At 46.3% G+C, this 323,214-nt stretch carries 269 protein-coding genes, 1 tRNA gene and 2 pseudogenes (1 of these 272 only partly in view); 73 read left to right on the forward strand and 199 right to left on the reverse strand.

Going from position 1 to position 323,214, the window contains the following annotated elements:
- The 3 genes from MKY44_RS27545 to MKY44_RS27555 form a co-directional block, all read right to left on the reverse strand.
- Positions 1-215, reverse strand: the 5' portion of a protein-coding gene (locus tag MKY44_RS27545) for a hypothetical protein (RefSeq protein ID WP_341009487.1). Its footprint begins 463 nt before the window's first position; only the first 215 of its 678 coding nucleotides appear in the window; the start codon lies at positions 213-215; the stop codon falls past the left edge of the window.
- A 326-nt stretch (positions 216-541) separates the two neighbouring features.
- Positions 542-1,969 carry a pectate lyase family protein gene (locus tag MKY44_RS27550; protein WP_341009489.1) on the reverse strand — a complete coding sequence of 476 codons (1,428 nt, stop codon included), beginning with the start codon at positions 1,967-1,969 and terminating at the stop codon, positions 542-544.
- Between the two features lie 290 nt (positions 1,970-2,259).
- The gene (locus MKY44_RS27555) at positions 2,260-2,775 is read right to left on the reverse strand and encodes a DUF2179 domain-containing protein (protein ID WP_036671622.1); all 516 of its coding nucleotides are present in this window, start codon (positions 2,773-2,775) and stop codon (positions 2,260-2,262) included.
- Positions 2,776-3,121: 346 nt separating this feature from the next.
- Here MKY44_RS27555 and MKY44_RS27560 point away from each other — a divergent pair, with 346 nt between their 5' ends.
- The gene (locus tag MKY44_RS27560; protein WP_341009490.1) at positions 3,122-4,336 is read left to right on the forward strand and encodes a Leu/Phe/Val dehydrogenase; all 1,215 of its coding nucleotides are present in this window, start codon (positions 3,122-3,124) and stop codon (positions 4,334-4,336) included.
- A gap of 772 nt (positions 4,337-5,108) precedes the next feature.
- On the opposite strand, the gene MKY44_RS27565 is transcribed toward MKY44_RS27560, so the two are convergent.
- The 12 genes from MKY44_RS27565 to MKY44_RS27620 all read right to left on the reverse strand — a co-directional run bounded on the left by MKY44_RS27565 (position 5,109) and on the right by MKY44_RS27620 (position 19,661).
- Positions 5,109-6,776 carry a hypothetical protein gene (locus MKY44_RS27565; RefSeq protein WP_341009492.1) on the reverse strand — a complete coding sequence of 556 codons (1,668 nt, stop codon included), beginning with the start codon at positions 6,774-6,776 and terminating at the stop codon, positions 5,109-5,111.
- 1 nt (position 6,777) lies between these two features.
- Positions 6,778-7,563 carry an ABC transporter ATP-binding protein gene (locus MKY44_RS27570; RefSeq protein WP_036606587.1) on the reverse strand — a complete coding sequence of 262 codons (786 nt, stop codon included), beginning with the start codon at positions 7,561-7,563 and terminating at the stop codon, positions 6,778-6,780.
- Between the two features lie 234 nt (positions 7,564-7,797).
- Positions 7,798-9,306, reverse strand: a complete 1,509-nt coding sequence (locus tag MKY44_RS27575; protein ID WP_341009494.1) for an RICIN domain-containing protein — start codon at positions 9,304-9,306, stop codon at positions 7,798-7,800.
- A gap of 361 nt (positions 9,307-9,667) precedes the next feature.
- A complete protein-coding gene (locus MKY44_RS27580) occupies positions 9,668-10,297 on the reverse strand; it encodes a PepSY domain-containing protein (protein WP_341009495.1) in 630 nt (209 codons plus the stop codon).
- A 237-nt stretch (positions 10,298-10,534) separates the two neighbouring features.
- Positions 10,535-11,335: a PepSY domain-containing protein gene (locus tag MKY44_RS27585; RefSeq protein ID WP_341009496.1), complete on the reverse strand. Its 801-nt coding sequence runs from the start codon at positions 11,333-11,335 to the stop codon at positions 10,535-10,537.
- Positions 11,336-11,413: 78 nt separating this feature from the next.
- Positions 11,414-12,790 carry a sensor histidine kinase gene (locus MKY44_RS27590; RefSeq protein WP_127550369.1) on the reverse strand — a complete coding sequence of 459 codons (1,377 nt, stop codon included), beginning with the start codon at positions 12,788-12,790 and terminating at the stop codon, positions 11,414-11,416.
- On the reverse strand, positions 12,787-13,542 hold the full coding sequence (locus tag MKY44_RS27595) for a response regulator transcription factor (protein ID WP_339311339.1): 756 nt from the start codon (positions 13,540-13,542) through the stop codon (positions 12,787-12,789). The genes MKY44_RS27590 and MKY44_RS27595 overlap by 4 nt, the downstream gene beginning before the upstream one ends.
- 55 nt (positions 13,543-13,597) lie before the next feature.
- The gene (locus MKY44_RS27600; RefSeq protein WP_127550365.1) at positions 13,598-14,242 is read right to left on the reverse strand and encodes an SDR family oxidoreductase; all 645 of its coding nucleotides are present in this window, start codon (positions 14,240-14,242) and stop codon (positions 13,598-13,600) included.
- Positions 14,243-14,558: 316 nt separating this feature from the next.
- A complete protein-coding gene (locus MKY44_RS27605) occupies positions 14,559-15,740 on the reverse strand; it encodes an NAD(P)/FAD-dependent oxidoreductase (protein WP_036606574.1) in 1,182 nt (393 codons plus the stop codon).
- A 24-nt stretch (positions 15,741-15,764) separates the two neighbouring features.
- Positions 15,765-16,211, reverse strand: a complete 447-nt coding sequence (locus MKY44_RS27610) for a DUF1641 domain-containing protein (protein WP_017691658.1) — start codon at positions 16,209-16,211, stop codon at positions 15,765-15,767.
- Positions 16,212-16,891: 680 nt separating this feature from the next.
- Positions 16,892-18,691, reverse strand: a complete 1,800-nt coding sequence (locus tag MKY44_RS27615; RefSeq protein WP_341009497.1) for an RNA polymerase sigma factor — start codon at positions 18,689-18,691, stop codon at positions 16,892-16,894.
- 37 nt (positions 18,692-18,728) lie between these two features.
- Positions 18,729-19,661 (reverse strand): hypothetical protein, encoded by a 933-nt coding sequence (locus MKY44_RS27620; RefSeq protein ID WP_341009499.1) that lies wholly within the window; start codon positions 19,659-19,661, stop codon positions 18,729-18,731.
- 192 nt (positions 19,662-19,853) lie between these two features.
- Between MKY44_RS27620 and MKY44_RS27625 the strand changes: the two genes are divergently transcribed.
- Positions 19,854-20,030 (forward strand): CsbD family protein, encoded by a 177-nt coding sequence (locus tag MKY44_RS27625; protein ID WP_074092719.1) that lies wholly within the window; start codon positions 19,854-19,856, stop codon positions 20,028-20,030.
- A 165-nt stretch (positions 20,031-20,195) separates the two neighbouring features.
- Here MKY44_RS27625 and MKY44_RS27630 read toward each other — a convergent pair whose 3' ends face one another.
- On the reverse strand, positions 20,196-21,197 hold the full coding sequence (locus MKY44_RS27630) for an NAD-dependent epimerase/dehydratase family protein (protein WP_341009500.1): 1,002 nt from the start codon (positions 21,195-21,197) through the stop codon (positions 20,196-20,198).
- A 152-nt stretch (positions 21,198-21,349) separates the two neighbouring features.
- On the opposite strand from MKY44_RS27630, the gene MKY44_RS27635 reads away from it, so the two are divergent.
- Positions 21,350-21,868 (forward strand): cupin domain-containing protein, encoded by a 519-nt coding sequence (locus tag MKY44_RS27635; RefSeq protein WP_341009501.1) that lies wholly within the window; start codon positions 21,350-21,352, stop codon positions 21,866-21,868.
- A 247-nt stretch (positions 21,869-22,115) separates the two neighbouring features.
- Here MKY44_RS27635 and MKY44_RS27640 read toward each other — a convergent pair whose 3' ends face one another.
- From MKY44_RS27640 to MKY44_RS27685, 10 genes are all read right to left on the reverse strand, one after another.
- The gene (locus MKY44_RS27640; RefSeq protein WP_341009502.1) at positions 22,116-23,459 is read right to left on the reverse strand and encodes a DJ-1/PfpI family protein; all 1,344 of its coding nucleotides are present in this window, start codon (positions 23,457-23,459) and stop codon (positions 22,116-22,118) included.
- A 197-nt stretch (positions 23,460-23,656) separates the two neighbouring features.
- Positions 23,657-24,340 (reverse strand): response regulator transcription factor, encoded by a 684-nt coding sequence (locus MKY44_RS27645; RefSeq protein ID WP_340965150.1) that lies wholly within the window; start codon positions 24,338-24,340, stop codon positions 23,657-23,659.
- A complete protein-coding gene (locus MKY44_RS27650; protein WP_341009503.1) occupies positions 24,333-25,781 on the reverse strand; it encodes a sensor histidine kinase in 1,449 nt (482 codons plus the stop codon). Before MKY44_RS27650 ends, MKY44_RS27645 begins: the two co-directional genes overlap by 8 nt.
- Positions 25,782-25,822: 41 nt before the next feature.
- Positions 25,823-26,482, reverse strand: a complete 660-nt coding sequence (locus tag MKY44_RS27655) for a TVP38/TMEM64 family protein (protein ID WP_341009504.1) — start codon at positions 26,480-26,482, stop codon at positions 25,823-25,825.
- Positions 26,483-26,750: 268 nt separating this feature from the next.
- On the reverse strand, positions 26,751-28,394 hold the full coding sequence (locus tag MKY44_RS31580; RefSeq protein WP_445670667.1) for an HNH endonuclease: 1,644 nt from the start codon (positions 28,392-28,394) through the stop codon (positions 26,751-26,753).
- A gap of 382 nt (positions 28,395-28,776) precedes the next feature.
- Positions 28,777-29,949 carry an acyltransferase gene (locus MKY44_RS27665; protein WP_341009505.1) on the reverse strand — a complete coding sequence of 391 codons (1,173 nt, stop codon included), beginning with the start codon at positions 29,947-29,949 and terminating at the stop codon, positions 28,777-28,779.
- Between the two features lie 281 nt (positions 29,950-30,230).
- Complete coding sequence (locus MKY44_RS27670) at positions 30,231-31,577, reverse strand: cryptochrome/photolyase family protein (protein ID WP_341009507.1); 1,347 nt, start codon at positions 31,575-31,577, stop codon at positions 30,231-30,233.
- A gap of 36 nt (positions 31,578-31,613) precedes the next feature.
- A complete protein-coding gene (locus tag MKY44_RS27675; protein ID WP_341009509.1) occupies positions 31,614-32,777 on the reverse strand; it encodes a response regulator in 1,164 nt (387 codons plus the stop codon).
- Positions 32,778-32,876: 99 nt separating this feature from the next.
- On the reverse strand, positions 32,877-35,972 hold the full coding sequence (locus tag MKY44_RS27680; protein WP_341009510.1) for an ATP-binding protein: 3,096 nt from the start codon (positions 35,970-35,972) through the stop codon (positions 32,877-32,879).
- A gap of 239 nt (positions 35,973-36,211) precedes the next feature.
- Positions 36,212-36,631: an SRPBCC family protein gene (locus tag MKY44_RS27685; RefSeq protein WP_341009511.1), complete on the reverse strand. Its 420-nt coding sequence runs from the start codon at positions 36,629-36,631 to the stop codon at positions 36,212-36,214.
- Positions 36,632-36,857: 226 nt separating this feature from the next.
- Here MKY44_RS27685 and MKY44_RS27690 point away from each other — a divergent pair, with 226 nt between their 5' ends.
- Positions 36,858-37,625 (forward strand): class I SAM-dependent methyltransferase, encoded by a 768-nt coding sequence (locus MKY44_RS27690; protein ID WP_341009512.1) that lies wholly within the window; start codon positions 36,858-36,860, stop codon positions 37,623-37,625.
- A gap of 265 nt (positions 37,626-37,890) precedes the next feature.
- Here MKY44_RS27690 and MKY44_RS27695 read toward each other — a convergent pair whose 3' ends face one another.
- The gene (locus MKY44_RS27695; RefSeq protein WP_341009513.1) at positions 37,891-38,925 is read right to left on the reverse strand and encodes an NADH:flavin oxidoreductase/NADH oxidase; all 1,035 of its coding nucleotides are present in this window, start codon (positions 38,923-38,925) and stop codon (positions 37,891-37,893) included.
- A gap of 48 nt (positions 38,926-38,973) precedes the next feature.
- The gene (locus MKY44_RS27700) at positions 38,974-39,165 is read right to left on the reverse strand and encodes a tautomerase family protein (RefSeq protein ID WP_017691642.1); all 192 of its coding nucleotides are present in this window, start codon (positions 39,163-39,165) and stop codon (positions 38,974-38,976) included.
- A 225-nt stretch (positions 39,166-39,390) separates the two neighbouring features.
- Between MKY44_RS27700 and pepT the strand changes: the two genes are divergently transcribed.
- Entirely contained in the window at positions 39,391-40,629 is a 1,239-nt protein-coding gene (pepT, locus tag MKY44_RS27705) for a peptidase T (protein ID WP_036612135.1), read from the forward strand.
- Positions 40,630-40,765: 136 nt separating this feature from the next.
- Here the strand turns inward: pepT and MKY44_RS27710 are convergent, their stop codons facing one another.
- A complete protein-coding gene (locus MKY44_RS27710; RefSeq protein ID WP_091035696.1) occupies positions 40,766-41,458 on the reverse strand; it encodes a Crp/Fnr family transcriptional regulator in 693 nt (230 codons plus the stop codon).
- Positions 41,459-42,120: 662 nt separating this feature from the next.
- On the opposite strand from MKY44_RS27710, the gene MKY44_RS31585 reads away from it, so the two are divergent.
- Positions 42,121-42,579 (forward strand): methyl-accepting chemotaxis protein, encoded by a 459-nt coding sequence (locus tag MKY44_RS31585; RefSeq protein ID WP_445254972.1) that lies wholly within the window; start codon positions 42,121-42,123, stop codon positions 42,577-42,579.
- Positions 42,580-42,725: 146 nt separating this feature from the next.
- Here the strand turns inward: MKY44_RS31585 and MKY44_RS27720 are convergent, their stop codons facing one another.
- A complete protein-coding gene (locus tag MKY44_RS27720; protein ID WP_341009515.1) occupies positions 42,726-44,162 on the reverse strand; it encodes an alanine/glycine:cation symporter family protein in 1,437 nt (478 codons plus the stop codon).
- Positions 44,163-44,491: 329 nt separating this feature from the next.
- Between MKY44_RS27720 and MKY44_RS27725 the strand changes: the two genes are divergently transcribed.
- Positions 44,492-45,421 carry a response regulator gene (locus MKY44_RS27725; protein ID WP_100528198.1) on the forward strand — a complete coding sequence of 310 codons (930 nt, stop codon included), beginning with the start codon at positions 44,492-44,494 and terminating at the stop codon, positions 45,419-45,421.
- 173 nt (positions 45,422-45,594) lie between these two features.
- Here MKY44_RS27725 and MKY44_RS27730 read toward each other — a convergent pair whose 3' ends face one another.
- Positions 45,595-45,771, reverse strand: coding sequence for an aspartyl-phosphate phosphatase Spo0E family protein (locus tag MKY44_RS27730; protein ID WP_017691636.1), 177 nt, complete (start codon positions 45,769-45,771; stop codon positions 45,595-45,597).
- Positions 45,772-46,206: 435 nt separating this feature from the next.
- Between MKY44_RS27730 and MKY44_RS27735 the strand changes: the two genes are divergently transcribed.
- On the forward strand, positions 46,207-46,830 hold the full coding sequence (locus MKY44_RS27735; RefSeq protein WP_036671640.1) for an acetate uptake transporter: 624 nt from the start codon (positions 46,207-46,209) through the stop codon (positions 46,828-46,830).
- Positions 46,831-47,040: 210 nt separating this feature from the next.
- The gene (locus MKY44_RS27740; RefSeq protein ID WP_026081401.1) at positions 47,041-47,553 is read left to right on the forward strand and encodes an acyl-CoA thioesterase; all 513 of its coding nucleotides are present in this window, start codon (positions 47,041-47,043) and stop codon (positions 47,551-47,553) included.
- A 39-nt stretch (positions 47,554-47,592) separates the two neighbouring features.
- On the opposite strand, the gene MKY44_RS27745 is transcribed toward MKY44_RS27740, so the two are convergent.
- Complete coding sequence (locus tag MKY44_RS27745; protein ID WP_341009516.1) at positions 47,593-48,669, reverse strand: anthranilate phosphoribosyltransferase; 1,077 nt, start codon at positions 48,667-48,669, stop codon at positions 47,593-47,595.
- Positions 48,670-48,687: 18 nt separating this feature from the next.
- Positions 48,688-49,281, reverse strand: coding sequence for an ANTAR domain-containing response regulator (locus MKY44_RS27750; RefSeq protein WP_341009517.1), 594 nt, complete (start codon positions 49,279-49,281; stop codon positions 48,688-48,690).
- A 589-nt stretch (positions 49,282-49,870) separates the two neighbouring features.
- Here MKY44_RS27750 and nirB point away from each other — a divergent pair.
- The 4 genes from nirB to cobA are packed head-to-tail and all read left to right on the forward strand — an operon-like array spanning position 49,871 to position 54,332.
- Positions 49,871-52,312, forward strand: coding sequence for a nitrite reductase large subunit NirB (gene nirB, locus MKY44_RS27755; protein WP_341009518.1), 2,442 nt, complete (start codon positions 49,871-49,873; stop codon positions 52,310-52,312).
- A gap of 16 nt (positions 52,313-52,328) precedes the next feature.
- Positions 52,329-52,646 carry a nitrite reductase small subunit NirD gene (gene nirD, locus MKY44_RS27760; protein WP_315938666.1) on the forward strand — a complete coding sequence of 106 codons (318 nt, stop codon included), beginning with the start codon at positions 52,329-52,331 and terminating at the stop codon, positions 52,644-52,646.
- Between the two features lie 37 nt (positions 52,647-52,683).
- A complete protein-coding gene (locus MKY44_RS27765; protein WP_341009519.1) occupies positions 52,684-53,565 on the forward strand; it encodes a formate/nitrite transporter family protein in 882 nt (293 codons plus the stop codon).
- A complete protein-coding gene (gene cobA / locus MKY44_RS27770) occupies positions 53,562-54,332 on the forward strand; it encodes a uroporphyrinogen-III C-methyltransferase (protein ID WP_341009521.1) in 771 nt (256 codons plus the stop codon). The genes MKY44_RS27765 and cobA overlap by 4 nt, the downstream gene beginning before the upstream one ends.
- A gap of 8 nt (positions 54,333-54,340) precedes the next feature.
- Here cobA and MKY44_RS27775 read toward each other — a convergent pair whose 3' ends face one another.
- Positions 54,341-54,979, reverse strand: a complete 639-nt coding sequence (locus MKY44_RS27775; protein ID WP_036671653.1) for a TetR/AcrR family transcriptional regulator — start codon at positions 54,977-54,979, stop codon at positions 54,341-54,343.
- Between the two features lie 195 nt (positions 54,980-55,174).
- On the opposite strand from MKY44_RS27775, the gene MKY44_RS27780 reads away from it, so the two are divergent.
- Entirely contained in the window at positions 55,175-55,942 is a 768-nt protein-coding gene (locus tag MKY44_RS27780) for an SDR family NAD(P)-dependent oxidoreductase (RefSeq protein WP_341009523.1), read from the forward strand.
- Positions 55,943-56,677: 735 nt separating this feature from the next.
- Here MKY44_RS27780 and MKY44_RS27785 read toward each other — a convergent pair.
- The 3 genes from MKY44_RS27785 to MKY44_RS27795 form a co-directional block, all read right to left on the reverse strand.
- Positions 56,678-56,932 carry a hypothetical protein gene (locus MKY44_RS27785; RefSeq protein WP_124116914.1) on the reverse strand — a complete coding sequence of 85 codons (255 nt, stop codon included), beginning with the start codon at positions 56,930-56,932 and terminating at the stop codon, positions 56,678-56,680.
- A gap of 200 nt (positions 56,933-57,132) precedes the next feature.
- On the reverse strand, positions 57,133-58,482 hold the full coding sequence (locus MKY44_RS27790; RefSeq protein ID WP_341009525.1) for a sensor histidine kinase: 1,350 nt from the start codon (positions 58,480-58,482) through the stop codon (positions 57,133-57,135).
- The gene (locus MKY44_RS27795; RefSeq protein ID WP_017691629.1) at positions 58,482-59,159 is read right to left on the reverse strand and encodes a response regulator transcription factor; all 678 of its coding nucleotides are present in this window, start codon (positions 59,157-59,159) and stop codon (positions 58,482-58,484) included. Before MKY44_RS27795 ends, MKY44_RS27790 begins: the two co-directional genes overlap by 1 nt.
- A 254-nt stretch (positions 59,160-59,413) precedes the next feature.
- Here MKY44_RS27795 and MKY44_RS27800 point away from each other — a divergent pair, with 254 nt between their 5' ends.
- The 3 genes from MKY44_RS27800 to MKY44_RS27810 are packed head-to-tail and all read left to right on the forward strand — an operon-like array spanning position 59,414 to position 63,246.
- Positions 59,414-60,232 (forward strand): polyphosphate polymerase domain-containing protein, encoded by an 819-nt coding sequence (locus tag MKY44_RS27800; RefSeq protein WP_341009526.1) that lies wholly within the window; start codon positions 59,414-59,416, stop codon positions 60,230-60,232.
- Entirely contained in the window at positions 60,225-60,905 is a 681-nt protein-coding gene (locus MKY44_RS27805) for a DUF4956 domain-containing protein (RefSeq protein ID WP_221819971.1), read from the forward strand. Before MKY44_RS27800 ends, MKY44_RS27805 begins: the two co-directional genes overlap by 8 nt.
- A gap of 28 nt (positions 60,906-60,933) precedes the next feature.
- On the forward strand, positions 60,934-63,246 hold the full coding sequence (locus MKY44_RS27810) for a carbohydrate-binding domain-containing protein (protein ID WP_341009528.1): 2,313 nt from the start codon (positions 60,934-60,936) through the stop codon (positions 63,244-63,246).
- 231 nt (positions 63,247-63,477) lie between these two features.
- Here MKY44_RS27810 and MKY44_RS27815 read toward each other — a convergent pair whose 3' ends face one another.
- Together MKY44_RS27815 and MKY44_RS27820 are read right to left on the reverse strand one after the other, a co-directional pair.
- On the reverse strand, positions 63,478-64,056 hold the full coding sequence (locus MKY44_RS27815) for a class I SAM-dependent methyltransferase (RefSeq protein WP_341009529.1): 579 nt from the start codon (positions 64,054-64,056) through the stop codon (positions 63,478-63,480).
- 26 nt (positions 64,057-64,082) lie between these two features.
- Positions 64,083-64,754, reverse strand: coding sequence for an FHA domain-containing protein (locus tag MKY44_RS27820; RefSeq protein WP_341009530.1), 672 nt, complete (start codon positions 64,752-64,754; stop codon positions 64,083-64,085).
- Between the two features lie 233 nt (positions 64,755-64,987).
- Here MKY44_RS27820 and MKY44_RS27825 point away from each other — a divergent pair, with 233 nt between their 5' ends.
- Positions 64,988-65,143 carry a hypothetical protein gene (locus MKY44_RS27825; RefSeq protein WP_017691624.1) on the forward strand — a complete coding sequence of 52 codons (156 nt, stop codon included), beginning with the start codon at positions 64,988-64,990 and terminating at the stop codon, positions 65,141-65,143.
- A 379-nt stretch (positions 65,144-65,522) separates the two neighbouring features.
- On the opposite strand, the gene MKY44_RS27830 is transcribed toward MKY44_RS27825, so the two are convergent.
- Positions 65,523-68,111 carry a DUF2339 domain-containing protein gene (locus tag MKY44_RS27830; protein ID WP_341009532.1) on the reverse strand — a complete coding sequence of 863 codons (2,589 nt, stop codon included), beginning with the start codon at positions 68,109-68,111 and terminating at the stop codon, positions 65,523-65,525.
- A gap of 189 nt (positions 68,112-68,300) precedes the next feature.
- Positions 68,301-69,344, reverse strand: a complete 1,044-nt coding sequence (locus MKY44_RS27835) for an LCP family protein (protein ID WP_341009533.1) — start codon at positions 69,342-69,344, stop codon at positions 68,301-68,303.
- Between the two features lie 295 nt (positions 69,345-69,639).
- Between MKY44_RS27835 and MKY44_RS27840 the strand changes: the two genes are divergently transcribed.
- Positions 69,640-70,614 carry an aldo/keto reductase gene (locus tag MKY44_RS27840; RefSeq protein ID WP_341009963.1) on the forward strand — a complete coding sequence of 325 codons (975 nt, stop codon included), beginning with the start codon at positions 69,640-69,642 and terminating at the stop codon, positions 70,612-70,614.
- 144 nt (positions 70,615-70,758) lie between these two features.
- On the opposite strand, the gene MKY44_RS27845 is transcribed toward MKY44_RS27840, so the two are convergent.
- From MKY44_RS27845 to MKY44_RS27855, 3 genes are all read right to left on the reverse strand, one after another.
- Positions 70,759-71,220, reverse strand: a complete 462-nt coding sequence (locus MKY44_RS27845; RefSeq protein ID WP_091035655.1) for a MarR family winged helix-turn-helix transcriptional regulator — start codon at positions 71,218-71,220, stop codon at positions 70,759-70,761.
- A gap of 133 nt (positions 71,221-71,353) precedes the next feature.
- Entirely contained in the window at positions 71,354-72,031 is a 678-nt protein-coding gene (locus MKY44_RS27850) for a TIGR00266 family protein (protein ID WP_017691614.1), read from the reverse strand.
- Positions 72,028-72,423 (reverse strand): winged helix-turn-helix transcriptional regulator, encoded by a 396-nt coding sequence (locus tag MKY44_RS27855; protein WP_017691613.1) that lies wholly within the window; start codon positions 72,421-72,423, stop codon positions 72,028-72,030. The genes MKY44_RS27850 and MKY44_RS27855 overlap by 4 nt, the downstream gene beginning before the upstream one ends.
- Positions 72,424-72,587: 164 nt before the next feature.
- Here MKY44_RS27855 and MKY44_RS27860 point away from each other — a divergent pair, with 164 nt between their 5' ends.
- Both MKY44_RS27860 and MKY44_RS27865 read left to right on the forward strand, forming a co-directional pair.
- A complete protein-coding gene (locus MKY44_RS27860) occupies positions 72,588-73,802 on the forward strand; it encodes an MFS transporter (RefSeq protein ID WP_341009535.1) in 1,215 nt (404 codons plus the stop codon).
- Between the two features lie 194 nt (positions 73,803-73,996).
- Positions 73,997-74,854 carry an aldo/keto reductase gene (locus tag MKY44_RS27865; protein ID WP_341009536.1) on the forward strand — a complete coding sequence of 286 codons (858 nt, stop codon included), beginning with the start codon at positions 73,997-73,999 and terminating at the stop codon, positions 74,852-74,854.
- A gap of 154 nt (positions 74,855-75,008) precedes the next feature.
- Here the strand turns inward: MKY44_RS27865 and MKY44_RS27870 are convergent, their stop codons facing one another.
- The 9 genes from MKY44_RS27870 to MKY44_RS27910 form a co-directional block, all read right to left on the reverse strand.
- The gene (locus tag MKY44_RS27870) at positions 75,009-77,108 is read right to left on the reverse strand and encodes a glycosyl hydrolase family 18 protein (protein ID WP_341009537.1); all 2,100 of its coding nucleotides are present in this window, start codon (positions 77,106-77,108) and stop codon (positions 75,009-75,011) included.
- Positions 77,109-78,680 carry a chitinase gene (locus tag MKY44_RS27875; RefSeq protein WP_341009539.1) on the reverse strand — a complete coding sequence of 524 codons (1,572 nt, stop codon included), beginning with the start codon at positions 78,678-78,680 and terminating at the stop codon, positions 77,109-77,111. It abuts the gene before it with no gap.
- 375 nt (positions 78,681-79,055) lie between these two features.
- Positions 79,056-80,120, reverse strand: coding sequence for a pectinesterase family protein (locus MKY44_RS27880; protein ID WP_341009540.1), 1,065 nt, complete (start codon positions 80,118-80,120; stop codon positions 79,056-79,058).
- On the reverse strand, positions 80,117-81,229 hold the full coding sequence (locus tag MKY44_RS27885; RefSeq protein WP_341009542.1) for a glycoside hydrolase family 88/105 protein: 1,113 nt from the start codon (positions 81,227-81,229) through the stop codon (positions 80,117-80,119). The genes MKY44_RS27880 and MKY44_RS27885 overlap by 4 nt, the downstream gene beginning before the upstream one ends.
- A 26-nt stretch (positions 81,230-81,255) precedes the next feature.
- Positions 81,256-82,233, reverse strand: coding sequence for a LacI family DNA-binding transcriptional regulator (locus MKY44_RS27890; RefSeq protein ID WP_341009543.1), 978 nt, complete (start codon positions 82,231-82,233; stop codon positions 81,256-81,258).
- 40 nt (positions 82,234-82,273) lie between these two features.
- Positions 82,274-83,869: an extracellular solute-binding protein gene (locus MKY44_RS27895; protein WP_341009544.1), complete on the reverse strand. Its 1,596-nt coding sequence runs from the start codon at positions 83,867-83,869 to the stop codon at positions 82,274-82,276.
- A gap of 68 nt (positions 83,870-83,937) precedes the next feature.
- On the reverse strand, positions 83,938-84,819 hold the full coding sequence (locus MKY44_RS27900) for a carbohydrate ABC transporter permease (protein WP_036612222.1): 882 nt from the start codon (positions 84,817-84,819) through the stop codon (positions 83,938-83,940).
- 29 nt (positions 84,820-84,848) lie between these two features.
- On the reverse strand, positions 84,849-85,754 hold the full coding sequence (locus MKY44_RS27905) for an ABC transporter permease (protein WP_047841090.1): 906 nt from the start codon (positions 85,752-85,754) through the stop codon (positions 84,849-84,851).
- A 368-nt stretch (positions 85,755-86,122) separates the two neighbouring features.
- Positions 86,123-86,926 (reverse strand): AraC family transcriptional regulator, encoded by an 804-nt coding sequence (locus MKY44_RS27910; RefSeq protein WP_341009545.1) that lies wholly within the window; start codon positions 86,924-86,926, stop codon positions 86,123-86,125.
- A gap of 117 nt (positions 86,927-87,043) precedes the next feature.
- Between MKY44_RS27910 and MKY44_RS27915 the strand changes: the two genes are divergently transcribed.
- The gene (locus MKY44_RS27915) at positions 87,044-88,267 is read left to right on the forward strand and encodes an MFS transporter (protein ID WP_341009546.1); all 1,224 of its coding nucleotides are present in this window, start codon (positions 87,044-87,046) and stop codon (positions 88,265-88,267) included.
- A 78-nt stretch (positions 88,268-88,345) separates the two neighbouring features.
- Entirely contained in the window at positions 88,346-89,128 is a 783-nt protein-coding gene (locus tag MKY44_RS27920; RefSeq protein ID WP_341009547.1) for an ABC transporter ATP-binding protein, read from the forward strand.
- A gap of 201 nt (positions 89,129-89,329) precedes the next feature.
- Here MKY44_RS27920 and MKY44_RS27925 read toward each other — a convergent pair whose 3' ends face one another.
- The 5 genes from MKY44_RS27925 to MKY44_RS27945 all read right to left on the reverse strand — a co-directional run bounded on the left by MKY44_RS27925 (position 89,330) and on the right by MKY44_RS27945 (position 94,318).
- Positions 89,330-90,058 carry a class I SAM-dependent DNA methyltransferase gene (locus MKY44_RS27925; protein WP_341009549.1) on the reverse strand — a complete coding sequence of 243 codons (729 nt, stop codon included), beginning with the start codon at positions 90,056-90,058 and terminating at the stop codon, positions 89,330-89,332.
- Positions 90,059-90,211: 153 nt separating this feature from the next.
- Positions 90,212-91,507: a glycosyltransferase family 2 protein gene (locus MKY44_RS27930; RefSeq protein WP_341009550.1), complete on the reverse strand. Its 1,296-nt coding sequence runs from the start codon at positions 91,505-91,507 to the stop codon at positions 90,212-90,214.
- Positions 91,508-91,662: 155 nt separating this feature from the next.
- On the reverse strand, positions 91,663-92,538 hold the full coding sequence (locus MKY44_RS27935; protein ID WP_341009551.1) for a diguanylate cyclase domain-containing protein: 876 nt from the start codon (positions 92,536-92,538) through the stop codon (positions 91,663-91,665).
- A 128-nt stretch (positions 92,539-92,666) separates the two neighbouring features.
- Positions 92,667-93,776 (reverse strand): glycosyl hydrolase family 8, encoded by a 1,110-nt coding sequence (locus tag MKY44_RS27940; protein WP_341009553.1) that lies wholly within the window; start codon positions 93,774-93,776, stop codon positions 92,667-92,669.
- A 101-nt stretch (positions 93,777-93,877) separates the two neighbouring features.
- Complete coding sequence (locus tag MKY44_RS27945; RefSeq protein WP_341009964.1) at positions 93,878-94,318, reverse strand: MarR family winged helix-turn-helix transcriptional regulator; 441 nt, start codon at positions 94,316-94,318, stop codon at positions 93,878-93,880.
- 185 nt (positions 94,319-94,503) lie between these two features.
- On the opposite strand from MKY44_RS27945, the gene MKY44_RS27950 reads away from it, so the two are divergent.
- Positions 94,504-94,947: a GNAT family N-acetyltransferase gene (locus MKY44_RS27950; RefSeq protein WP_341009555.1), complete on the forward strand. Its 444-nt coding sequence runs from the start codon at positions 94,504-94,506 to the stop codon at positions 94,945-94,947.
- A 158-nt stretch (positions 94,948-95,105) separates the two neighbouring features.
- Here the strand turns inward: MKY44_RS27950 and rlmN are convergent, their stop codons facing one another.
- The 3 genes from rlmN to greA form a co-directional block, all read right to left on the reverse strand.
- Complete coding sequence (gene rlmN / locus MKY44_RS27955) at positions 95,106-96,200, reverse strand: 23S rRNA (adenine(2503)-C(2))-methyltransferase RlmN (RefSeq protein WP_341009556.1); 1,095 nt, start codon at positions 96,198-96,200, stop codon at positions 95,106-95,108.
- Positions 96,201-96,379: 179 nt separating this feature from the next.
- Positions 96,380-97,735 (reverse strand): sodium-dependent transporter, encoded by a 1,356-nt coding sequence (locus MKY44_RS27960; RefSeq protein WP_091035609.1) that lies wholly within the window; start codon positions 97,733-97,735, stop codon positions 96,380-96,382.
- A gap of 283 nt (positions 97,736-98,018) precedes the next feature.
- A complete protein-coding gene (greA, locus tag MKY44_RS27965; RefSeq protein WP_341009558.1) occupies positions 98,019-98,495 on the reverse strand; it encodes a transcription elongation factor GreA in 477 nt (158 codons plus the stop codon).
- 265 nt (positions 98,496-98,760) lie between these two features.
- Here greA and MKY44_RS27970 point away from each other — a divergent pair, with 265 nt between their 5' ends.
- Both MKY44_RS27970 and MKY44_RS27975 read left to right on the forward strand, forming a co-directional pair.
- Positions 98,761-99,633 (forward strand): arylamine N-acetyltransferase family protein, encoded by an 873-nt coding sequence (locus MKY44_RS27970; RefSeq protein WP_341009559.1) that lies wholly within the window; start codon positions 98,761-98,763, stop codon positions 99,631-99,633.
- Positions 99,634-99,793: 160 nt separating this feature from the next.
- A complete protein-coding gene (locus MKY44_RS27975; protein ID WP_341009561.1) occupies positions 99,794-100,480 on the forward strand; it encodes a 4'-phosphopantetheinyl transferase family protein in 687 nt (228 codons plus the stop codon).
- 168 nt (positions 100,481-100,648) lie between these two features.
- Here MKY44_RS27975 and MKY44_RS27980 read toward each other — a convergent pair whose 3' ends face one another.
- Both MKY44_RS27980 and MKY44_RS27985 read right to left on the reverse strand, forming a co-directional pair.
- Positions 100,649-101,395 (reverse strand): Bax inhibitor-1/YccA family protein, encoded by a 747-nt coding sequence (locus MKY44_RS27980; RefSeq protein ID WP_310339472.1) that lies wholly within the window; start codon positions 101,393-101,395, stop codon positions 100,649-100,651.
- A gap of 207 nt (positions 101,396-101,602) precedes the next feature.
- Positions 101,603-101,959, reverse strand: coding sequence for a nucleotide excision repair endonuclease (locus tag MKY44_RS27985; protein WP_278297627.1), 357 nt, complete (start codon positions 101,957-101,959; stop codon positions 101,603-101,605).
- Between the two features lie 673 nt (positions 101,960-102,632).
- Here MKY44_RS27985 and pdxR point away from each other — a divergent pair.
- From pdxR to MKY44_RS28000, 3 genes are read left to right on the forward strand one after another with little or no spacing between them, the layout of a single operon-like run.
- The gene (gene pdxR / locus MKY44_RS27990; RefSeq protein ID WP_341009563.1) at positions 102,633-104,084 is read left to right on the forward strand and encodes a MocR-like pyridoxine biosynthesis transcription factor PdxR; all 1,452 of its coding nucleotides are present in this window, start codon (positions 102,633-102,635) and stop codon (positions 104,082-104,084) included.
- Positions 104,085-104,096: 12 nt separating this feature from the next.
- Positions 104,097-105,017: a D-alanine--D-alanine ligase gene (locus MKY44_RS27995; RefSeq protein ID WP_341009564.1), complete on the forward strand. Its 921-nt coding sequence runs from the start codon at positions 104,097-104,099 to the stop codon at positions 105,015-105,017.
- Positions 105,014-105,472, forward strand: coding sequence for a GNAT family N-acetyltransferase (locus MKY44_RS28000; protein WP_341009565.1), 459 nt, complete (start codon positions 105,014-105,016; stop codon positions 105,470-105,472). The genes MKY44_RS27995 and MKY44_RS28000 overlap by 4 nt, the downstream gene beginning before the upstream one ends.
- A gap of 128 nt (positions 105,473-105,600) precedes the next feature.
- Here MKY44_RS28000 and MKY44_RS28005 read toward each other — a convergent pair whose 3' ends face one another.
- The 5 genes from MKY44_RS28005 to MKY44_RS28025 all read right to left on the reverse strand — a co-directional run bounded on the left by MKY44_RS28005 (position 105,601) and on the right by MKY44_RS28025 (position 110,687).
- The gene (locus tag MKY44_RS28005; protein WP_341009566.1) at positions 105,601-106,386 is read right to left on the reverse strand and encodes a glucose 1-dehydrogenase; all 786 of its coding nucleotides are present in this window, start codon (positions 106,384-106,386) and stop codon (positions 105,601-105,603) included.
- Positions 106,387-106,529: 143 nt separating this feature from the next.
- Entirely contained in the window at positions 106,530-107,993 is a 1,464-nt protein-coding gene (locus MKY44_RS28010) for a GNAT family N-acetyltransferase (protein ID WP_341009567.1), read from the reverse strand.
- Positions 107,994-108,237: 244 nt separating this feature from the next.
- Positions 108,238-109,746 carry a copper amine oxidase N-terminal domain-containing protein gene (locus MKY44_RS28015; RefSeq protein WP_076251974.1) on the reverse strand — a complete coding sequence of 503 codons (1,509 nt, stop codon included), beginning with the start codon at positions 109,744-109,746 and terminating at the stop codon, positions 108,238-108,240.
- A gap of 208 nt (positions 109,747-109,954) precedes the next feature.
- Entirely contained in the window at positions 109,955-110,083 is a 129-nt protein-coding gene (locus MKY44_RS28020) for a hypothetical protein (RefSeq protein ID WP_017691584.1), read from the reverse strand.
- Between the two features lie 136 nt (positions 110,084-110,219).
- Positions 110,220-110,687 (reverse strand): DUF1877 family protein, encoded by a 468-nt coding sequence (locus tag MKY44_RS28025; protein WP_341009568.1) that lies wholly within the window; start codon positions 110,685-110,687, stop codon positions 110,220-110,222.
- Positions 110,688-110,783: 96 nt separating this feature from the next.
- Here MKY44_RS28025 and MKY44_RS28030 point away from each other — a divergent pair, with 96 nt between their 5' ends.
- Together MKY44_RS28030 and MKY44_RS28035 are read left to right on the forward strand one after the other, a co-directional pair.
- Positions 110,784-111,248, forward strand: coding sequence for a DUF4385 domain-containing protein (locus MKY44_RS28030; RefSeq protein WP_047840920.1), 465 nt, complete (start codon positions 110,784-110,786; stop codon positions 111,246-111,248).
- A 104-nt stretch (positions 111,249-111,352) separates the two neighbouring features.
- Positions 111,353-112,660 (forward strand): VWA domain-containing protein, encoded by a 1,308-nt coding sequence (locus MKY44_RS28035; RefSeq protein WP_341009569.1) that lies wholly within the window; start codon positions 111,353-111,355, stop codon positions 112,658-112,660.
- Positions 112,661-112,682: 22 nt separating this feature from the next.
- Here the strand turns inward: MKY44_RS28035 and MKY44_RS28040 are convergent, their stop codons facing one another.
- Complete coding sequence (locus MKY44_RS28040; RefSeq protein ID WP_341009570.1) at positions 112,683-113,498, reverse strand: SDR family NAD(P)-dependent oxidoreductase; 816 nt, start codon at positions 113,496-113,498, stop codon at positions 112,683-112,685.
- 246 nt (positions 113,499-113,744) lie between these two features.
- Between MKY44_RS28040 and MKY44_RS28045 the strand changes: the two genes are divergently transcribed.
- The gene (locus MKY44_RS28045) at positions 113,745-114,404 is read left to right on the forward strand and encodes a TetR/AcrR family transcriptional regulator (RefSeq protein ID WP_341009571.1); all 660 of its coding nucleotides are present in this window, start codon (positions 113,745-113,747) and stop codon (positions 114,402-114,404) included.
- Positions 114,405-114,536: 132 nt separating this feature from the next.
- On the opposite strand, the gene MKY44_RS28050 is transcribed toward MKY44_RS28045, so the two are convergent.
- The 4 genes from MKY44_RS28050 to MKY44_RS28065 form a co-directional block, all read right to left on the reverse strand.
- Complete coding sequence (locus MKY44_RS28050) at positions 114,537-115,598, reverse strand: LLM class flavin-dependent oxidoreductase (protein WP_074092773.1); 1,062 nt, start codon at positions 115,596-115,598, stop codon at positions 114,537-114,539.
- A 192-nt stretch (positions 115,599-115,790) separates the two neighbouring features.
- A complete protein-coding gene (locus tag MKY44_RS28055) occupies positions 115,791-116,048 on the reverse strand; it encodes a hypothetical protein (protein ID WP_341009573.1) in 258 nt (85 codons plus the stop codon).
- Between the two features lie 110 nt (positions 116,049-116,158).
- Entirely contained in the window at positions 116,159-116,971 is an 813-nt protein-coding gene (locus tag MKY44_RS28060; RefSeq protein WP_341009574.1) for a class I SAM-dependent methyltransferase, read from the reverse strand.
- A 154-nt stretch (positions 116,972-117,125) separates the two neighbouring features.
- On the reverse strand, positions 117,126-117,467 hold the full coding sequence (locus MKY44_RS28065) for a zinc ribbon domain-containing protein YjdM (RefSeq protein WP_017691576.1): 342 nt from the start codon (positions 117,465-117,467) through the stop codon (positions 117,126-117,128).
- 235 nt (positions 117,468-117,702) lie between these two features.
- Here MKY44_RS28065 and MKY44_RS28070 point away from each other — a divergent pair, with 235 nt between their 5' ends.
- A complete protein-coding gene (locus tag MKY44_RS28070; protein ID WP_341009575.1) occupies positions 117,703-118,854 on the forward strand; it encodes a VanZ family protein in 1,152 nt (383 codons plus the stop codon).
- 167 nt (positions 118,855-119,021) lie between these two features.
- Here MKY44_RS28070 and MKY44_RS28075 read toward each other — a convergent pair whose 3' ends face one another.
- From MKY44_RS28075 to MKY44_RS28105, 7 genes are all read right to left on the reverse strand, one after another.
- Positions 119,022-120,479 carry a carboxylesterase/lipase family protein gene (locus MKY44_RS28075; RefSeq protein ID WP_341009577.1) on the reverse strand — a complete coding sequence of 486 codons (1,458 nt, stop codon included), beginning with the start codon at positions 120,477-120,479 and terminating at the stop codon, positions 119,022-119,024.
- A gap of 280 nt (positions 120,480-120,759) precedes the next feature.
- Positions 120,760-121,854, reverse strand: coding sequence for a metallophosphoesterase family protein (locus MKY44_RS28080; protein WP_341009578.1), 1,095 nt, complete (start codon positions 121,852-121,854; stop codon positions 120,760-120,762).
- On the reverse strand, positions 121,854-122,192 hold the full coding sequence (locus MKY44_RS28085) for a DMT family transporter (protein ID WP_341009580.1): 339 nt from the start codon (positions 122,190-122,192) through the stop codon (positions 121,854-121,856). The genes MKY44_RS28080 and MKY44_RS28085 overlap by 1 nt, the downstream gene beginning before the upstream one ends.
- Positions 122,189-122,959 carry an HAD family hydrolase gene (locus MKY44_RS28090; protein ID WP_341009582.1) on the reverse strand — a complete coding sequence of 257 codons (771 nt, stop codon included), beginning with the start codon at positions 122,957-122,959 and terminating at the stop codon, positions 122,189-122,191. Before MKY44_RS28090 ends, MKY44_RS28085 begins: the two co-directional genes overlap by 4 nt.
- A gap of 161 nt (positions 122,960-123,120) precedes the next feature.
- On the reverse strand, positions 123,121-124,494 hold the full coding sequence (locus tag MKY44_RS28095; RefSeq protein WP_074092779.1) for an ABC transporter substrate-binding protein: 1,374 nt from the start codon (positions 124,492-124,494) through the stop codon (positions 123,121-123,123).
- A gap of 37 nt (positions 124,495-124,531) precedes the next feature.
- The gene (locus tag MKY44_RS28100) at positions 124,532-125,377 is read right to left on the reverse strand and encodes a carbohydrate ABC transporter permease (RefSeq protein WP_235599520.1); all 846 of its coding nucleotides are present in this window, start codon (positions 125,375-125,377) and stop codon (positions 124,532-124,534) included.
- 59 nt (positions 125,378-125,436) lie between these two features.
- Positions 125,437-126,312 carry a carbohydrate ABC transporter permease gene (locus MKY44_RS28105; RefSeq protein WP_341009583.1) on the reverse strand — a complete coding sequence of 292 codons (876 nt, stop codon included), beginning with the start codon at positions 126,310-126,312 and terminating at the stop codon, positions 125,437-125,439.
- A gap of 198 nt (positions 126,313-126,510) precedes the next feature.
- On the opposite strand from MKY44_RS28105, the gene MKY44_RS28110 reads away from it, so the two are divergent.
- Entirely contained in the window at positions 126,511-127,083 is a 573-nt protein-coding gene (locus tag MKY44_RS28110; protein WP_341009584.1) for a GbsR/MarR family transcriptional regulator, read from the forward strand.
- Between the two features lie 239 nt (positions 127,084-127,322).
- Here MKY44_RS28110 and MKY44_RS28115 read toward each other — a convergent pair whose 3' ends face one another.
- The 3 genes from MKY44_RS28115 to MKY44_RS28125 all read right to left on the reverse strand — a co-directional run bounded on the left by MKY44_RS28115 (position 127,323) and on the right by MKY44_RS28125 (position 136,235).
- Positions 127,323-130,859 (reverse strand): DUF4073 domain-containing protein, encoded by a 3,537-nt coding sequence (locus tag MKY44_RS28115; RefSeq protein ID WP_341009586.1) that lies wholly within the window; start codon positions 130,857-130,859, stop codon positions 127,323-127,325.
- A gap of 394 nt (positions 130,860-131,253) precedes the next feature.
- Positions 131,254-135,264, reverse strand: a complete 4,011-nt coding sequence (locus tag MKY44_RS28120; protein WP_341009587.1) for an S-layer homology domain-containing protein — start codon at positions 135,262-135,264, stop codon at positions 131,254-131,256.
- Positions 135,265-135,491: 227 nt separating this feature from the next.
- Positions 135,492-136,235 carry an SDR family oxidoreductase gene (locus tag MKY44_RS28125; protein ID WP_341009588.1) on the reverse strand — a complete coding sequence of 248 codons (744 nt, stop codon included), beginning with the start codon at positions 136,233-136,235 and terminating at the stop codon, positions 135,492-135,494.
- Positions 136,236-136,475: 240 nt separating this feature from the next.
- Between MKY44_RS28125 and MKY44_RS28130 the strand changes: the two genes are divergently transcribed.
- Both MKY44_RS28130 and MKY44_RS28135 read left to right on the forward strand, forming a co-directional pair.
- Positions 136,476-136,829 carry a winged helix-turn-helix transcriptional regulator gene (locus MKY44_RS28130; protein WP_341009590.1) on the forward strand — a complete coding sequence of 118 codons (354 nt, stop codon included), beginning with the start codon at positions 136,476-136,478 and terminating at the stop codon, positions 136,827-136,829.
- 144 nt (positions 136,830-136,973) lie between these two features.
- The gene (locus MKY44_RS28135; protein WP_341009591.1) at positions 136,974-138,020 is read left to right on the forward strand and encodes a CdaR family transcriptional regulator; all 1,047 of its coding nucleotides are present in this window, start codon (positions 136,974-136,976) and stop codon (positions 138,018-138,020) included.
- A 135-nt stretch (positions 138,021-138,155) separates the two neighbouring features.
- Here MKY44_RS28135 and MKY44_RS28140 read toward each other — a convergent pair whose 3' ends face one another.
- Positions 138,156-139,313, reverse strand: coding sequence for a glycerate kinase family protein (locus MKY44_RS28140; RefSeq protein WP_341009593.1), 1,158 nt, complete (start codon positions 139,311-139,313; stop codon positions 138,156-138,158).
- A gap of 3 nt (positions 139,314-139,316) precedes the next feature.
- Positions 139,317-139,751 (reverse strand): Lrp/AsnC family transcriptional regulator, encoded by a 435-nt coding sequence (locus MKY44_RS28145; RefSeq protein WP_341009595.1) that lies wholly within the window; start codon positions 139,749-139,751, stop codon positions 139,317-139,319.
- A gap of 161 nt (positions 139,752-139,912) precedes the next feature.
- Between MKY44_RS28145 and MKY44_RS28150 the strand changes: the two genes are divergently transcribed.
- Positions 139,913-140,380: a VOC family protein gene (locus tag MKY44_RS28150; RefSeq protein WP_341009597.1), complete on the forward strand. Its 468-nt coding sequence runs from the start codon at positions 139,913-139,915 to the stop codon at positions 140,378-140,380.
- A 91-nt stretch (positions 140,381-140,471) separates the two neighbouring features.
- On the opposite strand, the gene MKY44_RS28155 is transcribed toward MKY44_RS28150, so the two are convergent.
- Positions 140,472-141,026, reverse strand: a complete 555-nt coding sequence (locus MKY44_RS28155) for a hypothetical protein (RefSeq protein ID WP_076252008.1) — start codon at positions 141,024-141,026, stop codon at positions 140,472-140,474.
- A gap of 96 nt (positions 141,027-141,122) precedes the next feature.
- On the opposite strand from MKY44_RS28155, the gene MKY44_RS28160 reads away from it, so the two are divergent.
- Positions 141,123-142,040: a phosphatidate cytidylyltransferase gene (locus MKY44_RS28160; RefSeq protein ID WP_076213755.1), complete on the forward strand. Its 918-nt coding sequence runs from the start codon at positions 141,123-141,125 to the stop codon at positions 142,038-142,040.
- 109 nt (positions 142,041-142,149) lie between these two features.
- On the opposite strand, the gene MKY44_RS28165 is transcribed toward MKY44_RS28160, so the two are convergent.
- Entirely contained in the window at positions 142,150-142,728 is a 579-nt protein-coding gene (locus MKY44_RS28165) for a hypothetical protein (protein ID WP_341009599.1), read from the reverse strand.
- A gap of 402 nt (positions 142,729-143,130) precedes the next feature.
- Entirely contained in the window at positions 143,131-143,508 is a 378-nt protein-coding gene (locus MKY44_RS28170; RefSeq protein ID WP_076252012.1) for a LysM peptidoglycan-binding domain-containing protein, read from the reverse strand.
- A gap of 304 nt (positions 143,509-143,812) precedes the next feature.
- On the opposite strand from MKY44_RS28170, the gene MKY44_RS28175 reads away from it, so the two are divergent.
- The 3 genes from MKY44_RS28175 to MKY44_RS28185 all read left to right on the forward strand — a co-directional run bounded on the left by MKY44_RS28175 (position 143,813) and on the right by MKY44_RS28185 (position 146,285).
- Positions 143,813-144,865, forward strand: coding sequence for a bifunctional transcriptional activator/DNA repair enzyme AdaA (locus MKY44_RS28175; protein ID WP_133386327.1), 1,053 nt, complete (start codon positions 143,813-143,815; stop codon positions 144,863-144,865).
- Between the two features lie 77 nt (positions 144,866-144,942).
- Positions 144,943-145,716 carry an isocitrate lyase/PEP mutase family protein gene (locus MKY44_RS28180; RefSeq protein WP_341009601.1) on the forward strand — a complete coding sequence of 258 codons (774 nt, stop codon included), beginning with the start codon at positions 144,943-144,945 and terminating at the stop codon, positions 145,714-145,716.
- A gap of 50 nt (positions 145,717-145,766) precedes the next feature.
- Entirely contained in the window at positions 145,767-146,285 is a 519-nt protein-coding gene (locus tag MKY44_RS28185; RefSeq protein WP_341009602.1) for a hypothetical protein, read from the forward strand.
- Between the two features lie 164 nt (positions 146,286-146,449).
- On the opposite strand, the gene MKY44_RS28190 is transcribed toward MKY44_RS28185, so the two are convergent.
- The 7 genes from MKY44_RS28190 to MKY44_RS28220 form a co-directional block, all read right to left on the reverse strand.
- Entirely contained in the window at positions 146,450-147,148 is a 699-nt protein-coding gene (locus MKY44_RS28190) for a hypothetical protein (RefSeq protein WP_341009603.1), read from the reverse strand.
- Positions 147,145-148,020, reverse strand: a complete 876-nt coding sequence (locus tag MKY44_RS28195; protein WP_341009605.1) for an ABC transporter ATP-binding protein — start codon at positions 148,018-148,020, stop codon at positions 147,145-147,147. The genes MKY44_RS28190 and MKY44_RS28195 overlap by 4 nt, the downstream gene beginning before the upstream one ends.
- The gene (locus tag MKY44_RS28200; RefSeq protein WP_036611682.1) at positions 148,017-148,397 is read right to left on the reverse strand and encodes a GntR family transcriptional regulator; all 381 of its coding nucleotides are present in this window, start codon (positions 148,395-148,397) and stop codon (positions 148,017-148,019) included. The genes MKY44_RS28195 and MKY44_RS28200 overlap by 4 nt, the downstream gene beginning before the upstream one ends.
- Before the next feature lie 99 nt (positions 148,398-148,496).
- The gene (locus MKY44_RS28205; RefSeq protein WP_017691550.1) at positions 148,497-148,667 is read right to left on the reverse strand and encodes an aspartyl-phosphate phosphatase Spo0E family protein; all 171 of its coding nucleotides are present in this window, start codon (positions 148,665-148,667) and stop codon (positions 148,497-148,499) included.
- A 241-nt stretch (positions 148,668-148,908) separates the two neighbouring features.
- Positions 148,909-150,291, reverse strand: a complete 1,383-nt coding sequence (locus MKY44_RS28210) for a transcriptional regulator (protein WP_341009606.1) — start codon at positions 150,289-150,291, stop codon at positions 148,909-148,911.
- Between the two features lie 272 nt (positions 150,292-150,563).
- Entirely contained in the window at positions 150,564-151,481 is a 918-nt protein-coding gene (locus MKY44_RS28215) for an aldo/keto reductase (protein WP_076213731.1), read from the reverse strand.
- A gap of 147 nt (positions 151,482-151,628) precedes the next feature.
- Positions 151,629-152,519, reverse strand: a complete 891-nt coding sequence (locus tag MKY44_RS28220) for a diacylglycerol/lipid kinase family protein (RefSeq protein ID WP_341009966.1) — start codon at positions 152,517-152,519, stop codon at positions 151,629-151,631.
- 381 nt (positions 152,520-152,900) lie between these two features.
- Here MKY44_RS28220 and MKY44_RS28225 point away from each other — a divergent pair, with 381 nt between their 5' ends.
- The 3 genes from MKY44_RS28225 (at position 152,901) to MKY44_RS28235 (ending at position 157,554) form a co-directional block, all read left to right on the forward strand.
- Positions 152,901-154,418, forward strand: coding sequence for a leucine-rich repeat domain-containing protein (locus MKY44_RS28225; RefSeq protein ID WP_341009607.1), 1,518 nt, complete (start codon positions 152,901-152,903; stop codon positions 154,416-154,418).
- A gap of 312 nt (positions 154,419-154,730) precedes the next feature.
- A complete protein-coding gene (locus tag MKY44_RS28230; RefSeq protein ID WP_341009609.1) occupies positions 154,731-156,071 on the forward strand; it encodes a glycoside hydrolase family 30 protein in 1,341 nt (446 codons plus the stop codon).
- Between the two features lie 310 nt (positions 156,072-156,381).
- Positions 156,382-157,554, forward strand: a complete 1,173-nt coding sequence (locus MKY44_RS28235; RefSeq protein WP_341009611.1) for an MFS transporter — start codon at positions 156,382-156,384, stop codon at positions 157,552-157,554.
- A 183-nt stretch (positions 157,555-157,737) separates the two neighbouring features.
- Here MKY44_RS28235 and MKY44_RS28240 read toward each other — a convergent pair whose 3' ends face one another.
- On the reverse strand, positions 157,738-158,700 hold the full coding sequence (locus MKY44_RS28240; RefSeq protein ID WP_341009612.1) for an endo-1,4-beta-xylanase: 963 nt from the start codon (positions 158,698-158,700) through the stop codon (positions 157,738-157,740).
- A 385-nt stretch (positions 158,701-159,085) separates the two neighbouring features.
- Here MKY44_RS28240 and MKY44_RS28245 point away from each other — a divergent pair.
- Positions 159,086-161,257: pseudogene (locus MKY44_RS28245) on the forward strand (5'-nucleotidase C-terminal domain-containing protein); the annotation flags it as partial.
- Between the two features lie 92 nt (positions 161,258-161,349).
- Here MKY44_RS28245 and MKY44_RS28250 read toward each other — a convergent pair.
- A complete protein-coding gene (locus MKY44_RS28250; protein WP_341009614.1) occupies positions 161,350-162,288 on the reverse strand; it encodes a macrolide 2'-phosphotransferase in 939 nt (312 codons plus the stop codon).
- Between the two features lie 433 nt (positions 162,289-162,721).
- Between MKY44_RS28250 and MKY44_RS28255 the strand changes: the two genes are divergently transcribed.
- Positions 162,722-163,078 carry a hypothetical protein gene (locus tag MKY44_RS28255; RefSeq protein WP_341009615.1) on the forward strand — a complete coding sequence of 119 codons (357 nt, stop codon included), beginning with the start codon at positions 162,722-162,724 and terminating at the stop codon, positions 163,076-163,078.
- A 351-nt stretch (positions 163,079-163,429) separates the two neighbouring features.
- Positions 163,430-164,875, forward strand: coding sequence for a DEAD/DEAH box helicase (locus tag MKY44_RS28260; protein WP_341009616.1), 1,446 nt, complete (start codon positions 163,430-163,432; stop codon positions 164,873-164,875).
- Positions 164,876-164,928: 53 nt separating this feature from the next.
- Here MKY44_RS28260 and MKY44_RS28265 read toward each other — a convergent pair whose 3' ends face one another.
- On the reverse strand, positions 164,929-166,341 hold the full coding sequence (locus MKY44_RS28265) for a DKNYY domain-containing protein (RefSeq protein ID WP_341009618.1): 1,413 nt from the start codon (positions 166,339-166,341) through the stop codon (positions 164,929-164,931).
- A gap of 245 nt (positions 166,342-166,586) precedes the next feature.
- Between MKY44_RS28265 and MKY44_RS28270 the strand changes: the two genes are divergently transcribed.
- Positions 166,587-168,455 carry an AbfB domain-containing protein gene (locus MKY44_RS28270; protein ID WP_341009621.1) on the forward strand — a complete coding sequence of 623 codons (1,869 nt, stop codon included), beginning with the start codon at positions 166,587-166,589 and terminating at the stop codon, positions 168,453-168,455.
- A gap of 161 nt (positions 168,456-168,616) precedes the next feature.
- Here the strand turns inward: MKY44_RS28270 and MKY44_RS28275 are convergent, their stop codons facing one another.
- From MKY44_RS28275 to MKY44_RS28300, 6 genes are all read right to left on the reverse strand, one after another.
- Positions 168,617-168,766, reverse strand: a complete 150-nt coding sequence (locus MKY44_RS28275; protein WP_341009622.1) for a hypothetical protein — start codon at positions 168,764-168,766, stop codon at positions 168,617-168,619.
- A gap of 220 nt (positions 168,767-168,986) precedes the next feature.
- On the reverse strand, positions 168,987-176,027 hold the full coding sequence (locus MKY44_RS28280) for an InlB B-repeat-containing protein (protein WP_341009624.1): 7,041 nt from the start codon (positions 176,025-176,027) through the stop codon (positions 168,987-168,989).
- Between the two features lie 452 nt (positions 176,028-176,479).
- The gene (gene minD, locus MKY44_RS28285) at positions 176,480-177,289 is read right to left on the reverse strand and encodes a septum site-determining protein MinD (RefSeq protein WP_341009625.1); all 810 of its coding nucleotides are present in this window, start codon (positions 177,287-177,289) and stop codon (positions 176,480-176,482) included.
- A gap of 712 nt (positions 177,290-178,001) precedes the next feature.
- Positions 178,002-178,700 (reverse strand): response regulator transcription factor, encoded by a 699-nt coding sequence (locus MKY44_RS28290; RefSeq protein ID WP_341009626.1) that lies wholly within the window; start codon positions 178,698-178,700, stop codon positions 178,002-178,004.
- 4 nt (positions 178,701-178,704) lie between these two features.
- The gene (locus tag MKY44_RS28295) at positions 178,705-180,855 is read right to left on the reverse strand and encodes a sensor histidine kinase (protein ID WP_341009627.1); all 2,151 of its coding nucleotides are present in this window, start codon (positions 180,853-180,855) and stop codon (positions 178,705-178,707) included.
- Positions 180,856-181,123: 268 nt separating this feature from the next.
- Complete coding sequence (locus MKY44_RS28300) at positions 181,124-181,717, reverse strand: hypothetical protein (protein ID WP_341009629.1); 594 nt, start codon at positions 181,715-181,717, stop codon at positions 181,124-181,126.
- A gap of 268 nt (positions 181,718-181,985) precedes the next feature.
- On the opposite strand from MKY44_RS28300, the gene MKY44_RS28305 reads away from it, so the two are divergent.
- Positions 181,986-182,846, forward strand: a complete 861-nt coding sequence (locus MKY44_RS28305) for a GNAT family N-acetyltransferase (protein ID WP_341009631.1) — start codon at positions 181,986-181,988, stop codon at positions 182,844-182,846.
- An 84-nt stretch (positions 182,847-182,930) separates the two neighbouring features.
- Here the strand turns inward: MKY44_RS28305 and MKY44_RS28310 are convergent, their stop codons facing one another.
- The 4 genes from MKY44_RS28310 to MKY44_RS28325 form a co-directional block, all read right to left on the reverse strand.
- A complete protein-coding gene (locus MKY44_RS28310; RefSeq protein WP_341009633.1) occupies positions 182,931-183,479 on the reverse strand; it encodes a hypothetical protein in 549 nt (182 codons plus the stop codon).
- Positions 183,480-183,663: 184 nt separating this feature from the next.
- The gene (locus MKY44_RS28315; RefSeq protein ID WP_036611734.1) at positions 183,664-183,933 is read right to left on the reverse strand and encodes a CD3324 family protein; all 270 of its coding nucleotides are present in this window, start codon (positions 183,931-183,933) and stop codon (positions 183,664-183,666) included.
- A 265-nt stretch (positions 183,934-184,198) separates the two neighbouring features.
- Positions 184,199-185,125: an oxidoreductase gene (locus MKY44_RS28320; RefSeq protein WP_341009634.1), complete on the reverse strand. Its 927-nt coding sequence runs from the start codon at positions 185,123-185,125 to the stop codon at positions 184,199-184,201.
- Positions 185,126-185,185: 60 nt separating this feature from the next.
- Positions 185,186-186,094, reverse strand: coding sequence for a helix-turn-helix transcriptional regulator (locus tag MKY44_RS28325; protein WP_341009636.1), 909 nt, complete (start codon positions 186,092-186,094; stop codon positions 185,186-185,188).
- A 69-nt stretch (positions 186,095-186,163) separates the two neighbouring features.
- On the opposite strand from MKY44_RS28325, the gene MKY44_RS28330 reads away from it, so the two are divergent.
- A complete protein-coding gene (locus MKY44_RS28330) occupies positions 186,164-186,730 on the forward strand; it encodes a dihydrofolate reductase family protein (protein WP_341009637.1) in 567 nt (188 codons plus the stop codon).
- A 118-nt stretch (positions 186,731-186,848) separates the two neighbouring features.
- On the opposite strand, the gene MKY44_RS28335 is transcribed toward MKY44_RS28330, so the two are convergent.
- From MKY44_RS28335 to MKY44_RS28360, 6 genes are all read right to left on the reverse strand, one after another.
- Positions 186,849-187,973 carry an SGNH/GDSL hydrolase family protein gene (locus tag MKY44_RS28335; RefSeq protein ID WP_341009638.1) on the reverse strand — a complete coding sequence of 375 codons (1,125 nt, stop codon included), beginning with the start codon at positions 187,971-187,973 and terminating at the stop codon, positions 186,849-186,851.
- 64 nt (positions 187,974-188,037) lie between these two features.
- Positions 188,038-188,406, reverse strand: coding sequence for a DUF4180 domain-containing protein (locus MKY44_RS28340; RefSeq protein ID WP_341009640.1), 369 nt, complete (start codon positions 188,404-188,406; stop codon positions 188,038-188,040).
- A gap of 70 nt (positions 188,407-188,476) precedes the next feature.
- Positions 188,477-189,370: a response regulator gene (locus tag MKY44_RS28345; protein ID WP_341009642.1), complete on the reverse strand. Its 894-nt coding sequence runs from the start codon at positions 189,368-189,370 to the stop codon at positions 188,477-188,479.
- Positions 189,342-190,661 (reverse strand): ATP-binding protein, encoded by a 1,320-nt coding sequence (locus MKY44_RS28350; protein ID WP_341009644.1) that lies wholly within the window; start codon positions 190,659-190,661, stop codon positions 189,342-189,344. Before MKY44_RS28350 ends, MKY44_RS28345 begins: the two co-directional genes overlap by 29 nt.
- Before the next feature lie 168 nt (positions 190,662-190,829).
- Positions 190,830-193,967, reverse strand: a complete 3,138-nt coding sequence (locus MKY44_RS28355; protein ID WP_341009646.1) for a hybrid sensor histidine kinase/response regulator — start codon at positions 193,965-193,967, stop codon at positions 190,830-190,832.
- 3 nt (positions 193,968-193,970) lie between these two features.
- Positions 193,971-195,128, reverse strand: coding sequence for a response regulator (locus tag MKY44_RS28360; protein WP_341009647.1), 1,158 nt, complete (start codon positions 195,126-195,128; stop codon positions 193,971-193,973).
- A gap of 175 nt (positions 195,129-195,303) precedes the next feature.
- On the opposite strand from MKY44_RS28360, the gene MKY44_RS28365 reads away from it, so the two are divergent.
- Both MKY44_RS28365 and MKY44_RS28370 read left to right on the forward strand, forming a co-directional pair.
- The gene (locus MKY44_RS28365; protein ID WP_341009649.1) at positions 195,304-195,801 is read left to right on the forward strand and encodes a DinB family protein; all 498 of its coding nucleotides are present in this window, start codon (positions 195,304-195,306) and stop codon (positions 195,799-195,801) included.
- Between the two features lie 249 nt (positions 195,802-196,050).
- Positions 196,051-197,121 carry an SDR family oxidoreductase gene (locus tag MKY44_RS28370; protein ID WP_341009650.1) on the forward strand — a complete coding sequence of 357 codons (1,071 nt, stop codon included), beginning with the start codon at positions 196,051-196,053 and terminating at the stop codon, positions 197,119-197,121.
- Positions 197,122-197,181: 60 nt separating this feature from the next.
- Here MKY44_RS28370 and MKY44_RS28375 read toward each other — a convergent pair whose 3' ends face one another.
- The 8 genes from MKY44_RS28375 to MKY44_RS28410 form a co-directional block, all read right to left on the reverse strand.
- Complete coding sequence (locus MKY44_RS28375) at positions 197,182-197,556, reverse strand: winged helix-turn-helix transcriptional regulator (RefSeq protein WP_063565814.1); 375 nt, start codon at positions 197,554-197,556, stop codon at positions 197,182-197,184.
- A gap of 31 nt (positions 197,557-197,587) precedes the next feature.
- The gene (locus MKY44_RS28380; RefSeq protein ID WP_341009654.1) at positions 197,588-198,007 is read right to left on the reverse strand and encodes a MarR family winged helix-turn-helix transcriptional regulator; all 420 of its coding nucleotides are present in this window, start codon (positions 198,005-198,007) and stop codon (positions 197,588-197,590) included.
- Between the two features lie 66 nt (positions 198,008-198,073).
- Positions 198,074-198,808, reverse strand: a complete 735-nt coding sequence (locus MKY44_RS28385) for an SDR family NAD(P)-dependent oxidoreductase (protein ID WP_341009656.1) — start codon at positions 198,806-198,808, stop codon at positions 198,074-198,076.
- A gap of 357 nt (positions 198,809-199,165) precedes the next feature.
- Entirely contained in the window at positions 199,166-200,131 is a 966-nt protein-coding gene (locus MKY44_RS28390; protein WP_341009658.1) for an SMI1/KNR4 family protein, read from the reverse strand.
- Between the two features lie 214 nt (positions 200,132-200,345).
- Positions 200,346-201,971 carry a rhamnogalacturonan lyase B N-terminal domain-containing protein gene (locus tag MKY44_RS28395; protein WP_341009660.1) on the reverse strand — a complete coding sequence of 542 codons (1,626 nt, stop codon included), beginning with the start codon at positions 201,969-201,971 and terminating at the stop codon, positions 200,346-200,348.
- A gap of 351 nt (positions 201,972-202,322) precedes the next feature.
- Positions 202,323-203,195 carry an AraC family transcriptional regulator gene (locus MKY44_RS28400; RefSeq protein ID WP_341009662.1) on the reverse strand — a complete coding sequence of 291 codons (873 nt, stop codon included), beginning with the start codon at positions 203,193-203,195 and terminating at the stop codon, positions 202,323-202,325.
- Positions 203,196-203,362: 167 nt separating this feature from the next.
- Complete coding sequence (locus tag MKY44_RS28405) at positions 203,363-205,471, reverse strand: TerD family protein (RefSeq protein ID WP_341009664.1); 2,109 nt, start codon at positions 205,469-205,471, stop codon at positions 203,363-203,365.
- Between the two features lie 269 nt (positions 205,472-205,740).
- Positions 205,741-206,334 carry a cysteine hydrolase family protein gene (locus MKY44_RS28410; protein WP_341009665.1) on the reverse strand — a complete coding sequence of 198 codons (594 nt, stop codon included), beginning with the start codon at positions 206,332-206,334 and terminating at the stop codon, positions 205,741-205,743.
- Positions 206,335-206,497: 163 nt separating this feature from the next.
- Between MKY44_RS28410 and MKY44_RS28415 the strand changes: the two genes are divergently transcribed.
- Entirely contained in the window at positions 206,498-207,115 is a 618-nt protein-coding gene (locus MKY44_RS28415; RefSeq protein WP_341009667.1) for a TetR/AcrR family transcriptional regulator, read from the forward strand.
- A gap of 108 nt (positions 207,116-207,223) precedes the next feature.
- On the opposite strand, the gene MKY44_RS28420 is transcribed toward MKY44_RS28415, so the two are convergent.
- Together MKY44_RS28420 and MKY44_RS28425 are read right to left on the reverse strand one after the other, a co-directional pair.
- Complete coding sequence (locus tag MKY44_RS28420; RefSeq protein ID WP_341009668.1) at positions 207,224-211,030, reverse strand: S-layer homology domain-containing protein; 3,807 nt, start codon at positions 211,028-211,030, stop codon at positions 207,224-207,226.
- Between the two features lie 190 nt (positions 211,031-211,220).
- Positions 211,221-212,357 (reverse strand): response regulator, encoded by a 1,137-nt coding sequence (locus MKY44_RS28425; RefSeq protein ID WP_341009671.1) that lies wholly within the window; start codon positions 212,355-212,357, stop codon positions 211,221-211,223.
- Between the two features lie 316 nt (positions 212,358-212,673).
- Between MKY44_RS28425 and MKY44_RS28430 the strand changes: the two genes are divergently transcribed.
- Positions 212,674-215,625, forward strand: coding sequence for a hybrid sensor histidine kinase/response regulator (locus MKY44_RS28430; protein ID WP_341009673.1), 2,952 nt, complete (start codon positions 212,674-212,676; stop codon positions 215,623-215,625).
- 245 nt (positions 215,626-215,870) lie between these two features.
- Here the strand turns inward: MKY44_RS28430 and MKY44_RS28435 are convergent, their stop codons facing one another.
- From MKY44_RS28435 to MKY44_RS28470, 8 genes are all read right to left on the reverse strand, one after another.
- Positions 215,871-217,376 (reverse strand): malate:quinone oxidoreductase, encoded by a 1,506-nt coding sequence (locus tag MKY44_RS28435; RefSeq protein ID WP_341009674.1) that lies wholly within the window; start codon positions 217,374-217,376, stop codon positions 215,871-215,873.
- A 378-nt stretch (positions 217,377-217,754) separates the two neighbouring features.
- Complete coding sequence (locus MKY44_RS28440) at positions 217,755-218,732, reverse strand: ABC transporter ATP-binding protein (protein ID WP_341009676.1); 978 nt, start codon at positions 218,730-218,732, stop codon at positions 217,755-217,757.
- Positions 218,729-219,529: an ABC transporter ATP-binding protein gene (locus tag MKY44_RS28445; RefSeq protein ID WP_036671813.1), complete on the reverse strand. Its 801-nt coding sequence runs from the start codon at positions 219,527-219,529 to the stop codon at positions 218,729-218,731. Before MKY44_RS28445 ends, MKY44_RS28440 begins: the two co-directional genes overlap by 4 nt.
- The gene (gene nikC / locus MKY44_RS28450; RefSeq protein ID WP_341009677.1) at positions 219,526-220,380 is read right to left on the reverse strand and encodes a nickel transporter permease; all 855 of its coding nucleotides are present in this window, start codon (positions 220,378-220,380) and stop codon (positions 219,526-219,528) included. Before nikC ends, MKY44_RS28445 begins: the two co-directional genes overlap by 4 nt.
- Positions 220,377-221,324, reverse strand: coding sequence for a nickel ABC transporter permease (gene nikB, locus MKY44_RS28455; protein ID WP_062836581.1), 948 nt, complete (start codon positions 221,322-221,324; stop codon positions 220,377-220,379). Before nikB ends, nikC begins: the two co-directional genes overlap by 4 nt.
- A complete protein-coding gene (gene nikA, locus MKY44_RS28460) occupies positions 221,324-222,874 on the reverse strand; it encodes a nickel ABC transporter substrate-binding protein (RefSeq protein WP_341009679.1) in 1,551 nt (516 codons plus the stop codon). The genes nikB and nikA overlap by 1 nt, the downstream gene beginning before the upstream one ends.
- Before the next feature lie 499 nt (positions 222,875-223,373).
- Positions 223,374-224,525, reverse strand: a complete 1,152-nt coding sequence (locus MKY44_RS28465) for a WXG100 family type VII secretion target (protein ID WP_341009682.1) — start codon at positions 224,523-224,525, stop codon at positions 223,374-223,376.
- Positions 224,526-224,710: 185 nt separating this feature from the next.
- Positions 224,711-225,514 (reverse strand): DNA-binding protein, encoded by an 804-nt coding sequence (locus MKY44_RS28470; protein ID WP_341009684.1) that lies wholly within the window; start codon positions 225,512-225,514, stop codon positions 224,711-224,713.
- 164 nt (positions 225,515-225,678) lie between these two features.
- Here MKY44_RS28470 and MKY44_RS28475 point away from each other — a divergent pair, with 164 nt between their 5' ends.
- The gene (locus tag MKY44_RS28475; RefSeq protein ID WP_215077144.1) at positions 225,679-226,026 is read left to right on the forward strand and encodes a helix-turn-helix domain-containing protein; all 348 of its coding nucleotides are present in this window, start codon (positions 225,679-225,681) and stop codon (positions 226,024-226,026) included.
- Between the two features lie 76 nt (positions 226,027-226,102).
- Here the strand turns inward: MKY44_RS28475 and MKY44_RS28480 are convergent, their stop codons facing one another.
- From MKY44_RS28480 to MKY44_RS28500, 5 genes and pseudogenes are all read right to left on the reverse strand, one after another.
- Complete coding sequence (locus tag MKY44_RS28480; protein ID WP_341009687.1) at positions 226,103-227,797, reverse strand: histidine kinase N-terminal 7TM domain-containing diguanylate cyclase; 1,695 nt, start codon at positions 227,795-227,797, stop codon at positions 226,103-226,105.
- Positions 227,798-228,286: 489 nt separating this feature from the next.
- Positions 228,287-229,042: pseudogene (locus MKY44_RS28485) on the reverse strand (AAC(3) family N-acetyltransferase); the annotation flags it as partial.
- Between the two features lie 158 nt (positions 229,043-229,200).
- On the reverse strand, positions 229,201-230,619 hold the full coding sequence (gene araA / locus MKY44_RS28490) for an L-arabinose isomerase (RefSeq protein ID WP_215077147.1): 1,419 nt from the start codon (positions 230,617-230,619) through the stop codon (positions 229,201-229,203).
- 272 nt (positions 230,620-230,891) lie between these two features.
- Positions 230,892-231,587 (reverse strand): L-ribulose-5-phosphate 4-epimerase, encoded by a 696-nt coding sequence (locus MKY44_RS28495; RefSeq protein ID WP_047840995.1) that lies wholly within the window; start codon positions 231,585-231,587, stop codon positions 230,892-230,894.
- Between the two features lie 213 nt (positions 231,588-231,800).
- Complete coding sequence (locus tag MKY44_RS28500; protein WP_341009688.1) at positions 231,801-233,426, reverse strand: xylulokinase; 1,626 nt, start codon at positions 233,424-233,426, stop codon at positions 231,801-231,803.
- Positions 233,427-233,867: 441 nt separating this feature from the next.
- Here MKY44_RS28500 and MKY44_RS28505 point away from each other — a divergent pair, with 441 nt between their 5' ends.
- Positions 233,868-234,959 carry a GntR family transcriptional regulator gene (locus MKY44_RS28505; RefSeq protein ID WP_341009967.1) on the forward strand — a complete coding sequence of 364 codons (1,092 nt, stop codon included), beginning with the start codon at positions 233,868-233,870 and terminating at the stop codon, positions 234,957-234,959.
- A 157-nt stretch (positions 234,960-235,116) separates the two neighbouring features.
- Here the strand turns inward: MKY44_RS28505 and MKY44_RS28510 are convergent, their stop codons facing one another.
- Positions 235,117-235,881: a leucine-rich repeat domain-containing protein gene (locus MKY44_RS28510; protein ID WP_341009690.1), complete on the reverse strand. Its 765-nt coding sequence runs from the start codon at positions 235,879-235,881 to the stop codon at positions 235,117-235,119.
- A gap of 360 nt (positions 235,882-236,241) precedes the next feature.
- Between MKY44_RS28510 and MKY44_RS28515 the strand changes: the two genes are divergently transcribed.
- Genes MKY44_RS28515 through MKY44_RS28530 form a run of 4 tightly spaced genes read left to right on the forward strand, consistent with a single transcriptional unit; the run spans position 236,242 to position 240,184 of the window.
- On the forward strand, positions 236,242-237,324 hold the full coding sequence (locus MKY44_RS28515) for an iron-siderophore ABC transporter substrate-binding protein (protein ID WP_341009691.1): 1,083 nt from the start codon (positions 236,242-236,244) through the stop codon (positions 237,322-237,324).
- Entirely contained in the window at positions 237,317-238,357 is a 1,041-nt protein-coding gene (locus MKY44_RS28520; protein ID WP_341009693.1) for a FecCD family ABC transporter permease, read from the forward strand. The genes MKY44_RS28515 and MKY44_RS28520 overlap by 8 nt, the downstream gene beginning before the upstream one ends.
- A complete protein-coding gene (locus MKY44_RS28525; protein WP_341009695.1) occupies positions 238,354-239,406 on the forward strand; it encodes a FecCD family ABC transporter permease in 1,053 nt (350 codons plus the stop codon). The genes MKY44_RS28520 and MKY44_RS28525 overlap by 4 nt, the downstream gene beginning before the upstream one ends.
- Entirely contained in the window at positions 239,384-240,184 is an 801-nt protein-coding gene (locus MKY44_RS28530; protein ID WP_341009696.1) for an ABC transporter ATP-binding protein, read from the forward strand. Before MKY44_RS28525 ends, MKY44_RS28530 begins: the two co-directional genes overlap by 23 nt.
- Positions 240,185-240,459: 275 nt before the next feature.
- On the opposite strand, the gene MKY44_RS28535 is transcribed toward MKY44_RS28530, so the two are convergent.
- The 4 genes from MKY44_RS28535 to MKY44_RS28550 all read right to left on the reverse strand — a co-directional run bounded on the left by MKY44_RS28535 (position 240,460) and on the right by MKY44_RS28550 (position 247,042).
- Positions 240,460-241,599, reverse strand: a complete 1,140-nt coding sequence (locus MKY44_RS28535) for a 5-methyltetrahydropteroyltriglutamate--homocysteine S-methyltransferase (protein WP_339298655.1) — start codon at positions 241,597-241,599, stop codon at positions 240,460-240,462.
- A gap of 192 nt (positions 241,600-241,791) precedes the next feature.
- On the reverse strand, positions 241,792-243,645 hold the full coding sequence (locus MKY44_RS28540) for a hypothetical protein (RefSeq protein ID WP_341009698.1): 1,854 nt from the start codon (positions 243,643-243,645) through the stop codon (positions 241,792-241,794).
- A gap of 11 nt (positions 243,646-243,656) precedes the next feature.
- On the reverse strand, positions 243,657-245,948 hold the full coding sequence (locus tag MKY44_RS28545) for a glycosyltransferase family 2 protein (protein ID WP_341009700.1): 2,292 nt from the start codon (positions 245,946-245,948) through the stop codon (positions 243,657-243,659).
- Complete coding sequence (locus tag MKY44_RS28550) at positions 245,948-247,042, reverse strand: bifunctional glycosyltransferase family 2/GtrA family protein (RefSeq protein WP_341009702.1); 1,095 nt, start codon at positions 247,040-247,042, stop codon at positions 245,948-245,950. Before MKY44_RS28550 ends, MKY44_RS28545 begins: the two co-directional genes overlap by 1 nt.
- Before the next feature lie 465 nt (positions 247,043-247,507).
- On the opposite strand from MKY44_RS28550, the gene MKY44_RS28555 reads away from it, so the two are divergent.
- Complete coding sequence (locus MKY44_RS28555; protein WP_341009703.1) at positions 247,508-248,230, forward strand: YheC/YheD family protein; 723 nt, start codon at positions 247,508-247,510, stop codon at positions 248,228-248,230.
- A gap of 84 nt (positions 248,231-248,314) precedes the next feature.
- Here the strand turns inward: MKY44_RS28555 and MKY44_RS28560 are convergent, their stop codons facing one another.
- The 5 genes from MKY44_RS28560 to MKY44_RS28580 all read right to left on the reverse strand — a co-directional run bounded on the left by MKY44_RS28560 (position 248,315) and on the right by MKY44_RS28580 (position 253,821).
- On the reverse strand, positions 248,315-248,653 hold the full coding sequence (locus tag MKY44_RS28560) for a hypothetical protein (RefSeq protein ID WP_074092858.1): 339 nt from the start codon (positions 248,651-248,653) through the stop codon (positions 248,315-248,317).
- 244 nt (positions 248,654-248,897) lie between these two features.
- Positions 248,898-249,449 (reverse strand): DUF4303 domain-containing protein, encoded by a 552-nt coding sequence (locus MKY44_RS28565; RefSeq protein ID WP_341009969.1) that lies wholly within the window; start codon positions 249,447-249,449, stop codon positions 248,898-248,900.
- 328 nt (positions 249,450-249,777) lie between these two features.
- Positions 249,778-250,395 (reverse strand): hypothetical protein, encoded by a 618-nt coding sequence (locus MKY44_RS28570; RefSeq protein ID WP_341009705.1) that lies wholly within the window; start codon positions 250,393-250,395, stop codon positions 249,778-249,780.
- Positions 250,396-250,800: 405 nt separating this feature from the next.
- Positions 250,801-251,346 carry a 50S ribosomal protein L25 gene (locus tag MKY44_RS28575; protein WP_341009707.1) on the reverse strand — a complete coding sequence of 182 codons (546 nt, stop codon included), beginning with the start codon at positions 251,344-251,346 and terminating at the stop codon, positions 250,801-250,803.
- Positions 251,347-251,697: 351 nt separating this feature from the next.
- Positions 251,698-253,821, reverse strand: a complete 2,124-nt coding sequence (locus tag MKY44_RS28580; RefSeq protein WP_341009709.1) for a 5'-nucleotidase C-terminal domain-containing protein — start codon at positions 253,819-253,821, stop codon at positions 251,698-251,700.
- 595 nt (positions 253,822-254,416) lie between these two features.
- On the opposite strand from MKY44_RS28580, the gene MKY44_RS28585 reads away from it, so the two are divergent.
- Entirely contained in the window at positions 254,417-255,043 is a 627-nt protein-coding gene (locus MKY44_RS28585; protein WP_341009711.1) for a hypothetical protein, read from the forward strand.
- Positions 255,044-255,199: 156 nt separating this feature from the next.
- A complete protein-coding gene (locus tag MKY44_RS28590) occupies positions 255,200-255,745 on the forward strand; it encodes a DUF6199 family natural product biosynthesis protein (protein ID WP_341009713.1) in 546 nt (181 codons plus the stop codon).
- Between the two features lie 133 nt (positions 255,746-255,878).
- On the opposite strand, the gene MKY44_RS28595 is transcribed toward MKY44_RS28590, so the two are convergent.
- Positions 255,879-256,547, reverse strand: a complete 669-nt coding sequence (locus MKY44_RS28595) for a DNA alkylation repair protein (RefSeq protein WP_341009714.1) — start codon at positions 256,545-256,547, stop codon at positions 255,879-255,881.
- 214 nt (positions 256,548-256,761) lie between these two features.
- Between MKY44_RS28595 and MKY44_RS28600 the strand changes: the two genes are divergently transcribed.
- Positions 256,762-257,736: a YndJ family transporter gene (locus MKY44_RS28600; protein WP_341009716.1), complete on the forward strand. Its 975-nt coding sequence runs from the start codon at positions 256,762-256,764 to the stop codon at positions 257,734-257,736.
- Positions 257,737-257,827: 91 nt separating this feature from the next.
- Positions 257,828-258,280, forward strand: coding sequence for a HEAT repeat domain-containing protein (locus MKY44_RS28605; RefSeq protein WP_341009717.1), 453 nt, complete (start codon positions 257,828-257,830; stop codon positions 258,278-258,280).
- Between the two features lie 160 nt (positions 258,281-258,440).
- On the opposite strand, the gene MKY44_RS28610 is transcribed toward MKY44_RS28605, so the two are convergent.
- Together MKY44_RS28610 and MKY44_RS28615 are read right to left on the reverse strand one after the other, a co-directional pair.
- Positions 258,441-259,931 (reverse strand): aldehyde dehydrogenase family protein, encoded by a 1,491-nt coding sequence (locus MKY44_RS28610; RefSeq protein WP_341009719.1) that lies wholly within the window; start codon positions 259,929-259,931, stop codon positions 258,441-258,443.
- Positions 259,932-259,959: 28 nt separating this feature from the next.
- Positions 259,960-261,045, reverse strand: coding sequence for a 5-methyltetrahydropteroyltriglutamate--homocysteine S-methyltransferase (locus MKY44_RS28615; RefSeq protein ID WP_341009720.1), 1,086 nt, complete (start codon positions 261,043-261,045; stop codon positions 259,960-259,962).
- A gap of 276 nt (positions 261,046-261,321) precedes the next feature.
- Here MKY44_RS28615 and MKY44_RS28620 point away from each other — a divergent pair, with 276 nt between their 5' ends.
- Complete coding sequence (locus MKY44_RS28620) at positions 261,322-263,349, forward strand: right-handed parallel beta-helix repeat-containing protein (RefSeq protein WP_341009722.1); 2,028 nt, start codon at positions 261,322-261,324, stop codon at positions 263,347-263,349.
- Positions 263,350-263,558: 209 nt separating this feature from the next.
- Here MKY44_RS28620 and MKY44_RS28625 read toward each other — a convergent pair whose 3' ends face one another.
- Positions 263,559-264,434, reverse strand: coding sequence for a DUF4238 domain-containing protein (locus MKY44_RS28625; RefSeq protein WP_341009723.1), 876 nt, complete (start codon positions 264,432-264,434; stop codon positions 263,559-263,561).
- 435 nt (positions 264,435-264,869) lie between these two features.
- Between MKY44_RS28625 and MKY44_RS28630 the strand changes: the two genes are divergently transcribed.
- Complete coding sequence (locus MKY44_RS28630) at positions 264,870-265,940, forward strand: recombinase family protein (protein WP_341009970.1); 1,071 nt, start codon at positions 264,870-264,872, stop codon at positions 265,938-265,940.
- A 213-nt stretch (positions 265,941-266,153) separates the two neighbouring features.
- Here the strand turns inward: MKY44_RS28630 and MKY44_RS28635 are convergent, their stop codons facing one another.
- The 5 genes from MKY44_RS28635 to MKY44_RS28655 all read right to left on the reverse strand — a co-directional run bounded on the left by MKY44_RS28635 (position 266,154) and on the right by MKY44_RS28655 (position 271,300).
- Entirely contained in the window at positions 266,154-266,957 is an 804-nt protein-coding gene (locus MKY44_RS28635; RefSeq protein WP_341009724.1) for a hypothetical protein, read from the reverse strand.
- 477 nt (positions 266,958-267,434) lie between these two features.
- Positions 267,435-267,914: a 23S rRNA (pseudouridine(1915)-N(3))-methyltransferase RlmH gene (rlmH, locus tag MKY44_RS28640; RefSeq protein WP_017691463.1), complete on the reverse strand. Its 480-nt coding sequence runs from the start codon at positions 267,912-267,914 to the stop codon at positions 267,435-267,437.
- Positions 267,915-268,596: 682 nt separating this feature from the next.
- On the reverse strand, positions 268,597-268,764 hold the full coding sequence (locus MKY44_RS28645; RefSeq protein ID WP_017691462.1) for a CxxH/CxxC protein: 168 nt from the start codon (positions 268,762-268,764) through the stop codon (positions 268,597-268,599).
- A 334-nt stretch (positions 268,765-269,098) separates the two neighbouring features.
- Positions 269,099-269,623 (reverse strand): hypothetical protein, encoded by a 525-nt coding sequence (locus tag MKY44_RS28650; RefSeq protein WP_341009726.1) that lies wholly within the window; start codon positions 269,621-269,623, stop codon positions 269,099-269,101.
- Between the two features lie 399 nt (positions 269,624-270,022).
- Positions 270,023-271,300: a S1C family serine protease gene (locus tag MKY44_RS28655; RefSeq protein WP_341009728.1), complete on the reverse strand. Its 1,278-nt coding sequence runs from the start codon at positions 271,298-271,300 to the stop codon at positions 270,023-270,025.
- Between the two features lie 717 nt (positions 271,301-272,017).
- On the opposite strand from MKY44_RS28655, the gene MKY44_RS28660 reads away from it, so the two are divergent.
- On the forward strand, positions 272,018-272,230 hold the full coding sequence (locus MKY44_RS28660) for a hypothetical protein (protein WP_036611899.1): 213 nt from the start codon (positions 272,018-272,020) through the stop codon (positions 272,228-272,230).
- Here the strand turns inward: MKY44_RS28660 and MKY44_RS28665 are convergent.
- From MKY44_RS28665 to rpsF, 27 genes are all read right to left on the reverse strand, one after another.
- Positions 272,199-273,005 (reverse strand): MBL fold metallo-hydrolase, encoded by an 807-nt coding sequence (locus tag MKY44_RS28665; protein ID WP_341009730.1) that lies wholly within the window; start codon positions 273,003-273,005, stop codon positions 272,199-272,201. The genes MKY44_RS28660 and MKY44_RS28665 overlap by 32 nt on opposite strands.
- Positions 273,006-273,011: 6 nt before the next feature.
- The gene (gene yycI, locus MKY44_RS28670) at positions 273,012-273,755 is read right to left on the reverse strand and encodes a two-component system regulatory protein YycI (protein WP_036612041.1); all 744 of its coding nucleotides are present in this window, start codon (positions 273,753-273,755) and stop codon (positions 273,012-273,014) included.
- A gap of 234 nt (positions 273,756-273,989) precedes the next feature.
- The gene (locus tag MKY44_RS28675) at positions 273,990-275,270 is read right to left on the reverse strand and encodes a YycH family regulatory protein (RefSeq protein WP_341009731.1); all 1,281 of its coding nucleotides are present in this window, start codon (positions 275,268-275,270) and stop codon (positions 273,990-273,992) included.
- A complete protein-coding gene (walK, locus tag MKY44_RS28680; protein WP_341009732.1) occupies positions 275,254-277,104 on the reverse strand; it encodes a cell wall metabolism sensor histidine kinase WalK in 1,851 nt (616 codons plus the stop codon). The genes MKY44_RS28675 and walK overlap by 17 nt, the downstream gene beginning before the upstream one ends.
- A complete protein-coding gene (gene yycF / locus MKY44_RS28685) occupies positions 277,104-277,826 on the reverse strand; it encodes a response regulator YycF (protein WP_340965367.1) in 723 nt (240 codons plus the stop codon). The genes walK and yycF overlap by 1 nt, the downstream gene beginning before the upstream one ends.
- A gap of 438 nt (positions 277,827-278,264) precedes the next feature.
- Positions 278,265-279,797: a peptidoglycan DD-metalloendopeptidase family protein gene (locus tag MKY44_RS28690; RefSeq protein WP_341009733.1), complete on the reverse strand. Its 1,533-nt coding sequence runs from the start codon at positions 279,795-279,797 to the stop codon at positions 278,265-278,267.
- Between the two features lie 486 nt (positions 279,798-280,283).
- Positions 280,284-281,093 (reverse strand): class I SAM-dependent methyltransferase, encoded by an 810-nt coding sequence (locus MKY44_RS28695; RefSeq protein WP_341009734.1) that lies wholly within the window; start codon positions 281,091-281,093, stop codon positions 280,284-280,286.
- Positions 281,094-281,377: 284 nt separating this feature from the next.
- Entirely contained in the window at positions 281,378-282,145 is a 768-nt protein-coding gene (locus MKY44_RS28700) for a hypothetical protein (RefSeq protein ID WP_341009735.1), read from the reverse strand.
- A 222-nt stretch (positions 282,146-282,367) separates the two neighbouring features.
- Entirely contained in the window at positions 282,368-283,654 is a 1,287-nt protein-coding gene (locus tag MKY44_RS28705) for an adenylosuccinate synthase (protein ID WP_091012210.1), read from the reverse strand.
- 444 nt (positions 283,655-284,098) lie between these two features.
- Positions 284,099-285,460 (reverse strand): replicative DNA helicase, encoded by a 1,362-nt coding sequence (gene dnaB / locus MKY44_RS28710; RefSeq protein WP_036611922.1) that lies wholly within the window; start codon positions 285,458-285,460, stop codon positions 284,099-284,101.
- Position 285,461: 1 nt separating this feature from the next.
- A complete protein-coding gene (gene rplI / locus MKY44_RS28715; protein ID WP_341009736.1) occupies positions 285,462-285,905 on the reverse strand; it encodes a 50S ribosomal protein L9 in 444 nt (147 codons plus the stop codon).
- A complete protein-coding gene (locus tag MKY44_RS28720; RefSeq protein ID WP_341009737.1) occupies positions 285,902-287,893 on the reverse strand; it encodes a DHH family phosphoesterase in 1,992 nt (663 codons plus the stop codon). Before MKY44_RS28720 ends, rplI begins: the two co-directional genes overlap by 4 nt.
- 11 nt (positions 287,894-287,904) lie before the next feature.
- The gene (locus MKY44_RS28725; protein WP_036612044.1) at positions 287,905-288,816 is read right to left on the reverse strand and encodes a DUF2232 domain-containing protein; all 912 of its coding nucleotides are present in this window, start codon (positions 288,814-288,816) and stop codon (positions 287,905-287,907) included.
- Positions 288,817-288,821: 5 nt separating this feature from the next.
- The gene (locus MKY44_RS28730; RefSeq protein WP_017691445.1) at positions 288,822-289,124 is read right to left on the reverse strand and encodes a MazG-like family protein; all 303 of its coding nucleotides are present in this window, start codon (positions 289,122-289,124) and stop codon (positions 288,822-288,824) included.
- Positions 289,125-289,389: 265 nt separating this feature from the next.
- On the reverse strand, positions 289,390-289,815 hold the full coding sequence (locus MKY44_RS28735; protein WP_017691444.1) for a CBS domain-containing protein: 426 nt from the start codon (positions 289,813-289,815) through the stop codon (positions 289,390-289,392).
- A 184-nt stretch (positions 289,816-289,999) separates the two neighbouring features.
- Complete coding sequence (locus tag MKY44_RS28740) at positions 290,000-291,034, reverse strand: LCP family protein (protein ID WP_036671869.1); 1,035 nt, start codon at positions 291,032-291,034, stop codon at positions 290,000-290,002.
- 242 nt (positions 291,035-291,276) lie between these two features.
- Complete coding sequence (locus tag MKY44_RS28745; protein WP_341009739.1) at positions 291,277-292,863, reverse strand: MFS transporter; 1,587 nt, start codon at positions 292,861-292,863, stop codon at positions 291,277-291,279.
- Positions 292,864-293,200: 337 nt separating this feature from the next.
- The gene (locus MKY44_RS28750) at positions 293,201-294,091 is read right to left on the reverse strand and encodes a D-alanyl-D-alanine carboxypeptidase family protein (RefSeq protein WP_341009740.1); all 891 of its coding nucleotides are present in this window, start codon (positions 294,089-294,091) and stop codon (positions 293,201-293,203) included.
- Between the two features lie 252 nt (positions 294,092-294,343).
- Positions 294,344-296,170 (reverse strand): oligopeptide ABC transporter substrate-binding protein, encoded by a 1,827-nt coding sequence (locus tag MKY44_RS28755; protein ID WP_341009742.1) that lies wholly within the window; start codon positions 296,168-296,170, stop codon positions 294,344-294,346.
- 19 nt (positions 296,171-296,189) lie between these two features.
- A complete protein-coding gene (locus tag MKY44_RS28760) occupies positions 296,190-297,095 on the reverse strand; it encodes an ABC transporter permease (RefSeq protein ID WP_338707433.1) in 906 nt (301 codons plus the stop codon).
- Positions 297,096-297,122: 27 nt separating this feature from the next.
- The gene (gene opp4B, locus MKY44_RS28765; RefSeq protein WP_074092893.1) at positions 297,123-298,085 is read right to left on the reverse strand and encodes an oligopeptide ABC transporter permease; all 963 of its coding nucleotides are present in this window, start codon (positions 298,083-298,085) and stop codon (positions 297,123-297,125) included.
- 7 nt (positions 298,086-298,092) lie between these two features.
- Positions 298,093-299,025 (reverse strand): ABC transporter ATP-binding protein, encoded by a 933-nt coding sequence (locus MKY44_RS28770; protein ID WP_341009743.1) that lies wholly within the window; start codon positions 299,023-299,025, stop codon positions 298,093-298,095.
- Positions 299,026-299,039: 14 nt separating this feature from the next.
- Entirely contained in the window at positions 299,040-300,029 is a 990-nt protein-coding gene (locus MKY44_RS28775) for an ABC transporter ATP-binding protein (protein WP_074096664.1), read from the reverse strand.
- 730 nt (positions 300,030-300,759) lie between these two features.
- A complete protein-coding gene (locus MKY44_RS28780; RefSeq protein WP_341009744.1) occupies positions 300,760-301,350 on the reverse strand; it encodes a M15 family metallopeptidase in 591 nt (196 codons plus the stop codon).
- Positions 301,351-301,578: 228 nt separating this feature from the next.
- A complete protein-coding gene (gene rpsR / locus MKY44_RS28785) occupies positions 301,579-301,851 on the reverse strand; it encodes a 30S ribosomal protein S18 (protein WP_017691433.1) in 273 nt (90 codons plus the stop codon).
- Between the two features lie 56 nt (positions 301,852-301,907).
- Positions 301,908-302,393, reverse strand: coding sequence for a single-stranded DNA-binding protein (gene ssb, locus MKY44_RS28790; RefSeq protein ID WP_017691432.1), 486 nt, complete (start codon positions 302,391-302,393; stop codon positions 301,908-301,910).
- Between the two features lie 48 nt (positions 302,394-302,441).
- Positions 302,442-302,735, reverse strand: a complete 294-nt coding sequence (gene rpsF, locus MKY44_RS28795) for a 30S ribosomal protein S6 (RefSeq protein WP_036611944.1) — start codon at positions 302,733-302,735, stop codon at positions 302,442-302,444.
- Positions 302,736-302,937: 202 nt separating this feature from the next.
- Between rpsF and MKY44_RS28800 the strand changes: the two genes are divergently transcribed.
- Positions 302,938-303,132: a YjzC family protein gene (locus MKY44_RS28800; protein WP_341009745.1), complete on the forward strand. Its 195-nt coding sequence runs from the start codon at positions 302,938-302,940 to the stop codon at positions 303,130-303,132.
- Positions 303,133-303,570: 438 nt separating this feature from the next.
- On the opposite strand, the gene MKY44_RS28805 is transcribed toward MKY44_RS28800, so the two are convergent.
- The 4 genes from MKY44_RS28805 to MKY44_RS28820 all read right to left on the reverse strand — a co-directional run bounded on the left by MKY44_RS28805 (position 303,571) and on the right by MKY44_RS28820 (position 305,180).
- Positions 303,571-303,661 (reverse strand) — tRNA-Ser (locus tag MKY44_RS28805).
- Positions 303,662-303,764: 103 nt separating this feature from the next.
- Positions 303,765-303,974: a DUF951 domain-containing protein gene (locus MKY44_RS28810; protein WP_036611950.1), complete on the reverse strand. Its 210-nt coding sequence runs from the start codon at positions 303,972-303,974 to the stop codon at positions 303,765-303,767.
- On the reverse strand, positions 303,964-304,902 hold the full coding sequence (locus MKY44_RS28815) for a mechanosensitive ion channel family protein (RefSeq protein WP_133386407.1): 939 nt from the start codon (positions 304,900-304,902) through the stop codon (positions 303,964-303,966). Before MKY44_RS28815 ends, MKY44_RS28810 begins: the two co-directional genes overlap by 11 nt.
- 14 nt (positions 304,903-304,916) lie before the next feature.
- Complete coding sequence (locus MKY44_RS28820; RefSeq protein WP_017691427.1) at positions 304,917-305,180, reverse strand: DUF3343 domain-containing protein; 264 nt, start codon at positions 305,178-305,180, stop codon at positions 304,917-304,919.
- Between the two features lie 117 nt (positions 305,181-305,297).
- Between MKY44_RS28820 and yyaC the strand changes: the two genes are divergently transcribed.
- A complete protein-coding gene (gene yyaC, locus MKY44_RS28825; protein WP_036611957.1) occupies positions 305,298-305,903 on the forward strand; it encodes a spore protease YyaC in 606 nt (201 codons plus the stop codon).
- Here the strand turns inward: yyaC and MKY44_RS28830 are convergent.
- The 12 genes from MKY44_RS28830 to rpmH all read right to left on the reverse strand — a co-directional run bounded on the left by MKY44_RS28830 (position 305,878) and on the right by rpmH (position 317,870).
- Positions 305,878-306,378, reverse strand: coding sequence for a DUF4446 family protein (locus MKY44_RS28830; protein WP_036671879.1), 501 nt, complete (start codon positions 306,376-306,378; stop codon positions 305,878-305,880). The two genes, yyaC and MKY44_RS28830, sit on opposite strands and share 26 nt — an antisense overlap.
- A 139-nt stretch (positions 306,379-306,517) precedes the next feature.
- Positions 306,518-307,672 (reverse strand): aminotransferase class V-fold PLP-dependent enzyme, encoded by a 1,155-nt coding sequence (locus MKY44_RS28835; RefSeq protein ID WP_341009747.1) that lies wholly within the window; start codon positions 307,670-307,672, stop codon positions 306,518-306,520.
- A 161-nt stretch (positions 307,673-307,833) separates the two neighbouring features.
- Positions 307,834-308,679, reverse strand: coding sequence for a ParB/RepB/Spo0J family partition protein (locus MKY44_RS28840; protein WP_036611964.1), 846 nt, complete (start codon positions 308,677-308,679; stop codon positions 307,834-307,836).
- Positions 308,672-309,433, reverse strand: coding sequence for a ParA family protein (locus MKY44_RS28845; protein ID WP_036611966.1), 762 nt, complete (start codon positions 309,431-309,433; stop codon positions 308,672-308,674). Before MKY44_RS28845 ends, MKY44_RS28840 begins: the two co-directional genes overlap by 8 nt.
- Before the next feature lie 189 nt (positions 309,434-309,622).
- A complete protein-coding gene (gene noc / locus MKY44_RS28850) occupies positions 309,623-310,441 on the reverse strand; it encodes a nucleoid occlusion protein (protein ID WP_341009748.1) in 819 nt (272 codons plus the stop codon).
- 516 nt (positions 310,442-310,957) lie between these two features.
- Positions 310,958-311,680, reverse strand: coding sequence for a 16S rRNA (guanine(527)-N(7))-methyltransferase RsmG (gene rsmG / locus MKY44_RS28855; protein WP_036611970.1), 723 nt, complete (start codon positions 311,678-311,680; stop codon positions 310,958-310,960).
- Positions 311,680-313,569, reverse strand: coding sequence for a tRNA uridine-5-carboxymethylaminomethyl(34) synthesis enzyme MnmG (gene mnmG / locus MKY44_RS28860; RefSeq protein ID WP_036611972.1), 1,890 nt, complete (start codon positions 313,567-313,569; stop codon positions 311,680-311,682). Before mnmG ends, rsmG begins: the two co-directional genes overlap by 1 nt.
- 221 nt (positions 313,570-313,790) lie before the next feature.
- Positions 313,791-315,167, reverse strand: coding sequence for a tRNA uridine-5-carboxymethylaminomethyl(34) synthesis GTPase MnmE (gene mnmE / locus MKY44_RS28865; protein WP_341009750.1), 1,377 nt, complete (start codon positions 315,165-315,167; stop codon positions 313,791-313,793).
- Positions 315,168-315,374: 207 nt separating this feature from the next.
- Positions 315,375-316,076 (reverse strand): RNA-binding cell elongation regulator Jag/EloR, encoded by a 702-nt coding sequence (gene jag, locus MKY44_RS28870; protein WP_036611977.1) that lies wholly within the window; start codon positions 316,074-316,076, stop codon positions 315,375-315,377.
- Positions 316,073-316,951, reverse strand: a complete 879-nt coding sequence (locus MKY44_RS28875) for a YidC/Oxa1 family membrane protein insertase (RefSeq protein ID WP_036671883.1) — start codon at positions 316,949-316,951, stop codon at positions 316,073-316,075. Before MKY44_RS28875 ends, jag begins: the two co-directional genes overlap by 4 nt.
- 75 nt (positions 316,952-317,026) lie before the next feature.
- On the reverse strand, positions 317,027-317,377 hold the full coding sequence (gene rnpA, locus MKY44_RS28880; protein WP_036611981.1) for a ribonuclease P protein component: 351 nt from the start codon (positions 317,375-317,377) through the stop codon (positions 317,027-317,029).
- 358 nt (positions 317,378-317,735) lie between these two features.
- The gene (rpmH, locus tag MKY44_RS28885; RefSeq protein WP_017691413.1) at positions 317,736-317,870 is read right to left on the reverse strand and encodes a 50S ribosomal protein L34; all 135 of its coding nucleotides are present in this window, start codon (positions 317,868-317,870) and stop codon (positions 317,736-317,738) included.
- A gap of 612 nt (positions 317,871-318,482) precedes the next feature.
- On the opposite strand from rpmH, the gene MKY44_RS28890 reads away from it, so the two are divergent.
- From MKY44_RS28890 to gntK, 3 genes are all read left to right on the forward strand, one after another.
- Positions 318,483-319,157, forward strand: coding sequence for a GntR family transcriptional regulator (locus MKY44_RS28890; protein WP_339298706.1), 675 nt, complete (start codon positions 318,483-318,485; stop codon positions 319,155-319,157).
- 209 nt (positions 319,158-319,366) lie between these two features.
- Entirely contained in the window at positions 319,367-320,728 is a 1,362-nt protein-coding gene (locus tag MKY44_RS28895) for a GntT/GntP/DsdX family permease (protein ID WP_036671886.1), read from the forward strand.
- A 66-nt stretch (positions 320,729-320,794) separates the two neighbouring features.
- Positions 320,795-322,342 carry a gluconokinase gene (gntK, locus tag MKY44_RS28900; protein ID WP_341009751.1) on the forward strand — a complete coding sequence of 516 codons (1,548 nt, stop codon included), beginning with the start codon at positions 320,795-320,797 and terminating at the stop codon, positions 322,340-322,342.
- Positions 322,343-323,214 lie beyond the last annotated feature (872 nt).

Below are 323,214 nucleotides of genomic sequence, written 5' to 3' on the forward strand. Positions count from 1 at the left end.
CAAAATCGAAGGCTACTGAGGACCATTAACACTTCCCCATTGCCTATCAAATTACCTACAGCAATAATTCCATTGTCATATGCCAAGCTGAATGCTACGAATAGCTGAAAACTGGAATACGCGAGCCATTGCTTCCTCTGGGTTAAATCGACGGCCATCCAAACAACAAGTATCAAATAAACAAGAGTAAGTGCGGAGTATATCCATACATCCAAGCTGCTTCACCATCCTTATTGATCAATTTTAATAAATTATATTTACCGGTAAGTAAAATTACAAGAAGTACTTGTATAAATGGTTAATTTGTCATAAATTACTCACAAAGGTAATGAAGATAAATAAAGATTTAAAACGATCACCGGGGAGACCAACACATACTGTAGCTGGAGATGATCCACCCTAACAAGGAGTCACTTTTCAAGCGGCCCGCCGAACTTTATATGGAGCTAAATTATATAAAAAGAGCACCCCCGGCTATCGTAGCTGCAGGAGCACTCTTTTCCTTATTTGAAGAATGAACAAGCAACAGGGTACTCTGATATCAATAACTTGTCTTCAACCAATTGTCCTTGGACCAGGTCAATTTACCCGAACCCGCGCCATTGGAAGCCGTGAGGCGTGCATTCAACGTGGATGGATCATCCGTGGTATAGCTGTAAGGAAGTGTCGAGAAACCGTTCCAGGAGAACGATTTTATCACCGCCGGGATTGGCGCCAGTGGACTGCCAGACGTATCACTGCTGCCACGGAATGAGCTGCCATCCAAAGAATACATGGTATCAGTCACTCTGATTTTGCCGGTATAGGTTGGGTCTGCCGGATCGGTCTGATTGTTGCGAACAGGATACAGCACGTCCTTGATGACTGATTTCTCAACTAATACGGCTCCGCTCTCTGTGGAGATTGCCCCATTGCCAATGATATCGAATTTATAACCTTTGGACGCAATCGCTGTTGCCATCGCCGTTGTAATTTTGGCTTTAGCGGCACGTGCCCCTGTCGAATCCATCACGATGTTGTATGCATGTGCGTTTCCTCCACGCAGGCGTGGCATCCGGTCCTGAATATCCTTGTAGAGATTATGGTGCAGCGTCATGGACAGGTTGGCGTTAGCTGATTCCAGGCTGGTCGAACCGACCAGATGTCCTTTCTTTTGTGGTCCTGAGATGGCGATAATATCGGCTTTGCTAAGACCTACCGCACTGCTGCGAAGGTAGTTGTACATGGGATAGGAAGCCTTGTTTGCTTCCAATTCGTTAATCTGCTGAGTAACCCAGCTGTTCGAGCTGCCGTCATCCCCTTTGAAGAGGGACCAGGAGATGGTCACGCCGCTGGTTCCTTTTTTCGAATCGACGAGTCCGTCATAGGCTTTATTAAATGTGCAGTGATCAATCCATACGTTGCTGTTCTCCTCCAGAGTGATGTAATCCCAATCGTTCTTGTCGTAATCACCTTTGGTGGATTCATCCCATTCCCATAACTCATCAAATTCCAGGTTGCGGATGATGACATTCGAGCTTCGTTTCACGCTGATCGCAGCGTGTTTGATCTTGGAGCCATTGGCGGAGAAAATCGTGAGTCCATTGAAACCGTCAATCGTGAGCTTGCTGACACCGGTCTGTTTTAATACGGGATGCGTCAGCGCATCATTATGCTTGGCAAAAGGAGAAGTCTGCGCAGCGCTCGGAATTTCATTCCATCCCAGATTCAGATCGTTCATGATTTCAACAACTTTGACGCCGGAGTTCTTTTTCAGCGCCAGTGCCAGATCGGTCGCATTATACACTTTCTTATACGTGGCTGTGTTTGATTCGCTGACGATGCCGCCGCCCGCGTTCCCTTGGGAGAAGCCTGTAAGATTGTAGTCTGCGTTACCCGCCGCCTGCACACTTGCCGGGCCGGACAATAAAGTTAACCCCAACGTTAGAGCCAGGGCTGTGCTGCATAAGCTTCGAAATTTAGTTTTCATCGATTCCATTCCTCCCAAAATATGATGATGACATTCGTCCATCGCTGCCATGCCAGGTTACGAAGGACATGTTCTCAATGTAAATTTTGAAAGCGATTACAACAATAATCCCTATCTCACATGTGGTTAGGAAAGGCTGGTATGGTAAGGGTTTGTACTGTAAGCAACCTTGAATCGTACAGAGTTAACTTGGGGAGTAAGGTTTCAGGGATATATCGTGGTAACAAGAACATTCCAGATGGGATGAAATTAAAAAAGCAGGACTGCATCTGCCGCAGACCTGCTCGATTTTACTTTTTGATGGAACGTGTCCAGAAGCCGCCATGGAACTGTTTGGGCTCCACGGTAATGACAAATGCTTTCGGGTCCAGACTGAGAATCGTCTGATAGAGCAGTTTCTGGTTTTTACGTTTCGCCAGAATCTCCATCACAAGCCGATCCCCGTCACGTCCACTACCCACCCACGCAGTAACACCGTACCCTTTATCCCGCAGGGCATTCGCGACGCTTCCATCCAGCTGATTACAGATTACTTTAACGGTGATATAACCGAGCGCAATCTTTTCTTCAATCCACGCTCCGAGCAGCACACCCAATCCGTAACCTACCGCATATACAATCAGGGCCTCCGGTTGTTTCAGATAGTTTAACACCAGATTCAGACCGAGCACATAGATCACAATCTCACCCATGCTGATCAGTGCGGCGATGTATTTCTGTCCTTTGAGTGTCAGAATCATCCGGAGTGTATAAGCGGATACGTACACAATCTGGATCAAAAAGATAAATACCAATATTTTAAACAATCACAATCCCTCTTTCCTGGCCCTCACAACGGAATTGGCCCTTTGCTGCATATACTCGACGATTTCGTTTCATCTATGCTTCCTGTATGTTCGCTCTATCTCCATCATTGGACGTTATGCCCTCATTCTAAACGGTTGAATGTAAATCCGTAGGCATTTTCTGCTCTCTGGCATGCCGGAACTGCAATTATAGAACCGTTTGTACCGATTATCAACCCAGCAGAGGTCCCAGGGTCGAAAACGGGGGTCTTTGAATATGCTGTATCATCATAAAGCCAAGCACGCTCGCACAGGATATCAGGTCAGAACCAGGATGGATGGGTCAAAACAAAAAGGGGGTACCGTCATGCAGCTATGGCAGGAGATGGAGCGGGAAGGCATGGAGGAACTCATTTTTTGCCATGATGCAGATAGTGGATTGAGGGCGGTCATTGCCATTCATAACACGGTCCTTGGACCTGCGCTCGGCGGATGCCGCTACTGGACGTATGCATCCGAGGAAGAAGCTGTTCGGGATGCTGTGAAGCTTGCCAAAGGCATGACGTACAAAAATGCAATCTCCGGACTGCCGTATGGCGGCGGGAAAGTAGTCATATGGAATGTGCCTTTTGTGAAGAATACAAAACCGGATGAGGATGGTTGCGGATCTCAAAGTGTTGAGCAGGTCGCTGGAGATCTAGGGGTAGAGCAGCAAAAGGGCGCTCCCGCTGAACGGAAAGTCGCCGCTGATGAGATGACACATCCACAAGATAAAAGTCTGGATACGGACGTATCCAAGCGGGCGCAGCGCTTTCGAGCACTGGGTCGTTGTCTGGAGCGGCTAAATGGACAGTACGTGACCGGTCTTGATCTGGGTACCACGGCGACAGACATGGACCAGATCCGACTGGAGACCGCATATGTGACGGACACCACGGGTTCGCTAGGGGCGCAGGATGACTTCACTGCCGAGATGACCGCCTATGGCGTACACATCGGCATTGTGACCTCGCTGCGCCAGCAAGGCATTGCATCTTTGCAGGGCATTCCCGTTGCCGTCCAGGGACTGGGCAAGGTCGGGTATGCCCTGTGCCGTTACCTGCATGCAGCCGGGGCACGGCTCATTGTGGCAGACGTTGTACCGGAGCGTGTACAACGTGCCCTTGTGCAGTTCAGCGGCGCCATCTCGGCCGATCCGGCCCATATCCACGCCGCTAACTGCAAGGTCTTCGCCCCCTGTGCCCTAGGGGGCGTACTGACCCCGGCAACGGTGGAGGAGCTGCGCTGCTCCATCGTTGCCGGGGCGGCCAACAACCAGCTGAGTGAACGACAGCTAGTTGCAGGCCGCATGCAGGCGCGCGGTATCCTGTACGCGCCTGATTATGTGCTCAACGCAGGCGGAATCATCTCCACCGCCTACGAGCTGGAAGGCGCCGGGCCTGACCTGATCCGCCAAAAAGTGGCGGGGATTGCAGGCACGCTGAGCAAGGTATACGCAGAGGCTACGCAATCTGCGATCTCCACAGCGGATGCAGCCGATCGGCTGGCGGAATCCATCCTCCGATCAGGCGATAAAAAATAGGTCGCCCCACTCTGCCACCTGAGTATCTCCATACCGCCAACACCTTCTCCGCCACGCTATTGGTTCAAAGTTATAATATAACCGGAACTCATCATGGGCTTCACTGCATTCCAACGGATTCCGACGTGCCGAAAGAGAACCTCCACTGCTTTACTCCATGCTAACGAATCTGATACACGCTATTCGCCCCTTTTAGTATGATTCTAATATCTAACGAATTTCAGACACGTTATTTTGCCTAATTTGGTCCTTTTTCGAGGTAAAAAGCTACTTTTCGAAAGGATAGCGTTCCTGAGATTCGTTAGAATATATTTTTCTGATTATTCCCCTGAATAAGGCGCCTTAGGTTCGTTAGAGCTGCGGACAAGGAGATCTCTATCAAAAAGGGCTAACCTAGACATAAATGTCCCGGTTAGCCCTTCTAAGCTCTCATCACTATGTTCTTCTCATCTCTAATCTCTTATCACTTTGGTTCTTGGTTCTTGGTTCTTGGCTCTCTGTTTCTTTTGTCCTTGATTCTTTGGCTCTCGTTTCTCTGGTTCTTCGTTCTTTAATCTTCGTTCTTCGGTGTTTAACTCTTACTTCTCCGATGCACTGCACTTTAATTTCTTAGTTATCTAATACGTCAGCCCTTTGGCCACTTTGTTCCAATCGCTCTCTGCGCGGATTGCATTGAGTTTTCTTGTAACTATCCCTCTTATTGCATTCGCTCTCTTGTTCGTTCCTTATTTCCTTCTTTTATTCTTTTACTCTTTTATTCTGTTGCAACTTCTCAAACTGCAACCGACCTCTTCTTCGCTGTCTTCTTCTCTCGATACAGCAGCGTCCACAGCAACACATTCGCTACGATCAGTATTGCACCATATATCCATACGCCCCCCGATACCGAACGGAAAAAGACATGGACTCCCCATAACATGGCAAGCACAGGGAGGGCGGCGAATACATACCAACCATCACTTTGCTGCGCCATACTGAAGGATTGGGAGAACGGCGGCTTACGCAGCAACAACTTGCCTGCCAGTGGTACAAGGGCAGTCGCCGTCAGCATAATAATCGCAATATCCGGCAGTATCCGTGATCCAAATGTCCAGGTGAACAGAATGGCATTTGCCAGAAATATCGGTAGGAACATGTTACACAAGAACGCCTTCAGAGCGCCTTTATATAACGCGCTATCATTCGCCATCGGTGCAGCGCGAAAGGTCCAGAACGCCTTGTATTGTCCTGAAAATTTCAGCATGACCACCACCGTTACAACCAACATCAGTACGATGTAAAAGGTGTATACAAACGAACTTTGTCTAAACTCCGCCCAACTAGAAGATTGCAATTCGGTAAACCAAAATACATAAGGTAAAACAAATGATAAACCAAGCGATGGATACACCTTCAGCTTGAATTCCCGTTCATTACGCATCATGCTGGCTGACAGACGGAAGCAAGCCTGCTCCTCTCTGGAACGACTGACCACCTTGGAGATCAATCGATCCCATCTTCCGCGTCTGCGTCCAGAGGACTGACCCGAATGTGCCATCTTTTCCAAATACAATTCAAAGGAAGGCATAAGCTTCACATATATGATCAGACTTACCACCGGAACCAAGACTGCAAGGGCTGTGAACGTGTAGATCCACACATTACCGCCCCCTGCGAATAACCATTCATATGCGGCCGCATACCATAACGGAGGCAACAGCAACTGCCACCATGCCGGAGTAAATACCATACCAAAATCAATAATGCTGAACGAACGGATGACCAGCTGATAACCGATTGCAATCCCCACCGAGAGCAGAATCTGTACCATATTGATCATATCCTTCAGCTTCTCACCATCCAGAAACTTCATCATGAACAGATAGATCAGAGACGTTGTCACCAGAATCAGCATATTGATCAGAATCAGTTCTACAAGGAAAATCAGAAAGAATCCGATCCCATGCGTCACCAACGCGGCAATTAGCGGTATACCGGTTAATGAACCCGTCAGCAATAGCAGATAAACGCCCGCATGTATGGCTCGGGCCATACCTACCGTTCGTCCATTAACAGGCTTGGTCATAATAATATTACGGTCCCGAATGTCCAGCAGCACGGAGGAAAAATCCGAGATCATGGACGTCATGATCATAAACATTAATATGCCGAACACAAGTCCCATCTGAAGCATGAAATGCCCCGTATCCCAGACAATGAAGGGAACCATCATCAGTCCCATTAATCCATACAACCATAGGGATCGAAGAAACTGATTACCTTCCTTGCGCTCCTTTTTCCCTGAATTGTTGGATAAAATGGTAGGTACTCTACGTTGATCCATCTGGAACTTCACTCGCAAGATCAGGCGCAGCACATCATAATCCGCTCCTGTTCTGGCGATGATCGGACGAAAGCGATCCAGAATCTTGAGTGTGCGGAAGTCGGAGGATTCCTCCATATCAGTACACCTCCTGCACAATGGATACAAAACGCTCCGCAATGGCTTTATGCTCATTGAAGCCTGTCAATTGATTAAATACTTCCTCCAACGTCCCTTCCATGGACTGCTGTTGAAGCTGCTTGAACGTACCGTCTGCCACTACGCGTCCTTCAGCGATCAGTACAATTCGACTGCTAATCTTCTCCACCACATCCATGATGTGTGACGAATAGAAGATCGTTGTGCCTTTGGCTGACAACTGCGACAAAATCTCTTTGACTACCATCACACTATTGGCATCCAATCCGCTGAGCGGTTCATCCAGGAACAACAGATCCGGGTCATGCAGCAGCGCAGAGATCAACAGCACTTTCTGACGCATACCTTTGGAAAAGGATGCAATGCGGGAATGATATGATTTTTCCATTCCAAAACAATCCATCAATAGCTTGGCTTTGTAATCCGCATCCTCATAGGACATACCGTATAGCTCCCCCGTGAATGTCAGATACTCCGCAGGCGTTAATTGTTCGTACAATTCCGCCACCTCCGGAACATAGCCGATTCTGCGCTTATACTCTACATCCCCATCCGCAATATCTTTACCAAAGATCCGCACCGTGCCTACATATCCTTCAACCAGCCCGAGTAAAATCTTAACCGTCGTACTTTTGCCAGCCCCGTTTGGGCCAATATATCCGATCATCTCACCGCGATTCACTTCCAGATCGATGCCGTTCAGCACATAACGTCCGTTGTATCTCATACGCAAGCTTTCAATGGATAGCACTTGTTGTTCACTCACTTCGTTATCCAGCTCCTGTCTCTATCTTTTTCTACAATTCTACTAGCTTACCACAGATTGGGATGGTAATGATCGGAAATAGGTCACGATATGAGCCATCATCTGCATATCCCTTTCGAGTAAAAGCATCACGTAACATGCGTGAATACATCACAAAGCCCCTGTCCTACCTTATGGTAAGAGACAAGGGCTTCCACTTTATGATGAACCTTATTTTATAATATTTAAAACGTCTTATTGCACCTTAACAATCTGAAAATGCTGATTCGTGCCGCCATTATCCGTCCACTGGATGGCCGCAGCCCCATCTTCCAGGGATTGACTGGAGATGTCCAAGACCTTGCCTGTACTGCGGTTCTTCAGTTTATAATAACCACCACCTGCACTGACGAGCTGCCACTGCTGGCTGGCCCAACCACCATCATTCCACTGTTCAATGACAGCCCCGTCGTTCGTGGAACCATTCTCCACGCCAATTAGCTTGCCACTGGAACGGTTGATGATTTTGACATAGCCGCCACCCGCATCGGTAATCTGCCACTGTTGACTGGCTGTTCCCCCATCTGCTCGCTGCTCCAGATCCGCACCGTTGGCGGAAGAACCCCCGATGACATTTAGCAACTTGTTACTCTTACGACTAATCAGCTGATATGAAGCATTCGGGTCCCATACATCCGGTGTACTCACTCCGGTCACAGTCCCTGTTGCTGTATCAATCGTAATACTGCTGGCCCAGTTCATCGCCAGACTGGTTGCACTAGGGAATGAAAGTGGCAGCCAGACATACTTGGAATCCTGTACCGGTCCGCTCCATGCACCAGCCCAGCGATCACCCATGTAGAGATAGGATGTGGTCTGTGAACCTTCTACCGGAACAACATAGGTGGATTGAGAACCATACGTTGTGCTGTCTCCAAAGTTGCTGAGGCCGCTCCATGTGCCTGTAATGCTGGTGGCTGTGGCATATTTGGCCTGATTCGGATTCCAGCCAGTCGCACCCGAGGTGATCAGGAAGTAGACACCGTCTTTTTTGAATAGGGCAGGCGCTTCACGATATTGTCCAGGCCACAGCGTTGTGACTAAGGATTCCACACCCAGGAAATCGGGGGTCAGCTTATATATATTCAGATCAGCATTCACTCGGGTCGCAGAGATCAGATAAGCCGTTCCGTTATCGTTGTACACCGTCATATCTCTGGAATCATACCCAAGTGGACGATAACTGCCCACATACGTGTAATTACCATCAACCGTATTCGAAGTAGCTACGGCCACTCGGGCCTCGCCATAATCCAGACCATTCTCTTTATGCATCCACAGCACATATTTGCCAGTCGAACTGTTATAGATGACTTTCGGGCGTTCAATGTTGGAGATATTTAGCTCGGCTGCCGAGCTGCTGGTCAGCACATCATTGCGATACTCCCAGTTCTTCAGATCCGATGAACGATACACGGACACGGCCTTGAACGTTCCATTCGGATTCCGGTTCTCTCCAAACCAGTAATAATATCCATTCGCCTTGATCATCCCGCCCCCATGAGCATGGACGACATTGCCATTGGTATCCTTGAACTGTATCCCGTTCGTTACACTGAGCGGAGCAGCTGAAGCAGTCGGTCCGGATGCGAGCAGCATCCCTATTGATTGCAGCGCCAAAACCAAAGCAAGCAGATAACTTAAGCGGCGGGTAAAGCGACGGGAATGTGTATTCTTTTTCAACCATCCATCGTTCATAGCCATATCGTAATGCACCTCCATGTTTTTTATGAAGCGCTTACATAAATTTGAAATCGATATGTCGCATCTGCCTCCGATCGATGATGCATTTTAGCATTAGAATTCTTGGTAAAACTGGCTGGCATTCACCTCCCTGACTCTGATTGTATCCGCCACGTTCCTGCTCGCATAGTGAACAATCTGGCGGAAGATGTACAATTTTATACTCCGTTCTCTCCATAGACAGCAAAAAGACGCTTCCCCCGAAGCGTCCCCTGCTATACCTGCCCTGCCCCTCCATGATGTAACGATCTCTAGCTGTGTGCGGCTGTTCATAGGCAGGTTTTTATATGATGTTTTATCGGCGTATACTCGCCCTTATTGCTTAATCTTGGTCGTCAAAATCCTGGTCGAACGATAACACCTTGCCTGTGTTGGCATCAATATCTACATCTGCTTCACCTTGAGCGGTTCTCAGCTCGATCTCATACACATAGCGACCATCATCATGATCCAGCTCGACTTTGGTTACTTTACCACCCGTAACTTGTTTCAACGCAATATTTGAAGCTTGGGATGCCGTCAATTTGACCTGCTTGGAAGCAGAGGTGTTAGATGTTTTGCCTGTTACATTTTCTTGATAGTCATCGTCATCATCGTAGTCTTCATCATTCACGACTGCCAGGATTTTGCCTGTGTAAGCATCCAGACGAACAACAACATCATTGGTTCCTTTTCTGTCGATCTCAATTTCATAGAACGTTTGGCCGTTTCTGCGCTCCAGATCCACGTCATCCACTTTACCATCGGCTGCTTTCAACGCTAGCGCTTTCGCTTGGGATGCATTCAGCATTTTACCTGTGCTGTTCTGATTTTGTGTTACGGATTGTGTTGTTGACGTTGGTGTAGTTTGCACCGCTTGTCCGTTCACATTCCCGCTAGCCGCTACGGCTGATCCACCAAGTAATACTGCTGCTGACAAGCTACCAATCCAAAGTTTATGTTTGTTCATCATCATCATTCATCTCCTCGTTTGTTGTTTTCGTTCTCGTCTACATTTATAGAATAACCTGCAGGAATGAGAGATCAGCGAGAGTTAGATTAGAATTTGATGAGAAAATGAGGAGAGTACTCATTTAACGGGTATTCATGGTCCATGTAATTGAAAATAAATGAAAAAGATGACCCCTAAACTAGGAATCATCTCTCTAAAGCAGTTTAACACTATATTTAATGTGTTCCTTGTAACATGTTAATCATCGTCCTCATCCCAAGTCACGGAACGAATCGCTCCCGAGATGGCATTCACCTGCACAATTGCCTCCCGGCCATCCTCCAGATCAATTTCAACCAGATAATATGGATTCCCGCTGTTGGTTCCACGCAGTTCGATGTCGTCCACTTCCCCTGGAACCTCCGCAAGTGCCTTCTGTTTGGCTTGTTTCTCGCTCAGAAACTGAGGTTTGGGATCATCCTTTGTTGGTTCAGTTGTTGGGGCTGTTATTGTTTTGGAAGCTATCGTCTCCCCCGTATATGGATTAATCGTGAGTTCTTCACGGCTGTTATCCTTTGCCTTCACTACGGCGGTGTATACCGGACTGCCTTGTTGCTCCACAAGTTCAAGCGAGACCAATTGGTTATCTGTTTGTTGTTTTAACAACGCCGTCTTGATCTGCTCGCGGCTCCATAACGTCTTCTCTTCCGCTTGCGGGTTCGACTCCAGCCGTTTAATGGAATTCACAGCAGCTGTAACGGCATCCACTTGCACATCATATAGACCGGTCTCCGAACGGAGCTGCATGATATACGTCCCGTCCTTCAACGTGGAATTCACAATCTCCCCTGGATATTGATTCAGTACGGATTGGGCTGCCGCATCTGCCGTAAGTACCGCACCCGTCGATTGCCACGGCTTCCACCAAGCAACAGCTACCACAATCAGCACAACGAGAAGCCCTGTACCCCACCAGAGTGATCTTCGAGATTTCGCCCATTCACTGTTCCCCTGTTCATGCCGTTTCATCTCCGGTGGTCGCTGCTCATGCTCTGTCATCACGTTTCCCCCTATGCACTCTCTTATCATCCCCAGTTGATCTGATGCTTATCAGTATATAAGAGAAGAATGAGAATTTCATGAGAGCGGCCCGTTCTGAACCGATAAAGGCAAAATAATCGAAGCCTCGGTGCCTTCACCCTCGGTGCTGGTCAGTTCGATCCGTGCTCCAACTGCTCCTGCAAGCTCTTTGGCAAGTGACAATCCCAGACCTGAACCGCTTGCGCCTAAACTGCGTGTTCTGGCCGGATCAACCCGGTAGAATCGGTCAAATACCTTCTCCAGCTCGTCCTCCCGCATACCAATCCCGGTATCCACGATCCGAATACGGCACTCTTGCCCCTTGGCTTCCAGCCTGACTTCAATTGCATCTTCACTATACTTCCGGGCATTATCCAGCAAAATAAATAACAGTTGCTTCAGCTTGCTCTCATCGCTGATCGCCCAGATTGAACCTGGATCTTCACACCGGACTTCGCGGTGATAGGCTTCGCGAAACGCACGTGTGGAGTCTGTAGCCAGTCTCGTGATATCCACACGCTCCAACTGTACATTCCACTGCTCTGGCTGCTTCGCGAGCAGTAGCAGTTGCTCGGTCATCTCTCGCATGCGAACCGATTCGGACAGAATCGCTTCCACCGCTTCATCAAATACCTCGGGCCGCTCTTTCCCTCGCCGCTGTAGCAGACTGGCATAGCTTTCAATAATGGTCAGCGGTGTTTTGAGCTCATGTGATGCATCGGATACAAACCGTTCTTGTCGTTCAAAGTTGGATTCGAGTAGATCCATCATCCGGTTAAACGTCTGTCCCATCGTTTTCAGTTCATCCTTCGACCCTTCCTCCAGTGGAAGACGCTTGAATTGGCCGCTGGACTGAATGTCACTCATCGTGCGTGTCATCTGCTGAATCGGTCTGGTCATCCGATTCGCCAGAATCCGGCTGGAGATAATGGCTGGAATCAGAGCAATAATCGTGACCGCCACAAGCACAGTCCGAAGTACAGACAGACGATTCTCCGTCTCTGCAATGCTCTCAGTGACCTGTACATTCACCACCTCGCCATCAGGCCAGATGACCGGGACTGATACCCACACATAACCAATCTGTTCTACTTGGGTATACTCGGATTTCTTCTCACTTTCGTACTTATAAGGTAGCTTGCTCAGCTGCTCGGAAGCTGCTGTTGTTGTCACCGGGGAACTGGTGCCGTCTTCATTAACGATCCGAAGCATGCCGTTCACAGGCGCGTAGGCCCGCAACAAGTCATCCGGCGGAATGGAGCCGGCAGACTGACGCACTCCTTTGACAATAGATTCCGCTTCCGCTTCCACCCGATTAACCTCGTTATCAATCGACATCCGTTCAAACACGATGTAGACCGACAAGTTCACCGCGATTAACAGCACAGCAAATAATACAGACGAATACCCGTAGATTTTACTGCGCAGGCTCATAACTGTTCCTTCAGGACGTATCCTACGCCCCGTACGGTATGTATTAAGGGTGGTGTGAATCCGTTATCCACCTTTTTGCGCACATAACGGATGTACACATCCACCACATTGGTATCTCCATAATAATCGTATCCCCACACGGCCTGCACAATCTGGTCACGACTGAGCACCTGACGTTGATTCTGCAGCAGATACACGAGCAGGTCGAACTCACGTGGAGTAAGCTCAATGGCCACACCATCTCGGGATACCTCTCGCGTTCCTTCATTTAGTTTCAACCCGGCAGCCGTCAACCAGCCCGCCTCAGCTTCATCCTGATGCCCAGAAGAGTCATTCCCCGTATCAGCAGGTGTAGACGAAGAAGCGGAAGAAGCAACCGACGCCACTGCACTAAGCCGCAATGCAGCTCGAACTCGGGCAAGCAGCTCTTCAATCTGGAACGGCTTGGTGATGTAGTCATTGGCTCCGAGATCCAGGCCAGATACTTTGTCTTCTACCGAATCTTTGGCAGTGAGCATAATGATCGGTACTGTAGCGTCTTTGGCCCGAACTCGACGCAACACCTCAATGCCACTCAGACCAGGCAACATCACATCAAGCAGAATCAGATCCCACTGTCCTTCTGCATACTTCTCCAGTCCTTCTGTTCCACTACCAGCCTTGCCTACCTGATAGCCCTCATACTGTAGTTCCAGTTCCAGCAGACGTGCTATTTTGGGCTCATCCTCTATGACCAGCACGGCTTCGTTCATGCAGCGCTCCCCCTCATCCCCATCATTTCATTCTCCCGTTATCTTACAATAACATCTACAATTTGCCCAAGGCATCTTCAACCGGATGCTCCCCGGCAATCAGATCAAAGGCCATTCGGTACGTCTTCTCTTCCTGCAAAGAAGCCACGATTACGCGGGCTACATCTTCACGCGGGATGCTTCCCGGCTCCAGATCGGTTCCAACTGCAATCTTGCCTGTGCCCGGTTCATTCTTCAGACCACCCGGGCGAATAATTGTGTAATTCAGATCACTTGCAAACAACACACGATCCGCATAATGTTTCGCCACGTAATAAGGCTTGATGGACTCCGACCATTTCTCCCGTTGATCTGCGCCATACGCACTGACCAGAATATATCTGGAGATTCCTTGCTGCTCTGCGGCTTCCATCGTTTTCACCGCACCGTCGAGATCAATCAGCAGTGTTTTGTCCTGACCGGTAGATCCGCCAGAACCCGCCGTAAACACAATGGCATTATGATCCTTCATTGCCTCAGCCAAGTCCTCCACACTACCCTCCAGATCACCGATCACCACATCTGCACCAAGTTCCTTCAGTGCATCCGCCTGCTCCGGTTTGCGGATCATAGCCGTTACTTTATGTTTGCCTTCCTGTGCCAGCTGCTCCACCACAAACTTACCGATTTGCCCATTCGCTCCTATAACTAAAACGTTCATACGTCATTTCTCCTCTCAGTTGAACGGGCTGCTTGTTGTTGCTCCCCGTTCCTTTTATTTAAAGATGCTCATCCTATAATTTAAACGAAAGCCGGCGCTTCTAAGCGCCGGCTTCATGTCCATGCCTGTTCAGTACATCTATGAAATGTGAATTCTTCCGTTGTCCCATTAATATGCCATATACCCTAGGTGGTTTATACGCCACCTCACATTGACCACTTCTGCCATACCTTTTTCCCATCTGAATATCTGTTATCCTTTGTAATCGTGACAACCAAAAAGGACGCCCAAAGGGCGCCCTTGAATGGCATTAAGATTAGTAAGCCAGTGCGAACAAACCGTGAATATGAGCCAGGTAACGGATGTTACTTGCTTCTTTCATCATGGTTGCAGGCAGACCTTTCAGACGAGTCTGGTTGCCACCGATCATGCCGACAGCATCTTTACGACCCAGACTTCCCAGCGTACCGGAGAATACTGGTGTGAAGGATTCCATTGCGCCACCTTTGAACATAACGCCCAAGTTGTGACCAATAGTCTCACCCATTTGCCAAGCCAATTGTGCTGTTGGAGGGTAAGGGCGAGCGCCTTCGCTAGGGAAGACCACTGCGCTGTCACCAGCAACAAACACGTCTTTGTGAGAAGTAGATTGCAGAACTTCCGTAACTTTCGCACGGCCACGATCCACTTCAATTCCGCTGTTAGCAACAACAGCGTTGCCTTGTACGCCACCTGTCCATACGAGTGTGTTCGTAGGGATGGAGCTGCCGTCTTTCAGCAGAACTTCGTTTTCTTTCATCTCGGTAATCGCTACGCCAACGATGAAGTTAACGCCACGTTTCTCAAGACTTGATTTAGCACGCTCAACCAGCTCCGGCGGGAATCCTGCCAGGATGGAAGGACCTGCTTCAACTGTGTACAGGGATACTTCTTTGAAGTCGATGCCTTTTTCTTGACATACTGCAGGAAGCAGGTCAGCGAATTCGCCAACAAGCTCAATACCTGTCAAGCCGCCGCCACCAATAACAAACGTAGCGTCTGCTTTGTTGCCGGACTGTTTGTAAGCATCAAGACGCGCTTCAACGTGTGCACGAATACGGTTTGCATCGCTAACCGATTTGAGCGTGAAGCTGTACTCTTGCAATCCCGGAATTCCGAAGAATGCCGTTTCGCTGCCCAAGGCAACGACAAGTGCATCGTAAGAGTATGTGGAGCCGCTGGTCATCAGAACTTTCTTCTCGTCCGGCTTGATTGTATCCACCGTATCGATTTTCAAGTTCACGTTTTTGCCACGCAGCAATTTTTCGAGTGGAAGAGCAACCGCTTGTTCAGCAATGCTTCCCGCTGCAAGACGGTGCAGTTCCGTGATAATTTGGTGTGTAGGGTAACGGTTCACGACAGTAATTGTCGCTTCTTCCGGAGACAAGTATTGACGTGCAGTCAATGCAGTCAACAGACCGCCGTATCCTCCACCCAAGATCAAAATTTGCTTCGACATATCCATCCTCCGTTCTTCTAAGTCTTAACGTTTCGGTTGTTGACGCTCGTTCAAGATGCTCAAGAAAGATTGAGCAAAACGAAGCGATTGTTGTACGTTTGGATCTTTAAGCATTTTCAGCATTGCGAACAAGCCAACTGAAGTTTGCTCTGTTTGCGCACGGTCATTGGCTTCGATGGCAGCAGAAGCTACACCTTTAGCTTTGTCTACAACAGGCTTAGCGAACTCGCCCATTGCGCTCATTGTGTCGCTGATCAGAACTTTGTCTGTGGCTACACTTTGTGCAAAGTCATAAGCTTTTGTCATAGCAGTAACCATTTCAGCCAATTTAGGCAGGTTCTCCACCAGAACGGTTAAAGACTCCTGTACCTCAGGCTTCATCAATTGATCCAGAACGTCCAAGGACTGGCGCTCGGAAACGTTGGCACCTTCTGTAACTGGCACCTCTTGTTGAGTAGGCGATTGTGACATAAGAGAAAGTCCTCCTTTACTTTGGGATAGAAGTCCGCGACTTTCATGATGCCTGTCAAGCAGAGCCGAACCACAAAATACATCGAATACATCTAAATGTACCAAATTTCACACAATAGGATGAGCGTAGCTCAGGGCCACTCCCATATCATGCATTGTATCTTGGATCTATTGCGGACAACATGTGTTGACGCACAAAACGACAAGCAGGCCGAAACCGAACTCTATACCCTTATATTACACCTCTTACACATGAACATGAAAAAGAAATTTTTTACACTTGTGAAGATATTGTGAACATTGTAGCAAAATCGATTTTTTTGTCAAGCATTGCGGTCGGATTAAAATCGATTATTCTCCTGTCCCAGATCCGTCATCCTACCACATGTGGTATGAAGACAAGATCCCATATGACCATATGTGCGATATGTACACAAGGAAGGATTTTTTCAACTAATGATTCAGGAATTGTTTTCCAAAATCATGAATTTCATGCAACGAAATTGGTCACTGTCGTTATTATGCAGCTAGGGGTACAGCCTTATTCCTGAAATGACATCATTTCTTGTTCAAGTATGAACCTATTCTGGCATGAAAGCAAAAAAGAAACCAAGAAGGCCTGACGAATCGTCCTGCCTCCTGATATTTGCTTTACTATTCGCCCGATTGAATCATTTAGGTTATCCCATAACTATTCCTGGGGAATGCTGAGCCATTCCTTCAAGCAACGCTTTTATTACAACGACGGCGGCTCGCTCCAATTCCTCCACTTCCAGAAGTATCGAGATAGCCTGATCGGCATGAAGCTTCTCATTAGGCAGTCCTCCTTCTGGAAAAGGAAATAGTTCCGCGAGTGTATTTAACTTTTGGGACATGTTTCGATATAACTCTTCTGCCTGGAGACAGAATGGAATCAAGCTGGAATAACAGGCAGTCGGCGCCCACTGTAGAGAAAGTTCTTTGAAAAACTCACTTGCATAACGTCTTGCATCCCACAAAACCGCAATGTTATAGGCGTGACCGTTCGGTTCTACCCGTCTATATTCTAGGGCTTCTCTCCAGACTGCATAGGCAGCCACACCACTGACTGTGTTCGGCAGGGTATACGGGTCCTCCCCACGATAATGAGCCAAAACAGCTGTCAGTGCCGCGTTCAAATTCATTTCTCGTATCATGCCATCCGATTCCGCTGCCAGTACAAATACTTCCTGATTCACACCCCGGCCTACATGATCATAGGGAATTGTTCCTGATTTAATGAAATCGGTACCGTATAGGGTTCGGGCTGCATCATCATAGCCATAGATCAACCCGAATTCGGGAATATTCAAGTCCCACACGACGGCCGGAATTCCCCGATGAATGGAGTAACGTATCAGGGAGAGGGCCTGAACAAGTCTTGGATTAAGCAACCTTTTCCCCTTGGCTTTCTCCTCTAGCATCGAAGGATCAACCAGATTGGCATTGAGTCCCGCTTCGCTCGCCAAAGCCTCAACCGCATGGGAACGATAACCCATATGTTGCAATCCTCTTGTAAGCACCTCTTTGAAGTTATAGGCGGTGGGTCCAGCGATATGTATGTCCTGAGGCAGGATGGTTAAACGAAAAGAAAGTCCACTCATCCCCAGAACCATGGGGAGAGACGGAGATGGACCGATATAACCTAACATCTCGTGAATGGACGCTGCTGCCGAGTTCCAGGTTTGGGGAGCCCGAAACGAAAGGGGTTCCTCCAGAGTCACTCGATTTTGCCCGAGTGAATTCCACTCTGCCAGCATTTCTTCTACAGATAGATGAATATGAAGCTGAGACACTTTTTTACGTGAACGGGACAGAATTTGATACACATTGGCAATTGTCAGATTGAATTTGCAGGCCATTTCTTGCGGTGACAGCTGCTCCATCCAATATGATGTGAAGACCTGTTGTTCTCTTTCATTCAGACACCCCAGCAGCCTATGGAGATTGTTCCTCATTTCCTGCTGAGCAACAGCTTGATACGGATCATAGCCTGTTTCCTGCGATCTCCGATTTGAGTCATTCAAAAGATGATTCAGCGTCATGTCGAGCGAGTCTTGATCGCTCCATGAGGTATCATCGGCTCCAAATCCAAATGCAAAAAACGAAGAAAAATGTTGTTCCCGCTGCTGCTTTTGGCGCTGCATATGTGAGTACGCCTGATTACGCATAATGCGCTGCATCCAGGCCATAAAACGCTCAGCATTCTGAAGCTGTCCCATATGAATGAACGCACGAATAAGCCCATCCTGTAAAATGTCTTCTGCGAGATAAGAATCATACGTAAGTGCTCGTACATAACGAAACAATTGCCCACGGTAACGGTGAATTAACTCTCCAAAGGCCTCTATATCCCCAGTTTGGGCTCGTTGGATAAGCGCGATATCCGGCTCCTTTTGCCGATCCTCTAATGTCTCATCTTCCCCTGGCCTGATATGGCGATTGTTATTTAATCCATCCATGTATATCTCCCTTTCTTATAGCGTCGCTTCACTTTCATTACTCCATCTTCAAAATAGAAGCTTCGATCATTGCTTCCGTCTCCGCGAGTGCCACCATGATTGTCGCAGCAGCCTCCCAGTTCCGAGAGACAAGACGGGATTGGCATTCCCCAAATTGGCGGGATTGTGCATATTTCAAAGCAGAAAGGTCAGGATGGATTGTGTTAAAAAACAAACCATAATCATGGGCACGACGCGCGCCTACTGGAAGAGCAAAATACACATAATGAGCCCACTCATTATCATCGATTGCTCCAGTACGAACCTGTTCCGCCTTATGCAGAATGGCTGAAGCTCCGGTTCGTCCTTCCTGTGCAGCAAGATCATGGGTCTGTTCTGTAAGGGTTGATTTGAACCAAGTGAAAGCCCGGCGGTTAATCTCCTCCAGATCAGGATGTTCAATGCGTTCAGGACTCCACCATCTTCGATAAACACCGCTACTCCATGGGAATTGAGACTTCCATGCTTCCTCAAGTTTATCCAGTGTCAGGAAGACATTCGGAAATCCAGCCGGGTCATGCAGGCATATTTCATCGCCCCTCATATTGAGCGCCACTACATAATGATCGCAACCACCCAGGTTGGGAGAGTTGGGATTGTAGACGAGTTTGCCCATATCCAGCGGACCCATCACTACAGGACCCTGCTTCAAAGCCTCTCTTAGCTCATCAACAGGCATCTCTGTACCCCGTGCTTGCACACTTTCGCGCACACTAAATCCCAGAATGCTCATCGCTTTGCTAATCGCCTGATCAGGACTAGATGTACAGTCATCAAAAAATAGAAGGTCTTCCTGCGTGCGGAAAGCTCCCAGGGAAAAGCCACCGATGGTTTCAAGCAGACCGGGATCTATCTTTTCTCCAATGGACGACAGCAGCATTGAAGCTGAATTGGCGTAGCAATACGCACCATTTCCAATATAATTGTTCATATCATAACATCCTCTCATTCCTTTAATGAAGCACGCGATTAAGCAATGCCTATACTTAAAATGACTCTTCGTACAGATCATTTCTGACAGAATATCCAGAACAAATTTCTGACCGCCATGAAATAATGAACGTTTAGAATGCGGACATCCCGGTTAATAAGGACTACACCAGAAACGAAGGAGATGTTCGATATGAGTAATTCAACTGGCGACAAAATCAAAGCAGGCGTAAATAAAGCCAAAGGCGAAGTGAAGGATCAGATCGGTAATGCAACCAACAACAGATCCCTTCAGGCTGAGGGTAAAAAAGACAAAGCCAAAGGTGCTGTACAGGATAAAATTGCCGACATTAAAAAAGATCATCACTAGATCATTTTAATGTGAGGTCCAACAGCACGATCATTTCGTGCAATAGATCGTTATGAACTAGCCTAACTGTCCGTGTTCGGATGAAATCTGAAAATGAGACGGAGGCGCAAAAAAGCCAAGGAAGGTGTTACTCAATACACCCTTCCCTGGCTTTTTTTGTGCGTTCTATACTGCTGGAACTGCGTATCTTGCCATATCGATAATGAAACTGCGCGTTTCCCTTGTTGTATGGTATTCACGGCTGAACTGTCTGACCCATTCGGGGTGTTCCCGATACCAACGGAAGGTTTTTTCCAATCCCTTTTCCAATGTGGTTTGAGGTAACCATCCCAATTCCGCCCGTAATCTGCCTGAATGCACGACCAGACTGGACCCTCTGGACTGGGTTGGTTCTTGCTCCCGAATCTCTACAGCAGCTAAGGATCGATCCATTGGTTTCAATATCTCCCCGATCTCCTGCATGGTTGTTCCAAGTCCTGTCGATATATTGTAGACCTGTCCGTCTTTGCCTTTCAACATGATCTGTTCAATGGCCCGGAGGGCATCATCTACATACAAGAAATCACGCACTGCCGATCCCTGGATATCCAGAGGCAGTCCGTCCAACATCCGACCAAAATTTCGGGGAATAATACGGTCTGGCAACTGCCATGGACCATAGAGGTTGGTCAAGCGAAAGAGTTTAACTGGAAGCTGGTAACATTGAGCATAGGAGTGAGCCAGCATTTCACACGCGACTTTGGACGCAGAATAAGGAGAGACGGGTGCATACGGATCTGATTCGTGATAGACTCTGCCCCAATCGCCGCCATACACTTCAACGGATGAAGCCAGCAAGACTGGAATGTGATGTTCCGTAGCATATTGCAGGACAGCCTGTGTGCTGAGTGTATTATTGCGGAAAACTTCCCCTGGCTGATGATACGAATAATCCACGTGTGGCATTGCCGCCAGATGGATAATGTAATCTGTTCCTGGAGGTAGATGAATCCGGTCCGATGCAAGGTCACAACAGATGAACGGCATCTCATGCAGAGGAGAGATATGAACAAGCCTCTGACAATAATCATCCCGATCCAGAAGGGTAATTTGATGCCCCTTTTGCGCCAAATACTGTGAAAGATTAAATCCCACAAATCCAGAAGCCCCTGTAATCACAATGTTCACACACGATTCCCCCTTGCGATTTATACAACGAGTGCATTGAAGAGAGTATATGTACTGAGTATAACCTTAAAATGATACATTTTGTATCATTTTACAATTGTTTTTTGTTCGTCCTTGAGGTTATCGGGTAATTTAAAGTGAGGTGATGTGAGATGAATGAACGGAAAAAGGACATAGAGACTTTATTCTTTCAGGATGACGGTGTAATTCCTAATCATCCGACCCTACCTGTGCTTTTGTATAAGAACGTATGGGCTGAAGAGGCCCTTCACGCAGAATCGTTGCTGAACCGTAATGGATGGGGAAATAGCTGGTTGAATGGTGTGTTCAATTATCATCATTATCATAGTAATGCTCATGAGGCTCTTGCTGTGGTGAGTGGATTCGTGAAACTGATTTTAGGCGGAGAAAATGGTCAGAAAGTTTACCTTCAAACAGGCGACGTTGTCGTGCTTCCTGCCGGAACAGGGCATAAACGTCTGGAGTCCAGCACTGATTTTCGTATTGCCGGTGCTTATCCGGGCGGCAAGAGTTACAACACACGCACAGGTGAGGAAGACGATCGTGCCAAGGCTCTTCAGGAAATTCGAAAGGTTCCGATCCCGGATACCGATCCCGTCTATGGGCAGCACGGACCGCTACTAGAAATCTGGAATGGGAAGAAATTATAACCGACATATGGAGAGAAAAAAGAACTTTATTACACAATGCACAGGAGAAATTGGTCGAGTACTCAAGCATGGAGAAATAGACTGTTCCCCGGACAAGTAGGAGAACATGCCGGAGAACAGTCTATTTTAATTATCTATGCGCTTTAACCGTTAGTCGTTTAGTCCCTTCCAGTTCTCGGCAATATGTTGACTGCTCGCATATACGTGCGCTGCTCCCAGTTCGGTGTCAGTTCCCTTATCTTCTGCATTAAGTTTTAGATTTGAACAATCGGAATATAAATATCACAAGTAATAATGACAACAGTCCGATAAGCATAGGTTTAAAAATGTTGCCTAGGGATACAGGACTTCCTGTCAAATGCATGTCTTCACCCCTGTACTCCAAACGTCTGGCAGCATATTTCGCCGTCAGAACATCCGTGTGTTTCGCCAAGTCCTCCAGGATCGGCTCCAAAACATAACGATTTGGGGCATCGGCATTCAGATAAACCAGTTCAGTATTTTCGCTTTTCTTATTCCAATGTTCGATAACGGTGCTGGCTAATCCTTTCACTTGCCCCCCTGCCAACAGCATTCGGTTCACTTCGGGCGCACTTGCAACATCGTACTCAGAGAAGAGATAGAGATGATGTTTCGTTAGAATCGGCTCATACGAATCAGCAATCGTGATCAAACGAGTCGTTCCGGTCGCTGGATAAGTATCAAATACCGTTATTAAGGAAAGCTCATCCATTCCTGGATACAGAAGCACACCTGTTTCTTCCTTCTTTTTAAAGGCATAGTTTAAATAGACATAGGTATCACTTAGCTGCATTTTATATTGTTCCATTTCAGGGTTGCCAACGAAATGATAGGTTGGATAGTGGATGCTCGCAGCCAGATTCTTCGCCGTGTCTTCACCAGCAAATTTGCTAATTACATAAAGCGATGCATCTATACCAGAGCTGAGACCAGATGAGTTAACGATATGACCCGAATCCACATATCTCATTCCGCGAACCCAGTTCACCTCAGGATATTTTTTTTCGACCCCATTAATATCACCCCAGTGAGTTGTTGCAGATAACCCGTCCAAAAGACCTGTGCTCGCCAAATTTTCTGCTCCATTGCAGATGGACAATATGATTGTTTTCTCGCTTGAATGCTTTAATAGATAATCCCGTACCGCTTGATCTCCCTTGTCTGAGCCTGGAGGGATAAACGGAATGACAATCACATCCGGTTCCTTCTTCAGCATCTCATCAAGCTCTGCATAAGAATAATGAGGCATAACTTTAAGCCCGCCCGTTAGGGTAGTTGGCTGTTTATCAGGGGCTATGGCATACACATTAAAAGCCCCCGAGGCTGCGAACAATTGGTACGGAGCCATGAAGTCGATGGCCTCGGTTTTCTCAGCACCTAGCATGACAGCCACCGTTGGTTTTTGTGCATCATATGCAGGAGGCTCTGCATTTCTAGCGATCTGTTCCGCTGACGACTGTACGGTAAATTGGCCAGCCCTTGGCAAGCTGCTAATATTAACTAACCCCACCACAACAGGTGGAAGAATAAAGGCCAAGAAATACACAACTATACGTACCATCTTCTTCATGTCTAACGACTCCTTTTGCATTCCCATTGGAAAATTTCTATACTCCCAATTCTAAATGCGCCATATTATCCAGCATTAAAGAAGGTATTTTCAAAACATAAACATAGTTTAAATTTTGATAAACTTACTGATTGAAAAATAAAAAAAAGACTCCCAGCTCGTTTCGCTGAAAGTCTTGTTGAGACATTTAACATCTGTCAGGGCTTGGCTCGATATCCCGCTCCCCAGATGGTCTCTATGTATTGTGGATTGGAGCTATCAGCCTCAATTTTCTCTCGTAATTTTCGAATATGCACCGCAACGGTGTTATGATCCCCCAGCAACTCAGAGCCCCATATCCGGTCAAACAATTGCTCTTTGCTATACACCCGGTTTGGATTGGCTACCAAAAAGGCCAGAAGATCAAATTCCTTTGTCGTAAACTGGACTTCTGTTTCATTCACGAACACTCTTCTCGCTGTTTTATTAATCCGCAGACCCCCGAGGCTTATTTCCTCATGTTGCTGCTTACCTAGAAAACGCTCATATCGAGAAAGATGTGCCTTCACTCTGGCTACCATTTCGCTGGGACTAAACGGTTTCGTAATATAGTCGTCAGCGCCCAGACCCAATCCACGAATTTTATCAATGTCCTCCGTTTTGGAGGAGACAAGAATAATCGGTATCTCTTTTTCACTGCGAATCTTTCGGCAAATCTCGAATCCGTCTACTTTGGGAAGCATGACATCCAGAATAACTAAGTCATAAAGCTCATTCAAGGCACGGGTTAACCCCTTATCGCCACTGTACTCCACATCGACCTGATACCCGTTTATCTCCAAATAGTCACGCTCCAGTTCGGCAATGCTCTTCTCATCTTCTATAATCAAGATTCTACTCATGTGGCATCACCATCCTCAGCCTGATCCATATCCTTGTGCCAACCCCAGCTTCACTGGCAGCCTGAACTTCGCCGCCATGCTCTTCAATGATTTGTTTGACGATTGCCAAACCTAATCCACTACCACCCGTCTCTGAGTTTCTCGACAGATCGGAACGATAAAATCGTTCAAATATATGAGGAAGCTCATCCTCTCGCATTCCCTGTCCGTTATCTTCGATCTGCAAATGAACCCATTCGCCTTCATCTTGTAAACGGATTTGAACGATTCCCTGCTCTTTATCCATATATTTCGCAGCATTATCCAGAATATTGCTGATGGCTCGTTTGAGCTTTTCGCGGTCCGCCTTAATCAAAACAGGCTCACTCGTAGACAGCTCGAGTGTAAGGTTAATCCCTTTTTCCATCAGGACAAATTGCATCTCTTCGGTACAATCTTCGAGAAATTTGTTAATGTTCACCTTTTCAAAATAAAACGGTAGTTTCCCCATATCCAGCTTCGATAACATAAACAATTCATCGATTAACTTGTCCATGTCTTTTGTTTTGGCATAGATTGTCCGGATGTATCGATCCATCTTATCCGGGTTATCCGCAACACCGTCCAGAATGCCCTCAACATAACCTTTAATACTGGCAATCGGCGTTTTTAAGTCATGCGATATGTTAGAGACCAGTTCCTTCCGATTCTCCTCATACTGCAGTTGAACTGCCTTGGAATGCTTCAGTTGTGCTCTCATCTCTTCGAAGGCTTGAAATAGTCCGCCGATTTCATCTTTTTGAAAATGTACAGTCGAATCAAGATCACCCTCTTTGATCTGATCGACGGCACGTCGCAATTTTTGTAGCGGGGTAACTGTGCTGCGAAATACAAAATAGGTAAGCACACCGTTGGTGAGCAAGATGATAGCTATCAATAGTAGGAGGGAAATCACTAAATATTTTCCCAGATATTCAGACAAAGGCCCTATATCGGTCACGATATATAGATGGCCTTCGCTCAGATCTTTGTATTGAAATGTATAGTTATTCGAGATATAAAAATAATCAACAAAGCTACCGGGCATTTCAATGGAATCAAATGCTTTTGCAACCTCTGTTTGATCCAAGGAAGGCGATGCATATACCAATTGATTGTTTTTTTGCAAAACGATGCTCATGTTAATTGGATTAAGCTGGCTTTCCCAACTATCGAGCAAAGAGGGATTAAGCAGTTGATCTGGATCGGTAGAGGCCTGCAACTTCATATCAGTGAAGACCTCTTTTTGCTCGGTCATAATGACCTTAAAAGGATTTTTGTTATCGCTAAAATCAAGATGGTAGCGACCTATAAAATCACCAACAAAGGCATTTAATATTAGGTATAACGTAATCGCCAAAAGAATCAAGGGTAGGAAAGACATCAGAATATAAGATAACAATAAACGAGCACGAATCGACATGACATCCCTCTATATCATTAAATTTATCAAACCATAAATATTTAAGAGGAAATCGATTTTCCAGAGGGTTGATTCAGATCATGTAGATCTTCTCCATCTGACGATGACCGGGTAAAATGTCGCTCCAGTTTGCGACTTGCCCACAGGGATACCGCAATAAACAGCAACACGCCTACCCAGCGTACAGGGTGCTCCAGAAATTGTTCCACATTGGAACCGATATACGTAACAGAGAAAATCATGATCGCTTTACCACAGCCCACCGCAAGCAGGAAGGATAACAATCGCATTCGCGCGATACCTGCCGCCACATTAATAATGACAAACGGACCTACCGGGAAGATACTCAGCAGAAAAACATAACTGAATGCATTCCTTCGAATCCATACCATGCTGCGTTGCACACGAGGTTTGCGTGCCCATCGCTCTACAAAGGCGGATTTCCCAATCTCCCGCACAATCAGGAACGTAACGGTACAACCGAGCACCATGCCGATCCATGAATATAAAAACCCTGCCCACAGACCATATACCGCACCGTTCACGCCCACAATCAACAGCGTTGGAAGCGGTGGTACAAATGATTTCATAAACGTAAGCAAAATTCCCGGTAACGGGCCCAGGGAGCGAAACTTCTCCAGCCAGAAACGAATATTTTCTTCCGTAATATATGACATAATGTCCAATGCTGCCGGGGTCATCTGCATCCATCCAATCTATACAGTCTAAGTTCTCAGGTTTGATGTTCACTATACATTTCATCATTCATATGGATGATGAAGCTTCTTTAGCAACTCCCTCCCAGTATAACGTACATCTTCGATGAACACCGTTGTCAATTTGAAGAAATTATTGCACAGCAAACTCACTTCCCACCCAAATCAGAATTAAATCAAAAAAGCACACCTCGACCTCTGTGGTCTTGGTGTGCTCTTCATATCAAAACCCCGATTCCATGTTCGGGGGCATTTATCCTTCTTCCAACTGCGCTTCCTGCATGGCCAGTTCAATCAATTCTGCCTGATGGGCAGCATTCCATTCGGGAATACCGGAACGCATGAACTCTTCGGCATCCATCGCTGCTTTGGACTGGTTGCACAGATTACAGGCGCAGACACAGTTGAGCGGAGTGGTATGTCCACCTTTGGCACGCGGCAGCAGATGGTCAATCGTATCTCCATACGATCCACAGAAGTAACAGGTGTAGTGATCCCGGGTCAGAATATACCGCTTGAAATCCTTGTTGCTGAACAATCGGCGAATCGTGTACCGATTCACCACCACAGCGGCTTTTTCCTTGACCAGCGTGACCGCAAGCTCCATGTCCACTTCCTGATGCCAGCGTCTGCCCTTGTCGGTCTTGCCTCGCATCCGTACCATGCCTTGCCGGTTGGTCCGGAGCGAAGCCGGATCTTCCGGGTCGATAGCGACCGGGGCCGACGGCGTCTGGCGGCGGGGGCGGCCATCCGTGCCAGCCCCGTGGCTACGGCTGGCATGCGCGGGTCGCTGCCCGGATGCAACGCGGGCAGCGTCTTCGCCGCTCGCCTTGGGCGCACGCTCCTTGCGCGCCTGGCGCGGCTTGGACCCTGGCGAGCCAGGCTGGCGCACGGGCGCAGGAGGCCCTGCCTCCGCAGCAGCCCCTGGCGCTTGCCCGGGCTCGCGCATGGTGGCGGCAGGCTGCGCCTCCGTCGCCGTAGGTGCAGCGACCGTGGTGGCATCGCCACGGTCGCTCAGTGCCGGCGCATGGGCCTCAGCAGCTACGCTGCGGGCCTGCCCTGCGCCGGGCGCGAGCGCGCCAGCACGCTTGCGGCGCCGCTTGCGCTTGCGTTTGGCTGCGGTCGGTTGATCCGCAGCCATGGGCTCTGCTGCCGGGCCTTGCGGCTCAGCCGGCAGCAGAGCTTGGTGGGCCGCCGCAGCTTGCTCGGCGGCCTGCACAGCAGCGGCTGCTTGCGCGCCAGCCCGCTGTGCAGTGCCCTTCTCATTCGCAGCAGCATGCCCCTGCGAATGCCCTTCTTCCCCACGCCAGTGCTCACCTGGCTGTGGCTCATCTCCTACCTCACCCGCCAAACCATCATGCTCCAGACTCGTCTCTCTCAGCTCATTGCCCGTTATGCTCTCTGATCGCTTGCTCTTCCTCCGTCTTCTCCTCTTCTTCCGAATACCCGAAGAAGAGGGTGAGGAAGTCACCAAGTCAGCATGTTCATCGTCATTCGAAGATGACGAGTCTACTGACGGTTGAGACAACAGACTTCTGTCAGACTCAGACACCGTAGCTGATCCCTGCTCCATACCATGGGAGGTACGACCTGCCTCATCTCTCGCAGATGCAGAGGGTCTGGCAGTAACGGCACGTGTCTCCAAGCCATCCCGTTGATGCTCGATCCGTTCATTCGTTCGTCCGCTCACGCTTGAACCTGACTCGTGGTCAGCCTGTCCACCAAGCTGGCGACAGCTGCGGCAGGCTCCACGCCTGGCTCCGGGACCTGCCCGCTTTCCGGTTCTGCGCCGGAATTCGGACATCGGCCGCTGTTGTCCGCAATACATACACGTTTTGCTCAGTCGCGCTTCTTGTTCCGTCTTTCCTTGCCGGAAAGGGGCTGGACCCGTCTCCATGTTGTCACCTCGGTTCCGTATGAATCCGGTTTCTTTCTATTGTATCACATCTGCTCGTGAACACCCTCATGGCCATAGGCCTGATAATCTTTCGAGTTGTACTCCTGTGTCTGTTCACTACATTCGTGAAGAATGTGTTCCACATATTCCAATATATCCTGCATCGGTCTCCCGCATTTTTCGCATGTTGTCATTATATTCACCTTAATCCTGTTATCCATAATGTATTATCGTTCCGCCTTATGATTACCCCTCATACATGAAAAAGAAACACTCGTTCCCCACATCCAGCATATCTGTATAGACGAAAAAACCGCTCCCTGCTCTCCCCTAAGGTCGACCAAGAAACGGTTTATTATTCCTGTGTTGGAAATACATCTTATCAAACGTCCAGTTGGCCCGAGTTCTGTTGTGGGACCAGTCGTGGTTTGGGTTTTGGCAGATTGCCAAAGATGACCCATGCATATGGAACAAACCTTGCCGTCAATCCAACGACGATCCACGAAGCGATTAGAGCTACACCGAATCCTCCGGCATACCACAGATGCACTAACCAGGAAACACCTGTTTGCGGCGGAAATTCACGATACACCAGCAGGAAGAAGGGATGGATCAGATAGATCCCGAACGACAATGCCCCAAGCCGATTCAGCGGCTTGACAATGAGTGAAGGCCCTTTGCGATAGAGAAGATAGGCAATCTGGATAAGTACCAGCGCACAAGCAAAGGTATGCACATTCCAGAAGAATTCATACCACAGTGTGTTATATGTTGCGATCTTCAGACGCAGCAGGTAATAGATATAGACATGGCCAAGTCCGGCAATGATCCATACCGCCCAGAGCAGAATCCATGAAGCTACGCGTCCTTTGGTTGCATTGGCCCGACTGATGACAAACCATTGCTTGATTTTAGGGAAATACACCCCGATGAATGCCCCCAGCATGAAATAGGAAAAATACGAGAACGCCCAGCTTCCCTTGTTGGGTACCTGGAATCCATATTTATTACTTACGATGAATGCCCATTGAATCAATAGTCCAATCGGAACAGACCATTTCACCACAGCAGGATATTTCTTAAGCAACCATAACACCAATGGGAATAACAGATAAAATTGCATGTTAATAAATACAAAGTACAGATGTGTATAGGCCTTACCTGTAAACAATTTCGTGATGAAACTTACTGCGGATTCGCCGAAAGGTCGGCCCTGATAATGCGTGAAATGCAGCAACACAAAATACATTAATGAAAACAGGAAATACGGAAGCAAAATATACACAAATCTTTTCTTGTAGAAGTTACTCACGAGTTTCTTATCCAGTGGACGGGAATAATAGTTATAGAACAGCACAAAACTGCTCATAAAAATAAAGGTTGGCGTACCATATTTCATAAAGATATTAATAAAGTTGTACAGCCAGTAGTAGCCTGAACCCGTCATGTCCACCGTCGCATAGGACGTGGAATGCACGCACAGTACGCCGATAATTGCCATGGCACGCACCAGATTCAGCTCTGGAATTCGCTCTCTTTTCAGTGTTTCACTCATGTTTACGTTTCTCCTTAATGTGTTCGTCAATATGTCAGATATGACTTAATACAATAAAGCTCTCTATCTATTAAAAGCCATAATGCTTAAGATGGATAGTCTATTTTCTTAACAATTCCTAAATTTTCAACACATTTCACACTATTTTCATGTCTATATATGTAAAAAAGACCGCGAGTACGCGGTCTGTGGAACATCCTGCACTCAACCAAATGAATATTGGATCAACCGGATGAGAATGGTAAATTTGGGTTTGGGCATGGTCCCACCCCTGACTGAGTCTACTTCCCACGACTCGCCAAAATCTGTTTATACACGTCAATCGCTGCCTGTCTCGATGCCTTCAGATCCACAATGGCATCCTTGCGCGGCTGATGGATGTCCTTGCTATGCAGATCCTTCAACTCAGGCAACCACTTGCGAATATAATCACCTTGCGGATCATACTTCTCGGATTGCGTTACCGGATTGTTCACGCGAAAATACGGAGCCGCATTCTCACCAAGCGAGGCACACCATAACCAGTTACCACGGTTTTGAATGTTATCATAGTCACTCAGCTTGCGCCTGAAATAAGCTTCGCCCAAGGTGAATGGGCATTGCAGGTTTTTGGCGAGAAACATCGCCGTGAGAATCCGCAACCGGTTTGGCATATGTCCGGTTTCATTCAGTTCCGTCATCGCTGCATCAATAATCGGAATGCCAGTCTCCGCCTTGCACCACCGTTCAAAGTGATCATCATGGAGAGCCGAGAGATCGTACACCTTTTCATATGTAAAATAGTGACTCTCATAGACCGCACGATACAGATAGAAGTCGCGGAAGCACAACTGTCTGATCCATTCCCCCGCTTCTGCCGTGCGACTCGCCGCATCATACATTTTGCGAATGGATACAGCCCCCACCGCTACGTAAGAACTAAGATGACTTGGCTCGTACGCCTCATATTCGTCCCGATGATCCCCATATTCAGCAATTCGATCCGACAAAAATTGATCCAACAGCAGATGCGGGTCCTCGTCATTCGAACCACTGCCCTCCAGCAACTCCGGAGGTACCTGCATTTCATCCGGCCATTCAATCTGACGATCACTCACCTTCAACTCTGCAACCGTTGTTGCCGAAGGAGGGTTGGGATGTTCATTCATGAACTCCACCCACCGCCGATGAAAAGCCGCAAATACCTTATATGGCTCCGACTTGCCTGTAAAATTGGCAAATCCATTCAGATCCATCAGCAGATGATCCGTCAGTTGTGTGAACGTAACCTCGCGTGCCTCACTAACTTTGCGTATGGCCCTATCCCGCTCGATTGCATATGGCGTCATGTCCCGATGGACCACAATCTCGTTAATCTCACCTTTGAATTCGTTCAGGATGAATTCAACCACTTCAGCCGGTTTGCCATAAGCAACATGCAGTTTTCGTTTGGCTTCAAGATACTGTCTGCCTAAATCCGCTGCGTGCTGCCTGAAATTCACACCGCTGTGTTCCTTCTCTCGGCCTTGCCGCAGGAGGAATGAATCGTAGATGAGAACATGCACACTCTCTTCTTGATGTTCCCGCAAATAATCGAATGCGGCCAGATCATCCGTACGCAAATCTTTGCGGTGTATGAATAGCTTCATGCCTCACCCTCCTGTCTGAACTTACGTTACATGCGTTTATTGGTCCGTCAGGTTCTGATATAACCTGCTTGTTTCGGGCTCCGGCTGATACCCCAGATCCTCATTTAATGTCAATGTAAATGAATGATATAAACGAAGTATGCCTTGCTGATCATCCATAGATGCATACACTTCCATCATGAGTCGGCAGATCTCTTCCGAATAAGGCTCCCGTTCCTGTAATATCGTTAATTGCTCAATCGCTTCCTTGCCGCGACCATGCTCCATGTCCCATCTCGCGATATCCATAACCAGCGCTGTATACTTGCGTCTGAGTTCCCTTGCTTTGGCCTGTGCCCAACGATAATCATGTTCTTCCAGATAATCGCCACGATAAAGCGGAATCATATGTCTCAAGTCATCAACATTGTCTGATGTGATGACGTTGTAGACCATGGATTTTTCGAATTGATCCACATCACTTACCAGATTTCCTGATAACAGACGATAACGGTTCATATTGTACTCCAGCTTGCCTGTCATGTTCCATTCCTTAAACAGCTTTCGAATCTGGTACACGGAAGTATGTAGATGGGTTAATCCCTTTTCCTGGGAAACATCACCCCACAGCTTATCCAGCAGAATCTCCTTGCTTACCCATTCTTCCCTGTGATGAAACAAAAAAGCAAACAATTCCTGTGATTTGGTTGTGCGCCACTTATGTTTCTTGGCACCCTGATCCAAACTTCTGTAGATATCCAGATGTTTGAACGTTAGCAGCCCCGGAACTTCAGTATCCAACTCCACAGATACAGGTTCCGATTCCTGTACCTCGGCAGTGGCCGCAACTTGGGAATGATGCGACATTATGCCCGCAACTCGATCAATGGTTTTGGCCAATCGGGCGGAGCTTACCGGTTTCAGTACATAATCCAGTGCATGCAGCTCAAATGCTTCCACTGCATGGTCCGCATAAGCCGTAACAAAGATAATACGAATACTCTGATCCAATTGCTGTATATATTCAGCCGCTTCCAGGCCATTCATCTCGGGCATTCCAATGTCCAAAAATACAACATCTACACGTTCCTTTGCCAGAAAATGAAGACCATCACGAGCTGTTGAAAAACATTGCACGGGTGTAATTCGTCCGTCGGTTCGTAGTAGTCGCTCCAGATGAAGCTGTGCTGGCTTCTCATCATCAATCACAATGGCTCTCACCGTTCTTTCAGCCTCCTGCCATGAAAGATTCAATAGGAATACCGATTTTATCGGCATCCTCTTATTAGTCTGTTAACCATAATTGCTTCACTCGGCACACTAATTGGAATAATCCACCTTGTGCACAGGGATACGGAATCGGATCTGCGTGCCTTTACCCACATGGCTATGAATCTCCAGTCCCTGACCATAGAGAGACATCAGGCGACGGTTTATATTTTGCAGCCCGACACCTCCCGGACCTTCGGTGCGCCCAGACTTAACCTGAGCCATACGCTCAGGAGGAATACCTACACCATCATCCTGAACCTGTACGACTACATGCTCGCTCTCTTTGAATATTCTAAGCTGAACTGTCCCGCCTGCTGCCCGCTCCATCACGCCGTGGCGAATGGCATTCTCCACAAGTGGCTGAATACTGAGAGGTGGCAGATATAGATGCACGTCCGATTCCACCTCATACTCAACCACCAGTCTTTCCTCAAATCTCGCCTGTTCCAGATGCACATAAGACTCCACCAATTCCAGCTCTTTGGTCAAAGGAACAAGCTGCTCCCTGTTCTGAAAGTCAAAACTTCCACGCAGGTAATGACTCAATTCAATCAGCAGATCGGTTGCTTTGTCCGGATTCACTGCACAGGTCGCGATAATAACATTGAGTGCATTATATAGAAAGTGTGGCTTGATCTGGGCCTGCAAAAAGGCCATTTCGGTCCGAATAGCCTCCTGCACAGAACTCCGCATCTCAATTAACGTCCGAACCCGGGCACGCAATTCACCGGCATCCACCGGTTTGCTCAGGAAGTCATTGGCTCCCGCCTGGAATCCGTGTTTGATATCCTCAGGCAACCCACGGGCGGTCAGCATCAGAATCGGTAACTCCGACAAGGAACTGTGCTCGCGCAGTTTGCGACATAACTCAAGCCCGGACATCTTAGGCATCATCCAGTCCGTAATAACAAGATCAATGGACGGGAACTCCTCACGGAGTTTCAACGCAGTGGACCCGCTGTCCGCTGCAATCACACGATACCGCTCCGTCGACAATAGGTTAAGCAATACCTGTCGATTCACGGGGTCATCGTCTACAATCAGAATCGTATGCTCCGCTTCCGTAAGATCATCCTGTTCATCTGACTCTCTTGTCACAAGCTCCTTCACCCCTGCCCCCTGTGTAGCAACATATCGGGCGGCAGCTGGTTTCGAATGAGTTTGCAAAAGTGGCATCTTCATAACAGGCAGGGTGAAATGAAAGGTCGAACCTTGCCCCGGCTCCGATTCAACCCAGATCTCACCACCGCCAAGCTCAACGAGTTTTCGCGTAATACTCAGACCCAGTCCGGTTCCATTATTCAATCGCTCAATCGTGCCGTTACTCTGCTCATACGCCTGGAAGATATCCTCCTGTTTGTCCAAGGCAATGCCTACCCCTGTATCAGCGACCGATACCTTCACCCAATCCCCTTCAACACTGGCGTACAATCGAATCTCACCCTGCTCAGTATACTTATAGGCGTTACCCAGCAAGTTATACAGAACTTGCCTTAGGCGATCTTCGTCTGCCTCAACAAGAGGCAAGGACTGGGGCCATTGTTGAATCAATATAACCGGCTTGTCCTCGAATGTGAATCCCGATACCTCGACCACGGTACGTGCAACGGATTCCAGATCGACAGCTACCCGTTTCAACTCAATCTCACTATTTTTTAATTTGGCAAAATCCAAAATGTCGTTAACCAGCAGTGATAGGCGCTTACCGGTTGAAGTAATCATGGAGAGATTTTTGGCTTGCTTGGGCGTGACTGCTCCAGCTGCCCCTTCCAGCATGGATTGGGCAATATTAATGATGCCATGCAGGGGAGTTCGTAACTCATGAGACGTATTCGCCATGAACTCGTCCTTCAGGCTGTCGATGGCAAGCAAACGCTCCGACAGGGCTTCCACGTCTCGGAATGATTGTGCAAAGCGGATTGCGGTCACAATCATCTGGGCAAATACAAATAATAAAAGTTCAATCAGCGCAAAGAACGCTGTGTCTAGGGTAGTGAACGCACCAAGCGTATACAACACAACCACCATGAGTATGCTCATCATACTCACGAGTGCAAAGTGGCTATCATTCGGTCGTCCTTTCAACCAATAGAACATGGCTCGCAGCGTATAGAACATGACAACAAGCGAGATCAGCAACATGGGAAGCTCAAGAGACGAGAAAAGCGTCGGAGGGAGCGTAATACCCACAATGGTCTGGGTAATAATTAGCACTACAGCCAGACGAACAAACCACTGATGAACTGCTCCTGGCACACGGGCATCCATATACCGAAGCAAAAAGTAATAGGCAAAGGCTGAACTAAGAAGCTGAATCCGAAGTATCTCATTATTGGTCAGGAACGGTACAAACGTACCCAGTAACTTCTCCCCATGTGTCAGAGCGTATACCGCACCAGAAAGGCTGAATAATCCGAGAAAACGAAGCTCCTTCTCCGTACGTCGTAATCTGAACAGAAGTAGAAAAAAGGCGGCTGGCAAGATAAAACCGAATAAGGCCATCAGATCCTTGAGCCAATCTTGTTGCTGACTTTTCAGAATACTATGCTCGTCTCCAAACAAAATGGGCGCTACAATGCCCCCGGAAGAATAACTATAGTTTGATACCTGAATGATAATGTCAGCCGTGTTGCCCTCAATGGACGTGAATCCTGTAAAGGGCAGATTTAATTGTATATCTGTCGCCTTGGTCTTTCCTGGTAGCCCTTTGCCGCCAATCTCTTTCCCATCGATAAATACCCGGTGGGCCATGCGTATATTCTGTGTGCGTATACCATAATCATTTTTCATCGTCCGGGGTGTAAGCTGAACTTGCAAATGATAGGTTCCATACCCATGCGCCTGACCCAAAGATTTGTTCCATCGGGCAGGAACCTGAGTGCCAGACGAAGCTGGCAAAGGCTTGCGACCGGATACACTTGCTTCAATATCTGCCGGACTCAGCAACTGCCCAGGGTAGAAATCCCAGACACCCTTTAGAGATGCTGCACCCTTGCGATCGAAGTCCCATTGGGTCAGGTCAATTTTTCCATCTGTAGCCTGGGGGTTACTCCGCTCGCTAATTAACGTCTGGGCGATCCAACCCAGTGGAACAATGACAATACATATGAAGCTTATGGTCAGCATAATCCAGTGTTTTCTCATCTATGTATTCCTTCCATCCACAATGGCGAGAGACGTCTAATTTTGTCGATTTATCACTATAATTCATGTTACACGTTTCTGGTGCTCACGGAAATAGTTTCCGTATCATAATCGGTCAAATTCGTTATAATTTGAAGGATTTCTATCTTTTCCGCCAGCTCTTGGTACACCAAGGAACCCCAGGCCGAATTTCACCGGAATGAACGGGCGAAATGGCCTGGGGTTGATTGAATGAAGATTTATTTAACAACTTGAGCAAGTTTCTGAACGATTCCGGCCCATCCCTGTTCCATACGTTCGCGTACGATAGCGTGGGCCTGTCCAAACTCGGTCAGTTTATCCGCATCCCAACCGCTGTGAATCAGTGTGAAATCCGTACCTTCAGGCTGTTCATTCAGTTGGAACGTCAACGTCCAGTCCTTACCCCAGCGAAATGAAATCTTGTGCAGCGGAAGAACTTCCGTCACCTGACATGGTGATTGGCCGAAGGGGCCTGCTTCCAATATAAACTCGTGACCTTCCACGGGTTCCAGATTGCCTGGCATGAACCAGGTTTTCAGTCCCTGCTCGGTCGAGACCATCTCCCACACCTTCTCTACAGGTGCATGGAGCATAAGTTCCTGCCGGATATCTGGCAGTGCACTTGATGATGAATCCATTCGAATCACCTCCTTATACATTTCATTTTGTATACTATCCGAATAGAAGTTGACCTCCGCTTTATCCACACCCTATAATTGGAACATATTCCATAAAAGGTGCGTGATTCCTATGATAGTCTGCTCTGAAAAATCCAATTCCAACCGTTGCCGGAAGGGATAATCCTGCTGACTTCCCTTCCACTTTTTCATTTTAATACATTTGAATGTGGGGGACACCTATACTATGTCATTCAGTTATTATGGTCCATTATGCACCGCCGTTTATGATCTAACAAAACCTGTGGGACACTCCTTGGGAGGAGACATCGAATTCTATCGCCATTATCTTCAGCGCTGCAAAGGACGTATCCTTGAAGCCATGTCGGGATCAGGCCGAGTGCTCATTCCTTTGCTTGAAGCAGGCTTGAAGGTGGATGGAATTGATTATTCAACCGATATGATTGACTCTTGCCGTTCCCGTTGTATGGAGCGGGCATTACCCATACCTGAGTTGTTCGTTGCCGATCTGGAGAAGCTTGACCTTCCATATCGATACGAAGCAATTATCATTCCCGGAGGTTCTCTGCTCCTCATCCAAGATAGACAGGCGTCGATTAACGTATTACGTAATCTATTTCAACATTTGGAACCTGGCGGCAGGCTCGTGTTTGATCTGTTTCTTCCCGATGTGACAAAACCCTCTTCTGTAGAAACATCAACCGTTTCATTACCCGATGGTGATACGATCACGGTAGAAGTGAAAACCATTGAAGTGAACCTTCTTCACCAATATAAAGTGAGTCTGATCCGCTACGAACAATGGCATCAGGGTGCTCTTGCTGCTACGGAGCTGCAACAACTTACCTTGCGTTGGTACGGCATAGAAGAGTTACGCCTAATTCTCGAACACATTGGTTTCTCTGACATTAAAGTGTACGCCGACTTTAACCCGGATCAACCACCCACGCAGTCGAATCAAAAATTCGTCTATGAAGCGACTCGAAGAGCGTAGCCATCCGTAATTTAGTCTACATGCTTCTCATCAAAGATAAGGCCACAGCATGAGGTTTAACCCATGCTGTGGCCTTTTTTTACTATATAAGATTTGCAATAACATTTACACGAGAACGCAGAGGACAGAAATAGCCTGAAGAAGCGGCGCTACAAGTTTTCTGCAAGAAAGCTACATCGAAAGCATACACTTCGCCTTTATCCTCATCAGATCGGAAGGTTATTCTGTCATCGGAGTGGCAAGTGTAAGTATAATTTAGAGCAAATTAGTATCCACGAGAATATTGCTCCGCAATGGCGGCTTGATCCTTGCTGACACCCAGTTCCAGAGCCGCATGATTCGCCCAGTACGGATCACGCAACATGCCTCTACCAACCGCGACCAGATCCGCATCGCCGTTGCCAATCACCGCCTGAGCCAACGCTGCATCCTCCAGCATACCCACGGCGATTACAGGAACGCTCAGTTCTTCACGGAAACGACGGGCAAATGGTACCTGATACCCCGGATAGTTACCCGGTTTCCGCTGTCCCGAAGGTCCTTCGCCACCTGAACTGATATGGAACATGTCCACGCCTGCGTCTTGGTAGGCACGAGCGATATTGATGGTGTGGTCGATGTCGTATCCACCATCTGCATATTCTACGGCCGAAATCCGCAAAATCAGCGGCATATCTGTTGGCATTTCTTTTTTCACTGCACGAATGACTTCAACGCCAAAACGGGACAGATCCTGCCCATATACATCCTCACGATGGTTCATCAGCGGGGAATGGAACTGGTGGATCAGGTATCCATGTGCGCCATGCAGCTCAATGGTATCTACTCCAGCCTGTACTGCGCGGCGAACACCGTCTGCGAATTTCTGCACCATGGCTTCTACCTCTTCCGTGCTTAATGCACGAGGCTCCTTGTACTTTTCTCCCGGGAATGTAACTACCGATGGGGCAACAGGCTGCGGAGCATCCTCTGCTTTTCGTCCCGCATGTGCGATCTGAATAGCTACTTTGGAGCCGTAGGCATGAATTCCATCTACAAGTTTGGTGAAGGCAGGCACATGCTCATCTGACCATATACCCAAGTCATTATCCGTAATACGTCCATCCGGATCTACATCGGTCATCTCGATTACAATCAGTCCTGTTCCTCCAACCGCACGGCTCACATAGTGAACCTGATGCCAATCGTTCGGAATGCCGTCCTTAGCAGTGACAGAATATTGGCACATTGGTGCCATGACGACACGGTTATTTAATTGCAGGCTCTTGAATTGATAAGGGGAAAATAATTGTTCAGTCATTGATGTTACATCTCCTGTTCCATGATCATGATATATATGAAGCCTTACTTATTTGTCTAAGTCCGAAAACAGTTTTCCGTTCTTGCCGTAATTGTCCTTCTCCAAATCCTCAATGAAGATAAAGACTTTGCTCGGATCAACATCCAGTGTCTCACAAGCCACCTGAGTCATACGTTCAATCAACTGACGTTTCTGCTCAACCGACTTGCCTTCCAGTACCTTAACGGTGATAAATGGCATGTCTTGAACACATCCTTTCTTCATCATTTATTATGAACCTGACGTATGGAAACACAAGTACGTACATTTTTGTGCCTTGGTACCCTTTTTGATACCTAGTCATCCTCATATTTCGGTTCTGCCCCATTCTGGAAATGACTGCAAAACATGATATGATAACCATAGAGAACCACAGGAAATACTATACCCGAAAAGAATTAAATCCAAGCTAGGGAGCGATTATAGATGAAAGATATTTTAATTCAAAGACTGAGTACTTATGTTCAGATGGATACCCAATCCGATGAAAATAGCGAGACATGCCCTTCCACACCCGGCCAACTGGCCTTGGGCAAACTGCTCGTTGAAGAATGCACCTCCATTGGTCTGCAAGATGTAACGATGGATGAGAACGGTTATGTCATGGCTACACTGCCATCCAATACCGACAAGGATGTTCCTGTAATTGGTTTCCTGGCTCACCTCGATACAGCGACCGACTTTACTGGCAAAAATGTCAAACCACAGGTTATCGATAACTATGACGGTGCTGATATTGTGCTGAACTCGGAACTGGATGTAGTACTGTCCAACAAGGATTTTCCGGAACTGCACGAGTATAAAGGTCATACCCTGATCACAACCGATGGTACAACGTTGCTTGGTGCAGATAATAAGGCAGGTATTGCCGAAATTATGACCGCGATGGCCTATCTGATTGAGCACCCGGAAGTGAAACACGGTAAGATTCGGGTTGCTTTTACCCCGGATGAAGAGATTGGGCGTGGACCGCACAAGTTTGACGTAGCTGCTTTTGGAGCCAAATATGCGTACACGGTTGATGGCGGACCGCTTGGTGAGCTGGAATACGAGAGCTTTAACGCAGCAGCCGCCAAAATTACCGTTCGAGGCACCAACGTGCATCCTGGAACAGCAAAGGATAAGATGGTGAACTCCCTGAAAATTGCGATGGAATTGAATCGACGCCTGCCTGTGGAGGAAGCTCCTGAATTCACGGACGGTTATGATGGGTTCTACCATCTGTTGTCTCTGGAGGGTGATGTTGAGCTGACAAAGATGAGTTACATCATCCGTGATTTTGACCGGGCGAAGTTTGAAGAGCGCAAAACAAATCTATTGAATATCGCAAACGAACTGAAGACCAAGTATGGAGAGAAAAGCATCACCGTTGAATTGAATGACCAGTACTATAACATGCGTGAGAAAATTGAACCCGTACGCCAGATCGTCGACATTGCCCATGAAGCCATGACCCGACTGGACATCGAACCTGTTATTCGCCCCATCCGGGGAGGAACAGATGGTTCTCAGCTATCCTATATGGGCATGCCAACTCCAAATATCTTCACTGGTGGTGAGAACTACCACGGTAAATTCGAATATGTATCGGTAGACAATATGGTGAAGGCCACCCGTGTCATTGTAGAGATCGCACAATTGTTCGAACAACGCGGAGATATCTAATCCACTTGAAGTGCAGAGCAAAGAGAGCACCCCTTGGTAAATTCGGGAGGGTGCTCTTTGTTGTGCCGTATTGTATTTTATTGTGTCGTGTCATGTCGCATAGATATGCAGGCTTGGTCTTTATTTTAAAATACCATCACTCATATATATTGCCTCCTGCGATGACACGCAACTGTTCCAGATCACAGATCACTAGCTTCCGCTGCACTTTGCGAATAATATCTCGATTACACAGATCTTGAACAACTCTATTGAGATGTCTATAGCTGGTGCCCAGCATATCCGCCAGTTCGGTGAGCTTGGAGGTCTGGATCTCTTCCGAAGAAGACTCGTCCTGGCCCATTGTGGACAACAGATAGCTGGCAAATCGGCTCTCGACCGGATATAACATATTCAGACTCGACAGGTTGGAAAAGGTATACAATTTGTGCGTAACTTGACCCAGCATGAAGTGGAGAAACTTAGGGTTCTCTGCATACGTATTCTGGAGAGCACGATAGCTGATACCCAGCAACAGGCTTTTGCTCACAGACTCTACCGTATTCATAGCCTCCTTGCCATTCACCAGTTCCAAATCTCCCACGAGCGCAAGTGGTGTACTGAAACGAAGCAACAGAGACTTCCCGTTAGGCAGGGTGGTATAGATCTTGAGCTTGCCCTGCACGAGAAAATACAATCGCTCGGGTCGTTCACCTTTGGCACATATCATCTCGCCCTTCGCAGCCTCAAGTAGTCGCAACTCAGCGAGTGCAGGCTCGTCCAGCACCTGATCCAACCCATTCTCACGGGCGAGTTGCCGCACAAGTCCAAAGTCCATAATTTCTTTCATTCCCAATTCCCTCCTTGCCCTATATAACGTACACAAAAGGACACATGTCCTATATTTGATATACATCCGTACAAATATCTTGATATAAAAATAGTTACAACTAACACTTATATCCAATAAATCAGTTCAAATGGTAAATATTTAAAAATTTAATCATAAAATGTTCATTCTTTCATACAAAATGCCGTTCACGAAAAGCCCTTTCCGTCCGATGAAAGATAGAGCATTCCATAGATCGATAAAAATAATACATTCAAATATTGAAAGGATGGTCCTCTTCCATGAACGTTGTAGATGCCCTGCTTAAAGTAATGCCTTATATCAGCCTGATCCTCAGAGAACCAGCTAGTTTAACTCTATATGATCACGAAAAAGTATTAGATGTCATTATGACAGATAAATTTGATCTTGGTTTTGAAAAAGGAATGTCACTCTTGGAATCGTATCAAAACTTTGCCATCTTAAAAAACGGAAGAGAAGCGACTCTCGCTACTCTCTCCAAGGAAGTTTATGGTATCGAACTGGATATTTTAAACATTCCGATCTTTGATGATCACCAAAAAGTTGTTGCTGTTTTCTGTGTGTCTTACGACCAATCGAACCAGAACCAACTTGAGGATATTATACAAGAAAATCGAACCATCAATGGTAACCTCGTTGATATGGTGCAACATGTCGCCGCTCATGCCGAAGAATTGCAAGCAACCAGTGAGCAGATCTTGCAGAACACAAGACTTGCTGTTCAGAACTCTTCCCAAATCAACAAAGTAGCCGGGTTCATTCGTGAAATCTCTGAGCAAACCAACTTGCTCGGCCTGAATGCCGCTATTGAAGCCGCTCGCGTTGGTGAAGCCGGTGCCGGCTTCGGTGTGGTTGCTTCCGAAGTACGCAAACTCTCTGTGGATGCCAAACAAGCTACAAGTGATATCGATACCAGTCTGAGAGATGTGCAACAGGTCATCAAACAGATGGAAGTTGAAGTCTCCCAGATTGCAGCCTCTTCACAGGAACAAGCAACGCTTGTAGCATCCTTTACGGATGTGATTGAGCAGCTTAATGAAACAGGGGAACGAATGAAAACTCTATCCGAACAACTGATCAGCTATTCCGTTAAAAATTAATCAAAATTTATCTTTGATGAACTTTGGCTAGTGCAAAGATATATTTTATATGCAACAAACAGGACTCGGGTTGCCCATGATGGATAATCCAAGTCCTGTTGTTTGTTGTGCCCATTTTATATAACCAACTACGTTCAGATAAAATCTTAATTGGCTACATGTATTGATTTATCTCCGATAACTTCTTCTTCCGACTGCCAGCATTCCACTTCACCCGGAATATGAATCCGGTCCCGGGTAAAGACGGGATCACGACCTTCAGCCTTCTGTTTTTTGTAGTCCTTCAACGCTTCGAAAGTCACCTTGGACAGCATCAGAATTGCAATCAGGTTGACCACCACCATGAGCCCCATGAACAGGTCAGCCAAATCCCATACCAGCTGTACTTTGGCTACCGCACCAAACACCACCATCGCGATAACGCAAATGCGGTATACCCACAGCCAAACTTTGTTGGATTTGATAAACTCAATGTTGGTTTCTCCATAGTAATAATTTCCGATTAGTGTACTGAAGGCAAACAGGAACACCATAACCGCCAGGAATCCCGATGCCCATGAACCAATATGTACACTTAATGCTGCCTGAGTTAATTCAATGCCACCCAGATTGGAACCTTTGTATACCCCCGATAGCAAAATAATCATGGCTGTGCTTGTACATATCACTAACGTATCTGTCAGCACGCCAAACGCCTGAATAAGTCCCTGTTTCACTGGATGTGTTGTATCCGCCGTTGCAGCGGCATTCGGGGCGCTACCCATGCCCGCCTCATTGGAGAACAATCCACGTTTCACACCGTTCATCAGTGCAGCGCCCAACGTTCCGCCGGCAACCTGTTCGATGCCGAAGGCATTTTTGACGATCAACGCAATCATGGCCGGAAGCTGCGTAATATTCGCCAGTACAACAAAAGCCGCTACCCCAATGTACAATACAGCCAGTACAACAACGATGTATTCCGATGCTTTTGCAATCCGTTTGACACCGCCCATGATAATTCCTGCAAATATCACAGCCATAATGATACCCACCGTTAACCGATCCGTGCCAAATGAGTTTTCGAATGCAACGGTAATCGTGTTAGACTGCACCGCATTAAAGACCAAACCAAATGACAACGTAATGAGAATGGCAAATAAAATCCCCATCCAGCGTTTGCCCAACCCACGTTCCATATAATACGCCGGACCGCCGCGGAATCCGCCCTTATCCTTCACTTTATAGATCTGAGCCAACGTACTCTCCACAAAACTGGAGGCTGATCCGATAATTGCAATGATCCACATCCAGAATATAGCCCCAGGTCCACCCAGTGCGATAGCCAGTGCAATACCGGTAATATTCCCTGTACCTACACGGGCCGCCATACTAATACAGAACGCCTGAAATGGTGAAATTTTGCCTGGTTCCTTGCTTTTTGGCTCTCGAAGCACCTTTACCATATCTCCAATCATGCGGAATTGCATGAATCGGGTCTTGGTGGTGAAGTATATACCACATACTACCAATATTATAATTAACACTTTGGACCATAGAAAATCATTGAAAATGACGACAATATCTTGTATTGTTTGCTCCATCGGTATGCCCCTTTTTATGGTGTATTTCATGCACAGAGATGGTTACGCGAAAAGTTTGTACCATTCTGCACAACACTAGCCCCAGACTTCGGGATGTTACTTATACTACAAGGGCATCTACGGAAATCGACAAATACCTACATGCAATTTCTAGATTTATTTTAAAAATGGGCTTTGATCGCCCAATCATTGTCATTTAACCTGACATCTCAGGTTCTATGCAAGAAGGAAAGGAACGATTACACTGGAACGAGAGTTCATCGCGGCGTTAACCGCCTTTACCATAGATTTATCAATCACACCATTCGCAGAGAAAGGGAATGACTGACATGCGTTATTTTATCGTGGATGATGATCCTGGCGTTCGTTCCATGTTGATGGATATTATTGAGGATGAAGGCCTGGGCGATATTGCCGGGGAAGCTGAGGACGGAGCACATATTCACGCGGAACTGTTGGAACTGCATAAGGTGGATGTACTGCTGATTGATCTGCTGATGCCCCAACGAGACGGGATTCAGACTGTGCGGGCGCTTGAAGGAAGGTTTGAGGGCAAGATCGTCATGATCTCCCAGATCGAGTCGAAAAATATGATCGGAGAAGCCTATTCACTAGGCATTGAATATTATATTACGAAGCCGATTAACCGGTTAGAGATTCTATCTGTTCTGCGGCTGGTGAGCGAAAGGCTTCGGATGCAGCAGTCCATCGCAGATATCCAACGGACATTGCAGGGATTGTCCGGTTTGAATTCTACCGAACGCGCTGCGGCTCCGGTTCCGGACAAAACAATTACGACTGCAGGACATTTCCTGCTGTCCGAGATGGGCATGATCGGTGAAGCGGGTAGCAGGGATCTGCTGGACATGCTGGAATATCTGGAGCAGGTAGAGACAGATGAACATAAGCTGTCCCCCTATACGTTCCCATCCCTCAAAGACATCTTCCAGAATGTAGCGATACGTAAACTGGGAGAAGATGCCTCTCTCGCAGAGGTGAACAAGGAGATCAAGGCATCGGAACAACGTGTTCGCAGGGCCATCTTCCAGACTCTGAGCCATGTGGTTTCTCTGGGATTAACGGATTATACACATCCCAAGTTCGAGAACTATGCATCCAAATTTTTCGATTTCACCGAAATTCGCAAGAAAATGCTGGAGCTGCAAAACAATGTGGAGCCTTCCTTGTCCCAGACACGCATTAATACAAAAAAGTTCGTGCAGGTTCTATACTTGGAAGCTAAACGATTACTGCATTAAACAGATGCAAGATGGATACGATGCAAAAACAAACGGGCATGAATATTACGCCGGTCGGATACCGCCTCTTCAACTGAGGCTGTCCATACCGGCTATATTCATGCCCGTCTGTACGATCAAGCGTTACAATCTATGTGATTTGTTCCGTGTATAAAATTAAAATCGCTTTGGGTTCAGGCCCGTGAATGGTTTCGGCTAATTCGGTTATACTCATTAATCAATTCGTCCAATGCCATAGACTGCCGAATCACATCGGGATGCCCAAGACCACCCTTGTTATGCTCTACCAGCATATGAAGGTTATGTCTGGCCTTCTCTATTTTATTTTTCAAATCCAAACTCATAACCATGACCCCTGATACCTCCTTATTCTGTGAACCATTTTAGTTTTTCCTGTCAATCTATAGTTGGATTAACATATGGCATAGGAGACAAGGATGTTTTGTATTCTTCTCCAAATTTTGATAAAGATTATTTTATCACACTAGAGCTTATCCGAAAATGGCTGATATGACGCAATTTTAGTGGTATTATCGAGGGTTGGATTCTAGCGTCTGGCCACATCATTCACGGCCAAAACGGATTGTGTCGTAAATGTGTATATTGAAAATACAAAAAGTCTATTGGTTCAAAAGGTAATAAAATCCCTTTCCATAATGGGGTCATTCAGGTACAATAGGGCGATGTGTGTGTCCGGACCCGGCGGATACAAATGATGTAATTTAGAGGATGGCCAACGACGGCCATTGATCCTGATTTGATATTATTGGAGGCTTATCATCACCATGCAGACCGATTCACAGACTAAAGTCAAAATTGTTAACGCCGATCCCAGCGCAATGGGATTATTTGGGTTGGCTATCGTAACCCTGGTCGCTTCTTCCCAAAAGCTTGGCATTACAGAAGGACTTAGCTACGCTATTCCTTGGGCGATCTTCCTGGGTGCCTTTGCCCAGCTATTCGCATGCATTCAAGATTCCAAACGTAACAACACCTTTGGCACAACGGCTTTTGGCGCTTACGCATTCTTCTGGTTCGCTATGGCTGCCAACTGGATGATCAAAATGGGTGTATTTGGCTCCACACTTGCTGAACAGGCCGATGGCAAGCAGCTCGGATTTGCTTTTGCCGGATATCTCGTATTCACCCTGTTCATGACGATCGGTGCTATTGAAGCGAATAAAGTATTGCTTATCATCTTCATTCTGATTGACTTCCTGTTCCTTGGCTTGACCTTTGACGCTTTCGGCGTAGCTCCTCACATTTTCCACACCATTGCAGCATACGCTGAACTGGCGATCGGAATTGTGTCCCTGTATGGTACAGGTGCTTCGGTACTGAACGCTCACTTCGGTTATGCGTTCTTGCCAATCGGCAAACCGTCCGGCATTTTCAAGCCCAAGGCTTAATATACAGCAGTAAACCGCCAGCGCGCCGGTCCGCGCCTGGCGGTTTTTTTGCAGTACAACTTCATTTGAATATGTATCAGACCGACACCTATACTAGGGATACTAGATCAGAAATATACCCCGCAACACCTGAAATGAAATGTCACAGCAGCCATACTGTCAGGAGGAAAAAACATGAGAGAGATACCGAAACCAACGGAGATGGATCAGGTGGAGAAAAAATATGTACGCGAAACACGTTGTTTCAAGACGGCACGGGTGTTCCCAACCGATGTCAACAATCATAATACGCTATTCGGTGGGAAGCTGATGTCCTACATCGATGATATTGCATCCATCGCCGCTTCGAAGCTATGTCGGGTCAATACCGTAACAGCATCAACTGACTCGGTCGATTTCCTGTACCCGATTAATCCAACGGATTCGGTTACGCTGGAATCGTTCGCGTCCTGGACAGGACGAAGTTCCATGGAGATTTTTGTGAAAGTGATTCGAGAGGATCTGAAGACCGGAGAGAAGAAAATTGCAGCGACTGCATTTCTGACCTTTGTGGCCCTGGACGAAAATAATCGCAAACTGATCGTACCCCGCATTATCCCGGAGACGGAAGAAGAGAAGAAACTATACGAGACCGCTCCGGATCGGGCGGCCATGCGGAAACAACGGCGGGAAGAGAGCAAGAAATTCGCTGACTTCCTGACCGTTACTTATCCTTGGGAATAAACACACTAAACAATAACAAGATGGAACACCAGCATTACATTATCTGGACGATGCCGGATAGATGGACACCGCTCTGCTATCCGGCAGTTCACCACCCATGGAGATACACCACTGCTGATAGAGACGATATGCTGCACCACTCTCCAGCAATCCCTGACAAGTATATATGCCCTCTTCGATGGAATTAACACGCCCCGCCGCGTACAAGCGAAAACCTCCATTTAACAAGACCTGATTCACAAAAGCGATATGACCGTCACCGCTTAATACACTTTCCGCCACTTCAAGCTGCTTCGCAGCCGTCCAGACCAGTTCCGGCACGGGCATATCCAGTTCATAGGCTGCAGGATCAACCAGTTCCAGCTTCATATCACCGTCTTCCACGGCGTAGACGCGGGTTGGCCGATCAATATACAGATCCTCAGAACCTTCCATCCCCTGTACAACATAAGCACGACGATAGTTAAACCGGGTGAGCAACTTCGCAATCCGATCCAGAAAGGTATTATGAAATACACCAAACACCAAATACGCTGAATGGTTATAATCAATCAGTTTCTCTGCTGTGTTAAACACCGTTCGAAAACCCAACTCTTCCCGTAACGGACGAAGCTTACGGAGAGGTGCGCACCAATCCTCGGAAGACACGTACATGACACCCGAACGCAATGCAGCGCTCCGGGCATCTTCCCGATCCATCTTGTGTGTATCAATTCCCACTTCCTTCAAAAGTACCGACAACGTGACGCCCCACTTGGGTGGTAAAGGATCACTCCCGTGCAAAGTCACCGGCAACCCGGCCGCCGCGAGTACAAATGCAACCGGAAACGTGGCTATGAACGACTTTGTCCGTCCATCATAAGGACCCGCACAGTCCAATCCATCCTGAAATATGGAGAAACGTTCCGCACTGTTACGACAAGCATGAACAAAGGCTTCCAGTTCCTCGACATTTTCCATTTTCATACGTTCAGCCATTAGAAACGCAGCCGTCTGGGCAGGGGAAACCTCCTGTTTCAGGATTTTCTCTGCTACGGTCAGTGCCTCTGTATAATTCAGATCACGCGAGCCTCGTTTCCCACGTCCGACCTCTCGGAGTATCTGAGACATATCCATGGAGAATCCTCCTTCCAATTAAGACTGGAGCAGTTGATGGGCCTTCACAATCGCTGTGGCTACATCGACCATCCGTTTGCGTTCATCCATCGCTTTCTTGCGTAACAGGTCATAGGCTTCGGCCTCCGAGACCTGCTTCAGATCACTAAGGATAGCCTTCGCCATATCAATCCACTTCCGATCCTCCAGCCTGGATTGCAACTGCTTCCGTTCCTGCTCCCACTGTTTGCGTTCCATGTAGCGCCTGGCTGCAAAGTGAAGAGTCCAGTGAATCTCGGGCCCGGTCATGGATGGTGTAAGTATTCCATCAAATGAGGTTTCGACCTCGCAAGATTCTGCGGAGGAAGAGGCTGTATCTGGCGCGCACCACCAAAGCAGCGGTGATTCCGACTTCCCCTTTCCCAGGCAGTTCACCCAGTACTCCACATCAGCCAGCGACAGATGCAAAATGGACGCTTCGGCTGCACGAGCTAGCTTCACCGCTTCCGCCTCACTGTCCGCCACCTGTACATGGTACCCGTTTGCTCCCAGTAGCCTCTCCGGTGTCAGAGGGATTGCATCGGATGAGGCAGCTATCGTTGGTTGAACACGGATGACCAATAAAGATCGCATGATGGATCAATCCCTCCCTATTGCGTATAATCAGAGTCCACATCATTTAATACGTTAATACACGAAAGCAATAAACATGTTACATTACCTAACAAAAATTAAGTGGTGATGATTATGCGTCTTATTTTCAACATTAGAATGATCTTTTCATGCCTCATCATGTTGCAATAAAAAAGGGTGAAACACTATACATGACACCTTTTCTACAATATTTATCGTATCCAGCGCGCTATCGTTATCTAAATCCTTCAAACTAAGAAGATATACTCGTAAAACTTCGTCGTCCATTCGATATTCCAATAAACTCATGTAAACATAATTAACTTTAAATTTCAAATACTTTTTTATGTTAACTATCTTGACATGATTAGATCGATCTTTTATAGTTAAGCCATAACAACTCCATATTTGAATCGATCACAGTTACAACGGCGTAGCTGGTTGAAACGGCAATGAAGCCTGTTTTGCAATCTCGGAGCAAGGGATGCGTATGTATATGCGCAGTCCTCCGAGGCATAACAGGCTTTTTCGATTTTAGAGACAAGGTTTCGAGGCAGTTTGCAGAATGGACCTAAGGGGGCTAATCATAATGAGTACAACGAAAAAACTGGTGCTGGTCGGCAATGGCATGGCGGGAATCCGCACAATCGAACATATCCTTAAGCTTGCTCCACACGCTTATGAAATTACAGTCTTCGGCGCAGAGCCGCATCCCAACTACAACCGGATCATGTTATCTTCTGTACTGGCTGGCGGAACATCCATCGAAGATATCGTAATCAATGAGTGGAGCTGGTACGAAGATAACGGCATTCGGGTGTACCCGGGTGACCCGGTCGTTCAGATCGATACCAAGCACAAGGAAGTTGTATCTCAAAATGGTGTACGCGCAGCCTATGATGAGCTGATTATGGCAACCGGTTCACAAGCGTTCATCCTCCCGCTTCCCGGCGCTAACAAGGAAGGCGTTATCGGATTCCGAGATATTAAAGACTGCGAGACCATGATGGCAGCATCACAAAAGTATCGCAAAGCTGCCGTCATTGGAGGTGGATTGCTAGGACTGGAAGCAGCGCGGGGGCTGCTCAATCTGGGCATGGACGTCACGGTCATCCATATTAACGGCCATCTGATGGACCGGAACCTGGATTTGCCAGCAGGCCTGATGCTCCAGCGTGAGCTTGAAGAACAAGGCATGAAGTTCCTTTTGAACAAACATACCGAAGAAATCACAGGCAAACATCGAGTAAAATCCATTCGTTTCACTGATCAAACGGTACTTGAAGCGGATCTGGTTGTCATGGCTGTCGGGATTCGCCCTCAGATTGAACTGGCTCGCAATACCGGCCTCGATGTGAATCGTGGAGTCATTGTAGATGATTATATGCATACCAGCATCCCTGGTATCTCTGCCGTCGGCGAATGTGCAGAACACCGCGGTATTGCCTACGGACTGGTTGCTCCATTATATGAACAAGGTATGGTGCTCGCGAAACGCCTGGCTGGCGCGGCAACCGAAGGATACGAAGGTTCAGTCACTTCTACCAAACTGAAAGTATCCAGTGTGGAAGTATTCTCTGCCGGACAATTCAAAGACGCTGCGGACACTCGCAGCATTCGTATTCAGGATGACGTTGATGGTGTGTACAAAAAGATGGTGATCAAAGACGGACAGCTGATTGGAGCTGTATTGTTCGGGGATACCACGGATGGCGCATCGCTGTTTTCCCTCATTAAGAGTGGTGAGAACATCAGCGGTCGGGAGAAAGAAATTTTGCTCGGTGTACCTTCCGGTGGTTCAGGCTCGGGTCCATCTGTCGCAGAACGAATGGCGAGTATGCCGGATGACGAGATCGTCTGTGGTTGTAACGGTGTGACCAAAGCTTCCATTGGAGACGCCGTTCTGAATAAAGGCTGTAATACACTCGGTGCAATCAAATCCTGTACCAAAGCTTCCGCTTCTTGCGGTGGGTGCAAACCTATTATCGAAAACCTGCTCACATATTATGCCGGCGATAATGTAGGTGAACAGACCAAAGAAGGCATCTGTGGCTGTACATCCTATGATCGGGATGAGATTGTTGCACAGATCAAGGAGATGGGACTCAAAAGCGTCAAGGAAGTCATGAATGTTCTCGGTTGGAATGAACCGGAAGGCTGCTCCAAGTGCCGCCCTTCCCTCAACTATTATCTCGGGATGATCTGGCCGGCTGAATACACAGATGAGCGTGTATCCAAATTCACCAATGAACGTTATCACGCCAACATCCAGAAGGACGGTACCTACTCCGTTATTCCACGGATCTATGGTGGTGTCACTTCCCCGGCCGAATTGATTAAGATTGCTACTGTCGCAGAGAAATACGATGTGCCATTGGTGAAATTCACGGGTGGACAACGACTCGATCTGCTTGGTGTACAGAAGGAGAACTTGCCAAAGATCTGGGAAGAACTCGATATGCCTTCCGGTTTTGGTTATGGCAAGGCGCTTCGTACGGTGAAGACTTGTGTAGGTAATACGTTCTGCCGATTCGGCACACAAGATTCCATTGATATGGGTATTCGTCTGGAGAAAAAACTCGACAAGATGGTGGCTCCAGCCAAAGTGAAACTCGCTGTCTCTGGATGTCCGCGGAACTGTGCTGAAGCGACTATCAAGGATCTGGGTGTTGTCGCCATTGATGGCGCTTGGGAGATTCATGTTGGCGGTAACGCGGGAGTCAAGGTTCGTGCAGCCGAGTTGCTATGTACGGTGAAGACCGATGCGGAAGTGGAAGAGTGGACTTACTCTTACCTGCAATATTATAGAGAGAATGCAAAATGGAATGAGAGAACAGCGGCATGGATTGAACGGGTAGGTCTGGATCATGTGAAGAAAGCATTGGCTGATCGGGATGTACGTCTCGCTCTGGTAGAACGTCTGGAAGTTACACTGGGTCACACGGTTGATCCTTGGAAAGAAATCATTCAAGACGAGAAATTGCGTAAAAACTTCACCCCACTGTCCGGTGCCGAGCCGGTAACCCACTAGAAGAGGAGGAACAGCGATGAACAAATTCCGGATTGGACACCTTGCAGATATTGATGAAAAGGGAGCACGGACCTTCCTGATACAGGATACCGAAATTGCAGTCTTCAAACTGAGCGACGGAAGTCTGCACGCCATCGAGAATCGCTGCCCTCACAAGGGCGGCAAGCTGTCGGAAGGCATGGTGTGCGGGACAGCGGTTCATTGTCCTTTGCATGATTGGAAGATTGATCTGCGTAATGGTAAGGTACACGAGCCGGATGAAGGCTGCCTGAACACCTACAAAACAGAAGTGGACGGCAACAGCGGGGAAATATACATCACAATTGCGGGTTAAAGGCTAGAAATACCCTGACATCAAGGAGGCGTGCGCTATGGATTTTGTTAAACCTGCAGAAGTGCTGCAATCGATGGTCGAAGCTGGTGAGAGCAAAGCCAGAATGAATCGGGTACAGATGCTGATCCGCGGTTTTCTGGCGGGGGCTATCCTTGCCTTTGCAACCACACTGGCATATACCGCTGTATCTCAAACTTCCGTTGGTTTGGCAGGTGCACTGATCTTCCCGGCGGGATTTGTCATCATTATTCTGCTGGGTCTCGAATTGGTGACAGGAAACTTTGCGATGCTTCCACTTGCAGTGTTGAAACGTAGAATTACATGGATGGATATGCTCCGGAATTATTTTTGGGTGATCACAGGACATCTGCTCGGATGTGCATTCTATGCTCTCTTATACGGCTTGACCATTACCAAGATGGGTACGGATATGAGCAACCCTCTAATTCAAACGCTGATCCAGACCAGTGAAACCAAAACATTGGGATATCAGCACTTGGGTGGGGCTGGCATTGTACTGGTCACCATCAAAGCCATTCTATGTAACTGGATGGTCACACTCGGGGCAGTGATGGCAATGACGTCCACTTCTACACTGGGCAAAATCGTAGCGATGTGGCTGCCCATTACCATATTTTTCGCTCAGGGATTTGAGCACGCTGTGGTAAATATGTTCGTCATTCCGGCAGGCATGATGCTTGGTGCTCAAGTCAGTCTCGCTGACTGGTGGCTGTGGAATCAGATCCCGGTGTTGGTGGGCAATCTCATTGGCGGAGCTGTATTTACAGGCCTCGGTCTATATGCTGCACACCACTGGGGAAATCCGGTGAAACTATCGACGAAACTGGCAACCATTCAGGGTGGTCGTTCAGGATTAGCAAGTTCCGATGCTGCACCGAAACTGGGGACACGATCATGAGCCGGGGCCTGGTTAGTATTGTTGGCGCTGGTCCTGGAGATCCGGATCTGATTACGGTAAAAGCCCTGAAACGTATTCAGTCCGCAGATGTCATTATGTATGATCGGCTTGTGAATGATCAATTGCTCGCTGAGGCTCGTGAAGGAGCACTCCGTATCTACTGCGGCAAGGCGCCGGGCCTTCACTCCATGAGTCAGGAGATGATTGGACGGATGCTGGCTGCACATGCAGCGGAAGGCAAACAAGTTGTACGACTCAAGGGTGGCGATCCATTTATCTTTGGCCGTGGTGGTGAAGAAGCGCTTGTGCTGGCGGAAGCGGGCATTCCATTTGAAATCATTCCCGGCATCACTTCGGCTGTAGGTGCATCCGCTTCCTCCCTTATTCCGTTAACCCATCGTGGGATTGCTTCATCCTTCGCATGTGTCACGGGAACCGGCAGTGATGGAAGTGTATCTTCGGTCCGCTGGGATCTACTCGCTCATAGTGTGGACACACTGGTCATCTACATGGGCATTAGCCAACTGCCCCATATCCAACATGAATTGCTTCACCATGGCAAAAGTGGACACACCCCTGCGGCTCTAATCGAACGAGGAACCACTTCGGAGGAACGGATTATTACCGGCACACTTGCCGAACTCCATTCCCTCGCCAAGTCGCATAAAGTGAATAATCCGGCATTAATCATGATTGGCGAGTCGGTCCTGATCCGCCAACAGCTGCTTCAGATGCAACAGGCCGCTAATGCCTCCATGACAGGGTAATCCGGTACTTAATCCAACAGCATACGCTCGTGAATAGTCCGACCCTTCTGCCCTGGTTCAATCAGCAGACGGGTCGGTTTGATGTTAATCAGTGCCGTAAGCTGCTCTCCCATATAATGCGCAGAATATTTGAATCCAATCTCCGCCCAATGCATGATTACACCTACCGTTGCAGATACCAGATAACTTAACATGATGTCGTAATTAATCGTCCACTCACTATCCTCGGTCACCAATACAAAATCTTCGGTTAGATACGTTCTGAACATATTGCACAGACGGGAACTCATATCGGAATGCATCGTTATTAATGCACGAAAGATATCCTGATGGGCTTCAATATATTCGAATACAGGCATCGTGGATGGCAGCAACACAGTCATGTCCACTTCTTTAAGCTGTGCGTATGGTTCTGCATAAGCTCGCCCCACTCCCTGCATGAAATCATCCAGAATGAACTGCAACAACTCCGGTTTGCCGGGAAAATGTAAATAGAAGGTTCCCCGGTTGTAATCCGCCCGTTCCGTAATATCCCGGATTGTGAGGGCATCCGCTCCCTTTTCTAATATCAAAGAAACCGCCGCAGCGATGATCGCATCCTGCGTTCTTCGTGCTCTCCGGTCCTGAGGATGTTCAATAATCAACATTTTCGCCTCCTTTGTTCATTATTGTAATAAAAATAAACACCGCTTACACCTCTGTCCGATAGCTGACATATGCGCTGTCAATGATTATTGTCACACGGCTATGTATATCTTAACATTGAGACAGGAAAGATAGACGACAGGTTGAAACTTTTTTTGAGAAATACCTGCCAATAATGAATAAGGAGCGAATATATCATGAGTACATCTTATACACATACAGCCGTTATTACAGGAGCAGCCGGGGGCATTGGTAAAGAATTGGCACGCCGCCTTGCTGAGCGCAAAATCAACTTGGTTCTGGTGGACCTGAATGAAGAAGCTATCCAACAGACGATTACTGATCTGAACCTCGACAAAGAGCACGTCATCGCCGTAAAAGCGAACGTATCCCAAGAAGCAGACGTGAAAAACTATGTGCAAAAAGCATTGAATGCTTTTGGCCGAATCGATTATTTTGCCAACAATGCCGGGATTGAAGGTCCAACAGGACTGATCGAAGACCTGAGTGTTGAAGCACTCGACACCGTATATAACGTCAACATTCGTGGGGTATTCCTGGGTCTGCAAAATGTCATTCCAGTGATGAAAAAACAAAAATCCGGTGCGATTCTTAATACCTCTTCCCTCGCGGGTCTGATGGGTGCACCTGCTGTATCTCCATATATTATGTCCAAACATGCCGTGGTTGGTCTCACGCGTACCGCTGCAAATGAACTGGCACCTTATAATATCCGGGTTAACGCTGTATTGCCAGGCACAATCAACACACGTATGATGCGCCAGATCGAAGCTAATTCCGGTAACGTGGAAGACTACCAGTCCGCAACTGTGTCCGCCATTCCAATGGGTCGCTATGGTGAACCAGAAGAAGTCGCTGCGGTGATGAACTTCCTGTTGTCCGAAGAAGCATCCTATGTAACAGCTTCCCTCTACACTGTAGATGGCGGTATGATGGGTCAATAAGAAGCTGTAAACTGTGGGATTGATAGGGATTTCCTAAAAATCTCACCTTACAGCGATGTCCAATAGAGACTGTAGGGCAAACAGATGAGTGATGCGGTGAGGTTGTCCGATAGGTCAACACTCATCGAACTGTACTCATAGCGAGACTCGACAAATGATCCGATATAGTGGTCAGGTCCGATAGAACTTCAAGTCCATCCTTAGAAAAGTTATACCGACAGGTGTTCCCGAAGGAATGCCTGGTCGCTACAATCTAAAAAAGGCCTCAACACCACAGTATTGTGGAGTTGAGGTCTTTTTTATAGTACAACACTTGCCATGCATTAGGCTGCATCTGTGAATTTTCACTTTTGAAACGCCATTTAACGCCTCGTTGCACCTTGTGGTTACTCTAAGTTACTCTAACGAACCTAGGGCACCTTATTTCGGCTAAAAGCGCTTATTTCCCGAACTAACGAATCTCAGACACGCTAATTCCGCGGAAATGCTGCAATTGCACCGAAAAGTCCTAAAATCCAGAGAATAACGCGTCTCAGATTCGTTACATTCCCAAACGAGCGAGAAATACCTGGATAGCGCGTATCAGGTTCGTTAGATTTTACCCGGATCACAGAAAGGCTTAATCGCTGGACTGAACACCTTTGCACACCAATAATCTAGCCCCTCATGCGCCGATCATCGATACAATTTCATTAAACATTACGCCACAGCCCAAGCTCCAAATCTACACTTAACTTAATCTACGTATCCCGCGTGACCCTTGTCCATCAAGTAGTCCATCTCAGCATCCAGGATGCTTTCCACGGTCAACTCATCCAGCTTCACATCTTTGCGACTAAGGATATAGTCAGCCAGATCATCGCCATCAATATCGACATCGTTGCCTTTGGCATTCTCATGCGCCTTGTTGATGTACGCTTGCTCATGCTTCAGCACAAGAGCGATATTCGCTTGGCTTGCCTTCGTTTTATCTGCAATATATTGCATCATTTCTTGTTCATTAATTGCGTTTGCTTCTGCCACGTTCAGTCATCTCCTTGATTCATACATACTGTTGCCATTGTAGCATAGGTTAACCCATTACAGGCAGAACTTATGCCTGGCTAACGATTATTGAGCTGTAGCGAAGGGACAGTGTTGAGCCGAAACGTAGGTAGCATTTTTTCATACGCCGACTCATCACTCTGCCCCTACGACAACCGCACGTAAAATGTAGCACCCTCTCCCACTACGCTTCGAGCATACACCTCTCCTTTGTGCTGATCCACAATGGAACGAGCAATCGCCAGCCCCAGACCATGCCCACCATGCTTGCGGGCTCTTGAAGAATCCGTACGATAGAATCGATCGAAGATCCGATCCAGATGTTCCAGTGCAATGCCTTCACCTGTGTTGGACACGGCCAGCACGACATCATTATTCTGTTTCTGGAGGGTGACGTTTACGGCCCCTTTTGGACCGGAATACTTCACAGCATTATCGAGCAGGATCAGAATGACCTGTTTGATCTGCTCACTGTTCCCATGAACCGTAAGATTCGGCTCAATGTTGTAATCAAGGGAGATGTTTTTCTCAAAAATAACGGCCTCCATCGGCAAAATAATACTCTCTACCGCATCACTCATATTAAACTTCGCATGAATCATCGTAGAGCGTGAGTCATCCATCTGTGTCAGATAGAGCAGATCATTCGTAAGTCCGGTCATGCGCTCGGTTTCCGACTTAATATAGTGAAGCCACTTCGCCTGGTTTGCTATGGTATCGTCCTGATTCGCAAGCAGTACGTCGGCATTGGTATTGATAATCGCCAGAGGTGTCTTCAGCTCATGCGAAGCATCACCGATGAATTGTTTTTGCTTCTCAAACGCTTCCCTGACCGGTGCAATAGAGCGATTCGCAAAATAACGGCTCAGGAAGTAGATCACAATCAACATGACTAGTCCAACAATAGCAAATGTATAGATCAGATTCGTCAGAATGCCTTGTTGTGCCGTCACATCAATAAATACGATCATGTGCCCGTCACCGCTCGGATCAACCACATAGGCCCAATCCGTTCCATCCAGCGCAAATTGCCCCGTCTGCCGTTCCGAATCACCCACTTTATTCTGGTCAACCTTTTGCAACGCCTCGGTGTAGAACGTATCTTCCATATCAAATCGGGAATGTGTATCCGTAATCTTCCACTGATCATCCGTCTTAATCATGAACGAAACGGAACGTGCAGGTGGTGAGTTGGGATCACCTCCCGGTCCTCCATTATCACCACCCATGGCATCGGAGGGAAACGAATCTGAACCGGAACTTGAACCTGAGCCTGTACTACCACCTGTACCGGAACCCTGCCCTTCTCCGCGCGGCATCTTGGATGAATTATAAGGACTGTGATAGAAATCAGATACCTTGTACAGCTCCATACTCGTCTCACGTTGCACATTTTGGTACGTAATTGTATAGATCGTCGCAAATGCCACCAGCATCATAATAGATATGGACACCAGGTTCACGATCAGGAATCGATTTCGGAGTTTCTTGAACATCAGGACGTCACCTCAAGCACGTACCCCACACCCCGAATCGTGTTAATGCGGACAGCAGAGTTCAGGAAGGTTAACTTTTTGCGTAAAAACGAGATGTACACCTCCACATTGTTATACTCCACTTCCGAATCAAATCCCCATAACTTCTCAATAATTTGCTCTTTGGAGGTAATCGCCTGTTTGCGGGCAATCAACAGCTCCAGCAGTTCATTCTCCTTCAGATTCAGCTTAATCTCCTTACCCTGAACGCTCAGCTTCAACTGGGTTGTATTAAGCTCAATGTCGCCAAACTTCAGTCCATCCTCGGGAACCACTTCGCCCTTCCGTCGTAAGGCTGCACGAATACGGGCCAGCAATTCCTCTGTGGCAAAGGGCTTGGCGATATAATCATCGGCACCATAATCGAGGCCTGTGACTTTGTCCGATAGTTCACCTTTCGCAGTAAGCAGAATGACAGGGGTATGATTGCCTTCACTGCGGAGTTTCTTCAGGACGGTGATCCCGTCCATCTCCGGCATCATGATGTCGAGTAGTAACAGGTCGTAGATGCCGCTCTGCGCATAATCGAATCCTGATCTGCCGTCGTGGACCATGTCCACGGAGTAGTTGTTTTTTTTCAAAATCTGCGATACAGCCTCTGCCAAATGAACCTCATCTTCCGCAATTAATATTCTCATCATCTATTCATTCCTCTGCTTGAATTATTCGTCTTCATTAAACTCTTTATGATATCACCTATTCTACCAATTAAACCTTGAATCAATCTTAATTCATTTTGTGCATGCGAACTATTATAGGAAGGTAAAAAAATGTTAACGCAATGTAAAACCATTTAAGATTCATTCAAGGTTGGGGCTCTAAGATACAGACATGGAAGCAATACACGATGCAACAAAACATACAACCCACCAACGAAAGGAATGAGTCCCACATGGCTATTGAAGTATTCAACCGATATGAGAGCAAGTACCTTCTGACGGATGAGCAGTACGCACATTTCTACAATGACCTGCTGAAATACATGGAACTGGATGCCTACAACAAGAAACATGAGTACTACTCCATCAGCAACCTGTACTTCGACACTCCGCAGGATTCACTGATTCGCGCCAGTCTCTCCAAACCAAAATACAAGGAGAAGCTGAGACTACGGGCTTATGGAATCCCTGAAGAGAATGCCAAAGTGTATCTGGAGATCAAAAAGAAAGTCTTCGGCCTGGTGAACAAGCGCAGAACAGCTTTGAAGCTGGATGAAGCTTATGAATTCGTCCGTTCGGGAGAGGCACCGGAGCTGGCGGATTACATGAACAAACAAGTTGTTGAAGAGATCAAATATTTCCTTCGGGTATACGATCTGGAACCAAAAGTGTATCTGGCGTATGAACGCAAAGCGCTTTTCGACAAGAACAGCCGCGATCTCCGCATTACCTTTGACACCAACATCCGCAGCCGCAGATACGATCTGAAGCTGGAACAGGGAGATTACGGTGAACCGCTGGTGAAGGACGGTCGATGGCTGATGGAAGTGAAAGCCGAGAAAACCGTTCCGATGTGGCTGTCACAACTGCTCTCCGAACATGGACTGTACCGTACCGGATTCTCTAAATACGGCAACGAGTTCAGACATCTCGCGAGAACAACCAACCTGAATTACCAGACAGAGCGCATTCTTGTACCAGGTACCGATTTCAACCCATCCATAGAACAAGATAAAACGATTATAGAAAGAGAGCGTGTCCTATATGCTTGATTCACTGTTCAGTTCAGCCCTAACCGATACCAACCTGACGTTTAACAACGCTGTAATCACCATTGGTCTTGCCATCATTCTGGGATTGGTCATCAGCCTTACCTACATGAAGACTAACCAAAACACATACTCCCAAAGCTTCACCTTAACGATGGTTGTCCTGCCCGTCATTGTCGCCATCATCATCCTGCTCATCGGTAGCAACATCGCTCGAGCATTCAGCTTGGCAGGTGCCTTCTCCATCATTCGTTTCCGCAGTGCACCTGGTGATCCGAAGGACATTGCTTATGTATTGTTTACGATGGCTTCCGGTCTGGCCTGCGGTGTAGGCGCTTTTGGATACGCGGTGTTGTTCACCATTATCCTGTGTGTACTGATGTTTGTCCTGAGTCGCTTCAACTTCGGCGGCAAGAAAAGTCAGCTGAAAACGCTGAAAGTCACCATTCCCGAAAACTTGAGTTATGAAGAAGCCCTTAATGAAGTGTTCCATACATTCAACGTACCTTTTGATCTGAAAAAAATCAGAACGACCGAACTCGGCAGTCTGTATGAGCTGGTCTACAGTGTAACCATTCACGAAAGTGTTAGCCAAAAGGAATTCCTCGATGCAATCCGTACCCGGAACGGCAACCTGGATATCTCGTTAACCATGAGTCCAACAACGGAATATTAATTTTTAAATTCGAAGGGAACGATCTTATATGAAGAAAAACATGATAACAGGTAGCAAACTTTGGTCCATCGCCATGATTACCAGCCTACTCGCAGCATGCAGTTCACCAGCAACGACAAGCACAACCGCCAATGCCGCAACGTCAACGACAGGAACAACCAAAACGGTATCTGTCAGCGAGCAAACTTCTGTAAAATACGCGGATCTGGTCTCTCTGGACGCTGACGATACCAACATTAGCTGGAGTGAGGCAGATTCCACAGCGATTAAGCTGAATGGCACAACTGCAACGGTGACCGGTTCGGGTGCCAAAGCAGCGAATGGTTCGGTAACCATCACCCAAGCAGGCACTTATGTACTTAGCGGTGAGCTAACGGATGGCCAGATCGTGGTCAACGTTGCCGATAAAGGCACCGTACATCTCGTATTAAACGGAGCAACCATTCATGATAATGACAGTGCCGCGATCTACATTCAGAAGGCCGGTAAAGCGGTGATTACACTAGAAAAAGGAACCAAGAATACCGTTTCCGATGGTAAAACGTATGTGTACGCCGACGCCACGACAGACGAGCCGGATGCTGCGATCTTCAGCAAAGCAGATCTTACATTCAATGGTGCGGGTCAATTGACCGTCACAGGTAACTATAATGAAGGTATTACGAGCAAGGATGATCTGAAAATCATTAGTGGTAGCATCAGCGTTAAAGCTGCCGACGACGGCATCAAAGGTAAAGATATGGTCGCCATCCAAGCGGGTACGATTACCATTGAAGCCGAAGGCGACGGTATTAAATCAACCAATGACACAGATACCACCAAAGGTTACGTTGCTATCGCAGGAGGTACCTTCCATATCCAAAGTGGTAACGACGGTATTCAAGCCGAAACCGCACTCGTGGCGGATGGCGGCACATACAACATTGTAACGGGTGGCGGTAGCGCCAATGCACCAGCCAAAGTAGAAGAAGGTCCGTTTGGCGGCGGTGGCGGTGGATGGGGTGGCGGCACACCTCCAACGAATATGGGCACACCACCAGATGGCGAACCTCCTGCGGATATGCCAGAGATGCCTAATAACAGCAGTACGAATGCAGATGCTACTACGAACGGTGCAGCAGCATCCAACTCTGCCAATGCAACAACAACAGCAACAACGGATAACAATGCTGATGCGGACACTGCAACAACAGCTACTGAGTCCACAAGTGCAAAAGCACTCAAAGCAGGTACAGACCTGACGGTTAATGGCGGTACGTATACCATTGATTCCATGGATGATTCCCTGCACAGCAACAATAACGTGACAGTTAACGACGGAACATTCAACATTGAATCCGGTGATGACGGCATTCATGCCGATCAGGCCCTGACGATTAATGGCGGAACTATTACGATTGCGAAGAGTTATGAAGGACTTGAAGGTGCAATCATCACACTGAACGATGGGGATGTAGATGTAACGGCATCCGATGATGGCGTAAATGCTGCAGGTGGCGAGACGGAAACAGCTGCGAATACAGCGGCGAGTACAGATAGCGCGACTACAGCACCCGATGCAACAACGACATCGAACATCTCTGTAACCGAAACGACAGGCACAACATCGACTACCGATCAGGCATCCCAAGGTACAGCTGCTAATCAGCAAGGACGTGGACCGGGCGGTATGGGTGGTGCAGCAGCGAGTAATAACGAATTCCACATTAACGGCGGCTCCCTCACCGTGAACGCAGGTGGTGACGGGCTGGATTCCAATGGTTCCATTAACATGACTGGCGGAACGGTTATTGTGAACGGACCGACGAATAGCGGCAACGGAGCATTGGATTATGACGGCACATTTGAAATCAGCGGTGGATACTTGGTAGCTGCTGGCAGCTCGGGTATGGCACAAGGAACATCCGATGCATCTACGCAAAATACCATTGTGATGACATTCCCTGCAACGCAAAAAGCTGGAACACTTGTACATGTACAAGATAGCGAAGGCAACAACATCCTGACCTTTGCACCAGCAAAAGATTATCAAACCGTGGTTGTCAGCTCACCGGATCTTGCAAAAGATGGTTCCTACGTGATCTACTCCGGTGGTACATCTACAGGTAAAGCCGTGGATGGACTCTACACAGACGGTACCTACAGTGGCGGAACTCAAGTGGTTGCCTTCCAATCGACCAGTAATGTGACTTGGGTGAATGAATCTGGTGTAACCACTGCCAATACAGGTATGGGCGGTCCTGGTGGCGGCGGTGGACAAGGCGGATTCGGAGGCGGCAGAAACAGATCCCAATCCGGTACAACATCCGACAGCACAGCCACTACCGATTCTGCAAAATAATACGTGCGGTAAGCAATAATCAAGCAATCTCTTGCCCCAACTCAAAGGCGAGACAAAAAGGCTCCGAATCACTTCATAGTGAGATCGGGGCCTTTTTCGCATCCTGGTTCTTACGTGGTATCTGCATTACTATGATATGGAGCACACTCTTTGATCCATTAACGTTATGGCAGAAGGTTTACAGCACTCCAGCTAAGCAAAAACCTGGTGATCACTTTCCTGTTCTTTTCTTTAAAAGGAATACACATACACCTTGGTACGCAGGGCATCTCGACATGTTATTGTGCGTACCGGTTCCTTACCCGGCAGCGCAAAACAGACACTAATCACCTTGGCACCCGGCGGAAGCTCTCGACTGAACTTGTCCAGAAGCTTAGTCATGGCACCCGGGAACAGATAACAGATCACACAATCCGCATGTTCATAGGAACTGGTGTAGATATCCCCGCGCATGAAGCGCAGCCTGCCCTTGAGAGAGTACTTTTTCCCCTTGGCTCGACGTAAGCGAACACTGAAATAGGCAATCAGTTGGGAAGACCATAAGGGAATGATCGAATTCTCAATACCCGTTAGCCTTTTGCCAGCACAGTGCCTTACAACATCCAACCCCAGTGTCCCCCATCCGGAGCCGGCTTCGAGCACATCCCCGTACCCCGGAATACGGTTCACCTCCTGAATGACCACCTGCCTGACACGACTGGATGTGGGCATCGGGGAAATCCCGTTTTTCCAACTGACAAGTACGATGGATATGACACATATCAATGTCACCACGGCAATCAGCCATGGAATCAGGTAAATGATGAACATGAACTCATCCCTTTGTTATCACTCATTCATTCCGGCACATGAGACTTCATATATACACCCTTTTTATAAACGGACTTAATGGTAAAGTGTACACCCAGCTTGCGATTCGTCCGATAGATTAGCGAGTTAATCTCGTCGATCCCTACCGCTTCACTCTCCAGCATGCTCCGCTCCGGCCACACCTGAGCCACAATTTGCTCTCGGGTCACAAAATGGTCCAGTTGACTATACAGTAGCTTGAACAGCTGATACTCCTTCTTGGACAGCGGAATCTCCACTTCGCCGATCTGTACGGTTTGCAGGTGATCCTGTAACCGTACACCCTCACCGAACAGATCCGACACCCGATATTCCCTCGTCTCTCCAAGATCGCCTTCCGTGCAAAGCTGGATCAGGCCGTTGACCAACGTCAGGCTGTCTCCTTCGCCAAACGGATATTTCTCATAGGGAACGAGGCGCTGCCCGTTCAGTTCGGTACCATTTTTGCTATCCAGATCCTCGATCCATAACTGTTGCTGTACATCATAATGAATGCGGCAATGCCGCTTCGATATCATCTGATTATAAACAGACAAGTCCAATTCACTACCGCCTGTGTAACGTCCCACCGTAATGGAGCGACCTTGGCTTACATAAGCGAATGAGCCGTCACTTTCCTGTCCTGGCGTACGAATGACGATTTTTGCCGTCTCCCGCATGTTATTCTCCCACCTTCAATGATCACTCACTCGATCTCTATAAACATTTCATAACAATAATGATAAATTCATCAGATTTGTTCCATTGTTTGCACCGCTATAGTTCAATATAGTGGTGTACAGGAACGATTTTTGTTCGGTTCTACTTACTCTACTATACCAGACGTTGTGCTTTTTTTCTCATGACGGCCGGATGTCTACTTTAGCTCATTCAACAAGAGAGGTACCTTCCTATGAACAAAAAAAATATTTTCATATACGTGTTGCTCGCCTTTGCCCTGTCCATGACATTAACCGTGCTCTCCCGTATGAATGATGATGGCGGAGAATCACTGAAAGGCACATCAGCTGCCGAAACCTCATGGTTACAAATGAAGATCCAACCCTAAGTCTACTCTATTATAACGTGATCTCTACGCAAAACGTTTCACGAATGTCATATTAGGCTAAGCGATAGACTCACATCAATAAGGCCCCAGATTGCTGGTAACAGCAGCCCGGAGCCTCATTTTAATACAAAAAATCTATATTACACGACTTATCTCCCAATGCGAAGTGAAGTGGACAGCGGACATTCCCACCATCTCACCCACATTCACGTCATTGCCGCTTCTTTCTCGCGCCGAATTTCCTCCAGCCATACACGACAAGAGCTACAGGGCCAGCGAACCATAACAACTGCCAAAGCATAATTTTCAGGTCGAATCCCATTTCAAGAATCACTCCTCCGATAATCGCAAAGGTAAATACATTCGTTCAAACCCCAAATCAATCTTGGTCTTCCTCCGGCACAGTCGATTCGTCGCCAGGCTTCGCTGTCACTCTGGACTGTACTTCCTCCATCCGGCTGGACACCTTCTGATACAGGTAAGAGATCCCCAGCAATAGTACGCCGAAGCTGAAATAGGCAAAGATTTTGCTGCCTGAGGTAAGCATCCCCACATCATAGAACACCATCTTCCCCGTAGCGAACAACGTTAGTCCTAGGCCCAGACGCCGAATCATGACATATTTTCTACGGAATCCATAGGCAATATAGAGAATCGCCAGCAGCAGATAGATCAGGCTGAACATCAGCCCCACATCACCCCAATGGAACTGGATCGTCAGGAATACGGTGATGACACCCAGCAGATACACCCCTGCGATAACCGGGTACCATTCAATGCTCTTGAACTGCCCGCGGATGCCGGCAATCAGCAGATCCCTTCCTGCAAAGAATACCCCTACGTTAAAAATAATCAGCACTAGCAAACCAACAATCTCCGCCGCTGTATGCTGCTGAACTTCCGGCTGAAGCGCTGGCATCGTTAAGGTTACAGCCAGTGCAATACAGCAGCCAATAGCATGCAAGAAGGTGGTATACACCTTTACGTATCGATCATGCAGCAGCTTCACCTTGTTCAGTCCATAGGCCAATGCAATAGTGAGCGCTGCGAACATGAGTAACTTGTAGAACATGTATAACAGGAACGTCCCATCGACAGCTCTGGTATAAAATTCATTCGACTCATACAGCACGTATAACCACAGATTCGCAAGTGTCACATACTTGAATCCGTTCAGGAAACCCAGCTCCAGCGGGCTGTAGTTGAATCTCTCCCTGGAAGATGAGCTGTTGTGAACTGCCCAGGCATAATACAGTGTAATCAGCAGGGTCCCCAGCGTAATGCTGGAGTATTTTAACATGAAATAAGAACGTTCCCCGATGAAGAATAGCGCCAGCAGATCGTAGTACACAAAAGTGATTAGACATAGAAGAACGATGCCCCATCCGGCACGTTCCACCGACTTGAGCCGTTTCAGATGTCCAAGCGTAACCAACAGAACCCCTTCGATTAACCAACCCATCGATAACCACTTGGCCCCGAATTGGAACGGAATAATCAGAATGGCAAAGGTCAGGGAAGTGACATAGAAGAGTAATATCGTCTGTTTCTCCTGAGCCATATGGCGCTGGACGAATCGTGCGAGGCCCAGATACACCACGCAGAAGATCAACGCCAGCAAGCCCTGAGCATCATTCCAACCTGCCACATCAAATAACACGTATAACATCAGGCAACTGATGGTCGTATTCATGGCGAGTAGAGCGAAATCCCACCAGGTTAACTTCATTCGGTGTTTGAACGGATATGCCAGTGTAATGCCCAGATATAATGCAAACGTCACAATGGAATACAACATGCCAATCTTCTCACTTGGCGACAGCCATAATAAGATGAGCATGGACGGTGTGTTGAACAGGAAACTGATATAGTGCACCACCGGCCACCGTTTGCCAAACGAAATGAACACAATAATGCCGTTTAAGAGCAGCAGATAGATCATGGCTACATAAACAGCAGGGCCTTCAAGCCCGAACGAAAACATATAGGAGAATAACGGAAGATATCCGCCTACCAAACCTAGTGAACAGATAGTCTTCGACTGGTATCTCAAGGACAACAATACGGAGATTGCCGATACCAATACAGACAGGGCAAGTCCCGTATATAACCCGATAATATGCAGTAAAAAGTAACTATAGAAGACGGAGCCGAACAACACGGATATCCCACCGCCGAGCAGCCCCATCGCAAACGTCTGCCTTTTGCGGCGGAACAGCCACTCTCCTCCAGCAAGCATCAGTGCACCGAGCAGGAAAAAGGCTCCGCTCTTCATCTCGTCATTGAACCAGGTCGAGTACGAATATTGGAACGCTGCTCCAACGCCCAGAATGAGGAGCAGGATGGCTACTTTGTTGATCCAGCTGAGTCCAATCTTCATCTCCATGCGATTCTGCTTGATCCGGCGTTGAATAGTCTCTTCGCTCAACCCTTCCTCCGCCATATGCTCATATCCACGTTCCATGTGCCCACGCAGAGCCTCTTCTCTATCCCGTACAGCTCGTCTGTGCGATTCAATGCGCTCATTCACCTCTGCCGCAAGGTAAGCAATCCTCTCCTTCACCTCGTGGGAGTCCTCTTGCAACTCCTGTGCTGCCTGGTTATACAGCGCGTTCAGATTGGATTTGGTTCGATGTTCATGGAATGCAATTCGATCATTATGTACTGCTGTTTTCCCTTGAAAATAGGTCTCCATCTTCTCTCGGGATACGCGGATCAGATTCAGCTTCTCATCCAACATCTGTTCGGATAACGCCATACGAAGACGTGCATTCTCTTCTTCCATCTTGCGTGAGCGAAGCTCAAGCTGGCGCAACTTGAGTTTGTGAGCTTCATACTGTTCCTGTAACTGTTCATTCTGAACGATCAGGTCATCGGACTGGTACTCCTGGAGCAGGGCGTGATACTCCTTCGCCAGCTGTTTCTGCTGCTCCTGAACCTGTTGAAGCCGATCCTTAAACTCCTTCATGAGCTTCCTCCGTTGGTTGATGTTTAATCTTTTCCCTATATTTTACTATATATATGCCATAAAAAGAGGTTTAAACATTAGATATATCCGTACAATATTCCATCCAAAGGATTTCAAACACAAAAAAGCCGGGAAGCAACAGCTTCGCCGGACTTATATTCATATGAGCATTTGCACAAGAATGGATGCTTATGCCGCATCACTCGTCTCCGATTGGTCCGCTGACTCCGGTTCAATAATCTCGGTCGCATCCGGGTCCAGCCAACTGGCGATCATGCCACGCACATATTGCAGATCGTCCTCCGACAGATCGTAGTACCATGTGCCACTGCGCGTTGCACCCTCACCCTTCAGCATGTAATTGCTGATCGTTGGTATGCTATCTTTCATATATAAGGACTCGGCAAATTTCACGATAAAGTCCGAGGTCATGTTGGTTGTAAAATTCGATCCGGCAATCTGGATTACTTCCGGGATCTTGGTCAGATTTTTGACTTCCAACGCACGATTCATGAAGGCACTTAAGAAAATCCGGTGACGCATCGTCCGATTGAAATCGGAATCTTCCCGGTAACGCACATAACCAAGCGCTTCTTCGCCGCTATAGATCGGTTTGTTGGCTTCAACAAACAGCTTCTCATGAATTTTGAGCTTGTTCTCAATATTCTTTTTGATCGGCAGTTCCACACCACCAACCGCATCAACAATATCCTTGAGCCCGTTAAAATTAATCGCGGCATAGAAATCCACTTTGTTCCCCAGCAAATTCTCCACCGTGTCCATCGCCATCTTGGCTTCACCGTGGGCATATGCTGAGTTGATCTTCGACTTCACATCCCGGCCGACAATCTCGGTATAGGAATCACGTGGAATGGACAGCAGCAGCACTTTATTGTCTTCTGGACGCACGACGGAATAGATGATGGTATCCGAACGGCTTGGTTCGTTATCGCGTTGGTCAATACCCAGCAGCAACAATGAGAACGGGTCCGTATGTTCCACAACAGGGGCATCCTTATCGCCAGCTGGTTTAAAGGAGTCATCCAAGGCATCCTTCACTGTAGCTGATGCGAACAAATTAAAGGCAAACACGACGAGTTGCTTTTGATAAATAAATCCGAGTCCTCCCAACACAAGCAGCACACTTAGGGTGATGATTAATGGCTTCTTCCATTTCTTCTTCGGTTTCTTCGGCTTCCGTCTTGTTAAATGTGCGGCACTGTTTTCCATCATATCTCCTTTAATAACGGGTTCTTAGAATCATTTAACTATATTAATAACACGTTTTCAATAGATTAAGTTATAATCTGCTATACAAATACGTGTTCAAAAAGTTTGGTTTTCAGTACCAAGAAGATGGAATGAAGCTAGAAATAGAGTAGCGGAGCGTAGGGAAAACTACGTGAGCAACGGACATTTCGGCTGAATTTCATATTCGATGCTGATGATGCCACCAGGCATCATTCGTAATCAAAAGTGGACTTTTTGAACTACCTCTATAAGATGTACATAAAGGGAGCGATGAATGATGGAATATCGACGTTTGGGTCATAGTGGTTTGCGTGTGTCGGCACTGGGGCTCGGCACCAATGCATTTGGCAAACGCGCGGATGAAGCAGCTTCTACCCGCATTATTCATGCAGCGATGGATCAGGGCATCAACTTTATCGATACCGCCAATATCTACGCAGGCACGGAATCGGAACGCATCATTGGACAGGCTCTCACAGGTCGACGGGAAAACGCGGTGCTTGCTACCAAGGCCGGATTACCCCGGCATGATGGTCCCCATGGGCGGGGCTCCTCCCGCTACCATTTGCAACAAGAGCTGGAACATAGCCTGCGGCGTCTGCAAACGGATTATGTCGATCTGTACCAGATCCATACTTTTGATCCGCATACACCGCTGGATGAGACACTTCGCACACTGGACGATATGGTCACTTCCGGCAAAGTCCGTTACATCGGAGCCTCCAACTACGCAGCTTGGGAGCTGATGAAAGCTCTGGGAATCAGTGAACAGAAAGGTTATGTGCGCTACATCTCCACCCAAACCAGTTATTCCCTGGCAGACCGTACACCTGAGCTTGAACTGGTACCAATGTGTCTCGATCAGGGTGTAGGCATTATCCCCTATTTCCCGCTGGCAGGTGGTATTCTGACAGGTAAATATAACGGACAGACCAGTGTGCCTTCTGGTTCCAGAGCAGACACCGATCCGTCCTTCAACCGTTTCCTGCTGGAGCATAATATCCAACTGAGTGAACAGGTGAGTGCTAAAGCTGCCTCATATGGTTGCTCCCCGAGTGTGCTGTCGCTCGCATGGCTACTGACACGTCCAGCTGTATCCACAGTGATTGTCGGGGCTACACGCACCGAACAGCTGGAACATAATCTGGCTAGTCTGGACATGTCACTGCCTGATGAGCTGTTGGCCGATCTGGATCAGATCAGTGACTCTTTCCGTCGCCGCGAGCCATTTGCATCCTATCGAATCGATTGAGCAACCCAAATAGACCTCCCGACAAGATGAAGTCAGGAGGTCTATTTGTATTTTACAGAGGTGTTATAATTATTAATAATCAGAAAATTTTCCATTTCCACTACATTCTGTAGTTTAATAAATTAAAAAAAGATATATTACGGATCAACTCTCCGTTTTTTGGCGAAGAAACTCTTGCATGATCTCCATATATTCTTCCTTGCGATCATCCAAAGTTTCGAAGAATGCCTTGTCCGATTCCTCGACAAGATGGATTCCCTCCACAGCCAATCGGGTTCCTTCTTCCGTTGTTGTGATAATATTGGCACGCGTATCTGTCTGATGACGAGCGCGGGTAATTAATCCCCTTTTTTCAAGCGCACGTAGAACCTGAGAAGTCACGTTAACATCCACCTTGGCAAACTGAGCAATTTGAACCTGAGTAACTCCCTTGCCTTCCTCATCGTGTTCATTGAGCCATAAACAGGCGTGCAATAATACAAATTGAGGTTGTGTCAGTTCGAGGGGCTCCAGCACCCTGCGTACTTCCTTTTGCCACATGGCTGTAACCTGCCATAACAGATATCCCGGACTTTCTTGTGCGTTTTTATACCGTGAGCTTGTCATCTCATACCTCCATGATGTGCGACCTTATGCAACAGAATATATACCCTCAGTCAATGAAGTAAATCCATTATTCATATAACGATGATGGAAACATATCCGTTGCAACTCTGTGTGTTCTTTCTCAAAAAAATAATTAGCGCGCAGGGATAAACTGCTTCACCCATTGTCCGAATCCTTGCGGATTGCGGCTCTGTATAAGAATGGTTCCTTCTCCCCGGAACCGACATACCAGTCCTTCTCCACTTGTAACACTGGATAACCAGCCCTGTGAAGCTTTCTCAATACGGTAATCTACATAATGAGGCCATGCCACCAAATGGGCGTTATCCACGATCATTTCTTCACCTGCTGCCAGATTAATCGCATGGATGGCACCATAGGAAGACAGAAATACGGTTCCACGTCCACTGATCTCAATAATGAAGAAACCTTCTCCCGAAAAGAGACCTTTCTTCAGGTTTTGCATTTTGGTATTCACCTGAATGCCCTCGGTTCCTGCCAGAAATCCGTCTTTCTGCACATAGAGTGAATAGGAACCGTCCAATTCAACAGCTTCTACATCGCCCATACTGGAAGGTGAGAGCAGAATCTCTGCCGACCCGCCCGCAGCCGTCAGTTCCTGAAAGAAAAACTTCTCCCCGCTCAGCATCCGACCGAACCCGGCAAACATCCCACCTTCTGCTGAACCCTTCAGTTCAACCGTAGGAGTCATAGATACCATCGCACCACTCTCGGCCTTGAACCGCTCTCCCCGTTGCAAATGTACCTTGAGCATTGCAAAAGCACCATCATATAAAATCTCATAGTTCACGGTTGCACCAGCTCCCTATTGTCAGAGTTAAAATCATTGAGTCCATTATCTTCCAGAACTGCTGATTTGTCTCCGTATTCCTTCACAATATGTTGATCTCCCCAATTACAGAGCGCATTGAGAATTGGTTCAAGACTTCTCCCGTAATCACTCAATTCGTATTCTACTTTGGGAGGGACCTGATTATATACGATTCGATTCACGATCCCGTCGTTTTCAAGCTCTCTCAGTTGCTGTGTTAACATTTTCTGTGTAATTGCGGGCATAATACGCTTGAGATCACTGGTTCGTCTTTTCCCATGTGTCAGATGACAGAGAATGACGCATTTCCACTTGCCACCGATCACCTCTAGGGTAGCTTCAACCGAGATGTTATATTTTTTTCTGACCATAACTTGCTTCCTCCCTGATGAATTGAATTACCTCCGTCGCATGCTGTATAGGCACCAAAAAGTACGTAGGGTACTAAAAAGTACGTACTATTCAATCTATACCGAATAACTCATAATAGCATTTGCCGGTACGTAAATCTACATTCTGGGGAGTTGAGCAAGAAATGTTACAAGATTCAAAACGCAGCACGTGGGCGCTGCTGGCACTGGCCATTAGTGCATTCGCGATCGGTACCACAGAATTTATCAGCGTTGGGCTACTGCCCCTCATTGCAGATGACCTGGGCATTTCCGTAACTACAGCGGGACTGACCGTTACTTTATATGCATTAGGCGTTACCTTTGGGGCTCCTGTTCTGACCTCACTGACGTCTACCATATCACGCAAAACGCTATTGCTTGCCATCATGATTGTCTTCATTGCGGGTAACACGATGGCTGCACTATCGACGGGCATCACCATATTACTCATTGCACGAGTAGTGTCCGCTCTGGCACACGGGGTGTTCATGTCCATAGGCTCCACGATTGCAGCCGATCTGGTGCCTGCAAACCGTAGGGCAAGTGCCATTGCCATCATGTTCTCTGGTCTTACCATTGCCACAGTAACCGGTGTACCTCTCGGTACACTCATTGGTCAACATTGGGGCTGGCGCGCTGCCTTTATCCTGATTGTTGGGGTTGGCATCATTGCAATGATCGGTAACCTGATACTCCTGCCATCCACGTTGAAGCGAGGAACACGGACGGCATTTCGGGATCAGCTGAAGCTGGTTACAGGTGGACGCTTGCTGCTTGCTTTTGCCATCACTGCCGTTGGGTACGGAGGAACATTTGTTGTCTTTACGTATCTGTCCCCGTTGTTGCATGATATCAGCGGATATTCCGAGAAAACGGTAGCGTTCATTCTGTTGTTGTACGGAATAGCCATCGCTGTTGGCAACATCATCGGCGGCAGAGCAGCCAATCGCAACCCGCTCAGGGCGCTCTTCTACATGTTCATCATTCAGACCATCATTCTCGGCGTGATGTACTTCACCGTCCCATTCAAGTTGGCAGCACTGCTCACCATTATGGGTATGGGCCTGCTCGCCTTCATGAATGTGCCTGGACTTCAGATGTACGTTGTAACCTTGGCTGAACGATATGCACCACAGGCCAAGGATGTAGCCTCAGCCTTTAACATCGCCGCATTTAATGCAGGGATCGCTATAGGTGCCTATTTGGGTGGAGTGATCAATGACTCCATTGGTTTGATTCACACGACATGGGTCGGAGCCTTGATGGTTCTCGTAGCTGTAATCCTGACTGCATGGGCTAAAATGCTGGAAAGCAAGGATCAACATGCATCAGTCGAAATGGAGAAAGCTTCGTTCTAATTTCCATTCCGATCATGGGTCTCACTCTTATATATCAGTTCCAGCCTTAGAGGGGAACCGGTTTCATATGGTAGTTTATTATACTATAATACGTTGAACCCAATTTGATCTACTATGATTTAATTTTGTATGATAAAACAACGACAATTCAGCTTAATATGACTGATTTTTACACACTTTAAGGAGGAAATCTCATGACAACAGCTCAAACCGCACAACATTTACAATCCACAGTAACTCTGCATAACGGTGTTTCTATGCCTTGGTTCGGACTTGGTGTATTTAAGGTAGAAGAAGGATCTGAACTGATTGAAGCCGTGAAAAATGCGATTAAACATGGCTACCGCAGCATTGATACTGCTGCAATATACGGCAATGAAGCCGGTGTGGGCCAAGCGATTGCCGAAGCTTTGCAAGAAAACAACCTGAAACGTGAAGAACTGTTTGTTACATCTAAAGTATGGAATGCAGACCTCGGCTATGAAGAGACACTTGCGGCTTTTGATACAACCTTGAACAAACTGGGACTGGAATACCTGGACCTGTATCTGATTCACTGGCCTAAGGCAGGCAAATATAAAGCAGCCTGGAAAGCAATCGAGGAACTTTACGCGGCTGGTCGCATTAAAGCTATTGGTGTAAGCAACTTCCAGATTCATCATCTCGAAGACCTGATGCAGGATGCCAAAGTGAAACCGATGATCAATCAGGTAGAATACCACCCTCGCCTGACTCAGGTTGAGCTAAAGGCTTTCTGTGAGAAGCATGGTATCCAGCTTGAAGCTTGGTCGCCTCTGATGCAAGGTCAACTGTTGGACAACCCAGTGCTCATGGCTATTGCTTCAGACAAAGGTAAATCGGTTGCACAAGTCATCCTGCGTTGGGATCTGCAAAATGGAGTCATTACCATTCCGAAGTCCACCAAGGAAAACCGGATTATTGAGAATTCCTCTATCTTCGACTTTGAACTTTCAAATGAAGAGATGGATCAGATCAGTTCTCTGAACGAAGATGTACGCGTTGGACCTGACCCGGACAACTTCGATTTCTAATAGATAGCCTTTTTGGAGGCTGCTTTGTTTGACATAATATAACGAAAAAACACCGGACCAGTATCCGGTGTTTTTTCGTTATATTCTCTTCCCTATAGCCAAGCCTCGCTAAAACTGCACGTTTCAATTCAAAATGTGGTAATCCATTTTTTAACTATTGGACCTGCCACAATGCAGGGACATTGGATGGTTCCCATCCTGACAAGGAAGTGTGGGATTGCAAACATTTATACGTCTTACCGCTATAGGTGACCAGCTGTCCTACAGTATAGGCTGTATTTGCCTGCCAGGCGGAAACGCCCGGATTTGTCGTTCCTGCTGTTGTTTTCACGGTCACCGCGTTGCTCGCAGCAGAACCATTCCCCGCCGCATCCTTTGCTTTCACCGTAAAAGTATACGAGGTATCCGCAGCAAGCCCGCTGATCGTTGCTGTCGTTCCGGTCACGGATGTCGCAAGTGTCGTTCCACTGTACACATCATAACCCGTTACACCCACGTTATCCGTGGATGCCGCCCAGCTCAGCGTTATGCTGGATGTTGTTTGCGCCGTTGATGCCAGGTTCGTCGGTACAGTTGGCGCTTGCGTATCACCTCCCGGCGAAGTGGCAGTGCTTACGGTTACAGCATTACTGGCTGCAGACAGATTACCTGCCGCATCCTTTGCTTTTACCGTAAAGCTATAGGATGTACCCGCTGACAGTCCGCTGATTGTTGCGGTCGTCCCGTTGACGGAGGTCACAAGATTGGCACCGTTGTAGACGTTATAACCGGTAACACCCACATTATCCGTTGAAGCATTCCAGGCCAGCGTCACCGAATTGGCCGTCATACCTGTCGAGCGGGCATTACCGGGTACGCTTGGCGCCGTCGTATCTGCTGGAGGCACTGTACCTCCGGTAGGCAGATCGGCTTTCAGTTTATTTTGAAGTGTTTTGTTCCGGTCACCGCTAAGCTCCCAGAACATCGCTCCGCCAAGTCCTTTGCTCTTGATATAAGCGGTTTTATATCCAAGAGACTCCGCATCATCATAGCTAATAAAACGCTTGTTGGTCGCATTATAGAGATATGGTACCTTGGCCGTATCATTCCAGTAACGCGTGTACCCGTTTTTGTTAATGTAGTTGGTCTCCAGATCATAAAAATCAAAGGAGCCTGCTTCCCATGTTCCAACGGAAGAACCTCCCGTGCAGGTCTGATACTGACCATTACTCGCCTGTGCGCATCCATCCCAGCCGCGGCCATAGAATGGAACACCAAGCACAAGTTTGGCGGCCGGTACGCCAGCATTCAAATGCCCTTGTGCTCCGGCAGCCACATTAAATGTATTGGCATCCGGCACCCCAGCAGCCGAAGCCGCTGGGTCATAGTTCAACGGCGCGTTATGCGCGCTGACTTTTTGCCAGGCCCCGTTAAAATCGTATGTCATAATATTAATCCAGTCTACGATGGCAGCTATATTGGCAAGCTCAGTATTCGCAGCATAGGTCGTCGATGCACCGCTTGCAATCGTAAGCAGATACTTCTTGCCGTCCACAGCTCCGGCAGCATCCAGTTTCTCACGGATTTTGCTCAGAAGCAGTGTGTAATTCTGCTTATCCTCAGGACGTTTGCTGTTACCATCAAGTCCGCCTGATACCGGGTACTCCCAGTCCAGATCTACCCCGTCAAAATTGTATTTCCGCAGGAAGTCGACAGCAGAGTTTGCAAATACCTCTCGCGTTGCAGCAGTCGCAGCTACATCGGAGAAGCGGTTGGACCATGTCCATCCTCCCACGGAGATGATTGTCTTCAGACTAGGATTGATCTGTTTCAGCTTGTTCAGCTGATTGATATTGCCTGCAATGGGCTGATCCCACGTATCCCCTGCAAATGTCTTGCCTGTATCAATCCATGGATCGCCAAGCACGATCGTTCCATTTGGTACATTGATTGTCTGGCTCTTCTCATTCTGACATGTCCAAGTCACCGGATTGGGGCCCGAAGGATCCGGATTTCCATGAATACCATTCCAGCAAATATCGGCAAAAGCATAGTTGATATGCGTGACTTTGGTTGGGTCGATGTCCGTTACATTATAGTTTCTTCCATACGCAGCCCAGGACGGGTAGTAACCAACAATTTTATAAGAATCTGCAGCTGCTGCCGTAGACGGTTGGAGCACAAAGGAAGGAATAATGACAGATAAGAGCAGGGATAGACCCAGGAGAAACTTTGCGGTTTTCTTGAAAGCAGTGTGTTTATTTAAATGTATCATCTAATACACAACCTCCTTTGTCGTTTGCGTACTCAGCCCGTTCAGGAACGGACGATGTGCGCTCGAAAACTGGTTATTCGTATATGCGTCCCAGTTGATTGACCAGGTCATAATCCCTTTTATCCCCGCATAGCCCGCAGGCTGGAGCAAGGTATAGGAACCGCCGTATGACACACCTTTGATTAGGTAATTCAGTGCCTTTTGCAGATCGGCTGACGTTGTATAACCACCTCCGGCAGCCTGTTGGGAAGCCGGCACACCGATTGCAATCTGATCCGGTCGCAAGGGACTAAAGAAAGGGCCTGTGCTGCCGCCTACATGAAAGCCTTGAAGCAGCATCTCCGCCATGGCCACATGGAAATCAGCTGTCCCTTGGGCGTAAGAGCGTCCATCCAGCCCCACCATGGAGCCCGTGTTATAGTGCTGCACATGAAGCAGGGTCAGGTCATTACGCAAGGCATGGATGACTGGCAAGTATGCTCCCCAAGGACCGCCGTAGCTCAGATATCCACCCTGTACATAAGCCGTCTCCGGCGCAGCCGTCAGGATGAAATTGGCGCCGAAGTGTGACTTAACCGCTTTCACGCCTTGGATGAGGTTAACAATTTTCGGTGTAGTTGGACTACGGAAATCGGTATCCCCTGCATTGAGAGACAGGGAGCTTCCTTCCAGATCGATATCTAGACCATTGAAACCATACGTGGAAATGATTGATTTTAACGAATCTTCGAACTGCTGTCTCTTGGTCGCATCGGTGAGCTCAATGGTACCGTTGGCTCCCCCCATGGAAAGAAGTACTTTTTTCCCCTGGCTTTGCAGATAGGCAATATCGGATTTGAATTCGGCTACTGTTGCATTGTATGGAGTAAAAGCAAGCGTTCCGCTGCCGTGTGATATCGGTTCGGCAAAGGAGACATTAATGACGTCATAAGCTGTTGATACGTTACGAAGTCTGATGTTCGTTGAACCATTATCGAAGTTATGCCAGTAGCCAATCAGCCATTTGCCGCCGGTTGGCCCCGGATTGGAAGATCCATTGGAAGTTGTCACACTGAGGGAGGTGCTCGCAGCGGATATATTGCCTGCGGCATCTTTGGCTTTTACCGTAAAAGCATAAGTCGTGCTGGCTGTCAGTCCCGTGACTACAGCTGTTGTAGTTAAAGTACTTGTCACAAGAACGCCGTTCCGGTACACCTCATACCCCGCTACGCCCACATTATCCGTGGATGCATTCCAGGAAAGACTCACAGAGGTGTTCGTGATGGAGGATGAAGTCAGACCGGCAGGAACAGAAGGTGGTGCCGTATCTGGCGTTGGCGTTTCCCCTCCTGAACCTTCCCCGACGTATTTCCACAACGCGGGCACAATAGAGGGCTCCCATCCGGTCAACGCTGTGTGTGCCTGAATACACTCATAATCTTTATTTTGATATGTTACGAGGTCTCCTTTCTTGTATGCGGTGCCTGCCTGCCACTGGGCGGCGGCATCGGCTCTCGGTGCAAACCACGTAATAAGTAGAAGAACTGCCAAAGCAAATGTAATGACCGGGCGGAATCGAACAGCTTGATTCAAGCAAAATCCCTCCTGTACTAAGGATACGTTCACCTTGCAAACAAAACTTCAATAGTCCACCTGCATCTGATCTGTGATCGATTAGAGCCAGCCTCATTCAGCCATCTGATGTTGCGTGTCACTTCACTCCCTTCCCTTACCAAAATGGACCTTCCCTCTCGTGTTCTTTTTTTGCAGGCACCATCCAAATTTTACAGGGAATTTACAGATCCTCACCCTGTATTTAATCAGTAAAATGCAAAAGAGATAAGGGATAAAATAGTTCTATTGGGGGCGAAAAATGTAATATAGCGCACAAAAAAGGTTTTCTTTCAACTCCTTAGGAGACTTGAAAGAAAACCTGTGTTAGATATTTCGCAGAAAAGAGGGCTTATCTTATTGCCGCTGCTCCCCTCTCCCTTCTAAAGGCTGCCATTCATCCACACCGGACAGAATCAGAGGTACAGTGTACTCGGCCGCTTCCTGTTCGGTCAGTATTTTGGCCCAAGGCACACGATCAGCAGCACCTCCGGCACCAGGCCCGGCGCTGTTGTATTCCGCATACTGAACGGTCTGCTCTGCATCTGTCTTGTTCCAGTTGTGCCATCCCTCCCGCTTCACATGAGCGCCGATCCAGCAGTTCAGAAAACAGACTTTGGCATGATGGCGCCACGGTCTGCCCAGATACACCGACTGCGGCGGAGCATTGCTGGTCAGATCACAGTCCAGAAACACATAGCCGTAACGCACATCCTCCGGCGTAGAGGCTGCGGTAATCCAACCATTCACTTGTCCATCCGCAGCCTCCGCTTCAGTCAGGCTATTCTTCGTAAAGATCTCGCAGCCCTTAAACACCACCGTAGCCGAACCAAAAATAAAATCGATATCACCTTCGATGTAACAGTCCTCGAAATATTGCCGCAGTTTGCGCCGCTCAGCACCATCGCGAGGCCCGCCAAAATAACTGCGATCCATGGGCTGCTCCGGCAGCGGGCCGGTGAAGATTGTATCCTGGTGACCGATCAAACGACAGCGGCGAAAGACCGCCCGGTCTCCATCCACATAAACGGCCAGCGCCTGGCCAACCTGCTTGCCCGGCCCGGCAGCATTTACGAAGGAAATCTCCTCTGCCGTGAAATCATCGGCACCGATGAAAGCTGTATAGGAATGAAACGTATGATATGGCGACCCGTCCGGGAACTTCTTGAGTGCATAATCATCATACGTAATGATTGTCTGCTCCGCCCCGTCACCAATCAGATGGATGCCCGGCTTCTCCATATGCAGCTTCTCATGATACACACCAGCCTTCACGCGAATCGGGACGTTTCCGATGCCATTCTCCGGCAACGCATCAACTGCAGCCTGGATCGTCACATAATCCCCCGTCCCGTCTGAAGCAACAGTCAGACAGGGAGGCGATGATTCCAATGCTGTATTTGGCAGTCTCTGCTGCGTCATGGCAATCGCTCCATTTCCAGCGCTGCAAGCAGAAGCGGAGCCACCCCCATAAAGGAATCGCTTACAACCGCTTCGGTTACATAGTAGTTGTACGAGCCATCCCGATCCAGGCTTAGTCCTGCGCCATGACAGATCCCGTTTAACCGAACGCCGTCAGCCGTCTCTTCCACCAATCTGGAGGACAGTCCCTGCCATCCCTTCTCCGCCACCTCTCTGAAATGTGGCTCCAGATAACGCAACCGCACACCCTTCGCAAGCGCATATACAAACATGCTTGACCCGGATGCTTCCAGATAGTTGCCTTTGCGGAAGCCCTGATCCAGCACTTGGAACCATAACCCGCTTTCCTGCTCCTGCACGCGTACCAAAGCATGACACATCCGTTCGAAGATACCGATGATGGTTCCGCGCTTTGGATGATTCACGGGGAAATGCTCCACGCTGTCCACAATTGCCATAGCATACCAGCCCATCGCCCGGCTCCAGAAGTGTGGCGAGCATCCTGTCGATGAATCTGCCCAGATCTGTTCCTTCGATTCATCCCAGCCATGATAGAGCAGCCCGGTCCGCGGATCACGGGTCTGGCGTTCGATCAGCAGAATCTGATGTGCAACTTCATCCCATAACTCGGGACGATGAAATGTCTTCGCATACTCGGACAGAAAGGGAGAGGACATATAAAGGCCGTCCAGCCACATCTGGAATGGATAGATTTTTTTGTGCCAGAAACCGCCCTCCGACGTGCGGGGTTGCCCTGCAAGTTGTGCTGCCAAGAGATGCGCCGCTTCTGCGTAACGCTGATCTTCAGCACCATCCAGTAATGTAAACAGGTTTTTCCCCTGATTAATCTGATCCAGATTATATTCTTCCAAAGTATAGGTGCCAATAGAGCCATCCGGCTGGATATACAAGTCCATATGTTTTTTCATAAAATCAACATACTCTTGTTTGCCATAATACTGGCCGGTTCGTGCCATCGCCATCAAGGTCATGCCTTCTACGTATGCCCATCGTCCCGAAGGGAACGCATGATAACCGTCCCCGTCACATTGCTGGATGATCGTTGCTGCAATTCGCTCAGACCAGGATAACTGTGTCCGTACCTGCATAAGCAATTCCTCCTTGAGTGTTGTACTCACCTAATACATGTATGACTAACTGCTGTTGAATTGCGAAGGTTCAGCTTGGGCTGAATAACTACCGGAACATCGACCTGTTCATCACGGATTAACGATACAATCAGCTCTGCTGCCTGCACGGCCAGTTCATCCAGAGGCGGACCAATTGTCGTCAAGGCCACTTCGGCATATTGCATATCCGGCAGATCATCATACCCGATTAACGAGATATCGCGTGGAACGCTGTACCCTGCCTCAAGCAAAGCCCGGAGCGCACCTCGGGTGACCAGGTTGTTCAATCCAATAAAAGCTGTCGGCGAATCTGGCCCAAACGCATGATTACGTATGGCAAAATACCCGTCTTCCCAGGAGGAATGCGCTGGCAGCACATGGTCTTCGTTGAAATCCAGACCCGTACGCTGCAACGCTTCCCGGTATCCCTCCAGCTTTACGTGCTGGGAGTTGCCGATGAATCCGATTCGGCTGTGGCCCAGCGATTTCAGATGCTCCACTGCTTTGAACAGCCCTTCTTTGCGATCAATCTTGATGTAAGGAGAGTTCGGCGCTTCATCTGTACCCAGCACAAAACATGGCATGTTGAGTGTTGCGAACTTTTTCCAGAACATCTCCCGATTGTCCAGTGCATAGTCCCACAGAATACAGCCGTCCACGCGCAGCTGGCTGAAGACATCCACGCCATCATCCGCCACAACCAGGATCATCTGATATCCCCGCTTCTTCAGCTCGGTGTGCAGACGCCCGGAGATGTTCGAGAATAACGGATTGCTCAACTCATCCAGCACAAAACCGATGATGTTGCTTCTGCCCGTGGAAAGCTGCCGGGCCAGCATGTTTTTCCGATATTGATGTTTCTCCGCGACCGCAAGCACCTTCTGCTTTGTTGCCGGTTTGATTCGGGGATCATCATTCAGCGCCTTTGATACCGTGCTATAGCTCACCCCCGCCAGTTTGGCAATATCTTTAATGGTTATCAAAATCAATCAACACCTCTCATACGCCTGAAACGCTAATTTCCTATTTCTGTGCAGATTTATAACGATCATATTGTGCCTGTCTGCCCGCAATAACCTGCTCTATATTCATCTTTTTCAACGTCTCAATATAACTGTCAAACTGGTCCAGACTGGCGTCACCGCTAATAAACTTGAAGTTCATCTCTTCCACATATGTGGTGATGTCAGGCATCGCCATGCTTTCCACACTCGCTTCATCCGGCAGGGCATAGACAAACGGGAACGGTTCGCGCACATACGGCTCCAGTTCCTTATCCATTTTTGCATGCCAAGGTGCTACGACGGAATCGGCAGAATCAGTGGATTGAATGTTCGGCAGATTCACCGGACCAATGCCAAGCTTCTGGATGTATTCATTGTCCTTGCCTTTGTCCGTAAATGTCTTCACACCATTCTCTTCCGTATAGGTGTCATCCTTGATGCCCCATGTATAGTACGTCTGTGCTTCCTCACTTACGGCATAGTCCAGGAAACGGAAAGCAAGTTCCGGATTTTTACTATCACGTGTAATGCCAAAGATGCCACTAACTGGTGTACGTCCTACGTAGAACTGATCCCCATGCGGTCCCTTCAGTGGTAAAATGCCTTTGATGATTGGCTCTTCCGGACTGTAATCCTTGAACAACGGACTGTAGACCATCGACATATACCAGCTAAAATTAAACGTTGCTCCCGTCACATCCTGAGAGATGCGCGACGTGACCTGATCACTCGTGGTACTCGCATAATCCACCCCAAGCAGACCTTCCTTGTACAGTCCATTCAGATAGGTCAAGTACTCCTTATAGGTAGGCTCATAATAGCTGAAATGTACTTTGCCCTGATCATCTGCGTAGAACTGGTTGGACAGGTCGAGACCAAATGCCGGGCCAAAGGCCATTGACACAAATTTTGCTTCCATGGACAGCGGAATCTCATCGGCTTTTCCGTTGCCGTTCGGGTCATCTGTCTTGAATTTGCGCAGCATCGCCGTGAATTCATCCAGCGTGGTCGGCTCGCTTAATCCCAGCTTATCAAGCCAGCGCACATTAACCATAAATACCGGCATGTAGTTGCGGGTTAACGTCTGCTGCGGGATATAATACATTTTACCATCTGGCGTTGTTAAACTGGCTTTGACCGAAGGCGACTTTTCATATATTTTTTTGAGATTCACGCCGTACTTCTCTACCAGTTCATTAATCGGAATGAACAGACCGCTGTTAATGTATTTCATCAGTTGATCCTGATCCGGCAGGTACACGATATCGGGCAAGCCGGTACCGGCAGCCAGCCTCGGATTTACGGCATCCGCATAGTTCTGGGGCGGAATCAGATCCCAATCCACCGTTACACCGGCGTTGCTCTCAATTTTCTTCACGATGGCTGCGGTGGACAAGTCCACATTGGTCGTCCAAGCGTTAGTGCCGAGAATAGACAACTTGGCATCCGGTTGATCCGTCACCGGCCCTGCTCCAGTATAATTGAAGGCTGGCTCCGAACTGGACGGGGTGCTCCCCGCATCGGTTCCCGCCCCTGTTCCGCCGCTACATCCCGCCAGGCTGATTGCCAGTATCGCTGCGATTACACTTTTTCTTCCTGCCCCTTTAAATCTCATCCATCATTCCTCCTTGGTATGAACCATTTTGAGCTCCCTTGAATGACATGACACTCAAGTAAGTAAAGCTATCCTTTCACGGCTCCGAGGGTAATCCCCTTAACGAAGTACCGTTGGATAAACGGGTAGATTGTAACAATAGGCAAGATGCTGACCACAATGGATACATAACGAACCTGAAGGGAGGAGACCGCCAGCGCACCGGATGTCATCGTACCGCCCATCTTCTGCATCACTTCCGGCGAAGCCATAATCAGCACTCTTCGCAGGAACATCTGTAAGGGCTGCATATCCTGTTTGCCCAGATATAATAGGGCCGTGAAAAAGTTGTTCCAGTGGAATACCGCATAGTACAGCGTGAGCACAGCCAGTGTTGGCTTAATGATCGGAACCGCCAGACGATACAGCATCGTCATCTCGTTGGCCCCGTCTATACTGGCACTTTCAAATATTTCATTCGGAATACCTTCGAACGCTGAGCGGCAGATCATGACGTTAAATGTAATCACCAGCACAGGCAGCACCATAACCCAGCGAGTGTTGTACAGCCCAAGCGAGGTAATCAGCATGTAGACCGGAATGAGTCCACCCGAGAAATACATGGTGAAGGCGATGAAGAAATTCAGCTTGCGACGTAAGAAAAACTGCTGTCTGGATAATGGAAACGCGGCAAGACATGTTGCCACAATGTTCAACAGTGTGCCTACCACCGTGTACCAGAGGGTGTTGTAGAACGAAACCCACAACTCCTTGTATTGCAGTACCATTTGGTAACCTGACAGGGTAAATCCAACGGGCCACAATACAACTTTTTGTTTGTCGATGGCATCCACCGAGCTGAATGAAATACTAATGACGTACAGAAAGGGATACAACGTGACAACAACCGCCAGTATGGTCAGCAGGTAGACACATCCGTAGAACAAACGGTCACTTCTCGATTTTTGCATACAGGTCTCCTTTGGTCCGGGGTATAGTCTTACCAGAGTGACATCTTGGTCAGGCGGCGTGTCATGGAATTGGCAGCAAAAACAAGGATAAAGGTGATAATGGAGTTGAACAGGCCGACCGCTGTGGCGAAGCCGTAATTCTGGCCCTCAATCCCCATCCGGTATACATAGGTGGACAAGACATCAGCCGTTTCGTAGGTGGCTCCGTTGTAGAGCAGATATACTTTCTCGAAACCTACACTCATAATGCCGCCAAGCGACAGAAGCAGAAGAATGACAATGGTTGGTTTGATACTGGGAAGGGTCAGGTGCCATAGCTCCTGGAATTTGTTGACGCCATCAATTTTGCCGGAATCATACATCTCGGGGTCGATCCCCATAATGGCTGCAATGTAGATGATGGAACTGAAGCCAAAACTTTGCCAGATGTCGGAACTTGTGAAGATGGTACGGAACCAGCTCGCATCCATCATGAAGTTCACTTTTTCCATGCCAAGACTCGCGATGAGAGTGTTCACGATACCGTCTGTTGGTGACAGGAAGTTAATAATCATGCCGGCTACAACAACAGTGGAGATGAAGTGAGGAAGGTACGTAACGGTCTGGGCAAATCGCTTGAATGTCCGGTTCTTGATCTCCACGATGCAGACAGCGAATAAAATCGGAATGGAGAAGCCAAACAGGAGGGGCAGGAAGGCGAGCAAAAATGTGTTACGCAGCAGTCGCCAGAAGTAAATGGAATTCACAAACTGTTCGAACCAGCGCAGCCCCACCCACTCCCCGCTGAGCATGCCCTGCCCCGGCAAGAAATTGCGAAATGCCAACAGCACGCCAGGCATCGGAAGGTACATGAAGATGAGGTAATACAGAAAGATAGGCGAAAACATCAGTAGCAAATATTTATCCCGTCTGATCAGGCTGAACAGCGTGGACATGCGTTTTTTCAACGTGAAACACTCCCCTTTGCTACATAATTACAACGTTTGAATTTTTGAATAAAAAATAATTGTCATTTCACTGACGTATTTGTTATTCATTTCATTCACATTTTGTAACAACCTATATTATTCTGCATAATAACAAGATATTAGCTTGGATTAGTCCTCCTCACACCGTATTTCTTTCTTTTCAATACTTGCCATAACCATAATTACAACGTTGTAATTTTAACCTAAATGTATACGCTTACATAAACTTTTTCCCATCTTAGCAAAGTCTTCAATGTTTGGCAACAACAAAAATCAGTGTCATGTTGTAACGTACTAAAATACAGTCTCGCATATGCGAGACTGCCCGTTAAAATCTAAATGTGATTCCGATATTCCATCGGTGTCATAACATACACTCGCTGAAAGGCTCTGTAAAACTGGCTGACGCTGGAAAATCCCAGTTCAAAACTGATTGTGGTCACTGAATCTGTTGTATGGCGAAGCCTCTTGGACGCTTCTTCTACGCGCAAATTCAGCAAATATTGATACGGTGTTGTTCCCGTAAGAGCTTTGAAAGAACGCATAAAATGATACCGGCTCTGATGCGCAACCATCGCCATCGAATCAATATCCATTGGGCTTGTATAGGCACTATGAATGTAATCCAACACTCGTTGGAGATGAGGGTCAATGAATGTACCGTGATCCACAGTCCCTTTACCATTTTCCTGCCCCGTCAACGTGCGTCTTAGATACGTCTCGACCGCCAGCTCGGTTTCCTGCACTTGCAGCAAGTCGGGCACGTCATCCAACAAAATGGAATTCCAGCTTCGAAACAGACTGCTGATCTCAGCAGGATCAAAAGTCTGGGTAGGTCGAAACTCAGCTCGCCCCCCACTTAACTCCGCACCTTCGAAACTGCCTAATGGCGGTTTACGGAACTTGATCACAATGACAGCCGAATCCGACCCTATCTCAAAATAATGCTCAGTCTGGGGATGAGCAATAATCCCTATGCCTGCTTTTAGCGGGTATGCATGCCGTTCCTGTACCAGATGACATTGGCCTCTGACCGGCAGCGTTAGCTGATACCAGTCATCATGCACATGAGGTTCATTTGCGAACCCTCCGGTAGCTTTCCATAATTTCAACCCATTTAGCGTCATGTTTAATTCCATCGTTTGCTCACCTGCTGACATTATAGCAAATCGTGCTCACTTTCCAAGCACTTTTCACAAAGACATGATCTGCCCCCATCTTTTATCATAGAAAAAAATAATTCGAGGTGATCTCCCATGGCTCAGACCACTTTAAGCAAAATGCAAATCAACTCCTCCGCCAATTGGGCACTCGCCGGAGTCAGCTTCGCCCATCTGCTGAATGATGCGATGCAGACGGTGGTTCCGTCTGCTTTCCCGTTATTCCAGCAGACCATGCAGCTCAGTTTCGCCCAGATGGGCTGGATTGCCTTCACCCTGAATATTACCGCATCAGTCCTTCAGCCACTGGTCGGTTATATGTCGGATCGCAAGCCCATGCCGATCCTGCTTCCCGGAGGCATGTTATTCTCCCTGATCGGTGTTCTCGGTTTAGCCTTGTCTTCCGAGTTATGGATGCTGCTTGTTTCGGCAGCATTGATTGGCATAGGCTCATCCATCCTGCACCCCGAATCCTCACGCGTGGCTCATATGGCAGCCGGCCGTGGACGAGGAATGGCGCAGTCAATCTTCCAGGTGGGAGGCAACACAGGACAGGCTATTGCTCCATTACTGGTCGCCTTCATCCTGCTGCCACATGGGCAGCGTAGTTTTCTATGGCTGATGGGCTTTGCCCTGATTGGCATCTTCATTCAGTCTTTGGTCAGTCGTTGGTACAGAGACAAGCTTGCCGAGACTCGCATTCCTCAGCAACGCCCTCTAAAATCAAGCGGCTCAGAGCCAGCAGCTCGGCCTGTGAGCAGGGGATTCATCGCTTTTACAATGGGAATTCTCATCCTGCTGCTGTTCTCCAAATTCGTATATATTGCAGGCATGACCGGGTACTACGCCTTCTATTACGCCGATGCATATGACTTGCCGCTCTCCCAGGCACAGATCTGTCTATTTATTTTGCAATTTGCAGGTATGGTCGGAACCTTGCTCGGCGGCCCACTCGCTGACCGCTACGGACGCAAACCGATGATCTGGTTCTCCATTGCAGGTACTGCACCGTTTTCCCTGTTGCTACCTTATGCGGGACCCGTCTTGTCAATGGTGTTGTGCGGAATGATTGGACTCATCCTGATGTCCGGCTTCAGCGTCATCATTGTTTATGCGCAGGAATTGCTTCCTCGTCATATTGGAACGGTATCCGGATTGTTTTTTGGCCTGTCGTTCGGAATGGCTGGACTTGGCTCGGTTGTGTTAGGTTCCTTAATTGACGTGACCAGCATTGCGTTTGTTATCAAGTTATGTTCATTTTTGCCACTGCTTGGTGTGTGTGCTGTATTTCTGCGTAAGGACCAACCAAGAACAGCGTGATAACCGTTGAAACCTCACTGATGTTGTGACTACAATACACCTAGGAGAATTGAGGATAACAGAAGGGAGGAATAACGCATGATTATTGATGTACAGCATGTCACTTGGAAAAGGGGACCACTTACCCTGCTGAACGATGTGAGCTGGCAGGTTAATGATGGTGAACACTGGGCGTTGCTTGGCCTGAATGGCTCCGGCAAAACAACACTCCTGAACATGATCACCGGGTATCTCTGGCCGACCGAAGGCAAGATATCCGTGTTAGGCCATGAATATGGTGATGTGGATCTGAGGCAGCTCCGCAAATCCATCGGCTGGGTCAGTTCGTCTCTGCAAGAGAAATTGTACGGCACGGACCGCACGCAGTATGTGGTGATCAGCGGTAAACATGCCACCATTGGCTTGTATGACAAGCTGTCAGATGATGATCTGGATCAGGCACAGGAATTGATGCAAACGCTGGGCTGTCAGCACCTGTGGGATCGGGAATATCGTACCTGTTCTCAAGGCGAGAAACAGAAACTCCTTATTGCCCGAGCACTCATGGCCAATCCACGCGTACTCATTCTGGACGAGCCTTGCAATGGACTGGATCTGTTCTCAAGGGAGCGACTGCTGGACAGCATCCGTGAACTATCACAGCGTCCAGATACCCCTTCGCTCATCTACGTCACCCATCATACCGAGGAAATATTGCCCGTGTTTAGTCACAGTCTCTTGCTACGCAGGGGTGAAATCGTGAATAGCGGATTAACTAGCGAGCTGATGAACACCGAAGTGCTGAGCAACTTCTTCGAGGCACCTGTGGAAGTGGATCGGCACGGGGATCGTGTCTATGTCAGAGCAGCGGCGGATTCATAATTGCGGGGTTATACACAGCAAAAGTAGTATAGGTGTAGAAACATAACAGTAAAAAGCCCAATATCTTATCCACATGTGGATAGATTTCGGGCCTTTTACTCCTATATCTAGTGTTATCCACCGTTTTCTGTGTAGAACTTTCTAATTTATGAGTATAACTTAGTTGTGTCCTTCTATTTATCTATACGCTTTATCACTATCCTATTTCCGCGCACCTAAAAACAGAAATAGCGGAATGCGTTGCCTGCGCAGATAGGTTTCCTCGTTTACAAAATAAGCACGTTGTGGTGCTGACTCACGTAAATGTTCTACACGGAACCCTGCCCGCTGCAATGCCATAAAGTACGATTCAATGGAACGATGCATCTTTTTCACAGAACCGCCCAGCCACTGCTGCTCACGGAATCCTTCCACAAAATACTGATCAACTACCCAATTGGTTCGAGTCCCGGAGGGTTGCAGCGTGGACGTGATCACAGGATGTTCTACCGAGAATACAAATGTCCCGTTCTCTTTCAACGTATTGTATATGTTGCGGAACAGGCTCTCCACATCTTCAATATAGTGAACAGCCAGTCTCGATATAACCAGATCGTACACTCCGGCTGGGTAGGTCCAGTCTTCCATGAACGCTTGCTCAATCCGGGCATTCAATCCTTTTACTGACTCGTTAGCTACCTGAATCATATTCACAGAACCCTCAATCCCCGTATACGTCGCACCTTCGCGCTCCCTACTCAGCAATTCTGCGGCGAACCTTGCATCTCCACAACCAAGGTCCAGTATGTTCTTGCCGGCAACATCTCCAATCAACTCCAGCATCACCGGCTTCTCCAATGTATCATTGGCGTTCTCCTGCCACTTGCGACGTTCCATATACTTCTCAAAGTTCGCCTGATCATCGTAAAAATCCGATCCTCTGTCCTTCATTCCGTGACCCTCCATTCGGATAAGCATGCTTCCTATTTACAGCCTTAAGAGTATACAGAATATGGATGTGTCTGGCTATAACAAAAAAAGGCTGTTGTCTGGAGTTAACCAGCAAACAGCCTTTCTGCCTTACACTTATAAAATTTTCGCCGCTTAGCCAAAACGTTCTGTTTTGTACCATTTGCTTTCGCGTTTCCGAATCTTGTCCATGATCAAGGAATAGAAAGCCTTGATCGAGATCAGGATGAACAGCTGTGCATACGTGAAATAGGACACGCAGGCATAGATGAAATTACGAGTATTGCTCTGTCCAATATCTGCGGCAAGTGCCAGATTGATCTGTAACACATAAATAAAGTACATGAGTGCCCAACCAATGACCAAGAACACATATGCATCGCCGGCAAACTGGAACGGTGAACTTACCTCTGGTTTAAATATCGCAATGACCTGATAGACCAGATTCACGAGAAATATAATATCCGATACAATGATCGCAAGCATAAACCAGAAATAACTGACGGCATAATAGATGACCAGCAACTTATTACGCCAACTGGAACGGTTAAACAGGTTATGAATATTATCCAGTACCACCTGGTAGTTCCCCTTAGCCCAGCGCTCGCGCTGCTTCATGTATACACTAAGCTGTTCCGGCTCCTGCTGATAAGCTTCCGCTTGCGGCGCAAGTGCCACAAACTGTCCACGATTCAAAATCTCGAATGACAACGCGGTATCTTCTGTAATGGCTGTCACATCCCAGCCACCAATCTCCCGGATCAACTCGGTTTTGATAATGTAATTCGTTCCCGGGATGGAACCCAGCTGGAACAATTCCCAAAGTCCTGTGTGATACACACGTTGCGAAGTAATGATCTCCAGATTGATGCATTTGGAGAGGAAATTCTGTCCTCTGTTGCGTGCTTTGTTTCGGCCAAAAACCACGCCATATTGTTCAGGGTTCTCAAGCGATTTTTGCGCCAAAAACATTAATGAATTCCGTTCAGGTGCGGCATCTGCATCGAAGATACAGATCCAATCACCCGTGGCAATTTCCAATCCGTCATTTAATGCCCCGGACTTGCCACCTGTTCCTTTTCGCTCCATTACCGTCACATTGCGATGCAAATAACTGGTCTGACTGAGGAATGATCTTAGCTTCTCTGCGGTATCATCTGTACAGTTATCCGCGATCACGATGACCTGAACTTTATCCTCCGGATAATTCAAGCGCAGGATGTGCTCTACCGTCGCGACAATGACCTTACCCTCGTTGTGCGCAGGTACCATGACCGTGACTGTTGGATAATGATTCATATCTTCAGGGATCTGAATCCCTTTTTTTTCCTGTTTATTAATAAAACGAATCGCACCTGCCATAATAACAATGGACTCGAATACGGCAATCCAGATACTAAATATGGATAATATTAATATAAAATCAGCCACTTACTTTCCTCCGATCATACTTGCGAATAACTTTCGACCGAAAGCGAAGGGTTGCAATTGTTAACCAAATCGTGAATACCGCAAATAAAGAACTGACGGCGATACAGATCGGGATGAACCAGGACATATAGTCCACAGCGCCTCTCTCCTTCCCGTTATATATACTCACCGATGAGATCGGTCTCTGTGTTTCGTTCAAGGGCAGCAATAACCGAGTCAATGTCCTCGTACTTGCTAAATTGCTCCTTTTGGAATACCAGAGCACCCGAGCGTATCACCGTCTGCAGCTCATTTCCCTTTTTATCAATAATATGAAGCTCCATGATGGCTTTTTTGATCCGCTGTGTAAGAAGTGGAAGGTATTCCACATTCACCATTGGACATAAGATGACAAATCGCCCACGATCGACGAAAAATTTATAATCCTCATATCGAATCTGCTTCTGGATCGTACCCGAGATTTCAAGCAGGAATTGTGCATACCGGACAGAACCGAGGGATTCCATCACCAGTGGCAAGAATTCAATCTTGAACATGGCAATGCTGAATCCATACTTTTCGGAGTACCGACGAGCAAGATTACTGTGTTTGATTAACGTATCTGCCAGAGCTCCTTTATTACCAAGCGTGGTATCCAGATCGATTTCCGGGTTGCGGTTCTGCATATCCTGGAGACGTTCCACTACACGCGCACTGCGCAACAGACTTGCCTTGATGAACGCAGCCACGGCAACGTTGGCAGGGATGAGCAACCACCAGGAGAATACAAGCACATTTGCATCAGCATAAGTAACAAGCCACACAAAATAAGAGACCAGATATACAAACCCCGTCACGACGGATACACCAACAGGCAGAAAAAGACCAAAAACCAAGGTACCCAGCGACACGACACTAAAAATCAAATCCCCTGTAGTGTAGCTCTGATCCATGTACACTTTAAGATAAATTATCAGTTGCTGCATGAGGGCTAGTCCAATTAAAAGAGCATATCCCCATGCAATACGGCGGGTAGGTGCTTTATTCCTCATAGTTCCTTCTCTCCGTTGAAGTTTTAGAACGCTTGTTAAACCTCACTTCTTTTATGTTTCAACAATTTATGACATCATTAGACAAAACTATGCTAACACATTCCATAATTCATTAAATGACAAAATTATTACTTTTTAATATTTTTCTGTAAATTACTTTCTCCCAATAAAGGAAAAAGATTATCAAACAGATGTGTGTTACCGTCAAATACATATCCACCTGGATAACGAGAGTCCTGACCACGCAACGTAGTCATATGGTTATACAACTGTTTGGCCCATTTTGGATCACCTGAACGAACAGCAAGTAAGATGGCGAGGCCATATACCGAGGAAGATTCATAAGAGACGGCAGGTGTACGTGATTCTCGCTTATACTGTCCGGGCAGCTGATGCCGGGTGTTGAACTCCTTTTTCAAAAAAGAAATGAGCTTGTCCGGTTTACGGTCGGTCACCGTTAGATGATTCGCCACGATCAACTGGTCGATCAGATTCACCGTATCATCATACGTATATTTTTTATGGACCACATCGAAGGTCTTCGGATAGAACAATCCATCGTCAGGCATCTTCTTCAGCAAAGCTTCGTACTTGGCATAGGTTCCCGGTTCCACCATCTGATGTTTTTCCATCAATTGAAGAGACGGGAGATCAACATAAACCAGGCTTAATGTATCTGTGGAGTGACCACTCGCAAAATCGTGAAAATCAACATAATATCCTTTATTCTGAACTGATTGCGAAAGTGTACGGGATATTTCCGAAGCTGTTTCCAGTTTGGCTTCTCTTCCTTGTTTCCATTGATCTGCTGCCTTTAATAAAGCACCCACAATTCGAAAATCATCGCCAAGCGCGTTGGTAGTCACTTGAGATTCACCTTTGGCATCCAGCTTCCAGGCAATATATTTTTGCGGCATGAGGAAATAGGTGGTCAGCAGTTCATAGCTTTCCTCGAATAACGCCTGATCATTCTTGGCTACAGCATATTGCATCCAAAGACCAAGTGACTCAGATAAAGCCTCTCTGCCTGCTACGATGTCCGCTCTCTCTGAGGTAGCATCTTGCAAATAGGTCGCAATTGTACCATTGGGATTAGTCATATGATCTTGAACAAAGGATACCGTAGGGGATGATTCATTCATCACAAACCGCTCCTTCACAAAAATAATTAATGCTGCCGTGATACTGACTGCCAATATGATCCACCACGTTAGCCTTTTCCGGTTTACCCGTTTCATGACTCCCTCCTGTACTGATGCTTCTCTGGCATAATGGCTCTTCTCCTTTGGATAGGTCCGGCTAGAGTCTGGGATGCAGGGGTCAAGGATCGTTCCTCTGTTCATTCCGAAATATCCATGTAGGGTCGCCGTCCACCCTTTTTGACAAATTTCCAGTCCACCTCGATATTATGTCGCATTCGACGGAGAAGCATGACCGCGGTCTCGATCTCTTCCTCAGTCAGACCATCCAGAGTCACCCGATCCGAATGCACGCCCTCTTTACGAATGAATTCCCATGCTTCAAGCCCAGCTTCGGTGGGATACAACACCTTATTCTTCTTATTACCCATTGCTGGCTGTTTAATAATGAATCCATCGGATTCGAGTTTGCTAATAGCTCTGGCCGCAGTCGTGCGATCCACTTTGATCAGTTCAGCAAGCTGATTCGGAATAATGCCCGGATTCTCACAGATTCGATACAGATATAGATATTGTCCACGAGACAGGTTCAGATGCTGAAACTCGACATTACTGATTGAATCCAGACAGCGGGCTATCATACCAATTTCTCGCAGCACTTCTTTTTTTTCAGTCAACACACTCACGCCCCTATAAAATTGTTGCATTCGCAACATAATTGATGGTATAACTACAGTTGAAAAGAACGAGATTCGTTCCATATTCCTGTTATGTACCAGTTTATCACGTCAGGATAACATTACGATCACCCAAAGGAGAAACATTCATGAATACAATGATTGTTGAAGTTAATAATCAGGAATTGCTCGATGCCTGCTTCGCCATTCGTACTGCTATTTTCGTCGAAGAACAAGGCGTGCCCGCAGCGGATGAATTCGATGCTTATGATACATTAGACGCGGAGGCACGCCACATTCTGCTCTACGTAGACGGTGTACCTGCTGCTTCCTCCAGACTGCGCATTGTGGAACAGGTCGCCAAATTGGAACGGATCTGTGTCATGCTTGATTACCGCAAACACGGCCTGGGCCGTGTGCTGATCGACAAGCTGGAGCAGATGGCTGTTGCTGATGGTCTTGAGAAAGCCAAGCTGCACGCCCAGGTACAAGCTTCCGGGTTCTACGAACGTCTCGGATATGCACCCGCTTCGGAAGTATTTATGGAAGACGGCATTCCCCATCTGCTGATGACCAAAAAACTAAAATCATGACATTCCAAAAAACGCCTCCGTTATCACTTCTCAGTGATTACAGAGGCGTTTTGCATTAAGGCAACGCATTCGCGAACTCAACAACGGTAGATGGCACGTACAGGCACCGATAAGAGAAACCAAGTATCCTAACTTACCTGCCAGCTCCGCGTTGTATCTTATCCCAGTGCCAGACGGTCTGGCTCGGATTCGGCAGCTTTGTTCTTCATTTGTTTACTGCGCAACTGTCCGCAAGCAGCATCGATATCCGTACCATGTTCCATACGTACAGTGGAGTTGATGTTGTTCTTTTTGAGCGTATCATAGAAGCCCAGAATCGATTCTTCTGTACTCCGTTGATACTGACTGTGCTCATCCACCGGGTTGTATGGAATCAGATTCACACTGACCATACTTCTGCGGCTGGACAACAGTTCAGCCAACTCCGCGGCATGCTCACGCTGATCGTTAACATCACGTAGCAAGATGTACTCAAACATGATGCGTTTGTTCGTTGTAGCCAGATAATAATCCACCGCATCCATCAATTGCTCAATCGGGAAAGCCCGGTTGATCTTCATGATGTGCGTACGCAGTTCATTATTAGGTGCATGCAGAGAGATTGCCAGGTTAACCTGCAGACTGCTGTCTGCAAATTCCTTGATTTTATCCGGAAGGCCACTCGTGGATACAGTAATCCGTTTGGCGGCCAAAGCCAGTCCTTTGCGATCCTTGATGACTTCGATAAAATCACTCATGTGCTGGAAGTTGTCGAATGGTTCACCAATCCCCATCACCACCACGTTGGTTACCCGTTCGTCTTGACCCGCTGCATCCAGATGTCGCTGCACATGCATAATCTGTTCCACAATCTCTCCAGCGGTCAGGTCACGGCTCTTCTTGATCAGACCGCTCGCACAGAAGCTACAGCCAATATTACAGCCCACTTGTGTGGTCACACAGACGGTAAGTCCGTATTTTTGCCGCATCAATACGGTCTCAATCAGGTTGCCGTCCTGCATCCGAAGCAGAAACTTCACGGTACCATCTGCCGATTCCTGCTTCACATGTTCGCTAAGAGAGTTCATTGTGAAGTACTCGGAGAGTACATCCAGACATTCCTGACGGACATCGGTCATTGCGGGGAAATCGTGTACACGCTCTTGATATAACCATTCCCAGATCCGGGATGCACGGGATTTTTTCTGCCCATGCTCCGGCAGCCAGGAACGTAATTGCTCTAATGTTAATCCATATATGGATGATTTGTTCATTGTATAATCCTCTTTTCGCAAAAAAGCATATGGCTTATCGGTCCTACCCAAAAAACCTCTACTCCGTATTGTCCCAAAATTGTCGAGGGAAAACAAGGGCTTTTGCATTTCTTCCAAGAGGTTTTATCCATGGTAAATCTGCACAACAGAACATTTTTCACCCTATCGGGTCTTCAACATTAGAAGTGAATGATACCGGATGTGTGCAGTAGAACCAGCAGAACCAGGATCGGAGCTACGTAACGCAGCATGAACAGCCACACCCGGAACCATCCGGAACGCAGACCGGAAGCTTCAGCAGCCGTTTTCCAGAAGTATCCGGCAAAAATCGTCACAAGCAGTCCACCTACAGGCAGCAAGATGTTGGATGCTACAAAGTCCATCCAGTCGAACACACTCTTCGATCCAATCGTCCATTCAGGCTGCAAGCCGAGCGACAATACCGAAGGAAGTCCCACGATAAAGACCGCTAGCGAGATAACCCATACCGCACGACTGCGGCTCCAGGACAAACGTTCCATGAAATATTTCACCGGAACTTCCAGCAAGGATACTGCTGACGTCAATGCCGCAATAGCCAGCAGGATGAAGAACAGTCCGCCAAACAAGAAGCCAAGTGGCATCGCTGAGAAGGCCGCAGGAAGTGCCACAAAGATCAGTGACGGTCCTTGGTCCGGTGCAATACCAAACGAGAATGTTGTTGGGAAGATGATCAGACCCGCAATGAATGCATAGATCAGGTCACCTGCACCAACGGCGACGGTTGCCGCACCGAGGGATTGGTTTTTATCCACATACGAACCGTAGGTTACAAGAATACCCATCCCGAGGGACAGGGAGAAAAAGGCATGTCCAAGCGCCACTAATGCGGATTCCGTTGTAAGCTGTGAGAAGTCCGGATTCAGGAAGAAGGAAACCCCAGCTCCCGCACCCGGCAATGTAACTGCACGAATCATCAGGATAATGAGCAGTACCAACATCGCTGGAATTAGTACCTTGTTGAACTTCTCGATTCCGTTAGATACCCCTTTGGCAACAATCCAGCCTGTGATCAGAACTGAAACCAGTTGCCATACAATCGGCATATAGCCACCTATGAAGGAATTGAACTGTCCGGCATAATCCGGATTGTTGAACAATGTTCCACTGAATGACGTAATTGCATATTGCAAGGTCCAGCCTGCAATAATGACATAAAAGGACAGGATGATAAACGGCGTCAATACTTGCAGCAATCCGGCTGCGAGCCAACCCTTATGTCCACCCGCTTTGATAAAAGCAGTAGCTGCACTACCTCTGCCACTGCGACCAATCGCGAGTTCAGCCAGGAGCACTGGCAAACCGATGAGCAGCAAACAGACGATGAAGAGCAGGAAAAACGCAGCCCCTCCGTTTTCACCCGTAATGTACGGGAATTTCCACATGTTGCCCAGACCGACCGAACTACCAATGGCCGCCAGGATAAATCCAGCTTGGGAGAACCGCTCTCCTTTGCCAGCGTTGTCTTGATCTAGATTAGGCTTACTAAAATTCATCGTATCTACTCCATCACTTTAAAGTTTTCCCGTAATTATATACTACTCACCTTGTCAGGTCATTCGAAATTCGAAATTTGTCGAAATGTTATTTTTTTACATATAAAACACACGGAAATCTTCATCTCATAAGTTCCTTAAACACAGTATGTGATAAAGTCCGTTAGTCCAACCGTATGAAATTTCAACAAATCCGTATTCCCAACCGTTCAAAGCCCAATAGAATCAAAAAGAGGTGTCCCCTCAGCCACTTGGATGACTGCGGAGCACCTCTCTTTTTAAATTACACTTTAATTTGAAGTAACTCGTACTTGATAACGCCCATCGGAGCATTGACATGAATGACGCTGCCCACTTCTTTGCCCATTATCTCCTTGCCCAGCGGGCTCTCGTACGAAATTTTATTATCCGCAACATCGGCCTCGGCAGGACCAACCACTTTATATTCAATCTTCTCAGCGAATTCGATATCATTGAGCAATACAGTGGAACCTACACCCACTTTGGTAGCATCCATGTTCTCGGATGTGATGACTTTGGCGTTTTTCAGCATCTTCTCCACGATCAGAATCCGGGTCTCCATAAAAGCCTGATCATCTTTGGCTGAATGATACTCACTATTTTCCTTCAGGTCACCGTAACTGATCGCGAGTTTCAGACGCTCAGCCAGTTCCTTACGCTTCACTGTCTTCAATTCCCTCAGTTCGTCCTCCAGCTTTTCCAAGCCTTCCTGTGTCAAAATCACTTCTTCATTAGCCATTTTTCCATCTCCTAATCCTGCTATCTATCTATATTCTAACCTATATCCACTCCAAAGGGTTAGCATACCCCGGAAAAAGAAATAGCTCATCCATATATTGTATTTCAATATCATCGTAACCATGATTATCTCTTGAGATGATTTTATAAAGCTATCCTATGAATTGTACCGTTACAATCTGCTCAACTGATGATGTTGTTTTTATCCGTTCACTTTTACAATGAACTCAGGGCTGCAGCCCACTATATGACGTGAGGTGATCTGAATGATTGAACTATTGAATACAGCTGAAATACAGGCCTATCTGAAACGGATCGGCATAGATCATATAAAGAAACCTACACTGGAATTCTTATTTGAACTCCAGCGAGCACATGTGCAATATTTATCCTGGCAAACGGTCGATATTTTTGCAGGTCGTCCTGCGGAAATCGGTCTTCAAGATTCAATTCAGCTTATATTACAGGGACGCAGCGGCTACTGCTTTCATCTAAATGGTGCATTTAGTGTTCTTCTCCGCTCGCTAGGTTATACGGTTGATTGGCATCGCGGCGGAGTACAGCCTCATGGGGAACAACCCCGTGTGAACTCATTCCATCTCGGTCTATCTGTGCTTCTGGCGGATGCTGACCCGACAGTTGAGCGCTGGATTGTAGATGTAGGTCTCGGCGGAATGCCCTTTGAACCTCTACCCCTTCGTTATGGAATTTATGGTTCAGCTCCGTTCATGTACCAATTGATGCCATCATCTGTTGCTGCTGGGGGATGGCGGCTTGAGTACGAGCCGAACGGGCCAAGTGAAGGAGTCGACTATGCTCCCGAGGTAGTCCACGATCTGGGGGAGTTTATTTCCAAACATGAATTCTACAGCCAGGCGGCCGAATCACCTTGGCATAACGTATTTTTGCTTCGTCAGCGGGATGAGAACCGCAGTCATGAACTACGTGGATGTATGCTTCGAACACATGATATCGAAGGAATCCGGAAAACGGAGATCCAGAATTATACCGAGTGGCGTAACGTGTTAACTGAACTATTCCATGAACCCTTGGTGAATTACAGCGAACTGGAATGCCAAGATATGTGGGATCGAGTGCAGGCTGCACATACGGAATGGAAACAAGCCCAAGAAGCATGAAGATAAAGATGCATAACCTGAGGCCTTAACATGAAAAGCGAGACAATCGGCTTGCTTGTTAGGGGTATCTGTATAGTGATGATTTGGGAGGATGAGTTGAGGGGACGTTCCATATAAAGGAAAGTTATTAGTCCACGCCGAATACGTACTCAGGTGATAAATGATGATAACTATTCGTGTACTCCAAGTTCCAGAAGTATTGCCCGAGGCGTACTGGAACCACTTTTTGTCGCAAGTTTCTGCCGAGCGACGTGCTCAGGCTTCGCGTTTTGTGCGTCAGGCTGACGCGTATCGCTCCGTGCTGGGAGAGATATTGACTCGTGTGACTTTGAGCAAGTTAACTCGACTGAGACCTGCTGAGCTTTCCTTTACCCGTAATTCCTACGGCAAACCTTCGCTCAGTCACCATTCGGATGTACAATTCAACGTCTCCCATTCTGGCGATTGGATTGCGCTGATCTCTGGCAGTACAGATGAACTGGGCGTGGATGTGGAAAAAATAGCTCCAATTGACATGCAGATTGCTGAGCGTTTCTTCTCTCCTAAGGAGAGCCAGTTCTTGGCTGCCAAGCCTGACGATCGTCGGCTGGAAACCTTCTACCGTCTATGGACGCTGAAGGAAAGTTATATCAAGGCAGTGGGTATGGGGTTGTCCATGCCACTGGACTCCTTCGCCATCCTTCCCAATGAGCGGGAAGATTGGCATTGCGAGCAGGCCGGGACATATCTCTTTATCAGTCAGCGACTGGATGATGGACATATGCTGGCAGCATGTTCAGCTGGGGGAGAGCTGCCGAGCAAGCCGGAAATTGTAACCTTGGAGGATCTGTATACAGAGTTAGTATAGAGGGTGCTGGGCCTAAACGAATTGGAATCAGTTGAGTTTTGTAACAGACCTCCATCAAGAAAACCCTGGCTAATGTTAATCAAAAAAAGCTAACGACGTGAGTATCACGCGTTAGCTTTTTAGCTTTAAATTTACAATCCGTTTACGTCTCTAACGTATTGAATAGGACTAGTCCCGGCTCCGCAATTTGCCAAGCAGACGGATGATCTCAATGTACAGCCATACCAGCGTCACCATCAATCCAAATGCACCGTACCACTCCATATACTTGGGCGCACCACGTTCAGCACCACCCTCGATGAAGTCGAAATCAAGGACGAGATTGAGGGCAGCCACAATGACGATAACGACCGAAATACCGATGCCGATCAAGCTGTTATCATGCAGATAAGGAATCGAAATGCCGAAGAAACCCAGTACAAAGCTCAACAGATACATGATCATGATACCGCCGGTTGCAGCCACGACTCCTAGCTTGAAGTTCTCCGTAGCTTTGATCAATCTGGTTTTGTATGCCATCAGCAGGGCGATGAATACAGCCATGGTCAACAGGGCCGCCTGCAAGGTAATTCCGTTATACAGTGACTCATAGGTTGCTGAGAGTGCGCCCAGGAATAGCCCTTCTGCCACGGCATAGACGGGTACCAGATAAGGTGCAGCTACAGGTTTGAACGAAATGACAAGTGCCAGAATGAAACCAACGATTAATCCGCCATAAGCAAGCGGCATCACTTGTTGTCCGTTAAAGAACATCATCCATGTTGCAAATGCACTGCCCAGTAGAATCACAAGCGTAATAAACGCTTTGTTCACCGTGCCGTTGATCGTCATGTAATTCTGATACCGATCTTCTCCATATCCTCTGTTTTCAAACGTGCTGTCTTTAAGTGTAGGGTTACCGCTACGACCGATCAACACAATCACCTCTTCATATGTATTTGGTATATCTGTGATACTAAGCTTGGGCGTACTACGTTTCAATTCTACAAGCTACTCCCTCGAAAATATCGGGATGGCACCAGAAGGAATCGGATGTAATCCTTCGATTGCATCCTTACCCACTGGCGCAACACTTAGGACATATGTCCCACACATTGCATGTTCATGTGCTTTTTAAACGTCTTATTTGTACAAGACTTTATCTACATTGTATTTCGCACGCATCGTGTTGATGATATAGGTCTCGTAAATTTCACGATCTACTGGATCTTCAATCACGCATACTTCAATCTTCGTTACTTCCTCGCGGTGATTCTTGATTGGTGATACAGTGTCTTCAAAATGCTTTTTGATACGTGGTCTTAATTTTCGTGCTTTCCCGACAAATAACAATTCTCCAGCGGCATTGTAAAACATGAAAATCCCGCCTAGTTCCCGGGTAATCAGGTGAAAATCAGTAAATCCATAAATGTGGCTAAGCTGTGGATCAACCTGCTTTGTGATGGTTACATCCGGTGTTGGCACGGTAATATTAATCAATAGGCTCACTTCCTCATTATCTATAGGTTTACATCCTATCACATATTATAAAGGGACACCATTTCAATCTATATGAAGTACAATTCACGCAATTTTCGCTATTACGACAAATATTTCAAAAAAAAGGTTAACTTCCCTGATTCAAAGTGGTACTATAGGGGTATGAGGAAGAAATTGGGCACTGAGACATACGTCTTTATATCTACCTCCGTCTATTGTACCCTATGATTGAAACTCTTTTTCATGCTGAATTCTGTTACGTGATCACGACAAGAGTACAGTTAGCAAGAACCCTAGCTTATAGATTGTGGATTCATCATCTAATCGACCCTTGCAGCAAGCAAACCTAGAAAGACCTAGATTCATGATTCACTGTAGATTTTAAGTATCACCTAGAAAGCCTGCAATTATAGTCGTACTGAAGTTAATAGACACACGTAGAAGGTCAGATAGCTATCGATCCTAGAGAGACTAGTCATGCAATACAACTGTAGAAATTATAGCAGCAGTACTATAGAAAATGGATCAAGTTTCACCACCAGGCCCCGGCATACTGCCAGGGCTTTTTTGCGTTTGTGCGAACAACCAACCACACGCTCAGGTAAACAGAGGTATCGTGGTTCTTTCTGCGGGGTTTATAATATGGCAAGATACCAGTAGAGGGAGTGATGGGATGTATTCCGATCTGCAACTGACGGAGGACCGCCCTGTATATATACAAGTCAAAGATTATATGAAGCGATTGATGCTCAAAGGCGGCCTGCAAGCCAAACAAAAACTGCCCTCGACCCGTGAACTCAGCACACTTATGAAGGTTAGTCGCAGTACGGTCCTGCTCGCTTATGCCGAGCTTGAAGATGAGGGACTGATCTATGCAGTCAAAGGCAAGGGCAATTACGTCAGTGCCTCCATCGAAACACCTGAGGCAGCAGCAAGCTGGAAACTGGACTGGACAACAGAGGTAAGCGAGTATGCCATTCAGGCAGAGCAGTACGATCTGATGAAGCATGGCTCCGGAGCAGAGCGCGGCGAAATATCGTTTACCAGCATAGCACCGGATGAAAAGCTGTTTGATCTGCACAACGTGAAACGGGCTTTTCTGGATCGCATGTCACTTGAAGGCGAAGTACTGCTGAATTACGGATATGCGCAAGGATACAGACCGCTGATGAACTATTTACTACGTTATATGGAGAACAAAGGTGTCGACCTCCGTGGCAAAGACATCCTGATCACCAACGGATTCACGGAAGGTTTCGATCTGGTGCTTGGAGCGTTGCGCAAAAAAAGCGGAAAAGCGCTCTGTGAGAATCCAACGCACCACACGGCGATCAAAAACCTAAAGTTGCACCAGTTCCACCTGACCGGTGTGAACATGGAGCCAGATGGCTTGGACTTGAAGCAACTGGAACATGAACTTGAGGCAAGTCCATATGATCTGGCATATCTCGTGCCCTCCTATCACAATCCAACCGGGATTGTGACGTCCCCTGCAAAACGGGTAGAGATCATCCGGTTGATGAACAAGTATGAGGTACCCATCATTGAGGACGGATTCAATGAAGAATTGCGCTATTCCGGTTCCCACGTATCTCCCCTGATCGCCAGCATGGGCAAAGGCAATGGACTGGTGTATCTGGGCAGCTTCTCCAAAGTCCTGTTCCCAGGTCTGCGGGTAGGTTGGATTATTGCGGATGCGGCGCTGATTGATTATCTGGAGAGTATGAAGCGGGCACGCAGCATCCATACCTCGACGCTGGATCAATCGTTATTGTATCAATATCTGAGCAACGGTAATTTCGAGAAATATTTGAAGCGAGCCCGCACGGAGTATAAGCGAAAATACGAATTGGTTGTGCGTTGCCTGAAGCAGCATCTGCCAATGTGCCGGATTTCCGGTGCGGGTGGTCTGCATCTGTTCGTGCAGTTCCCGTCCGAATACAGAACCCGTGAACTGCTGGCGGCCTGTAAAGTAAAAGGTGTAACGTTCACACCAGGGGATACTTTTTATCTGGAACCCGGTCAGGGTGTAAACACAATGCGTCTGGGTTTCTCCAGAGTCAGCGATGAGAATATACGTAAAGGCATTCGCATCATTGGCGAGACAGCAGCTCAAATGAGATAAGGAGGATTTCACATGAAAGTTGGCGTGATTATGGGCGGTACATCTTCAGAGCGGGATATTTCACTGCTCACCGGACAGGAGATGATTGCAAACCTAAATAAAGACAAATACGAGGTTGTACCCATTGAGCTGAATACCAAGCGCGATCTAATCGACAAGTCAGCGGGGATCGATGTGGCACTGCTTGCCCTGCATGGCAAATACGGCGAAGACGGTACGGTCCAAGGCACATTAGAATCTCTGGGTATTCCCTACACAGGCTGTGGTGTGCTGGCAAGTAGTGTATGTATGGATAAAGACATGTCCAAACAACTCATGCAGCATGCAGGTGTACTTACCGGAGAATGGCTGCGAGTGAGTCATATCGAGGAACTGTCCTCTATTGCTGTTCAACAATTAACGTACCCCGTGGTGGTCAAACCCAATTCAGGCGGTTCCAGCATCGGTACCCAAGTGTTGAAGGAAGCTTCCGCCCTGCCCGCTGCTGTAGAGGCTGCCCTCGCTTGGGATGCTACGGTCATGATTGAACAGTATATCGAAGGTGAAGAGATTACCTGTGCCATTCTGGATGGTAAGATGCTGCCGGTGATCTCCATTCGTTCGAACGCGGAGTTTTTCGATTATACTTCCAAATACGATGACCACGGGGCCGATGAGCAGGTTGTGCAATTGCCTTTGGAACTTCACAATCGCGTTGAAGCCGCCGCGTTGGCCTGCTATCAGGTGCTCAAATGCAGCGTCTACGCTCGCGTGGATATGATGATTCGGGAAGGCATGCCGTATGTGCTTGAAGTGAACACGCTGCCGGGTCTTACCCGTAACAGTCTGCTGCCCAAAAGTGCAGCCGCTGCAGGCATTTCTTTTGCAGAGCTGCTGGATACCATTATTGAACTTTCATTGAAGGAAAGACCCAAGGAGGATACAACATTATGAGTCTGGATGTGACGATTAGACATAGCTCCCCTACAGACCTGCAAGATATGGTCATTCTGATGGACCAACTTGGTTATCCCACCACGTACGCCGAGATGGAAGAGCGCTATACCCATATCTCTGCGGATGCAAACTTTACTACACTGGTTGCTGAAGCACGCGGACGCGTAGTTGGACTGATCGGATTACAGACGTCTTATCTATATGAAAAGAACGGAAGACACTGCCGCATCTTGGCATTGGTTGTACACGACCAGTTCAGGGGCTCAGGCATCGGCCGTCAGCTTATTCTTGAAGCTGAGCAATGGGCAGCCACGCATAACGTGGATTCCTTGTCTCTGAACAGTGGCAATCGCCCAGAACGTGAAGCTGCACATGAATTCTATCGCCAGATGGGCTTTATAGCCGGGAGTACAGGGTTTAGCAAAAAGCCGCAGATTCTACAGCACACTTAACCTGCGGATGATATGTTATCTCAAATATCACACCAAAAAAAGAACGCCCGTTTCCGCCAATGTGCGGAAACGGGCGTTCTTCAGTATATATCTATGTCGCATTGGTATGCTTTTTGATGATTATGGGATCAATATTTGGCTGACTGCGCACCATCAATCGGAATAATGGCTCCATTGATAAACGGTGCTTCGCCAGACAGCAGGAAGGCAACGAGACGCCCTACTTCCTTCGGTTCACCCAAGCGCTTCGCCGGGTTGTCCTTCACGAACTCTTTGGATGCTGACTCCCAGTCATTCGGATTGATCTGTTTGAACGAACCGATGACCATATCTGTCAGAATGGCTCCGGGTGCCACGGCATTAATACTGATTCCGTGCTCGGCGTATTCAATCGCCGCATCCTTAGTCATGCCAGCAACGGCATGTTTACTCGCTCCGTAGGCAATCTGGTTTGGCACTGCGCGAATGCCACCGACAGAGGACGTATTCACGATATAGCCTTCGCCCTGTTTTTTCATCACAGGCAGGACGTGTTTCAACCCATAGAATACACCCTTCAGGTTGATGTCGATGACTTTATTGAACATTTCCGTCTCGTAGTTCTCGATCAGGTTTTGCTTGCCTTCAATGCCTGCATTGTTGAAAAATGCATCGATACGTCCAAACTCATTGACCGTATCACTAACATACTTCCTCACAGCTTCTTCGTCCGCTACGTCACCTTCAATTAGCAGAAACTCGGCATTCTTCACCTCATCGGAGATTACACGTTTGGTCTCTTCCAGCGCCTTCATGTTCACATCCACCAAGGCAAGTTTCGCCCCTTCACTTGCAACTTCCACAGCTGCCGACCGGCCGAGACCGGAGCCACCGCCTGTAATCAGGACCACTTTACCCGCAAATCGTTCAGTCATAATCCATAGACCTCTCTTTGGTGTTTTGACATCCTCCATGCGTAAATACCCATTTCTTCATTTGCTCTAATCTAACGGGGAACAGTTACAGCCATCATCTCAACCGGATTAGTATGCTTCCGTACTGGCCCTGCTATTCGTCCTCAGGACTTCATAGCCTCATAGGCTGCAAGTAATTCCCTTACTTCTACTCCGTTGATCTTCATCCCGTTCACTTGACACTGTTCCAACTGTACTCCAGATAGATCGCAATCGATAAAACGACTTCCCCCAAGATCACAATGCGCCCACTGCATGGGTACACGGTCAGATCCAAGGTGTGTGTCTTGGAATTGAACGCCATCCAAAGCACAGAATTCAATCTTGCTGTCGGTTAGGCGTAAATCAGCTAGCAATATATTGGTCATATTTAGATTGGTAAATTTGCTCCCACTCAGGTTGCAGTCGGTAATCCGACTATTGGTCAGGTTACTGGTACTGTAACGAACCGAGTCCAGATTAAGTTGAACATATTCAACCACCGACTCACCCGAGTCCTTGGCTAATGTCTCATCACATGTTGGATCAAAAGAATCAACGGACCTGTTCTTCTCATATCCAAACTCATCCTCAGATGCATAGATACGAATATATCCCATTTTTTCGTAAAAATGATGATTATCCTGCTGCCGACCTGAGGTCTCCAGCTTCCAGATTTCAATCTGCGGAAATTCAGCCTCAATAAGCCTCATGACTTGAGTTCCCACGCCACGACCCTGGCATACGGGGTCAATATAGATCTTATCGATCCTGGCATGTTTTCGTCCAAGCACGTTAACACTCACTCCGCCAATAACACATCCGTCGGATTCTACAACATAATAATCCCATTCACGGATCACGTAACGATGCATGCGAACTGACGAATAATCAGGCGGGCATAGATTGCTATCGATATCCTTCTCATTATCCGCCCAGACTTTTATGACATGATCAAAAGCACGAGTACAAATCTCTGTAAGTACAACAGCATCTTCCTGCTGTGCTCGTCGTAAGCGAATTTCAGAATGTATCTGCTTCGGTTGCACTGGTTCGGTCTTTACTTTGAGCAGTTCAAAATAATCGTAGTTCTCCTGATCCACAAGTTTCCTGCGAGAGACATAACGGGACCCCGCATGCTCCAGAACTTTGCGTGACGGCTGGTTGAACGGCTTCACAATGCCCACGATACGATCCAGCAAGGTATGCTCAAATAAATATGCTGTTAGGGCATGCACCGCCTCTGTGATATATCCTTTATTCCGGTAATCCCGGGAGATAGCGTAGGCCACTTCACGGTCAGCCCGATCCAGCAGGTCATTTGAAAATACGCCACACCGACCAATGATACGCTGATCTTCATTGTGTACAACGGCAAGCAGGATGCGTACATCTTCCGGGTTGAACTGTTCGTAACTGCCAACGACAAATTGTAAGAATTCGCGCAACTGCTTCTCGGTCATCTTCCAATCTGGCAGGACATCCGTGATTTCAGGTTGTTGGGTTAATGCATACACGGCAGCCTCATCTTCAAGCGTAAATGGACGCAACGTAACGGAGTTTGAATGGATGAATAATTGACTTTTCATATACAACACCTCTGGGGATTTATTTAGGATGACACGACAAAGAGGAGCACCTCCAATAGAGGCACTCCCCGATCCGTTTCATCATTTCAGAAACGCCGAAGCTCCTCGTAATGGGTCAAAAGGACACACGTATCCCGTTCATGGTCAAACGGAATTTTTGCGGTGTTCTTTTCACGATCATTACGAGAAATCTGGCATACTCTGAAATCCCCTCTCATACTAAGGCTTACTTACAACGTCTCACTTAAGGACGGTCAATGTAAATCCAGCCTGTTTCTTGTTCTTTATCTACAGTAGCTCCAAGGGATTCAGCCATAAAGCGCAGCGGCACATACGTCTTGCCGTCCTTGCCAACATAGGCGGATTCCACCATGGTTACTTCTTTACCAGCAACAGTTGCCTTCTTGGAACCTACAGTCAGGACAATCTCATCACCAGTGATGTCGTCAATGACAACGATTTGGTTCGAGCCTTTGGTCCATTTCACTTCAGCATCCAATTCCTCAGACACGTAGCGAAGCGGAACAAATGTTGTATTCTTAACGGTGATCGCCCCAGCGTATTCATCATCCGGGAAGAGCACTACACTTTTACTCGTGATCCCAGCTTCATCTTTCAGCAATTGGTATGCCAGTGAATTGGAATCAAAATTGCGCAGCATCTGTCCAGGCGTAATATCATCCTTCATCAGATCCATAACGCCGCCCGATACATCCACTTCATCAACTGCAACTGTGCCACCGATATTCCACTGTTCACTGTCTCCACTTACGGTTACAGAGTTCACCGGCAGATCCTCAGAAGCAGGCAGCGCTACTTTCAGTTCAAAGTTTTGCTTGCGAATATCCAGCTTGCTGTCGAGATAAAAGTCCAATTTCAGTTTGGTTTCTGTGCCAAATACCGTTTTGAATTCAGGAGTCTCATTCAACAGGTTGTTCAGCTCCTGATCATAATTGACCAGCATACTGTCCAGTCCTACTTTGATGATGGCATACAGAGACGCAACGGCTTCATCTTTCGATTCAGGAACGATCGAATTCAGCGTGTCGTCTCCCCCACCTTCTACCTCATTCACAGCTTCCAGTACAGGGTAGAACACATCGTACAGATCTCCAATCAGGTCTTTCAGTCCTTGCTCATCCTTCGAAATACTCGTCAGGAACGGTTTAACCATGGCAAGCATCTCTTCACCACTAACTTCCAGATGCAGCTTGGAGAGGCTAAGTGCTTCGCCATTCACGGATTCCTGTACCGGTGTTACGGAGATGTTCTTCGGATTGGACAGATGCTTCAGGACAAAAGAGAACAATTTCGGGGAAATTTCCTCGAGTTGTTTCTCCAGAGCCTTCGTATCTACCATCGGAAGCGCCTGTGCATCCTGGAACGTATCCAGAGACATGTACAGCGGTTTCTGGGCTCCGTCCAGATCAATGACCAATTGGGACTCATTCATGGACACGTGGAAAGGTAACTTCGTTCCCTCCATGCTCAGTGTACCTTTGATCGATGCTGTCTTCGCATCTTTCATTTTGGCTTGATCAATATCCAGGGATATGGAGTTAATAAGTTCGATCATTTCAAGGTCTTTCTCTGTAGCAAATTCCTTAGCCGGTTCTATGTTTATATTCATGGATTGTCTGGATTCACCGGACTTGATACTCGCGCCATTGGCCATTGCTTTGCCAACGTCTACTCCACCCACAGCCTGACATCCTGTAAGAACAACCATTAAAAGTACTAGTGGCACTGCCATCCATTGGACTAACTTCCGATTCGTAATATGAACTCCTCCTTAGAAAAATATGGTTCATTTCCATTATGAAGGTATAGGTAATTCTTGTAAACGGATACGCAAAAAAATAAACCAAAAGGCCGGAGCATGTCCGACCTCTGGTCTATCTATATTTCAGCATATCGTATGTTTCGATAAAACATCCTGCTTCATTGTGCAATGCTGGGAGTTATTCTTGCTCCTGATCTTCTGCGAGTTTCTCATCCGTTTCTTCATCTTCCGCAGTTGCGGGAGTCTCGAATTGATCCGGCTCGTCCTCTTGAATCGCTTTGTTCTCTTCGTTCTGATCCTGTGTCATATCGCATTCCCTCTCTTCTACCGGATTGTCATGTCATCAAGGCCTGAGCCTTGTGTCTATCAATAACCCGAATAGGCACAGTTCAAACCTGCCTCAGTATCGGCCATAGAATTCCCATCATAATTTTAGTGCTCATTTAGAAAACATAAAAGATGATCCCGTTCCCACTTGCAGCCGTGGCCTGAAACAAGGCCTGGACATCATCCACAGTCTGAACGATCTCCTGAAATGTCTCTTCCGCATCCCAATCTTCCATGACAGGATAGACGCCTTCAGCGATCATTTGGTCCAGACTATACCGTTGCTTCAATTCCTCCGGTGTGAGCTGCTCCAATGCCATGTAGGCTTCCAGCACCTGCTCGTTACTAAGCCAAAATAGATCCATGTCCGAATAGTTTCCCACGTATTGCTCACCTGCGAGAGGCACCACATAACCGAGAGGTGGTTCCCCCTGTACCAGGTTACCGTTCAGTGTGAACTGCAGCATTTGCCATGTTTTATCGATATCCAGATCCACTGCACAATCATGCACACTAACCTCACCTGACTTGATGGATTCAACTAGCTCCTCAGTTACCACAAGATATCTGCCGGACATTCCCATACCGCTACCCCTCCTGTGTAATTCGTTCTGTTGTTCCCCATTAACCGTGCTTGTTGGTTCAGAATCGGGGTAATCCCTATCAAGGAGGGTGTATACATGAAAAAATTTGATTACAGTCTCAATTATGATGAGTTGGATCTGCGCAAACATCCTGAGCTGTACACCGTAGGCCGGGGTGAGCAGGGTGTTCTCATGGTTGAGCCCTACAAAGGCGAGATTCTACCACACTGGCGCTTCAAAACACCCGAGATTGCGACAGAGTCATCGGAGAAAATCTATGAGCTATTTTTGGAGTATAAGAAAAAGGGAGATTTCGTCGGTATGGATATGGCTCGCAAATTTCTCCAGATGGGTTATACACGGGCCAGACGGTATACAAATCACAAAGGAGGACGCAAATATTCGAAGGAGGATGGCTCAATCTTGCCCTATCAGAATGACAAGGTGAAGGCAGAAGCGGCAGCCATATTCAAAGCGCAATGGGAGATTGCGAAGACGGATCCAGACTATGTGAAAATGAAGAAGGAGCATCGGGAAAAGTACGAGTCTGATGAGGCGTAGGATCAACGGTGAAAAGATTGACTTATGGAAACATTTGTCTCAGAATCGATCTTGTTACTGTACATTTTCAACCATTATATTGGAGAAGAGAGGCGCATCCGATTATGACAGATTCGTTCTTCCACTTAAACACAGGCCAGAATATCAGTATCAACGAATCCACCCAACTTCAGGTAACCATTCAGAGTACATCATCTCCTTCTCCCTTGGATGTTAGCTGCTTTATGGTGAACGAAGAGGGAAAGGTCCCATCTGACGACTATTTTGTATTTTATAATCAGAAGGCCGATCCCCATCAAAGTGTACTTCTGCAACAGGCAGAGGAACTAAAATCCTCTTTTGTACTGGATACGAATCAATTACGGCAGGCTCCTGTGGAAAAATGTGTGTTTACGGCTACTCTGGATGCCGGAGGGACTTTCGCCGATGTTCAGGCATGTCAGGCGATTGTACAAGCTGGTTCCCAGCAGATCACCTATGAGATCACCCAGGTCACTGCGGAAACAGCTCTTATTCTCATTGAAATCTATAAGTATCGTGACGGGTTCAAAGTTCGTGCGATTGGACGAGGTTTCTTTGGTGGATTGCAGCCGCTGGCAGAGTCATTCGGTGTTGAAATTGAGAGTAACGACACCTCGGAAGCCGAACAAGTTCTTCTCACGGCACAAGCTGAAGTGGCAGCCGCCTCTCCAGAAGTCTTGGTACCTGATGCTGCACTAAACACGAATCATGCGCCGCTTAACCTGACCAAGATCGATCTCCTCAAGCGTAAAGTAACCCTCTCTCTGCAAAAGAAAAAGATCGAACCTATACAGGCACGTGTTGCCGTTGTATTTGATGCATCTGGCTCCATGTACCATTTGTATCGTAAAGGCATCGTGCAAGAAGCCTTCGAGCGTATCCTGGCGATTGCATCAGCATTTGATGATAACGGAGAGCTGGACGTCTGGTTCTTCGCCAAAGACTTCTTGCGTGCACCTAGCGTCACCGCCAGGGATTTCGAGAATTATATTGAACGCACATATACGCTGGGAAGCAAAGGCGGTACCAATAACGAACCTCCTGTGATGCAGGATGTCATTCGCAAATATACGATCGAGGAACCCGATGTGAAGATTCCAACGTATATTATCTTTTTTAGCGATGGTGGAGTCAGTCAAAAAGGGAAAATCATGCGGCTTATTACCGAAAGCTCAACCAAAAACCTGTTCTGGCAATTTGTTGGCCTAGGCCAAGCCAATTACGGTGTTCTTGAGAAACTCGATGACATGACTGGACGTTTCATCGATAATGCTGACTTTTTTGCTCTCGACGACATTTCCAAGATCAGCGATGAAGAATTGTACGATCGTCTCCTTACTGAATTTCCAGGTTGGATAAAGGAAGCTCGGGCCAAAGGCATTTTGGCCTAAAGCTTTTACCCTATACCCCTAATCAGGCTTGTACTTTTCCTGGTTTAACACCCTCGGAACGTGGACGGAGCATACTTCCTACGATTCGCAACATGGATTTGCGTGGTATGAGGCGGGTGAACTGTGCTGTCCAATAATTCCTGGCCCCCGGCACAGCATAAGGTTTGCCTGACTCCAGTGCCCTCATGGCTACGGCCACGACATGCTCAGGTGTATCACGTTTGCCCACCGAGGCTTCATCAGCACCCACTACATCAAAGAACGAAGTCTCGGTTGAGCCTGGGCACAGTGCCAAAAACTGAACGCCACGTTTCCTGTTTTCTTCGTATAATGCCTCTGTAAAAGAAAGTACAAATGCCTTCGTTGCTCCATACACAGCCATATACGGATCAGGTTGAAAGGCAGCCGTCGACGAGACATTAATGACAGCACCATTTTTCTTCTGTAACATGCCTGGCAAGAAAAGATGTGTCATGTTCGTCAAGGCGAGCACGTTCAACATAATTTCCTCCTGCTGCCGGCAACCATCCACCTTTTCAAATAATCCATGGGTAGCAAATCCCGCATTGTTGATCAGCATATCGATGTGTATTCCCCGATTCTGACATTCCTCATATACGTTCTGAGGTGCCTCTAATTCGGAAAGATCCGATACGATTACCTCAGCCCTTACTTGATATGCACGTTCTATACGTTCTGCCAATTGATTCAGTTTGGACTCTGTTCTGGCCACCAACACGATATTTTTACCCTTGGAAGCCATTTCGAGTGCAAAAATTTCCCCAATACCTGAAGAAGCACCTGTAATAAGTACCCATTGATGCTGTTCCTTTATCATCTCTCATCCATCCTCTGTGCATAATTTGAACACTTGTTTTCATCAGGAAACATTGTTTCTGTATAGAATCATCGTAACCAAATTGCATGATGCTGTCAAATGCATTTGTTAAATTTGGATCTAGAACGGGGTGCTCAATTACTAAACTCGGATTAAATTGACGTTATCCGGCGTAAAACAGTAGAATGACCATAAAAGGAAACATAGTTTCTGTTCAACAACAATACGGTTACGAGGATGAAATTAATGAAGGATCTTAATTCGGGTTCCACGGAATCTGCACATACGGTAACAACCTTTCAGGAAGCCAGACTCCAGCACTCGGATAATCTGCGACAAAATATTGTGCATGCTGCTGCTGCTTTACTGCAAGAGCATGGACCAGAAGCTGTCACAGTGCGGCGTGTAGCTGAACGCATGGAGTGCTCCACCAAAATCATATATAACCTTTTTGGCAAAAAAGAAGGGTTGGCCAAACATCTGTATCTAGAGGGCTGCTCCCTCATGGCCCAGCGTTTTGAAACTATACCCCGGCAGGCATCGTTCGAACAATATTTCCGTGATCTGGCCTACGTCTACTGGGACTTCGGCATTTCTCAATCCAGCTTCTATCAGCTGATGTTTGGAGGATCTTTTTCCGAATTCAAACCAGATGGAGAGACCTTACAGGGAACAGCGACTGCACTTAAGCAAGTGTCTGCCTTAGTGGAGGTAGCCATTGAACAGGGAATGCTCAAGGTGCAAGATCCCATGCTTGCGGTTCGGATGATCTGGGCTCCCTTACACGGTGTTATTCATCTGTATTTGGGGGGCCATATTGAGAGCGAAGAAGCAGCCAAAACCCTCTATGACCATACGTTGTCCATGGTTATACACTCCCTTGTAAGTACATCTGCGAATGGATAATCATGAAGTCGGTGATATGTTAGAAGCTTATAGAAGATAAACGAAAAAGGAGCAGACCCATTGGCGTAATACGCCTAGGGCATGCTCCTTTATTTGGTTAACTTTATCTAATTGCGTAACGGTTTCAGTCGATTAACGTGCCTCTTCGTTCTCAGCTTCCCAACGTGCAATTTCTTTACGCACGATTGGAGCGACTTCTTTACCAAGTAGCTCGATTGCTCTCATAACCTCGTTATGCGGCATGGTGCCGAGTGGAGTGTGTAACATGAAGCGGGTAATCCCGACTTCTTTGCGCAGGTAAATAATTTTCTGAGCTACGGTCTCCACATCACCTACATACAATGCACCTTCCAGGCTACGCGCCGCATCAAATGTAGCACGGCTGTAGTGTCCCCAGCCACGTTCACGACCCAGTATGTTCATGACCGCTTGCGCTGGCGGGAAGAATTTCTCCACAGCTTCGTCTGTTGTATCGGCAATGAAGCCGTGAGAGTGAGAAGCAACGGTCAGCTTGGAAGCATCATGTCCTGCATGTGCAGCTGCTTTCTTGTACAGCTCCACCAGTGGTGCGAATTGTACCGGACGACCACCGATAATGGCAAGCACCAATGGCAAACCGAGCAATCCTGCACGAACTACGGATTCCTGATTACCGCCACTGCCAATCCATACCGGAAGTTTTTCCTGTACAGGGCGCGGGTAGATGCCCAGATTATTAAAGGAAGGGCGGTGTTTGCCTTCCCAGGTTACTTTTTCCGAATCACGCAGTTTGAGCAGCAAATCCAGTTTTTCGTCGAATAACTCATCATAGTCGTTCAGATTATAGCCGAACAGTGGGAACGATTCGATAAATGATCCCCGCCCTGCCATAATCTCTGCACGCCCGTTCGAAATGCCGTCCAGTGTCGCAAAATCTTGATAGACCCGTACCGGATCATGCGATGACAGCACGGTTACCGCACTCGTCAAGCGAATATTCTTGGTCTGTGAAGCTGCTGCCGCCAGAATGACAGCTGGTGATGAAGCGGCGTAGTCAGCACGATGATGTTCTCCCACGCCGTATACATCCAAACCCACCTGATCTGCCAAAACAATCTCTTCAACAACATCGCGAATGCGCTGCGCATGACTGATAAGTTCTCCTGTTTTTACATCCGGATTCGTCTCCACAAATGTACTAATTCCGATTTCCATTGTCTATTCCTCCCTGGTATGAAGCGATCCGTTGTTCATCTAACCTATTGTAAGTAGATCACCTTTTGTTATATATCTTAATATTGAACTATTTTGATGAAAAACACAAGTACCCCCTGTTTCCAGAGGGCACTTTTATAATTATTTTCTATCGATTATGGCTTGATTAAATTCCATAAATCTCTGAAATTTTCATCGAGGACCTCTCATGCTAACATATCGTTCTCTTGCCACAACTTCTGGACGTGAAGTGTGAAAAAAGCAGTATTCCCGTCTGGGATCTTCCTGATGCAATTCACCATAACGTTTTAGTGCCTTTGTAGAATCATCAAATGAATCAATCACTGCAATCTCTTCAATGTAACGCTGGCCTTCTCTTGAATGCGCCTTGGTTGCCTCAAAAACGACCCACTCATTAGGGAATCGCTCCTGAACTTCCTTCCATTGCATAGTGACACCTCCAGACCATTAGATAGAAATATTATATCATGTGGAAACAGCACTCCATGGGCTGACATTCTAAATTAAATACATTTTTTAGAGTATTGCTTGTAAATCCATTATTTCTTCCTCCCAATGTACAGCAGATGCGACGAGATTCCCAATATGGAAGGGTCTTTGGCGGCTTCAATCATAAATTGCATGAGTTCATCATACTCACCACGCTCTTTCCAGTATTGCTGCTGCTCGTCCGTGAGCATGGCTCTAAGACTGGATGAACCAATCAAATCTACGGTTTCAAATCCATGTTGCTCCATGAAGGGTGTAACGTCCTGAATATTAAAATAGTATGCTCCCGTAAATCGTCCTTGATCCTGATGATCGAATATACCCTTTTCCACAAAAGAATGGATTGCTGCCATGTTATCATTCGGTTTCCAGTGCTGCGGAGATTGCAGCGAATTGATACTCATGCGCATTCGGCTTTGCATCGCTACAAACACCACGCCTTCTCGCTTGGTCACACGGTACAACTCCCGTACAGCAGCCATCCGCTCTTCGTCTGTCTGTAGATGATATAACGGCCCCAGCATGAGGGACGCATCGTACGTCTCGTCAGCCATACCGGAGAGCGAAGTGGCATCGAGAACATGGAATCCATCGAATTGCTGTGTCAAACCAAACTCCTGAGCCTTTTGCCGTGCAGTATCCACAGAGGAAGGTGTCAGATCCGATAAAGTGACTTGGTACCCCAGCTTCGCAAGCTCCATGGCATACTTTCCTGGTCCTGCGCCATTATCCAGAATACAACCAGTAGCGGGGAGATGTTCCCTAATGTAATGCATGTTAATGATGAATTCAATTGGTTCCCGCTCCAGTCTGCCCCACTCATCAAACCCAGAATAATATTCAATAATGTGATCTCTCTTCATCGCTCTGACACCTGCCTTTTCTTATATGTAGACTACTCATCCATGTTCAAAAAAATTAAATTCCAACCAGTATATATCTACTAAATATTTCCTGTCAAACAAAAAAACGTTCAATTCCCATTGAATGCGGAACTGAACGTTTCTCGATCTTATCTTATATCTTTTTCACAAACTCCGACTTCAACTTCATCGCACCCAAGCTGTCGATCTTGCAATCAATATCATGATCCCCATCAATCAGGCGGATATTCTTCACCTTCGTGCCTTGTTTGACCACGAGTGAGCTACCTTTTACCTTCAAGTCTTTAATGACGGTAACGGTATCACCATCACTTAGCACATTTCCGTTGGCATCGCGGATTACTTTTGCATCCTCTGCGTTATCATTGTCTGCTTCCAAAGACCATTCATGCGCACACTCCGGGCAAACCAAAAGGTTACCATCTTCGTACGTGTACTCTGAATTACATTTGGGGCAATTAGGCAAATTAGACATATGTATTAAACTCTCCATTCTACGATTGGCATTCCCGCAAGTATACGGGATTTCGACGGTATATTCCATACGCTTGGTCACTGCATGGATGGATTTAAACCAAATTTAAGGTTCATGCCTCCCTCACTTTAAGGGTAACTACTTATGATGTAACTATTAGATACGCACTACACATACATGAATTTTAATGTCTATATGAATATTATTATATTTAATACCAAAGGAGTTCCTGCTTATGTCCTCATATGTTTTCCCTGTGCAAACGGCTTTTTTGATCTTTGTATTTGCGGCCATGTTCTTGCTGGTGCCGTGGTTGATCTATGGTTATCGTAAAGACGGTTTCTTCAGCTGGTCACGGTTTGGCATCAGCTTTTCGTTTATCTTTTATATTTTGGCCGCCTACTGCCTCGTTATTCTCCCGTTTCCGACTACGCGAGATACCTGTGCGCAGCAAGCCGCTGACACGATCTACTACAATCTGGTTCCATTCACTTTTGTCAAAGACATCATGAAAGAAACACCCATTGTATGGACCCAGCCATCCAGCTATATCGGAATGATTCAGGGCAGAGCCTTCTTACAAGTTCTATTTAACGTCCTGCTCCTTATGCCGCTGGGTGTATATATCCGTTATTTTTTTCAACAAAGAGCCTTCTGGAAGTACGCCCTGCTAGGCGGATTCGGGCTTTCCTTATTCTTCGAGATTACCCAGATCACCGGATTCTATGGGTATTATAATTGTCCTTACCGCCTTTTCGATGTAGATGATCTGTTATTGAATACTTCGGGAGCGATCATTGGATTTTTCACAGCGCCCATCCTGCTTGCTTTATTCCCATCACGTGCAAGCATTCAGGCGAAGAGTGAACAGATCGTGGAGCAAAACCGAGTGTATACTATGCCTCAATTGCTCGCGTTAATTATCGATGGAGTCGTTGTTGTCTTCCTTTCGAATCTAATCTCCATCTTTACAGCGTCTGATGTGATCAGTGATGCGCTAAGTACATCCATTGCTATGGTCATTGTGCTGTTCTTCATACCTTGGGTGAGAAATGGTGTAACTCCAGGCTCGGCCATCTTGCGATTCCGCTATGTGAATCGTCAGACCGGCACACCCACCAGTGAATCGTTATTCAAAAGATTTGCCGCACTCTATGTTCCATGGCTGCTCGTTACGATCATTCGCTTGGTCAACGATTATGCTTTTTCAGGTCATCAGGATGTGATGCTTCAACCTTATCAAATGTGGATCTCCTTGGGGACATTCGGTATCTATATGTTAGTCTACGCCGTGCTCTTTGTTCATGTCTTGATCGTGCTTTTCTCTCGTGGAAAACGTTCCTTCTACTTCGATGAGGTGTCCCGCACACGTGCCTCTCGTAAATAATGTTTGGAGTATAACAAGGCATAATGTACCTCTATTTAGTGCTTACGTTCTGCTTACTTCGTTAGCCAGATTACAAAAAGAGGACGTTCATTCTGAGAATGAACGTCCTCTTTTGATTAGGCGCATAGCAGTTATTCAGAGCATTCGTACACAATAACCCACCTAGATTATAACCCTAACAGCTCTCGCTTGGCTGCATCCGGATCATGTACGACCTCAATCTCATGGTTGAAGATTAGTGTCGCACGATCCTGCTCATATTCAGGCCAGTTCACACCTGCTACTTCAGGTTGGCCATTCTTGGCAAAGGAAATCCAGGCATCCTGTACCTTGAGGGCAAGTGCAGCCGCAGCTTCATCCGGCTCTGCATTCATGAATTTGAGGACATGCAGTGTATTAAACACAAAGAACATTTCGATGCTGTGAATCGCTCTTTTTAACAAGGGATGTTCCGGCATGACCCAATCAAATCGATACATCCACACCGGGGCATACTTCTGTTGTGCCGCAGCATATTGCAGCGCTGACCGCCAGAAGAACATATCGGTCATCACTTGGGCTTGTCCATCAGCTGTTTTGGGATAACTATCCGCGATGGCTACCCGGTTCTCCAGATCTGGTGTCATAAAGTCTACGCCCTGAACCATATCGATTTCTTTTGAAAAAGGTACATGTGGCTGGATGAACAGTGCACCCTCGTGTAATGTTGTACCAATCAGCACTGGAATATCCTGCGCTGAGCCTTCGCTCACTGCCTGAAGTGGCACCTGTGGTAGTGTCTTCCCATCCAATACAGGTTGGAACAATAATGCCATACCTGCCCCGCTCTGCTGTTTGACCGTTTCACCAGCTGCCATAATCTGCTCTACAGGAATTGTATTTAACTTCTGCAGGTTGTCCCGGTCCACCCCAAGAATCTTCAGCATCCCTTCCCGCAACGCTGAGGCTTGCTCTGCCGGCATCAACTGGGAAGCACCACTCTCCATAATGGCACGTTGGAAGAGTCCTTTGGCCGATGGCATCGCCATTAGTGCCGCAATACTCATACTGCCCGCTGATTCGCCGAACACCGTAACTTGATCCGGGTTACCACCAAAAGCAGAGATATTATCCTTCACCCACTGTAATGCCGCAACCTGATCCAGCAGACCTGCATTGGATACATATAAATCACCTAATGGAGCCATATGCAGGAAACCCAAAGGTCCTAATCGGTAGTTAATCGTCACAACGATAACGTCCCCCCGAACCGCTAACTGTGTACCATCATACATCGGCTGGCTACCTGAACCTGTTACAAAGGAACCACCGTGAATCCATACCATGACCGGCAGTGGTGTTGCTCCTTTTTCCTTAGGTGCCCAGATGTTCAGATATAGACTATCTTCTGACTCATTCGGAATTTCTGTCTGGCCTTCTGGTTGGTGATTTCGAGGTTGTATATTCTCAGGTCCAAATTGAGTGGCCTGTCTGATTCCATTCCATGACTCGGGCTGTATCGGAGCCTTGAAACGCAGCTCACCTACCGGAGGTTTCGCATAAGGAATGCCTTTCCATACGCCTGCATCGTGCAAAAGTTCGCCTTGAACGGTACCATATGTCGTTTGAACCTGAAGTTCTCTCATGCCGCTTCTACTTCCTCTCCGTAAATAGGTTAAATTAACGAGTACGTGCATATCATGTGTACTTATTTGAGTATAGTTTGTAGTCATACCTATTTACAACTTTACCCAACTCTAGCCTCTCCTGCTACGTTTCACGTGGAACTTTATGGGGTGGATGATCTGATACATACCTTTAAGATGGACACCAAAAAGGCCACCCATTGATCAATATCATCAAGTCTAACTTATCTTAATGACATTAACCCTTAGCATGACCCTTTACCGTTGATTATCCAAATAACTACCCTACTGTAGGATATCGCACCGTAAACTCAACACCTTCGATCCATTCGCCCGCGACAAAGTCACGTCCCTTCACAACAACCCGATCCTTATAAATCTCCACATGAAGCCCTTCGCTGCCTTCCAGATGTTCATCCTGATCCGTCCATAGATAACCTACAGACGACGCATTGAACATCGTTGGCATCTTGCCTGCACCATCGTACATCGTATGCTGTGCCTCCAGTTGCCAATGGGTATGTCCCGAGAAGAGGATCGCTTGCGGGTATTTGGCTAGAACGGCCTTGAGTTCCGCATCCTGATTCACACCATACCAGCCTTGTTCCTTCAACGACCCCGCTACCGTATCCATAAGCGGCTGGTGTAAGAAAATGAAGATGGGATGCTCTCGCGTTGCACGCTCAGACAATTTGGCATCTAGCCACTCCAATTGTTCGGCCGACATATCACAATCCTTCGGATGAGGTTGCTCGGTGCCCAGGAAAATATAATGATACCCATCGATCCAATGATCGTGGTAAGAGCCCTTCATGCCTGTTGTCCCTTCGAAATCACTTAATCGACGCTGCCACAACCCGGCGACAGTAATTGGTTCGACTCCTGAAGAGATCGGTCCCCCATCCTGACCCTCCTGCTCCGAAGTTACAGCAGACAACGTATATTTCCCGCCCGATAACTGCTCAATTAGTGCAGCTGATTCAGCAGCGGTTTGTTTTGTGACCAGCTCCATATCTGCTTCCTGATCCAATAACTCGGCTACTTCATCTTCTTTCAACTCAAGCAAAACGATCGGCGGATCTTGCCATACCACGGCTCCAATATCATGATTACCTACCGTGTACCGGATGTCCGGCAAACTCTTCGCATGTTGCTTCCATATGCGTTGCAACTCACGATATTCGCTCGGCAGACCCCGATCCGTCACGTCGCCCACATGCATAATCCCGCTGCTCCCCTGACTAAATGTAGCTATGTCGGCTAATGCTTGGTCCAGATGCCGGTTATGGATATGGTCTGCCTCATCTCGCACATGTGTGTCTGTAATGACCTGGAAGCTGGCAAGAGGTTGCTCCGGTGTATGTTCATTTCCCATCAAGAATCACTCCATTTCAGTCCAATAATGCCAATCAGAATAAAACCGATCCATACCATCGACGTGAGCCGCAGACGTTCACCAAAAAAGCAATGCCCTACAACGCCAATGAGCGTAATGCCCACGCCAGACCAGATCGCATAGGCCACAGCCAGCGGCATATACTTCACTGCAAAGTTGAGAAAGGTAAAGCTTGCGCCATAACAGACAAACATCAACACCGAAGGCCATAACCGTGAGAATCCATCCGATACTTTTAGCAAAATGGTAGCGCTCAGCTCCAGCCCGATGGCCAGTGCCAGTAGTAACCAGCCCAGGTAAGCATGACTGTTTGTCATCGATTCAGCCCACCATTCAGCAATTCATGGAAGGATTGAATCGTTCTATCCGCCAAGCGGATTTTTCCCGTTTCTCCAATGCCAATCCTGTACCCCGCACCAGCGGTTCGTGCCATCTCCATGTCTCCGTCCGTATCTCCAATGACCACGGTATGCTGCACTGATACACCCAACCGTTCACAGGCAAGCAGTAGCATATCGGGAAAAGGTTTGCCGCGCTCCACCAGATCTGTGCCAATCACCACGTCAAAAAAGGAATCCAGTCCCATCCACTGTAAATGTTTAATTGCACTAGGTGTATCATCTGCCGTCACTACACCCATAACCACGCCTTCGCTACGGCACTGTTCAAGGAATTCTCGAACACCCGGTAACGGATGTGCCGGACGATGCTGCTCCATCTCTTCCTCCGCTCGCGCCAAACACTCCCGGACCATAATCTTGGCTTCCGCCCAGCTGAGACCCGCACGATATCCATGCCACGTCAGCACGGCATACACTTCATCCATGGTGCCCATCGCAAGTGGCCCCCGCACATCATACCCATTCATTCGGCCTTGATCATCGTGGAATGTACCCCAGATCTGTGGGAATTCATCTGTGTCGATACGGAGTCCTCTAGTCGCTAACTGTTCTCTGAAATCGTTCAACACACAATCGGTCCAGAACCCCCACATACCCGTGAAATTAAGTAATGTCCCATCCTTGTCGAACAAAACGGCTTCAATCGGATTTGCTAATCCGTCCACATATATTTCATCTTGCACTGGTTAAACTCCTTGTCTGCGATCTTGTATGAACGGAAAGGACGGTACAGCATGTACCGCCCTTTCCGCGTGAGTTACTTATAGTGATTAGTGATACGTTATGTTTACAATCTGGTCAGGTTCACGACCGAGTCTCTTGGAAACAGTTCTTGTCGATATCGTTACTTCGTTACCCGATCCAGTTCCTTCTGCGCCTTCTCTTTCGCTTCCTTCAGCGCTTGTTCTGCTGGCATATTATTGATCTGCACCTGATCAGCTGCATCTTTCAAAGCATCATTGATCTTGCCACCCGTTGGATCCTGGAAGGGAGCCGAAGCGTGAGCTGCCTGTTGCAGTGGTACGGTGATCTGTGGATTTTCCTCACTGAATTTCATGAACTCTGGATCTTGTTGGGCCGATTGACGTACTGCGATATATCCGGTGTTCATGGACCATGAAGCTGTGTTCGAAGTTTCAGAGAAATACGTAAGCCATTTGTATGCTGCCTGTTGTTGTTCAGGCGTTGCAGCTGACGGAATACCTGCCGAAATGGCACTTGCTACCGGTTTTCCTTCACCAATACCTTCCCAGCCTGGTTGTTGCATCGCAGCGACTACGCTAAAGTCCAAGTCGCCTTGGTCACCACTAGATCCGGTGTAACCTGCTGCTTTATTTTTCATCACATCATCAATGGTTTTGTACCAGTACTCCCAGCCCTGACCTCCATAATGAATGCCCATAATCTTGTCTTCGTTAATCCATTTACGGAACAAGTCCCATGTCTCGATCCATTCCGGGGAGTCAATCATAACGGTTTTGCCATCGTCGCTAAGAATCTGTCCGCCCTTACCCAGCACGGCATCAATCATATTGTCTCTCCCCCACATCGGTTCCCAACCGTAGAAGGTGGTCTTGCCATTTTCTTGCTTGCTCATCTTCGCAGCCGCTTCAGCCAGCTTCTCCCATGTCGTCAGAGTTGCTGGGTCGATTCCGTTCTCCTTGAACGTATCCATACGGTAGTACATGATCTGAGTTGTACCGTACATTGGCAAAAAGTATTGCTTTCCATCCACCTGTCCCTGGTTCAGGAATGTCTGAATGAAATCGTCTTTCTTAAAATTCGGATCAGCGGCAATCATCTCATCCATAGGTGCATAATATCCTTTACGTGCCCAGTCTATATTGGAGCTGAGTACAGCGGCTGGAACCTTCTTGGAAGCAATTGCTGCTTGCAGCTTCTGTTCCGTTTCCGTGTAATCTGCTTGTACAATCCCCTTCACAACGACTTCGTTTTGGGAGGCGTTGAACGCATCAATCGTCTTTTTCATGTTATCGCCCAGATTACCACCCAGACCATACCAGAACTCAATCTCCACCGGATCTTTCGCCTGAGCTTCGGTTCCACTGGCAGCAGCCGTCGTGCCTGATTCTGCGGGTGCTTGTGTTCCACAAGCGGTCAGTAGAGCAAAGCTTGTCGCAAGTACCAGCGACATGCCACCCTTCCAGTTCAACCTCAATCTCTTTTTCCATGTCATGCTTGCCTGACTCCAATTCATTGTTGTTCCTCCCGTTTTAGGTGAATGGTAGTGCATATCAGTTCTTGTTCACACCAGCCGTAATATTCACGCTCTGCATGATGGTCTTCTGGGTGAACAGGAAGAGAATAAGTAGGGGTGCGATGGTAAAGGCACTCGCAGCCATAATCTGTGGCCAAGCCAGTCCATATGCCCCGCCTTCTACAAAGAAGCTGCGCAGACCCGCCGATACTAGCTGTAAATCAGGGTCTTTGGTGATGAGCATAGGCCAGAAATAGTTGTTGTACTGTTCAATAAACGTAATCAGCACCATCACGGCGAAGCTTGAGCGAACAAGCGGCGTGATAATCGTCCAGAGAATCCGGAAGTGGGATGCACCGTCCAGCTGTCCGGCTTCCACCAATTCATGAGATACCTGCATGAACGCCTGCCGGATCAGGAAGATCGAGAACACGCTGACACAGTTGGATACAATCAAGCCCGTGTAGGAATCTAGCAGGTTAAGTTCGCTAAGTACCAGGTAACTTGGCAAATACACGGCTGTACTCGGTATCATATAACCCACCAGAATCAGGGAAGTCAGTACACCTTTGAGACGGAACTTCATATGTGTCAGGGCGTACGCCATCATACTGGAGTTGACGATCTGAAATAGACAGATGGCTAAGGCCACCCCGGTACTGTTCAGGATGTAACGGGCAAATGGTGCCGCGTTCCAGGCGTCTACATAGTTGCTCCACAGGAACGTCTCTGGCCAAAAGGTCGGCGGGAACTGCCAGATCTCATCATTGGTTTTGAATCCGCTGATGACCATCCAATAGAAGGGAAAGGCTGTACCCAGCGCAATAACGGCTAACAGGAGGTAGCGGATCAATTTACTTATTTTAAAATTCGGTTGTGACACGTTCTGCAACTCCTTGCGCTTCATCCGTTTAGACTTTTTGGTAGGCAATGTCATTGTCATTAGTAGTGCACCAGACGTCTGCCAAGCAGGAAGGATACTCCCGACAGCAACACGCAGATCAGAATGATCACAACGGCGATGGACGAAGCTTCACCTACATTAAAGGATTCGAATGCAGACTGGTAATACATATACAGCAACGTTCTCGTTGATCCCGCCGGTCCACCCTGTGTCATGACATTGATCTGGTCATAGGCTTGCAAGGACTGGATAGTAAGAATAATCGAGAGAAAAAACGTCGTTGGTGAGATCAGCGGCAATGTGATACTTCTGAATTTGTCCCAACCGTTTGCCCCATCGATTGAAGCTGCTTCGAGCAGATCGGAAGGTAGATTTCGTAGCGCAACGAGATAAAATACCATCGCCCACCCAATCGACTTCCAGAGCGTGACGATCAGAACAGCAACCAATGCCCAGTCCGCGTCACGCAACCATCCGATCGGAGATACACCTACCCAGCCCAGCATCAGATTAGCAAGTCCCACTTCGGGCTCGAAGATCCATGACCACGCAATGGACACCGCAACTGTCGGTGTGACCCAAGGTGAGAAGAGTAATGTCCGGAAGATGCCGGATGATTTAATTTTGCTATTCATGAGTATCGCCAGTGCCAATCCGCCCACAATGGTTGGGATTACACTTCCAAGTCCGAATAACAAAGTGACTTTCAGTGACCGATAGAATTCAGAGTTTGTCAGCAGATAACTGTAATTGTCCAAGCCAACGAACAGCTTGTCGGGGCTCATAAAGTCCCAGTCGGTGAAACTGAGATAAACGATATATCCCAGAGGTCCCAGCCAGAAGATCAGCAATGGGATTAGAGCTGGCAGCGTGAATAGGACCGCCTCAGACTCCCTCCATAGTTTTAAACGCAAATCCCCCACCCCTTACTGTCCAATTTTTCTTTAATGATTGGGAATTTTTGAGTATAATCGACTTTATATTTCTTCTGTACAAAATTGATTGTACACTCGTATTGAAAATTCTAATTCCGGCTTATGTTAAAATTGGAGCAAGTCATGTAAAATATGAGGCAGCTAGTGGGAACGCTATCATAAACCAGAGGTGACATTGTGGGAAAAGAAACCGCCGGGAACCCGAATCATTCTTCGTTACCTGATCGGCATGCGCTGAGGGAGAGAGTTATTGAGGCCATCGCCAATACGATGGATCTGTATGGGGTGAATCATACATTTGGCAAATTATACGGCATCATGTATTTTGAAGATCGACCGATGACACTTGAAGAGATGAAGACCTCGATGAATATGAGCAAGAGCAACATGAGCTATGCGGTTCGGTCACTTACGGAGTCACAGATGATCTATAAACTGGAGGAAAAGAAGGAGCGCCAGGATCAATATCTGGCTGAGACCGACTTTTATCGTACGTTCCAGAATTTCTTCGGGGCCAAGCTCCAACGGGAAGTAGATGTCATGTTAGAAGGCATTCGTGAGGTCATTCCTGACCTGTCGACACTGATCCTTTCGGAACATACCTCTTCTGAAGATCGAGATGATGCACTGCGTGATCTGCACAAACTTCAACATGCGGAGCAGTATTACGTCTGGCTACAAGGATTTGTGGATCAGTTGCGGGACGGTAAGTTTTACGAGAATGCTGCACACACGCCCGATAAAGAGTAGTACAACTGCGTAAACAGAATAACTAATGGGTGACCCAAGCGCTAACGAACCTAGACGATCTGACGTACCATTGTTGAGTCACACTAAACCGCAAAAAGGAGCTGTTCCTAGCCAATGTATGGCTTTTGGAACAGCTCTCTTTTTATTCTATCTATTGTATTGTCATATCCTATCCGTTTTTAGGGGTTCTATTTTCCATATGCTACTGCGTTAATGACCCCTTTTTTCTTTTAAAAATATTACTTTTGCGCTGCAGCTTCGATATCTGCATATGCCCAGTGTGTTGCTGGTACATCACTGAACGTTGGCGTAACTGCGCCATTTAGAGGTGTGCGGTTGAACAGTACGTTCAACACTTTCACCGCTTCAGCACGTGTCAACTCGGTATTCGGTTTAAATGTACCATCGTTGTAACCAACCATCAGGCCAGCGGATTGCACGTATGCAATCGCATCTGCTGCCCACAGGTCTCCGGATACGTCTGTGAAGGAAACTGCTGGAACACTCACGGTTGTTGCACTCGCTTGTTGCTGCATCCAGCGATACGCAATCGTTGCCATCTGTGCACGAGTAATCGAACCTTCCGGTGCAAATTGAGTGTTGCTCATGCCGTTCATGATGCCAGCGGATTGCGCTTTTAGAATCTCACTTGTTGCCCAGTGTGTTACAGATACATCCTTGTAGCTCAAGCTACTCACGGAACCTGCTGCCGCTTCAGTTGCAAGATTGCGAGCTAGCATTACCGCCATCTGTGCACGTGTTACGAATGCATCTGGGCGGAAATCTGCACCAAAACCTTGGATGTACGGTTGATGTGTACTTTGTGAAGCTTTCAGTCCATCCACAACAACGAGGGTGAACGTACTGAATTTTGTTACGGTAAACTCAATACCTTCGCTGTTATCCGCGAGTTGCACCAGTTTGCCTTGAATCAATTCTTTTGTTCCGTCACTGTGTTCGATATAAATTGCCAAGTTGTCCAATGCCTGCTGACGAGCAGCCGGATCAGTTGGCAGACTGTCACGCAGTGGCAATGTGAGTGTCACTTCGCGGCTCTGCATATTCGTGTCGATCTCTACCGGACGAGCCAGTACGCGCACATTCGTATTCGGAGCAACTTGTTGAATCAACTGCTCTTTCTTCGCACGCTCTTCGACTTCCTTACGCTCGGATTCCTTTTTCAAAGGTACAACGCGGAAGTACAAGTCTTGATCGAATCCGGCGATGGAATTCGTCGGAACGGAAATCACTACATTTTCAGTGGAGATTTCAAGTTTCAGCGAACCATCATTCAGTTCTTTTACCGCTGCTTTAGGCAGTTCAATACGTGTCTCGGACACGGAATCTTTGGTATCTGGAATAACAATGCGTGCGGTGTTCATGTTCAATTGTTTCGCTTTTTCCACCGATTCCTTGGCAATTGCTTCGGTCATTTTCACCAGATCTTTGATCGTGCCGTTGGTTTCGGTTGTACGTGTGATTGGCGTTTTGGTCAAGTTGGTACCGTTTGTTCCATTAACGTCAACCACGATCTGCTCTTGTTTCGTTGTTGGTGCAGGTGTAGACGTTACTGGTGTAGTCGTGGACGATCCACCACCACCTGTGTTTCCACCCGGGTTAGGTGTTGGAGTATTGGATGTAAACGTAAGTGTTGTCCATTTCCATGCCGGTGTGTTGCCTTTGGCTCTTACACGAACCACAATTATTTGGTTGCCCTCAAATCGATCTGTGTTGGTGAATTTACTCCAAGTCTCCCCATTGTCTTTGGAGTATTCCATCGTTTCATCTGCACCGATAACCACATTGGCTGTATCATCAGCAGTCACTTTAGGCGCTGGGGGAGCAAAGAACAAGTCAAATGCTCTTTGAATATCTTTAATTTTTTCATATCCTCCAACAGGTCGTTCACTAAGCATCCACTCTGCGAGTTGTTGCTGCTGCTCCATATCCTCTGATATGTCATTTAATCGGTTCAGTTGCAGCGGGAATTCTTGAAGCATTGCTTCAGGATATTGATTCATATACATTTCTGTCTGCACTTGCATCATGTAGTAAAACGTTAAATGCTGCCATGCCTCATTTGCAGACGAAGCTTGGTTAATTGAAGGCAGCTCTCCAGATATCATAAACAATAAACTGACATCACTATCATTGTTCATCGTGACAGAACTCACCTTCGCAATATAAGCAATCATCCGTTGATCTGCTTCATTAGCTTCCAGATAAAAATCAGCTGCTGCCTTGAAGTGTTCAAAATCTTCTTGTGAGAAGAGACCCGGGCCTTCTAACAAAATCTGTTGGTAGAAAGTTTGCAATTCATAAGCCATTTCACGATAATCTAACCGATAGGCTTTGAGTGCCTTGGCACTCGCATCTACAATAAATTGGACCTGATCTCCATTATAGGAATTCGAATCAGGTATCAACTGCACTAATGTAGCCGCAACTGTATTTTGCTCTTCTTCAGTCAAATCACCAAACGAGCCGGACTGAGTCAGCAGATCCGTGTTTCTTAACAGAGATAATATTGCATCCCGATCTTTGGCAAGTATAGCTTCGTTTAATTGTGTCAAAGACTCTTTTGCAGGTGTATCAAAAAATTGGTCAAAATATTTCTGTGCCGTACTGTATGTCTCATAGCCATTACCCGGTTTTTTCAGCAGCATCCAGTCTGCAAGCTTCTCCATTTCAGTCATGTCGGAAGAAACGCTTTGCATTTTACTAAAATCAAGCGGGAATGTACCAACAAGGGTCTCTTTATCTGTACCTTTAAACTCCTCTGCTTGTTGTTGAAGGTTGTATAATTCCTTTAGCGCTTTAATCATTTCACTCTGTGTTGAGGCATTCGTAAATTTGGTAATTTGGAATGGAGCCATCGAAAGATTCATCACTGATTCTTCAAGGGATGGGTTACTAGTAATTCGTTGTAACTTAATTTTGAATGCCAGCAAATTCCGTTCCAGATCAGAAGCATCAAAATATTGATCTAGCATCGGTTTAATCATATTCAGATATTCAGGACTAACCGACGCTGCAAAAGTAAAAGATTTGTCGTAATAAATACTCAATCTTTCTTGGACATCGGACAATTCATTTGCCTTCATTACTGAAATACCTTGTTGAATATAATCGACCAAAAGTTGAACCTCAAGATTACTCTGATATCCATTAACAGGTTCATTCATTTGTCCCGCTAAAGTTACCAGTGCATTCTGCTCTTCCAGGGGTAGAGATTCAAAATCCGGCGTCGTCGTAATAAAATTTTCATTTTTGAACAGTTCAGCTATTTTAGCTGCGTCAAAATTTTGACCAATGGCGTTATTAAACTCACCCAACGGTGTAGTAAATTTGATGGATTGCATCTGATATGCAAAATCCGAGTAACGATCCTGAACAATTACGTTAAAATAGTAGGTCTCACCTTCTGTTAAGTTAGTAACTATTCTAGAAAATGATCCATCTGTAGATTCTGAACCAGAAATCCAATTGCCATAAGCATGATCAACTGAGCTATTGTTGATTTCGTTCGCGTCCGTAAGATCAGAATTTTGGGAAAAGAAAACCCGATAACTCAATTCATGTGATGCAGTATTATCGGATTGAGCATATTCCCATTTAACCTCTACCGAATTATCGTTCACACCCTTCACCGTGATTAAACCATTATTGCCGGGTACCGGATACGATGCTCCTGCACTAACCTTTCCTGCTGGTGCCAGCCATGGAGCTACCAACACCAAAATGAGCAACATGCTCATTATTTTTCTGTACTGCATATTTCTCTTTCCTCCCTAATCTCGCTTTATGATATATAGGCCAATTGTAGTACACAACTCTGAACGGATTCTGAACAATAGAGCAAATAAAAGGTTTTAAATCCATTTTTATATATATAATTCGCGTTAAAAAACATTTTTTTCGTCATTATTCAACACTCAAAGTGAAATATATAATATCTAAGACCTACAAAAATGCATCACGTAAGATTAGATTCAATAAACTAGCCTAATGAATTGAACAAATAGATCACAGAAACACATCTTAGGAATATCCGTTCTTCGAATTTCATTAGAACAAAGAAAGACCACCTATTGGGGTGGTCTTCTTTGTCTATCTTATCAGCTATTCAAAACCAAGCTAAAAGCTAAGCTCCTCAATCCTGCACTAATATTACTTCTGCGCAGCAGCTTCGATATCTGCATATGCCCAGTGAGTTGCTGGTACATCACTAAACGTTGGCGTAACTGCGTCAGTGAGTGGTGTGCGGTTGAACAATACATTCAACACTTTCACCGCTTCCGCACGTGTCAGCTTGCTGTCCGATTTGAATGTACCATCGTTGTATCCGACCATCAGGCCAGCATTTTGCACGTATGCAATCGCATCTGCTGCCCACAGGTCTGCGGGTACATTTGTGAATGAAACTGCTGTACCTGTCGTCGTTGTGTTTGCTTGCTGATTCTGAATCCAGCGATACGCAATGGTCGCCATCTGTGCACGGGTGATCGAACCTTCCGGTGCAAATTGGGTGTTACTCATGCCGTTTAAGATGCCAGCGGATTGAGCTTTTTGGATCTCACTTGCTGCCCAATGTGACGCAGATACATCGGCAAAGTTTGTGCTAGTGGAAACCGTTGTTGCTTCTTCAGTTGGAAGATTGCGAGCCAGCATGGCTGCCATCTGTGCACGTGTTACGAATGCATCCGGACGGAAATCTGTACCAAAACCTTGGATGTATGGCTGATGTGCACTTTGTGAAGCTTTCAGCCCGTCCACCACAACGAGGGTGAATGTACTGAATTTTGTTACGGTGAACTCAATACCTTCGCTATTATCCGCGAGTTGCACAAGTTTGCCTTGAATTAATTCTTTTGTGCCGTCACTGTGTTCGATGTAGATCGCCAGGTTGTCCAATGCTTGCTGACGAGCAGTGGGATCGGTGGGCAGACTATCACGCAGTGGCAATGTCAACGTCACTTCGCGGCTCTGCATATTTGTCTCGATCTCTACTGGACGAGCCAGTACGCGTACATTCGCATTCGGAGCAATCTGTTGAATCAACTGCTCTTTCTTCGCACGCTCTTCGACTTCTTTGCGCTCCGATTCTTTCTTCAGTGGAACCACGCGGAAGTACAGGTCTTGATCAAATCCGGCGATGGAATTTGTCGGAACGGAAATCACCACATTTTCAGTGGAAATTTCGAGTTTCAGCGAACCATCACTCAGTTCTTTCACGGCTGCCTTAGGCAGTTCAATACGTGTCTCGGACACAGCATCTTTGGTGTCTGGAATAACAATGCGTGCAGTGTTCATGTTCAATTGCTTCGCTTTTTCCACCGATTCCTTGGCAATCGCTTGGGTCATTTTCACCAAATCTTTAATGATGCCATTCGTTTCCGTTGTACGGGTAATCGGCGTCTTGGTCAGATTCGTGCCGTTCATTCCATTAACGTCAACCACGATCTGTTCTTGCTTCGTAGTTGGTGCAGGTGTAGTCGTAGAAGATCCGCCGCCTGTGTTTCCACCCGGGTTAGGGGTTGGAGTATTTCCATTATCTGTGCCGCTATCGCCGTTCTGTGTAAAGACAAACTTCACGGCGCGGCCTGGCAGTTCATCGCTGATTGCTTTGTAACGAACCCATACCGTTTTATTGCCACTAAGGTCCAGCATCTGAATATTAGCAAGATCCAACCAGTGCAACTTGTTGTCAAAGGAAATCTCCATCGTGTCGTCCAGACCTGTTAGGGTGTTACTGATGTCATTCCCCTTCACATCAGGAGCCGTAAAGAATCGGTTAAATACATATTGTAGATTACTAACATCCTCATAGCTGTCTTGCTCAGTGAGCAACCATTCCGCCAACTCCTTTTGGTCTTCAGGACTCAGCTCTGCTCTTTTGGATAGATCAAGGGCGCCTGTACGATCAAACTTGTATTTGTTGAAGAATGCTTCACCTGTAATGTAATCATTCATAGCTGAATCAAGCCATTGATTCATTCGATCAACCTTGGTAGCCTTATTGATAGACTGGTATGGCGTAGTCAAAAGCCCTAGCACTACCATAGGTTCAACGATATCTCCTTGGAAAGTCCCCTCTAACTTCTCGAATGCCACCGAATACAAGTATCTGTAGGCAAACACACTTTTGTCTACTTCGTTGGTACGTTTCAAGTATTCTTGACCAATACTACGATATTCTTCGCTTTGTTGATCATTAAAGGACACTGGCAAATTCGCTAACTTCTGGGCAAGTGCATCCAGCTTGTTTTTAAGAGTAATAAGTTCTTTTTGCTCCCAAACCGATTGTGCAAGGACACCCAGTTCAATCATGTATTGAACCTGTTCTTTATTTTTGAACTCTTTACTTACATATTGAATCAGGAATCCTGCAATGAAATTTCTAACCTGCGGGGTTAGAGCGCCGTAGCCATCTGGCAGAGTAATACCCAGATCTGGGTTTTCCATCGCTACACGCATAGCCGCTACATCAAAGTTACTCTTTGCCGTATTTAAGACAGTCAATGGATCAGCTTCGTTATCATCAGGGAAAAATTTATTAAATGCAGTCTGAATTGCTTCAAAACTTGCATATCCACCAAGTGGTCTCTCGCTAAGCATATGGTCTGCCAATTGTTGCTTGTACTCGTTTGTTAAGGTATCCATTTCGGCAAAGTCCAGAGGGAAAGCATCCAACGGACTTTCTGGGTAATCGGACTTATATTTCTCAACATCTTTCTGAATAGATCTGAATTGCTCCAAAGAACCCCACACTTCTGCTTCCGTTAAGTCATGGTTAAGATAAGGTGTTCTTTCAACAGCAGTGTCCGTGAATTTGACTACTCGGGAGATGGACTCTTTCCCTTTTAGCCTAATTGCATATCGATACTTAGTCATCCATTTGTCCATTTCGGAGGATGTGAGGTAAGTATTAATAAGTCGGTAGTATTCCCCTTCTGGATCGGGCTCTTTGAAATGATTTAATCGCTCTGCTTGCTTTTTATAAAACTCATCAAGTGCAGCTATTGCGTTTGGTCCATCAATTTCGCGTGTGACTTCAAGTGCCTTCAAAGCTACTTGCACCAAAAATTCAACATCTTCTTTTTTCTCATATCCGGCATTCGTTGGTGGCTCTATATCTAGTAAGTATATTGCGATATCCTCCTGATCTTTGACAGGAAGCATCTTAAAGTCAGGATCAGCAATGAATTGTTCATCGCGCAGTAATGCAATCATATCTTGAATAAAATCGTTGCTGTTACCCCGATCCGCTTCTTTCAACAGTTCGTTATATTTGGTCAGCGGTGTTTCCCCATTGAAAAAAGCATCAAACGCAGTTTGAACTTCGGATATTGTTTCATAACCATTTTGCGGCTTATGATCCACCATCCACTGTGCAAGTTCTTCTCTCTTTTGATTATCGTCTTCAATATCTTCCATCTTCTCCATCTGAACTGGAAAAGGGACTATACTGGAGTCTTCGGTACTCATCATTCTGGTCATTCGATTATGAACCATCATGGAATTGAGCGCTTCGTCCATGCCTGGTACATCATTAGCAGTATTAATTGGTCGATATTCCTCGATTAATGTTTTCATCAAAGTAAGCTGTGAAACATAAGATACCGAAACTTGTGATCTGTTCATGGAAGCTCCAAACATAGCAATATTCTTAAACATTGGCTTATCAGCACCACTCAATATGCTGTAGCCAACACTGGCCTCTACCATGTACTGCGCTTCGTCGAAAGGTAGAAAGTCTTCTGCCTGACTAAACAGACCATAGATCTCATCCAAAAGGTCCTGAGCATTATCTTCATTCATAAGCTTAGGGATTTTTGACAAGTTATATAACACTGAGAAGACATACTCAACTTGGCTTTGACTCTCATAATCCATTTCCCGTGGCAGCAAAAAAATCATTCCTCGTGCCAATTCTTTCTTCTGTTCATCATTCAGCAGGTCATAAGTGTTGGAGATATCGGTCATATCTATTAAACTGCCGCTCTCCAACAAGCTTTGAACATCTGAAATAGCTACATCGATATCATCATCTGAACTTCTGATGTAGTTAAGTTGGTCCAACGGAGTAACCGGGTCAGCACTTGCAACCCCACCAACGCTAACCACCTGTAATAACAGAACCGCAATTAAAAGACAGCTTATCAGCTTTCTGTAATTCATGTACTTGATCCTCCCAATCTCATGTTTTTTTACATATAAATTCATTACCTCTGATACGTAAGGCCTATTGTATTGCACTGCAATAAACAGATTCTAAACAAAAATTGAAAATAAAAGGAAAAAGATCCATCCTGTAGTACAAAACAGGGTGGATCTCAATTTTTTTCGCCATATTTCATCATTTTATTTTTAAAAAGTATTCTTTTAGACCTATATAACTCAGGCTCTTAAATCAAGGTGTACCCGCCATCCACATACAAGGTGCTGCCAGTCGTGAATGTATTGGTCATCAGATACGTAACTGTATGTGCAATTTCTTCATTGTAGCCAACCCGCTTAAGCAGAGACAGCTTCTCATAATCTTTAAAATGATCACCACGCGGCGACCCTTCTTGCCCCTCCCGCCAGATGGTGCCAGGGGATACGACATTTACACGAACCGATGCCAGTTCCACCGCGAGCGCTTTACCCAGACTCTCGATTGCACCGTTACATGCGGCGTAGGAGGCACCGCCATCCAGTGGTCGCTGGCTGAATCCACCAGACATTAACGTGATTGAGCCGGAAGCCGAAAGATACGGCGCTGCATATTTAGCCGCAAAGTATTGAGGCCAGAACTTGCCTTTGAAACAACTCTCTGCCGTCTCCCGATCCGAAGTCAGTGGGCCTCGAGTGTAGGCTGCTCCTGGGGTGAAGAGATGATCGAACATGCCGATTCGGGCAAAAAATGCTTCGAGCTGCTGTTCATCCTGATTATCCAATACATGAACGTACACCAGCGTTTCTCCAGAAGCGCCTTTGCCTCCAACCTTTGTGATCTGTTCCCTCGCTTCCTCCAGTCTGGACGCCGATCTGCCTGCAATAATCACATCTGCACCTGCCTCTGCTGCCTGAATTGCCGTAGCCAGTCCGATACCTGAGCTTCCTCCGATAACAACGACCCGTTTATTCTCCAATGTATAGTGACTCATCTATGATCATCCTCTCATCTGCGGTTATGTATGTGCATGTTCGCTCACGTTGTGTTCATTATTCATGAAATGAAGAAGGTTGAATAGTACGCATTTACATCGTACCTAGTACGAATATTCGTACTATTGATACCGAATCACAACGGTTTCTCCCTTCTTTTCACAGAGGTGGTCAAGCAGAGATTGCGAAAATCCGATATGATGGAGATACACATAGACGTATAAAACGAGGTGATTACTATGGATTTACAAGAACCAAGGTTACAGGGAGTACTGACAACGTTGGAGACCATTAATGGAAAATGGAAACCCCTTATCTTGTTTATTTTATTAAAGGAAGGTACGAAGCGATTCGGTGAACTGCGACGCATGATTCCTGATGTAGCCCAAGGCACGTTAACAAAACAACTACGCGAGCTGGAGCAGGATCGAATTATTGTGCGTACACTCTATGGGGATGTCCCACCCAAGGTGGAATACAGCCTGTCCGAACACGGTCAGACCATTGGTACGTTGTTGGACGGCATGTGTGGTTGGGGCAAAGCACATCTGAACTATTTGAACAGTACACAAGGTACCACTATGGATACATGAACACCTTCAATTCGAACTGTCGTGTTTGTGTAAGCCTTACCATTCCTCTATAATTTCGTTCAGATGCACAATATGGTATCGGGCGGAATCATCATCAGAGAAGATGCGCATTTAGCACGATGAGATGGAAGGGGAGGAGCTTCGTTGTTGCAGCTTTCGGAAAAACAGGCACAGGATATCGTAGATAAAATGATGCAAGACATTCCATACAACATCAACATCATGAATGAGCATGGCATTATTATTGGAAGTGGTCAGAAGGAACGTGTGGGCACAGTTCATCAGGGCGCTGTCCGCGCATTAACAACAGGAAGCATGATCGAGGTTTGGCAGGATGGCATACTTGAGAAGATGGGCACCAACGAACCGATTCTAATCAATCAGCAGCATGTCGGAGTCATTGGCATATCCGGTCATCCGGATGAAGTTCGGCCTTTCTGCAACATCGTGCGTACTACCGTATCTCTCTTAATCGAACAGCGTAATCAAATGGAAAGTATGGCTCATGAAGCTTCACGTAAAAAAGCCTTTATCGAACGACTGCTCAATCAGCCGGGTTCATACTCACAAAAGGTCAAAAAGGAAGCCCTGCAATACCGTATTGATCTGCAATTGCCAACCATTCTTCTATATGTCCGTCTCCCCAAAAACTCCTTGGCCGCTGAGACGGAGGTTAACCGCATATTGCTCCAAGTCCCTTCATTCTCTATTGAAGGTGATGGTGATGATCAGATTATTCTGATCCAGAATGAAGCAGACGTTGATAGGATAATCCAGCGTTTGAGACAGATCACACCCACAGCATTCATCGCAGTCAGCCAAAAAGAAGCGAATATCGCCACCAGTTACGAACAGGCCCGGTCCGTGATGAACATTATGGTGGCACTTCAACCAGACTCGCCGATCATTCGGTATGAGGATGTACCCTTTCTGGTACGATTCAGCGCGGCTGATCTAACACCTCATGCCAATATCATCAGCAAACTTGAGGATACAGCTAACCTGCTGGATACACTCCGCAGTTTTATCCAACATAACGGCAGTATGACCACGACAGCAGACCATCTCAATATTCACCGCAATACCCTTCAATATCGGCTCAAACGCATACAGACCCTTACGGGCAAAGATCCCCGTAATTTGCTGGAACTCATTGAACTTACACATGGACTACTCGCGTTCTACCAATAGCGTCAGAACAGCTTCGAGAATAGCAAAAGACGAGACACAGATCACCTGATTTCAGGCATATCCGTATCCCGTCTTTTTTACATCGCATTCCAATACGATCACGTAACTCCCCGTACAATCCCGATCGTCACTGATCTAAGATAGTAGACCCAGTTTCAACACCCTGGCAATATTCTCGGTTGTACGCTCCACATTCTCAGCGCCTTCTTGCAATAACCGCTCCAGATCTGCTGACCCGGGCACAATACCAAATATGGCATCAATGCCTTCCCCGTACAGGGTGTCGATTCCTTCGCCCACACAACCTGCAATGGCAATTACAGGTTTACCCGCTTCCTTGGCTGCCCGAGCAACGCCATAGGGGGTCTTGCCAAATTTCGTTTGAAAGTCGATACCGCCTTCGCCCGTAAATACGACATCCGCAGCAATTAATTTTTCACGCAACTCAGTATATTCAATGACAATTTCAATTCCTTTACGTAGTACAGCTTGTGTATAAATCAAGAGTCCCGCGCCCAATCCGCCTGCCGCTCCGGCACCGGGTATATCACGGATGTCTTTTTGCAGCTGCTGCTTTACGACATCTGCATAATGGGACAGGTTCGCATCCAGCTGCTCAACTATCTCTGGGGTAGCCCCTTTTTGTGGACCAAACACCCTTGATGCACCATGCTCCCCACAGAGCGGATTGGTCACATCACAGGCCACAATGAACTCCACTTCCTGCAAACGCTCATCCAGACCGGATACATCAATCTGAGCCAGTTGATCCAGAGCCCCGCCACCACGCGCAAGCGGCTGACCCTGTGCATCCATAAACTTCACACCAAGTGCTTCAGCCATGCCTGCACCACCATCATTAGTCGCACTGCCACCAATGCCGATGATGATTTTGCGTATGCCAAGGTCCAGACACGCTCGAATCAACTCTCCTGTTCCATAGGTTGTCGTCCGTAGCGGATCTCGGGTTTCTTTGGTTACCAGATGTATGCCACTGGCCGATGCCATCTCGATGGCCGCCGTTGTTCCGTCACCCAGAATGCCATACTGGGCAGTCACTGTCTGACCTAATGGTCCGCTCACCTCTTGCTGGTGAAGGGAACCGCCCGAAGCATCCACAAGGGACTGTACCGTGCCTTCCCCACCATCCGCCATGGGTACATGAATATAACCTGCCGTTGGATATATTTTACGCAAACCTTTTTCCATCGCGATACATACTTCTTTCGCTGTCATGCTTTCTTTAAACGAATCCGGTGCCAGAACAAATGTCTTCTCTCTAGTCTCTCTCATATCTTAAAGGAGAACACGGTTTACCATAATATTTTTCATGCTGATATGGGATTTGGAGGGTCCCAGCTTCACAAGTGAATCCTGAAATTCGGCAAGTTCTTCAATGGACGCCGTCTGTACCTTGATCAGATAGTTATACTCACCGCTAATCCGATAGACATCCGTGACTTCGATGGCCTGTTCACAGAACTGGACTAACTCGTCGCAATGCTCTGTTTTGAGCAAAATAAACGTTGTGGTTCCACGGTTTAATTGGGCCAGATTATAGATGGTCGAATAGCCCGTTATTACACCTCTCTCCTCCAGTTTCAGAATTCTTTCCTTAACCGAAGGTTGGGACATGTTAATTTCTTTGCTTATCTGTGCAACGGGGATACGTGCATGATGTTGCAGCAAGCGCATGATCTGCTGATCGATCTCATCTATTATATGTTCCATTCGTAAGACCTCCGAGTCGTCGCCTAATTTAATAAGGTTTTTCTAATAAATTAGCTAAAAATAGTTAGATTTTATCTCATTATATCCTTTGATATTGCATGGTTCCAATGCGATATCAAGCCTATAATTTAGAATACAATCTGAAAAAGGAGCGATGAACTGTGAGTGTTATTGGACTTGCACATGTAGCCATTCAGGCTCGTAACTACGAAGATACTCTGGCGTTTTATACAAAAGTACTGGGATTCAAGGTCGGTCACTCTTGGAGTTTGCCTTCCTTTCGCATTACCGAGGCATGTATGCTGATCTCTCCGGATCAGCGCACCTGTATTGAGGTATTTGACCCAAAAGCCGTCATTCCCGCCGAGGGTGAACCTGCCACCTCTCCTGAAGCGGTCCGGCACGGCGCACTGTTACATCTCGCCTTTTACGTGCATGATGTAGAAGACATCTATCAGCGAGCGCTCGCCCATGGAGCCAAGGCCTACGTTGAACCGGATTGGATATCGCTTGGCGAACCTGCACTTCGGGTTAGAAATGCGCTCGTCCACAGTCCGAATGGTGAAGTGATCGAATTCCTTGAAGAGGTTGATTTTGACCGATCCTCATCCTCACCATCATCTATATGAAGTACACAAACAGCCTGTTGCCTCGTCATTCGTGGCAGCAGGCTATTTCATGGTTCGATTTCCTTGGCAAGCATCAGCACACACACCTACCCTACTCTTGCTCTGCATTCCCCAGCGTATACTCGCTTAATTTCCCTTCATAAACCAGTTGCAATCGTTCACTCTGGCGAAAATCATCCGGTGTCACCAGCGCAGGCAGCTTGTTCCACAGTTTGATTCCCGAACGCTGTAGAATCTCGGCTACAAATTGGGAGCAGAAGTAGGAGTTGCTGAACTCCACCGGTTCCTTGAGTGTAATGCCAATCACGCCGAGCAGATTGTACATATATTTCTGGCGGCTGCGGATGAAGATGTGCAGCACACGTTTCATCTTTTCCACTTCCCGATCCGTCACCTGAAGCTTGTATATGACACATGTGGTATTGGGATACTTGCTGTATGTACCTGTCTGAATATTTTCCTTCACAAACCCGCCATTCAGCGGATTGCTCGGATGCTTGCGGCCGAAGCTGTACAGCTCGGTTAACTCCCGGTCAAATGAGATCGATGCGTGATTATATGGCGCTCGGGTATAGCTTTGAATAACCTTGGTAAACAGCGTTCCTGTATTCGTAAGCAGGATATAGATGGAGCGTTCATCTGTCATAGCAAAATTTCCCCTTATCAAGTTGGCACTATTCCTTCATAATAACATAGGTACCCTATAATGGAATCTTACTTTGAATAAGCAGGTGATCGGTACGTGAGCAGTTCACTCTTTACACTAACGTTAATCTTCACAGCTTTACTTGTGATACATATCGTGTACAAAATTATTGCAAAGCTTCAGCCAAGCAAAGACTATTCAGGCATCGGCCAAAAAATCAAAACCTGGTGGGGTATGTTTGTAATCTTCTGCCTCGCTACCCTCTTCAATCCCATCGTGTCCCTGATCTCCCTCATGGTACTTGCGTTCTTCTCACTCAAAGAATACTTCTCCATGATTCGCAGTACACGTAAAGCCGACCGCAGGCTGTTCCTGTGGGCGTATCTGGCAATTCCGGTTCAGTTCTACTGGATTTATATTGGATGGTATGGCATGTTTATCGTGTTTATTCCACTATATGTGTTCCTGGTGCTGCCCTTGCCACGCCTGATTAATAAAGGTACGGTCGGGTTCCTGCGCAGTGTCAGCTCCACACAATGGGGACTAATGCTGATGGTGTTTGGGCTGAGCCACCTGGCCTATTTTCCATTTGCCACACCGGAGTACGGCTCCAAGCTTGTGCTGTTCCTGGTCGTGTTAACACAGCTTAATGATGTGGTGCACTATCTGGTCTCTCTCTATCTGGGCAAACGAAAAGTGGTGCCTACCGCCAATCCTTTTGTCACCTGGGAAGGGTTCGCGTGTGCATTTATTGTAACGACAGCTACGTCTTATTTCATCCATCCCTACCTGACGCCATTTGATTGGAAATTCTCGCTATTCATCGGGGTGTTGATCAGTCTGGCCGGATTCTTCGGCAGTCTGACGGTGTCTGTACTGAAGCGCGATCTGTTAATTGGGGATGACAACAAGTTCGATTCACTCAAAAAAAGCTACTTGAGCCGGGTCGACAGCCTGACCTACACCTCTCCGGTTATGTTCCACGTGGTCCGTTATTTCTTTGACTTTATGTAGCAACAGATAGATCGGCGATCTTGTAATTATGTATGTCAAAAAAAGCAGCCCAAGTGGCTGCTTTTCCTGTTCAACAGGCTCTAGACGGAGCCTTCATGATATGCCTGCGCTACTTCAACGTAATTTCTTTTTCGGACATGATTTCGTTCCCCTCATCATTCGTGAAGACAAATGTCGCTTTGCCCCGCTCGCCCTTCATCTCATCCGAATAGATAAAGCCGGAAAACTGTCCATTGCCGCTAAAGTAGAAGCCATCTTCTCCATTTCCACCATGTTCAATGGCTTCCTGTAGCGAATTCACAATCGTCACCGTGTTAGACGTCCATCGCATCTCCGTTAGTGTATACCCCTTCGGCACCTGTTTAATTCCAAAATCAAAGCTGTTACCCTCGCTCGGTTTCTCCGACTGGTCAATGACAATATCAATCTGCTCAGACGGTTCAGTGGATTCAGATTGAGCCGTAGGCTTGCCCTCATCACCACTGGCACTGCCTTGGTCATTGTTATTCTTCGCATCCGCATTCGGAACAGAGTTTTCTCCAGCTTCCTCTACGGGTTGCTTCGATTGCGGATAGGCGTGCTCCTGAACCGATTCGTTATTATTCTTGGCACCACAGGCACTGACAAATAGCGAAATACAGAGCACAGACATGCAAAGTGCAGATTTCTTTATATTTATTTTCATCATCTAATTCTCCCTTCATCCATTTACAGCACATATATCTATATCAGTTGAACTAATCATTTACACGATAACGGAGAGGACAGAAAAAACCTGAAAAAGCGAAGCGTTCGCTAAAAGCTTTCTGAAAGAAAGCTGCATCGGAAGCATACGCTATCCCCGGATTTTCCCTTTAAGAAAAGGGAATCAAAAAATCTGGGAATAACAGCGATTGGAAGGTTATTCTGTCATCGTAGTGTCAGTGTAAATATTCTTTAGTTCAACTTATATAGCACACCACTTACTAATCACTACACCATATCGTCCCACATGAAGCTCCATTATATGTAAATGATTAATAAATTCAGTATGTACTGCACCTCGATGAATAAAAAAAAACTCTGTTCATGACGTCATGCACCGTTTATTTTATCGATCAAACCCAGGCAAGACCAACACTTGTCCAATCTGAATGGCGTTGTGCTCAATTTTGTTCACTTTCTTGATTGCTTCTACATACACACGAGTGTCCATCTGCTGAGGTTTATGTGCCAATGAAATGCCCCACAGTGTATCTCCCTGAGATACAACGATCTGGTCCCCCGACAACAATTGCTCATCCCCGGCAAATGCAGTGAATACAGCACTACACCCTATGATTATAATTAGAGTTATAGTGACGATTTTCATTAGCCAGGTTGGCGTCTTCACACGCTGCATGAATTGATCTTTAACATACATGGTGCGGGACTCGGACGTTTTGGTATAAACGGATTCATAAATACTTTTGTACGTAGAATATCTCATTCTAGCCGACCTCCAGACTTTCATTCCGCTAATCTTTAATTTCATGTTTACCTATGTATTTTTCCTATAACAATGAATGATCAATAACTCACTTTTTCACTATATAGGTATCTTTACCTAAGTCTCCCTAACCTGATAGGTCTATACTACTAGTTTACTCTAAACAAATTCTGAACAACCGAATTTCAATGTGATATCCGAATTAATCTATCCAATATTCATGCCTGATTTTCGGCGATGCTTGTTGCAACGTTTTTCTATAATAGGTATAGATAAAGATTCTAATGAGTAAGGACGTGCCCCCATGATTTCTGCTGATCTGAAGGAACAATATTACGAGGCGCTTGTGGCCAAGGATTCGGAATACGAGGGTTTATTCTATGTTGGAGTCCGAACCACAGGTGTGTTCTGTCGTCCCACATGCCCTGCGCGAAAGCCAAAATTCGAAAACTGCGAATTCTATGAGACGGCTCAACAGGCACTTCTGGCCTCTTATCGCCCTTGCCAGCGCTGTCGCCCGCTCTCTCACCCCAACCAAGTATCCGATGTCGTTCGCATATTAGTGGAAGCTGTGGAGAAAAATCCGGAGAAACGCTGGAAAGGACAGGATTTCAAGGCCCTCTCCATCGATGAATCCACGGCGCGCCGTCAGTTCAAGAAGCGGTTCGGCATGACCTTTGTTGAATATGCTCGCGCCCGACGCATGGGTCTTGCCCTGAAGAATATTCGCTCCGGTCGCACCGTGATTGATAGCCAATTATCTACCGGATATGAGTCAAGCAGCGGTTTCCGCGATGCCTTTTCACGGATCATGGGTGCTGCCCCTACACAAGTCGATGAAGGACATATCCTAAAAGCGTCCTGGATTGACACCCGCCTCGGCCCGATGATGGCCATTGCAGATGAGGAGTCTCTATATTTACTGGAATTTGTGGACCGCAGAGGTCTGGAGCGCGAAGTTGAGCGTCTGCGCAAACGAACCAAATCAGCGATTGTACCCGGCACTACAGCTCCCATCCAGTCCATTGAGCGTGAACTAAACGAGTACTTTCAAGGTATTCGGACAGCATTCGACACACCGTTGTTCTGTTTAGGAACACCATTCCAAAAGCGTGTGTGGGACGAGTTGCTGGCCATTCCGGCTGGTGAAACGAGGTCATATCAAGAGATTGCAAATGCACTGGGAAAACCGACTGCTTGCCGAGCCGTGGCACAGGCGAATGGAGCCAATCAGCTTGCGATTGTGATTCCATGTCACCGTGTAATTAATGCCAGTGGCGAACTGGGTGGATACGGCGGGGGATTAACTCGTAAAAACTGGCTGTTGACTCACGAGAAACAAAAACAGGGTAGCTGAAAAACAGAATGAAGTAATGAAGTACGTATCAAATGTCCAAAGGAATGCATGATATAACAAAGGAGAGTCAACATAATATGAGTACCTTAGAAGAAAAAGCAGCGTTGTTCCAACAATACCATGTGAAAGGAAAACCACTTGTTCTGGTCAATGTGTGGGATGCCGGAAGCGCACAAGCCATCCAATCCGCTGGAGCAACGGCCATTGCTACAGGAAGCTGGTCCGTTGCTGCGGCCCACGGTGAACGCGATGGTGAAGCCCTGCCATTCCATCTGGTGCTTGCCAATCTCGCACGGATTACAGCGAGCGTGGATCTGCCTGTAACGATCGATATAGAGGGAGGGTATGGGAGGTCTGTGTCAGAAGTGAAGCAAAATATCCTGCAAGTCATCGATCATGGTGCTGTAGGAATCAACATTGAAGATCAACTTCCCGCTGGCTTGGGATTGTACACTGTGGAGGAGCAATGCCCGAGATTGTCCGCCGCCCGGGAAGCTGCGGAGCAGGCAGGCATACCGTTGTTCATTAACGCCCGCACAGATATTTTTCTGCAACATGCACCTGAACACCATAACCACTCTCTCCTGGAGGAAGCACTTATACGTTCGAGCCATTATGCAGATGCAGGAGCCAGTGGTCTGTTTGTACCCGGTTTGCAGGATCACCAACTGATTCAGGAATTGTGTGAGCGTTCACCGCTGCCAATTAACGTTATGGTTACGTCTCCTGAGCCTTCACCAAAACAGCTTGCCACACTGGGTGTAGCACGTGTAAGCTATGGACCATATCCCTATCTGCAAGTTATGGAACACCTAAAAGAACTGGGGAGAAACATTTTGTCGGGAAATTAACAGGAGGGCATGTTATAATCACCTCTATTGAACATTTACAGGAGGCAATTATGCTTAACGTGGAACAAAAGCTAGAAGTGCTACAATCGTATCCCCAACTGCAACGCAAAGATGTTTCTCTCGGTCGTGTTAATTTCCACTACGAGGATAGTGCGTATGATAAAAAAATTGTTGCTCTCCATATTCATCCTAACGGAAACGGTTATATCTATGCAGGGCTACTGCCTAACTATGAGACCGATGCTAAAGGATTCGTCAATATTCGTGATTACTCCGAAACAGATCTGCGCACCTTGTTAGATGAAACGATCCAAGCGATGTCTCACAATCCCAACGCAGTTGAATTTAAAGAACCAGAACAAGTAAAAGCTGCTGCTCCTGCATTGTCTACAACCTCTACGGGTGGCGGAACGTGGATCGATGAAGATGGACATACGCTGACTTTAAAATACGAAGATGACATGTGGTATGTGTATTCCGGTGATAATCTGGATATGGCTTTTGAAACGCGTAGCGAAGCTGGCGAGTATCTCAAAGACGAAGGATTCAAACCGCAGGCTCAGGCTTAAGGGATGCACCTTCATTTGGAACTGCGTATAAAGATTGTTGAATAGGTAAATTCAATGATTTAGGATGATACAAAAAACACGAGGCGTGTTCGCACTCGTGTTTTTCAGATTTACAGGAAGTTTCGCTTAGATTCCTTGCCCAGTTCCTTTATAACTGTTTCCTGTCAGTCTTTTTTGGATTTCATGGTAAGCGGTGCATTCTTCATCATCGGGTACGTAGACAGAAGTAGCGCACCACCAATACACCCCAGAACGGTAAACAATGTCATCATATTCACACTCGCAAACCACTTCATCCACTCCCCAAAATCTGCGAAGACAACGATCAGAGTGATCATTAGGCCTACCCCAAAGAACATAATGAAGAAGTTACGCATCCCCAATCGCATCCAACAAACCGTTGGGAAGACAGAGATTCCCAGTACAAGAAAGCCGCACATCAGATCGATCCATAGGTAGGATAAGAAATGATAATCGCTTGAATACAACATGCCTGGTTGATAAAGGGTTACGTTAACAATTCCTTTTTCCTGAAGCAGGTGTATGAGGAAATACGCCACATGCAGAATGACCATGGTGCCTGCAACCATCCATACCGAGTTCATATAGAAGGATTTCATGAATTGAATTCGTGTACTTCCCATACCGATCGCAACCGGAAACAGTGTAATAATTCCCCCGATTGCAAACGCACATATCCCTCCGTACATGGGACCAAACAGTTGCGTAGCATACGAGACATCAAATATGAAGCCAATGGCCAAATATACAACGGTGAGCATTAGAGCGATGGATGAAAATATGGTCAGAAACAAACGCATATCATCGCGAATCAGTCGGTTCGTACCTTTTACTGCGTTCATGGTTTAACCCCCTCTTGATTACGGGTTCTGTTAACCAAATAATCTTGTAATGTCGCTTTCTCAATGGAAAGCCCCTGTGAATGAGCGATATCCTTCCACATTTTCGAGTAGGGCTCATCAATCATCACTTTCACAGTCGATCCCATCTGGGAAGACTCTATAACTTTAACACCTGCTGTGACTCGGTTGATATCGTCAATTCCCCCTGTTAGAAGAACCCCTTTTTCACGCATCTCTTCCATCGATTGATTTAACAACACCTCTCCGGCTTGCAAAACGATAAGGGACTCACACAAAGGCTGAATCTCCTCAATATGATGGCTGGATATCAGAATCAGACGTGGGTTATCTTCATAACTTTCCAATAGCGCATTGTAGAAGAATTTACGCTTCTCAGCATCGAGTCCATTGGTAGGTTCATCCAGAATGGTTATCTTTGCATTACTGGCAAGACCCAATATAATCTGGGCAGCAGTCTTCATGCCTTTCGAAAATTTAATGATCTTTTTCTTCGCCGGTAGTTCGAACACATCGATTAAACGTTCCGCCAAATCCTGATTCCACTGCGGATGAAAATATTGTCCCATTTGAACCATATCACTAACTGTCCAGTTTTTCCCCAGGGGATGATTCTCCTGGATGTAACACAGATGCTCTTGGGCAGCCAGATTATTATAGGGGTCTTGACCCATGATCTGAACGGTTCCACTGTCCGGGCGGTCATGCCCTGCAAGTAACCTCATCAGTGTTGTTTTCCCCGCTCCATTTCTTCCCCAGATCGCACTAATGATTGGCTCACTCTCATGTAGCGTAACCTGGTTCAGAACGGGCGTCTTCTGGTAGCTGTAGTTGACCTGCTCCATATGAATCATAACTCACTCTCCTTATCCTTCTTGCCGCGAATCAGATCAATGATCATGTCTTCATTCATGTGAATCCGTCTGGCTTCTTCAAGTAAAGGCTTGATGTATTCTTCATAAAAATCTTGCTTCCGTTCAACGAGCAATGCTTCTCTTGCTCCCTTTGCAACAAACATTCCAACACCTCGCTGTTTGTATATAATCCCCTTGTCCACGAGTTCCTGCAGTCCTTTGCGGGCTGTAGCCGGATTGATATTGTAGAAGCGTGACAGTTCATTGGTTGAGGGAACCTGTTCTTCCACCTTCAATCTGCCTTCCACAATATCGTCCATAATCATCGTAGCAATCTGATGAAAAATAGGCTGAGATTCATCCAAAGTCGATTTCATGTGCTTCCAACTTTCATACGTATTCATTAGTCAGTTAGTCGGTTAGTTACTCATGTAACTAACTATAATATACAAAGACGCAAATGTAAATAGGCGAACTTAATTCATTGCCTTTCCTACCTTGGCTCTGTTGTATTGATTAATAAGACCGTCGAGGACTACGGATTGCTGGATCACTTCCGGATGAAGCAGACTGCCGTATTCCATATGCATGCGATATAACAACTGTCTGGCATCTTCGATCCGTGATATCAAATCCAGCCGATCCATAGTATCCCTCCTTTTTGTCATATTTTAGTGTATTATGCCAATCATAAGCGCATGTGAGATACGACATACTTATTCTTCCACTTTGATACACAAAAAAAGAACGCTTCTGAATTAAATCAGAAGCGTTCTTTACTTTTATTAAGTTCCAAATCCATGATCAGCGGGTCTCATAATTTCGGGGTTCGGGATTTCCTTGCCTGGGACAGGTTCCGTAACAGGAGCTACGATGAATACAACGATACTACAGGTAGCTATCAGCAAAGCCAACTTTCTCTTCATTGAGTTTCTGCACCTCACTAATTATCATTTTGTATTGCTGTTTCGCCGTCTCAGATGCAAATTCCCGGTATTGCTCAAACAGTCCGACACCTCTAAGCATACCTCGTCCACTGCTAATTTCAATAGAAAATTTTAAACTATCTAGCACAAATTCTATACCTAAATGATATTCGTCTTTCTTTAAATAATATGCACCCAAATCTGCTAAAAGTCGTAAATATCGATCATCCGTAACCTGTCTGCTCACTTTGCCAATTCGGTTACTCTGTTCCTGATAAGTGAAGTACGATTCATACTGTTTGAGAACATGATCAATATCCTTATCATAACGATTAGCCGCTGTTACAATATCACACAGCGCTGGGAATATCTCATTTTCCTTCGTCGAGATATACGCCAGGTAATCTGGTAATACCTCAAACTGTCCACCCATTAGATGATATATATATCGATTAGCTTCAGCCCATTCTTGAAACTGATTCATAACTACGATTTCATCTTTATCCGGGTTCCTCACCCAGCGATTATCCGAATATAAAGAAACATATTTAAGTGCCCCAGTGTAGTCCTTCAATTGATAACAGGCACTTCCTGCAGCTAGATCGGAGTATAGAATATAGAAAACAATTGGTCTTTTTGTCTCTTCTTGTTTCCGTCGGCCATTCATCTCATAATGGATGGACGCTTTTATTTTCAATTTTTCAGATAACTCCTGAACCTTGTCCCATCTATGCAATGCTCCAAAAGCATTAATCAGTTCGTTAAGCGCATCCAACTGGTAGCGTTCATCCAGCCGATCCACATAATATTCGAACCGAGATGCAATAATCAGATTCCGGTGCTGATCATTAGTCAGTCCCAACCGGAACAGTCGATACTGACAGAGTGCAAGCCGCTCGGAATGTTGCATTTTCTCGCTTTCAGCGATATTTTCATATAGAAGAATGGCTGGTTTGAATTTACCCGCTTGGAAGAATTCTTCAGCCACATCAAATAACAAAGGAATATAGGATAGATTATCCATCATCAGACGAATAACCTCTTCAATACAATCCAACTTGTCCAACTCGGCACAGCGATGAAGGAAGGGTCCCAGTCTTCGCCAGTCCGGGGTCGCGTGTACAAAACACTCATCTATGTATAACTCATAGAAGTAACCTTCTTCCAGTCTCATGGCGGAAGTAATACGATCCAACTGCTGCATGGCAATAGGCCGATTTTTATTCAAAATATTGCTGAGCGTACCCGAATTAATCCCTGACGTTTCCGAAAAATGACTAATGGACATCTGTTCACGCTTCAGATAACTTTCCAAGTGATCGCGTATCGTGGTTGTCGACTCCAAACGAACACCACCCTCCAAAATAAAAAACATAAACGGGATTATCGGTATGCAAAAGTAATTATATGTAATTAGAAAGTATCGGTCAATATAATATTTTCAACTAATTTGTATTAAAACCATTTTAATCCTTTTATAAAACGGACAATCCTATCTTTATTTTATATCGGAAACGCGCCTGACATCAAACCTGAAAATAGACAAAAAACACGAGCCATCTACGGGCTCGTGTTCTCAACTGACTCAGCAGTCATCATGCTCACTGTAACTTGGATTTAAGGCAGTATATTGCCTGCCGCACGGTAAATTTCATACCACTCTGGACGAGTAAGATGAACATCTCCTGCTTTTACACAGTCTTGCAGACGTTCAATATTCATCGTGCCTGTCACAGGTTGCATCTGCGCAGGGTGACGAAGCAACCATGCGATTGCAATCGTTGTATTGCTCACGTCATACTTCGCAGCAATCTCGTCAATCTTTGCATTCAATTCCGGGAACTTATCGCTACCCAGGAATACACCTTCGAAGAATCCGTACTGGAACGGAGACCACGGCTGAATGGTGATATCATGCAGACGACAGTAATCAAGAATGCTACCGTCACGGTTAACCGCGGCATCGTTCTCCATGTTCACGTTGATGCCACTGTCGATCATCGTCGTATTGGTAATACTCATCTGCAACTGGTTGGCTACCAGTGGCTGTTTCACGTATTTTTTCAACAATTCGATCTGGTTCGGATTCTGGTTCGATACCCCGAAGTGACGCACTTTACCTTCGCGCTCCAGTTGATCAAAGGCTTCAGCCACTTCCTCCGGCTCAACCAATGCATCTGGACGGTGCAGAAGCAGAACGTCAAGATATTCCGTTTTCAGACGTTGCAGGATACCATCCACCGAATTTAGGATGTGCTCTTTGGAGAAATCAAACATGCCTTTGCGAATACCGCATTTGGATTGAAGAATCATATTTTCACGAACTTGGGGATTCATCTGTACCGCTTCGGCGAAGATCTCCTCACATGTTCCTGTACCATAAATGTCGGCATGGTCAAAGAAATTCGCGCCAACCTCCATTGCAGAACGAACAAAATGTTCGGCTTCCTTACCGTCTAGTGAATTAATCCGCATGCAGCCCACTGCGACTACAGGTACTTCTAGTGCACTGCTGCCCAATTTAATCGTTCTCAAGATGTTTTCCCTCCATATTCGAATATTATCGTGTATCTTACCTTTGATTGTGACATATATCTGCAATCGGTTTCAATAGCTTTATCCTACTTTCATATGGAGAAATGATAGGTTCTTCATTCCCGCCTATAGATCCAAAAGAATAAGTTATACTTCTTCCGGTACAATGACCTCAATATGCCTTGGCAAGACACGGATATGAATCGGCAGGGCAGGACCTTCTTCCCCATCTACATTGGTGCGAATGGCTTCGTCTGAGCGAATATGAACTTCTTTGGCTGTAAAATAGTCCACGTCCTTATGGTCTTTCAGATTGCCAAAAAACAGGGAAGTACCTAGTGTGAGGCTGTTGAACACACTGATGTTACGAACAACAAAACAATGTATCAGACCATCATCCACCTCAGCATCCGGGGACAACTTCTCGAATCCCCCGACCGAATTGGTCAGCGCCGCCAGAAAAAGTGGCGATTCCCCCTCCCAGAACTGTCCGTCATATTCGATGGTTAGATGATTGGCTGGTGTATTCACCAGGTCTTTCAAGCCTTCTTTGAGATATGCGAATGATCCCAACTTCGACTTTTCTTCCGAGGATACGGAGAACAGAGCTTCTGCCAAAGAACCTGCAGCCACAACGTTGGCAAACAGGCGATCATTGATTTTCCCCAAATCCACGATATGCGTCTGATTCGAACGTAACTGCCTAATGGCTTCTTCCGGGTCAAGCGAGATATTCAGCGCACGTGCAAAATCATTCACCGTACCTAGCGGTATAACGCCTAATCGGGGACGATGATCCTGATCCATCATGCCGTTAATCGTCTCATGCAGTGTACCGTCGCCTCCGATGGAGATGACCAGATCACAGCCGTCTTTGCAGGCGCTCAGACAGTAGTTGGTGGCATCACCTTCCCCGGCCGTCTCATTAACCACCACCTCATACTGCTGTGACTCCAGAATTTCTCTGACTTGGGACACATACTGCTCGGCCTCTTCCTTACCTGACGATGGATTACTAATGATCATGGCTTGGCGCATACTCACATCTTCCCCTCCAAATTGGCATCTTTACTTCATCTTTACCCGTTTCAAGGGTGGGTTGAATAGGGTCTGCGGGAGATGTTTTATTTTTTTTGATAAACATGTCTCTGAAGAGTGCAGAGCAGGGTTTGTTTCATATAGAATAGAAGTAGTGAAATACCCATTACGAAATTCCTTGTTCCTTTTTCCCGTTGACGGGTTAATAACTATAGATGTGCTTTGAGCCGAACCTACATATGTTAAACTTTTCAATTCACACTGAACACTCCCGTGGGCAGAACAACCTTCCGGTCGCTGTTATCGTGTAAATACTATACTTATCTAACTCAATCTGTTCGGATTATTTTATAATTCTAAAAATCGGAGGGAATGCTTGCAATGAGAAGAATGACGCTACTATTTCTAGTATTCATCCTGAGTCTCGGGGCATCGGGGCAAGCCATGGCTTACGCAACTACGGACTTGGGCGAGGGAATCATTGAAGATCCCGCTTTGGAGGACGGACTGAAGTTAATCCTGAACAAACCTCTGGATGCTCCATTGACTTCAACGGATCTGGAGCAGCTTGAGGTGGTGGATCTGAGCAATGCAGGTATTCACAGCCTGTCCGGTCTCGAATATGCAACCAATCTGACTCACCTCCGATTATATGGGAATGAGATTGAGGATCTCACACCGCTGGAGCACCTAACCCAGCTTCGCGAGATAGATGTTCGCAGCAATTACATTACAACCATAGACGCACTTGCTGAATTAAAAGACTTGGGAAGGCTGTATATCAGCAACAATTCCATTTCATCCATAGAGGTTGTACGTGGGTTCAACCGATTACATACGTTCCACGCCAGCGGTAACCAGATCACTAGTCTTGCGGCCCTCTCGGATGCGGATGCACTGAAGTGGCTTGAGATCTCGAACAATACGATTAGCGATCTGACACCGCTCATGGATAAAACCCGGCTTCAACAACTCAATGTAGCAAACAACCAGATTCAGTCGCTGGAAGTACTAGCTGAACTGCCAAATACACTACGGAATCTGAATGTGGCAGGCAATCAAATCACGGATCTGACACCACTGGAGCACATGACACAGCTTCGGACACTTGATATCTCCGGTAACCAAGTACAACACCTCAAGGGGCTTGAGGGACTGACTGGGCTGAAGGAGCTGAATGCAGAATCCAATCAGATCTATGATCTGGAACCTTTACGGCAGCTTTCCAGCCTGGATGTGTTGAAATTATCCAACAACCGGGTGTGGGATCTGACACCGATCGCAGGTTTTACGTTTACCCGTGATCAGCCAGCGACAAATGTTATACAGGATATCTCGGCGTCTACCTCGTTATCCTCCGGTGTTCAGACTTCTGTCTCAGAGGTTGAGCCTGCCGGACTCACAGTGCAGAACAATTATCTGGATGTTGTGAGTGGCAGTCATACGATGCAGCTTCTGAACCGGATGAATGTGCGGGAGCAGAAACGAACGCCGCAGGGCAGCTTTCAGCGTCTGATTGAAGGGTCCACCACCGCCTATGTTGGGGATCGTGCTTATGCACTGGATGCTGCACCTTTTATCGATGAAGGCCGGACCTATGTGCCTCTGCGTTTTGTCTCGGAGCAGTTAAACGCCAGTGTGAACTGGAACAGCGGTACACGCGAAGCCGTGATCACACAGAATGACAAGACCATCCGCTGGAGCGTGGGCAACAAACAAGTTGTCGTGAATGATTCACTTGCGATAAATGATGCTCCTCTTCTAATGAAAAATGGCAAAGCATTTGTTCCAGTTCGCTTCATTTCAGAGCAATTCAATACCTCTGTTGGTTACATCGGAAGCAGCAAGACAATTCTGATTTTTGAAAATAAACAGCTTGGTGAGAGTGTGCAGCCTTAAGTTGTGTCTCACGTTCATTTTCAGTCATAAGAGAATATGAGAAATATAGCGCAAGTCCCCGTCTGAACAATCAGCGGGGATTTTTTGTGCCATGACAGTTGTGTTATGACATTGGATAATGGCATATGGACATCGCCGATCACAAGTAAATAATACAGTATAGGATCTGTCTATGCGGATACGAACTCTTGATGCTCTATCTTGGATTAGGGTAAATTTCACACGGTTTAGCACATCTTCTTTTACCGCGGCAGTTGTTATACTGAACTTAATATATATGACAACTGAGGTTCAATTGAGGAGGAAATTCACATGACACTCACGCTCACTGGTTATTCCACAACCCAGCACAACCCGTGGAGAGAGCTATCTTTTGTGCCGACTAATGAAAGCGCTAACTTAAAACTGACGGGTGAACAGCACCAACTTGTGGAAGGGTTTGGCGGATGTTTCAACGAGCTTGGTTATATGGCTCTGTCCCACTTGAATGAGGAGCAGCGCCATGAGGTATTTCACTCTCTCTTCCATCCGGAGGGTGAGCACAAGTTTAACATCTGTCGCCTGCCGATCGGCGCAAGTGATTATGCAGAACAGTGGTATAGCCACAACGAGGTGGACGGCGACGTGGCCATGGAACATTTTTCGATCAAACGTGATTTCAAATATCTGATTCCTTACATCAAGGAAGCTCTGACTTATAACCCAAACCTGCAATTCTTCGCCTCGCCATGGAGTCCGCCAACGTGGATGAAGTCGCCCAAAGCCTATAACTATGGGACACTGCGCTGGGAGAAAGATATTCTGGAGGCCTACGCCCTGTATTTTGTGAAATTTGTACAGGCCTACCGTGAAGCGGGTATTACCATCCATCAGGTGCATGTGCAGAACGAAGTGATTGCAGATCAGAAATTCCCTTCTTGCATGTGGACAGGCGAGCAGCTTCGTGAGTTTATCGCCGATTATCTGGGCCCGGCTTTTGACCAACACGGCCTGGATACGGAAATCTGGCTGGGGACAATCAACGCTCCTGACCCATGGGAGGAATTAATCAAGAAAAAAACAAATGACTTCGACGAGTATGCCGGGCTTGTCCTGAGTGATCCAAAGGCCTATTCCTATATCAAAGGTGTTGGGTATCAATGGGCAGGCAAAAATGCCATTCAACGTACCTCGGCAAGTTATCCAGAGCTGCGTTATATGCAGACCGAGAACGAATGCGGTGATGGCAACAACTCATGGAACTACGCCAAATATGTATATAACCTCTACCAGCATTACTTCAGCAACGGAGTGAACGCGTACATCTACTGGAACATGGTTCTCGAACCCAAAGGCCGCAGCACATGGGGCTGGGAGCAGAACTCCATGATCACCGTAGATCCGGACAATAAGGAGGTTACTCGGAACCCGGAGTATTATGTGATGAAACACTTCGCTCATCATATTGTTCCTGGTGCTCGAAGAGTCGGTCTATCTGGCGCGTGGAGCGGGAAATCCGTCGCTTTCCGCAACCCGGATAACAGTCTCGTTATTGTCATCAACAATCCATTCCAGGACCGTCGTGACCTGTATCTAACCCTTGAAGAAGGACAGACCCTACACATGAAGCTGGAAGCCGATTCATTCAACAGCATGGTTATCCAACCAAAATAACTAATCCAACACATCGGTAAAAACGCGGACATCAATAGCGTTGGGCTCAGGAATTCCTTGAGCCGGCGCTATTTTTTATGGGCCAGACCATGCTTATTGTCACCATGATTACTCCTGTAGAACACAAGACGAAGAGGACTTAAAGATATAACGTTCCATCTTTTATATTTACAAATCTATAAATCTAGATATAATGTAATCCAGAGAACTTACTTTCATGTCCATCATATTATAGGAGGCAAGGCAGGCTCATTTCGACATAATATATCTATTTTTCTGTATATTTAAATTCATTGGAGGTACGCTTTACATGAAATCACTACAGGTAAATCCACTGCTTATCTTGATGCTGGCACTCGGGGTATTCGGAATTATTACAACAGAAATGGGAATCGTGGGGGTACTGCCTCAGGTTGCGAATAAATTCAACATTACGGCTGCACAGGCAGGTTGGCTGGTCAGTATATTTGCGCTGGTTGTAGCCATTGCAGGCCCTTTTCTCACCTTACTGGCGTCCGGAATTAATCGCAAAATCATCCTTTTAACCGCTGTGCTGATGTTTGCCATTTCGAACGTCGTCTATGCCTACGCCACAACATTTGATACCATGCTTATCTTCCGTATCATTCCCGCGTTATTCCATCCCGTCTTCTTTTCCGTAGCCCTGGTCACCAGTGCCCAACTCGTTCCGGCAGAGAAAAGCAGTCAGGCCGTCGCCAAAGTATTCACCGGAGTTACTGCGGGCTTTGCCTTTGGCGTACCGCTGACATCGTACCTTGCTGAACACCTATCCCTCGAAATCGCCTTCCTGTTTGGAGCGATGGTCAGTGTGGTCGCTTTGATCGGCATATGGATCTGGCTACCCTCGATGCCCGTGAAGGAAAAGATGTCCTATGGTAAGCAGCTCGGTATTCTCCGCAAACCTGGATTATGGCTGAATGTTGCCGCAGTCATTTTTATATTCGCCGCCATGTTCTCCGTATACAGCTATTTCGCCGAGTATCTTGGACAGGTCACCCAAATGAGCGGATCATGGATCAGTGTCATGCTGACCGTCTTCGGTGTCGTCATGATCATCGGAAATTTGGGGTTTGGACAGTTTCTGCGTAAGAGCGTGGTCCGTACTGTTCTCATGTTCCCCCTGCTCTACATAGCAGCTTACGCACTCGTCTATTGGGCCGGTCCCCACTTCATATGGATGATTATTGTAGTTATCCTCTGGGCATCCGTCCATTCAGGAGGATTAATTGTAAGCCAAACCTGGTTAACCGCTGAAGCGCAGGACGCGCCTGAATTCGGCAACAGTTTGTATGTATCCTTCTCCAACCTCGGTATTACCTTGGGTACTGCTATCGGAGGCTGGTTCATCGCAAACCTGGGGATACATCAACTGATCTGGAGCGGAATGATCTTTGCACTGATCGCTTTTGTATTGGTTTGGACTAAAATTAAATTCTTCTCTTCACGATCCTCGGTCGCTTAAATTCCAGGACGGCCCTCATACGGATTCTAGGCTCCCTCCACGATTGATTCACCAAACAAGGAGCCAAAAGATTCGCACACTAAATAGCGCCATATTCCCATGCTTACCATGTGGGACAGGCGCTATCTGGTGTTATATAATTACCGGATTACAAGGGATGCTCAGACTCATTAATACCCGAGCTTAAGGATTGTTCGCCAGGTAATTTCTCAGCCATTGCATAGCCGGACGTTCTGTACCGTTGCTATTGACCAGATGGGAGCCGCTCACCCAGGTTTGGTTCTGGTTGTAGCCCCACAGGGTTACACCCTTAACAGCAGAGTGTTTCCACAGCACAGGGAATTTCTGCTGATAACGCTGCAATTGTGTATTATCGTCACCTGTCATATCCAGCTCGGATACATAGATTGGCAAGCCTGTCGCTGCAAGCTTGTTCAATACCGTATTCATCGTGCTCACAGAGACGTTGTCCATATTGAAGTAATGCGCCTGGATACCAATACCATCAACCAGACCTCTGTTTTTCAGAAGGTTGATAATCTGGATATATTGGTCCGCTTTAGCCGGATCACCGATAATACCATATTCATTGATCAGCAATTTGGAGTTAGGGAAGGCTTGTCTCGCCTGTTGGAATGACCAGATGACCCAGTCCCAACCCGTTGCCCCATCTCCACCAATGGCATTGCGATAGGATGGTTTCGCATGCAGAGGTTCATTCACTACATCAACGAAGGCAGACTTCGAATACCGCTGTCCTGCGGCTTTAATCCATTGTGTCACTTCAGCCTTCTGATCTGCGGCTGAGAGACTGTTAATCCAATTTGGTTGTTGATTTCCCCATACGAGCGTATGGAATTTGAACGGAAATCCGTTGTTGTTAGCATAGTTGTAGGCCATGTCCGCCTGGCCCCAATTCATTACGTTGCGTGTGCCTTCAACAGCATCCCACTTGGTAGAGTTCTCCGGAGTTACCTGATTCCAATACGGGCTAAAATTCGAAGGAACCTGGTTGGCAATAATATTGCCCAGAAATTTGCTACCTTTCGCCAGACCAGCACTCACACTACCAACCGCAACAGAAGCAGCGAGAATCCCTACCAATGCCAGTGAGCCGACTGTTTTGAACCACTTAGACTTAATCAATGATTTTCCTCCTTAGTATTCATTTTTTGTTAAGCGCTTACAAAAATCATTTTACTGGATAATTTTGGTTTTTAACACCTGTCAAATTATAGTATTTTATTGCAAAAAAAATATAATTTAGTGCTTTAGCTGAAGCTATTTATAGATTCACTCTCTTAAATCCAACATAACTCTTACATTGGAGTTTACATTCACCAGATGTTTATCTAGTATGAAATGATACATATCTTTACACACACTAGATAACAAGGGAGATTACAACATGCGCAAAATTTCAACGCAACGTTTCGCCGGATGGCCTTTATCATTCCTCTTATGTGCCTCCATTTTGTTCGCCCCTTTTGCTTCCACTCCGGTTCAGGCTGCTGAGGCAGACAAGGAGACCAAGATCACATTGCTGGGTACATCGGATATACATGGTCGGTTTATGCCGTGGGACTATGCTCTGGACGGTCCAAACCCAACCGGTAGCATGACACAGCTATACACCATTGTGAAAAAAGTCCGTGCTGAGAATCCCAATACGATTCTGCTCGATGCAGGAGACATGATTCAGGATAACTCGGCTGAGTTGTTTAATGATCAACCCCAATCTCCCATGATGGTTGCAATGAACGAGATGAAATATGACGCATGGGTCATGGGTAACCATGAGTTTAACTTTGGACTGGATGTACTGGAGAGGATCTCTTCCCAATTCAATGGACAGCCTCTCGTGGGTAACATTTTCAAAGAAAACGGCGACCGCTACATGCCTGCCTATACGATTATCGAGAAAGACGGAATCAAAGTGGGTGTTATCGGAATGAACACGCCGATGATCACCGAGTTTGAAAAAGGTACAGATCACCTGGACGGCATCATCGTCAAAGATCCTGTGGAAGAGACCAAGAAGGTCATTGCTGAGCTGAAAGGCAAAGTGGATGTCATGGTTGGACTCATGCATATGGGATTGGATAACGAGAACGGAAACCCAGGCACCGGAGTGACAGATATCGCCAACGCCAACCCGGAGCTGGCTGCCATTTTTGCCGGACACATGCATACCTTGATTGAATCCCAAACGGTTAACGGTGTATTGATCTCCGAACCGAATAAATATGGCTCACATATTTCACGAATCGATCTGACATTTGAAAAAGACGGCGACAAAGTTGTGCTGAAAAGCAAGGAAGCTCAAGCTCTCGCTGTAAAAGCAGCAGACGGAACATATGAAGTCTCCGATCCTGCGCTGGAAGAGACTTTGCACCCATTCCACGATTTCGCTCGTGCCGATGCCAATATTGAAGTGGCTGAACTGAAAGGAACGAATCTGGTCCCTGCTGATGAGATTAAGGGTATCCCTGCGGTGCAGATCCAGGAAACACCTTTGTCTGACTTTTTCACCGAAGTGATGTTGCATTACAGTGATGCCGATGTGGTCGCGCACCAGATTGATAACGACAAGGCCAAGCTGGATGTAGGCCCGATCAAGAAAAAGGATATTGCGTTCAACTACCAATACACCTTCGGTGAAGTAACTGTATATGAAGTGACCGGACGCGATCTGATGGATTATATGGAGTGGTCTGCGGGGTACTTCAACTCCACACGCCCGGGTGATGTGACCGTCAGCTTTGATCCGAAACGACGTGCTTCCAAATACAGCACCGATGATTTCTTCGGCGGCGTAACGTATGAGATTGACCTGACCAAGCCATATGGCAGTCGGATTACGAATCTTAAGTACAGCAATGGATCAGTGGTCAAAGAAGACGATACGCTGAAGCTCGGTATGAATGCCTACCGGATGGAAGCCCTGATTGCCAAAGGCGGCGCGATGGAAGGACGTAAGTTCAAGCAGCTATGGTCCTCCAAGGATGCTTCGGCATTTGGTGAGATTCAAGGTACGATTCGCAACCTGTCCATCGCCTATCTGAAAGATGTCATGAAAGGTGTCTACGAACCGAAGATTCAGCACAACTGGAAAATCACTGGCGTGGACCTGACTGCACCAGAACGTGCAGATGTGGTGGAGTTAATTAACGATGGCATTATGTCTGTGCCAACAACGGAAGATGGCAAGTACACCAACATTGCCTCCATTAACATTTTGGATGCGGTGACTCAAGAAGAGATTGATACACTATCTGCCAAAGCAGGTGTGAGTGCAGCACAATTCGCAGGCGCGAAAAACAAGGGAGCATTCTATCAACAGCTGAACAAGGCTCGCAAAGCAGTAGGTAGTGGTGAGGGAGCAACTACTCCTACACCTGAGAAGCCGACAACGCCAACAGTACCAAAACCAACACCAACTCCAGGCACGTCGAAACCTGGTAACCCATCCACACCAAGCACGGGTAAACCAGGAACTGTCACCAAAGGCAAACAAGCCAAGGTTACTGCGGCTTACCTAAACGTACGTGCTGGCGCTTCATCCAAAGCCAAGGTCGTTGCTGCGGTACCAAAGGGCACCCTGCTTGAGGTGATCAGTACAGACAAGTACGGCTGGGTAAAAGTGAAGCTGGATGGACGTGTAGCATTTGTATACGGGAAATATGTAAGTATTTTGAAATAGATACAATCGTGACGCACCACGCTTAACGAAAAAGAAAAAGGGCGATTCTCCCATGGATGTCATGGTCGGGATCGCCCTTTGCTATGTTAAGCTCAACCTCTCTTTACATCCCAGTTCGCAAGCATGCCTCTCGCCATCTCCATGTCCGACTCTTTTCCTGTAATCATTGCAAATTTGGCAACAATTGCAGGATAGGCTGCCCACTGCTCCCGAATATGCTCCAGCATTTGGGGCCATGTTCTTCCCCCTGCCTTCTCATAACGACTCAAAAGTTCACGCAGCCCATCCTCCTGAAAGAGTGCATAGTAGATAACAAAATCCTTACCCGGATCTGCAATCTCCGCTTCCGTCCAATCAATAAGTCCAGTTACTCGCTGGGCATCATCGACAATAATATGCGGCGGATGCAGATCACCATGGATGAACGCCGAGTGCTGCGGCCAATAGCTATTTATAGAAAGCCATACCGTCCACCGTTCAACTAGCCTGGTTGGCACCGTAAAGTTCTGCTTAATCTCCTCTATATTGGCTGCAAATTCTTTACGAGCTTCCATAGGTGTCTTGATCCGCACTCCACCTTTCTTTGCCTTGTCGAGATCGATGTTATGCAGCGTGGCGAGAGTCGTAGCCAGTGTATCCAGGAATGTATCCGATAAGCTCTCCTGAGGGAATCGCCATACATACCCTCCCCCTGTGGGATCCACAACTGCGATCGGATCACCATCAAGTAATGGATACGCAATCAACTCTGGCGTGAAGATCCTCCAATCCGGTACTTGTGCGGGTATATTTCCTCGGACCACATCCAGCACCTTGCGCTCATTCTCGGCTCGCTCCCATACGTCTTCGCGTCGCGGCTGGCGCAGAACCCATCTGCGGCCTTCTTCATCCGTGGCGAATGCTACACGAAAATCCATACCCGACTCGTTGATCTCCAAGGATTCCTCAACGATAAAAAGTCCATTCTGTTTTGCTAAAGATAATAGTTCCTTTTGAATTGCCAAATTTTCATTCAAGTTCGGTTTTGTCATATCAGGTACTCCCCTTTTCCTGGATAAAATAAAAAACACAGACATGTTCGCCTGTGCAGTTCATTTCGGATGTTGGCATACCTGAATGCTCACAAAAAAATAGTAGTACATTAAAGAACCACTTCAAAGAGTGATTCTTTCACGACGACTAGCGGCATACGTGTAAAATGGCAAACCGATCCCGATGAACTGCCCACAGGCGAAAACAGCAAGCGTAAACAGACGTTTTTCGCCACACTATCTCAATCGGGAAAAATTTTGCACACGTATCCCTCCGTTCAATAAGTTACCCATATGCTAACATATTCCAAATTCCAGTTCCAGACTGAATCGAATGATTTAGGTTCTTTTTATTGATATACAGGAACTTCGTCGCCTCAGGTAACGTCCATATTTATAGATGTATTAAAAAAGATGAGAGGTGAGCAACCCTATGTCCATTGTACGAAGATTATCCTTATTACCAGTCATCATCATCCTGTTAACCCTTGGATGCGCAGAGAAGTCCGTAGAACAAGGGAAAGAGAAGCCACATGTACGAGGAATTATTACGGATTTTGAGGAAGAAAGAGGTCAGGTACTCATCGATAATAAAGAAGATGGCGGTGTTGATTCAGGACCGATTTGGATCTCGCTCAACAAGGACTCCGAACTCATCATCGAAGAGGAGATTGTCACCGTCTCTTTGAATGAGACACTCGTTGGTCGAAGTGCAGAAGTGTGGATCAATGGAGTTATTGCTCAATCTTACCCTCCCCAAACCAAGGCTGTAAAAATGGTCATTCATTAACACCAGCAAACTACGCCGATACATTTCGTTTCACGTGGAACGTTATGATACACATACGAATAGCAACGAACGTTGCTCCCTCAAATCAGAAATCATGAAAACAATTTACACACTTGAAGCATTTACTCCGTTAGCCTGCCTGCATATAGAGTATAATGAAGAGGTATACGATAAATGTACGGTGCAATGCTTGTATGTAAGCATATTGCATAATTCAAGATTTCAAACGCTCCCGTGTACAAAATATAGACGAATAAAACCATTTCGCTCTATATTTTGCTGATTTGAAGTCGCTTTAAGGATTTATGCAATATGCTCCTGTATTCAAAACTAACGCAAAAGAGGTAAACGATGAGCGAGCAACAATTTAAAGATTATGGACTTGGTGAAGAGATCGTAAAAGCACTGGACAGTCTGGGCTATGAGACACCAACCGAGGTTCAAACTAAAGTTATTCCGGTAGCACTAGAGAATCAGGATCTTGTGGTCAAATCACAGACAGGTAGTGGTAAAACAGCTGCCTACGGCATTCCGCTCTGCGAGCTGGTGGATTGGAATGAGAATAAGCCACAGGCTTTGATTCTTACCCCAACCCGGGAACTGGCTTTGCAGGTTAATGAAGATATTACGAATATCGGGCGCTTTAAGCGTATTAAAGCAACCGCACTATACGGACAGTCCCCTTTCCATATCCAAAAAGCGGAGTTAAAACAAAGAACCCACGTGGCTGTTGGTACGCCGGGCCGGGTCCTGGATCATATCGAACGTGGCACGCTGCCACTCGAACGGATCGCGTATCTCGTTATTGACGAGGCGGATGAGATGCTGAATATGGGCTTTATCGAGACGGTACAAGCAATCATTCAGAAACTGCCGCAGGAGCGAGTAACGATGTTGTTCTCCGCTACATTCCCTGAAGATGTAGCCAAGCTGTCACGCAAATACATGAACAAACCGGTAGAGATCGAGATCAAGGCAAGTGGACTGACAACAGCCACGATTGAACATGCTGTGATTAACGTACCAGAGGTGAACAAAACCGCACTGCTTCAGGACTTGTTCATTGTGGAAAATCCGGATAGCTGCATTGTGTTCTGCCGTACGCAGGAGAATGTGGATAAACTGTTCCGGGTCATGGCTGACCTTGACTACCCAGCAGATCGTATCCATGGTGGTATGGAGCAGGATGAGCGGATCGAAGTCATGAACGCATTCCGACGGGGACAATTCCGTTATCTGATCGCGACAGATGTAGCTGCACGTGGTATTGATATCACAAATATTACCCATGTCATCAACTACGATATTCCTTTGGAAAAGGAGAGCTATGTTCACCGTACAGGCCGTACGGGTCGCGCAGGTAAAACAGGTAAAGCCATTACGTTGATTACACCGAAAGATGGCAGACGTCTGGCGGAGATTGAATCCTATATTGGATTCGAAATCCCTGTCGTGAAGGCTCCTTCCGAGGAAGCTGTAGATCGCCGCAGAGAAGATTTTGAGAAACGATTGAAGATTGTGCCTGAACGTAAAAAGGACAAGCGTGAACAGCTGAACCAACAGATCATGAAGCTGAACTTCAACGGAGGCAAGAAGAAGAAACTTCGCGCTGTAGACTTTGTAGGTACCATCGCCAAGCTTGAAGGAGTTGCTGCAGACGATATCGGGATCATTACTATTCAAGACAATGTAACAGATGTGGAGATTCTGAATGGCAAAGGCCCACTTGTATTAGAGCTTATGCAGAATACAACGATCAAAAAGATGCAGCTCAAGGTTCGTAAAGGTCATAAATAGGAATTCAAACAGGGATAGTGGACTCTTTTCTAAGTCTACCATCCCTTTTTTCATTACCTCTTCTTTTTCCGCACTGCACCGCCTTCCACCGTATACCGAAATAGCGCATCTTCGGCGCCCCCGATATCATCCGTAATCTGAAACGTTGCTACATCTCCCGCCTTATAAACCCCACCCGTCATAAAACTGAACACCACATGGTCATCTTTGCCCCAATATCGATTCAGCATGACAAATGTACTGCCGTTAACGCCCTTCACTGTGCGGTTTCCATTGGCATTATACAGACCATTCTTGTCTTTCGCGAAGCTCTGGGGATCGGCATCAAATAGATGTGTAAAACTGGCTCGATCGATATGTTTATTCGGTTTACCCCATAGATACACACGATTGGCATCCACCGCCCAACTGCCGGAAGGTGTTATTAACTCAAACGTTGCTGCGTCTGCCCCCTTAATCATCTGAAGCACATCGTCTGGATGACCAAAAGGTTGACTTGTCCGAACAACCTCGGCACGATACACATATTGCTGATCCTTGGAAAGTCCAAGATGCTCCGTCCCGGCAAACACTTCAAACTGCTGAGCATCTGCCTCGTCGACACGGTATCCGTTGTAATACACATGTTTGCCATCACGACCAAAGGGTCCACCTAGTGACTGGAACGTATCCGGGTCTGCTCCCTTGAGGATACGCCACTGAAAATAAACCCGTTCCCGATCCCGTGCAAACTGCTCATCCAGCGGTTTAAAGGTAGACATGTCCACCCCACGAACAAGGTTTAATACGGCTTTTGCTTCTTGACGATACGTACCGCCCCATTCGGTTCTATAAAAAATGGACGACGCAGTCTCAACCCAATTCCCTGTGATCTGTGTAGCGCCCTCTGCACTGTGGGCATAATGCGCATGCCACCAGCCATGTACGTCGGGATGATGTTCTTGCAGCCATGCCCTCACCTCATCCTTTTCCCCATTCGCATAACGAAGAGAGCTGGACAGATGGAACAGATGGTCCTTGTCGGTGCAATAGTCGTGATGAGCAATCACATTATTCGTATCAATATCCTCAAAAAGATGAAAATGCGTGCTACTCTTCACATATAAATAACGTTGGTCCTGAGCAAAGTAGGGCGTATCCGGCAACAGCCGGAAGCTGTTCGGATCGGAGTTAGGCACGGCCTGATCTTCCAGATAGACATACTGAGAGTCGCAGCAGTAATCTTCATCGATCACACGAAAGGCTTCCGCATCCCGGCTGAACAAATTCGCTTTGTTCTTGCGAGCATTGAACCACCATATTCCCTGACGATCACGCAGGTAAGCGAAGGTCAGCCATCCCTTTTGATAAGTAGAGATGACTTCAAAATCCTGAGCAGTAATGCCTCCCTTAATCGGAATGTTCGTTCCATCCTCGTCATTATGCGATATCACCTGAAGGTCTTCATCTACAATAAACTTGTTCATGACGGTTCACCCTCCAACCCTATTGTGAAATCAGTCTCTCCTCATTTTAGCGCGTGTACCTGGTTCTCTCCACATCATTGCACATAATATTTAAGCACAATTCCCTCGCTCTCACCGCTCAAGCTCGATGTAATGCCGGTTTGTTCAGCAATGGATGGATTGTTCACTTGAAAAAGAGCCTAACCCAACTAAAATAAAATATAAATGAAAGCGCTATATTAAATATCTTTCGGGAGGTGTATGTAATGGATAACAGGAAAGCCGTCTGGTTTCTGGTCTTTGCACTCACGTTCACCCTGTTTGGACTTCATCCTGAACGAACAAGCGCAGCAAGTGTCACGATAACCAATGGCACCGATTGGCTCGACACCGCAGGCAACCCAATCCATGCAAACAGTGGCAACATTCTGCAGGTAGGCTCGACGTATTATCTGTACGGTGAACATGCGGTGGGTGGCAGGTTCGACAGCGTGAACGTCTACACCTCAACTGATCTGAAGAACTGGACTTTCAGCAATGCCATCCTGACGAAAGATTCCGCAACCGAGCTGGCCTCCAGCAAAATTGAACGCCCCAAAGTCATCTATAACGCCTCCACCAACCAGTATGTGCTCTGGGCACACTATGAGAACGGTACGGACTACAACCTCGGGCGTGTAGCGGTCGCAACAAGCAATACCCCGAATGGCAAATTTACCTATGAGGGTAGCTTCCGCCCACTGAATTATGAATCCCGTGACATGACCGTCTTTGTTGATACCGATGGCACCGGTTATCTGGTTACTGCTTCACGCAAGAATGGCGGTGCCAATGATACGATGGCTATTTTCAAAATGAATGCAAGTTACACCGGAATACAATCCTTCGAAGGCTGGCTGTTCGAGAACGCCTACCGTGAAGCACCTGCTGTTGTGAAAAAAGGCAACCGTTACTACCTCTTCACCTCTCAAGCCGCTGGCTGGTATCCGAATCAGGGCGCTTATGCTACAGCAACTTCCATGACGGGTCCATGGACTGCACTTACTCCATATGGCAATCCATCTGCCTTCGGTTCGCAGATTCATGATATTGCCACAATCACAGGCAGCAACACCACATCCTACATCTACATGGCGGATCGCTGGAATCCTATGAGTATCGGAGAGCACAAACATATCTGGCTGCCACTAACCTTGAATGATTCGAACGGAACAGCATCACTGGAGTGGTATACAACGTGGAATATCGATGCAGTAACGGGTGCGGTAACACCGCCTGCTCTCGTCAATCATGCACAAGGCAAAACAGCTACCGCTATCTCCACAGCCTCCGGCTCATCTTCATCCAACGTCAATGATGGCAACTACCAGACTTCATGGGTAGCTTCCTCCAATAGCTGGCCTGCCTGGTGGCAGGTGGACTTCGGCGCACCAAAGACAATCACCGAGATCGACACGTCCTGGTTTATGTATAAAGGTTCCGAAGGATACTACAAATACAAAATTGAAATTAGCAACGATGGTGTCAATTACTCTACCCTGGATCGCACCAACAATCTGACCTACGGTTTTACCACGGATGCTGTGCATTTCACAGCCCGTTATGTGCGGATTAATATGGTAAACGCGGTCTTGTGGAATAATCCGGGGAACTGGTACACCCCAACTCTGCACGAGGTCAAAATGTTGGGTCCTTCAACATCGGAATCCACAGGTTACAGCCGGTTCAGTTCGCACAACGTTCCGGATCGATACATCCGTCATGCCAATTACACCGCTCGCGTGGATGCCAACGTCTCTCCTGCCCCGGACTCACACTTCCGCGTCGTACCAGGTCTTGCCAGCTCCACGGGAATATCACTGGAGTCCATTAATTTCCCAGGCTACTTTCTGAAGCGTAATGCCAGCAACAAAATTGTACTTGAAGCTTACGCCGACACCGCCGCCTATAAAGGAGATGCTACGTTCCTGAGCAGCCCTGGTTGGGCCGACAGCACCAAAGTATCCCTTCAATCGTACAGTCAACCCGGATATTACATCCGGCATTATGATTACGTGTTACAGCTCGATGCCATCAACGCATCCAGCAGCTCAACGGTGAAGAGTGACGCCACGTTTGGGCGAACCAATTTCTAAGCAAAATAATTGGAGATGAGGATTAGCCACCTACACCTACAATTTAAATCTCGGGAAAGGCCGTTTTTTCAGGGTTCAGAACTGAAAAAGCGGTTCTTTCTGCTGCACAGTTTCAGATATAGATTACGTAACCCTATCTCAGACTGAAAATGTAGATTTAATTAGAGCGTAATCGCCAGCCAGCTCTCCATGGATATTTTATAACGACCGGCATATGCCTCTGCATTCACCCGTATATGCTCTACTTTTCCAAGAACCAGATGATCGCTGCATCGACTCCACCAACGAAGCCGGAACCATATTGATGACAAATTCCCCCGTCTCTCGAATATTGAGGAGCGTGTCCTTCAAGATACCTTGGATGGAACATAATAAGCGTCAAAAGTTTGGTTCGAACCGCAGACTTGCCAGCTTGCACATTCCAGTTACATTGTGCTTTCCGACGCTTTTCCCTCGCCTTGCTAACGCAAAAAAAAGAGCCTGCTCCCTTCGGAGTAGACTCTTCTTTTACTTTTTGATTAACATCCTACACTATTGCAACTTATGTTTCCTCACAACTATTTTTCCTGAAACTTCCTCTCTATAAATCATATACAGGTTGCCGTCTTTACCCCTAGCGAAACTCAAAGTGAGCGGACTAGCTATGGAAAAACCTTCTTCGCCAACTTTGATCCACGCACTTTCGTACTTCACTACGGTTGCCAGTTTCTCATTTGATCGATCATCATAAGAAACATAAGGAACACCGTAGTCGTCAACAGCGAGTCTTAACCTTCTATAATCGGACGTCGGTACCCTGCCCTCACCGACCTTTTCCCAATCCGTCCCTTTGTAGCTCGTCAGAACCCAAGAGCCAGGCGTTGAGTAAAGGACATAGGGCACGCCATCAGGAGCAACCGCAAACTCTGCTGGTTCCACAAGAGCTCTTACTTCTACGAGACCCAAGTTGCCGATATGCTCCCAAGCTTCATTCTCATATTTCGAAACTGTGATACGTGAACCTCGTCCGTTTATAGCAGGATTCCCTCTATCGATAAATTCGGACACATCGTTCATTACATATGGGATATTGTTTCTATCAAATTGGATAACTGGATTAAGCGCCTTTCCGCCAAGACTATCGCCGCCAGTTACGGAAACCCAACTATTCCCTTCGTATTTAACCACTCTCATTTCATACTTATTGCTGCTAATTAAATGATTATAAACCAGATAAAGCACGTTATTTTGGTCAAACGCAATATTTGAACCTTCCCCCGGAAGAGATCCGTTGCGGGCTATATCTTCCCACTCCGTGCCGTTATACTTCTGCACATATACGCCTTCGCCGCTGGACGAAGTCTGGTAAAGATTGTCCTCATTGTCAAAGACAAACCGCGTATAGCTCAACTTGTCACCCGTGCCTTGGTAGATGTTCTTCCACACGCCTCCTTCATATTTGTCCAGGCGCAGGTCATTCGATCGATAAGAAGCATACACCGTACCCTCACTGTCGGTTAACACTTGATAAGTTGTACTGCCTTCTAACAAACCACCTACGTTGAACCACGGTGTCACTGACCATTTTGCGTACAAGGTAAGGGATGCCGTCACTTCCGTGTCGAAATCATAAGCTTGCGTTCCGGCAATGTCGCTGTACCAACCGTCGAACTTATAACCCTCCCATGTTGGCGTAGTCGGTACTATCGCTTTGCCGCCGGGGCTTACCATTTGGTTCTCTACATCCGACCCGCCGTTGCTGTCGAAGCTCACCGTGAGCTTGTTGGATGTCCACTTCGCGTATAATGTTAAGTTATTCGTCACTGGTGTCGTGAAGCTGTAAGCCTCGATCAGACCTGCATCACTGTACCAGCCGTTAAAAATATACCCTTCCTTTGTTGGAGCGGCTGGCTCTGTAGCTGTTCCGTTGTATTCCACCGTCTGGTCATCAACCACCGAACCTTCATTGCTGTCAAAGGTCACTGTATAGATCGCTGTCCATTTTGCGTACAACGTGAGGTTTGTCGTCACCGATGTTGTGAAGCTGTAAGCTTGCGTACCGGCAAGGTCGCTGTACCAACCGCTGAACACATAGCCTTCGCGTATCGGTGCGGTAGGTTCTATAACCGTATCGCCCTCGTTCACGGACTGGCTGCTCACCAATGATCCGCCATTACTGCTGAAGTTCACAGTATAGCTGTTCTTCGTCCACTTCGCGTAGAGCGTTGTATCTTCCATAACTCCTGCTGTAAAACCATAAGCAATCGTCAAGTCTATATCGCTGTACCAACCGTTAAACGTATAGCCTCCCCGTAAAGGAACGCCAGGAGCGGAAGCCACAGCGCCTTCGTTCACCGTTTTTGCATCTACGATCGACCCACCATTACTCTCAAAAGTCACCGTATAGGTATTCGGCACATAAACCGTCCACTTTGCGTACAACGTAAGATCCGTCGTCACTACTGCTGTTGTGAAGTCGTAAGGGGTGATCAGATCAATGTCGCTGTACCAACCACTGAATACGTAACCTTCGCGCTCCGGAGCGACTGGAGCTTCAGCCCTAGACCCTTCGTTCACCATCTGGCTCGTTACTATTGAGCCTTCGTTACTCTCGAAGCTCACCGTATAACGGAGCAGCCACTTCGCGTACAATGTAAGATCACCCGTCACCGGTGCCGCGAAGTCGTAGAGAGTCGTCAGGTCGCTGCCGCTGTACCAACCGCCGAAGACATAACCTTCATTCGTCGGTTCAACCGGTGTGCTGACCAAACTGCCATACCCTACCGTCTGGTTCTCCACTTCTTCCGCTCCGCCATTGCTGTTGAAGCTCACCGTATAAGCGTTCGTCGTCCACTGCGCGGTGAACATAATGCTTTCCTCAGGCATGGTTGTCGGAGGAGTTGGTGACCATCCTGTGAAGACATGCCCCTGCCAGATCGGTGTGCCCAGATAGAGCTGCGTCGTCGCTCCAAATGGAACTTCTACAACTTTGGTCTCTTGGCCGGAACCATTGTAATCGACCGTCAATGTATGAGCATCACGCTTATAATACAGCTTCAGAACCGTTTTTCCATTGCCGGTTATCTGACTTGTTAACACCGTTCCGGGAATATTTTCATCCAGTTTAAACCCAGCATAGGACCTTGGAGTTATATTCGTCAGATTGGCTTCTGTATCGGTAGCTCCGCGATACGTTTCCGTATCTGCCACCGTATAGGTGTCACTCGCCATATTCTGCTTCAAATACACGACTTGGTAAGGCGTATCTTCTTTGGCTGTCCATATTGCGGTATACTCCGTATTCGAAGTCGGCATCACGCTTGGCGCCTCCGGCGACCAACCGGCAAACGTATAACCCGGTCTTGTCGGCACCGGTATACGCCCCTCGATATATCGGCCGGACGGTTCGGTTACGGTGCTGCGCGGAGAGCCCGGATAGCTCAAATTAAAAGTGATAGTCGGACTCGTTGGATAATACTCAACCCTTACGACCGTCGAACCATCCCCCTTGATCAGGCGTCCGTATATTTCTCCGTTCGCATAACCTCGATCCTTGTATCGGTCAGAGTTGATGCGAATCTCCGTATCGGTCGTTCCTGTCAACAGTTCCTTATAATCCGGCGTAGTCGAAATCGACTTTCTTGTATTCGGGTCTATCAAATAATGCTCCACTGTATATGGCGTATTCTGGTTCGCTGTCCAGTGCGCATACAGTTGGTAATCATCCTTAGGCATGCGGCTCGGAATCGTTACCTTTGTTCCCCCTGTAGCTGCCGTATACCATCCGTCAAATGTATAGCCCGGATAGACCGGAGTAGGCACATTAACCGCTGCATTATAAACAAATGGAAGAACCTGAGTCGCGTTGCCGTTTCGTGGATCCAACTGGAGGATATATTCACCCTCCGTAACGCGCCACGTCAACGGTATCGTGCGCTTGAGCGTACGAGGCGTGAATGAAAGCGGCGATCCTTTCCAAGTGATGACCAGATTACCCTTACTTACCGGAAGGCTGGTATTCACTACTTCGACCTTATTCGTACCCAAGTTATACCTGAAATTCGCATTGTCTACGTATATATCGAACCTTGAAGCACCAAACGCTTGAGTATCGGTATCGCCTGTTTTCAAATCGAACATACTCATCGAGAGCATCGACTGCGGTACATCAAGGGATGCCGCAACACCTGCCAGACCAAGCAAAAGATTCTTATCCTGCGGATAAGCGAAGTCGGAGACGTTGTATTGTTCACCAATCGTATATAGTGGCCACTCTTCATCAACCAGCCCCACGCTGCCCGAGAGCGCTCCATCACCCAACTGGGCACCGAGTTCGACCTCCAAATAGATACCGATCTCAACAAACAGAGCACCTAAAGACTTTGTAGATCTTACCCCGTTTGTATTTGTCAACTGATAGTAGAAGTAACCCCATAGATTGATATACACACCAGGTTCTACGGCAAGTCCAATACTATTTAATTTGACACTGCCAATCCCCGCTTTGACCTCCATATGAATGCCGGCTCGCAATCCGAGCGTCCCCATCACATAGAAGGTGAACTGGTAATCGCCGTCTCCCGGTAAGCTTACCGTATTGCTTGAACCGCTGAAACTTAGCACACGTAAGGTCACCGAGTAGCGCTTCGCCATCTTGTAGTAGAAATCTGCACCCATCGTTAAGTTAACCTGAGCACTGACTACAAACTCTGCTTCAAATTTCACTTCTACAATCCCGAATGCCACGCGCACACTTTTTTCAAAGAGCTCTTTCTTGATCAAAGGAACCCATTCCGTATCTTGCTCCAACATCTCTTGGTACTGTTCTTTCAATTCCTCCGTATCCACGGAGGTACCTTGTACACCATCCATAGATGCTTTGATCTGTGTGGCGATGTCCTGTACCTGACCTAACCTGCCGGCTTTTTTCTCTCCGGCCCAGTTATTCAATGCAGCCTGCAACTTATCTGGTTCGATGAGCGCCATCTCTGCTGTAATATTAAGTCCGGTATAGCTGTAGGCATCCAGATTCGCCGTAATTACATAATCATCAATGCTATACCAGTAAGGGATTCCCCACTTTTTCAGCCAATGCCCCTGCATATCACCATTAATGCCGAGATCCAGACTCATCTCCTGAACAAATGTACTGGTCATATGGATAACGAGATTGCTGTCTTCATTGATATCAACAACGATATCGGCACCGACTTGCAGTGTAGCACTGACGCCAGAACTTCGGCCGTTAATGTTCTTCAGCTTCGTCCCGAGTGAAGCAACAACGGTCAGCTTCTCCACACTTACCCGGCTCCCTTTACCGGACGCTAGGGAGGACTGAGCCTTGATCTGCTGGATTTCTTTCAAATCCTTGATATCCTTCGTTTCCATAGCTAGATCGGATAGATAATCTGCGGCTTGATCGACGAATCCGCTATCTCTCGCTTGCTGCTCGATCTGCTCTTCAAGCTCCGCGATCTGCTCTTCCGATAACAAATCTTCGCCGTCAATTGCTTGCTTCTGATAGATGTTGAAGGCATTCTCAATATCTTCAATCGTGGCATCAGTATATTCGATGACGTCCATCTCTGCTGCAGGCGTAATCGAAGTGATCCGCCCGTACCCAACGGTCTTAAAACCTGTTTCGGCGCCGAATTCACCTTTATAAAAACCGATAAAGTCACCCACATCCACCGTGGTTAACTCATCCAAGCCGAAAGGCTCATACAGGCTGTCGCTGTAGTTCATCTGGGTATGCTCAACTGTGATGGATTTGTTGTTCGGTTCTCCATCTGTGTCCGCTTCCACACTCACCGGCAGAACATCCGGCTTGAGCAACACTTGCTTGATATCCGCATGATCGTAGGTATAGGTGCTTCCGTCTACCGCCGTAATCTGGACATAGGCCACATCGCCGTCGTCAGCGCCGGTGGTTTCTAACGTGCGTTGATCGGGACGAACCCCTTGATAGATGGCGACTGTATTGCCGACTTGAATCACGGCGCTGCCGGAATACACGAACGTTCCACTGCTCGCATTCGCCTCGGCAAGCGCATTTTCGCTACCGCCCACCGTCGTGGCAACTACCGAAATCGCTGGTGAACCCACCTCTGTGCCATTCAGAATCATATCCGTGACATCCGTGTACGGAAGGTAGATCATGTTCGGGTTCAGCGGAATGTCTAAAACCTCTTGCTTAGCGACACTAAAAACGTAAATGCTTGTCGTTTCGTCTTGTCCTTGGAAGGACAACTTGTCATCCGTCAATGTAAGTTGATACGTATTACCTTCGACGAATTTTCCGTTTTCGGCTGCAGACGCTACCGTGAAGGCCCCGTTCCCGCCAGTGACGGTAATACCTGCGAAGTCAGGATTCGCCGTGTCTGTGAACGTCATACCCGCTTGGACCTCAGGTACTGTCAGATTGCCTGATGCGTCGTGTACTGCAATCGTGAAGTCCGGTGCTACATCCAGCACCGAATAGCTTGGCTTACTCTGTACAGCATTCTCGACGCTATCCGTATACTTCGCATACAACTTCATATCCTCAGTTAGCGTACTACCCTCTGCGAAGATGAGCGAGAAATCGCTATCTGTAAACCATCCTTGGAATATAAAACCTTCTTTTGTTGGAGCAGGCAGGTTATTTAGCACCTGGCCTTTTCGTACCCTCTGCGCAGCAACCGCCGTGCCTCCGTTGCTCTCAAACGTGAGCGTATACGCAGTGGAACCAGCGCCAGGGCTGCTTCCGTTGTCTCCAGGCGTTCCGCCACCGCTATTACCGCCAGGTGACGGCGTTGGCGTTGATGTCACCGGCGATGTCGGTGTTGGTGTCACCGGTTGTGTTGGTGTAGGCGTCACAGGCAATTCATTCTGATTTTTCCACGCCTCCACAACTGCGTTGTTTCGCATGAAGAGAACCGCAGCTTCCGCACGAGTCGCTTGCACACGCGGGTTGAAGTTACCCTTTTCGTCTCCGGTGAACACTCCAGCTTGCCACAGCTTGACGACCGCGTCAGCCGCCCAAGGCGAAACATCCGCGAGATCGCCCGGCTCTGTCGTGACTGGATTCTCGGTCTGATAAGGGATCTGTTCGCTTTCGAAATACCGCAACGTCATCGTTGCCATCTGCTCCCGTGATACGGTGGCATTCGGCGAGTATTTACCTCCACCTGTACCGTCGGTGATTCCTTCCTTAACTGCCCATTCGACATACGGCGCATACCAACTGCCTACTTGTACATCGGCAAAGCTTGAAGTAGAATACGCACCTGTATCAACCCCAGCCATTCGTCCGAGCGCTGTCACATACATGGCACGCGTCATTGTCCCTTTTGGCGAGAAGGTGCTGGCAGTCGTGCCACTAAATATCCCCTTCTCCTGCACCTGGATGACCGCATCGTGGAACCAGTCCGTCGGACTCACATCCTGGAACCCACTGGATTTGGTTACTGCTGTCTGCTGCATCGGCAGTTCAGCCGCTACCGCCGACTGCGCCGGAAATACGGGCACAGCAGACACTATTAAGCTGATAACCAGCATCCACAATAGAATCTGTGAGCTCAACTTCCACAACCGTTTTGTTGCTTTCTTCACAATCATTCATCCCTTCTATGTATAAAACTAAAGAACCGACTTTCTAGAACCTGACAAAGAGCAGATTCATCATGGTTAAAGACAACCTCGTTAGGCAAAACTCAACGCTCTTCTCGCTAACAAACGCAATGTAATGGATGCGGATTGGCAAATTCTATCGATTTTTCTCCTCGAATTCTATCATGCTAAATGAGCCGCTTGTGAATTATAAAGAAAACTTTAAGTAAGCAACAACTTGCAAGCGAGAACATCATCAACCAGCATCCTCGTAAATGTCTAAACTGGGAATCTGCTCAAGAAACCTTCATGGAAGCACTGTCTCACTCGGCTGGACAATCCGTCATATTAAAAAGGATGGGCAATAGGAGACTCCCCCTTGCCCAACCTCGGTATGCTAGTCTGTAATTCATTTTAGATGATTCGCGTCTAAACAATTCATATACCAAATTCGACTATATCGAATTACTCTCCCCCCAGCGCAGTCTTTGAGAAAGCGAAAAAATACTTCTATGCTTCTTGGATTTTAATGAGATAAAAGGCTCCTGCTGATTCTTCGCCACATTGTGGGCGATGTGCCGGAAGCGCAGTCCGTTTTCAAGCTCGGGATCAAGCGCAATCGGGATTCCTTTATGTACGGAACGTATAACTTCTACATCGCTATAGATCACGCCAATCACACCAATATTGAGAATATCGATGATATCCTCCATCTTTACCGTTGTCGAAGGGGTTTCCTGTCCGTCGGCCATATTAATGATGAGCTGTGGAGGAGCCGGAATCCTATCTTCTAATAATCCGATTACACGATCCGCGTCCTGAAGCGACGTACGATGAGGCGTAGTAACGACAATAGCCTCATCTGCCGCTAAAGATGTATTCCAGAATCCATTTTCAATGCCTGCCGGCGAATCGATCAGCACATAATCATAACCCTGGGCTATTTGCTGCACAACCTTGCGAAACACTTGCGGATCATCGTGATGCATCACGTCGTTACTACAGGAGATAAAGAACAAAGTGCTGATTCGCTTGTCTTTGACGATCACTTGATGCAAAGCACAACGACCGGTCAGAAAATCGGAAATATGATAGTTTACCCTATTGCTCAAACCAAGCGGGATATCCAGATTTCTCAATCCAAAATCAGCGTCAATCAGGCAAACCCTGTTCCCCGATAAGGCAAGGGCAGTCCCCAGATTAGCCGTCACCGTCGTCTTGCCAACTCCACCTTTCCCTGATGTGATACATATAACTCGTGCCATTGGAGCCACTTCCTTCTTTAAGTGCTAATGCGGGACAGCATGACAACCATTTCTTCACGTTTTATCGTTTGGTCCGCCTTGAATGTACCGTCCTCGTAGCTATTAATCTGTTACCATTTGATAAAAATATGTCCAGTGCCCTTGCATGTAAACAAAATCGATTGTAGTGTTCGCTCTGGAGATGCAGGTTTTGAAAGCGTATCCATTGCGGCCGATGCTGTAATTCTGTCGTCAGCGCCTTCGAAGCCGCGCTTCAAGACAGGCGTGATGCTCAGTATATTTGCTGTGGCTACGCCCCAGACAAACGTAACGCTGATCTTGTTCGGCCCTGTCGTCAAGTGCTACTGTACAAATAGTAGTTATACTATCGTTATCTCGGCCATTGTAATTTTATCATGGTGGCTTAGCCTATTTGAGAAACCTAAAGAAAACTTTAAAATTCGCGCTTTTAACACACTTCTGCCAACCAACCTATATCCGGCCCCAGTAGATGTCCGAGCTCAGCGGACGATCCAAGAAATTCAATACCTTGACTCGATTATTAAGTTAGTGGAAAGAACAAAAAAATGGGAAAATAGCGTCAAGTACTGCCCCAACGCCATTTTCCCATTTAGAAAGAACTATCCCACACTCGGTCCGGGCAAATTACCCTCCCAATATTTTACGAATATTTCACCCCACTTATGGTAGGCTGCCAACCTTACCTCTATATTCATGCTTGTGACGCACTGGTAGCAACCAACATATAGCCGCTCCCACGAACCGTAATGATTCGCTCAGGATCGGCAGGGTCAGTCTCAATTTTTTTGCGTAAATTACTGATGTGTACAGCGACCGTTCTCGTATCCTCCAGACTTTCCATTCCCCAGATGATTTGAAACAACGTATCAACACTGATGACACGATTCACGTTTTGAGCCATATAGGACAGCAGACTGAACTCTTTTTTAGATAAAGAGATAGGCATACTCCCCATGTTGACGGACTGCGTATAGAAATCCAGTGTCAAACCCGGTAACTCCAGCAGTTGTTCCTTTCTGCCCGTTGACACTCTGCGAAGGTGCGCCTTGATCTTGGCCATGAGCACTCCTGGACTGAACGGCTTGGTCACATAATCGTCGCCACCATAGGATAATGCGCTAATTTTCACTTCATCTTCCTCCTGGCTGCTCAGAAACATGATCGGCGCACTGGTGAAGTTACGCGCATTCCTGCACCAATCAATGCCGTTTTCATTAGCCAGCAATATATCCAGTACAATCAAATCCGGCTCGAACGATGCAAGCAGCTTCATGGCTTCTGTCCCGCTATGGCTGTAAGTGGAGATAAACCCCTCCCGTTCGCAATACACCTGAACAATCTCGCATATATGAGGATCATCATCGACGATCATTATTTTGTGAGTGTCCATCCCATCATCCCCTTCCTTCATTGCCGATACAAGGAAGCGTTACATAGAAAGTCGCCCCCATCTTACCGTCGCTCTCCGCTCGAACTGTCCCTCCTTGTGCGAGTACGATTTCCCTGCAAATCGCTAGCCCTAGCCCACTGCCTTCTATTCCATTCCCCAAGCCCGGCCGATCGTATCTGTAATTACGTTCGAAGATTTGCTCAAGCTGATCCGGAGGAATACCCATGCCAGAATCCTGTATGCTAATGATCGCATGGCGAGTATGATTTATCTCTTCCACAGCTAGCGCAATACGCACCAGCCCTCCCCTGGAGGTGAACTTCATAGCGTTCGACACTAGGTTAAATAAGGCCTGCTCTACTCTTTTGGCATCCATCTCCACAACAGGCAAGTTAGGTTGCTGATCCTCCGCATCTCCGATATCCAGTATGAAATCTAATCCTACGTCACGCACAACCAGCTCATATTGTTCGAAAAAATCACGCAAGAAGGTAATCATCTGAACCGGCTCCATTCGGTACGAGACTTGTCCGGTCTCCAAATGCGACAAGAAAGACAACTCCTCGATCATGCGGTTAATTCTTATCGTGTTATCCCGGATATATTTCAGGTACTGTTCGTTACGTTCCGGCTTGACCCTATCCTGTATAGCTTCTACATACCCAAGCATGCTGGACAGCGGCATACGCAGATCATGCGTAATATATGCAAGAAGTTTCTTCCTCCCTTGTTCGGAGTGAAGTAGCTGGTCATACGAAGTGCGGAGATCATCATGAGCTGTAGATAAGGCCTGAGTTCGCTCCTGCACGGTCCGTTCCAGATTCATATTCATTTCGATCAGCTTGTCGTTAGCGTCCTGCAACTCGCGTGATATTTTCTCCTCATTGGATGCTGTCCTCGTAAATCTCGAAGAAAGCAGAACCATCTGTGCCATCGTAAATATCAATAAGCCAAGCGGGGATGTATTTCCGATCAGCGACCAACCGTTGTAATATAAAAAATCGTTGACGACCGTGACCAAAGTAATCACCGACACCAGCAGGAAGATCAACGCTCCCTCCATACGTCGCACAGCCGCTTGAACCAGCCCGATCATCAGATAGACCATATGTAGAACAACCATAACACCGATCATCAACAGAAATTTCGTATATATAATTGCAGGGGTTACCACCACAAGGATACAGAATGCGCCAGTTACAATCCGGGTACTAAGACGAAACCATCGCGATACGTAATTCGGAAAAATGCAATCAAAATACATGGTGATGATATAACCGCTGAGACAAAGAATCAGATACTCGATCTTGAACTGCAATTCCCAAGGAAAGTGAGGCAACCACTGTGTAAAGATAAGCTCGCCGTTGAACAAGGATCGAATACCAAGCAGTACAGTAAACAGGCCAAAATATAACGGAGCTCTATCCTTACGTCGCAGCATGAACAACAGCAGGTTATACAAGCCGATCACTAGCAAACTTGCCGTGATGAACATATCCCTGGTAAGATTCAGATTGGTCTGGGTCGTTAGTACGTCACTTCCACCCAGCTCGATATCCTTGGTAATGCCACCCCGATGATGTTGGAAGTTGGATACTTGCATGACCAGCTCTAACGTGTCGTTTTCAGGCTGAAAATACACCAGCTTCGTTTGCAGATGCGGGGTCACGTGGTTCTTGTCCTGACCTACCTCCCCAACTTCCGCCAGTAGCTCGCCATTCACCCATAATTTGTACGCATGAAAAATGCTGGGCAGCCGCAGAGTAAGCCGCTTGTTTCGATCCTGCTCGCTTAGTTGAATCATCAGTCGATAGGTTGCATAGCCTGTACCGCTCAGCCGCTGACCTTCTAACGGATAGCCTAGCCAGGAGCTCGGGATGCTGATCCAGTGGTCCTGATTTCCTTCCCTTGCCGAACGAACCCGTATGTCCTCAGGCGAGAGTAGCTCTTGCCAGTAGAACGACCACTCCCCTGTTAACTTTTGCGGATTCGTACTGAGCTGGACCTGCCTTAAATCCAGAATACCTTTTTCACTTTGGAACTTAGGAGAGCCCGGCTCAGAGAGGACGACATATCCTGCAACCAAGCCAACAATAACGGCAACAACGATATAAAACCACACCTTACGAGAACCGACTCGGAGAATTCCCCTCATGATGAATCCAACCCCAATCTCTAAAAGCGCAATAAGTAAGTTTATTTATCCAAATGATATCATCATTACAGGAGAATGTACCCTGCAAATTTCTAGGAAGAGACAAGAACAATCATCACGATGAAGCCCTTTTGACGACGCACGCTTAGCTGGACACACCCACAAAAAAGTACGCACTTTGAAGTGCGTACTTAATATGAAAGAGCTTATTCGTAATGGATAATTCCAGCACAATCTGTATGTGCCAGATTCACAGACACTTCATGAACTACAGTGAATTATTAATGATGTCTGCGAATGCATCCCTGTTGTACGTATCATCCTGAATGCGCCATTCTCCCTGATCCTGCAAAAAGGTGATATCGCCCGATAACGGAATGGACTTGAACTCCTTGCCGTTCTCGTCTGTAAATTTCAGATCAAGCGTGTATTCCACCAGAATCCAGTCGCTCTTGTTATCTTTGATCTTGGTTTGTATATTTTCAGGATGCAGTTTCGCTTGTTCGATGTGTGCAACCTGAAGAGGCAAGACAATATATCGATTAGCCATGTAAGCCTCATAATTCCTGGAGGTCAGGAATGGCTTCATCGTGTCTCCTTTGGCCAATAACCCTTCCATCTCTAACGTATCCTTATAGTCCTTGCCATTCACAGTGAGTTCTGTTGTCTTATACTCCAGCGACATTTCGAGCGCTTGTTGCTGCTCCTCCGCAGTCGCCTTCTGGTCCCCCGTATCACTTGGCTGCTCCGTTGCTGGTGGAGTGACGGGTTCAGTGCTTTCCGCTGGTTCAGATGGTGTACATCCCATTAACATGGCGGCGGAAAGAAATAATATACCCATCACATATGCCAACTTGCGCATGGTTAACCCCTCCCTTTCTCGTCAGTATTACTCTCAATTATCCCTTTAATAGGATATAATGTCCAGTTATTGGGCGTATCTGAACAGACACCCAGTGAATTACATCCATTGGGTGTCATCTTTATCATAGATTGTGTTATAGTCATCGGAAAGTGATATGGAGGAGATAATGTTGATGATCAAAATTACAACTGGGCCAACTCTCGAAGGATAGCGCCTACGGGTCCAATAACTGCGTGTTTCCTTCAACATTGAAGGTGTGAAAGCTATGTCAACTTATCAAGTCGTTCCCATGGTCTATAACTCCAAGGAACAGATTGAAGCCATTATTTTGCTCGAACAACAATGTAAACAGCTCGATTCCGTGCATCTGAAAGCAGACCTTGACCATATTAGCAAAAAAGACGGAGACCACGCGCTCCTCTGTTATAGCCACGGTGATTTGGTAGGACTGCTCAGCTGGTATCCATCCGACGGCATAACCAGGAATATTAATGCCATCGTACATCCACAGTATCGTCGCCAAGGTGTGTTCAGCAGCCTACTGAAAAGGGCCATCCTGGACATGAAACCACAGGGGATCAACCAACTCAGTTATCGCGTTCCTCAGGGCTTATCTCCGGGTGTTCTTACTGCCCAATCCCTTGGAGCCATTTATGATCGTGCGGAGTACTCGATGCAACTTGTGAATGAGGTCCTTTCCGTTGTGGAGCCACCTGAACTAACGTTGTCCGTGGCAGAAACCGAGGATATGGAGTTTATGGTCACTTGCTCATCCCAAGCCTTTGGAGATTCGGAGGACTGGACACGCGAGTACTTTATGCAAACGAATGAACCCAGCCGAGTCACCTATATTGTATGGCAGAATCAACTGCCTGTTGGGCTGGTACGGGTTAACTCCATTAATGAGACAACCGCATTTATTCATAACTTCTGTATCTTGCCTGCTTATCAGGGACAGAAACTGGGGCGTACTGCGCTTAGCATCCTGGTTGATCTCCTAAGGAAACAAAGTTACACAGATATTCGCCTATCCGTTGTTACCGAGAACAAACGCGCTTTGAATCTGTACCGCAGTGTTGGTTTTGAAGTGAATTCCGAGTATCACTATTTCAACGGTACTTTATAAGAGGCAAAGGAGAGAGAGAGAGCGTTTTCCTCAAAGGGAGACGTTCTCTCTCTTTATATTAGATACAGATCCGTACTTAATTTTTCAGAGTTGATTCGAGAATTGAAAAATTAATTTATAACCATCGAACGTTTGCCCGTACATCTCCCGATAGTTACCTTTGGTATAATTAGCCACTGTTTTTCGCCAGAAAGATTGGCCAATCTTATTTTTCTCCGATGGATTGGTGAACAACTCCCAGCTTCCTCTAAACATGCCGAAGATCATCGATGCCACGTGTTCCGCAACGCCTACACCTCGAAACGGCTGCATCAGAAAGAAATCATGTACAAAGAAATCCGTGCCTTGTGAGCAATATGGCGGAGTAACCACAAATGCAAAACCTGCCGGTAGGTCATCCACCATCATTAGGAACGGATAAAGACACTCCGGTTTTTCCCACCATATGTTCTGTACATCATACTGATCCTGTAACGTTTTATAATCCGGACTAGGTTCGAAAATGCCATGTTCATTCGGGGTATGCTCTCCACCCAGACCATAATGTCCAGATAGATCATGCAGGTATAGCGGGTACATATTTTTAATCACATACGCCTCGTCTTTATTCGTTAATTTCACTTCTATATGCATATTCACCAACCTTACCAGATGATTTGAAAACTTATTTCATGAACTCTCAACGCGCATCCTAATACCGTCAATTTAATTGTAAGCGCAGTTAATAACCTCGAATATGTAAAGAATCCTTAATAACCATTCTTTATTCTTACAGGAAAAAGCCACATTCGATTGTTCGAACATGGCTTCTATAGTTTCATCCCTTTTTGCAATACACAATTTTCTTGATGCTATCAATGGATAAACAGTATTGGTCCGCAAGCTGATCGATGGTTGTTCCGGCAGCAAAAAGCTGGCGGATCTCGTCGTTCCGCTCCCGGACAATCCTTCTGCCACCCGAGTTCTCGCCCCACTTCTTATGAGCATCCTTGGGCCTTGGAATATAGATCAGGCCACCAGAGATATGACGCTGTATTTCTTTGAGCAATTCTTCCGGGAAGATTGTATCCGCATTAATATATTTCACGTTGCTCCACTCCTTAAAAGTTAAAATCTTTAAGGCAGCAGAGTCGTAAGATGAACGCATTAGATATGCACTATAAGTATGGCGGAAAAGAATTTCAAGCTCTATGCAAACAACCGCCGTTGTTCATCACATGGACTCTGCATAGAGCGGGTCGTGAAACTTCTTATGAATCGAATCATGGTAGCCCCCCATTCAATCATATTCGTGCTGAAGAATTTTCAACTATCCATACCATAATAAGGTTTATTTTCCTTCATGGCAAAATCTACACATCAAATCTGTAATAAACCCCTGTTAATTCTTCTGATACGCTCCATAGCTTGTTTGAAATGTTAGCGTCATATAATTTTTCGATGATCTTAGCGCTCTTGGGATAGCCCTTAGTGCCGCCCATACCACTAGGAGCAATATACTCCCCTCCCTTGATCGTCGGATCTGCTGCAGCATATAAGGTAGGTAATGCCCCCATATGTGCCGGTTGACTAATGATTTTCAAAAGACTGCGCATGAATATATTGGTCTCTTTCCCCGAACCGAAGGAAAATAGATTGGTATGCGAAATTCCTGGATGAGCGGCGATACTCATGGAATCCATATGGGCGGAATTAAATTTATTCTGCAGCTCTCTCGCAAACATCAGATTGGCTAGCTTGCTTTGACTGTAGAACTTCATGGGATTATATCCTTTGGAGCCATCTAAATTATTAAAATCAATCGCACCATTATGAGCTGCCATACTACTTACAGTGACAACTCTCGATTTCGGAGTAGAGATCAATCGAGGCAATAGTAGACCCGTAAGCGCAAAATGGCCTAGATGATTACTACCAAACTGTAATTCAAAGCCATCTTTCGTCAACTGGAATGGAGGGTTCATAATTCCTGCATTATTAACGAGAATGGACAAAGAATCGTATTGCTCAAGAAAAGCAACTGCGAACTTACGAATACTAGCTAAATCGCTAAGGTCGAGCTGCATAACGATTACCTCTCCAGCTACTTGCACAGACGACTTTATTTTATTAGCTGCCTTTTCACCTTTTTCCAGATTACGAACTGCAAGGATAACTTTTGCGCCTTTTTCAGCCAACGCTAATGCCGTTTCATACCCTAACCCGCCGTTCGAACCTGTCACAATCACTACTTTATCGGATACAGTCGGGATGATGTCTTTAGTCCAAACTTCGCTCATTTGTCTACACACCTTTCCTATCTCTTCCTTGATACCCTAATATCCAGCGTTTGAAAGCTCTTATCCCCTACCATACTGACTTAAACTCCGTTCCAGCATCCCTCTAACCTGCTGTTGCAGTTCGAGCGGAGACACCACCTTCACTTCCGGCCCATAGGAGAGTAATTTCCGGGCTGTAAAAGAAAACTCCTCAGGCGGAACCAGTCCGCGCCATTCGTTATCTTGAACCGACTTGAACAACACATCTGACGCAGCAATCCTCGCTCCAAATTCCGTGAAATGCAGCACCACTTCTACGCTTGCTCTATCTTCTTTGGCATCTAGCCATGCCTTCAGACTGGGAACAGATTCATCCACCGATTCCATAACAGCCAACTGCTGCATGCGATCCACCCGATACAACAATACGCGATCCTTATTCCGGGCTGGCATGTACCAATGTCCCTGCTCATAGTAGATGCCATAGGGAAAGACTTGGAATTTTTTACGACCACTGCGGGCATGATACATAAATTCGATTTCTCTCTTTTCTACTGCTACACCCAATATCGCTGTTGTTAAAGGCTCGGAATGCCCACCGGGGTGCTGGACAAAGGTGATATGCTCTCTCATTCTCATAATCAGATCCTGTACATCTTCGGGCAAAGTAGAGAAATACTGCTCAGCCAGATGTTCACGCATCGATCCATACGGAAAATCCGGGACTTGCTGTAGATATTCCAGCATCATAAATAGCCCTAATGCCTCCTGCTGTGTCAGTTGAAGAGGTGGCAAAATCCGATTGGGCAACACCCGATATCCTCCGTTCACGCCAACTTCTGTGTACAAAGGAAAACCCAGCGCCTGCAATGCATCCAGATCTCGCTGAATTGTACGAACCGATACATCAAACCGCTCTGCCAGTTCCCGGGCAGTGAACTTCTGTCTGGAATCCATCAGGCGCATGATCGCCAATTTCCGATGATTCATTTATTCAACACCCTAACTACGTCAACTTTTGTCATAGTTAAAGTGTATCATACATTGTAGAAGGGAGCGATGAACATGTCTGATAACAAAACAATTTTGTACATTGCTATGAGTTTAGATGGATATATTGCAAGACTGGACGGTTCGGTAGATTGGTTATTTGATGTGGAGGGTGACGGAGGAGATAACGGGTATGCCGCCTTCTATCAGACGATCGGTAGCCTTGTTATGGGACGTCATACGTATGAAGAGGTGCTCACACTTTCTGAAGAATTCCCCTATGCGGATCGGCCAACATATGTGCTTTCTCGCTCAGAACAGCCGCCCGCTCCGCATGTACAGTTTACAACCGAGACGGTAGATACGCTCATTCCCCGGTTAAAGCAAACTTCTGATGGAGATGTGTGGATTGTGGGTGGCGGTATATTGGTTCAAGCTGTGTTAGCAAAAAAAATACTGGATGAGATTGAGGTTGCCATCATTCCCAAAATTCTTGGTGAAGGCATCCCCTTATTCCCGGCAGGCACGGTGCCAAGTCAATTTAAAATGCTCCGAACACAGACGCTCGGACAGATCATTTCGATCCGTTATGAGGTACAAAACAGCGACACAACGGATAAACCCTCGAATGCCTAGATAAGTAGAAAAGGAAAAAGACCACTCTTATGATAAAGGGACCTCATAAAGTTAGACACCATCTAACCATTGGGGTACTGTTCATGAAAGAGTGGTCTTTCTATTACCATGTTTCAAGCTATCCTAGCATGCCTCGCACATATTCCGCTAACACCTCTGCCGTCCTACGGTGAGATAACTCGCCTGGATGAGTACGCGCCCCTACCGTCTCTTCGGTTGTATCAGGAAGCTGGATGATTGAGACCTTGCGGTCTCCTGTCCCCTTCATATACGCATCAACCGCGCGGTAGATGGCAGGCATCATGGGAAAACCAAGCATGCCATAAGCCCATACGAGTTTTGCATCCGGATTGTTTTTCCGAAGTTTGAACAGGAACTGCTCCACTGCTTCCTCAAAAGCGGTCAGATCCTCTTCATGATACGTTCCGTCCTCGTTCAGCCGCTGCTTGTACACCTTGCCAGTGTCGGTATCTTTCCACTCAGGTGACTGAAATGCACCTCCATCATTGCTTCCCAGGTTCACGACTACCACATCCGGCTGCCATGAACCAAAATCATGCTGATCTCCTGCACCTAACGCTTCGTTACGTTCACCAGTAAGCAAGCCACAGACCTGTTCGTAATACTCAGGGATGTTCCCCTTTGGATTGTTATCCCAGCTTGTCAGCACACCCCAGCCACTTTGCGAGATGACCCGGTATTCTGCACTCAATGCCTCTGCTGTCATAAACGTATAATTATGTATGGCGCTGAACCACATCGGAATCCAATCTTCCTCCGCTTTCGCTCCAATCGCACCTTCGCCAGATGTAATACTGTCACCAATGAACTCGATCTTGTACGGTTTTTCCTGCACAGGCAGGAATGCTCCATCCGATTTCACCGCATGAATCTGCAAGGTACAACCCGGGTCACCACTCATCGCTTGAACATCCTTAACGATCCGAACATTCTTCACCACATCCGCGTTCATTCCCCGGAATACACAGACCCAGTATCTTCCCGCCGTTAACATCTGTCTGCTTACCGAAACACCGTTGATCAAAATGCTGATCCATGTCTCATAGATATCATATTGGGACTCTACCTCGATCCATAGTTCGGAGCCCCGTACATTGAGTTCAACTGCACTCCCGGTCCAAAATAACGTCAACGGCGATCGCTCTTGAGTTGTTCTGCCATGCACTTTAAGATTTCCGATCTCAGGCAGAGCATATACCTTTAAATTCTCATTAGATATCACGGTGCAAACCTCCTACGTTTGGCTCAGATTATAAGCAGGCTCTTTACATGCCTCGGATGTACACTTAACTGATATTATGCAACTTTTGAAGCGCTTCCTCTTTGTTTTTCAAAAAGAAAACATGCTTGCCATTGTTGCACTCATAGATGAAATCTCTCAGGCTCTTGCTGTTATGTCCTTCGAAATCTCCCACAATAGCAAGCTTAACATGATAGTTCACGTATTTCTGCAAAATCTCGCCTGCAAGCTTGGTTTTCAGTTCGAAGAACTCTTCCGTGATGTTCGATTTGTCGATAATGAGTTTATCAGCATCATCGCTATACCTTACCGAAGCCATCAAATCCAGTGCATCTTGAGCATTGTTGATGACGATGCCATTACTTTCAATAATGGCGATCTTGGAATTACCTTGCTGATCAATAGTTATGTTCATTTCACTTTCTCCTCCTCTGAACATCAGCTTTTGGTTAAGAGATAACATATCTCAGTTAATATTTAGTTATTTAGTTATTCATCTTTTCAATCGTCTCCATGTAGAACACATGCAGGAACTTTTTGATATTCACCTTGCCTTTGTCGCCTGCCTGATCTTCTTCCATGGCTCTCATCTTCATCCGTACATCCTGGAAGTCGAAGTAGAGGGGAGCATAATGTTCAAACTTATGGTTGCTATAATCGGTGAGTCCAATCGAGGCCATGTTTGTTAACGCGGCAATTACCGTTCTGCGAATGCGCTGTTCCATCGCCTTGCTCTCTTTCTCCACATCTTTGGGCGTAGACTTGTAAGTTTGGGCCACCGCTTCATAGGAATCCTTCAGTGGCGGCCACTCCGCGACCTGCTTCTGATCAATCGCATACTCCATGAGAGCCACAATATCCTTGCTACCACTTTCTCCGATGATCCCCAGATCCATCAGAATGCTTCTTGCCGCATCTCGCACCGTCCGACCTTGGGCAGGGGCCGGCGCTTCCACCAGATTCAATCGGGCCATCGACTGCTTGATCTCCAGCACGTAACGTTCATACTTCCACTGGTCATTCACTTTGCTGAGCACATGCTCCACTTCCACCCGATTAATCGGTTTATGAATGAAAAATTCAATTCCGTTCTGGTAGGCCGCCCCTACCATCTCCTTGTTCTCCACCTGAGAGATCATGATGAATTTCCCGGTATAACCGCCGTGCTTCAGTTTCGCTACCGTCTCAATTCCGTCCTGATCCGGCATCAGCAGATCAATCAACACCACATCAGGACACAGATCCATAATCATGCGTGCCCCTTCTATACCGCCCTCTGCCATGCCTGCAAGCTCGCCGATTCCACAGGATTCAATGATATCATGCAGCATACTCCGGCTTACCACATCATCATCCACTATCATGATAGAAAGTGTCATCGACATCGCCCCCCTTGATTAGATTCATTTTGGGAATAGTTATAGCAAATGTTGTCCCTGTCTCTCCCGGAGGCGCCGACTCTACCTTAATTTGTCCCGCCAACGACTGAACGATATCACGTACATGGGACAGGCCAATACCCGTCGCGGCAATGCCAACTTCATTGAATTTTGTTGTATAGCCCGGTTCGAAGATAACATCCCGTTTGGCTTCAGGTACGCCTTTTCCAGAATCCATCACGACGAAATGCACGTCATCTTCTTGCTCATATACATGAATTCGGACCGTCCCGTCATGCTCAATCGCTTCTACCGCATTGGCAATCAGGTTATTCATTACCGTGAGAAGAGGAATGTAATACGGAGACTCACAATCATATTGTTGCTCAATATCGATCTCGACCTGCTTATGCAGCATTTCGCTATATTTTCGGTTTGCTTTGCTGGCAAAGTTCAGCACTTCAGACAGGCTCATGTTGACTGCTTTTTCGTTATCATACAGCTTCAGCAGACCCGCTAGAATACGTTGTGAATCCTTCTTCACTTCATGAATCTGCTGAGCGATGCCCAGGGTGCGCTGACTGTATTGATTCATGTCCTGCTCCCGGAGATCGCGATATAGATCATAGCTGTCTGCCGTAATGCCTTCAATCGTATTCATCGCTTTCTTCAGGTAAAAGACCTCGCCATACAGACCCGAGTTCACACTCAGCATCTGCTCCATCCGCTTCTCCTGCTCTGCATGTAATAGCCTCATCTGCCTCACCGCAATGCTGTTATATAACCCAATCACAAAGTAACTTCGCAGACCACCTACCACAAGCAGATACAACCATTCCTTCATATAAAAGATATTGGTCCCGCTTAACATTCCGCGAAGAAGAAGCTCAACAAGATTAGAGGAGAAATCGATACATGTGATTAACCCGCCGAGCAGAAGAGGCTGCATCTCATGGAATCGATGCTTGAACTTGCTAAGCCCATAGGCAAAGACCACATAATACACACCTGCCCCCAGATTGTCCCGCATGCTTTCCAGTATGGACACCGTCTGTACATGATTGATGAGATCTGCTGACTGAAACAGCAAATTCGCGATGCCTGTCAGGATTCCTGTCTTTACATAAGACAAGTGTGGCATGATCATCAGCAGAAATAAAAGGATGCTAACCCCCAGCCCGATTCGGAAGTAATCTTCCCGGAACGGATTTATCTTGAATTGCGCCCCTACCGCAGTGGTAAAGGCAATGGCCGTCATCTGCACATTCTCATTTTTGACCCAATTGCGCATCGATCTTTTCACCCACTATAACAACGTTTAGCGCCCAATGCCGGAACCCGCGCTTCTAATGTTAAATATACTAACATATGAAAGAAGCATTAGAAATAATTAAAATTAGGGAATGAACACGCAAGCAGAACAAAAAGGCCGGAAGTTTTCACTTCTGCGGCCTTTTCCTTATACCTCATCCGGAATATCAAATGAAACCATCGTTCCCTCACCCGGCTCACTTACGATCGATAATCCCTGACCATACCGTTGCAGCAATCTGCGGTTTGTATTCACAATGCCTATTCCACCTTTTCCTCCTGGCGTAGCATGTAGCAGCTCTGCAACCTTCTCCGGTTCGATGCCTTTACCATTATCCTTCACCTCAATACGGGTATAACCCTCATGGCGAGTGATGGATAGACATAACGTACCGCCTACATTGCGGCTTAATAGTCCGTGTCTGACGGCATTTTCAATCAAAGGCTGAATTGATAGCGGCGGGAGAAGCAACGGAAGGTCCGGCTCTACGTTTAATACCACCGACAATCGATCTTCAAATCGTGTTTTTTCAATAAAAAGATAGGCTTCAACGAGTTCCAGCTCATATGATAATTTCACCAGTTCCCCTGTGTTGAGATAGTTGAAGCTGATCCGTAAATAGGATGAAAAAGCATCGCCAAGCTTCCGCATATGCTCTGTATCAATATCACTTAAAACCATAAGTGAATTCAACGTATTAAATAGGAAGTGAGGCTGAATCTGAGCCTGTAAATACGCGGCCTCCATGCGCAGTCGCTCTTGGATAGACTGATTTAGCATGGTCAATGCACGTATCCGATATTTCAGTTCCACCGCATCTACAGGCTTCGTGACATAATCATTGGCCCCCGACGCAAAACCGGTATATATATCCGGCGGCTGGCTTCGTGCAGTCAACAATAACACTGGAAGCTCAGACATCGAGAATTGTTCCCTCACCTTCTTGGTTAACTCATATCCGGACATATTGGGCATCATCACATCCGTAATGAGCAGATCCCACTGACGTGTGCCGAGCAATTCCATCGCTTCCTGACCCGAACCTGCTGTAGTTATATCATATGGTTCCGTCGAAAGAATGCTGACCAACACATCCAGATTCACCGGATCATCATCCACAGCCAGAATGGTAGCTCTCCCCTCTTGTAACAACGGAGCCATTTCTGCTGTCGCCAAGACTTCCGCGTCCCCCATACCTTGGCGGGGTAACAGGAATCCGCTAGGTGCATCTTCCATCATCTCGGCGGCCTGTTCCCATATCAGGGGAAGTTGTGACTGAGCCTGATCGGCGGCTTCATCCGCGAGTGGTAGATCGAAGCTGAATACCGAGCCCTTTCCGAGTTCCGAGCGTACCGTAAGTGCCCCGCCGTGCAGTTCTACCAGCTCTTTGCAGATGTTCAGTCCAAGCCCGATGCCTTGTCCATCACTGATTCCATACGACCCTTGTTCATATGGGAGGAAAATGCGCATCCGTGTATCCTCATCCATGCCAATGCCTGTATCGGTCACATGAATCAGAGCATGTCCTTCACGAATTTCGGCACTTACGGATATCGTTCCTACCTCTGTATGTTTAAGCGCGTTATGCAGTAGATTATACAAAATCTGAACAAGCCTTTCTTCATCAGCCATCACCTGAGGGAACGATTCCGGAATCTCCATATGAAGGTGGACTGGTTTGCGTTCTGCCATGAATTGCAGCATGGCGATAATGCCAGGCACAACCGACTGTATGGAAAGAGGACTCTGACGCAACACAATGCGGTGCTCCTTCAGTCGGACTACATCCAGTAGATCACCAAGGAGATGTGACATCCGGCGACCGATCGTAATCAGCAACTCCATATCCTCCAGGCTCCGTTCATCCAACCGGTTTTTCTCTCGGGTGACCACGTTGTGAGCGATGTTAATGATCCCGTGCAGTGGGGTCCGCAGTTCATGTGATGTATTTGCCAAGAACTGATCTTTAATTTTGTCGCCCTTCTGCAGCTCTGTATTCAGCTTCATATTCTCCCTGACATTCCTGAAGTATTTCTTGAACCAATAGGCAGAGAAGCCCGTAATCGCAAAGATGATGTCGATAGGATAATAGACAGTTGTCACATCTTTGGCTGTCTCGGCCACACTCCATATCAGGTTGGATGTAATGCCTCCTGCAGTAAGCAGCAGAAAAACAATATCCCGGTCCGCCTGTTTCCTGAAGATCATCGTTCCAACGATGTATAGAAACCAGATCATGGATACAAGAAAAAATAGGTTAATGACGTTGTAATGGATCATGGCATATGTAATATGAATGGGCACCACCACAATCACGGCCGTATAGATCAAGGTCATGACAACATGCCACTGTAGCCATGCCTTTCGTACATGAACCATCGTTAATCTCTGGAATAACAGAAGGATACAAGCATTTTGCAGCAACAATGAGATCAATCGAATTTTAATGCCCCAGGTATAATTAATTGGAAGCCATAACATCAATATATTGTCATGACCCATCGTAACCGTGATGCCAACAGATAAAGTTAATACGGCTCCAACCAGCAAGGAACGTTCCTGTCGATTAAATGCGTAAAGAATACAGGCATACATGCCGTGGAGGAGCATAACCAGAAAGGTGAGCATCTGAAAACCAATGGAATACCAACGCGAAAAATCAACAGCTGCCTGTGAACCAAAGCGAACAGGTTTGCTAATTCCGCCCAAATACGGGCTGTCGTAATTGGCTACACGAACCAATAGTTCAATGGAGGTTGTTCCTTCCTGATCATAGGTCGCTGTATATGAAGTGCTTCGGGGTATATATGTACTGCTATCCGCGGAGACCTCACCCATACCCCCGTCGTTGTATCCATTCATCTCAACCTCGGATGAACTTCGGATTCCCTTGAACCAGAAGGTAACAGGTGTCTGAAGCGGATCTGTCAAAATGCGCAAGCGATACGTTCCGTACCCGAACGAACTCTCTTGTTCCTGAATCCCTGCACTACCCCAGTCTCCTGGGACCTGAACACTCTTCGCACCGCCATTCCTCTTCGCAATATCTTGTTGGGTCAGCAACTCATCCGGGTAAAGTTCCCATTCCCCATTCAAGTACATGACAGGGGACTGATCCAGATCCACATCTCTCAAATCAAGCACCCCGTTAACGGCGCGATGCTCATCTACTGTGTTGAATATCTCTGACCATACCGAGCGCATGCCAATTAACACTCCAAAAATGATTAGCATGATGATCAAATATTTGTAACGGTCCATACGTTTCGTTTGAAGTAATTTCATTAATTATTTTTTCATGACTTTGGTTAAACCGAGCTTCCAGTCCTGATACCATTCGGTAATGTCCTCACTGATCGGTATCTCCAAATCTTGCTCCATTCTGGTGGTTAAGAGACGATACTGCTCCTCCACACCGAGATCGTTGTGCATTTCATCATATAACTTCATTAGCATAAAATAACTTTCTTCTTCATCCGGAAGCATATGCTGGATACGTTGTGTACACTCGACCACTTTTTCCGCCAGCCCATGCTGCTGGTAATACAGACTTAGTTGTCTCATATGATACAGCCACAGATAGCGTAATCTTTCCCGCTCAGGTTCAGCCCACATGTACTCATAATTGCCAAGATAGGTACCCTTATATAGATGAAGCGCTTGCTCATAGGCATGAACGGTACTTGCGTCTACGACTTTCCATTGCCTGAATTCCCGTTCCCACTGCTCACTATCCAACTGAGCCTCACCCAATTCGAGTCGATAGCCTGCCTCCAGGTGCCCACTCTGAATCGTGATCATATTCATATTGCAAGTTTTCAGGGTTTGGCGGACATGATAAATCGCAGTGTAGAGTTGGTGTGCCGTCTTCTCCTCTTCCATTCCCGGCCACAGAAGCTCCAGCAGAACACTGCGATGGATGACCTGGTTCCGGTGGTGAAGCAAGTATGCAAACAGCTCCTGCGCCTTGCTTGTACGCCATTTGGCAACCTGGATTTCCTTTCCTGGAAGCTTAAACTGAATCTGATTAAAACAGCAAATTAAAGGTACGTTTGTATCCTTTGACCGCTGTTCCCGTTTTACGCTCAGTTTCTCTCTTACGCGGCTCACCGTCTGCTTCAATCGATCCTTTTGGATGGGCTTCATCACATAGTCCAAAGCCTGTAGTTCGAAAGCATGGACCGCATATTGATCGTAACTGGTCACAAATATAATTTCGGTGCCCGGTGTTGCCGCCTGAATCTGTCTTCCCAGATCCATACCATCCATCTCCGGCATATGAATATCCAGAAACACAACATCAGGACGGTGCTCCACAATACCCGCCACAGCCTCTGTTGGATTCATATATGTAGCGATAATTTCAATGCCGCTTACTTCTTTTTCTAGTGATTTTTGAAGGCCTATCAACGCTAGACGTTCGTCGTCAACCAATATCACTTTCACAGGAGCTTCCTCCTCGACCCTGAGGTCTTGAGATTTATTTTCACTATTATATCATAGGCATTTTAAGTATTTAGGGTTCTTGGTTATCCATTTTTAATTTTTAGCAATTTAATTGTATAATACTAAACAGAAGACAGGTTATAAGATCCGGTCTTGGAAGAGAGGAAGGTACCATATGTCAGATGTTAATCAAAGCTTTGGGCAAACCCTTGTCAAATCATTAGTGGGGGAACGCGGTCATATCCGCATCGCCCGTGCTCTACCCGATATCGATGTCACACTTGCTACTCGTACGCACGATGCCATGCCATATACGATCTATCAGTTGGTGAAGCACATGCATTATTGGCAGCAATTCATGCTCGAACACTTGGAAGGACGCAAGCCACAGCTCCCTGCTAACGTGAGTGAAAGCTGGCCTGAAGAGAAGGGTCCACAGGACGAAGCGACGTGGAAGGCAGATATTCAGGCATTCTTGGATGGAGTTGATCAAGCCGTAGCCATTGCAGAAACTGCACAATTAGATGATCCACTGCTCTATTTCCCGGGTGAAACTAAAGCAGGACTTCTGCGCAATATCGCCTCCCATAACTCGTACCATCTAGGGGAGATTGTTCTGCTACGTCGCTTCTACGGCGCATGGCCGCCTCCAGGTGGCGGTTTCCCGGCGTAAACGATATTTACCAACAGATCTATTGAACGAATATACAGACACATCTAAGCTGTGAAAGGACAATTGTTCCTTTTACAGCTTCTTGTGGTTATAGGTAATTAACCTCCTTTGAAGTGCCAATTATAACGCTCATATCCTGCTCCAGGCTCATATATTACTTCAAAGTACGTATATGACTTTGAGGTGCGTACTTCTCATCCTTCTTTTTCTGACCCACAATATGAACAGAAGAAGAGAGGAGCATGTCCATTGAAACCCGAACAATCCGTTACCCGTTACACCGCACTTGTCATTGGTGCTGGAGGCGTCATTGGAAGAAACCTTATTGATTATCTGATGACACTTCCGCAATGGAATGTCATTGGTGTATCTCGCCGCGGAGGGGAAGATGCCCCCGGTTTACGTTATATATCAGCTGATTTACTGAACGAAGCAGACACACAAGACAAACTGAGTCATTTAACGACGGTTACGCATATTTTCTACGCCGCGTATCAGGATCGCCCAACTTGGGCCGAATTGGTACAGCCCAACCTAACCATGCTCGTCAATGTGGTGAATACCATCGAACCGATCGCTCCAAATCTCCAACATATTAGCCTAATGCAAGGTTATAAAGTGTACGGTGCACATCTGGGTCCTTTCAAAACACCTGCCAAAGAAACGGACGCATATCATATGCCCCCTGAATTCAATGTCAATCAGCAACAATTTCTCGAGGATCGGCAACCCGGAAGCAGCTGGACCTGGTCAGCTCTGCGCCCTTCTGTGGTATGTGGATTCGCCCTGGGTAATCCAATGAACCTTGCCATGGTTATTGGCATGTATGCGTCTATCTCCAAGGAGCTTAACTTGCCATTACGATTTCCCGGAAAACCAGGGGCGTATCATTCGCTTCTTGAAATGACTGATGCGACATTGCTGGCTCATGCAACCGTATGGGCAGCAACCGAACCTCGCTGTGCCAATCAGGCATTTAATATCACCAATGGTGATCTGTTTCGCTGGAATGAGCTATGGCCCAAAATCGCTGCGTTTTTCGAATTGGAAACAGCACCTCCACTGCAACTTTCACTTGCAACAGTGATGGCAGATAAAGAAAATCTTTGGAATTCCATGATTGAAAAGTATGGTTTGGTAAACACCCCTTATGACGATGTCTCTTCCTGGGAATTTGGTGACTTTGTCTTCTCGTGGGATTACGATTTCTTCGCAGATGGTTCCAAAGCTCGCCGCTTCGGATTCCATGATTTCATTGACACTGAGACTATGTTTATGGATATTTTCAGAAATCTACGTGATCGCAAGATCCTTCCGTAAATTAAACAAAATGCATAATAAGCCGATCCCTGAAATTCAGAGTCGGCTTATAAATGTCACTCAACGGTCCGTAGTAGTCGGAGGCTTAAACAGAATTTTTCCTCGATCACCATAAACATTCTCCACGTGTATATCGCCCCACCTACACATCAGATGAAGAATCTCTTTAAGACTCCACCCATACTCTGTTAACTCATACTCCACTTTAGGCGGGACCTGGTGATGGGAAATACGGACAATAACCCCCGCCTCCGTTAGTTCACCAAGTTGCTGAGTCAACACTTTCTGGGTAATAGCAGGGATCAGTTTCATCAGCTCACCATTACGTTTCTTGCCAAAGGTAAGATGGAATAGAATAACAGGCTTCCACTTTCCCCCGATCACTTCAAGAAAAGCTTCCACTGCGGTGTTATATACTTTGAGCGGTTCCTCCATATCACCTTCGGTCTCCTTTCCAGGCTATTGATCAATCTTCCCGATTCATCTTCTCAAAAATACGGACTAATTGCTCTCGATCCTCTTCGCTTAATTTCTGGAATAAATTCTTGCGCAGCTTCTGGCCCTCCAATATGGCTCTTCCGAGGACTTCGGCTCCTTTATCCGTAATGTTCAAATAAATAATGCGACGGTCCGCTTCATCTACCATTCTGACGACTAATTCCTTGGCTACCATCTTGTCAGATAAATAACTGAGTGTAGGCGGCGTGAATCCTAATTTTTTTGCAATATCCGAAGGTCGGCTTTTTCCATTCTGATGGAGATGGCTGAGTACAAGCACATGAGAGACACCGAGGTCCTCATTGAATGATTTGTTCCATTGTATGATCAATTTATTGGTGAAATTATCCATGTTGTGTATAAGCTCAAAAATGTTCTGTTCTTCCATTAGATCCTCCTCGAAAAAATAAACAACAGCCCTAATTCAACTTAAGGGCTGTCATCATTTTACACGCTATTGGGCTGAGTAGCCACCATCGATCACCAGTTCAGATCCTGTAATGTACGAAGAATCATCCGACGCTAGGAACAACGCGGCTTTGGCAATATCGATAGCCTGGCCCAGACGCTGTAAAGGCGTTGCATGAATTAATCGTTCAAGCAGTTCTTTTGATGTGTTCAAGGATTGGGTCATAGGTGTTTCAATGATCCCAGGAAAAAGAGCATTCACCCGAATACCTTGACGTCCGAAGGTGGTCGCAGCGGCTTTGGATAATGCACGTACCGCGCCTTTAGATGCCGAGTAATGGTTAAAGCCTTGTCCAATCAAAGCAGTGTATGATGAGATATTGACGATGGAACCTTTCTTCTGGGCTGCCATATAAGGAGTGACATGTTTCATGCCAGCGAATGGGCCAAAACCATTAATGGAAAGCATTTTCTGCCAATCCTGTGCATTGATTTCCTCAAATGGTTTCTCCGAAGAAATGCCTGCATTGTTGACCAGAATGTCAATTTTTCCAAAACGTTCATTCAATACTTTCGCCAGTGCCTTCCAACCTTCATCGGAAGATACATTCAACTTCATTCCGTACACATTCTCTTTTTGGCTGGCTCTCTCCAGTGCTTCCTCATTAATGTCTGCTGCAATGACGATGGCGCCTTCCTGTGCAAAAAGATCAACCATGCCCTCCCCGATTCCCGAGGCTCCGCCAGTAATAATAGCTACTTTATTATCTAATTTTCCCATGTAAAATGCTCCTAACGTATTTTATTTATTTGTAAGTAACTAGGGCTACTTTGTCTTTCATTCTTAACATGATGCGTAAGCCCCTTTCTTGAAGAAACCAAGGTATTTAGACATGAAATATTTAGATGACTAATTATTATATGTCTAAATACTAGCAAAGTAACTGCCTTAATGCAACGAGTACAGCTCTATATACTTATTTTGGATATCTTAGCGAAGCTAACGCAGTTGAAAAAAAGCTCGGTTTAGGCGACATTTCCGACTTATCCCACATAACTAGGCAACAAAAAAACTGCATCCGTCATTACGGATGCAGCCTTTTCAACGTTTCGTATCAAGAGAAGCTCATACCCTTACTTACAGTGAACCTTCAAGGTTTGCAGGTTGATTTTCCTCATTCAACAGACCTTGAATAAAGGTTTCAAAATTGGGCGCAAGCCAAGTGATCTTGTAGCTTTCATTTTTGTCCACATGAACAACCTCGGGCTCACCAGCATTGCCGGATTCACGATAATCCAGCATCACGATCTCCGAATCGGAAGGGCACTCACAGATAACAACACCGATTTCGGGGTAACCCCCCTGCTCGATGATAAATCGGCTGCCAGCTTCACCACCTAACGAATGTGCTTTCTCCCGCCCAATACCCAATATACCCGCGACCTCAACGCGGACCTTCTTGGCAGCCTCTGCTTGGCTAACAGGATAATACCTATAGTGGGGAACACCACCATTATGTAATTTCATCATGTTTATATAGGATGTTGGCAGCTTGAACACCAACTGCTCCTCCATTGACTCGATCTGTCCATCAGTAGGTGGGGCCAGCACATATTGATCCACGGCTTCAGCACTATCATTCCAAAAACCCGTTGGTTCCATACGGCTAACACTAACAGGTGCGATTGAGATTTCAGAGACTGTAGGAACATTATCCACGGGCTTCTCTGCGGATACCTCTGTGGGTTCCTCTGCTGTCTTGCTTCGAATCCATTCCAGAAACTCCAACGTATCTTCATCGTCAGGCTCCAATTGATCCGCTCTTTCGAATGCTTGCAGCGCATGAGCGTATTGTTCCAGATAATAATAAGCCAGTCCAATCCGATAATGCCAAAGTGGGTCGCCTGTGCCCTCTTTAGCAACCGTCAGGAATTGTTCAACCGCTTCTTCATACTGTTCCAAGTTATTTAACGCTCGTCCCAAATGGTTAACCAGCTCATAATCTCTTTCTTCCACAGGAATTGCTTGAATTGCATCTACAATTTCCTGAAATTCATCTTCTTCATGCCACTCTTGCAATTGAACCAACAGATCGTCTCTCATTCTCTTTTCCTCCCCGTTCATTCACTCATGATTACGTATTGAAAATTATACCACTATCCGGATCACCATCTCCAGCAAAGCAAGATCCTTAGGGATATCATGAATCAATATCTTTTCATTTCGGATGACAAAGCTAAAAGAGGTAACCTGAACCTAGTTAAGAAAACCAGGCAGGCTACCTCCTATATTCCTTCCACTATATTGAATTCTTAATTCAATTCAGCAACTCAACACAATCGTAGACCCAACCTGCACTTAACCAGTTACCCAAGTCACTGGAACCACTGATCGGCGTAATCGTGATAGTGTTGGAACCATTGACGAAGTAGGATGCTGGAACATTCCAGCTAAAGGTTGTGTTGTTCCCACGATACGTACCAATGGTGAAGCTACGAGAATTGGGCTGTGAAGACGCGGCAGGATTAGTTAATGCATGTCCATTAACCGTTACACTCGGTCTGCCATTATTGTAGGCTGCGGTAATCCCGATATTGAGCATATGAGAAGATGCCGCTTGAGATGCATTCAAGTTAAACGTTATTGTGGTTGGAGAATTCTGACCACGGAACTGGATTGCTGGGAATCGATTGGTCGCGCTACCGGTAGCGTAGGTGACAGGCCCCCAGCTTGGGTTACGACTATCGGACGGGTGACGGATCGGAATTGTCTGTCCATTCAGGAACTCCCGTGGTGTACCATCCCAGTTACCGATACGCCAGATGCTGGAGGCTTTACTCGGATCATTGTTGATCGTACGCGTATTCAGTGTCGTCGTTTGGCCTGCCGTGATATTAACCGTTTCCGTATATACCGCCAGTTCCCCTTTATAGGCTGTCATGGTGTATGTCCCCGGGATCATGCTGTACTTGGCTGCCGCCCCACTTGAAGACGTCCCCACCCAATACTGGGCGTTGCTATTGGCGAACCCAATTGTATATGCATAACCCGTATCCATCCCGGAGAGACCATTAAGCACCACGTTCCCCCGACTGGATACCCACCCCTGCAGATTCAGACCAGACATCCAGCTGAAATCGGGTACACTCGGCGTACCACCTGTGGTGAAGATCAAAGCATACGGCCCATGCAGACCCAGGCGCCAATTTTCCGTCTGTGCATGTCCCGAGTTCATATAATTATATACTTCCGTCTCTGTTCCACTTTGAAACTGGATGTCCCGGAAGAATGGACCACCCGAGCTTTTTTCCCGATTGCCGTAGGCCATAAATACACCGACGCCATTCCCCGTCACCCCACGAACGGATAAGTCTTTGGCCTGATCATTACCATAATATTTGGAGGCCGACTGTCCATTTGCAAACCCGAATACATCCTGACTTTCAATCGCTCCAGTGTTGCCCCGGTTGTTAGAATTCGCCGGAACACCTGTCAACACACTACCATTACCGCGGAAAATGTATCGCAGCTCCCCGATCGAAGGTTGAGCCGTGATATGCGTTGCCATGTATATGATGTTCTCCCCACCACGCGAAGCATAATAGTGAGTCAATGTGTTGGTGGAAACGGTAATTAGCACCGTTGAACCCGAAGGTGACTTATTCCACGTTACATTGGCCGAGGAGCCCAAACCTGAGCCAATATGCGACCCTCTGTTGCTGTTCAGCTCCGTACCGTTCATTTTGGCCGAGATAATATCTCCATTGGTTTTGTTCACCACATAGACTAATCCTGATCCGGTGTTTACTTCAATTCTGGAGCCGTTATCGGTCACATTAATAGTTGCCGCGTGTCCAGTAGATGCAGGGTATACAGCAGCTGTTGCGATCATAACGATGATTAAAAACAAACCAAGCGCCTTTCTCCCTATACTTTTGGTCATGAGTAAATCCCTCCTTAGAACTCATATAATAAAGCGCTTACATTATAATGTATAATAATTGACACTTCCGTCTCATATCGATATGTCTGCTATGCGGGCATGTCCATAGTCACTGAAATGTTATGTCTGCGTGCGTATAGAATAGAGTCATCACTTCATGCAAACCTGATCTCGCCACCCCCTTTTTAAATCACTCTTCTACGTACAAGTATTCTTACAATTCCAATAAAATAATACCATTATATTACATAAATTTGCAATGAAAACGGCTCGTATATACGATAGCAAATTCTGAAAACAAAAAACGCAGCTTCAAAAGCTGCGCCCGCAGATACCAAGCTAGAGACAGTATCATCTCTTCCGAATAGGTATCCATATCTCACTTCTATATTGCTCTACAGTAACATCCTTGTGCTCATTCCATAATATTTCCGGACCCTCACTCAGCTCATAGTCCGATGAAGGAAACCACTCTGCGTAAATCCGGCCCCATATCTCCTGAAGCGTCCTTGGAAACGGACCAACGACCGTAAATACGGCCCACGTCGAAGCAGGAACCTCCAGCTGTTCCAGGCCTTCAGGCGTCTCTTTTGTCGTTGCTGCACCAATGTAATGATCCAGTTCTCCCTGTTCCGCCATACGTCCCTCACTGAAATGGGCTGAAGCACTGATTAAGCCCAGAGGTTGGACGTTCGATGCCCCCTTGATCGAATCAATCAACTCCGGTGTAAGACTCTGGTACATCGCAGCGATCTCCGGATTGACCCCGTTGAATACGATTGGCACCCTTTTTCGAATACCCACGATTCGAAACGCCTCTTTATCTTCAATACGGTAGTTCATTTCGCTTCCTCCTTGAATGGTCAGTTGAAATGTCATCCGTGGGAAGGCTTTAAGGGATGGACCATGGTTTCGCGCTTCGGAGGGCGTAGTTCCATGCATGCTTTGAAAAGCACGCGAGAAAGAATCCGGCGATGTATACCCGTATTTTAGTGCAATATCAATGATTTTGCTGTCACTGTGGCTTAACTCCATGGCTGCAAGTGTCAAGCGGCGACGTCGAATATATTCCGAGAGCGTTACACCACTAAGAAAAGAGAACATGCGTGTAAAATGATACTCCGAGCAGCAGGCAATCCGGGAAATTTCCTTCATGTCCACGACATCCATCAGATGCTCCTCAATATGATTCAAGGCTTCATTTAACCGCCTGAGCGTATCCATATCATCCCTCCCACGTTAATTCAAGCTTAGCAAAGTCATTCTCTTTGCATCCGACATTACCTGCACCATTCTGTAGGCTCTTTGCATCTAAACAGAAAAAAGAGCAGCATCAGCTACTCTTTTCTAACCTTGATATTCACATATCACCAGTAGTGAAGTCAAACAGGTCAAACCAGATACTCCGCCATAATCTGCTCGATATCATACGGCGTAACGCCTTGATCCACCGAATAGATTGTATCCGCCTGATCTATTGTATCCACCAGTTCTCCTCTAGCTTTGGCGTGGAGCATGAACAAGTCATGCAGATCGGGTTTGCGTAAATTCGTTAGTGCTTTACCCATCAAGACCATGCCTTTTTGATTGCCTTCTACATTGTTGTAGTAATCGGGGTGGCTTGTCAGCGCCAGGTCTGTCCAGATGACGGTACGTTCAACCAGGTCCATAATGACAGGGATCGCAATCTGCGTATCCGCGGTAATATCGATTTTGTTCGCTACGGTAGAAGGTTCGAAAATCTCGCCAGACCCCGGCTTCTTCCGCATCATCCAGCCTACAAAACATTCTGGCAGATCACAATACGGATGGCTGGTGAATGAAAGCAGTGTTGCCACCACATATCGTCCACCATAGGCCACGATGGATGGAATATGCAGATCAATAAACTCACTTGCTCCGTTAGGTGCAGTCACGATATCTCCGCTATGGACAGCCTTATAGTTAGAGGATCGCAGATTCGTATAGGAAATATGCTCCACATAGTTCCAGTCCTTATCGTACATCACCGCAGACAAGTCAATGTCCACGCGCCCTGTGGACTTTCCATCCACCTCCCCCTCTTTCCACCAGTTGAAGAAACGAATGGTATCACCCCCTGCCATCGGCACACGACTTCCACGAACGATGGTATGCAGAGCCTTGCTTGCCGATCTCTGGGAAAAGGGTACCAGATAATCATGGAGCTGCGGATCAACATAGGTCTTCCCAAGCGGGGCAAGGGCAGCGAATCGCTCTACCAGTGCCTGCTCGCACAATTGCACGACATCCTGACACGTGGCTTCATCCATCTCTGGCAGCTCATTCGGAACAGCAAAAGCTTTAGCTACATTACCTTTCGGGAAAAAGACACGCAGATCCTGCGGTTCATTACGCTGCGCGAAATGCTGTCTCACCTGCAATAACACCGGGGTAGAGACTTGCTTCAATACCTCACCAAATGCCAGCAGTACATACGCTTCATCTTCGGTCATCCGCAGCAAGTAATCCAGTCTTCTCGCGAATTCACCTGGACGCTGTGACAACAGATCAATCAGACTCCAGACATTTCGATATTGGAAGGCAAGCTCCACACTTCCGTTGAAGGTCGAATAAGGCTTATTATTACGCAAAATATCAAAGGCTTCTTCGCATTGCGGATACCGCAGCTTATATTCCGATGGATGCAGAATTTCGCCAAGGCGAATCCAGCGATCCTTATAACGCAGCATATCCTCCGTGCTGGAGCCACATTGCTCCAGCAATCCGAGCAAAAGGCGTCTTTCACGCCGTTTGAATTTTCGGAAGGGAGTAGCTGCTGCGAGGCTGACATCACCATCGGACCAGGCAACAGCCAGACGGAGTACATCACTTGCCGTTTTGAAATACGGACCGATCCGGTCGATGTTTGCTTTTTCATGCTTCAACAGCGAGGCAATCACAAAGCCCACATTTTCTTTGAACGGAATCTCAGCGGGTAATAGCGCATCCACGTCTTCCGGGTCTGCATGCTCCAATACCGTGTCGATATCCGCCTTGTCTGTTTCCGAGATGGAACCTTTTGCTTCAATGATCTGACGGATGAGTGTCTGGAATGCTTGCCGGTTTCCCAAACCAATGACTTTCAAGTCCGTCTTCTCCAGCAAAGACATTCTCTCCACAGATTGTTGATCCGGATAGACTACAGTCAGGTTGGTCAGATAATGAATAATTGCATTAAGGTATAACTCCGCTTCATCCGCTTGCATCACCTGCATTGGGAATCCTGCATACATCGGAGTGTACTTCACATGTGCGCCAACCATGACTCTCAGATCAGCCACAAGTTGAATATATACCGCTTCAAATTGCTCCTTGGACAGCTGCCGCATCGCCTGCAATAGCTCATCCGAGAAGGTGTATCCGAGTGCTTCAATATTTTTGAGGGCAGTCGCCAGATATGTCTTCGGCAACTGTTGTTCCCCTTCGTTTGATTCGATAATGAGTTTGTTTGCTCTGCGCAAATAGATTGTATTGTTCATGATAAAAGAGTCCAGGAAAGCCACATCCCTATATAACGTGAAAGGTTAGGGTTAGAAGGAAGGAATGTGATAGCCTGGACGCCTCCTCTCTGAAATGAAATCTTCAGGAGAGCTGCGACCCTATTTTCGCCAATGAAGTTAGAAGGAAGGATCGCAATAGCCTGAAGGCCAGCGGTTCGAAGTTCGTCACCCGAACCTCTGGTGAACCCATCATCTCAGATTCCACGAACTGCCAACAGGGCGAAAGTATTACGACATGATAAGATGACCTAATTTGTACCGGATAACGATTCCGCCCACTCGCTTACAGATCTAACCTCTGCCTGAAGAGGGAACACTTTTTCCGTGAGCACACGATGTACCTCAGGATCGGCATCGATGCAGGCATCCGAGAGCACGGTGAGCGCATAGTCTTTATCCGCCGCCTCCCTCAGAGTCGATAGAACAACTCCGCTTGTCGCAATCCCACTAAGAATGAGTGTGTCTATCTGGCGGGACCGAAGGATGACATCCAGATCGCTTCCGGCGAATGCACTGACCCGAACTTTGGTCACAATAGGCTCGTTCGGCTGGGGTTGTACAGATTCATCAATCTGCACCGCTGCTTCCATGGCCGCCACCGCATCTGCTCCAGCTCCAGCCCGATAAGGAATTCCGCCAAACATTTTGTTGCGTGAACTAATCTCTGGATAACCCGGGCGGAACGCTACTCTTACGTAGATCACAGGAATCGCATGACTACGTGCAGTCTCAATCGCTTTTTGAAATGGTAGCAGGTCCTCTCTGTCTTTAACAAACTGTGACACGACACTCTTTTGCATATCCATGATCAGCAACGCACTTTTGCTTATTGAATGTGGCATGTTATCCTTCTCCTTTGGAATTGAGTTAAGAAATTCAGAATAGATCGTATAATATTTTCCCGCAATAAACGGAGATGTGGTTCCGTTTAAAATTATACGGAGGTCATACTCCGTTTGTCAACAAATCAACAGTGAGGTATATTTATGAAAGAGGTGTGATCCAATGATGTCTAAAAACAATAATCCTACTCCTGACGGTGAGGTTACGGATACTGATTCCATCGTCACTCAGGTTCCAGAGAAGACACTGCGTGCAGATGCCAAGAAAAATCGGGATAAGCTGCTCCGTGTCGCGCATGAAATTTTCAAAACGGAGGGCATTGCTGTCTCAATGGATGAGATTGCAAAGCGTGCGGGTGTCGGTGTAGGCACGGTCTATCGCCATTTCCCAACAAAGGAAGATCTGTTCGGGGCCGTCATCGCCAGCCACAAGATACGTCTGATGGAAGAGGCGGATCAACTGCTTCATCACAACGATCCGGGCGAAGCGTTTTTTCAATATTTCACCAAGATCATAAGCGAGGGGATTGCCAACAAGGCGATTACCGATGCTCTTGTTAGCAGTCTGACTATAGATACTGGCCGCTCAGAGATAGCGAATGAGTTCTGGCGTGGCATTACCCTCCTACTTGAGCGAGCACAGCAACACAGCTCTGTCCGAGCAGATGCAAGCATTGAGGATATTAAAATCATACTGATCGGTGTGCTTCAGGCCACCGGAGATCGAGGAATTTTCCCGGAACGCGTTGTGTCGATCCTTTGTGATGGTCTGCGTAGGTAACTCATTTGGGACAGAAATCCATAAGATTCCCTTTATATTTAAAATGAAATATGAAAAAGCCTTTGCTGACCCCCAATGTCAGCAAAGGCTTTTCGTTTTAGATTGTGTTTATTGATCAATCAGGTTTGTTACTTTCAACATTCTTGCAATCAATGCGGTAACCTCAGCACGGGTCATCGTTGTCTTCGGACTCAGAACCTCTGGCCCGTTACCTTGGATGATTCTAGCGGCAATCAACTGGGCTACATCTTCTTTTGCCCAATTCGATACATTGGCTGCATCACTGTAACGTTTCAGTTCAGCATTCACCTGATCCGGGCTGATTGAAGCTTCCGGTTCAATCAGCCGGTAGGCACGAGCAACCATAGCAAATCCTTGCTCACGTGTGATTTCCTGATTACCGTTGAAGTTCCCATTATCATAACCGCGAACGATACCGAATTCATTTGCAAGGGCTACCGCAGAGCGGAACCATGCGGAATCGTTAACGTCAGGGAATAGATTCTGTGGTGCATCCTGACGCATTAAGCCCAGTCCAAGCACAACAATCTCGGCAAACTCAGAACGAGTAACCTGACGGTTCGGTGAGAATGTGTTATCTCCGTTACCTTGCAGATCTAATCTCGCAGCGATGTTGTTCACATCCGTTTTACCCCAATGGGATCTGGCATCTTCAAAATCCTGCGGGTTCCAGATAACCGAGTAACTTCCGCTGCTACGCAAGTCATTAATGAGTGCGTAGTAACGACTACTGATCTTAGTGACAACCGTTGGTACATGGAAGATGCTACCGTCCGGATTAATGATTACGCCTGTAGTAATCCGGTTCGGATCGATACCTTCTGGAAGTGCAATATACTTCGGTGCATAACCGTTCAGCTGGCCGGATCGCACGGTCTGTCCATCTTTCGTAAACGTCAGATCCAGATCAACCGGTGTGACAAGTAGCTCGTATCCTTGGGATGCGGCTCTTGTCTCGGCACTGTCAATCAAAGCATCCGAGGAACGTGCGATATCAACATGGACATCAATATCATTCAACGCTGCATTACCAAGCTGTCTGGACACACCATTCACGTCCATTTTACCGCCAGGTACCGGATAGATTGCCAGCGGATTGCTAATGTTTAGTTTGGAACCTTGATCCACTAATTGTTTCAGTGTTTCGAGGGTTAAACCGTCCACCTTCATATCCCCATCATTCGGTGAATGAATGGCAAACTGCTGTCCTGTGCCTTGTGACATGGCAACATTCAGCTTGGCTGGATCAACTTGAACCAATGTTTCTTTGTTGTCAGATGGTTTGGATGTAGCAAATGGTTGATGGCTACCATCCCGAGTTGTTTCCAAATTATCCTTCACGGGTGCCGGAGTTGGCGTTGGTACTGGCGCAGGTGTAGGTGCTGGTGTACTTCCACCGTTACCTCCCGTATTTCCACCGCCGCCATTGTTGCCTCCACCATTGTTACCATTGTCACTGGATGCTCTAGTCACGTTAATTTTATACGCCGTAACATTTCCAAGTGAATCGGTTACTCTAACAACGATCTTATTCCCACCGACTTGGAGCGGTAGATTCTCACTTACAGTACCACTTGAAACCTCGTTCCATTCTCCATCTCCAACAGCTATTTCAATCTTCGCAAGTGGATCAAGTGCCGTTGGCGTGAGCTGGAATTGATATACGCTATTCGGTACAGAGATGGTGTACGTATCTTTAGCCGGATCAAATGCCGGGGACAAACTTCCCACGGAAGGGACCAACGTTTGTAACGTTGATATGTCATTACCAATCACTTTTGTAAGTCCCGTTCTTGCATCAGTCAGATCCAGAAGTGCTTTGTCTACCTGCGCTTGAGTTGCTGTCGGTTCATTCAACACTCGATTTGCTTCGTTCCTTGCCTCTTCCAGTGCTGTCCAGCTCGCTGGTGTGTACGCTGACTCTTCCAGGCTTTCACCTGTAATTTCAGTTACTTTCGCTTGCAAAGCTGATTTATCTACAACGGGTACAGATGTTGTAGGGATTAGGCCTGTTCTTGCATCTGTCAGATCCTGAAGTGCCTTGTCTACCTGCGCTTGAGTCGCTGTCGGTTCATTCAACACTCGATTTGCTTCGTTCCTTGCCTCTTCCAGTGCTGTCCAGCTCGCTGGTGTGTACTCCTCTTCGTCCAGTTCGCCTGTTTCGATCTTACCGTTAATCTCATCGATTTTGGCTTTCAACTTCGCCTTATCAATAACAACATAACTTTTCGAATTTGATGCTTTTGAATCTGAGTAGGCTGGATTGTTCGTCTTCGCTGTTACTGTCACCGTGTAAGTTCCAACTTCTAGCGATGGTACCAATTGCGACAGGTTAAGCGCCGTTCCGGTTACTTCCTCCGTCCGCTTCGTACCGTCTTCCAGTTCAATCGTTACTTCATATTTATCTGCATGCTCAACTGCTTCCCATTTCAACTCATCGTCGATCAGTGTGATGTCTGGCGCCGTCAAAGGAGCAGCAACTTCTGCTATCGTAAAGTATGAATTCAGACCAAAATTGGAGGTATTTATGCTTACTTGGCCATTTTCAATTAAATAGAACGATTTTGGAGCATCAAATTTTGCATCATCACTAATTACTAGATATCGAGGCAACTCCGTCGAGCCACCTTTTTTGTCTAGTTGAAGTGTAATCTGTGTTTCAGTCCAGTTTGATTTCTGTATTTTGTAGATACGCTTCATCATAAGCAGTTTTTCTTTATCATTAGTAATCGGTGTTACGAAATCGGTATTTTTCTCCCCATTGTCACCGAATGTAAAGAAAGAAGAATTTTCTGTTATTTTATTTTCATTAGCAGAATTCGTATCCTCGATACTGTTGCCTAATGCAATCGTCAATATCGAATCTTCTTCCTGCGCTTTGGCTTGTTTCTGCATCAATCCGCTCTGATCATCTCGACCGATGCTTGTAATCCGATGGGTATAGACTTCGTTCTCCTGGGCATCCCAGATCGTAGCCATGTTTGAATCGACATATGAATTTGCTGTCGTCTGATCAAGCGTATAGCCGTATTTGATCGCCAAATATGTGCTGACTTTTTGGCGTTCTGCGTCCGTCAGAGCATGGTCAAATACGATGATTTCTTCAATCGTACCCTGCCAATATCCACTATTCGCCGCAGTTGCCGGAATTAGCTTACCAACTAAAGCTCCGTCCGAGTTACCAGTATTCCATGCCTTAGCATTATCTTTTCCCCAACCACCCAGTTCCTGTACCTGCTCCATTTTACTGTACAATCTAGCTATATTCGTTCCAGTGTCCCCACCTGTCCAAGTAACAAATAGCTCGGTCGGGAATGTCGTTCCCATAAACTTGTCGGGAGTGTATAAAGTCTGATTACTGTCACTGTTAAATGTCGTCAAGCCGCCCCTTGCGTCAACTTGAAGCATCCCCATACCCGTATAAGCATTCGTTGTTTGTACTCCCCATGAAATAATATAATTGAGGCCTCCCGTTTTATTGGTTCTACTAACGGTAATGATCGATCTGGGGCTCTTCCCTTGAGGAAGCTTACTTACATCCAGATTCATAAAACTACTCGTGCCGTTATATTCCAATACCGGATTGAAATTGATATTATGATTTTTATCATCCCAATAGGTCGGTTGATTAGCTTCCGTACTTTGGGTTGCATTGTTTATTTTACTGCCTTGATCTTCCCAGATACTCACCTTTTCGCCGCTGGCAACTCCGTTTACCCGCTCTGGTCGTAGCCATAGTGAAGGGGATCCAACTCCACCCGGACCAACAGGAGTCTCGTTAGTCGCCTCCGCTTGAGCCAGACTCATTGGCAACGTTCCAATCGCCAGAATAAAGGAAAGAACCAGCATGGAAATTCTTTGCCATGGTTTCTTCCGGATTTCTGCTGTGTACATAGTTTCCTCCTACTTAATATGTTATTTTTGGACTGCTTACTGACTCAAAACATCATATCTACCCTCATCTTGCTTATTCTACACATGGCCTCTTACCAAACTCTTACCAAACCTTTTACCAAACTCCTCGCTAACAAATACAACAAAAAAACAGCCCTGCAAATGAAGCTGCAAGGCTGTGTATATCCAATTAAATATTCGAATTTTTCCATTGTTGGTACCATAACTCAACTTCCAGGCCAGGACGTATACCTGCCTCTTGTTCTAAAGCGATAACCAACTGGTTATATTGAGCGACCACAGGATCTTTATTGCCTAATCGATCGTAGGTCTTCATTAAGGCCAGTCCGACTTCCTCCAATGATGGTTCGAATTGTTGTACCCGGTAATATAGCGTTAGTGCTTCCGTATTCTGTCCCAGTTCGATGTAATATTGTGCGAGTTGCATGGCATGGTTACGCCAGAGTGCATGCAATCGCTGGCGCTCCAACTCAGCCCATACATAATCGTCCTCGCCATAATACTGGCCTTCATATTGATCTGAGGTCTGCCGATGTTCAGTTATTGTAGACGAAGATAATACAGGCAATCGGGTAAGACGACTCTCCCATTCTTCCGCATCAATCCTAAATTCACCCGTTTCCAATAGATATCCAAACTGTTGATAACGAATGACCATTTTGTCCTCGCCCATGAATTCGTTCATCATGCTGCGTAAGCGATGGATGCCACTGTGCAGATTGGATATACCTCTCCGCTCATCCAACTCTGGCCACAACAGTTCAAGTAGCGTATCCCGCTTAATCGGTTTGTTCCGATGGTGGAGCAAATAGGCGAATAACTCTCTAATCTTGGTTGTTCTGAACTTCATATGTTTTGGCGGCTCATTTGGGTGCAGTTGGACCTGGAGCATCCCCAGACAACGGATCAACATGGATGGCCCTTCTGCTACATTCAGACTTGCTGACACCGTTCGGCGTTGATACATTTTCATCGTTTTTTCCAAACGGTCACGCGTTACAGGCTTCATAATATAGTCCAGCACTTCAAGCCCATAGGCCGTCAGTGCATGTTCGTTATATGCGGTTGTGAAAATAACTTCTGTTCCAGGAGAAACCTCATGGATACGTTCGGTCGCCTCAATCCCGTTCATCCCCGGCATTTGAACGTCCATGAAGACGATTTCCGGCAGATGAAGTTTGATCTGATCTATGGCTTCCTGTGCCGTCAGAAAAGAGCCGATAACTTCGCAATCCTCTCTCTCTTGCAACAGTTTGTTTAACCTGCTCAGAGCGAGATATTCATCATCTACCAAAATCACTCTCATATGCACAACTCCTCTGGCTCACTGATCACCCTTTAATCTATAATTTTACCATAAATCCTGACGTGGGACCGCTATCATTTAAATATAGAATCTATGTTCCGGAATTCAAAAAAAATGTTCATCTTTGGCAGAGGGCATGCAGGAATTTGAAGTAAACTGTCGAAAACTAAAGTCTGCCATGAAACCAATAACCTATAAAAAGATACCCCGATATGTAGTGCTGTCGATTCTATTTCTAACTATTCTACTTGACTTTCGCTGGATATGGTCCGAGACTTTCACTATACCCGCACATCCTGAACCCATTGAAGGCTTGTTGGACCTCCGAGGCTGGGACCTCGCCAACACTTCACCCATATCTCTGGATGGAGAATGGGAATTTTATCCTCATGCATTAATCTCTAATTCTGACGCGAAAATAGCGGATAACCCATCCACACCGATTCAAGTTCCCGGTGACTGGCGTAATGCATTACCACAATCCTCATCGTCGTTCGGATATGGGACGTACCGTCTTCGCATACTGTTAGATCCATCTGTGGAGGAAGTCTCTCTCTGGGCTCAGAAAATCCAGACATCATCGATTATCGAGATGAACGGGACCATTGTTGCCCAATTCGGTCAGCCTGCCGCGCAGGCCGATACCTATCGACCAGAAAGGACTGCATTTACGACTTCCTATGCACTTGGCGGTGCCAGTGAACTTAATCTTTTAGTGCAGACAGCCAATTTTGACGATCCTTATAGCGGAGGAATCACACGCTCTCTCTATTTTGGTTCTCCAGAAGCCATTGGAAGTGAACGAGGACTATCCATTGACTTGCAAAAGATTACATTCGCTATACTGCTTTTGCACAGCCTATACGCTTTTGTCATGTTTCTATTTATCCGGAAGGAACGAGCTCTGCTGACGTTCTCGATGCTAACACTGGTAGCTGCCCTAACGGTCATCTCCGACCATGACAGTCTGTTATTGAGTTGGATTCCACTCAACTTCACTTGGATCGTTAAGGCCAAAGCGTTATCCTATCCGTTGTTCGCATTCTTTCTTTTACAGATGGCTAGAAGCTTCTCCCACAATCTACAAGGGCGTAAACTGTTCCGTATCTATGCCAGCGTGCTTGGCGTTTACTGTTTATTTTTGCTCGTCGCACCAGTGACCCTGATCTATCATGTACTTGAGATTGGGCTTTCTGATTTCCTTTATCTGTTTGCCATCGGCTGGTCTGTGTACCTATTCTTCCGAATGGCAGCCGAGAAACGAAGGGACGCAAGCTTTTTGCTCTTTGCGGCTACTAGCAGCCTATCAAGCGTATTGTGGGGAATTGTGAACTCACATAGCGAAATTACCAACGTGTATTATCCGATTGATGTGATCGCGGCCATGTTCGGCTTCGCCGCCTATTGGTTTAGAAAATACTTCCGCAACTCAAGTGAGATCGAGAAGTTGTACGAACAGCTCAAAGAGGAGGATCGCCAGAAGGATCAGTTTCTTGTGAATACGGCTCATGAATTGCGTACACCGCTGCATGGGATCATCAATATCGCCGAGAGCATCGCGGTCCGTGAACGGCGTAAATCAGGTGGGCAGCAGGCAGAAGACATGAAGCTGTTAGTTACCATCGGCCGACGTATGTCCCAACTGGTTGATGACCTCCTTGATGTCATTCGTTTGAAGGAAAAACGTATTACGCTTCAGAAGAAACCTTTATCTCTTGCATCTGTCATTCCAGGCGTGATCGGTATGTTCCGATTCATGGCAGAGGGCAAGCCCATCCATATGCAGGTGGATATTCCAGACTCACTGCCGTTGATTCAGGCCGATGAGAGAAGACTTGTTCAGGTGCTCTATAACCTGTTGCATAATGCGCTCAAATTTACCGATGAGGGTACCATTACCGTGTCCGTTCGTGAACATGGAGAGTACGTCTTGATTCAAGTTTCAGATACAGGTGTTGGTATAAGTGAGGAGATACAACAGCGAATATTCGAGGCGTATGAACAAGGGACCCCAGAGGCCCGTTTAAGCGGAGGAATCGGCCTCGGTCTCAATATCAGCAGGCAGCTCACAGAACTCCATGGCGGCCAACTCACCGTGCAATCCGTACCTGGGCAAGGATCGACCTTCCAGGTCTCGCTTCCACGGGAAGACACCGCATCGCTATCGGACCAGACTGAGCAGCAATGGGACGCTCACAGCTTCGATGAAGTTGCGATTGCAGAGCCGCAGCAGCAGACCGTCTCTCAAGATAAGACTGCCGCAAGAATTCTTGCCGTCGATGATGATCCTGTAAACCTGCGAGTACTGATCTCCATGCTTGCGAATGAACCGTATCATATTCAACCCGCGGCCTCGGCGCTTGAGGCACTTGAATTATTGGATAAGGAGCCTTGGGACTTACTGATTGCCGATGTCATGATGCCTCATATGTCCGGTTATGAATTGACCGAGAATGTACGCAAGCGTTATTCGGTATCCGAGCTTCCCATCCTATTGCTGACGGCCCGTAACGAACCAGCGGATGTATACGCCGGATTCATGGCCGGTGCTACGGACTATGTTACCAAGCCCGTGGATGCCGTTGAGTTAAGGCATCGCATCGGGTCTCTGATCGTACTGAAACAATCCATTGATGAGCGACTGCGCATGGAGGCTGCTTACTTACAAGCACAGATTCAGCCCCATTTTCTTTTTAATACGCTCAATTCAATCATGGTTCTTAGTGAGATGGACACGGAGCGAATGCAGAAACTGGGCGATGCTTTTATCGAGTATCTTCAGACCAGCTTTCATTTTGTCAATTCGGAGAAAATGGTTGAGGTCACTCATGAGTTGGATCTCTCCCGCGCCTATCTCTACATTGAGAAAGAACGATTCATGAATCGGTTGAACGTCATCTGGGATATTCCCGATGATCTTGATCTATCCCTGCCGCCACTCACCATTCAACCACTCATTGAGAATGCTGTTCGACATGGTATTCTCAGCAAAGTTGAGGGTGGAACCGTGCATATCCGAATCATCAACCAAACAGCGTCCACATTGATTGAGATCGAGGATGACGGTGTGGGGATGCAGCCCGAGCAGATCGAACGGGCACTGGCGTGGCCCAAGAAAGGTCCCGGCGGAACGGGAGGTATTGGATTAACCAATACACATCGCCGGTTAACCCAGATGTACGGACAAGGTTTAACCATCGTCAGCTCGCCGGGTCAAGGCACGAAAGTTTCCTTTGTCATCCCTTTGGACCGCAGTTTAAGAGCCTGAGCAATAAGATCGTTCCATGACTCTACAGCGGCATATTGTACGATCCATATCCGTTTGCTTTGTGTAAGGTCTACGGGGAAAGCGATGATAGCGGACATGTTCAAGTTCAATTTCAAGCCCAGGCTCGAGTTCAAGTTCAAGTTCTGATATACCAAATAAATCAAAAAAGAGCTAAGCACAGGGTTCGTCCCGGCTTAGCTCTCTTTTCTATGACTTCATTATGATCTAACACGATAAGCTAAACGTTATACGTGCAGGACATGTTTTTCATCCGATAATCCCAGCGCCTTGGCTGTTGAAGAATGAACCTCTTTGAGGAGATCCAAGTTCTCCACAAGGGATATGCCGTAAGAAGGAATCATTTCCTTGATCTTTGGCTCCCATGCCTCCATATGCTGCGGGAAGCACCGCTGAAGAATCTCAAGCATGACCTGAACTGCGGTGGATGCACCTGGTGATGCACCTAGCAGAGCCGCAATCGTTCCATCTGCAGACGTGACCACTTCCGTACCAAATTGCAACGTTCCCTTGCCACCCTGGACGGTATCCTTGATCACCTGCACACGCTGCCCCGCCAGAACCATATCCCAATCCTCGCTCTTCGCACCCGGAACAAAGTCACGCAATTCAGCCATGCGTTGTTCTTTAGATAACATCAGTTGTTGGATCAGATATTTGGTCAAAGAGATTTCTTTGACACCTGCTGCGAGCATCGTAAGCAGATTATGCATCTTAACCGACGTAATTAAGTCGGCATTGGAACCCGTCTTCAGGAACTTCGGTGAGAACCCGGCAAACGGCCCGAATAGCAGCGACTTCTTATTGTCGATAAATCGGGTATCCAGATGTGGAACCGACATCGGCGGAGCTCCTACTGAAGCCTTGCCATATACTTTGGCGTGATGCTGTTCCACGACTTTTGGATTTTTGCACACCATAAAGATCCCACTGACCGGGAATCCGCCGATATGTTTACCTTCCGGAATGCCCGTCTTCTGGAGCAAATGCAGACTTCCGCCGCCCGCGCCAATAAAGACGAATTTGGCCTTATGGCGTTCGACTGCACCGCTCTTCAGGTTTTTCACGGATAATTCCCATTGTCCATCGCTGGTGCGTTTCATATTCTTCACGCTATGTTGGTAGTGGATGCCCACGTGTTGTTCCTTCAAATGTTGGATCAGCATACGCGTTAAAGCACCAAAGTTAACGTCCGTACCGGAGTCAATTTTGGTCGCTGCAACAGGTTCATTACTGGTACGATCTTTCATCATCAGCGGCATCCATTTCGCCAGCTCTTTCTTGTCATCCGAGAATTCCATGCCTGCGAACAACGGGTGATTCGACAAGGAGTCATAACGTCTTTTCAAAAACTGGACATTGCTCTCTCCATGTACATAACTCAAATGAGGAATCGGCATAATGAAGTCCCGCGGATTACGAATCAGACGGCTATTGACGAGATAGGACCAAAATTGCTTTGAGATCTGAAATTGTTCATTCACTTTAATCGCTTTGCTAATATCTACGGTTCCGTCTGGTCGTTCAACGGTATAGTTAAGTTCGCACAATGCAGCATGCCCGGTTCCGGCATTATTCCATTCGTTGGAGCTTTCCTCTCCTGCAGTGGCTAGCTTTTCGAAAACCTTAATATTCCAGTCTGGTGCCAATTCTTTTAGCAAAGTTCCCAAAGTTGCACTCATAATTCCGGCACCAATCAAGATAACATCTGTACTCGTTTGTCCCTGGCTCATGTCTACCGTCCTTATATCCTATATTTGCCAAAAGGATGTAAGCGTTATCGATTTGGCATTTGCAGCAAGCCCATTCTTGAACGGGATCGCACCTTCTCTGAATGATTATAACCTTGATCTAGTGTATCAATAATATAGAGCAATTTAAATATGCAATTTCAAGATATTTGCTATTCCATCAGTATACGCTAGTTTACATCGGAACGTTAGCCCGGTTATAGGCCTGAAAGATATATTTGTTCAAAACAAAGAAAGGAACCCGGTTTTAGGGGGACTTGGGTGATCAAATGGATGCGCCAAAAGCCGCTTTCGAATCTCTTCGTAAGGCGGCTTCATATATAAATCAACGATTACCACCCCCGGCGTTTCCGGGAGTACTCAGAAAATAGAAATCAGTTCCTTTGTATACGGATGGCGTTCTTCAGCGAACAACGCATCCGCGCCAAAGCGATCAACGATCTGACCTTCCCGCATGACGATGATGCGCTGGCTCATGCGATGTACCGCAGCCAGATCATGCGAGATGAACACGTATGAAAGACCCAGCGATGTTCGCAGATCGGTGAGCAACTGCAAAACTGCACCTTGTGAGATCACGTCCAGGCTGGCCGTCGGTTCATCCAGAACGACAACGTCCGGCTCAATACCAATGGCGCGCGCGATCGTGACCCGTTGACGCTGTCCACCACTTAGCTCATGGGGGTACCGTCCAGCCAAATCGCTTGGAAGCTCAACCGCTTCAAGCAGCTTTTGGACGTATGCATCCTTCGATGTGTAGGTAAAGTGGGACAGCTCGGCGTTCCGTCCAAGTTGTTCGTACGGATCGATTAGCGAATCGGCAATCTTGAGCTTCGGATTGAGTGCAGCCATCGGGTTCTGGAAAACAATCTGAATCTTCCGGCGATGAGGCCGCAACCGTCGGCCGCTCAGCCGTGCAATATCCTGTCCACCCAATGTAATCGAACCCTTATCTGCATCTTCAATCCGTAGCAGACAGCGGGCGAGCGTACTCTTGCCGCAGCCGCTCTCACCAACCAGGCCAAGGCATTCACCGTGGTTCAGGGTGAAGGAAATATCATTCACAGCCGGTCGGTCTGCACCTGCATACGTTCGGCTGAGATGTTCCACGTGAAGCACGGGATTGCCGGGAGTGCTGGAGGATGAAGCAGTTTCTGCAACGTTAGTTTCTATATCAGCATCTGTATCTCTATCCGTAGTATCTGTAGCCACAGTATCTATGACTGTATTTTCTGTGTCTGCATGGTTTACGCCTTTAGCAAAGTCGTGACTTCGCACAACAGATCCTTCTTCGGACTGCATGAGTCCACGGCGTTCATCTTTCTCCGTTGTCTTCATTCGGTTCCTGCCTCCTTCAATCCCGACTTCAGCGATCGGCTCAGGACGGGAGCCGCATCAATCAACTGGCGCGTATATTCATGCTGAGGATGATCGAGAATGCGATGTTTCCCGCCAGATTCGACGATTTGCCCTTCCTTCATCACAGCCAAGCGGTTGGCATAGCGACGTACATGGCGCCAGTCGTGTGTGATAAACAGAATGGCACATCCCGTCTCCGCTTGTTTGCGTGCCAGCAGTTCCAACACGCGATGCCCAGACACACTGTCCAGTGCCGTTGTCGCTTCGTCAGCGATCAGCAGACGAGGTGAGAGCATCAGTGACGTAGCAATTGAAGCCCGCTGAAGCTGTCCACCGCTCAATTGGAACGGATAGCGGCGCAGCAATTCAGCGCCAAGGCCAACCGATTCCAGCGCTTCCTCCGCTCGTTTCTTGCGGATGGCAGAAGACTTTTCCCCATGAACCTTCTGGTATTCATCAAAGTGCCCACCAATGCTGCGAAAGGGCGTAAACGCTCCCTGATAATCTTGAAAAATATATGAGATGCGGCTTCCCCGCAGAGCGCGCATCTCCTTTGGCTTCCGTTCGAGCAGGTTGCTGCCTTCGAACATGACTCGCCCCGATGCATGCAGATTGGGCGGCAGCAGACGGCCAATCGCTTGCGAGAGCAAACTTTTGCCACTACCGCTCTGTCCGACCAATGCCATGAATTCACCTTCGCGAACAGCCAGAGAGACTTGATCTACAATCGTGCGATCCCGACTGGAGATGCTCAGTTCCTCAATGGAGAGAATCATGGCTGCACCTCCTTCTTCACGTCAAACCGGTCTCTTAGATAGTCGCCCAGCATGTTGGCAAGCAATACTACAGATACAATGGCGAGACCAGGATAGATCATCAGCTCCGGCCGAGACTGGAAGTAAGGCCGTGAGTCGTTCAGCATCGCACCCCATTCAGGTGTTGGCGGCTGTGCGCCAAGGCCGATGTAGGACAACGAAGAGATGAGCAGAATGATTTTGCCCAGATCAAGACTGGCCAGCACGAGCACATGGCCTGCGATATGTGGAAGCAGATGTTTTCTCATGATACGACCGTCCGAAAGTCCGTTGGTCCGGGCGATGCGAATGTAATCCTTTTGGGACTCCGATAAAACTGTACTCCGAACGAGACGGGCGTAGCTCACCCACTTTACGATTACGATCGCCAATACCAGATTACCGATTCCCGCGCCAAGCAGGCCACTGAGCACAATCGCCACGATAGTATCAGGAAAAGCTAGAAAAGCATCAGCGATCCGCATGAACAGCTTATCGACCCAGCCACGTTTGTAACCCGCGATCAAGCCAAACGGAATGCCGATCAGCAATGCAGCACCGAGTGCCAGCAAGCTATACCCCAGTGTTTGGCCGCCGCCAAGCAACAGACGTGTCAGTACATCGCGGCCCAGGTGGTCGGTACCGAACGGATGGAGAGCACTTGCGCCCTGCAATCGTCCGCGCAGATCGGTTAAGGTATGATCATGCTTCAGAACTAAAAAGGCATACAAGGAGGCCGCGATGACCAGTAGTGCAAACAGCAGACCAATGATCGCCTGCCAGCTATGTTTTTTAGATTTTGTAGGCGAAATGGGCAGGGAAGTGGTTTTCATCGGTGGGCCTCCTTTTCTTTCAGTTTCATTTCAGGATTCAAATAACGGTACGACAGATCAACCGCCGTATTCACGAGGAAAACCACGATAGCCATGATCAGGATGTAACCTTGGATCAGTGGATAATCACGCTGGCGGATGGCGTCAACGACAAGCTTGCCAATACCCGGATAAGCGAACAACACTTCAATCACGACAACTCCGCCAATCAGGCTACCGAGACTGACGCCGAATACTGTAATGACAGGCGGCAGACTGTGCCGGAAGGCGTGAAGCATGAAGATCCGGCCTTCGGATAACCCTCTTGCCCTGGCGGACCGAACGAACTCCTGACTTAGTGAATCTAGCAGGCTGGAACGCAAAAGACGCACATAAACGCTGGAGATGGCAAGTCCCAGCGTCAGAGATGGCAGAATAAGTGATGTGAATCCATCCCGGCCCATGGTTGGCAGATTACCGAAGCGTACGCCGAACATGTCGATCAGGATCAGACCCAGCCAGAAGCTCGGCACCGCCGCACCCACAATGGAGAGCATGCGGCTGCCCCTGTCAATCCAACTGCCGCGATGGAGTGCTGACAGCGAGCCGAGCGGGATCGCTATGACGAGCATGACCAGTAGAGCGCCTATCGTCAGTTCAGCCGTAGCAGGCAGCGCACGCATCAAGGTCTGCATGACGGGCTGGCCTGTCGAATACGATACACCGAAGTCGAGCCGAACAAAATCGAGCAACCAGTTACCAAACTGGACAGGAAGCGAATCGTTGAAGCCCATTTCCTCGCGTACAGCTTCGACCTGCTCCTGACTAACGGACAGTTCGTCCACATTCAGGATCGTCAGCACGGGATCACCGGGAGCCAGACGAATGAACAGGAAACTCACAAACATAATGAACAACAGAAAGATAAATACCTCAAGGAACTTTCGAAGCAAAATGCGAAACATTACATCACATCCAGCTTATTGGTAATCATGTAATATTCACTGCGAGTGGTAACCCAGTTCTTGATCTTTTTACCGTTGTAGGCAACGATCGTACCTGGATGCAGCACGAATGAATTCAGCACGTTGTCATGCACATAGTTGGCTGCCTTCTCGGCTAGCTCTGCGCGCTTCTCTGGTGCAACTGTGAGATTCAATTCGTCGATGATCTTGGTTAGCTCCGGATCTTCCGATCCGCTGAAGTTAAGAGCACCTTTCGGATGGTACGTCGCATTCAGGTAATATCCTGCATCCCCACGCGGAGCTGTCAAATTACTGTAGGTCGCAATATCCCAGTCGCGGTTGGATGCCATATAGTCTTCCGGCGTGTCAATCTGGCGAATCTGCACGTCGATACCGATCTTCTTCGCATCAGATTGGAATACTTGAGCAATCAGTGGCAGATCAGCACGGGCTGAATATGTCAGCAGCGTCAGCTGCAATGGTTTTCCATCCTTGGTCATCACGCCGTTTTGCTGCGTGTACCCTGCTTCGCCAAGATATTTTACAGCGACATCAGCTCCGTATTCGGTTGCTGTATCCGTATAGGTTGGTGCGAATGGCAGTGATGGCAGGAACGGTCCGATAGCAGCTTCACCGTAGCCGAGCAGGATCGTGTCCACGATACCCTGACGATCAATCAGCACGTCCAGCGCACGACGGACATTGAGGTCCTTCATACTCTCCCGCTGCATGTTCATCGTTAGCTGATGCACGCGGAATGTCGATGTGGACTCAACCTTCATGCCGTCCATCGCTTTGAGCGATTCGAGGCTTTCGACTTCTGGACGGTATACGATATCTACCTGCCCAGATTTGAGCGCTAGTGTGCGGGCATTGGCATCTTCATTGAATGAGAACGTGATGGAATCTAGAGGCGATGCTCCGTCCCAGTATTCATCATAGCGATCTAGTTGTAGCTTGCTGCCTGGGGTAAAAGAGGTCAGTTTGAACGGGCCCGTACCAATGGGCTTGTTCACAATGTCCGGCTCACTCACGTCGATAATCGCCGTGTTGGGGTTCACCAGTTCCGAAGCGAACTCCGGGAACGGCTGAGTTGTAGTGATCTCCAATTTGTCGCCCTCGGCTTCAATCGTATCAATCTTCAGCGCGTTCTGGATGGCTACATTCTCTTCCAGTGCCCGCTCAAGGGATGCCTTAACGGATTCACCCGTCATTGGCTTGCCGTTCTGGAAGGTCACATCATCTCGCAGGTCGATCGTCCAATGCTGTCCGTCTTCGCTCTCCCAGCTCTCGGCGAGCCATGGAGCAACCGTCAGATTCTCTTCATCGAGACGAACCAGCGTTTCTGTAATGCCCGCGCGCAGCGGCACATAGCTGGAATCCACATGTGGATCTAGCGAACTCGTGGAGAAGTTATATAGGAAGTGAACATTTTTATTATCAGTGGATGGTTGCGCAGCGGGACTGGACTCAGATGATCCGCAGGCGCTCAACAGTCCAGCGCTCAAGGCCAAGGAGACCAGCGCTAGCAGTGGCGTCTTTTTATTCAAGGTAATGCCCCTCTCTCTTAATCGTAATCATTATGATCTAAACAATGAGTATTATCATATCGTAATGATTACGTTTTGACAAGAGTTATATTGGTGTTAGAACGAGAAAAAATCCGACTCTCGGATGAGAGCGGATTCTTCATGTTTTTTGTTACATATGAGGGCTTATCTTGTTAACGATTTGCTTTCTAGCTCAATATTGTTTAGAAAGGCTCTACTGCAGTATACTTCGGCACTCTTCTTTTATATTCATCTACCTCTTCAAATGAAATCATACTTAAGCGTTCAGGTACTTTCGTTCGAGAAATGTGGACTCCTTGAAGACAAGAATTACACCATATATCTAAAAAACCTACTCTTGAACGTGTATCTCCCACATACTGATAATTAACTTTAGTCTCTTGGCAGTTAGGACATTTAATAGTAGATATATTTGGGTGGCTCTCAATGATCTCTGTGTTTACCTTGATCCAATCTTTAAATTTAGAGTTCGTCATAGTTATCTTTCCCTTCGCTGATAATACTCCCACCAAGAGCTCTCTGAGCCATAGGCTCCTTTCTCATACTCAAGCAATGTTTCGGGATCTTGAGGCTTACCAAAGACCTTAGTCTGATATATGTGAATCCTCTCATGCCCTAGGGTCTTAACTAGATTCTCTTTACTGCTAAATGCATCCGGATAGAGAACTATCCTGTTACCTTTCGGATCAGCCCATCCATATAAATCCTTCCCTACTAGTTCAGCATCCCGGACTATTTCTATCTTTACCCCTTTGAGTCCTATTCCTGCATCCCCCGCTACCTTATCAACATATCTTAATTGCATAGGCTCAGATAATTCCTTAAAGGCTCCCGTATTTGAAGTTCTACGATATAAGTCATTGCCACTCTTATTGCTTATATCTGCCTTTTGTTCAGCCTTCTTTATATTATTCTGAATCTTAGATGTCAAACCAGATGACGACGTTTTAAATAATCCTGAACGTCCCGGCATGCTCCCACGAACCATCTGAATCGCCATGAATATCTGACTAAACTTCAGAGAGGTCACCATCATCTGAGCATACTTATCTGATACAGGCTCTCCCGTCGTAGGATGGATGCCCATCTCAAACGCCTTGATCTGTAATGCAAAAATATCTTCCCCAGGCGGTTCAACGTTCACAGATTGCATACGATTCAAGTCCAGATGTCCCTGATCCCTCTCATAAGCCTGAAGGGCAGCCTGATCCGTAACACCTTTCTCATTCACAGGCATCATTTTACCAAGCATCGCGTTATACGCCATCCGATAGCCCTTGTCACCCGAACTTGAACCACCTGTTGATTTGGTCATCATAGCTGCGGCACCGACTGCTCCAAATGCACCACCCAGACTTCCCTTCTGAGCATCTGCATCTTGGAATCGCGTGGCGATATCCTTCAATTCCTTCGATGTATTGACCATACTCTCCAACGCTTTATCCAGTATAGGTCGTGACTGCTCGAACTCATAGTAAAATCGCTCCTGCGTCGCGCCCATCCACATCATCTGAACGAACATGATCTGTCTCGTCAGATCACTTCGTATACTCTCCAACTGTTGTCTGGCCTGATCCACCTGATTTGATACGTGATGTAGTTGTTCAGGGGTAACTTTGATTGTACTCATACGTTTCTCCGCTCATTCGAAATAGGATTATCCTATGTTAGCAGAAGTGTGATATGTAAACTATCCGGCTAACATCCTGATTTCACCATGATAAAAACACAAGCTGTGCTCCTCATCGGTGCTATGGTCCTATATGCATATACCCACTTCAAGGCATATCCTACCAGTTTCAGTAAATACCCTTCCTACTTCATCCCCTCCAACATCTCCCGATACCGCCCAATCTGCTCCTCTGTCGCCTCTTCCCGCAATGATTCCAACAATGCTGTGCACCTTATAAAATACCGATCCATCCCAAGCTTACCCGCTAACCTGATCGCCTGCAAAATGAACTCCACGGCCTCCTGTTGTCTTCCCATCCACTGTTCATACAAAGCCCGCTGATAACAGTAATGGTACATATCATCGTTGTTTGAAGAATCCATTTCTCTGCCAACACCCTGTATCTGATCCTTGAACACATATAAAACTCGATCAATCTGCCACCTATGCTGCACTGCTGCCTCTGTAATCACTTTCAGACCTGCCAAACCTTCCTTCGGATGCTCAAGCAAAAAGTCCACAAACTCCTCTAGCAGTTCCACCTGCCCGGCTTCAATCTCAAGAGCATACCGATTCACCTGTGCCTTATGCCTGAACTCCTGCACCACCTGAATACCTACCTCATCCAGATCCTCCATCCATCCCAGATCTGCATATTGATCGATAGATGCTCGCGCCCGATCTACCTGTCCCATCTTCTGGTGAGCCATCCCCCGCATTAAGTGACTGAACCCGTAATAGTAGACCAAGGGCTGCTCGATGTGTACATGTGGTGCGGGCACTCCCTTTGACCGATACTCCTGCCGCTCTTCATGGATCGACTGCACACATTGATATAACATGTCCGCCCTCTCCATCACCTTGTTCCAATTTTCAAAAGCCACAGCCATGTCCAACATTTCAACAATGATGTCCGGTTTGAGTGATTTTAGGATAGATTTACGCAAAGATAATCCTCCTTAATTATCCATTTTATTATAATTGTATAGATAAACCAAAAGAAGATCAATATAAATTGTACTTATAAGTACTGTTTAATAATTATTTCCTTTGCACATATTAGTCTGTAAGGATTCTATAACCTCTTCTAACCTTAAGTGGAGGTGATCAAATGAGTTTACCAGAGGACGTAGGAAATCGAATACGTGAGTTAAGGAAAGCCAAAGGCTGGACTCAGGAACAACTGGCGGAAGCAGCAGGTCTTCATTACAGCTATATTGGTGGTGTTGAACGGGGAGATCGTAACATTTCTTTGGAGACTCTTGAGAAAATAATGAATGGATTGCAGGTCACTGCTGAAGAAATCTTTAAATTCAAAGAAGACTCCGAGTATAAAAGAGCCTTGGACGAACATATAACTTTGATAAGCGGTAAAAGTACAGATACAATCGTATCATTGACCAAAATTAGCAAAGAAGTTTTAAATGCTATCGAAAAATCACATAAAAATTCCGATTAAATATATCTGTATCAACATCATTCTTTAATACCAAAAAAGAGTGGAGTACGTCTCCACTCTTCTCTTATTTCTCTTTTCAAATAACTTCCCGCTCAAACTCCGCAAACTCCACTCTGTTCCGCCCATTCTGCTTCGCCTGATACAGTGCCTTATCCACCGCAGCGAACAGTTGAGTCAAATACCCCTCCGGATTGTCCGGTACATGCACAACTTCAAAGTCCTCAAAGGACAGAATACCAATACTGATCGTAATCGACACCTGCATAATCTCGTGATCCACCCTAATGCGGTTGGACTCCACAGCTGTTCTTACGCGCTCCGCGATTTGGTTCGCCAAGTCATGCTCCGTATGCGGAAGGTAGATCATGAACTCTTCTCCGCCATAGCGCGTCAGGATATCGGTACTGCGAATGGATTGTTTGACCGCCTCCGCCGTACGAACAAGCACCTCATCCCCAATGACATGCCCATAGCGATCATTGATCGCTTTGAAGTAGTCGATATCGAGCAACAGGAGTGAAAATGGTGTTTTGTATTGAATATTGGTAATGACCTCATGATTCAGGTGTTGGGTCAGATAACGACGGTTGTAACAGTTGGTTAAACTGTCCGTCAGAGCCAGTTCCTCCAGTTTGCGATTGGCCTCGGATAACTCCTGACGGATCAAGTCTAGTGCCTGATTTCGCTCATGTAGCATTACGTTCTGGCGATTCATCTCTTTCACATAGAAGCGCTCCTGCGAGACATCCTGGAACGTAAGGATATGACCAATCGGCACAAGAGCCGAATCCACAATCGGAGACGATTGCAGGATATAGTGCCGGATATTGTTGTCCCGCTCCACGATCACTTCAATGTGGGAGAGGGTATTTTCTTTTTTCTTATAATGATTCACGAACTCCCTACAGCTGCCCACAACATGAACAGACTCCAGAAAGGCTTCCATATCAAAAGAATCCCCCACATGCAGATCCATAAAGGATCTTGAGGCTTTGTTCGCTTCAACAATGACTTCATTCTCATCCAGTACCAGGATTCCATATGGAATGGTATTGATTACGTCCTCATGGGCGATGGAGACCAGATCGAACACATTGTATCTTTTGATTACATAAACAAAGAACAGGTCCGACAGAAAGATCCCCAGCGAAGTCATGCCAGGAATGATCGGCAACCAGCGGGCTAGAACAACATTCAGAATCGCATCAATCGTTGCAAACACAGCCAAGACCAAGATACCCCATAGGGTGATCCGCACCTGTTTTTTGATCATGGCAGACGTCTGCGAAGAATACACCGCCCGGAACAGAACGACGAGAGACGTCAAGAAATAACTCACCAGAATAACCATCACAACCCAGAACCAAGGGCCGTAAGCCCGCTCGATATACCCGCCCTCCAGCGGAATGACGAACTCATTCCATGGATTTGCGACTACACCTATAGCCCCGATCACCGCTGGGACAAATAGCAAGAAGGTTCCTTTTGCACTCAAACGCTCTGAATAGCCGGTAATAAAGATCGTCAGTAGAAGCCATCCGCTCCCAAGCAGGGAGACCGCGACGAATGATAACGTAACGTAGAACAATTGCAGACCGGAATCATCCGTGAGCGTACTAGCAAATTGACAGAAAGGCCAGAGCATCATCAACCCGTGAAACAAAAAGTACACCTTATGTAAGTTCGTAATTCTAACCGTAGCAAACACATATACACCTACACCAAACAATAGGACAAATAAAAAGAGATCATACCATACTAATGGGTTCACGAATCTTCTCCTTCTTAGATGCTACAATGACAACGTGGTTGTTCATGATTCTATGTGACATTTATTTAAAACTTCAATAAACACTTATATTCTATACTGCTATGCCAATATTATTGGTTAATTTAACCATATCTTATCACACCACCAAAAGGGTGAGTAGCCCATACACTGGAAGTCCGACCAACCTCTGATCGAAATCCTGATCTATTTTGCGTTTTTGTGAAGGAATCTGACTGTTCCATAAAAAAAACCGCCCATATTCAACTGAGCGGCCAGCCAGCAATCTGTTTGATTCAAATGACCCCTTATGATCAGGAACATCTACTCTTCTCGTATGTTGGCTATGACTTGCTCATGATCAGGCAACGTTTCGCCTTCAGCGACCTGCTCCTCAACGATTAACAGCTCCGATTGCAGCTTATAACATGCCTCTTTTCTGAGATATGCTTCATGACTCATTCCGACCAGATCAGCTTCATATTTAGGGGAATCAAAGGGTTCGTTGTCCGAGAATAAGTCTGGATTGTCCGTCAGCAACTCCGTAATTACCTCTGACGTCTTAGCCGCATCACACACTCTAACGACAGCATCCCCAAGTTGTCCTTTACGCATCGCACCTTCGCGAACCAATACCTCGTCTACTTTCCAGAAATGCTCCGACCATGGCAACCCACAATGTCTGCGGGATGGTACTGAAATTTGGCTTCCATCCGGTAAAACCGTATAAAGCATCTCATGCTCGTCCGTCATTCTGCCAGGGATGTCCACCCACTCTTCGACCCCGTGGATAAATGTATTCCGCTTCAAGTCAACGCCTACTAACAAGATCGTCGCTTTTCGATCTAACAGTTTCCCCCATGCTGAACCTCTCGCGCACGGTGTATCGAAGAGATGATCGTCCTTCGTAAACGCCTCTGCGTCCCGTCCCAGTGCCGCTACCGAGTGCGTCGGGTGCCACGAACGAACTACGCCCGGACGTTTACGAAATAGTTCAGGAAGAATACCCACACAACAGGAAGAAGTTTCCACGTGGAACACTGGGTTATCTGCATTAATGGTAGACCATGTATGCGTGGGAAGCACCAACAATCCGTCTTTCATATAGTCGCTAAAGGCAATCAACACCGTGTCTGCTCCACCTTCAACCTCGCCTATACTTTTCATTGAAGAGTGAATGAGCACTGTCCCTTGCCTATCCACACCAAGCTGTTCTAGTTGCTGTATCAAGCTTTCTTTTGTGTACATGTCCTTCCTCCTTCATTTCTTATCCTTTCGATGAAAAAGCAAATCCTTGCTCAGCTTCACATCATGCTTCTCAGCATAACAAACAAATGGCCGAGGGTTAACCCCCGGCCACAGAGAAAGAATTTGTATGAGTTCAGGCAGTAGCTGCCAATCCACTTTTACTTAATAATAACGTACTCCAGATTCACCAGCTTAGCATACGTTACGATCTGGTCTGTTGTCAGGTTCAAAGATACAACTGTATGGTGACCACCACCATTTTCGATCCACGCTTTCACTCCATCTTGGAAGTTCGGCTTCACGCTCCACAGAACACGTGCTACCGGCAGGTTAGGTGCTGGAACGGTTGGTTCAAATGCGGATACTTCATTGATCAACAGTTTGTAATGTGTACCGAAGTCTGCCATGGATACCACGACACCTTCGCCTGCTTTGCCATCGAATACAAGACGCGCCGGATCTTCACGATCGCCAATACCCAGTGGGGACACGATGATTCTTGGTTTCGTGCTAGCCAGTGTAGGATCTACTTCAAGCATGTGGGATTGCAGGATTGCTTCCTGTCCAGCAGCCATCTCGTAGGTGTAATCTTCCATGAAGCCCGTGTTTTCGTTATGGGCCATGATTTTCAGCAAGCGATCCAGCGCAGCTGTTTTCCAGTCACCCTCACCGGCAAATCCGTACCCTTGAGCCATCAGGCGTTGTACAGCCAGACCCGGAAGTTGTTTCATGCCATGCAGATCTTCGAAGTTTGTAGTGAAGGCACTGTAACCACCTTCGTCCAGGAAACGTTTGATCGCAATTTCATAACTCGCTTGCACACGTACACTGGCTTCCCAAGCTTCCTTGCTGTTCGTGCCATAATCGAATTCGTAGAGGTCTCCATACTGAGCGATCAGATCATCGATTTCCTGCTCTGTTACAGCGTTCACGTATTGCACGAGGTCGCCAATGCCGAAGTAATCAACCGTCCATCCGAATTGGATCTGTGCTTCCACTTTATCACCTTCGGTTACGCCCACGTTACGCATGTTATCACCGAAGCGAGCTACTTTGATGTTAAAGCTTTCATTATAAGCTACCGCTACGTCCATCCAGTCAGCAACCTGTTGTTGCACTTCTGGGCGCTCCCAGTAGCCAACAACGATTTTATTTTGTTTTCTCAGACGGGCATTGATGAAACCATATTCGCGGTCACCGTGAGCGGCTTGGTTCAGGTTCATGAAGTCCATATCAATGGTTGCCCATGGAATGCTTTCGTTAAATTGAGTCGCCAAGTGCAGCAAAGGTTTTTGCAGCAATTTTGTACCACGAATCCACATTTTCGCCGGGGAGAAGGTATGCATCCATGTGATGACACCTGCTACTTCGTCGCGATAATTGACTTCTTTCATGATGCTCGTGATTTTATCTGCGGTTACCGCCAGATCCTGCAATACGAGTGGGTACGGCAGTACGCCGCTTGCATTAAGGGCATCCGTGATTTTCTGTGCGTTGGCTTTTACTTCACCCAGTGCTTCTTCTCCGTACAAGTGCTGTGAACCGACGACAAACCAGAATTCTTTTGCTGCTGACATATAATCATCCTCATTTCATTATTTTATAGTTGAACCAATGGGTTTACACTAGAACACTGCGATTGCAGTACCATCTTCCGATCGCTGGTTATCCCCGGATTTTTTGATTCCCTTTTTGCAAAGGGAAAATACTGTGATAAACGCAAGCGCTTCGCTTCTTCAGATTGGTTCTGCACTCTACGTTATCGTGTAAAAAGTATAGTTGAACAAGTCATTCCCACACTAAACCACTTGGAAGCCAGAACATGCTTCCAGTCACTGTTATAACCTAATCACTTTTGTCCGTAATACGCGTCTTTTCCGTGTTTTCGCAGATAGTGTTTATCCAAAATGCCTTGTGGTAGTTCCTTCGCGAAGTTATTTAATTGCCGCGCGTACAGGTTCATTTTGCACACTTCCTCCAGCACGACACTGTTCACCACCGCAGACTTGGCATCTTTCCCCCACGTAAACGGCGCGTGACCATGGAGCAACACTGCCGGAACTGCCATAACATCAATCCCACGCTGTTCAAACGTTTCAATAATGACGCGTCCTGTCTCCGCTTCGTATCCACGATCAACCTCGTCCTGATTCAGGAAGCGCGCACAAGGCACCGCCCCATAGAACGTGTCTGCATGCGTGGTACCCATCACAGGTACGTCCAGTCCGGCTTGTGCCCAGATGGTCGCCCATGTGGAGTGTGTGTGCACGATGCCGCCAATCTCCGAGTAATGCTTATATAGTACGGCATGTGTTGCGGTGTCCGAGGAAGGTCTCATCTCACCCTCCACCACGTTACCGTCCAGATCAACCACAACCATATCGCTTGCTTTCATTACATCGTAGCTAACGCCACTTGGTTTGATCACGAACAGACCGCTTTCCCGATCGATTGCACTGACGTTACCCCATGTGAATTTCACAAGTCCATGCTTTGGCAGTTCCAGATTCGCCTGGAATACCTCTTCCTTCAGTTGTTCTAACATGTTATTCCCTCCCGTTCTCTAATAGTGCGTGTTCAAAAAGTCGGTTTTCAGTACCGAGAAGATGGGATGAAGCTAGAAATGGAGTAGCGGAGCGTAGATAGAGCTACGTGAGCAACCGCAATGTTTCCGAAGGAAACATACTTCGTAAGCCCCTACTTATTTCGGCTGAATTCCATATTCGATGTTGATGATGCCACTAGGCATCCTTCGTAATCAAAAGCGGTCTTTTTGAACATCCTCTACCAGATGATCTACAGCTGATTGCTCAATTGTGAGTCCACTCCGATAGCGTTCGATAAATGCTTCAAATCCTTTCACATCCGATGCATCCGGCGCCACTTCGACTCCCTCAACATCGTTAAAGACTTTCTGCTCTAGGAACACATCCAGGCTCTCCTCTTCATCCTTGTTGATCATGTACGAAGCCAGAAGTGCCATGCCCCATGCCCCGCCTTCACCAGCGGTAGACATCACCGCTACCGGTACGTTCATCGCAGCGGCTACAATCCGTTGTCCGACGACAGGGGTTTTGAACAGGCCACCGTGAGCCAGAATGCTATCAATGGCTACATTCTCTTCCTCCGTCAAAATGTCCATACCCAGCTTGAGTGCACCGAAGGCACTGAACAGATGTGTCCGCATGAAGTTTGCCAGATTGAAGTTACTTTCCGGGGAGCGGACGAACAATGGACGGCCTTTCTCAAGTCCCGTAATGTTCTCACCTGAGTAGTAACCGTAGCTGAGCAAGCCGCCACCATCTGGGTCTGCCTCCAAAGCCTTGTTAAACAACACGCTAAACAACTTGGCGTTATCCACTTCATATCCCATTGCTTGAGAGAATTCACGGAACAGTCCAACCCATGCGTTGATATCACTGGAACAGTTGTTGGCATGCACCATCCCTACTGGACTGCCATCCGGCGTGGTGACCATATCGATCTCGGGATACACTTTGGACAATTCCTTCTCCAGTACGATCATCGCAAATACGGATGTGCCAACGGAGATGTTGCCCGTACGTTTTTTCACGCTATTTGTTGCCACCATACCCGTTCCGGCATCGCCTTCTGGAGGGCAGAGCGGAATGCCTGCTTGCAGATCTTGCGAAGGGTCGAGCAACTTGGCTCCCGCTTCCGTTAGCTCACCTGCATTCTCACCCGCGAGATATACCTTGGGTAGAAGGTCCTCGACCTTCCACGGATAACCTTTGCCTGCGATCTGTTCATCGAACTGTTGGATCATGGATGGGTGATAATTATGTGTAGACTCGTCAATTGGGAAAATACCTGAAGCATCGCCGATCCCAATCGCCTTATTGCCCGTCAGCAACCAGTGGATGTATCCAGCCAAAGTTGTCAGGTGATCGATCTGTGGCACATGCACCTCTTCGTTCAAAATCGCTTGATACAAGTGGGCAATGCTCCAGCGTTCCGGAATATTGAATTGCAGAAGTTCCGTTAGCTCTCTTGCAGCTGCTCCCGTCGTAGCGTTACGCCACGTGCGGAACGGTACCAGCAGTTCACCCGCGCTATCCAACGCGATATATCCGTGCATCATGGCCGAGAATCCGATAGACCCGACCGTGCGCAGCGTGATTCCGTATTTCTGTTCCACATCTTGCTTCATCTCACGATAAGCCGTTTGCAGACCTGTGATGATATCCTCCTGGTTATACGTCCAATATCCATCTTTCAGGAGGTTCTCCCATTCATAACTGCCTGACGCGATGGTCTCAAAACACTCGTCAATCAACACCGCCTTAATCCGCGTTGATCCAAATTCGATTCCGAGCGAAGTAGCGCCCTTGGTAATGGCTTCTTTCAAGTCCAATTGACTCATAATCACGTGTATCCCCTCTCCGGTCGCGATTTCACATCCCTAAGGATGCATATATAAGGTGAAACTCTTACTTATGGCAGTAGCTAATAATGAATTTTGTATAAGAGGTGGTTCAAAAAGTCTGTGTTTTCAAAGAATGCGCTTTCCTTTTCTGACAGCCTTAGTATATTTTTTGTACGTACATTTGTCAATAATATATAATAGTTATACTTACAAAGGACACATAATGTACTCTATTTGACTATTCAGAGGTCTTATATGGCTATAAATCGGCTATGCTGTAAGGTACACCTCTATGTGAAAAGGCTGAATATGTACGGTTTATTTTGAAAAATGTTCGGTTTTATTTTCATCCCATCTGAATCATGCTAGAATATGTACGTACAACTATTTGAAAAACAACATTGATATAGATGAGTAACGATGAAAGAAGTGGACTACGTGAAGCCAAAATACCAGGTCATCATTGATGATATTAAGAGTCATATCCTTTCGGGGACATATAGTATAGGTGAACAGATCCCAACCGAGTTGGCATTACAGGAAAGCTACACCGTAAGTCGCCAGACGGTGCGGAAGGCTATTTTGGAGTTATCTAATGAAGGGTTTTTACGAAGCGAAAAGGGGTCAGGAACCTACGTTAGCAATCAGTATCGATCACGATCAGGCGGCAATACGTCAAAGAAAACGATCGGTGTGATCACGACATACATCTCGGATTACATCTTTCCGTCCATTATCCGCGGCATTGAGAGTCGTCTGAATGAGGACAACTACTCGTTACTGCTGGCCAGCACCAATAATGATGTGGCACAGGAGAAAAAAGCCCTCGAAATGATGCTCTCCTACGGCGTGGATGGCTTGATTGTCGAACCGACCAAAAGTAATCTCTACAACCCAAACATTGCATACTACCTGTCCTTCAAAGAGCAGGACGTGCCGTTTACGATGATTAATGCGTTTTATGAGGAGCTGGAGGTTCCGTTCTTCTGTCTGGATGACGTGCAGTCCAGTTATCTCGCCACACGGGAATTGATCGCCAAAGGCCATACCCAGATCGGCATTATTGCGAAGATGGATGATCTACAAGGCAAGTACCGGATGAAAGGGTACATCAAGGCGCTGGGTGAAGCGAAGTTACGGTTCCATCCTGAGCAAGTGCTTTCCTTTGATACCGCATCGAAACCAGAGTTATCTTCTAATGTAGCAGCGTATCTGGACGAAAACAGAGATGCGCTCACTGCGATCGTCTGTTACAACGATGAGGTGGGACTGGAGGTCGTGCACGCCTGCAGGCAACTGGGCATCTTGATCCCGGATGAGTTATCCATCATTGGACAAGACAATTCGTATATCGCCAAGAACGCCAACATCAGGCTTACAACGCTAACCCACCCCCAAGAACAAATGGGCCGCGATGCTGCCGACTGGGTGATCAAGAATCTGCAAGGCAAAAAGGATCTGCCCACAAACACCTACTATCAGCCGGTACTGGTTGAGGGAGAGACGGTGAAGGAGATCGAAGTGGAATAATATTGTTGTGGGACGGGTGGTAAGTTGTTACCGGGCGTTTCTGTCCAACATACTTAAAGAAGGCCGCGAGAATATCTGCGGCCTTCTTTGTTCTTGTTCAATATAATGAGGGATTAACTTCTTCTTACATATACATATACATCTTCTCTAATCGAAACTACTTCGCCTGATCCGCTTCTTCGCTTACCAGACTTACAACGACGCCTTTCTTCTCCAATTTTTTCACAACCTGCTCTGCACGCTCATTCAACGGATTATTAGCCAAATATACCTCTGTTAGATGTGGGATGGTTTCGAGCACTGAAATATCCTCAATGAGGTTATCTTCTACATATAGATACTCCAAGGTTGGATGGTTCTTTAAAGGTGTCAGATCTTGAATTTTATTATCATTCATAATAACCCATTCCAACTTTAACTTCTGAAGAGGACTTAGATCAGTCACCTGATTCCCACTGGCGAGTAGACTGGTTAGCTTACGCATATTTTTTAATGGAGCCAGGCTTTTGATTTTGTTATCGTCCATAACCAGATTTTGCAGATTAGTCAGACCTATAAGTGGCGAGATATCTGTAATCTGATTGCCTTCAACAGCTAAGAACGTCAATTTCTTTAACTTGTTGAGTGGTTTAATGTTTTTTATATTTTGACCAGGCAAGAATAAATCCGTCATATTAACGGCATGTTCAAGACCTTGCAGGTTAGAAATCTTACTTTTTGTTTCCATAGCATATAGGGATTTTAATTTTTTCAAATCGGCAGCCTTTATTTCCTTCTTAGCCGACATCTTCAAATCTGTCCGAATAACTTTGGCCAAGACCGGGTCCTTAATAAGCGAAGACGCAGCCAAAACGCTTGTTGACGGTAATAATACAAAAACCAAACAAAGTACGATCAACTTTTTGATGATTTGATTATACATGTAGAATCTCCTTACATTATTTAATACTACAAATATACCATGATCTGGAATGTATTACATGGATATTATCTTCATCCTAATTTAATAGAACCCCTCCTGCTCTCATCCTATAACTGTTCCGTTAAGAACGGATAATGGAATAATTCATCAAGGAATGTAACCCTAATATAATATGGGTGTTTACAATTTTTTTATTGACACTGCCTTTAATAAAAAGATATATTTATTGATGTTGATAATCATTATCATATGTATAAAACGTTTTATATATCTATTTTTATACATCTCAATGGATGTAATTGATCAATCAGGATGTTAAGCACTACCTAATACAATTTATGATTCAGGAAGGGGAAACACATGAATACAAAGAGAAAGTTTCCATTAACGGCGTTACTGATTTCACTGATCTTTATCCTGGCATTGGTAGGTTGTGGCAACCAAACAGCTGAGCCAGCAGCAACTCCTGCTGCAAGTGATTCGGCAGCTCCAGCTACAGAATCACCAGCCGATACAGATGAGAATGCCGGATATCCAATTACGATTAAGCATGCACTGGGCGAAACGGTTATTGAGAAAAAGCCTGAGCGTGTAGCTACTGTACAATGGGCCAACCAAGATGTCGTTCTTGCACTTGGACAAGTTCCTGTAGGTTTCTCGGCAGCTAACTTTGGTGTTCAGGATGACAGCGGACTGTTGCCTTGGACAGCTAAGAAACTCGATGAACTCGGTGTAACCGACCCGAACGTTTTCCAAGATACAGACGGACTTGATTTTGAAGCGATTTCCGATTCCAATCCAGATGTTATTCTTGCAGCATACTCCGGTATCACTCAGGAAGACTACGATCTTCTTAGTGAAATTGCTCCGGTTGTAGCTTACCCAACGGCTCCATGGGCAACGACATGGCGCGAGCAGGTTACTTTCAATGCGAAAGGTATGGGTATGGAAGCAGAAGGCGAGCAACTGATCAAAGATACAGAGGCCATGGTCAACGAGAAATTAGCCGCGTATCCTCAGATCAAAGACAAAAAAGTAGTTTGGGTTAACTTCTCCGCTGAAGACATGTCCAAACTTCATATCTATACACCTGTCGATTCTCGCGTATCTTTCTTGGGTGAGCTGGGATTGGTTGTCCCCGAGAGTATCACAAGCCAAATTACAGACCCTAACAGCTACTCCCTGAGCTTAAGTGCAGAGAATGCTGAAGCCCTCAATGATGCAGATATCCTCGTTGGATACGGAGATGCTGAGTTGCTGAAAGCTATTCAGGCTGATCCGCTGCTGGGTAAAATCCCTGCGGTTAAACGTGGTTCCGTAGCATTCATTGAAGCAGACACACCATTGGTTGCTGCTGGAACGCCAAACCCACTGTCCATTTCCTATACTATTGATGATTACCTGAAATTAATTAGTGGAGCCATCGATAAAATCAATGAATAGTACATCGCTTTCGAACGATAATCGAATACGAGCACATGTCCCCAAGAACTTCATCTTGGTGTTAATCATTTGTTTCATCCTGCTCGCTGCAACTCTGATTGCCTCACTGGTCTTTGGTTCTAGACCCGTGAGGTTTCATGAGTTAATCGACGGATTATTTCACCCGGAAGTAGACTCTTATGGGGCAAACATCGTGCGCAAACGAATCTCCCGAACAGTCTTCAGTTTGTTATGCGGGGTAGCACTCGGCGTATCAGGAGCACTTATGCAAGCCGTTACCCGGAACCCACTTGCCGACCCAAGCATATTGGGCGTCAACACAGGGGCATCTCTGTTTGTGGTGATCGGTATTGCCTTCCTGAACATCAGCAGCGCCAATCAATATATCTGGCTGGCACTGGCCGGAGCTGCAATAACGGCTGTGTTTGTATTCGGAATCGGCTCAATGGGGCGTGGCGGAGCCACGCCCATTAAGCTTGTTTTGGCCGGAGCGGCCATCAGCGCCGCGCTCTCCTCACTCGTCACCGCCATTATGATCCCTCGTTCGTATGTCATGGACCAGTTCAGGTTCTGGCAAGTGGGCAGCGTAGGATCGGCAACCTGGAGTGGAATCAGTACGTTCATCCCGTTCCTGGTCATTGGGGTACTTATTGCGTTTCTTACGGCTCCGGCACTAAATGCGCTGGCGCTGGGTGACGATGTTGCAACAGGACTCGGTGTTCGCACAGGAACACTTCGATTCATTGCGGCTCTTGCAGGGGTTTTATTATGCGGAGCAGCTACTGCTCTTGCTGGACCGATTGGTTTCATCGGATTGTTATCCACCCACGTCATACGCCTTATACTGGGGCCCGACTTACGTTTTGTCATACCGATGTCAGCCATAGCTGGAGCGATCATTCTAACGATATCCGATGTCGGTGGCAGACTCATCAGCAACCCTGGAGAGCTTGAAGTCGGAGTTGTTACCGCATTTATAGGTGCTCCAATATTAATCATCCTTGCGATGCGATCGAAAGTGCGTTCATTATGAGAGATCAAGCGATTGAATTTATTATGGCGGGCAGACGTCATCGACGTCGCCGCTGGATACTTGTCACCAGTCTTCTTGCCATACTTGCATGTGCTCTTTGCTGCGCCATGCTTTTGCTTGGCAACACAATCTATCCGGTTAAAGATGTCATCAGCTCCCTTTCGGGAGAGAAGATCAAAGGTGTGTCTTTTGCCGTAAATACGATACGTCTACCAAGAATGCTTACAGGTCTCTTTGCCGGATTTGCCTTCGGTATTGCAGGTTATACCTTCCAGACCATGTTGCGGAACCCGCTGGCGAATCCAAATGTCATCGGGATCACGTCAGGTTCAAGCGCTGCGGCTGTGTTCTGTATCGTTGTGCTTCATGCAAGCGGAGCCATTGTTTCCCTGGCTTCAGTGATTGCAGGTCTGGCTACGGTGTTGTTCATATATGTACTCTCCAGAGGAAAAGTATTCTCCATCGGAAGGTTAATACTTATCGGGATCGGTATTCAAGCCATGCTTGATGCGGTAATCTCCTATCTCCTACTGGTTAGTTCTGAAAAGGATATCCCTGCCGCAATCCGATGGCTCACAGGTAGTCTGAATGGTTCTCAGATGAGTGCACTACCACCTCTCGTGATTACCGTACTGATCTGCTCACCCATCATCATGATGCTGGGCAAACACCTCAGTATATTGGAACTCGGAGAACAATCGGCGTTCTCACTAGGTGTAGACACGGACAAGACCAGAATTGCACTTATTGTCAGTTCAGTCTGCATGGTTGCCATCGCTACGGCGACTACAGGCCCGATTGCCTTTGTCTCCTTCCTTGCGGGACCTATTGCGAAGAGACTCGTAGGTGTTGGTTCTTCGAACATTATCCCAGCAGGTCTGGTTGGCGTTAATCTGGTTCTAGCCTCAGATCTCATCGGACAGTTTGCTTTTGAGTACAGATTCCCCGTAGGCGTCATTACCGGATTACTCGGAGCACCGTATCTGATCTTCCTGTTAATCCGAATGAATCGTAAGGGGAGTTATAATGAAACCGACACATGTATTTGAAGCGAAACAACTCGTTGCGGGATATGAAAATAAAATCATTATCCACGGTGTGGACATCGTTATACCAAGTAATCAAATAAGCGTCATTATTGGCTCTAACGGTTGCGGTAAGTCTACTCTTTTGAAAACGATGGCCAGGCTCATTAAGCCTACATCCGGCAGTATTACGCTGGACGGCAAAGCCATCAACAAGATTCCGCCCAAACAATTGGCTCGTGTGATCGGATTACTCCCGCAGTCTCCCATTGTTCCAGAGGGTATTTCAGTAGCGGATCTAGTTGGCCGCGGAAGGTTTCCACACCAATCCTTGTTCAGTGGCTGGACCAAGAAGGATTATGAGGCTGTAGCCGAAGCCATGACCATTATGAACATTACCGAGTTTGCCAATCACAATATTGATGAGCTTTCAGGCGGTCAGCGTCAGCGCGTCTGGATTGCCATGGCGCTGGCGCAACAGACGGATATCCTCTTTCTCGATGAGCCGACGACCTTCTTGGACATCACGTATCAAGTCGAGATTCTGGACCTGCTTACCGAGCTGAACCGCAAACATGGAACGACTATTGTGATGGTACTGCACGATATCAACTTATCGGCACGGTATGCAGATCATATCTTTGCGCTTCACACCGGAAAACTTGTGGCTGAAGGCGAGCCCGCAGAGGTGATAACCGCCCCACAGGTCAAAGATATTTTCGGATTGGAATGTACGGTTATTGAAGACCCCGTCTCGGGATCACCGATGGTGGTGCCTAAAGGGCGATATCATGCGAAATAGACAAATAGCGGCAGTTGCGACAAAGATCCCTTGTCCTAACTGTCGCTATCTTATTTCGGTCCACCACACCTCTTCCTCAGACATGCCGATTCCCTGAACCATTATTCTTATCTCTACCCATTGCTTCACTCTCTTGGCTGTTATGAGCTCCGATCAAACATCCACTCAAAAGTGAGGGTACACCAAAAAGCCATACGGATGATGGTCCGTACGGCTTTTTAGCGATTTTTCTTATACGTAAACACATGCGTAAATGATGAATGACGCTGCAAATGTTACTTCCAAAGCTCTTCAGCAATTTCCTTAATGAAGGCAAGCTTGCGCCATTGCTGTTCCTCGGTCAGATGGTTGCCTTCTTCCGTGGAAGCGAAGCCGCATTGTGGACTCAGGCAGATTCGATCCAGATCAACATATTGTGTAGCTTCCTCAATCCGTTTCAGGATATCTTCCTTGTTCTCCAACTCTCCGAATTTGGAAGAGAAGAGGCCAAGTACAACCTGCTGATTGTCCTTCAGGAAACGAAGTGGCTTGAAGTCACCAGCCCGTTCCGTATCAAACTCCAGATAGAATCCAGAGTAGTTATCGATGCTCAGAAGTGTCTGCGCAATCGGCTCGTAACCGCCACCGACTCCTGCAAACGTTGAAACATAATTACCGCGGCAGACATGAGTGGTTACCACGAGGTCTTCCGGCAGGCCTGATACCACATCTTCATTCAGTTTTGCGAGTTCGTTTGCGTACTCTTCCACATTAACGCCAATCTGCTCCATCACTGTGATGAACTGTTGGTCACACAATGCACCCCATGTGCAATCATCAATCTGGATGCTGCGGCAGCCAGCTTCATAGAAAGCCAGGATGGATGCTTTGTACGCCCCAGCAATGTCCGAGAGAAGCTCTTGGCGGTTCGGATAGATGGCCTGTGTGCTTTCTTTATTATCTGCCCGGTCCAATTCGAATAGGAACTGGGCTGCTGCTGGAATGGATTGACGGGCAACAACGTCTTCCCCAGCCGCTTCTTTCAAGAAGGCATAGTGCGCTACAAATGGATGACTGCTGTAGCTGATTTTGCCGCTCAGACGGGCTGTTTCCGGTCTGGATGTCGCACCGTTGAATCGGTAGCCTTCCTCAATGATCGTCCGCTCTACACCATCCAGGCCCCAGAAGAAGTCCAGATGCCACCAAGAGCGGCGGAATTCGCCGTCCGTTACAGCCTGAAGTCCAACCTCTTTTTGCTTCTGTACAAGTTTCACAATCTCGGCATTCTCCACTTCATTCAACTGTTCCGTGGTAATTTCGCCGTTCTGGTATTTTAATCGGGCATCTTTCAACGCACTCGGGCGTAGGAAACTGCCCACAATATCATATCGAAATGGAGTGACTGTTCGTTGTTTAGGTTCTGTTTGTAGGCTCATAGTTTAATCTCCCCGTTTATCATTATAGAATTTAAATATAACATATCCGATCGGAATAGCTGTTCTACAAAAGAGTTATAGCCCGCTATAGGTATAAGCTATAGCGGGCTATATTTAAGGAGACTCTATATACAATCATGTATCAATCTTATCTGACCGGGTACCCGGAACAGGATCTCAACATCTATGAACTCAAGTCAACGTAAGAACGATCTGATCCCCGGAACGGGTAATTTTGTAGATCCCCTCTTGCATATCAATGCCATAATGCTTTTTCAGCAACCACTTGGCGTTGAGATCTGTCTCGACGACCACTAGATAATCATAGCCGCTCAGAAGGTTATCCATATTATCCTCATAGAACAACACAATCCCGTCCACATGAGGAGCATACAAGAAATACTTTCCTACATATTGCATGTAATAGTTCGTGACCTGTTGATCCCTGTCTGAGGCGTAGAAGAGATATCTGTTATTATCCTCTTGCCCACCTGTGTACCACCGATCACCAGTAACCGCATGAATCTTGTAAGGGAGCGTTGTATCATAGCTTTGGGAGATAGACACGATACCATTGTATTCGGACAAAAGGATAGTGGCAGCAACCGCCATACAGCCGATAATCCCTTTTTGATAATGACCTTTCGTCTTGACCGTCTTAAAGGATTGATAATCAGGCACCTCACCGATCCGATAGTGGAATGATCGCTCCAGGTCGATCGCAGCGCACAACACCAGCCCACCGGCGAACAGCACCACGATACTCGATGCATAACGCTCAAATCCAGCCAGGACAATGGCTTCATCCAATGGCATGGAGAAGAGATACAGTGCCAGAATACCCGCATAGTACAGTAACAGAACAACGTCCAAAGCAATTAATGCTTTCCATAAGTTCCACTTCTTCTTAAGCACAACGATGGCAAATACAGAAGCTGCGATCGCGATAAGTTGAAAAAGTACAATGCCGAGCACAGGCCTGGACGTGATATCTATGCTTGATTTCAAGAAGAGCGTCAGAATCTCCCATTTCTGTTCTCCCGTCTTACCTGCTTTGATCACCGAGGCTGTTCCCTCGAACTTGTTATTAATGCCTTGGAACACCGTCGCCATTCGCCAGCTCCAGCCGAAATACGGAAGTAATGAACCACCAATGGTACCCAGCACAGCCAGTCCGACTTTCCAGTTCGAGCGCTGCCCATTTCTCAACCACGTATACACCAGGAAGATCAGGCCGATTGCGGCGAAAATAATCCCTGTGCTTTTGATGATGGTCAGCAATCCGGCAAGCGGAAGAACAACAATACATGCCTTTTTGATCTTATGACGATATTGGTAAATCACCGCCAGGATCGCGAGTGCGTAGATCGGAAGCAAGAAATCCACGAGGAGATTGGTGATCCGAATCGTCAGATTGAAAAAAGAAAGCGTAGATAACCCGAGTCCGAGAAAAGCGTACAGAAGAAAACGTTTCTTCTCTGAAACAATGCCAAACATGGCATAAAAACATGAAAAGATAAGCAGACCTTGTGCCAAAAGCATCACGGACTGGGAATGCCCCATGAAGCGACAGACATAATAAATAAATGACGAAGTCCCAAGCGGATAGTTTTTAAAATCAATCAGATTGGAGTCTGGCGTCGGAAAGGCATTTGTACTCAACATCTGCTTCAATACAATAGCCCAGTGCGAGAAATTATCGTAGTGTGTCAATTGATTTTGGAACAGAATCAGCAAAAAGATGAACGTTAAGCCCAGAAAAGAAAACTGAAATAACGAGAACAATACATTCGGCTTGGTCCCTCGTCGGACAGCTCGAACCAGCGTATCTCTAAAAAGGAACAAGCCGAGTATCATCACGATAATACTTCCTATAAAGAGCTGACCTGCCAAGCCAGCGAAATATACGATGCAGGCAATCGAGGAAAACACAAATACAGGGATAAACTCCCACCGTAGTGCAAGTGTCTTCCGAACAAACTGCATATAACCAACAAAGGAGATTATCAATAAAACTCCCATCACAAAATGAAGCACAATGAGCATCTTTATCTCTCCTAACCCTCTCTGGTGGAACGATCGGAATGTGGCTGAATCAAATCAGTCAGCAATTGGTCGATCAAGCCCTTCTCCACAATATCATCGATATTCTCCACCGAGAGAAGCACTTCGCGCTCACGGGCTGTCGTTTTTCCCGTATGTTGCAAAATGACCTCAATATTACTCTTCGTATAAAAAGTAACGACCGCTCCTGCCGCAATATCACCTTGGAATCCCGTCGCGGAGAAGAAACGATAATTGAAGCTGCGCAGCGTACAGCTAGCATCATTGGTGAAATGAACTGGAAGCTGAAGGGAAAGCCGCGGCATTTTTCGCTGATCCGATCTGGGTTGAACAATCCGTTTTTTCACATTGCGAAGCATATCGTCATAAGCCGTATCCCACAGATTCATCTGCTCTGGCAAGGAGTGTTTACGGTCGTAGATGATTTGCATATATTGGCGGTTATCATGTTCATCGACCGGCTGAACCGTTGCCGAGTAACGCCAGCCCTCTCCATCCTGTTTAACATAAACGATGACTGCATCGAGGTTGGCCTCATATCGCTCGGTTTTGACGACCAGAGAGATGATCTTCTGCTCAGCCAAATAAATGGGATAGGGAACATAGAAGGCAATCCCTTGTTCAGATACATCCACCGTTTTGGCCCGATATCGCAGATTGTTGGCTTGGTCGTGAATCGTGACATCTTCCTGCGCCCGAATCCGTTCTGTCTCCCGATACGCACGACGCCCGATCATGAAGAAAAGGGCGTAACACAGCGCAATCATGTTATGAATCAGCCAGAAAATAATGATACTGCTGAAGAACAGCGCAATGCCGTACTTGCCATTGACATACCGAATCACGGCAGCAATGGATAGCAACAGCAAGAAGATATGCGGAAGTGCATATAACAGAGCAGACATCCATTGTCGACCGCTCGCTCTGCTTTTGTTGGTAACTTTGAACTTTTTCTCACGAATGCCCACCGTCTCCAGGAGAACCGGCCAGATCAGATAAGGCATAAATATGGTATCGATAACCTGACTCCATCGCTGATTCCGAATATTGCTGGACAGATATCGCATGGATAGACTATAGAAGAAATAAGATGGAAGCCAGAATATTAAGATCTGCCAGAAGGTTGTATTTACAATCTGGAAGTCGAATAACGCAAACAAAATAGGCGCCAAAATGAAAATCAAGCGGTTAAAGAAGGACCACCAGTATAAGAAACTACTCAAGTAGGTTACTCTCGTCCAAAAGGGAAGCTTCCCCGATATGGGTGCACGCGTATTCTGCAGGCTCTGAATGATACCCCTTGCCCAGCGAATCCGTTGCTTAATCATGCTCTTCACTGTTGTTGTTGTCTGCCCGGCAGCTTGAACTTCTTGAGTCGCATAGGTAATATAACCTTCCTGCTGCAAGCGGATGCTTGTCTCAAAGTCCTCGGTGATCGTATTAAGCGGAAAACCTCCGATGTCTTCCATACCCTGCCGGGAAATGATCGTATTACTTCCTGTATAGGCTACCGCATTGGAGGCATTACGCAGGATGTTTACTTCTCTGGAGAAGAAATCCTGTTCATTAGGGATGCCTTGCTCTGCATACAGGTTAAACTGGAAGAGATCCGGATTGTAGAAGCTCTGCGGGGTCTGTACCAGACCAAGCTTGAACTTAGGGTCCATCTCGTCCTCTCGGCGAGGACGCCATACCTCATTCTCCTTAATAAACGTGGAGAGCATGAAATAGGGTACCGTTTTCATCAGGAAGGTGTGCTGTGGAATCATATCTGCATCAAACGTTGCAATGAGCGGAGACGAACTTTTGCTTAGAGCATTGTTCAGATTACCTGATTTGGCATGCTTATTGCCGGGGAACCCCAGATATCCCACGCCAAACTGTCTGGCAAGCTCCTCCACCTCAGGTCTTGCTCCATCGTCACAGAGATAGATATGAACCTTCTGCTTGTCCGGGTAATCCATGAACGTACAGGCATTAACGGTTTTATATAACAGATCAACAGGCTCATTATGCGTAGCAATAAATACATCCACATCCGGATAATACTCCGGCGGAACGATTGGAAAGTCGAGCTGTGTACGTTCTTTTTGCATCTTTTGAAAGAATAATTCAAAGGTTGTCAGTACGGTGACCGTTTCAGCCACAATCAGCAGCATACCAAAAATGACGTTCAGAACGCCCTCACCCCATGGCAACGTAAAGAACGTACGCCATACCAAATAAATCGACATCAGGATCATCGTGATGACAAAAAAGATATTCTGCCTTTTTTCGTTTTGCACTACAGCTGCTTCCTCCTTGCTGCAAATACCCATCTTCGCTGCAATTGGAAACTGAGCAGGAACAGCAAGGCATCACAGACGAATTTCGCCAATTTCTCATCTACGAAGAGAACGGTATGGAATATATATACACCGGTACTGGAAAGCAAGATCACCACTCCGCATAACGTCAGATAGCGCCATAGACTTCCCTGGCTATCCTCTTTGCGAAATACAAAGTGTCTGTTCAGTACATAGTTGACCACAATGGAAATCACTCTCGCAATCACAGTTGCAAGCAGAATTCTTAGATAGTGCTGCTCACCCAATATGGGCCGCAACGCGTCGATCAAAAACCAGGCGATACCCAAATCCACAACAGAACTGGCCACCGATGATGAAATGAACCGCAGAAAATTGGAGAACAACACACCCATTACCCGGGTACTATCCTGGATTGCTTTAAAATGAGTTCCCGCATTGCCATTTTCATAAATGACTTGGATTGGCATGGTATGAATCGGTATGCCAGACTGAATGCACGAGATGAGCATCTGAAGCTCATATTCAAACCGAATACCGCGTACATCCTGCATAAACGCAAGTAACCTGGGACCGAATGCACGAAGCCCGGTCTGGGTATCCGATAGTTTCTTTCCATATAGCATGGCAAAAATAAAAGAGGTCATCCGATTGCCTAACAGGGACTTTGGCGGTATGTTTCCTTCACTGAAGTTCCTTACCCCGAGCACCAACGAGTCTGGATGAAGCCTTGCTTCTTGGGCTACACGGTAGACATCCTCAGCTGCATGCTGTCCGTCTGAATCAGCGGTTACAACGAAGGAAGATGCATCGAATTGCTGAGCAATATACTGAAAGCCGGTTTTGAGTGCCGCACCCTTCCCTTTATTTTCCGTATGTGTCAGCAGAGCACAACCGTTCTCACGAAGCTCCTCAAAAATCGACTGATAGGCATCGCCTGATCCATCGTCCACAATAACAATATTGCTGAAGCCATACTCTCGCAATTGCCGTACATAGGCTGGAAGTTTCTCATCCGGTTCAAGTGATGGAATAAGGATGATCGTTTCGCCGTTTTGTTTACCCATAATCATCGTGATAAGCCTCAATTCGACATATTTCCACAAATTCTTTTTTGAATATTGTGAGTATAACATCGAAAAGGCATACAGTAAACGAATAACTTGTATATATATTGGTAAAAAAGTTGCACTCTTTTATAAGCTAATTCATAGGCGAAAAATACTAGTTGAATACTAGTTGAGGTTAGTCTAGCACTACTCGAACAATTGCACATTTGCTCTCGTTTCAGCATATGTACCAGCATGGCATGCAGTTGTCCACGGTTGTGATAGAAGTGTACCTGCGTATCCAGAAGCCACTCGAAGCGTGAATGAACGCCTCCCCAGAATGCAGTCATTTCTCGCAAAAGTTCATCTTCTGTCTCCATCGACCGATTGGACATGCATCGACTTACAAATCTGGACGAATGGCCACTTATGCGGATCACGAATTTGAATTAGAATTACCGTAGACGATTGAAAAAGGCTGTGATTCCAATGTTATTCGAAAGAGACAAATGGTTGCAGTATGGCATTCTGCGCGATGAGCCCTCTCTTGCAGAACGGTTGCCAGAAACACAGTTGCTTGAGAAGGATACGCTAACGAAGATGCTTCTTCAATATCCCAGCGTTGTACTGAAGCCTCGCAATGGGAGTTACGGAAGGGATATTCTGTTCATTAGACGCGACGGTGCAAATGCCTATCGTATTCAAAATGAAAATAACACGGTCACCATGAGAGACAACGATCAGTTACTCGAATGGCTCGAACAAACAAACAAAAGTGATGAATATATTGTCCAAAAGCGACTGCAGCTTGCTCAAATTAAACACAGGCCGTTCGACATTCGGATCATGGTTCAGCGCAAAAAAGGCTCCTCGTCCATTTGGAACGTGACAGGTTCCTATGCTAAAGTTGCAGCACAGGGATACCAAGTCACCAATGTGAATAACCAACCCATTCCAGTGCTTAAGGCACTGAGACTAGCTCGAATTGGAGACCGGCGCTTACTTGTCAAAGCGGAACAAGTTGCACGATTAGCTGCCAAACGATTGGGAGAGCATTACCCTATGCTTAGACAAGTTGGATTCGATATAGCCATCGACAAGAAACGGCGAATTTGGATTATCGAAGGCAATTATCAACCAGCCTTACGACCTTTCCGACTTTTGAAAGATTCCTCGATGTACCGAAGAATATTATGGTACAAAGAACATTAAAGCAAAAGAAGACGACCAGCCTTTTACTCATGGCCAGTCGTCTCTTCCTGTTTAGTACCTGTTCTTGATATTAACCCTCTTCGGTTATTTCCGGCATTTTCTAATCGCACTTGTAACACGTGTCACTCGGAACTGATTTACCCCTACCTGTATAATGGCGAACTGGCTGTACGAAGTACCAGAAGAGGTATACGGTTCAGCCTCAATATTTCCACTCGGTGTTCTAACCGTCGCGGTGATTCTAGTTACCAGGCACACACCACGGCCGGAAGATCTCCAAGTCTCATCACGCTGAACACTATATCTATCGTTGCTACAAAAAATGGATGCATACTCCACTACTCCACTCGCATTAAACGAAGTCGAGTTATAGATCTGAACAGGGTCATAACCACTAGGTGCTCCAGGTCTTCTATTTCCCATTCTCAAAACCTCCTTTTTATTGATAATCTATTAGATGCAATTAAATAGTTTTGGTGAGGTATAAATGTGGACAAGGCAGAAAAAGTGTGTTTGTACAGTGGTCGCAAACAACAAAAAGAACCACCCTTTACTGTACAAAGGTGGTTCGAGAATTATAGTCCTATTATCATAATCATCTTATTCAGCCAATTGAGTCGAAACGGTACATAATAGAAGGTCAAAACTCTCCAAATTGCAGATGCTTCTATTCTGCTGCCTCCGCCAACCATGCTTGCATAGCCGGAGATTCCGCCCGATTCAAACGTAAGGCAATTTCTGTATTGATCTCATCTGGTGGCATGACTTCAACAAGGACACATACGGACTCTCGCGGTTGATTTAAGGCAAATACGCCTTCATCATCGAGCATTTTCATCGCCAGCTCCATAGCGTTCAGCCTCACATCCAACTCGCGATTCCAATCATCATTCTCCAGTTCCGCAATGTAAGGACGCTCGTTATATCGTTGTTTGACATCGTCAAAGTGATCATCCCCAAAACAACAATAGGGCGAATCCGCATACGACCATTTGATGAGATCAGCAATCGTGGATACCGGTGTATCACTTTCCTCTGCTTGCCTAGCCGACTCCAACGCCAGAGCTTCCCACGACCAGGCAGAGATGCTTGGCGCATGTCCTTCGCCAGTAGTGTATAACGTACAATAATAGTAACGTTCACCATTTTCAAAAAGAGTACAAAAAGACGTTCTGGCGGCAGCGGCGATCTCTATGGCCAGCGTCTCTATTTCTTGCATTGGCTTCACGATTAGAGTTCCCCTTTCCATTCGTTGATCATTTGCCCCTTCGATATGAATTGGCTATTTGGACTAGATACCAGACCCCCGCACCCACAAGGGCAGCAAACACCAGATTGATGCAGCCGAACACGATGAGTGACTTTGCTTGGCCTGGACCAATCCGGAAAGCCGTAACAAGCTGGAAGACAGCAGGTAGCAAAAATGCCAGCCAGGAGACGGTTATAAGCTTTTCTGTCCTGAAGCTCCACCATACCGCTGAACATGAGGCGACTAGCAGTACCCAGGTACAGATAAGCTTTAGGGCGAACATCATTTCGTCCCCTTCCTATTTCCCATGAATCACAAGTCCATATTTACTGAATATCCACGATTGGCTCAATCCGTGCACTGCATCATGGCTTATACGCACAGAGGGCTTTTGCTCCTTCATCGCATCTGCATCAAGGGCTGAGAAGCGAAGGGGTTTGGTCATTTTTTTGATAGAGTCTCTTATTTCATCGAAAAACGCATAGGTCAGCGGCTTATGGTCCCGGATATCCTCATACATATAGTACTTTCCTTTTTCATCTTCCACATTAACTTGAAAACCTTTCGGAAATGAAAGTAAGATACACGGCAGTTCATCCTCTGCCCATTGTCCGTGATATGGAAAAGAAACACCTTCATTTCTCACAAAAAATCCTGAACTTTCTTGATCCGATGCAATAGAAATAGAGTAAACAAAGAAGGGATGGACGTCATTTCTCTTTTCTCCTGCCACAAAATACTGATAGAACGTCTGATACTCCTCGTACACCTGATTATAATCATGCTCTGTTCGGGCAGCATTGGTACGATAGAATTGTGCTTGCCGATGCTCCAAAAGCTGCAAAAGGCTTTTAAACTCTTCAGGAGTGATGAAGAATCTCAGTTTATAGAATCCACTATTCTTTAATTTGTCCATTTTTTTTCGCCCACCGCCCTGTTTAGAAATGTTATGCCAATGACCTTAGCGGTTCAGGTTTACCCACCGCTCTTCCTCATCTCTATCTCTATATTGAGCGTTAATTCATCCGCATCCATTCTTATATATCAACTATATATGTATCTTATTTCCATTATAGTGATTACCTTTCCTGAGTCTACCTACTTTACACCTGAATTTTGCGAATGAACTTTGAAAAGGTAACGAAATATCAGGAACATTGCGCCTGTACGCGAGAAAAAGACATCCGTGAGGTGAATTCCAGACTACCCACCTAGTGAGGATGGGAGCACGCCAACATCTCGTAATCAGCACAAATTAGCCGTACGGATGATCACCCGTACGGCTAATTTTGACTTATTCAGCTTTGCGAATTTGGAATTGTTAAGGTTTAACTACAGACAGAAGAGACTCATTCCCCTCAGAGATCACCGTTACATCTGGAGCAAACGTTGCATCACTTACATGTAACGTTTCTCCAAGTTCCATAGCACTAATGTCAAATTCAATCGACGTTGGCAAGTGTCTCGGCAATGCCTCCACTTCAATAGAAGCTAATTGAACTTGCACGACACCGCCCTGCTTTGTGCCAATCGGTGTGCCGTTGAACTTGACAGGAATTTTAGTGCGCATGATCTCATTGGTCTGCACCTGTTGAAAATCCACATGAATCAAATCCCGTGTAACCGAATCACGTTGAAGGTCTTCCAATAATACGGTCAATGGGCCTTTCTCTTCAAACTGCAATTCAATAAAACCAGACGCTCCTTGCTTCAACCATTTTTGAAATTCTATTGTTGGAATATGAATCATCTCATTCTCCGTATTTCTGCCGAAAACAATACCTGGCAAACGCCCGGATTTACGTAGATCCCTAAGTCGAGAAGAATTTAATGGAATGCGGGTCTCCGCCTGAAAACTAGTAGTCATGCTATGTTCGCTCCTCTTTATTAAATGATATTTTTACATTTTTCATACTCATCCAACCATCCCCTGTTGGGGCTAAAGAGAGAAACATAGCATCACCACCTCCATATACGATCCAATTGATTTTAAAATACATTTAATGTAAGCACCCATAATATACATGAAGGCACTCTACTCCGAAGAGTAGAATGCCTATGGGATGCTTCAACCCTATCATAGAAACATAGATTTGTCGATTTAACCCGAAGTAAATGACAGAACATCGTCTATCACCTCTACACTGCATATGGCAGAAAGGGCCCTTCCTTTGTCAGGAAGAGCCCCTATTAATATAAAGTTTGAATAAGTTCTACATTATGAAGCTTTTGCTGCAACAGCTTTTTCAATTAATGCTTTTGCATCGTTAGTAGTAAGACCTTGTTTAGGTTGAAGTGATTTTTTATCTGTTCCAGCAAAAATACCTTTGTCAATCAATTTTGCCATAGGTTTAATTGCATAGGCAGACACCAATTTACCATCTTCAAAACTAGCAATAATCGTAGCAGCGTCTTTATCAGTCGCTTGATCTTTTACCAATTTAGCAAGAATGGTAGCAGCTTCTTCACGCGTGATATCCCGATCAGGATAGAAGTTTCCACCATAACCTTGGATGAATCCAGCATGCGTAGCTTCAGCAATCGCATCTGCATATGCAGCATTAGCCGCAACATCCTTGAATGCAGGTGCTGTAGCTACTTCGTTTAATTTCAACATGTCAACCAGAGCACTTACAAATTCAGCACGAGAAATGACTTCTGTTGTTACAGGTGTTTCTGTTGGCTCGGTAGATGCAGCCAGGTTTGTGATACGTCCTTCATTTTTAGCTACGATGCTACCGCCTTTATACGTGTCTACGATGTATTGGTAGAATACATCCAGATCGATAGGACCTGCCAGGGAAGACTTAGCATCCAGCAGCACTTTATAGTTATCTCCACCTGCAGCCATAAAGTTGTTAACTACAGCCGTATATGTTTTTGCAGGATCAATCGTTGTTCCATCTTCCAGACTAAGACCAGTAACACGTTCTGCGACTGGCTTATTGAAATCTGCAGTGTATTTCAAACCAGAGATTTGGAGTGTTTTGGTATTAGGTGTACCGTCAGCATTGGTACCCCATTGCTGCTGCAACAAGGTTTTAACCTGTTCGCCAGTCAGCTCAAGTTTTACTAGAGTGTTACCAAACGGTTGGATTTTGGCAAGATCAGCAAAGGTCACATCGCCTTGTGGCAGATCCGCACGAATACCGCCTGGATTCATAAATGCAAAGTCAGCAGCACTGGCCTTATCCCCAAAGTCTGCTTCACGCATTGAATCTGCAATGAGGTTACCTAGAGGGGCTTCGTTATTATAAGCATCTGTACGGGTAACAGAACCATCCGTTGTACCTACTGGCTTCGTCAGTTCAGGATGCTTGTCTAATGATTTTTTAATAATCGCTAAAGATTCAGGGTCTTCTTTTACACCCTCTTGGAAAGTCGTTGTAACAGTCGCTGATTTTTCAGTTACATCCCCGGTAACAGGGTCAATCATCAGCTTGATATCTTCAAACGCCGTACCATAGGAATAAGCTTGAACGATCAACTTTCCATTCACTTCACCGTTAGCCAATGCATGATTGTCACCTGCAACGATAACGTCAACAGGGGAATCCGCCGGTAAAGCTTTTGCCAGATCAGCTGCTTCTCCAGTAGTTACGCCTTCTTTGGTTGTTGCTGGATCATGTGCCAAAACAATGATCGTTTCTACACCTTGGTCTTGCAATTCTTTAGCATATTTATTAACGGCTTCCACTTCTTCTTCTGCGCTCAAGAAACGTACGCCAGCTGTCCCAGATGGAGATACTTTGGCAGGTGTGGATTTCGTCACTAGTCCGATAAATCCAATTTTGACTCCGCCCACTTCTTTAATCACATACGGCTTAATCAATGTTTTTCCTGTGGCAGTTTCAATCACGTTTGCATTGACGTAATCAAATTTTGCACCGGCATGCGTTACTTTTCCTTCTTTTGGATCAAGGCCACCAAAGATTTGTGCTTTCAAAGCAGCGACACCTTGGTCAAATTCATGATTACCCAAGGAGCCTACATCAAAGCCCATCATATTCATCCATTCCATGGTAGGCTCGTCACGATCCAAAGATGAGGCTGGAGCAGATGCACCAACAGAGTCTCCATTATGGAAGAGTAGGGAGTGTTCATATTTGGCTTGCGCTTCTTTGAGATAGGTTGCTAGAATTGGAGCCGTTCCTGCCTTCTTATCACCCACGATTGATGTGGTATCTAACTGACCGTGGAAATCATTGATTCCAATCAAGTGTACTTCTACATCGTTACCTGCGGCAGAGACAGAACCTGCTGCGCCCAATAGTTGCGTGAGTAATAGTGCAGCAGTAGCTACACGCAGTGTGCTTTTACCCAAAACTTTTTTCCAAAACATGAATGAAAAAACCCCTCTCCAATTTTAGATCCTGAGATATTTTACCATAGTTCAATTCATAAAAATCATTAAATATATAAAATGGATGTAAAAAAGTTGAGAGATTGATAGAGGAGATGAATACCTATGTCTCGATCTGCACCAAAATCAGTGTTTAGCTTCAATTTATTCAAGCGATTAATAGGTTTTTTTCTGGCTAAGGAGACGAGAAGTTATGACACATCGGACGTAAGTGATAGATTCAAAATTTCATATAGAAAAATATGGCTTTTATATTTTTTGTTGCTATAATGGAAAATAAAGTATGTATTTTCACCTGATGATGCAACTCCTCTACTAAAGAAAACTTAGCTTCGATCTCCTAAAACACACATTCCATTACATAATATGTATCAAAGATTTTCACACTTTCTATTAAAGGAGGTGACCGTTGGTTGGGAGCATTTTAGATCTTGGTTCCCGTTTTACACCAGATGGGGACGTGTTACATCACCGCTCCTGACTGAATGCAACGCAGAAACAGGCAATAGCTGTAAGGATTTGTTGTTCTATGCATTTAGCTTTAACCATTATAAGAAAAATAGGAGCGTGTCCAATGAACAAACGACTTTTTCCCAGATCTTTTCGCATTCTTATGGCTTGCTTGTTAATTCTTGCATTTGCCGTACCAGCAACAGCTTCTGCTGGCTATCTTGGAGATAAACTCACGATCGGCCAAAGCATGGCGAAGGGTGACTATCTCACCTCCCAAGATGGTAGATTTTCAGCCATCTGGCAAAATGACGGGAACTTTGTTATCTATCAAAACGGTTCTTCTCTCTGGAGTAGCGGAACTAGTAACAGTGGGGCTCTTTCGTTCAATTTTGAAACACAGTACGGGAAACCTGTCATCTATAAATATGGCATGAAATATCAAGACGTTTATCAATATGGTTATCGTTATGGCTTCAACCCGGCTACAGGTAAATTCGAATATTACACCGGTTGGGGATGGGATAAAGTTTTGATGATTGATACTTCTGTACAGGTAGCTGCCTGGTCTCCCAATACCACCTCATGGATTCCAGGTCATCACGGGAGCAGCTTACCAGCTAACACAACAGGTGACACACTGATCATGCAAAGTGATGGGAATTTAGTTCTCTATAACACAACCCTGACCAATGATTATTATCCGAACAGTTGGATCCCTGTCTGGGCTTCCAATACGGGTGGGCGCTAAAATTAGAGGGAGAGCCGCATGGCGCGCGGCTCTTTTTTGTTTCCCAAGGAAGTTGATAGATTGCTGATGCGTAGCAATGGATATCTACATACAAGAAACTTTAACAAGTATTTATCGTAGTAAATAGAATAATTAACATATACAGGATGTGATTGTTTGACAGGAATTATAGGTGTTGTAGTCTTAATCATAGGAATAATTACGGCGATTTGGCCTTACTTTGCTTGGTATGTTCGACTGGGATGGAAGTTTAAAGATGCGGAGCCAAGTGATTTAGCATTAAATGCTGGACGGATCTCAGGTATTGTCTTAGTGATAGTCGGTTTTATACTGATCGTTTCAAGTTGCTCCACAGGAAGCGGAGCGGACAGCAAATGGGCGGAACAATTTAAAGAGAAACTGAATGCAGGGCAAGTAAAAGAAATCAGTATTGGCATGATTAATCCCGAAATATTAAGCGAAGAAGAAAAAAATACGGTTATCCAAATGATAAAAGATGCAGAACTTAGACCTTTTGATGCAGGTGATGCTTTTGGATCGAACAATGCTGGAAAAATTACATTTATAGATGAAACGAGCCTGGACATCGTTATTTTCGGACCATCTGGAGGAATCGAATTGCATCCAAAGTTTACCGAGACGGAATTTGAGATAATGAGCGAAGAGTTAAAAAATTGGTTTCACACCAATTATAGTGATTAGTAGTGTCATAAAACTTTTAAAATTGCCCTCCAAGCAAAAAAGGATCTGGAAGCTTACTTCCAGATCCTTTTTCCATATTGAGGCTTCGAATTCTTATTGTCACATCAGACCCTAATGAATATATCAGGGGTAACTAGTTCTTATTTCGTTTGTTAACTTCAATTGCAATGAACTCTGGCAAATAATTAGGAGTACAACCCTTTGATACCATTTCATCTTTATAAAGACCTGTATTCTCACCAAGTTTAATACAACGTGCACGGTACTTTTGATCATAAATGCCTATCCAACCTGCAATGAAATTCATAGCCCACTGGACTGTCGGCTCTTCCTGCGTAATATTAGCTTCAATTGCAGATAGTAAGTCTTCGGTGTTATCAGGAGGCGTTTGTCCAGTCCATCTCAATCGCGCTTGATAATACCAAAAAGCTCGCCTTTGAAGAGCAGAAGGGCTTTTTTCCCATGACTTCATCAATGCAATGGTCTTCTTGTCTTTAGTGAGCTGATTAGCCATTAACCAATCCATTAAGTTATTTCGCTCATCAAAAGTGTGAGTCTGCATATCCTTATCAAACTTATTAAGCACTTCTTGTGAAAGAAGTTTTTTGTCCATAATTAAGATAGCTAATAGTCTGGGCAAAAACGCTTCGGTCGACCAAAGTTCCATAGCTAGTTCGTGATCTTTTTTAATATCCTTTGCGATTTTTCGTAATTCGCCTAGCTTAGTTTTACTATTGATCTGCTGTAGAATGTCCTCTGCTTTTGAAGAGTATTTCATTTCAATACTTTTATCTTTATTCATTTGATACCACAGCTCCTTTATGGCGAAAGTCTTTGAAAAGCGGAAGGGCTATTTCCCATGATTCCATCAACCGCAGTAAGATAAGCTTATTTTCATATATTTACAAATAAATGTGTTAGACTACTTAAAGAAGAATTGCCGAATCTATACTAAAACTGCTGCACAACTGGATGCAGGCAGTTATTACGATAAACGTAGTTAGAAAGGAAACCCCATGAATAGTTCCTTGAAGCAACGAATGAAATCATTATTAGAACCAGTGTTTCCCGGTGGAATCATAACCATTCTGATATTTTCCCTTGATTACTTCCAATTCGAACTTGTTGAAAATTTTCTACTTTTTGCGGCTTTTGTCATTGTACCTCTTGTGATTTTACTTTTGAACCATGATGAAAAGAATAAACATCAACGAATGATTTATGCTGCTATGAAATGGCTTCAATTTCCCGCTGCGCTTCTTACCCTAGCCTCGGTAATGAGTAATAAGATGTGGGGGTTAGAAAACACGGTAATACCGGGGATTCTGTCCCTTGGGTGGCTACTGTTCACACTGCTGCTTGGCATCTATGGCTTAACCACCATTGTAATCTCTAAAGGAAAAGCAGCTGAAATAGCAATTGGTGCGGGGCTCGTTTATTTTTTCATCGGAGGCATTTGGTTTACCTTATATCAATATCAATTGAACCTCTTTCAAGCTAATCCTGCAACGCACGCGTTAAGCTCGGTTCACTTTCATTTCTCATCTGCAATCGTTCCAATTTTCATTGGTGCACTGGGACGCATCATGACGAAGAAAAGCTGGTATCCCTGGGTTGTTGCCATCGATATCATCGGACCAATCTTGATTGCTATTGGTATGATTTTCTCCAAGCCAATTGAATACATTGGTGTCAGTTTGTTCGCGTGTAATATTGTGGTTTACACCGCTTATCTCATTGCTTACTTGAGGAAAAATGCTTTGGATATTAAGGCAACCTTCTTCTTAGGCCTTTCTTGCCTAGCCTTTTACACGGTTGTTGTCATTTCCATCTTCTATCCGTTACTGAAAAATATGTACTCCTTAACCATACTCGATTTTATTCCCATTTATGGATCTCTGCATGCGTTTGGTTTTGTCTTATGTGGACTAATTGGTTGGGTGTATATGGTGGACTTCATTAAGGAAAAGGCTAGCCAATCGGCTTCATAGGAGTAGTTTAGTCAGGTTCGTGCTATAATAGTGATCACATAAATAACATTCATCATTCTGCCGAGATGGCGATGATTAAGGAGATTGAATTTTGACGAACAACCATGATATTGGAGCAGTTAACGAACTACCGGAGAACTTTGAAGAGCTCAAACGAGCGGCTAATCGGACGTCAAGCTGGAGAGACAGACTGAATGCAGTGAACGAATTGGGAAACTGGGATACAGCCCCTACCATTAAGTTGCTGCAGCACGTTTTGAAGAATGATCAAGTGTTCCAGGTGCGTGAAGCTGCATATTTCAAGCTGAAACAGTTGGATGAAGATGTACAAATGCCTGCCAAAAACAAAGGTGAGCTGTTTAAAGGTACTAACAAAATTTTGCTACGGATTAAAAAAAGCCTTCCTGAAGGTCACACATTCGAGCAATTCAAGGAAAAACTGCAAAAGACACGTCTGGATATCTATGATACTTACGAGGGCGACAAAGATGCTGAGTTCGACTCCTGGCTCCATGGCATTTGGGAGACACTAGGTAGAAAATAGCCGCCGTTCACCGTATAATAGCTGAGTACAAAGCCACTCCAAAATAATGGAGTGGCTTCTTTATTTCTTATTATTTTGATCGCCGCCAGAGTAAAGTTAGAGCCTACATTTATTTCACATGTACATGCCCTGTAAGATACGAAGTTATGTGATATAAGATTTATTCGGGTATATAAGGAAGATCCAGTGTCTTTGGAACGTTGATGACATGCTTTTCTGTATAAGTGCGGATACCTTCCACGCCGTATTCACGGCCAATACCGGATTGCTTAACCCCACCGAAAGGGAACCGAACGTCGAGCCCCTGCACAGCAGCTGTATTGATCATTGTCGTTCCAGCTTCGAGTTGACGTGCGACGGAGATGGCATCCTCTTCTTTCCCCCACACAGAACTCGTCAATCCATATATACTTTCATTGTGTAGATGAATAACCTGCTCTTCATCGTCAAATGGAAGAATCGGAACCGTAGGACCAAACTGTTCCTCCACTACAATCGGATCATGAACATCGCAACCTAAGACAAGCGTAGGTTGTAGGTAGTAACCTTGTTCAAACAGCTTCTGATCCAGAATTTGACCGAGAGGGATGACCTTAGCCCCACGCTTTTGCGCATCTTCAACCAAACCAAGCACGACATTTTTCTGCTTCAGGTTATTAACCGGACCTATTGTCGTATTCGAATCAAAGGGATCACCAATTCGAATCCAGCGATTTGCCACCTCTATATATTTTTCCACAAACTCATCATAAATAGAACGGTGTACATACACACGTTTGGCGATCATACAGATCTGGCCTGCAGTCAAGAAATTAGAAATGACAATCCGGCGCATTGCTCGCTCATCATGAACATCAAAGCTTTCCAAGAAGATAGCCGCATCATTACCACCAAGCTCAAGCGTCATATCCTTAATTGTTTCCGAAGCCGCTTTAATAATATGCTTAGCTGTCGCAGTTCCACCTGTAAAGGCGATCTTCGTAACAAGAGGATTACTAGTCATTTCAACGCCAACATCTGCATCACCATGAACGACATTGATTACACCAGCTGGGAACTCACCCGCAATAATCTCTGCCACCTTCGCTGCCGCCAGTGGCGCAAATGGGCTTGGTTTAAGCACAATCGTGTTGCCCGCAAGCAAGGCAGGAGCGATCTTAATGGTAGATAAAGCAATGGGATAGTTCCATGGACTAATCGCTGCCACCACACCAATTGGATCATAGGAAAGAATCGTTTTACCATTCTCATGCTCTTTGATCTCTTCCTGTAGAGCCGATTTGGCTTCATTACAAGCAAACTCCATCCACATTAACGAAACATAAATTTCACCGTGTGCATCATACAGGGGCTTGCCATGCTCTCTGGACAGCAAATGCACAATTTCATTCTCAGCTGCTCTAATCTTCTCGATCGCCTTACGCATCATTATAATGCGTTCATCAATGGAGGTATGCTTCCATGTTTTAAAAGCCCCTGCCGCCGCTTCAATCGCTTCCACGGCTTGTTCTTTCGTAGTGACAGGGAAATAACCTACGATCTCAGATGGGTTTGTCGGATTCTCTTTTGCTAACTGCGAAAGGGATTTTACATTTTGACCATTAATGAACGCTTCAACGATAACTATCTCTTGGTCTGCTTGTATCGTCATTTTAATACCCCTCCGTTATTTAAATGGATTAATTCCAAACTTCTTCTGCAATTTCCTTCACATAACGAAGTTTACGCCATTGTTGTTCTTCCGTTAAAATATTGCCTTCTTCTGTAGATGAAAAACCACATTGTGGGCTCAAACAAAGTTGCTCAAGTGGTACATAGGTTGCCGCCTCTGCAATCCGAGCTTTAATTTGTTCTTTATCCTCTAACTCGCCTGTTTTCGATGTGAGTAAACCAAGCACGATTTTCAAATCTTTTCGATTCACATATTTTAATGGCTCGAAACCACCTGAACGCTCATCATCAAATTCTAAAAATAATCCATCTACGTTTAAGTTTCCAAAGATAACTTCAGAAGCGTAATCATAACCACCCGTTGAGAAATAGTTCGATTTATAGTTACCACGACAAATATGCATCGTCACCACTAAATCTGCCGGTTTGTGAGCCAAGGATTCATTAATCATGCGCTGCATCGTTTTCAACTCTTCCGCCGGTTCCAGACCTTTAGCACGTAGCTTATCGTGACCAGCGTCTGAGAATAGGTCGGCCCAAGCTGTATCATCTAATTGCAGGTATCGACATCCCGCATCATAGAAGGCTTGAATGGCTTTTTGATACGCCGCAATCGTATCCTGAAGGAATTGCTCTCGGTCCGTATAGATATTAGCGTAATTTTCCAATCGATATAGAAGCATGTTGGGACTTGGAATGGTCTGTTTCGCCACTGTGTCACCTGCATGCTTTTTCAAAAACTCAAAATCCTGAACAAAGGGATGACTCGAGAAATCAACTTTACCAACAACACGAATCCCACCCTTGCGCGTTTGCATATTATGGAATTTTGGTCCATCTATTTGCTCATACAACTCTACGCCATCCAAGCCACCCAGAAAATCAAAATGCCACCAGCTTCTGCGGAATTCACCGTCCGTAACTGCCAATACGCCATTTTCCTTTTGCTTTTTAATAATTCGAATAATCTCTTTATCTTCCACAGCTCTTAATTCCTCATATGTGATGTTGCCTGATTTATATTGTTCACGTGCCTGACTTAAATCTGCAGGACGTAGAAAGCTACCTACATGATCATTACGAAATGGTATCATAACTATTTCTCCTTCTAACTTTTTAGTCTAATGAGTATAGCATGATGAAAAGGAATGCTTGTTATATGAAAAAAGCATGGCTAGTCATAGCTTTTAACAATAGCCACAAGACTTTAATACGCAAAAAATCCACACCCTCATAGGGTAGTGGATGTGGTTTACCTTATATCAGTATCCATTTAGTCTAACATCTGCCTTCCTATCTCTCCCATTATAATTATTTTCTAGTATAATAACGGGATACAACAAACATTTTAAAATAGAAGGAGAGTTGTTATGGAATATCATGTATCCATACATGGGAATGATCAAGGAAAAGGAACAGCGGATCAGCCCCTTCGTACCATATCACGCGCTGCGGCTCAAGCCATGGCCGGTGATACAGTTATTGTTCATGCGGGAGTATACAGGGAATGGGTTAACCCTGCTAATGGAGGAACAGCGGAGCATAGAATCGTATATCGATCCGCAGGAGACGGGGAAGTCGTGATTACAGGAGCTGAGCGGATTACCAACTGGAAGAAGTCTGAAGGAGACCATGTTTGGAGCACAGAAGTGCTCAATTCCGTCTTTTCCGTTCGCAATCCTTATGAGGTAGAGCTCAGTGGAGACTGGTTGTTTGACGGGCCCTTCCCAATTCATCTCGGAGATGTCTATTTGGATGGCAAATCATTATATGAATGCGATAGTATTGAAAGCGTTAACAATCCTGAAGTTTGGCCCGAAGCCAAGTATCCCAAGGATTCATTGTTAAAATGGTATGCCGAGGTTGACTCTACGACAACAAAAATCTGGGCTAACTTTGGTGGAAAAGACCCTCGTACGGAAAATGTAGAAATTAATGTACGTCCTTATTGCTTTTGGCCTGAGAAACCGGGAATTAACTACATCACCGTAAGCGGTTTCACTCTTCGTCAAGCCTCCCCCCAATGGGCGCCACCTACAGACTACCAGGAAGGTTTGATTGGACCTCACTGGAGCAAGGGCTGGATTATTGAAAACAATATAATCAGTGAATCCAAATGCGTTGGTATTAGCCTGGGTACCGAAATCGGTACAGGGCACACCAAGTCTTTGGAGAAGCATAGTAAAGGTGGTACTCAACGCGAGCAGGAGGTTATTTTACAAGCATTACGCTCCGGCTGGCATAAAGATAACATCGGCAGTCACACAGTTCGAGGTAATGTGATTCACGATTGTGAACAGGCAGGTATTGTGGGTCATATGGGAGCAGCCTTCAGCCGCATATATCAGAACCGTATTTATAATATTCACCATAAACGACTAAGACACGGTGCCGAAGTTGCGGGAATTAAGCTTCATGCTTCCCTGGATACTCAAATTAGCGAAAATATAATGTATAGCTGTTACCGTGCGCTTTGGCTGGACTGGCAGGCACAGGGCACTCGCATCAGCCGTAATGTATTTTTTGACAATCTTTCGGAGGACCTTTTCGTTGAGGTTTGCCATGGTCCGTATATGGTCGATCACAATCTATTTCTCTCTCCGATGAATTTCAGAAATATGGCTCAGGGCGGGGCATTTGCTCATAATTTGTTTGCAGGCCGATTTGTAGTTCGTTCCGAAATTACCCGTATTACGCCATATCACTTCCCTCACGAGACGGCTATGGCCGGATACTCCAATATCACTGGAGGCGATGACAGGTACTACAACAATATCTTTATAGGTGACAACGATCCTAATAAGGAGCCTGTGCCCATCACCTTTTTTGAGCATCTTCCACTTAAACCAAGGGATGAAGTTGGAGAGGACGGGAAGACGGTCATGGATGGTGTTCCGGACAATTCCATTTGTTATCTGCATGCTGTGGGACTTGGCGGCTACGATCAACATCCGGATGTGAAAGACAAGAAATGGTGGAAGTACACCAAAGAGGAGCTTATGGAGCTTGGCGATGCCGCGAAGGATTTCTTTATAGGCAATGCCGTTCTTCCGGTAGCTATGGGTGGCAATGTATTTCTTAACGATGCGGTTCCAAGCCGTCACGAATCCCAAGCGAAGATAGTTGCACAGAAGGGCGTAAAAATTGAGATCAATCCTGCGCTAGGTGAGGTGCACATTCAGATCCATGAGCCCGAATTGCTTCGGGAAACCACTGCAATGTTAGTTACCACGGATCTGCTTGGAAAGACTTATCACGCCAACATGAAGTTTGAGGAGCCGGACAGCACTCCATATCATTTTGACTCTGATTTCTTCGGAACAAAGAGACCCGATGCAGATGTTACACCTGGTCCCTTTGAATTAACCGAAAAGGGTACGATTGATTTTGAAATTTAGTTTATGATTGAGGGTCCAGTCATTTTAGGTGATTGGATCTTTTTGTGTGTAAAGCCTCTACTCCGCTGATCACGATAGAGGCTTTTAATTGGTGAACGATGCTCTATCTTCTTTCGGTGATCTCAATTTTATCAAAAGTATTCAGCTGTTACTTATGGTACGGTTCACCGTATCAGTTGTAGGGCGAAGTTTCTTAAGCTTAATAAGTATTATTGCCAGTTAGATTTACTTTCATATATATCAACCTCGTTATATAAAAAAGAGGAATCTATGACTGGAGGAGCTATAGGACTTGATGAAAAAATGTATCTCGTTGCATAAAAAGAAGTACGAAAATTTATTGCTCTTAAAAATTTCATGTCTGCTTTAACATATGTTTTTCTTCTCTTGGTCCAGGTAGCACGCAAACATATACTTGAACAAAGAGGAAAAGTTAAATGAATATAAGGATCCTTCCACCCACTAAAGGAGGTCTTGATGTGCTTTTCATTAGGATTATTTAATATTACTGGATTATCTGATGTTACAAAATGATGATTTCGGGGGGCCTTAAAAAATTGCCAGTTCATGTCATAGATCATAGGCACAAAAATTCGAGACATCTCAATCATAAGTTCTAATGTAGTCATTCCCTCTTCTCCAATTCTAACCTCCCTCATCATAACTTCTGTTGATAGAACACTTGTTCTCTCCAATTTAAGTTGGGCACTATTTTTATGGAACCAGGACATATAGTTAAGAAAGTTAGGCACCCTAACAAGTGAATAATATATAAATTCACTAAATTGGAATCTTTCATCGTCATTAATTGGTTCATAATTAAGTATTTTCCTCAAAATTAAAGCAGCTGGGTTCTCAATTTGTTTTGAAAAGAACGTTTCAACCGCAGTCGTTATCTCTCCAGTGATTAGCTTCAAGTCATAATATCCATATATTCTTGCAGCCTTTTTTGTACCTTTCTGCCTCAATTCACCTTTTTTCTTATCTAAAATCCAAAGGCTAGGCTCTCTAGGTGGCTCAACGTTATGGTCTAGAAACCCCTTTAAATAGAATTGCGGAATATAATGGTTCCTACGGTCTTGCATTTAATTACCTCCTGTTTAAAAATAGGACAACCTGATTAGGTGTCCTACTCTAGCTCTATTCAAAAATAAGGTTGCTCAACCCTCCGCTTTGAGGTTTGCCTATACCTTTTACTATAGGATATTATTAATTGGATTATACAGCAAAAAAATGGTTTATTTATAATTTCAGTCATGAAATTTCCAATTTATTCTGTAAAAAGATCATTAAATTCATAACTAGAGAATATTTCTTAAAACTCATTTTGCACACGACGCATTGACAGATCATTAATGTACTGAGCATAATAAACAGCTCGCAACCTCTGACGAACTAAATTGTTCCCAGAAGTCAATTGTAAGGCTACCTTATCTAAAAACCTAAAATTTACAATATTCATTTGAAAATAATCTTTCAGCTTACTATAAAGAATTTGTTCGCATCGTTTATACGGTGGCATCTCCTTTAGTAAAACAGGATTAAAGACCATTGCCAATGAATTGAACCACAGAGGGCATAGAACCCAAACTGGCAAGCCTTTCTCCACTACAGCGATCCGAGACCTGCTAGATAATCCGATGTTTGTAGGTAAAATCCGCTACAATCGTTACGAGAATTGGGCTGAACGAAGACGTAAAGGTAAGAATAGGGAGCCGATTCTCGTAGAAGGCCATCATCCCCCGATTATTAGCCAAGAATTATGGGATAAGGTTCAGCTACTCCGGGAAAAGAAGGCCACTTTACCCAAGAAACGGTTTGAAGGAGAGTATCTGCTCACTGGGCTGATTCGTTGCCCTGAGTGCGGTGCCGCCATGACCGCCAGTCGCACGGTTAATCGGTCCAAGAATGGCGAGAAGATCGCTCGGATGTACTATTCCTGTGGTCGATTCCGGAGCCAGGGAAGCGCCGTATGCCATGCCAACAGCATTCGTAAGGTGGAAGCAGAACAAGCGGTAACTGAACGCATCAGGCAAGCCGTGGTGAATCCAGAGATTTTGCAAAGAGTTGTTCACAGCGTCAATGAAAGACGTTCTGGAAGAATCAAACCGCTACGTGAAGAGTTAACAGCAGTACAGACATGTATCACCATTCTGGAGGATAAGAAACGTAAGTATCTCGATTTATATGAAATAGACGATATTGACCGCGATATGTTTTCTGAACGCCTGAGTGTATTAAACAAAGAGCTGGATACTGAGCTAACCCGCAGATCAAAACTGGAATTAGATCTTCGAGATGATCAAGCTGATCCTGTATCCTACGAGCTTGTACGTTCCCTGATGACAAACTTCGATGCACTGCTACGTCAATCCCTCTTCCAACAGCGCAAGACTCTTCTACATCTGATTATTAAGAAGATTACGCTGGACGAGAAGAAGCGAGTCAGCAGCGTTGAGCTTGCATTCAACGAGGATACTGAAAAACATTTTTTAAGCCAAGCCCCTTCTGTCCTATTGTCAGCAGAGGGGGCTTTTCCTATGTCAGGAAAAGCCATTAAAGCTAGTAGTTATCTAGCACTTATCATCTAGAGTTCTCACTTAGATATGCCAGTATCAAAACCGTTTGTCAATAAAAAGGGGCAGTATTATCTGCACTACATTTTATATCTCTAATACATAAAGAAACTGTCCTTGGTCAAGTAGATGTTAGTCACCGTTTGAAAAGGTCCAGTTTCTTTATGTATTACAACCATTAAACATGGCATATATCTGGTATAATTTATAAAATATTATATGAATTTTCTACATGTTACTTATATAACCGTAAGCTTTCTTTAGGTTATCATTGGCATCATTATAGTTGACTTGTAATTCAGATGCTGCCTTTGCTGCTGCTCCTCCAGCTACTATAGCAGCAATAACAGACTCAATGCCGAGAATTGTTAACCCTGTTGCACTAGCAAGACCTTTTAAATTTGATGTCATAGAGTTGTAGTTTGTTTGGAACGTATCAATTGTTGTCTGGGCTCTGACAGCATACGTATTAGTAATAGGGATATTTGTTTTTTGGACATTACTTCCCTTAGGATTTCCCAACACTGAGACTCCATTGTAACATCCGTAACTGTAATTTTTAAAGTTTCCATAATAATGGCAAACAGACGGAATTCCACCTTTATCATTCGCGGCAGCTGCAAAGGCTCCAGGACTAGCAACTGACTTGGAAGATAAATTAGGAATTAAATTATTCTCATCTCTTACCTCTTCTCCATTGAGCAATAGTTCATCGTCCTCAGTTGCTTCAATTATATCAGTTCTTGTATTATCTTGAAGAACCTCTCTTTGCTCAGAACTTGCTGCAGGAAGAAAATCATAATGAGTGCTAGTTGTAAGTGTCACCTTAACCTCACCCTCTGACCCCACTTCCCTAATATAAGATACATCTTGTATCTTAGTACCTACCACTTCTCCCTGAAGTACAACCTCAGAAGTATTCTGCCACTTCTGTTTCTCAGTGTTTCCTCCTGTAGAATCAGTTGCGGCGAATGCAGATGAACTACCCAATAATGTAACACTTAACATAACCGCCATAAACTTTTTAAACATATCTTCCTTCCTTTCTTCCCGTATAATGGTATAATTAATACAGTAATAATATTAATATTAACAAACTCATTAGTAAATAGTACCATTTGATCATTTTTTTGTCGAATTATGTATTATTAAGGAAGGTGGACAAAATGCGTGCAATTCGTGCTCATCTAAGTATGTATCCCAAGTGGCTCTTATTTATCCTTCTAGTGTTTTTAATTACCTTTATCTTATCTGTCACTGTTTTCATTAATTTCACACTCATGCTAATTAACTTAGCTTTGCTTTTTGGTGCTTACTCTGTAAGAGAAATAAAAGGAAATCAATTGGCCTTTGTCCTTTGCCTTACCCTATGCATAACATTTATACTATTTGCTTTTAAAACTTACCCGCTTTAAGCATCTATTGTTATAAATACAAATGAACCCTCTACATTTGTTTTAGAGGGTTCATTTGTATACAACTTTTCTATACACAATACTAAACTTCGCCCTACTTGTGGTACGGTTCACCCCGATTTATCTTCACCGCGCGATAAATCTGCTCCACCAACACCAGCCGCATAAGCTGATGCGGCAGGGTCATGCGCCCGAAGCTCAAGCGCTGCTTCGCACGGCGCAACACCTCATCGGAGAGCCCGTGGCTTCCTCCGATGACAAACACGACATGGCTCGTCCCATACGTGCCGAGCTTGTCGATCTCCAATGCCAGCTCCTCAGAACTCCAGAGCTGGCCATCCAATGCGAGCGCGACGACATGCGCCTCGCTCTTCACATGCGCGAGGATGCGTTCGCCCTCGCGCTCTTTTACCGCCCGAACCTCAGCTTCGCTCAGGGTATCGGGCGCCTTTTCGTCTGCGACCTCGATCATCTGAAACTTGATGTACGGGGCGAGACGCTTGGCATATTCCTGAATGCCCAGCGTGAGATACTTTTCCTTCAATTTGCCTACGCCAATAATCTGAATAAACATAACAATCCATTCCTCCTAAATTCTCTTGCTTGCAGCAATATCCTATAAGTAAGATGCTTCAGCGCATCGTTCGTTCCAACTGTATTAAACCCATACTACACATTTCTCCAAATGCTAACGAACCCCACACACCTTATTCAGCCCCATTTCGGCTACTTTAAAATCTAACGAATCTGAAACACACTATCCCAGTTAAAACAAGCGTTCCCCACCTCTTTCGAGGCCATTTCAGTAATATAGGGTGTCTACGATTCGTTAGATTTCAACCAGACGGTATTTGCCCCTAATAAGGTTCCTCAGGTTCGTTAGAGCTACTCGACCAAGCCATGCCTCCATCCCCACCCACATCACTGCCCCCAACGTCACTTTCACCTACGCCCAGACTTCCATTCTATTACCTACACCCTTCCACCTTTGCTACAACCTAACTCACTCCCAATTCGGAACTCGGCACCTACCTACCTGAATCTTCTCCTAATCTCCCCATCTCCACCTTCATCCCCCACAACCCTTGCCCAACTCCAAGCTGCCTACCAACAATCACACCAATTCCCCCACAAACACAAAAAGAGCGCTCATCACGCTCTCCTTGGCTTCTTGCTGTGATGTTCATACCGGATGGAAAGTCAGCCTGAAGCGCCACCTTAAGTCACGCCTCCAGCCGTCTAAGTCCTACAGTACGCTAAACGACGAGAAATTCCGCGTGCTGTTCGCACTCAGCGCACTTCGCAGGCGGGTCCCAGTCGGCAAATTCCGTCTCCTTCAGATCAACGATATCTGGAGCGTCCTCATACTCATCGACAAACATGTCGATGGCAATGTCCACGTGTTCTTTGCATACAACGTACATCCGTTAAGCATCCTTTCTGTAACCAGCTATGTTCCCGATTCACAACCGCGTATCCCATTACAGGATAGCCACTTCTCAGTTCTATCACACCTGCCACCGAAAAGAAACCCCCTGCCCTAATTTATCGTGCCCAACCTCCACCAAACCTCTCCATTCGCCGTAAAAGAACACAAAAAGCATCCTTCCCCATACCTCTATGGTACTGAAAAGAATGCTCTTGTAACAGTAACAATCCAATTCACATAGCGAATGAATCTTTCTCCGGCGCCTGATTACGAAAACAGAGTTACTTGTTCCCTGTTCCATTCCATGAATTGTCTCTAATCCACGCTCTTTAATTCAATCCCGACTGCGCCTTCGTCAACAGCTTCCCGCCTTGAAAAGCAATAACCGCATTGGCACCATTGCCGGCTGTGCCTTTATAGTTGTACACCACCATATTCTCTGCTTCACTCAGCGCTTCACCTTCACCACCAAGGATCTCGATGACATCTTCCACGGACATGCCAACCTCAAGCTTCTCATACTGGGCAAAGGTAATCAGCACCCCGTCGCCTTTCCCGGCCGATCCGTTGTTTCCCGATGTTACAGGCGTTTGGCCACCAGCCTCACCTACCGCAATCACATTTGTACTCAACTCATTCAACTTGGTCTCCAGTGCTGCGATCTTTTGCTCCTGCTCAACGCTCTTGGCTCCCTGCTCCACCAGTTTCTTCTCAAGCCCTGCAATCTTCTCTTGCAGAGCACTTGTATCTACAGATGCTCCTGTCGTAGCTACCTCAGATCCACAGGCGGACAACATAAACAGGGACAGAGCCAAACTCGTTCCCCCAAGCATCTTTTTCTTCAAATGTTTCATCAAAAATACCCCTTCCATTCTGAAATAAAAATATGATCGACAAACAGATGTTATTGCATCAGCGACCGTCTCCAACATATTGACAACAGTTTACCACAGCCCTAGTCTTATGTATCTGCTCCTTTGGCTCCGGGTCTAACTGATCATGAGAATATAAAAATGGTTGATCTACTCATTTACTGTCGAATGAACAAGTCCACTCATAGTCGGCCAGTGGTAAGTACCAGTTAAATACTCCTTTTCTTATTTAATTACAACCTAACCCATCCCTTACAATCAAGCATTGCGTAATGCTCATCATCCAACAACTAAAAAAGAGTGGTCAGTTGATCTGATCACTCTTCTAGCATTCCCTATTTCAATCCACGCAACAGTATAGGCTCGCTCGCTGAACTTCCCTTACTCCGGTTTATCCGTCAGCTTCACCGATACTTTCTCAGCTTTGCCATCACGGTAGAAGGTCACTTCAATCGTGTCCCCAATCTTCTTCTCATCGTACAGATACTTCCGCAGATCCAGCGTGGAGGTAATTTTTTGCCCGTCAAATTCCGTAATGACATCATTCAGCTTCATACCTGCTTCGGATGCCGGACCGGATGCTTCCAGCACAACCACACCGCTGTCCACGTGAGATGGCAGCTTCAGATCCTTACGCTGCTCGTCATCCAGTGGTGCATAAGGGTTGCTCAGATCCACCGTGTACACGCCGAGGTATGGACGAGATACTTTGCCGTTCAGTAGCAGGGAATCTACCGTTTTCATCACTTCGTTCATCGGAATGGCGAAGCCTAGACCTTCAACGCCCGTATCCGAGATCTTCATCGTGTTGATGCCGACCACTTTGCCGTTCAAATCCACCAAAGCACCGCCGCTATTACCTTCATTAATCGCCGCATCCGTCTGGATCACGTTTTGCTCCCAGTCGTACACCCCGTCCTGATTAATCGATACCGGTAGAATACGATCCGTGTAACTGACAATACCGGATGTAAGCGTACCACCCAGACCGAGCGGATTTCCGATCGCCAGCACCGTTTGACCGCGCTGAAGTTTGCTGGAATCGCCAATCTCCGCGGCTGCACCCAGCCCTTTATCTTCTGCGGATAGTACCGCAATGTCGCTCACACGGTCCTTACCGACCAGCTTCGCTTTGTGTGTCTCCCCGTCTACGGTCACAATCTCCAGATCACTCGCACCCTCCACTACGTGGTGGTTGGTCATGATGTAGGCCTTGCCATCTTCCTTTTTGAAAATGACCCCTGAGCCCAGCGCCGAATCTTCCATCGATAGACTGCTACCCGTTTTATGGTTCACAATGCTCACCACGGAAGGACGAACATGTGCTGCTGCCTGGATAATCCGATCGTATGGATCAGCTGCCTGAGCTGTCTGTGCACCGCCTCCACCACCATTACCTGTAGCATTAGCCAGCGGTAACGAAGCGGGCTGTGTGATGAAGCTAAACAGCATGACGGTCACGATGGAGCTGATCACCGAGCTAATCACAGCTACCTTCACTGTGGAACTGATTCCCGTACGCGATCTGCGCGGATTGCTCCAGCGGTCACGTCCACGTGCTCTGCCTCCAGGGCGGATGATCTGAAGTTTGCCTTTCTGTTCAGGTTCGACGCGTCTTGATACTTTGGTTGAATAAAAATCGTCTCCAAACAATCCCATCGTGATCCTCTCCCCTTCGTTGTCACGCATCAAGACCCTGACTGCCGCCTAAGTTGTCGCATGGTTCAACGATGGTGTTCTTACGTTACACCACTCCGCCAACAGACGAACCTTCCGATCGCTGTTACTCACAAATTTTTTTGATCCCCTCTTCCAAGGTAAAAATTTGTTCCTAAAGGCGAACACTTTGTTTCTTCAGGTTTCTTCTGTCGTCTTCGTTACGTGAAGACTCCAACGATTTCCCATGCTTTTTTGCAATTTAAAAAAATGGTCTTGCATATCGCCGCATCCCGGCATCAAATCAAGATACAGCGTCTATGTACAACAGAACGGACACGCCATTCTGTCAGTGACTCTATCAATCATGCTCTCGCATTCTATGACATGCCATTTCACACGCAAAACAGCCAAAATCACAATGCTCCTCATATACTAAACACGTCAAATCACAAAAAGTTGCATATTTACGAAAATTAAAGCAAATTTCCGCTATAACGCGCTTAACAATAAAGGTCCATAGTATCTATCACCACAAAATCCGGTCCGCTAAGCGCCATTTTGGCAAATTTGTAGAACTTTTTCACCCCTGCATAGTCACAGGTTCAGCATACACGTCTCATCACACAAATGTTAGCGGCAAAAAGAGGAATGTTTTCCATCAAGCCTGACTACAATAATAGTAAAAGACAATTCGAAGCTTCATAGAGGAGGATATATATGGATCGCACACGTACACTCACAGCCATGGATGAAGTTCATATGGCGGCCAAGCTGGCCGATCTCAAGGAAGAACACTATCGCAATACCCTTGCACTCAGCACCATCATTGAACTGCTTATTGATAAAGGCATCCTAACCCGCGAGGAAGTCGAGCGCAAAGCCGCCGAACTCGACAGCTTTATGGCTCACCCACCCTATCCCATGGCGTAGGACGGTCGTAATACGTATCACAGAGTTTGAACTCATGGTCTCTATAAAAGCATCCACGGCTCTCCATCGCGTCGCGCACCGACATTTTCGCCAACTCCATCATATTATGATCTCGGCTAAGATGTGCCAGATACGTGCGCTTGATGCGTCCATTCATCAGTTCACTAAGCGCTGCCCCTGCCGCTTCGTTCGACAAATGCCCAATGTCGCTCAAAATCCGGCGCTTGGTGTTCCATGGATAACGCCCCATACGCAGCAATTCGACATCATGATTCGCCTCCAGCACCAGCACGTCAGAATCGGAGATTGCATCGCGAACCTTGTCGCTCATGTACCCGAGATCCGTTGCAACAGACAGCTTCTCCGTACCATCATCGAATGTGTACCCTACCGGCTCAGCCGCATCATGCGAGATCCCGAAGGATTCCACGCGCAGTGACCCAAAATCATGCTTTTCACCTGTCTCAAATACCCTACGGTTTTCCTCTGGAATCGCCCCAACCGACTTCTCCAGTGCCGCCCACGTATTCAGATTCGCGTAGATTGGTAAATTATATTTCCGAGACATCGCGCCTAGTCCTTTAATGTGATCGGAATGTTCATGTGTAACCAAAATCCCATCCAATTCTGCCCCAGAAATCTCCCTTTCCTGAAACAGTGCATCCAATCGCTTCGCACTAAGACCCGCATCAATCATGAGAGAGGTACCCCCATGCTGTATGACTGTGGCATTACCTGTCGAACCGCTGGATAACACGGTAAAATATATCCCCATAACGCATTACTCCCCTGGTTTGTCTGTCTTGGGACTGAATACATCCCCACTGATGCCCTGCACGTACAACACTTCGCCACTTTCCAGCACGAACCGCCATGCCGGCATCGCTACCTGTATATCTGAATTGAACAACTGGCCGTAATAGCCCAGCTGAATATCTTTGACAATTGCATCATTTGGCAAAAAGTTCTCGATCAGCGTTCCCAGCGCCTTCGACGCCGGAAGCACCTGCTGATCGCTCTCCTCTGCGGTTGTAATCCGCACTGGAGTTTGACGGTAACCCGTTATTTTCTGGTCGCTGTAGAATAGCTCCAGACTCACATTGAAGAGCGGCCATTTGCCATCGACCAGTGGGTGAAGCACAAAAGCCCCATCCTCGGCCATCAACTGATCCAGCCGGTATGTCCCGATCTGTGGAATCTCACGCTCTAATGCATCTTCCAGCTCGCTCTGAGAGAAGATCAATTTGCTATCTACAGGCTGTTCCAGTTCCATATCCACGCCAGCCTTGTCCTCTTCAATGAACTCATAGGACAACTTCGGCAGCTTTGGCGTTTCATTTGGAATCGGAGCCAGCACCTGAATACCCTTCTCTTCCATCGCCTGCTGTGTATTATCTGCCAGTGAGGTGAAGTCCAGATTGGCTCCGGCCGTCTCCCGCGCATCCATCCAGATCTGGTATCCCAGCACCAGATTGAGCAGCAGAAAGGCATAGATCAACACATTTTTCGCCCGTCCCCAATCCAAAACATTCACCTCCGTCCATTAGATAAAGCAACTAATATCACACTGGCCCACTCCGCGGTCAGAACAACCTTCCGATCGCTGTTATCCCCAGATTTCTTGATTCCCTTTTCCTAAGGGAGAAATCCGGCGATAAAGGCGAACGCTTCGCTTCTCCAGCTTTTTTCTGCCCTCTCCGTTATCGTGTGACCTTACACCTTGCTCGGATATCGAATGACTCCATTACCCTACAACCCATCAAGAAACGGTGGTTTCCTCCCCGTTTCCAAAGCGGATCACCCATACCGGAATCAGCTTCAGTCCGTCCTCAATCGAAGAAGGACGATAAGCCGGGTATACGTCCACAACCTGGCGATTCTCACCTGCGACCTTTTTAATAAGAGCCTTCAGCTTGTCTCCGCCAGGCAACTTTACCGATTTCTTCGTCTCTGCACCTTCGTTCAGGTATTCCAGTGATCGTTCATAACTGGAAACCGTCTCCTGCTGCATCTCCATGCTGATCGTGCCAAAGCGGAACTGCATGGAATCCATAATCGGATAGCTGCCATAATACTGCTGGAATTCAAGCTGCGTCTTGCTGTCGGCGGTCTCCAGCATCATGCGTGACCGGCCTTTCCAGCCACCATGCTGATTCACAAAATCAACTGCAGACAGCGCATCCTTCGCGGAATCAATCTGTCCCGCAGGTGGTGCAGCCGGATCGGTGTAACTGATCCAGCGCTGTTCCTGTTTTACCTGCAGACTACGTTTACTATCCGTGTAAATCTCCGATCCATCTTTTTCCCGTATGTTCCGGGTCATGCTTGGATCGAAGAACAGACTACGCTGCATCTGCTCAACCGTGAACTGACCTGTTGGCACATCCGCCTCAATCGTCTCCAGAGCTTCCGCCGGGATATAATACCCGCCATCCATCAAGGTATATGGCGTCCAGTTCGTACCGAAGTCAACATGCTGCTGCACGTCTTGTACTGTCAGGTCCGCCTGCGTTGCTTCGTATACCACGTCTCCCTTGGCGCTGAAGAACAGCGCATGGGCCTTCGTTTCATTTTTGGACGTATAGATCGAGATTCGGTTAATCGTCTCCCCTTGGAATAAGGAATCCGTCCCAAGCCTCATCACCCGCTGTAACAATGCTACGGGAATACCTTCTTTGAACGATAGCTCAAACCCAGGGTTCTCCTTGCGAATCTGATCCCAGTTCACCGATTGCACACTCCGGCGCTGAAAATCATCGAACGCCCGCCCCTGTAACCGTGAATAGATCAACTGATAGAACGTATTGCCAGGGTAAAACACCGTATGTTTATCCTCGCCCAGATGAATAATCATCTGATCGGGGAAGATCAATTCTTCAATATTGCGTTCCTGACCCATATTTTCCGTCTTCACATAGTTCGTCTCTGACGTCACAATGGAATCCCCGCCTCCGGGTAAACGGTAGATCAGAAAATAACTCTGAACCAGACTGGTTACAACAAGGGCAGCAAGCACCAAGGATTTAATCCGTTCCTTCAAGGTGCTCACCCCCTTTCTCACGCATCGGCAGTGTGAACGTTACTGTCGTTCCGACATCTACTTCAGACTCCAGAGAAATGCTGCCATCATGTGCCTTCACAATTTCCCGGGCAATGGACAGTCCTAGCCCTGTGCCTCCCATACTGCGGGAACGAGCCTTGTCCACCCGATAAAACCGCTCAAAAATGCGTTCCAAATCACGCTGTGGGATACCCATCCCGGTATCCGATACCGAGATGGCAAGTGTGTGTTCATCACTGCGTCTAGCCGCAATCGTAATGGTGCCGCCTTCCAATGTATATTTAAGCGCATTGGACACGACATTATCCAGCACCTGATCAATCTGATCACGATCCAGCGGAACAGCCGGAATATCATTCTCTACAGACAGCACAGGCTGAATATCCTTCTGATGCATCTGGAATGAGAATCGATCCGTCACTTCCTCCAGCATTTCCAGGATGTCGGTTGGCTGCTTCCGTAGCAAAGCCTCTTTGGAATCAAGCCGCGATAAATGCAGCAGATCCGTAACCAGTCGTATCATTCGCTCTGTCTCGTTCTGAATAACACCAACGAAACGACCGGCAAGCTGCGGATCTTCCAGTGCACCGTCATCCAGTGCTTCCGCGTAACTCTTGATCGTAGTCAGTGGTGTACGCAGTTCATGGGATACATTGGCTACGAATTCACGCCGGGATGCTTCAAGTTCTTCCTGCTCGGTAACATCCTGAAGTACGGCAATGGTTCCCGTGATTCCCCGTTCACGTCGATGAACCGGTGTGAACGTCATCCGAATGACCACAGGCTCTTCTTGTCCTGCGGGTGCAATCTGCAGCAAAGTTGATCCTGTGAAACCACTCGCAAGGGCTTCCGCATCCTCCGGATCAATGCCGAGTAATATGGCAAAGTGTCTTCCTTCAATATCCGCAGGATGCATACCCAGAATGCTGCTGGCACGACGGTTTACGAGAATGACTTTACCGTACTCATCCGTAGCCACCACACCATCACTCATATTCGTCAGAATGGAGGTCAACTTCTCCTTTTCCTCTTCATTCAGTGAAAGTGCATCCCGAAGCCTACTGGTCATATAGTTAAAAGCCCGACTGAGCTGACCAATCTCATCCGTGCCAAATACAGGTGTCTGCTGATCAAAGTTACCTTCTGCGACCGCTGTCGCTCTCCGAGTCACTTCCTTAATCGGCTGTGTAATCGTATGGGACAGGATCACGCCAAGCACCGCCGTTAACACCAAGGCAATCAGAATGCCGGAGATAAAGATTTTGTTGATTCCCTCCATCGTGGAATACAGCTCGTTCATGGATGCCGCGATGTAGACCGCGCCAATGATCTTGCCGCCGGACAGCACCGGCTTGGCGACGACCTTTTTGCGAACATTATCCTCGTCCACGATATATTCCTCATTGTCCCGAATGCCTTGAAGCGCACGGCTGACAACGGTCTGGGTATTTTTGCGCCCGACATAGTCCGAATGTGAACTTAGCGAGGTCGTGAGTACCTTGCCGCTGGCATCCAGCACCTGAATCTCGGCACCGTTAATGTTGAACAGGTTGTTCACCAGCACACGCAGATTTTCCGTTTTGTCCTCGCCGGCCTCTGCTTCTCCACCCGCCATCGTCTCCCCCACGAGAACCGACAGCATTTCCGCACGCGCCTGCAAGTCTTCCGTAAAGTTGCTCGTTAGTGAGTTCTTCATCGCGCTCACAAAATAAACCCCGATCAATTGCATCGCAATCAGAATCAGCAGTACATAGATAATGATCAATTTCGCCTGAATCGTTCGGAAGAACGAGAATCGCGCGAATCGTCCCATTATATCCCCACGCTTTTGGCACTGCGCACGAGATAACCGAGCCCGCGGCGTGTCAGAATCGTTTCCGGTTTGCTCGGATTCTCCTCAATCTTCTCACGCAGACGACGAATCGTTACATCCACGGTACGTACATCACCAAAATATTCATATCCCCACACCGCTTGCAGCAGATGTTCCCGTGTCATAACCTTGCCGGAATGCTTCGCCATATAATAGAGAAGTTCGTACTCACGGTGGGTCAGATCGAGCGGTTCCCCGCCTTTGTAAGCCGTATACATGTCCATATCAAAAGCCAGATCAAACAGCCGCATGACCTGCTTCTCTTCGTCTTCGTGCGCTTCTGCCGTAATCGCAAGTTTTTGCCGTCTGCGCATCTGTGCCTTCACCCGTGCAAGCAACTCACGTGTACTAAATGGCTTCGTCACGTAATCATCCGCACCCAATTCGAGCCCGAGCACCTTGTCGATCTCGCCATCTTTGGCGGTAAGCATGATGATCGGCATCTCCAGATGAGCGCGCACCTCACGACAGACATCCATACCATCCTTGCCCGGGAGCATCAGATCCAGCAGCATCAGATCCGGTTTCTCGGATAGCGCCAGTTCAACCGCACGAATGCCATCGAATGCACAGATGACGTCGTACCCCTCTTTTTCCAAATTAAACTTCAGAATGTCCGCGATGGGCTGTTCATCGTCCACCACCAAAATCTTCCCCTGCATCGGCTAATTTCACCCCTATATCCTGCTTAATCCGCGTTAGCGTTTATATCTCTCTTCTATGTTTAGCTTGTACCAATCCTGCTTGATTTGTTTCTCTAATATAAGTTGAACTAAAGAATATTTACACTCACACTACGATGACAGAACAACCTTCCAATCGCTGTTACCCCCAGATTTTTTCGATTCCCTTTTCTCAAGGGAAAATCCGGGGATAAAGGCGAACGCTTCGCTTTTTCAGGTTTTTTCTGTCCTCTCCGTTATCGTGAAAATAATTAGTTCAACTTATATAGCTCGTTGTTTATACTCTCTAGTTTAACATACCTGAAGCACCGTCACATCCCGATCAGAGGCTTGGAAGGTCTTTCATCTGAAAATTTTTTACAGCAGCAAAAAACAAGGCCAGCATTATAGCCAACCTTGCTCTATTTAAGCTCTATATTAGTTCAGATACGTTAACGGATTTTCTACCGTTCCATTCTTAATAATCTCAAAATGCAGATGTGTTCCAGTCGAACGACCCGTGTTGCCCATAACGCCGATACTCTCGCCTTTTTCAACCACTTGTCCAACCTTAACGCCAATGCTGTTCAAATGCCCATACAGTGTTTCGTATCCGTTACGGTGGTTAATAATGATGACATTACCATAACCGCTTTTCTGTCCTGCAAACGTAATTACACCCTCATCAGACGCTTTCACATCGCGGTTACCTACCAAATCGACACCTTTGTGCTGGCGACCCCAACGTTGTCCAAAGCTGCTGCTCATCGTTGCATTTGATACCGGCCAAGCAAATTCACCTGTGCCCTCACCAACCACTTTTGTCCCGCTAAGGACCACTTCAGTTACAGCTGCTTTAATCACTTCCTGACCAAGCCACTCTTCCTGAACCACTTCACCATTTTCTTTCGTTATACGGTACTGCATGCTTTTTAAACCACTTTGTCCTGGGCGCACGACTTTAGTTGTACCAGCTTTCAACTCGGCACTTTTGCGCACTTCCACTTGCGGTTTGATCTCAATCTGTTCAACAACCTGCTCAACCGATTTAACGGTAACCGCCGGTTTCGGAACGGTCAGGGTCAGTTCGTCTCCAATTTGAAGCGACGTTTCCTTGATGCCCGGATTATGCTGGCGAATCTCGCTTTGTGTAATTTCATACTTGGCAGCGATCGAAGAGATCGTATCTCCTTCACGAACCACATAAGTTACAGGCGCGTCTTTACCAACGGTTAAAGCTTTAACCGCCTCGGACACATCCCATATTTTGTTTGGATCAGCCTTCACCACATCTGTCGCTACATCTTCCTTGATGCCTACCGACTTCAGGGTTGTGCTAGGTCCCTCATCTTTCTTCGAGGAGTTAGCCGATACCGACTTCGTCTTAAGCGAACTTCGCACAGCCGATGCCGATATGTATTTGCTCTGCACTTGTTCCAGGATTGCATCCGCTGTTGCCTGATCCTTCACAATACCAATGACTTCACCGTCTACCTTAAGCTCCACACCTTTGGCGTAGGCTGTCAGCATGTCACCCAGTTTGTCCAGCGTTTCGTCACTGTTCACTTCAGGTTTGTACGCTCTTACCGTTTCGGTTGTGATACCATCCGTGTTCAGCACCATCTCTGCATCCGGATATTTATTTTGATATTCCTCGGTTTTGTCTGTAAATAGTTGTTGTAATTGTGCCTCATCTGCAATGGTACCAATCTCGCTACCTTTAACCATTACTTTATAGTACGGTACGGTGTTTGCAGTAACATATTGTTTGCCTGCGAACCCGAGCGATGCTGCGATGAATACACCACATGCTGCTGTAATGATCCATTTGCGCGAGGCCAGAACGCGCTTCTTATTCACACTGAAGGTGGACATGCTCATGTTGTTTTTGTCTTCGGCCGTCCGGTGTTCCCCGGATTGTTCGTGTACCCGGTCTTTTCCCGGTTGGCGTATGCCTCTGAAACCTTTCATGATTCTCTCCTTTTCAGCACTTCTCAGTTCGCATTTCTGTCAAGACATCACCCATCGTGTCTGTCCCATGCTCGTTGATACTTGTATTGGGTGTCCGCAAAATCAGGACTTTAGCTGCGCTCGTAAAAGTGTCAAAATTTTAACCTTTTATCACACCCGTATACTTTAACACAGGTTTTACACTCATTTCAACTCTATACGTCACACCCCAAAGCCACGCCCCGCTTGGTTTCCCTGAATTATCCATAAGATAGCACGGCTGGTCCATCACCCATTATGCCTCAACATCCGCTGTACTATGTACTTTTGTTCGCAAATTAAGACTAGGTTCTAAGACCCAGTGAAATATGCTTTATTTTTCATAAAAACACAAATAAAATCCCTCACCAGATCAACTCTGATAAGGGATTACGTAAACAACTTGTTTGTGGTTTATCTTAAACTGGATTTCATCTAGTGCCACAATAGAAATTAACTTTTATGTCTCTATTCTTTGACTGCAAGAATTACAAATCGCTTCTGCTGTACTTCCCAGAATCCATTGTGCTCCATCTCTATATGAATATCCATTAACGGCTCACGGAACTGTTCTACCTTGAAATCAGGTATTTGCCACGGGATGGTCTTTAGATAATAGACCAGTGCCCCTATATCATAGAAACGCTGCGCGGGAGTTGCTTCCCGTTGCTCCAGAATACGGAATCCACACTGTTCCAGCTGAAGAACAGCACGATCCAGCTCCCATCCAGCGTAATCCACGGGCATAGGAATGCCGAGCCGATCATTGATCTCGCTGCAATCTGACCAACCTACCTGTTGAGTCAGAAACAGTCCACCTACCGATAGAATCCGCCTAACTTCCTGCTCATCATACGACTCATGCCGATTAAGAATCAGATCGAATTCCCCGTCTACAAAAGGAAGTTGCGAATCATCAGTCACTGGAAGCACCTTCACACCGAGCGGCTGTAAACGTTCCTCTGCAATCGGTATATTGGGGAGATAACCTTCGGTCGCACATGTGTATGGAGGAAGTGGAAGGAGTCTGGACAGCATTTCTCCTCCACCAGTCCCCATGTCGAGTAATCGTTCTGTTTGATTCAACAATCGGCGCGCTATCGTTCCATAGGACCAAGGCAACATTCCGCTCTGAAGTCGTTCACTCCCTGTTACATAGCTAAAATCCCAGCCACTAAACGGCTGCTCCGCCTCTTGCAGTCCTTGCTCGTATCGCTCTTTAGCCGCCTCGGTAAACTTTTTTACTGATGGTTCTGAATTAGAATGATATAAGTTCATGTTCAATATAACCTCCAATTAGTGTATTCATAAACAAAAGCCCATCGGTTCTCTTGAAAGCACCCATGAACGGAGGTCCACGAATTGGACTGGAGGTTTCTGCAATGTTGCCTGAACGTTTTTATATGTTGTGTTCTTTACCTTTATATTTCATACACTGTTCCCTCCTACAGGCATTTCCAGTATTTATTTAAATAGATTATATTTAATCACCCTCGACATGTCCATTACATTATGAATCAGGCGATACTCGTCTAGGAGCACGCCCGCTTTCTCTGCCTATCTTATTCTGTTTGCAGTACTTCCATCAGGTTGTCGTACTCTTCACTGGTCAGGTACTTCGAGATCACCTGTTCAATCTCACGTAGTTCCTGTTCCGTTAGGCCACCTTCCATGGCGCCTGAGATCTGTTGCATTTCTTTCTGCGGCAGCTTGTTCATGAGCAGGCTGAAAATTTTTTCTTTCTCCTCTGCTGGCAGCTTGTCCTTTGCTCCTGTAATGTCATCTGGTGATACAACAATGGCATCATTACCTGAAGAAGCACCGCCGCTGGCCGCTCCGGTTCCATTGCCTGAAGCTGAACCACTACCCTGATCTGTCCCTGAGTCATTACCCGTGCCCGTATCCGTCCCATTTCCTGCACTTGTGCCTGAGTTCGAGCCTCCGGTCGAATCTCTACCTGAACCTTCCCCTGTGCCCTCGTTTGAACCACTCCCTTGGGACGCATTGATGCCTGCATCTACGCCAGATTGACCGCTCTCTGTCCCATTCCCCATAACTGAAACAGCATCTTCCGGAACCTGCTCCTCGTCCGCTCCTGTCGGCTGATCTGTTGTCTCATTTCCTGATTTGTTCCCCTCGCTGGTTTTACCGCCCAAGGCACCTTGGAACATGGCGGTTAACCCCATGGGTTGACCTTCCCACTGAATATTGAAACTCGCGAGTAGCGACTTCCCATATGACTGTACAATTAATCCGGTCGTGAGCAGTGTTAATGAACTGACCAGCACCACGGTTAGCAAGATTTTAACAAACCACACAAGCAACTTCATTCCGTTCTCTCCCTCCGATTATCCCACCCGTCTAACATGCGCATGTCGGGGTCTGTGACTCTACTGTTAACCAGTATTGACGGAAATCTCGGGATTATATCCGAAAAACATACAAAAAACCTCCAGTCATCGCTATAAAAGCAACAACCGGAGGCTTAACATGCCTAAGTCAGCAGAGGATTCTATTTTATAATTCAAGAAACAATCTCTCTATTTCTTCGATTACTCGTAGATTGGAAGTACTTGATTCGTTTGCTCACGGTTACGACCAACGGAGAAGATGGCAATTGGAATGCCTGTCAGTTCGGAAACACGTTTTACATAATTCTGTGTGTTCACTGGCAGGTCTTCGAGTTTCTTCGCTCCAGTGATATCTTCGCTCCAGCCTGGCATCTCTTCGTATACCGCTTCACATTCTGCCAGCATTTTGAGGCTTGCCGGATAGTGTGTGATGACCTCGCCGCGGAATTTGTATCCCGTGCAGATTTTTACGGTTTCCAGACCTGTCATTACGTCCAAAGAGTTCAGGGACAGACCTGTAATTCCACTGACACGACGCGCGTGGCGTACAACAACACTATCGAACCAACCTACACGACGTGGACGTCCAGTTACCGTACCGTACTCATGTCCAGTCTCACGGATTTGGTCACCGATTGCATCATGCAATTCCGTAGGGAATGGGCCATCTCCTACACGGGTTGTGTAAGCTTTCGCTACCCCAATGACTTGCTGAATACGAGCCGGGCCTACGCCAGAACCGATACATACGCCACCTGCGGAAGGATTGGATGATGTAACAAATGGATAAGTTCCTTGATCAAGGTCCAACATAACGCCTTGTGCACCTTCAAACAGTACTTTTTTGTCCTCATCAATATATTCGTTCAGAACAACGGATGTATCACGTACGTAAGGACGCAGAATTTCAGCATATCCGAGGTAATCTTGCAGAATCTCTTCCACATCAACAGGCTGGCCGCCGTAGACTTGCTCGATGACACGGTTCTTTTCTTTGACCAGATGACGCAGTTTCAGTTCGAAATCTTCAGCATCCATCAGGTCAACCATCCGAATACCAATACGAGCTGATTTGTCCATGTAACATGGGCCAATTCCTTTGCCAGTCGTACCAATTTTGTTCGGACCTTTGCTCTCTTCTTCGAGTGCATCCAATACCATGTGATATGGCAGGATGATATGTGCGCGCTCACTGATAGACAGGTTCTTGGTTGTGAAATCATTGTCATGAATATAGTTAATTTCTTCGATGAGTGCCTTCGGGTTGATAACCATTCCGTTACCAATCACACACGCTTTATCCGTGTAGAAAATCCCTGATGGAATCATCGTCAGTTTATATTTTTTGTTATCAATCAGAATTGTATGACCCGCATTGTTACCACCTTGATAACGAGCCACCACATCAGCGCTCTCCGCCAAATAATCCGTGATTTTACCTTTTCCTTCGTCTCCCCATTGCGTTCCCACTACAACTACCGTTGACATAGTTAACATTCCTCCGTGGGTGCCTTGCGCACCTTTGTATTGGTCTGTCCGTCCTCTATCCCGGCAGGCATGTTACGCAATAAACCGACTGAGAAGCGTGCTAACGGACAGTAAAAATGTCCTTCCGTTACATTCAAGGGAAGGTTTGCGCTGCTTTAACGCAGCAGTATTAGTGTACCAGTACCCTTTTTCAAAGTCAAATCAAATGGCGAACAATTAGATATAGTACAACTGTAATGTTCGGGATTTACCCATTATATCGACACAAAAAACCGGAGACATCAGTCCAAGCTTGCTTGACTGCTATCACCGGTTCAAGGATACCCATTTCAATGTGAATCTATATCTGGTATTTATAAGAGATGTTTGAGTTCAGTTACTCTAATGGTTGATCTTCGGGACAGACGGTTTTGCTTCTTGATCGAAGCTGTCAGCACCTGCCCGTTACATCGCGAAGGCGTCATTGTGCGCCCTCTCGTAATTGACGAATTTATTAAAGTTTTTCAGGAAGACCAGTTCTACCGTACCTACCGGACCGTTACGCTGTTTGGCGATAATGATCTCAATAATATTTTTCTTCTCGGTCTCCTGGTTGTAGTAGTCATCCCGGTACAGGAACGCTACGATGTCGGCATCTTGCTCGATCGAACCCGATTCCCGCAAGTCACTCATCATCGGACGTTTATCCTGACGTTGCTCTACACCCCGGCTCAGCTGGGACAAGGCAATAACCGGAACTTCCAGTTCCCGGCCAATCTGTTTCAGTGTACGTGAAATCTCGGATACCTCTTGTTGACGGTTCTCCCCTGCTTTACCACGTCCACTAATCAGTTGAAGATAGTCGATCAGGATCATGCCCAGGCCTTTCTCTTTCTTCAGACGACGGCATTTGGCACGAATATCGGCTACGGTAATCCCTGGCGTATCATCTATAAAGATGTTGGCTTCTGACAAAGCTGCAATACCCATCGTCAGCTTCTGCCAGTCTTCATCACCCTTGAAGTCACCCATACGCATAACACTCGCATCCAGGTTGGCTTCCGCACAGATCATACGTTGCACCAGCTGGGCGGCTGACATCTCCAGACTGAAGATGGCTACCGTCTCCTGTGCCCGAATGGCAACGTTCTGAGCGATATTCAGGGCGAAGGCCGTCTTACCTACGGAAGGACGGGCCGCTACAATGATCAAGTCACTGCGCTGGAATCCGGCAGTCATCTTGTCCAGATCGATGAACCCGGACGGAATACCTGTCGTTGTACCCTTATTCTGATGAAGTGTTTCCACACGATCGAATACTTCCATCAGTACGTCCTGAATGGCTATAAAACCACTACTGGAGCGACGGTTGGAGATCTCCAGAATGCGACGTTCAGCTTCTCCGAGCATCGCTGCAACATCTTCGCCGCCTGTATATCCTTCGCTCACGATCTGTGTTGCCGTACGAATCAGGCGACGCAGCATCGATTTCTCTTCAATAATCTGAGCGTAATAGTCTACGTTCGCGGCTGTAGGTACACCATGGGCTAGCTTAGCCAGATAACTAACGCCACCGATGTCCTCCAGCTCACCTTTATCCTTCAGAAGCGAAGTCAGTGTCACGAGGTCAATCGGTTGATTTCCCTCACCAAGCTGGATCATCGCTTCAAAGATTAATTGATGGGGCTTATCATAGAAATCCTCGGTTTGCACCCGTTCCATCGCTGTAATCAGGGCTTCGCCCTGCAACAGGATTGCACCCAGCACGGCCTGTTCGGCTTCCAGGTTCTGCGGGGGAATCCGGTCGAATAACATTTCTCCGCCCATCTTACTCTTCCGTTACCTGTACCTTCAAGGTTGCCTTCACTTCAGGGTGAACCTTGACAGTTACTTGTGTTACGCCGAGTGTACGAATAGGCTCGTCCAGCTCAATTTTGCGTTTGTCTACTTTCAGACCCTTTTTAGACAAAGCTTCTGCGATCTGTTTGCTGGTAATGGCGCCGAACAGACGACCACCTTCTCCGGACTTGGCTTTCAGTTCAGTCACTTCTGCTTCCAGCTTTTTCGCAAGTGCTTCCGCTTCCGCTTTCTCTTCCTGTTTGATTCTTTCTTCAGCTGCCTTCTGGTTGTCCAGTGTCTTCATGTTGCCGTCCGTTGCCAGACGTGCGATTCCCCGTGGCAATAGGAAGTTCTGTGCGTAGCCCTCAGATACTTCTTTCACTTGCCCTTTCTTGCCTTGACCCTTCATATCTTTTATAAAAATGACTTTCATTCGAACAGCCCCTCTTCCTTTTCGATTTCAGCCAGTACGTTCGTCAGCCGTTTTTCTGCCTCTCCAAGCGTTCCTTCAAGCTGCACGGCAGCATTCGTCAAATGTCCGCCACCGCCCAGTCGTTCCATGACAACCTGAACATTCATGCGCCCCAGCGATCTCGCGCTGATGCCAATCAGTCCATCCGGACGCTCACTAATCACAAATGAAGCGACCACGTCGGTCATGTTCAGCAATGTGTCCGCCACCTGGGCGATCATCATCTGTGAAATCTTGCTGCCAGGGTCTGTGACCGCCAGCGCAATGTTTCCATATACCATTTTAGCACGCTTTATGATTTCTGCCTTAGCAATATATTCTGACAGATCCTCTTTCATCAACCGCTGGATCATAATGGTGTCCGCACCGCTACGGCGCAAGAAGCCTGCCGCTTCGAACGTTCTGGACCCGGTGTGCAGTGCAAAATGCTTCGTATCCACCGTAATCCCGGCAAGTAGAGCCGTGGCTTCTAGCGGAGTGAATTGTACCTTGTCATGAATGTATTGCAAGAGTTCGGTTACCAATTCGGCAGCAGAAGACGCATAAGGTTCCAGATAGATCAACACTGCGTCATTGATGAACTCTTCGCCACGGCGATGGTGATCCACAACTACGACACGGGTAGCAGACTGTACCAGTTTCGGTTCCATGGTCATGGAGGCCTTATGGGTATCCACTACAACCAGCAACGTGTGCTCGGTCATCATCTGGGTTGCCTGTTCCGGTGATACAAATGCTTTGGACAACTTCTCATCCTTGTTCACTTGCTCCATCATGCGTTCAATCGATGGATTAATTCCATCCAAAACAATCCGTGCTTCCACATTGTACAGACTGGCCGCTTTCCACACTCCGATGGATGCGCCGATCGCGTCCATATCCGGAATTTTGTGACCCATGATGAGCACCCGATCGCTCTCCTGCATGAGATCACGCAGCGCGTGCGCAATAACGCGGGCTCTTACCCGTGTCCGTTTCTCCACTGCGTTAGACTTACCGCCATAGAAAGACAGGCGTTGTCCGGACTTCACGGCAGCCTGATCACCACCACGTCCAAGCGCCATGTCCAGACTGGACTGTGCCAGTTCTCCCATCTCGCTGATGCTATCCGATCCAAACGCCAGTCCGACACTGAGTGTCATTGGCACTTTGAGGTCAGCAGTCATCTCCCGAACTTCATCCAAAATGACAAATCGGCTCTGCTCCAGTTCCTGCAAAGACTTATGATTCAGCATCAACAGATAACGATCAGAAGACAGACGGCGCAGGTACACTTCGTACCGCTTGGCCCATGACGTAATCTCGCTAGTCACACGGGCAATCAGCGCTGTACGCTGTTGATCGTCCATGCCTTGGGCAGCCTCGTCCAGATTATCAAGAACGAGAATTCCCAATGCAAGGCGTTCATTTTCATATTTATCACGAAGAATGGCTAGCTCTGTAATCTCGTATACATATACATACCGCTCCTGCGGGTTATGAATAACTCCATAATGCCGATCATCCAACTGGAATTCGTCATGCAACTCCTTGGATGAATGTTCCTTCGTCCCATCCTTCTTCTCTTTAGGCTGAGGAAGTTTGGGAAACAAATTAAGTAGCGGATTACCCACCATTGTCTTCTCCTGGAACATCTCCGCGACAAAGCGGTTATGCCACTCTACCGTACGATCTTCGCTGTACAGCACAATTCCGAATGGAAGCATGCTGACCGCTTCCCCCTCCATCCGTTTGATCCGAATAGATAGGCCATTAATGTAGTCGTTAAGCTCACGGCGGAACGCGAGCTCCGCCTTAATCATGACGATTCCCAGCGCCGAAGCCAGTATCAGACTAATCAAACCAAGCGTCCAGTTATAAATGGTAACGAACATAACGAGCAACAGCAGCAGTATGAACGCCCATACGGTATAGTAGCCGTGCCAGCGTTTCTTCAGAAATTTAGGCATGACTCATCACCCTATCGTTTTGATTTCGATATTGCCTCACGAAGCGGGAACGCCAGATCGATAATTCCGATAATCCGAAGCGGACCAATGAAGAAGACAGCAGCCGCCAGGAAATATGGTATAACCGGATTCCATTTCTTTGTATGTGAGAGAAAGAAGAAGAAACCGATCGCTTGAATCATGAAGCCCAGATTAATTAACGGGGACAGATTCATGGCAATCATGGTCCAGTATGTTCCATCACTTTGTCTGGAGATCACTTCGATCAACAGAGCAAGGAAATAATACCAGATCAATGCACGCGGCATACGCCACTCTCTCGCTGGTGGAAGCTTCGATACCACCACACCCATCACGTTCAGAATTGGACGAGCAATGGCATGTGTAATAAAGGCCATTACCATCGACGTGACAACGAGAGCAAACGGAATCATAAGCTGCGTTTGTTTGGCAACATCCTCGGTCATCTCAGGTGTCCATGCAAACCCGTTGATCATCTGATTTGATGTATTGGTTAACGGTTCAATGGTCAATTTGACCACATCTTCAATATAACTGGACAGGTCGAATTGGAAAATGACACTGCCGACCAAGAGCAACAACAAGTATTCTGCCAACATCATGCCACTTCCCGCCATCAGCGCGAACAGGGCTGATTTGCGTGTTTTATACGCGTGACCCATAACGATCGCAGGCAGGGTAAAGATGAGCAATAGTAACAGATAGATGGGGTGGAATACGACCAAAATAACGGCTACGGGCACGAGATGCCATATAAATGATTTTAAAGATAATGAAGCATACAAAATAACTCCCGGAATCATCATAAAAAATATGGCAAGTACCGATAAAGGAGTTAACAGCGAAAGTAGCAAGAGCAGATAAACTGCGCTCCAAACAGCTGATTTAAAGCTAAATTTCAACAAATTCACCTCTTACGCATATGATCTTCTAGCGCGGAAATATCTTGGTACCAGTCTTCAAGCTGGTGACCTTCCTGTTTATGCTTTTTCAACTTCTCAACTAGCAGTGCATCCAGATCCTTGAAAGGAATACCGAGCCTGCGGCCCAATATGTAACTACTCATAATCAAACTGGCAAGACTGTCCCCGATTCGAGTTGTACTGCCTTCCCATAACGCCTTGAATAATCGGGATACCTGATCAAGCACTTCGGTTTTCAGCCATTCAATCACTTTAGCGCGTTTGGCTACATCCAGTTCTTTAGGCATATTGGCGAAAGTCACTCTCCCCCGAAAAAGCTTTATTCTCGATTATAGCATAAAAAGAGGGCCCGCAAAATTACCCCAAAAAACGGAGAAGTTCTCCGAAACTGATGTCAGGTACTTATGCGGAGTCCTCCGTACATCCTATTGACCTATATATTTGTAAAAAAATTCGAATGCGCCCCTGGTTCAGGACTTCTTAAGTTTAACATGATACCGGACGGCTGTGATTATCCATCATGACACAATAATGTTTTAATTCGTATCAGCCTTACTTAGCCTTGATTGATTCTTTGGCTACAATGCCCTCGCAGTACTCAATTATCTGACTCCGTCTGACAATACCAATGAACCGATCCATATCATCGACTACAGGAACAAAGTTCTGAACTTTAGCCAGATTAATCAGGTCCTCCATGTTGGCGTTAATGGATACAGGTTTAATATCCAAGCGAAGGGGAACGTCCTTGAGCAAGAACTTTGAAGCGTTTTCAAATGAAATCTTTCCCTCGGCATTCTTCATATACCACAGTAAGTCGCCTTCGGTAACCGTACCAATATATTTGCCCTCTTTATTCAGGATGGGTACCGCTGTAAAACGATGATATTCCATCCGTTCCAACGTTTGCCGCAGCGTAGAATCCGACGTCACGCACGTAACCTCTTGTTTGGGTAGCAAAAAAAATGCGATGTTCATACCCTTGTGTATCCTCCTTGTGAATTTCTTCGTTCAACTTATCTCGCTCAACTTATATTATACGGATCAGAACGCAGGATGTTCCAAAAGGATAATAGTTCTCAATACAAAGAAAAAAAACAGCAGCCCGCGAATAAACGTACTGCTGATTGTGGTCTACAACACATCATTGGTATGGAATTGGTTATTCAATCTTTTGCCGGTCAGGGATCATCACTTCACCGGCTGGGGTCGATTGATCCATCCAGTTGTTAATCAACTCTTTGGCATATTGGACATCTTTCTCGTCAGCTTGACCATAATAGATACCGTCTTTTTTCATTCCCTCACCCAGGATGGTGAAGCTTGAAATCTGCGGTTTCTCCTGAGTAAGCACTTGTTTGGCCAGATCAATAATGAAAGAAGCTCGCATATCCGTCTGGAAGCTGTCTCCCATGATCTGAATCAATTCCGGAATTTTGGCGATTTGATTCAAATTCAGCATCTCATTTGCCATCGCGTTCAGGAAAATCTGCTGCCGCTTGGTACGATTAAAATCGCTATCCTCACGGTATCTTACATAATACAGTGCTTCCTGCCCGTCATAGATCGGCTTACCGCCTTCAATCGTGAATTGCACATGATCAGGATTCTTGTTCACAATGTCCTCATCGATTGGCAGTTTTACACCACCAAGCGCATCAACCACTTTTTTGATTCCGTCGAAGTTGATCGTTGCATAATAACCCACATCAGCATCAAGGAATTTCTCCACAGTATTGATGGACATATTCTCCCCACCAAAAGCATAGGCATGCGCCAACTTATCATAATCATCTTCGCCGTCCTTGTTGGCATCCCGTCCTACAATCTGCACATACGTATCACGTGGAATCGATACCAGAAGCACACGGGATTCCTTCGGACGTACTACAGCATAGATGACGGTATCGGAACGTCCACGCGTTTTCTCATAGGCGCGTTTATCCGAACCGAGCAGTAACACGGAGAATGGTTCCTTACGGTATACCGTTGGATCAGGCGTGTTGTTGCCTTCTTGCGGTACATAAGAACGGGATAGCTGATCTTCTACCGAACCGGCGAGAAACAGATCAAATGCCGCTACAGCCAGCTGCTGACGGAACAAATACCCTCCGATTAACAAAACAACAAGTGACACGAGCGTTATATATAGGCCTTTTCTTCTTTTCTTCTTCTTATCTTTAGTTCTGCTTTTCATCCATTGATTCCTTCTTCACTATCAAAATGATAATCCATAATACCAATTAAACGTCTGGGATGCCTTGTGACTCGGTGTTCTCTGAAGTTTTCTCTCTCTGGAATCAAGACACCGCTTACGCTCGTTCTATTGTAATCATTGCAGGAGCAAGAAAAGTTACAATCCGGTTAAATTGAAAAGAACAGCGACTCCTTTTTAGCTACAAAAGGTGCACTGTTCTCTTCATTTCTAACGTTATCGAATCAGTTTGTGGATATACTTTCCACATGGTGGCTCTTCTCTTTTTGACGCAGACGTCCCGTTATAAGCGCAGCTACCAGCGTAAGCACACTGAATACCACCGCAGACCAGAAAAGGCCATTGTAACCCTGCCCTGTCGTTTGATGCACTGCCTGGAGCAACACATCACGGATGCCTTCATCAGGAATCTGAGACAGGCCCTCTGTCAGATTGGAGACATCACTCCCTGCTGCTCCACCCGATGCATATTGCTCCAGCATCTCCGGCGGCACCTGAATTCCTTTGTCAGCGAACCCCGCCTGAATGTTGGACCCCAGATTAATGAAAGAACGTGCCAGGAATCCAGCGAAAATCGTAGGTGCAATAGCCATCGCCATCTGGCGGAATAACGAGCTGGTCGCTACCGCGATGCCTTTGTTGTTCTCTCCCGCCTGTTCTGTGACAAGTACGTTAACTGGCGCACCAAGCATCATGCCGAAGCCGATACCTACGAGCGTACTCGCGATGACAAATTGCCAGATATGCTCCACCCATAGTGGGAACAGCAGGAATCCAATCGCAGATAGCAGCCCCGCAACCGATAACGTCCAGATTGGCCCTTTGCGGTCAACGAGGTATCCACCTCCACCTGCCCCGATGCCGGATGCCAGCGCAAGTGGAGTAAACCAGTACCCGGAAGCTGTATTGGATACGCCGAGATATTGCTCAACAAATCCGGGAATAAAGATCACCGAGGCCAGAATGGCTCCGGAGAAAAAGGCAATCAACAGCGTCCAGCGAAAGGACGCAATGCCCAGAAGCTGTGTCGATACAACAGGTTCACGTTCAGATCCTTCCAGCCTTTTTTCCATGAAGTAAAAGAGCACCAGAATGATTACACCTGCCAAGAAAAAACCGTAGAACATCGGTGATCCCAGGCTCTGTAGCATGTTCACACCGTCCAGATTGCTGAAGCTATACATTAAACTAAGTACACCCAACGTTAGGACAGCGATACCGCTCCAGTCCACTGCTGCACGGTTCAGTTCCTGCTCTTCCTGAATAAATCGAATACCTGCTATGAATAGCAGAATCGCGATAGGTACATTGATCAGGAATAACCAATGCCAGTTGCCCGTAAGGTCCAGTATAAAAGCACCGACATTGGGTCCCAATATAGCGGCAACACCATTCATCCCTCCGAGCAGACCCAAAGCTGTACCCTGACGCTCCGCCGGGAACTTGCTTAATACGTATGAGCTGGCAATGATAAAAATCCCACCACCGCCCAAAGCTTGAATGACACGAGCAATCAGGAAAAAGGTAAACGATGTGCTCAGCGCAACGAGCAGGGACCCGATCCCAAACAACGCCACTTCAATCAAAAATAGCTTCTTGCGACCATAACGGTCCGACAGTTTGCCAGCAATAGGTACACTCACCGCAAGCCCAAGCGTGTAAAGCGTAATCGTCCATGCTCCCCATGTTGGCGACACACCAAATGATGCATTTAAGGTGGTCAGTGAAGAGGTGATGATCCCGTTATCCAGCGCAGCCATAAATACCCCTATGGCAAACAGGACTAGCGGCCATTTCATTTGTTTTTGCATCACATGTTACCTCCCGATCAGATCGTAAATTCAGTATCGTACTGTTGGTTTGGTACATATATAATAAACTATATTGAACAATAATGACTCACTGGTCATTTTAAAACAAAAGAAAACCATATGTCAATTTAATAATATGGTTATATGGATCAATTTACCTCTGATTCGATAAAATAGAGCTACCACATGTTCAGTCGAACCTGCGTAAAGCCCTCATATCTTATCTAACGTACTACCGCTTGCGTAATGCCTCAATAATCTGGTTTGACTCCGTTTGTTTGACACGTGGATCAATGGCGCCCTGAAGGTCTCTTTGATGATGCCTATGTACGCCCTTTCATTTTGAGCCCGAAAACCCATAGTTGAATAACTTCCGAGTCTCCACAAAACGCCCTTCACGAGTATCTGTTCCAAATACAACTGATATCAGTCTTTTGCCATCACGTTCAGCTGTCCCCACAAAATGATATCCGGAATCTTCATCATACCCGGTCTTTAATCCGTCATTCCCATCGTAAGCATACGGCCCACCAATAGAGGACAACATCCAGTTCGTGTTACTCATGTACATCCCTTTTTGATGCATTGATACTTGCATTTGACTGGAGATTCTTAAAATCTCGGGATGGTTATTCAGCAAATATCGCGCAAGCTTGCATGCATCTATAGCCGTCATTAAGGTCTGCCCTTGTATATCCATCGGACGGTTAGGACCAAGCAGCTTTTCACTGAGGCCCGTTGAATTCGTGAATTGTGTATCCTCAGAAAGTCCAATCTGAGTTGCTTTTTGGTTCATCTGTTGCACAAACTTCTGCTCTGTACCACTGATGTGTTCAGCCAGAGCAACAGTTGCATCATTGGCTGAATAGACAGCTACGATCTCGAACAACTCCTGAACGGTGAACTGCTCTCCCTGTTTCAGGGTCAGTTGACTGCCCCCCACGGAGCTGGCATACAGACTCACATTAACAAGATCATTCCAGCCTATATCACCATTGATCACGGCCTCCATTACTAACAGTTCTGTCATCAACTTACTGACGCCTGCCGGAGCAATCTCTTCGGAGCCGTTAAAATCCAGTAAGATCTGTTCAGAGTTCATATCCATTAATACCGCAGATTCAGCTTTAATTCCCGGTTTGCCTACCAGCATGTCCGGTTTCACACCCAAATATATAATAAGCAAGAGAGCCAGTAGCATACCTGCCCGTTTCCACCATTTTTTCATAAGATGATCACCTCTTACCTATATAGACGAAGTAAAGAGGCATTTTGTCTGCACTTTTTTGAAAAAAAGTTAAATTTTTTTTATTTTTTGGTTACAAAAAAAACATGAACCCCATACACCCATGCCAGAGTGTACAGAATCCATGTTTTTAAAGACACTTTTATTCAAATTCCCAGGAGAATTCTTCATTATAATCTAGCAACCGGCTTCTTAAAGGACCCCATTCCTTACAGCTGCTAATTTAAGAATGTTTTACTGAGCTACAACTGCTTTGTCTGCATTAACTTGCAGGTCGCTCAGGTAAACGCCTGTTCCATCACCAATCGCATAGTTCATTACACGTTTGTTAACTGGCGCTACAACTGCACGATACAGTGTAGGGAATACAGGAACTTCATCTACCATGTATTGCTGCCATTGATTGTAGATCTCTTTACGCTTGTCTACATCGAATGCTTCAGCAGAGATACCTTGTGCCAGCAATTTGTCATTCTCTTCGCTGGAGAATCTGGAGAAGTTGTAGAGTGCATCGCGGCCATACAGACCAGATGGATCTACGTCAATACCAACGCCCCATGCTGCTTGATACACATCAATTTTTGGATCATCTTTACCTGTGTTACCTACACGGTCATAGAAGCTGTTGAACTCAACCATTTCCAGGTTTACTTTCAAACCAATAGCTGCCCATGATTGAACATAATAACGAGCCAATGGTTCAGCTGTGTCACCACCAGTCATGGATACAAAGTTGATTTCGAGTGGTGTTCCATCCGGATTCGTACGGAATTCACCATCCAGTTTGTAACCAGCTTCGTCGAGCAATGCTTTTGCTGCTTCTGGATCATATGCTACACCCGGATTGTTGGAATCATGGAATTCTGGGTGAGATGGTGGAATCAGGGTTGTTGCATTCCAACGCAGACCATTATAGAAACGTTTACCAACTTGATCGTTATCTACAGCCATCCACATTGCTTTACGCAAGTTTTTGTCACCCATTTTTGCTTCGGCATTGCTTACAACTTTTCCGTTCTCTTCATCCCACGTACCCAGTTTGAAACCGATGTACGTATAAGCACGATCGATTGCGCCCAGGAATTCTACGTTGGACAGGTTAGCATTGTCTTTGTATTGATCTGTCGGGAATGCATCTACAAGATCTACCCCGCCAGATTTCAGTTCTTGAACAACCGTTGTCGGGTTGATAACTTTCAGAGTCACTTTGTCCAGTTTTGGAGCTCCACGCCAGTAGTCTTCGTTTTTAACATAAGTTACAGACTCACCCGGAGTGATAACATCCACTTTAAATGGACCAAAACCAATTGGTTTTTCACGTACTTCTTTGGAAGAAGACATTTTTGCTACATCCATATCGCCGAAGATATGTTTAGCCAGTGGATACGTCCATACGCCACCTGTCAGCAGGGACGGAGTAGATTCTTTATACGTAATGCTGATTTGTTTGTCGCCCAGCACTTTAATACCAGAGATTGTTTTTGCTTTTCCAGCATGATACTCGTCCATACCTACTACACTAGTGAAGTTGGAGTCGTAACGAGGACCATCATAGCCTTTGCTACCGATTACTTCATAAGCAAATTGCAGATCTTCAGCTGTTACCGGCTTGCCATCATGCCAGTTCACATTGTCACGAATGGTCAGTGTGAACGTTTTGCCATCTTCAGACGTCTCATACGTTGCTGCACCATCGTTGGTATATACATAGTCTTTATCCCAAGTCAGCAAGCCTTCGTCGAACCATTGAAGAACCTGTACATCCGGGTTACCGGAATAGAAATTGTAGTTCAGTGTACCTTCAAAAGCAGTATCCGATACAAGTCCGAATGTAATTGATCCACCCTCGATCGCAGTACCTTCATTCGTTTTGACATTGTTGAAGTCTTCAATGGAGTAAACGCCCTCTTCATTAGCAGGTTTTTCCTCCGTTTTTCCCTCTTCTGTGTTGGAAGCTGGAGCTGGAGTAGCTGCTTCTTTCTCAGAGCACGCTGCGAGCACCAATACAAAGACCAACATCATCGTGAAAAATAGTCCCCGTGAAAATAATCCCTTTTTCATGAACCTTTCCTCCCTTTTTTTAACCTCTTCTTTGTCTTGCATCAGTCGCACGCTTTAGGGCTTGACCGACATTATTTATACTCAACATCAATACCAGAATCAGTACCGATGCGGGTAGCCATATCCACCATCTGGATTCCAGGGTTTGCGGATTACGTGCATAACTTACGAGTGTTCCAAGACTAGGCGTACTTTCGGGAAAACCAAATCCCAGGAAAGATAACCCTGATTCGAGGCCAATGTTGGCAGCGAGATTCAATGTCATCGTTACGATGATAATAGAGCTCAGATTCGGAAGAACCTGTGAGAAAATGATCTTGAGATGGGATGATCCCAACGTTTTTGAAGCTTTCACATATTCAAGTTCTCTCTCCTGCAGTGCCTTAGACCGAATTAATCTAGCAATTCCCATCCATAGGAAGGCAGTCATGATTAGCGAGAACGAAACAATATTATATTTGGGTACTGCTGTAACAAACGCGATAACAATCATCATGAACGGGAGAATCATGAAGAAATCCACGATACGCATGAATATATTGTCAATCAGTCCTCCGAAATAACCAGAAAGTATACCGATTACGATCCCCAAGAAACCTGTCATTACCGTAACTAGAATGGCAATGGATAACGAGTTCCGAGTTCCGATGATTAGTTGTCCAAATACATCACGACCTCCGTAATCTGTTCCTAACCAGTATTGTGCAGAAGGCGGCTCATATAAAGCGAATAGATCCACTTTAACAATTTCATCTTGATCCAGGATCAGAGCAGTTCCATAGACTATTAATAAAACCAGTCCCAAAAATATGAGCGAGATTAGTGCCACCTTATCCCGGACAAGCTCTCTCCATAAGATACTCAAGCTGGAGGGGCTCTTATCAATCTTCTGTGAAGTTACAACGACATCATTGGCCTTGCTCATCTTATTCACCCCGAAATCTTCAAGTTCTTACTTGATCCGTATACGCGGATCTACTAATCCCAGAATAATGTCAGATAATAGCGAACCCAGGATTGTAGCTATACCAAATAGCAGGACAAGTGCGGTTACAACACTGAAATCACGAAGAGAGATTGAGTTAAGGAACAGCTGCCCCATGCCTGGGTAACTGAATATACTCTCAATGAAAATAGTACCTCCGATAAGTCCTGTAATCTCATAACCGAAGAATGCGGCAATCGGCAGTAGAGAGTTCCTTAAAATATGCCTGTTGTAAACTCGTGATTCCGAAGCGCCCTTGGCTCGCGCAGTAAGAACGAATTCTTTATGCTTGATATCGATAATTTCGCTACGCAAGTATTGAACGGTTGATACCGTAGTAATCAGTGCCATGGATAATGCCGGTAATAACAGATGATAGAATTTGCTTGTAATGTAACTGAATGTTCCTGGTGTAAGTCCAGGTGCCACGCTGCCCCCCGTTGGGAATAACCCAAAGTGGAAACCAAAAATCCATAACATAACCAGTGCAAAAATGAATAACGGTGCTGCGAACCCCAGATAGGTGTAGCCCGTAATTAACCGGTCAGACCATGTATCATTATAACGACCACTGATAATACCAAGTGGGATCGCGATTAAATATGTGAAGACAAGTGTTGCAAAAGCCAGCCAAAATGTATTTGCAATTCTTTGACCAATCAGATCAGAAACTGGCATCTTGAATCGGAAAGATTGTCCGAAGTCGCCCTGCGCGGCATTTCTGATCCAGTCCCAATACTGTACATACCATGGATTATTAAGTCCAAGTCGTTCCCTCTGTTCATCCAAAGCTTTAGGATCAATACTTGGATCGAGCAATCCGGTTAGTGCGTCTCCTGGCATGGCTTTGGCCATCAAAAATACCAAAAGACTTAGTAAAAAGATTTGAGGGATCATAATCATGATTCTTCGTACTATTATTTTCCACATATGGCCTTCAACCTTTCTGAGGTAGAGCTACTCGGTGAGTATCGGAAATGGATTTGAGCGAGTATGCAAGCCCTTCCTCATCAAAGAAATTTCGGTATGAATTTTCATACTCGGATTTGACCTGTTGACGGAAGGCTACCATTTCCTCTCGTTTGGTTGGGTCCATATCCGGAATGGCTGCAATGAGACGTTTGGTATAGATGTGTTGCGGATTCTCAAAAATATCATTTGTTGTTCCCTGTTCCACATATCGACCTTTATACATAATTCCAATCTGATCACACATATGACGGATGATGCCAAGATCGTGACTGATGAACAGATAGGTCAGATTTAATTCTTTTTGAATTTCCTGCATGAAGTTGAGTACCTGAGCCTGTACCGATACATCCAGTGCAGATACAGGCTCATCAGCGATAATTAGCTTCGGCTTCAGTGCAATAGCCCGTGCGATGCCAATCCGTTGACGCTGCCCGCCGGAGAATTCATGCGGATATTTGTAGATTGATTCCGGACTCAAGCCAACCTTTTCAAGTAATTCTCTTACTTGTCTTTTCTCCTCAGTAGCTGTCAGACGCTCATAGTTACGAAACGGCTCAGCGATAATATCGATAACCCGCTTCTTTGGATTCAGTGATGAATATGGGTCTTGAAAAATCATTTGTACATCCCGCTGGAGCTGCCTGTTCTTACGTCGCTCCGTAGCCAGATTTTTGCCGTTAAACAGAATCTTTCCGTCAGTGACATGGTTTAGCCCAATAATGGCTCTGCCTGTTGTTGTCTTTCCTGAACCTGATTCGCCAACCAGACCATAGGTCTGTCCTTGTTCAATGGAGAAGCTAACATCATCAACAGCCTTTACACTGCCAATTTCCCGTTTAAGCAATCCACCGCGAATCGGAAAGTGTATCTTAAGCCCTTCTACTTCGAGTAATGCCATTATGTTATTCCTCCTCAGCTTTGGTCAGGGAAATGAAAGTGCTGGTAACAGGTACACCTTACAAAGTGACCTGGTGCAATTTCATGCATCTGCGGGTTCTCTTCATGAGCCGATTCACTAATCCATGGAATTCGGGCTTTGAATCTGCACCCTTTGCGAGGAAGATTTTTGAGTGATGGTACGATGCCTTGGATGACATGTAATTTGGATCTTTCTTCAGACAGTGTGGGAATAGAGTTCAACAGTGAGCGGGTATATGGATGCTTCGCATCGTTCATCAATGTGAAGATATCTGCGACTTCAACAATTTCGCCTGCATACATAACTGCAACGCGATCAGCCATCTCAGCTACGACACCCAGATCATGTGTAATCAGAATAATGCCTGCGTTAATTTCATTCTTCAGATCACGGATTAGCTCCAGAATCTGTAGTTGAATCGTAACGTCAAGCGCCGTCGTTGGTTCATCGGCTATGAGTAGTTCCGGTTTGTTGGCAATCGCAATGGCAATAACAATTCTCTGTCTCATACCACCAGATAGTTCGTGGGGATACTGCTTGTATATTTGTTCGGGACGTGGAATCCCTACCTGATTCAATAAGTGAATGACCTTTTCTCTCTTCTCTCTGGAAGACAGCTTGGACTGATGAAGTGTGAGAATCTCTTCAATCTGTTCACCAATAATCATTAGAGGATTTAGTGCGGACAATGGGTCCTGAAAAATCATGCCCATTTCTTTGCCGCGTAGCTTGTTTAATTTGCTTGGGGAGATGTTGGCAATATCTTGTCCTTTATAGAGAATCTGGCCTTCTATTTTTGCTTTGTTATGCAAACCCATAAGAGAGAATGCAAAAGCACTTTTACCTGACCCGGATTCACCTACAATCGCCAACACTTCATTTTTCTTCACCGTAAGGTTAACGTGATCCACTGCTGCATAATAGTCATCTTCAATTCTGAATGATGTTGTTAGATTTCTGACTTCCAATAGCTCTGTATTCAAATCAATCACCCTAACCCCATAATTTCCGTAGATTGTATTCGTGTGTAGAGAAATGCATCCACTGTATATTTCCAAGTTCTTGAAGATAACGAACAATAGCTTATACAAAATACCAAATTGTTAGGAGAAACAAGTTTAAGAGACTTATATTTAGACCATTGGTCAATTAATGTTGATAATTCCTAGCGGAATTATATATCAAAATAATTAATGTAATCATACGTGTAATTTTAGCTAACGTCAATGCTTATTTTGAGATTTTTGGTATAAATGTTTTTTATACTACAGAATTGGATATTAGTAATACTATAAAGGCATATATCAGGAATTTTGAGAGGTGTTATCTTGTTTTTGGCTGTGAGGTGTACATAGGCAATTAGTCAAAATAACATATACATGACATAGTAGTTACATCTAATGTATGTGTATGCTTTAATTTAAGTAGACATTCTTAATTTTGCGTGAGGTAAATGTTACATATATGAGTGATGATTATATCTCGATCTATAGCTGAATTTTATTGAACCGGAGCCGTTATGCTTACAATTGAAATAATATATGCGATCAGAGTAAAAAATCTAGTTAATCTAGTATAGTTTTATTTATTTGCTAATGTAAAGACCAAATTGTCATCTTTTATCATTTATTTTACAAAAGAAAGAAAAAAGCCCTGCAAAATGCAGAGCTTATCTAATATTTATTCATTTAAATGTATATATAACACCCTTTTCTAAGAATCAGGAGGTCTTTTACCACGTTTTAACTCATTAATACTCAAATCAAAATCCATCTGCAAGTGAGGATAATCCGGGAAGTTTGCCCAGTCTCCACCCCAAGTGAAACCTAACTCTTTGGCGAGATCCACAACTTCCATCCAGTCTGCCTTGCCATTGCCGTTATCATCACGTTCCATATCCCACACCACATCACCCTCAGGCGTCCTCAATACAAAATCAATTGCTAATCCGTAGTTATGGTAAGACTCACCACCACGCGCATTAGTAACAATATTTCCTGCACTTGAGCGTCCTTGGTTGAATAGTGCATCTTGCTCCTCGGAACTTCGGTAGCCGTGGGTGATAACAATCTCTATTCCACGTCTCGCTGCCTTACGTACCAATAATTTCTCATTCTCTGCTACCACAGGATGTAGGTCGGTGATTGGCATAGCTTCTTGGATTGTTGTCCCGGGCCACATGTTATCTATATCACCTTTTTGCTGTAACCACACATATATAATGGAAAGTAAAAGAGTAGCTATAATCCAGGTTTTCAGACCGCTCTTTTTTCTCTGTTTACCTTTACGTTTTGATGTATTCATATCCACTCCTGGTGTTTTTTCTGAAATAAACAGCTATTCCTGCTGCCTAAACCTTTTCAGTAGATTAGACTCTATTATAGTTCATTTGAGGCTTGAATGCCTCTATCACCATAGAATTGAATTCTTCCATTTGTTAGAGTGGATCTGTTATTTCTATTACTTCTATTGATATATACAAAAAAGCAGCCGGCTATAAGCCGACTGCTTCGTATGCAAGCTGAGTAAAAACTACTCAGTTGTGTATGGCAATAATGCGATTTGACGGGAGCGTTTAATTGCAATCGTCAGCATGCGTTGATATTTAGCGCTAGTACCTGTTACACGGCGTGGCAAAATTTTTCCACGTTCGCTGATAAATTTACGAAGCAAGTCCGTATCTTTATAATCGATGTGAGTAATTTTGTTAGCTGTGAAGAAGCACACTTTACGACGTTTATTACGGCCGCCACGACGTGCCGGTCTTTTATCGTTGTCTCCGCCTTCTCTTTGCTTGAAGCCCATGCTTTTCAGTCCTTTCCTATCATGTAACCCATATCTCCTAAGAGTATCAGTTCATGTTAAAATGGCAAATCATCATCCGATATATCAATCGGTTTTCCGTCATCGGAAAAAGGATCCTGATTGTTGCTACGCGAATTATTGTTATTGTTCGCGCGTCCGCCGCCTCCATAAGAAGGCTCTTCACGCATTGGTTGCCCACCGCCGCCACCGCTATTATCACGGTTAGCTGACTCCAAGAAACGGACATTATCGGCAATGACTTCGGTCACGTATACACGTTTTCCTTCGTTATTCTCGTAGTTCCGTACTTGAATGCGTCCTTCGACTGCAGCCAGGCGTCCTTTGCGCAAGTAGTTCGCACAGGTCTCGGCAAGCTGTCTCCAGGTTACGACCGGAATGAAATCGGCTTCCTTTTCTCCCCCTTGGCTTGTAAACGGTCTGTCCACTGCCAAAGTAAATTGCGTAACTGCCACTCCTGCTGGAGTGTAACGCAACTCAGGATCCCGGGTTAACCGTCCGATCAGAATGACACGGTTCAACAATGTAATCCCCTCCTTCAGAGCGTATTGGTGCGTTAATCACGAGTAGTCTTAAGCAGACTTAACGTCGTTGGTAATGAGATAACGAATTACTTCGTCAGAAATCTTCATGAGACGCTCAAGTTCAGTTACAACTGCTGGTTCAGCAGTGAAATGTACCAGAACATAAAAACCATCACGGAATTTCTTGATCTCATACGCAAGACGGCGTTTACCCATAACGTCGTGAGCTGTAACTTCACCACCGCCGTTGGAGATGATGCCTTGGAATTTATCGACTGTAGCTTGAACAACTTCTTGCTCAATGTCAGGACGAATAATGTACATCACTTCATATTTGCGCATAATTTTCACCTCCTTATGGACTCTGGCCCTCAATCTAGGTTGAGAGCAAGGAACGAGCACAAACTCGAACTATATTAATATAACAAATACCGAGTCAAAGTGCAAGCAAACGTTCCCTGTACATATTGGCACATGATCAGCCCGGCTATGGAGCACACTACAGAAGCAACAAAGTAACATAATCTGCAGAGGAGGTTTTATCATGGGTGAAAAAACCGAGTTTGAACCAGGAGACAAAGCCCCAAACGATGGAGAGTATACGGAAGTTGGGGAAAAAAGCTTTGTCACGGAAATTCAGAACCCTAAGCGGGTAACGCTGAAAAAAGGTGAAGCTTTTCCCGAAACAAGCAATCATAATCGCAAGTGGAAGAAGCTGACCAAAGCCCGCGTCCATTAATCGCAATACTTTTTTTACGATCCATGTATATAAAACGGAATAAAGCACATAATACAATCAGGCGGTGCACGAGAGAGGTGTGGTTCCGTTGGACAACGAAGCCGATCATTCGCTGTTGGAGATTCATCACGTAATTTAAGAAGCAAGTGGTTATGTGTAGTAAGGCCCTTCGTCTGAAGCACGCGTATTGCTACGTGCAGTACACCAAGTGTCTGATTGTTACGACCGATTGTTTCCTAACAAACAAATGCACCGCCGGATAAAGAGCCCTTCGGGGCTCTTTATTTTCGTTTTAGTCATTAATGATGCATCTGATATGAATTCATGTTCAATACATATTCAATAAAACGTTATACCAAAAAAGACCCTCCTAATGGAAAGTCTTCTTATCGATCTTTTTATTAAACTCAATGTGTATTGAGTAAGTTACATTTGAAGTGGCGGAAAGGGTGGGATTCGAACCCACGCACGCTGTGACACGCCTAACTGATTTCGAGTCAGCCCCCTTGGGCCTCTTGGGTACCTTTCCGCAGCAATATTGATTATAGCATGATCATTTACAGAACGCAATACTCCTACGGAGCCTACATGTAAACGTTATTACGCGTACTGCATACCGAATTATTGCAAGATCAGGATTCAGTGGAATCTTCGGCTGAGCGCAATACCTTCTTCATGTTTTTCTCAAATTTCGCTCTTGGAATCAACACGCTATGTTTACATCCGACACACTTGATCCGAATATCCATACCCATACGAATGATCTCCATCTCATTGCTGCCACAGGGATGCTGCTTCTTCATCTGCACGATATCCCCAAGCTGGAAACTTTTACGCTCCACCTGTGCCATCCCCCTCATCTTTCTCCAAAGCTACTGCCTGTTCCAATACGGCTTGATTGCTCATCTCATGATACTCCAGCGTTTTTTTCACATCGCCCTGAATCTGACGTTCCACCGAAGCACGAGAGTTAGGCATACATTCAGCCACAATTCGCACCACATACTCTGATGTAGACATCGACTGTATACCGAGCACATCCGGCACCTTCACAATATTTAGGTCACGCTCTTCAATCCCGACCAAAGACTTTTTCACCAGATGTACTGACTCATCGAGACTTAAGTCCGCCTTCATCGGAATATCCACTACAGCCAGCGAATTTGACATGGAGTAGTTCGTTACACTTGCAATCGCCCCGTTTGGGATAATGTGAACCTCACCTTGCCAGCTGACCAGTTTGGTTGTTCTAAGTCCGATCACTTCAACCGTTCCCTTGTAGGTTCCCGTCTGAATGACATCCCCCACAGCGAACTGGTCCTCCAATATAATGAAGAAACCGGTAATAACATCCTTGACCAAACCCTGTGCACCAAAACCAATGGCAAGCCCAAGCACACCGGCACTCGCGAGTAGTGGCCCAACTTGGATATTGATCTCAGATAACAGTAGCAGAATCATAATGAAATTACATGTTATGGAGGTCGCATTTTTCAACAGTTCCCCTACGGTTACGAATCTGCGTGGATTCACGCGAATCTTGCCTTCCTGCTTGCGTTCCATGGAACGATCTATAATTCGATAGACTACCTTAATGACAATACGGGTGATGATAAAAATAATGATGATCCGGATTGAGCTGAACATAATGTTAAGCCACATATCGGGATCTGCAATTTTGTTCCAGACTTTATCCGTCCAACGAAGGGCTTCATTTACAGCACCAGCAGCACTGGTCTCTTCCCCTTGAGCAAACTGAAATGACAACATTCATCATCCCTCCTCTACATCGGTATGTTATCATAGCTGTCTTCTGTTTTGAAATAGAGGCCTCGGATCTCTACGAACTCGTTACGAATGATCTTCTGTACTCGCTCCAGATCCTCTTTTGGAAACTGAATACATAGCGCACACCCTGCTGTAATTTCTTTTGGTGTAGGGAACAAATCAATCTCTATCTCGGCAAACTCCAGCAGCATTTCAGCACGCAGTGCCTGCTGGGTTGAATCAAATGCAATCAGCATCCAATCGTTAATCCATTCGTCCATGTTCGGCTCCTTTCGCCATACGTCCAACCCTAGAGAAAAAGCTTGTCCTCGTGAAGTATAAAACGCTCTACCTTTCCATATACTGTTACTACTATTCCAAGGGAAAGGATAGATCCTATGAATCCTACTTCGCGTTCCTTTTCATCACAAGACATGACCAGTTTGAAAATCCCCCATACCGATCCAGGTATTCACTCAGCCATTACCCATCGTTTAATGTTCCATCTCTATAAAGCCCATTCTCTGCAAAATGTAGTGATTGTCTGCATCGGCACAGATCGCTCAACAGGCGACTGCCTTGGTCCTCTGGTCGGATCAGCCCTTTCCAAGTGGGACAGCCCTTTATTCCATCTATATGGTACCTTGGATGAACCAGTCCATGCGATGAACCTGCAAGATACACTCCACAACATACAGAAAACACACCATAACCCTTATGTGATTGGCATTGACGCCTGTCTCGGTCAATCATCCAGTGTGGGATGCATTCAAGTTGTGAATGGTCCGCTCAAACCGGGTGCGGGGGTAAATAAAGAATTACCGCCGGTCGGCGATATCCATCTGACAGGTATCGTTAACGTCGGCGGCTTTATGGAATACTTTGTTCTACAGAACACACGGCTCAGTCTCGTTATGCGCATGTCCGAGATTATTTCCAGCAGTCTATACTCGGCCATCCGGGAATGGCATACACGTTCTACTCTGCTTGCTGTGCCAGAGTAATAGCTTCCTTTTCCTCTGGGGACAGAGTGTACGTGGACTCTCCCCCTTTAAGAGGTTTTGCATATACATAAGAACCGTCGCGGTTATATATCCCCGTAAGAATCATGCCATCCTGGCTATCGTTAATCATAGCCATTGAGAAGCTCAGATCACTGCCACGCTCTCCATATGCATTGTACCTTTTCACGCCAACTTTACCTTGAATGCGGGTCAGCTTTTGCATGACAACTTGCAGCTGATTCGTTTGCAGTTTGTGTTCATCCTCAATGCTGTCCATCTGAATTTTCAGATTAATCAGCAACGATTCCAGGTCCTCTACTCCACTGCCAGCCATCATGGCTTCATATTTACGTTTAAACTTTCGTAACTTTGCCCCTTGAACAATACTCACAATCAGCAAGATCACCGTAAGTAATGCCATTCCGCCAATAATCCATAACAGCTGTTCCAGAATCAGCTCGTTTAATTCAGCCATGTAATTGCAACTACCCCTCTATATTTTTGATCAGATTAACGTCTGTCCTGTAATATTATCATTCATTATAAATCAACCCGATATCCATAAGCTTAATCAAGCAACCTATATCAAATGAGTTCATCATTTCAACTCTAATCTAGTCTGTCCCAGTCAATTCCAACACTGCCTTAACGAGTGCTTCCACATGTTCTCTAGTTGAATTGTATCCCACACTGGCCCTTACTGCTCCGGTAGCGGTTGTACCAGCAGATTCGTGTGCAAGCGGTGTGCAATGAAACCCGGAGCGAACCGCAATCCCATAATTCCGATCTAAACGGAAGGCGAGTTGTGCTGAATCATATCCATCCACAGTAAAAGATACTAATCCGGTGCGTGGCTGTCCAATCTCTGGACCAAGCATTCGAATGCCTTTAACGGATGACAGCCCATCCATTATATGTTGGGTCAGTTCCCACTCATGTTGGTAGATGAACGCTGGTGTCATCTCAAGTACATGTTTCACACCCGCATTCAGCCCTGCGATCCCGACTGTATTCGGTGTCCCCGCTTCATACCGATCAGGACGCACCTTTGGCTGCTCAAGAGCTTCTGACTGACTTCCTGTTCCTCCATGAAGTAAAGGCTCTATATCGAGCTCTGGAGCAATGTACAAGCCCCCTGTACCCTGAGGACCAAGCAGTCCCTTATGCCCTGGAAAAGCCAACATATCAATGCCCAATTGTTGTACATTCACAGGCATAACCCCAGCACTCTGAGCTGCATCTACCAATAAGATCGCCTGATGTTTACGACATAGGAGCGATATTTCTCCAATAGGAAGAATACTGCCAAGCAGATTCGAACTATGTGTACATACCACCAATCTGGTATTGTAACGAAACATACGTTCCATTTGCATCAGATCAATGGCTCCCGAAGCATCAACAGGTACATAATCAATCTCTACATTTCGGAGTCTTCGCATGTACTCCAGTGGTCGTCTGACTGAGTTATGTTCAGCCATGGTGGCAATCACATGGTCGCCCTCTCTGATCGAGCCTTGAATAGCTAGATTTAGCGCTTCTGTCGTATTTGATCCGAATGCAATATCATTCGCATTTTTGATTCCAAAGATATTGGATATGGATTTTCTCGCCTCGAACAATACACGACTTGCCTGAACAGCCATCCGGTGACTTCCTCTGCCAGGATTGGCTCCGGCAATCTCCAATGCACTCAACATCGCATCACCGACAGCAGGTGGTTTGGGCCAAGATGTTGCTGCATGATCTAGATAGATAACTCCCTCCACCTCACAACCACCTCTGTCCCATAAATTAATAATTCGCCTGCACATAATGCACATATAACCCTATAAACAAAGAATGACATATCGTTTCTCCATGGTACAGAGGCGATATGTCATGACATGAGTAAGCCCCGCATGTTGTTAATGAATCATAGACCCGACTGTTATTGTAACAATTCCAATAGCCGTTCCAGATCCTGTTGACTGTAGTAGTTGAGCTCAATTTTACCTTTATCTTTATTGTGCTTGATTTTCACTGTGGTTTTGAAACGTTCACGAAGAGATTCTTCCAATGTATCAATGAATGGATCTTTCTTTTTTAACTTCGATTTGGCTTTAGCCTCACCTGTTTTGGAGCGATCCAGTTGTTGAACAGCTTCCTCCAACTCACGTACACTCCATTGCTGATCAATGGTCTGTTTTGCAAGCTGCTTCACTATAACCTCGTCTTTAACACCTACGATCGCACGTGCATGTCCCATAGATAATGTTCCACGTGAAACATGGTCTTTTACTTCTTCGGGCAATGATAACAGACGCAAGAAGTTAGCAATGTGAGAACGTGATTTACCTACTTTTACAGACAACTCTTCCTGAGTCAACGCGAATTGATCCATTAACCCCTGATAAGCAACTGCAACTTCCATGGCGTTCAGATTCTCCCGTTGCAGATTCTCAATCAACGCAATCTCCATTACCTGCTGATCACTGAAGTTGCGGACTACAGCCGGTACCGTGGCATTACCACAATATTGCGAAGCTCTGAACCGTCGTTCTCCGGCGATAATCTCATAACCTCGTAATACAGGACGAACAATAATGGGTTGTATGACACCATGCTGACGAATGGACTCAGCCAGTTCATGTATTGCGCCCTCATCAAATACTTTACGTGGTTGATAGGGGTTAGCCCGCAGTTGACTAATCGGGATTTCTACGACTTTATCATCGTCATTAATTGAAAGCGAAGGAATGAGGGCATCAAGACCTTTTCCAAGCCGCTTACTCATAAGAAATCACTTCCTTTGCGAGCTCTAAATACACTTCCGCCCCTCTTGAACGAGGGTCATACGTGATAATGGATTGACCATGAGATGGTGCTTCACTAAGCCGTACGTTACGCGGAATAATCGTTTGATATACTTTTTGTTGAAAATACTTTTTCACTTCTTCAATTACCTGAATTCCCAGATTGGTCCGTGCATCAAACATCGTCAGCAATACCCCTTCAATCTGCAGGGAGGTATTCAGATGTTTCTGTACAAGACGAACTGTATTAAGCAACTGGCTTAATCCTTCAAGTGCATAATACTCACACTGAATCGGAATGATCACCGAATCGGAAGCAGTCAACGAATTGATCGTTAACATACCAAGAGATGGTGGACAATCGATCAGTATGTAATCATAGTTTTTTTTCACCATGGCGAGTGATTTTTTCAGGCGAACTTCCCGTGATATCGTGGACACCAATTCGATCTCGGCTCCGGCAAGCTGAATCGTTGCAGGTATGATATGAAGGCCTTCAATCTGAGTCTCCAAAATCGCTTCTTGAGGAGGAACCTCATTAATAATGACATCATATATACAATTAGCCACATCTGCTTTATTGATTCCGACTCCGCTGGTTGTATTCCCCTGGGGGTCAATATCGACAAGCAATACTCTTTTCCCGAGTGAAGCCAGTCCTGCACCCAAGTTAACAGATGTCGTCGTTTTCCCCACACCGCCCTTTTGATTTGCTACGGCCATAATCTTAGACAATTACTTCACCTCAAATAAAATAGGAGTCTTTTCTGTAGGTTGTGAGATATTGTTAACAAAAAGCAGGCGGCTATCGTCCACACAAACAACAACTACCGTTCCATCAATATTCCGACCGTTCTTTAAACATATCAGACCTAACTTGCTTTATAGACATAAAAAGCGGCCCATTGCCGCCATAAGCTTCAATTATTTGCGTTTTGGAATATGGATAACGATCTCATAATGATCCTCATGGTCTGCTTCTTTGGTTTTGATGTCCAGACCAGAGCCAGTTACCATATCAATGGATTGGCGAATCGTATTAAGTGCAAGTCTTACATCCTTGGTAAAGGAAACACGTCTAGATTTTTTAATCTTGGAAGATTCCTTGTAGAAGGCAACACGCGCCTCTGTCTGTTTCACATTCAATTCTTTTTCAATAATCTCACCGAGCAACTTCATCTGTAGTTCTTCCGTATCCAGAGAAAGTAATGCTCTTGCATGCCGTTCAGAAATTTTGCGTTCCATCAATGCGGCCTTAATGCCTTCTGGGAGCTGCAACAACCGAATCTTGTTAGCGATGGTTGACTGGCTTTTGCCGAGTCGTTGTGCCAGACTTTCCTGTGTCAGTTGATGCAAGTCGATCAGCTTCTGATAAGCGACAGCTTCTTCAATTGAAGTCAATCCTTCACGTTGCAAGTTCTCAATCAGTGCAATGGATGCGGCCTGAGAATCGTTGAACTCACGTACAATAGCCGGAATCGTATCCAAACCCAGTTTTCGAACTGCACGCCAGCGACGTTCCCCGGCAATAATCTCATATGATCCATTTCGCATGCGAACGACAATAGGCTGAATTACGCCATGTGTTTTGATCGTCTGCAACAACTCATCAATTTTATCATCATCAAAAATAGTACGGGGTTGATATGGGCTGCTCACAATTTCATTGACCGGAATCTGTTTGATCTCATCTCCGTTATTGCGCTCCGCCAAACCAAACAACTTCGAAAATTGTTCTTTCATTCCGCAGATTACCACCTAGTTTCGTAATAGCTCCCACAGTCTTTGCAGGTGCTTCTTATTCAATAAGCGACCTTTCAAATGCATCGTTCTTGGAATAAGTTTTGCCTTTCATAACGCTTTCTGTCATGCAACATCTAACGCATTATCCATCTATCTATACATATAATCTATGATCGCTGTGACCCAGGATCGGATACTTCTATTCTATCATCTTTTCTATCATAATCCTATGCTTACCTATTCTTTAAACTCTGCTAATTTTCCTGCTTTTTCTTTATGAATATTGGAAATATGACGACTTGCACACATTCAATTAATGAAATTGTTCATGAGTTACTGTGCGTAAAATTCATCAATACAGGTTCTTTAAAAGATATGTAATACGAAGTATCTGTAATGTTGATCCAGTCCTCCATTTCAGAAAACAAAAAAAAGAGAATGTTTCACGTGAAACATCCTCTTTATCTATTTCTAAAATTCTATTTTATTTTGACTCACTTCAAAACCATCACGCAACTATATCAGCGGAGTCTTCATTGGAGTACCTGGTTTGCGTGGATACTTATATGGTGTCTTATCAAATTTCTGAATCAGAATAATGTGACGCTCTGATTCTTCAACCGGCAGCTGGAAAGGATGAACGGCCTTAACCCGTCCTTTCAGCTGGTTGAAGCTGAACTCCGCTTCCTTCATTTCTTCACGCGGGTCTCCGCCCTTCATGGCAGCGAATATTCCACTTTTGCGAACAAAAGGAAGGCAGAATTCATTCAGCACAGCCAGCTTGGCTACTGCACGCGCCGTAACGAGATCGTAGCTATCACGATACCCTTCTTTGCGTCCAATCTCTTCAGCACGTCCATGGACCAACTCCACATCAGTCAGGCCAAGGATATCTACCACATGCTGTAGAAAGCCAATACGTTTATTTAGTGAATCAATGATCGTAAGCTTAATATGCGGGAAACAGATCTTCAGTGGCAATCCCGGAAAACCCGCTCCTGATCCAATATCAGCAAGCTTATTCACTTTGGTCATGTCAGTATAAAAAGCCAGCGATACCGAATCATAGAAATGTTTTGTATACACTTGCTCCCGATCCGTTATGCCCGTCAGATTCATCTTTTCATTCCAGGATACCAGCTCCTGATAATACAATTCGAATTGCTCCAACTGGAGTTCGCCCAGCTCTAATCCATGTTTCTTTAAGCGCCGCTGCAGTTGCTGTTGAATATCGTCCATTATTGTCCCCTTGCTGCGGTTACACGGTTATAATGCTCCAGGTAGACCAGCAGAATGGAGATGTCGGCAGGAGTAACTCCAGCAATACGAGAAGCCTGACCAATCGAGATTGGACGAATCGTAGCGAGCTTCTGTTTGGCTTCCATAGCAAGACCATGAATCTCATCATATACGATGGTGTCCGGAATTTTCTTTTTCTCCATCTTTTGCAAACGTTCCACGTGGATCAATTGTTTCTCAATATAACCCGCATATTTAATTTGTATTTCCACTTGTTCTTTCATATCTGCTGTCAGTTCTACCTCAGATGGTGAGAGCTGTTCAATCAGTTCATACCCAAGCTCCGGGCGACGCAGCAAGGTAAGCAACGTACTGCCATCCTGAATAGGTGTAGATCCGTACTCTTCCAGCTTGGCATTCACTTCAACCGGGCGAGCTTTAGCCACTTTCAGACGTGCAACTTCCTGCTCGACTTTCGCCTTTTTATCCAGGAATTTCGCATAACGCTCTTCAGGGATCAGGCCAATGTCATGTCCGATTTCCGTCAAACGCATATCTGCATTATCATGGCGAAGCAACAGACGATACTCAGCGCGTGAAGTCAACAGACGATACGGTTCATTTGTACCCTTTGTCACCAGATCATCAATCAGCACGCCAATATAACCTTGGGAACGATCAAGTATTACCGGCTCTTTCCCCTGTACTTTGAGTGCAGCGTTGATTCCAGCCATAACACCTTGTCCTGCTGCTTCTTCATAGCCGGAGGTACCATTAATCTGACCCGCCGTAAACAGACCTGGTAGACGTTTAGTTTCCAGTGATGGCCACAATTGTGTAGGCACCATCGCATCGTATTCAATCGCATAACCATTACGCATCATTTCCACTTTTTCCATACCTGGAATGGAACGCAGCATAGCCAGTTGAACGTCTTCTGGCATACTCGTAGACAACCCCTGTACGTAATATTCGGATGTGTTCTTGCCTTCCGGCTCAAGGAATATCTGATGTTTCGGCTTGTCGCTGAAACGAACAATTTTATCTTCAATGGAAGGGCAATAACGTGGTCCGGTTCCTTCAATAAGACCCGAGAACATCGGAGCACGATGCAGATTATCATTAATAATCTGATGTGTATCCACAGATGTATACGTCAACCAGCAAGGCAACTGCTCATTATCGGAAGATTCTGTTTCATAGGAAAAGAACTTCGGCTTGTCATCACCAGGCTGAATTTCGGTTTTGCTAAAATCAATCGTATCCTTATGCACACGTGGTGGTGTACCCGTTTTGAAACGAACCAGATCAAAGCCCAGTTCACGCAGATTCTCTGACAATTTAAGAGAGGGTTGTTGATTGTTCGGTCCACTCTCATACATCAGCTCGCCCATAATTACTTTACCGCGCAAGTATGTGCCTGTTGTCAGAACGACCGCTTTAGCCCGATACTCTGTTCCGGTCTGAGTCACAACGCCTACACATTTTCCGTCTTCAACGATCAGTGAATCAACCATACCCTGACGCATTGTCAGATTACGTTCATTCTCCATCGTTTCCTTCATTTTATGCTGGTAGGAGAATTTATCTGCCTGAGCACGAAGCGCGTGAACAGCAGGCCCTTTCCCCGTGTTAAGCATCCGCATCTGAATAAAGGTTTTATCGATATTCCGTCCCATTTCTCCACCAAGTGCATCAATCTCGCGTACAACATGTCCTTTGGCCGGTCCCCCAATAGATGGGTTACAAGGCATAAAGGCCACCATATCCAGATTGATCGTAATCATTAGTGTTTTGGACCCCATACGAGCTGCGGCCAGCGCGGATTCCACACCAGCATGCCCTGCACCAACGACGATTACATCATAACTGCCGCCATCAAAAGCCATTCCCGTTTACCTCCTTATTCCGCTGCATTCGGTGTAACTCACACAGACGGATCATGTTCTACAATAATGAAACTACTTCTAACCGTTCATCGGAACTTGCATTCCTATCTATATGAAACCAACACGTAATGGCTACAATATCATTCCATCCTTTGACAACAGGCAGAAATTGTACCTTTCTATCATACACTACGATTTAAGTCAATCGGCAGTATATTTTTTTACTTTCCTAGACAGAACTGGGAGAAAATCTGATCAATTAATGCATCATGTGCTGTATCTCCAACAATCTCGCCTAAATGCTCCCACGCCAAACGAACATCAATCTGAATCATATCGATTGGAATGAACTGCTCTGCTGCTTCATAGGCATCAATCAGAGACTGCTTCGCTTTTTTGAGTAAAGCAATATGACGCACATTACTGACATAAGTCAGGTCTGCGGACTCCAGTTTACCACTGAAGAATAGCGTAGAGATGGCATCTTCCAGTCGATCCACACCCAGATCATCTTTCACCGACATCGGTACAAGCCGTTCTTCCGGAATGTAACGAAGCAGCACGTCACGTTCTACCTGTGGCGTTAAGTCCATTTTATTCATAATGATTATCGATTGTCTACCGCGGATTTGTTCCAATAATTCAATCTCATCGGGATGAAGTGGCTCCGCAGCATTCACAACCATCAAGATCAGATCGGCTTCACTTACCGCAGAACGAGAGCGTTCTACCCCAATCTTCTCAACAACGTCCATCGTTTCCCGTATTCCTGCCGTATCCAGCAACTTGAGAGGGATATTATTGATCGTAATAAACTCCTCGATCACATCACGAGTTGTTCCTGGAATGTCCGTGACGATGGCCCGGTTGTCTTGCGCAAGTGTATTCATCAGTGAGGATTTACCTACGTTAGGTCGTCCAACGATAGCCGTCGTGATACCTTCTCGCAGGATCTTACCTTGCTCTGCTGTAGTCAGCAATTTATCAATTTCAGTCATAACCTGACTGGACTTTTCTTTAATAAAATCAGACGTTAACGACTCCACATCATGTTCGGGATAATCGATATTTACTTCAATGTGAGCCAGTGTTTCCACCAGTGTATATCGTAGATCACGCAGTTTGGAGGACAGCTTGCCTTCAACCTGTTTCAATGCAACCGAGAAAGCTCGGTCCGACTTGGAACGAATAAGATCCATGACACCTTCAGCCTGAGACAGGTCAATCCGCCCATTAAGGAAAGCACGTTTCGTGAACTCACCGGGTTCAGCCAGACGAATATCAAGCTGTAACAAAAGGTCCATGACCCGTTTAACAGACACTACACCGCCATGCGCACTGATCTCCACCACATCTTCTGTTGTGAACGAGCGTGGTGCTCGCATGACCGTAACCAATACTTCCTCAATCTTTTCCCCATTAACGGGATCTATGATATGACCATAATGAACCGTGTGAGATGCTGCCTGAGTTAAAGGGGTTTTGCTGCGAAAAATCTTTTCCGTCTCCGACACTGCTTCCGGGCCGCTGACCCGGATCACGGCGATACCCGCCTCTCCGACAGCCGTTGATATCGCTGTGATCGTATCACTGATCATAGTTATCTCTCCTTGCTCTATTTTAAATTGCCGTCCCTCTGGGGACGCCATATCCATTTTCAAATCTATTAATGATATACCATATGACATGTCACTTATCGTAAGTTCACTCTTTACTTGTTCTACGCACCTTATCAAATTGCTTCTGTACGAAAAAAGCAATGGCTTCTGCACCGGGCAGGAAGCCATTGCGTCTTCAATTTCGTGTTATTTCGTCGTAATAACCACACGCCGATTAGGCTCCTCGCCCTTACTTAACGTCTTAATCTGCGGGTGATTTTGCAGTTTTGCATGGATGACTTTTCGTTCGAGCGGAGGCATTGGTTCCAGTACAACTTCCTTACCGGTACGGATTGCTTGTCCAGCCAACCGTTCAGCCAGATCCTCCAGTGTCTTCCGCCGACGTTGACGGAAATTCTCCGCGTCGAGCACAATTCGAACGAAGCTTTCCGAATATCGGTTCGCTACAATGTTCGTTAGATACTGAAGCGCATCCAGCGTCTGTCCACGTCTGCCAATAATCATGCCCAGATCTTCGCCGGCAATATTGAAGATATGTCCATCCCGCTGTTTTTTGATATGCACTTCAACATCCAGTCCCATACCTGCTGCGACCTCTTTTAAGAAAGCAGCCGCTTCTTCATAGGGATTTTTAGCTGCAACATCCTCGAGTAATGCATCCACTTCAGATTTGTATGCAGCTGGCTTGATCGGCTGTGGAACAACTTCCGGTACAGGCAATAATTTCACTTCAACTTTGGCCGCCCTCACCCCGAACAAACCCAGGAATCCTTTTGACGGCTGCTCTAACACTTGTATCTCGACCTTGTCCCGACTTACGCCAAGCTCGGTCAATCCTTGGTTTACAGCATCTTCAACGGTTTTTCCTGACGTAATGACTTTGGTCATTTCGATTTTTTGGCCCCTTTCGACCCTTTCCCAGAGACGGTCGCTTTGCCACCGTTTTTGCGTTTAGCTCCATTTTTGGAAGAGCTATTCTGCTTCACGTTGACCTCAGCCACGATTTTATCATTATTCCGGTAAAGGAAATAGTTTTGCACGATCGTGTAGATGTTACTGTAGAACCAGTACAGCGGAAGTGCTGACGGGAACTGATAAGACATCACGAAGATCAAAATCGGGTACACCCACAGCATAAACTGCATCGGACCCACTTGCTGTGCAGGATTCATACGCATCATCATCCATGTTTGAATGAATGTTGTGATGGCAGCCAGCACTGGCAAAATAAACAGGTGATCGGGTGATCCGAGCTGGAGCCACAAGAAATCATGCGTTCTCAGACTGGAGTTTCCGTAAATTGAGTTATAAAGTGCGATGTAAATCGGCATCTGAATGATAAGTGGCAGACAACCGGCCATCGGATTAACTTTGTTCTCCTGGAACAACTTCATCGTTTCTTGCTGAACTTTCTCAGGTGTATCTTTAAACTTGGCTTGAATCTCCTTCAGCTGCGGCTGAATGGCCTGCATAGCTTTGGAGCTACGGACTTGTTTCATTGTTAGTGGTAAAATCAATGTCCGTACAATAAGCACCATCACGAGGACGGCCAGTCCATATTCACCGTTAAACCAGTTGGCGAATGTATCCAGCGCCAGTGAGAACCAGTACACAACATTGCTTTGCCAGAATGAGCCACTATTCTTCAGATCTTCCGTAGTAACCCCGGCTCCTTGTGGAGTACATCCGGCGAGTACAGTGACCATTGCAATGACTGCAATGAGGAGAATCCACTTCCCCTTTGATGTCTTCAATCGCGACACTTCATAACCCCTCTCTTAACCAATCCATTCCATCGTAAAATCATACCATAATTAGGAGGACAAATAAACCGAAGCTTACCGCTTGCTCGACTTCAAAAGAGAGCCCTTTCGCATCGCATGTAGCAGGCTTTTTTCCATTTCCTTATAGGGCATGTCCAGTGCACCTTTTCTGACGATAAAAATCAGATCCATCTGCGTGACGATTTCATGCTCATGATGGCGAACAATTTCCTTGATCATGCGTCTCATCCGGTTGCGTACGACAGCGTTTCCGATTTTCTTGCTGCATGATACGCCGACCCGAAATTGTTCCGTATCTTTACGGCGACAACCATACACCACGAATTGATGATTGGCAAACGATTTCCCATACCGGTATACACGGCTAAAGTCCGCCCGGTTTCGTAGACGCAGTCTTTTATACACGGCGCTTCTCCTTGCTGTTCTCCACCAATGTTATTGACGGAGGCCTCATTACTGATTTAGTATAGGCTTTCTTGAATGACGGTAAACCGCCTTGGCGACAACTTCATTTGGGATGATTGTTAATCAGCTACTTGAACTGATCCGCATTCATCCGGGATGAATGTTGATTGGCCATTTAAACCTATCAACGATTCATCATTATATAAGGTAAGTTTTCGAAAAATGGAAAACTCACTCAACATACATTCGTGTGTGTTCAGCACTTTTTCGCAGACCATTCAGACCTGATCTGTAGCAGCATCCAGTCTGATTTGAGCTAATTAAGAAAAAAAAGACCACCTCGGTGGTCTTCAATGCATTAAGCACTCAGGTTTTTACGGCCTTTAAGGCGACGTGCGGCCAAAATTTTACGGCCGTTGCTCGTGCTCATTCTTTTCCGGAAACCATGAACTTTTTTACGTTTGCTAACGTTCGGTTTGAATGTAGGTCTCAATGTATTGCACCTCCTCACAAGGAAATACTTATGTGATGAATCACTTTCATCTTCACAGAAAACACCTTTATATATTTAACCATGATCACCTGGAAAAGTCAACTGCATGGCGCAAGGCTTCTCCCTCTTTTATATACACTCTTCATCCCACCCATAGTAATGACCACAGTCCGTTCACTTCAATACCAATTTCAAGCCCCGAAGAGAGTCCTGAAAGTTATCCCCAGACCCCGATCAGATCACCATATTTCAGCATTTATAGTTATCCACACCCTCCAATACCCGTTATCTTCTTTATTACATCCTGTTTAAAGTTATTCACATGTGGATAATGATTATAGGCTATTATTATCGTCGAATTCTAAACAGGTTGTATCCGCTTCAATTAAGGTTTACAAGCTTTTGAGAAAGGTGTAGGATAAAAATCACATCTTGTATACAAGTATATGGATGAAGCCGATTTACTTATCCGCCTTTAGTAGTCCTTTGAAAAAAACATTAGCCGTTAGCTTGTAGCTACAGACTATGGATTGAACTGAATGTCCAGTCCGCAAAATAGTTATGCTATGATCAGTAATGAACTGATTACTTATTAATAGGAGCGTTAGCCATATGTTATTTCCTTCTTCCTGGCTTCAAGGGGCTTCCCGTGGTGAAGCCATTGCCTGCGAATTAAGGCTGCGGATCATCAGCGGTACCCTTCGACCTGGAGAGATTTTGTCGGAAAACCGAATTGCGGCTGATTTTGACAGCAGTCGTTCACCTGTCCGTGAAGCGTTACGGACATTGTCCAATGAAGGACTTATTCGACTTGAACGTATGGGTGTTGTTGTCATTGGACTACGAATCAAGGATGTCGAAGAATTGTATGATGTCCGTTTCCTGATTGAAAGTTTTGTGCAGCAGCGACTTGCTGGTGATGTCCCAGAATCATTAATCACCCAGCTGCGTAACGTGATCGACAAAATGCAACTTGCTGGACGGCATCAGGACGCCGTCGAATTCGCCTATCAGGATCTCGTTTTCCACGAGACCATCATTGAGGCTGCTCAGCATTCCCGTATTTCACATCTATGGAAGAGTATTCGATATGTTGTGATGACCGTTATGCTGCTCACAACGCGCAGAGTATTTGTTCAAGGTGAGCAGAAAGTAAGCGCTGTAATTGAGAAACACCGTTTGCTCGTTGAAGCACTTGAATCAGGTGACAAGGTACTCATTCAGGCTGGAGTTCGCACGTATTTCCAAGATTCTGGAAAAACCCTGCACGAAAGCTTTGATTCCTAATGGGTCCAGGTGTTTGCAATCATATCCGTCGTGAATGATTGCGGATTAACTTGTCGACAAGTATACAAAATGCGATTTTGTTTTAAATTTGGGCATGATAAAACTACATTTTTCGCCAATACCTTCTGCGGTACTGGTACACATTTAATTGTTGACGATAATTTCACTTGTAAGCGTTCTATATCAGAAATAAAGGAGCACACAACATCATGAGCACTCTTTTTGGACTATCCCACAATGCAACATTATTGGTTTGGACGTTAATTGCGATCGTTTTTCTGATCGTTTTGATCTCCAAGTATAAATGGAATCCCTTTATCACCCTGCTGTTGTCCGCATTAATGCTCGGTTTGCTTACAGGCATGAAACCTGCCGATGTAATCTCTTCCATTACCGGGGGACTTGGCGGCACACTTGGAACCATCGCAATTGTTATTGCTCTCGGTACAATGCTTGGTAAGATGATGGCCGAATCTGGCGGTGCCGAGCGCATTGCAACTACACTGGTCGATCGGTTCGGTGTAAAACGTGTGCACTGGGCCATGATGATTGTTGGATTTATCGTTGGTATTCCCGTTTTCTTCGAAGTTGGCGTGATTTTGATGATCCCTATCATTTTCACCGTTGCACGTAAAACCAACATGTCTTTGCTGCAGATTGGTATTCCCATTTTGGCAGGTCTGTCGACTGTACACGGTTTGGTTCCACCCCATCCAGCGCCAATGATAGCGATTGAAGCCTTCAGCGCGGATCTGGGTAAAACCATTTTGTACTCCCTTATTGTTGGTATTCCTACAGCGATTATTGCAGGTCCTTTGTTTGGTAAATTTATTGGTAAAAGAATACACACCGAACCGCCAGCAGAACTAGCTGAGCAATTCGCAACCAAAACAAACAGCAACATGCCTGGGTTTGGTATTACCCTGTTTACCATATTGCTGCCGGTTATTTTGATGCTGATTGGTTCCATAGCAAGCATCATTGACCCAAATGCTACGAGCGGTTTCACCGTTTTCAGTGAATTTATCGGTCATGAGATCATTGCTTTGCTCATTTCAGTTGTATTTGCCCTCTTTTCACTCGGCTTTGCACGTGGATTCACCAAACACGATATTTCCCGCTTCACCAGTGAATGTCTGGCGCCTACGGCGACCATCATTCTCATTATTGGCGGAGGCGGTGCCTTCAAACAGGTATTGATTAATAGTGGTGTGGGCAACGCCATTGCTGAAGTCGCTACCCATGCCAACATCAACGTGATCCTGTTTGCCTGGCTTGTCGCTGGGCTCATTCGTGTAGCTACCGGTTCAGCAACCGTAGCCATGACAACAGCCGCCGGTATTGTCGCTCCAGTGCTTGCACTCACACCAGGGGCCAATATTGAGCTGGTTGTACTCGCCACAGGTGCGGGGTCACTCATCTTGTCTCATGTAAACGATGCAGGATTCTGGATGATCAAAGAATTCTTCAATATGAGCGTTTCCCAGACATTGAAAACGTGGACCGTTATGGAAACACTATTATCTGTAGTGGGACTGATCTTTATTTTGCTCCTGAGTACAGTGGTATAAATGGACTCTCTATAGTAGAAAGAAATTAAAATCTCATCGCTTTCTGGAGAAAGAAGGATTAAATACATGAACAACTATATGATTGGGATCGATATTGGTACCACCAGTACCAAATCCGTATTATTTACCGAGCAAGGCTCTGTCGTCAGTACCTCAACGCAGGAATATCCTTTGTATACCCCGGCACCCGATGTTGCCGAGCAGGACCCTGAAGAGATTGTACAGGCGGCCCTCCGCTCTGTACGAGGAGTCATGGATCAGAGTGGTGTTGCTGCCGAGCAGATCCTGTTTGTATCCTGTAGCTCGGCTATGCATAGTGTCATTGCCATGGGACAGGATAACAAACCCTTAACCCGTTGCATCACCTGGGCGGATAATCGAAGTGCAGCTTGGTCTGCCAAGCTGCAAGAGAATGGATTGGGTCATCGCATCTACCTGCGCACAGGTACACCCATCCATCCCATGTCACCGCTGACCAAATTAATGTGGCTGCGCCACGATGAACCTGAACTTTTTGAGCGCACCGCCAAATTTATTTCGATTAAAGAATATCTGTTCTTCCGTCTATTCGGACAATATGTCGTCGACCATTCCATCGCTTCCTGCACAGGTTTGCTCAATCTGGAACAACTGGACTGGGACGCAGAGGCCCTTGAGGTTGCAGGCATTACACCCGACCATCTCTCGAAGCTCGTACCTACAACACATATATTAGAAGGAATGAATCACGAATCAGCTGAAAAAATGGCTCTCTCCCCCTCCACGCCCTTTGTTATCGGCGCAAGTGATGGGGTCTTATCCAATCTCGGCGTGAACGCCATTGAACCTGGTGTTGTCGCAGCAACCATCGGAACCAGCGGGGCCATTCGCACTGTAGTGGACCGTCCAGTTACCGATCCCAAAGGTCGAACCTTCTGTTATGCCCTCACAGAGAATCTTTGGGTCATTGGTGGACCTGTGAATAACGGTGGCATGCTGTTTCGTTGGGTACGGGATGAATTCGCCGCGTCTGAAGTGGAGACAGCGAAGCGACTTGGCATCAATTCCTATGATGTGCTGACCAAAATTGCCGAACGTGTCCGGCCGGGATCGGAAGGACTTCTGTTTCATCCGTACCTTTCGGGCGAACGTGCCCCTTTATGGAATCCGGATGCCCGTGGTTCCTTTTTTGGCTTAACACTCCATCACCAGAAAGAGCATATGATCCGTGCTGTCCTGGAAGGGGTTATCTTCAACCTATATACGGTACTGCTGGCTATGGAAGAACAGATTGGGCAACCTACCTCCATTCAAGCCACAGGTGGGTTTGCACGCTCTCCTCTCTGGCGCCAGATGATGTCTGATATCTTCAATCAGGAAGTGGTTGTACCCGAGAGCTTCGAAAGTTCCTGTCTGGGTGCCGTCGTGCTTGGTTTGTACGCTACAGGGCGGATCCAATCGCTTCATGCCGTTTCTTCCATGGTCGGTACAACGCATCGGCATACCCCTATCAAAGAGAATGCTGTACTCTACCAAGAGCTGCTGCCCATCTTTATTCGGATCTCTCGCAAACTGGAAGAGGAATACGCAGATATCGCTGAATTCCAGCGTAAGATGTCCCTTCCCCGTCTCTAAATCATCAGTCCATACTTCGTCTCTGCACCAAAAAAAGAGGGTGTCCTCTAAAACCAAAAATCGGTTTTAGAGGACACCCTCTTTTGCTATACACGCATAATCTATCCTTTGATTTCATATTATACATTCATACACTTCAAGCTCCATATTCGAGCATCAGCTTACCTCTTGATCCTGATAATTCTCATTACATATGTCTCAAAATGAAGTCATCTATGTCCATTATTCTTATACATTGCCATCACAGAATTACCATCTGCTCAGGAAATACACCACTGATCTTGTTCAATCAAAAGCATGAGTTTACTCCCCCTCTCCGTCTCCCATCCAGATACTGAATTCGTCGCTTTCACCATCGCCCCATTGGCAAGAAAAACACGAGGGTGAGAGGTCACTCTTTTTCCGATCTCAATCATGCTCCATTTTCACTTCACGGTTATCCACAGACAGGTTATTCACAAACGAAGAATACTTTTACACACAATTTGGCATCATTTGACGGATAACCTGTGTATAAGACATTTTTGGTTTTTGGGTCATTCTGTCGAAAATTAAACAGTTTATAAACAATATATTGTGTTGTGACTAAAAATTATACACAAGTTATTGAATTTGTGGATAAAATCACACGATACGTTGAAATGCGGGGTTTCTTTTGCTATGATTGTATTACTTTTGGATGTGAATATGTGATCTGACCCATAATATTATCAACAGCCTGTGGATAAAGTTGTGAACAATTTTCCGTTGTTCATACTTTTTTTGTTTTCGACCTGCGGGGGTTTGGGGATAAATTCAACAATATATCTCGTATTTCGACACTGCATCATGGCTTAAGCCACACTTGGAACATGTAAAAGGAGTGACAGTCT

The organism is Paenibacillus sp. FSL R7-0026, from assembly GCF_038004485.1.
GTDB classification, from domain to species: domain Bacteria; phylum Bacillota; class Bacilli; order Paenibacillales; family Paenibacillaceae; genus Paenibacillus; species Paenibacillus xylanexedens_A.

Coding starts and splice junctions, on each gene's coding strand:
- MKY44_RS27550 (WP_341009489.1), bottom strand. CDS start 1,969: ATGAAAACTAAATTTCGAAGCTTATGCAGCACAGCCCTGGCTCTAACG.
- MKY44_RS27560 (WP_341009490.1), top strand. CDS start 3,122: ATGCAGCTATGGCAGGAGATGGAGCGGGAAGGCATGGAGGAACTCATT.
- MKY44_RS27565 (WP_341009492.1), bottom strand. CDS start 6,776: ATGGAGGAATCCTCCGACTTCCGCACACTCAAGATTCTGGATCGCTTT.
- MKY44_RS27575 (WP_341009494.1), bottom strand. CDS start 9,306: ATGGCTATGAACGATGGATGGTTGAAAAAGAATACACATTCCCGTCGC.
- MKY44_RS27580 (WP_341009495.1), bottom strand. CDS start 10,297: ATGATGAACAAACATAAACTTTGGATTGGTAGCTTGTCAGCAGCAGTA.
- MKY44_RS27585 (WP_341009496.1), bottom strand. CDS start 11,335: ATGACAGAGCATGAGCAGCGACCACCGGAGATGAAACGGCATGAACAG.
- MKY44_RS27590 (WP_127550369.1), bottom strand. CDS start 12,790: ATGAGCCTGCGCAGTAAAATCTACGGGTATTCGTCTGTATTATTTGCT.
- MKY44_RS27595 (WP_339311339.1), bottom strand. CDS start 13,542: ATGAACGAAGCCGTGCTGGTCATAGAGGATGAGCCCAAAATAGCACGT.
- MKY44_RS27600 (WP_127550365.1), bottom strand. CDS start 14,242: ATGAACGTTTTAGTTATAGGAGCGAATGGGCAAATCGGTAAGTTTGTG.
- MKY44_RS27605 (WP_036606574.1), bottom strand. CDS start 15,740: ATGTCGAAGCAAATTTTGATCTTGGGTGGAGGATACGGCGGTCTGTTG.
- MKY44_RS27610 (WP_017691658.1), bottom strand. CDS start 16,211: ATGTCACAATCGCCTACTCAACAAGAGGTGCCAGTTACAGAAGGTGCC.
- MKY44_RS27615 (WP_341009497.1), bottom strand. CDS start 18,691: ATGGATGGATTAAATAACAATCGCCATATCAGGCCAGGGGAAGATGAG.
- MKY44_RS27620 (WP_341009499.1), bottom strand. CDS start 19,661: ATGAACAATTATATTGGAAATGGTGCGTATTGCTACGCCAATTCAGCT.
- MKY44_RS27625 (WP_074092719.1), top strand. CDS start 19,854: ATGAGTAATTCAACTGGCGACAAAATCAAAGCAGGCGTAAATAAAGCC.
- MKY44_RS27635 (WP_341009501.1), top strand. CDS start 21,350: ATGAATGAACGGAAAAAGGACATAGAGACTTTATTCTTTCAGGATGAC.
- MKY44_RS27640 (WP_341009502.1), bottom strand. CDS start 23,459: ATGAAGAAGATGGTACGTATAGTTGTGTATTTCTTGGCCTTTATTCTT.
- MKY44_RS27645 (WP_340965150.1), bottom strand. CDS start 24,340: ATGAGTAGAATCTTGATTATAGAAGATGAGAAGAGCATTGCCGAACTG.
- MKY44_RS27650 (WP_341009503.1), bottom strand. CDS start 25,781: ATGTCGATTCGTGCTCGTTTATTGTTATCTTATATTCTGATGTCTTTC.
- MKY44_RS27655 (WP_341009504.1), bottom strand. CDS start 26,482: ATGACCCCGGCAGCATTGGACATTATGTCATATATTACGGAAGAAAAT.
- MKY44_RS31580 (WP_445670667.1), bottom strand. CDS start 28,394: ATGGAGACGGGTCCAGCCCCTTTCCGGCAAGGAAAGACGGAACAAGAA.
- MKY44_RS27665 (WP_341009505.1), bottom strand. CDS start 29,949: ATGAGTGAAACACTGAAAAGAGAGCGAATTCCAGAGCTGAATCTGGTG.
- MKY44_RS27670 (WP_341009507.1), bottom strand. CDS start 31,577: ATGAAGCTATTCATACACCGCAAAGATTTGCGTACGGATGATCTGGCC.
- MKY44_RS27680 (WP_341009510.1), bottom strand. CDS start 35,972: ATGAGAAAACACTGGATTATGCTGACCATAAGCTTCATATGTATTGTC.
- MKY44_RS27685 (WP_341009511.1), bottom strand. CDS start 36,631: ATGGATTCATCATCAAGTGCACTGCCAGATATCCGGCAGGAACTTATG.
- MKY44_RS27690 (WP_341009512.1), top strand. CDS start 36,858: ATGTCATTCAGTTATTATGGTCCATTATGCACCGCCGTTTATGATCTA.
- MKY44_RS27695 (WP_341009513.1), bottom strand. CDS start 38,925: ATGACTGAACAATTATTTTCCCCTTATCAATTCAAGAGCCTGCAATTA.
- MKY44_RS27700 (WP_017691642.1), bottom strand. CDS start 39,165: ATGCCATTTATCACCGTTAAGGTACTGGAAGGCAAGTCGGTTGAGCAG.
- pepT (WP_036612135.1), top strand. CDS start 39,391: ATGAAAGATATTTTAATTCAAAGACTGAGTACTTATGTTCAGATGGAT.
- MKY44_RS27710 (WP_091035696.1), bottom strand. CDS start 41,458: ATGAAAGAAATTATGGACTTTGGACTTGTGCGGCAACTCGCCCGTGAG.
- MKY44_RS31585 (WP_445254972.1), top strand. CDS start 42,121: ATGGTGCAACATGTCGCCGCTCATGCCGAAGAATTGCAAGCAACCAGT.
- MKY44_RS27720 (WP_341009515.1), bottom strand. CDS start 44,162: ATGGAGCAAACAATACAAGATATTGTCGTCATTTTCAATGATTTTCTA.
- MKY44_RS27725 (WP_100528198.1), top strand. CDS start 44,492: ATGCGTTATTTTATCGTGGATGATGATCCTGGCGTTCGTTCCATGTTG.
- MKY44_RS27730 (WP_017691636.1), bottom strand. CDS start 45,771: ATGGTTATGAGTTTGGATTTGAAAAATAAAATAGAGAAGGCCAGACAT.
- MKY44_RS27735 (WP_036671640.1), top strand. CDS start 46,207: ATGCAGACCGATTCACAGACTAAAGTCAAAATTGTTAACGCCGATCCC.
- MKY44_RS27745 (WP_341009516.1), bottom strand. CDS start 48,669: ATGGATATGTCTCAGATACTCCGAGAGGTCGGACGTGGGAAACGAGGC.
- MKY44_RS27750 (WP_341009517.1), bottom strand. CDS start 49,281: ATGCGATCTTTATTGGTCATCCGTGTTCAACCAACGATAGCTGCCTCA.
- nirB (WP_341009518.1), top strand. CDS start 49,871: ATGAGTACAACGAAAAAACTGGTGCTGGTCGGCAATGGCATGGCGGGA.
- nirD (WP_315938666.1), top strand. CDS start 52,329: ATGAACAAATTCCGGATTGGACACCTTGCAGATATTGATGAAAAGGGA.
- MKY44_RS27765 (WP_341009519.1), top strand. CDS start 52,684: ATGGATTTTGTTAAACCTGCAGAAGTGCTGCAATCGATGGTCGAAGCT.
- cobA (WP_341009521.1), top strand. CDS start 53,562: ATGAGCCGGGGCCTGGTTAGTATTGTTGGCGCTGGTCCTGGAGATCCG.
- MKY44_RS27775 (WP_036671653.1), bottom strand. CDS start 54,979: ATGTTGATTATTGAACATCCTCAGGACCGGAGAGCACGAAGAACGCAG.
- MKY44_RS27780 (WP_341009523.1), top strand. CDS start 55,175: ATGAGTACATCTTATACACATACAGCCGTTATTACAGGAGCAGCCGGG.
- MKY44_RS27785 (WP_124116914.1), bottom strand. CDS start 56,932: ATGATGCAATATATTGCAGATAAAACGAAGGCAAGCCAAGCGAATATC.
- MKY44_RS27790 (WP_341009525.1), bottom strand. CDS start 58,482: ATGTTCAAGAAACTCCGAAATCGATTCCTGATCGTGAACCTGGTGTCC.
- MKY44_RS27795 (WP_017691629.1), bottom strand. CDS start 59,159: ATGAGAATATTAATTGCGGAAGATGAGGTTCATTTGGCAGAGGCTGTA.
- MKY44_RS27800 (WP_341009526.1), top strand. CDS start 59,414: ATGGCTATTGAAGTATTCAACCGATATGAGAGCAAGTACCTTCTGACG.
- MKY44_RS27805 (WP_221819971.1), top strand. CDS start 60,225: ATGCTTGATTCACTGTTCAGTTCAGCCCTAACCGATACCAACCTGACG.
- MKY44_RS27810 (WP_341009528.1), top strand. CDS start 60,934: ATGAAGAAAAACATGATAACAGGTAGCAAACTTTGGTCCATCGCCATG.
- MKY44_RS27815 (WP_341009529.1), bottom strand. CDS start 64,056: ATGTTCATCATTTACCTGATTCCATGGCTGATTGCCGTGGTGACATTG.
- MKY44_RS27820 (WP_341009530.1), bottom strand. CDS start 64,754: ATGCGGGAGACGGCAAAAATCGTCATTCGTACGCCAGGACAGGAAAGT.
- MKY44_RS27825 (WP_017691624.1), top strand. CDS start 64,988: ATGAACAAAAAAAATATTTTCATATACGTGTTGCTCGCCTTTGCCCTG.
- MKY44_RS27830 (WP_341009532.1), bottom strand. CDS start 68,111: ATGAAGGAGTTTAAGGATCGGCTTCAACAGGTTCAGGAGCAGCAGAAA.
- MKY44_RS27835 (WP_341009533.1), bottom strand. CDS start 69,344: ATGATGGAAAACAGTGCCGCACATTTAACAAGACGGAAGCCGAAGAAA.
- MKY44_RS27840 (WP_341009963.1), top strand. CDS start 69,640: ATGGAATATCGACGTTTGGGTCATAGTGGTTTGCGTGTGTCGGCACTG.
- MKY44_RS27845 (WP_091035655.1), bottom strand. CDS start 71,220: ATGACAAGCTCACGGTATAAAAACGCACAAGAAAGTCCGGGATATCTG.
- MKY44_RS27855 (WP_017691613.1), bottom strand. CDS start 72,423: ATGGTCAGAAAAAAATATAACATCTCGGTTGAAGCTACCCTAGAGGTG.
- MKY44_RS27860 (WP_341009535.1), top strand. CDS start 72,588: ATGTTACAAGATTCAAAACGCAGCACGTGGGCGCTGCTGGCACTGGCC.
- MKY44_RS27865 (WP_341009536.1), top strand. CDS start 73,997: ATGACAACAGCTCAAACCGCACAACATTTACAATCCACAGTAACTCTG.
- MKY44_RS27870 (WP_341009537.1), bottom strand. CDS start 77,108: ATGATACATTTAAATAAACACACTGCTTTCAAGAAAACCGCAAAGTTT.
- MKY44_RS27880 (WP_341009540.1), bottom strand. CDS start 80,120: ATGACGCAGCAGAGACTGCCAAATACAGCATTGGAATCATCGCCTCCC.
- MKY44_RS27885 (WP_341009542.1), bottom strand. CDS start 81,229: ATGCAGGTACGGACACAGTTATCCTGGTCTGAGCGAATTGCAGCAACG.
- MKY44_RS27895 (WP_341009544.1), bottom strand. CDS start 83,869: ATGAGATTTAAAGGGGCAGGAAGAAAAAGTGTAATCGCAGCGATACTG.
- MKY44_RS27900 (WP_036612222.1), bottom strand. CDS start 84,819: ATGCAAAAATCGAGAAGTGACCGTTTGTTCTACGGATGTGTCTACCTG.
- MKY44_RS27905 (WP_047841090.1), bottom strand. CDS start 85,754: ATGTCCACGCTGTTCAGCCTGATCAGACGGGATAAATATTTGCTACTG.
- MKY44_RS27910 (WP_341009545.1), bottom strand. CDS start 86,926: ATGGAATTAAACATGACGCTAAATGGGTTGAAATTATGGAAAGCTACC.
- MKY44_RS27915 (WP_341009546.1), top strand. CDS start 87,044: ATGGCTCAGACCACTTTAAGCAAAATGCAAATCAACTCCTCCGCCAAT.
- MKY44_RS27920 (WP_341009547.1), top strand. CDS start 88,346: ATGATTATTGATGTACAGCATGTCACTTGGAAAAGGGGACCACTTACC.
- MKY44_RS27925 (WP_341009549.1), bottom strand. CDS start 90,058: ATGAAGGACAGAGGATCGGATTTTTACGATGATCAGGCGAACTTTGAG.
- MKY44_RS27935 (WP_341009551.1), bottom strand. CDS start 92,538: ATGAGGAATAAAGCACCTACCCGCCGTATTGCATGGGGATATGCTCTT.
- MKY44_RS27940 (WP_341009553.1), bottom strand. CDS start 93,776: ATGAAACGGGTAAACCGGAAAAGGCTAACGTGGTGGATCATATTGGCA.
- MKY44_RS27945 (WP_341009964.1), bottom strand. CDS start 94,318: ATGATAGCCCGCTGTCTGGATTCAATCAGTAATGTCGAGTTTCAGCAT.
- MKY44_RS27950 (WP_341009555.1), top strand. CDS start 94,504: ATGAATACAATGATTGTTGAAGTTAATAATCAGGAATTGCTCGATGCC.
- rlmN (WP_341009556.1), bottom strand. CDS start 96,200: ATGAACAAATCATCCATATATGGATTAACATTAGAGCAATTACGTTCC.
- MKY44_RS27960 (WP_091035609.1), bottom strand. CDS start 97,735: ATGAATTTTAGTAAGCCTAATCTAGATCAAGACAACGCTGGCAAAGGA.
- greA (WP_341009558.1), bottom strand. CDS start 98,495: ATGGCTAATGAAGAAGTGATTTTGACACAGGAAGGCTTGGAAAAGCTG.
- MKY44_RS27970 (WP_341009559.1), top strand. CDS start 98,761: ATGATTGAACTATTGAATACAGCTGAAATACAGGCCTATCTGAAACGG.
- MKY44_RS27975 (WP_341009561.1), top strand. CDS start 99,794: ATGATGATAACTATTCGTGTACTCCAAGTTCCAGAAGTATTGCCCGAG.
- pdxR (WP_341009563.1), top strand. CDS start 102,633: ATGTATTCCGATCTGCAACTGACGGAGGACCGCCCTGTATATATACAA.
- MKY44_RS27995 (WP_341009564.1), top strand. CDS start 104,097: ATGAAAGTTGGCGTGATTATGGGCGGTACATCTTCAGAGCGGGATATT.
- MKY44_RS28000 (WP_341009565.1), top strand. CDS start 105,014: ATGAGTCTGGATGTGACGATTAGACATAGCTCCCCTACAGACCTGCAA.
- MKY44_RS28005 (WP_341009566.1), bottom strand. CDS start 106,386: ATGACTGAACGATTTGCGGGTAAAGTGGTCCTGATTACAGGCGGTGGC.
- MKY44_RS28010 (WP_341009567.1), bottom strand. CDS start 107,993: ATGAAAAGTCAATTATTCATCCATTCAAACTCCGTTACGTTGCGTCCA.
- MKY44_RS28015 (WP_076251974.1), bottom strand. CDS start 109,746: ATGGCAGTGCCACTAGTACTTTTAATGGTTGTTCTTACAGGATGTCAG.
- MKY44_RS28020 (WP_017691584.1), bottom strand. CDS start 110,083: ATGACACAGGATCAGAACGAAGAGAACAAAGCGATTCAAGAGGACGAG.
- MKY44_RS28025 (WP_341009568.1), bottom strand. CDS start 110,687: ATGGGAATGTCCGGCAGATATCTTGTGGTAACTGAGGAGCTAGTTGAA.
- MKY44_RS28030 (WP_047840920.1), top strand. CDS start 110,784: ATGAAAAAATTTGATTACAGTCTCAATTATGATGAGTTGGATCTGCGC.
- MKY44_RS28035 (WP_341009569.1), top strand. CDS start 111,353: ATGACAGATTCGTTCTTCCACTTAAACACAGGCCAGAATATCAGTATC.
- MKY44_RS28040 (WP_341009570.1), bottom strand. CDS start 113,498: ATGATAAAGGAACAGCATCAATGGGTACTTATTACAGGTGCTTCTTCA.
- MKY44_RS28045 (WP_341009571.1), top strand. CDS start 113,745: ATGAAGGATCTTAATTCGGGTTCCACGGAATCTGCACATACGGTAACA.
- MKY44_RS28050 (WP_074092773.1), bottom strand. CDS start 115,598: ATGGAAATCGGAATTAGTACATTTGTGGAGACGAATCCGGATGTAAAA.
- MKY44_RS28055 (WP_341009573.1), bottom strand. CDS start 116,048: ATGCAATGGAAGGAAGTTCAGGAGCGATTCCCTAATGAGTGGGTCGTT.
- MKY44_RS28060 (WP_341009574.1), bottom strand. CDS start 116,971: ATGAAGAGAGATCACATTATTGAATATTATTCTGGGTTTGATGAGTGG.
- MKY44_RS28065 (WP_017691576.1), bottom strand. CDS start 117,467: ATGTCTAATTTGCCTAATTGCCCCAAATGTAATTCAGAGTACACGTAC.
- MKY44_RS28070 (WP_341009575.1), top strand. CDS start 117,703: ATGTCCTCATATGTTTTCCCTGTGCAAACGGCTTTTTTGATCTTTGTA.
- MKY44_RS28075 (WP_341009577.1), bottom strand. CDS start 120,479: ATGAGAGAACTTCAGGTTCAAACGACATATGGTACCGTTCAAGGCGAA.
- MKY44_RS28080 (WP_341009578.1), bottom strand. CDS start 121,854: ATGGGAAATGAACATACACCGGAGCAACCTCTTGCCAGCTTCCAGGTC.
- MKY44_RS28085 (WP_341009580.1), bottom strand. CDS start 122,192: ATGACAAACAGTCATGCTTACCTGGGCTGGTTACTACTGGCACTGGCC.
- MKY44_RS28095 (WP_074092779.1), bottom strand. CDS start 124,494: ATGAATTGGAGTCAGGCAAGCATGACATGGAAAAAGAGATTGAGGTTG.
- MKY44_RS28115 (WP_341009586.1), bottom strand. CDS start 130,859: ATGCAGTACAGAAAAATAATGAGCATGTTGCTCATTTTGGTGTTGGTA.
- MKY44_RS28120 (WP_341009587.1), bottom strand. CDS start 135,264: ATGAATTACAGAAAGCTGATAAGCTGTCTTTTAATTGCGGTTCTGTTA.
- MKY44_RS28125 (WP_341009588.1), bottom strand. CDS start 136,235: ATGAGTCACTATACATTGGAGAATAAACGGGTCGTTGTTATCGGAGGA.
- MKY44_RS28130 (WP_341009590.1), top strand. CDS start 136,476: ATGGATTTACAAGAACCAAGGTTACAGGGAGTACTGACAACGTTGGAG.
- MKY44_RS28140 (WP_341009593.1), bottom strand. CDS start 139,313: ATGAGAGAGACTAGAGAGAAGACATTTGTTCTGGCACCGGATTCGTTT.
- MKY44_RS28145 (WP_341009595.1), bottom strand. CDS start 139,751: ATGGAACATATAATAGATGAGATCGATCAGCAGATCATGCGCTTGCTG.
- MKY44_RS28155 (WP_076252008.1), bottom strand. CDS start 141,026: ATGACAGATGAACGCTCCATCTATATCCTGCTTACGAATACAGGAACG.
- MKY44_RS28165 (WP_341009599.1), bottom strand. CDS start 142,728: ATGATGAAAATAAATATAAAGAAATCTGCACTTTGCATGTCTGTGCTC.
- MKY44_RS28170 (WP_076252012.1), bottom strand. CDS start 143,508: ATGAGATATTCTACGTACAAAAGTATTTATGAATCCGTTTATACCAAA.
- MKY44_RS28175 (WP_133386327.1), top strand. CDS start 143,813: ATGATTTCTGCTGATCTGAAGGAACAATATTACGAGGCGCTTGTGGCC.
- MKY44_RS28180 (WP_341009601.1), top strand. CDS start 144,943: ATGAGTACCTTAGAAGAAAAAGCAGCGTTGTTCCAACAATACCATGTG.
- MKY44_RS28185 (WP_341009602.1), top strand. CDS start 145,767: ATGCTTAACGTGGAACAAAAGCTAGAAGTGCTACAATCGTATCCCCAA.
- MKY44_RS28190 (WP_341009603.1), bottom strand. CDS start 147,148: ATGAACGCAGTAAAAGGTACGAACCGACTGATTCGCGATGATATGCGT.
- MKY44_RS28195 (WP_341009605.1), bottom strand. CDS start 148,020: ATGATTCATATGGAGCAGGTCAACTACAGCTACCAGAAGACGCCCGTT.
- MKY44_RS28200 (WP_036611682.1), bottom strand. CDS start 148,397: ATGAAATCGACTTTGGATGAATCTCAGCCTATTTTTCATCAGATTGCT.
- MKY44_RS28205 (WP_017691550.1), bottom strand. CDS start 148,667: ATGGATCGGCTGGATTTGATATCACGGATCGAAGATGCCAGACAGTTG.
- MKY44_RS28220 (WP_341009966.1), bottom strand. CDS start 152,519: ATGCGCCAAGCCATGATCATTAGTAATCCATCGTCAGGTAAGGAAGAG.
- MKY44_RS28225 (WP_341009607.1), top strand. CDS start 152,901: ATGAGAAGAATGACGCTACTATTTCTAGTATTCATCCTGAGTCTCGGG.
- MKY44_RS28230 (WP_341009609.1), top strand. CDS start 154,731: ATGACACTCACGCTCACTGGTTATTCCACAACCCAGCACAACCCGTGG.
- MKY44_RS28235 (WP_341009611.1), top strand. CDS start 156,382: ATGAAATCACTACAGGTAAATCCACTGCTTATCTTGATGCTGGCACTC.
- MKY44_RS28250 (WP_341009614.1), bottom strand. CDS start 162,288: ATGACAAAACCGAACTTGAATGAAAATTTGGCAATTCAAAAGGAACTA.
- MKY44_RS28255 (WP_341009615.1), top strand. CDS start 162,722: ATGTCCATTGTACGAAGATTATCCTTATTACCAGTCATCATCATCCTG.
- MKY44_RS28260 (WP_341009616.1), top strand. CDS start 163,430: ATGAGCGAGCAACAATTTAAAGATTATGGACTTGGTGAAGAGATCGTA.
- MKY44_RS28265 (WP_341009618.1), bottom strand. CDS start 166,341: ATGAACAAGTTTATTGTAGATGAAGACCTTCAGGTGATATCGCATAAT.
- MKY44_RS28270 (WP_341009621.1), top strand. CDS start 166,587: ATGGATAACAGGAAAGCCGTCTGGTTTCTGGTCTTTGCACTCACGTTC.
- minD (WP_341009625.1), bottom strand. CDS start 177,289: ATGGCACGAGTTATATGTATCACATCAGGGAAAGGTGGAGTTGGCAAG.
- MKY44_RS28290 (WP_341009626.1), bottom strand. CDS start 178,700: ATGGACACTCACAAAATAATGATCGTCGATGATGATCCTCATATATGC.
- MKY44_RS28295 (WP_341009627.1), bottom strand. CDS start 180,855: ATGAGGGGAATTCTCCGAGTCGGTTCTCGTAAGGTGTGGTTTTATATC.
- MKY44_RS28300 (WP_341009629.1), bottom strand. CDS start 181,717: ATGCGCAAGTTGGCATATGTGATGGGTATATTATTTCTTTCCGCCGCC.
- MKY44_RS28305 (WP_341009631.1), top strand. CDS start 181,986: ATGTCAACTTATCAAGTCGTTCCCATGGTCTATAACTCCAAGGAACAG.
- MKY44_RS28310 (WP_341009633.1), bottom strand. CDS start 183,479: ATGCATATAGAAGTGAAATTAACGAATAAAGACGAGGCGTATGTGATT.
- MKY44_RS28320 (WP_341009634.1), bottom strand. CDS start 185,125: ATGAGCGAAGTTTGGACTAAAGACATCATCCCGACTGTATCCGATAAA.
- MKY44_RS28325 (WP_341009636.1), bottom strand. CDS start 186,094: ATGAATCATCGGAAATTGGCGATCATGCGCCTGATGGATTCCAGACAG.
- MKY44_RS28330 (WP_341009637.1), top strand. CDS start 186,164: ATGAACATGTCTGATAACAAAACAATTTTGTACATTGCTATGAGTTTA.
- MKY44_RS28340 (WP_341009640.1), bottom strand. CDS start 188,406: ATGAACATAACTATTGATCAGCAAGGTAATTCCAAGATCGCCATTATT.
- MKY44_RS28345 (WP_341009642.1), bottom strand. CDS start 189,370: ATGACACTTTCTATCATGATAGTGGATGATGATGTGGTAAGCCGGAGT.
- MKY44_RS28350 (WP_341009644.1), bottom strand. CDS start 190,661: ATGCGCAATTGGGTCAAAAATGAGAATGTGCAGATGACGGCCATTGCC.
- MKY44_RS28355 (WP_341009646.1), bottom strand. CDS start 193,967: ATGAAATTACTTCAAACGAAACGTATGGACCGTTACAAATATTTGATC.
- MKY44_RS28365 (WP_341009649.1), top strand. CDS start 195,304: ATGTCAGATGTTAATCAAAGCTTTGGGCAAACCCTTGTCAAATCATTA.
- MKY44_RS28375 (WP_063565814.1), bottom strand. CDS start 197,556: ATGGAGGAACCGCTCAAAGTATATAACACCGCAGTGGAAGCTTTTCTT.
- MKY44_RS28380 (WP_341009654.1), bottom strand. CDS start 198,007: ATGGAAGAACAGAACATTTTTGAGCTTATACACAACATGGATAATTTC.
- MKY44_RS28385 (WP_341009656.1), bottom strand. CDS start 198,808: ATGGGAAAATTAGATAATAAAGTAGCTATTATTACTGGCGGAGCCTCG.
- MKY44_RS28390 (WP_341009658.1), bottom strand. CDS start 200,131: ATGAGAGACGATCTGTTGGTTCAATTGCAAGAGTGGCATGAAGAAGAT.
- MKY44_RS28395 (WP_341009660.1), bottom strand. CDS start 201,971: ATGACCAAAAGTATAGGGAGAAAGGCGCTTGGTTTGTTTTTAATCATC.
- MKY44_RS28400 (WP_341009662.1), bottom strand. CDS start 203,195: ATGGATACGCTCAGGCGGTTAAATGAAGCCTTGAATCATATTGAGGAG.
- MKY44_RS28405 (WP_341009664.1), bottom strand. CDS start 205,471: ATGAACAATACAATCTATTTGCGCAGAGCAAACAAACTCATTATCGAA.
- MKY44_RS28410 (WP_341009665.1), bottom strand. CDS start 206,334: ATGCCACATTCAATAAGCAAAAGTGCGTTGCTGATCATGGATATGCAA.
- MKY44_RS28415 (WP_341009667.1), top strand. CDS start 206,498: ATGATGTCTAAAAACAATAATCCTACTCCTGACGGTGAGGTTACGGAT.
- MKY44_RS28420 (WP_341009668.1), bottom strand. CDS start 211,030: ATGTACACAGCAGAAATCCGGAAGAAACCATGGCAAAGAATTTCCATG.
- MKY44_RS28425 (WP_341009671.1), bottom strand. CDS start 212,357: ATGAGAGTGATTTTGGTAGATGATGAATATCTCGCTCTGAGCAGGTTA.
- MKY44_RS28435 (WP_341009674.1), bottom strand. CDS start 217,376: ATGAGCCAGGGACAAACGAGTACAGATGTTATCTTGATTGGTGCCGGA.
- MKY44_RS28440 (WP_341009676.1), bottom strand. CDS start 218,732: ATGAAGACAACGGAGAAAGATGAACGCCGTGGACTCATGCAGTCCGAA.
- MKY44_RS28445 (WP_036671813.1), bottom strand. CDS start 219,529: ATGATTCTCTCCATTGAGGAACTGAGCATCTCCAGTCGGGATCGCACG.
- nikC (WP_341009677.1), bottom strand. CDS start 220,380: ATGAAAACCACTTCCCTGCCCATTTCGCCTACAAAATCTAAAAAACAT.
- nikB (WP_062836581.1), bottom strand. CDS start 221,324: ATGTTTCGCATTTTGCTTCGAAAGTTCCTTGAGGTATTTATCTTTCTG.
- MKY44_RS28465 (WP_341009682.1), bottom strand. CDS start 224,525: ATGAGTACAATCAAAGTTACCCCTGAACAACTACATCACGTATCAAAT.
- MKY44_RS28475 (WP_215077144.1), top strand. CDS start 225,679: ATGAGTTTACCAGAGGACGTAGGAAATCGAATACGTGAGTTAAGGAAA.
- araA (WP_215077147.1), bottom strand. CDS start 230,619: ATGTCAGCAGCAAAAGAATTCTGGTTTGTCGTCGGTTCACAGCACTTG.
- MKY44_RS28495 (WP_047840995.1), bottom strand. CDS start 231,587: ATGTTAGAACAACTGAAGGAAGAGGTATTCCAGGCGAATCTGGAACTG.
- MKY44_RS28500 (WP_341009688.1), bottom strand. CDS start 233,426: ATGAGTCAATTGGACTTGAAAGAAGCCATTACCAAGGGCGCTACTTCG.
- MKY44_RS28510 (WP_341009690.1), bottom strand. CDS start 235,881: ATGTATAATCAAATCATCAAAAAGTTGATCGTACTTTGTTTGGTTTTT.
- MKY44_RS28515 (WP_341009691.1), top strand. CDS start 236,242: ATGAATACAAAGAGAAAGTTTCCATTAACGGCGTTACTGATTTCACTG.
- MKY44_RS28520 (WP_341009693.1), top strand. CDS start 237,317: ATGAATAGTACATCGCTTTCGAACGATAATCGAATACGAGCACATGTC.
- MKY44_RS28525 (WP_341009695.1), top strand. CDS start 238,354: ATGAGAGATCAAGCGATTGAATTTATTATGGCGGGCAGACGTCATCGA.
- MKY44_RS28530 (WP_341009696.1), top strand. CDS start 239,384: ATGAAACCGACACATGTATTTGAAGCGAAACAACTCGTTGCGGGATAT.
- MKY44_RS28535 (WP_339298655.1), bottom strand. CDS start 241,599: ATGAGCCTACAAACAGAACCTAAACAACGAACAGTCACTCCATTTCGA.
- MKY44_RS28540 (WP_341009698.1), bottom strand. CDS start 243,645: ATGCTCATTGTGCTTCATTTTGTGATGGGAGTTTTATTGATAATCTCC.
- MKY44_RS28550 (WP_341009702.1), bottom strand. CDS start 247,042: ATGATTATGGGTAAACAAAACGGCGAAACGATCATCCTTATTCCATCA.
- MKY44_RS28555 (WP_341009703.1), top strand. CDS start 247,508: ATGTTATTCGAAAGAGACAAATGGTTGCAGTATGGCATTCTGCGCGAT.
- MKY44_RS28560 (WP_074092858.1), bottom strand. CDS start 248,653: ATGGGAAATAGAAGACCTGGAGCACCTAGTGGTTATGACCCTGTTCAG.
- MKY44_RS28565 (WP_341009969.1), bottom strand. CDS start 249,449: ATGCAAGAAATAGAGACGCTGGCCATAGAGATCGCCGCTGCCGCCAGA.
- MKY44_RS28570 (WP_341009705.1), bottom strand. CDS start 250,395: ATGGACAAATTAAAGAATAGTGGATTCTATAAACTGAGATTCTTCATC.
- MKY44_RS28575 (WP_341009707.1), bottom strand. CDS start 251,346: ATGACTACTAGTTTTCAGGCGGAGACCCGCATTCCATTAAATTCTTCT.
- MKY44_RS28580 (WP_341009709.1), bottom strand. CDS start 253,821: ATGTTTTGGAAAAAAGTTTTGGGTAAAAGCACACTGCGTGTAGCTACT.
- MKY44_RS28585 (WP_341009711.1), top strand. CDS start 254,417: ATGAACAAACGACTTTTTCCCAGATCTTTTCGCATTCTTATGGCTTGC.
- MKY44_RS28595 (WP_341009714.1), bottom strand. CDS start 256,547: ATGAATAAAGATAAAAGTATTGAAATGAAATACTCTTCAAAAGCAGAG.
- MKY44_RS28600 (WP_341009716.1), top strand. CDS start 256,762: ATGAATAGTTCCTTGAAGCAACGAATGAAATCATTATTAGAACCAGTG.
- MKY44_RS28610 (WP_341009719.1), bottom strand. CDS start 259,931: ATGACGATACAAGCAGACCAAGAGATAGTTATCGTTGAAGCGTTCATT.
- MKY44_RS28615 (WP_341009720.1), bottom strand. CDS start 261,045: ATGATACCATTTCGTAATGATCATGTAGGTAGCTTTCTACGTCCTGCA.
- MKY44_RS28620 (WP_341009722.1), top strand. CDS start 261,322: ATGGAATATCATGTATCCATACATGGGAATGATCAAGGAAAAGGAACA.
- MKY44_RS28625 (WP_341009723.1), bottom strand. CDS start 264,434: ATGCAAGACCGTAGGAACCATTATATTCCGCAATTCTATTTAAAGGGG.
- MKY44_RS28635 (WP_341009724.1), bottom strand. CDS start 266,957: ATGTTTAAAAAGTTTATGGCGGTTATGTTAAGTGTTACATTATTGGGT.
- rlmH (WP_017691463.1), bottom strand. CDS start 267,914: ATGTTTATTCAGATTATTGGCGTAGGCAAATTGAAGGAAAAGTATCTC.
- MKY44_RS28645 (WP_017691462.1), bottom strand. CDS start 268,764: ATGTACGTTGTATGCAAAGAACACGTGGACATTGCCATCGACATGTTT.
- MKY44_RS28650 (WP_341009726.1), bottom strand. CDS start 269,623: ATGAAACATTTGAAGAAAAAGATGCTTGGGGGAACGAGTTTGGCTCTG.
- MKY44_RS28655 (WP_341009728.1), bottom strand. CDS start 271,300: ATGGGATTGTTTGGAGACGATTTTTATTCAACCAAAGTATCAAGACGC.
- MKY44_RS28660 (WP_036611899.1), top strand. CDS start 272,018: ATGGATCGCACACGTACACTCACAGCCATGGATGAAGTTCATATGGCG.
- MKY44_RS28665 (WP_341009730.1), bottom strand. CDS start 273,005: ATGGGGATATATTTTACCGTGTTATCCAGCGGTTCGACAGGTAATGCC.
- walK (WP_341009732.1), bottom strand. CDS start 277,104: ATGGGACGATTCGCGCGATTCTCGTTCTTCCGAACGATTCAGGCGAAA.
- yycF (WP_340965367.1), bottom strand. CDS start 277,826: ATGCAGGGGAAGATTTTGGTGGTGGACGATGAACAGCCCATCGCGGAC.
- MKY44_RS28690 (WP_341009733.1), bottom strand. CDS start 279,797: ATGAAAGGTTTCAGAGGCATACGCCAACCGGGAAAAGACCGGGTACAC.
- MKY44_RS28695 (WP_341009734.1), bottom strand. CDS start 281,093: ATGAACTTATATCATTCTAATTCAGAACCATCAGTAAAAAAGTTTACC.
- MKY44_RS28700 (WP_341009735.1), bottom strand. CDS start 282,145: ATGAAGTTGCTTGTGTGGTTTGTTAAAATCTTGCTAACCGTGGTGCTG.
- MKY44_RS28705 (WP_091012210.1), bottom strand. CDS start 283,654: ATGTCAACGGTAGTTGTAGTGGGAACGCAATGGGGAGACGAAGGAAAA.
- dnaB (WP_036611922.1), bottom strand. CDS start 285,460: ATGGGCGGAGAAATGTTATTCGACCGGATTCCCCCGCAGAACCTGGAA.
- rplI (WP_341009736.1), bottom strand. CDS start 285,905: ATGAAAGTCATTTTTATAAAAGATATGAAGGGTCAAGGCAAGAAAGGG.
- MKY44_RS28720 (WP_341009737.1), bottom strand. CDS start 287,893: ATGCCTAAATTTCTGAAGAAACGCTGGCACGGCTACTATACCGTATGG.
- MKY44_RS28730 (WP_017691445.1), bottom strand. CDS start 289,124: ATGCCTAAAGAACTGGATGTAGCCAAACGCGCTAAAGTGATTGAATGG.
- MKY44_RS28735 (WP_017691444.1), bottom strand. CDS start 289,815: ATGAACATCGCATTTTTTTTGCTACCCAAACAAGAGGTTACGTGCGTG.
- MKY44_RS28740 (WP_036671869.1), bottom strand. CDS start 291,034: ATGAAAAGCAGAACTAAAGATAAGAAGAAGAAAAGAAGAAAAGGCCTA.
- MKY44_RS28745 (WP_341009739.1), bottom strand. CDS start 292,863: ATGCAAAAACAAATGAAATGGCCGCTAGTCCTGTTTGCCATAGGGGTA.
- MKY44_RS28750 (WP_341009740.1), bottom strand. CDS start 294,091: ATGAAAAAATGGTGGAAACGGGCAGGTATGCTACTGGCTCTCTTGCTT.
- MKY44_RS28755 (WP_341009742.1), bottom strand. CDS start 296,170: ATGAAAAAGGGATTATTTTCACGGGGACTATTTTTCACGATGATGTTG.
- MKY44_RS28760 (WP_338707433.1), bottom strand. CDS start 297,095: ATGAGCAAGGCCAATGATGTCGTTGTAACTTCACAGAAGATTGATAAG.
- opp4B (WP_074092893.1), bottom strand. CDS start 298,085: ATGTGGAAAATAATAGTACGAAGAATCATGATTATGATCCCTCAAATC.
- MKY44_RS28770 (WP_341009743.1), bottom strand. CDS start 299,025: ATGGCATTACTCGAAGTAGAAGGGCTTAAGATACACTTTCCGATTCGC.
- MKY44_RS28780 (WP_341009744.1), bottom strand. CDS start 301,350: ATGAATACATCAAAACGTAAAGGTAAACAGAGAAAAAAGAGCGGTCTG.
- rpsR (WP_017691433.1), bottom strand. CDS start 301,851: ATGGGCTTCAAGCAAAGAGAAGGCGGAGACAACGATAAAAGACCGGCA.
- rpsF (WP_036611944.1), bottom strand. CDS start 302,735: ATGCGCAAATATGAAGTGATGTACATTATTCGTCCTGACATTGAGCAA.
- MKY44_RS28800 (WP_341009745.1), top strand. CDS start 302,938: ATGGGTGAAAAAACCGAGTTTGAACCAGGAGACAAAGCCCCAAACGAT.
- MKY44_RS28815 (WP_133386407.1), bottom strand. CDS start 304,902: ATGTTGTCATTTCAGTTTGCTCAAGGGGAAGAGACCAGTGCTGCTGGT.
- MKY44_RS28820 (WP_017691427.1), bottom strand. CDS start 305,180: ATGGACGAATGGATTAACGATTGGATGCTGATTGCATTTGATTCAACC.
- yyaC (WP_036611957.1), top strand. CDS start 305,298: ATGAATCCTACTTCGCGTTCCTTTTCATCACAAGACATGACCAGTTTG.
- MKY44_RS28830 (WP_036671879.1), bottom strand. CDS start 306,378: ATGGCTGAATTAAACGAGCTGATTCTGGAACAGCTGTTATGGATTATT.
- MKY44_RS28840 (WP_036611964.1), bottom strand. CDS start 308,679: ATGAGTAAGCGGCTTGGAAAAGGTCTTGATGCCCTCATTCCTTCGCTT.
- noc (WP_341009748.1), bottom strand. CDS start 310,441: ATGAAAGAACAATTTTCGAAGTTGTTTGGTTTGGCGGAGCGCAATAAC.
- rsmG (WP_036611970.1), bottom strand. CDS start 311,680: ATGGACGATATTCAACAGCAACTGCAGCGGCGCTTAAAGAAACATGGA.
- mnmG (WP_036611972.1), bottom strand. CDS start 313,569: ATGGCTTTTGATGGCGGCAGTTATGATGTAATCGTCGTTGGTGCAGGG.
- mnmE (WP_341009750.1), bottom strand. CDS start 315,167: ATGATCAGTGATACGATCACAGCGATATCAACGGCTGTCGGAGAGGCG.
- jag (WP_036611977.1), bottom strand. CDS start 316,076: ATGACCAAAGTCATTACGTCAGGAAAAACCGTTGAAGATGCTGTAAAC.
- MKY44_RS28890 (WP_339298706.1), top strand. CDS start 318,483: ATGTTATTTCCTTCTTCCTGGCTTCAAGGGGCTTCCCGTGGTGAAGCC.
- MKY44_RS28895 (WP_036671886.1), top strand. CDS start 319,367: ATGAGCACTCTTTTTGGACTATCCCACAATGCAACATTATTGGTTTGG.
- gntK (WP_341009751.1), top strand. CDS start 320,795: ATGAACAACTATATGATTGGGATCGATATTGGTACCACCAGTACCAAA.